Source organism: Labrys sp. E2SS-1L (genome assembly GCF_057073705.1).
In genome coordinates this window covers 3,673,551-4,121,356 of sequence record NZ_CP172712.1, presented here as the reverse complement: position 1 = coordinate 4,121,356, position 447,806 = coordinate 3,673,551, and the positions used below count along the sequence as shown (strand labels likewise).

The 447,806-nt window shown below is 62.8% G+C and carries 437 protein-coding genes, 10 tRNA genes, 1 pseudogene and 1 riboswitch (1 of these 449 only partly in view); of the genes and pseudogenes, 215 read left to right on the top strand and 233 right to left on the bottom strand.

Annotation, left to right across the window (positions count from 1 at the left end; all coding sequences use genetic code 11):
• Together gltA and gltX are read right to left on the bottom strand one after the other, a co-directional pair.
• Nucleotides 1-1,027, bottom strand: the 5' portion of a protein-coding gene (gene gltA, locus ACIGJE_RS19285; RefSeq protein WP_311935025.1) for a citrate synthase. 266 nt of this gene lie to the left of the window's left edge; 1,027 of the gene's 1,293 nt are visible here — the first part of the coding sequence; the start codon lies at nt 1,025-1,027; its stop codon lies off the left edge, out of view.
• A 303-nt stretch (nt 1,028-1,330) separates the two neighbouring features.
• Nucleotides 1,331-2,761, bottom strand: a complete 1,431-nt coding sequence (gltX, locus tag ACIGJE_RS19280) for a glutamate--tRNA ligase (RefSeq protein WP_483678454.1) — start codon at nt 2,759-2,761, stop codon at nt 1,331-1,333.
• Nucleotides 2,762-2,979: 218 nt separating this feature from the next.
• On the opposite strand from gltX, the gene ACIGJE_RS19275 reads away from it, so the two are divergent.
• Nucleotides 2,980-5,229: a ComEC/Rec2 family competence protein gene (locus ACIGJE_RS19275; protein ID WP_415084011.1), complete on the top strand. Its 2,250-nt coding sequence runs from the start codon at nt 2,980-2,982 to the stop codon at nt 5,227-5,229.
• 42 nt (nt 5,230-5,271) lie between these two features.
• Here the strand turns inward: ACIGJE_RS19275 and ACIGJE_RS19270 are convergent, their stop codons facing one another.
• Nucleotides 5,272-6,717, bottom strand: a complete 1,446-nt coding sequence (locus ACIGJE_RS19270; protein ID WP_483678452.1) for an HlyD family type I secretion periplasmic adaptor subunit — start codon at nt 6,715-6,717, stop codon at nt 5,272-5,274.
• Nucleotides 6,714-8,888, bottom strand: coding sequence for a type I secretion system permease/ATPase (locus tag ACIGJE_RS19265; protein ID WP_483678450.1), 2,175 nt, complete (start codon nt 8,886-8,888; stop codon nt 6,714-6,716). The genes ACIGJE_RS19270 and ACIGJE_RS19265 overlap by 4 nt, the downstream gene beginning before the upstream one ends.
• A 549-nt stretch (nt 8,889-9,437) precedes the next feature.
• On the opposite strand from ACIGJE_RS19265, the gene ACIGJE_RS19260 reads away from it, so the two are divergent.
• Nucleotides 9,438-11,429 carry a hypothetical protein gene (locus tag ACIGJE_RS19260; protein ID WP_367622990.1) on the top strand — a complete coding sequence of 664 codons (1,992 nt, stop codon included), beginning with the start codon at nt 9,438-9,440 and terminating at the stop codon, nt 11,427-11,429.
• A gap of 216 nt (nt 11,430-11,645) precedes the next feature.
• Complete coding sequence (locus ACIGJE_RS19255) at nt 11,646-11,852, top strand: TOBE domain-containing protein (protein ID WP_311935020.1); 207 nt, start codon at nt 11,646-11,648, stop codon at nt 11,850-11,852.
• 110 nt (nt 11,853-11,962) lie between these two features.
• Here the strand turns inward: ACIGJE_RS19255 and ACIGJE_RS19250 are convergent, their stop codons facing one another.
• From ACIGJE_RS19250 to ACIGJE_RS19205, 10 genes are all read right to left on the bottom strand, one after another.
• Nucleotides 11,963-12,646: a pentapeptide repeat-containing protein gene (locus ACIGJE_RS19250; protein ID WP_311935018.1), complete on the bottom strand. Its 684-nt coding sequence runs from the start codon at nt 12,644-12,646 to the stop codon at nt 11,963-11,965.
• Nucleotides 12,647-12,674: 28 nt separating this feature from the next.
• Entirely contained in the window at nt 12,675-13,397 is a 723-nt protein-coding gene (lexA, locus tag ACIGJE_RS19245) for a transcriptional repressor LexA (protein ID WP_068296091.1), read from the bottom strand.
• A 112-nt stretch (nt 13,398-13,509) separates the two neighbouring features.
• On the bottom strand, nt 13,510-14,730 hold the full coding sequence (locus ACIGJE_RS19240; RefSeq protein WP_483678447.1) for a molybdopterin molybdotransferase MoeA: 1,221 nt from the start codon (nt 14,728-14,730) through the stop codon (nt 13,510-13,512).
• A complete protein-coding gene (gene moaC / locus ACIGJE_RS19235; RefSeq protein WP_311935011.1) occupies nt 14,727-15,230 on the bottom strand; it encodes a cyclic pyranopterin monophosphate synthase MoaC in 504 nt (167 codons plus the stop codon). Before moaC ends, ACIGJE_RS19240 begins: the two co-directional genes overlap by 4 nt.
• Nucleotides 15,227-16,030, bottom strand: a complete 804-nt coding sequence (gene trpC / locus ACIGJE_RS19230) for an indole-3-glycerol phosphate synthase TrpC (protein ID WP_311935009.1) — start codon at nt 16,028-16,030, stop codon at nt 15,227-15,229. Before trpC ends, moaC begins: the two co-directional genes overlap by 4 nt.
• Nucleotides 16,031-16,035: 5 nt before the next feature.
• Nucleotides 16,036-17,046 carry an anthranilate phosphoribosyltransferase gene (gene trpD / locus ACIGJE_RS19225; protein ID WP_483678446.1) on the bottom strand — a complete coding sequence of 337 codons (1,011 nt, stop codon included), beginning with the start codon at nt 17,044-17,046 and terminating at the stop codon, nt 16,036-16,038.
• Nucleotides 17,046-17,672 (bottom strand): anthranilate synthase component II, encoded by a 627-nt coding sequence (locus ACIGJE_RS19220; protein WP_367623429.1) that lies wholly within the window; start codon nt 17,670-17,672, stop codon nt 17,046-17,048. Before ACIGJE_RS19220 ends, trpD begins: the two co-directional genes overlap by 1 nt.
• A gap of 205 nt (nt 17,673-17,877) precedes the next feature.
• Nucleotides 17,878-18,357 (bottom strand): hypothetical protein, encoded by a 480-nt coding sequence (locus ACIGJE_RS19215; protein WP_483678444.1) that lies wholly within the window; start codon nt 18,355-18,357, stop codon nt 17,878-17,880.
• Nucleotides 18,358-18,375: 18 nt separating this feature from the next.
• Entirely contained in the window at nt 18,376-19,887 is a 1,512-nt protein-coding gene (trpE, locus tag ACIGJE_RS19210) for an anthranilate synthase component I (RefSeq protein ID WP_483678443.1), read from the bottom strand.
• Nucleotides 19,888-19,896: 9 nt separating this feature from the next.
• A complete protein-coding gene (locus ACIGJE_RS19205) occupies nt 19,897-21,792 on the bottom strand; it encodes a peptidylprolyl isomerase (protein ID WP_483678441.1) in 1,896 nt (631 codons plus the stop codon).
• Between the two features lie 365 nt (nt 21,793-22,157).
• Here ACIGJE_RS19205 and tpiA point away from each other — a divergent pair, with 365 nt between their 5' ends.
• Both tpiA and ACIGJE_RS19195 read left to right on the top strand, forming a co-directional pair.
• Nucleotides 22,158-22,919 carry a triose-phosphate isomerase gene (tpiA, locus tag ACIGJE_RS19200; protein ID WP_311934995.1) on the top strand — a complete coding sequence of 254 codons (762 nt, stop codon included), beginning with the start codon at nt 22,158-22,160 and terminating at the stop codon, nt 22,917-22,919.
• A gap of 47 nt (nt 22,920-22,966) precedes the next feature.
• Complete coding sequence (locus ACIGJE_RS19195; protein ID WP_415084001.1) at nt 22,967-23,386, top strand: GNAT family N-acetyltransferase; 420 nt, start codon at nt 22,967-22,969, stop codon at nt 23,384-23,386.
• Between the two features lie 3 nt (nt 23,387-23,389).
• Here ACIGJE_RS19195 and ACIGJE_RS19190 read toward each other — a convergent pair whose 3' ends face one another.
• The 6 genes from ACIGJE_RS19190 to ACIGJE_RS19165 all read right to left on the bottom strand — a co-directional run bounded on the left by ACIGJE_RS19190 (nt 23,390) and on the right by ACIGJE_RS19165 (nt 29,101).
• On the bottom strand, nt 23,390-24,238 hold the full coding sequence (locus ACIGJE_RS19190; RefSeq protein WP_483678439.1) for an ABC transporter permease: 849 nt from the start codon (nt 24,236-24,238) through the stop codon (nt 23,390-23,392).
• Between the two features lie 11 nt (nt 24,239-24,249).
• Nucleotides 24,250-25,131, bottom strand: a complete 882-nt coding sequence (locus ACIGJE_RS19185; protein WP_415083997.1) for an ABC transporter permease — start codon at nt 25,129-25,131, stop codon at nt 24,250-24,252.
• The gene (locus tag ACIGJE_RS19180) at nt 25,128-26,189 is read right to left on the bottom strand and encodes an ABC transporter ATP-binding protein (protein WP_415083995.1); all 1,062 of its coding nucleotides are present in this window, start codon (nt 26,187-26,189) and stop codon (nt 25,128-25,130) included. The genes ACIGJE_RS19185 and ACIGJE_RS19180 overlap by 4 nt, the downstream gene beginning before the upstream one ends.
• A 130-nt stretch (nt 26,190-26,319) precedes the next feature.
• Entirely contained in the window at nt 26,320-27,504 is a 1,185-nt protein-coding gene (locus ACIGJE_RS19175; protein ID WP_311934986.1) for an extracellular solute-binding protein, read from the bottom strand.
• Nucleotides 27,505-27,526: 22 nt separating this feature from the next.
• Nucleotides 27,527-28,270, bottom strand: coding sequence for a FadR/GntR family transcriptional regulator (locus ACIGJE_RS19170; RefSeq protein WP_415083992.1), 744 nt, complete (start codon nt 28,268-28,270; stop codon nt 27,527-27,529).
• A gap of 123 nt (nt 28,271-28,393) precedes the next feature.
• Entirely contained in the window at nt 28,394-29,101 is a 708-nt protein-coding gene (locus ACIGJE_RS19165; protein WP_415083990.1) for an ArsR/SmtB family transcription factor, read from the bottom strand.
• A gap of 78 nt (nt 29,102-29,179) precedes the next feature.
• Between ACIGJE_RS19165 and ACIGJE_RS19160 the strand changes: the two genes are divergently transcribed.
• Nucleotides 29,180-30,616 carry an MFS transporter gene (locus tag ACIGJE_RS19160; RefSeq protein ID WP_483678437.1) on the top strand — a complete coding sequence of 479 codons (1,437 nt, stop codon included), beginning with the start codon at nt 29,180-29,182 and terminating at the stop codon, nt 30,614-30,616.
• 1 nt (nt 30,617) lies between these two features.
• Here ACIGJE_RS19160 and ACIGJE_RS19155 read toward each other — a convergent pair whose 3' ends face one another.
• Nucleotides 30,618-31,568, bottom strand: a complete 951-nt coding sequence (locus tag ACIGJE_RS19155) for a LysR family transcriptional regulator (RefSeq protein WP_311934978.1) — start codon at nt 31,566-31,568, stop codon at nt 30,618-30,620.
• A gap of 190 nt (nt 31,569-31,758) precedes the next feature.
• Between ACIGJE_RS19155 and uraD the strand changes: the two genes are divergently transcribed.
• Both uraD and ACIGJE_RS19145 read left to right on the top strand, forming a co-directional pair.
• Nucleotides 31,759-32,298, top strand: coding sequence for a 2-oxo-4-hydroxy-4-carboxy-5-ureidoimidazoline decarboxylase (gene uraD / locus ACIGJE_RS19150; protein ID WP_483678434.1), 540 nt, complete (start codon nt 31,759-31,761; stop codon nt 32,296-32,298).
• Nucleotides 32,299-32,438: 140 nt separating this feature from the next.
• Entirely contained in the window at nt 32,439-33,776 is a 1,338-nt protein-coding gene (locus ACIGJE_RS19145; protein WP_415083985.1) for an MFS transporter, read from the top strand.
• Nucleotides 33,777-33,871: 95 nt separating this feature from the next.
• Here the strand turns inward: ACIGJE_RS19145 and ACIGJE_RS19140 are convergent, their stop codons facing one another.
• Both ACIGJE_RS19140 and ACIGJE_RS19135 read right to left on the bottom strand, forming a co-directional pair.
• Nucleotides 33,872-34,240, bottom strand: a complete 369-nt coding sequence (locus ACIGJE_RS19140; RefSeq protein WP_311934972.1) for a hypothetical protein — start codon at nt 34,238-34,240, stop codon at nt 33,872-33,874.
• A 28-nt stretch (nt 34,241-34,268) separates the two neighbouring features.
• Nucleotides 34,269-35,387 (bottom strand): 2'-deoxycytidine 5'-triphosphate deaminase, encoded by a 1,119-nt coding sequence (locus ACIGJE_RS19135; RefSeq protein WP_415083983.1) that lies wholly within the window; start codon nt 35,385-35,387, stop codon nt 34,269-34,271.
• Nucleotides 35,388-35,478: 91 nt separating this feature from the next.
• Nucleotides 35,479-35,558: riboswitch (SAM riboswitch) on the top strand.
• A 36-nt stretch (nt 35,559-35,594) separates the two neighbouring features.
• Here ACIGJE_RS19135 and ACIGJE_RS19130 point away from each other — a divergent pair.
• From ACIGJE_RS19130 to ACIGJE_RS19095, 8 genes are all read left to right on the top strand, one after another.
• Complete coding sequence (locus ACIGJE_RS19130) at nt 35,595-36,803, top strand: O-succinylhomoserine sulfhydrylase (protein WP_311934968.1); 1,209 nt, start codon at nt 35,595-35,597, stop codon at nt 36,801-36,803.
• Nucleotides 36,804-36,952: 149 nt separating this feature from the next.
• Nucleotides 36,953-37,951 (top strand): xanthine dehydrogenase accessory protein XdhC, encoded by a 999-nt coding sequence (gene xdhC / locus ACIGJE_RS19125; RefSeq protein ID WP_415083980.1) that lies wholly within the window; start codon nt 36,953-36,955, stop codon nt 37,949-37,951.
• Between the two features lie 107 nt (nt 37,952-38,058).
• Nucleotides 38,059-39,579, top strand: coding sequence for an ABC transporter ATP-binding protein (locus tag ACIGJE_RS19120; RefSeq protein WP_415083978.1), 1,521 nt, complete (start codon nt 38,059-38,061; stop codon nt 39,577-39,579).
• Nucleotides 39,569-40,639 (top strand): ABC transporter permease, encoded by a 1,071-nt coding sequence (locus tag ACIGJE_RS19115; protein WP_311934962.1) that lies wholly within the window; start codon nt 39,569-39,571, stop codon nt 40,637-40,639. The genes ACIGJE_RS19120 and ACIGJE_RS19115 overlap by 11 nt, the downstream gene beginning before the upstream one ends.
• Nucleotides 40,639-41,574, top strand: coding sequence for an ABC transporter permease (locus ACIGJE_RS19110; RefSeq protein WP_394308515.1), 936 nt, complete (start codon nt 40,639-40,641; stop codon nt 41,572-41,574). The genes ACIGJE_RS19115 and ACIGJE_RS19110 overlap by 1 nt, the downstream gene beginning before the upstream one ends.
• Nucleotides 41,575-41,646: 72 nt before the next feature.
• Nucleotides 41,647-42,726, top strand: coding sequence for a BMP family ABC transporter substrate-binding protein (locus tag ACIGJE_RS19105; protein WP_311934958.1), 1,080 nt, complete (start codon nt 41,647-41,649; stop codon nt 42,724-42,726).
• Nucleotides 42,727-43,129: 403 nt separating this feature from the next.
• Entirely contained in the window at nt 43,130-44,401 is a 1,272-nt protein-coding gene (locus ACIGJE_RS19100; RefSeq protein ID WP_483678430.1) for an allantoate amidohydrolase, read from the top strand.
• 265 nt (nt 44,402-44,666) lie between these two features.
• Nucleotides 44,667-45,548, top strand: a complete 882-nt coding sequence (locus tag ACIGJE_RS19095) for an EamA family transporter (RefSeq protein WP_311934950.1) — start codon at nt 44,667-44,669, stop codon at nt 45,546-45,548.
• On the opposite strand, the gene ACIGJE_RS19090 is transcribed toward ACIGJE_RS19095, so the two are convergent.
• The 6 genes from ACIGJE_RS19090 to rimO form a co-directional block, all read right to left on the bottom strand.
• On the bottom strand, nt 45,532-46,341 hold the full coding sequence (locus ACIGJE_RS19090) for an amino acid ABC transporter ATP-binding protein (protein WP_367622974.1): 810 nt from the start codon (nt 46,339-46,341) through the stop codon (nt 45,532-45,534). The genes ACIGJE_RS19095 and ACIGJE_RS19090 overlap by 17 nt on opposite strands.
• A gap of 14 nt (nt 46,342-46,355) precedes the next feature.
• Nucleotides 46,356-46,991, bottom strand: a complete 636-nt coding sequence (locus tag ACIGJE_RS19085) for an amino acid ABC transporter permease (RefSeq protein ID WP_311934946.1) — start codon at nt 46,989-46,991, stop codon at nt 46,356-46,358.
• Between the two features lie 4 nt (nt 46,992-46,995).
• Entirely contained in the window at nt 46,996-47,664 is a 669-nt protein-coding gene (locus ACIGJE_RS19080; RefSeq protein WP_311934945.1) for an amino acid ABC transporter permease, read from the bottom strand.
• A 106-nt stretch (nt 47,665-47,770) separates the two neighbouring features.
• Nucleotides 47,771-48,643: a transporter substrate-binding domain-containing protein gene (locus ACIGJE_RS19075; RefSeq protein ID WP_311934943.1), complete on the bottom strand. Its 873-nt coding sequence runs from the start codon at nt 48,641-48,643 to the stop codon at nt 47,771-47,773.
• A gap of 213 nt (nt 48,644-48,856) precedes the next feature.
• Nucleotides 48,857-49,999 carry a class C beta-lactamase gene (gene ampC, locus ACIGJE_RS19070; protein ID WP_483678428.1) on the bottom strand — a complete coding sequence of 381 codons (1,143 nt, stop codon included), beginning with the start codon at nt 49,997-49,999 and terminating at the stop codon, nt 48,857-48,859.
• Between the two features lie 463 nt (nt 50,000-50,462).
• A complete protein-coding gene (gene rimO / locus ACIGJE_RS19065) occupies nt 50,463-51,815 on the bottom strand; it encodes a 30S ribosomal protein S12 methylthiotransferase RimO (RefSeq protein WP_483678426.1) in 1,353 nt (450 codons plus the stop codon).
• Nucleotides 51,816-52,151: 336 nt separating this feature from the next.
• Here rimO and ACIGJE_RS19060 point away from each other — a divergent pair, with 336 nt between their 5' ends.
• The 8 genes from ACIGJE_RS19060 to ACIGJE_RS19025 all read left to right on the top strand — a co-directional run bounded on the left by ACIGJE_RS19060 (nt 52,152) and on the right by ACIGJE_RS19025 (nt 60,110).
• Nucleotides 52,152-52,805, top strand: a complete 654-nt coding sequence (locus ACIGJE_RS19060) for a FadR/GntR family transcriptional regulator (protein WP_311934938.1) — start codon at nt 52,152-52,154, stop codon at nt 52,803-52,805.
• Between the two features lie 11 nt (nt 52,806-52,816).
• Nucleotides 52,817-53,986, top strand: coding sequence for a PLP-dependent transferase (locus ACIGJE_RS19055; protein WP_311935528.1), 1,170 nt, complete (start codon nt 52,817-52,819; stop codon nt 53,984-53,986).
• 84 nt (nt 53,987-54,070) lie between these two features.
• Nucleotides 54,071-55,336: an ABC transporter substrate-binding protein gene (locus tag ACIGJE_RS19050; protein WP_105864629.1), complete on the top strand. Its 1,266-nt coding sequence runs from the start codon at nt 54,071-54,073 to the stop codon at nt 55,334-55,336.
• A 208-nt stretch (nt 55,337-55,544) separates the two neighbouring features.
• Complete coding sequence (locus ACIGJE_RS19045) at nt 55,545-56,468, top strand: carbohydrate ABC transporter permease (protein WP_367622969.1); 924 nt, start codon at nt 55,545-55,547, stop codon at nt 56,466-56,468.
• Between the two features lie 2 nt (nt 56,469-56,470).
• Nucleotides 56,471-57,310, top strand: coding sequence for a carbohydrate ABC transporter permease (locus ACIGJE_RS19040; RefSeq protein WP_311934934.1), 840 nt, complete (start codon nt 56,471-56,473; stop codon nt 57,308-57,310).
• 13 nt (nt 57,311-57,323) lie between these two features.
• Entirely contained in the window at nt 57,324-58,391 is a 1,068-nt protein-coding gene (locus ACIGJE_RS19035) for an ABC transporter ATP-binding protein (RefSeq protein ID WP_311934932.1), read from the top strand.
• Between the two features lie 137 nt (nt 58,392-58,528).
• Nucleotides 58,529-59,758 carry an MFS transporter gene (locus tag ACIGJE_RS19030; RefSeq protein WP_311934930.1) on the top strand — a complete coding sequence of 410 codons (1,230 nt, stop codon included), beginning with the start codon at nt 58,529-58,531 and terminating at the stop codon, nt 59,756-59,758.
• A gap of 1 nt (nt 59,759) precedes the next feature.
• Nucleotides 59,760-60,110: an ArsC family reductase gene (locus tag ACIGJE_RS19025; RefSeq protein WP_311934928.1), complete on the top strand. Its 351-nt coding sequence runs from the start codon at nt 59,760-59,762 to the stop codon at nt 60,108-60,110.
• Nucleotides 60,111-60,288: 178 nt separating this feature from the next.
• On the opposite strand, the gene ACIGJE_RS19020 is transcribed toward ACIGJE_RS19025, so the two are convergent.
• The 6 genes and pseudogenes from ACIGJE_RS19020 to ACIGJE_RS18995 form a co-directional block, all read right to left on the bottom strand.
• Nucleotides 60,289-60,642: a DUF1428 domain-containing protein gene (locus ACIGJE_RS19020; RefSeq protein WP_311934926.1), complete on the bottom strand. Its 354-nt coding sequence runs from the start codon at nt 60,640-60,642 to the stop codon at nt 60,289-60,291.
• A 96-nt stretch (nt 60,643-60,738) separates the two neighbouring features.
• Complete coding sequence (locus ACIGJE_RS19015) at nt 60,739-61,230, bottom strand: peptide deformylase (RefSeq protein WP_367622966.1); 492 nt, start codon at nt 61,228-61,230, stop codon at nt 60,739-60,741.
• A 31-nt stretch (nt 61,231-61,261) separates the two neighbouring features.
• Nucleotides 61,262-61,696 (bottom strand): Cu(I)-responsive transcriptional regulator, encoded by a 435-nt coding sequence (gene cueR / locus ACIGJE_RS19010; RefSeq protein ID WP_311934922.1) that lies wholly within the window; start codon nt 61,694-61,696, stop codon nt 61,262-61,264.
• An 84-nt stretch (nt 61,697-61,780) separates the two neighbouring features.
• A pseudogene (locus tag ACIGJE_RS19005) lies at nt 61,781-64,060 on the bottom strand (heavy metal translocating P-type ATPase); the annotation flags it as partial.
• A 195-nt stretch (nt 64,061-64,255) separates the two neighbouring features.
• Nucleotides 64,256-64,954 (bottom strand): SOS response-associated peptidase, encoded by a 699-nt coding sequence (locus ACIGJE_RS19000; protein WP_483678423.1) that lies wholly within the window; start codon nt 64,952-64,954, stop codon nt 64,256-64,258.
• Nucleotides 64,955-64,985: 31 nt separating this feature from the next.
• Nucleotides 64,986-67,073, bottom strand: a complete 2,088-nt coding sequence (locus ACIGJE_RS18995; RefSeq protein ID WP_483678421.1) for an ATP-dependent helicase — start codon at nt 67,071-67,073, stop codon at nt 64,986-64,988.
• 294 nt (nt 67,074-67,367) lie between these two features.
• On the opposite strand from ACIGJE_RS18995, the gene ACIGJE_RS18990 reads away from it, so the two are divergent.
• From ACIGJE_RS18990 to ACIGJE_RS18965, 6 genes are read left to right on the top strand one after another with little or no spacing between them, the layout of a single operon-like run.
• On the top strand, nt 67,368-68,048 hold the full coding sequence (locus tag ACIGJE_RS18990) for a hypothetical protein (RefSeq protein ID WP_483678420.1): 681 nt from the start codon (nt 67,368-67,370) through the stop codon (nt 68,046-68,048).
• Entirely contained in the window at nt 68,045-69,280 is a 1,236-nt protein-coding gene (locus tag ACIGJE_RS18985) for a DUF4350 domain-containing protein (protein ID WP_440726836.1), read from the top strand. Before ACIGJE_RS18990 ends, ACIGJE_RS18985 begins: the two co-directional genes overlap by 4 nt.
• Nucleotides 69,249-70,205, top strand: coding sequence for an AAA family ATPase (locus ACIGJE_RS18980; RefSeq protein ID WP_311934914.1), 957 nt, complete (start codon nt 69,249-69,251; stop codon nt 70,203-70,205). The genes ACIGJE_RS18985 and ACIGJE_RS18980 overlap by 32 nt, the downstream gene beginning before the upstream one ends.
• Nucleotides 70,202-71,512 (top strand): DUF58 domain-containing protein, encoded by a 1,311-nt coding sequence (locus tag ACIGJE_RS18975; protein ID WP_415083955.1) that lies wholly within the window; start codon nt 70,202-70,204, stop codon nt 71,510-71,512. Before ACIGJE_RS18980 ends, ACIGJE_RS18975 begins: the two co-directional genes overlap by 4 nt.
• Nucleotides 71,509-72,660, top strand: coding sequence for a stage II sporulation protein M (locus ACIGJE_RS18970; RefSeq protein ID WP_415083953.1), 1,152 nt, complete (start codon nt 71,509-71,511; stop codon nt 72,658-72,660). The genes ACIGJE_RS18975 and ACIGJE_RS18970 overlap by 4 nt, the downstream gene beginning before the upstream one ends.
• Before the next feature lie 27 nt (nt 72,661-72,687).
• A complete protein-coding gene (locus ACIGJE_RS18965; RefSeq protein ID WP_367622960.1) occupies nt 72,688-73,614 on the top strand; it encodes an RDD family protein in 927 nt (308 codons plus the stop codon).
• Between the two features lie 28 nt (nt 73,615-73,642).
• On the opposite strand, the gene ACIGJE_RS18960 is transcribed toward ACIGJE_RS18965, so the two are convergent.
• Both ACIGJE_RS18960 and ACIGJE_RS18955 read right to left on the bottom strand, forming a co-directional pair.
• Nucleotides 73,643-74,389, bottom strand: a complete 747-nt coding sequence (locus ACIGJE_RS18960) for a hypothetical protein (protein WP_367622959.1) — start codon at nt 74,387-74,389, stop codon at nt 73,643-73,645.
• Between the two features lie 303 nt (nt 74,390-74,692).
• On the bottom strand, nt 74,693-75,802 hold the full coding sequence (locus ACIGJE_RS18955; protein WP_415087287.1) for a hypothetical protein: 1,110 nt from the start codon (nt 75,800-75,802) through the stop codon (nt 74,693-74,695).
• Nucleotides 75,803-76,073: 271 nt separating this feature from the next.
• On the opposite strand from ACIGJE_RS18955, the gene ACIGJE_RS18950 reads away from it, so the two are divergent.
• On the top strand, nt 76,074-76,937 hold the full coding sequence (locus ACIGJE_RS18950) for a hypothetical protein (RefSeq protein ID WP_415087286.1): 864 nt from the start codon (nt 76,074-76,076) through the stop codon (nt 76,935-76,937).
• A 20-nt stretch (nt 76,938-76,957) separates the two neighbouring features.
• On the opposite strand, the gene ACIGJE_RS18945 is transcribed toward ACIGJE_RS18950, so the two are convergent.
• A complete protein-coding gene (locus ACIGJE_RS18945; protein WP_415087285.1) occupies nt 76,958-77,695 on the bottom strand; it encodes a hypothetical protein in 738 nt (245 codons plus the stop codon).
• A gap of 383 nt (nt 77,696-78,078) precedes the next feature.
• Between ACIGJE_RS18945 and ACIGJE_RS18940 the strand changes: the two genes are divergently transcribed.
• The 3 genes from ACIGJE_RS18940 (at nt 78,079) to ACIGJE_RS18930 (ending at nt 79,790) form a co-directional block, all read left to right on the top strand.
• Complete coding sequence (locus ACIGJE_RS18940; protein WP_415087284.1) at nt 78,079-78,381, top strand: hypothetical protein; 303 nt, start codon at nt 78,079-78,081, stop codon at nt 78,379-78,381.
• 244 nt (nt 78,382-78,625) lie between these two features.
• Nucleotides 78,626-78,699, top strand: a tRNA-Gln gene (locus tag ACIGJE_RS18935).
• Between the two features lie 695 nt (nt 78,700-79,394).
• Nucleotides 79,395-79,790 carry a DoxX family protein gene (locus ACIGJE_RS18930; RefSeq protein WP_367622955.1) on the top strand — a complete coding sequence of 132 codons (396 nt, stop codon included), beginning with the start codon at nt 79,395-79,397 and terminating at the stop codon, nt 79,788-79,790.
• A gap of 54 nt (nt 79,791-79,844) precedes the next feature.
• On the opposite strand, the gene ACIGJE_RS18925 is transcribed toward ACIGJE_RS18930, so the two are convergent.
• From ACIGJE_RS18925 to ACIGJE_RS18905, 5 genes are all read right to left on the bottom strand, one after another.
• Complete coding sequence (locus ACIGJE_RS18925; protein ID WP_415087283.1) at nt 79,845-80,774, bottom strand: carbohydrate kinase family protein; 930 nt, start codon at nt 80,772-80,774, stop codon at nt 79,845-79,847.
• Between the two features lie 9 nt (nt 80,775-80,783).
• Complete coding sequence (locus tag ACIGJE_RS18920) at nt 80,784-82,415, bottom strand: HAL/PAL/TAL family ammonia-lyase (RefSeq protein WP_415087282.1); 1,632 nt, start codon at nt 82,413-82,415, stop codon at nt 80,784-80,786.
• 165 nt (nt 82,416-82,580) lie between these two features.
• Nucleotides 82,581-83,732, bottom strand: coding sequence for a carboxylate-amine ligase (locus tag ACIGJE_RS18915; protein WP_415087281.1), 1,152 nt, complete (start codon nt 83,730-83,732; stop codon nt 82,581-82,583).
• Nucleotides 83,733-83,948: 216 nt separating this feature from the next.
• On the bottom strand, nt 83,949-85,358 hold the full coding sequence (gene glnA / locus ACIGJE_RS18910) for a type I glutamate--ammonia ligase (RefSeq protein ID WP_322430268.1): 1,410 nt from the start codon (nt 85,356-85,358) through the stop codon (nt 83,949-83,951).
• Between the two features lie 167 nt (nt 85,359-85,525).
• On the bottom strand, nt 85,526-85,864 hold the full coding sequence (locus ACIGJE_RS18905; RefSeq protein WP_068296275.1) for a P-II family nitrogen regulator: 339 nt from the start codon (nt 85,862-85,864) through the stop codon (nt 85,526-85,528).
• 286 nt (nt 85,865-86,150) lie between these two features.
• On the opposite strand from ACIGJE_RS18905, the gene ACIGJE_RS18900 reads away from it, so the two are divergent.
• Nucleotides 86,151-87,620 (top strand): NAD(P)H-hydrate dehydratase, encoded by a 1,470-nt coding sequence (locus tag ACIGJE_RS18900; protein WP_367623427.1) that lies wholly within the window; start codon nt 86,151-86,153, stop codon nt 87,618-87,620.
• Nucleotides 87,621-87,636: 16 nt separating this feature from the next.
• Here ACIGJE_RS18900 and ACIGJE_RS18895 read toward each other — a convergent pair whose 3' ends face one another.
• The gene (locus ACIGJE_RS18895; protein WP_415087280.1) at nt 87,637-88,431 is read right to left on the bottom strand and encodes an RNA ligase family protein; all 795 of its coding nucleotides are present in this window, start codon (nt 88,429-88,431) and stop codon (nt 87,637-87,639) included.
• A gap of 345 nt (nt 88,432-88,776) precedes the next feature.
• Here ACIGJE_RS18895 and ACIGJE_RS18890 point away from each other — a divergent pair, with 345 nt between their 5' ends.
• Entirely contained in the window at nt 88,777-89,571 is a 795-nt protein-coding gene (locus tag ACIGJE_RS18890) for a bestrophin-like domain (protein WP_311934884.1), read from the top strand.
• A gap of 164 nt (nt 89,572-89,735) precedes the next feature.
• Here the strand turns inward: ACIGJE_RS18890 and ACIGJE_RS18885 are convergent, their stop codons facing one another.
• Nucleotides 89,736-91,040 (bottom strand): multicopper oxidase family protein, encoded by a 1,305-nt coding sequence (locus ACIGJE_RS18885; protein ID WP_415087279.1) that lies wholly within the window; start codon nt 91,038-91,040, stop codon nt 89,736-89,738.
• 228 nt (nt 91,041-91,268) lie between these two features.
• On the opposite strand from ACIGJE_RS18885, the gene ACIGJE_RS18880 reads away from it, so the two are divergent.
• From ACIGJE_RS18880 to ACIGJE_RS18855, 6 genes are all read left to right on the top strand, one after another.
• Nucleotides 91,269-91,353: transfer RNA gene (locus tag ACIGJE_RS18880), tRNA-Leu, on the top strand.
• 61 nt (nt 91,354-91,414) lie between these two features.
• Nucleotides 91,415-92,842 carry a trigger factor gene (gene tig, locus ACIGJE_RS18875; RefSeq protein ID WP_311934880.1) on the top strand — a complete coding sequence of 476 codons (1,428 nt, stop codon included), beginning with the start codon at nt 91,415-91,417 and terminating at the stop codon, nt 92,840-92,842.
• Nucleotides 92,843-93,139: 297 nt separating this feature from the next.
• On the top strand, nt 93,140-93,772 hold the full coding sequence (locus ACIGJE_RS18870) for an ATP-dependent Clp protease proteolytic subunit (protein ID WP_311934879.1): 633 nt from the start codon (nt 93,140-93,142) through the stop codon (nt 93,770-93,772).
• A 279-nt stretch (nt 93,773-94,051) separates the two neighbouring features.
• A complete protein-coding gene (gene clpX / locus ACIGJE_RS18865) occupies nt 94,052-95,311 on the top strand; it encodes an ATP-dependent Clp protease ATP-binding subunit ClpX (RefSeq protein WP_068296294.1) in 1,260 nt (419 codons plus the stop codon).
• Between the two features lie 548 nt (nt 95,312-95,859).
• Nucleotides 95,860-98,283, top strand: coding sequence for an endopeptidase La (gene lon, locus ACIGJE_RS18860; RefSeq protein ID WP_068296297.1), 2,424 nt, complete (start codon nt 95,860-95,862; stop codon nt 98,281-98,283).
• Between the two features lie 117 nt (nt 98,284-98,400).
• A tRNA-Val gene (locus tag ACIGJE_RS18855) sits at nt 98,401-98,476 on the top strand.
• Nucleotides 98,477-98,519: 43 nt separating this feature from the next.
• On the opposite strand, the gene ACIGJE_RS18850 is transcribed toward ACIGJE_RS18855, so the two are convergent.
• Nucleotides 98,520-98,732, bottom strand: coding sequence for a hypothetical protein (locus ACIGJE_RS18850; protein WP_068296300.1), 213 nt, complete (start codon nt 98,730-98,732; stop codon nt 98,520-98,522).
• Between the two features lie 363 nt (nt 98,733-99,095).
• On the opposite strand from ACIGJE_RS18850, the gene ACIGJE_RS18845 reads away from it, so the two are divergent.
• Together ACIGJE_RS18845 and ACIGJE_RS18840 are read left to right on the top strand one after the other, a co-directional pair.
• Nucleotides 99,096-99,353 carry a YjhX family toxin gene (locus ACIGJE_RS18845; RefSeq protein WP_068296378.1) on the top strand — a complete coding sequence of 86 codons (258 nt, stop codon included), beginning with the start codon at nt 99,096-99,098 and terminating at the stop codon, nt 99,351-99,353.
• Between the two features lie 14 nt (nt 99,354-99,367).
• The gene (locus ACIGJE_RS18840) at nt 99,368-99,865 is read left to right on the top strand and encodes a GNAT family N-acetyltransferase (RefSeq protein ID WP_415081410.1); all 498 of its coding nucleotides are present in this window, start codon (nt 99,368-99,370) and stop codon (nt 99,863-99,865) included.
• Nucleotides 99,866-99,905: 40 nt separating this feature from the next.
• Here the strand turns inward: ACIGJE_RS18840 and ACIGJE_RS18835 are convergent, their stop codons facing one another.
• The 4 genes from ACIGJE_RS18835 to rfbF are packed head-to-tail and all read right to left on the bottom strand — an operon-like array spanning nt 99,906 to nt 103,537.
• Entirely contained in the window at nt 99,906-100,436 is a 531-nt protein-coding gene (locus ACIGJE_RS18835) for a dTDP-4-dehydrorhamnose 3,5-epimerase family protein (RefSeq protein ID WP_415081408.1), read from the bottom strand.
• On the bottom strand, nt 100,433-101,677 hold the full coding sequence (locus ACIGJE_RS18830) for a methyltransferase domain-containing protein (RefSeq protein WP_415081406.1): 1,245 nt from the start codon (nt 101,675-101,677) through the stop codon (nt 100,433-100,435). Before ACIGJE_RS18830 ends, ACIGJE_RS18835 begins: the two co-directional genes overlap by 4 nt.
• Before the next feature lie 10 nt (nt 101,678-101,687).
• Entirely contained in the window at nt 101,688-102,767 is a 1,080-nt protein-coding gene (rfbG, locus tag ACIGJE_RS18825; protein ID WP_311934868.1) for a CDP-glucose 4,6-dehydratase, read from the bottom strand.
• A complete protein-coding gene (gene rfbF, locus ACIGJE_RS18820; protein WP_394308568.1) occupies nt 102,764-103,537 on the bottom strand; it encodes a glucose-1-phosphate cytidylyltransferase in 774 nt (257 codons plus the stop codon). The genes rfbG and rfbF overlap by 4 nt, the downstream gene beginning before the upstream one ends.
• A 75-nt stretch (nt 103,538-103,612) precedes the next feature.
• Between rfbF and ACIGJE_RS18815 the strand changes: the two genes are divergently transcribed.
• Nucleotides 103,613-104,791, top strand: coding sequence for a glycosyltransferase family 61 protein (locus ACIGJE_RS18815; RefSeq protein ID WP_415081403.1), 1,179 nt, complete (start codon nt 103,613-103,615; stop codon nt 104,789-104,791).
• Between the two features lie 76 nt (nt 104,792-104,867).
• Here the strand turns inward: ACIGJE_RS18815 and ACIGJE_RS18810 are convergent, their stop codons facing one another.
• Nucleotides 104,868-106,766, bottom strand: coding sequence for a potassium transporter Kup (locus ACIGJE_RS18810; protein ID WP_311934862.1), 1,899 nt, complete (start codon nt 106,764-106,766; stop codon nt 104,868-104,870).
• Nucleotides 106,767-106,901: 135 nt separating this feature from the next.
• On the opposite strand from ACIGJE_RS18810, the gene recJ reads away from it, so the two are divergent.
• The gene (gene recJ / locus ACIGJE_RS18805; RefSeq protein ID WP_483678412.1) at nt 106,902-108,707 is read left to right on the top strand and encodes a single-stranded-DNA-specific exonuclease RecJ; all 1,806 of its coding nucleotides are present in this window, start codon (nt 106,902-106,904) and stop codon (nt 108,705-108,707) included.
• Nucleotides 108,708-108,728: 21 nt separating this feature from the next.
• Here recJ and ACIGJE_RS18800 read toward each other — a convergent pair whose 3' ends face one another.
• The 3 genes from ACIGJE_RS18800 to ACIGJE_RS18790 form a co-directional block, all read right to left on the bottom strand.
• Nucleotides 108,729-109,754 carry an aldo/keto reductase gene (locus ACIGJE_RS18800; RefSeq protein ID WP_367622842.1) on the bottom strand — a complete coding sequence of 342 codons (1,026 nt, stop codon included), beginning with the start codon at nt 109,752-109,754 and terminating at the stop codon, nt 108,729-108,731.
• 239 nt (nt 109,755-109,993) lie between these two features.
• Nucleotides 109,994-112,009 carry a tetratricopeptide repeat protein gene (locus ACIGJE_RS18795; protein WP_483678410.1) on the bottom strand — a complete coding sequence of 672 codons (2,016 nt, stop codon included), beginning with the start codon at nt 112,007-112,009 and terminating at the stop codon, nt 109,994-109,996.
• Between the two features lie 202 nt (nt 112,010-112,211).
• Complete coding sequence (locus tag ACIGJE_RS18790) at nt 112,212-112,808, bottom strand: TetR/AcrR family transcriptional regulator (RefSeq protein WP_415081398.1); 597 nt, start codon at nt 112,806-112,808, stop codon at nt 112,212-112,214.
• Nucleotides 112,809-112,920: 112 nt separating this feature from the next.
• Here ACIGJE_RS18790 and ACIGJE_RS18785 point away from each other — a divergent pair, with 112 nt between their 5' ends.
• From ACIGJE_RS18785 to ACIGJE_RS18750, 8 genes are all read left to right on the top strand, one after another.
• Complete coding sequence (locus tag ACIGJE_RS18785) at nt 112,921-114,528, top strand: carboxyl transferase domain-containing protein (RefSeq protein WP_415081396.1); 1,608 nt, start codon at nt 112,921-112,923, stop codon at nt 114,526-114,528.
• Between the two features lie 23 nt (nt 114,529-114,551).
• Nucleotides 114,552-115,298, top strand: coding sequence for an enoyl-CoA hydratase-related protein (locus tag ACIGJE_RS18780; protein WP_311934853.1), 747 nt, complete (start codon nt 114,552-114,554; stop codon nt 115,296-115,298).
• A complete protein-coding gene (locus tag ACIGJE_RS18775; RefSeq protein WP_415081393.1) occupies nt 115,295-117,307 on the top strand; it encodes an acetyl/propionyl/methylcrotonyl-CoA carboxylase subunit alpha in 2,013 nt (670 codons plus the stop codon). Before ACIGJE_RS18780 ends, ACIGJE_RS18775 begins: the two co-directional genes overlap by 4 nt.
• Complete coding sequence (locus tag ACIGJE_RS18770; protein WP_415081391.1) at nt 117,304-118,212, top strand: hydroxymethylglutaryl-CoA lyase; 909 nt, start codon at nt 117,304-117,306, stop codon at nt 118,210-118,212. Before ACIGJE_RS18775 ends, ACIGJE_RS18770 begins: the two co-directional genes overlap by 4 nt.
• Nucleotides 118,213-118,226: 14 nt before the next feature.
• Nucleotides 118,227-119,390, top strand: coding sequence for an isovaleryl-CoA dehydrogenase (locus ACIGJE_RS18765; RefSeq protein ID WP_415081389.1), 1,164 nt, complete (start codon nt 118,227-118,229; stop codon nt 119,388-119,390).
• Between the two features lie 257 nt (nt 119,391-119,647).
• Nucleotides 119,648-120,922: a thiamine pyrophosphate-dependent enzyme gene (locus ACIGJE_RS18760; RefSeq protein ID WP_367622837.1), complete on the top strand. Its 1,275-nt coding sequence runs from the start codon at nt 119,648-119,650 to the stop codon at nt 120,920-120,922.
• Nucleotides 120,922-121,935 (top strand): alpha-ketoacid dehydrogenase subunit beta, encoded by a 1,014-nt coding sequence (locus tag ACIGJE_RS18755; RefSeq protein WP_311934848.1) that lies wholly within the window; start codon nt 120,922-120,924, stop codon nt 121,933-121,935. The genes ACIGJE_RS18760 and ACIGJE_RS18755 overlap by 1 nt, the downstream gene beginning before the upstream one ends.
• 11 nt (nt 121,936-121,946) lie before the next feature.
• Nucleotides 121,947-123,239: a dihydrolipoamide acetyltransferase family protein gene (locus ACIGJE_RS18750; RefSeq protein WP_415081386.1), complete on the top strand. Its 1,293-nt coding sequence runs from the start codon at nt 121,947-121,949 to the stop codon at nt 123,237-123,239.
• 45 nt (nt 123,240-123,284) lie between these two features.
• Here the strand turns inward: ACIGJE_RS18750 and ACIGJE_RS18745 are convergent, their stop codons facing one another.
• Entirely contained in the window at nt 123,285-123,812 is a 528-nt protein-coding gene (locus ACIGJE_RS18745; RefSeq protein WP_311934846.1) for a DedA family protein, read from the bottom strand.
• Between the two features lie 234 nt (nt 123,813-124,046).
• Between ACIGJE_RS18745 and ACIGJE_RS18740 the strand changes: the two genes are divergently transcribed.
• Both ACIGJE_RS18740 and ACIGJE_RS18735 read left to right on the top strand, forming a co-directional pair.
• Entirely contained in the window at nt 124,047-124,301 is a 255-nt protein-coding gene (locus ACIGJE_RS18740) for a hypothetical protein (protein WP_483678406.1), read from the top strand.
• Between the two features lie 72 nt (nt 124,302-124,373).
• Complete coding sequence (locus tag ACIGJE_RS18735; protein WP_483678404.1) at nt 124,374-124,913, top strand: hypothetical protein; 540 nt, start codon at nt 124,374-124,376, stop codon at nt 124,911-124,913.
• 675 nt (nt 124,914-125,588) lie between these two features.
• Here the strand turns inward: ACIGJE_RS18735 and ACIGJE_RS18730 are convergent.
• From ACIGJE_RS18730 to ACIGJE_RS18720, 3 genes are read right to left on the bottom strand one after another with little or no spacing between them, the layout of a single operon-like run.
• Nucleotides 125,589-125,849 carry a hypothetical protein gene (locus ACIGJE_RS18730; RefSeq protein WP_483678403.1) on the bottom strand — a complete coding sequence of 87 codons (261 nt, stop codon included), beginning with the start codon at nt 125,847-125,849 and terminating at the stop codon, nt 125,589-125,591.
• Complete coding sequence (locus tag ACIGJE_RS18725) at nt 125,846-126,112, bottom strand: hypothetical protein (RefSeq protein WP_483678401.1); 267 nt, start codon at nt 126,110-126,112, stop codon at nt 125,846-125,848. The genes ACIGJE_RS18730 and ACIGJE_RS18725 overlap by 4 nt, the downstream gene beginning before the upstream one ends.
• A gap of 11 nt (nt 126,113-126,123) precedes the next feature.
• Nucleotides 126,124-126,390 carry a hypothetical protein gene (locus ACIGJE_RS18720; protein ID WP_483678399.1) on the bottom strand — a complete coding sequence of 89 codons (267 nt, stop codon included), beginning with the start codon at nt 126,388-126,390 and terminating at the stop codon, nt 126,124-126,126.
• A gap of 138 nt (nt 126,391-126,528) precedes the next feature.
• On the opposite strand from ACIGJE_RS18720, the gene ACIGJE_RS18715 reads away from it, so the two are divergent.
• The 6 genes from ACIGJE_RS18715 (at nt 126,529) to ACIGJE_RS18690 (ending at nt 130,650) form a co-directional block, all read left to right on the top strand.
• Nucleotides 126,529-126,930: a hypothetical protein gene (locus tag ACIGJE_RS18715; protein WP_483678398.1), complete on the top strand. Its 402-nt coding sequence runs from the start codon at nt 126,529-126,531 to the stop codon at nt 126,928-126,930.
• Between the two features lie 11 nt (nt 126,931-126,941).
• A complete protein-coding gene (locus ACIGJE_RS18710; protein WP_483678396.1) occupies nt 126,942-127,610 on the top strand; it encodes an SOS response-associated peptidase in 669 nt (222 codons plus the stop codon).
• Nucleotides 127,607-127,888 carry a hypothetical protein gene (locus tag ACIGJE_RS18705; RefSeq protein ID WP_483678394.1) on the top strand — a complete coding sequence of 94 codons (282 nt, stop codon included), beginning with the start codon at nt 127,607-127,609 and terminating at the stop codon, nt 127,886-127,888. The genes ACIGJE_RS18710 and ACIGJE_RS18705 overlap by 4 nt, the downstream gene beginning before the upstream one ends.
• A 21-nt stretch (nt 127,889-127,909) precedes the next feature.
• Nucleotides 127,910-128,290 (top strand): hypothetical protein, encoded by a 381-nt coding sequence (locus ACIGJE_RS18700; RefSeq protein WP_483678393.1) that lies wholly within the window; start codon nt 127,910-127,912, stop codon nt 128,288-128,290.
• 211 nt (nt 128,291-128,501) lie between these two features.
• On the top strand, nt 128,502-129,602 hold the full coding sequence (locus ACIGJE_RS18695) for a GNAT family N-acetyltransferase (RefSeq protein ID WP_483678392.1): 1,101 nt from the start codon (nt 128,502-128,504) through the stop codon (nt 129,600-129,602).
• Nucleotides 129,595-130,650, top strand: a complete 1,056-nt coding sequence (locus ACIGJE_RS18690) for a Pnap_2097 family protein (RefSeq protein ID WP_483678390.1) — start codon at nt 129,595-129,597, stop codon at nt 130,648-130,650. The genes ACIGJE_RS18695 and ACIGJE_RS18690 overlap by 8 nt, the downstream gene beginning before the upstream one ends.
• A gap of 47 nt (nt 130,651-130,697) precedes the next feature.
• Here ACIGJE_RS18690 and ACIGJE_RS18685 read toward each other — a convergent pair whose 3' ends face one another.
• Nucleotides 130,698-131,552, bottom strand: a complete 855-nt coding sequence (locus ACIGJE_RS18685; RefSeq protein ID WP_483678388.1) for a glycosyltransferase family 2 protein — start codon at nt 131,550-131,552, stop codon at nt 130,698-130,700.
• A gap of 413 nt (nt 131,553-131,965) precedes the next feature.
• Between ACIGJE_RS18685 and ACIGJE_RS18680 the strand changes: the two genes are divergently transcribed.
• Nucleotides 131,966-132,982, top strand: coding sequence for an IS110 family RNA-guided transposase (locus ACIGJE_RS18680; protein WP_483678386.1), 1,017 nt, complete (start codon nt 131,966-131,968; stop codon nt 132,980-132,982).
• 322 nt (nt 132,983-133,304) lie between these two features.
• Here ACIGJE_RS18680 and ACIGJE_RS18675 read toward each other — a convergent pair whose 3' ends face one another.
• The 17 genes from ACIGJE_RS18675 to ACIGJE_RS18595 form a co-directional block, all read right to left on the bottom strand.
• Complete coding sequence (locus ACIGJE_RS18675) at nt 133,305-133,640, bottom strand: hypothetical protein (protein WP_483678384.1); 336 nt, start codon at nt 133,638-133,640, stop codon at nt 133,305-133,307.
• Between the two features lie 252 nt (nt 133,641-133,892).
• Entirely contained in the window at nt 133,893-134,186 is a 294-nt protein-coding gene (locus ACIGJE_RS18670; RefSeq protein ID WP_483678382.1) for a hypothetical protein, read from the bottom strand.
• Entirely contained in the window at nt 134,183-134,830 is a 648-nt protein-coding gene (locus ACIGJE_RS18665) for a hypothetical protein (protein WP_483678381.1), read from the bottom strand. Before ACIGJE_RS18665 ends, ACIGJE_RS18670 begins: the two co-directional genes overlap by 4 nt.
• Nucleotides 134,831-134,878: 48 nt before the next feature.
• The gene (locus tag ACIGJE_RS18660) at nt 134,879-135,400 is read right to left on the bottom strand and encodes a glycoside hydrolase family 108 protein (protein ID WP_483678379.1); all 522 of its coding nucleotides are present in this window, start codon (nt 135,398-135,400) and stop codon (nt 134,879-134,881) included.
• A gap of 184 nt (nt 135,401-135,584) precedes the next feature.
• Entirely contained in the window at nt 135,585-136,175 is a 591-nt protein-coding gene (locus tag ACIGJE_RS18655) for a hypothetical protein (RefSeq protein ID WP_483678377.1), read from the bottom strand.
• Nucleotides 136,169-136,306 (bottom strand): hypothetical protein, encoded by a 138-nt coding sequence (locus ACIGJE_RS18650; protein ID WP_483678376.1) that lies wholly within the window; start codon nt 136,304-136,306, stop codon nt 136,169-136,171. Before ACIGJE_RS18650 ends, ACIGJE_RS18655 begins: the two co-directional genes overlap by 7 nt.
• Nucleotides 136,303-136,671 (bottom strand): septal ring lytic transglycosylase RlpA family protein, encoded by a 369-nt coding sequence (locus ACIGJE_RS18645; protein ID WP_483678375.1) that lies wholly within the window; start codon nt 136,669-136,671, stop codon nt 136,303-136,305. Before ACIGJE_RS18645 ends, ACIGJE_RS18650 begins: the two co-directional genes overlap by 4 nt.
• A gap of 65 nt (nt 136,672-136,736) precedes the next feature.
• Complete coding sequence (locus ACIGJE_RS18640) at nt 136,737-138,515, bottom strand: glycine-rich domain-containing protein (protein WP_483678373.1); 1,779 nt, start codon at nt 138,513-138,515, stop codon at nt 136,737-136,739.
• Nucleotides 138,516-138,583: 68 nt separating this feature from the next.
• Nucleotides 138,584-138,937 (bottom strand): hypothetical protein, encoded by a 354-nt coding sequence (locus ACIGJE_RS18635; RefSeq protein ID WP_483678372.1) that lies wholly within the window; start codon nt 138,935-138,937, stop codon nt 138,584-138,586.
• A complete protein-coding gene (locus ACIGJE_RS18630) occupies nt 138,937-140,682 on the bottom strand; it encodes a hypothetical protein (RefSeq protein WP_483678370.1) in 1,746 nt (581 codons plus the stop codon). Before ACIGJE_RS18630 ends, ACIGJE_RS18635 begins: the two co-directional genes overlap by 1 nt.
• A gap of 13 nt (nt 140,683-140,695) precedes the next feature.
• Nucleotides 140,696-141,391, bottom strand: a complete 696-nt coding sequence (locus ACIGJE_RS18625; protein WP_483678369.1) for a hypothetical protein — start codon at nt 141,389-141,391, stop codon at nt 140,696-140,698.
• 23 nt (nt 141,392-141,414) lie between these two features.
• Entirely contained in the window at nt 141,415-142,536 is a 1,122-nt protein-coding gene (locus tag ACIGJE_RS18620) for a baseplate J/gp47 family protein (protein ID WP_483678367.1), read from the bottom strand.
• A 9-nt stretch (nt 142,537-142,545) separates the two neighbouring features.
• Nucleotides 142,546-142,914, bottom strand: coding sequence for a hypothetical protein (locus tag ACIGJE_RS18615; RefSeq protein WP_483678365.1), 369 nt, complete (start codon nt 142,912-142,914; stop codon nt 142,546-142,548).
• An 8-nt stretch (nt 142,915-142,922) separates the two neighbouring features.
• Nucleotides 142,923-143,465: a phage baseplate assembly protein V gene (locus tag ACIGJE_RS18610; protein ID WP_483678364.1), complete on the bottom strand. Its 543-nt coding sequence runs from the start codon at nt 143,463-143,465 to the stop codon at nt 142,923-142,925.
• Complete coding sequence (locus tag ACIGJE_RS18605; RefSeq protein WP_483678362.1) at nt 143,462-144,499, bottom strand: phage late control D family protein; 1,038 nt, start codon at nt 144,497-144,499, stop codon at nt 143,462-143,464. The genes ACIGJE_RS18610 and ACIGJE_RS18605 overlap by 4 nt, the downstream gene beginning before the upstream one ends.
• Nucleotides 144,496-144,717, bottom strand: a complete 222-nt coding sequence (locus ACIGJE_RS18600) for a hypothetical protein (protein ID WP_483678360.1) — start codon at nt 144,715-144,717, stop codon at nt 144,496-144,498. The genes ACIGJE_RS18605 and ACIGJE_RS18600 overlap by 4 nt, the downstream gene beginning before the upstream one ends.
• A gap of 3 nt (nt 144,718-144,720) precedes the next feature.
• Nucleotides 144,721-145,482: a hypothetical protein gene (locus ACIGJE_RS18595; protein WP_483678358.1), complete on the bottom strand. Its 762-nt coding sequence runs from the start codon at nt 145,480-145,482 to the stop codon at nt 144,721-144,723.
• A 168-nt stretch (nt 145,483-145,650) separates the two neighbouring features.
• Between ACIGJE_RS18595 and ACIGJE_RS18590 the strand changes: the two genes are divergently transcribed.
• Nucleotides 145,651-146,499, top strand: a complete 849-nt coding sequence (locus tag ACIGJE_RS18590; protein ID WP_483678357.1) for a hypothetical protein — start codon at nt 145,651-145,653, stop codon at nt 146,497-146,499.
• 49 nt (nt 146,500-146,548) lie between these two features.
• On the opposite strand, the gene ACIGJE_RS18585 is transcribed toward ACIGJE_RS18590, so the two are convergent.
• Nucleotides 146,549-148,549 (bottom strand): hypothetical protein, encoded by a 2,001-nt coding sequence (locus tag ACIGJE_RS18585; RefSeq protein WP_483678355.1) that lies wholly within the window; start codon nt 148,547-148,549, stop codon nt 146,549-146,551.
• Between the two features lie 122 nt (nt 148,550-148,671).
• Between ACIGJE_RS18585 and ACIGJE_RS18580 the strand changes: the two genes are divergently transcribed.
• Both ACIGJE_RS18580 and ACIGJE_RS18575 read left to right on the top strand, forming a co-directional pair.
• The gene (locus tag ACIGJE_RS18580) at nt 148,672-149,100 is read left to right on the top strand and encodes a GIY-YIG nuclease family protein (protein WP_483678354.1); all 429 of its coding nucleotides are present in this window, start codon (nt 148,672-148,674) and stop codon (nt 149,098-149,100) included.
• A 40-nt stretch (nt 149,101-149,140) separates the two neighbouring features.
• Entirely contained in the window at nt 149,141-149,635 is a 495-nt protein-coding gene (locus tag ACIGJE_RS18575; RefSeq protein ID WP_483678352.1) for a hypothetical protein, read from the top strand.
• Here the strand turns inward: ACIGJE_RS18575 and ACIGJE_RS18570 are convergent.
• Both ACIGJE_RS18570 and ACIGJE_RS18565 read right to left on the bottom strand, forming a co-directional pair.
• On the bottom strand, nt 149,564-150,157 hold the full coding sequence (locus tag ACIGJE_RS18570; RefSeq protein ID WP_483678350.1) for a phospholipase D family nuclease: 594 nt from the start codon (nt 150,155-150,157) through the stop codon (nt 149,564-149,566). The two genes, ACIGJE_RS18575 and ACIGJE_RS18570, sit on opposite strands and share 72 nt — an antisense overlap.
• On the bottom strand, nt 150,154-150,579 hold the full coding sequence (locus ACIGJE_RS18565) for a phage virion morphogenesis protein (RefSeq protein ID WP_483678349.1): 426 nt from the start codon (nt 150,577-150,579) through the stop codon (nt 150,154-150,156). Before ACIGJE_RS18565 ends, ACIGJE_RS18570 begins: the two co-directional genes overlap by 4 nt.
• A gap of 64 nt (nt 150,580-150,643) precedes the next feature.
• Between ACIGJE_RS18565 and ACIGJE_RS18560 the strand changes: the two genes are divergently transcribed.
• Complete coding sequence (locus tag ACIGJE_RS18560) at nt 150,644-151,021, top strand: hypothetical protein (protein ID WP_483678347.1); 378 nt, start codon at nt 150,644-150,646, stop codon at nt 151,019-151,021.
• 35 nt (nt 151,022-151,056) lie between these two features.
• Here the strand turns inward: ACIGJE_RS18560 and ACIGJE_RS18555 are convergent, their stop codons facing one another.
• From ACIGJE_RS18555 to ACIGJE_RS18490, 14 genes are all read right to left on the bottom strand, one after another.
• A complete protein-coding gene (locus tag ACIGJE_RS18555; RefSeq protein ID WP_483678345.1) occupies nt 151,057-151,209 on the bottom strand; it encodes a hypothetical protein in 153 nt (50 codons plus the stop codon).
• A 20-nt stretch (nt 151,210-151,229) separates the two neighbouring features.
• Nucleotides 151,230-151,619, bottom strand: a complete 390-nt coding sequence (locus ACIGJE_RS18550; RefSeq protein ID WP_483678343.1) for a hypothetical protein — start codon at nt 151,617-151,619, stop codon at nt 151,230-151,232.
• Complete coding sequence (locus ACIGJE_RS18545; protein ID WP_367622910.1) at nt 151,619-152,065, bottom strand: hypothetical protein; 447 nt, start codon at nt 152,063-152,065, stop codon at nt 151,619-151,621. The genes ACIGJE_RS18550 and ACIGJE_RS18545 overlap by 1 nt, the downstream gene beginning before the upstream one ends.
• Before the next feature lie 13 nt (nt 152,066-152,078).
• The gene (locus tag ACIGJE_RS18540; RefSeq protein ID WP_483678341.1) at nt 152,079-153,950 is read right to left on the bottom strand and encodes a hypothetical protein; all 1,872 of its coding nucleotides are present in this window, start codon (nt 153,948-153,950) and stop codon (nt 152,079-152,081) included.
• Nucleotides 153,951-154,012: 62 nt separating this feature from the next.
• Nucleotides 154,013-154,831, bottom strand: a complete 819-nt coding sequence (locus ACIGJE_RS18535; RefSeq protein ID WP_483678340.1) for a hypothetical protein — start codon at nt 154,829-154,831, stop codon at nt 154,013-154,015.
• 1 nt (nt 154,832) lies between these two features.
• Nucleotides 154,833-155,189 carry a hypothetical protein gene (locus tag ACIGJE_RS18530; protein ID WP_483678339.1) on the bottom strand — a complete coding sequence of 119 codons (357 nt, stop codon included), beginning with the start codon at nt 155,187-155,189 and terminating at the stop codon, nt 154,833-154,835.
• A gap of 21 nt (nt 155,190-155,210) precedes the next feature.
• A complete protein-coding gene (locus ACIGJE_RS18525) occupies nt 155,211-155,786 on the bottom strand; it encodes a DnaT-like ssDNA-binding protein (protein ID WP_483678337.1) in 576 nt (191 codons plus the stop codon).
• A 3-nt stretch (nt 155,787-155,789) separates the two neighbouring features.
• On the bottom strand, nt 155,790-156,197 hold the full coding sequence (locus ACIGJE_RS18520) for a hypothetical protein (protein ID WP_483678336.1): 408 nt from the start codon (nt 156,195-156,197) through the stop codon (nt 155,790-155,792).
• Entirely contained in the window at nt 156,194-156,637 is a 444-nt protein-coding gene (locus ACIGJE_RS18515) for a hypothetical protein (RefSeq protein ID WP_483678334.1), read from the bottom strand. The genes ACIGJE_RS18520 and ACIGJE_RS18515 overlap by 4 nt, the downstream gene beginning before the upstream one ends.
• Nucleotides 156,638-156,698: 61 nt before the next feature.
• Nucleotides 156,699-157,853 (bottom strand): major capsid protein, encoded by a 1,155-nt coding sequence (locus tag ACIGJE_RS18510; RefSeq protein WP_483678332.1) that lies wholly within the window; start codon nt 157,851-157,853, stop codon nt 156,699-156,701.
• A gap of 106 nt (nt 157,854-157,959) precedes the next feature.
• Entirely contained in the window at nt 157,960-158,748 is a 789-nt protein-coding gene (locus ACIGJE_RS18505; protein ID WP_483678330.1) for a DUF6651 domain-containing protein, read from the bottom strand.
• An 81-nt stretch (nt 158,749-158,829) separates the two neighbouring features.
• Nucleotides 158,830-160,374, bottom strand: a complete 1,545-nt coding sequence (locus ACIGJE_RS18500; protein WP_483678329.1) for a DUF4055 domain-containing protein — start codon at nt 160,372-160,374, stop codon at nt 158,830-158,832.
• Entirely contained in the window at nt 160,374-161,849 is a 1,476-nt protein-coding gene (gene terL / locus ACIGJE_RS18495; RefSeq protein WP_483678327.1) for a phage terminase large subunit, read from the bottom strand. Before terL ends, ACIGJE_RS18500 begins: the two co-directional genes overlap by 1 nt.
• Nucleotides 161,809-162,261, bottom strand: a complete 453-nt coding sequence (locus ACIGJE_RS18490) for a hypothetical protein (protein WP_483678325.1) — start codon at nt 162,259-162,261, stop codon at nt 161,809-161,811. Before ACIGJE_RS18490 ends, terL begins: the two co-directional genes overlap by 41 nt.
• A gap of 63 nt (nt 162,262-162,324) precedes the next feature.
• On the opposite strand from ACIGJE_RS18490, the gene ACIGJE_RS18485 reads away from it, so the two are divergent.
• The gene (locus ACIGJE_RS18485) at nt 162,325-162,519 is read left to right on the top strand and encodes a hypothetical protein (RefSeq protein WP_483678323.1); all 195 of its coding nucleotides are present in this window, start codon (nt 162,325-162,327) and stop codon (nt 162,517-162,519) included.
• An 18-nt stretch (nt 162,520-162,537) separates the two neighbouring features.
• Here the strand turns inward: ACIGJE_RS18485 and ACIGJE_RS18480 are convergent, their stop codons facing one another.
• On the bottom strand, nt 162,538-162,729 hold the full coding sequence (locus ACIGJE_RS18480) for a hypothetical protein (RefSeq protein ID WP_483678322.1): 192 nt from the start codon (nt 162,727-162,729) through the stop codon (nt 162,538-162,540).
• Between the two features lie 289 nt (nt 162,730-163,018).
• On the opposite strand from ACIGJE_RS18480, the gene ACIGJE_RS18475 reads away from it, so the two are divergent.
• The 6 genes from ACIGJE_RS18475 to ACIGJE_RS18450 all read left to right on the top strand — a co-directional run bounded on the left by ACIGJE_RS18475 (nt 163,019) and on the right by ACIGJE_RS18450 (nt 166,073).
• Entirely contained in the window at nt 163,019-163,411 is a 393-nt protein-coding gene (locus ACIGJE_RS18475; protein ID WP_483678321.1) for a helix-turn-helix transcriptional regulator, read from the top strand.
• Nucleotides 163,412-163,797: 386 nt separating this feature from the next.
• Nucleotides 163,798-164,253 (top strand): hypothetical protein, encoded by a 456-nt coding sequence (locus ACIGJE_RS18470; protein WP_483678320.1) that lies wholly within the window; start codon nt 163,798-163,800, stop codon nt 164,251-164,253.
• A gap of 206 nt (nt 164,254-164,459) precedes the next feature.
• Nucleotides 164,460-164,687 carry a hypothetical protein gene (locus ACIGJE_RS18465; RefSeq protein ID WP_483678318.1) on the top strand — a complete coding sequence of 76 codons (228 nt, stop codon included), beginning with the start codon at nt 164,460-164,462 and terminating at the stop codon, nt 164,685-164,687.
• 69 nt (nt 164,688-164,756) lie between these two features.
• Nucleotides 164,757-165,065 (top strand): hypothetical protein, encoded by a 309-nt coding sequence (locus tag ACIGJE_RS18460; protein ID WP_483678316.1) that lies wholly within the window; start codon nt 164,757-164,759, stop codon nt 165,063-165,065.
• A 135-nt stretch (nt 165,066-165,200) separates the two neighbouring features.
• Nucleotides 165,201-165,683: a DUF6882 domain-containing protein gene (locus ACIGJE_RS18455; protein ID WP_483678315.1), complete on the top strand. Its 483-nt coding sequence runs from the start codon at nt 165,201-165,203 to the stop codon at nt 165,681-165,683.
• Nucleotides 165,684-165,881: 198 nt separating this feature from the next.
• Nucleotides 165,882-166,073 (top strand): hypothetical protein, encoded by a 192-nt coding sequence (locus tag ACIGJE_RS18450; RefSeq protein ID WP_483678313.1) that lies wholly within the window; start codon nt 165,882-165,884, stop codon nt 166,071-166,073.
• Here the strand turns inward: ACIGJE_RS18450 and ACIGJE_RS18445 are convergent.
• Nucleotides 166,070-166,792: a hypothetical protein gene (locus ACIGJE_RS18445; RefSeq protein WP_483678311.1), complete on the bottom strand. Its 723-nt coding sequence runs from the start codon at nt 166,790-166,792 to the stop codon at nt 166,070-166,072. The genes ACIGJE_RS18450 and ACIGJE_RS18445 overlap by 4 nt on opposite strands.
• Nucleotides 166,793-166,863: 71 nt before the next feature.
• Here ACIGJE_RS18445 and ACIGJE_RS18440 point away from each other — a divergent pair, with 71 nt between their 5' ends.
• A complete protein-coding gene (locus ACIGJE_RS18440) occupies nt 166,864-167,073 on the top strand; it encodes a hypothetical protein (RefSeq protein WP_483678309.1) in 210 nt (69 codons plus the stop codon).
• A gap of 16 nt (nt 167,074-167,089) precedes the next feature.
• Nucleotides 167,090-167,302 (top strand): hypothetical protein, encoded by a 213-nt coding sequence (locus ACIGJE_RS18435; RefSeq protein WP_483678307.1) that lies wholly within the window; start codon nt 167,090-167,092, stop codon nt 167,300-167,302.
• On the opposite strand, the gene ACIGJE_RS18430 is transcribed toward ACIGJE_RS18435, so the two are convergent.
• Both ACIGJE_RS18430 and ACIGJE_RS18425 read right to left on the bottom strand, forming a co-directional pair.
• Nucleotides 167,280-167,564, bottom strand: a complete 285-nt coding sequence (locus ACIGJE_RS18430; protein WP_483678305.1) for a hypothetical protein — start codon at nt 167,562-167,564, stop codon at nt 167,280-167,282. The two genes, ACIGJE_RS18435 and ACIGJE_RS18430, sit on opposite strands and share 23 nt — an antisense overlap.
• Nucleotides 167,564-167,902, bottom strand: coding sequence for a hypothetical protein (locus ACIGJE_RS18425; RefSeq protein ID WP_483678303.1), 339 nt, complete (start codon nt 167,900-167,902; stop codon nt 167,564-167,566). The genes ACIGJE_RS18430 and ACIGJE_RS18425 overlap by 1 nt, the downstream gene beginning before the upstream one ends.
• 46 nt (nt 167,903-167,948) lie before the next feature.
• Here ACIGJE_RS18425 and ACIGJE_RS18420 point away from each other — a divergent pair, with 46 nt between their 5' ends.
• Nucleotides 167,949-168,287 (top strand): hypothetical protein, encoded by a 339-nt coding sequence (locus ACIGJE_RS18420; RefSeq protein WP_483678301.1) that lies wholly within the window; start codon nt 167,949-167,951, stop codon nt 168,285-168,287.
• A gap of 18 nt (nt 168,288-168,305) precedes the next feature.
• Here ACIGJE_RS18420 and ACIGJE_RS18415 read toward each other — a convergent pair whose 3' ends face one another.
• From ACIGJE_RS18415 to ACIGJE_RS18340, 16 genes are all read right to left on the bottom strand, one after another.
• A complete protein-coding gene (locus ACIGJE_RS18415; RefSeq protein WP_483678300.1) occupies nt 168,306-168,734 on the bottom strand; it encodes a hypothetical protein in 429 nt (142 codons plus the stop codon).
• A 9-nt stretch (nt 168,735-168,743) separates the two neighbouring features.
• A complete protein-coding gene (locus ACIGJE_RS18410; RefSeq protein ID WP_483678298.1) occupies nt 168,744-168,962 on the bottom strand; it encodes a hypothetical protein in 219 nt (72 codons plus the stop codon).
• Nucleotides 168,959-170,200, bottom strand: coding sequence for an HNH endonuclease (locus ACIGJE_RS18405; RefSeq protein WP_483678297.1), 1,242 nt, complete (start codon nt 170,198-170,200; stop codon nt 168,959-168,961). The genes ACIGJE_RS18410 and ACIGJE_RS18405 overlap by 4 nt, the downstream gene beginning before the upstream one ends.
• A gap of 2 nt (nt 170,201-170,202) precedes the next feature.
• A complete protein-coding gene (locus ACIGJE_RS18400) occupies nt 170,203-171,615 on the bottom strand; it encodes a replicative DNA helicase (RefSeq protein ID WP_483678295.1) in 1,413 nt (470 codons plus the stop codon).
• Nucleotides 171,612-171,824, bottom strand: coding sequence for a hypothetical protein (locus ACIGJE_RS18395; protein WP_483678293.1), 213 nt, complete (start codon nt 171,822-171,824; stop codon nt 171,612-171,614). The genes ACIGJE_RS18400 and ACIGJE_RS18395 overlap by 4 nt, the downstream gene beginning before the upstream one ends.
• Nucleotides 171,821-172,966, bottom strand: a complete 1,146-nt coding sequence (locus tag ACIGJE_RS18390) for a DNA-methyltransferase (protein WP_483678291.1) — start codon at nt 172,964-172,966, stop codon at nt 171,821-171,823. The genes ACIGJE_RS18395 and ACIGJE_RS18390 overlap by 4 nt, the downstream gene beginning before the upstream one ends.
• On the bottom strand, nt 172,963-173,280 hold the full coding sequence (locus tag ACIGJE_RS18385; protein ID WP_483678289.1) for a TSCPD domain-containing protein: 318 nt from the start codon (nt 173,278-173,280) through the stop codon (nt 172,963-172,965). The genes ACIGJE_RS18390 and ACIGJE_RS18385 overlap by 4 nt, the downstream gene beginning before the upstream one ends.
• Nucleotides 173,277-173,810, bottom strand: a complete 534-nt coding sequence (locus ACIGJE_RS18380; RefSeq protein ID WP_483678288.1) for a GcrA family cell cycle regulator — start codon at nt 173,808-173,810, stop codon at nt 173,277-173,279. Before ACIGJE_RS18380 ends, ACIGJE_RS18385 begins: the two co-directional genes overlap by 4 nt.
• Complete coding sequence (locus ACIGJE_RS18375; RefSeq protein WP_483678286.1) at nt 173,810-173,968, bottom strand: hypothetical protein; 159 nt, start codon at nt 173,966-173,968, stop codon at nt 173,810-173,812. Before ACIGJE_RS18375 ends, ACIGJE_RS18380 begins: the two co-directional genes overlap by 1 nt.
• Nucleotides 173,965-174,498, bottom strand: a complete 534-nt coding sequence (locus ACIGJE_RS18370; protein ID WP_483678284.1) for a hypothetical protein — start codon at nt 174,496-174,498, stop codon at nt 173,965-173,967. Before ACIGJE_RS18370 ends, ACIGJE_RS18375 begins: the two co-directional genes overlap by 4 nt.
• Nucleotides 174,495-175,040, bottom strand: coding sequence for a hypothetical protein (locus ACIGJE_RS18365; protein WP_483678283.1), 546 nt, complete (start codon nt 175,038-175,040; stop codon nt 174,495-174,497). The genes ACIGJE_RS18370 and ACIGJE_RS18365 overlap by 4 nt, the downstream gene beginning before the upstream one ends.
• Nucleotides 175,041-175,048: 8 nt before the next feature.
• Nucleotides 175,049-175,600 (bottom strand): hypothetical protein, encoded by a 552-nt coding sequence (locus tag ACIGJE_RS18360; protein WP_483678282.1) that lies wholly within the window; start codon nt 175,598-175,600, stop codon nt 175,049-175,051.
• 9 nt (nt 175,601-175,609) lie between these two features.
• The gene (locus ACIGJE_RS18355) at nt 175,610-175,981 is read right to left on the bottom strand and encodes a helix-turn-helix domain-containing protein (protein ID WP_483678280.1); all 372 of its coding nucleotides are present in this window, start codon (nt 175,979-175,981) and stop codon (nt 175,610-175,612) included.
• Nucleotides 175,978-176,394, bottom strand: coding sequence for a hypothetical protein (locus tag ACIGJE_RS18350; protein ID WP_483678278.1), 417 nt, complete (start codon nt 176,392-176,394; stop codon nt 175,978-175,980). The genes ACIGJE_RS18355 and ACIGJE_RS18350 overlap by 4 nt, the downstream gene beginning before the upstream one ends.
• 174 nt (nt 176,395-176,568) lie before the next feature.
• Complete coding sequence (locus ACIGJE_RS18345; protein WP_483678277.1) at nt 176,569-176,724, bottom strand: hypothetical protein; 156 nt, start codon at nt 176,722-176,724, stop codon at nt 176,569-176,571.
• Between the two features lie 82 nt (nt 176,725-176,806).
• Complete coding sequence (locus ACIGJE_RS18340) at nt 176,807-177,100, bottom strand: carph-isopro domain-containing protein (protein WP_483678276.1); 294 nt, start codon at nt 177,098-177,100, stop codon at nt 176,807-176,809.
• On the opposite strand from ACIGJE_RS18340, the gene ACIGJE_RS18335 reads away from it, so the two are divergent.
• From ACIGJE_RS18335 to ACIGJE_RS18285, 11 genes are all read left to right on the top strand, one after another.
• Entirely contained in the window at nt 177,089-177,895 is an 807-nt protein-coding gene (locus tag ACIGJE_RS18335) for a LexA family transcriptional regulator (RefSeq protein ID WP_483678274.1), read from the top strand. The two genes, ACIGJE_RS18340 and ACIGJE_RS18335, sit on opposite strands and share 12 nt — an antisense overlap.
• A 173-nt stretch (nt 177,896-178,068) precedes the next feature.
• Complete coding sequence (locus tag ACIGJE_RS18330; protein ID WP_483678272.1) at nt 178,069-178,545, top strand: hypothetical protein; 477 nt, start codon at nt 178,069-178,071, stop codon at nt 178,543-178,545.
• 1,054 nt (nt 178,546-179,599) lie between these two features.
• Nucleotides 179,600-179,962, top strand: a complete 363-nt coding sequence (locus ACIGJE_RS18325; protein WP_483678271.1) for a hypothetical protein — start codon at nt 179,600-179,602, stop codon at nt 179,960-179,962.
• A 5-nt stretch (nt 179,963-179,967) separates the two neighbouring features.
• Entirely contained in the window at nt 179,968-180,405 is a 438-nt protein-coding gene (locus tag ACIGJE_RS18320; protein WP_483678269.1) for a hypothetical protein, read from the top strand.
• A 10-nt stretch (nt 180,406-180,415) separates the two neighbouring features.
• A complete protein-coding gene (locus ACIGJE_RS18315; protein ID WP_483678267.1) occupies nt 180,416-180,694 on the top strand; it encodes a hypothetical protein in 279 nt (92 codons plus the stop codon).
• Entirely contained in the window at nt 180,681-180,887 is a 207-nt protein-coding gene (locus ACIGJE_RS18310) for a hypothetical protein (protein ID WP_483678266.1), read from the top strand. The genes ACIGJE_RS18315 and ACIGJE_RS18310 overlap by 14 nt, the downstream gene beginning before the upstream one ends.
• Nucleotides 180,884-181,960 (top strand): hypothetical protein, encoded by a 1,077-nt coding sequence (locus ACIGJE_RS18305; protein ID WP_483678264.1) that lies wholly within the window; start codon nt 180,884-180,886, stop codon nt 181,958-181,960. Before ACIGJE_RS18310 ends, ACIGJE_RS18305 begins: the two co-directional genes overlap by 4 nt.
• An 11-nt stretch (nt 181,961-181,971) precedes the next feature.
• Nucleotides 181,972-182,880, top strand: coding sequence for a YqaJ viral recombinase family protein (locus ACIGJE_RS18300; protein ID WP_483678263.1), 909 nt, complete (start codon nt 181,972-181,974; stop codon nt 182,878-182,880).
• A 41-nt stretch (nt 182,881-182,921) separates the two neighbouring features.
• Nucleotides 182,922-184,133, top strand: a complete 1,212-nt coding sequence (locus ACIGJE_RS18295; RefSeq protein WP_483678261.1) for a hypothetical protein — start codon at nt 182,922-182,924, stop codon at nt 184,131-184,133.
• Nucleotides 184,130-184,513 carry a hypothetical protein gene (locus ACIGJE_RS18290; protein ID WP_483678259.1) on the top strand — a complete coding sequence of 128 codons (384 nt, stop codon included), beginning with the start codon at nt 184,130-184,132 and terminating at the stop codon, nt 184,511-184,513. Before ACIGJE_RS18295 ends, ACIGJE_RS18290 begins: the two co-directional genes overlap by 4 nt.
• Nucleotides 184,506-184,826, top strand: a complete 321-nt coding sequence (locus ACIGJE_RS18285) for a hypothetical protein (RefSeq protein ID WP_483678258.1) — start codon at nt 184,506-184,508, stop codon at nt 184,824-184,826. The genes ACIGJE_RS18290 and ACIGJE_RS18285 overlap by 8 nt, the downstream gene beginning before the upstream one ends.
• Nucleotides 184,827-184,831: 5 nt before the next feature.
• Here the strand turns inward: ACIGJE_RS18285 and ACIGJE_RS18280 are convergent, their stop codons facing one another.
• Nucleotides 184,832-185,077, bottom strand: a complete 246-nt coding sequence (locus ACIGJE_RS18280) for a DUF982 domain-containing protein (RefSeq protein ID WP_483678256.1) — start codon at nt 185,075-185,077, stop codon at nt 184,832-184,834.
• Nucleotides 185,078-185,095: 18 nt separating this feature from the next.
• The gene (locus ACIGJE_RS18275) at nt 185,096-185,341 is read right to left on the bottom strand and encodes a DUF982 domain-containing protein (RefSeq protein ID WP_367622860.1); all 246 of its coding nucleotides are present in this window, start codon (nt 185,339-185,341) and stop codon (nt 185,096-185,098) included.
• A 443-nt stretch (nt 185,342-185,784) separates the two neighbouring features.
• Here ACIGJE_RS18275 and ACIGJE_RS18270 point away from each other — a divergent pair, with 443 nt between their 5' ends.
• Complete coding sequence (locus ACIGJE_RS18270) at nt 185,785-186,054, top strand: hypothetical protein (protein ID WP_483678255.1); 270 nt, start codon at nt 185,785-185,787, stop codon at nt 186,052-186,054.
• Entirely contained in the window at nt 186,051-186,287 is a 237-nt protein-coding gene (locus tag ACIGJE_RS18265) for a hypothetical protein (protein WP_483678254.1), read from the top strand. Before ACIGJE_RS18270 ends, ACIGJE_RS18265 begins: the two co-directional genes overlap by 4 nt.
• 23 nt (nt 186,288-186,310) lie before the next feature.
• Here the strand turns inward: ACIGJE_RS18265 and ACIGJE_RS18260 are convergent, their stop codons facing one another.
• From ACIGJE_RS18260 to ACIGJE_RS18250, 3 genes are all read right to left on the bottom strand, one after another.
• Nucleotides 186,311-186,973 carry a hypothetical protein gene (locus ACIGJE_RS18260; RefSeq protein WP_483678252.1) on the bottom strand — a complete coding sequence of 221 codons (663 nt, stop codon included), beginning with the start codon at nt 186,971-186,973 and terminating at the stop codon, nt 186,311-186,313.
• Nucleotides 186,974-187,075: 102 nt separating this feature from the next.
• Nucleotides 187,076-187,885, bottom strand: a complete 810-nt coding sequence (locus ACIGJE_RS18255; RefSeq protein ID WP_483678251.1) for an HNH endonuclease — start codon at nt 187,883-187,885, stop codon at nt 187,076-187,078.
• A 108-nt stretch (nt 187,886-187,993) separates the two neighbouring features.
• Complete coding sequence (locus tag ACIGJE_RS18250) at nt 187,994-188,506, bottom strand: hypothetical protein (protein ID WP_483678249.1); 513 nt, start codon at nt 188,504-188,506, stop codon at nt 187,994-187,996.
• A gap of 116 nt (nt 188,507-188,622) precedes the next feature.
• Between ACIGJE_RS18250 and ACIGJE_RS18245 the strand changes: the two genes are divergently transcribed.
• From ACIGJE_RS18245 to ACIGJE_RS18215, 7 genes are read left to right on the top strand one after another with little or no spacing between them, the layout of a single operon-like run.
• The gene (locus ACIGJE_RS18245) at nt 188,623-188,907 is read left to right on the top strand and encodes a hypothetical protein (RefSeq protein ID WP_483678247.1); all 285 of its coding nucleotides are present in this window, start codon (nt 188,623-188,625) and stop codon (nt 188,905-188,907) included.
• Complete coding sequence (locus ACIGJE_RS18240; RefSeq protein ID WP_483678246.1) at nt 188,907-189,383, top strand: hypothetical protein; 477 nt, start codon at nt 188,907-188,909, stop codon at nt 189,381-189,383. The genes ACIGJE_RS18245 and ACIGJE_RS18240 overlap by 1 nt, the downstream gene beginning before the upstream one ends.
• Complete coding sequence (locus ACIGJE_RS18235) at nt 189,380-189,625, top strand: hypothetical protein (protein WP_483678244.1); 246 nt, start codon at nt 189,380-189,382, stop codon at nt 189,623-189,625. Before ACIGJE_RS18240 ends, ACIGJE_RS18235 begins: the two co-directional genes overlap by 4 nt.
• Nucleotides 189,622-190,347, top strand: a complete 726-nt coding sequence (locus ACIGJE_RS18230; protein ID WP_483678243.1) for a hypothetical protein — start codon at nt 189,622-189,624, stop codon at nt 190,345-190,347. Before ACIGJE_RS18235 ends, ACIGJE_RS18230 begins: the two co-directional genes overlap by 4 nt.
• Nucleotides 190,344-190,760, top strand: a complete 417-nt coding sequence (locus ACIGJE_RS18225; RefSeq protein ID WP_483678242.1) for a thermonuclease family protein — start codon at nt 190,344-190,346, stop codon at nt 190,758-190,760. The genes ACIGJE_RS18230 and ACIGJE_RS18225 overlap by 4 nt, the downstream gene beginning before the upstream one ends.
• Nucleotides 190,757-191,047 (top strand): helix-turn-helix transcriptional regulator, encoded by a 291-nt coding sequence (locus ACIGJE_RS18220; protein WP_483678240.1) that lies wholly within the window; start codon nt 190,757-190,759, stop codon nt 191,045-191,047. Before ACIGJE_RS18225 ends, ACIGJE_RS18220 begins: the two co-directional genes overlap by 4 nt.
• A 4-nt stretch (nt 191,048-191,051) precedes the next feature.
• Complete coding sequence (locus tag ACIGJE_RS18215; protein ID WP_483678239.1) at nt 191,052-192,167, top strand: tyrosine-type recombinase/integrase; 1,116 nt, start codon at nt 191,052-191,054, stop codon at nt 192,165-192,167.
• 70 nt (nt 192,168-192,237) lie between these two features.
• Here the strand turns inward: ACIGJE_RS18215 and ACIGJE_RS18210 are convergent.
• Nucleotides 192,238-192,312 (bottom strand) — tRNA-Glu (locus ACIGJE_RS18210).
• A gap of 115 nt (nt 192,313-192,427) precedes the next feature.
• Nucleotides 192,428-192,868, bottom strand: a complete 441-nt coding sequence (locus tag ACIGJE_RS18205) for a VOC family protein (RefSeq protein ID WP_311934845.1) — start codon at nt 192,866-192,868, stop codon at nt 192,428-192,430.
• A gap of 34 nt (nt 192,869-192,902) precedes the next feature.
• On the opposite strand from ACIGJE_RS18205, the gene ACIGJE_RS18200 reads away from it, so the two are divergent.
• From ACIGJE_RS18200 to ACIGJE_RS18170, 7 genes are all read left to right on the top strand, one after another.
• Nucleotides 192,903-193,679, top strand: coding sequence for an SIR2 family NAD-dependent protein deacylase (locus ACIGJE_RS18200; protein WP_415081351.1), 777 nt, complete (start codon nt 192,903-192,905; stop codon nt 193,677-193,679).
• 171 nt (nt 193,680-193,850) lie between these two features.
• Nucleotides 193,851-194,441: a cold-shock protein gene (locus tag ACIGJE_RS18195; protein ID WP_105864580.1), complete on the top strand. Its 591-nt coding sequence runs from the start codon at nt 193,851-193,853 to the stop codon at nt 194,439-194,441.
• 5 nt (nt 194,442-194,446) lie between these two features.
• A complete protein-coding gene (locus ACIGJE_RS18190) occupies nt 194,447-194,920 on the top strand; it encodes a DUF192 domain-containing protein (protein WP_483678237.1) in 474 nt (157 codons plus the stop codon).
• Nucleotides 194,921-195,015: 95 nt separating this feature from the next.
• Nucleotides 195,016-195,092, top strand: a tRNA-Pro gene (locus ACIGJE_RS18185).
• A gap of 33 nt (nt 195,093-195,125) precedes the next feature.
• Nucleotides 195,126-195,431 (top strand): ETC complex I subunit, encoded by a 306-nt coding sequence (locus ACIGJE_RS18180; RefSeq protein ID WP_311934843.1) that lies wholly within the window; start codon nt 195,126-195,128, stop codon nt 195,429-195,431.
• Nucleotides 195,432-195,454: 23 nt separating this feature from the next.
• Nucleotides 195,455-195,531, top strand: a tRNA-Arg gene (locus ACIGJE_RS18175).
• A 94-nt stretch (nt 195,532-195,625) separates the two neighbouring features.
• Nucleotides 195,626-197,326: an ArnT family glycosyltransferase gene (locus ACIGJE_RS18170; protein ID WP_415081346.1), complete on the top strand. Its 1,701-nt coding sequence runs from the start codon at nt 195,626-195,628 to the stop codon at nt 197,324-197,326.
• 76 nt (nt 197,327-197,402) lie between these two features.
• On the opposite strand, the gene ACIGJE_RS18165 is transcribed toward ACIGJE_RS18170, so the two are convergent.
• The 3 genes from ACIGJE_RS18165 to ACIGJE_RS18155 form a co-directional block, all read right to left on the bottom strand.
• Nucleotides 197,403-198,671 (bottom strand): DNA polymerase IV, encoded by a 1,269-nt coding sequence (locus ACIGJE_RS18165; RefSeq protein WP_415081344.1) that lies wholly within the window; start codon nt 198,669-198,671, stop codon nt 197,403-197,405.
• Complete coding sequence (locus ACIGJE_RS18160) at nt 198,671-198,964, bottom strand: DUF3572 domain-containing protein (protein ID WP_311934840.1); 294 nt, start codon at nt 198,962-198,964, stop codon at nt 198,671-198,673. The genes ACIGJE_RS18165 and ACIGJE_RS18160 overlap by 1 nt, the downstream gene beginning before the upstream one ends.
• Before the next feature lie 91 nt (nt 198,965-199,055).
• Nucleotides 199,056-199,184, bottom strand: coding sequence for a hypothetical protein (locus tag ACIGJE_RS18155; RefSeq protein WP_311934839.1), 129 nt, complete (start codon nt 199,182-199,184; stop codon nt 199,056-199,058).
• Between ACIGJE_RS18155 and ACIGJE_RS18150 the strand changes: the two genes are divergently transcribed.
• Nucleotides 199,183-199,551, top strand: coding sequence for a response regulator (locus ACIGJE_RS18150; RefSeq protein WP_068297025.1), 369 nt, complete (start codon nt 199,183-199,185; stop codon nt 199,549-199,551). The genes ACIGJE_RS18155 and ACIGJE_RS18150 overlap by 2 nt on opposite strands.
• 51 nt (nt 199,552-199,602) lie before the next feature.
• Here the strand turns inward: ACIGJE_RS18150 and ACIGJE_RS18145 are convergent, their stop codons facing one another.
• Nucleotides 199,603-200,538, bottom strand: coding sequence for a LysR family transcriptional regulator (locus ACIGJE_RS18145; protein WP_311934838.1), 936 nt, complete (start codon nt 200,536-200,538; stop codon nt 199,603-199,605).
• A 126-nt stretch (nt 200,539-200,664) separates the two neighbouring features.
• Between ACIGJE_RS18145 and ACIGJE_RS18140 the strand changes: the two genes are divergently transcribed.
• The 8 genes from ACIGJE_RS18140 (at nt 200,665) to rpe (ending at nt 209,684) form a co-directional block, all read left to right on the top strand.
• Complete coding sequence (locus ACIGJE_RS18140; RefSeq protein ID WP_311934837.1) at nt 200,665-201,726, top strand: class 1 fructose-bisphosphatase; 1,062 nt, start codon at nt 200,665-200,667, stop codon at nt 201,724-201,726.
• A 14-nt stretch (nt 201,727-201,740) separates the two neighbouring features.
• On the top strand, nt 201,741-202,616 hold the full coding sequence (locus ACIGJE_RS18135) for a phosphoribulokinase (protein ID WP_311934836.1): 876 nt from the start codon (nt 201,741-201,743) through the stop codon (nt 202,614-202,616).
• A gap of 74 nt (nt 202,617-202,690) precedes the next feature.
• Nucleotides 202,691-204,715, top strand: coding sequence for a transketolase (gene tkt, locus ACIGJE_RS18130; protein WP_415081340.1), 2,025 nt, complete (start codon nt 202,691-202,693; stop codon nt 204,713-204,715).
• 48 nt (nt 204,716-204,763) lie between these two features.
• Entirely contained in the window at nt 204,764-205,846 is a 1,083-nt protein-coding gene (gene fba / locus ACIGJE_RS18125; protein WP_415081338.1) for a class II fructose-bisphosphate aldolase, read from the top strand.
• Nucleotides 205,847-205,934: 88 nt separating this feature from the next.
• The gene (locus ACIGJE_RS18120; RefSeq protein ID WP_311934833.1) at nt 205,935-207,395 is read left to right on the top strand and encodes a form I ribulose bisphosphate carboxylase large subunit; all 1,461 of its coding nucleotides are present in this window, start codon (nt 205,935-205,937) and stop codon (nt 207,393-207,395) included.
• Nucleotides 207,396-207,408: 13 nt separating this feature from the next.
• Nucleotides 207,409-207,831 carry a ribulose bisphosphate carboxylase small subunit gene (locus ACIGJE_RS18115; RefSeq protein ID WP_311934832.1) on the top strand — a complete coding sequence of 141 codons (423 nt, stop codon included), beginning with the start codon at nt 207,409-207,411 and terminating at the stop codon, nt 207,829-207,831.
• A gap of 195 nt (nt 207,832-208,026) precedes the next feature.
• Nucleotides 208,027-208,971 carry a CbbX protein gene (cbbX, locus tag ACIGJE_RS18110; protein ID WP_394308786.1) on the top strand — a complete coding sequence of 315 codons (945 nt, stop codon included), beginning with the start codon at nt 208,027-208,029 and terminating at the stop codon, nt 208,969-208,971.
• A 29-nt stretch (nt 208,972-209,000) separates the two neighbouring features.
• The gene (gene rpe, locus ACIGJE_RS18105; protein WP_311934830.1) at nt 209,001-209,684 is read left to right on the top strand and encodes a ribulose-phosphate 3-epimerase; all 684 of its coding nucleotides are present in this window, start codon (nt 209,001-209,003) and stop codon (nt 209,682-209,684) included.
• 14 nt (nt 209,685-209,698) lie between these two features.
• On the opposite strand, the gene ACIGJE_RS18100 is transcribed toward rpe, so the two are convergent.
• The 5 genes from ACIGJE_RS18100 to rnr form a co-directional block, all read right to left on the bottom strand.
• Entirely contained in the window at nt 209,699-210,307 is a 609-nt protein-coding gene (locus ACIGJE_RS18100; RefSeq protein ID WP_311934829.1) for an MFS transporter, read from the bottom strand.
• Between the two features lie 75 nt (nt 210,308-210,382).
• A complete protein-coding gene (rpmG, locus tag ACIGJE_RS18095; RefSeq protein WP_068297055.1) occupies nt 210,383-210,550 on the bottom strand; it encodes a 50S ribosomal protein L33 in 168 nt (55 codons plus the stop codon).
• Between the two features lie 171 nt (nt 210,551-210,721).
• Complete coding sequence (locus ACIGJE_RS18090) at nt 210,722-211,435, bottom strand: NUDIX hydrolase (RefSeq protein WP_311934828.1); 714 nt, start codon at nt 211,433-211,435, stop codon at nt 210,722-210,724.
• Between the two features lie 23 nt (nt 211,436-211,458).
• Nucleotides 211,459-211,866 carry a DUF983 domain-containing protein gene (locus ACIGJE_RS18085; protein WP_311934827.1) on the bottom strand — a complete coding sequence of 136 codons (408 nt, stop codon included), beginning with the start codon at nt 211,864-211,866 and terminating at the stop codon, nt 211,459-211,461.
• Nucleotides 211,863-214,178, bottom strand: a complete 2,316-nt coding sequence (gene rnr, locus ACIGJE_RS18080; protein ID WP_483678231.1) for a ribonuclease R — start codon at nt 214,176-214,178, stop codon at nt 211,863-211,865. Before rnr ends, ACIGJE_RS18085 begins: the two co-directional genes overlap by 4 nt.
• 490 nt (nt 214,179-214,668) lie before the next feature.
• On the opposite strand from rnr, the gene ACIGJE_RS18075 reads away from it, so the two are divergent.
• Together ACIGJE_RS18075 and ACIGJE_RS18070 are read left to right on the top strand one after the other, a co-directional pair.
• Nucleotides 214,669-215,526, top strand: a complete 858-nt coding sequence (locus tag ACIGJE_RS18075; RefSeq protein WP_311934825.1) for a 5'-nucleotidase, lipoprotein e(P4) family — start codon at nt 214,669-214,671, stop codon at nt 215,524-215,526.
• Entirely contained in the window at nt 215,516-215,920 is a 405-nt protein-coding gene (locus tag ACIGJE_RS18070) for a thiol-disulfide oxidoreductase DCC family protein (RefSeq protein WP_311934824.1), read from the top strand. The genes ACIGJE_RS18075 and ACIGJE_RS18070 overlap by 11 nt, the downstream gene beginning before the upstream one ends.
• Before the next feature lie 15 nt (nt 215,921-215,935).
• Here ACIGJE_RS18070 and ACIGJE_RS18065 read toward each other — a convergent pair whose 3' ends face one another.
• The 4 genes from ACIGJE_RS18065 to plsY form a co-directional block, all read right to left on the bottom strand.
• A complete protein-coding gene (locus ACIGJE_RS18065) occupies nt 215,936-216,694 on the bottom strand; it encodes a DUF2259 domain-containing protein (protein WP_311934823.1) in 759 nt (252 codons plus the stop codon).
• Between the two features lie 97 nt (nt 216,695-216,791).
• Nucleotides 216,792-219,449, bottom strand: coding sequence for a type I DNA topoisomerase (topA, locus tag ACIGJE_RS18060; RefSeq protein WP_367622823.1), 2,658 nt, complete (start codon nt 219,447-219,449; stop codon nt 216,792-216,794).
• Nucleotides 219,450-219,711: 262 nt separating this feature from the next.
• Nucleotides 219,712-220,854 carry a DNA-processing protein DprA gene (gene dprA, locus ACIGJE_RS18055; RefSeq protein ID WP_483678229.1) on the bottom strand — a complete coding sequence of 381 codons (1,143 nt, stop codon included), beginning with the start codon at nt 220,852-220,854 and terminating at the stop codon, nt 219,712-219,714.
• Nucleotides 220,851-221,456, bottom strand: coding sequence for a glycerol-3-phosphate 1-O-acyltransferase PlsY (gene plsY / locus ACIGJE_RS18050; protein ID WP_311934820.1), 606 nt, complete (start codon nt 221,454-221,456; stop codon nt 220,851-220,853). The genes dprA and plsY overlap by 4 nt, the downstream gene beginning before the upstream one ends.
• 253 nt (nt 221,457-221,709) lie before the next feature.
• On the opposite strand from plsY, the gene ACIGJE_RS18045 reads away from it, so the two are divergent.
• The gene (locus ACIGJE_RS18045) at nt 221,710-222,147 is read left to right on the top strand and encodes a hypothetical protein (RefSeq protein ID WP_367622822.1); all 438 of its coding nucleotides are present in this window, start codon (nt 221,710-221,712) and stop codon (nt 222,145-222,147) included.
• A gap of 99 nt (nt 222,148-222,246) precedes the next feature.
• On the opposite strand, the gene ACIGJE_RS18040 is transcribed toward ACIGJE_RS18045, so the two are convergent.
• Nucleotides 222,247-223,545, bottom strand: coding sequence for a dihydroorotase (locus tag ACIGJE_RS18040; RefSeq protein WP_440724550.1), 1,299 nt, complete (start codon nt 223,543-223,545; stop codon nt 222,247-222,249).
• Between the two features lie 13 nt (nt 223,546-223,558).
• Nucleotides 223,559-224,506: an aspartate carbamoyltransferase catalytic subunit gene (locus ACIGJE_RS18035; protein ID WP_311934817.1), complete on the bottom strand. Its 948-nt coding sequence runs from the start codon at nt 224,504-224,506 to the stop codon at nt 223,559-223,561.
• A gap of 391 nt (nt 224,507-224,897) precedes the next feature.
• Here ACIGJE_RS18035 and ACIGJE_RS18030 point away from each other — a divergent pair, with 391 nt between their 5' ends.
• The 3 genes from ACIGJE_RS18030 (at nt 224,898) to ACIGJE_RS18020 (ending at nt 229,025) form a co-directional block, all read left to right on the top strand.
• The gene (locus tag ACIGJE_RS18030) at nt 224,898-226,427 is read left to right on the top strand and encodes an ABC-F family ATP-binding cassette domain-containing protein (RefSeq protein WP_483678227.1); all 1,530 of its coding nucleotides are present in this window, start codon (nt 224,898-224,900) and stop codon (nt 226,425-226,427) included.
• A gap of 216 nt (nt 226,428-226,643) precedes the next feature.
• A complete protein-coding gene (tcuC, locus tag ACIGJE_RS18025) occupies nt 226,644-227,939 on the top strand; it encodes an MFS transporter (RefSeq protein WP_394308809.1) in 1,296 nt (431 codons plus the stop codon).
• A gap of 108 nt (nt 227,940-228,047) precedes the next feature.
• Complete coding sequence (locus tag ACIGJE_RS18020; protein ID WP_367622818.1) at nt 228,048-229,025, top strand: Ldh family oxidoreductase; 978 nt, start codon at nt 228,048-228,050, stop codon at nt 229,023-229,025.
• A 117-nt stretch (nt 229,026-229,142) separates the two neighbouring features.
• On the opposite strand, the gene ACIGJE_RS18015 is transcribed toward ACIGJE_RS18020, so the two are convergent.
• Together ACIGJE_RS18015 and ruvX are read right to left on the bottom strand one after the other, a co-directional pair.
• The gene (locus tag ACIGJE_RS18015) at nt 229,143-230,504 is read right to left on the bottom strand and encodes an FAD-dependent oxidoreductase (protein ID WP_415081317.1); all 1,362 of its coding nucleotides are present in this window, start codon (nt 230,502-230,504) and stop codon (nt 229,143-229,145) included.
• 4 nt (nt 230,505-230,508) lie between these two features.
• The gene (ruvX, locus tag ACIGJE_RS18010) at nt 230,509-230,973 is read right to left on the bottom strand and encodes a Holliday junction resolvase RuvX (RefSeq protein WP_245443533.1); all 465 of its coding nucleotides are present in this window, start codon (nt 230,971-230,973) and stop codon (nt 230,509-230,511) included.
• Nucleotides 230,974-231,202: 229 nt separating this feature from the next.
• Between ruvX and ACIGJE_RS18005 the strand changes: the two genes are divergently transcribed.
• Nucleotides 231,203-231,904: a metal-dependent hydrolase gene (locus tag ACIGJE_RS18005; RefSeq protein WP_311934812.1), complete on the top strand. Its 702-nt coding sequence runs from the start codon at nt 231,203-231,205 to the stop codon at nt 231,902-231,904.
• A gap of 73 nt (nt 231,905-231,977) precedes the next feature.
• Here the strand turns inward: ACIGJE_RS18005 and ACIGJE_RS18000 are convergent, their stop codons facing one another.
• A complete protein-coding gene (locus ACIGJE_RS18000) occupies nt 231,978-232,973 on the bottom strand; it encodes a tetratricopeptide repeat protein (protein WP_311934811.1) in 996 nt (331 codons plus the stop codon).
• Nucleotides 232,974-233,027: 54 nt separating this feature from the next.
• Nucleotides 233,028-234,743: a caspase family protein gene (locus ACIGJE_RS17995; protein WP_311934810.1), complete on the bottom strand. Its 1,716-nt coding sequence runs from the start codon at nt 234,741-234,743 to the stop codon at nt 233,028-233,030.
• A 194-nt stretch (nt 234,744-234,937) separates the two neighbouring features.
• Between ACIGJE_RS17995 and gatC the strand changes: the two genes are divergently transcribed.
• The 4 genes from gatC (at nt 234,938) to gatB (ending at nt 238,708) form a co-directional block, all read left to right on the top strand.
• Nucleotides 234,938-235,225 (top strand): Asp-tRNA(Asn)/Glu-tRNA(Gln) amidotransferase subunit GatC, encoded by a 288-nt coding sequence (gene gatC, locus ACIGJE_RS17990; protein WP_311934809.1) that lies wholly within the window; start codon nt 234,938-234,940, stop codon nt 235,223-235,225.
• A gap of 88 nt (nt 235,226-235,313) precedes the next feature.
• On the top strand, nt 235,314-236,852 hold the full coding sequence (locus ACIGJE_RS17985) for an amidase (protein ID WP_415081314.1): 1,539 nt from the start codon (nt 235,314-235,316) through the stop codon (nt 236,850-236,852).
• 2 nt (nt 236,853-236,854) lie between these two features.
• Nucleotides 236,855-237,193 (top strand): chorismate mutase, encoded by a 339-nt coding sequence (locus ACIGJE_RS17980; RefSeq protein WP_311934807.1) that lies wholly within the window; start codon nt 236,855-236,857, stop codon nt 237,191-237,193.
• Between the two features lie 48 nt (nt 237,194-237,241).
• Nucleotides 237,242-238,708 carry an Asp-tRNA(Asn)/Glu-tRNA(Gln) amidotransferase subunit GatB gene (gatB, locus tag ACIGJE_RS17975; RefSeq protein WP_483678223.1) on the top strand — a complete coding sequence of 489 codons (1,467 nt, stop codon included), beginning with the start codon at nt 237,242-237,244 and terminating at the stop codon, nt 238,706-238,708.
• Between the two features lie 65 nt (nt 238,709-238,773).
• On the opposite strand, the gene ACIGJE_RS17970 is transcribed toward gatB, so the two are convergent.
• Both ACIGJE_RS17970 and ACIGJE_RS17965 read right to left on the bottom strand, forming a co-directional pair.
• Nucleotides 238,774-239,805, bottom strand: a complete 1,032-nt coding sequence (locus ACIGJE_RS17970) for a cupin domain-containing protein (protein WP_483678222.1) — start codon at nt 239,803-239,805, stop codon at nt 238,774-238,776.
• An 88-nt stretch (nt 239,806-239,893) separates the two neighbouring features.
• The gene (locus ACIGJE_RS17965) at nt 239,894-240,271 is read right to left on the bottom strand and encodes a DUF2147 domain-containing protein (protein WP_311934804.1); all 378 of its coding nucleotides are present in this window, start codon (nt 240,269-240,271) and stop codon (nt 239,894-239,896) included.
• A 225-nt stretch (nt 240,272-240,496) separates the two neighbouring features.
• Between ACIGJE_RS17965 and dusB the strand changes: the two genes are divergently transcribed.
• From dusB to ntrC, 3 genes are all read left to right on the top strand, one after another.
• The gene (gene dusB / locus ACIGJE_RS17960; protein ID WP_483678220.1) at nt 240,497-241,537 is read left to right on the top strand and encodes a tRNA dihydrouridine synthase DusB; all 1,041 of its coding nucleotides are present in this window, start codon (nt 240,497-240,499) and stop codon (nt 241,535-241,537) included.
• Nucleotides 241,534-242,649 carry a two-component system sensor histidine kinase NtrB gene (locus ACIGJE_RS17955; RefSeq protein ID WP_068297124.1) on the top strand — a complete coding sequence of 372 codons (1,116 nt, stop codon included), beginning with the start codon at nt 241,534-241,536 and terminating at the stop codon, nt 242,647-242,649. Before dusB ends, ACIGJE_RS17955 begins: the two co-directional genes overlap by 4 nt.
• Before the next feature lie 96 nt (nt 242,650-242,745).
• Entirely contained in the window at nt 242,746-244,185 is a 1,440-nt protein-coding gene (gene ntrC / locus ACIGJE_RS17950; RefSeq protein WP_311934802.1) for a nitrogen regulation protein NR(I), read from the top strand.
• A gap of 15 nt (nt 244,186-244,200) precedes the next feature.
• On the opposite strand, the gene ACIGJE_RS17945 is transcribed toward ntrC, so the two are convergent.
• Nucleotides 244,201-245,913, bottom strand: coding sequence for a phospholipase D-like domain-containing protein (locus ACIGJE_RS17945; RefSeq protein WP_483678218.1), 1,713 nt, complete (start codon nt 245,911-245,913; stop codon nt 244,201-244,203).
• Nucleotides 245,914-246,070: 157 nt separating this feature from the next.
• Between ACIGJE_RS17945 and ACIGJE_RS17940 the strand changes: the two genes are divergently transcribed.
• The 3 genes from ACIGJE_RS17940 to ntrX all read left to right on the top strand — a co-directional run bounded on the left by ACIGJE_RS17940 (nt 246,071) and on the right by ntrX (nt 251,077).
• On the top strand, nt 246,071-247,132 hold the full coding sequence (locus ACIGJE_RS17940; RefSeq protein ID WP_311934800.1) for a DUF2252 family protein: 1,062 nt from the start codon (nt 246,071-246,073) through the stop codon (nt 247,130-247,132).
• A 130-nt stretch (nt 247,133-247,262) separates the two neighbouring features.
• A complete protein-coding gene (locus tag ACIGJE_RS17935) occupies nt 247,263-249,572 on the top strand; it encodes a sensor histidine kinase NtrY-like (protein WP_367622807.1) in 2,310 nt (769 codons plus the stop codon).
• Between the two features lie 134 nt (nt 249,573-249,706).
• The gene (ntrX, locus tag ACIGJE_RS17930) at nt 249,707-251,077 is read left to right on the top strand and encodes a nitrogen assimilation response regulator NtrX (protein ID WP_311934798.1); all 1,371 of its coding nucleotides are present in this window, start codon (nt 249,707-249,709) and stop codon (nt 251,075-251,077) included.
• A 76-nt stretch (nt 251,078-251,153) separates the two neighbouring features.
• Here the strand turns inward: ntrX and ACIGJE_RS17925 are convergent, their stop codons facing one another.
• The gene (locus tag ACIGJE_RS17925) at nt 251,154-252,014 is read right to left on the bottom strand and encodes a sulfite exporter TauE/SafE family protein (protein WP_415081302.1); all 861 of its coding nucleotides are present in this window, start codon (nt 252,012-252,014) and stop codon (nt 251,154-251,156) included.
• Nucleotides 252,015-252,576: 562 nt separating this feature from the next.
• On the opposite strand from ACIGJE_RS17925, the gene ACIGJE_RS17920 reads away from it, so the two are divergent.
• Nucleotides 252,577-254,439, top strand: coding sequence for a B12-binding domain-containing radical SAM protein (locus tag ACIGJE_RS17920; RefSeq protein WP_415081300.1), 1,863 nt, complete (start codon nt 252,577-252,579; stop codon nt 254,437-254,439).
• Between the two features lie 50 nt (nt 254,440-254,489).
• On the opposite strand, the gene mdoH is transcribed toward ACIGJE_RS17920, so the two are convergent.
• Together mdoH and ACIGJE_RS17910 are read right to left on the bottom strand one after the other, a co-directional pair.
• Nucleotides 254,490-256,691 carry a glucans biosynthesis glucosyltransferase MdoH gene (mdoH, locus tag ACIGJE_RS17915; protein ID WP_156771769.1) on the bottom strand — a complete coding sequence of 734 codons (2,202 nt, stop codon included), beginning with the start codon at nt 256,689-256,691 and terminating at the stop codon, nt 254,490-254,492.
• A complete protein-coding gene (locus ACIGJE_RS17910) occupies nt 256,667-258,196 on the bottom strand; it encodes an OpgD/OpgG family glucan biosynthesis protein (protein WP_415081297.1) in 1,530 nt (509 codons plus the stop codon). The genes mdoH and ACIGJE_RS17910 overlap by 25 nt, the downstream gene beginning before the upstream one ends.
• 516 nt (nt 258,197-258,712) lie before the next feature.
• Between ACIGJE_RS17910 and ACIGJE_RS17905 the strand changes: the two genes are divergently transcribed.
• Nucleotides 258,713-261,484 (top strand): valine--tRNA ligase, encoded by a 2,772-nt coding sequence (locus tag ACIGJE_RS17905; protein ID WP_415081295.1) that lies wholly within the window; start codon nt 258,713-258,715, stop codon nt 261,482-261,484.
• A 61-nt stretch (nt 261,485-261,545) separates the two neighbouring features.
• Here the strand turns inward: ACIGJE_RS17905 and ACIGJE_RS17900 are convergent, their stop codons facing one another.
• The 3 genes from ACIGJE_RS17900 to ACIGJE_RS17890 are packed head-to-tail and all read right to left on the bottom strand — an operon-like array spanning nt 261,546 to nt 263,953.
• Complete coding sequence (locus tag ACIGJE_RS17900; protein WP_483678216.1) at nt 261,546-262,343, bottom strand: amino acid ABC transporter ATP-binding protein; 798 nt, start codon at nt 262,341-262,343, stop codon at nt 261,546-261,548.
• Nucleotides 262,340-263,107 carry an amino acid ABC transporter permease gene (locus ACIGJE_RS17895; protein ID WP_415081293.1) on the bottom strand — a complete coding sequence of 256 codons (768 nt, stop codon included), beginning with the start codon at nt 263,105-263,107 and terminating at the stop codon, nt 262,340-262,342. Before ACIGJE_RS17895 ends, ACIGJE_RS17900 begins: the two co-directional genes overlap by 4 nt.
• Before the next feature lie 9 nt (nt 263,108-263,116).
• Entirely contained in the window at nt 263,117-263,953 is an 837-nt protein-coding gene (locus ACIGJE_RS17890) for an ABC transporter substrate-binding protein (RefSeq protein ID WP_415081291.1), read from the bottom strand.
• A gap of 163 nt (nt 263,954-264,116) precedes the next feature.
• Between ACIGJE_RS17890 and ACIGJE_RS17885 the strand changes: the two genes are divergently transcribed.
• The 3 genes from ACIGJE_RS17885 (at nt 264,117) to ACIGJE_RS17875 (ending at nt 267,118) form a co-directional block, all read left to right on the top strand.
• On the top strand, nt 264,117-264,860 hold the full coding sequence (locus ACIGJE_RS17885) for a FadR/GntR family transcriptional regulator (RefSeq protein WP_415081289.1): 744 nt from the start codon (nt 264,117-264,119) through the stop codon (nt 264,858-264,860).
• Nucleotides 264,857-266,443, top strand: a complete 1,587-nt coding sequence (gene ggt / locus ACIGJE_RS17880; RefSeq protein WP_415081287.1) for a gamma-glutamyltransferase — start codon at nt 264,857-264,859, stop codon at nt 266,441-266,443. Before ACIGJE_RS17885 ends, ggt begins: the two co-directional genes overlap by 4 nt.
• A gap of 75 nt (nt 266,444-266,518) precedes the next feature.
• Nucleotides 266,519-267,118, top strand: a complete 600-nt coding sequence (locus ACIGJE_RS17875; protein WP_483678213.1) for a dihydrofolate reductase family protein — start codon at nt 266,519-266,521, stop codon at nt 267,116-267,118.
• A 20-nt stretch (nt 267,119-267,138) separates the two neighbouring features.
• Here ACIGJE_RS17875 and ACIGJE_RS17870 read toward each other — a convergent pair whose 3' ends face one another.
• Nucleotides 267,139-267,849 carry an HAD family hydrolase gene (locus tag ACIGJE_RS17870; protein WP_415081283.1) on the bottom strand — a complete coding sequence of 237 codons (711 nt, stop codon included), beginning with the start codon at nt 267,847-267,849 and terminating at the stop codon, nt 267,139-267,141.
• A gap of 143 nt (nt 267,850-267,992) precedes the next feature.
• Between ACIGJE_RS17870 and betC the strand changes: the two genes are divergently transcribed.
• Entirely contained in the window at nt 267,993-269,513 is a 1,521-nt protein-coding gene (gene betC, locus ACIGJE_RS17865) for a choline-sulfatase (RefSeq protein ID WP_394308844.1), read from the top strand.
• 473 nt (nt 269,514-269,986) lie between these two features.
• The gene (locus ACIGJE_RS17860; protein WP_311934785.1) at nt 269,987-270,784 is read left to right on the top strand and encodes a tetratricopeptide repeat protein; all 798 of its coding nucleotides are present in this window, start codon (nt 269,987-269,989) and stop codon (nt 270,782-270,784) included.
• A 208-nt stretch (nt 270,785-270,992) separates the two neighbouring features.
• Here the strand turns inward: ACIGJE_RS17860 and ACIGJE_RS17855 are convergent, their stop codons facing one another.
• Nucleotides 270,993-273,170 carry a CHASE2 domain-containing protein gene (locus tag ACIGJE_RS17855; RefSeq protein WP_415081280.1) on the bottom strand — a complete coding sequence of 726 codons (2,178 nt, stop codon included), beginning with the start codon at nt 273,168-273,170 and terminating at the stop codon, nt 270,993-270,995.
• Between the two features lie 271 nt (nt 273,171-273,441).
• Between ACIGJE_RS17855 and ACIGJE_RS17850 the strand changes: the two genes are divergently transcribed.
• The gene (locus tag ACIGJE_RS17850) at nt 273,442-274,185 is read left to right on the top strand and encodes a FecR family protein (protein WP_311934783.1); all 744 of its coding nucleotides are present in this window, start codon (nt 273,442-273,444) and stop codon (nt 274,183-274,185) included.
• Nucleotides 274,186-274,203: 18 nt separating this feature from the next.
• Here ACIGJE_RS17850 and xth read toward each other — a convergent pair whose 3' ends face one another.
• The gene (gene xth / locus ACIGJE_RS17845; protein ID WP_415081417.1) at nt 274,204-274,986 is read right to left on the bottom strand and encodes an exodeoxyribonuclease III; all 783 of its coding nucleotides are present in this window, start codon (nt 274,984-274,986) and stop codon (nt 274,204-274,206) included.
• 4 nt (nt 274,987-274,990) lie between these two features.
• Complete coding sequence (gene erpA, locus ACIGJE_RS17840) at nt 274,991-275,320, bottom strand: iron-sulfur cluster insertion protein ErpA (protein ID WP_068297179.1); 330 nt, start codon at nt 275,318-275,320, stop codon at nt 274,991-274,993.
• Nucleotides 275,321-275,460: 140 nt separating this feature from the next.
• On the opposite strand from erpA, the gene ACIGJE_RS17835 reads away from it, so the two are divergent.
• The 14 genes from ACIGJE_RS17835 to ACIGJE_RS17770 all read left to right on the top strand — a co-directional run bounded on the left by ACIGJE_RS17835 (nt 275,461) and on the right by ACIGJE_RS17770 (nt 290,731).
• Nucleotides 275,461-276,681, top strand: coding sequence for a deoxyguanosinetriphosphate triphosphohydrolase (locus ACIGJE_RS17835; RefSeq protein ID WP_415081277.1), 1,221 nt, complete (start codon nt 275,461-275,463; stop codon nt 276,679-276,681).
• A 7-nt stretch (nt 276,682-276,688) separates the two neighbouring features.
• Nucleotides 276,689-277,816: a DALR anticodon-binding domain-containing protein gene (locus ACIGJE_RS17830; protein ID WP_415081275.1), complete on the top strand. Its 1,128-nt coding sequence runs from the start codon at nt 276,689-276,691 to the stop codon at nt 277,814-277,816.
• Nucleotides 277,817-277,883: 67 nt separating this feature from the next.
• A complete protein-coding gene (locus ACIGJE_RS17825; protein WP_415081273.1) occupies nt 277,884-279,596 on the top strand; it encodes an SPOR domain-containing protein in 1,713 nt (570 codons plus the stop codon).
• Nucleotides 279,597-279,771: 175 nt separating this feature from the next.
• Nucleotides 279,772-280,794: a beta-N-acetylhexosaminidase gene (gene nagZ, locus ACIGJE_RS17820; protein ID WP_311935950.1), complete on the top strand. Its 1,023-nt coding sequence runs from the start codon at nt 279,772-279,774 to the stop codon at nt 280,792-280,794.
• The gene (locus ACIGJE_RS17815; protein ID WP_311935953.1) at nt 280,795-281,592 is read left to right on the top strand and encodes a segregation and condensation protein A; all 798 of its coding nucleotides are present in this window, start codon (nt 280,795-280,797) and stop codon (nt 281,590-281,592) included. It begins immediately after the preceding gene.
• A gap of 222 nt (nt 281,593-281,814) precedes the next feature.
• The gene (scpB, locus tag ACIGJE_RS17810) at nt 281,815-282,447 is read left to right on the top strand and encodes an SMC-Scp complex subunit ScpB (protein WP_376717664.1); all 633 of its coding nucleotides are present in this window, start codon (nt 281,815-281,817) and stop codon (nt 282,445-282,447) included.
• A 123-nt stretch (nt 282,448-282,570) separates the two neighbouring features.
• Entirely contained in the window at nt 282,571-282,801 is a 231-nt protein-coding gene (locus ACIGJE_RS17805; protein ID WP_311935957.1) for a twin-arginine translocase TatA/TatE family subunit, read from the top strand.
• A 100-nt stretch (nt 282,802-282,901) separates the two neighbouring features.
• Complete coding sequence (gene tatB, locus ACIGJE_RS17800) at nt 282,902-283,363, top strand: Sec-independent protein translocase protein TatB (protein ID WP_311935960.1); 462 nt, start codon at nt 282,902-282,904, stop codon at nt 283,361-283,363.
• Between the two features lies 1 nt (nt 283,364).
• Complete coding sequence (tatC, locus tag ACIGJE_RS17795) at nt 283,365-284,147, top strand: twin-arginine translocase subunit TatC (RefSeq protein ID WP_311935963.1); 783 nt, start codon at nt 283,365-283,367, stop codon at nt 284,145-284,147.
• Between the two features lie 38 nt (nt 284,148-284,185).
• Complete coding sequence (gene serS, locus ACIGJE_RS17790; protein ID WP_415081269.1) at nt 284,186-285,469, top strand: serine--tRNA ligase; 1,284 nt, start codon at nt 284,186-284,188, stop codon at nt 285,467-285,469.
• Nucleotides 285,470-285,650: 181 nt separating this feature from the next.
• The gene (surE, locus tag ACIGJE_RS17785) at nt 285,651-286,421 is read left to right on the top strand and encodes a 5'/3'-nucleotidase SurE (RefSeq protein WP_415081267.1); all 771 of its coding nucleotides are present in this window, start codon (nt 285,651-285,653) and stop codon (nt 286,419-286,421) included.
• On the top strand, nt 286,418-287,104 hold the full coding sequence (locus ACIGJE_RS17780) for a protein-L-isoaspartate(D-aspartate) O-methyltransferase (protein WP_367622785.1): 687 nt from the start codon (nt 286,418-286,420) through the stop codon (nt 287,102-287,104). The genes surE and ACIGJE_RS17780 overlap by 4 nt, the downstream gene beginning before the upstream one ends.
• Nucleotides 287,105-287,394: 290 nt before the next feature.
• Nucleotides 287,395-288,615, top strand: coding sequence for a cytochrome P450 (locus ACIGJE_RS17775; protein ID WP_415081264.1), 1,221 nt, complete (start codon nt 287,395-287,397; stop codon nt 288,613-288,615).
• A 316-nt stretch (nt 288,616-288,931) separates the two neighbouring features.
• Nucleotides 288,932-290,731: a peptidoglycan DD-metalloendopeptidase family protein gene (locus ACIGJE_RS17770; RefSeq protein WP_415081262.1), complete on the top strand. Its 1,800-nt coding sequence runs from the start codon at nt 288,932-288,934 to the stop codon at nt 290,729-290,731.
• Between the two features lie 92 nt (nt 290,732-290,823).
• Here ACIGJE_RS17770 and ACIGJE_RS17765 read toward each other — a convergent pair whose 3' ends face one another.
• Complete coding sequence (locus tag ACIGJE_RS17765; protein ID WP_311935977.1) at nt 290,824-291,690, bottom strand: ATP-binding protein; 867 nt, start codon at nt 291,688-291,690, stop codon at nt 290,824-290,826.
• 411 nt (nt 291,691-292,101) lie between these two features.
• On the opposite strand from ACIGJE_RS17765, the gene yajC reads away from it, so the two are divergent.
• The 5 genes from yajC to ACIGJE_RS17740 all read left to right on the top strand — a co-directional run bounded on the left by yajC (nt 292,102) and on the right by ACIGJE_RS17740 (nt 296,417).
• On the top strand, nt 292,102-292,452 hold the full coding sequence (yajC, locus tag ACIGJE_RS17760) for a preprotein translocase subunit YajC (RefSeq protein WP_311935980.1): 351 nt from the start codon (nt 292,102-292,104) through the stop codon (nt 292,450-292,452).
• A 132-nt stretch (nt 292,453-292,584) separates the two neighbouring features.
• The gene (gene secD, locus ACIGJE_RS17755; protein WP_483678206.1) at nt 292,585-294,183 is read left to right on the top strand and encodes a protein translocase subunit SecD; all 1,599 of its coding nucleotides are present in this window, start codon (nt 292,585-292,587) and stop codon (nt 294,181-294,183) included.
• Between the two features lie 21 nt (nt 294,184-294,204).
• Nucleotides 294,205-295,146 (top strand): protein translocase subunit SecF, encoded by a 942-nt coding sequence (gene secF / locus ACIGJE_RS17750; RefSeq protein ID WP_311935986.1) that lies wholly within the window; start codon nt 294,205-294,207, stop codon nt 295,144-295,146.
• Between the two features lie 6 nt (nt 295,147-295,152).
• The gene (locus ACIGJE_RS17745; protein WP_311935989.1) at nt 295,153-295,533 is read left to right on the top strand and encodes an Mth938-like domain-containing protein; all 381 of its coding nucleotides are present in this window, start codon (nt 295,153-295,155) and stop codon (nt 295,531-295,533) included.
• Nucleotides 295,530-296,417, top strand: coding sequence for a phytoene/squalene synthase family protein (locus ACIGJE_RS17740; protein ID WP_311935994.1), 888 nt, complete (start codon nt 295,530-295,532; stop codon nt 296,415-296,417). The genes ACIGJE_RS17745 and ACIGJE_RS17740 overlap by 4 nt, the downstream gene beginning before the upstream one ends.
• Nucleotides 296,418-296,439: 22 nt before the next feature.
• Here the strand turns inward: ACIGJE_RS17740 and ACIGJE_RS17735 are convergent, their stop codons facing one another.
• From ACIGJE_RS17735 to ACIGJE_RS17725, 3 genes are all read right to left on the bottom strand, one after another.
• Nucleotides 296,440-296,898: a tetratricopeptide repeat protein gene (locus ACIGJE_RS17735; RefSeq protein ID WP_311935997.1), complete on the bottom strand. Its 459-nt coding sequence runs from the start codon at nt 296,896-296,898 to the stop codon at nt 296,440-296,442.
• Between the two features lie 171 nt (nt 296,899-297,069).
• A complete protein-coding gene (gene trmFO / locus ACIGJE_RS17730; protein ID WP_483678204.1) occupies nt 297,070-298,482 on the bottom strand; it encodes a methylenetetrahydrofolate--tRNA-(uracil(54)-C(5))-methyltransferase (FADH(2)-oxidizing) TrmFO in 1,413 nt (470 codons plus the stop codon).
• A 274-nt stretch (nt 298,483-298,756) separates the two neighbouring features.
• Nucleotides 298,757-298,912, bottom strand: coding sequence for a DUF1127 domain-containing protein (locus ACIGJE_RS17725; RefSeq protein WP_082979542.1), 156 nt, complete (start codon nt 298,910-298,912; stop codon nt 298,757-298,759).
• 647 nt (nt 298,913-299,559) lie between these two features.
• Between ACIGJE_RS17725 and ACIGJE_RS17720 the strand changes: the two genes are divergently transcribed.
• Nucleotides 299,560-300,654, top strand: a complete 1,095-nt coding sequence (locus tag ACIGJE_RS17720; protein ID WP_415081255.1) for a hypothetical protein — start codon at nt 299,560-299,562, stop codon at nt 300,652-300,654.
• Here the strand turns inward: ACIGJE_RS17720 and ACIGJE_RS17715 are convergent.
• On the bottom strand, nt 300,574-301,374 hold the full coding sequence (locus tag ACIGJE_RS17715; protein ID WP_394308867.1) for an extracellular solute-binding protein: 801 nt from the start codon (nt 301,372-301,374) through the stop codon (nt 300,574-300,576). The genes ACIGJE_RS17720 and ACIGJE_RS17715 overlap by 81 nt on opposite strands.
• Before the next feature lie 200 nt (nt 301,375-301,574).
• Nucleotides 301,575-304,499, bottom strand: coding sequence for an excinuclease ABC subunit UvrA (uvrA, locus tag ACIGJE_RS17710; protein ID WP_415081252.1), 2,925 nt, complete (start codon nt 304,497-304,499; stop codon nt 301,575-301,577).
• Nucleotides 304,500-304,643: 144 nt separating this feature from the next.
• On the opposite strand from uvrA, the gene arfB reads away from it, so the two are divergent.
• Complete coding sequence (arfB, locus tag ACIGJE_RS17705; protein WP_415081250.1) at nt 304,644-305,069, top strand: alternative ribosome rescue aminoacyl-tRNA hydrolase ArfB; 426 nt, start codon at nt 304,644-304,646, stop codon at nt 305,067-305,069.
• Nucleotides 305,070-305,109: 40 nt separating this feature from the next.
• Here arfB and ACIGJE_RS17700 read toward each other — a convergent pair whose 3' ends face one another.
• Nucleotides 305,110-305,766 carry an HAD-IA family hydrolase gene (locus tag ACIGJE_RS17700; RefSeq protein ID WP_367622774.1) on the bottom strand — a complete coding sequence of 219 codons (657 nt, stop codon included), beginning with the start codon at nt 305,764-305,766 and terminating at the stop codon, nt 305,110-305,112.
• Nucleotides 305,767-305,898: 132 nt separating this feature from the next.
• Here ACIGJE_RS17700 and ACIGJE_RS17695 point away from each other — a divergent pair, with 132 nt between their 5' ends.
• Nucleotides 305,899-306,429, top strand: a complete 531-nt coding sequence (locus ACIGJE_RS17695) for a regulatory protein RecX (protein ID WP_415081248.1) — start codon at nt 305,899-305,901, stop codon at nt 306,427-306,429.
• A 65-nt stretch (nt 306,430-306,494) separates the two neighbouring features.
• Entirely contained in the window at nt 306,495-306,974 is a 480-nt protein-coding gene (locus ACIGJE_RS17690) for a DUF2938 domain-containing protein (protein ID WP_311936024.1), read from the top strand.
• Nucleotides 306,975-306,978: 4 nt separating this feature from the next.
• Here ACIGJE_RS17690 and ACIGJE_RS17685 read toward each other — a convergent pair whose 3' ends face one another.
• A complete protein-coding gene (locus ACIGJE_RS17685) occupies nt 306,979-307,470 on the bottom strand; it encodes an MEKHLA domain-containing protein (protein WP_311936026.1) in 492 nt (163 codons plus the stop codon).
• A 207-nt stretch (nt 307,471-307,677) separates the two neighbouring features.
• On the opposite strand from ACIGJE_RS17685, the gene ACIGJE_RS17680 reads away from it, so the two are divergent.
• The 5 genes from ACIGJE_RS17680 (at nt 307,678) to ACIGJE_RS17660 (ending at nt 312,465) form a co-directional block, all read left to right on the top strand.
• Nucleotides 307,678-308,565, top strand: a complete 888-nt coding sequence (locus tag ACIGJE_RS17680) for a dihydrodipicolinate synthase family protein (RefSeq protein WP_415081246.1) — start codon at nt 307,678-307,680, stop codon at nt 308,563-308,565.
• A 76-nt stretch (nt 308,566-308,641) separates the two neighbouring features.
• A complete protein-coding gene (locus ACIGJE_RS17675; protein WP_311936031.1) occupies nt 308,642-309,301 on the top strand; it encodes a GntR family transcriptional regulator in 660 nt (219 codons plus the stop codon).
• A 56-nt stretch (nt 309,302-309,357) separates the two neighbouring features.
• Nucleotides 309,358-310,692, top strand: coding sequence for an ABC transporter substrate-binding protein (locus ACIGJE_RS17670; protein ID WP_311936034.1), 1,335 nt, complete (start codon nt 309,358-309,360; stop codon nt 310,690-310,692).
• Nucleotides 310,689-311,606 (top strand): carbohydrate ABC transporter permease, encoded by a 918-nt coding sequence (locus ACIGJE_RS17665; RefSeq protein WP_367622770.1) that lies wholly within the window; start codon nt 310,689-310,691, stop codon nt 311,604-311,606. The genes ACIGJE_RS17670 and ACIGJE_RS17665 overlap by 4 nt, the downstream gene beginning before the upstream one ends.
• 40 nt (nt 311,607-311,646) lie before the next feature.
• Complete coding sequence (locus ACIGJE_RS17660; RefSeq protein WP_149250883.1) at nt 311,647-312,465, top strand: carbohydrate ABC transporter permease; 819 nt, start codon at nt 311,647-311,649, stop codon at nt 312,463-312,465.
• 60 nt (nt 312,466-312,525) lie between these two features.
• Here the strand turns inward: ACIGJE_RS17660 and ACIGJE_RS17655 are convergent, their stop codons facing one another.
• The 12 genes from ACIGJE_RS17655 to ACIGJE_RS17600 all read right to left on the bottom strand — a co-directional run bounded on the left by ACIGJE_RS17655 (nt 312,526) and on the right by ACIGJE_RS17600 (nt 324,227).
• A complete protein-coding gene (locus ACIGJE_RS17655) occupies nt 312,526-314,022 on the bottom strand; it encodes a Hint domain-containing protein (RefSeq protein WP_415081242.1) in 1,497 nt (498 codons plus the stop codon).
• A gap of 330 nt (nt 314,023-314,352) precedes the next feature.
• Nucleotides 314,353-314,838: a peptidoglycan-binding protein LysM gene (gene lysM, locus ACIGJE_RS17650; protein ID WP_311936043.1), complete on the bottom strand. Its 486-nt coding sequence runs from the start codon at nt 314,836-314,838 to the stop codon at nt 314,353-314,355.
• 275 nt (nt 314,839-315,113) lie between these two features.
• Nucleotides 315,114-315,863 (bottom strand): cyclase family protein, encoded by a 750-nt coding sequence (locus tag ACIGJE_RS17645; RefSeq protein ID WP_415081240.1) that lies wholly within the window; start codon nt 315,861-315,863, stop codon nt 315,114-315,116.
• A gap of 1 nt (nt 315,864) precedes the next feature.
• On the bottom strand, nt 315,865-317,043 hold the full coding sequence (locus ACIGJE_RS17640) for an ABC transporter substrate-binding protein (protein ID WP_415081238.1): 1,179 nt from the start codon (nt 317,041-317,043) through the stop codon (nt 315,865-315,867).
• Between the two features lie 4 nt (nt 317,044-317,047).
• Entirely contained in the window at nt 317,048-318,088 is a 1,041-nt protein-coding gene (locus ACIGJE_RS17635; RefSeq protein WP_415081236.1) for a branched-chain amino acid ABC transporter permease, read from the bottom strand.
• Nucleotides 318,085-318,987 (bottom strand): branched-chain amino acid ABC transporter permease, encoded by a 903-nt coding sequence (locus ACIGJE_RS17630; protein WP_415081234.1) that lies wholly within the window; start codon nt 318,985-318,987, stop codon nt 318,085-318,087. Before ACIGJE_RS17630 ends, ACIGJE_RS17635 begins: the two co-directional genes overlap by 4 nt.
• Nucleotides 318,984-319,721, bottom strand: coding sequence for an ABC transporter ATP-binding protein (locus ACIGJE_RS17625; protein ID WP_415081232.1), 738 nt, complete (start codon nt 319,719-319,721; stop codon nt 318,984-318,986). The genes ACIGJE_RS17630 and ACIGJE_RS17625 overlap by 4 nt, the downstream gene beginning before the upstream one ends.
• Nucleotides 319,714-320,502, bottom strand: a complete 789-nt coding sequence (locus ACIGJE_RS17620; protein WP_415081230.1) for an ABC transporter ATP-binding protein — start codon at nt 320,500-320,502, stop codon at nt 319,714-319,716. Before ACIGJE_RS17620 ends, ACIGJE_RS17625 begins: the two co-directional genes overlap by 8 nt.
• Nucleotides 320,495-321,121 (bottom strand): cysteine hydrolase family protein, encoded by a 627-nt coding sequence (locus ACIGJE_RS17615; RefSeq protein WP_415081228.1) that lies wholly within the window; start codon nt 321,119-321,121, stop codon nt 320,495-320,497. The genes ACIGJE_RS17620 and ACIGJE_RS17615 overlap by 8 nt, the downstream gene beginning before the upstream one ends.
• A complete protein-coding gene (locus ACIGJE_RS17610; protein ID WP_483678198.1) occupies nt 321,118-321,927 on the bottom strand; it encodes an N-formylglutamate amidohydrolase in 810 nt (269 codons plus the stop codon). The genes ACIGJE_RS17615 and ACIGJE_RS17610 overlap by 4 nt, the downstream gene beginning before the upstream one ends.
• A complete protein-coding gene (locus ACIGJE_RS17605; RefSeq protein WP_415081224.1) occupies nt 321,927-323,246 on the bottom strand; it encodes a type I glutamate--ammonia ligase in 1,320 nt (439 codons plus the stop codon). Before ACIGJE_RS17605 ends, ACIGJE_RS17610 begins: the two co-directional genes overlap by 1 nt.
• A gap of 114 nt (nt 323,247-323,360) precedes the next feature.
• On the bottom strand, nt 323,361-324,227 hold the full coding sequence (locus tag ACIGJE_RS17600) for a MurR/RpiR family transcriptional regulator (RefSeq protein WP_311936071.1): 867 nt from the start codon (nt 324,225-324,227) through the stop codon (nt 323,361-323,363).
• Between the two features lie 147 nt (nt 324,228-324,374).
• Between ACIGJE_RS17600 and ACIGJE_RS17595 the strand changes: the two genes are divergently transcribed.
• On the top strand, nt 324,375-325,052 hold the full coding sequence (locus tag ACIGJE_RS17595) for a cysteine hydrolase family protein (protein WP_483678196.1): 678 nt from the start codon (nt 324,375-324,377) through the stop codon (nt 325,050-325,052).
• Nucleotides 325,053-325,099: 47 nt separating this feature from the next.
• Here the strand turns inward: ACIGJE_RS17595 and ACIGJE_RS17590 are convergent, their stop codons facing one another.
• The 3 genes from ACIGJE_RS17590 to ACIGJE_RS17580 form a co-directional block, all read right to left on the bottom strand.
• Entirely contained in the window at nt 325,100-326,503 is a 1,404-nt protein-coding gene (locus tag ACIGJE_RS17590) for a S41 family peptidase (protein ID WP_415081223.1), read from the bottom strand.
• 372 nt (nt 326,504-326,875) lie between these two features.
• The gene (locus ACIGJE_RS17585; protein WP_415081221.1) at nt 326,876-327,601 is read right to left on the bottom strand and encodes a tellurite resistance TerB family protein; all 726 of its coding nucleotides are present in this window, start codon (nt 327,599-327,601) and stop codon (nt 326,876-326,878) included.
• A gap of 243 nt (nt 327,602-327,844) precedes the next feature.
• Nucleotides 327,845-328,357: an Lrp/AsnC family transcriptional regulator gene (locus tag ACIGJE_RS17580; RefSeq protein ID WP_415081219.1), complete on the bottom strand. Its 513-nt coding sequence runs from the start codon at nt 328,355-328,357 to the stop codon at nt 327,845-327,847.
• A gap of 99 nt (nt 328,358-328,456) precedes the next feature.
• Between ACIGJE_RS17580 and ACIGJE_RS17575 the strand changes: the two genes are divergently transcribed.
• Both ACIGJE_RS17575 and ACIGJE_RS17570 read left to right on the top strand, forming a co-directional pair.
• The gene (locus tag ACIGJE_RS17575) at nt 328,457-329,665 is read left to right on the top strand and encodes a diaminopropionate ammonia-lyase (protein ID WP_415081217.1); all 1,209 of its coding nucleotides are present in this window, start codon (nt 328,457-328,459) and stop codon (nt 329,663-329,665) included.
• Entirely contained in the window at nt 329,662-330,900 is a 1,239-nt protein-coding gene (locus ACIGJE_RS17570; protein ID WP_415081215.1) for a Zn-dependent hydrolase, read from the top strand. Before ACIGJE_RS17575 ends, ACIGJE_RS17570 begins: the two co-directional genes overlap by 4 nt.
• A 64-nt stretch (nt 330,901-330,964) precedes the next feature.
• Here the strand turns inward: ACIGJE_RS17570 and ACIGJE_RS17565 are convergent, their stop codons facing one another.
• From ACIGJE_RS17565 to ACIGJE_RS17535, 7 genes are all read right to left on the bottom strand, one after another.
• Nucleotides 330,965-332,617 carry a Na/Pi cotransporter family protein gene (locus ACIGJE_RS17565; protein WP_311936090.1) on the bottom strand — a complete coding sequence of 551 codons (1,653 nt, stop codon included), beginning with the start codon at nt 332,615-332,617 and terminating at the stop codon, nt 330,965-330,967.
• Nucleotides 332,618-332,818: 201 nt separating this feature from the next.
• Nucleotides 332,819-333,640 carry an MBL fold metallo-hydrolase gene (locus tag ACIGJE_RS17560; RefSeq protein ID WP_483678193.1) on the bottom strand — a complete coding sequence of 274 codons (822 nt, stop codon included), beginning with the start codon at nt 333,638-333,640 and terminating at the stop codon, nt 332,819-332,821.
• A gap of 4 nt (nt 333,641-333,644) precedes the next feature.
• Nucleotides 333,645-334,445: a TatD family hydrolase gene (locus ACIGJE_RS17555; protein ID WP_415081211.1), complete on the bottom strand. Its 801-nt coding sequence runs from the start codon at nt 334,443-334,445 to the stop codon at nt 333,645-333,647.
• Between the two features lie 17 nt (nt 334,446-334,462).
• A complete protein-coding gene (metG, locus tag ACIGJE_RS17550) occupies nt 334,463-336,028 on the bottom strand; it encodes a methionine--tRNA ligase (RefSeq protein WP_367622754.1) in 1,566 nt (521 codons plus the stop codon).
• A 162-nt stretch (nt 336,029-336,190) separates the two neighbouring features.
• Nucleotides 336,191-337,231: a DNA polymerase III subunit delta' gene (locus ACIGJE_RS17545; protein ID WP_415081209.1), complete on the bottom strand. Its 1,041-nt coding sequence runs from the start codon at nt 337,229-337,231 to the stop codon at nt 336,191-336,193.
• Complete coding sequence (gene tmk / locus ACIGJE_RS17540) at nt 337,228-337,875, bottom strand: dTMP kinase (protein WP_415081207.1); 648 nt, start codon at nt 337,873-337,875, stop codon at nt 337,228-337,230. Before tmk ends, ACIGJE_RS17545 begins: the two co-directional genes overlap by 4 nt.
• Entirely contained in the window at nt 337,872-339,038 is a 1,167-nt protein-coding gene (locus ACIGJE_RS17535) for a D-alanyl-D-alanine carboxypeptidase family protein (protein WP_311936116.1), read from the bottom strand. Before ACIGJE_RS17535 ends, tmk begins: the two co-directional genes overlap by 4 nt.
• A 121-nt stretch (nt 339,039-339,159) precedes the next feature.
• Between ACIGJE_RS17535 and ACIGJE_RS17530 the strand changes: the two genes are divergently transcribed.
• The 3 genes from ACIGJE_RS17530 to hspQ all read left to right on the top strand — a co-directional run bounded on the left by ACIGJE_RS17530 (nt 339,160) and on the right by hspQ (nt 341,806).
• Nucleotides 339,160-340,335: a UbiH/UbiF family hydroxylase gene (locus ACIGJE_RS17530; protein ID WP_415081205.1), complete on the top strand. Its 1,176-nt coding sequence runs from the start codon at nt 339,160-339,162 to the stop codon at nt 340,333-340,335.
• A gap of 45 nt (nt 340,336-340,380) precedes the next feature.
• The gene (locus ACIGJE_RS17525) at nt 340,381-341,301 is read left to right on the top strand and encodes a lysophospholipid acyltransferase family protein (protein ID WP_483678189.1); all 921 of its coding nucleotides are present in this window, start codon (nt 340,381-340,383) and stop codon (nt 341,299-341,301) included.
• A gap of 172 nt (nt 341,302-341,473) precedes the next feature.
• Nucleotides 341,474-341,806, top strand: a complete 333-nt coding sequence (gene hspQ, locus ACIGJE_RS17520; RefSeq protein WP_068284888.1) for a heat shock protein HspQ — start codon at nt 341,474-341,476, stop codon at nt 341,804-341,806.
• Between the two features lie 99 nt (nt 341,807-341,905).
• Here the strand turns inward: hspQ and ACIGJE_RS17515 are convergent, their stop codons facing one another.
• The 3 genes from ACIGJE_RS17515 to ACIGJE_RS17505 form a co-directional block, all read right to left on the bottom strand.
• The gene (locus ACIGJE_RS17515; RefSeq protein ID WP_311936128.1) at nt 341,906-342,592 is read right to left on the bottom strand and encodes an invasion associated locus B family protein; all 687 of its coding nucleotides are present in this window, start codon (nt 342,590-342,592) and stop codon (nt 341,906-341,908) included.
• 27 nt (nt 342,593-342,619) lie between these two features.
• Nucleotides 342,620-343,360, bottom strand: a complete 741-nt coding sequence (locus tag ACIGJE_RS17510; RefSeq protein WP_483678187.1) for an invasion associated locus B family protein — start codon at nt 343,358-343,360, stop codon at nt 342,620-342,622.
• Between the two features lie 311 nt (nt 343,361-343,671).
• Nucleotides 343,672-345,063: an AmpG family muropeptide MFS transporter gene (locus ACIGJE_RS17505; RefSeq protein WP_483678186.1), complete on the bottom strand. Its 1,392-nt coding sequence runs from the start codon at nt 345,061-345,063 to the stop codon at nt 343,672-343,674.
• Nucleotides 345,064-345,276: 213 nt separating this feature from the next.
• On the opposite strand from ACIGJE_RS17505, the gene ACIGJE_RS17500 reads away from it, so the two are divergent.
• Nucleotides 345,277-346,662 (top strand): AMP-binding protein, encoded by a 1,386-nt coding sequence (locus tag ACIGJE_RS17500; protein ID WP_483678184.1) that lies wholly within the window; start codon nt 345,277-345,279, stop codon nt 346,660-346,662.
• A 66-nt stretch (nt 346,663-346,728) separates the two neighbouring features.
• Here the strand turns inward: ACIGJE_RS17500 and ACIGJE_RS17495 are convergent, their stop codons facing one another.
• Genes ACIGJE_RS17495 through ACIGJE_RS17485 form a run of 3 tightly spaced genes read right to left on the bottom strand, consistent with a single transcriptional unit; the run spans nt 346,729 to nt 351,626 of the window.
• On the bottom strand, nt 346,729-347,796 hold the full coding sequence (locus ACIGJE_RS17495; RefSeq protein WP_367622746.1) for a D-TA family PLP-dependent enzyme: 1,068 nt from the start codon (nt 347,794-347,796) through the stop codon (nt 346,729-346,731).
• A 12-nt stretch (nt 347,797-347,808) separates the two neighbouring features.
• Nucleotides 347,809-351,333, bottom strand: coding sequence for a transcription-repair coupling factor (mfd, locus tag ACIGJE_RS17490; RefSeq protein ID WP_483678182.1), 3,525 nt, complete (start codon nt 351,331-351,333; stop codon nt 347,809-347,811).
• Nucleotides 351,330-351,626, bottom strand: coding sequence for an FAD assembly factor SdhE (locus ACIGJE_RS17485; protein WP_068284896.1), 297 nt, complete (start codon nt 351,624-351,626; stop codon nt 351,330-351,332). The genes mfd and ACIGJE_RS17485 overlap by 4 nt, the downstream gene beginning before the upstream one ends.
• A gap of 124 nt (nt 351,627-351,750) precedes the next feature.
• Here ACIGJE_RS17485 and ACIGJE_RS17480 point away from each other — a divergent pair, with 124 nt between their 5' ends.
• From ACIGJE_RS17480 to ACIGJE_RS17470, 3 genes are all read left to right on the top strand, one after another.
• Entirely contained in the window at nt 351,751-352,104 is a 354-nt protein-coding gene (locus ACIGJE_RS17480) for a DUF488 domain-containing protein (RefSeq protein ID WP_483678180.1), read from the top strand.
• Between the two features lie 232 nt (nt 352,105-352,336).
• Nucleotides 352,337-354,433 (top strand): ATP-dependent DNA helicase RecG, encoded by a 2,097-nt coding sequence (gene recG, locus ACIGJE_RS17475; protein WP_483678179.1) that lies wholly within the window; start codon nt 352,337-352,339, stop codon nt 354,431-354,433.
• Between the two features lie 61 nt (nt 354,434-354,494).
• A complete protein-coding gene (locus tag ACIGJE_RS17470) occupies nt 354,495-356,090 on the top strand; it encodes a class I SAM-dependent methyltransferase (protein ID WP_415081193.1) in 1,596 nt (531 codons plus the stop codon).
• Nucleotides 356,091-356,109: 19 nt separating this feature from the next.
• Here ACIGJE_RS17470 and ACIGJE_RS17465 read toward each other — a convergent pair whose 3' ends face one another.
• From ACIGJE_RS17465 to ACIGJE_RS17445, 5 genes are all read right to left on the bottom strand, one after another.
• Entirely contained in the window at nt 356,110-356,742 is a 633-nt protein-coding gene (locus ACIGJE_RS17465) for a DUF502 domain-containing protein (RefSeq protein ID WP_311936150.1), read from the bottom strand.
• 156 nt (nt 356,743-356,898) lie between these two features.
• Nucleotides 356,899-358,725, bottom strand: coding sequence for a glutamine--fructose-6-phosphate transaminase (isomerizing) (glmS, locus tag ACIGJE_RS17460; RefSeq protein WP_311936151.1), 1,827 nt, complete (start codon nt 358,723-358,725; stop codon nt 356,899-356,901).
• A gap of 114 nt (nt 358,726-358,839) precedes the next feature.
• Entirely contained in the window at nt 358,840-359,277 is a 438-nt protein-coding gene (locus ACIGJE_RS17455; RefSeq protein ID WP_311936153.1) for a PopZ family protein, read from the bottom strand.
• A gap of 228 nt (nt 359,278-359,505) precedes the next feature.
• Nucleotides 359,506-360,819: a TolC family outer membrane protein gene (locus tag ACIGJE_RS17450; protein ID WP_311936156.1), complete on the bottom strand. Its 1,314-nt coding sequence runs from the start codon at nt 360,817-360,819 to the stop codon at nt 359,506-359,508.
• Between the two features lie 252 nt (nt 360,820-361,071).
• On the bottom strand, nt 361,072-361,728 hold the full coding sequence (locus tag ACIGJE_RS17445; RefSeq protein ID WP_311936158.1) for a protein-L-isoaspartate O-methyltransferase family protein: 657 nt from the start codon (nt 361,726-361,728) through the stop codon (nt 361,072-361,074).
• Between the two features lie 215 nt (nt 361,729-361,943).
• Here ACIGJE_RS17445 and ACIGJE_RS17440 point away from each other — a divergent pair.
• Both ACIGJE_RS17440 and ACIGJE_RS17435 read left to right on the top strand, forming a co-directional pair.
• Nucleotides 361,944-362,017: transfer RNA gene (locus tag ACIGJE_RS17440), tRNA-Cys, on the top strand.
• A 508-nt stretch (nt 362,018-362,525) separates the two neighbouring features.
• Nucleotides 362,526-362,768 (top strand): type II toxin-antitoxin system HicB family antitoxin, encoded by a 243-nt coding sequence (locus tag ACIGJE_RS17435; protein WP_311936160.1) that lies wholly within the window; start codon nt 362,526-362,528, stop codon nt 362,766-362,768.
• Between the two features lie 41 nt (nt 362,769-362,809).
• On the opposite strand, the gene ACIGJE_RS17430 is transcribed toward ACIGJE_RS17435, so the two are convergent.
• Both ACIGJE_RS17430 and ACIGJE_RS17425 read right to left on the bottom strand, forming a co-directional pair.
• Complete coding sequence (locus tag ACIGJE_RS17430; RefSeq protein WP_311936163.1) at nt 362,810-363,154, bottom strand: hypothetical protein; 345 nt, start codon at nt 363,152-363,154, stop codon at nt 362,810-362,812.
• Between the two features lie 379 nt (nt 363,155-363,533).
• Nucleotides 363,534-363,791 (bottom strand): hypothetical protein, encoded by a 258-nt coding sequence (locus tag ACIGJE_RS17425; protein WP_311936165.1) that lies wholly within the window; start codon nt 363,789-363,791, stop codon nt 363,534-363,536.
• 170 nt (nt 363,792-363,961) lie between these two features.
• Here ACIGJE_RS17425 and ACIGJE_RS17420 point away from each other — a divergent pair, with 170 nt between their 5' ends.
• The gene (locus ACIGJE_RS17420) at nt 363,962-364,531 is read left to right on the top strand and encodes a hypothetical protein (RefSeq protein ID WP_311936168.1); all 570 of its coding nucleotides are present in this window, start codon (nt 363,962-363,964) and stop codon (nt 364,529-364,531) included.
• 13 nt (nt 364,532-364,544) lie between these two features.
• Here the strand turns inward: ACIGJE_RS17420 and ACIGJE_RS17415 are convergent, their stop codons facing one another.
• Nucleotides 364,545-364,814 carry a hypothetical protein gene (locus ACIGJE_RS17415; protein WP_311936171.1) on the bottom strand — a complete coding sequence of 90 codons (270 nt, stop codon included), beginning with the start codon at nt 364,812-364,814 and terminating at the stop codon, nt 364,545-364,547.
• A gap of 157 nt (nt 364,815-364,971) precedes the next feature.
• Here ACIGJE_RS17415 and ACIGJE_RS17410 point away from each other — a divergent pair.
• A tRNA-Asn gene (locus tag ACIGJE_RS17410) sits at nt 364,972-365,047 on the top strand.
• Between the two features lie 159 nt (nt 365,048-365,206).
• Here the strand turns inward: ACIGJE_RS17410 and ACIGJE_RS17405 are convergent.
• Nucleotides 365,207-365,947 (bottom strand): SDR family NAD(P)-dependent oxidoreductase, encoded by a 741-nt coding sequence (locus ACIGJE_RS17405; RefSeq protein WP_311938490.1) that lies wholly within the window; start codon nt 365,945-365,947, stop codon nt 365,207-365,209.
• Nucleotides 365,948-366,028: 81 nt separating this feature from the next.
• Here ACIGJE_RS17405 and ACIGJE_RS17400 point away from each other — a divergent pair, with 81 nt between their 5' ends.
• Nucleotides 366,029-366,697 carry a TetR/AcrR family transcriptional regulator gene (locus ACIGJE_RS17400; protein WP_367622739.1) on the top strand — a complete coding sequence of 223 codons (669 nt, stop codon included), beginning with the start codon at nt 366,029-366,031 and terminating at the stop codon, nt 366,695-366,697.
• Nucleotides 366,698-366,823: 126 nt separating this feature from the next.
• Here the strand turns inward: ACIGJE_RS17400 and ybaK are convergent, their stop codons facing one another.
• The gene (ybaK, locus tag ACIGJE_RS17395; protein ID WP_394308946.1) at nt 366,824-367,300 is read right to left on the bottom strand and encodes a Cys-tRNA(Pro) deacylase; all 477 of its coding nucleotides are present in this window, start codon (nt 367,298-367,300) and stop codon (nt 366,824-366,826) included.
• 277 nt (nt 367,301-367,577) lie between these two features.
• On the opposite strand from ybaK, the gene ACIGJE_RS17390 reads away from it, so the two are divergent.
• Both ACIGJE_RS17390 and ACIGJE_RS17385 read left to right on the top strand, forming a co-directional pair.
• Entirely contained in the window at nt 367,578-368,609 is a 1,032-nt protein-coding gene (locus ACIGJE_RS17390; protein WP_394308948.1) for a cysteine synthase A, read from the top strand.
• An 8-nt stretch (nt 368,610-368,617) separates the two neighbouring features.
• Nucleotides 368,618-369,331 (top strand): alanyl-tRNA editing protein, encoded by a 714-nt coding sequence (locus ACIGJE_RS17385; RefSeq protein ID WP_311938482.1) that lies wholly within the window; start codon nt 368,618-368,620, stop codon nt 369,329-369,331.
• 41 nt (nt 369,332-369,372) lie between these two features.
• On the opposite strand, the gene ACIGJE_RS17380 is transcribed toward ACIGJE_RS17385, so the two are convergent.
• The 9 genes from ACIGJE_RS17380 to coaD form a co-directional block, all read right to left on the bottom strand.
• On the bottom strand, nt 369,373-370,134 hold the full coding sequence (locus ACIGJE_RS17380; protein WP_311938477.1) for a hypothetical protein: 762 nt from the start codon (nt 370,132-370,134) through the stop codon (nt 369,373-369,375).
• Between the two features lie 103 nt (nt 370,135-370,237).
• Nucleotides 370,238-372,031 (bottom strand): ABC transporter ATP-binding protein, encoded by a 1,794-nt coding sequence (locus tag ACIGJE_RS17375; RefSeq protein ID WP_311938475.1) that lies wholly within the window; start codon nt 372,029-372,031, stop codon nt 370,238-370,240.
• A gap of 456 nt (nt 372,032-372,487) precedes the next feature.
• A complete protein-coding gene (gene msrQ, locus ACIGJE_RS17370; protein ID WP_311938473.1) occupies nt 372,488-373,117 on the bottom strand; it encodes a protein-methionine-sulfoxide reductase heme-binding subunit MsrQ in 630 nt (209 codons plus the stop codon).
• The gene (msrP, locus tag ACIGJE_RS17365) at nt 373,117-374,058 is read right to left on the bottom strand and encodes a protein-methionine-sulfoxide reductase catalytic subunit MsrP (protein ID WP_415081186.1); all 942 of its coding nucleotides are present in this window, start codon (nt 374,056-374,058) and stop codon (nt 373,117-373,119) included. The genes msrQ and msrP overlap by 1 nt, the downstream gene beginning before the upstream one ends.
• 181 nt (nt 374,059-374,239) lie before the next feature.
• Complete coding sequence (gene tgt, locus ACIGJE_RS17360) at nt 374,240-375,391, bottom strand: tRNA guanosine(34) transglycosylase Tgt (protein ID WP_415081184.1); 1,152 nt, start codon at nt 375,389-375,391, stop codon at nt 374,240-374,242.
• The gene (gene queA / locus ACIGJE_RS17355) at nt 375,385-376,443 is read right to left on the bottom strand and encodes a tRNA preQ1(34) S-adenosylmethionine ribosyltransferase-isomerase QueA (RefSeq protein WP_415081182.1); all 1,059 of its coding nucleotides are present in this window, start codon (nt 376,441-376,443) and stop codon (nt 375,385-375,387) included. The genes tgt and queA overlap by 7 nt, the downstream gene beginning before the upstream one ends.
• A 189-nt stretch (nt 376,444-376,632) precedes the next feature.
• Nucleotides 376,633-377,103 carry a peptidylprolyl isomerase gene (locus ACIGJE_RS17350; protein WP_068295034.1) on the bottom strand — a complete coding sequence of 157 codons (471 nt, stop codon included), beginning with the start codon at nt 377,101-377,103 and terminating at the stop codon, nt 376,633-376,635.
• A gap of 96 nt (nt 377,104-377,199) precedes the next feature.
• Nucleotides 377,200-377,742: a peptidylprolyl isomerase gene (locus ACIGJE_RS17345; protein WP_376717694.1), complete on the bottom strand. Its 543-nt coding sequence runs from the start codon at nt 377,740-377,742 to the stop codon at nt 377,200-377,202.
• A gap of 42 nt (nt 377,743-377,784) precedes the next feature.
• Nucleotides 377,785-378,303 carry a pantetheine-phosphate adenylyltransferase gene (coaD, locus tag ACIGJE_RS17340; RefSeq protein ID WP_311938464.1) on the bottom strand — a complete coding sequence of 173 codons (519 nt, stop codon included), beginning with the start codon at nt 378,301-378,303 and terminating at the stop codon, nt 377,785-377,787.
• A 595-nt stretch (nt 378,304-378,898) separates the two neighbouring features.
• Here coaD and ACIGJE_RS17335 point away from each other — a divergent pair.
• Complete coding sequence (locus ACIGJE_RS17335; RefSeq protein ID WP_415081179.1) at nt 378,899-379,180, top strand: hypothetical protein; 282 nt, start codon at nt 378,899-378,901, stop codon at nt 379,178-379,180.
• Nucleotides 379,181-379,323: 143 nt separating this feature from the next.
• On the opposite strand, the gene gyrA is transcribed toward ACIGJE_RS17335, so the two are convergent.
• From gyrA to ACIGJE_RS17315, 4 genes are all read right to left on the bottom strand, one after another.
• Nucleotides 379,324-382,053: a DNA gyrase subunit A gene (gene gyrA, locus ACIGJE_RS17330; RefSeq protein ID WP_415081177.1), complete on the bottom strand. Its 2,730-nt coding sequence runs from the start codon at nt 382,051-382,053 to the stop codon at nt 379,324-379,326.
• Between the two features lie 369 nt (nt 382,054-382,422).
• Nucleotides 382,423-383,166 (bottom strand): class I SAM-dependent methyltransferase, encoded by a 744-nt coding sequence (locus tag ACIGJE_RS17325; RefSeq protein ID WP_415081175.1) that lies wholly within the window; start codon nt 383,164-383,166, stop codon nt 382,423-382,425.
• Nucleotides 383,167-383,197: 31 nt separating this feature from the next.
• The gene (locus ACIGJE_RS17320) at nt 383,198-384,172 is read right to left on the bottom strand and encodes a quinone oxidoreductase family protein (protein ID WP_311938456.1); all 975 of its coding nucleotides are present in this window, start codon (nt 384,170-384,172) and stop codon (nt 383,198-383,200) included.
• Nucleotides 384,173-384,259: 87 nt separating this feature from the next.
• Entirely contained in the window at nt 384,260-385,030 is a 771-nt protein-coding gene (locus tag ACIGJE_RS17315) for a CDP-alcohol phosphatidyltransferase family protein (RefSeq protein ID WP_483678171.1), read from the bottom strand.
• Between ACIGJE_RS17315 and ACIGJE_RS17310 the strand changes: the two genes are divergently transcribed.
• Entirely contained in the window at nt 385,021-386,235 is a 1,215-nt protein-coding gene (locus tag ACIGJE_RS17310) for a TerC family protein (RefSeq protein ID WP_311938452.1), read from the top strand. The genes ACIGJE_RS17315 and ACIGJE_RS17310 overlap by 10 nt on opposite strands.
• A 5-nt stretch (nt 386,236-386,240) precedes the next feature.
• On the opposite strand, the gene ACIGJE_RS17305 is transcribed toward ACIGJE_RS17310, so the two are convergent.
• Nucleotides 386,241-387,158, bottom strand: a complete 918-nt coding sequence (locus ACIGJE_RS17305; RefSeq protein ID WP_483678169.1) for a LysR family transcriptional regulator — start codon at nt 387,156-387,158, stop codon at nt 386,241-386,243.
• Between the two features lie 120 nt (nt 387,159-387,278).
• Here ACIGJE_RS17305 and ACIGJE_RS17300 point away from each other — a divergent pair, with 120 nt between their 5' ends.
• The 9 genes from ACIGJE_RS17300 (at nt 387,279) to ACIGJE_RS17260 (ending at nt 395,148) form a co-directional block, all read left to right on the top strand.
• Nucleotides 387,279-387,992: an SDR family oxidoreductase gene (locus tag ACIGJE_RS17300; protein ID WP_483678167.1), complete on the top strand. Its 714-nt coding sequence runs from the start codon at nt 387,279-387,281 to the stop codon at nt 387,990-387,992.
• Nucleotides 387,993-388,218: 226 nt separating this feature from the next.
• The gene (rpsF, locus tag ACIGJE_RS17295; RefSeq protein WP_311938446.1) at nt 388,219-388,680 is read left to right on the top strand and encodes a 30S ribosomal protein S6; all 462 of its coding nucleotides are present in this window, start codon (nt 388,219-388,221) and stop codon (nt 388,678-388,680) included.
• Nucleotides 388,681-388,682: 2 nt separating this feature from the next.
• Nucleotides 388,683-388,922 carry a 30S ribosomal protein S18 gene (gene rpsR / locus ACIGJE_RS17290; protein WP_068295067.1) on the top strand — a complete coding sequence of 80 codons (240 nt, stop codon included), beginning with the start codon at nt 388,683-388,685 and terminating at the stop codon, nt 388,920-388,922.
• A 125-nt stretch (nt 388,923-389,047) separates the two neighbouring features.
• Nucleotides 389,048-390,052, top strand: coding sequence for a YybS family protein (locus ACIGJE_RS17285; RefSeq protein ID WP_367622726.1), 1,005 nt, complete (start codon nt 389,048-389,050; stop codon nt 390,050-390,052).
• Nucleotides 390,053-390,071: 19 nt separating this feature from the next.
• Entirely contained in the window at nt 390,072-390,644 is a 573-nt protein-coding gene (gene rplI, locus ACIGJE_RS17280) for a 50S ribosomal protein L9 (RefSeq protein WP_311938441.1), read from the top strand.
• 154 nt (nt 390,645-390,798) lie between these two features.
• Nucleotides 390,799-392,304: a replicative DNA helicase gene (locus ACIGJE_RS17275; protein WP_311938439.1), complete on the top strand. Its 1,506-nt coding sequence runs from the start codon at nt 390,799-390,801 to the stop codon at nt 392,302-392,304.
• A gap of 75 nt (nt 392,305-392,379) precedes the next feature.
• The gene (gene alr, locus ACIGJE_RS17270; RefSeq protein WP_483678165.1) at nt 392,380-393,486 is read left to right on the top strand and encodes an alanine racemase; all 1,107 of its coding nucleotides are present in this window, start codon (nt 392,380-392,382) and stop codon (nt 393,484-393,486) included.
• Nucleotides 393,487-393,542: 56 nt separating this feature from the next.
• Complete coding sequence (locus ACIGJE_RS17265; protein ID WP_311938435.1) at nt 393,543-393,929, top strand: VOC family protein; 387 nt, start codon at nt 393,543-393,545, stop codon at nt 393,927-393,929.
• Between the two features lie 214 nt (nt 393,930-394,143).
• Complete coding sequence (locus tag ACIGJE_RS17260) at nt 394,144-395,148, top strand: sterol desaturase family protein (protein ID WP_367622725.1); 1,005 nt, start codon at nt 394,144-394,146, stop codon at nt 395,146-395,148.
• A 40-nt stretch (nt 395,149-395,188) separates the two neighbouring features.
• Here ACIGJE_RS17260 and ACIGJE_RS17255 read toward each other — a convergent pair whose 3' ends face one another.
• Nucleotides 395,189-395,503 carry a polyhydroxyalkanoic acid system family protein gene (locus ACIGJE_RS17255; protein WP_311938431.1) on the bottom strand — a complete coding sequence of 105 codons (315 nt, stop codon included), beginning with the start codon at nt 395,501-395,503 and terminating at the stop codon, nt 395,189-395,191.
• A gap of 211 nt (nt 395,504-395,714) precedes the next feature.
• Between ACIGJE_RS17255 and radA the strand changes: the two genes are divergently transcribed.
• The 4 genes from radA (at nt 395,715) to ACIGJE_RS17235 (ending at nt 400,352) form a co-directional block, all read left to right on the top strand.
• Nucleotides 395,715-397,124: a DNA repair protein RadA gene (gene radA / locus ACIGJE_RS17250; protein ID WP_311938429.1), complete on the top strand. Its 1,410-nt coding sequence runs from the start codon at nt 395,715-395,717 to the stop codon at nt 397,122-397,124.
• A 181-nt stretch (nt 397,125-397,305) separates the two neighbouring features.
• Complete coding sequence (locus tag ACIGJE_RS17245) at nt 397,306-397,944, top strand: CvpA family protein (protein WP_311938427.1); 639 nt, start codon at nt 397,306-397,308, stop codon at nt 397,942-397,944.
• 142 nt (nt 397,945-398,086) lie between these two features.
• A complete protein-coding gene (gene purF / locus ACIGJE_RS17240) occupies nt 398,087-399,550 on the top strand; it encodes an amidophosphoribosyltransferase (protein ID WP_311938426.1) in 1,464 nt (487 codons plus the stop codon).
• A 61-nt stretch (nt 399,551-399,611) separates the two neighbouring features.
• Nucleotides 399,612-400,352 (top strand): SDR family NAD(P)-dependent oxidoreductase, encoded by a 741-nt coding sequence (locus ACIGJE_RS17235; RefSeq protein WP_483678161.1) that lies wholly within the window; start codon nt 399,612-399,614, stop codon nt 400,350-400,352.
• Between the two features lie 69 nt (nt 400,353-400,421).
• Here the strand turns inward: ACIGJE_RS17235 and der are convergent, their stop codons facing one another.
• The 3 genes from der to ACIGJE_RS17220 form a co-directional block, all read right to left on the bottom strand.
• Nucleotides 400,422-401,828 carry a ribosome biogenesis GTPase Der gene (der, locus tag ACIGJE_RS17230; protein ID WP_483678159.1) on the bottom strand — a complete coding sequence of 469 codons (1,407 nt, stop codon included), beginning with the start codon at nt 401,826-401,828 and terminating at the stop codon, nt 400,422-400,424.
• 2 nt (nt 401,829-401,830) lie between these two features.
• Entirely contained in the window at nt 401,831-402,490 is a 660-nt protein-coding gene (locus tag ACIGJE_RS17225; RefSeq protein WP_068295105.1) for a tetratricopeptide repeat protein, read from the bottom strand.
• A gap of 234 nt (nt 402,491-402,724) precedes the next feature.
• Entirely contained in the window at nt 402,725-403,600 is an 876-nt protein-coding gene (locus ACIGJE_RS17220) for a DUF2167 domain-containing protein (RefSeq protein ID WP_483678156.1), read from the bottom strand.
• A 164-nt stretch (nt 403,601-403,764) separates the two neighbouring features.
• Here ACIGJE_RS17220 and ACIGJE_RS17215 point away from each other — a divergent pair, with 164 nt between their 5' ends.
• Nucleotides 403,765-405,243, top strand: coding sequence for an AMP nucleosidase (locus ACIGJE_RS17215; protein WP_068295109.1), 1,479 nt, complete (start codon nt 403,765-403,767; stop codon nt 405,241-405,243).
• 55 nt (nt 405,244-405,298) lie between these two features.
• On the opposite strand, the gene panB is transcribed toward ACIGJE_RS17215, so the two are convergent.
• The gene (panB, locus tag ACIGJE_RS17210) at nt 405,299-406,120 is read right to left on the bottom strand and encodes a 3-methyl-2-oxobutanoate hydroxymethyltransferase (RefSeq protein ID WP_311938412.1); all 822 of its coding nucleotides are present in this window, start codon (nt 406,118-406,120) and stop codon (nt 405,299-405,301) included.
• A 578-nt stretch (nt 406,121-406,698) separates the two neighbouring features.
• On the opposite strand from panB, the gene ACIGJE_RS17205 reads away from it, so the two are divergent.
• Nucleotides 406,699-408,150 carry a hypothetical protein gene (locus ACIGJE_RS17205; RefSeq protein WP_415084905.1) on the top strand — a complete coding sequence of 484 codons (1,452 nt, stop codon included), beginning with the start codon at nt 406,699-406,701 and terminating at the stop codon, nt 408,148-408,150.
• Nucleotides 408,151-408,357: 207 nt separating this feature from the next.
• Here the strand turns inward: ACIGJE_RS17205 and ACIGJE_RS17200 are convergent, their stop codons facing one another.
• On the bottom strand, nt 408,358-409,722 hold the full coding sequence (locus ACIGJE_RS17200) for an Nramp family divalent metal transporter (protein ID WP_311938513.1): 1,365 nt from the start codon (nt 409,720-409,722) through the stop codon (nt 408,358-408,360).
• Nucleotides 409,723-409,947: 225 nt separating this feature from the next.
• Here ACIGJE_RS17200 and mntR point away from each other — a divergent pair, with 225 nt between their 5' ends.
• Together mntR and ACIGJE_RS17190 are read left to right on the top strand one after the other, a co-directional pair.
• Entirely contained in the window at nt 409,948-410,403 is a 456-nt protein-coding gene (gene mntR / locus ACIGJE_RS17195; protein ID WP_149255206.1) for a manganese-binding transcriptional regulator MntR, read from the top strand.
• A 328-nt stretch (nt 410,404-410,731) separates the two neighbouring features.
• Nucleotides 410,732-413,590, top strand: coding sequence for a phosphoenolpyruvate carboxylase (locus ACIGJE_RS17190; RefSeq protein WP_415084903.1), 2,859 nt, complete (start codon nt 410,732-410,734; stop codon nt 413,588-413,590).
• 96 nt (nt 413,591-413,686) lie between these two features.
• Here ACIGJE_RS17190 and ACIGJE_RS17185 read toward each other — a convergent pair whose 3' ends face one another.
• The 3 genes from ACIGJE_RS17185 to ACIGJE_RS17175 all read right to left on the bottom strand — a co-directional run bounded on the left by ACIGJE_RS17185 (nt 413,687) and on the right by ACIGJE_RS17175 (nt 415,031).
• Nucleotides 413,687-413,890, bottom strand: coding sequence for a heavy-metal-associated domain-containing protein (locus ACIGJE_RS17185; protein ID WP_415084901.1), 204 nt, complete (start codon nt 413,888-413,890; stop codon nt 413,687-413,689).
• A gap of 89 nt (nt 413,891-413,979) precedes the next feature.
• Entirely contained in the window at nt 413,980-414,825 is an 846-nt protein-coding gene (locus ACIGJE_RS17180; RefSeq protein WP_311938403.1) for a protein-L-isoaspartate O-methyltransferase family protein, read from the bottom strand.
• A gap of 130 nt (nt 414,826-414,955) precedes the next feature.
• A tRNA-Lys gene (locus ACIGJE_RS17175) sits at nt 414,956-415,031 on the bottom strand.
• A 213-nt stretch (nt 415,032-415,244) separates the two neighbouring features.
• Here ACIGJE_RS17175 and gnd point away from each other — a divergent pair.
• From gnd to sseA, 5 genes are read left to right on the top strand one after another with little or no spacing between them, the layout of a single operon-like run.
• Complete coding sequence (gene gnd, locus ACIGJE_RS17170) at nt 415,245-416,237, top strand: phosphogluconate dehydrogenase (NAD(+)-dependent, decarboxylating) (RefSeq protein ID WP_415084899.1); 993 nt, start codon at nt 415,245-415,247, stop codon at nt 416,235-416,237.
• Nucleotides 416,238-416,240: 3 nt separating this feature from the next.
• Nucleotides 416,241-417,761 (top strand): glucose-6-phosphate dehydrogenase, encoded by a 1,521-nt coding sequence (zwf, locus tag ACIGJE_RS17165; RefSeq protein ID WP_311938399.1) that lies wholly within the window; start codon nt 416,241-416,243, stop codon nt 417,759-417,761.
• A complete protein-coding gene (pgl, locus tag ACIGJE_RS17160) occupies nt 417,758-418,483 on the top strand; it encodes a 6-phosphogluconolactonase (RefSeq protein WP_483678152.1) in 726 nt (241 codons plus the stop codon). Before zwf ends, pgl begins: the two co-directional genes overlap by 4 nt.
• Before the next feature lie 51 nt (nt 418,484-418,534).
• Nucleotides 418,535-420,049, top strand: a complete 1,515-nt coding sequence (locus tag ACIGJE_RS17155; protein ID WP_415084894.1) for a tetratricopeptide repeat protein — start codon at nt 418,535-418,537, stop codon at nt 420,047-420,049.
• 9 nt (nt 420,050-420,058) lie between these two features.
• Nucleotides 420,059-420,904, top strand: coding sequence for a 3-mercaptopyruvate sulfurtransferase (gene sseA, locus ACIGJE_RS17150; protein ID WP_415084892.1), 846 nt, complete (start codon nt 420,059-420,061; stop codon nt 420,902-420,904).
• Between the two features lie 93 nt (nt 420,905-420,997).
• Here sseA and ACIGJE_RS17145 read toward each other — a convergent pair whose 3' ends face one another.
• A complete protein-coding gene (locus ACIGJE_RS17145) occupies nt 420,998-422,152 on the bottom strand; it encodes a septal ring lytic transglycosylase RlpA family protein (protein WP_415084890.1) in 1,155 nt (384 codons plus the stop codon).
• A 679-nt stretch (nt 422,153-422,831) separates the two neighbouring features.
• Here ACIGJE_RS17145 and ACIGJE_RS17140 point away from each other — a divergent pair.
• Genes ACIGJE_RS17140 through ACIGJE_RS17125 form a run of 4 tightly spaced genes read left to right on the top strand, consistent with a single transcriptional unit; the run spans nt 422,832 to nt 431,930 of the window.
• Entirely contained in the window at nt 422,832-424,217 is a 1,386-nt protein-coding gene (locus tag ACIGJE_RS17140) for an efflux transporter outer membrane subunit (RefSeq protein ID WP_311938389.1), read from the top strand.
• Nucleotides 424,218-424,276: 59 nt separating this feature from the next.
• The gene (locus ACIGJE_RS17135) at nt 424,277-425,641 is read left to right on the top strand and encodes an efflux RND transporter periplasmic adaptor subunit (protein WP_415084888.1); all 1,365 of its coding nucleotides are present in this window, start codon (nt 424,277-424,279) and stop codon (nt 425,639-425,641) included.
• A complete protein-coding gene (locus ACIGJE_RS17130; protein ID WP_415084886.1) occupies nt 425,638-428,826 on the top strand; it encodes an efflux RND transporter permease subunit in 3,189 nt (1,062 codons plus the stop codon). The genes ACIGJE_RS17135 and ACIGJE_RS17130 overlap by 4 nt, the downstream gene beginning before the upstream one ends.
• A complete protein-coding gene (locus ACIGJE_RS17125; protein ID WP_415084884.1) occupies nt 428,823-431,930 on the top strand; it encodes an efflux RND transporter permease subunit in 3,108 nt (1,035 codons plus the stop codon). Before ACIGJE_RS17130 ends, ACIGJE_RS17125 begins: the two co-directional genes overlap by 4 nt.
• Before the next feature lie 149 nt (nt 431,931-432,079).
• Here the strand turns inward: ACIGJE_RS17125 and ACIGJE_RS17120 are convergent, their stop codons facing one another.
• Nucleotides 432,080-432,760, bottom strand: coding sequence for a haloacid dehalogenase type II (locus ACIGJE_RS17120; protein ID WP_367622708.1), 681 nt, complete (start codon nt 432,758-432,760; stop codon nt 432,080-432,082).
• Between the two features lie 177 nt (nt 432,761-432,937).
• Complete coding sequence (locus ACIGJE_RS17115) at nt 432,938-433,744, bottom strand: class I SAM-dependent methyltransferase (RefSeq protein WP_415084881.1); 807 nt, start codon at nt 433,742-433,744, stop codon at nt 432,938-432,940.
• 385 nt (nt 433,745-434,129) lie between these two features.
• Between ACIGJE_RS17115 and ACIGJE_RS17110 the strand changes: the two genes are divergently transcribed.
• On the top strand, nt 434,130-436,931 hold the full coding sequence (locus ACIGJE_RS17110; RefSeq protein ID WP_311938379.1) for an aminotransferase class I/II-fold pyridoxal phosphate-dependent enzyme: 2,802 nt from the start codon (nt 434,130-434,132) through the stop codon (nt 436,929-436,931).
• Nucleotides 436,932-437,277: 346 nt separating this feature from the next.
• On the opposite strand, the gene ACIGJE_RS17105 is transcribed toward ACIGJE_RS17110, so the two are convergent.
• The 6 genes from ACIGJE_RS17105 to ACIGJE_RS17080 all read right to left on the bottom strand — a co-directional run bounded on the left by ACIGJE_RS17105 (nt 437,278) and on the right by ACIGJE_RS17080 (nt 444,147).
• Nucleotides 437,278-438,498 carry an ROK family protein gene (locus ACIGJE_RS17105; RefSeq protein ID WP_311938378.1) on the bottom strand — a complete coding sequence of 407 codons (1,221 nt, stop codon included), beginning with the start codon at nt 438,496-438,498 and terminating at the stop codon, nt 437,278-437,280.
• A gap of 227 nt (nt 438,499-438,725) precedes the next feature.
• Nucleotides 438,726-439,487, bottom strand: a complete 762-nt coding sequence (locus ACIGJE_RS17100) for an SDR family NAD(P)-dependent oxidoreductase (RefSeq protein ID WP_311938377.1) — start codon at nt 439,485-439,487, stop codon at nt 438,726-438,728.
• 23 nt (nt 439,488-439,510) lie between these two features.
• Complete coding sequence (locus ACIGJE_RS17095; protein WP_311938376.1) at nt 439,511-440,455, bottom strand: ABC transporter permease; 945 nt, start codon at nt 440,453-440,455, stop codon at nt 439,511-439,513.
• Nucleotides 440,456-440,457: 2 nt separating this feature from the next.
• Nucleotides 440,458-441,960 (bottom strand): sugar ABC transporter ATP-binding protein, encoded by a 1,503-nt coding sequence (locus ACIGJE_RS17090; protein WP_311938374.1) that lies wholly within the window; start codon nt 441,958-441,960, stop codon nt 440,458-440,460.
• 12 nt (nt 441,961-441,972) lie between these two features.
• Complete coding sequence (locus ACIGJE_RS17085) at nt 441,973-442,932, bottom strand: ABC transporter permease (protein WP_483678149.1); 960 nt, start codon at nt 442,930-442,932, stop codon at nt 441,973-441,975.
• A gap of 123 nt (nt 442,933-443,055) precedes the next feature.
• The gene (locus ACIGJE_RS17080; RefSeq protein WP_367622701.1) at nt 443,056-444,147 is read right to left on the bottom strand and encodes a sugar ABC transporter substrate-binding protein; all 1,092 of its coding nucleotides are present in this window, start codon (nt 444,145-444,147) and stop codon (nt 443,056-443,058) included.
• A 462-nt stretch (nt 444,148-444,609) separates the two neighbouring features.
• On the opposite strand from ACIGJE_RS17080, the gene ACIGJE_RS17075 reads away from it, so the two are divergent.
• The 3 genes from ACIGJE_RS17075 (at nt 444,610) to ACIGJE_RS17065 (ending at nt 445,924) form a co-directional block, all read left to right on the top strand.
• Nucleotides 444,610-444,699, top strand: a tRNA-Ser gene (locus ACIGJE_RS17075).
• Between the two features lie 412 nt (nt 444,700-445,111).
• Nucleotides 445,112-445,420, top strand: coding sequence for a hypothetical protein (locus ACIGJE_RS17070; RefSeq protein WP_311938371.1), 309 nt, complete (start codon nt 445,112-445,114; stop codon nt 445,418-445,420).
• Nucleotides 445,421-445,471: 51 nt separating this feature from the next.
• Complete coding sequence (locus ACIGJE_RS17065; protein WP_311938370.1) at nt 445,472-445,924, top strand: hypothetical protein; 453 nt, start codon at nt 445,472-445,474, stop codon at nt 445,922-445,924.
• Between the two features lie 188 nt (nt 445,925-446,112).
• Here ACIGJE_RS17065 and ACIGJE_RS17060 read toward each other — a convergent pair whose 3' ends face one another.
• The 3 genes from ACIGJE_RS17060 to ACIGJE_RS17050 form a co-directional block, all read right to left on the bottom strand.
• Nucleotides 446,113-446,553 (bottom strand): lipid-binding SYLF domain-containing protein, encoded by a 441-nt coding sequence (locus ACIGJE_RS17060; protein WP_311938369.1) that lies wholly within the window; start codon nt 446,551-446,553, stop codon nt 446,113-446,115.
• A gap of 218 nt (nt 446,554-446,771) precedes the next feature.
• Nucleotides 446,772-447,302: a dihydrofolate reductase family protein gene (locus tag ACIGJE_RS17055; RefSeq protein ID WP_311938368.1), complete on the bottom strand. Its 531-nt coding sequence runs from the start codon at nt 447,300-447,302 to the stop codon at nt 446,772-446,774.
• Nucleotides 447,303-447,572: 270 nt separating this feature from the next.
• Nucleotides 447,573-447,773, bottom strand: a complete 201-nt coding sequence (locus ACIGJE_RS17050; protein WP_156771352.1) for a hypothetical protein — start codon at nt 447,771-447,773, stop codon at nt 447,573-447,575.
• Nucleotides 447,774-447,806: the final 33 nt, after the last annotated feature.

Genomic DNA, 447,806 nt, shown 5'->3' with positions numbered 1-447,806 from the left:
CCAGCGCGACCTCGAGCAGCGGGTCATCCTTGTGGCCGAGTTCGTTGAGCACCTCATGGGTGGTGCGCTGCATGATCTTGGCGCGCGGATCGTAGTTCTTGTAGACCCGGTGGCCGAAGCCCATCAGGCGGAACGGATCGTTTTTGTCCTTGGCCTTGGCGATATATTGCGGAATGCGATCGACGGTGCCGATTTCCTGCAGCATCTTGAGCGCGGCTTCGTTGGCGCCGCCATGGGCGGGACCCCACAGGCAGGCGATGCCGGCGGCGATGCAGGCAAAGGGATTGGCGCCCGAGGAGCCGGCGAGGCGCACCGTCGAGGTCGAGGCGTTCTGCTCGTGATCGGCATGCAGGATGAAGATACGATCGAGCGCGCGGGCCAGGATCGGATTGGGCTTGTAGTCCTCGCAGGGGACCGAGAAGCACATGCGCAGGAAGTTGGACGGATAGTCCAGATTGTTCTGCGGATACACGAAAGGCTGGCCGATGGTGTATTTGTAGGCCATCGCAGCCAGGGTCGGCATCTTGGCGATCAGCCGCATCGACGAGATCATGCGCTGATGCGGGTCAGAGATGTCGGTGGAGTCGTGATAGAAGGCCGAGAGGGCACCGACCGAGGCGACCATCACCGCCATCGGATGGGCGTCACGGCGGAAGCCCTGGAAGAAGCGGGCCATCTGCTCATGCACCATGGTGTGGCGCGTGACGCGATAGTCGAAGTCTGCCTTCTGGGCGGCTGTCGGCAGTTCGCCGTAGAGCAGCAGATAACAGGTTTCGAGGAAGTCGCCATGCTCGGCAAGTTGCTCGATCGGGTAGCCGCGATAGAGCAGTACGCCCTCATCGCCATCGATATAGGTGATCTGGGACTCACAGCTCGCCGTCGAGGTGAAGCCCGGATCATAGGTAAACATGCCCGTATGCTTATAAAGGGGCGCAATATCAACAACCGTCGGACCAACGGAGCCGGCCTTGGTTGGCAATTCGATTGCCTTGTCACCAATAGTCAGAGTCGCCGTGTTACCGCTCATGCAATCCTCCTTGTACGGAAATACGCGGTCACGCCTTGGCCAGAAAGGAGCCCCCCGGCTCAAGTAAGGCCTACGTATCGCCGATCCGTCGGTGTTGGGTAGACCATTTGCTGCAATGCCGCAAGAAAGACGAAGAGGTGAACTGTCGGTTCGGCGACAGGCCTGGCAGCAATAGTCCAGGGTGGGGTCGATTGCCCCACTTTGACGCGAAAGCTTTCCAAATCTTTCGCGCCAAAGCTGCGAAAAATACACCTATTGCGTGAAACCCGATGCGCGGGAAACACAATCATGCGGCGCTTGGTCTCAGCCAGCCTGATCCTTCAGCCGGGCCAGGCTTTCTTCGCGACCGAGGACGGCCAGCACGTCGAAGACCGGTGGGGAGGTGGTACGGCCGGTGAGCGCAGCCCGCAGCGGCTGGGCGAGCGAGCCGAGCTTGGCGCCGGTTTCCTCGGCCGCGGCCCGCACCGTGGCCTCGGTCGCACTGGCGCTCCATTCGGTCAAGGCTTCGAAACGCGGCAGCAGCAGGGCGATGGTTGTGCGCGCTTCCTCATTCAGCATGGCCTTGGCCTTGTCGTCCAACGGCAGGGGGCGCGAGACAAACAGGAAATTGGCGCCATCCAGCAGTTCCACCAGGGTCTTGGCGCGTTCCTTCAGGCCCGACATGGCGGCGAGCAATTGGGAGCGCCTGGCACCATTGCCGGCGGCGAGTTGGGCAGCGAGGTCAGGGCCATTGGGAATATGGGGCAGCAACTGGTCGATGGCGGCGAGCAATTCCTCGTCCGTGGAGTTGCGCATATAGATGCCATTGAGGTTTTCGAGCTTCTTGAAATCAAAGCGGGCGGCTGATTTGCCGATGGCACCCGTATCGAAATGCTCGATCATCTCCTTGGTGGTGAACACTTCCTGGTCGCCATGGCTCCAGGACAGGCGCACCAGATAATTGCGCATGGCCGCCGGCAGGTAACCCATGGCGCGATAGGCATCGACGCCGAGTGCGCCATGGCGCTTGGAGAGCTTGGCGCCATCGGGCCCATGGATCAGCGGAATATGCGCCATATGCGGCACCTCCCAACCCATGGCTTCATAGATCTGCTTCTGGCGGGCGGCATTGGTGAGATGATCGTCGCCGCGAATGATGTGGGTGATACCCATGTCGTGGTCGTCGACCACCACGGCCAGCATATAGGTCGGCGTGCCGTCGGAGCGCAGCAGGACGAGATCGTCGAGATCCTTGTTGGCCCAGCGCACGGTGCCCTGGACGTCGTCATGAATGACAGTCTCGCCCTCGGTGGGGGCACGCAGGCGGATCACCGGCTTGACGTCCTTGGGGGCGGTCGCCGGGTCGCGGTCGCGCCAGCGGCCGTCATAGCGCGGCGGCCGTCCTTCCTTGCGGGCGAGCTCGCGCATCTCCTCGAGCTCCTGCTGGGTGGCGTAGCAATAATAGGCCTTGCCCTGAGCGAGCATCGACTCGGCGACCTCGCGATGACGAGCCGCGCGGGAGAACTGGAAAATCGGATCGCCGTCCCAGTCGAGGCCGAGCCAGGCCAGGCCGTCCAGGATGGCGGTGATGGCGGCATCGGTCGAACGTTCACGATCGGTGTCCTCGATGCGCAGCAGCATCTTGCCGCCCTTGGCCCTGGCATAGAGCCAATTGAACAGCGCCGTGCGGCCGCCGCCGATATGGAGGAAGCCCGTGGGGGAGGGAGCAAAGCGGGTGACGACAGGAGTAGACATCGAAGTTGGCAATTCCAAAAGGCAGGGAGAGCGAAGCCAGAGCGAAGCAGCATAGAGGCGGAAGTGTGGAGGCCCTTGGCTAACCCGGATCACATCAATAAGCTTGGGGCTTTAGCACAGGGTTTCATCGGGCGGTAGCGGCGGGGGCGCCTTTGCCTGAGAATGATCGGGGCCGCGCGCGAGTTGGTGTCCTTGGCGGAAAGCCGGGACAGCGGGGATTGGCATTGCCTGGTGGCATGCTGTTCGGGCAGGGGCTGCAGCGGCTGCTGGCCTGGGTGGCAGCCGCGCTTGCAGCCGAGATGGCCGCCTTCGAGCTTGCTCTCGTCGTTCCGATCTTTCTGGGTCTGGGCGTCATTGCCTATTTCGCGGCACCGGAAGAGCCCGGTCTTGTCTTTCCGGCATTTCTTACCGTGGGCATGGCCTGCCTTGCCTATGGTTTGCGAGGGCGCTGGGGGTTGCATGTCGGCCTGGTCTGCCTGACGGCGGTGGGAGCGGGCTTTTGCTCGGCCGAGCTGCGTACGATGAGCGTCGCCGCGCCGCAGCTTTCGCGTTCGATGGCGGGAGCCGTCACAGGCCTCGTCCTTTCGGTCGAGCCCCGCCTGGGCAGCAGTGCCCGCATCGTCATCAGACCGGTCTCGGTGGAGAAACTGGAGCCCGCAGCCATGCCGGCCCGCATACGCCTCACGGTCCGCAAGGGCAGCGAAATCCGTGCCGGCGACAGCGTCAGCCTCAAGGCCGTCATGCGACCGCCCCCGCCACCGGCCTTGCCGGGCGGCTATGACTTTGCCCGCGATGCCTTCTTCGACGGCATTGGTGGCGTTGGCTTCGCAGCAGGCAAGATCTCGCCCGCCGCCAGTCCGGTCGAAGCAAGCTGGGCGGAAGCCTTCACTATCTGGATCGATCGGCAGCGCAACGCTCTGACCCGGCGGATCGTCGAGACGATACAGGGGGAGAATGGGGCGATCGCCGCATCGCAGGTTACCGGCAAGCGCGGCCAGATACCCGGCGATGCCAACGATGCGCTGCGCGCTTCCGGCCTCTACCATGTCGTTTCGATTTCCGGCCTGCACATGGCGCTGTTTGCGGGTGGGCTGTTCGGCCTCATCCGCGCCATGCTGGCCTTGTCGCGCCGCATCGTGCTCTACCGGGGCACCAAGGAACTCGCTGCGCTGCTCTCGCTGCTGCCGGCGGCGGCCTATACGCTGTTTTCCGGTGCCGAGGTCGCGACCGTCCGATCCTTCCTGATGACGGCCATCGTGCTGCTGGCCGTAGCTCTGGGACGCAATGCCATCACCCGGCGCAACGTCGCCCTGGCCGCGAGCTTCGTCCTGTTGACGACACCGGAGCAGCTTCTGGGGCCGAGCTTCCAGATGTCCTTTGCGGCAGTGGCGATGCTGGTGATCGCACATGAGCAATGGAGCCGGCGTAAGCGAGAGAAATCTGCGATGGCGTGGGAAAGGGCCATTGGCGGCGCCGTGACCTTGGTCCTTGCCATGATGCTGACGACGATCGTCGCCTCGCTCGCCACGGCGCCGTTCTCGGCCTTTCATTTCCATCGTCTTACCTTGCAGTCGCTGGCCTCCAACCTGGTCGCGACTCCCATCGTTTCCTTCCTGATCATGCCACTCGCCATGCTGGCGCTGGTGGCCGAGCCGTTCGGCTATGGCGCTCCATTCTGGCAGGCGATGGGTTGGGCGGTCGGCCTGTTCATGCAGGTGGCCCGTTCGGTTGCTACCTGGCCCGGTTCCGACCTCGTGATGCCGCAATTTTCGACCGTTGCTCTCGGATTGTTCGCCCTGACGCTGGTTCTGCTGACCATCCTGCGCACGCGCCTGGCTTTGCTGGCCTTGTTGCCCCTTGGCGGGGGTATTGCCCTGGCCGCGACAGCGCCGCTGCCGGCGGCCTTGTTCGGCGCCAACGGCTATGCGGCCCTCGTTCGCAAGGGCGATCAATTGACCGTGCTCGCGCAGCGGTCCGATGCTTTCACCGTTCAGCAATGGCTGCTGGCCATGGGTGATCGGCGCAAGCCGGAGGATCCCACTCTGGCAGCGCAGCGCCTATGCGATAGGGAAGGTTGTTCCGCGCCTATCGAGGAAGGCGGGGTCTTCATGCTCGACAAGACGGCGAATGCGGCGGAGGAGGATTGCGGGCGCGTCAGCGTCCTGGCCGGGCCGGTTTCGATCGGTGCCCGTTGTGCCGCGCTTGGCCTGACACTGGACCGAGAGCTGATCCGTGCGGCGGGTTCGATCGCGCTCTATGCCGGCCCGCGTGGCGGCGACGGCCGCCTCACCTGGCGCATCGTCATGGCGCGTGACCTCGAGGGGGCCCGTCCCTGGGCTCCGGCCAGAACGAAGCCGGTTGCCAGTGCCACGCCGCCCGCTACGCAGGCTCCGCTTGTCGATTCGCCTCGGGGCTCCCCCATCCCCGACGCAGATCTGGGACCTTCGCAGCCGAACGCTGACGACTGACATATGCCCAGGGGGAAGCGCCTGGGTTCTCCGCGCCGCGGATCAGCGCTCGCGCATCGCCTGGGACGACACCTCGACAAGGGGCGAGAAGAGATATTCCAGGACACGCCGGCTGCCGGTCTTGATCTCGACGCTTACCGTCATGCCTGCTCCGAGCGGCACCTTGTTGCCGTCTGCTGCAATGAAGGTGGTCGAAGGAGTGAGCGTGACGGGATAGACGAGTGCCTGAACCCTCGAAGCGCCGGCAAACATATCCTGCTGTCGGATGGCCTGCGTCGGGTCGCCTTCGGCGCGCTGGGCTTCCGGCGCAGGGATGGAGTCGGCGGCGACATGCGTCACGAGGCCGGAGATCGTACCGTAGCGGGTGAACGGGAAGGCCTCCACCTTGACGATGGCCTCCTGGCCCTTATGGACGAAAGCGATGTCCTTGTTCTCCACATAGGCTTCGATTTCGAGCGTGGCATTGGCTGGGACCACCCGCATCAATTCCTGGCCTGTGGTCACGACCTGGCCGATGGTGGTCACGGAGACGGACTGTACAGTGCCGTCAATCGGGCTGGTCAAGGTCTTGTGTTCGAGGCTCGCCTTCGCCTTGATCAGGCGATGGCTGAGGTCATCGGCCTGGCGTTCGGCATTCGCCTTTTTCTGGGAGTTGTCGCTGATGAAGGCATCCCGGATCTTGGTGGCTTCAACCGTGAAGGTGACCATCTCGGCCTTCGCCTGCTCCAGCCAGCCATTGTTGGCGGCGAGGGCGGATTTTTCCGACTGGAGAGCCTGGAGCGCGTCAAACAGGTTCGTGCGCGTGCCGGCATTCTTCTCCATCAGCGTGTTTCTCATGTCGACCCGGCTCTGCAGGGTCTCTATCAGGGTCGCCTGGGAAGTCGTGGTGGCGATCAGCCGATCACGTTCCGCCGTCTTCACCGCCTTCTTGGCAGCCAAGCTGTTCAACTCGGCGCGCAGGCTTGCCAGGTCATCGCGCAGCACCTGTTCCTCGCGTGCACGCACATTGGCGGGAATGGTCTCGGGCCATGGGATGGCGGGGGCTATATCGACGATGTTCTCCTCCGCAGTTTCGATCGCTGCCCGTCGGCGCAAGGCTTCGGCTTGATAGGCGGCCAGGCTTGCCGCGATGTTGCCGACGTCGGCCTCGGTCTCGACGGTGTCGAGTTCAACGAGGATGTCCCCGGCCTTCACATGCGCGCCATTGTCGACCCGGATCGCCCGAATGCGTCCTGTTTCCAGAGGCTCGATGGTCTTGATCTGGCCGATCGGCCGGATCTTGCCGGCAGCGACGGCAAAGATGTCGATCCGGCTGAAGTAGGACCAGGCCAGCGCGCTGGCAAGGAAACCGCAGATCAGCAGCAGCAGCGCCAGCCTTGCCGGAGACGCCGGGGTTTCCAGAATTTCGAGCGCCGCCGGCAGGAACTCCTGATCGGATCGCCGCGGTGTGGGCCGCTTGCGTGCGGTGGAGAGTGAGGCGGTACTCACGATACGTCCTCCCCACTCGCCTGGCTGGTCTGCAGCGCCCACAGATGAGCATAGAGACCACCTTTTCTCGCCACCAATGCGTCATGCGTGCCGATCTCGACAATGCGCCCATCGGCCATGCTGATGATGCGGTTGCAGTTCCTGACGGCGGCAAGCCGGTGGGCGATGATGATGACCGTGCGCCCCTTGACGATCTGTCGCATGTTACGATGGATGACACGCTCGCTCTCATAGTCGAGGGCGCTCGTGGCCTCGTCGAAAATGAGGATCGGCGGATTGGTTGCCAAAGCACGGGCAATGGCGAGGCGCTGTCTTTGCCCACCCGAGAGATTGGCGCCGCGTTCCTCGATGATGGTCTCGTAGCCGCTCGGCAGCTTGCTGATGAATTCGTCGGCGCCGGCAAGGCGTGCGACCTGCATCACTGCGCCGCGTGACATCGTTGGATTGGCCAAGGCGATATTGTCGTGAACCGAACGGTGAAACAGCAGGTTTTCCTGCAGGACCACGCCGATATTGCTGCGCAGCCAAGCCGGGTCGACCTGTGAAATATCGGCTCCGTCGAGAAAGATCTGTCCCTCTACCGGCGTGTAGAGACGCTGGATCAGCTTGGTCAACGTCGATTTGCCCGAACCCGACGGACCGACAATGCCGATCACCTCGCCCGGATTGATCTGCAGGGTGATGGTTTTGAGAACTTCCGGCAAACCGGCTCTGTAGCGGAAGGATACGTTCCGGAAGGCAATCTGTCCGCGCGGCGTCGGCAACGCCAACGGCATCCGGGGTGAATGTTCCGGAACGGTGTTGAGAATGTCTCCCAGTCTTTCGATGGAAACCTGCACCTGCTGGAAATCCTGCCACAACTGCGATAGGCGCAGGATGGGTTGCATCACCTGCCCGGAGATCATGTTGAAAGCAACGAGTTCGCCTACCGTGATCTCGCCGCGGATCACGGCCATGGCGCCGAAAAAGAGCAGGGCGGCCGTCATCAGCTTGCTGACATATTGAATGGCGTTCTGGCCGATGCTCGCCAGGAGCGTTGCATCGAAGGCCGTGCGGACATAGGCGGCGAGCCGCTCCTCCCATTGCGACTGCGTTGCCGGCTCGACGGCCGCGGCTTTGAGCGTCTGGATGCCCACCACGGTCTCGACCAGGAATTGCTGGCTTTCGGCTCCCGTGTTGAACTTCTGCTTGACCTTGTCTCGCAGATGCGGACGCACCAGCAGGGTGATGATCAAATAGAGCGGGATCGCCGCGATGACGATCAGCGTCAGCTTCCAGGAATAGAGGAAGAGAACGGCGATGAAGATGAAGGTGAAGAACAGGTCGATCGCCGAGAACAGGCCCTGGCCTGTCAGAAAGGAGCGTATCGTCTCGAGCTCCCTCACGCGGGCGACGGTCTGGCCTGCCGCCCTGGTCTCGAAATAGCCGAGCGGCAAGCGTAGCAGGTGATGGAAGAGGCGGCGGCCAAGCTCGACATCGATGCGGCTCGTCGTATGCGAAAGGACATAGGTGCGCAGATATTGCAGCGAAACGTCGAAGACACCGATGATCACCAGGCCGAGGACCAGCACGAGGAGCGTCGAATAGCCCTGATGCACCAGGACCTTGTCGACGATCACCTGGAAGAAGAGCGGCGTGATCAGCGCGAAGATCTGCACGAAGATCGATGCGACCAGGACATGGGCCAGTGGCTTGCGGTAGCGCCAGATCGAGGGCAAGAACCAGCGTAGGCTGAAGGCTTTTGGATCGATGCCAGGGCCCTTGAGACGGCGGGCGACCAAGATGACCTCCGGCTCGATCTGATCGAGCAGGTCTTCCACCGACACGCCGCGTGCCACGCGCGTGACAGGATCGACCAACCGATAGTCTCCGGAGGCCATCAAGCCTCCATAGATGGCATGGGGCCCCTCCCGCAGCTTGACGATGGCCGGCACCGGAATGGACTGCAGGCGTTTGGCCTTGGCCGCATTGATGGTGCGAGCCTTGAGACCGACGATGGCTGCGGCTCGAACCAGATCGACATTGGTGCTCTCTCTGTTTCCCAGCGCAAGCTCCCGGCGCATATGCATGGGATCGGCTGCAATTCGGAAATAGTTTGCCACACCGCATAGCGCAGCGAGGCCGGAGTCGAGTTTCTCTGGCTCTCCCGTGCTCTGTGATATTTCGTTCATGAGTGGAAGACCTCGGGCGACCTAGTCGCAAGTGCTCGCAGTGGCAAGGAACGCAAACTAACCGACCATCATCAATTCAACCCGGATTTAATCTTACGACCAACTGACAACGCCGCCGTTGCGACAGTGCGACGATTTTACAGTACATTACAAAGAAAGATCGTTAAAGGACCAAATCATTAATTGGCAGGCAGGTCTGTATAAATGACAAATAAGGGTTTGGGCGTTTTTGCAATGAATTTCAATGTTCTATAATATTTTTATAATAAATTTTAGTTTTAAATATGATTGTGAAAATCTTTTCAAGGAAAAATTTTGATAAATTAGACTAAATATCCAGCGTAAATTTCTATTATAAAAATCGTGTTTTGTTTTTGGGGCGAATATTGCTCTGGCTTGAAAATATTTTCATGGAGATCGAGTAAAGCCATCGCATGGATACCAGACGTCATGTATGCTCGCGATCGTTCTCACTGCCAAGCCGATAAGGTGAAGTGGCTTGGATGTCAGGTATTCCATCGCTAACTGAGCGCAGGCCAGGAATTCTCCATGAGCAACATTGTACTTCCAACCGGTATCACCCATGACAGCGTTTTCGCGACGGGTGCAGCAGGAAGCACCTACAAGGTAAATTTGGATTCCTACATTATTTCCGCCGACAGTCTGGGGCTCCAGCTCGACGGCGGCCCCTGGACTGTAACGATCAATGGCGGGGTTAGCGGCCTGCAAGGAGACGGCCTTGCCGTGAACGCGCCGCCCACGAGCACCCTTGTAACGACAAAGGTCAATGTGGGAACGGAAGGCTCCATCTACGGTTCCCTCTACGGCATCGGGACAAATGCGGCCTTGGATGTCGCGAATTCAGGAATTATCCGAGGGGATGCGGGGGCCATCTATTACGTCGGCGATTCAGGCAGCAATCTCTATTCCAACGCAAAAATCTCCGTAAAGAATCTGGCAGGCGCGACCATTTCTGGTGGCGATTTCGGAATCTATAATAACAGCGCTGCGACATTGACGGTGACGAACGCCGGGACGATCTCTACGGATAGCGGTTATGCCATTCGGTCCGGCGGGCTTGGCAGCATTACCAACAGCAAGCTGATTCAAGGCGACATCGGTCTCTTTGGCGGGGCTCCGCTGAATTCCCTGGGAGTCCCGACCGCCGGCAATACCGTCACCAATACCGGAGAGATCGATGGTTCGATCCTGATCAACGAAGGCAAGAATGTCGTTACGAACTCGGGCATTGTAATCGGCAATGATCAGCTCCTGACTTTCGCAGACGATACTCAGCGGGATGTCCAGGTTTCGATAGGCCTTTGGCAAGGCAACAGTACCATCAAGAACTCAGGAAAGTTGTACGGAACGATACTTGGAAGTTTGGGAGCCGACGTCATAAGCAATACGGGGTTGATCGTCGGCGACACGGCCTATGGCTACGATGCTGGAAGCGAACAGTATTTCCAGGGCGCGTTGGACCTCGGTGCCGGCAATGACAGCCTTACCAACGGCAAGGAGATCGATGGCGCCGTCTGGCTGGGTACGGGAGATGATACGGCGACCAACACCGGCGTGATCTACGGTTTCATCTCGGCTGGCAACGGCAACGACAAGATCACCAATTCGGGCAGCGTCGACGGCATCGATCTGGGCGAGGGGGTCAACACCCTCACCAACAGCAAGACGATCTATAGGGGTGTCTATGGTGGCGATGGCGGTAATACCATCACCAACAGCGGTACCATCTACGGCAATGTCCAGACCGGAGCTGGCAACGACAAGTTCACCGAGTCCGGTGCCGGTCTGGTGACCGGCGACTTCTATTTGGGGGCGGGCAACGATACCTTTGTCGGTGGTGCCAGTGTCGAATATGTCCACGATCAGGCCGGCAACGACATCTATGGCCTCGGTGCGGGCAATGACGTCTATTTTGCCTCGAACGATGGCGGTACCGACAAGGTGGATGGCAGCACCGGGATCGACGTCTTCACTGTCGATCCCGCTACGACCGACCCGCTCAATATCAATCTGGGCATCACGGCGGCTCTCGGCCTGAATGCTCAGACCGCAACCTTCGGCACATCCGGCGGCAGCGAGAATGTGAAAGGCTTCGAGATCGTGTGGGGCACCGCCGGCAACGACACCATCGTCGGCGGAGCGATAGCGGAAACACTGCACGGCAATGACGGCAACGACATTATCGCCGGCGGCGTTGGAGCCGACATCCTTTGGGGGGAGGGCGGCAACGACATCTTCAAACTGCTGGGCGTCAAGGACAGCGGATTGACCCGTGCGGCAACCGACACGATCATGGACTTCACCCAAGGCGAGGACAAAATCGACCTCAGTTTTCAGGAGTTCCACAGCCTGATCGCCAATAGCGATTTCACCGGCTCGTCGGGTGAACTGCGTTATATCTTCCAGGGTGGGCAGACCATGCTGCAGGGCGATATAAATGGTGACAAGAAGGCGGATTTTCAGATCGCGATCCAGGGCACGGTCAATTTGCAAAGCAGCGACATCATCGGCCTCACCTGAGCGTTGGCTGCATCGCGTCTGAGCGAGAAGGTGGCGGCCCCATGGGCCTCCGCCCGCAATTTTCGGGGTAACGATCGCGCGTTTTGAGGCGGTTACCCCGATCGTACCCGCCGTCTGGAAGGGGCCACCGCCACGCTAATTTCACCAGTATTTGCCGGTGGACATTGCTTCAGGAATGATGATGATCGCGTCTTTCGCGTCGCCAAGGGAAGTTTCATGAAAATCAGCGCCCGCAACCAGATCAAGGGCACGATCAAGAGCGTGACGAAGGGGCAGACGACCTCCCACATCCAGCTCGAGGTCAACGGCACCATCATTACTGCGTCGATCACCAATGAGGCCGTCGACGACCTCAATCTCAAGCCCGGCCAGAATGCCTATGCCGTCATCAAGGCCTCAGACGTCATGATTGCTGTCGACTGACCTGTCTTCCCGGTTCATGACGACCTTCGGCGGTGCTCGGGCGAATAGTGGTTCGAGCACTCCTGGTTGCCTGGTGTCGAGCGGATTAGCCTGCGATTCCGGAGGCTCTCTCAGGCAATCCGCAAGCCCAGTTCGGCCAGCAATTGGCCGGCCTGGCCTTTCGAGATCGTGGCGCCCTTGAAATAACGGGTGTCTGCCAGCTTCAGCCCGCCGAGATCGGCACCGCGCAAGTCGGCACCCTCGAAGCGAGCATCGACAAGATTGGCATCACGCAGACTGCATTCCTCGAAGATCGCCTCGCGAAAATCACATTGGCGCAAATCGGCCTGGGTGAAGTCGAGGCGACGCAGCACGCTCTTCCGGAAGGAAAAGGCCGGCAGCTTGGCCGACATCAGCAGAACTTCCTCGAAAACCAGCCCCAGCCCCGAGGTTTCGGAGAGGTCCGCCCCGGTCAGCTTGCAACCGGTAAAAGCCGTCGAGGCCGCCTTGGCGCGCCGGAAGCTGGTATTGCTGTAATCACCGGTGCGGAACGCCGCTTCCTCCAGGTCCGTGCCACGGAAATCGGCGCCGCTCGCTTTGCAGTTGCGCCAGAGTGTATTGGCAAGCCTGGCGCCGACCAGCTTGGCGTTTCTGAGCCTGCAGCGCTCGAAGGCCCAATGAGAGAGATCGAGACGCGAAAGATCGCACTCCTCCATCTCGCAATCGACGAGGGAATGCGGAAGCTTCGCCGCGAGCAGGTTTTCGACATCGCGGCGCCGCAAGCTGCAGTTCGCGATCGCGCGAAGCGCGTTCATAGCCGGCAAGCCACGATGTCGGCCACGCTCAATAGCGACGGAACAAACCGACCAGCTTGCCCTGGATCTGCACCCGGTCGGGCCCGAAGATACGGGTTTCATAGGCCGGATTGGCGGCCTCCAGTGCGATGGAGGCTCCGCGCTTGCGCAGGCGCTTGAGTGTCGCCTCCTCGTCGTCGATCAGTGCCACGACGATGTCGCCGGTATCGGCGTGGTCCTGGCGGCGGATAAGCACGGTGTCATTGTCGAAGATACCGGCTTCGATCATGGAATCGCCGCGCACTTCCAGGGCGAAATGATCGCCGGAGGACAACATTTCCGGCGTGACGCTGATGGTGTGGCTCTTGGACTGGATGGCGGAGACCGGCGTGCCGGCGGCGATACGCCCCATCACCGGGACGAGGACCGGCCGGCCGACCTCGTCGTCAATTTCAGGCCTGACGGGGCGAACCTTGCCGAGATTGCCCTCGATTACATTGGGGCGGAAACCACGCTGGGAAGAGGCGAGCGACAGGCCGCCACCGCTCGGCACCGCCGATTCGGGCAGGCGCACCACTTCCAGCGCACGGGCGCGGTTGGGCAGGCGCCGAATGAAGCCACGCTCCTCCAGCGCCATGATCAGGCGGTGAATGCCGGACTTGGACCTGAGGTCCAGTGCTTCCTTCATCTCATCGAAGGAAGGAGGCACACCCTGTTCCTTCAGGCGCTCATGAATGAACCGAAGCAATTCATGTTGTTTCTTGGTCAGCATGGCTATCCCGTCGTGGCGGCCGCGAATCACGGTGAAGGTGTAAACAAAACAAGAACAGTGCTACATGTTCCTACTGTGTTCTGCAACAATGAAGTTCAGGTTAAAGACGTGGTCAATAGCCGGCCGCACGGAGATCGATGATCTCGCAGGTCTCACCCGCCTTTGCTTCGGGTGCGAAGGGCGGCCGGATCACCAGGCAGTCGGCATGTTGCATCACGCTGACGAGCGACGAATCCTGCAGTGCCAATGGCTCTACCTTGAGGATGTCTGACGTATCGTCAAGCAGGAAGCGGGCCCGTATATAATCCTCGCGGACATCGTTGGCCGGCCAGGAGCGGGCAAAGACGGCCTTGCGGCGTGGCGGGCCGGCGTCGGAACGGCCAAGCAACGCGCGCAGCAGCGGCACCAGGAAGAGGACGCCGCAAACCACGGAGGAGACCGGATTGCCCGGCAGTCCGAGGATGTGCATGACGCCGAGCCGCCCATGCAGCAGCGGCTTGCCTGGCCGCATGGCAATCTTCCAGAAGCCGAGCCGCATGCCTTCGCGGGTCAGTGCGGTCTGGATCAGATCGTGATCGCCGACGGAGGCACCGCCGATAGTGACGAGCACATCGGCCTTTTCGGCGCGAGCTCGCTTGATGGCGGCTTCCAGGGCCGGGAAGTCGTCGCTGGCGATGCCGAGGTCGAGCACTTCGCCGCCTTCGGCCTCGACAAGGGCGCGGATGGCGAAGTTGTTGGAGGCAACGATCTGGTTCTCGCCGATGGCCTGGCCGGGCAATACCAGTTCGTCGCCGGTGGCGAGGATGGCGACCTTGGGGCGGCGGTGGACCGGCAGACCTGGGTGGTTCATGGCGGCGGCGAGGGCGATATCGCGGGGGCCGATGACGGTTCCAGGCCTCAGGGCCTCACGGCCTTCGGTAAAATCCAGTCCGCGGCCCCGGATATGCTGGCCGGGCTTGGCCGTGGCCTCCAGGATGACGCGATTGCCGTCGCGCCGGGTCTGTTCCTGGATCACCACGGTGTCGGCGCCGTCAGGTACGGGCGCGCCCGTAAAGATGCGCACGGCCTGGTTCTCGCCGACCCGACCGGCATAGCCATGCCCGGCGGCAGACTCGCCGATCAATTCGAGGCTGGCTCCCTGCTTGGCGTCATCCACGCGTACTGCATAGCCGTCCATGGCCGAGGCGTTGAAACCGGGCTGGGTTCTCAGCGCGGTGATGGCGGAAGCAAGCACGCGTCCGCGCGTGGCGTGCAGTGGCACGGTTTCGACAGGAAGCGGGGTGACGCCGGCAACCACCTTGGCCAGCGCGTCCGCGACGGGAAGCAGGCTCATGGATTTTCCTCCGCATGCCAATCGCCGGATTTGCCGCCGGACTTCTCTACGAGCCTGATCGCCTCGATGCGCATGCCCCGGTCGGCGGCTTTGACCATGTCATAGATGGTCAGGCAGGCGACGGAAACAGCGGTCAGCGCTTCCATCTCCACGCCGGTCTGACCCGCGACCTTGGCTGTCGCCCGCACCGTCAGACCGGGCAGAGCGGTGTCGGGCTCGATCTCGACGGCGACCTTGCTGAGGAGCAGCGGGTGGCAGAGCGGAATGAGTTCATGGGTTTTCTTGGCGGCCATGATACCGGCGATGCGGGCCGTGGCGCGAACATCACCTTTCTTGGCATCACCCGACAAGACGAGGTCGAGCGTCTCGCGCTGCATCACCACCCGCCCTTCGGCAATTGCGGTGCGGCTCGTCACGGCCTTTTGCGAAACATCGACCATGTTCGCCTCGCCGGAGGCGTCGAGATGGGTAAGGCTAGGATTCGTATTTTGCCGGCTCATGCCGCCTGGTCCACAGACAGCAGGGCACGCGTGGCGGCGGCGACGTCGGCCTGGCGCATCAGGCTCTCGCCCACCAGGAAGGTGTTCACATCAGCCTTCTGCAGGCGCTGGACGTCGCCGGGTGTGAAGATGCCGCTTTCGCCGACCAGGAGACGATCGCCGGGCACCAGCGGCGCCAGTGTCTCGGTCGTCTCCAGGCGGGTGACAAAGTCGTTGAGATCGCGATTGTTGATGCCGATCATGCCGACATCGAGCGTGAGGGACCGCTCGAGCTCGTCGTGATTGTGGATCTCGCACAGCACGTCGAGGGACCAGTCCTTGGCGGCCGCGATCAGCGCACGGGCTTCGGCGTCGGTGACGCTGGCCATGATCACCAGGATGCAGTCGGCACCCCAGGCTCTTGCTTCCACCACCTGGTAGGGATCGTAGAGGAAGTCCTTGCGCAAGGCGGGCAGCGATACCGCCGCACGTGCCGCGGTGAGGAACTCGGGCCGCCCCTGGAAGGAGGGCTCGTCGGTCAGCACGGAAAGACAGGCTGCTCCGCCGGCTTCATAGGCGCGGGCAAGTGCCGGAGGGTCGAAATCGGCGCGGATCAGGCCCTTGGACGGACTCGCCTTCTTGATCTCGGCAATCAAGGCAGTATTGCCGGCGTCGAGCTTGGCCTGCAGAGCTCTCTGGAAGCCCCGTACGGGACTGGCGCGGTCCGCCAGCTTGATCAGCTCCGGCAGCGGGCGTGCCGCCTTCGCTGCCTCGATCTCGCGGCGCTTATAGGCTTCGATCTTCTGGAGAATGGTGGCCATGGCACTCACGCGTTGGAAATTTCAACCAAACGGTTGAGCGTTGCTAGGGCCTTGCCCTTGTCGACGGATTCGCGGGCGAGGATTACCCCATCCGCCAGGCTCGGCACGCGTCCCGCCACGAGCAGGGCAGCGCCGGCATTCAGGAGGGCGATGTCCCGATAGGGAGTTTTTTCGCCTTCGAGAACGGCCCGCAACGCCAACGCGTTGTGGGCGGCGTCGCCGCCCTTGAGATCCTCGGGTGTCGCAACGCGCAGCCCAACCTCTTCGGGCGTGATGACGCCGTGGCTGATCTCGCCGTTCTCCAGGGAAACGATCTCGGTGGGGCCGGTGGTGGTGATTTCGTCGAGCCCGTCGCTGCCATGCACGGCGATGATGCGCGTCGATCCCAGGGTCTTGAGCACCTCGACCATGGGCTGCAACCATTGGCGGGCATAGACACCGAGCAATTGCCGCTTGACGCCGGCGGGGTTGGACAGGGGGCCGAGCAGGTTGAAGATCGTGCGCGTGCCGAGTTCGACGCGGGTGGGGCCGACATGCTTCATGGCGCCGTGATGGGCTGGCGCGAACATGAAACCGACGCCCGCCAGCGTGATGCAGCGGGCGATACCCTCGGGCTTCAGCTCGATGTTGACGCCGAGCGCAGTCAGCACGTCCGCGGCACCGGATTTGGAGGAGAGGGCGCGATTGCCATGCTTGGCAACCTTCACGCCCGCGCCGGCCACGATCAGGGAAGCGGCCGTCGAAACATTGTAGGAGCCGGAGGCGTCGCCGCCGGTGCCGACGATGTCGACGGCGTCCTCGGGGGCCTCCACCGTCAGCATCTTGGCGCGCATGGCGCTGACGGCGCCGGCCATCTCGTCCGGCGTCTCGCCGCGGACCCTGAGCGCCATCAGGAAGCCACCGATCTGCGAGGGCGTCGCTTGCCCGGAGAGCAGAAGGTCGAAGGCTTCAGCCGCTTCTTCGCGCGTGAGCGAACCGGCGGCAGCCTTGCCGATATAGGGCTTGAAACCGTCCATCACGCATGCTCGCTTTCGTTCCGGTTTTCCTGGGCCCGATGCTTGGCGTTCCATTCCGCCGCCAGCTCCAGGAAGTTCTGGAGGATGCGGTGGCCATGGTCCGACATGATCGACTCCGGATGGAACTGCACGCCATGTAGCGGCGCGCTCTTGTGCTGCAGACCCATGATGACGCCGTCATCCGTCTCGGCGGTGACTTCGAGATCGGTCGGCAGGCTGTCGCGCTTGACCACGAGCGAGTGATAGCGCGTGCCCATGAACGGGCCGTTCAAACCCCGAAAGACGCCGCGGCCGCGATGGTCGATCGAGGAGATCTTGCCATGCATGGGAATGGCGAGGCGCACGATGTCGCCGCCGAAAACCTGGCCGATGGCCTGGTGGCCGAGGCAGACGCCGAAGAGCGGGATCTTGTCCTTGGCCTTCTCGATCAGCTCGCAGCAGATGCCGGCTTCGGTGGGGGTGCAGGGGCCGGGCGAGAGCACGATCGCATCGGGCGCCGCGGCGATCACCTCGTCCGCGCTGACCTTGTCGTTGCGATGAACCGTGACGGTGCAACCCAGCTGGCCGAGATAATGCCAGAGGTTCCAGGTGAAGCTGTCATAATTGTCGATCAGCGTCACGGTCATGGAACGGTCTGTCGTCACGGCTCTAGCCTCCTTTGGAGCCATCACGACTAGGCGTCAGGAGGCAGCGGGTCAAGCGGTTCCCCGGTGCAAGGCGTGTTTTGGCAGAAACACCCCTCGTCTCTAACTCCTTGTTTGGATGCATGTTTGCGATTCGAGGCATTGCGTCGTCCGACAAAGCGCTTCAGCTGTGCGAAACGCTGGGAAGTTAAGGCCGACGCAGGCGCATGCCATGTTTCTTGCCATAGGCGCAGGCGAACACCTCCAGCAGGATGAAAAGCGCGAGATTGCGGCCTACTACGGGCTCGAAATAGTCCGAGGCCAAGGTCATGCGCGAGGCGATCATCTGCACGGTGTTCCCGAACAGCTCCAGCCTCTCCAGGCCATAGGGCAGGAGCGCGCCCAGACCGGCGAAGACGGCCATGTAGATCAGCGAGGCGAGCGAGGAGATCAGCCAGATACCGAAACCATAGTCGGCATAGGGGGCAGAGCGCTCGCTCTCGAAGAGCCAATGGAAGAAGAAGATGCCATAGGCGGCGCCCAGGGCAGGCAGGGCGATCGCCAGCATCAAGGCGATGGCCTGCAAGCCGCCTGGATAGAGGTAGAGATAGAAGTCGGCCAAGAGCACGACATAGGCGGCCCCGAAGGTCAGCAGGGCTGATCGCCGGGCGCCGGGCCACTTAGCCATGGATGTCGTCCGCCCGCCTTACTGTCCCCGTCCGGGCTGGCCGGCGAAGCGGACGGCTTCTTCGGCAGCGCGGAACAGGGCCTTGGCCTTGTTGACGCATTCGGCATGCTCGCTCGCGGGCACGCTGTCATAGACGATGCCCGCGCCGGACTGGACATGCATGGTGGCGTCCTTGACCAGGGCCGTGCGCAGCACGATGCAGGTATCCATCTGGCCATCCGCACCGAAATAACCGATGGCGCCGGCATAGAGGCCGCGCTTGTCCCTTTCGAGCTCGTCGATGATCTGCATGGCGCGGACCTTGGGCGCGCCCGAGACAGTACCGGCCGGAAAGCCCGCTGCCAGCGCATCGAGCGCGTCGTGGCCCGGGCCGATGCTGCCCTCGACATTCGAGACGATGTGCATCACATGGCTGTAGCGCTCGATGAAGAAGCGATCGGTTACCGTGACGCTGCCGACGGCCGAGACATGGCCGACATCGTTGCGGCCGAGGTCGAGCAGCATGAGATGTTCGGCCAACTCCTTGGGATCGTTGAGCAGCGATTCGGCCAGCGCATCGTCATCGGTCTTGGTCTTGCCGCGTGGGCGCGTGCCGGCGATGGGCCGGACCGTCACCTTGCCCTCACGCAGCCGGACCAGAATCTCCGGGCTGGAGCAGACCACCGAAAACCCGTCGAGCTGCAGGTAGACCAGGAAGGGAGCCGGGTTGATGCGGCGCAAGGCCCGATAGAGCGAGAAGGGTGGCAACTGGAACGGCGCGCTGAAGCGCTGAGACAGCACGACCTGGAAGATGTCGCCGGCCTTGATGTACTCCTTGGCGCGGGCCACCATGGCCAGGTAGTCGGCTTCGGCGGTGTTGGAAACCTGCTGGGCGTGCAGGGCGTCGAGATCGACGGTCTCGGCAAGCTTGGGTGTCGGGCGGTCCAGGCCGTCGACGATGGTCATCAGCCGCTGTTCGGCGCGCAGATAGGCCTGCTTGGCCGTGACATCGGCTTGTGGGCGCACCGGCGTCACGGCCGTGATGGCGTCGCGCACCGCGTCGAACACCACCATCAGGGTGGGGCGCATCAAGATGGCGTCGGGAACGCCGATGGGATCCGGCTTGGCGGCGGGAAGCTCCTCCACCAGTCGCACCATGTCATAGCCGAGATAGCCGAACAGGCCGGCCGCCATCGGCGGTGCACCTTCGGGCAGCTCGATCCGGCTTTCCGCGATCAGAGCCCGCAGCGTATCGAACGGATGGCCGTCCAACGTCTCGAAGGCCTGGTCCGGCAAATGGCGGTTGATCGAGGCCTGGCCGTCCTGGCAGCGCCAGATCAGGTCGGGCTCCAGGCCGATCATGGAATAGCGCCCGCGCGTAGCACCGCCTTCCACCGATTCCAGGAGGAAGGCATTGGGCCTGTCGCCCGCCAGCTTCATGAAGGCGGAAACCGGGGTTTCCAGGTCGCCCACCAGCGTCAGCGTCAGGATCTGCGCCTTGCCGGCTGCGTAGGCGGCCGAGAAGGCTTCGAAGGAAGGTTCGAGAAGCATGGTGGCGACTCAGAGGCTGCCGGTGCCGACGACACGGTCGACATTGGTCTGGTTGATGGCCACGCCGAGCTGGTCTTCGACCTTCTTGACATATTCCGTCATCAGGTCCTGGCTGATGCCGGTCGCGAGCTGCTTGGACAGCGCCTCGGTCTGCGGAGCCTTGGCATCGAGCTCGGGGATCACGTTGTCCTCGACATGGAAGATGATTCGATCGGTGCCGTTGGCGGCAAGCGCCGTTCCGAACCCCTTGAGCGGGGTGGCGAACACGGCCGTGACGACCGCCGGGGGCACGGGTTGGCTCTGGCCGTTGCGGGTGAGATCCCAGGCAGGGGTGACCTGCAGGTTCAGGCTCTTGGCGATGTCCTCGAGCGACTTGCCGCCCTGTAACTGGGTCACGAGCTCGTCGGCCTTCTCCTTGAGCTTGGCAACTTTCTGATCCGCGGTCCAGGAAGTGATCACCTCGTTCTTGGCTTCGTCGAGCGTGCGGTCGCGGGCCGGAACTACGCTGTCCAGCGAGAACCACATCAGGCCTTCGTCACGGCCGTCGACGGCTTCGGGATCGGAACCCGGTTCGGCCGTGAAGAGAGCAGGCAGGACCTGGGTGGCGAGCGGGACGGCAACCGGCTTGCCCTCGGCGTCGCGGCCCTGGGCATCGACCGGTGGCAGCGTCACGGCCTTCAGCTTGAGCTTGGCGGCGATATCCTTGAGCGGGGCGCCACCCATGCGCTCGTCTTCGATGGCGTCGCGCAGATTCTTGGCGGCCTCCGATGCGCGTTGACGTTCCAGTTCGCCGCGCAGGACGATCTTGGCGTCGATGATCTTGGTCACCTTGACGATCACGTTGGCGAGATTGCCCTGCACGGCGTCCGACGTGCCGCCTTCCTTGAGCGCGAAGGCGGCGTCCGCGATCTTCTGGTCGCTGAGCTGGCGCTTGGACACGGTGCCCAGATCGATGTCCTCGGGCTTGAGCTTGCGCTCGGTGACAAGGCCCTCGAAGGTGATCTGGCCGGAAGCGATGCGGGCGGCAGCGGCCTTGGCCTCATCCAGCGAAGGGAAGGCGATCTGTTCGACGGTGCGCTGCTCCAGCGCCGCCGAGCCGGCCTTGTCCTTGTCGACGGCGGCCTGGACATCGGCATCGGTGACGGTGGCCCGGCCGCTCAGCTCGGCCGGCGTCACGAGTATGTAGCTCAGGCTGCGCAGTTCCTTGGTGCGGAAGGCAGCCTTGTTCTCGTCGTAATAGGCCTGCAGCTTGGCGGCGTCGGGCGGAGCAATGTCACCCACGCTGCTCTGCGGCAGTACGAAATAGGACGTATTGCGCTTTTCCTGCTTGTAGCGGGCGGCAGCCTGCAGCAGAGCTTGCGGGACTGGGCCGCCGGCCGTCAGGCCCTGGTCGATCTGGCCGCGGACATAGACCTCGCGTTGACGCGCAAAGAACATCTCCTCGTTCATGCCGTTGTTTTCGAGCATCTGGCGGAAGGCATTGGCGTCGAAGACGGGCGGCTTGCCGGGAACGGAGACCTGGAAGTCGGGATCGTTCATCACGGTCCGAACCATGGCTTGAGGGTCGAGGCCGAGCCCAAGCTTGGCGGCCTGGACGTCCATGGCCTTTTCCGAGATCAAGCCGTTGAGAACCTGCTTGTCGATACCGAAGGTGCGGGCGATGTCGGGGGTGACCGCCTTGCCGGTGGCTCTGGTGATCTGCAAGGTCCGCGAGCGATAGGCTTCGCTATAGGTGTTGGCGGAAATGGCAGATCCGCCAACCGTGGCGACATCGGAATTGCTGCGCCCCTGCAGCCAGCCTTCGACACCCCATAAGGCGAAGCTGCCGCTCAGGAGGAACATGACCCCCGCCGTGATGATCTTGGCGGGTCCCTTGGTCATAACTTCGCGGAATGAGCTCAGCATCGGTGTCTTGGTTCCATCAAGGCAAAGAGATTTTCCAGGTCCGTCTCGGAGAACCCGGGAAACCCCGCATCGTTTCTACGCTGCTTCGGGGCCGCATGAACGCTCCGGTAAGGGCGCGGCGCACGAAAAGCGGCGCATCATAGGGACGAGCACGTGGCGTCGCAATGGCGCGGCCATGGGTTTCTTGCGACACCCACGCCTTGCTCCATGGGAACGAGGTTGCTAAGCACGCCAGATGAAGTCGGCGCATCGAGGGCGGCCCAAGCAGAGTTTCCCGGCGCAGGCCTCGACAGGCGACAGGATTTCCGAGCCCGCCCTGCCGAGCAGTCTCGGCAATCCTGTTTGACAGAAAGAGGATCAGCAAGATGACAGCAAACCGGCCGCGCCCGCTCGTCGCTGGCAATTGGAAGATGAACGGCCTCACCAAGGGGGTCACCGAACTCGATGCCATCGCGACCGGTGTCGCGGCCGGCGAAGCCGGTGCCGCCGAGGTGCTGGTCTGCCCGCCCTTTACGCTGGTGTCCCGCTTTGCGGCGCAGGCAGCAGGGCAGCATATCAAGATCGGGGCGCAGGATTGCCACGCCAAGCCTTCGGGCGCCCATACCGGCGACATCTCCGCCGAGATGCTGAAGGATGCCGGCGCGACCTATGTCATCGTCGGCCATTCCGAGCGTCGCACCGATCACGGTGAGACGGATGCGACGGTCAAGGCCAAGGCCGGGGCGGCTCTGCGCGCCGGCCTGGTTGCCATCGTCTGCATCGGCGAGACCCGTGCGGAACGCGAATCGGGCAAGGCCCTGGATGTGGTGGGCAGCCAGCTTGCAGGCTCCCTGCCGGCGGGTGCCAATGCTGCCAATACCGTGATCGCCTACGAGCCCGTCTGGGCGATCGGCACTGGCCTGACGCCCACGGCGGCTGATGTGAAGCAGGTGCATGATTTCATCCGCGCGCGCCTGGTGGAAGCCCTCGGTGAAGAAGGCAATGGCGTGCGCGTGCTCTATGGCGGCTCGGTCAAGCCCTCCAATGCAGCCGAACTGATGGGCGTCGACAATGTCGATGGCGCGCTGGTGGGCGGTGCCTCGCTCAAGGCCGAGGATTTTCTCGGCATCGCCTCCGCCTATCGTTGACGAACATCCGCATCCGCAAGGCGGAGGGGGAGCGGGATTTGAGCTTCATGCTCGGTCTCGGACACCGCCTTGCGGCTGTCATCGAAACTGAATTGCATGAACAGACCGACATTCGGGCGTTCCAGGATGCCTTTTCCGCTGCCAATCTCAGCGAGCCCGCGGCAGGAAGCCTGAGCCTGATCGCCGAGGATGCCGTCGGTGTCGGTCTCGGATTCCTGCATGCCCTGCCGGGGACTGATGGCATAACCGGCCGGGAGATCGGCTATGTGGCCCTTCTGGCCGTCACCGAGGCGGCCGAGGGCATGGGCGCGGCCAGGCAGTTGCTCGCTGCAGCAGAGGACTGGGCACGGCAACAGGGCTATGCCGCCTTGTCCCTCGACGTCTTTGCCAGCAATCATCGCGGCCGGCTTTTCTATGAAAAGAACGGTTTTGCCACCGAAGCCTTGAGGCTGGTCAAGAAACTGTAGGCCTCAGCGGGCAGGGGCTTTCTTTACCCGCGTCACCATCTGGGTCGGGTTGATGAAGCGAAGGGCGATGACCAGCCAGACCAGCGTGCTCAGCATGTAGATGACGGCCATGGCATCCACGGATTGCGGCGCCCTGACCCCGGACGCCGTCACGGCGGCATAGAGCGAGACGACCAGCGTCTGGCTGTCGGAGCCGGCGATCAGGAAGGTCAGCTCGAACATCGCGATGGTGCGCACCAGTACCAGGAGCAGGGCCGCGAGCGCTCCCGGCAGCAGCAGCGGGATCAGCACATGCCGGAACACCGAGCCGGTGCGGGCGCCGAAGACCCGCGCTGCCGCTTCCAGGCGCGGATCGATCTGCTCGACAAAGGGAATCATCACCAGGATGACGAAGGGCAGGGCAGGCACGAGGTTGGCGATGATCACGCCGGCCAGGGTACTGCCGAGCCCTGCCTTGTAGAGAACCGTCGTCAGCGGAATGCCATAGGTGACGGGCGGCACCAGCAAGGGCAACAGGAACAGCAAGGTCACCAGTTTCTTGCCGGGAAAATCGCGTCGCGCCAGGGCATAGGCGGCGGGAATGCCGATCACGGCGGATAGCAGCACCACGCCGAAGACGACTTGAAAGGTGACGAGGAGCACGCCGCCAAGCTGGAATTCCTCCCAGGCCGAATCATACCAGCGCGCGGTCCAGCCCTGCGGCAGCCAGGTGCCCAGCCAGCGCGTCGAGAAGGAACTGACGATCACCGCCGCGATCACGGCAAGAAGATTGATCACGAAGAAGATGGTCAGCGCCCATACGGCCGTGGACCACAGGCGTTCGGAAAGCGGGCGGGAAATTCGATGGACCATGACCCTGTCTCCTAGCCTTTGCCGCCGTCGGCGGGCCCGCGATAGGCCAGGGAGCGAAGGCCGAGCACGATGGCGATGACGACCAGCAGGATCGCACCCATGATCATGGCGATCGCCGAGGCCATCGAATAGTCGTAGAGCTCGGTGGCGGCCTGATAGGCCGGAATGGTGATGACCCGGGTCGGCCCTGCCGGGGCACCGAGCATCACGGCCGAGGGATAGACCGAGAAGGCCTGCACGAAGCTCAGGCAGAAGGTCACGGCGAGGCCTGGCAGCAACAGCGGCAGGAAGATATGGCGAAAGCGCGCGGCCGGCCTGGCGCCCAGCGTTGCCGCCGCATTCTCCAGGGCCGGGTCGATGCCGGTGACATAGGAGAGCGTCAGCAGGAAGGTGAACGGAAAGCCGGTGATCACCAGCGACAGGAACACGCCCCAGTAATTGTGAACCAGCTTGACCGGGCCAATACCCACCAGGATGAGGGCCCGGTTGAACCAGCCCTGCGGCCCGAGATAGTTGAGCAGCCCCTCGGCCACCAGCACCGTGCCGAGTGTGATCGGCAGCACCAGGATGGTGGTGAGCAGGCGCTGATTGTCGAGCAGGCGGACCCGGAAGGCCACCGGTATGGCGGCAAGCAGGTTGAACAGAGTGGCCGGTACCGCGATCCACAGGGTAGTGGCGATGGTACCGTAGAGCGCGGGATCGCTGAAGAAGGTAATGTAATTGCCGAAGGTCGAGCCATCCTTGGGCTGGAACGACAGCCACAGCCCATAGAAGAAGGGATAGATGAACAGGGCCAGCAGGAACAGCACGGCCGGCAGGGCGAGCAGCGTCACGCCGTCGATGCCGCGTGCGGCGAGGCGTGCCTTCAGGTTGGGGGCAGGCAGGGCGCTCATCGCGCCGCCTCGTTGAAGACCAGCACGCGTGATGGATCGGCCTTCAGATGAACCTGCTCGCCCGGCCGCATGCGCTGACGCGCCCTGAAGAAGAGCTCGTTTCCGGCCGGTCCCCTGGCCGCCCCGAAGAAGGCGTGGCCACGATATTCGCAGATCTCCACCAGGGCGGGGATCCCCTGTTCGCCGGCAATCAGATCGTCCGGGCGAATGGCCGCGACCGCGCTCGGTCCGGCCAGCTCTTCGCGGGCGACACCCTCGATCCGCTCGCCGACGATCTCCAGCGTCACCTCGTCAGGGGAGGACGAGACGATCGAACCCGGCAGGCGGTTGCGGAACCCCATGAACTCCGCGACATCCAGCGTCGCCGGTCGTTGGTAGAGATCCTCCGGCGTGCCGATCTGGCGGATCTCGCCGTCGCGCAGCACGATGATGCGGTCGGCCAGCGAAAGCGCCTCGTCCTGGTCGTGGGTGACATAGAGGGTGATCGAACCGAGGCCGGCATGGATGCGGCGGATTTCCTGGCGCATTTCAAGCCGGAGCTTGGCGTCGAGATTGGAAAGCGGCTCGTCCATCAGCACGAGGGGCGGTTCGACCGCAATGGCGCGGGCGATGGCAACGCGCTGCTGCTGCCCGCCCGACAACTGGCCTGGCAGCTTGGTGGCCTGGTCGGTGAGCCTGACCGTTGCCAGCGCCTCGCCGATGCGCGCCGAGGCCGGCCCGCGCGGCACGCCGCGCATGCGCAGGCCGAAGCCGACATTCTCCCTGACGCTCATATGCGGAAACAAAGCGTAGTTCTGGAACACCATGCCGAAGCCGCGATCTTCCGGACCGAGCGTATCGATGCGCCTGTCGTCGAGCCAGATCGAGCCGCGCGTGGTCGGGAGCAGGCCGGCGATGCAGTTGAGCGCGGTCGACTTGCCGCAGCCCGAAGGGCCGAGCAGGGCGATGAATTCGCCGCGTTGAACCGTAAAGGACAGGTCCTTCAAGGCGTTCATGGCGCCGAAGTCACGCCCGACCTTGTCGAGTTTCAAATGGCTGAAATTGCTCAGGGCTGACATCGAACCTGCCGCTGTACCGAGTGGGGTGAAAGCGGGGAGGCCAGGCCAGGTCCTCGATGAGGATCGTAGACCTTCCCCGCAAAGAGCGAAGCCGAGTCCTTCTCGGCTCGAATCTCACTTGGTCCGGATTTCACTTGGTTTTGGCAGCACCGATCTGCTTGTCCCACATGTTGAACGCCACCACCATCTTGGCGGGATCCAGCGGGAGTTCGGTGGGAATATCGGTAATCAGCTTTTCATATTCCGGCCTGCCGAACTCGGCGATGGCAGCCTGGCTCTCCTCGGGTGCCATGGACAGCGTGACGTTCTTCACGGCCGGCCCCGGATAGAAATAGCCCTCGTCATAGGTGTAGGCCTGCTGCTCCGGCTTCAGCATGAAACTGATGAGGTCGAGCAGCACTGCAACCTTTTCCGGAGCGAGGCCCGTGGGAATGCAGGCATAATGTGCATCGGTGACCCAGTGGAAGCCCTTCAGGGTCGAGATCGCGGCACTCTTGGGCACCACGCCGAGCACACGCGGATTGATGTCCCAACCGGTGGTAGACACCGTCATGTCGCGTGAGCCCTCGCCGAACTCCTTCATGGTCGCGCCCGTGCCGGTGGGATAATATTCGATGGCCTCCCCCAATTCCTTCAGATAGGCCCAGGTCTTCTCCCAGCCATTGACGGGATCCTTCGGATCCTTGTCGCCGAGGATGTAAGGCAGGCCCATCAGGAAGGTGCGCCCCGGCCCGGAATTGGCGGGGCGGGCATAGATGAAGCGGTTCGGGTTGACCTTGGCATAGGCCAGCAATTCCTCCGCCGTGTTCGGCGGCTGCGAGACGCGCTCGGGTGCATATTCGAGCAGCGGGCCGGATGGATAGTAGGAGACCACGACGCCGGCCCCGTTGGCCAGCCCCTGCATGCGGGCGGCCGGGGCGAGCAGGACGTCATCGAGCTTGGGCAGCGCCGAAGCGAGATCCGGCAGGAGCGGCACCCAGATCTTCTGGTCAAGGCCGGCGGACAGCGCGTCCGTGCCGGTGAGGACGAGATCGATGTCGACCCGGCCGGCATCCTGCTGGGCCTTGAGCTTGCCAGGAAGATCCGGTGCCGGAGCCTTGGTGAAGCTGATCTTCGACACCAGTTCCGGCTTGGCCTTGGCGTAGTTCTGGATGGCCTTCTGGGTGAGGGCGAGATTGCCGGCGACATCGACAACGTTGAGCGTGACGGGCGATTTCGGCAGGGCCGGGGTTTCCGCCTTGGCGCCGGCAATGCCGAGGGCCGCAAAGCCGATACCGGCGCCGAGTGCCTGGCGGCGGGTTATCCGAGCAGTCATGACATCCTCCCATTCTTGATTTTCAGCGGCGGGTCGTGCCGCCAGTGGCGTTCCTCGTGTGTGTCGTCGTGCCGTCTTCCGCGGCATCCATCAGGAAATAGGTTTCGACATTGGCGATATGGGCCTGCATGGCCTGGCGCGCGCCGGGACCATCACCCGCGGTGATGGCGTCGCGAATGGCCTGGTGATCGGCCATGTTGGTCCGCAGCTTGGTGGAGTTCTTGGTCAATTCGCCCAGCCGGTCGAAAATGCGCCCGCGCATGTCGCCCCACAGGAGTTCCATCGTCCGGGTGAGAACCGGATTGCCCGTGGCTTCGGCAATGCCCAGATGGAAGGCGCGATCGGCTTCGAAAGAGTCTTCGCCCTTCAGGGATTCCTGCCGGTACCAGGCTAGGGCCTGGTCGAGACGCTCGATATCCGCCGGCCTGGCCATCTCGGCGGCGGTGGCTGCAATCTCGCCCTCGATGATACGGCGCGCCGCGAGCAGATCGAAGGCGCTTGGGCCGGCATCGCCGAGTTCGCCGGCGCGCGGCGACCCGTCGGAGACATAGCTGCCCGTACCCGTCTTCACCTCGACGAAGCCGGAAATCTCCAGCGCGATCATCGCTTCGCGCACCACGGGCCGGCTGACACCCAGCTTGCGGGCGAGGTCCCGCTCGGCAGGAAGGCGCGTGCCCGGCGGCAATTCGCCCGAGCGGATGAGCCCGACGACCTGCTCGGCAACCTGTTGAAACAGTCTCTGCGACGCCACGGCCTGAAACGGCATGGTCTTGCCTCGCCGGTCATTCTGTTCGCTTCGAACCTATCACCGGCAGCTCAACATTCAAGTGGCTAGGTGGCCTGACCACATGGCCCAAAGACAGGCATCCATGTTCCGTGACAGGAAGCCCTACGCTGCCAGGCTCGACACGGGATCGATGCCGAGCTGTCGCCTGAGCTCGATCCAGCCTCTGGGCGTGACCTGCACCGCCCGCGATTCCCTGCTGCGGCGCAGCCATCCCAGCTTGCACATCGTGCTCAGCAGATGGACGCCGAGGGGGCCGGCAAGGTGATGGCTGCGCTCGGTCCAATCGAGACATTGGCGCGCGAGTCCCCGTGCGGTGGGTTTCAGCGTTGCGACATCGAGGCCGATCGAACCGAACCAGGCGTTGCCGCTGGCCGTGATGCGAAACTGCTTGTCGGCGGCCGGAACGAGATAGCCGTGCTCGACCAGGCCCTGGGTTACTGCCACACCAACCTGTCCTGCCAGATGATCGTAGCAACACCGGCAATGCCGCAATTCGCGCGCTTTGCCACTCATCGCCTTGCGGCGGATTGGCTGCTCCGGTCCGAGCACGGAAAGGTGTTCCAGTGCCTCGGCGACGTCGCCACCCGCCAGACGATAATAGCGATGGCGCCCTTCCGTCTCGACGGCGAGGAGGCCACCGGCAAGCAGCTTGGCCAGATGGGAACTCGCCGTCTGCGGCGCGATGCGGGCGGCATAGGCCAGTTCGCCAGCCGGCAGGGCACGGCCATCGAGCAGGGCGGTCAGCATCAGCGCACGGGCGGGATCGGCGATCAGCGAGGCGGTGGCGGCAAAATCGGGGATCTCAGGCATGGCGTCCTCATTCTGGAGTGACTATGCACCAATCCGATATGGCATGCTTCGATACCGGCCGAAGCATTCGATGCAAACATGGCGGTAAGAAGGGCCTCCAGCCTATGGAGATTGCCCGGCATGGAATGCATGCACGCGTCGAACCCATCGCACTTGCGCCTGCGCCATCGGAACCTGGCTCTGGTGACATTGTGCTTGGCCGTGCTGATTGCCCAGGTGGATACGGCTGTCGTGAACCTTGCAGTCCGCCGGATCGGGCAAGCCTTTTCATCCGGACTCGACGCGCTGCAATGGGTCGTGGACGGCTATAATCTGGTTTATGCGGTCATGCTGCTGACGGGTGGTTTGCTGGCCGATCTCAAGGGGCGCCGCCTGATCTTCATGGCCGGTGCCGCAATTTTCACCGCAGCATCGCTTCTATGCGCTTTCTCCCCCACGATCGGCGTGCTGATTGCGGCGCGGGCGACAGCCGGCCTCGGGGCGGCTCTGCTGATGCCGTCGTCATTGGCGATCCTGCGCGTCATGTGGCCCGATCAGGCCGAGCGGGGACGGGCCTCGGGGATCTGGGCAGCCTGCAACGGTGTCGCGATGGCGATCGGCCCGACCCTTGGCGGCGCCCTGCTGCATGCCTTCGGCTGGCCAAGCATCTTCCTTGTCGTCGTGCCGATCGGCCTGGCCGCCCTGGTCCTTGCCGCCCTGGTCATCCCTGAATCAGCTGATCCGCAGGAGCGGCATTTCGACGGGGGTGCACAGGCTTTCGGTGCGGCGGCACTCGGCGGTTTTGCCTTCGCTGCCATCGCAATGCGCGAGACGCCACCAGTCGCCCTGATAGCCGCCTTTCTCGCCATGGTTTCCCTGTTTTCTTTTATAACAATCGAGCGAAGACATGGCCATAGGGCGATGGTTCCACTTGATATTTTCGAAAACACAATCTTTCGTGGTACCGTTACGGCAACTGCCGGCATGACCTTCGGCATGTATGGCACCCTCTTCCTGCTGCCGCTGTTCTGGCAAGAAGCTGGACGGCTCAGCCCGGCGATGGCGGGCCTTGCTTTGATGCCGATGGCCGCGGTGTTCGTCCTGGTTTCGCCCTTCTCCGGCTTTCTGGGCCGAAGGATCGGTATGCGCATGATGACCGGCGGCGGAGTGGCCATCATCGGTTGCGGCCTGTTGTCGATCGCGGCAGGCGCCCATCATGTCTCGATCCTGCCGGCCGAAATTGGTCTGGCCTTCACCGGCCTCGGCATGGGGATGGCGACCGGGCCCCTGATGGGGGAGGCGGTGGGCGCGGTCGCATCGGCGCGGGCCGGCACGGCTTCGGCGATCATCAACGTGGCGCGCATGGTGGGGGCGACGGTCGGCGTTGCCGTCCTCGGCTCGCTCTATGCCGTTCTCGGCGGTGGGGCGGCCGGATTGGCCGGCGCCATGACCATGGGCGGGCTGGTGCAGATTTTCGCCGCTGCGTCGGCTTGGCGAGCGGCTGCCTTGCGTAAACCCGCCGGCCGACGGGCATAACCTAGGCCTGCGGCTCCGACCTGGTGGGGCGGGTGGCGTCGATGCTGCTGCGCGAGCGGGCCATGAGGTCGCGCAGCCAGCGATGGGCCGGAGCGTGATGCGACCGCTCATGCCACAATTGATAGAAGGTCATCGCCGGAAAGCGGATCGGTGAGTTGCGGATCGCCAGGGGAAGGAATGCCGAGAAATAACGCGCGAAATGGCGGCTCGTCGTGAAGATGAGATCGGATTCAAGCAGCAGATAAGGTGCCATGCCGAAATAGGACAGGGCCACGGTTCGCTCGCGAACGAGGCGCAGGCGACTCAGATGAGTTTCGACCAGACCGCGATGGGCGACCGAATAGGACACCGGCACGATATGGGCCGCGGCAAGATAGTCGGCCTGGGTGATCGGGCCATGGGCCAGCCGGTGCTGGGCGCCCATGACGCAGACGACCTCGTCCTCGAGCAGGACGGATCGGCGCAGATAGTTCGGCGGTGACGGCCAGTTGCCGATCACCGTGTCGATCTCTCCCTTGGCCAGGGCGCTCTCGAAGTCGAAATCGGGGCCCAGCGCCCGGATGACGAGCCGCACATTCGGCGCCTCGCGCCGGGCGGCTGCGATGACATCCCCCAGAAAGATGGGAGCGAGGTAATCGGGGGATGCAATGGTAAAGCTGTGATTGCTCGCCGATATGTCGAAAGGCGCGGTATCCTCCGCCAGGGCTTCGGCGTCCATCAGCAGCGCCTGGATACGGGGCAGGATCGTCAGAGCACGGTCGGTCGGCACCATTCCGCCGCGTCCGCGCATGAGCAACTGGTCGCCGAAATGCTCGCGCAGCCGGCCCAGGACGAGGCTGACCGCGGGTTGCGACATCTCCAGGCGCACGGCGGTACGCGATACACTGCGTTCGCTCATCAGGATGCAGAAGACGCGAAGCAGGCTGAGATCAACCAACGCATCTTTTTTCATTCATCGTTCCCCGTTCAGGGTTGGCATCCCGGGTTCGCCTCGTCGATGTCGGCCTACTATTATTCGATTTTTCTAATATTGATCATTCATCTCATCAAATTGACCTAATATCTGTCAAGGCGCATGCTTTTTCTCATGGGAATTCGGAAATCCCGCCAAAGAACAACGATAAATCCCGTGGAGCGGCGCCTTGATCGATCTGATGAGCCTGAATGCGGCGAGCCGCGAGGCGTTCACCACCCGGCTGGGACCGGTTTTCGAGAATTCCCGCTGGGTGGCTGAAGCCGTGTGGTCGCGCAGGCCGTTCGACACCATCGAGAACCTGCATGCTGCGATGATGGCGGTTGTGCTCGGCCAGGACGAGGCCGGCATCGCAGCCTTCCTCAACGCGCATCCCGATCTCGCCGGTCGCGAGGCCAAGCAGGGCACGATGACGGCGGAATCGGTGGAGGAGCAGGGAACGGCAGGGCTCGACCGGCTCAGTGCTTCGGAAGTCACCGAGATGGACGAGTTGAATCGCAAATATCGCGCTCGCCATGGCTTCCCGTTCATCGTCTGCGTGCGGCACTACACCAAAGTCGGGATTTTTGCCGAGTTCCGCCATCGCATCGCGCGCCGCAGCGACGACGAGCGGCGCGAGGCGCTGCGGCAGATCGGCTTCATCAGCCGCTATCGGCTGGATGCCTTGTTCCATCGCGAAGCCATGCAGGCCGTAGCGCCCGCCGCCTGACGACGAAAGGTGCCGTCCTTGGACGGGCCCGACGGGCGTGCTGCTGCCGGCTTCGAGGTGGTGCGTTGAATATCGGTGGCGGCGGATCGAAGATCGCCGTCGCAAAGCCGGTCAATCAATAAGATATCTGGGAGAAAACCATGACCGCGAATGCGATGATCGAGCCGGGAGGCGCGATCACGGAAGCTACCTCTCCGCAGGTGGAGGCGCTCTACAAGAAGGTGATCTGGCGCCTGCTTCCCTTCCTGATGTTCCTGTGGGTGCTGGCGTGGATCGACCGCGTCAATGTCGGCTTTGCCAAGCTGACCATGCTCCAGGACCTGCAGTTCAGCGAGACGGTCTATGGCCTCGGCGCTGGTGTGTTCTTCCTCGGCTATTTCTTCTTCGAAGTGCCGAGCAACATGCTGCTCGAGCGGATCGGCGCCAAGCGGACGCTGGCTCGCATCACCATCGGCTGGGGCATCATCTGCGTCTTGATGATGTTCGTCACCAAGCCCTGGCAGTTCTATAGCCTGCGCTTCCTGCTCGGCGTGTTCGAGGCCGGCTTCTACCCCGGCGTCATCCTCTATCTCACTTATTGGTTCCCGTCGCTGCGCCGCGCCAAGGTCTTCGGCTTGTTCATGTCGGCCTCCGCCCTGGCCGGTGTCCTGGGCGGTCCGGTGGCTGGCACCATCATGACCCAGCTCGGCGGCGTGAACGGCTGGGCAGGCTGGCAGTGGGTGTTCCTGCTGGAAGGCATTCCGTCCATCCTGGCCGGCTTGGCGACCCTCTATTATCTGACCGACAAGCCCGAGCATGCCCATTGGCTGAGCGCCGACGAGCGCCAGCTGCTGATCGGCGATCTCGAGCGTGACCGCCAGACGCTCGGTCATCGCGAGCACGGCGTATTGCAGTCGCTGAAGAACCCGATCGTGTGGAAGTTCATTGCCATCTTCTTCTGCATCATCATGGCCAATTCCGCGCTGACCTTCTTCGGCCCCACCATCGTGCGGGAAGTCGGCTTTACAAATCCGGCCACGGTGGGCTGGATCATGGCGGCGATCTATGCCTGCGGCGCCGCCGGCATGATCTCCAACGGCATCCATTCCGACCGTGCCAATGAAGTGCGCTACCATTGCGGCCTGGCGGCTCTGGCCGGCGCGATCGGGCTCACCGTCCTCGGCTTCGTGGTGCCCGGCAGCGCGCCGATCGCCTTGCTGGCCCTGGGGTTGGCCGTGGTCGGCACCATGTCGGCGATCCCGGTGTTCTGGCAGATGCCCAACCACTTCCTGGCTGGTTCGGCTGCTGCCGTCGGTATCGCCCTGATCAATTCGGTGGCCAATCTCGCCGGCTTCGGCGCTCCCTATCTGATGGGCTATCTCAAGGATGCCGGTGCCATATCGAACGGCCTGTGGATCGTCGCAGTGGTCGAGGCGGCCACCTTCCTGCTGATCGTGAAATTCGTTGCGCCCTTCGAACGGCGCTCGAAACCGGCCTGAGTCCTCCCAGAGCCGGAAACTCGTGAAGGGCGGCCCGGCGAGCCGCCCTTTTTTCTTGGCTGTTTGCCGGATGCCTCAGGTGCCTATGCCGACCTTCACTTACGCTTGGCTTGCGGTCTCACGGCAAGGAGTTCGACCTTCGCCGCGCCGCTCTTGAACTTTCGCGCGGCGCCCTCGCAGACACCGGGTCCATAAGTCTGCGGGGTCGAGGAGAACTGCTCGTTGCCCGTGACATTGGCGAGCGGGCGGTTGCGCAGGGCAACCATCGCCCGCTCGAACTTGGCCCTTTTGTCAGGCTGAATCTGAAATTGAGCGGGACAATCCCGAACGATCCGAAAGGAGAAGGCAGCAGCGCCGATTTCCTCGCAACTGAAGCCTCCGAAGCACTCCATCGCTCGCGCCTGCGCAAGCGGGAACAGCAAGAGACAAAGTGCGGCGGTGGTCGCGACGACAGAGTTCTTCATGGCACCACCCTTGCGCCGGCATCGCGACTTACCGGAAATGCTTCGACAGTTTCAGCGCCTGGCCCTGATAGTTGGAGTTGAGGCCGGCACCGTAGAGGATCTGCGGGCGCTCGAGCATGCGCTCATAGATCAGGCGCCCGACGATCTGGCCGTCCTCGACGATGAAGGGGACTTCACGCGAGCGCACTTCGAGCACGGCCCGGGCCGCTTCCATGCCATCGGGCGAATAACCGAAGCCGGGGTCGAAGAAGCCGGCGTAATGCACCCGGAACTCACCCACCAGCGGGTCGAACGGCACCATTTCGGCGGCGAATTCGGGCGGCACATGCACGGCTTCCTTGGAGGCCAGGATGTAGAACTCATCCGGGTCCAGGATCATGTCGTTCTTGCCGCGATGCGGGATCGGCTCCCAGAAATCGAGAAGATCGCAGGCCGCACGCTTGTCGACATCGATCACGGCGGTATGGCGCTTGGCGCGATAGCCGATGATGCCGTCGCCGAAGCCGGTGAGGTCGACGGAGACGGCGACGCCGCCGGCAATGTCCGGATCGGGCGAGGAGACCAGGCCCATGCGGCGCTGCAATTCGCGCAAGGCGGCATCGTCGATGCGGGCTTCGCCGCGGCGGAAACGGATCTGGCTGAGGCGCGATCCCGTCCTGACCAGCACCGGGAAGGTGCGGGGGCCGATCTCGGCATAGAGCGGGCCGTCATAACCGGCCTCGACCTGGTCGAAGGCGCGGGCATGGTCGGTGATCACGCGGGTGAAGACATCGAGGCGGCCGGTCGAGCTCTTGGGATTGGTGGAGGCGAGAACGCCATCCGGCATCTTCAGGCTTTCGAGCAACGGCACGATGTAGACGCAGCCCGTCTCCAGCACGGCGCCCTTGGTCAGGTCGATCTCGTGCAAAGCGAGGTCGGCGATGCGCTCGGCGACCGTGTTGCGCGGGCCGGGCAGGAAACTTGCCCGCATGCGATAAGCCTTGGCGCCCAGGCGCAGGTCGAGGCTGGCCGGCTGGATCTGGTCCGTGGCCAAGGGCTGCTCGATGCGGACGGCGCCCGCCTCGACCAGGCCGGCAATCGCCTGTGAGGGCAGGATGCCATGGCTATGCAGAAGGCCTGGGGAGTGCAGGAGGTTCGAGGACGGCATGGCTCTCGCTTTTTGCTGCCAGTTTTGGCGTATCTTGGTCTTGCTAGACGAAACCATGCATTGACGCCATCGGGGAGTAGGGCTACTCAACAGTCTTCGTCGTGGTGGATTTGGGCCGGCCGGCTTGCAGCCACGTAAAACAACTCGCTAAAGGGCCGTGGGAAAGAGCGCTGGCGCTCGACTTGCGGCTGTTCAGGATTGCCGCAGATGACCAAACCGTTGACTTCAGCACCTTCCACCCGGGAATTGCAGCCGGCCACCCGGCTCGTGCATGCCGGCACGCTGCGCTCGCAATATGCCGAGACCTCGGAGGCGTTGTTCCTCACCCAGGGATTCGTCTACGAAAGCGCCGAGCAGGCGGAGGCCCGTTTCAAGGGCGAGGATGCCGGCTTCATCTATAGCCGCTTCTCCAATCCCACCGTGGCGATGTTCGAGCAGCGCATGGCGGAACTGGAGGGAGCCGAAGCTGCCCGCGCCACCGCCTCCGGCATGGCGGCCGTCACCGCGACCCTGATCGGCCAGCTCAAGGCCGGCGACCATGTCGTCGCCGCCAAGGCCCTGTTCGGCTCCTGCCGCTATGTCATCGAGGAATTGTTGCCGCGCTTCGGCGTGACTTCGACTCTGGTCGATGGCACCGAGCTGGCCCAGTGGCAGGCGGCGGTTCGGCCGGAAACCAAGGTGTTCTTCCTGGAAAGCCCGACCAATCCGACACTCGAGATCCTCGACATCGAGGCCATCGCCAAGATCGCCAAGAGCGCCGGTGCCACGCTGGTGGTGGACAATGTGTTCGCCACGCCGCTGCTGCAGAGCCCGCTCAAGCTCGGCGCCGATTGCGTGGTCTATTCGGCCACCAAGCACATCGACGGGCAGGGCCGCTGTCTGGCTGGCGTGATCCTGGCGTCGGAAAAGTTCATCAACGACCACATCCATACCTATCTGCGCCAGACCGGCCCCTCGATCTCTCCCTTCAATGCCTGGGTGATGCTCAAGGGCCTGGAGACGCTGGAACTGCGGGTCGAGCGCCAGATCGCCAATGCGGTCAAGGTTGCCGATGCCCTCGCTGGCCACGCGGCCGTCGAGCGCGTGATCTATCCCTTCCGCGACGACCATCCGCAGGCCGAACTGGCGCGCCGCCAGATGAAGGCCGGCGGCACGCTGGTGACCTTCGAGGTGAAGGGCGGCAAGGCGGCGGCGTTCAAGGTCGCCAATGCCTTGAAGATCACCCGCATTTCCAACAATCTCGGCGACACCAAAAGCCTGATCACCCATCCCTCGACCACCACCCATCAGCGCTTCGAGGAAGATGCGCGCCTGGGCATGGGCATCCGCCAGGGCATGCTGCGTTTCTCCGCCGGCATCGAGAGCGCCGACGACCTGATCGCCGACTTTGCGCAGGCCCTCGACAAGGCCCTGTAATCGGGGGGCTTTAGACCAGCCTGGAAGTACCGTATCTCCCGGAGGAGCCGGGGCTGGTCTTGAAGACCAGCCCACAAATGGGCTTTGGCGCGATCATCCCGAAGCGTTATCATGCCTGTGCCAAAACCGGCATGCATGCGGGCAGAGCGATGGGGATCTTCGCGACGCTGAAGGCCATGGTCGAGCGGGACGGGCGCGCCGTGCTCGTCACCATCATGGACGTGCGCGGGTCAAGCCCACGCGAAGCAGGCACGCGTATGGCCGTGCGGGCAGACGGCGCCTTTTCCGGCACGATCGGCGGTGGCACGCTGGAATGGCAGGTGCTCGCCGAAGCGCAGGCGCTGCTTTCGGCTCGGGAGGGACGCCGCATGCGCTCCCTGGACAAGGCCCTGGGACCGGACCTCGGCCAATGCTGCGGCGGCCGGGTCAGCCTGATGCTGGAGCGTCTGGAGCGGGACGATCTCGCCTGGCTGAACGAGCTTGCGACGCCGGCGGGCGGAACCTCCATCAGCATCGGCATGCCGCATGAGCGAGGCGGCTTCATCCGTCGCCGGGCCAGCGATGCCGAGGCACAGGGGCTACCCGCCGAAACGGCCAGCCGCTTCCTGCCGGACGGGCGCCTGCTCGAAAGGCTGGATCCCACAAATCCGTCTGTCTATCTGTTCGGCGCCGGTCATGTCGGCCGGGCTCTGATCCTGGCGCTGGCGCCTCTGCCGATCGACGTGGTCTGGTGCGATGCCCGGCCCGACGCCTTCCCGAGCCATGTGCCGCAGCATGTCGTGCTCCGCCGAGATGCCGAGCCCGAGCGTATCCTGGTCGGTGCGCCTGACCATGCGCGTATCGTGGTGATGACGCATAGCCACGCGCTCGATCTTGCCATCGTTTCGTCGGCTCTGGCGGCGGATCGCTTCGCCTATGTCGGCGTGATCGGCTCACAGACCAAGCGGGCTCGCTTCGTCTCGCAATTGCGGCAGGCGGGCCTGGCGGAACGGCTGATCGAAGGCATGATCTGCCCGCTCGGAATACCCGGCATCGAAGGCAAGGAGCCGGCGGTGATAGCGGCTTCCGTCGTGGCCCAGATCTTGCAATTACCCCGTCAGGCCGGCAGCCGGATGTCGGTCCTGAAAGGCCATCGGCGTCTCGGCTAGTCCCGGTACGCCGCTGAGTTGGGGAAAAGCTACGTTACCATGCCTGAACTCTTCGCATCTGCCTTATTTGCGCCTATGAATTGGGCACGTCCATGAATGTGGCAGCAATGGCAGACGCTCACACGCCCCTGATCGAAGCGAGGGGTATCGTCAAGATCTTCGGCGCGCTGAGAGCGAATGACGGCATCGATCTGAAGATCATGCCGCATGAGATCCATGCTTTGCTGGGCGAGAACGGCGCCGGCAAGTCGACCTTCGTCAAGATTCTCTATGGCCTGCTCCAGCCCAACGAGGGGCAGCTCTTCTGGCAGGGACAGCCGATCCAGTTGCCGCGCCCGGCGGCGGCTCGCGCCGTGGGCATCGGCATGGTGTTTCAGCATTTCTCGCTGTTCGACAATCTCAGCGTCGCCGAGAATGTTGCCCTGGCCCAGCCCCCGGGCACGAAATTGCGGGATGTCGAGGAAGGCATCGCGGCGGTATCGGCGGCCTATGGCCTGCCGCTCGAACCGCGCCGGCCGGTGCATACGCTTTCGGTGGGGGAGCGGCAGCGCATCGAGATCGTGCGCTGCCTGATGCAGAACCCCAAGCTGCTCATTCTCGACGAGCCGACCTCGGTGCTGACGCCGCAGGAGGCCGACCAGCTCTTTCTCACCCTCGAACGCATCACCGGCGAGGGGAGGGCGGTGCTCTACATTTCCCACCGGCTGGAGGAGGTGAAGCGCCTGTGCCAGACGGCGACCGTGCTGCGCCACGGCAAATTGGTGGCGACCTGCGACCCGCGCAGGGAAACCGCCGCCAGCCTGGCACGCATGATGGTGGGCGCCGACGTCGCCATGGTCGAGCATGGCCGCCTGGCCAACCGCAACGGCCCCGTGCGCCTGGCGCTGAAGGGGCTGAATCTTCAGGCCGAGGACCTGCATGGCACGACGCTGAAGGAGATTACGCTAAATGCCCGGGGCGGCGAGATTCTCGCCATTGCCGGTGTGGCAGGCAATGGCCAGAGCGAACTCTTCGCGGCCATCTCCGGCGAGAGGACGGTGGCCCCCGAGGCGGTGGCTGTCGACGGCAAGCCCGTCGGTGCGCTCGGCGTCACCGAGCGCCGGCGCTTGCGCGCCGCCTTCGTGCCGGAAGAACGGCTCGGCCATGCGGCGGCGCCGCGCATGACCCTCTCCCAGAATGCGCTGCTGACCGGCCATGCCGCCAGTGGGCTGGTGTCTTACGGCATGGTCGACATGCGCAAGGCCTCGGCCGAGGCAACCAGGATCTCCGGCACGTTCGACGTGCGCAAGGGCAAGCCCGACCCCGAGGCCGGCTCGCTCTCCGGCGGCAATCTGCAGAAATTCGTGGTCGGCCGCGAGATGCTGCGCGAACCCGGCGTGCTGGTGGTGAACCAGCCGACCTGGGGCGTGGATGCCGGTGCGGCCGCGTTGATCCGACAGGCCCTGATCGATCTGTCGCGGCGCGGTGCGGCGGTGGTGGTGATCAGCCAGGACCTCGACGAGATCTTCGAGGTGGCCGATCATATCGCGGTGATCCATCACGGCCGGCTGTCCGCACCGGAGCCCGTATCGGCCATGAGTCTGGAGAGGATCGGGTTGCTGATGGGGGGCGCCGATCATGCGGATTGAACTCGAAAAGCGGGCCGAGCGCTCCATAAGCATGGCCTTGGTCTCGCCTCTCATTGCCATCCTGCTCACGGTGGTTTCGGCGGCCATCATCTTCGCGCTCTATGGCAAGGCACCCGGCGAGGCGCTCTATGTCTATTTCATCAAGCCGCTGACCGGCCTGCGCACCGCTCAGGAACTGGTGGTGCGCGCGACGCCCCTGGTGATGATCGCCGTCGGCCTGTCGCTCTGCTACATCTCCAACAACTGGAACATCGGCGCCGAAGGCCAGTACATTATTGGCGCCACGGTGGGCGGCGGCATCGCCCTGCTGTTCCAGGGCCAGACGCCCTTCTATGCGGTGCCGCTCATCCTCGTCGGCGGCATCGCCGGTGGTGCGCTGTGGGCCCTGATCCCGGCGGTGCTGAAGACGCGCTTCAACACCAACGAGATCCTGACCAGCCTGATGCTGGTCTATATCGCCGACAAGATCCTCGATTATTGCGTGCGCGGCCCCTGGCGCGACCCCGCTGGCCTGAACTTCCCGCTCACGGCCAATTTCGACAATACGCTGCCGGCGCTGTTCCGGCGCAGCCCGATCCATCTCGATTCCATCTTCGCGCTGGTGGTGGTGGCGGCTGCCGCCGTGCTGTTGTGGCGCGGCCTCAAAGGCTTCGAGATCCGCCTGCTCGGCCAGGCGCCGCGCGCCGCCCTGTTCGCCGGCTTCTCGCCCAAGCGCATGACTTTGTTCGTCTTTGCGGTGTCGGGCGGCCTTGCCGGCCTTGCCGGCATCAGCGTGGCTGATGGGACGATGGGCCTCCTGCAGCTTCCCTTCGCCAGCGGCTACGGCTTTAGCGCCATCATCGTCGCCTTTCTTGGCCGGCTTAATCCGGTGGGCATCCTGTTGTCAGGCCTGTTGCTGGCACTGTCCTATCTCGGCGGCGAGGCGGCCCAGATCGCACTCAAGGTGCCGATCGGCATCACCAGCGTGATCCAGGGCCTGCTGCTGTTCTACGTGCTCGCCTGCGACACGCTCATCCTCTACCGCATCCGTTTCGTGCGCGGCGCAGTCAAGGTAGCCTGATGAATCTCACCGAAGCGATCATCCTCACCATCATCACCTCCTCGACCCCGTTCGTGCTGGCCGGCATCGGCGAACTGGTGGTGGAGCGTTCCGGGGTGCTCAATCTCGGCGTCGAGGGCATGATGATCATGGGCACGGTCTCGGGCTTTGCCATTGCCTACATGACCGGCAGCGCCCCGCTCGGCTTTCTTGCGGCTATCATCGCCGGCATGGTCTTTGCGGCGCTCTTCGCCTTCATGACCCTGGGACTCGCCGCCAACCAGGTCGCCTCGGGCCTCGCTTTGACCATTCTCGGCCTGGGCCTCTCCGATCTCCTCGGTACCGGCTTCGTCGGGCTCAACCGCGCCAAGATCCCCTCGCTCGACATACCCGGCCTGAGCGACATCCCGGTGATCGGGCCTGTCGTGTTCGGCCAGGACGCCCTGGTCTACCTGTCGATCGCGCTGGTCGCCGCCGTCTGGTGGTTCCTCTATCGCAGCCGCGGCGGCCTGATCCTGCGGGCCGTCGGCGAGAACCACGTCTCGGCCCATGCGCTGGGCTATCCTGTCCGGCTCATCCGGTTCGGGGCCGTGCTGTTCGGCGGGGCCTGTGCCGGCCTGGGCGGCGCCTATCTCTCTTTGGCCGACACGCCTTTCTGGGGGACGGGCATGACGGCCGGCCGCGGCTGGATCGCCCTGGCGCTGGTGGTGTTCGCGTCCTGGCGCCCCTGGCGGCTGCTCCTGGGTGCCTATTTCTTCGGGGCGATCTGGATCGGCAATCTGCACATGCAGGCGCTGGGCGGCTCGCTGCCGCACTGGCTGGTCTGGCCGCCGCAATTCTGGACGGGCTTGCCCTATCTTGCGACGGTGATCGTGCTGGTGATGATCTCGGCCGGCAAGGGGCGTCGCGGCGTGGCGCCGGGTTCGCTGGGCACCGCTTTCGTGCCCGATCGCTGATTTCCACTTCCGCCGGGCATGGGCCATGGCCCGGCGTTTCGATCCGTATGGCCCGCCATGAGGGGAAACTCGATGAAAAAAACGATATTGGCAGCCCTGGCCGTTTGCGGCCTCATGGCCGGTGCCGGGGCGACCTCGGCCAGTGCCGAGGAGAAGCTCAAGGTGGGCTTCATCTATGTCGGCCCAGTTGGCGATTTCGGCTGGTCCTACCAGCACGATGTCGGGCGCAAGGCGCTGGTGAAGGCCCTCGGCGACAAGGTCGAGACCACCTATGTCGAGAGCGTCCAGGAAGGGCCGGATGCCCAGCGCGCCATCGAGAACCTCGCCGACTCTGGCCACAAGCTGATCTTCACCACCTCTTTCGGCTATATGGACCCCACCATCAAGGCCGCCAAGAACTTTCCGGACGTAAAGTTCGAGCATGCCACCGGCTTCAAGCGGGCCGAGAATGTCTCGACCTATGCCGGGCGCTTCTATGAAGGGCGTTATGTCGAGGGCGTGATCGCCGGCAAAATGTCCAAGAGCGGCATCGTCGGCTATGTCGCGCCGTTTCCGATTCCCGAAGTGATCTCGGGTATCAATTCCTTCATGCGCGGCGCCCAGTCCGTGCGTCCGGACATGAAGATCAAGATCGTCTGGACCTCGAGCTGGTATGATCCCGGCAAGGAAGCGGATGCTTCCAAGGCATTGATCGCGCAGGGCGCCGACATCCTGGCGACCCATACCGACAGTCCCGCCGCCACTCAGGCCGCGGCCGAGAAGGGCATCAATTCCTTCGGCCAGGACTCGGACATGATCGCCTTCGGCCCGAAGACCCAGCTCACCGCCATCATCAATCACTGGGACGACTATTACATCGAGCGCACCAAGGCGGTGCTGGACGGGACCTGGAAGTCGGAAGACACCTGGGAAGGCCTCGACAAGGGCATGGTCAAGATGGCGCCCTACACCAACATGCCCGACGATGTGAAGAAGCTGGCAGAAGAAACCGAAGCTGGGCTCAAGTCCGGCAAGATCCATCCCTTTACTTGCCCGGTGGTGAACCAGCAGGGCGAGACGGTGGAATGCAAGGGGGGCGACAAGCTCGATGCCTCGCAGATCCTCGGCATGAACTGGTACGTCAAGGGCATCGACGACAAGTTCCCGAACTGATTGGCCATTGCGTGCGCAGGGATCGACACTTGCGCGCGCATTTGATCCATGACTTGTCCGGTCCCGCGCCCAAAAAGGGAACCCGGAGCGCAATGCGGTTCACTCAAGCGTCTTCGAGTTTGCATGACCTTTGTCATTGCCGGGCTTGACCCGGCAATCCAGCTTCCCGGCCGGTTGTCGGGGCGGCTTCTGGATAGCCGGGGCGAGCCTGGCTATGAAAAATCTGAGCGGTTCCTGCATTGGCGAACCGCAGTGGGACCCGAGCGGCTTTTTCTGTTAGTCACAAGCTGACCTATCGGAATGCCCTGCTGACGAGGCCGACCCATCCCATGCCGTTTGACCGTGCCAGGCTCGATGCCATCCCCTATCTCCTGAACCTCCGGCAGACAGGGGAGCAGATGCGATGATCGAACGGGCGATGGCGTTGGGCCGCGAGGCCGAAGGCATGATCCGTACCCTGGCGATGATCAGTGCCGAGGATGGGCGCCTGACGCGTCTCTACCTCACTCCCGAGCACCGGCAAGCGGCGGACCTCGTGGCTCGCTGGATGACGGAAACGGGACTGGAGGTCAGCGAGGATGCGCTCGGCACGGTTCGGGGCCGGCTGGCGCCGTCATCGGGAACGCGCAATGCCGTGCAGCGGCTGCTGATCGGCTCGCATATCGACACGGTGATCGATGCCGGCGCCTATGATGGTACATTCGGCGTCATCGCCGGTATCCTGGCAACCCGCGAGATTATCCGCAAGCATGGCGCCATGCCCTTCGGTATCGACGTCCTCGCCTTCGGCGACGAGGAGGGCTCTCGTTTCGTGACGACGTTGCTCGGCTCCGAAGCCGTGGCAGGCCACTTCGATCCGGCGGCCCTGCAAATCGAATCCAGCGATGGCATCAAGCTGGCAGATGCCCTGCGGCTCTATGGCAAGGATCCGGACGCCATTCCCTCCGCCGCCTACGAGCCCGGCGAGGCGGCGGCCTATGTCGAGGTTCATATCGAGCAGGGCCCGGTGTTGGAGGAGGCCGGCGAGGGGCTCGGTGTCGTGACGGCAATCGCCAGCCAGATACGCTATTCGGTGACGGTCGTGGGCGAAGCCGGCCATGCCGGTACGGTCCCCATGGCGCTGAGGCAGGACGCTTTCTCGGCTTGCGCCGAAATGGCGCTTGCGCTCGAACGCCTTGCCAGAAGCCATGCCGATGATTTCATGGTTGGCACCATCGGCAAGCTGAGCCTGTCGCCCGGCGCTTCCAACGTCATTCCGTCCCGTATCGTGTTTACGGTCGATCTGCGCTCTCAGAGTGATGCCAGGCGTATGGAAGCGATGAGCGCCTTGCGCGCGGAGTTTCTCGCCATCGCCGAGCGACGCGGCGTTTCGACCTGGATCGAGCAGACCTATGAGGCCAAGGCGGAGCCCTGCGATCCCGCGCTTCAGGCCGGATTTGCGGCAGCGATCGCTGCCCAGGGCGGCAAGGCAATTCATTTGCCGTCGGGAGCCGGGCATGACGCCCAGTCGCTGGCCGCCCTCTGTCCGATCGGCATGCTGTTCGTACGCTGCCGCGGCGGCATCAGCCACAATCCTGCAGAATTCACCTCCATTCGCGACATGGGACTAGCCGTGATGGCCCTGATCGATTTTATCGAGAAGTTCGACCCCCTGCAGGAGTCGGCGAAGAATTGAGGGGTACTGCCGGGTCATATGAAAAGGCCAAAATGCCCTTTCAAAATTAGAGATTCGGCTTTCTTTGCCTTACATCGGCTATATATGCGGGTCTCATGCCCGAATAGAATGATGCCATCTTTCCGAAGCTCGACGATATGGGCGAGAAGGGCGGAAGGGTTGTGGACATGGATCGGCCGGCTTTTGGTAAGGCCTGCAATCATCGTCCAGCCACTCTCTGTTTTGCCGTTTCGATGGTGTAGAAGCACAGCCCTGGGAGAGGACTTTGCAGGACAATTCAAGCAGCGCGGCAGCAGGGGCCGCCCCATCGACGTCGCAGACGGGCCTGGCCCTGCTCATGCTCACATGTTCGATGGTTTCGGTGCAGCTCGGCGCAGCGCTGGCTCACCCTACCATGGCCGAATACGGCCCCTTCGCCACCACCTGGGGCCGGCTGGCCTGGGCCGCGATCATCCTGGGCGTCATCGTTCGCCCCGACATCCGCCGCTATCATCGGCGCGAAATTCTGATCGCCCTGGCGCTGGGAGCAACCATCGCCATGATGACGCTCTTTTTCTTCGTGGCGATCACCCGCGTGCCGCTGGGGCTGGTGGTTGCCATCGAGTTCCTGGGGCCGCTGGGTGTCGCGGCTCTCGGCTTTGCCCGCAGCTGGCGCCTGATCTGGCTGGTGCTGGCCTTTGCCGGCGTGCTCCTGCTGGTGCGAAACCAGGCTGGCTGGAGCGTCGATATGCTCGGTTTCCTGTTCGCGATTGCAGCGGGAACCGGCTGGGCTGCCTACATCCTTCTCAGCAAGCGCATCGGCAAGGTCTTCAAGGGGCTGGAGGGGCTGGCGATCTCCTTCGCGGCGGCTGCGTTGATATCGACGCCTTTCGGCCTGTACGAAACCGGCTTCGCGCTTCCCGGCGGCCTGGCGGTGCAGACGATAGGCCTGGCCGTGCTGACGCCGCTCTTGCCCTATGCTCTCGAAATGATGGCGCTGCGGCGCCTGTCCTCGGCCACCTTCGGCATCTTGATGAGCGCGGAGCCCGGCATCGGCGCACTGGCCGGCTATCTCGTCCTCAATGAACCGCTCAGCCTGCAGCAGGTCGGCGGTATCGCGCTGGTGATGATCGCCAGTGCCGGCGCCGTCATCAGCGCGCGGGAGTAGGGGCCGGCAATTGCAGGCCGGCGAAGCGCGCGAGGAAGGCGCGCAGTCGCTCGTTGGGCTGTTCGCCGAACACCAGCGCGGGCGGTGCATCGATCATGATCTTGCCCTGGTCTGTAAACACAACGCGGTCGGCCACTTCACGCGCGAAGGCCATTTCATGGGTCACCAGGATCATGGTGCGGCCCTCAGCCGCCAACTCGCGCACGACGCCGAGGACTTCGCCGACGAGCTCGGGATCGAGGGCGGAGGTGATCTCGTCGAGCAGCAGCACCTTGGGTTCCATCGCTACCGCCCGGGCAATGCCGACGCGCTGCTGCTGGCCGCCCGATAGCTGTCCCGGCATCGCATCGATCTTCGCCGACAGGCCGACGCGGGCCAGCCATCTCTCGGCAATGCTCCGGGCTTCGGCCTTGCTCTTGCCGCGCGACTTGATCAGGCCCAGCATGATGTTCTGGGCCGCCGTCAGATGCGGAAACAGGTTAAACTGCTGGAAAACCATGGCGGCGTCGACGCGAATATGGGCGAGTTCGCGTTCGGTGCGCCGCCGGCGCTTGCCGTTCGCCTCGCTGAAGCCGACCTCGACCCCGTCGATGCGGACGGAACCCCCGTCATATTCCTCCAGGAAGTTGATGCAGCGCAGCAGGGTGGTCTTGCCGCTGCCGGACGGGCCGATAATGGCAATGACCTGGCCCTTCTCGACCGACAGGTCGACGCCTTTCAGGACCTGCAGGGCTCCGAAGGACTTGGTGAGATTGGCAATCTCGATCACCGGCTGGGGGGCGGCGTTGGACATGGCGGTTCTTCCGATCAGACGAAGCGCTTTTCGAGCCGGCGGCTCAGGGCGGAGAGCGGGAAGTTGATGGCGAAATACATCAAGGCGCCGAGCACATAGAGGGGCAGGGCGACATGTGTGCGGCCGATCACCTGCTGAAGCGAGAGCAGGAGGTCGACGATGCCGAGCAGGGACACGAGCGAGGACCCCTTCACCGTATCGACCACGCTGTTGATGAAGGGCGGCAGGAAGCGCCTGACGGCTTGGGGCGCAAGGACATAGACGAAGCGATCGAAAAGACCGAGCCCGATCGACTGGGCGGCCTCGGTCTGCCCCTTCGGAATGGCCTGGAAGGCGCCGCGCGTGATCTCGACGATCTGGGCCGATTTGAAGGCGGTGAGGGCCACGATCGCGGCCAGCAGGCTGGGCAGATTGATGCGCAGCGCCGGCAGGCCGTAATAGATGAAATAGAGCAGGACCAGGATCGGCACGCCGCGGACGAAATCGGCATAGAGCCGGATCGGCAGCCGTGCCCAGGCGGGCCCGAAGACCAGCGCACAGCCGAGCGGGATGCCGATCAGCAGTGAAATCACGACCACGGCCATGGAGACGAAGAGTGTGGTCCACAGGCCGCCGAGCAGGAAGGGAAGCGTTTCGAAGATCATGGACATGGCGTCACCGGCTGATGGCATAGCGCCGCTCGGCCAGCCTCAGCAGCAGCAGGATGGCGTAGCTGGTCACCAGATAGATCGGCGTTGCGAGCAGATAGACTTCGACGGTGCGGAAGGTCTGCGTCTCGATCCAGCGCATGCCGTAGGCGAGCTCGGGCACGGCGATGGCGGAAGCGATCGAGGTGTCCTTGAACAGCGAGACATAGGTGTTCGACAGCGAAGGCAGGGCGATGCGCAGCGCCGTCGGCAGGCGAATATGCCAGAGCACGCCGAAGGGCGTCAGGCCGATACTCTTGCCCGCCTCGATCAACCCTTTCGGTACGGCTTCCAGGCCTGCCCGTAGCACCTCGACGAGATAGGCACCCGAATAGACGGCGAGCGTGGCGACGAAGGAAGTCGTCGCCCCATATTGCAGGTCGATGGCGCTGGGAATGCCGTAAAACACCAGATAGACCAGCAGCAGCAGCGGCACGTTGCGGACGAATTCGACATAGCCCCGGATCAGGGGACGGGCCCAGCGCGGCCCGTCGATCTGGACCAGAGCGAGCAGCAGCCCGATCAGCATGCCGATCGCGATGGTCGCGGCCGCGAGCTCGACGCTCAGCAGCAGCCCTTCGAAGAGCTTGGCCGAATAGCGCCAGACGATGGCGAAGTTGAAATGATAGTTCATCATGCCGGAGATCCAGCCATCGTGCGCGACCGAGCCCTGGCATCGCCGGCAGGACCTGCACCAAGGTGCACCGGCGATGCTGTCGAGGATTTGCGGGGCGAGCCGGAGCCTAGAAGGTCGGCAGGCCGGGTTTGCGGGCCGGCGGCGTCAGGCCGAAATAGTCTCGCAGCGCCGCATCATAGATCTCGTTCTGGTGGCCATGGATCGCCACGCCGAAGGTCGTGTTGACGAAATGCAGCCAGTCCGGATCGCCCTGGCGCACCGCGGCGCCATACAGCATGGCGTTCCAGGATTTGCCGGCGTCGAAATATTTGTCGGGATGGCGCTTGGCGAGCCACCAGACATTGGAAAGATCGACGGCGGCGGCGTCCACGCGCTTGGAGTCCAGGGCGAGCACCACGTTGGGCTGGCTGTCGAGCTGCATCACCGTCGCTTCGGGCAGCACCTTCTTGACCGTCTCCTCGGCGTCGACGTTCTGCAGGATGGAAATGCGCGCGGAGGATCCGGCCTTGAGGAGGTCGTCGAAGGTCTTCTTGTCGCTGTCGGGCCGCGTCAGCAAGGCGACGCCTTCGACATAATAGGGGCGCGAATAGGCGACGAGCTGGGCCCGGGCGGGCGAAATCGTCATGAACTGGATGACGACGTCGACCTTGCCGGTGTTGATGTTGGGAACGCGCTGGGCCGCGTCCTGCCGCACGAACTCGATCTTGCTGGCGTCGTCGAACAGGCCCTTGGCGAGGATCTTCGCCATGGCGATGTCCATGCCGGTGAGCTCGCCCTTCTCGTCTTCGAAATGCCAGGGGGCATTGGTCGAGCCGGTGCCGACGATCAGGTGGCCGCGATCGAGTATGGTGCGGAGCAGGCTGTCGGACGAGGCCTGCGCTGCTGCCTGCCGGGCGGAGCCTACGACGCTTGCCAGGGCCAGCCCGCCGAGCAGGCTGCCCTTGACCAGATTCCGTCTGGTTTCGGCGAAGTCTTCCATAGTGCTGTACTCCCCATTGTCTGGATGTGGTATTTCATTATTATGTTATATTAGGTATAGTTATGGTATTAACGGTATCCGGGGGTGTCAAGATGGATGTCGGCCCGCGGCAGACGACGCCCCGGTTTCGGCAGGGGCAAACGGCATGAAAAAAGCCCTGCACCGTGGAGGTGCAGGGCGTTGTCGAGTTGTCACAGGAATGACGGATACGTCTCAGGGCTTGGGCGCCGGCTTTTCCTGGCCGTCGAGCGCGCTGAAGATTTGCCAGGCTGCCTTGATCCGATCCGGGATGGGATAGTTCTTGTTGGCCAGGATCGCGATGCCGATGCCCCTGGCCGGCACATAGGCGACATAGCCGCCGAAACCGTTGGTGGAACCGGTCTTGTTGAACAGCATGTCGCGCCGAGGCGGCTGCGGTGGCACGAGCTTGTGTGCCTCATGCGGTTCGAAGGCCATCTTGGCCGAGTTTCCGGCGAGCAGGCGCTCCAGCGTGGTTGGATAGCTGTACATTTCCCATCCCAGGCCCTGCTGCATGACGCCTACCTTGTAGTAGCCGGCATGGGTGGTGGCGATGGCGCGCTGGAGCGTTTCATCGAGCCGGGATCCGTTGATATTGGCCTCGACGAAGCGGATGAGATCGGTCGCCGTCGTCTTGATGCCATAGGCCTCCGAATCCATGGGGCCTGGCGACACCCGGATAGGCCTGCCGTCCTTGGCAATGCCCCAGGCATAGTCGGCCATCCGCTCCTGCGGCACCCGGACATAGGTATTGGAGAGGCCGAGCAGGGGCAGCAAATCCGTCTGCATGAGATCGTCGAAGGGCTTGCCCATGGCCTGGGCGGCGATATAGCCGAACAGGCCGATGCTCGGATTGGAATAGAGCCTGTGAGAGCCGGGCGGGAAGGCCGGACGCCATGCCTTGTAATAACCGATCGTCTCGGCATCGTCGGTGATCTGGTCCGGAAACTGCAGGGGCAGACCGCCGGCCGTATAGGTGGCAAGGTCGAGCAGGCTGACATTTTCGAGGCTGCTGCCGGCAAGGGCCGGCAATCTCTGTCCCGCCTTGTCGGAGAGCGAAAAGGCGCCGCGAGCCACGCCATAGGCCGCGAGGGTGGCGGTGAAGGTCTTGCTGATCGAGCCCATCTCGAAGAGCGTTGAATCCGTGACCTTCTGTCCGCTTTCCTTCGAGGCAAGCCCATAATTGAAGACGAATTGCTTGCCATCGGCGATGATGGCGACGGCCATGCCGGGAATGGCATTGCCTTCCATCAGAGGCTTGATCGTGCCATCGACGACATGCTGGAGGCGTTCCTGCTCGGAGGATGTCTGAGCCCATGCCGACGCAGCGACGAGCATGGACGTCGCAAATATGGACGCGGCGACAAACCGCCTGTGCGACAACGACGAATTCATTCCCAACTCCATTTTCGGATTGTTATCCCGGAAGAGGCCCGGATCGTCGGCGCTTGCCTGCGCCGTCGATCATCTGCCCGCTGGGCTCCGGATAGGAGCAAATCCGGTCGGTGCCAAACGATGAATAGTTGGATTTGGTATGAGAAAATCTTGGCCTTGGGACGGCGTTACGCGTCATCGTGGCCTGATTGAGCGTTGGATATAAGTTTCCCTCTTGGGATTGCGACTAAAACCCAGGCGTCCCATGCCGCAGAAAACGCCGGGATGAGGCCGATCCGGTCGATGCAAGAGAGCACGACTTCAGCTGTCGCGGATCGACCCAGGGGCATGCAGGGCCCTCGGCGAGCAGCGTCGCCAAATCCGTGGTGTCCGGTCGGTTGGGGCGCGGCGAGCGGACCGTCAGTTCTCAGACCGCGATGCCGTGCAGGTCGTAGGCATCCGAGCGCTCGATCTTCACGGTGACGATGTCGCCCACGCGCAACGGACGGCGGCTAGCGACATACACAGCGCCGTCGATCTCGGGCGCATCGGCCATGGAGCGGCCCTTGGCGACGGTCGGTCCTGTCTCGTCGATGATGACGGACAGACGCTTGCCCACCTTGTTCTTCAGCTTGCGGATCGAGATCTGCTGCTGGGTTTCCATGAAGCGGCGATGGCGCTGCTTCTTCACCTCGTCCGGTACCGGCATCAGGCCGAGGTCATTGGCGGTGGCGCCGGCCACGGGCTCATATTCGAAGCAGCCGACGCGATCGAGCTGGGCTTCACGCAGCCAGTCGAGCAGCAGCTCGAAATCCTCGTCGGTCTCGCCCGGGAAGCCGACGATGAAGGTCGAGCGCAGGGTGATGTCGGGGCAGATCTCGCGCCATTTATGGATGCGTTCCAGCACCTTCTCCTGGTTGCCGGGACGGCGCATCGCCTTCAGCACCGTCGGGGAGGCATGCTGGAAAGGGATGTCGAGGTAAGGCAGGATCTTGCGTTCCGCCATCAGCGGGATGACGTCGTCGACATGCGGGTAGGGGTAGACATAGTGCATGCGCACCCAGACCCCGAGGTCACCGAGAGCCTTGGAGAGATCGTAGAATTTCGCCTTCAGGGGCTCGCCCTGCCAGGGGCTCTCGGCATAGCGGATATCGACGCCATAGGCCGAGGTGTCCTGGCTGATCACCAGCAATTCCTTGACGCCCGCCTTCACCAGCTTTTCGGCCTCGCGCATCACGTCGGCGGCCGGGCGGGAGACGAGGTCGCCGCGCAGCTTGGGGATGATGCAGAAGCTGCAGCGATTGTTGCAACCCTCTGAAATCTTTAAGTAAGCGTAGTGCCGCGGTGTGAGTTTTAGGCCCTGCGGCGGCACCAGATCCGTATAGGGATCATGCGCCGGAGGCGCGGCCTTGTGCACGGCCTCGACCACCGTCTCATATTGCTGAGGGCCGGTGACGGCGAAGACGTTGGGGAATTTCTCCAGGATCGGGTCGGGCTCGGCACCCATACAGCCGGTGACGATCACCTTGCCGTTCTCGGCCATGGCATCGCCGATGGCGCCGAGGGACTCCGCCTTGGCTGAATCGAGGAAGCCGCAGGTGTTGACGATGACGAGGTCGGCGCCCTTGTGGTTGCGGGTGATACCGTAGCCCTCGGCCCTCAACTGGGTGAGGATGCGCTCGGAATCGACCAGGGCCTTGGGGCAACCCAGCGAGACATAGGAGACCGTCGGGGCCGTCTTGCCCTCCGCCGTCTCTTGGGCTGCTTCGATCACCGCCATGTCCGCTTTCTTTCCGTCTGTCTCATGAAACGCGTGTCTTTGCGCCAAGATGGGCCGGAATGCAATTGCGGAGTGCGTTTTGGAGGGTCGATCTTCGGATCGGCCATCTTCGAGGCGCAGTGCCAGCCAGTTGGTCGATCCCGCTCCATCACTCGATGGAACTGAGGAGATCGACCCTCCAAAATTGGTCTGACTTCTTTCTTGACAGCGAGCCGTGTTTCGAAAAATAGTCAGATGTCAGACCAATTCTAATTCATCATCCGGAAACCATCGTTGGGCACGCCGTCGCTCCAGGGACTTGCTCCGTTGCCATCCGCCGACCGGGCGGATGACGTGATGCGTGCGATCGGTACCTTCATCGCCACCTCCGGCATCAAGCCGGGCGAACGCCTGCCGACCGAGCGGCAGCTGATGCAGACCCTCGCGGTCGGCCGTTCCACGGTGCGGGAGGTCATCCGCAAGCTGCAGGCCCTGGGCGTGGTGGAATCCCGCAAGGGCAGCGGCACCTATCTCAAGCGGGCATTCTCGGCCGACGCCATCCACATGCCGCTGGTGATCGATGCCGCCTTGCTGCGGGACCGCCTGCTGCAGACACTGGAGGTGCGGCGCGGGCTCGAAACCGAGGTGAGCGCGCTCGCGGCCCTCCGGGCGACGCCTGAGGACATCGCCGTCATCGAGGCCAAGCTCGACATCATGGAGGCGGTGCATCTGGAAAAGGGGACCTCCGGCCCTGAGGACCTCGCCTTCCATCTCGCCATCTATGACGCCAGCCACAATCCGCTGTTCGGCCAACTTCTGGAGAGGATGCGGGAGGCTTTCGAAAGCTTCTTCGATGAGCCTTTCGACCGCCCGGATTTCGCCCGCCGTTCCTTCCGTTTCCACCGCGAGCTCTTCGACGCCATCGTCCGGCGCGATCCGCAGACGGCGCGGGAAAAGACACTCGCCATTCTCGAAATTGTCGAAGAAGACATCAAGGACATGTCCAAATGACCGACCACCGGATGACGCAGGCATCGGATGATCTCGACTATGCCAGCCTCGTCGTCGCCCATGACGATGCCCACGCCTTCGAGGCCGTGGTGCCGCCGATCGTGCAGACGTCGCTGTTCACCTTCTCGAGCTTCGAGGATATGGCTGCGACCTATCGCGGCGAACAGGTCCGCCCGGTCTATTCGCGCGTCGGCAATCCGACCACGCGCCTGTTCGAAGAGAAGATCGCCGAACTCGAACGCACCGAGGATGCCATCGGCTTTGCCAGCGGAATGGGCGCGATCTCCTCCAGCGTGCTGGCTTTCGTCGAGCCCGGCGATCGCATCGTCTGCGTACGCCATGTCTATCCCGACGCCTATCGCCTGTTCGAGACGCTGCTGAAACGCTGGAAGGTCGAGACCGTCTACGTCGATGGCCGTGACGCCGACGCGGTGGCAGCGGCACTGCCGGGCGCCAAGCTCTTCTACATGGAGAGCCCGAACAGCTGGATGATGGAAACGCAGGACATTCCCGCGCTCACGGCCTTGGCGCGCCGGCATGGCGTCATCACCATCCTCGACAACAGCTGGGCCTCACCGGTGTTCCAGCAACCGGTGCGCCTCGGCGTCGACCTCGTGGTGCATTCGGCTTCCAAATATATCGGCGGCCATTCGGACGTGGTTGCCGGCGTGGTCGCGGGACGCAAGGAACTCGTCGACGTCATCCGCCGCACCATCACGCCCTATCTCGGTGCAAAACTGGCGCCGTTCGAAGCCTGGCTGCTGCTCAGGGGGCTGCGCACTTTGCCGACGCGCATGAAGGCGCATGAGGCGGCGGGGCTTGCCGTGGCGCGCAAGCTCGGCGAACGACCCGAAGTGGTCGCCGTGTACCACCCAGGTCTCGGCAATAGCCTGCCGCCCGGGCTCAGCGGCACTTCCGGCCTGTTCTCTTTCGAATTCGATGGCAGCATCGACATTCCCGCCTTCTGCAACGCCCTCAAGCTGTTCAAGATCGGGGTGAGCTGGGGCGGCCACGAGAGTCTGGTGGTGCCGGCTCTGGTCACGCGCGGACAGAATGCCGGCCCCAATTCGGCGCTGGATTTCGGGGTTTCGGAGCGCATCGTGCGCCTCCATGTCGGCCTGGAAGGCGTGGACGCGCTATGGGCCGATATCACGCAGGCGCTGGCCGCTGCCAAGAGATAGCCGGCGTGCGGACGCCGTCCACCGGACGAGCGTTCGGGCGCTGGTTGGGACGTAGGGTGCAAATAACAAGAGAGGGGAATCACAATGTTCAAGAAACTGCTGCTGGCCGCGACGGCCTCGTTGGCGCTGGCCTTGCCGGCTTTAGCCGACACCACGCTCAAGCTGACGGAAGTCATCACGAGTCCTGAGCGCACCCAGACGCTCAAGGAGATCGTCAAGAAGTTCGAGGACGCCAATCCGGGCGTCAAGGTGGAGATCACCTCGCTGCCCTGGGGCCAGGCCTTCGAGAAGTTCGCCACCATGGTCTCGGCCGGCGATACGCCTGATGTGGTCGAGATGCCCGATCGCTGGCAGTCGCTCTATGCCAACAACGGCATGCTCGAAAATCTCGAGCCCTATCTCGCCAAGTGGGAGCACACCAAGGAGCTGAACGACCGCGCGCTCGAGATGGGGCGCTATGTCAACAACACCGCCTATGCGCTGCCCTATGGCTTCTATCTGCGGGCGATGTTCTACAACAAGAAGCTGTTCAAGGAAGCAGGCGTCGACGGTCCGCCCAAGACGATGGACGAGTTCGTCGAGGCGGCCAAGAAGGTTTCCGCCCTTCCCGGCAAGTTCGGTTATTGCCTGCGTGGCGGGCCCGGCGGCCTCAATGGCTGGATGATGATGGGCGCCAACATGGCCGGAGACGGCACCTTCTTCAAGCCTGACGGCACCTCGACCATGGCCGATCCCGGCTGGATCAAGGGCGTCACCGTGCTGGTCGATCTCTACAAGAATGGCTATGCGCCCAAGGACAGCGTGAACTGGGGCTTCAACGAGATCGTCACCGGCTTCTATTCCGGCACCTGCGCCATGCTCGACCAGGATCCCGATGCCCTGATCGCCGTGGCCGACAAGATGAACAAGGACGATTACGACGTCGCCCCCATGCCGAAGGGGCCGGCTGGCAAGACCTTCCCGACCATCGGCTATGCCTCCTGGTCGATGTTCGCCAATTCCGAGAACAAAGAACTGGCCTGGAAGCTGATCGCTGCCCTCGACGGTCCGGAAGGCAATATCGCCTGGAACAAGAAGACGGGCGCACTACCGATCTACAAATCCGCCGCGAACGATCCCTTCTATGCAGACCCCAAGTTCAAGGGCTGGTTCGCCGAACTCGGCGACTCCAATGTCTCGCCGCTGGTGATGCCGACCTATCTGGAGGAGTTCGCCTTCTTCGCCGACTCCATCGCGGTGAAGACGACGCAGCAGGCCCTGCTGGGCCAGCTCACCCCCGAACAGCTGGCCGGGCAATGGGCCGACTATCTGACCAAGGCCCAGCAGAAATTCCTGGCGAAGAAGAAGTAACCGTTCCCCAGGCTCCGCGCGCGTCCGCCTTCCCACCCTTTCGGGAGAAGGCGGCACGAAATGCCGGATGAGGGGAGACACGCGACCTCTTCAGGGGCGCCGCCACCCCTCATCCGCCTGCCGGCACCTTCTCCCGAAAAGGGAGAAGAGATGATCCGGCACGCCCGGCTACCTCTCCGTCCCCAGCCTGTTCTCGATCGGATAACGAATGGCTTTGGCAGAACTTTCCATCCCGACCAGGCGGCGCGGCCGAAGCGCCTGGCTGGCGTTCGAACCCTGGCTCTATGCCGCGCCTTCGGTCATCCTGATCGTGGCGATCATGCTGGTACCCCTGGCCATCGGCATGTCCTACGCCTTTCGCGATATCCAGCTCCTGAAGCCCTTCGGCGGCGGCTATGTCGGGCTCGAGCATTTCAGCACCATGTGGGGCGATGCCAATTTCTGGAATGCACTTTCCAATACCGTGCTGTGGACGGTGGTCTCGGTCGCCCTGCAGTTCATTCTCGGCCTGATCCTGGCCCTCCTGCTCAACCGGCCCTTCCCGGGACGCGGCGTGGTGCAGGCGCTGGTGTTCCTGCCCTGGGCCGTACCGAGCTTTCTCTCCGGCCTCAACTGGGCCTGGATGTTCAATCCCATCGTCGGTCCGGTGCCGCACTGGCTCTACGGCCTCGGCCTGATGGCGGCGCCCGACAACATTCTCTCCAGCCCGACCCATGCCATCTGGGGGCCGATCGTCGCCAATGTCTGGTGGGGCTTTCCGTTCTTCGCCATCACGCTGCTCGCTGCCCTGCAATCGATCCCGCAGGACATCTATGAGGCGGCCGAGATCGACGGTGCCGGGGCGCTCAAGCGCTTTACCTCGATCACGGTGCCGTTCCTGGCGCCGACGATCGCCATCACCGTGCTGCTGCGCGCGGTCTGGATCGCCAATTCCGCCGACCTCATCGTGGTGATGACTCGCGGAGGCCCGGCTGACTCGACCCAGATCATCGCCAGCTACATCTATACGCAGGCCTATATGCGCCTCGATTTCGGCTATGCCTCGGCGATCTCGATGGTGCTGCTGGTGCTGCTGCTGGCCTATGCCGCCACGCTGATCGCGTTGCGGCAGATGCTGATCCGGAGGGCCTGACCATGCGCCGTTCCACCCGTCGTTCGGCCTATTGGGTCATGCACTACGCCCTGATCGCCCTGTTCCTGGCCTTTGCCCTGTTCCCGCTCTACTGGGTGTTCAAGGTCTCGGTCACGCCCAATGATCTGCTCTATAGCGAAGGCGTGAAGTTGTGGCCGTCGCGCTTCGGCTTCGATCACTATGTCTCGGTGATCAGCCATACCGATTTCCCGCTGTTCTTCCGCAACAGCGTGATCATCTCGGGTTTTACCGCGCTGTTCACCACGCTGCTGGCGGCCGGCGCCGGCTACAGCTTCTCGCGCTTCGTCTATCGCGGCAAATTCTGGCTGGTCGGGTTGATGCTGATCACCCAGATGTTCCCGCTGGTGATGATCATCGCGCCGATCTTCAAGCTGTTCCAGCCGCTCGGGCTCAACAACAGCCTGACCGGCCTGATCATCATCTATACCGCCTATAACGTGCCGTTCGCCGCCTTCCTGATGCAGTCCTTCTTCGACGGCATTCCGAAGGACCTGGAGGAGGCGGCGATGATCGACGGCGCCACACGCTTCGGGGCGCTGCGCCAGATCATCCTGCCGCTGACCATGCCGGGCATCGCCGCCACCCTCGGTTTCGTCTTCACCGCAGCCTGGAGCGAGCTGCTCTTCGCGCTGATGCTCAACACCAAGGACAGCGTCATCACCTTTCCGGTGGGGCTGCTCAACTTCGTTTCGAAGTTCGCGGTGGATTTCGGGCAGATGATGGCGGCCGGCGTGCTCGCGCTCATCCCCGTCTGCATCTTCTTCTTCCTGATCCAGCGTTACCTGGTCCAGGGCCTCACGGCCGGCGCCGTGAAGGGCTGAAAGGATTATTCCGATGGCCAATATCGAAGTGAAAGCCGTCCGCAAAAATTACGGCGCGCTGCCCATCCTCAAGGGTATCGACCTCTCCATCGCGTCGGGCGAGTTCGTGGTGCTGGTCGGCCCCTCCGGCTGCGGCAAGTCGACTTTGCTGCGCCTCATAGCCGGGCTGGAGGACACCAGCCAGGGGCAGATCCTGATCGACGGCGCCACGGTGAACGACCTGCCGCCTAGGGATCGCGACATCGCCATGGTGTTCCAGTCCTACGCGCTCTATCCGCATATGAGCGTGCGGGACAATATGAGCTATGCGCTCAAGCTTCGGAAGAAAGCCGCCGATTTCATCTCGAGCGCGGTGACCAAGGCCGGTGCCAAGCTCGGCCTGGAGGCCCTGCAGGACCGCAAGCCACGGCAATTGTCGGGCGGGCAACGCCAGCGCGTCGCCATGGGCCGCGCCATCGTGCGCAATCCCAAGGCCTTCCTGTTCGACGAGCCCCTGTCCAATCTCGATGCCCGCCTGCGCGAGCAGATGCGGTTCGAGATCCGCAAGCTGCACCGGGATCTCGGGGCGACCTCGGTCTATGTCACCCACGATCAGATCGAGGCGATGACCATGGCCGATCGCATCGTCGCCATGAACGGGGGCGTGATCCAGCAGGTCGGCGCGCCGCTCGAACTCTATGACGATCCTGCCAATATGTTCGTGGCCGGCTTCATCGGCTCGCCCGCAATGAACTTTCTCGATGCTCAGGCACAGCCGGGCGAGGGCGGTACGACACTGCGAGTCGGCGATACCGTGCTTGCCGTCCTGGCGGGCCAGCGCCTGCCCGAGAAGGTCGTGGTCGGCATTCGTCCGGAGCGCGCGACACTCTCCTCGGAAGGCAATGTGCCGGCCCGCGTCGATCTGGTCGAGCCGACGGGGTTGGGCACCGTGGCCCATCTGGAAATCGGCGGACAGGGGCTGAAGCTGTTCACCACCGAGCGTCCTGCCTTGAAGGCAGGCGAGGTCGTGAAGCTGGCGATCGCTCCCGGCAATCTGCGCCTGTTCGATCCGGCAAGCGGGGAGCGCATCAGATTGGCCTGATGCACGGGGGTTTCGTCGGACAAGGGCTGGCCAAGGCGGCATCACCCATGACAAAAGAGGAGCTGAATTCCTTTCAGCTCCGCATGACGCCTTCCCCCCGCCGGGGTAGCTGCATGCCCTTTCTTTTGTGAGATTGGATGTCCCGCATTGCAACGACGGGCGAGGCCACGCATGAGCCCGTGGCCTCCGGCTGGATTACCCTGCTGATCGCAGCGGCCTGTGGTCTCATCGCCGCGAATATCTATTATGCTCAGCCGCTGGTCGGCCTGATCAGCGCTGAACTCGGCATGACGCCCGGCGCGGCCGGGCTGATCGTGACGATGACCCAGATCGGCTACGGCGCCGGCCTGCTGTTCCTGGTGCCGCTCGGCGATCTCATCGAAAATCGCAAGCTCATCCTCTGGGTGATGGGACTGGCCGTCATCGCTCTGGCGGGGGCCATGCTGGCCCGCAGCAGCCTGCAGTTCCTGGTCTCGGCCTTGCTGATCGGGCTCGGTTCCGTGGCCGTGCAGATTCTCGTGCCCTTTGCCGCGCATCTGGCACCGGAAGCGCGGCGGGGCAGGGTGGTCGGCAATGTGATGAGCGGGCTGATGGTCGGCATCATGCTGGCCCGCCCGGTATCGAGCCTGATCACCTATTTCAGCTCCTGGCACATGGTGTTCCTCGTCTCCATCCTTGCCATGCTGGTGTTGGGCGTGGTGCTGGCCCGCGCCCTGCCCAAGCGCCAGCCGCCGCCGGGCCCGACCTATGGCCGGCTGCTGCTCTCGATGGCGACCATGATGCGCACCATGCCGATCCTGCGCCGGCGGGCCCTCTATCAGGCCTGCATGTTCGGTGCCTTCAGCGTGTTCTGGACCTGTACCCCGTTGCTGCTGGCAAGCCCAGCCTTCGGCATGACGCAATCGGGCATTGCGCTGTTTGCACTTGCCGGGGCGGCAGGCGCGGTGGCGGCCCCGATCGCCGGACGTGTCGCCGACCGCGGCTGGGTCCGTCCGGCCTCGGCCTTCGCCATGACGCTCGGCGCCGTCAGCTTCCTGCTCACCCATCTCGCCGAGCCGGGATCCGGCCTGTCGCTCGGCCTTTTGGTGTTCGCCGCGATTGCGCTCGATTTCGGCGTCTCGGCCAATGTCGTGCTCGGCCAGCGTCTGCTCTACAATCTCGGGGCGGAATATCGCAGTCGCCTCAATGGTGTCTATATGGCGACCTTCTTCGCAGGCGGCGCCCTCGGCTCGGCCCTGGGCGGCTGGGTCTATGCCCATGGCGGCTGGACGGCGACGTCCTGGCTCGGTTTTGCCCTGCCGGTGCTTGCCCTGCTCTATTTCTCGACGGAAAAGAGGGCTTCAGTTAGCCCGGGAATCAGGACCTGACATGAGTGTGACGATCTACGGCATCAAGACCTGCGATACCATGAAGAAGGCGCGTACCTGGCTCGAGACCCATGGCAAGGCCTATGCCTTCCACGATTATCGGGCCGAGGGCATCGATCGCGCGCATCTCGATGCCTGGGCGGACAAGGTCGGCTGGGAAGTCCTGCTGAACAAGACCAGCACGACCTTCCGTGCCTTGCCCGAGGGCGACAAGCAGGGCATCGACCGGGCCAAGGCGATCGACCTCATGCTGGCCGAGCCGACCATGATCAAGCGGCCCGTCCTCGATCTCGGCAACGGCAAGCTGCTCGTCGGCTTCAAGCCCGACAACTACGCCGCAGCCCTGGCCTGAGTGCCAATGCAGTTGGCCTAGAGCATCGCGCCGAAAAGTGGACGCCGGTTTTCGGCAAAAACGATGCTGAAGGCGCTTTCGAATTTGCACGAGCTTTGTCGTTGCCGGGCTTGACCCGGCAATCCAGTCCCTTTGGCCGGCACCCGGATAGTCGGGTCATCAGCGCGATTTCGGCGCCCTACATCTCGATCAGGCTGGTGAAACCGCCAAAGATCATGCGTTTGCCGTCGAAGGGCGCGTTCGCCATGCTGCCCTCCAGCCGGGGATCGGCCATCACCTTGGCCATGACGGCGTCACGGTCCTCGCGCGAGCGATAGGTCACCCAGGAGAAGATGACGATCTCGTCCTCCTTTGCCTGGACAGCGCGCGGAAAGGACGTCACCTCGCCATAAGGCACATCGTCGGCGACGCATTCGACATAGCTGAGTGCGCCATGTTCCATCCAGACCTGGCCGCCGAGACGGGCCATTTCCTCATAGGCCTCGAGGTTTTGCTTGGGCACGGCGACAACGAAACCGTCGACATAGGTCATTTCAGCTTCCTCCTGCTTCGATCTCCCAAGGACGTTCGACATCCTGCCGAGCCGACAGCCCTGGCGAGATTTTGTTGTCGGCAGGGAGGGCCGGCGTCAGGATCGCTTTTGAAAACGCTTGATGACCCGCTCGCGTTTCAGGCGCGACAGACGCTGGATCCAGAAGATGCCGTCGAGTTGGTCGATTTCGTGTTGCAGGCAGACGGCGAGCAGGCCATCGGCTTCTTCCGTTTCCTCCACCCCTTCGAGGGTCTGGAAGACGACGCGTACCCGGGCGGGGCGTTCGACCGTTTCGGTCACACCAGGCATGGAGACGCTGCCTTCGACATGCTCCCGCTCGTCCTGCGATGACCAAACGAGGCGCGGATTGACATAGACCCGTACCCTGTTCTCGCTGGGCAATTCGAGCACCACAAGGCGCTTGGCGATGCCCAGATGCGGGGCGGTGATGCCGATGCCAGGCGCGGCTCGCATGGTGTCGAGCAGATCCTGGGCAAGAACTGCCAGATCGGCGTCGAAAGCGGTGACCGGGGCTGCGGGAAGGCGCAAGCGCGGATCGGGAAAGCGTAGAATCGGTTGGGCAGGCATCGTGGGAGGCTAGCTCATCTCGTCGGCATCATCACGCTTGGCGACGTTTCGGCTTGGGCTTGGGGGGCGCGGCCTCCTCGCCATGGGAGAGATCCTCCAGGATCGGGCAATTGGGCCTGTTGTCGCCGTGGCAATTGTTGACGAGGTGACGCAAGGTCTTGGCCATCCCCTCGATCTCGCGCGCCTTGCGTTCGAGTTCGGTGATATGGGCCGCAGCGATGCTCTTGACGTCGGCACTCGCCCGGCTGCGATCGCTCCACAAGGCGAGCAGGGTTTCCATCTGCTCGACGGAAAAGCCGAGATCGCGACTGCGCCGGATGAAGCGTAGCGTGTGGATGTCGCTGTCGGCATAGACGCGATACCCCGCTTCGGTGCGGGCCGCGCTCGGCATCAGTCCGATGGATTCGTAGTAGCGGATCATCTTGGCCGAAACGCCGGAGGCGGCGGATGCTTCACCGATATTCATGACGGTTCTTCCTGTTCGTCCTCACTGCGAAGAGCTCATCACGATTCTCGAATCGTGATGAGCTTTCTTCGATATTACCTTGAATCAATTAGACGAATTCAAGACCTGCGCGCCCATCGTCGACATGGTTGAAGCTGTGGGCTGGTAGCCCTTGAGCCTGAGGGCGTTGGTCACCACGAAGACACTGGAGAGCGCCATGGCGCCGGCGGCCAGCATCGGCGAGAGCAAGGTGCCGTTGACGGCATAGAGGGCGCCGGCGGCAATGGGGATCAGCGCAATGTTGTAGGCGAAGGCCCAGAACAGGTTCTGGCCGATATTGCGCATGGTCGCCCGCGACAGGCCGATGGCCCGGACGACGCCGTTGGGATCGCCCGCCATCAGCACCACGGCCGCGCTCTCTATGGCGACGTCCGTACCCGTGCCGATGGCGATACCGACATCGGCAGTGGCGAGGGCGGGCGCATCGTTGATGCCGTCGCCGACAAAGGCGATCTTGCCAACTCTTGCCGCAAGCCGCTGCACGATCTGGGCCTTGCCGTCGGGCAGGATTTCGGCCTCGACGGTCTCGATCCCGAGCCTTGCCGCAATCGCTTGCGCCGTCCGGCGGGTATCACCCGTCACCATGGCGACCTCGAGGCCGAGCGCCTTGAGGGCTGCGACGGCGGCCTTGGCGGTGGGCTTGATTGGATCGGCGACGGCGATGACGGCGGCGATCCTGCCGTCGACGGCAGCGAAAAGCGGGGTCTTGGCCTGTTCGCCGAGGACCTCCGCGCGGGCGGTGAGCGTTCCGGCATCGATGCCCTGCTCCACCATCCAGCGGGTCGAGCCGATCGCGACCTTCCGGCCATCGACGACGGCAGAAGCGCCGCGCCCCGGGATCGCCTCGAAAGCGGCGGCCGGGGGGATGTCGAGGCTGCGCTCGCGGGCGGCCTTGACGATGGCGGTAGCCAGCGGATGCTCCGAACGCGCCTCCACCGAGGCCAGCAAAGCGAGAACCTCATTTTCCGAAAAGCCGGGGGCGGTCTCGATGTCGGTGACCGCTGGCTCACCCTGGGTGAGGGTGCCTGTCTTGTCGAAGGCGACGATCTCGACGTCGCGCAGGCTCTGCAGGGCATCGCCACGCCGGAACAGCACGCCGAGTTCGGCCGCGCGGCCCGTCGCCACCATGATCGAGGTGGGGGTAGCCAGGCCCATGGCACAGGGGCAGGCGATGATCAGCACGGCAACCGCATTGACGAGAGCGAAGGTAAGGGCGGGGCTCGGGCCGAACAGCAGCCAGGCGATGAAGGTCAACGTCGCGATGGCGATGACGGCGGGCACGAACCAGGCCGTGACCTTGTCGACCAGCGCCTGAATCGGCAGCTTGGCGCCTTGGGCTGCCTCGACCATGCGGATGATCTGGGCGAGGAGGGTCTGCGAGCCCACCTTGGTCGCCCGAAAAGAGAAGCTGCCTGTTTTGTTGATGGTCCCGCCGATGACCTCGGCACCGACACCCTTGGTAACCGGTATCGCCTCGCCGGAGATCATCGACTCGTCCACGAAGGAGGAGCCTTCGACGATCTCACCGTCGACGGCGATCTTTTCGCCGGGGCGAACCCGGATGATGTCCCCCGGCCGGAGCTCGGCGATCGGTACTTCGGTCTCCGAGCCATCGCGCAGCCGCAGGGCCGTCTTGGCCTGCAGGCCAGCCAGTTTGCGGATCGCCTCGCTGGTCTCTCCCTTGGCGCGTGCCTCGAGATAGCGGCCGAGCAGGATCAGCGTGACGATCACGCCGGCGGCCTCAAAATAGACATAGGCCGTTCCCGCCGGCAGGGCCGCGGGCAGGAAGGTCGCAACCACCGAGAACAGCCAGGCGGCGCCGGCGCCGAGGGAGACCAGCGCGTTCATGTCCGGAGCCCCGCGCAGCAGGGCGGGAATGCCCTTGACGAAGAAGCGCAGTCCCGGGCCGAACAGGACGAGGCTGATCAGCACGAATTGGGCATACCAGTTCCAGCGGCCCAGATTCATCTGAACGGCATGGTGGAGAGCGGGTATCAAATGTCCGCCCATCTCGACCAGAAAGACCGGTATGGTCAGCAGGGCGGCAAGCGCGAGATCCCGGCGGAGCGTGGCGATCTCGGCCTTGCGGGCCGTGCGCTCGGGATCTTCCGCATGGTCTTCCTCGATGACATGGGCGCCATAACCCGCCTTGGCGATGGCGGCCAGCACGGGCGGCAAATTGACCGGCCCTTCGAAGGCGACCTGGGCCCGCTCGGTGGCGAGATTGACGGCGGCCTGCACGACGCCGGGCGTCGCGGCGATGGCCTTCTCCACGCGGCGAACGCAGGACGCGCAGGTCATGCCCTCGATGGCGATGTCGATAGTTGCGGGGCTCAAAGTTGGAGAACTCAAAGTTGGAGACATGGGGCAATCCCTTTCCAGGTCATTGCCTAGATAGGTAAACCTTCCAGTCATTGGAAGGTCAAGGGGGCTTTGGAGCGCGGACTTCCAGTCCGCTCTTCTCTTTCTGTCAGCGTGATATTTCAAAGAGCGGACTGGAAGTCCGCGCTCCCAGCCTCCTCACACCGCCGCCGCAACATCTTCCGTATTGTTCGCCGGGCTGTTCACGCGCGAGGAAATCGGCCAGATCTCCATCAGCTCCGGCGGAAAGGGCACCATCAGGTCGAAGGGATCGGGCTCGATATTGTCGAGCCAGCGCCGATGGTTCTGCGGGGCCAGGATCACCGGCATGCGGTCATGGATCGTTGCCATCAGCGCATTGGCCTGGCAGGTGACGACGGCGAAGCTGCGCGTGATCTCGCCAGATGCCTTGTCGATCCAGCTTTCCCAGATGCCGGCGACGGCGAAGGGACGGCGATCCTTCATGGCGATGGCGTAAGGCTGCTTGGCTCCTTTTACAGGCTTGCCATCCGGCTCGAGGATCTTCATCCATTCGAAGAAGAGGTCGATCGGGACGAGACAGCGCCGTGCTCTATAGGAATCGCGGAAGGAAGGCTTGGTCTGGATGCCCTCGCAACGGGCATTGATCGGCTTCGGCCAGTCGCTGGGATCCTTTACCCAGTTGGGTATGAGGCCCCATTGCAGGAGATCGTGGACATAGGCGGCAGACCGGGGCTTGCGCCGGATCACCCAGAAATATTGCGCTGGTGCGCCATTGAAATGGGATTCCCAGGCACGAGCGACCTCTTCCGGCGTAGCCCCTGGTTCCGTCTGAAGGCCCGGCAGGTCCGGGCTGCGCTGCATGATCCGTCCACACATGAGCGGACCATGGCACGCTCATGCTCCGGTCTCAACGCCACATGCCACGCATGCGATCACGCAGGTCGATCGAGCTGTGGATGCTGCTCTGGTGCCGGGCGCCGGAGGCTGCCACCCTCGGCCACATCACCTGCTGGAAACGATCGAGGATCGAGGATGGGATGAAGCGGGTGCGGTTGGCATAGACGTGCCGGTCGCCCTGGGAATGCTGGCCATGGGTGAAGAATCGCTGCGGCATCACGAGATGCAGGCTGTCGCGTGCCCGTGTCATCGCGACATAGAGCAGTCGGCGCTCTTCCTCCAGATCGTTCTTGGTGCCGGCGGCAAGATCCGCCGGCAGGCAACCGTCGACCGTATTGAGCACGAAGACGGCCTTCCATTCCTGTCCCTTGGCGGAATGGATGGTCGAGAGGATGAGGTAGTCTTCATCCCGCAGGGGCGCGCCGGCTTCGTCGCTGGTGGCGTTCGGCGGGTCGAGCGTCAGCTCGGTGAGGAAACGCTCGCGGGATTCGTAGCCCGCCGCAATCTGCTCGAGTTGAAGCAGATCGGCGCGGCGCGTCACCGCATCCTCATGCATGCGCTCGAGATGGGGCTCGTACCAGCGGCGAACGCGTTCGATCTCCCCGGGCCAGTCACCAGGTCCCTTGTGCAGGCTGGCGGCGAGGTCGACGAAATCCGGCCAGTCTGCACCGGCGCGAGGCGGTGCCGGCAGGGTGGCAATATCATCGACGCCGACGGCATCGAGGACATTGGCGGCGGAGGTGGGGCCGACGCCCGGCAGCAGTTGCAGAACACGGAAACCGGCAACGCGATCGCGCGGGTTCTGCGCCCAGCGCAGCAGGGCCAGCATGTCCTTGACGTGGGAGGCATCGAGGAATTTCAGCCCGCCGAACTTCACGAAGGGAATGTTGCGGCGGGTCAGTTCGACCTCGAGCGGGCCGGAGTGGTGGGAGGCGCGAAACAGCACGGCCTGCTGCTTGAGCGTCATGCCGCTTTCGCGGTTCTCCAGGATCTGGCCGGCAACGAAATCGGCCTGTCCGGCCTCGTCCCTCACGGTGACGAGCTGGGGGCGTTCGCTCGATTGCCGCTCCGTCCATAAATTCTTGGTGAAGCGCTCGCTGGCAAGGGCGATCACGGCATTGGCCGCCGCTAGGATGGGCTGGGTCGAACGGTAGTTGCGATCGAGCGTGATGATCTCCGCCGCCGGCGAGAACTGGGCCGGAAAGTCGAGGATGTTGCGCACGGTGGCGGCGCGGAAGGAATAGATCGACTGGGCGTCGTCGCCGACCACCGTTACGCCCTGGCCGCCCGGCTTGAGCGCCGTGAGGATCGAGGATTGCAGGCGGTTGGTGTCCTGGTACTCGTCGACCAGGACATGGTCGAAACGGGCCGAAATGTCGGCGGCGATCATCGGCTCTGCCACCATATGCGACCACCACAGCAGCAGGTCGTCATAGTCGAGAACATTGTTGGCGAGCTTGGCCTCGACATAGGCGGCGAAGAGGTTGCGGAGTTCCGCTGCCCAGGCCAGGCACCAGGGAAAGGCCTCCTTCAGCACGTTTTCGAGTTCGTCCTGCGCGTTGACCACCCGGGAATAGATGGCCAGGCACGTGCCCTTGTTCGGGAAGCGGTTCTCCGTCTTGGAGAAGCCGAGTTCGTGGCGCACCAGATTGATCAGGTCGGCCGAATCCTCCCGGTCGTGAATGGTGAAGGAGGGGTCGAGGCCGATCTGGTAGGCGTATTCGCGCAGGAGGCGGGCGCCGATCGCGTGGAAGGTGCCGGCCCAGGCCAGCCCTTCGCTCAGAGTCGCCCCCTTTGCCCCCATGACCTTGGCGGTGATCCGTTCGACCCGCCTGATCATCTCGGAAGCCGCCCGACGTGAGAAGGTCAGGAGAAGAATGCGCCTGGGATCGGCTCCTTCGGCGATGAGATGGGCGACCCGGTGGGCCAGCGTGTTGGTCTTGCCCGATCCGGCGCCGGCAATGATCAGCAGGGGGCCGGCCGGCTGGCCCGAACCATGAACGACCGCGCGGCGCTGGTTCTCGTTCAGCCCGGCCAGAAGATCGGCGGGCGATTGAGCTGACTCCTCGGGGACAAGAAGGGCTGCCTGCGCATTCATGCCTTGCTCTCGCGTGGTGAGAAACGAATCCGCCTACCGATTCGGCGGATGCGCTTTGTAAAAGGGTAGAAGGCACATATGAACAAAAATGGAACGGATTCGCGAATGATCCGTTCACCGGCAACGGCCTACCGCCGCGCTCCCGTTGGTGGATGAATTCGACGGGGGCGACGTGAATGTGTTCCCTGGGCGCTTGCTCCGGATCGGCCGTCACGCCATGTTCGCGGATATGAAGCAGGGCTGATTGGCGGTTTGGTGCGGGAACGGGGTCGAAAAAATCCGACGGGAAGGGCCATGCCGGCTGTTGCCGGCCTGACGGTTCTCCTCGCATTGGCACCGGCAATGCCGGTATTCGCTGCTTCCGATCCCCAGGCGGTGGCCCAGGACATCGCGCGCGATCTTGGCCTCCAACCCGACCTGCCCGGCAACAAGGGCGAGGTGGTGACACCCAAGACCGAGCCAAAGCAGGACGAGCGGGCGCCGCGTGTCTGGAATCCTTCATTGGGAACCTTGCTGAGCATCCTGCTCTATGCCGCCATCGCCGCTGGTGTCATTTTCGCGATCTGGACGATGCGGGATCGCTTGCCGGTGCTCGGGCGGCGCAAGCTGGTTGCCAGGGACGAGACCGAGGTCTCCGCCCAAGCCGCCTCGGTCGAACGTATGGTGGTGGCCCAGATCGAGGCCGACGACCTGGCGCGCCAGGGCCGCCTTGCCGAGGCGATGCATGCCTTGCTGCTGCGCAGCCTGATCGAGGTACGAAAAAGGCTCAATGTCAGCTTCGCGGATTCGCTGACCAGCCGCGAAATTCTGCGAGCCTTGTCGCTGCCCGATCGTGGCAAGCAGGCGCTGGCCGACATCATCGGTCGGGTCGAGCCCGTTTATTTCGGCGAAACCCCCGCCGAGGAGCGGGACTACACCGCTTGCCGGCAGAGCTACGAGGTCCTGACCGAAGCGATGCAGGCGAGGGCGGCATGAGCGAAAAAGCCACCTTCTCCGGCCCCGTCCTTGCCGTGCTGATCGCGGGGGCCACGGCCGTCTTCGCCCTGTCCATGTTGTTGATGCTGAACGGTCCATCCGAGGAACAGGGTTTCAGCACCACCACCAGGTCGGTCTCGGCGATCGGACATGCCGGGTTCTACGAACTGGCGCAACGCTTCGAGATCCCGGTCGCGCGCAGCCGCATCAACGGTACCGTCGCTCCCGGCGAAGGCGGCTTGCTGGTGATGGCCGAGCCGACGTCGAGCCTGTCGAAGGACGACATCATTCGCCTGGGACGCGAAAGCAATGTCCTGCTTGTGCTGCCCAAGCGCTGGGCGCTGGCCGACCGGAGCAAACCCGCCTGGATCCGGTCCGCCACCCCGATGGACATTCCCTGGGTCACGAGCATTGCGCGGCTGGTCGAGCCCAAGCTCGAGGTCACCAGGGGAGATCCGCCCAAGAGCTGGGACCGCAACGATCTCAATGTGAACCCATCGTTCGACGACGGTGCCCAGCTCATCAAGAGCGAGGAACTGACCCCGATCATCGGCAACCGCCAAGGCATGCTCATCGGCGAGAAACTCGACGGCGAGCGCCGCGTCTGGGTGCTCGCCGATCCCGATCTCGTCGAGAACCACGGCCTGATCAAGGGCAGGAACGCCGAGTTCGCCCTTGCGCTTCTGAACGCCATGCGGGATGCCGAACTCGGGGACGGCAAGGTGGTGTTCGACGAAACCATCCACGGCATGGTCAACAATGTCGACAGCCCCTTCAAGAAGCTGTTCCAGTTCCCCTATGTCATCGTGCTCCTGCTCGTGCTCGCCGCGACGGCACTGCTGGCCTGGGCCACCACGAGCCGTTTCGGCAAGCCGCGCCTGGCGCCGCCAGCCTTCGATCTCGGCAAGGAGCGCCTGATCACCAACACGGCCACCTTGCTCGATCGGGCTGGTCACCAGGCCTTCGTCATGCGCCGCTATGTGCGCGCGACCTTGCGCGACGTCGGCCGGCTTTTTCACGCACCCCGCCAGCTCGATGACGAGAAACTGGCGGAGTGGCTCGACAAAATCGGCGAGTCGCGGGGGCTTGAGACCAGAGCTTCCGTCGTTCTCGCCCGCGCGGAGGAGGGGCAGGGCACGTCCCTGACCGGCCTGTTCCAGGCCACGCGCGATATTCATGATTGGAAGGAAGAGATCTCCGATGGAACTGCAGCGCGTCGCCCATATCGCTGACGGCATCCGCAAGGAAGTCGGCAAGGCCATCGTCGGCCAGGACGAGGTCATCGAGCTGATGCTCACCGGCCTGCTTTGCGGCGGACATATCCTGCTCGAAGGCGTGCCCGGCACCGGCAAGACTCTGCTGGCCCAGGCCTTCGCCTCGACCCTTTCGCTCAAATTCGGCCGCGTGCAGTTCACCCCTGACATGATGCCGGGTGACGTGATCGGCACCAACCTCTTCAATTTCCAGACCAACGCCTTCGTTCTGACCGAGGGGCCGATCTTCACCGACCTCCTGCTGGCGGACGAAATCAACCGCACCCCGCCCAAGACGCAGGCGGCCTTGCTGCAGGCGATGAACGAAAGGGCGGTCACCATCGACGGCAAGACTTATGCCCTCGGTGCCGATTTCATGGTGGTGGCGACCCAGAACCCGATCGAGCAGCAGGGGACCTATCCCTTGCCCGAGGCCCAGCTCGACCGTTTCCTCTTCAAGATCGATGTCACCTATCCCAGCCGTGACGAGGAGAGGGCCATCGTCACCCAGCACGGGCACCGCTCGGCCATGCCCAAGCTCTCCGATTTCGGCATCCAGACCCAGGCCGATCCGGCTGTCCTCGCCGATCTCAGAGCCACCAGCGAACAGATCGTGCTGACGCCGCAGATCATCGACTATGTCGTCGACGTCGTGCGCGCCACCCGCCAGCATCCGGCGATCGAGACGGGCGGATCGACCCGCGCCGCCAATGCGCTCGCGGCCTCCGTGCGGGCCCTGGCCGCGCTGAACGGGCGCGATTTCGTCATTCCGGACGATGTGAAGCGGCTGGCGCGGCCGATCCTGCGCCACCGCATCGTGCTCGCGCCCAATGCCGAGATCGATGGCCTCACCCCCGACCGTATCGTCAACGAAATCCTGGACCAGACGGCTGCACCCCGATGATCCGGCCGACCCCGCGTGCCGTCCTGCTGTTCAGCCTCGGCATTCCCGTCGCCTTGTTGATGGTGGTGTGGAACCCGGCCCTGTGGCCGTTTTCCTTCGACCTCAGCCTGCTGGCCCTGGTGGTGATCGCCGTCGACGCGCTGCTGATCCCGCCGCGCCATAGCCTGGTGGTCGACCTCACAGCCCCGAAGCGGCTGCCGGTCGGCAATGAGGGGACGATCGAGGTGACCCTGAGCAGCACCAGGTCGGCACGCCCGGTGAGGATCGAGGCGGTGGTCGATCTCGACGGCCCGCTGGAGACGCCGCCGATGGTCGTAGGCCATTTCGGCGGTGCGCCGGAGAGACTCGGCATTCCGTTCACCGCCTTGCGGCGCGGGGTGGTGACGCTCGAGGCCCTGTGGCTGCGCTGGCGAGGGCCGCTGGGGCTGGTGGAATGGCGCCTCAGGGAGGGGCTGGATCGCAGGATCGAGATCCTGCCTGCCGCCCGCATGTCCTTCGGTCCGGCCATCCAGGCGCTGAGCAAGAGCGCCATCTACGGCACCAAGACCCAGAACCAGAAGGGGGAGGGCACCGAATTCGACACGCTGCGCGAACATGTGCCCGGCCTCGATTCCCGCATGATCGACTGGAAGCAGTCGGCCCGCCATCGCAAGCTCCTGTCGAAGGAGTTCCGCATCGAGCGCAACCACCAGATCGTGCTGGCCTACGACACCGGTCATCTCATGCTCGAGCCGATCGACGGCCTGGCGCGGCTCGACCACGCCATCGAGGCGGGGCTGATGCTGGGCTGGACCGGATTGAGGGCCGGCGACCTCGTCGGCAGTTTCGGCTTCGACGCCACCATCCGCCATTATCTCGAACCGGGCCGGGGCAGCACCTATTATGCCCGGCTGCAGCGTTCCGCCGCCCAGCTTGCCTATCACACCGAGGAGACTAACTTCACCCTCGGCCTGGCCGAACTGAATGCGCGGCTCAAGCGCCGCGCGCTGGTGGTGCTGTTCACCGAGTTCGTCGATAGCGTGATGGCGGAACTGTTGATCGAGAGCCTGAAGCGCATGGCCAACCGCCATGCCGTCATCTTCGTCACGTTGCAGGATCCGCTGACCACGCGGCTGGTCAATGCCGAGCCGCAGGATTTCACCATCGTGGCCGAGGCCGTGGTGGCCCATGATTTCGCACGCGAACGGGCGATCGTGATGGAGCGCATCGCCCGCCTCGGCGTGCATTGCGTCGACGTTCCGGTCGGCGGGCTCAGTGTCGCCCTGCTCAACCGCTATCTCCAAATCAAGCAGGAGGGCCTGCTATGACGACCGTGGATATGGGCGTGCCTGTGGCCGGTCCTGCCGGACCAGCGCCGACGATCATCGGCGTGCCCAGCGAGCCTCGGGCTCACGTCGTGCTGCGCTCGGCCGAGTTTCGGCGGGGGCGCGAGGAAAGCTGGCGGGAACTCGAAGACCTGGTCACGCGCGTCGAAAAGCGCGGCATCAACGGAGTCTCCGCTGACGAACTGCAGAAGATGCCGCTTCTCTATCGCTCGGCGCTGTCTTCGCTGTCGGTCGCCCGCAGCATCGCGCTCGACCGTAATCTGCTGCGCTATCTCGAAGCCCTGACGCTGCGGGCCTATCTGGTCGTCTACGGGCCGCGCACCAGCCTGCTGGCGGGGCTGGGCCATTTCTTCCGCTACGGCTTCCCCGACGCCGTGCGCAGGGCAGGCTGGCATATATTGATCGCTTTCGCGGCGATGGCGCTCGGCATCGCCGCCGGGTTCGTGCTGGTGAACAGCGAGGCCGAATGGTTCAATGCCATCGTTCCAGACGGCCTGGCGGGAGGGCGGGGGCCGAGCGCCAGCGCCGAATATCTGCGCAGCGTCCTGTTCGCGCCCTGGGACGGCTTCAAGGAAGGCTTCATCGTCTTCGCCAATTACCTGTTTCAGAACAACAGCATGGTCGCCATCCTCTCCTTCGGGGTCGGTTTCATGGCGGGCGTGCCGACACTGCTGCTGCTGGTCTATAACGGGCTGATCGTCGGCGCCTTCCTGGCCATCCACTATCAGCGCGGCCTTCTGATCGATTGCATCGGCTGGCTCTCCATTCACGGCGTGACGGAACTCGGTGCCTTCATCCTGTGCGGTGCCGCAGGCCTCGTCGTGGCCGAGAAGATCATTTTCCCTGGCCGCTATTCGCGCCTCGAAGCGCTTTCCATTCATGGCAAGCAGGCCGCCATCCTCGCCTGTGGTGCGGTTGCAATGCTGTTCATCGCGGGCTTCATCGAGGGAGGCCTGCGCCAGCTCATCAACGTCACCTCCTGGCGTTTTGCCTTCGCCGCGGTCACCGCGGTGCTGTGGGGCGTCTATTTCCTCTATTGCGGCAAAGCGTCTTTCGATTTGACGGGCTCACCAAGAATCGCAAAGGCGCGTCGACAAAAACCGTTCGAGCAAGGAGGCGTTCAGCCATGAACGCGTTTTGCTTCAAGGGGGCACAGCATGGCCTCGCCGCGTGACCGTGTTTCCCAACTGCTGGAGGGGCGGCAGCGCCGCACCCGCGAGATCGTCACGCCGGAAGGCGTCGCCATCCATGTCGAGGTCGCCGACCGTGGCGAAAGGCTGGGCGCCTTCCTGATCGACCTGGTCATCTGGTTCGGCGCCACCATCCTGATCTGGATCGCCCTGGCGACGACCTTCCTGCGCGGCGGCAGCGATGTCGCGGTGACGGTGATCTCCTTCCTCTCCTTCCTGCTGCGCAACCTCTATTTCATCCATTTCGAGTTGGCCTGGCAGGGCTCGACGCCGGGCAAGCGCGCCACGGGACTGAAGGTGATCGATCGCCGGGGGGGCGTCCTGACCCCGACGGCCGTCGTTGCCCGCAACCTGACCCGAGAAGTCGAGTTCTTCCTGCCGCTGCAGCTCTTCTTCATGTGGATCGGCGCCTCCAACAGCGGAGAATCCTGGCAGGCGCTCTCGATGCTGGCGTGGGTGGTGCTGCTCGCCGCCTTGCCCTTCTTCAACCGGGATCATCTGCGGGCGGGCGACCTGATCGGCGGCACGCTGGTGATCGCCTTGCCGAAGCGCGCCCTTGCCCTCGACCTCACGCAGGGAGCGGCCAAGGTTGCGGCCCGCTACAGCTTCACCTCGGCGCAGCTGCAGGCTTATGGCGCCTATGAGTTGCAGGTGCTGGAGGAGATTCTGCGCCGGCCCGGCGGAACCGAGACCTGGCGCATCCATCGCGAGATCGCCGAGAAGATCATTCGGCGCATTGGCTGGCAGGGCACTTTCGAGCCCAATGCGGCGACGGACTTCCTGCAGGCCTTCTACGCGGCGGAGAGGGCGGAACTCGAGCGCGGCCAGCTTTTCGGCCGCTATCGCGACGACAAGAACTCGGGCACCCGCAAGGCCGGCGAGCCGGCCAGGTGAGGGCCGGCTCGCCTTGCGAGCGAAGGGCTCAATCGAAGACGTCGGCGAGCCTGTCGATGTCGATGCCTTCCTTGATCGAGCGCAGGCGGTAATAGACCAGGGCGGAGAGCACGCAACTCAGCGCCGTCAGATACACCTGGAACAGATTGGCCAGCAGCGAGCCGAACAGGGGCCCACCCACACTGCCAACAACATATTCGATGATCGACGACGTGACGATGCTGGCGATGAAGACGATCAGGACGAGTCCCAGAATCCGCCAGCGATAGCCCGAAGTGAGTTCGCCGCTGCGTGACATGCTGTCGAACACGCCCCGCTGCTCGACGACGCAAACTGCAACCGCCGAGTAGAGAATGCAAAGGAGCCACAGGCCCGGCGCCAGGAACAGAGCCGAGCCGATCAAGACGAGAAGCCCGGTCAGGATTGACACGCCGAGAAGGGGCAGGAAGCGAGCAAAGCCTTTGGACAGGGCATCGCCGACTGCGAAACTCTGCCCACGCAACTCGCTGAAAGCACCATAGATCATGCCGCCCTGGATGGCGAAAAGCAGGATGATATAGAGCAGGACGAGGAAAACCCCCGCGCCGAAATTCGAGGGCAACTCTCCAGGAGCCGAGGCACCGACCACCAGGGTCGAGAAGATCAAAGGGATGATCGGGATCAGGCCTAGCGCCAGAAATCGCGGCAGGGCGCGGTGGAGAACGGCAAAGCTTTCGCTGATCAAGGCGCCGATGTTGAAATCACCGGAACCAGTGACTTGACTGTAGTTGGTCATGAGAGCGCGTCCTGTTAACCAAGGGTGTTCCCCCGGCTGGGCCGGGGCAGTAGCGTTCGATATTTATGGAAGTACCCATCGACGACGATTTCCTTTGCGAACCGCCAAGTACACGACAAGAAAGCTCATTCAGGAAAGCGTACGGAAACCTAAGCCACGCGAACTGGGAGTGCAATTGTTGCTTCTGTTCTTGCGAAAGAGGCGTGGGGATGATGTCCGTCATGCGCAGGGAAAGAGCGCGAGGTCCGGACAACGCCGCAGGGCGCGCCGCTGAAGCTGAGGAACATTCGAAGGAGGGCGGCCTCAGCGGCTGGAAGGGCGCCAGGTCTCTGGCGGGTATTGGCGCGGGCGCCGCGCCTCCTCGTTCGGGTCCGGTGGCTGCTGTCCGAAGAGCACGTCCGGATCGGGTTCCGTGACCCCCCAGGGGTTGCCGTCGGCCGGCATATAGCCGCTCTTGGCACCCCAGCCCTTGTCCTGTTCGAACCAGCGGGTGAAATTCGGCAGGCCGTCATATTCGTATTTGCGCTCATAGGCCTCGCAGGCTTCAGGCTTGGGGCCCAGATTGAGGCACATGAGGGGCGAGCGTTCATAATAGGAGCAGCTCGGATAGAGGCTGTGGGCGACCAGTTCGCCCTCATAAGTCCCGTCATAGCGAATCGTCAGCTTCAGTTCCGTCCAGATCGGCGGGAAGTTCATGGCCTTTTGCAGGATCTTGCCGGCGACGAAGCCGATGGGCGCAGGCGCCACGCCCGCGGCGAGTTCGGCGCTCTGGGTGCGGGCGCCGACGGTCTGGCGGAACACCACGCCCTCGTCGATATATTGCGGTTCCGCGAGCTTGATCGGATAGGGATAGGAGGGAAAGCCGAGAAAGGATGGCGAGCGATAGAGGCCGGTATCCTTCTCGTAGGCGACGCGATGGAGCAGCCTGATCGCCTTGGAGGAGGTATCGGTGCTCTCGATGGTGGCTTCGAGAAAATTGGCGAAACGATAGCCGCTGCTGCCGAGAATGAGCTTGCGATCGACGAGCTCCCCAGGGCTGCCGGCATCGTGTTCCGGCAGGCCGGAGCGTGGGTCGATCCAGCTCATGGTGGCAATCGAATAAGTGAAGCTGTTTATCTTGAGAACGAGTTGGCCGTCATCGGGGGGAATCATGATGATGCCGGGATTGGCGCCGCTGCTGAACCGCCAGTTCCAGCCCTTCGGACTTGGCACGACGCAGCCGACACGATGGCGCAGATACCAGTTCACCTCGCGTGTGTTGAGTGTGTCGAAATTGTAGCTGATCAGATATTGCACGTTGATGCCGTGCGCCCTGGCGACGGAAAGCCAGTCGTCGCCATCCTTCACCCGGTAGGGACGGCCGCGGGGAATGGCGGCCAGCTTGGTGGGCTTTGTTTCAAGCGGTGTAGCCATGACTGTCTCCCGTAACGGCAGCATGCCTGCGAGGCGGAATGATCGCGGCTCGTGGCGAGCTGCCCGCAACCAGCCTGCGATGCCAGCCTGGTGGGATAGTATGGGCAGGCAGAGCGGTCCGGTCATCCCGAGTTCGGAGGAGGCGGCCCCGTCTTTTTCGTGCTCCAATCAAGGCGGTGGAGCGCCAGAGCGGGCGCTCCGATCGACGCCGTACATCCGGTCAATGCCGCCTTCTTCAGCCCAAGGCGACGATGGCGCGAGAGTCCTTCAAATGACGAGTTTTCTCGACTTCAACAAAGATCCCGCCAACGACATCGACAATAAACCCCAGCAATATCATAATTTTGGCAGCAAGGGCGTGCGGGTGCAGGTCTATTGGGCTGCCGATATCTGGCGGGACGTATCGCTGTGGAACAACAGCTGGGCATTGCTCAAGGGAGCCGACGAGATTCTTCGCAAATATACGCTGGCGCTCGACATGCTGCCGCTGCAAACCGAACCGGCAGCACTGGCTCCAGCCAAGGACAAGGCCTCCCGCAAATTCGACAGGTCCGTAGGCAAGCAGGTCGCACGGCAAAAGAAAGCCAAGGGAGAGGTCGCCAAGAAGCAGACCGAGGCTGCCGCCAAGGCGATCGAGGAGCAGGGCCCCGCGGCACGCGGCCTCCTGGGTTTCAGCGGCTCGGTCCATGTGCCCATGGAGGGCGAGGCTCCCATCGACGGCCTCACTGCCCTCAGGAAAAGCCTCGGCACGATTCCGGATGAAACGCGGCTGGTCGTGGTGTTCGCCCACATCGATGGCGGGCCGAACGGCTACACGGTCCTGCGCCAGGAGTGGCTGCCCTGGGTCATCGCCGATCCCAAACTGATGCAGGACAATCCCAAGACCTTGCTGATCCATGAAATGGGACACGCCTGCCGCCTCAACCATCAGCAATCGGATGCCGGTTCGGCGACGGCCAAGAACATCATGTATCCTCTGGACTTCAAGGGACTGACCCATCTGTGGGGCTGGCAGGTGGACACCATCTACGATTCCTATTGGTGCAATGGCCGCAAGCCCACGAACTGGTGGGACAGGATCAGCAACGCCAAGCTGCCACCAGATCATCCGTTCCTCTGGGAAGAGCCCTCCTGAAAGACGGCAACGGGCAGCCTTCAGGTCTTGCCGCTGGCCCATTCCGGCAAGGGCTGCGGGGCTGCCGGCATGCCGCGAATCTCGCGCAACCGTTCGAAGGCGGCCGTCGCCATCACGGCCGAGAACATGCTGAAAAGCATCATACCTGCTTCCTGGCCAAGCACCTGCATCACGGTTACGGGCGCATAGGCGAAATCGCCGGTGACAGCCCCGAACCCGACTGTCGGCAGCAGCGCCAGCAGGAAGAGACCGAGAATGGACCAGCGATAACCCTGGGTGAGCTGTCCGCTGCGCTCCAGGCTCTCGACCATGTCCGTGCGCTCGATCATGCAGGCCGGCAGAGCGAGATAGAGCAGCGCGATTGCCATCAAGCCGGGCACCACCAGCGCGGCGAGGCCGAGCAGGACGAGAATGCCGCTGAGAAAGGCCGTGCCCAGCAGGGTGGGAAGCCTCTGCCAGGTTTGCCGCATCGACAGAAGCAGGCCGAAATCGGAGCCCTGCAGCAGGCGATGCGTGCCTGCGATGGTGGCGCCCTGGGCGAAGACCAGGAGAATCACGGCAATAGGCAAGGCTACCAGGTCGGCGAGCGTCGGCGTTTGGGAGACCTCGCCGTTCACCAGCAAGGCGAGCAGAGTCGGCAGGCTCGGCAGGCTGTTGAGCAGGACGATCGGGAGGAGGCCCCGCCACAAACCTGTCGCTGCATTCGCAAGAAGAAGGAACAGGCGCAGGGGCGGTCGTGAGGAGGCAGGTCTGCTCATGGGCACCTCGATCGAGACTGGCCACGCCGATCACTCTGTTATGACGCGTGTAGGCGGCAAGAGGAAGGGCCTGCGTGGCAGAGCTTTAACGCCCGAGCCGCGCTTTGGTCCCCGAAGCGCCGGGCGTGCCTTGTGGAGATATGCGGGACAACAACCGATCCGGGAGAAGGGGCTGGCATTCTGCCTGGTCTTGGCTCGGTCAGCGTCGTGACGAGCAGTTTGGATTGCGCTTTTTCGATCGCGTCAGGCAGTAGTTCACTCAGATTTTCGGGATGATCGCCAAGAATCTTGCTTGGTCAAAAGCCAGAAGAAGGGAACGTTTGCGCTAAAAATAAGTTCGGACCATCGAGCCTATTCGAGATCGATTCAGAAAGGAGGGCTCGATGACCCGCTCGATACTGATGGGTCTTGTGGCGGCGGCGAGCATTACGGGCACGTCGGTGGCGCTTCCGCTCATACCGCCTCCGGCCAACGATGGTTTCAGCGTCATCCAGGTCCGGTATCACGGTGGATGTCCGCCCGGCTACAAGGTGACCAGCCATGGTGGCTGTAAGCTCAGCCATTATCTGCGTCGCCATCCCGGCCAGAACCCGAACAACTACTATTACGAAGAGCGACCCAGCTTCGGGTTCGGTTTTGGCTATCGCAGCTACCATCACCGTCGCTATTACGACGACGGCTATTAAGCCATTTTCCAATTGGCACGGGCGCCCTTTGACGCCCCTTTTTCCGAACCAGCCCCCGGATCTCCGGTGCCGTTGCCCCTGGATGTTGCAAACAGAAGCTCCGGCCACAGAAAAACGACAAGCCCTCTTGCAATGCGGCAGCGACTTCAATATGAAGCCCGGACGGAACGGGGCCACCCACCGCAAAACACTCGGCGGAATTGCAAAACATTGCCGCTAAGTGTTTGATCGAAAGGCCCTTTGTTCGGGGATAGTTCAACGGTAGAACAGCGGACTCTGACTCCGTTAATCTTGGTTCGAATCCAGGTCCCCGAGCCACTTTCTCCAGGAAATCGCCGAAGATACGGAGCCGGGTCGGCTGGCCATTGGTCTTTCTGTTCCCAAAGACGGCGCAGTGTCGCCATTCGGAATCGGTGATTGGCAAGGCGCTCGTTGAAAGAATCAATCTCTGACGGGCAACCGGGACCCGGGCACAGAGATGAGCTTCCGACATGACGTGTGATCGAGAGACACCGCCCGCAAGGGCCGGTAGTATCGTCTTCCAGCCGGTCGGGCCGTTAGCTCGGCGAACGTATTGTTGAGCCGGTCAATCTCCGGAAAGGATATGACTGGAGGCGCGCTGGGAAAGCCATGTTGCGCCCTCACTGCCATCCAACGTCGCGTTTCCGCCCGCTGTCTGTCCTGCCGGCGCCAAGCATCCAGCATGGTGAGATCCGCCGGGGGCATGCGGTGCGCCGTGATGGTAGTAACGCACCTGCGACGGCGCCGTTGCCAGAATGAAACTGTCCTTCCGGCGCGCTGCGGAAAGTGTTCCACCATTGCGGCAAGTGGAGCCCACCGCAGGCGGCAAGAGGGGCGAGGCGTTTCGCAGGTTACAGATCGCGCTCTCGTGCAATTTTAACAGTTGCCAATACGGTGAAGCAGGCGGATTATTCAATGTTGGCCTCGTGGACGTCTGCAAGCACTTTCATCGTGCGTGAGCCGCGTCAAAGGCGTTGTTGGCGAGTACATGAATGGAGTCCGAGTCTTCTCCCCAGTCCCGTACCAAGCTTCTGGTTACCTGGGGTTTGCGTATTCTTGTGGCATTGATTTTCCTCGCGCCCGCATTGCTCACCCTGTGGGGGCATCGGATCATGGTTCGCCAGTTCGACGCGCTCGGCTTTGCGCCCTGGATGCGCATCGCCTTGTCGTCGACGCAGGTACTCGCGGCACTGCTGGTGCTCGTGCCCGTGGCAAGCCTGGCGGCGGCCGTGCTTTTGCTCTTGATCGATGCGGGCACGCTGATTGCGCAATTTCTGCTGGTTCGCGGCGGCTATGTGCATCTGGCGCTGTTCGCGCTGCCGCTGCTTGCTTTGATCAGCCTGCAGAGTGGGCGTTTCGACAGGAAGTTGGCTGAACTGGAGAAGTAGCGGCATCGGTGACAATGCCGCTCTTCAGGGATGAGATACCGGACGGGATGGCGATCAGGCCATTTCGTGATCCCAGGGCGGATCGGCGCCCTCGCGCGAGACCGTGATTGCCGCCGTCCGTGCGGCATAGTCCATGGCCTCTTGGGCAATGGCCTCATCGAGATTCTTCACGGTATCGATGGAAACCACGTTGCGCCGCTGCAGGATGGTGAGCAGGCCCGAGGAATAGCTGTCGCCGGCGCCGACCGTATCGGCGACCTTCTCGACCTTGACCACGGGGCTCTTGACGGCGAAGCCCTTGCCATAGCCTTCCGCGCCATTGCCGCCATCCGTCAGCACCACGAAATGAGCGCCCTTGGCCACCAGATCCTGCGCCCAGGCCGCGGGATCGATGCCGGGATAGAGCCAGTTGAGGTCGGCCTTGGAGATCTTGATGATCTCGGCGGCTTCCGTCATGCGCTTCATGCGGGCGCGATATTCGACGGCATCGCCCACCACGGTCGGCCGCACATTCGGATCCATGCCGAGCACGCGCTTACCCTTGTTGGCGAAATAGAGCGTCTCATAGGCCGAGGCGATCGGGTCGTTGATGAGGGCGACCGAGCCCGTCCAGATCATCGAGACTTCCGGCCCGACCGGTGGAACGTCGCGTTCGGGCGAAAACAGGCGATTGGAGGAGGCTTCGTCGATGAAGGCATATTCGGGTTCGCCTTCGCCGACGGAAACGAAGGCGAGCATCGAGGAGTGCTTCGAGCGGGCGACATAGTGCTGCTTGACCTTCGATCGGGTCAGGGCAGCGGCAAGGTCCTCGCCGAAGAAGTCGGTGGACAGCGCGGCGCAGAACCCGACATCACCCTCGAGCCGGCCGATGCCGACGGCCGTGTTGAACGGGCTGCCGCCGACAGCTGGCCGATAGGCGTTCCGGCCATCGGCGCTTTTGACCGGCAGAAAGTCGATCAGGGCTTCGCCGCACACAAGAATCATGGGGTCTCCTCACTCCAGGCCGCCGACTGCCGTTTCCACGGCCGCCAGGATGCGGCCGCTACGGGCAAGTTCGAGTATGGATTGCATTTCGTGGTGGTACCAGCGGTCTCCGTCAAGGGCCGGTGCGATTTCAGCGCGGATGGCATCGAGCGCCGCCTGTGAGCCCTTGCCGATCGGGTAGTCCTTGCTGCGGTCGGCAACCAGAGAAAGCGCCTGGGCCGCCATCAGCATCTCGACGGCAACGATCTGCTCGACATTCTCGACCACGGTGCGGGCCTTGCGCGCACACCAGGTGGAGTTGGAGACATGATCCTCCGCATTGCTCTTGCCGGGGATCGAGTCGACCGAACCGGGCGTGGCAAGGCCGCGGTTTTCCATGACCAGGGCCGACATCGAGCATTGCACCGTGGCAAAGCCGGTGTTGAGGCCACGCTCGCCGGCGAGCAGGTTTCGCGGCAGCCCATAGCTCATCACAGGGTCGATCAGGCGGGCAAGGCGCCGTTCGGAAATGGCACCGAGATCGGTCATGGCGATGGCGAGAAGGTCCATGGCCTGGGCGACATAGGCGCCGTGGAAATGGCCACCCGAGATCGAGACGTAGCTGGCGTCGTCATTGGCGAACATCAGCGGATTGTCGGTGGCGGAATTCATCTCCACCCCGAGTATGCCGTCGGTATAGGCGAGGGCCTCGAAGACCGGGCCATGGACCTGAGGCGCACAGCGCAGCGAGTAGACGTCCTGCACGCGCGGCGGCACGGGCTTGGAGGGATCGCGCGCCTCGTCGGGATAGAGGATGGCGCGTGCGCCTTCCGAGCAGCGCTTGGAATCGCCGGCAATGCGCAGGAGGTTGCGGGCGGTGCGTGCCTGGCCGCGATGCGGGCGTGCCGCGTGTACGCGCGGGTCGAAGGCGGCCAGCTCGCCGCGCAGCGCTTCCAGCGTCAAGGCCAGCGCGATGTCGGCATGTTTGAGGATGCGTCTGGCATCCTCCTGGGCAAGGGCTGCGATGGCCAGCGATACGGTGGAACCGTTGACGATGGCCGAGGCTTCCTTGGCCCCCATCTTGTATTCGGGCTCGAAGCCGGCCCGGCGCGCGGCTTCGGGCGCCGGATAGACCTTGCCCTTATACTCGACCTGGACGTCCTCGAACCCTCGGATGGCGCCGGCGAGATAGGCGAGGGGAGCGAGGTCGCCGGAAGCGCCGACCGAGCCCTTGGAAGGAATCACGGGGTGCAGGCCGGCATTGAGGAAGCCGACGAGACGGTCCATCAGCGGCAGTGTCGCGCCCGAATAAGCGGAGGCAAAGGCATTGGCGCGCAGCAGCATGGTCGCGCGCACGATCTCGCGCGCGAAGGGTTCTCCGATGCCGGTGGCATGGGCGCGAATGGTCTGGTCCTGGTAATGCGCCATATTCGCGATGGGGATGCGTACTTCCTTGAACAGGCCGACGCCGGTGTTGAAGGCGTACATCAGCGGAGCCTGATCGTTCAGCCAGTTGGCATCGATGTAGTCGCGTGCGGTCGCCACTGCGGCGCGGGCCTTGGCCTCGATGCCTGCCTTCTCGAACCGGCCTGCCTTCTCAGAGCGCGCGACGCGGACGACCTTGGCACCGGTCATACGTCGCCCGTCTATGGTGACAGTCATGGCCCCTCCCGCGTCACGCTCGATATCCTTGACCTAAGCGTTTTGCGATTTGGAGGTTACGCCAAGAATCGCAAAGACGCGTCGAACCAAAGAGTGAGAGCAAACAAGCGTTTCCGTCAAAACGCGCTTTGCTCTAGCAGAAGCGGATCGAAACGCAACCGGCCATCAGCCGCTCGCTGCAAGGCCTGCGGCAAGTGGCGCTGCCGTCCTGTCGGCAAGCCAGGAGACCACCGCGCGGATAGCCTCTTCGGCGGTGGCGCCGGCGGCAATGCGCTCCTCATAGACTGCCAATTGTCCATCGGCGCTGGTGCCGGTGCGCAGGATCATCTGTGCCGTCGCCAATTCCTCGCTGCAGCCGAGCAGTTCGGCGTCTTCCCAAACGAGATCGAGCAGTTCGGTCAGCATATTGGCGGCGCTTCGCGCCTGCCCGCTATGAAGGTCGATGAGCGAGCCGTGGATGCCGTAGCGCTGCGCCCGCCATTTGTTTTCCTCGACGATCGCACGCCCCGGCGACGTCAGGCCACGGTTGAGATCCGGCTTGCGGGAGAGATACCGCACGAGGCTGCGATAAAGTGCAGCAATGGCAAGGGCGTCCTCCACATTCGTGCAGACATCGGTGATCCGCAGCTCCAGTGTGGGCAGATGGCTGGAGGGTCTTATCGCCCACCACAGGAAGCTGGCGTCGTCGATGATGCGGTTGCTCACCAGCGTGTCGACATAGGTCCGATAGTCCTCCTCGCTCCGGAAGAGGTCGGGCAGGCCCGAGCGGGGCAATTCGGCATAGATGTTCTGGCGGTAACCCATCAGGCCGGTCGGGCGTGCCTGCCAGAAGGGCGAGGACGTGGAAAGCGCCAGCAGCAGCGGCAGATAAGGTAGCATGCGGGTCATCAAGTCCACCCGCGAGTGTTCCTGGGGAATCTCGACATGGACGTGCATGCCGCAGATCATCTTGCGGCGGGCGAGCATCTGCAGGTCACGCGTGACCTTGCCATAGCGCGAGGCTTGGGTGGGATGCTGCTCGGACCATTCGGCGGAAGGATGGGTTCCCGCGGCCAGGATGCCGAGATCGTGCTTGAAGGCCAGGTCCTGCAAGGCCTGGCGGCAGCCCACCAGTTGCAGCCTCGCATCCTTCATGTTGCGGCAGGGCGTCGTCGCGATCTCGATCTGCGATTGCAGCAATTCGCGTGTGACGTGCTTGCCCAGCATCTGCCGGGCCTCGTCGAAGAACTGGGCCGACATGGTTTCCTGCACGGCGCCGGTCCGGCGCTGGAACACGAAATACTCCTCCTCGATACCGAAGGTGTAGGGATGCTCCATGCTGTCCTCCGATCGGTGTCGGGCAGTGATCCGGGCCTCGATCCAGCTCTCTAACGCAGGCCGCCCGCAGAAGGTCCCGGGCAGATACAATTCCCTTATATTGGCGAGGAGCGAGCGTTCTTGAGCCCCCTGTAGGCAATACCAAAGAGTAAAGGAAAGGCCGGTGCATTGCTGCACCGGCCCCCGCTCGGCTCTCTCTGGATGGTTTTTGAGTTCTTAGACCGAGTAGTACATCTCGAATTCGACCGGATGCGGCGTCATTTCGAAGCGCATCACTTCCTGCATCTTCAACTCGATGAAGCTGTTGATGAAGTCATCGGTAAACACGCCGCCCTTCTTGAGATATTCGCGGTCCTTGTCGAGGGCCGCGAGGGCCTCGCGCAGCGAGCCGCAGACGGTCGGGATCTTCTTGAGTTCCTTGGGCGGCAGGTCGTAGAGATCCTTGTCCATCGCCGGGCCGGGATCGATCTTGTTGAGGATGCCGTCCATACCGGCCATGAACAGGGCGGCAAAAGCGAGATAGGGGTTCGCCGCCGGATCGGGGAAGCGAACCTCGACGCGCTTGGCCTTCGGGCTGGTGGTATAGGGAATACGGCAGGAGGCCGAGCGGTTGCGGGCCGAATAGGCCAGCAGCACCGGGGCCTCGTAGCCAGGGACCAGGCGCTTATAGGAATTGGTCGCCGGGTTGGTGAAGGCGTTCAGCGACTTGGCATGCTTGATGATGCCGCCGATGTAGTGAAGGCAGGTCTCCGAGAGGTCGGCATATTTGTTGCCGGCGAACACCGGCTTGCCGTCCTTCCAGATCGACTGGTGCACATGCATGCCCGAGCCGTTGTCGCCGAAGACGGGCTTGGGCATGAAGGTCGCCGTCTTGCCGTAGGTGTGGGCGACGTTGTGGATGGCGTATTTGTAGATCTGCAGGTGGTCGGCCATCGTCACCAGCGTGCCGAACTTCATGCCGAGCTCATGCTGGGCGGAAGCGACTTCGTGGTGATGCTTCTCGACCACGACGCCCATCTGCTGCATGGCAGCGAGCATTTCCGACCGCATGTCCTGCGCCGAATCCAGCGGGGGAACCGGGAAGTAGCCACCCTTGGTGTTGATGCGGTGGCCGAGATTGCCGCCCTCATATTCGGTGTCGAAATTGGTGGGCAGCTCGGTCGAATCGAGCTTGAAGCCGGTGTTGTAGGGGTCGGCCTTGAAGCGAACGTCATCGAACACGAAGAACTCGGCTTCCGGGCCGAAATAGGCGACGTCACCGATGCCGGTCGACTTCAGATAGGCCTCGGCGCGCTTGGCGATGCCGCGCGGGTCGCGGCTGTAGCCTTCGCCCGTGGACGGCTCGACCACGTCGCAGGTGATCGACATCGTGGCCGCCGAGAAGAAGGGGTCCATGGTGGCGGTGGTGGGGTCGGGCATCAGGCACATGTCGGATTCGTTGATCGCCTTCCAGCCGGCGATCGAGGAACCGTCGAACATCGTGCCCTCGGTGAAGATCTCCTCGTCCACCAGGGAGACGTCGAAGGTCACGTGCTGCCACTTGCCACGCGGATCGGTGAAGCGGAAATCGACATATTTGACGTCGTTGTCCTTGATCGCCTTCAGGACATCCTTGGCGGTCTTCATCTTGTGTAAACCTTTCGTTCGTTTCGGCACGATCTTTTTACGGTGCGGGCTAAAGCCCGCCGATTGCCAGAGCGTTTTGCGATTGGACGGGATCACCTGGAATCACAAAGACGCGTCTAAACAGAAGGCTAGGGCAAATAAGCGTTCGGTCAGGAACGCGCTTTGCTCTAGATGGCGTCGAGGCCGCTCTCGCCGGTGCGGATGCGGATGGCTTCCTCGATGTTGAGGACGAAGATCTTGCCATCGCCGATCCGGCCCGTCTGGGCGGCCTTGCGGATGGCGTCGATGGCGCGCTCGACGCGCTCGTCCGGCACCACGACCTCGATCTTCACCTTGGGAAGAAAATCGACGACATATTCGGCACCGCGATACAGTTCCGTGTGGCCTTTCTGCCGCCCGAAGCCCTTCGCTTCCGTCACCGTAATGCCCTGCAGGCCGACCTCCTGCAGCGCTTCCTTCACCTCGTCCAACTTGAAGGGCTTGATGATGGCTTCAATTTTCTTCATGGGGTCTCCTCGATTTCAGCACATAGTGCGCAGAAACCTCCTTGCTGGTAGCAGGTCGCATGCCAAACCGCCAACAGGAAAATTTTCTTTTATCTTCAAGATGTTGAGACGTCAGGTGCTGAAAAATGGGCAAGCGATGTCGGAAGACTGCACAATTTTTCGGCGACCTGCCAATAAAATATGCGCCCCAAGAGGGTAATTTTCGGCGCCTGACGCGAAGGAACGCATTTTTTCCACCGAATGCGACGAGGTGGCGCATGTCAGTGAAGGTTTGGAGGACGTTTTGATCGAGTTGCTGACCCCGTCCGAAATGGCCGATGCGGATCGTCTCGCCATCGCCGAGGCTATGACGGCCGACCAATTGCTCGAGAGAGCGGGGCGGGCGGTGGCCGATGTCGCGGCGCGACATCCCTTCAATACGCCGATCCTGGTGCTGTGCGGCACAGGGCTGAATGGAGGGGACGGCTTCGTTGCCGCCCGTATCCTGCGAGAAAGGGGCTATCGGGTCCGGCTCGGCCTGCTGGGCCCGGTTTCGGCGCTGGGGGGAGAGGTCGCCTATGCCGCCGAGAAATGGGGGCAGCCGGTGGAGGATGCCCTGACCCTGTCGCTCCCCAGGGAGGGAATCATCATCGATGCGCTGCTCGGCGCCGGGCTTTCCCGCGACATTGGCGGCCCGCTCGCCGTGCTGGTCGAACGGATCAATGCTTCCGGCCTGCAGGTCATCGCGGTCGATCTGCCGTCCGGCATCGATGGGGCGACCGGCCAGATCCGCGGCGTGGCCGTCAAGGCGCGCGAGACGGTGACCTTCTTCCGGCGCAAGCCGGGACATCTGCTGCTGCCGGGCAAGCTCAATTGCGGCGCGGTCCGGGTTGCGGATATCGGCATTGCGGACAATGTGCTGGCAACCATCCGGCCGCGGACCTTCGTCAACCAACCGGACCTGTGGCGGCCTTGTTTTCCGCATCCCGAACCGGCGGGACATAAATATGCGCGCGGGCATCTGGTGGTGCTGTCCGCCGGCATTGAAGGGACGGGTGCGGCACGGCTAGCGGCGAAGGCCGGATTGCGGGTGGGCGCGGGGCTCGTGACGGTTGCCAGTCCTTCCGACGCTCTTGGCATCCATGCTGCCTCGCTCGATGCGATCATGGTGCGGCGTTGCGACGGCCCGGAGGGCCTCGCCGTCATGCTGGAGGATGCCCGGCGCAACGCATTCGTCGTGGGCCCCGCTTTGCCGCCGGACGAGGAGACCCGCGCCAAGGTCGACCTGGTTCTTTCTTCCGCCCGAGCCGTGCTGATCGATGCCGGCGCGCTCTCCGCCTTTGCAGCCGAGCGCATTCACTTCATCGCCACGCTGCGGGCTGCGCTCGGGCCCGTCGTTCTCACGCCCCATGAGGGCGAATTCGCACGCGTCTTCGACGACATTGCCGGAAAGCATGCCGACAAGCTCCAGCGGGCCCGTGCAGCCGCCGAGGCAACCGGCGCGGTGATCGTGCTGAAGGGAGCCGATACCGTGGTCGCAGCACCGGACGGGCGGGCCGGCATCAACGCCAATGCGCCGCCGACCCTGGCGACGGCCGGCTCCGGCGACGTGCTCTCCGGCCTGATCGGCGGGCTTCTCGCTCAATCGATGCCGGCCTTCGAGGCCGCGAGCGCCGCCGTCTGGCTGCATGGCGAGGCGGCACATCTGTTCGGGCCGGGCCTCACCGCCGATGACCTGCCGGCGATGCTGCCCAAGGCCCTTGCTGCCTTGTCGTGATCCGTACCGCATCGGTTCATTCCAGGCTTCCTGCGAAGAGGTCGATGCCATTGGCCAGGCGGTTGGGCAGAATCGGACGTTCCTGCCAGTGGGAGCCCGAATCCTGGATAGTCTGGTGAAAATCGGCACGCACGAATTTATAACGGCCGATGACTTGCTCCTCGTCCTCCTGCTTGAGGTAGAGACCTTCGGCGAGATCGCTGTCCTCGGTCTGACCGAGGACGGTTGGGATGTCGAGGCCGGCCCCGGCTGCGGCGAGCCGCAGGGCTTGCCGCCAATCCCGCGATTTATAGAGTGACGGCCCAACCAGTGCCGATAGTTCTACTTTCTTGGGCAGGTTGCCACGGTGAACGACCGGCACCGAAACCACAGGCAACCCTGCCAGCAAGGCATGTCGGCGCGGCGTCGGGAGAAAGGCCGCGCGTTCGCGATCATAGATATCGAACTCAATAAAATAGTGCGGCAGGCGGTCATAGAAGACCGTATGCTTGGCAAAGCACCATTCGCCGAACATCATGAAACGCCGGCCGAGCCGCGTCTTGAAGATGCGTTCATGGGTCTGGGCCCACGCCTTGAACAGGTTGAACTGGGCTTCCCGCGCCCCGCCGGCGAGGACATGGCGCCGTGATTGCAATGTGAGGCTGCCGTTTCGGTCGAAGCTTATGGCGGCATTGGCTCCGTCGAGCTTCTCCTCGAAGACGAGATGGCCGCCGGCAAGTTGGTCGAGTTGAATCTGACCGGCACTGTCGTCGCCCGGCTGCAGCCGCGAGCCGACGAGATGCGGCGTGCGCGGATATTTGAAGAAGGACATGGTCGCACCTTGTACACACGATTTCGCATTCGCCCAGCAACAGACGGCGTAGGAAAATGCGGGCTGTGGGACGGATGCCCTGCCTGAACCGACAGGGCCAAGATGCGCGTTACATGGCGAACTCCTGGGTATGGCGTATAGGGGCGATCGCCTGATCGGACAAGCGTCGACAGGGCGTACAATCGAGGTGGCGATCATTCCGCCGCTGTGCTCAAGGGGCGCCGCAACATTTGCGGGCGAGAGAGCGTGACGGTCTTGTGCGCGAGGCCGGATTCTGGTGTGACTTTCAAGTCACGCCCGCTGAGCGATACTGCCGACACAAGAAAAATATGGCGGTCCCCGGTCATGGAAGAAATCTACGGCCTGAGTTTCCTGGTGCTTTTCAGTCTGAGCGCCATCGGCGGGGTGATCCTGCGCAGACATCTGCATGAGGAACACCTCTCGAAGGAGAATATGGAGGCGGTGCGGCTGGTGACCGGCCTGCTGGTGTCTTTCGCGGCCCTGATCCTCAGCCTGCAACTTTCCACCTCCAGGGCCGAATTCGATGCGGCCAGCAAGGATCGCTCGACCTATGCGGCGCATCTGGCGAGCCTCGATCAATGCCTGCGCGATCTCTCTAAGCGAATGGAGCCGACGCGACAGCTGCTGCGCCGCTACACCGCCGCGGTGATCGTCAGCACCTGGCCCGACGAACCGGCACCGCAGGTCAAGACCCTGCTCGACACCAAGGACATGCCGCTCATGGGCGAGGACACGGTGCTTGCCGGCATGATGAACCGGATCGGTCTGGCGATCGATTCATTCGAGGCCACCGATGGCATCAGCAAGAACATCGCCGCCCGCTGCCAACTGGACTACAGGGCGGCATTGACGGGGCGCTGGGCCGTGATCGAGGATACCCACGCTCCCTCTGGCGTGTCCTTCACCCTGATCATCAGCTTCTGGCTGGCCCTCGTCTTTCTCAGCTTCGGCCTTCAGATCTCGCATCGGCTGTTGAGCAAGATCGTGCTTGCTATCGGCGTCGTATGCATATCGAGCGTCATGTTCGTGATCACCGACCTGAAGATTCCCTATGGCGGTTTCTTCGGCATCTCCAGCATCTCCATGCGGGATGCGCTGGCCGACATGAATCGCGATTGAACCGCCGGAAACGGACCGCAGTCTCGAAGATGCCAGCACGATGACAACCGGTGGTGACCTGACCTGAAGCGTTTTGCGATTTGGCGGAATCGCCAAGAATCGCAAAGACGTGTCGAACCAAAGAGTTAGAGCAAACAAGCGTTTCCGTCTAAACGCGCTTTGCTCTAGGTCACCTCGAACCAGGCCAGGAGATCGTCCTTCCGGGAGGGGCCGCAAGCGCGGCCATGCAGTAGCCATTTGCCCGGATTATCCGCCAGGAAAACCGTATGCACGGTCTCGCCCGGACCGATTGCGACAGTGTCGACCCAATAGGGCTGCCATTCGTCGTCGAAGGGATGGAGGATACGCATGGCGTGGCCATGCACATGCACGGCATGATCGATACGTGTTTTGTTGGCGAGACCGAGATCGACCAGGCTGCCGCGTTTGATGGAGAACAAGGGCTTGTCTGGCAGCACCCCGCCACCAGTGGCGTGGCCAGGCAGGGTTACCGCAACACGCTTGGCCTTTTGCAGAGCCAGCGCGGCAGGCAGACTGGGGCGTGGCAGCACCAAGGGCGGCAGGGGAGCCGAACGAAGCGGAACTGCAGTGCCCGCCACAAGATGGGCGAGAATGACGACTTCGCCATCGAGGTCCAACGCGATACCGGCCTCGCTCCCCGTCGCAAGCGTGCCGTCGACCGCAATGTCGGCGCGGCCGCCGGGCGGCAAGTCGATTCGGCCGTGATTGGGGACGAAGGGCGTGTCGACGGGGTGACCGTCGATTGCGATGATGGTGGCCTCGAAGCCGGCCAGGGCCAGTCTGGCGATGCGCGTCGCCGCGGCGTTGACGAGACGCAGGCGTACACGCTCGTTGGGAGCGAGGCGGATCGTTTCGGCCGCTTTCGAATTCACCGTAACGGTCGGCTTGCTCCCGGTGGTGGAGGCGGCGGACAGAATCTGCCCGTCAGGGCCGATATTCCAGTCGTCGATGACGAGAATCAGGTCTTGGTCGACCTGTGGTGGTTCGTCTTCGTCGACGACGAGGACGCCATAGAGGCCGGCCTCGCACTGGGACAGAAAGGGGCCGAAAGCCGGCGGGTGATACCAGAAGGTGCCCGCGTCCGGCGGCGTGAAGACATAGTCGAAGCTCTCGCCCCGCTTCACCGCTTGCTGGGTCAGGGCAGGAACGCCGTCCATGGCGTTGGCGAGGCGCAGGCCGTGCCAATGGATCGCCGAAGGGGTTTCGAGCCGGTTGGCGAAGCGCAGCTTCACGGGCTGGTTGCGCTTCGCACGCAAGAGGGGCCCCGGGGTCGAGGCGTCGAAGCACTGCGTCCGGGTGGGCGTGGGGCTGCCTGGCAATGCGAGTTCGCCGGCGGCAGCCGTCAGGATCTGACCCGTAGTCGCCAGCGCAGGATTGGGGAGGGCCAGGTTGGCCAGGGTGATGCCGAGCCCGGCCAGAAGCTGACGCCGATCGAGGCTGGCGGTCATCGCTCGCTCCTTCCGGGCTGGGTGCAGGCTATTCCCGCCTGCCGGGGCCGGGAGGTTGCTCGAGGGGCTGGGAGCAGCCCTTGCGGCCGGGCAATGCAAGCGCATGCGAATCCCCCACTCCAAATATCATGCAGGGGATGGCATTTTTTTGCTGCATCAATTTCATGACATGCTATATGGCGCCACTCGTTTCGCAGAATGCAAGTTTTGCGAGAGGGAGCCCTATTTGCGGGCGTGGCGGAACTGGTAGACGCGCTGGATTTAGGTTCCAGTGATGAAAGTCGTGGGGGTTCGAGCCCCTCCGCCCGCACCACGATCGGCCTCGACGGCTTAAAGACGGGGCGGCTACGAACTCACGGATTCGGGACAAGAATATGCAGGTGACCCAAACCCTGGCCGATGGCCTGAAGCGGGAATTCAAAGTGGTGGTGCCGGCGGCTGATATCGCCTCGCGCACCGATGCCCAGTTGGAAGACATGAAGGGCAAGGTCCGCGTCAACGGCTTTCGTCCGGGCAAGGTGCCGGTGGCGCATCTGCGTCGTCTCTACGGTCGCTCGGTCACGGCTGATGTCGTCAACAATTTCGTTGGCGAAGCCAATCGCAAGATCGTCGATGACAACCAGATCAAGCTGGCCATGGAGCCCAAGCTCGATTTCGGTGCCGACGATGAGGGCGTGACCCAGGTACTCGACGGCAAGGCCGATCTCGCTTGGACCGTCGCCGTGGAAGTGCTGCCGACCTTCGAGGTAGGCGACATCAACGGCATCAAGATCGTCAAACCGGTGGCCGAAGTCGCCGACGAAGAGGTGCAGTCGCGCCTCGAGGATCTGGCCCGCCGCAACGTCACTTATGCCGACAAGAAGGCCAAGTCGAAGGCCGAGAACCGCGACCGCGTGATCGTCGATTTCGTCGGCAAGATCGACGGCGTCGAGTTCGAAGGCGGCAAGGGCGAGGATATCTCCGTCGATCTCGGCTCCAAGACCTTCATTCCGGGCTTCGAGGATCAGCTGATCGGCGTCACCGCCGGCCAGGAGAAGACCATCGAGGTCAAGTTCCCCACCAACTATGCCTCCGACACGCTGGCCGGCAAGGACGCCACCTTCGACGTCAAGGTCAAGGCGGTGCAGGCTCCGGCTGAACTCGTCGTCGACGACGAGCTTGCCAAGTCCGTCGGTCTCGAGTCGCTCGACAAGCTCAAGGAAGTGATCAAGAGCTCGATCGAAGGCGAGTACAATGCCGCCTCGCGCAGCAAGGTGAAGCGCCAGCTTCTCGATGCCCTCGATGCCAAATACTCCTTCGATCTGCCGCCGACCCTGTTCCAGCAGGAGTTCGACAATGTCTGGCTGCAGGTCGAGCGCGAGATGCAGCAGACCGGCCGCACCTTCGAGCAGGAGAACACCACCGAAGAGGCCGCCAAGGAAGACTATCGCAAGATCGCGGCCCGCCGCGTTCGCCTCGGCCTTGTCCTGGCCGAGATCGGCGAGAGCAACAAGATCCAGGTGACCGACGAAGAGGCGACCCGCGCCGTGATCGAGCGCGCCCGCCAGTTCCCGGGCCAGGAGCGCCAGATCTGGGAGTTCTACACCAAGAACCCGCAGGCGATTGCCGAGCTGCGTGCGCCGATCTTCGAGGACAAGGTCGTCGACCACATCCTGTCGCTCGCCGACGTCACCGAGAACAAGGTCTCCAAGGAGGATCTGTTCAAGGAAGACGACGAGCAGGCCGCTTCCGCAGCTGCCGAGGACAAGCCGGCCAAGGCCAAGAAGACCAAGGCTGCCAAGGCTGCCGAGTCCGCGGAATAAGGCTGCGTCGGGCCGTCATGGCTCGTCCCAACGAATATGCGATGGCCGGGCCTGCCCCGGCCATTGTCGTTCTCGAATGTCCTCAATGTCGCAAAAGGCGGAGAGGGGACTTGCAGGACGCAGTTTGACGACACATTTGCGACGGGAGGGTTCGTTTCTGCCAGGGCAAGCCACCCTCGACACCCGTTGCGCCTTCATGTCCTTGCGGGAGACAGGAAGGTTCACTTGACAAACAGGCTCGCGATCCCTGCCCTGACGGGAACATGGACTGCCGAGATTCGCTTGCTGGAGAGATTGATGCGAGATCCGATCGACTTCTATACCAACAACCTCATACCGACCGTGGTCGAGAGCACCAATCGCGGCGAGCGGGCCTGGGACATCTATTCGCGCCTGATGCGCGAGCGCATCATCTTCCTGACCGGTCCGGTGGAAGACTACATGGCCTCCATCGTGGTGGCCCAGCTGCTGTTCCTCGAAGGGGAGAACCCCAAGAAGGAAATCGCGATGTACATCAACTCGCCGGGCGGGGTGGTGACGGCGGGGCTGTCGATCTACGACACCATGCAGTTCATTCGCTCGCCGATCTCCACGCTTTGCGTCGGCCAGGCCGCCTCGATGGGATCGCTCCTGCTGGCCGCCGGCGAGAAGGATCTGCGCTTCGCTCTGCCCAATGCGCGCATCATGGTGCATCAGCCTTCGGGCGGATATCAGGGCCAGGCGACCGACATCCTCATCCATGCCGAAGAGACGCGGCGTGTGAAGCAGAGGCTGAACGAAATCTACGTCAAGCATACCGGCCAGGACATCAAGGCGATCCAGGAAGCCCTGGAGCGTGATAATTTCATGGACGCAGAACAGGCGAAAGCTTTCGGTCTGGTCGACCATGTGAGCGAGAAGCGGCCCGAGGAAGCCTCGCCCAAGCCTTAATGTAACCCTGCGGGAGATACCTGCACGAGTTTCGCCACAGTTCGTTGCAATGGATATCGGTAATGATCTGTTGACGTGGGGGGCGCTAGATTCCAGCATTGGACCTGCTGGATGCAGCGTCACCGAAGATTGCAGGGGCGGCCGCCACTTGGCATAGCCCTTGCAAGACGAGCTTGGTCGATGCAGGTACGCCTGCGCGATCGTATTTACAGCCACGGGGATGCCCGTGGGATTATGCGGAATGTCCGTTCCGCCGAGAGAGCCCGAAAGGGGGATGCCATGACCAAGGCCGGCAGCGATACCAAGAACACGCTCTACTGCTCGTTCTGCGGCAAGAGCCAGCACGAAGTTCGCAAGCTCATCGCCGGCCCGACGGTATTCATCTGCGATGAATGTGTCGAGCTGTGCATGGATATTATTCGCGAGGAGAACAAGTCCTCGCTGGTGAAGTCGCGCGACGGAGTGCCCACCCCGCGTGAGATCTGCAAGGTGCTCGACGATTACGTGATCGGCCAGATGCAGGCCAAGCGCGTGCTCTCGGTGGCCGTGCACAATCACTACAAGCGCCTCAACCATGCCACCAAGCACAGCGATGTCGAACTGGCGAAGTCCAACATCCTGATGATCGGGCCGACCGGCTCGGGCAAGACGCTGCTTGCCCAGACCATGGCTCGCATCATCGACGTGCCCTTCACCATGGCCGACGCCACCACCCTGACGGAAGCCGGCTATGTCGGCGAGGATGTCGAGAACATCATCCTCAAGCTCCTGCAGGCAGCCGACTACAATGTCGAGCGTGCCCAGCGCGGCATCGTCTATATCGACGAGGTCGACAAGATCAGCCGCAAGTCCGACAACCCCTCGATCACCCGCGACGTCTCGGGCGAGGGCGTGCAGCAGGCCTTGCTGAAGATCATGGAAGGCACGGTGGCCAGCGTTCCGCCCCAGGGTGGACGCAAGCATCCCCAGCAGGAGTTCCTGCAGGTCGACACCACCAACATCCTGTTCATCTGCGGCGGCGCCTTCTCGGGTCTCGAGAAGATCATCTCCAGTCGCGGCAAGGGCACCTCGATCGGCTTCGGCGCCCGCGTGGTGACGCCGGAGGACCGGCGTACCGGCGAGATCTTCCGCGAGGTCGAGCCCGAGGATCTTCTGAAGTTCGGCCTGATCCCGGAATTCGTCGGGCGTCTGCCGGTCATCGCGACCTTGGAAGACCTCGATGAGCCGGCGCTGATCAAGATCCTGACCGAGCCGAAGAATGCGCTCGTGAAGCAGTATCAGCGCCTGTTCGAGATGGAAGGCATCGATCTGACCTTCCAGGACGAGGCCTTGTCGTCGATTGCCAAGAAGGCGATCGAGCGCAAGACCGGTGCGCGCGGCCTGCGGTCGATCATGGAGGGCATTCTGCTCGACACCATGTTCGAACTACCGGGCCTCGACGGCGTCGAGGAAGTGGTGATCTCCAAGGAGGTCGTCGACGGGCAGGCCAAGCCGCTCTTCATCTATTCCGAGAAGCAGGAGGTTTCCTCCACCGGCTGATGCCGGTTGGAGTAGCGCTCTCACTGCAATGCCGGCCTCTGGCCGGCATTGTCATGTCGGCATCTACCTGCAGGCATGTTGAAATGCATGGCTCCGTCCAAAGCGTTCCACTATTGCCAAGATCGACCATTCGCCGCAGTGGGCGTTGATTGCGCTGGACGTCGGAGGGGGGTATCGTGGGTCCAGGAGAGATCAGCACGATTCGAGCTAGTTTCCGTAGAAAAATACACGATTTAGGTGATTGTCGACACTTTTCGGGGCGTAACTCCAGAGATAACCCGAAGCTTCCGGCAATCAATCCAAAGTCGATCGAGCAGAAATTTACAGCGAGGTTCGCAGGTGCGAGAAGGAAAATCGAGACAGCGTAATTTCCCGGGATTAGCCGGCTTGACACTGTGCTTGGTGCTCTCCACCTAACCCTTATCGAAGCAACTGTGCCCATCCGGGGCAGTTGGGAATACCTCCGGGGTCGCTCTTCGTGTTGACCAGGAGGATAGCGTCGCTGGCATGGCTATTGCAGCGTGGTACGGCGCAAGAAAGGATATGCAATGACGACGAATAAGCAGCGTCCTCCGGTGCCGGCAGGTACTGTCGATACGTTCCCGGTGTTGCCTCTGCGCGATATCGTGGTGTTCCCCCACATGATCGTGCCGCTTTTCGTTGGCCGCGAGAAGTCGATCCGGGCGCTGGAAGAAGTCATGCGGACCGACCGCCACATCCTGCTGGCGACACAGCTCAATGCTGCCGAGGATGATCCGGCGCCGGACGCCATCTACAAGCTCGGCACGCTGGCTACCGTGCTGCAATTGCTGAAGCTGCCCGATGGCACGGTGAAGGTGCTGGTCGAAGGTGTCGACCGTGCGCGCGTGCTCTCCTATTCCGGGCATGATGATTTCTACCAGGCCGAAGCCGAAGTGCTGGGCGACGGCAATGGCGAGAAGATCGAAGCCGAGGCGCTTGCCCGGTCCGTGGTCGCCGAATTCGAGAGCTATGTGAAGCTCAACAAGAAGGTGTCGCCGGAAGTCGTGGCCACGGTCACCCAGATCGAGGACTATTCCAAGCTGGCCGACACCATCGCCGCGCATCTTGCGGTGAAGATCGCCGACAAGCAGGAAGTGCTGGAGATCCTGTCGATACCGGCACGCCTGGAAAAGGTGCTCGCCTTGATGGAGAGCGAGATCTCCGTCCTGCAGGTCGAGAAGCGCATCCGCACCCGCGTCAAGCGGCAGATGGAGAAGACCCAGCGCGAGTATTATCTCAACGAGCAGATGAAGGCGATCCAGAAGGAACTGGGCGACGAGGAAGGCAAGGACGAACTCGGCGAACTCGAGCAGAAGATCAAGGACACCAAGCTCTCCAAGGAGGCCCGCGACAAGGCGCAGGCCGAGATGAAGAAGCTGCGCCAGATGTCGCCGATGTCGGCCGAGGCCACCGTCGTGCGCAACTACCTGGATTGGCTGATTTCCTTGCCCTGGGGCGACAAGTCCCGGATCAAGAAGGATCTGCCGCATGCCCAGGAGATCCTCGATGCGGATCACCATGGCCTGGAGAAGGTCAAGGAGCGCATCATCGAGTATCTGGCGGTGCAGCAGCGCGCCAACAAGCTGACCGGTCCGATCCTGTGCCTCGTCGGCCCGCCCGGTGTCGGCAAGACTTCGCTCGCCCGTTCGATCGCCAAGGCGACCGGCCGCGAATATGTGCGCATGTCGCTCGGCGGCGTCAGGGACGAGGCCGAGATCCGTGGCCATCGGCGCACCTATATCGGCTCGATGCCCGGCAAGGTCGTCCAGTCGATGCGCAAGGCCAAGAAGCAGAATCCGCTCTTCCTGCTCGATGAAATCGACAAGATGGGCCAGGATTTCCGCGGCGACCCGTCTTCGGCTCTCTTGGAGGTGCTGGATCCCGAGCAGAACTCGACGTTCAACGACCATTACCTCGAGGTCGACTACGACCTGTCGAACGTGATGTTCGTGACCACGGCGAACACGCTCAACATCCCGCCGGCCCTGCTGGACCGCATGGAGATCATCCGTCTCGCTGGCTACACGGAAGACGAGAAGGTCGAGATCGCCCGCAAGCATCTCATCCCTTCGTCCGTCCAGAAGCATGGTCTGAAGGCACGCGAGTTCTCGATCGATGACGAAGCCCTGCTCAACCTGGTGCGCCGCTATACCCAGGAAGCCGGGGTGCGTAACCTCGAGCGCGAGATCTCGAACCTGACCCGCAAGGCCGTCAAGGACATCCTGATGTCCAAGAAGAAGAGCGTGAAGGTGACCAACACGGTGCTCGAAGACTATCTCGGGGCCCCGCGTTATCGCTACGGCCAGGCCGAGCTCGAGGACCAGGTCGGCGCGGTCACGGGGCTGGCCTGGACCGAAGTCGGCGGCGTGCTTCTGACCATCGAAGCGGTCATGATGCCCGGCAAGGGCAAGATGATCGTGACGGGCAATCTGAAGGACGTCATGCGCGAGTCGATCTCCGCGGCTGCCTCCTATGTCCGCTCGCGCGCCATCGACTACGGCATCGAGCCGCCGCTGTTCGACAAGCGCGACGTGCATGTGCATCTGCCGGAAGGCGCAACGCCCAAGGATGGCCCCTCTGCTGGCATCGCCATGGCGACCGCCATGGTGTCGGTGATGACGGGCATCCCGGTTCGCCGCGACGTCGCCATGACCGGCGAGGTCACCCTGCGTGGTCGCGTGCTGCCGATCGGTGGCCTGAAGGAGAAGCTGCTCGCTGCTCTTAGGGCCGGCATCAAGACCGTTCTGATTCCGGAAGAGAACGCCAAGGACTTGGCCGAGCTTCCGGACAATGTGAAGAACGGCCTCGAACTGGTGCCGGTTTCCCGGATGGAAGAGGTTCTGCGCAGGGCGCTGGTGCGCATGCCCGAGCCCATCACCTGGGACGAGGACAAGAACGCGCCTCCGCCGGCCAAAGTCGGCGATGACAGCAACACCGTCGTCGCCCACTGACGCTGAAATGATCTAAGAGCGGCCGTGCCTCGACAAGGGCACGGCCGCTTTCTTTTGCCTTGCGAAGCGCGCGCAAGCGCAATAGACAGAGGCCGTGCGTGGGTCCTCCCGCGTTTAGGGCGGTTAGCTCAGTTGGTAGAGCATCTCGTTTACACCGAGAGGGTCGGCGGTTCGAGCCCGTCACCGCCCACCATTCATTGAATATTCAGAGCCGTTGATCTGTGCGTAGCGCGCGCTCAGCGCCTGCCTGATGCTAACTGGCGCGGTGCCAGCCGTTGTTCCTGCCGGTGTACCTCGATCGAGTCCAGGCCCTTGTCGAACAAGGCCGGGTCGCCTTCCAGATAGGTGGCCGCCCAGATCTCCGCCTCGACGAGATCATCGAAAATCGGTGCATCCGGCAATGGTTCGACGTGAGCGCCGCGGCGTTTCATGATGATGAACTGGGTCATTCGAGTCGTCCTGAATAGTGCATTCATCAATGAAATGCGCAGCGAGGCGCGGGGTTCCACGGCGAGGCCGTTTCAGATTCCCGCCGGTCGGGCGTCACTTGTCGAAATCGATGCACGGCGTCTCTAAGTCCTATTGGGTTGGGAAGATCGGCGCGGGGCCGGATCGGATTGACATCGGACCGATGCTGAACTAAGCGATCACGGCCTGCTGATTTGAGCGGAAGGTTTTATGTCAGAGCTTGTGGGAAACCGCTGACCGTCTCGATTTGACGAGACATGAGAAAGCATTGCGAGGCACTGCAGCCGGATCGGGCGCGTGCGCAGGCGATGCTTGTCATGGTTTCTGCGACAGGCTCCACCATCATGAATATCTCACGGGGCGAGCAGCGTGTGCTGCACGTGCTGGCCCAGGGCGGGCATATCCGTCATCACCGCGGCGATAGTGGCCGCATCCACCATGTCGACTGCTTCACCCGCGACGGCCATCGTCTGGCCGATTGCACGCTGGAGACATTCGGGAAACTCCACCGCAAACGGCTGATCGAATCTCACGCCTCCGGTCCCTACCGCATTTCGCGCAAGGGGCGGGAGAGCGTGCGCGCGCAGGCCGATAATCGCTGAATAGGGGAAAAACCATGCAGATCCGATCAGAACGTGCCGATGACATCGATACCATCCGCGCGATTACCAAGGCGGCCTTCGAAGGAAAGCCATATAGCAGCCAGACGGAGGCGGCGATCGTCGACGCCTTGCGGGCGGCCGGAGCCTTGACTTTGTCCCTGGTGGCGGAAGAAGACGGCGAGGTCGTCGGTCATGCCGCCTTCTCGCCCGTCACCATCGAGGGCGCTTTCCGGCAATGGTATGGGCTGGGGCCCGTATCGGTGCGGCCGGATCGCCAGAAGGGTGGTATTGGCCGGGCGCTGATCGAAGCAGGCCTGGCCCATCTTCGTCGGCAAAAGGCAGAAGGCTGCGTCGTAGTGGGGAATCCCGCCTATTACGGCCGCTTCGGTTTCAAGAATGAAGCGCAGCTTTGCTTTCCCGGCCTGCCACAGGTCTATTTCCAGTGCCTGGCCCTCGGGGCCGATACGCCGCGCGGAAACGTGGCCTACCACCCGGCTTTCGACGCGAAATAGTGGATCCGTCCGCTGCGATTGAGGCGTGGCGGACGGTCTTTCAGGCTCCGAAAGAGGGCCAGGCTTCGTCCGCCGGCGCGATCACCGCCGGCGGACGGGGCCATTCGATGGTGAAGGCAGGATCGTCATAGCGATAGCCGCGGGCATGGCCCGGAACATATTTGCGGCCCATGCCATACAGCACGTCCGTTCCTGCTTCGAGCGTCAGGAAGCCGTGGGCACAGCCCTCTGGGATATAGAGCTGGTGAAGGTTGTCGGCGCTCAGATCTGCGCCGATCCATTCGCGAAAGGCCGGGCTGTCGGGCCTGAGATCGACCACGACATCATGGATCGCCCCCCGTGCTACCTGGACGAGCTTGGCCTCGGCGTGAGGCGGCTCCTGGAAGTGCATGCCGCGCAGGGTGAAGGCCTTGTCGTTGCGCGACAGATTGGTCTGCACAGGCGTGAAGGCGATGCCGGCTGCGGCGAACTCGTCCGGGCAATAGGTCCTGGCGAAGAAGCCGCGATCATCACGCCGCGGTTCCGGCTTGATCAGGAAGCAGCCTGGGATCCGCGTTTCGCTGAAGATCACGGCGTGAGCCTGATGCTGGGCACGGCCGTCACGAAGGAACTGCCCGATGGCATCAAGGGGCGCGTCTGCTCCATCACCTCTTCGGCGATGTTCCAGGGCAGGATGACGAGATAATCCGGCGCTATCTCGCTGATCTTATCGGGCGAGAGGATCGGAATCTGGCTGCCGGGCAGCAGGCGGCCCTGCTTGGCCAGGGACCGATCGAAGACCGCCACGATATCGGCAGGGCCGACGCCACAGAAGTTCAGGAAAGTGTTGCCCTTGGCGGCGGCGCCGTAGGCGGCAATGGTCTTGCCGGCCGCCTTGGCCTCGGCCAGGAAAGTGAGGAAGCCACGCTTGACCTCGGCGACCTTGGCGGCAAAGCCTTCATAGCCCGCCAGGGTGTCAAGACTGGCGGCGTGCTCCTTGGCGCGCAGGGCGTCGAGCCGCGCCGAGGGCTGGTGGCTGGAAGCAATCGGCGCCGCGAACAGGCGCAGGGAACCGCCATGCGTCGGCAGTTCCTCCACATCGATCGCCTTGAGGCCCACGGCGGCGAACACCTTCTCCACCGTCACCAGCGAGAGGTAGGAAAAGTGCTCGTGATAGATGGTGTCGAACTGCACCTTCTCGATCAGATTGAGTACATGCGGGAATTCGAAGGTGACGACACCTTCGGGCTTCAGCAAGGTGGCGAAGCCGCCGACGAAGTCGCGGATGTCGGGGACATGGGCGAGCACATTGTTGGCAGCCATGAGGTCGGCGCGCTTGCCTTGGCCGACCAGTCGGCTGGCGGTTTCGACACCGAAGAAAGCGACCTCGGTATCGATGCCCTTGGCCCGGGCCGTTTCGGCGACGTTGGCGGCTGGCTCGACGCCGAGCACGGGCACACCCGCGGCCTTGAAATGTTGAAGGAGGTAGCCGTCATTGGAGGCGACCTCGACCACCAGGGCGTCAGCGCCGAGTTTGAAACGCTCGATCATTGCGTCCGCATAGCGCTTGGCATGCGCGACCCAGCTGTCCGAATAGGAAGAGAAATAGGCATAGTCGGAGAAGATGGCGTCCGGCGGCACGGAATCGTCGACCTGAACCAGCAGACAGCTCGGGCAGACGCGCGCATGCAGTGGAAAGCTGCGCTCGGGATTGCTGTCGTCGGGCAGGCGGTAGTCATTGGCGAGCGGCATCGAGCCGAGATCGCACAAAGTGGTCGTCAGCGGCGTGGCGCAGAACCGGCAATGGGGAAGCGTGGACGTGGCAGCGGTCATGGCAGCGGTCTCAGGGCGTCGAGAAACGGGAGATCTGGTCGAGGGTGAAGGCATGCATGTCCTGGCCGGCTGCCTCGGCAGCATACCATTGCGCCGTCCATTCCAGGCTGGACGGGCCGGCGAGGCGGTCCTGCCAGCCGAGCAGTCGGCGGGCAAGGTCCGAGTTGACCGTCAAGGCTTTCATCTCGATGGACCCGGGTACCGGCTTGTGCACCCAGTCCGGCTTGCGGCCGAGTGCCTGGAAGACGGCATCTGCCACGGCCGAGACGGGCAGGGGGCGGGACGGATCGGGGCCGAAATTGAGCGCGCGCGGCGTGTCGGCGACCGAGGCGAGCCGCTCGGCATAGATCAGATAGCCGTTGACGCAGTCCAGCACATGCTGCCAGGGGCGCGTCGCTTCAGGATGGCGCAGTTCGAGCGGCCGGCCGCTGCGCACGGCGCGTACGATGTCGGGGACGAGCCTGTCGGCCGAATGGTCGCCGCCGCCGATGACGTTGCCGCCACGTGCGGTAGCGACCGGCACCGCTGCCTTGTCGAAAAAGGAGCGGGCATAGGCATAGGTGACGATCTCGGCCGCCGCCTTGGAGGCGGAATAGGGGTCCTTGCCGCCGAGCTTGTCGTCCTCGCGGAAAGCCGATCCCTCTTCCTGGTTGAGATAGACCTTGTCCGAGGTCACCGCGAGAATGCAGGCAAGGCCGGGGCGTGAACGCAGGGCCTCGAGCAGATGGACGGTGCCCATCACATTGGATCCGAAGGTCTCGATCGGATCGGCGAGGGAGCGCCTCACCAAGGCCTGGGCGGCGAGATGCAATACGATCTGCGGCTGTGCCGCCTCAACAGCCTCGCGCACAGCCTCGGCGTCGCGCAGATCGCCCAGGACCGAGCGAACGGCACTGTTCACGCCGGCTGCGGCGAACAGCGGCTGGTCGGCCGCCGGCGGCAGTGCAAAGCCGGTGACTTCGGCCCCCAGCCGATGCAGCCACAGGGCCATCCAGCTTCCCTTGAAGCCGGTATGGCCAGTTAGAAGCACCTTCTTGCCCCGCCAGAAGGCGGGTGAAGGCAATGCGCCTGCGGCGAGTGCCTCGCTCACGGCCAGACCTTCCAGGGCGCCTTGCCCTGTGCCCACAATTGCTCGAGATGGTTCTTGTCGCGCAGGGTATCCATGGGTTGCCAGAAGCCGCCATGACGGTAGGCCATCAGGTCGCCGGAGGCGGCCAGGGCCTCGAGCGGGGCGCCTTCCCAGGAGGTCTGGTCCGTCTCGATCAGATCGACCACGCTCGGCTCCAGCACGAAGAAGCCGCCATTGATCAGCGCATTGTCGCCCGGAGGCTTTTCAATGAAGCGCGTGACCTTGTCGCCCTCGAGCGACAGGGAGCCGTAGCGGCCGGGAGGGATCACACCGGTCAGCGTGGCGCGCTTGCCGTGCTTCTTGTGGAAGGCGATGAGGGCGCCGATGTCGACATCGGCGACGCCGTCGCCATAGGTGAAGCAGAAGGATTCGCCCGGCGTCAGGAAGGGCGCAACCCGCCTGAGCCGGCCGCCCGTCATGCTGGTCTCGCCGGTATCCACCATGGTGACGCGCCAGGGTTCGGCCTTCTGATTGTGATAGATGACCTCGTTCTTCTCGGCGTCGATCGTCACATCCGCATTGTGCAGGAAGTAATTGGAGAAATACTCCTTGATCATATAGCCCTTGTAGCCCAGGCAGATCACGAAATCGTTGATGCCGTAATGGCTGTAGATCTTCATGATGTGCCAGAGGATCGGCCTGCCTCCGATCTCGATCATCGGTTTGGGGCGCAGATGCGATTCTTCGGAAATGCGCGTGCCCATGCCGCCGGCGAGAATGATTGCTTTCAAGGTCTGATCCGATAGACAGAGGGTGGTGGCGCGGCTATAGCCGCTTGGCTGTTCAATGGCAATCAAACGGCAGAAATGGCCCGCGTCAAATCCGGATTTCGAAAGCGCTTCAATATCCGCTACTGGCGCTGGCTGCTGGCGCGGGCGACCATTGGCCGGATCGGCCCGCTGCGGCGGCGTTTTTCCTTCTATCCACGCGGGGTCGATCCCGGGATCGCCGCGGCACTGGTCATCGAAGACCGCAAAACCGAGATGGCGACCGCATTCACGCCGGAGGAAAGCACCTTCGTGCGGGACCGGTGCTGGCCCTATGACACATTGGCGCGCCAGTGGACGGGCGGTATCACGGTTCCAGTGCAAGAGCTGGCCGTGACGGTGAAACCGGCCGAGCTGCTCGGCCATGTCAGCCGCATTTTCGCACCTCGCCAGCAGGGCGTGGTGATCCGCGACGTGCAATGGGTCAATTGGAACTTCGCCAGGGCCAAGCGGCTCCGGGCCCTACCCGCCCTTTCCGGGCGTTGTCATCTGCTGGCCCGCACGGACAACTACTACCATGCGCTCTTCGAGGATCTGGTGCCGGTGGTCGACTATCTCGAGCGCTTTCACCCCAGGGACATGCCGCTCACCTTGCTGCTACCGCCTTCGCGCCTGGAAAGCCTGAATCTGGGCTGCGCCTTGCTCGAGCAAGCCTATCCGGGCGTGCGCGTGGTCGCCATGCCGGACGATGCCAAGGTGGCGGTCGAGGAGGCGCTGTGGCTTTCCTTCGATGCCGGCAACGCCGAATGGAGCTTTGCCGATGCCGCTCCGGTACGGCGGCTGGCCGAGCTCTTCCGGGCACATTACCGGGTGGAGCCCGGTGGCGGGCGGCGCATCTTCTTTTCGCGGGGAGGCAGCAAGATCCGGCGCCTGCTCAACGAAGAGGCGCTCTGGGACATTGCAAAGGCTCATGGTTTCGAACGCTTCGAGGCCAGGGGCGACAATCATGCCGAACAGGTTCGGCTGTTCTCCCAGGCCGATGTGGTTGTTGGCGTGCATGGCGCCGGGCTCGGCAATCTGGCGTTCTGCCGCCCCGGAACGCAGGTCATCGAGCTTTTTCCCGGGAATTTCACCAAGAGCACCTATCTATGGCTCAGCAAGCGCCTTGGCCTCGACTATGGCTGGCTCATCGGCGAGCCGGGCGACTACGATCAGGCCTTCGCGCTGAATGAAGACTTGCTGCGCGACATGCTCGAGAAACTTGCCGCTCCTTCCTGAAAATTCCACCGACCTCGGCCTGATCTGTGCCGGCGACTTCTTCATATTCAAGGGACTGATCGGCTCCTGAGCCCGTTCAGATCTCGATCTCAGTTCCGAACTGCACCACCTGCGGCGCCGGGATGCGGAAATAGGAGGCGGAGCGCTCGGCATTGCGCTGGAGCATGGCGTAGAGCACCTCGCGCCAGAAGGCCATGCCCGCGATCCTCTTGGAGGGGATGATCGTCTCGCTCCCGATATAGAAGGAGATCTCGGCGAGGTCGAAGCCCGAGATCAGGCCTTGCGAGATGGCCAGCCGCATGCCCTTGAGCACGTCGGGTTCCTCCATGAAGCCGAAGCGCAGGATGATGCGCTCGAAACCGGGGCGAAGGGAGGTCACCGTCACGCGGTCCCTGTCCTTGACGCGAGGGATTTCCGCGCCCTGCACGGTGACCAGCAGCACGCGTTCGGGAATGGCGCCGGTGTGGCGCAAGAAAATACTCAGCGAGAGGGGCATGCCGACGGCGGCCGAGCTCAGGAAGGCAGCCGTGCCCGGCAGCCTCGTGGGGCGCTGGGTTTTCATCGCCGCGAAGAAGGTGGTCTCCTCCACGCGCAGATGCTTGCGGGCCTGTTCGGCCAGGATCTGGCCGCGGCGCCAGGTCAGCATCAGCATGGCGACGAAGATGGCCAACAACAGCGGATACCAGCCGCCCTCGAAGAGCTTGACGCCATTGGCGGCGACGAAGATCAGGTCGACGACGAAGAAGGCGCCGTTGACCAGGATGACGAGGAAGAGATTGTAACCCCAATGCCGGGCCACCAGGGCCGCCAGCAGCGTGGTGATCGCCATCAGCAGGGAAACGGCGACGCCATAGGCGCCCGCCAGCGCCGCAGACGAGCCGAAGCCGAGCACGGCGCCGAGCGTGGCGATGCACAGCAGCCAGTTGACCAGCGGGACGTAGATCTGGCCGAATTCCCGATTGTCGGTCTGCTTGATGGTGAGGCGCGGGAGCAGACCAAGTTGTATGGACTGGCGCGCCAGCGAAAAGGCCCCCGATATGATGGCCTGGCTGGCGATGACGGTGGCTACCGTCGCAAAAATGATGACCGGGAAATGCAGCCAGTCGGGTACCAGGTTGTAGAACGGATTGGAGGCGGCGGCAGGATTGCCGAGCAGCAGGGCACCCTGGCCGAAATAATTGAGGACCAGGGCGGGCAGGGCGATCGTGAACCAGGCCACGCGGATGGGGTTTCGGCCGAAATGCCCCATATCGGCATACATCGCCTCGCCGCCGGTGACGGCGAGGAAGGCCGCTCCCAGGATGGCAAAACTGACGGCCGGATTGGCCGTGACCAGGAAATGCAGCGCCACGAACGGATTGAGGGCGGCGAGGATGGCAGGGTTCCGCACGATGCTCGCCGCGCCCAGCAGGCCGATGAGGACGAACCAGGCCAGCATGACCGGGCCGAAGAAGCGGCCGATCATGCCGGTGCCATAGCGTTGGACCATGAACAGGACCAGGAGGATCGCGACGGTCAGCGGCACCACGATATGGACCAGGGACGGCGTGGCGACTTCCAGTCCCTCGATGGCGCTGAGCACCGAGATGGCTGGCGTGATGGCGCCGTCGCCATAGAGCAGCGCGGCGCCCACCAGGCCGATGATCAGGAAGATGACATGGCGACGGCCTTCGCGGCGGCCGCTGCCCCCCAGAATGGCGAGCAGGGCGACAATGCCGCCTTCGCCCTTGTTGTCGGCGCGCAGGATCAGGATCGCATATTTCAGGGAGACGATCAGGATCAGGGCCCAGAAGATCACCGAGACGACACCTGTCACGATCCAGGCCTGTCCGGCGCCGCCATCGCCGCTGGCGCTGATGGCCTGTGCGAAGGCGTAGAGCGGGCTGGTGCCGATGTCTCCATAGACGACGCCGAGCGCCGCCAAGGCCAGTCCAGGTGAAAAACGAGATCCGTTAGCGCCCGCCGCAGTCGTCATCACCATCGCCCCGTGAGCGTTCGGGAAATATGCGATTGATGGCAGATTGTCGCACGTGGTCAAGGATGCCGAAGGTGTTATGCGGAGCTAACGAAGCATTTGTGCTGGCTAGGGCTTCGCCGATATGGTCCGCCCATGCAGTCATCCGTTTCTCCCCCTCGTTATTTTCTCGGCGTGCAATCCTCCTTCACCGGCAAGGCCTGGCGGGAAAGGCTGGATGCGCAAGGGCAGATGCAGGCCATGACCCTGGCCCAGCGCTCCGGCCAGCCCGACCTGCTGGCGCGCATCCTCGCCGGCAGGGGCGTGACGGTCGAGGAGGCCGACGCCTATCTGGCTCCCACCCTGCGCCACTACATGCCCGATCCCTCACGCCTGACCGATATGGACAAGGCGGCTGAACGGCTGGCCGATGCCGTGATGGCGCGCGAAAGCATTGCCATTTTCGGTGACTACGATGTCGACGGCGCCACCTCCTCGGCGCTGCTTGCGGGCTGGCTGCGCGAGGTCGGCGTGCCGGCGCGAATCCACATTCCCGATCGAATCTATGAAGGCTACGGTCCGAACGAGGAGGCGATTCGGCTGTTGCGGGCCGAAGGCGCCAGCCTGCTGGTGACGGTGGACTGCGGCACGACCAGCGTCGATGTCCTCGGCAAGGCCGCTGAGCTCGGCTTCGAGACCCTGGTCGTCGACCATCACCAGGCCGGCGAGGCGCTGCCGCCGGCGGTGGCGGTGGTCAATCCAAACCGCCTCGACGATCTCTCCGGGCAAGGGCATCTATGCGCCTGCGGCGTCACCTTCATGCTTCTCGTCGCCGCGAGCCGGAGCTTGCGCAAGCGTGGCTGGTGGAGGGAGCGACCCGAGCCGGACCTGATGGCGCGCCTCGATCTGGTCGCCTTGGGAACGGTGGCGGATGTGGTACCGCTCAAGGGCCTCAATCGGGCCTTCGTGGCGCGGGGCCTGGCCGTCATGCGCCAGCGCCAGCGGGCCGGCCTGCGCGCTCTGATGGACATGGCCCGCCTGGACGGGCCGCCGCGGCCCTATCATCTCGGCTTCCTGCTCGGGCCGCGCATCAATGCGGGCGGGCGTATCGGCGATGCCGCTCTCGGAGCAAGGCTGTTGATGAGCGAGGACGGCGAGGAGGCGGCTTCGATCGCCGCGACATTGGACCGGCTCAACAGGGAGCGCCAGACGGTCGAGGCCGTCATGCTGGAGGAGGCGTTGGCGGAGGCCGTCGCGGCCCTCGGCCTCGAGGAGACGGGCGCGACGGTGGTGACGGCCTCGCGAAATTGGCACCCCGGTGTCGTGGGCCTGGTGGCTGCCCGCCTGAAGGAACGCTTCGGCCGGCCTGCCTTTGCGATCGCCTTCAACAAGGATGGGGTCGGCACCGGATCCGGGCGCTCGATCGGCGGCGTCGATCTGGGCAAGGCTGTAAGGCAGGCGGTAGAGCGCGATCTCATCGTCAAGGGCGGCGGCCACGCCATGGCCGCGGGCATCACCTTGGGGCAGGACCAGCTCGGTGCCTTCCGAGCCTATCTGGAGGCGGAACTCGCATCGGCTGTCGAGACGGCGCGGGCAGATGCGGCCCTGGAGATCGACGGCGCGCTTGCCGCCGGCGGCGCGACCACCGGCCTGATCGAGATGCTCGAAAAGGCCGGCCCGTTCGGTCAGGGCAATCCCGAGCCGGTGTTGGCGCTGCCGGGCCACCAGCTCGCCTTCGTCGATACCGTCGGCGAGGCGCATTTGCGCCTGCGCCTCAAGGCGCATGATGGCACCATGCTCGACGCCATCGCCTTCCGGTCGGTCGGGCAACCCCTGGGCGACGGCCTTGTCGGCCATCGTGGCAAGGCCGTGCATGTCGCAGGCACCTTGAGCGTCGATCGCTATGGCGGGCGCGAGCGCGTGCAATTGCGGGTAATCGACGCGGCGCCCGCCAATGGCTGACAGGAGAGCAGTTCTGTCTGTTCACACCGGTGGCGGATTGCGCTCGGTGAAGCCACGCTGGTGCCAATAAGGATAGGGCAGGGTCACGGTGCTGGCCTCGTCCAGCTTTGCGATCTGCTCCGGTGTGAGCTTCCAGCCGACGGCGCCGAGATTTTCGTGCAATTGTGCCTCGTCGCGTGCACCGATGATCACGCTGGCGACGGTGGGACGCTGCAGCAGCCAGTTGAGAGCGATCTGGGGTACGCTCTTGCCGGTTTCGCCGGCGATGGCGTCGATGGCGTCGACGACACGATAGAGCAGCTCATCGGCTACCGGCGGACCATCGGCCGCGGTCTGGTGCAGACGGCTGCGCTCCGGCAATGCCGCACCGCGGCGCAGCTTTCCAGTCAGGCGCCCCCAGCCGAGCGGGCTCCACACCACGGCACCGACCTTCTGGTCGAGGCCGAGCGGCATCAGTTCCCATTCATAGTCGCGGCCGACCAGGGAATAATAGGCCTGGTGGGCGACATAGCGCGGCAGCCCGTAACGGTCCGAGGCCGCCAGGGACTTCGCCAGATGCCAGCCGGAGAAGTTGGAGACGCCGATATAGCGGATCTTTCCGGCGCGGATCAGGTCGTCGAAGGTCTGCAGTACTTCCTCGACCGGCGTGAGCGCGTCGAAACCGTGCAGTTGGAACAGGTCGATATAGTCGGTGCCGAGCCGCTTCAGCGCCTTGTCGACAGCATCGGTGAGATGGAATCGGGAAGAGCCGACATCATTCGGCCCGGGACCGGAGCGGAAGGTCGCCTTGGTCGAGATGATCACCTGGTCGCGGCGCCCGGCGATCGCCTTGCCGAGAATTTCCTCCGCGAGACCTGAGGAATAGATATCGGCGCTGTCGAACATGGTAACGCCGGCGTCGATACAGATGTCGAGCAGGCGGCGTGCGCCTTCCGAATCGGTCGTGCCCCAGGCCTTGAAGAAGTCACCGCCGCCGCCAAAAGTTCCAGTGCCCAGGCTGAGCGCCGGCACCTTGAAGCCCGAGCCGCCTAACTGACGATATTCCATGGATATTCCTCGTTGCTAAGGCGTTTTGAAATTTGATGAATGAGTTGAAATGGCAAAGGCACGCCGATGCGGTCGCACGATATCCCTCTAGGCGAACGCAATTTGTCAGAGGATATTCTGGTTGCGATTTGACGACAATCGGAATCAGGGCGGGAGTGGGTACCTCGCGAAAATAGCGCCATCCGATCCGTCCTTGGGTCAACGACCTCGTGTGTCGGTTTGTAGACTGCCTTCCGGTCCTAGGGAGAGGCCGATGCCTTGAGTGTTTTCTTCTCAGGGAAGTTCTTGTTTCGTATTTCTATGGCTTTGGCGCGATTTCTTATAGCGCGGTCGAATTTCGGTTTGATGCGGATAGCCTGATCGAAATCCATGATCGCCCTATCGTAATCGGCTAAGCTCAAATAGGTGAGGCCGCGATCATTGTAGGCCTCGGCATAGTCGGGATCGATGCTGATGGCCAGATTGAAGTCTGTCAGCGCCCTGTTGGAGTTTCCAAGATCGTTGTAACTGGAGCCGCGCCTCCTATAGGCGCGAGCATTGTTTGGCTTGATGCGGATAGCTTGATTGAAGTCTTGGATTGCGCGGGCGTGATCGCCCTTGTTGTCGTAGCTGACGCCTCTATTGACGAAGGCGGCCGCATTATCGGGATCGAGCCGGATAGCCTCGTCGAAGTCACGGATGGCTCGGTCGTAACGGCCCTGCCGGTCATATGTGATGCCGCGGTTCCTATAGGCGAGGATATAGTCGGGCTTGAGGCGAATGGCCTGATCATAATCCGCCAGAGCGCGCTCGCGATCGCCCTTGTCGTCATGGGCGTTGCCGCGGTTGTTGAAGGCAAGCGCGTAGCCGGCGTCGAAACGTATGGCCTGATCGTAATCCTGGATGGCGCGCCCATAGTCGCCCCTGTTGTAATAGACGGTGCCCCGCGCGTTATAAGCCCTGGCATAATCAGGCTTGAGGCGAATGGCTTCGTCGAAATCCCGGATCGCGCGATCCTGGTCGCCTTTTTCGGCATATACGCCACCGCGATTGTTGAAGGCGATTGCCAAATTGGGGTCGAGCCGGATCGCCTGATCGTAGTCTTGAAGGGCGCGGTCGCTGTCGCCTTTGTCGTCATAAGCGTTGCCCCGGCCATTATAGGCGACGGCATGGTCTGGCTTGATGCGTATGGCCTGATCGTAGTCCTGAATGGCTCGATCGAATTGGCCTTTGTCGTAATAGGCGTTGCCACGGTTCGAATAGGCGTTGACGTAATCGGGATCTATGCGGATGGCCTCATCGTAGTCCCGGATCGCTTTGTCGTTGTCACCTTTGTTCTTGTTGGCGACGCCGCGGTTGTTGAAGGCGTAGGCATAATCGGGCTTGAGGCGAATGGCCTGATCATAATCGCGGATAGCGCGGTCGTAGTTGCCCTTGTCATCATAGGTGCTGCCGCGATTGTTGAAGGCGTAGGTGAAATTACGCTTGAGTCGAATGGCGCGGTCGTAGTCCTGAATGGCCCGATCGTACTCGCCCTTGTCGTGGTAGGCGTTACCCCGATTGTTGAAGGCGTCGGCATAGTCCGGCTTGAGACGGATGGCCTCGTCGAAGTCCCGAATGGCGCGCTCGCGATCACCCTTGTCATAATGGGCGCTGCCACGGCCGTTGAAGGCGATGGCATAGTCCGGCTTGATGCGAATGGCTTGGTCGTAGTCCTGGATGGCGCGGTCCCTATCACCTTTGTCGGCATAGACGCCGCCGCGATTGCAGAGCGCGATCGCATCATTCGGCTTGAGGCTGAGGGCTCGACCGAAGTCCCGAATGGCGCGGTCGTGGTCCCCCCTATCTGCATGAGCGTTGCCGCGATTGTTCAACGCCTGCGCGTCGTTCGGATCCAGGCGAATAGCTTGATCATAATCCTCGATGGCGCGGGCGGCATTGCCTTGGTCACGATAGAGATTGCCGCGGTTGTAATAGGCCGAAGCGTGATCGGGTTTCAGGAAGATGGCTTGGTCATAATCCGCGATGGCGCGGTCCCTGTCACCCTTGTCCTGATAAGCCACGCCGCGATTGTAATAGGCGGTTGCCAGACCTGCCTGGGAACGGCCCTCTCCCGCAATGATCCAACTGCAGCCGGCGATGGTCTGATCGTTGGTGGATTGGGCATCGAAGCAGAATTTCTCCGCCTGCGTGCCCGAGATTTTCTTGGCGATGGCGGTTGCCGGGACCAGCGACAACGCAACCACTATTGCCCATAGCATGGGTTTTTTGTTCACCGAAGACCTCAGCCAAAGAAACTACCCTCGACAACAGTAGAGCGCATCTTAGCGATATGGAAAAGATCGGACGTGTCCTCGGTAGAACGGCGTGTAGCAGCAGGCTTTGCTTTCATCGTTCGCCAGCACGAAAGCGACCACCAGCAGCGTACGGCACCCTAGCTACCGTTTCGATGCCGTAGGTCTGGCTGCAAGACTCTATTTATAGGGAGGGTAACAGTCCGCCGACGACCAGCTGCCGATGGATGGCGATGATCTCGTCCTCGCCGAGGCGCCCCTTGGGGTCGTACCAGCCGACCACGCCGGTGAGCTGGGCGATGATCGCGAAGGTGGCAACGGTCACATCCGGCACCGCCAGGGCGCCGCTCCGGGTTCCTTCGGCCAGGATCTGTTCCAGGCGTCGCTCGTAGTCACGCCGCAAGCCGGTCACCACAGCCCTGTTCTGCGGCTCCAGGCTGCGCAGTTCTGAATTGTTGACGAAGACTTCCATCCGCCGGGTCAGATGGTAGCGCAGGTGGAATTCGATGAAGGTGTCGAGGCGGGCGAGGGGGCTCTCGATGCCGGCCAGTGCCGCGTCGAGCGCTTCGGTCAGCCTCGTCATGTGCTCGACCAGGAAGTCGAACAACAGTGCCTGCTTGGTGGTGATATGATTGTAGAGCGACCCCGGCTGGATCCCGACGCTCTGGGCAAGGTCCCGCAGGCTCATGCCTTCATAGCCGTGCTGGAAGATCAGGCGCAGGCCCGCGGTGCGGATTGCCTCCGCCGTCTTGCTGCCATCCGCTCCTGCCCTGCGTGCCATCTCAAACCACTTGCGGAGAAACCCGCTCCCGATTATAGAAACAAACGTTCGTTCGTTTATGATCTAATAAAGGCCGCCCCGCAAGCGGCTTGCAACAGGCAAGGCGATCTGCATGCCGGTCATAGGGAGTGCCGTCGATCGGCGGTCGGAGACGTTCCAGCGCAATCACGACGCACTGGCTGCGCTCGCCGCTGAACTGAGGGAGCGCAATCAGCGCGCCGGTGGCGGCGGTTCGGCTGCCGCCCGTGAAAAGCATCTCAAGCGTGGCAAGCTGTTGCCGCGCGACCGCATCGAGTTGCTGCTCGACACCGGGGCCCCCTTCCTGGAGCTTTCCCAGCTTGCCGCCTTCGGCCTCTATCGCGACGAAGTACCAGCCGCCGGGTTGATCACCGGTATCGGCCGCATCTCGGGCCAGGAATGCATGGTCGTCGCCAACGATGCCACGGTGAAAGGCGGCACCTATTTCCCGATGACGGTGAAGAAGCATTTGCGGGCGCAGTCCATCGCTGCCGAAAATCATCTGCCCTGCGTCTATCTGGTTGATTCGGGTGGGGCCTTCCTGCCCAAGCAGGACGAGGTCTTTCCCGACCGCGAGCATTTCGGCCGCATCTTCTTCAACCAGGCGCGCCTGTCGGCGGCCGGCATCCCGCAGATCGCCGTGGTGATGGGCAGTTCAACCGCGGGCGGCGCCTATGTGCCGGCCATGGCCGATCAGGTCGTGATGGTGCGCAACCAGGCCACGATTTTCCTCGGAGGGCCACCGTTGGTGAAGGCGGCTACCGGCGAGACAGTCAGTGCAGAGGTGCTGGGCGGCACCGATACTCACACCCGAACCTCGGGCGTGGCTGACTATGCTGCCGAGAACGATGCGCATGCCCTCGGCATTGCGCGGGAGATCGTCGGCAATCTCAACCGGCGCAAGCATGATGTCGGTGACGTCGAGGCGCCGAAGCCGCCCCTTTACGATCCTAGCGAGATCTACGGCATCGTCTCCGCCGATCCGCGCAAGCCCTATGATGTCAGGCAGGTCATCGCCCGGCTGGTCGATGGCTCGGAGTTCGACGAGTTCAAGGCCGATTTCGGCAATACGCTGGTCACAGGCTTTGCCCGGATCTGGGGCTATCCCGTCGGCATCATCGCCAATAACGGCATTCTCTTTTCGGAGTCGGCGCTGAAGGGGGCTCATTTAATCGAGCTTGCCTGCCAGCGCGGCATTCCCTTGCTCTTCCTGCAGAACATCACCGGCTTCATGGTCGGCCGGGACTATGAGGCGGGCGGCATCGCCAAGGATGGCGCCAAGCTGGTGGCGGCGGTGGCGGCAGCGAACGTGCCGAAATTCACCGTGGTGATCGGCAACAGCTTCGGCGCCGGCAATTACGCCATGTGCGGCCGTGCCTATGATCCGCGCTTCCTGTGGATGTGGCCCAATGCCCGCATTTCCGTGATGGGGGGCGAGCAGGCCGCCAATGTCTTGGCGCAGGTGCGGCGGGATGCGGCCGGAACCGATGAGTCCAAAATCGATGCTGAGGCCGAGGAGGCCTTCAAAGCGCCGATCCGAGCCCAGTATGAGGAGCAGGGCAACCCCTATTACTCGACGGCGCGGCTATGGGACGACGGCATCATCGATCCTGCCGAGACCCGCATGGTGCTGGCGCTGGCCCTGTCGGCGTCGCGGAATGCCCCAGCCAGGGAGACACGCTTCGGCGTGTTCCGGATGTGAGCCTGCGGGTGGAGCGGGACGGGATGGTCGCGGTCCTGACGCTGGACCGTCCCGAGGTGCTGAACGCCTTCGACGACGGCCTCATCGCCGAATTGACACGGGCCTTTGCCGAGGCGGGCACCGACGCAACGGTGCGGGCGGTGCTGCTGCAGGCAGAGGGCAAGGCCTTCTCGGCCGGGGCGGATCTTGCCTGGATGCGCCGTGCCGCCGATGCCTTGCCGGAGGACAATCTCGCCGATGCCCGGCAGCTCGCCGAGCTGATGCGGGTGGTCGACACCTGCCCCAAGCCGACGCTGGCAAAGGTGCAGGGGGCGGCCTTCGGCGGCGCCGTGGGGCTGGTGGCCTGCTGCGACATCGCCATTGCCGTGCCGCAGGCGCGATTCGCCCTCAGCGAGGTGCGCCTCGGCCTGATCCCTGGCGCGATCAGTCCCTATGTGGTCAGGGCGATCGGCCAGCGCGCCGCGCGCCGCCTCTTCCTCACCGCCGAACGCTTCTCGGCCGAAGATGCATTGAGATACGGGCTGATCCATGAAATAGCGGCCCCCGAAACGCTGGACGAAGCAGTGCAACGCTGCCTTTCGGACATCTTCGCCGGCGGTCCGGAGGCCATCGCCGCCGCCAAGAAACTGGCTGATGACATGGCTGGGCCCATCACGGCAGAGCGCATCGAGGAGAGCGCTCGGCGCATCGCCACGATCCGCTCTTCGCCCGAGGCGCGCGAGGGCCTCGCTGCCTTTTTTGCCAAGCGCAAGCCGGGATGGATGCCATGACCGCTCATCAGCCCAGACCCGTTCGCGTGCTCCTGATCGCCAATCGCGGCGAGATCGCCGTACGCATCATTCGCACGGCCCGCGCCATGGGCATCCGCACTGTCGCCGTCTATTCGGATGCCGATGCCGACAGCCTTGCGGTGTCGCTGGCGGACCGGGCGTTGCGTCTCGGCCCCGCGCCTTCGCGCGAAAGCTATCTGTCGATCGACAAGCTGATCGCCGCTGCCAAGGCCAGCGGTGCCGATGCCATCCATCCCGGTTATGGCTTCCTGGCCGAGAATGCCGAGTTCGCCCGGGCCTGCGCGGCCGAGGGCATCACCTTCGTCGGGCCGTCGGCCGAAACCATCCTGGCCATGGGTGACAAGGCGCAGGCCCGCGCCCGCATGGCCGCAGCTGGCGTGCCGGTGCTGAAGGGCTATGAGGGCGAGGACCAGAGCCTCGACACATTGACGCGTGCGGCGGAGGCCATCGGCTTTCCGGTATTGCTGAAGCCATCGGCCGGTGGCGGCGGCAAGGGCATGCATATCGTTGCCAGGGTCGAGGATCTGCCAACAGAGCTGCAGGCGGCCCAACGCGAGGCGCGCTCCGCTTTCGGCGACGATCGCATGGTGATCGAGCGCTATCTGCAGGTCGCGCGTCATGTCGAGGTGCAGGTCTTCGCCGACCACCACGGCCATACGGTGCATCTGTTCGACCGCGACTGCTCGGTGCAGCGTCGCCATCAGAAAGTGATCGAGGAGGCGCCGGCACCGGACCTGCCACCGGCCTTGCGGGCGGGCCTGCATCAGGCGGCGATCACCTGTGCGCGATCGGTCGATTATGTAGGCGCCGGCACCGTTGAGTTCCTGGTTGCCGACGACCATTTCTATTTCATGGAGATGAATACGAGGCTTCAGGTCGAGCATCCGGTGACGGAAGCGGTCACCGGCCTCGATCTCGTGTCCTGGCAGTTGCGGGTGGCAGGCGGCGCGCCGCTGCCGCTGGCGCAGGAGGCGATCACCTGCGCGGGCCATGCCCTGGAGGCGCGTCTGTGTGCCGAGGATCCGGCCGGCGGCTTCCTGCCGAGCATCGGCCGGATCGAGCATCTGGCCTTGCCAGAGGGCCTCGCCGGCCTGCGGATCGACAGCGGCTTTCGCAGTGGTGACACCATCTCGATGCATTACGATTCCCTGCTCGCCAAGGTGATCGCCGCCGGCGTCGACCGCGCCGAAGCCATCGCCCGGCTCGGAGCGGGCCTCGATGCCGTCGAAGTGGTCGGGCCCCATACCAATCGGGATTTCCTTGCCGCCATCATCCGCCATCCGGCTTTTGCCGAAGGCGGGGTCGACACACGTTTCATCGAGCATCATCAGGCCGATCTGCTGGCACCAGCCCGGCATCTGTCAGACGAGGTGGTCGCAGCGGCGGCCTTCGTCGCCCTGCGGGCCTCCGAGCGCCTGGCCAAGGCGGCCGATCCGGCCGATCTCCATTCTCCCTGGGGCGAGACAGACGGCTGGCGCCTGTCCGGTTCGGCTCGCCGCAAGCTGGATCTGGCCTGGGGCGACACGCCGATCGGCGTCGATGCCGTCTGGCGGGCAGGGGGCTATGAACTGCATCTCGCCGATCGGGCCGTCATTGTCGAGGGCAACCTCGATGCCCAGGGAACGGCGAGGTTGCGCATCAGCGAGGGCGTGCTCAAGGCCCGTGCGGTCCTGTCCGGCGAAACCCTGACCCTTTTCGTGGACGGCCGATCCTATGCCTTCGGCCTGCGCGATCCCCGCAAGCCGCGCGGCGTCGAAAGCGAGGGGGCCGGCCGTATCATGTCGCCCATGCCTGGCCTGGTGCTGTCGGTTAGCGCGGCGGTGGGTACCGCGGTGGAGAAGGGGCAGGCCCTGGTGGTGATCGAAGCCATGAAGATGGAACACACCGTTTCCGCTCCGCGCGCCGGCGTCGTCAAGATGGTCGATGTCGCGGTGGGCGATCAGGTCGTCGCCGGCGCCGAACTGGTAGTGCTGGAGATCGAGCCGTGAGCCGGGCCGAACGCGTCGAGATTTTCGAGGTCGGTCCCCGCGACGGCCTCCAGAACGAAAGCCGGGTGTTACCGGTCGAGACCCGTATCGCCCTCATCCGCGACCTGGCGACAGCCGGGCTGCGTACGGTGGAGGCCGGCAGCTTCGTCTCGCCCAGGAACCTGCCGCAGATGGCGCAGACCGCTGACGTGCTGGCCGGGCTGTCCTCCTTGGCGGGACAGGTCGATCTACCCGTGCTGGTGCCCAATGCCCGTGGTTTTGCCGATGCACTCGCGGCCAAGGCCCGGCATATCGCCGTGTTTGCCGCCGCCTCCGAGAGCTTCAGCCGCCGCAACATCAATCGCAGCATCGAAGAGAGCCTCGACGAATATCGGCCGATCGTGACCGAGGCCCGGGCCAAGGGCCTGAAGGTGCGGGGCTATGTCAGCTGCGTGCTGGGCTGCCCCTATGAGGGACGGGTGGCTGTCTCCGCCGTGGTTTCGGTGGCGACAGTCCTGGCCGCGATGGGGTGCGAAGAGATTTCGCTCGGCGACACCATCGGTGTCGGTACGCCCGATGCGGCGCGGGCGATGACGGCGGCCGTGGCGCGCGAGATCGGCATCGAGCGCGTCGCCGTGCACTTCCACGACACCTATGGCCAGGCGCTCGCCAATGTCCTGGCCTGCCTGGAACTCGGCGTCACCGTGGTGGATTCCTCCGTCGCCGGCCTCGGCGGTTGTCCCTATGCGCCGGGGGCGAGCGGAAACCTGGCGACCGAGGATCTCGTTTACATGCTTGATGGCCTGGGCGTCGAAACCGGGGTCGATCTCGATAGGGTCGCGGCTGCCGGCAGGGCTGTCTGCACAGCGCTCGGCTCGGCCCCGCGCTCGCGCGCAGGGCAGGCCTTGGCGGCCAAGATAAAATAGCAGGGAGAGGGCTCATGTATGATGGCGGCCTGAACTTCAATCTCGGTGAGGACGTCGAGGAATTGCGCCGCATGGTGCAGCGCTTCGCAGCGGAGAGGATCGCGCCGCGGGCCGCCGCCATCGATCGCGACAATGCCTTTCCGCGCGATTTGTGGCCCGAACTCGGTGCCCTCGGCCTGCTCGGCATCACCGCCGAATCCGACTATGGCGGCTCGGGCATGGGCTATCTCGCCCATTGCGTCGCCATGGAGGAAATCAGCCGGGCCTCGGGCTCGGTGGGACTTTCCTACGGCGCCCATTCCAATCTGTGCGTCAACCAGCTCACCCGCCATGCCAATCGGGACCAGAAGCAGCGCTATCTGCCCAAGCTGATCTCGGGCGAGCATGTCGGCTCGCTGGCGATGTCGGAGGCCGGTTCCGGCTCGGATGTGGTGTCGATGAGCCTCAAGGCCGAGGCCCGTGAAGGCGGTTTTGTCCTCAACGGTACCAAGATGTGGATCACCAATGGCCCGGACGCCGACGTGCTGGTCGTCTATGCCAAGACCGATCCGGCCGCCGGGCCGAAGGGTATCTCCACCTTCATCGTCGAACGCGGTTTTGCCGGCTTCCGCACCTCGCCCAAGCTCGACAAGCTCGGCATGCGCGGCTCCAGTACCTGCGAGCTGGTGTTCGAGGATTGCTTCGTGCCTGCAGCCAACCTGCTCGGCAAGGTCGGCGATGGCGTGCGCATCCTGATGTCCGGCCTCGATTTCGAGAGGGTGGTATTGTCGGGCGGACCGATCGGGCTGATGGCCGCCTCTCTCGACCTCGTCGTGCCTTATGTGCATGAGCGCAAGCAGTTCGGCGAAGCCATCGGCACCTTCCAGCTGATGCAGGGCAAGCTCGCGGACATGTACACCCTCTACAATGCCTCGCGTGCCTATAGCTATGCGGTGGCCGCCGCCTGCGACCGCGGCGAGGTCGCGCGTAAGGATGCCGCCGGCTGCATCCTCTATTCGGCCGAAAATGCCACCAAGGTCGCGCTCGAGGCGATCCAGGCCCTGGGCGGCAATGGCTACATCAATGATTTTCCGGCCGGACGCCTTCTTCGTGACGCCAAGCTCTACGAGATTGGCGCCGGCACCTCCGAGATCCGGCGCATGCTGATCGGCCGCGAGATATTCCGCGAGACGAGCTGACAGCGCCGGACACGGGGTCATCCCGGACGCATCGCAGCACGCAATGATGCGCTGCAGTCAGACCAAACCAAAGGTTTGGTCCGGGGATCGCAAGCCGATTTTGGCTCATTCTCAGAGCGATCCCGGGTCTGCGAGGCAGCATTTCATGCCGCATCGCGCACGGAATGACCAGGAAGCCAGCCATCGCCGAGTTTTGACCCGACCAGACGCAACCTCACGCCAGCCGGACAGCAACAAGTCCTGGGAGCGCCCGCTCGATGACCAAGAAGACCACGCTTAGCCTGCACATTCCGGAAGCCCGCTTCCGGCCGGGCGATACGCCTGATTTCAGCTATCTCAACCTGCCGGGGGCGGGCGAGGCCCAGCGCCCGCCGGTGACTGCGGTCGCCTCCGAAACCCGGGACCTCGCCTTCGGCCTCGTCCGGGTGCTCGACGACGAGGGCAAGGCTGTCGGCCCCTGGGACCCCAAGCTCGACGCCGACACCTTGCGCAGGGCCCTGCGTGCCATGATGCTGACGCGCTATTTCGACGATCAGATGTTCAAGGCCCAGCGCCAGGGCAAGACCTCCTTCTACATGAAATGCACGGGCGAGGAGGCGGTGGCGGTCGGCCAGGCGTTGGCGCTGGAAGCCGGCGACATGTGCTTCCCGACCTACCGCCAGCAGGGCCTCCTGGTGGCGCGCAACTGGCCGTTGACCGACATGATGTCCCAGATCTATTCCAATGGGCAGGACCGGTTGAAGGGCCGGCAATTGCCGGTACTCTATTCGGCCAAGGAGGCCGGCTTCTTCTCCATCTCCGGCAATCTCGCCACCCAGGTGCCGCAGGCCGTCGGCTGGGCCATGGCTTCGGCCTATAAGCGCGATCGCCGCATCGCCGCGGCCTGGATCGGCGACGGCTCCTCCGCCGAGGGCGATTTCCATCACGGCATGGTGTTCGCCTCCGTCTATCACGCGCCGGTGCTGATCAATCTCGTCAACAATCAATGGGCGATCTCGTCCAGCCAGGGTGTCGCCGGCGGCGAGGAGGCGACTTTCGCCTCGCGTGCCATCGGTTTCGGCATGCCGGGCATCCGGGTCGACGGCAACGATCTGCTCGCCGTCTATGCCGTTACGCGCTGGGCTGCCGAACGGGCCCGCTCCAACCATGGCCCAACCCTGATCGAGCTCTTCACCTATCGCGTCGCCGCCCATTCCACCAGCGACGATCCCGGCCGCTACCGCCCGGGCGACGAGGAGAAATACTGGCCCTTCGGCGATCCGGTCGAGCGATTGAAGCGTCATCTCATCGGGCTGGGCGAATGGAACGAGGAGCGCCACCAGGCGCAGGCCAAGGAATTGCAGGCCGAAGTCAAGGCCGCCAATGCCGAGGCCCAGCGCCACGGCATTCTCAGCGACGGGCCGCATCACGGCACCGAAACCATGTTCGAGGACGTCTTCAAGGAAATGCCCTGGCATCTCAAGGAACAGCTGGCGGAACTCAACCGTTTCGAAGCCACCAAAGACGCCGCTCATAAGAAGGAGGGCGAATAATGCCCGCCATGAATATGGTGCAGGCCCTGAATTCGGCCATGGACGTCCTGCTCAGGAACGATCCCAACGTGCTGATCTTCGGCGAGGATGTCGGCTTCTTCGGCGGCGTGTTCCGCTGCACCGACGGCCTGCAGCAGCGCTACAGTTCGCAGCGCGTCTTCGATGCCCCCATCGCCGAGGGGGGCTTGATCGCCATCGCCATCGGCATGGGCGCCTATGGCCTCAGGCCGATCGTCGAGTGCCAGTTCGCCGATTACATCTATCCCGGCTTCGACCAGATCGTCTCGGAAGCGGCGCGCCTGCGCTACCGCTCGGGCGGAGAGTTCACCTCGCCGATCACCATCCGCTCGCCCTATGGCGGCGGCATTTTCGGCGGCCAGACCCATAGCCAGAGCCCGGAAGGCCTGTTCAGCCATGTCTGCGGCATCAAGACGGTGATCCCGTCCAACCCCTATGACGCCAAGGGGCTCTTGATCAGCGCGGTCGAGGATGACGACCCGGTCTTGTTCTTCGAGCCCAAGCGCCTCTACAACGGTCCCTTCGATGGCCATCACGACCGCCCGCTGAAGCCCTGGACCGACCAGGCCGGGGCCGACGTGCCGGCGGGACACTACAAGGTACCGCTCGGCAAGGCTGCGATCGCACGGGAGGGCAGCGAACTTACCATCCTGGCCTATGGCACCATGGTGCATGTCGCGCTCACGGCGACGCAGGAGACCGGCATCGATGCCGAGATCATCGATCTCAGGACGATCCTGCCTGTCGACATCGAGACGATCGAGGAATCGGTGAAGAAGACCGGCCGCTGCCTGATCGTGCATGAGGCGACACGGACGGGCGGTTTCGGTGCAGAATTGTCGGCACTGGTGCAGGAACGCTGCTTCCACCATCTCGAAGCGCCGATCGAGCGCGTCACCGGCTGGGACACGCCCTATCCGCATACGTTCGAATGGCAGTATTTCCCGGGGCCGAAGCGGGTCGGGGAAGGCATGCGCAAAGTGATGGCAGGCTGAGGGAAACGATCATGAGCAATTTCGTGTTCAAATTGCCGGACGTCGGCGAAGGCATCGCCCAGGCCGAGATCGTCGCCTGGCACGCGGAGATCGGCCAGGAGATCCAGGAGGACGATCCGCTCGTCGATGTGATGACCGACAAGGCGACGGTGGAGATCACCTCGCCCGTTTCGGGGCGCATCCTCTCGCGTCATGCCGAGGTCGGCGTGATGGCCTCGATCGGCAGCGAATTGGTGGTGATCGATACCGGCGGCAAGCCCGAGGCTCCCGCCGCCGAACCGGCACCTGTTCCAACATCAGCGCCGACCAAGCCCGCCAAGGCGCCGGCCAAGGCTGCTCCGGCTCCGGCGCGGGTCGCCGCTCCGGTTGCCGTGTCGCCCTCGGCGGCCGCCCCGGTTGGGTCGGGCAAGGTGCTGGCGGCGCCCGCCGTGCGTGCCCGATTGGCCGCCCTCGGGCTTGACGGCAGCACGATCCGCGGCAGTGGTCCCGAGGGGCGCATCGAGCATGCCGATCTCGACGACTATCTGACCCGCAGCCAGCCCCAGTCCCAGGCTGTGCCCCCGGCTCCGACGGCCCGCCCGCCTGTGCCGCCCCCGCCCACGGCCGGCGATGAGGGCATCGAGGATATCAAGGTGATCGGCCTGCGCCGCCAGATCGCCGAACGCATGCTGGAAGCCAAGCGCAGCGTGCCGCATTTCACCTATGTGGAGGAGATCGACGTCACCGCCCTCGAAGCGGCGCGCGCCGAGATCAACACCGCAGCCGTCGGCTGGCCGAAGCTGACCCTGCTGCCCTTCCTGATCAAGGCCATGGTGCGCGGCATCGCCCAGCATCCCATCGTCAATGCCCGCTACGATGCCGACGCCGCGGTGATCCGCCGCTACAATGCCGCGCATATCGGCGTGGCGACGCAGACGCCGCGTGGCCTGGTGGTGCCGGTGATCCGCCATGCCGAATTGCTGACCCTGCACCAGCTCGCCACCGAGATTGCCAAGCTCAGCGAACTCGCCAGGGCCGGCAAGGCGAGCCGCGAGGTGCTGACCGGCTCGACCATCACGGTGTCGAGCCTCGGAGCGCTCGGCGGCATCGCCGCGACGCCGATCATCAATCCGCCCGAGGTCGCCATCGTCGGCGTCAACAAGATCGTCGAGCGACCCGTGGTGAAGGACGGGCAGATCGTCGTCGCCAAGCTGATGAACCTGTCGTCCTCCTTCGATCACCGCATCGTCGACGGCTTCGATGCCGCCGCCTTCATCAAGACGGTGAAGGGAGAATTGGAGGCGCCGGTTCGGCTGATGGTGTGAGCTTTCCAGATCGGGTTCCGAAGATGTCGGAGCATCCGAACCCGATCAGAACAGCGTTTGCAGCCAGTTGAGCCCCAAGGCACCGGGCGCCAGCACGCCGAAGGCCCAGATCACGGCCGAGGCGGCATTCACGAGCTGGAAGCTCAGCGCCGGCATTTCGCAGATGCCGGCCACCAGCGGCACCGAGGCCCTGAGCGGCCCGAGGAAGCGGCCGAAGAAGACGCCGAGCGCCCCCCATTTCTCGAAGAAGCGATGGCCGCGCGGCAGCAGGTCCGGATAGCGTGTGAGCGGCCAATAATGGGCCACGCGATGCTCGAGCTTCAGGCCGATCCAATAGGACAGCCAATCGCCGAGAAAGGCTCCTAGCGCCGCCGCCGCCCAGAAGGGCCAGAGCGACATGCCGCTTTCGCCGATCAGGAAGCCGATCCCGAGCAGGATGACGGTTGCCGGCAGCAGGAGTGAGATGAAGGCGAGTGATTCCCCGAAGGCCAGCAGCAACACGACGAGAGTACCCCAGCCTTCATGCGCGCGAACGAAGGCGATGATGGGCTGGGAGATGTCAGCGATTGTCATGGGAGACGTGCGGAAACCAAAGCATCGAATTCGCGAGATATTTGGCTGATATCGATGCTTGGGTTCGAAAATGTGGCGCGCCCTAGGGGCTACTAACGATTGTGCAAAATCAATTAGTTATGCCACTCGGACGTCGCACCTTGTGGAGGGGAATTGTTAGGCTTTTCGCTGGCGTGTGTCGCACCTTTTCGAGGCCAATGCAATTCCCGCAGTGGTGCTGTAGTATGAATTTCCATGAGCGCACCGATCGCCGGCCCAAAGAGAACGGCTGACATCTCCGACCGCCTGCTGGAATGCGAGGAGGCGCTGGAGCGCTCTTTCCAAGACCTGGTCGAGCGAGCGGAGCGGGCAGGGTGGGATACGCTTGAGATCTTTGTCGCGCTGCAGAGCCTGGCCGATCATCACATGCTGATGAAGGCCGCGGACGCCGGGACCGACGCTATGATCGCGTTCGCAAATGAGAGACGGCGAATGCTGAAGGGCAGGTAAGCTGTCGCGTCCGAATTTCCCTGCCAATTTCTTCACTTGCTGGTAACGCAGCTGAATCTCAAATTTTATCACTTGCTGATTGTATTCGGCGTACCCATACTGACGATCTGGGGCGGCGTTGGTTATTTTTGTGGTAAAAAGGTAAGAATAACGATGAAAGCGCTCGCCTTTGGTTTGTCATTCGCGTGTTCGATGTTTCTGGCTGAGACCGCGCTCGGTCAGTCGCCCACAATTAAAGATATGGATGAAGTTACAACCTCAATTAACGGCTGCTTTTCAAATGCAGATGCAGATTGCGTTTCAGGTTATATAAACAAATATATATCTCTTCCCATGACAAATGAGGTTAAGCTTCAGATAGATGGAACCAAGGCGGCTCTTAAATTAGCATTATTGCCAGGTAAGCCGAATTTGATCGGATTAATTGAGGATAGAAAGTACGGAAGCGATATTGATGTCAAAATATATTATATAAATCTTCCAGATACACCGGAAAATCCGGGAAATCAGTTTCTGTTCGTTAAGTACTCTTTCTTTCGAACGACAGGCGGATGGAAGTTGACGGGTGTCTATTTTAAGCCATCAGGAATATATCCAATTCCGGGGTTTTAAGAAAAGGAGGGGCTCAAGCCTTTCTCCGGGACAGAGTATTTGGAGTGACCCCGATTAGTATCCACCGGCCGCGCACCTTGTGAAGCCCTTTGCGCGCCATGTAAGCAGCTCGCTCCTCGTCGTTCCAGGTTTTGCGGTCGAACCACTCGCCGCCAAAGCGCTCCTGAAAGCGTTCGGCATGCTCTCGCTCGGCAAAGCAGAAGACGGAGTAGTGCACGGCATCCCGGCTGACCGAGTGCCCCCGTGGGCAAAGACTCATGCCTTCGTCCCGGCAAAAGCCATGGACCACATCATAGTTTCTGCCTCCGCACGTTTCTTGAGGAATGCGAATCTGGTGGGGCCAGCCGTAGTCGATGCCAGAGGCACGTAGCTCGTTTCGTCTCATGTCACTCCCGCGAAGGACGGATCACCATACCCTCGAAGAAATCGACGCGCTTGGTGTGCCATCTGTCGTCGGCCAATCTGAAGGCTAAGCTTGCGGTAGTCGGCCGCGCCCCGCACTTGGCGCACACCGTGCGATCAAAGAGCCCAAAGAGCGAGCCGGGCCGGCGCAGAATGTGCTTCTCGAAATCAATCTGACCTTCATGCCGGCATCGCCGGCACACGATGGACAGATGCGTCCAGCCGAACTCAAGCGCTTGGTGGATCGTTTGGGGCGGGTTATCTCTCCCCATATCACTCGTCCGATTTATCCGAGATCGGCACGTCGCCGTCGGTCAGGAAGCCCTCCCAGCGCCCGCGGGAATAGCCGCGCGAGAGATCGCGCGCGAGTTGAGCGATCTGTTCGTTTCGTTCTTCGAGCTCGGTCTGACAATGATGCAGCGCTACCAGCAGGACGCGCACAGTTGCTCTCGCGTCGCCCTCACAGGCTGCGATTGCGTCGTCTACACTGGTTTCGAGATCATCGTCGACCGGCTCCTGGGCCGGTCGGGTCATTGAGGAGCCCTGTACGGATCGTGCCACTCTTCGGGCGGCAGTCCCTGTAGTTCTCGGATTTCCGCGCGATGGAGCCGGCCAAGGCGCTCTATGCGATCAAGCGACTCTTCGTTCTCCTGATGCGAGATCAGCGCCACGCGATAGAGCCAGAGCAGCGCCGTATTCGCGGCCCCGCACTCCGCGATGACCTTCTGCAGCGCGTCCTCTTCGGCCTGTGTGGCGATGCTGCGATCGGGCCTTTCGAGATAGTCCCAGATCTTCATTTCGGCCCTCGTCACTGTCGCTTCGGCTCGTCGTACAAAATATGCTCGCCGCGTTTGATGTCGGCGTTGGGGGCGGCGTAAAAAACGTCATCGGGCAGCGGATTACCGCGCAGCCGTTGGCTCATGGCCAGATCGTTTGTGAGGCCTTCGACAACTCGCATCAGCGCGAGAACGGCGCGCTTGGGCGAACCGCAGATCTGAATTGCATCCTTAACCAGCCGTGCTTCATCTGCCGTTGGCGCGGTGTCGGGGTCGAGACCGAAGTGAATGCCGGACATCAGAGCCTCCATCCAATGTGTCGATTGCAAAAAGGCTACGCTCGCTTTTTTCGCGAGTCGAGTCTTTTGTTCTCATTTCGTTCACGGTATGCTGCCCGCTCATCCGCAGCCATCGATGGCAATCAGCAGGAGCACCAAATGAACCTGAATGCGCAATTCGAGGGAAATTTGCAGCCCGGCGACACCAGGAAGCTCGTTGTTTATGTGCCAAGTGCCACCAAGGAAGAGCTCGAGAACGGCCACCAGGCGGCCATGGCATTCTTCGAGGAGAACATGTGCCTTCCCGCCCAGGCTGCCGCCGCATTCTTCAAGCTCGAAAGCATCGAATTCGGTCTCGACGTCGATCTGACCGATCGCGAGGTTCGTATCGCTGGCGTCTGGCAGGAGGCGCAGGAGGTTGCCGCGAAGGCTATCTGCAAAGGCTGGCGCGAGCCTGCCAAATTTGCGAGCTTTGCGCTCGGCATAAGCGCCAAGAAACTCGCGGCAGAGTGCGAGGAAAATCGCAAGATGCGGGGTGATACGACGCTTCCGCATCGGTAAGGGAGGCTGTCGTGTGCAACCTGTTCAACCAGCAGATGACCCAGGAAGAGCTTCGCCAACTCGGTCCGGTCATCCGCGACACGATCAATTGGCCTGAGGCCGTCGACGTCTACCCCGACTATCCGTCGCCGATCATTCGAGACGGCGCCGATGGCGTCCGCGAGCTCGTGCTGGCGCGCTGGGGAATGCCGACGCCTCCGAAGTTCCTGGAGGGGAAGAAGACCGATCCTGGCGTCACCAACATCCGCAACGTTGCCTCGCCTCACTGGCGCCGATGGCTGGGCCCGGAAAACCGTTGCCTGGTTCCGTTCACCGCCTTTTCCGAATACTCGGACAGCGAGAAGAACGAGAAGGGCGGCAAAGCCCTGAAGTGGTTCGCTCTCAACGACAACAAGCCCTTGGCCGTTTTCGCCGGCATCTGGACGAACTGGACGTCAGTGCGGAAGGTGAAGGAGGGCGAGGTCACAGCCGATGTCTTCGGTTTCCTGACGACTGAGCCGAATGCGGTTGTGAAGCCCCATCACGCCAAGGCGATGCCCGTGATCCTGACCACCGCCGAGGAACGTGATGCCTGGATGCGCGCGCCCTGGTCCGAAGCGAAGGCGCTGCAGCGTCCCTTGCCAGATGATCAGCTGGTTGTCGTGCCTCGGCCGGCGAATGCGAGTACTGCGGAGAGATGACGCCCTGGCCCGAACTGCGCCGCGGCGGCGTGATGATTTTGAGGCAGATGCTTTGGCCCAATCATCCGGCAACGATCCTGCCCGGTGAGCCGCCAGAGATCGTGCCGGGCGAGGCCGCTGGCCTTGGCGCATTCTGCGTCACCGCGACCTTCACTGCGATCATCGTTCGTGTCGCGAACCTGAGCTTCAGACTGGAGCCGGAGGACGGGAAGCTTGGCACCAGGTGGGTCGTCGTCTGGGTGCGAACAGAAACCGAATCTACACCGTTCCGGCGCTGAGTCCGTTGAGAGGCAGAGAAAATGGCCGACCCTGCTGAGCAGCTGTTCGATCTGCCGATTGATGGAGAGACGCCGATGCCAGCCGCCCTTGCCCGAGCTCCAGCCTATTCCGGTCCATTCGCTGACGAACTCGCCAAGCTGCTGCGCGAGAACCCGACGCCGGATCCGCGGCGCTGGGAGCAGGCGAAGCAGGACGCGGTTGAGTTCTTGACAGATTGGGGCGACCAGGCCGCCGATCTTGGTTGGACGGCCGAGGAGCTGTTCGGGCTGCATCCTGTGGCGCCGCTGACCCGCTACGACGTCATGGGCCTGGTATGGCTGTTGAACGGCAAAGAGGTCAGCGCAATCGACGAGCAGACCACCACGGTCGGGGCGACAACGTATTATCGCTCGAAGCGGTGACCTAGGTCATTTTGTTCGCTTAGTGCGCATCGAGACGGGGGGAGGTACAAAGATGCTAAAGCCCTGCTGCGACGTTGCGCTCGGGTCCCCACATATCTAGAGTTCCTCCGATCACGATTCAGTGTTGATTACTTGCCTCGATTGCTTCTGAAAGGTAGCAAGGGAAGGGGGCGCTAATTTTTATTCAACGTGAATTATTGGTGGGGCAACGGTGGCTTTGTTGGTAGGTAAGCCGGAGCTTTTCGGGGTATCCGATGAGCAGATCCGGGAATTTTATAAGGCATCCTGGGGTAGACCCACGATATTGGCGGAGGCTCAATTCTACGACTGGCAGTTCTTAGAGCCGCCATCCGCTCAGGGGCGAAGCGACGATTTGCTGGTTGCTTTTGATAACGATGCCGAGGTAATCGCCGGCGTAACAGGCGTCGTTCCTCGGCCATTCAACCTTGCCGGGAAGGCTTCGCACGGCGCCGAGCTCACGACCTGGGTGGTCGCCGATGATTACCGCTCGACCGGCGTCGGCGCACTAATGATGAACGAGCTCACCAAAAAATACGACACGTTGGTCGCGATGGGCGTGACCAAATTCTCGTTGCCTGTCTTCCTGAGATCTGGATTTCGCATCCAGCGGGCCATCCCCAGGTACCTTCGCCCGTATAACCTACAGGCGGTTTCCGAAATCGGTACTGTGGATCCGCTGGCGCGAAAACTTCAACAAAGGTGGACGCCGACGGTTGAGCACGATGATTATCAAGTCCACGAGGATGTCGCGGCCGCCGACCAAATCTGGGAGAGGTTCTCCCAACTCCATCATGGTTTTGCCCGCGATGCCAAGCACCTGGCCTGGCGATATCTGAACCACCCTATTTTTGCGTATCGGGTATTCACAATCACCAAAGGCCAGGCGCAGGCGGTTGTGGCATTGCGGATCGAGGACGCAGTTCCGGGGATCAGGATTCTGCATGTCGTTGATCTGTTTGGTGATGATGAGGCTGTTTCCGCTGCCTTTGATTTTGTCGATGACTTCAGTCGAGACAACGGCATCGACATCGCCGACTTCTTCTGCAGCTCGACCAGGGTGGGTAAACACCCCCTCGCCAAAGGCTGGTTCTCAGCCCTCGACGACCAATCGTTGCGATTCCCGCATCTGTTCCATCCGGTGACGATGCGCGATCCGCCTACGACCACGCTGGTTTATTGGAGCAGAGAGAATTTCGCCGAAATGTGCGACTTCTCGGGGTTTTACGTCACAAAGTCGGACGCAGATTTTGATCGCCCGGTAGCGAAGTCGAAGGATGCCATCAATGCTTAAGCTTGACGACTATTTTGCCTCGGAAATCATTGGCTATAAACCTGCCCTTGCTTCATCGACTTTCGAGGCGCTTGGCGTTGATAGCTTCGACCTCATCAGCTTGCGGACCGGGATCGAAATAAAGCTCGGCCGGCCCATCCCTGATCGCGACTGGATGAAGGTGCGGTCTCCAGCTGATATCGCCGCCATTGTCAGTCCGAAGCCCATCGAGGCGCCCAAAGCTACAGTGAGCGCTTCGAATGTTACCCGGGAATATAGCATAGGCATGCCCCAGATGGCCCTGAGCGGCCTTTCTGAGTCGTGGCTCTTTAAGGAGCTCGGTGACATCCATTGGGAGCTCATCTCTCAGGGGCTCCGGCAACCCTCGGCGAGAATTACCGACGAGATCGGAAATAGGCTCTACGCGACGTTCACACGCATCGCGATATCGAATTCCGATCCACTTTCTTCTTACGCCGAAAATGAGGCGCTGCGGATCTCCGGGAGCATGTCCCGGTATGGGGCGGGGATCTTCATTGGCGAGTATCGTGGCGAGGCCGGAACCAAGTCCTTCACGGTCCAAGCGATGTCGAGCTTCTCAAAAAGGGCCGCGTCCGGGTCGAATAAGTCTCTCCTCAAAGGACAGCCCGATATTCCGTCCGATTCACCGATTGTATCGCTGTTCGAAAAGCCGGCTTTCCTCGAGGAATACCGGGCCCTTCGGGAGGTCTCTCCGAAGCCGTCGATTTTCGAGTGCGACTACCAGATTAATCCCTACCACGACATCAATGGGGTAGGGCTGCTGTACTTCGCGGCATATCCGATCATCGCCGACATCTGCGAGCTGCGTTTCTTCAAGCAGGGTAATCAGTGGGCTGCCGAGCACAGCACCGTGTCGCGAGATGTTGCCTATTTCGCTAACAGCGACGCGAGCGAGACGCTGAAGTTCGCCGTGCTGGACCATGTGGAGAGTGCGGAAGGCAGTGAAATCGCATCCTTGATTTCGCGCCAAGATGGAACTCCGATGGCTCTGATCCGAACGAAAAAGAAACGCGTTCCCGCAGGTTAGAGCGCAAAAAGCCCCTCCGACCCGAAGGTCGGAGGGGCTGGATCGCTCTATGCGAATTTTCGCTTCAACATGTCTTTGAGCAGAGGCTTGATGCGAACAATTTTCTTATCGAGGAACCGCGCGAACAAGATGTACAAAACCAACTTGTCGAGCGGATTAACGTTCACCTTCTTCAGCGAAGGCCAAAGGTGGTCTTTTGCCAGTTTGAGCGACCGAATTCTATTCTCGATGCTGTGATAATTCTCTCCTAGATCACGCCATTTAAATCTCTGGAGATGAACCTTGCTGCCGGACTCGGCGACGACGGCCTCCTCTACAACTAATCTGCCAATTGTGAGGATGTCGCTGTTGTGCCCGAAGAAGCCGATATTGTCCCGCGAATATTCCCAATGGGGGATGAGTTTCTCTCTCCGATAGAGGCCGTAAAACCACGGGCCCGCGCATCTGATCAGCAGCTTCTTCAATGCCGCAACTCGCGAAGCCCCAACGGTCGGATTCACCTTAAAAGTCTTCTCGTAATTGTTCTCGTAGTCGTACCAAACCGACTCGGAAACCGCCAGGGTCGCCTCAGGGCTCTTATCGAGAACGTTTGCGAGAAACTCAATATAGTCCGGATCGGCAAAGTCGTCGTATGACCGCCAGCAAAAATATTCAGATTTCGACTCTCTCAACACGAATTCGAAATTTCTAACCATTCCGATATTTTCGGACTGGCGAATATAGCGGAAGCGAGAGTCTTTCTCACAGAATTCCTTACATATATCGGCGGTATCATCTTCCGAACAATTATCTGATATGATCACTTCGAAATCTTTAAAGGTCTGATCCACCAGATTTTGAAGGCTGTCGCGTATATACGGCGAACCATTATAGACAGGTACGCCAATAGAAACCTTAGGCATGTGTTTATACCACCCCAGAAATATGAATCGCGGTGGTTTAAACCTAAATTCTATTCAAAGCAAAAATTGCCTCTAGCCACATATTTCCTAGGGTACTTGCAATACGGTCAGTGGCAATTGGCTACCTCCGCCGACGTGTTATGATTCTGCGGCCTTCCTCTGTGATGTCTTTGCACTCGCTATTATCACGCGTGGGCTGTGGTGAAATTTTACCGTCCATTCAAATTGATCTCGCCATTAATGATCAGAGAGCTCGGTTCCGCGAACTCTCATTGCCACGGCGGGCGGCGCGATAATTTTTTTGCGTTTATGTGCTGTGTTCGCTGGCCAACTCCCAGTCGCCTCTTGCAATGTCATTCCCCCTGCAAACAACTTCATTATGCGTCTCTGGAAGTTTCAACTGGAGCAGCGCAGTGAAGTTTTTCGTCGGCCTGGATGTTTCCGTTGACTCGACAAGCGTCTGCATCATCGACGATGCAGGCAAGGTGGTCCGAGAAGGCAAAGTGGAAAGCTCTCCCAAACCAATTGCGAAGTTTCTTTCCAAGGAAAAACGACGATGCACAGCGATTGGACTGGAAGCCGGTGCAATGTCGCAATGGCTCTATCGGGAGCTGAAACTGCGGAACTTCCCGGTAACATGCATCGAGACCAGGCACGCTCATTCCGTGCTGAAAGCACGCCTAAACAAGACCGATCGCAATGATGCGCATGGCATCGCTCAGATAATGCGGTTCGGCGTGTTTAAGGCCGTCCACGTCAAGCCGGTAGACGGGCAATTGATCAAGGGACTTTTGAATTGCCGTAGGTTTTTGCAGGTGAAGCTGATCGCAACAGAACTCAGCATCAGAGCTTTTCTGCGCTCGTTCGGGCACAAGTTGGGGCGAATTTCGCGCAAGGCTTTCCATGCTAGCGTTCAAAAGCTTATCGATAGGCAGCCACCATTGCGCCAGGTGGTCCAACCTTTGTTGTTGGTCAGGCAGTCCCTCGCTCAACAGTTCGAGGTTCTCCACAAACAGGTATTCGCAGCCGCCCATTCGGATGAGGTCTGCCAGCTATTGATGACTGTGCCGGGCGTCGGACCGTTGGTGGCATTGGTGTTTCGGTCCGCCGTCGACGATCCTGGCCGATTTAAGCGGTCCAGATCGGTGGGAGCTCATTTCGGCTTCACTCCACGAACCTATCAATCCGGAGGTACGGACCGGCGCGGCAGCATTTCCCGATATGGCGACAACTATTTGCGGCACATAATGCGATCTGCCTCCGCCGCAATTCTTCGGCCGAATACGAGACCCACTCCACTGAAAGTCTGGGGAGTCCAACTTGCAGAACGGCGAGGCAAGAAGATTGCCCGTACTGCTGTTGCCCGTCGTCTCGTCGTCATCCTTCATCGAATATGGATTGATCGTTCTCCCTACCAGTGGGAAGCTTAATTTTGGAGGTCCCGTCAGGGGCAGGGGAGTGGCGAGATCGGTGGCGGGGCTGGAGTGCTGCATGCATCTTCGTGAAAATCCCGTGATCCGCCACTCCCTTTTAATTTGGGCTTTCCATCCCTAATGGATGTCGAGAAATTGCTGTCAGGCGGGAACGATAGCTCGTAGCCCCGCTGCAGCGGGGGCGCATGTTTGGTTCGTCTGCTTGTGCTGGTCAGCCTGTCGAGCTACGCCAAAACGCAAAAAGCGCCCCCGATCCCGAAGGACCAGGGGCGAGTGTACCGCTGTCAGGTGCGGCAAAATATAAAACTCTGAAAAGGCGTCAGGGATCCCAGCCGAACAGTTTCTTGGCGAACGACACCACGGCCGAAAAGTTCGTTATGAGCATCCAGAATCCGGTCCCGATGGCTGAGATCGTGATACCGGCGAGCGTTACAACGCCCATCAGTTTCCCGTCGAATTGCTCGAGCTTCATGATGCGGGCATCGTGCTTGCTCACTGCGTCCGGCAGCGGATCGAGCTTGTTTTCGACCTTGTCGAGCTTCTGCAGGATCCGCTGGTTTTCCAGGCTAGCCTGCTTCAGTTCGGTGATGACCGTCTGCAGGTCCTCCCGTAGCATCTCGACCCTGGCATCGAGTTCGCCAACGGAACGGTGCAATTCCGCTTCTCCATAAGATCTTGCCATCATCCCCAATCCCAGAATGCGAAGGAGCGGTGCCGTGCCATTGCGCAGTTTGTCCTTTAGGGACCAGCTGGAAGGCCTCGGCATAGCCTGGCCTCGCGATCCAATCGATCGAGATCCCCAATTACTGGGAAAGCATCGGGGTGAACATCCAGATAGTCGGCGGCCCGGTTGAGCGAGGCTGCCGGCAAAGGGTTTGGGCAGATCGGCGCGAGCTGGCGCTGGATCTCAGCCCGCCGGTTGGTTGCCTTGGCCGGTACCGCTGCCACTGCTTTCGGCGGCGGCACGTGCGCGCAACTCGGCAGCCAGATCGCCAGCAGAGCCAGCGGGAGAAAGTTGCGAGCGCGCATCGGCTACTCCGGTGATGACCTGTTGGGTTTCGGTGGCGGCGGATGAGACGGCCGCGTTCGCGATCGCCTCATCTGCCTTCTGCTGGGTCTGCCAGGTCGTCAGCCAATCGGTGGCGGCCTTGCCGAAGGCATCGAGGAACAGAGCCAGCAGCGCAGACCAGAACGCGCTCATGCGGCAGCAGGGGCGGCTGCAGGCGCAGCGGTGGGTGCAGGCGCCGGCGTGCTTCCGGTGATCACCGGCGTGCCGTTGACGGTGGTGACGCTTGCGGACGCATCGAGGTTGAGCCGGGCGATGATCTTCTGCGCGATGGCATCGAGGCCGCCCATCCAGTTGATCAGCCACTGCGGAGCCTGGATTGTCACATAGTTCAGCGCCTGGGCGAGAACGGCGTTGCCGACATTGACGCTCAGCGTCTTGCCCGCCGTGGCGCCCTCGACGGCATTGATCGCATAGCCAATGGCCTTGGTCAGAAGCTGGTCGACCTGCATTGTGGAGATGATCTGGCCGATACTCGCCGGCAGTTTCCGGACGAGCCAGAGCAGCGCCACAGGGACGATCTCAAGGATGAGCGTGCCGATACTGTTGATCCAGTCGCCGTAAGGGATCGAAACGGCGGTGTCGGCGGCCGCGGTTGCCGTCTGAGCGAGCGCCGGAGCGGCGAGGGCGAACAGCGCCACGGCGCCGGCCCAGGCATAGGCCGGGAGGAGAGGAGCAACGACGCCCACCGAAAAGACCACCAGGCCGACGAGGGGATGGAAGAAGACAGACGTCACCAGCGCGAGCGCCAGCAGCGCCGCGAGATAGAAGCGGTTCATGTGATGGATTCCTGATCAGGGGAATTTGCCCGGTGCCGCCGGGCGCGGTTACTTGATCATGGCCAGCGCGGTTGCCTGGACGTGATTGACTCGGTTGGTCCAGCCACGGCCGAACGTCACCCAGGTCTTGAGGCGGTGCATGAAGCCGAGGCGACGGGCGCAAAGCTTGCGCACCAGAGCCTTGCGGTCAGTTACCCCCTGCACGGCTTGGATGGTCAGCAGACCGATATGGCCATCGACGGCGACGCCGAGGCAGGCCTGGAGATCCTTGGCCGCTTTCACCGGGCCCGAGTTCACTGCATAGTCGAACAGCGCGTAGTCGACTCCGGCCGGCAGATCGGCATACCGGATCGGCTGCGCATATTGGACGTCGAGGATCCGCGTGGCCTCCGGCAGTTGCAGGGCGGCAACTTCTGTGGGCATGGCCTTGCGGCCCAGCTTGCGCCATGCGCCGAGCGCCGCGGCCGTGATGCCGTATTTCGTGGCGCCGCCCGGATCACGCGGATGGTTCACATAGCCGCCCTCAGAGCCGAAGACGAGTTTGATCGATTGGGCGAGGGTGTCGCTCATTGGGGGCCTTGCTAATTTTTACGATTGGATTCGTGGGGCGATATCAGGCGCTTGCGCGGAGGCGCATCGCCGCGGAACTAAATCACGCGCTCGGCCGTTCTTGGCGCGCTGGCAGTAGGGATGTTGCTGGCAACGCGGCCCGGTCTATTGTTCCCTGCCAGAGAGCACAAGGCCGGGTCGCTCCTCAAACGACTAGGGCAAGAGCAGCTCCGATCACGGCGCCGAACAGCAGCTCGCAAAGCGGGATGCCGCCGGGGTGCTTGATCCGGTGTCCGATCTCATAGGCGACCGTTTGGAGAGGGCCGAGAAGGATGAGCCAAGGCGATATGAATGCGAGCGGCGCCAGCAGGACAGTGTTCCTGGTCGTGAAGCAGGCGTAGTCGTTGCGCAGATAGGAATGGACGTCCCCTGGCTCTCCATCCTGGTCCGGCGGATCCTGGTAGGTGTCGGTGATCTGGCCCCAAGGGATCTGATCGGCGAGGCTCTCAAGAATAGCGGCCCACCAGGCCGGTTCTCCGCTGATCGAACGGGGTTCCCGGTTCAGTGTGTACCAGCGACCCCACTCTGGAACTCCCCAGAGCAGATAGGTCAGGCCGAAGATCAGGGCATCGCGCCAGCCAAGCGCCGGCCACGCCGCCAGAGCGGATAGAGGGGCGGCGTAGAAGATCCCGCGCCCGGGCAGCTTCTCCAGCAGGGCAGAAACGCCGAGCCAGGCGCCTCCGCCACGCGCATGGTTCAGGATGGCGAACGCCGGAATCAGCAGCAGCCTCACCATTTGCGGATCTCCTTCGAGACCGCGCCCCACATCGCAGCATCGCGCTTGGCGCCGCAGGCGGACGGGGAATAGCAAAAGGCACAGGACGTCAGGGCAAGCACGACTGTCACCAGCATGAGGATGCGGATCATTTCAGAACCTCGATTTTGACCTTGGCCGTGCCGGCGGAGAGGATACCGAGCGAGCGAGCGGATCCCCGCGACAGATCGATTTCTCGGCCGGTCCAGGTTGCCGGCCCACGATCATTCAGCCTACAGACGATTGATCGTCCGGTCCTGCGATCGGTGACACGCAGCATCGAGCCGAAGCGGCCTCGGCGCCTGGCGCACGTCAGACCGTCAGGGCGAAAGGCCTCGCCATTGGCAGTTCGGTGCCCAGATTGATACCAGCTCGCGATTCCGCGTTCCGCCCCCAGGGCTGGATCAATTGCTACGGCCGCCCAGATCAGACCGACGGCGAGGGCGATGGTGCCGACGTCGCGGCGGTCGATAAGCAATGATCAGAGCTCCAAAAAGAAGCCCCGCCGAAGCGGGGCCCAGTTGGTCGGACGTGAACTGAAGATCAGGAAAATTCCATCACGATGACGACGCCCGGGCCGCCGGTGCCGCCAGTGACAGCCGCGCCGCCCTGGTTCTCACCGCCGCCACCGCCGCCGCCATACTTGCCGCCATCGAAGCCGTTGCCGGTGCCGGCGTTGAGCGTGTTCGATACGAGCCCGCGCGCGCCAGCTCCCCAGAAGGAGTTACCGCCGCAACCGGATGAGGTGTTGTCGCCGGACGTGCCACCGCCGCCGTCAACGGTCCAGAGACCGGTGCCGCCAGATCCGCCAGCGCCGCCTTGTGCATAGGCTTGCGAGCCATTCCTGAGACCGCCCTTGCCGCCGTTGGCGACAGCGTAGGTGCCGAAGGAGACTTGGCCGCCATCGGCACCGTTCATGCTGGCGTTGCCGGACTTGGAACCACCGAGGCCAGGAGGATTGATGGTGATCGGCACTGTCGTGACCGAGGTCATGTCGACGAAGGCGAACGCCGTCTCACCAGCACCGCCGCCGCCAGATGCGACAAGGTCGCCGCCAGCTGCCGCACCGCCGCCGCCACCAGGCGCCGTCGCCATTACGAGCGCGGTCCTTGCGCCGGCCGTCTTGGTGAAGGTCTGCGTGCTCGTGAAGACGCGAATATTCAGGAGGGAGCCTGGCAGACCAGTTTTCACGACCGCCAGCAGTTCCGAATATTTCAGAACCCGGTGGTGAGCATCGCCCTGGCTGTAGAACGGAAGCAGGTCAGCCGCGACGATGTTGGGCTGATCGGTCAGGCTCGGTAGATTGAGGGCAACGACACCAGAGCCGTTGACGTTGATGCCTTCGCCTGAGGTTCCGGAGAACGAGCCGACCGAGGTCGAAGTCGTGGTGTTGATGAAGCGGTAGGATGTACCGTCAAAGGCAACATGGGCGAGATAGTTGCCTGTCATTGCCCCGTTGCCGAGCGCGGTGCCGTCAGCGTTCAGAAGCGCAAACGTGCCGACACCAGCAATCGTGATCGTCATGCCGGTGCTGTTCGGCGAAGCCATCTTGCGGACGAAGAAGGCGGCCGGCGGAGCCGACGGCTGCGGGCTCAACGTCACCGACATGGCGTTGGCGGTGCCGGTGTCCGCCGCATACTGCCAAGCGCCGGCCTGAACCCACTTCGGCAGGTCCGGGAGCTTCACCGATACCAGAGGCGCCGTCGGCAGAAGGGCGACGTTCGCCGAGACGATGGAAGATGCGCCATTGGCAACGGTGACGGCGTAGAGGCCGACCCAGCCTGGATCGGGAGAGGGCGTTACCTGACTGCCGGCCGTTGCGGCGATGCCCGGCTTGGCCTGCACGACGACCTTGCAGGTGCGACTGGTCGGTTGGGCAACGCCAGACCCGTTCGGCCCGGTGTACGGGGTCAGCGGGTTCGACGAATTGAAGTAGGGCAGAACCGCGTCGCCGTCGTCGACTTCCGACAGCTGGGCCTGGATCAGATAGTTGACGGCCTGGCCCGACGTCGAGGGCGGCACGAGCGTCAGGGTCTGGACGTCGAGGCTGATGCCCTGCTTGACGACGGTGTGGACCGCATCGACCGGCAGCGAGCCGTAGCCCGTCGCGTCGACAGGCTCGACGGTGTAGATCGATCCGGGAGCGACCTGCACAGCCATCGAGGCCGGCAGCGTCGGCGTCACAGCGAGACCGTCGGCAATGGTGTTGGTGCCGAGCACGCCCTGGGCCAGATAGCCGAGCGCGATCATGGCATTGCGTTCGTGGGTCAGCCAGACGGTGTCGGTCGGCTGTTGCCCGGCATAGACGATCGTGCGATGCAAGGTGAAGGCTCCAAAGAAAAAGCCGCCCTTGTGAGGCGGCTGAACAGGAAGGTTCTGGGAGACGAGAGTTAGGCTGTTGGCTCGAGCAACGCGGCGGCCCGCTCAGCTCCGAAGGCGCTCTCGAAGGCGGCTTTCACTGGCCCGTACATCTCGTCAGTGGTGGCCAGGGTCTGGCTGTCCTGCCACAGCCGCCGAAGGCGGATCGGCTGGGAGTTCAGCTGAGCGTCGATGACCTCAGCTTCTTCTTCCGTCGCCCGGCGCCAGATATCCGCCTTGTAGATGACAGTCGGTTTGGGGGCGATTGAGGTGAGGAAAGCCTCGACCTCGGCATCATCGCCCTCAAGCCACTCTTCGGCAAAGCCCGGTTGTTCGTTGGCATAGACGCCGACAATGGCGCCCTCCACACGCTGAACGAACGGCATCACACCCTTCCTCTCGTATCGATCCACCCATGGGTGATGATGTTGACGGTCGTCGAGGCACTGTTGGTGTTCCGGTGCCTGATCTGGCCGCTGCTGTTGGTCCGGATTCGCAGCCTCGCGTAGCCTCGGCTGTTCGTCGAAGCGGCGATCACCGTGAAGTACGGAGCGACCGTCGAGGAGGGGGCCAGATCCGATGTCAGCGGCGATGAGACCAGCACAAAGCCGAAGGAGGAGCTGTCTGCGCTGAACTCGAAATCCGCCTCGATGCCAGCGATCGGCGGAACCGACAGCGTGACGATTTGTGCAGCCGCTGAGGAAACGCTCGACGATGCGTCTGCAACCGGCGAGTCCCACAGAAACTGATCGCCGACCTGGATGAAGGCCGTGACCTGAGAACTCCCATCGGTCTTGATCGCGCCCAGCCGGCGCCGCGCCGTGTAGCCCGAAGGCATTGTCGGAGCGGTCGCACTCAGCGAGAGCAGGGCATCGATCGATCCGTCGCTATCTTTGCGGATCAGCCAGACCTCATACCACGTGCTCGCCGCGATTGAGCCGGTGTCGAGGCCGCCATTGCCGGTGCCCGCAGCCCAGGTCGAGAGCGACTTCGTGATCGCGGAGGCCAGCGTCATGTTGAACGCCGTGCCGCCATCCTCGTTGCGAGCGAAGCCGGTGGCGATTCCGACGGTCGTTGCCGAGGCACGGGAGAGCGTCAGACCGACGAGTGTGCCTGGCGCCCATGTCGAGGTGATGCCGGTCAGGAGCGAGCCGTCGACGGCGGGAAGACGCGCGCTGCCATCAAGAAGCGGGATCGTGCCGGCTGCCGTGCCGGTGTTCTTGGTGGCTGCCGTTCCCAGTCCAGTGATGGCCGTGGATGGCACGACCTGGGTATTGGCGACGAGCCAGCTTCCGCCAGCAACATCCCACTCGGTGCCACCCCGATTGATCAGGATGACGTCCTGGCCTGGCTTCAAAACCAGCGAGGTGTTGCCAGCGTTCAGACCGGCCGGCGGGCAGTAAATGAAATCGCTGCCCTGCCGAACGATCGTCACATTGGCGGTGCCGTGATTGAACACCGTAATAGTTGGGCCGGCTACGGTCGCACCCCACACGCCACCAACGGGCAATGTGATGTTGATGGGGCTTGCTGCGCTGGCCTGAACAGCCTTGCCGTGGTCTGCAGCCGCCAGAGTGATGTTGGCGCTAGCGAATACGAAGCCGGCGAAGTTGCCGAGCACCGACTTGACGAAGGCGGTGGTGGCTAGGCTGGTGTCGTTGTCGCCGACTGCTTGCGTTGGGGCTGTCGGGTTGCCGGTGAAGGAGGGAGAGGCGACGGGCGCAATTACACTCGGAAAAACGGACTGAAAAAAGCTAAGCACATACTGGGTGCTGGCAGCTAGATTGCTAGGGGTATCGAGAGCCGATTGATTGGCTACAGTGACAACCGCACCCGTAAAATTCTGCGCACCCGTCCACGTCTGCCCAACATTGATCTTGGCGACGGCGCTCCAGGCTACCCCGCTGTCCTTCAGCGTCGTCCCGTCGGTGCTGTCCCAGAGAACGACATTGTTCACGACCGTCGACAGCGGGCCGCCCACCAAGCCGATCGCCGCCTTCCACTGCTGGGCAGTCGGTTTGGCCAGAACGGTCGCGCTGAAGGACGACACACCGCCAGCGTCGAACTTGGCGTCGAGGGCAGAGTTCAACTGCGCGGCAGTGAGGACCTGCCCCGGGACGAAAGGTGCCATGTCGTGGAATTCCTCAGCCTAGAACGCTGCTATCGAGAATGAAATCGGCGTCGAGCCGACCCGTATTCAAAGGCGGGGGGGCGATATTGACCCAGCAGGTAATGCCAGCCGCGCGCGTCGCCTCGACGGTGTCGTAGATGTCTTGGTTGGTGACTTCGCCAGTCACTCCGGAAAGGTCGGCGAGATAGAACATGCCGGCGCCCCAGCCCGACTGCGGACTATTGAAACCGGAGATGTTCGGAATGCCGGCGCCCTGGGGCTGCACGGCAGTGATGAACATCGTATAGGGCAGCGTGTTGCTGCCCCACGCGCCCGCCATGTTGAAGGCGAACATGACGCCCCAACCCCCGGTATCGTGGGGGTTGAAGGCCTCGAAGATCGTCACCTTGTTGTCGGTGAGATCGGCCACTGCTTTCTGGACGCCGGGCCGAGTGACTCGTTCCCGAAGCACCTCGTCCTGAATGGTGCGCCGGAAGGAGATATCGGTCTGGCTCTTCCGGCGTTTGATCCGGCGGCCGAAGAAGTCATAGGCGGCGAGATCGAGGAAGCCGTCGGTCGCGGTCGAGATCCTGGTCTGCAGCTGGGCGTACTGGATCAGGCCGTAGACCCAGCTTGCCGCTGAGGCAAAGCCCGACAGGAGCGCGTCGAGGATCGGCGACGTATCCGGGAACCAGCGCGCCGGCAAAACCGCCTTGAGGCGCGCGAGCATATTCGAGGTATCGCCCGTAGCCATCAGGTCACCGTGAGGGTCGAGATCTTCACCACGTTCTGAGGCTCAGCCGTGATATCGAGCGAGGTGCCGTTCACGATGATCGACAACCCAGAGACGCCGGCCGAGGCGTTCTGGACGACCTGGGCAAGACGCAGGAATTGCAGATCGGCGCCGAGCGGCAGCGTGTTCACGAACTTGGTCACGGCATCGGCCACGGTCGCCACAACGACCTGATGATCGTAGCCAGTCGCGGTGTCGAGACGGATTGCGATATCGGCGGGCAGCACAATAGGCGGAAAGACTCCCCACATGATCCCGCCAGCTCGGGTATTGCCGACAGCCAGGGCGGCCTCGTCCAAGGTGCTCTGCGGCGGGGCGCCAGAGCCATCATCGACGGTCACCCAGAGAAACCCGGGCGTCGCGACACCGTCGGGCGTCACGTTCTCGATGATCGTGCATTCCAGGCCGAGTTGCAGGCTCGACACCGCATATTTGATGGCCGGAATCGTACCCTTGGACAACGAGGCGATATAGGCGACGAAACGAGCCTTGAGAGAGGCGTCGCTCTCGGCGTTGGCGCCGCCAGCGAACGGCAGGGCGTTCGAGACATAGTCGACGCCGGTGATCGCCGTGTACATGACGTTGACGGCACCGGCGATGACGTTGGCGGCTGTGGAACCGGTGACCGATTGAACCGGAACCGTGATGCTCGCAACTTCGGCCGGCAGAAGATAGCCGTTCTGGTCGCTGGACCAGGACGAGTGCGAGGGATCGGCAACAACTGCGAACGTCTGCGACCCGTCGGCGGTCTGGACCTGGGCACCAACTGGGATCACCGCCGAATTCGTCGGGGTGAACCTCGAATACGTGACCTGTCCGCTCGCCAGCGTGGCCGCAAGCCGGCTGATACCCCAGTCGTTGACCCAGGTGTCAACATCAGTGCCGGTCGACGTCGAAAGCCGGGTCAGGGACAGGACGTAGATCACGAGGCCCTGAAGCCAGAGCGCGACCGAGGCATTGGCCTCAATGACCGCCCGAAGCAGCGAGCCGACAGCAAAGGCCACCAGCTTCGACGACTTGGTCTGGATCGTCGCGGCCTGATCCTGCACCAGGCGGGCAAAGCTCTTTACGTTCAGTGCCACCGCGCGGCCTCAATTGTTGACGTCGAAGGACAGGGTGGTCTGCTGACCGGTAATTGCGCTGGCGTATTCGATCGTGACCGAGACGCCGTTCGTGAGGGGGGTAACTGTGATCTTGGGCGCTGGTTGGCGGGCGACTGCTTCCTCAAGGGCGATCTGGGTCTTGATCACGCCCCGGATCGCATTAGCGTCGAGCAGGTCACCGATGCGCTGTGGGAGGCCGGCGCCATAGTCACTGTAGTGCCAGATATATCCATGCACCGCTGTCATCAGTCGCCGGATGATCCGCTGCGTGGTGAGATCGTCGCCATCGACAAGCGCGAGATCGCCCGCGGGGCTGACCGACAGGTCTTCCCCCCAGAAATGGTACAAGTCGGGCATGCGGGACCTCAGGAAGCAGGGGGCCCTGTGTTGGCGGGCCCGGGCTGGACGGCGGTGTGCTCGTGATCGTGGCCGATGTTCACGCCTTCGTGGGTGAGCGTGCCGCCCTCGATCGCAACATTGCCGGAAAGCTTGATGTTCTGGCCGGTGAAGTTGAGGCCGGCGCCGCCGCTGATCCCGACATTCCCGTCCTTGTCGATCTTGATCGTGACCCCTTTGGACTGGATCACGACCTCTCCGGATTCGGCGACTGGTGGGCGCTCCTTGTCCGAATGCACTCGGCCCAGATTGACCGGGCTCTCCATGTCGCCGTCGATGAAACCGACCATGATCTGATCGCCGGGGGTCGGGCCCGCCACGATGCCGAAGCCGTTGCCGACATGGGGCACCGAGTGCGGGAACCAGCCAGTCTCGAAGCCGTCGGGTTGGATCGTCGCCTTGATTGCATGGCGCTGCGGGTCGTAGCTGGTGATCGTGGCGGCCTTGATGCCGGGGCGACGGGCGAGGTGACGGTCGATCTCCCGGTGGAGATAGTCCTGGAACTCGCTCATCCCTTCGACTTTCCTCGCTTCTTCGACTTGGCCTTGCAGTTCACTGCCATCGTATAGGGCTCGCCCTGTTTCAGCCGGTGCCGCAGGGATTTGATCTCGTATTGATGGTCGTAGGCGGTGCCGGTCCCACTAATCTCGAGCATGTATCGCGGCGTCACGGTTGGATCGCCGGGCATCGTCACAGAGGGCCCGACTTCATGCTTGGTGGTCTTGTCGCACTGATCCTTGGCGCGGCGATCAGCCTGGTCGCGGGAGAGGCCGGGATAGTGGTGCTGCCAAACGAGCTCGTCGCCGTCGCCAGGCTCGGTATACTCGCCATCTTCCGACTCGGCCTTGCGATGGTTCCAGCTCTTGACCTTGTGCTTGACCGGTCTGCCGAGCGTGACGCTGCGCTTGACCGAGAGCTTCACCGCATTGCTATCGGCAGGGCTTTCTGGCGTCGGGGGCCGATAGGTCACCTTCAGGACCGGGAGTTGCTCGTCCGGCTTCTTGAAATAGACCTTGCCGCCTGAGATGTAGGCGACCCGGCCGTGCTTGTCGGCGAGGTCCTGGATCGATGACCAGTCGGAAATCCGGTGCTGAATGGCGGCGTAATCGATCTGGTAGATCTTGCCGGCGCGATCGGAGACGTCGTCGACATCCGCTTCAAGGCCCGATTCCTTCGCAAGCTGCTGCACAATCTCGTGCGGCTTCTTGTTGTGGAACTTGGCCGACGACTTCTTGTCGAGGAGCTTCGCCGCCTTGTCACGGCCGTTGAGGTTCAACACTCCGGAATCGAAGTCGTGCTCGACGTCGTCGACGACACCGTCGAAGAGCTTTACTGCGCCTTGGCCGATGTCGACATAGACCTGGACCTTGATGTCGGTGGCGCTCGACCACCAATCTGCGTCCAATCCCTCGGGCAGATGCCAAAGCGGGGCCCTGGCGCTGAAGGTGTCGGACTTGCCGTCGCGGCTCTGGTCGACGTTGATCTCCTCGCACTCCATAGGCTGGCCGTTGACGACCAGATTGGCGCGCGGGGTTCGATAGGTCATGTCCAGAGAATTCCGCCATTGCCAGGCCTGATGCCCGACGGGATCTTGAGAGTGACGACGCCAGTCAGGAACGGATCTCGAAGCCCATTGAGCTCGGCGATGTCATTCCAGCGCGTGGCGTCGCCAAGCTGTTCGGCCGCGACCTGAAACAGGTTGCCGCCGGCGACCGTGACGATACGACTGGTCAGCGGCGACTGGATGTTGTTGGCCTCAGGCATCGGTCAGGCTCCAGTCGCGGCGACGTTGATCGCGATCCGCTCGACATAAGGGATGACGTCGAGAACGGCGCTTTCGGTCTGGACCGCTGACACCTGCCCGATCAGCCATGCGGCCATGACATCCGGATCAGTGCCAGACACCATGCCGTCGGTCGCCGCGATCGATGCCTCGGCAGCGTCCGCGACGCTGGTCATCGTTCCTGCCGCGCCTGCCACTGTGGAATGAAAGGCGAGCAGCTCGGCGTTGCTGGACTGGGTCAGTCCGGTCGAAGCCGTCATCGCGGCCTGCACTGTTCCGAGCGCGGTAGACACCGCCGCAGGAGCGATCAGGGCCGCGCTGGACGCCGAGCGAAGATCTGCCGTCACGAGGCCGTCCAGAGCGCCAGCGAGGCCGCCCAGGGCAGCGTCGGCGTCATCAGTGATAACCTCGCAGGTGATCTCGTAGCTGACCTCGTAGAAGCGCTCCGCATCCGCCTTGAACTTGGTGATCACCACCGTCTTGAAGAAATCGAACCAGGACAGTTCGATCTGCGCGCCGGCAATGCGCATCTGGTTCAATGCCTGGGCCCGCGACAGAGCGTCGGGGCCGCGGAAACGGCCCTTCCACTCCATCGCGTCCGGAACGCCGCCCATGGCATCGAAGACACGCCGGCCGCCGATCAGCTTGTGAACGGGGAGCTCGTGCTTCCCGCCGAAGTTGATCTTCTCTGGAATCTCCCAGCCCTGGAGGATGAAGGGGCCGAGGAAGATCTGGGTATCGGCCATTGGCTTTCCTTCAATTAGGTGTGGGCGCTACCGTGGCCATACGCTTATGACAAGAAAACGGACGCGGTATGTGGGCAGCCAGCAACCGCCGCTTGAAAACCTCCAGGGCTAATGTATCAAGCGATAAAAGAGGCGATTTTCTAAGGCTTGTACTTCCAGGGTAAGATCATGGGTGAGGCAGCTAGACGACGTTCAGTTGCAAAGGCGAATATAGCCGGTAAACTATGTGCTTATTGTTCGAAGGAACACGCCGACACTGAGGAGCATATGCCTCCCAGAATTATGTTTCGGCAAAAAGATCGACCGCCTGGATTAGAGGTCCCTGCGTGCGTAAGATGCAACAACGGGACTGGACACGCTGATCTCGTCGCCGCGTTAGCAACCAGATTTTTCTCTTCTGACGAGGAATATCACCAGGTCGATGACGATCTGGAACGGGTATTTCGAGGCATTCGCAATAATCGGCCGGATGTTTTGGTCGGAATGCTTCCGCGACGTGCGGCGGAGAAGTTCTTTCTAAAACATCAAGCCGCTCCGTTGCTCCGCGAAGCTGGAATCAAGTTCGTCAAGATTAATCCTGAATTCGACTGGTACTTGAAGCTGTTTAGTATAAAATTTGTACTGGCCCTGGCTTATAATGAAAGGCAGGCACCGCTTCCTAATTCAGCTGGTGTAATTGCGACGTGGCGAACAAATCACCAATTGGTATCTGATGACTACCCATCAGAAATAGTTTCTCTCCTCCCTACTACCGATACTTTAAGGCAGGGGAAAAAAGAGGTTTCGGGCCAATTCAGGTTTGCAAGTCAGTCGGACCCTGACAAAACGGTTGGCATCTGCAGGGCGAACTTCAATCTTTCTTTCTCAGTTTATGGTCTGTGGGCAACGGACCGAGCACTGTTGGAGCCGCAGAGTGAGGATGGGCCAAGGGTCTACAGCCCTGCTGACTTTGCGCAATTGGCCGACGAGGCTAGCCGCAGAAGGTCAGTTCCTGAAGTGGTGCGATGGAGCTATTGATAGGCGCAACGGTGGATCAGGCTGTGATCCACCGCGCTATTGATTTGTCCTAATGTCCCCCATCTACGGCCGGCATCGTCGAGCCGGTATTCTGCGCCGGCGTGCTCGTTGCGAAGCCTGCCATCGCTTTCGTAACCACCGACAGGATGTAGGCGTCGATACTCTGATTGCCGATCTGCACCTTCACCTGCGTCTGCTGGTTCACATTGACCGGCGGCGGAGGAGGGGGCGTCACGGCACCACCCATGTTCTGCATGCCGCTTCGCATTGCGTCACGGTTGAACCAGAACTTCGGATCGCTGAACGCTCTGCGATACCAGGGAGTATCCCCAGCGATCTTGTCGGGAAGGTCGTTGATCAGGCGATCGATCCGGCCGCCGAGACCTTTGCTATGTTCAGCTTCGGGATCGTAGGCCTTGCCATAGTAGTCGGTCCTGGCGTGCGGCAACCAGTTCATCAGTTGGCCCATCTTGCCGTCGGCGTACTCGACGCCGAAATAGGCCAGAAGGGCGCCCAGAGCACTACCCCAGGGCTTTCCGGCGGAAGGGACGCCAGGAGCGCCACCAACGCCAGGAACGCCCTTAGCCCCCAGCGCAACCGCAGCTTGCTGCAGCATGACTGCCGAGGTGTTCAGCGCCGCTGCCGAGGCGTTCAATCCGCCAGACCCGAACAGGGTCCGCCAGATCGCCGCGCTCATGGCTGCGGTACCGCCGATCGCTAGGGCGCCGCCGGCGCCAGCAGCCCCAATGCCGAGCGCTTTCACGGCGTCGGGATGAGCGGCCGCGACAGCAGTCATGGATTTCATGACGCCGGCCATTGCGTTCATGGCGCTGATCGCGGGTTGGACCAGTGGCGAGCCGAGTGAGGTCAGCAGGTTGTCCCAGGCCGACTTGAAGTTTGCGGTGGCGATCTTCGGGTCCTTGCCCAGCAGATCGTCGACAGCGTCCAGCCCCTTGGCCTGGCCTGTAATGGCGGCATCCTTGCGGATGCGTTGCCCCTCGAGCAGCAGCGCAGCAATGGCAGCGGCGGAGTTTCGGTTGCCGAACATACCGCCAAGTAGATTGATGGCGTCGGTGTCCCCAGGCTTGATCTCGTGTCCGAGGGACTTCTCGATCGCTGGCTTCAGGACGGTTTGCGCCCACTCGAATGGGTTGCGCGTGAAGAGTTCCGTTCCCTGCACGGCGCCAGGCTGGAAACCTTTCGTATTCCCCTGTTTGTCGAAAATTAGCTTCGAAGGATCTTCGATCAGCCCCAGCTTTTCCCACAGTTCTAGAGCGCGCTGTGTTACCCGGCCTTGGTTTACGGTGCCATACAGCGACATCAGCTGCGTGCCGGCCGTCGAGGGGCCTGCTTCCTGGATCATGGAAGGCAGGATCTTGGTATAGAACTCCTCGCTCCAGCCCTTCGAAGCCAGTTTGCCGTACTGGGTAGCCTGCATGAAGGCATGCGGATCGACCTTGCCGCCGGAGGCCGTAATGGCCCTGGTCATGCCGTCGAAATACCCGATGAACTCATCAGGCGAGGTGAGCCCTTTGAGTTCGCCCGCGCGGGCCATGTTGTAGACCGCTTCGACGGCCTTATTGCCGGATCCTTCCGTCATGCCGTTGAGCACAACCCGCATCTTTTCCAGTGGGTCGATAAAGTCGATGGCATGCTCGGTCGAACCGAAGACTGTGCGAGCCTCCTTGATGTCGGCCAGCACCGAGGAAACGCTGAGACCGTACTTGGCCGACTTCTCCCAGGCCACTGCCGTCGCCTCGGCGACCTGGGCCTGGTTTTGCGTCGCGCCCATCAACTGCTGCTGCACGTGGACAAGATCATTGCCGCGGTCGATCAGCTTCCCAAGGCCATCGAGCAAGCCGACACCCGCGCCGGTCGCAACAGCCCCGCCCACGGCCAGCTTCAGGTTCGTGCCCAGCTTCTCCCACTTCGACATCAGCGAGGTGGTCTTGTTGTCGATGTCGATCAACTGGCTGGCAATTCCGGCCAGAGCGGCGGACATATTGCCCGTCAACGCAAGCTGGACGCCGATCTTGTAAACGTCAGACATCAGCGTAGAATCCAGCTATGCGATTTTTCATTTCGAGACGCCTTCCCTTCGGCCTTCGAGCCGGGTTGAGCTTCCCACTAGGCACCAGCACTCCTCGCCAGAACCGCCGATGCGGAACGACGATGGGAGCGGCTGGGATCGAATTCGTCTATGTGATCGAGGGCGATCACGGCCTGGTGAAGATTGGCGTCACCACCAACATGGATGCCCGTCTGGCCCAGTTGCGGACAGCATCAGCCTTTCCGCTGCGCCCGACCTATGCGCTTGCCGTGCAGATCGACGCTCGGCAGATCGAGGGCGAGGTGCATCGCAGGCTCGATGATCATCGCTGTTCGGGAGAGTGGTTCGATTGCTCGCCTGAGGTGGCAGAACGCACCATCAACGAGGTGGCGGCGGATTTCGGCATCCCGATCGCCACGACCGACAGCGAGACATTCCGGCGAGGGCTCAATGCGGTCCCGAGGGATTCGATAGGGCTGACGACCTGGCTTTTCATCCTTGTTCCGGCTGCCCTTGCCGGCGCGTCGGTGATATGGCTCGCAGCGACGTGATCATCCCAAGTTCAGCTCAAAACCAATCAGGGAGGCCGGATTGAAACGGACGTTGTTGGTTGCCTTGTGTGCTCTATGGACGACCGCCAGTTTCGCCGCCAACCCGATTTCAGCTGATGTCGACACGGCATTGACCAAGGCAGCGAAGAGCCTCGGATATCGCACCAAATTTCGGGCCGATAACTGCCAGAAAGACGAGAATTTCGTCTGCGACGTCTATGTGGACACGCCAAAAAGGAAGAACGCCTTCAAGTTCATGGCCGTCTTCCCAGCCCCCAATGAGGAGCTAAGCCACTTCACTGTGGTTCTCGGCAACGATTCTGCATCGACCGTGTACGGGACAACCAGCCTCTCGACCATCGAAACTCTGTTGTCTGGCCGCAAGGTGAAGATCGCGGAGACATCGAAGCCTGTTTCAGAGACGATCGCGAAGGCTACCGCGTCCGGGGAGGCCGAAGAGGTGTCAATTGCTGGCGTTCGTCACAGCGTGACCGTTCGGGGCGGCGCTGTTTTGATCCAGGTCGGCGGCAGGTAGACCCTCATACGACCTCGACGCCTTGAGCCTTGCTTCCCAGTTGGCCGCGAACCTGAGGGCCACCGGCCGACTGGAGATCACCAACAGGTTTTCCGCGTTTCTGGTCTTGGCCGACTTCGTGAAGTTGTAGCTCCCGGTCAGGACGCGCTCACGGTCGATGATCATCACCTTGTTGTGGGCGATGCCTGGGGTGGTATCGATCCAGACCGGGATGCCGGCATTGGAAAGATAGGTCGCTGCGCTGTAGCGGCCGCGATCATTGCTCTTGTCGAGGATGATGAGGACCTCGACGCCGCGGGCCGCCGCTTCCTTCACTGCCGAGATGATCGGGATTGAGGTGAAGCCGTAGGCCTGCACCAGAACTTGGCGCTTCGCCCGGCCGATCTCGCGAACAATCGTGTCCTCGCAGTCCTCGCCGGGCGTGAAGCATACTGACACGGTCGGCGGCGGTGCGCTGCGCGACGGCTCTGCCCAGGCAGGCGCCACGAAGAGCAAGGAAAGAAGGGCGAGGGCGATCTTCAACGGAGGAACCGAGTCATTGTCAGGTGACCATACACCGCATCACCGATTGCCGCGACAACCTCCTTTTCCTTGTGCCGGGCCGCCCCGGCCAGGAAGGAGCGGGGAGGAATACCGCGTGAGGTGCCAAGCTCTTGCCACACAGCCTTGTCGTCGTTCGAACCGATCCGGGCCTCTTTGTCGCCGACACTGTACTGGATGGATTCCCGCATGGCGCCGGTTTCGAGCAGGGGAGTGTTCGCGGACTTTTTGGCGAGGGTCGCGGGAGCAAGCTGGGGCCAGCCGTAGCGGTATGTGCCAATAACCGATTTGGCCTCGGTCTCGACGATGACCGCCGCCTTTTCCAAGCCTTCGTGTTCGGCGATGGTCATGTTGGCCAGGGCGGTCAGGTGGGCCGCGAAGCCTGCAAGGGTGAATTCGGCCATCGTGTTTCCCGAAGAATATCATGCGCAAACAGTTGAATTTCACGCCCCAGTCACGAGCGCTTGAGTGGAGTTTGCTTCCCTTGATTCGATAATGAAGGAAATGATCTCCATGGCTTTAAAGGCAGGGACATATAAAGTCGTATTTGCAACACCGATCGGGCACGGGAACGGAGTTGTTGCACTTGAAAATGGAAAAGCCCGTGGGGGCGATTCCATGATGTTCTACTCGGGCACATATTCTGAGGACGGGAACAACTTCCGAGCAAACATCAGGGCCGGTAAGCACTCAACCGTCCCAGGTATGCAATCCGTTCTTGGCGTAGAGAGTGGTGAAGTTATCCTGGAAGGGACGTCTTCAGACGTGAGCGCTCAGTGCACAGGATGGCTCGCGAGCAATCCGGGAGTAAAAATAAGTGTCACCCTCTCAAGAGTAGCCGACTAGCGGTACAATTTGGTCTTTGGAGCTTGGGCGGCGGGTTATCCTCGCCTCGGCTCCCATTTCATCTCTTTCCAGTCCCACTTGTTGCCGTCGAACTCGCCGAAGACGACATAATGGGCCAGGGCTTCGCTGGAGCTCAGGCTGAGGGCGACATCATAGGGGACGCCGTTCTTGACGAGGTAGAGCCTCATCCGGAAATCGCCGTCCCCCGCTATTCCCCCGCTTCGCCGGCGCCTTCTTCCTCGACCTGGAAGTGCTCGCGGATGGCATCTGCGACAGCTTCGGCACCATCGTCGTCGAGACGATCGATCAGCGCGTCGAACTGGAGCTCGGTAACGGGAAGCCGGAGTTCCTCGCCGTCGATGCTGCAGCAGGAGGCGGCAACGAACACCATGCCGAGGTATTGGCGCTTTTCAGCGGACTCCGCGGACAGAGCCTTGAAGATCCGGCGGCGCAGCGGAGTCGTGATCCTGCGGACGCCGAGGTTTCGGCCCCGGGCATCGGTCACATAGACGATACGGTTGGCTTCTTCGACAATCTGCTGTGACGGCGACTTGACCGTTGCGGCCTCTCGGACCGGGTTAAGTTTCACCGTCGTCATCAGAGCACCTTGATGCGCTTGCTGGCTTTCCAGCTCAATTGCTGTGTGACGTAGGCGTCGGGCTGCGACTTGCCTGCGTCGGCGAATTTCATGGCGACGCCGTCATAGCGGAACTGCGTGACGGTGCCGTCGGTGTCCTCGATCGTCTCGGTGATCCGGACGTTGTTGAGGGTGCCGGTCGCGTAATAGTCCGCCTCCAGCGCCGCGAAGAAGTCGTCGAGCGAATGGCCGCCGCGGTCGATGCCGATCGACCCCGTCCAGCCGTCCGGGATTTCGGCGAAGCGGTGGATCCCGTCCATGCCCTTCGAATTGAGAGACGTGGTTTCCTGCTTCTTGTCGAAGGAGGTGACCCTGTCGATGTTGAGCACCTGACCGCTCGGCAAGGTGACGTCGATCGAGACGTCCTTGCCGATCGTCAGGACGCCAAAGCCGGTATTGGCTGGCATGTATCAGCGCTCCTTAGACTGCGAAATTGACGGATTTGCGCTCGATCTGGACCGATTGGCCGGCTTCCAGATTCACGAGGAAGTACTCGATCACCGACAGGTATTGGACCTGCACATCGGCCTGCATGTAGCCAAGGGCAACTCGGGAGGCCGGGTTGTTGCTGTCGTCGAGGACGGAGGCCCAGGCGTCGTCGCGACCGTTCGGCGTTCCGATCAGGCCCTGCTGCTGCAGGTTGCCGAAGAAGGAATCGATGGTGGTCTTGGCCTGGCGCCGGGTCGTCGCGCTCTGCAACTTGCCGACGTAGATGCCCATCGCCGCGTCCAGCGTCGTGGCGATGTAGTTGGTCATCCGGGTATAATTGTCGCCATGGATGACGTCGTTCGACGAGGCGTTGCGGCCATTCCGGCAGCCGAAATAATTGCCGCCCGGGACCGGGTTGCAGATCACATCGATACCGGCACCGGCCAGGATCTGGAGATCTGCCGTCGTATAGGGTTGTCCGGAGGCGCTCTGCTCGGTCCCGACGACCGCCTGGAGCTGCTTGTTCAGCGTGGACTGGTTCGGCGACAGGGCAGAAAGCAGACCAGCGGAGAAGGCGGCCGGACTGACCAGGCGCTGCGGCAGGCCGTTCGCGGTGTCGTTCCAGTACACCCAATCGCCCAGCATGATTTTCAGGGCGTAGCTGTCGATGCCAGCCGTCGCCTTGGCGGTTGCTGCCGTCTGGGGGTCCTGGCCGGCTGGGCCGGAGGTGATCATGTAGACGCCCTCACCGAGCCCGAAGGCGACCTGCGTTGCCCAGGAAGTGGTGTCGGTGACGTCGCAGAGGGCGCCAACGGCGACCTTCTGCCCACGAAGGGCATACATGCCGGTGCGGGGCACTGTGTCCACGCCAAGCAACGCGGAGGCGCTGAGGCCGGAAGCCCCGTCGGTGCCGCCCTGCAGCGCGTAGGTGGCGGTCTGCGGTGAGGCAGAGCTGGTGCCGATCGTTGCAGTGACGATATCCGACGGGCCGCGCGCGCCGCTCTGGCCGGTGTTGATGGCCGCGACGACATTGGCCCAGAAGGTCGAGCCGGAACCGCCGATGTTGTCGAACTTCTCCGAAGCGAGGCCAGGAGCAGCGACCAGGACCTGAGAGGTGCCGGCCGCCGAGCCGGGCTGGATCGTGACCTTGATGCCGTTGCCGAAGCTGCCGGTATATTTCGAGGTCAGCGTCAGGGCAGGGGCAGCGGCCGCGCCGCCGGACATGTTGGTGACGGTCGCGCCGGTGACCGTGGTGGCGACGGTGAGAGAGTTGCCCGCGGTGCCACCAGTCGCAGCCGTCAGGTTCAGGTCCGCGCCGGACAGAGTTTCGGTGAACTTGACGAGCTGGGTGTCGCTGGAGCCTTGCAGGAGAGTGAGCAGCGAAGCCAGGGTAGCGGCAAGATTGGCGCCGATGTTGACCTGCAGGCCTGTTGCGCCCGAAGCCACGAAAGTCACAGCGGTGCCATTCAGTGTGATCGTCTGGGATGCCGACGGTTGAACTGTAAAGGAAATCTTACCAGTTGCCTTCGGGGCGCTGGCCTGGGCCTGGACGGTGGCAGCGACATCGGTGCCGTCCGTGACGCGCACACACTGGATGGCCGTCGCGCCCTGCTGGAAGGCGATCGTTGCCCAGGTGCCCATATCGTACTGCCGGGCCTGATAGGGTCCGAACTTCGCCTTGAACTGTGCAGGCGAGCCAACGATCTGGGGCTGGTTGACCGGGCCCCAGGTGGCGGAGCCGACCAGGCCGAGGACGTTGGACGGAACGCCGTTGATCAGGAACTGCGGAGGGACGATCTGAATGTAGACGTCGGCCACGGAAAGGGCCGTCGTATTCAGAAGGCCTTGCTGGACGATAGGCATGGGCTCTTCCCAAAAGAAAAGCCGCCCTGCGGCGGCTCGGTTGCATCGACTGGTCGACGTGATCAGTTCGCGGTGATGTCGGTCTCAACGACGAGGATCTTGGTGGCGTCCTGCGTCTCGATCGTGGGGTACTCGACGCGGTATTGAATATCGCGCCGGTAGATCTCGACCGTCTGGCGTTCGTCGAGAATGAGGGTCCGCTCGTAAAGCAGCCGGCCGACGGTCCCATCGGCAAAGCGGAGGTTCTCCGGGCGGGCGAGCGCGATATCGACGAACGGTGAGACTTGGTCACGCTGGGCCGGTGAATTGCACCAGACCGTGATCGTGAAGCAGCGCTCCTGCCGTTTCAGCTCGCGGACGACGGTGCCGTAGCCACCGGCGCGGGCGACGACCTGGGCATTCGGAGTGAAGGTCAGGACCGGACCCGCCGTTGACACGCTGACGCCCTGGGCGGTCAGGAGCGAGGCGACTCCGGTGGCGATCGTCGCCAGCGTATCGCCGGGCTGCACCGGATAGATCGCCGAGATCTTTGAGGGCGGATAGTCACCCACAATGACGGCAACGTTCTGCGGCGTCTGGACGGTACCGGCGAGCGTCAGCACGTTGTCGACGACAGTTGTCGTGACGGTCTCGACGGCGGGGATCAGTTGCGCCCAATCGCGCGAGAACCGGGTGACGTTCTTCTCGGTACCGTTCTGGCCGAAGACCGAGATCACGACTTGGCCGGTGCTCATGGCCTGGTCGAGGACGGCGGGAACAGGCCAGCCTCGCATGATCGAAGCCGGCGCACCGAGGGCCGATGGTTGGCTTGTGCCGTTGGGATAGACCGCCGCCGCGATCAGGGCGACCAGGGCGTTGCCGGCGTCTGCTTCATCGGCCATGTCAGTGCGCCTCGATCCGAATGGTCAGGAGCTTCCACCCCATTGAGTTCCAGTACGCAGCTGCGACCTGATAGCGGTCGCCGAGGTCGTCAGTCACGATGTCGCGGTCCTCGATGACACCCTTGGCGACTTTGCCGCGCGGGATGAAGATGTTCCATTGGATCGGTGCTGGCGGTGACGCGGGAAGATCGCCGCCACGGGGCCGGGCGGAGCCGCTGGCGGCCTGGACCGACGCCGGGATACCGGAGACGACTGGCGTCTCTGTAGCCAGCTGGACACCGCTATAGGACTGGATGCCGACAGCAAGGTTCTCGACTGGTCGGGTGACCGCTATTGTCCTGGGATAGATGAAGGACATCTCAGGGGGACCTTTTCGTCGTCAGCCCCGGACGGTGCGTCCAGCAAGCCCGTAATTATTGCCGATCAGACCTGAGATCGCGGCGAAAATGCCGGGATAGGTTTTGGCCAGCGGGGCGCCGCCGATATATTCGCGCTCGGTGTCTCCGGCTCGTTCCCGTTTGATCGCCCCATTGGTATCGCCATCTGGGGTGAGCGAGCCGGCGCCGGCGAGTTCCCGAAGTGCGGCCTCGCAAGTGGCGTTCTTCAATTCCTTCGGAATCGTTGTCGGCGGAATCGGCTCATACTCGAAGAGCCCATAGCCGACGCCGTAGAAGTAGCCGTCAGGCACTATTTGCGGCATCAGATTGTCGTAGTAGGCGCCACTCCTTGGCCACTCCAGTGCCTGCTCGTGCCGCTTGGTACGATATCCCGTGAAACGCAGCCGGAAGGTCACATCGATGAAGGACGTCGCCCTGACCAATGCGCCTTGCTTGACTGCATCGGCGCCGGTCCAGGTGGTGACGCCTCGATCGGCAAAATAGTTATCGGCATCGGCGACGCTGACGTAGCTATTCGAGTTTGCCAGGCCGGTTCCGTCCTCAACGATGAAAGGCATTGATCAACCTCTGGACAGAAAGGCCTTGGCGTCAGCCATCTTGCGGTCGAACCACTCACGCTGATCGTCCGTTTGGAGCGTGCGTCCCCAGACGGAGAGCGATCCGTCGTTGTTGACCACGATCAGTGCAAACATCTGATCCGGGTTGGCGTTGCGAAGGATGCGTTTGATCGCGGCGTCCATGGAGTTGAGATCGGTGACCTTTACGTCGCCAGTCTCCGTTTCCTTGACCGTCGTCGGCGTGTCGGGGAGGTTCTTGCGCCACTCGCCGGTATCGCCACTGGCGACCGTGCCGCACTGGGCGCATTCGAGCTCGTCGTCAGCTCGCGCAAAATGGGTCAAGCACCCGCAATCACAACGCCATACGATCTTGTCGGCGTCGCATCGCGGGAGGGTGACGATGTTGCTCACTGCTCACCGGTCTGCTGGGCACCGGCCTCCTGGTTGAGCGACTCTTGCATGGCGGCTTGAGCGGCTTCCTCGTTCTCGTATGGGCCGCCGACGGTCTCCTTGCCGCGCTTCAGGTAGAGCCTGCCACCTGGTCCCTTCGCGACCCGAAGGACGTCTTGGGGTTCATCGGTGGTGGCCGAGCCATCGATTTCGATTTCGGCCTTGCGGAGTTGGTCGATCTGCTCCTCGATCGGGAGAGCATACCAGGCATCGAGCGAGATGCCGGCCCGCCTGGCGAAGATCTTGGCGATGATGCTGTCGGCCAGCGTCCGTTTCTCGACAGCCGGTTCGACCGAGCCATCTTCCGAAATTACCTCGTGGCCTTCGGTGAGGTCGTCGACGTTGATCACGACGAACTCGCCCTGACCCTCGCCCCAAGGCTTGACCTTGATCGTTTTCATGTTTGATCTCGCAAAATGGGGAAGAAAGGCGCGCCGTAGCGCGCCCTCAGGATTGCTCGCCTCAGCCGAGAAGCAGAGCCATATGCTCGGGCTTGATCGCCGCGGTGCCCCAGGCCAGCGAGACTTCGTACTGCATCTGCCGATACTGGGCGTACATGGCGATCTCGAACGACAGGCCGGACACCGGATCGGTGACGATCTGACGGTCGATCGCGCTATCGCCCTGGGGAGGCAGAGCGGGTGCGCGGGTTGCCAAGGCAATAGCGGTGCGGGCGAACGCCATGTTGCGTACGGCAGCAGCCAACACCGTGATTGCGGTGGCAGCGGCCGGAATGGCCTTGCGCAACCCAGGAGCCGCGAGCGTGATCGCGCCGCCATTCGAGACGTCAGTATCACCCGCCGCGACGACGTACTTGTTGGTGTCACCGGCAAAGGTGATCACGTCGCCGGCGACGATCGTGCCGGTGCCGGCCGAGGCCAGCGTTATCACCGTGGTGCCGATAGCATAGCCGGTGGCATTGGTGGTCGCACCGGCTCCGGTTCCCGCCGTGCTCGTCTTGATCTGCGCCGACTCGCGGAGAGCGAAGCCATGCACGTCGAGCAGAACACCGCGACGGAGGAGCGAGGTGTCGGCCGCTTCGTTCGCCTTGGTGAGCTGGGTCAGGGTGCGCATCTTGGCGCCGGCAGTGGTGTCGAACACCAGCTGAAGGTCGCCCATCGGCGCGCCGTTGTCGGCCAAGATCTTGCGCATCTGAGCCGTGTCGGACAGATCGGAGGCGAATGGAGTCGTTCCGGGCGTGCCGTATGCACGAGAAGCGGCCGGGAACAGCGCGGCGAGATCGGCCTCGACCTGGTTGACCAGCCAGCGCATGGACTGGGCGATCTGGTCGCGGAAGATCACGTTGTAGGACGCGCCGTTATTGTCGAGGCCGAGTTTTTCCTCGCCATTCCAGCGGATGGGGGAGCGCTTTGCCTTGGTGATTGTCATCGGTACGTTGCCGATGTTCTGGTCACCGTCGTTAGGCGGCGTCACGGCCGGCGTGATGTCGGTGCCGGTCGCGGGAGGGGCGACGGGGGACATGACGGTCTGGCCAACGGCAGCGCGCTCAAAGGTCATGTCCGAGGAAACGGACGGGATCAGCCCGACCAGTTCACGCGACACGACATCCAGAGCGTTATAGATAGTCGGGATCAGCCCAGTGAGCGTATTGCCCATGGTTATTGCCTCTTGGAATAGAGATTGATGTCAGGGGTTCTGGGCCATCCAGCCCGGTCGCCCCGTCCCGCATCCGCGTGGGGGCACTACGCGCCGTTGGGCAGCGCTATTCGGTGAGGGTGTATCCCTCTTTCATCTTGGTGGCCTTGGCAGCCGGATCGAGTGCATCGAAGGCCTGCCGGCTCATGGTCTTGTTCCCGGACTGACCGCCGTTTCCGGGCTTTCCACCGCCGCCGCCTTGATTGGTGCCTTTGAGGATGGAATCCCGGAAGGCATAGCCGTCGATCATGCTCTCGATGGCTTCATCGAAATCGGCGATCTCGCCAGCCTTGGTGCGCGAATAGATCGGCTGCCCATCGAGGCCGATGCCGACGACCTTGCCGTTGTCGATCTTGAATCGACCACCAAACATGGCCTGGACCATATCGGAGGGGACGGCCACCTTGTCCTGGATGAATTTCGAACGCGAGAATGCACCGCCGACCTTCTCGATGAAGAAATCGTTGGTCAGCTTGCTGTTCTCGGACTTGAGACGCGTGATGGTTTCGTTGCTGGCCTTTGCAGCGGCAGCAACCTGTTCCTCGGCAGCCTTCTTGGCGGCGGCCTTGATCTCTTCGACCTTGCCGGCAGTGACGAGCTGACCCTGATCAAGGTTGCGAACGGTCTCCAGCGCCTTCAGCGCGGCGGCGGCGTCCTCGATGCCCTCGAAACCTTTGAGCTTGGCCTCGACGGCCTCCTTGGCTTCGCGGTGCGTCTTGGCTTCGCCGTTGAGGCGCGTGATCGTTGCCATGGTGTGGGCCGCATCGAATGGGGCCTCTTTATCGTCGTCATAGACATAGACAGGCTTGCCGTCCGCCACGACAACGTGGCCGGCATCATCAAGTTTCAGCTTCATGGTGGTCTCCGGTCATCCGACCGTTGGTGTTGAGGCATCCGCCTCGAAAAGGCCCGCGCTGTATCCGCAGCGAAAGGCCGGTTAGACTTTCTGTGGGCGTGTCAGGGGCTGGACCGGCTCGCCAGTCACAGGATCGATGGCCGGCACGACACTGAGCCGATCCTTCTCAAGGCGCTTTTCCTCTTCGACTGGGTCGAACTCGTCCGAAACGACACCTCGGCGTTTGAATTCGGACTGAACGGTCTCCTTCGAAAGCACGCCTTGGGCCTGCGCCTTCAACAGCGAGTCGAGCTGCGCTGCGCCATCGAGATCGACCGTGAAGTCGGTGTGCACAAGCGCTTCGGCCGAGGGAGGCTCCTTCAGCCACATCGAGGTCAGCACGAAACATTGCTCGAGCATGTCCTGGAACTTGATCGCCCAGGATTCCGAAACCGAGCCGGCTTTGCGCGAGACGTTCGCCGACGTGATGACCGTGATGTTTGTCTCAGTCAGCGGCTGCATGCCGAGTTCGCGCATCTGCTTGCGATGCTTCGCTAGGCTCTCCTCGAGGAAGGTCAGCGATGTCGCCGCCGGCTCAATGAATTTGAACGTCGCGTTCTCGCCAGCGGCGTTGGCACCTGGCAGGAGTACGGCCCGGGGACCGACAGGAACGACGATCTTGGTTCCGTTATCGTCTGACGCCTGAACGCCCTCGCCGACGAGCATAGGGAATGCCGTCAGGTTCTTGATGGCCTTCAGGTTGGATTCCTGCTGGAATTCCTCGACCTGGGCATATGCGATATCCCTAAGGGGCGGCCGCACTGCAAACGTTGTTCCGATGCGGTCGCCTGGGATGAACGGCACAAGCGGGATCTCGCCGATCGTGTAGGTTCCTTCGTCGATCGGCTCCCAGTGTTCTCGCTCGGTGTTTGCTGCTTTCCGCTTCTCGTAGATCGTCCAAGTCGCCGGCGCATACCCGGTGATCGTCCCGTCGGCGTCTTTGATGGGGACCCGATCGATGACGCGGACTCGCTCGAAGGTCTTCTCCTCGTAGCCTTCTCGGATCGTCGTCGTTTCATCGAGCCTGACGTGGACCAGGATCTCCTTGCCGTTGACGAATTCGCTATAGGCCGCGAGGACCTGCTTGGCGCGAATGTGCACCCAATAGGGCCGCAGGCCGCGCCGAGCTTCCTCCGCCTGCGTCAGGGCTCGATTATCCGTCGCCTTGGGATAGTCGACGAGAATCCAGTCCAGGCCGTAGTCGATGCCGGCCTTGTAGGTGTCGGCCGCGAAAACATGCAGATTGTGGCCGCGCCCGTCGATATTGTCGACGAGCCCGTCATCGCGTTTCCCGCCGTCGATCCTGCCGGCGATATTCGGGGAGGCGCCGTCGCCGACAACAAGCTGCTTCGAGAACGGCTTGGCGGCCAGGTCCCGCGAGATGTCGGCATAGATATTGGTGAAGGGCGCCGTGCGCCTCCGCTCGTCGTAGTCCTTTTGCGTCTCGTTCTCGAACTTTGGCAGGTAGATGTTGCCGGCCGCGCGCATGGTCTCCGCACCGCCCAGGATCGCATCCACCATCGCCCAGAATGCGGACATCGAGTCGCGGTCCGAGGCCATGGTCTGCGGGTTCGGTTCGGCTTCCATCAGGTCTGTCCATAGGTTCCAAATGCGGGGCCCGATGATTTGTTTCGAACCAATTGGCCAAAAGCCCCGGACGATGCGTCGACCTGGTCCTTCAGCGTCGAGCCGGGGAATAGGCAGAGTTCATCGAGGTAGCCGTCCACCCACTCGCCTTCCATCAGGTAGACGTTGCCGAGTTTGCATTGCGCGGCGAAGGGCTCAGCCCTGGTGATCTTGTCGCCAGTTTCGGGCTCGGCGACGAGTGTCCAGCCCGCAAGGAGCTTGGCATAGTCGCTGACTTGAACCTTGCCGGCCTGACCGGGATCTTGAGGTAGGCTGATCTTGACGGTTTTGCCATCTATCTCGGCTTGCTGCTTAATGGCTCCACGGACGCCGGCTCCGTCTTCGCGGCATGTACGGACATGGGCAACGACGTATGAGCCATTCGGCATCCTGCCCATCTTTACGCCAGCGGTCCTGGCGCCGTTGCCGCCCTTAGTCGCCGCAAGGTCCCAATGCCGGACCCAGACGGTTCCGGCGGGCACTGTGTCGATGATTTTTCCGTCGAACCAGGCGCGCTTGAATAGACCGCCTTCGCGTGGAACCGGTCGCTGCTGATACTGCCCAGCCCAGACGAAGGCCTGGGCCTTGAACGGCACCATGCCCGCCGGTGTGAACCGAAGCGGGTTCATCAATTCGCCCTCGAATGAGCGAGGATCGCGCCAGGGCAGGGGTGTTTCGCAACGTTGTTTCACCTCGAATTCCATCGGAATCCTGAGATGGATGAATCCCCATTGCCGAGCGAGCAAGGAGCCGGTGAGGTCGCCTTCGTGAAGCCGCTGCATCACGACGACGATCGCGGAATCCTCGCTCTCGATACGATTGAGGCCGCCTTCCAGGAAGCTCTGCACCGCCGAGGCGCGTTCCTTCTCGGACTCCGCACCGTCGACACTATGCGGGTCGTCGACCAGGAGACGTCGGCCACGCTTGCCGGTCAGGGACTTGAAGGCGGCGCCTTCGCGAAAGCCGGTGTCGGTGTTTTCGAAGCTCGTCTCGCCGGTGCGGTTGAGCTTCACCTCAGGCCAGAGTGTTTGATACCACTCCGACAGAATGAGATTGCGGGTCTTTCGGGTGTCGCGGGTGACGTTCCCGGTCTCATAAGAAGTCGAGACGAAGCGATGGGAACGCATCCCCATCGGTCCCCATTCCCACGCCTGCCAGAGTACGGAAACGATCGTGGACTTCGACGACCCAGGCGGGACGTTGATGATCAGGCGAGGATGCAACTTGCCGAGTGTGATCGCCTCGAGGTGATCGCACATGGCCTGCAGTTCCCAGCCCCAGATCAGCCGAGTCTTGGGCTCGATGATCGGCCAGGCTTCCTTGACGAAGCCGGCGAAGGTCTTGCAGCGCTGCCGGGTGGCCTCGGCGTCATTGGCCAGCCGCTGCAGCTCTGCCTCACGCTTCCGGCGTGCCTTCTCCTTCCGGATCTGCTCCAACAGCAGCGCCGGCGGCGGCAAGCGCAGCGACGACAGGTTCGAGGGCCGTGAGTTCCGCATCGCTGAGCTTTGTCAAATCCACGGCAACTGGGATCGGCCCGCCGCCCTTTCCGGTATGCTGAACAGCCGCCAACTTGGGATGGATGTACGGCGCCAGCTTCTCGGCAGCCTCCAAGGTGGCTTTCTGCTTCGCCATCAAGACGTCCTCGTCCGGCTTTCTCTTCCTGGCCTCGGCCTTCCAGCGCTTGTAGCTGTGGTTCATCAGGTCGGTCATCACCTCAAGCGGAGAGAGACCGCGCGCGAGTGCCTTCTTCTTCTCGGCCTCGGTGAAGGTGTTCCGACGCCCTTTGGGCCTGCCGGCGCCTGGTTGCCGACCGCCACCCTTGTTTTTCTTTGGCGCTTCGTCGGTCATGGATCCACTCGGGTTTGCGGTACTGTGCTATGAACGGCCGAAATCGTCCCGAGGGCGCTTGTCATGTATCGCGGCACACCGATGCAGGTTTTCCTGAAGGCCACCTTTTTCTGGATGACGGCCTGTGTCGTCGCGGCCGTTATCAACTGGCAGGGCTTTATTGCCGACCCTTGGTCAAAGGTTATTGGATGGGCAATCGGCTCGTATGCCTTCGCGGCGATCGCCTCAGTTGTTCTCTGGTTTTTCGGAAGCGATTGAGGAATGAAATAAGCCCTGTCACTCGGGTTTCTCTGTCTGCCCGGCCTTCCCGGGGATCAACTGCCAGTGCTCGATGCTGATGCGCTTGGGTTCCGGGCAAAATAGCTCCGTCACCGCCGGCGCCAGCAGATTGGCGAGGGCCGGATCTGCAATGTTCTCTTTGATCAGCCAGTTGGCGACGACCTGGCGCTTTTCCTGTTCGGTCGGCATAGGCCGGGCTCCAAAAGCGAAACCCGCCTCGGTTGCCCGGGCGGGTTAAATAATGCGCAAAATTTGCGTATTCTCTATTGCGCGATACGCAAATTTTGCGTACAACAGACTCACCGAAGCAACCAAGCTTCGGGTGGACTGGAGGTCCCCATGAGCATCAAGCTCAGCTTCCAAGTCCGGATCGGCAAGTGGAGACTGACACTCTCCATTAGCCGGTAACTCCGGGGGCCGGGGGAGCTGACACCTCTCCCGGTTCCCTCTTAGATAATCTCAATCGGAGGGCAGTTCAATGGAGAACCTCACAGCTCCGCTCAACCGCGACAATCTCATCAAGTTTCGTCAGGCTCACAATCTGACGCAAGCCGAGATGGCCCTGCGGATTGGTGTGAGCCTGCGCACTTACCTTGCCATCGAGCGGGGCGAAGCAGAACTCAAGCCCTACCATATGGCGGCAGCAGTTCGCTTCTATGTGCACACTTACCAGTGGAACGAGAAAGGACAGTGTGAACTGTCCGAACCGATTCCGGTCCCCGCCGCGACACATGAAGAAGCGGCTCACATGGTGCTGGGCGACATCCCGCTTATGGAAGGGGCTTTGGCCAATCCTCGCCTGGCCGCAAAGGTATGGCGCATTGGGGCGGACTTCAAACCGGAGATCGCATACTTCTCTCGGGTCGACTGATCGGCGCGCCAGTAAACCAGGATCACTCCAAGTTCACACCCACATCGATGGGTTGCTTGCCCGCAGGCGCGCCGACAGCCAAATTTATAAGGTACCCCTGTGCTTGAATAGAGGCTGTCGCTGAAAGCCTCTCGGCTCTCTGGGAGCGCGGTGCGCTCGGTGGAAGGATGCGTTGCCCACACCTTCGGCGACAGTGACGTTTTGATGCCGGTATTCGCGGCAATTGTCACCACCCCAATTTCGTCCTCAGATCGCGAACGAAACACCCCATGGGGTATTTCCTTTACGGCAAATATTGTTGCTAGAGCGGTGCTCACGACCCTGTCACGGACACAGCAGCATGGTGCTGGAGGGCCGTGGATTGAGGCAATGTCGGAGGGGCGAATATGGACCTGCTTTCAGCGCTGAGTTACGGGATCATCGGTCTTGGAGCGATTCTGGCCGTGCTTGCATTTTACCTACTCCACCAAAGCCGAGAGAACCCGACGCCGATCTATGTCTTCATGGGATTTTCAATTGCGATCTTGGTGGCAGGGATGGCATTTGAGCTTAACAGACATGACCGGAACAGCGATCAATCAGAGAAGATCGCGCAGCTAGAAGCAACTATCACACAGCAACGCATAGTCATCGATAGAGATAATGCGAAATTCGGAACTGTCTCCTCTGTTTTAAACAGGACCGTCGGCCCCTTTGAGGCCGAGGTAGGCTTCATTACCAACTTACCTTGTGGCGGAGATAGTCATGGGAAGAATCCAGATCGCGCCGACGCGGTTAGCAAAACATATCGAGCGGCCTTGGAGTCTATGAAGATCGCGGTGTCAATTGCCTCGGGCAGCTGAGGGAGCAAGCAGGGCAGACAGGATAAGAGGTCGTGGTCTACCGAGTGGCGGAAACAAGGGTTTGCTCGACTGGATCGATCGGGCCGCCAAGGCTCGAGGCGAGACCAGGAGCGGGTATCCGGCGAGCGCAGCAAGGGTTCGGCTCGTGGGAAAAGCGGTCGTCTGATGCTACCTACATAAAACACTCGGGTGTTGGAAAAAGAACGATGAACAACGCAGTGAAAATATTCAACGCAATGCGTTCAGCGACGCCACCAGGTATCAATCTAACCATTGAGCCCGAAGGCGACGGCTTTCTCGTATTTTCTCAAGAACGGTCACTCACCGTCGAAGAGCAACAGCAGATCGAGCGAGCCGCTTATGTCGCCAATGGAAGGCAAACGTTCCGCCTCTATTTCGATCGAGGAACACGCCCTAGCGAGATGCGATTTTAATCAAGAGAATAGATCGGTTGGTTTGCTGACCGGTGATTCACTCACTCCAATACGCTCGGAGGGGAGCACATGAACTACACTGCTTTCTCGAATTCCATGAAGATCACCTCAGGAGCCGTTGTGGCGTTCGAGGCGAGGGCGCTGGGTCCAAGCGATCAGGAACTGGTATTCAAAGTTGGTGATGCAATTGCATTTCGATTGGCGCTAGGGCCCGCCGGAAGCGGCACTGTGGTTTCGATCGATCAGGCAGATTGTGATTTCGCCTTCGACGACGATACCTGGCGAATGTCTCCGAAGCGCGAAGGCGATGCCGGCGGTGACTCAGAGGCGGGCATCGAATTCAGAGAGTGGATCGTCCGCGAACGCGTGGGCGAATAGAGTTTGTATGCCTGCAATTGGTTGCAACGATCGGCTCCATTTCCAGTGTAATCCCCCTCCAAGAATGGGCCAATAGGCGTATAAGCGATCCATGAGAGGGTGATATTGCGGTGAGTTTTCTTGCGCCGAGGGCCTATGGCACAACCTGATTGGTATCCCGATTGGCTTCATGAGGCCGTGCATGAGCTCCAATCCAAGAACGATCGAATAGAAGCCGAATTCCGCATAGGGCATTGGGAGAACTGGTTTTACGACCTTGAGCAAGGGACCATCGTGTTCTCCCATGGGGACGAGCCGAAGGTCATCGCGCAGATCCAGGTTATTGGCTCTACCAGCACCAGGGCGAAGAATTGGCTGTGGGCTTGGGACAACGGCAGCATTCCCGAGGCGATGACCGTCGACGCGCGACAAGCTCAAGCCTTTGGCGAAGAGCATGGAATCGAGGATCTGACCCATAGTTATGTCAACGACGATGATTTCGAGGCGTTGGGATGGGAACTCACCGCGGTTGCGGCCAAACTTTCCAATGCCGTCGGGGCATATCGACCATCCGGCGAGAAGGGGGCGATTTACTTGGTCTACAAAGACATACGCTGGGCCGATGGCGCCGCGACGTGAATTGGGGGCAGCGACCGTATGCCTTGAGCAGTCCGCGCTGATCATGCAGGCGCACTATCGACCGAGGAAGGCGGGGCGGCCGAAGAAGGAAGCGGTGGCGTAGTTGCAGATGAAGTAACTCGACACCTACCGTTTAACGGCGGCGTCACGAGGACAGGAGCGAGGTGATATTGTTCATAGTCAATTAGGAGTGGGAATATGTCTCTCTACGGGGCCAGAAAGTTCTTTGAGGACAATGCACAGCGCCACCTAAGTGCCCAGCGGGAGCCTGCATTGACCAACATCAACAACGGTTTGTTGGCGTTGGTGAAGGCACTTGAACAGGAAATCTCACAACTTCACGCTGAATTAGCCCACATTTCGCAGCAGGTTGCGCAGGGCCGGCGTTAGCCTTTTTGTTCGAGCCCCGTCGCAATCACCCTTGCCCCCATAAACCGCCACCGATCCAGACTCGTTCGGCTGATCACCTTGTCGGGCGAGCACTCCGCGGGCTTCACGATCACCGCGACGTGCACCAGGTCCTTGCTCGCGAGGTCGCGCTCGAGGCGGATCAAGGCGTTCGCGACGATGCGCTCCCGGGACTCTGCTGAGCCGTCCGACAGGAACCGGCGCTTATTGGCCCAGGTCGCTGCGTCGCCCGCCGCCGCCTTGCGCTGGGCTCCACGCCGCTCATTGATCTGGCGCTCGACTATCCTGGCAATGTCTGCGGCCTGCTTCGCGCGGCCTTGCAGGACGCCATCGATCGAGCGCCCCCAAGCCTTGCACATCGCCCAGAGATTCAGCGCGTCGGCCGCGAGGGGCTGATCGGCGAGGAATTGAGCCGGCCAGGCCAGCACCTCCTCCATCCTGCTGATCTGGGCTTTCGACAGGGCCCGCTGAAACTCACGATCGCCGGAGCGGAAGGAATACTCCTCGCCCATCTCGCGCACAATCGCCGGCCATCCGCTGCCGGGCTGCTTCGGGCCGACTGCGCCTGGGATCCGGCGGAGAGTCTCGAAGGCGTCGACCATGCAGGTCATGACGGCCTTGACCCTGTCACCGCCGACGGGGGAAGAGAGATCGACATCCAGGACGGCATCGTGGCTATGGTCGTGGTCGCGGGCGAGCATCAAATTCCATTCCTATGAGATAGGTTCGATCTTAGATTTGGGTTCGAGCAACTGGTGAGGGGACGAGAACAATGGCGAATGCAGCGGACCAAGTAACGCGCGCCCAGATCACCATGCTGACCGTCGCACTCGAGGCGCTTGTGCGATCCTTGGAGGCCGCCGGAACGCTGATGCCCGGGCAGTACGCCGCCTCTCTGTCCGCAGACCTTGAAAATCCCGACCTTCATCTGCCACCAATGGCCCGTGAACTTCTCGCTGCGTTTCGGCAACAGATGATGTGAGGGCAGGGAGGCCGCCATGTCTGACGACGACCGTGACGTCATGAAATCGATGATCGAGGCCAATTCTGCCGCGATCGAAGTGCTGGTGCTGTGCCTGGAGCGCAACGGGGTGCTGGAGCGCGGGCAATATCCCGAAGCTTTGCGCGAGCATATGGAGGTCAACTTGGAGAAGATGGCGCCGATGGCCCTGGCTCTGCTCGCAGACATCAGAGAGAGCCTGTTGCACTGACGATAGGCTGCTCGTCCTCGACGGGCACGGCCTGCAGCCCGAAGGCATCAAGCCAGTCATTCCAAGCCCTTGTCAGGGCGCGCTTGGCCGAGGCGATGCTCTTGACCTCGCCGTAGCCCTTGGAGATCCATTTCGTGTGCACGGCGTTGATCTGGTAGACGACGACGCCGTCATATCGCTGGACAACAAGGCCGACGACATGGCGACCGCGCATCACCCACCAGCCGCCGTCGGGCTGCTTTTTCCAGTCGAGTTGCGACATCAGCCTCGACCTCTCTCGCGGAACCACTCGCAGACCTGGCAAGGCCCCATCGTGCAGCGCCAGCCGTTCGCCCGCATCGCGCTGAACAGCCGCTGGGCGACATCGGGCTTGAACCAGTACCGATTCCAGCACCAGTTCCCGACCCAGTCATGCGAGCCGAGGATTTCGAACTGGCGCCGGTGGATGCGGATCCAGCCCTCACCGACCGTGAAGCGGAAGCCGTTGAGGGTAGGGGCCTCGAGCTCGGCCTCGCCCAACGTCGCTTCCGTGACCTGCCCAGCGAATAGGCCATTGTCGGGATCGTTGCAGGCGAAGTCGACGGCGATGCGTGCTAGCATTCCTCTCTCCGCGCCGAACCCAGGCTTGCAGCCGAAGAGGGGCCTCGTGACAGCCTCATCGAGAATGATCGTGCCGCCTCGACGTAAGTTTCGCTCCATGGAGTGGAGCATTGCGGCGCTGTACACAGAGGCTGCCGACATTGAAGAAGCTCTTGGCCTAACCTTCCAAATGCGAAGCGAGGACGGTTTGGGCACTTTCCAGTCGATGTTCGGCGAGTTTTGCTATGGCCGTTGGTCGACGATGTTTGAAATTTCGGCGAGCCCAGCGAATTTCTTCGAGGTCCAAGTCGAGTCCGAGGATGCAAGCGAGGAGTTTGCGCGGACGTTCCTCTCGGTGACCGGTTTGGATCAATTTCGGCATATGCTGACCACGAACTGGCCATGACTTTCGTGAGCGGGCCCATCACCGCACCCCCTTCACCAGCTTGCCCAGGAACCGCCGTGACGCCTGTCTGTCCTCGGTGATCGCCTTGACCCAGAGCGCGAGATAGGCGCTGACGCTGAGCCCGGCTTCCTCGGCCATGGCGAAGAACTCCTCGGCTGGCTTTGCGCTGGAATGGCACCTCAACAACCTGGTGCCGCCACGCCGGCCGAAGGGGATTCCGACACGCTCAGCGATGCGCCCGACACGCTGCGGGGTGATGTTCATGATCGTCGCGATCTGACGACGTGTGTATCCTTCGCCTCGGAGGGTGAAGACCTGAAGGCGGGCTTCGCGAGATGACTTAGCGCGTTCGGCCGCTGCGGATTTTTTATCACCCGTATACTTCGCGATTTCAGCGCGGTGCGGCTTGCTCGACGAGGCGGGTTTGGGGGACTTGGTGGCGGTCATCGTGGCACCTCAGAACGGGATGAGATCGCGGTTGATCGTGGTGAATTCGACCGGGTCCCGGACCTTGGCGAAGGCGAGCGCGGCCAGGACAAAGAAGCTCTGACCCCGGTTCTGTTCGGCCAGGCGCTTGGCTTCTCTGGCCGCGTCCTCGTAGCTCGCGTGGCGGTGCTGCGGGTTGTGGCCGTTGGGGTTCCAGACGAGGTAGAATTCATCGCTGTCGGCGGTCATGCGGCTTCTCCGGGGCGGGCGCGGCGTTGACGCTCCGCGGCAACTTCGGCGCGGGCACGTTCGAGGATTTCGGGGGTGATCTTGGTTCCGGGGGTGCCGGGTCCCGGCGAGTTGAACGGCCAGTCATCGCCCCGCTCGATGTACCGGCAGGCCATCTGGATCAGGTGGCGCTCGGTCAATTCTGGCTTTGCTGCTTCTTGGGGCGGAGGCTCGGCCTTAGGCGGCGTCGTGGCGCCGTCGGTGATGATCTTGGCGTAGTAGGCCCAGGTTTTGCCCTTGCGCCCGGCGGCCTTGGCGGAGCGCAGAGCCGGCAGCACGTGACGCTCCAGCGACCAGCCCGCTTCGATCAGATCGGCGATGGGGCCGATGACGAAGAGACCAGGGGAGGGGTCCTTTTCAATTCCCGCTGCTTCCCGGCATCTGATTTCGAGATCTTCAAGCAGCGCAGCCTGCGACGCGCGGCCTACAGGCTGCTGCTGTTCAGGATTTGGTTCTTTCCTTTCCCTTCCTAGGTCCAGGTCCTTTCCCTCCAAGAGCCCTCGCGAAGTTTCTCGGAGGTTTCGCGAGAACTCCTGTTGAGCTTGGCTTGGGAGGGAGCCGGCAGCAGTGAGACGGGCGGTGACGAAGGCAAAGGCCGTGCGATTTCGGCGGGCGCAGTTGCAGCCTTCGCAGCTCAATACGAGATTGGCCTGATCCGAATTGCCCCCTTCGCTCTCCGGATGGAAATGGTCTAGTTCCAGGCCTGAAAAAGCGACCCACGCCCCCGGTTTTCCGGAGCCAAGGCGGGGCCAATAGATCTGGCCTGGCTTGCCACAGAAGTAGCAAGTCGCCTCCTTTGTCTCGCCGGGATCGCATCCATATTTCAGGGCGACCTTCCGGCGACTTTCGGCAGGTATCGAGAGCTTTCGCGAATTCTCGCGAAGAATTCTGCTCTTTGACGGTTTGTCGACCCGCTGGTGTGCAGTCCATTTCTCGATGACGAGGTAGCTGCTTCCATCATCGTTGAGCATGCGGGTTAGGCGACCTGCCGCGATAAGAAGATCGATCCTCGCCTGAACATCGTCGACATCCTCGCGAGGCATAATCTCCATGGCGAGGCGTTCTGGTTCGTCGGGGAGTGCCCCATGGTCATCTGCGGCAGTCCACATTCCGATATAGAGAAGACGGGTGAGTGCATCGAATTGAACCATAAGACTGTCGGTCCAGAATTCGGGCTTGATGGTGCGGATCCTGGCCACGGTCAGTACCTCGTCTTATCCTCGACCGAGTTCAACGAGACGTCGCACCAGAAATGGCGGGTCCCGGTCGGGCCGAGGCGGTTCTTGTCGATGATGAGTTCGAAGTCGTTCTTGATGCGGAGCATCTCGTCGAGCGCATCCGGATCGTCGGCTTTGTATTTCGCCGTCTTCTCCAGGTAGTAGGCGGGCCGGTAGAGGAGCCCGACGCAATCGGCGTGCTCCTCGATGTTCCCGGATTGCCGGAGGTCGGCCATGGTCGGCCGCTTGTCCTCGCGCCCTTCGACACCGCGGTTGAGCTGGGCCAGCATGACCATGGCGACGCCGAGCTCCTTGGCGAGCGTTTTGCCGGCGAGAGCGAGCTCGCCTTGCTCGATCGTGGCGTTGCCCTTGTATCGGTCGGTCACCTTGAGGAGGCCGAGATAGTCGACGAAGACGACCTTGAGCTCCTTGCCGACCTTTGCGAGCCGCTCCTTCTGCAGCCGGGCCCGGGCACCGATCTGGGCCATGGAGAGACCGCCGGTGCAATCGAACCGGAGCGGCCATTCCTCCATCCGCAACGCAGCTTCTGCGACGCGTTCGTGGTTGTGGTCGTCGACCTGGCCGGTGAGGATGTCGCGATAGGTCAGCGGGCTCGTGGAGCGGGCGAGATCGGCCGCGATGACGCGCGCCGCGGTCTCCTCGTCGTCGATCTCCAAGCTGAAGAACATGACGCCGTGGCCGGCTCTGGCGATGCGGCGGGCTTGGGCCAGGGCGAGGACGGTCTTGCCTTGCCCGGGGCGGCCGGCCTGGACGTAGAGGCGGCCTGACCTGAAGCCGCCGCCGATCGCCTTGTCATATTCGGCAAGGCCGGTGCTGACGACGGACTCGGACTTGCCGGCACGGATCTCGGTGATGCGCTGGGCAACCTTCTGGGCGGCCTCGCCGACGGTCGCCGACTTGTCCTCGCTCTCCTGGGTGTCCTCGCGAAGCCGGTCCAGCCGCTTCCAGGCCTCGTCGAGGGCTTCACCAGTGGTCTTGGCGTTGTCAGGCGCGGCGCGGAGGTCTTCGCCGATGGCGGCGATTTGGCGGGCGACGAATGCCTCCCTGACGGCCCGGGCATAGTCCCTGGCGCCGATGACCGTTGTAGCTTCTGCGGCGAGGCGGATCAGGTATTGCTGGGTCCGGATGCCGGGGGCGACCTCGATATCCGGCAGGGCCTGGCGAAGTGTGATCGCGTCGACTTTGATCCCGTCGCGGATCTGCCGGCCGATGAGGTCGAAGATGGTGCGGTGCAGGGGCTCATAGAAGTCATCCGGCTTCACGACGTCGGCGACGGCGCCATAAGCCTCGTTGTTCAGCATTATCGCGCCGAGCATTGCCTGTTCGGCTTCGATGGAGGCGATGGGACGGGGCGGAGGAGGTGTCATCGCGTTCATGCCAGACCTCGCCGTGCCGTGCGGATGAGCTCTCGCATTTCGTCCTGCACAGGCATGATCGCCTCGAGCGTGGCCTTGGCGGCTCCTGCATCAGCGATGATCATGTTGACCTCGGACGGCCGAGCGCCTTCCTTGCGCAGCGCCTGGGCGCCGAGCTTGATCAGGCGATCGAGGGAATAGATTTGCCGGGACAGGGGAACCGCACTCATTCAGCGGCCTCCAGGGTCACAGCAGAGCCATAGATCCGCCGGCGCGCCATTTCGGCGTATCCAGGGTTCAGGTCGATCAGGGTGCAGTCGAGCCCGAGCTGTTCGGCGACCAGGCCGACGGTGCCGGCGCCGCCAAAGGGATCGAGCACGCGCCCGGGCTGGCGCGGGATGGTCGAGCACATGCCGCCGCAGTCTTCGGGAAGTTGGGCGGATCCGCAGAGGCTGCACGTCGTCAGCGGCACGCCGGCCCTGATGCAGCGTTCGGCCAGGGCAGGGGGAAACGTCGCAAAATGCGCCTCGCGGAAGGCCTTCGGGGCTATCTTCCAGACGTTGCGAGCGTTGCGCCCGTCGGGGCTCCCAACCGCCTTCTGCTTCCCGATCTTAGTGTGTGAGCCGGCTTTGTTACGGCGATCGTCTAGCCGAAAATGCTTACCGCCCTCGCGCGGCGCGGCTGTCAGCATCTTCTTTTGATCGGATAGGCCGCTTACAGACGGCTCTCTAATTGCCAGATGATTATAGTAATAGTCCTCACCCTTGGTGAGCAGCCAAACCTTCTCATGCGCCACGGTCGGCCGATCGTAGACCGATTCCGGCATCGGATTGGGTTTGTGCCAGATGATCTCCGATCGGACCCACCAGTCATCATCCTGCAGGGCGATGGCGAGCCGGTTCGGGATCATGCAGAGATCCTTCGGCTTCAGATAGCCGCCGGCAACGACACGGCCACCATGGGCGGCAGCGATCGAGCCCTTGTTCGCGGTGCCACCGACTCGGGCGGTCTTTTCGAAGTTCGGCACATAGATCGGCCCGACCGTTGAGAACGGCTTGTCGCGGAATGTGCGATCGTCGGTGCCCTCGGCCTTGTAGGCGGCGGCTGACTTCCCGTTCGGCGCCGCGGCGTAGCAATCGCCATAGTTGAGCCAGAGCGTGCCATGACGCTTCAGCACCCGGCGAACTTCGCGGAAGACATCGACCATCACGGCCAGGTGCTCGCCAAGCGTGCGCTCGAGGCCGATCTGACCATCAACCTCATAGTCGCGCAGGCCCCAATAGGGCGGCGAGGTCACGACGCAATCGAAGGATTCCGCGGGTAGTAGGCGGAGCTGTTCGCGCACGTCGCCGATGAGGAACTCGACCGTCAAGCCAGCACCCCCTCGATACCGGCTACGACGGACCCAATCACCGTCGCCGGCTGGTCTGCGTCATCGCGCGTCAGGGCATGCCCGATCGTCTCCAGCGGGCAGCCGTATTGCAGCGCCAGGCTCAATAGGATGGCGCTGTCTCGGACCAAGTCCAGGAGGGGGCTCTGCGGGCCGGAGACAAAGACCTCGCGGACATCAGTGGAGTCGCCGTCGCCGCCGATCGAGACGGTGAAATGCGAATGCTTGCCGCCAATGCCGTGGTCGACACTAAATGCCAGGCTCGGTCGCCGATTGGGGAGAACATGTCTGTTCACACCGCGGCCTCCAGATGGGCTTGGCGCTCGGCCGGCGTTCCGGTGCCGGCGCAGAGCGAGGCGTGATGCTTGCAATAGGAGCCGTCGAACTTCGGCTCACCGCAGTAGAACTTGCGGTCGACCGGCTCAGGTCCATTGAAGAGAGGAAAGCGGCAGTGCAGGCGGCCCAGGTCCAGGATCGTGCGCGGACCGAAATCAGCCGAGCGAGGGGCAGGCGCCGGCGGGGCGATCCAGATCGAGACCTTTTCCGGCTCGCGCTGTACAGGAGGCTTCGGCTTGACCGGCGCCAGCGAGATACCCGGCTGCCTGGATACGGCGGATCGGGCGGTCGCCGCAGCACGCGCGGCTTGTGGTGTGCCACCGGCCTGGCCGAACCTCTTCGGCGGGGCAAATGGGATACCGAGGCGGTGTGCTTTGCCGCAGACAGAGTTCCGCGTCGTGCCGAGGGCCACAGCGATTTCGCTGGCGCTCTTCCCTTCCAAACGCAGGCGCTTCATGGTGTCGATAGCAGTGTCATCCCAAGCGAACATCAGGCGGCCCTCGCTGCAATCAGCCGGGCCTCGGCCTTGATCTCGGTGAGATGCCGCTCGACATCGCTCTCGAAGACGAAGAGCGCGATGGCGATTTCGGTCGTGTTCTTTCCAGTCAGCCACAGCATGGCGGCTTCCTTGATCTGTTCGGTGTTCATGCAGCGGTCCTCAGTTCGGCGTTCCAGGTGTGCAGGAAGCGGCCAAGGGCGGTGTCTGGAATTGCGATTGGGGCAGGGCGATCCTCGAGCGCGGCCCTGAGGCGCTTGATCTCGTCGCACGCGGTGCCGAGTTGGATCTCGTGACTGGCGGAGGCCACCAAGCGATCCGACAACGATCGGATCTCGGCCTTTAGGGCTTCGTCGGCCGGTGCTGGCGCCTGCTGGCTGGTGACCGGCTTCTTCGCAATCTCAGTGAGTTTGGCGCGAAGATCCGAGACCTGGGCCTGGAGTTGCGCGATTACCTTGGCCGAGGTCTTGTCGACTGCCGCCGGCGGTGCAGACAACTGGGCGACGGCCTCATCGAGTTCACGGTCGCCGGTGGGCTTGTGCCGAGCGGTGTAAGCCGCGCTGAAGAGCTGCGTGGCATAGCCCGTTGTCGTCATGCCGGCGGTGCGGGCCAGCTTCTGCAGGCCGATATAGACCCGGCTGTCGACCGTGATGTTCACCTGCGATTTGGGGTAGGTGGTCATGCGCAGAGCTTCCATTGCAGCTTGGCGATTGCCGCCAAGGCATCGGTGTCGTTGAATTTCGCGATGTGCAGGACGCCGTAGAGCCAGATGCAGTAGGCATCGGCCTCGTTGTCGTCCTTGGGCTCCAGTCCCATGCCGCGACAGAGTTGAAGCGATTTCGCCTTGGCCTGCTTCGAGGGCAGATTGCCGGAGCCAAGGATTGCAGACTTCCAGGTGCCCCCGTGCACTTCGATGCAGCGGATTGCGCGGAGTTTGGCGGCGCCCTTGATCACGAAGTCGGCGCCCAGGGCGAGCCGTGCCGATGTCTGATCTCGGCTCGCTTCCGGCGGCAGGGCGGCTTCGAGGGCGATCAGGTCGGGCTTGTAGACCGACAGGACTTCCGGCAGCCACTGGATGACGGCGGCTGCAGCTTCGTCGAGGGTGGCGCCCTCCCATTTCGCGAAGGACTTCGACGACAGAGTCGGACGTTCGCCAGGCCTGCCGAAACAGATCCCGGTGCGAGCCTTGCTGAAGTCGATGCTTAGAATGGAGGGCGCCGCCATGTCCGACCTCAATGTGCGGTAGCGGGTTCTTCGCCGGCGAGGGCGGAGAGCGCATCGGCGGGCTTGCTCTTGGCAGCAGCCTTGGCCGCAACCGCCTTCTTGGCTTCGGCGACCTCGAGGGCAGCGTCGAATTTCTCCTTCGCCTCGTCGAGCGGCATCGCGTTCTGCATGAAGGACGGACGGAGATCCTTGTCATCCTCCCTCTCTTCGTCGCCGTCATCGTCCTTGATCATGTCATTCTGGATCTTGGTCGATGCGCGGTCGAAGAGGTTGCCTTGGTCGTTCCAACCCATGGCCTCGAAGAGGAAGACCACCTCGTCCATGACGGATTGGCGCTTGAGATCCTCGCCAAGCCGGTCGAGCTTCCCGATGAACCCAAGGGCAATCGGGCTGAGACCGGTACGTTCCTTGAAGGTTCGGGCGTCGCGGCCGGCCTGACCGGTATAGCTGGCCTGCTGATCCTTCAGCCTGCCTTGTTCCCGATAGAAATCGACGATCTCCGAGCGCTTGATCTTGATGACGCGCTCGACGCGCTGCTTCTTCTTCCGGCCGCGGGCCATGGGGCTCTCCTATCGGTTTGCGGTTGGGGATTGGGGAGAGGAAGTGCGCCGTTCGGTCCTGCGAGCATGCAAGGCATCGAACTGGGCCTGGATGGCGGCGCCTTCCTGGCGATCGGCTGCGTCCAAGATCCATTCGGGCGCGGATGGGATGACTGCGGCGAGCAATGATGGGCCGTAAGCCAGCATGAGCTTGAGGACTGCGGTCCCGTTTGGAGTCGTCTCGCCAGAAAACCACTTGCTTACGGTGTCGACCGGCAGACCGGTTCTTTCGGCAACCTGATGAGCGGGTTTGACCGGATGCCGGGACCGCAGAAATTTGCACATCCGGTTGGTCAGGTCGGCGGGAGTGCCCAGGGAGGCATTACGCAGAGACAGGTTCATTGCGCCCCCTCGTCGAGGTCGTTCAGCGTCTGGCGAACCGTCTCAATCGCGCGCACCACACGGCCCAACGTGCGGTCATCCGCGCCAGCGCCCATCCCCAGAAGGAGGTTCTTTTCATGCTCGAGGTGCTCGATCTGGCGTTGAAGGTCGGAATAGGCATAGCGAAGGAGTTTCCCGCCGAGGTCGAAGCTGACGGACTTCACTCGCTGCCTAATGATGTTTGAAAGCGTGCCCGGGCCGATCTGAATGCGTCGGGCAACCCGGGCCAATGCGATGTCGAATGGGACGCCGGAGCGGACTTGTTCCCGCTCCACGGCTCCTTTCCCGACCAAGGCAAAGTTCTCGACAGTGGACATTTCACGGCTTTCCGGGGCTGACAGATTTTGTCTGGAATCCTGGCTGATCATGCTCATCGCTTTGTGCTGAATAGGGACCAGCACAGGGACAGCAGATACGGAGGCCCAGACGGTTACGGCGATGCTCAGGCGACGACTTGGCGGTGGACGCCAGAGCGAAAGGAAAAGGCCGGGCCGCTGAGCGGACCCGGCTAGTGCCGTCGCAGGGAGGGGGATATGCGACGGGAGATTTCATGAAAGCCACCGCGTGGCGAGGCCGATCAGACCGGCTACGACGAGCCCGATGAAGATCACGGCTGACAGTGCGACGACACGATTACCGCCGGCGAGCGGCTCGGCGAGCACGTCGTAATCGGGATCAATGCCGGGATCGTCGGGCTGCTGCATCAGGCGCGATCCTTCATCAGGTTGCCGAGAGCGCTGGCGCCGAGGAAGGCGACGGGGAAATAAAGAACGAGGACAGCCCAGATCATGCGGCGGCCCCTGTCTTGGAAACGGCAATTTGTCGTGCCAACTCGTTAGCCGCGAATATCTCCTCCACGCTCAGCCCGCTAAGCTCGACAATGGCAGGCCAATACCGATCTGGAATTCCAGAAGTGGGCCATTTGTAGATGGCCCATTCCGAAACAGAGCCAGAAAGATGCTTTGCGATGGCTCTCGCGCCACCAGCGGCTTTGATGATTGCTTGGAGGTTTGGAATTTCTGTAGCCATAGCTACAAGGTATTGGAATTTAATTCCAGATGCAAGGGGTTGGAATTCCAACCTCTCGAATTTCCATTTCGCTATCGTGACCCGATGAAATGGCACGAGCGACTTGCCGCCGGCATGGCGAAGTTAGACATCAATATGCGCGAGCTCAGCGATCGAGCCGGCGTTCCATATGATCGTGTTAACAAATGGCTGCGAGGTGACGTCGATAACCCGCGTGGTGATGGTGTCGCCAAGATCGCGGCGGTCATCGGAATGTCAGAACAAGAGTTGAGGTACGGGAACTCGCAGGGCGCGCTCTCCGGTTCGTTTGATCCTGACATCGTCGAACCAGATCGGCCATTCGAAGCGGAAGCGCCAGAAGCGATTGATCCGGATGCGCCGCCGAAGATCCCCCCCAATGGAATTGTTGAGGTAGATTCTCGTGCCGGCATGGGTGGGGGCGGCCAGATCGCGCACGCCTATTACCGTGCCGGAGACAAGGTTGAGACACGAGACGCGGTGAAACCTGATGCCTGGGTCTTTCCGCCATGGTTCTTACGTGGTCTTGGCGCAAAACCCGGGGATCTGCTGATCATTGAAGCCAAGGGCGACTCCATGCGACCAACGATAGCGCCAGGTACGCCATTGATCGTTGACACGCGACATAAGACACCATCGCCCGATGGCATCTACGCCATCCGCGATCGCTGGGGCGACATCCAGGCTAAGCGTATTGAAACGTCAAAGATCGTGGGTGACGACACCGTCAAAGTAATTAGTGATAACGGAGGTTATGCTCAAATCGCGCGCGGGGAGGATGAGCTGCAGATCGTCGGGAAAGTTGTGGCCGGTTGGCATTTTTTCTGATCAACAACGAGGGTATGGCGCGAACGACGCCTGGCCGCTGATGGATCATTTCACGCAATTGTCACGCACCTAACGCGACCCATCTTATCCAGCAGCCTGGGAGAGTTGCTGGCATGGTGCAGAAGAACAAGACCAAAGGACGCGATATCAGCGCCGCATCGGTGTTGACTTAAATGGCAACAATGCATAGCTTGGTGCAAGCTGGATTAATTATTCCTATCGATGGTGGCTTGGACCCGGATGAACAGCCCGAGCGCATGCTTTATGCGTTGCCGCATGTTATTGAGTGGCTTGATCACGTTCTCCCAACGTTAGAGCCGTTCGATGCGGGCGGTATATTATCACCGCTCCAGCAGGTCGATGCTTTGTTCCGCGATTTTGTGAGCGGATTAGATTTTTCACTGTATGAGCGTTCCCATTCAATGGTTCCCGAGGATGCAGGAGTTTGGGAATTGAAAACCACAGATGTCCGCATGTTTTGCTGGGCATATAGAAAAGGCATTTTTGTGGTTGGTAACATCGATACCATGGACAGGTGCAAGGAGTACCAGCTTTATGCTGGATATAGGGACGATGTGGTGAGGCGTCGGGGGCAGTTGGATCTTGATCCTCCGCCATATATTCAGGGGAGATATGACGATGTCCTTTAGCTTAAATATCTCCCCGAAGGATCGCGTCGCGGGTCGCTTCATGAATGAGGTGAGAAGCCAGCTTTTGGCTGCCGCTTTGGATGAGAAGGAGAGCTCGGGCGTCACTCAACAGGGCATAGCGACCAAATTGGGTGTGCATCGCTCGTTCATCACTAAGCTGCTTAAAGGCAATGAGAATCTAACGCTGAGAAGCATTGCCTACATAGCATGGGCATTGGGATTGCGACCTAGATTCTATTTAGAAAGGCCCGTTCTCCGCAAAGGGCAGAATCAAGCGGCAGACGATGTCGGGTCGCCTGTTGCTGGAGCAGGTGGAATGTCGGCAGTTCAGTCGCCGTCTGTGCCGCCGCCGGTTTCCGCTCAAGCTGGAACCGCTTCAACCTTCCCCCCAAACTTTCCAGCCACGCCATTCGGTGGAATGTCGAGATGACAGAACGGCAAGCGTATGTGCTCGTAGGTGATGAATTCACGTTTACATTGACAGGAAAGGCTAATCTATTTGGTATATATCACCAAGATATAGTGATAAATACCCCTGAATATCGAATGCATCAGCTTATATTTTTCTTCACCGTGTATACAACTGTTAGTAATCCGTTTAAGTCTCTTGAATTTATTATTGATATACCAGCGAGCGATCCGTTTCGGTTGCCTATTCCAGAGCAGTCTTTGAATTTTCAGGGGGGACCTTCAGATTACTCTAGGATGGTATTCCGGCAGCCTATTATTTATCCTCACCCGATTTTGAGGCCCGGACGCATCGGAACGCACGTCGTTCATGAAAGTGGCGTTATTGATTCTGGCGGCCTTTGGATTCGATACGTACCCTAAGTTTGGCTGCCTTATTCGCCAGCATCCGAAATAATGCGAAATTGTTCAACCCGCCCAAAAGGCGGGTTTTTTATCACCCGCCTCCGAAATTCCAATTTCCAAAAGTGTACCCAAATGGGGGTTGACGCCGGCATCTATTGGAATTAAATTCCAATAGATGCCGGGCATGAACGGGACGCGGCGCCAGCGATCCCGCCTCACAAACCCAACATGGATCGCACAGATGCCTCACCTCATCACCAAGACCTGCTTTGGTCGCTATGGCGTCACTTTCGACGAGTGCGCCGCCTCGCTTACCCGCAAGGATATCGTCGAGCGCTTCATCAACGGCGAGTTCGATCCCAGCGATAAGCGCGGGCAGGGGCTCTTGCAGGTCCTGGAGATCGATCCGGCCGTCGGCGCCTGCAAGGACGTCACCAAGGCGATCTGCCAGGAGGCGGAACACTACATCGCGGCGAACGAGCTGCACTGTGACGGCAATCGCCTGCGCCTGATGCAGGATTACAAGGTCGTGGACGCCTGGGTCTCCGAAATCGTCGAGGGCAGGTGGCTTGAGGCCGCTCCGGCCCTGGTGGCTGCGGAGTAACGGCGATGGGTGAAACGCTTGGTATTTGCGAAGGTGACGTCTGCAATCGTTCCGGATGCTGCGGCAGTATCGAATTGCGCCGTGCCGAGAATTGCAGCTGCCACCTCAGCGCTCCGTGCGGTGCCTGCACTGCGCCGCGCCATTTCTGCGCTGATTGCGGGTGGGAAGAAGCTGACGATCCCGTCGAGTACACCTTCAACGACCATAAGGTCACTGAAGACCGAAAGACGGGGCAGTGGCTCTCCTATAAGCCGCGCGAACTTGATCCAACCAAGATTGACTATCGCACCCGTGAGCACACGCATTTCTCGCAGATATGCGAGGGCGTCTATCCGGAAGGCACGACCTCGAGAGAAGTCGAGGATCGCGTCAAAGGCACGTTCGGCGGCCGCTTCCTGAGCTTCGGCGGCGGGACGTTTCGATACGTCGCATACACGGATTGAGGGGGAAGCCATGACCGGCCCGCTCGCTCCCAACTTCCGCCCGATCGGCGCCGCTGCACAGGCCGTGGTCGCCCGGGCCCAGTCCGTCCGCGATATCGGCGATTTCCTGGCCGTGTCGGGTGTCGACCTCGACGACGAGGCGAAATGCCTGGAACTGCTCACGGTTCAGAAGGGGCCGGTCCCGGCACTTCCCTTCGATCCGGCCGAGGTTCTGGCCTGCTTCGATGACGCCTTGGAGGGCGCCAGGGCTCGCCGCCGGCAGATGGAGGCCAGCCATGCCTCCGTTTGATCAGATCCGGGCATGGCTCGACGCCTACTTCGCCCATCGGGTGGCCAAGAAGACCGCCCGCATCCGGGCTCAGCGGAACGAACTCATCGCGAAGCGTCGGATCGCAAAACGCCAGCACCGCAACGTCAGCCAGATCGACCAGCAGCTGACGAAGCTCCTCCATCAACAGCTCAAATTGGAAAACCGTCTATGAGCGTCACCGCTTTGCGCGCCGAGGCGCCAGAAACCCCCATCGCGCTCCTCATCGAGGAGAACCCCGGCATCGTCCTGCAGGAGCCGGCCAAGCTCGCCGCGCTCTATGAGAAGATGAAGGCCGACATCGCCGCTCATGTCCCCGAACTCTCGACGGAGAAGGGCAGGAAGGCGATCGGGTCGCTCGCCTATAAGATCGCCCGGACCAAGACTGCGATCGATGACGCCGGCAAGAAGCTGAACGAGGACCTTCGCAAGGAGATCAACGTCGTCGATGCCAAGCGGCGCGAGATCCGCGACACGCTCGACGGAATGCGCGACCAGGTCCGCAAGCCGCTCGATGACTGGGAAGCGGCCGAGGAGAAGCGCGAGAACGACATCGGCGAGCTCCGTTCCTACTTTCAGAGCGCACGGATTCTGCAGGTCGGCACCACGGCTGCGCAGATCGCGGAACGGATGAATGAGGTCCGCCAGAAGGAACTGCCGGCCGACGATGTGCTCCGCGATGCCAAGCCGGAAATCCTCGAGCTGCGCACGCTAGTAATTTCGGACCTGCTCGATGCCCGCACCAGGACCGAGAAGGCCGAGGCCGACGCTGCCGAGCTGGAGCGCCTCCGCGACGAGCAGCGCAAACGCGAGATCGAGGAAATCGAACGCCAGGCCGCCGCTGATGCGGAACGTCGTCGCGTCGAGGCCGAGAAGGTCGAACAGGAGCGCCTCGCCGCCGCTGCAGAGAAGGCTCGTCTCGACGCCATCGCCGAAACCGAGCGCAAGGCCCACGAGGAGAAGGAGGCCCTGGAGCGCAAGCACAAGGCCGAACTCGACCGGATCGAGCGGGACCGTAAGGCCGAGGCCGACCGGATCGCCCAGGAGCAGGCTCAGCAGGAAGCCGAGGCCAGGCGCATCAAGGCCGAAGCCGATCGCAGGGCTGCCGACAAGGCCCATCGCGCCGAGATCATGCGCGCCGTCAAGGAGGCCCTGATGGAGGCCGGCGAAATCGAGGAGGCCTCCGCGAAGCAGATCGTCATGGCGCTCGTCGGCGGCTCCATCCCTCACACCACCATCACATTCTGAGGTCAGTTCCGATGATCGAAACCATCGAAATCACCAGCCGTGAACAGTGGCTTGCTGCCCGCAAGAAGGACATCACGGCATCGATCGCTGGCGCGCTGCTCGGCGTCCACGACTATACGACCGCATTCGAGATCTGGGGCTCCAAGACCGGCCGGATCAAGGAGGACCAGGAGGATACCCCGGCGATGAAGCGCGGGCGTCTCCTTGAACCGGTCGCGTTCCAGCTGATCGCCGAGAAGCACCCGGAATGGGCGCTGACGCCCCCCGGCATCTATCTCCGCGATACCGACATCCGCATGGGCGCGACCCCTGACCTCTATGTGGACTGCCCGCAGCGCGGCCCCGGTGTCGTCCAGGTCAAGACGACAGCCGACCTGATCTTCAAGCAGAAATGGCGGGATCCGAGCACGCACGAAATCGTGCTGCCGCTCTGGATCGCCGTGCAAACGATGATCGAGACCGAACTCTCTGGCCGCGGCTGGGGCGAGGTTGCCTTGATGGTCGTCGGCATGGGGCTCGATCTCTACGAGGTCGAGGTACCGCTCCACGCCTCGGTGATGAAGCGTGTCCACGAAGCGATCAAGGCGTTCTGGGAGCTGACCGACTCCGGCCAGCCGATGCCGCCGGACTATGCCCGGGACGGAGCCAACATCGCCCGAGTCTTCGATCAGGGCAATGAACCGCCGATCGATCTCTCTGGCGATAACCGCTTCGCCGAACTCGTCGACCAGCGTTCCGACCTCAAGGAAGCCGAGAAGGCCGCCAAGGCAAAGCTCGAAGAAGTCGAGGCCGAGATCAAATTCAAGCTCGGCAATTCCTCCATCGCGATCTGCGGTCCGAAGACCGTGACCTGGAAGCTCCAGAAGCGCGCCGGCTACTCGGTCAAACCGACCGAATTCCGCGTCCTCAAGGTCGCCTGACTGGCGTCGACCACCAATCCCACACCTCAAGGAATCCTGCAGTGAACGAGATCGTCACCACTAAAACCGTAACCGGGACGGAACTGGAGTTGCCGAGCGGGTATGGCGAGAACGCCAGCCTCGCTGTCAGCCTTGCCCGGGCTGAAGTCGACCAGCAGATCGCCACCTCCCGCGCCTTGCCGCGCAACCTGACGCGGGTTGTCGGCAACATCCTGACCCTGGCAACTCTCGACGAGCAATCGGCCGAAGAATGCGTCTATGCGCTCCCCCGCGGCGGAAAGCCGATCAAGGGCCCCAGCATCCGCCTCGCCGAGATCATCGGGTCGCAATGGGGGAACTGCCGCATCGGTGCCCGCGTCGTCCATGTCGACCGCTTCGAGAAGTTCGTCGAGGCGGAGGGCGTCTTCCATGACCTCGAAACCAACACCGCGACAACCGCCCGCGTCCGGCGCCGGATCTCCGACAAGAGCGGCAAGCTGCTCACCGATGACATGATCGTCGTCACCGGCAATGCTGCCTGCTCGATCGCCAAACGAAACGCGATCCTGGGCGGTGTCCCGAAGGCGGTCTGGCGCAAGGCTTATGATGCCGTCGAGCAGGTCATCGCCGGCGACATCAAGACCCTGGCCGAGCGCAAGGAACTGGCGTTCAAGGCTTTCGCCGCATTCGGCGTCAAACCGGAGCAGTTGTTCGAAGCCCTCGGCATCGCCGGCGCCGATGACATCTCGCTCGACCACCTCGCCACGCTCACCGGCATGCGCGCCGCCCTGAAGAACGGCGAATCCACCGTCGAGGAAATGTTCCCGAAGCAGCCGGTTCCTCAGGCTGGCGGCGCGAAGGGCTTGACGGCGGCGCTCGATAAGCTGGGCGAGGGCGGCAAGGAGAAGACGGCCGAGACGAAGCCCAAAGCCGAGAAGCAGGAGAAGCCCAAGGATCCTCCGCACGATCCTGAGACGGGCGAGATCAAGGACGAGGCGAAGGCTGATGCCGGCTCGGCAACCAAATCGACCGATCGGGAAACCGAAAAGGCCACGGTGGCAACCGATAGCGCGGAATCGGCAACCGAACACGACAACGACGACCTGCCTCAGGACGAGACCCTCCTCGACCGCGCCCGCGCCAAGGCCATGGAAGGCAGCAAGCCGTTCCGGTTCTGGAAGGGAAAACTGACCGAGGCCGAGATGGCCGAGCTCGAGCCGCACCTCAAGGCTCTGGATCAGGCTGCCAAGCAGGCTGACGGGGGCGCAGCATGAGCATCGGCATCATCGAAATGGCGCTTGGGGCCGAGAAGGAGAGCGTGAGCTTGCCGGTCCCCGAGGCCCAGGTCATGACGTTGCGCGAGGTGTTCGCGCGCTATGACGGCGGCTGCTTCTTCAAGGCCGGAGATCTTGTCACTCCGCGCAAGGGGTACAACCACTCCAACGAGGGCATCCCGCACATCGTGCTGGAAGTCGGAACGCCGCCTTGCGGGCCCGTAACGCCGGCGAGCCTGAGGGAGACACATTCCACCGCCTTTGGTCGCCGCCTGGACATGCGCATCGCCGGTCACGATCGCGACGGCGATGTCTCGGCCTGGTGGGTCGAGAGCTGGTGCTTCGAACCCTGGACCGGGGAGGGCGCGGCCAATGGGTGAGTCTCCCATTCCTCGCCGTTACCGGCTCCTGTCCGACGACCCGATCGCATTTCGAGCCGCGAAGCGCCCGGAACTGCATGTATTCGAGGGCGATGTCCTCGTCTGCATCACCACCAGCAAGGAATACAGCCTTCGGATCATCGAAGCACTCACCGCTGCGGATCAGCGCGTCGCCGGCGCAGATATCGAGGACTTCCGTATGAAGGCGGCTGGTCAGGCTTTCGGCGCTGCGACGAAACGGAAATTGAAGGCAGCGATTCAGGCATATCTCAGCGCCAAGCCGCCATTGGATGACATGGAGGTCGCTTTTTGATGACCTCACTGCATCACATACATGCCGGCCTCGTCGCAGGCTTCAATGAAGGCCTGCCTCGCCATTTCGGTCGGAACTTCGCCCTCCATGGCGTCGAGGCACGCCTGGCGTGCAGCGTCATAGGCGGCGCCGTTTTCCATCGGCCATTGGTGCAGCAGGAACCGGGCTGCCTCCTCGGTGCTGGCGATGATCCGGTACTGGCCGACTCCAGTCTCAAACCTGACCGGCATGCTCCAGATTTTGACGTCCATTGGGCCTTACTCCGAACGTTACGGGACGGTGCGGAGTCCCGCATCCCAACAAGCAAGGAAGAAAGCCGATCTCGCGTCGTCATCAGTCCGTGTTCCGGCCTGGGCTTCGCGACAGACGCGATACGCCCAGACAGCTTTGCTTTCCTCGCCAGGAGGCCAGTCCTTCAGCAGGAAGGTAGCGGCCTCGATAGTCGAGCCGATGATCCGAATTCGCCCAGGAGCCATCTCGATTCTCACCGGGGAGCTCCAAGGTCTGACGTCCATAGATCGCCTCCGCCCTACGAACGTCGGAAGGGCGATCTGGTTCCGGGCAGGGCGGTGCTTACTGCAACGAGCGGCTTAGGGCCTGTCGCGCTCTTGCTGCGATCGAACCACGTCGTGTCTCGCCTTCAGATTCGACCTCAGCCACGGGATGAGCTTGTTCAAGAACAATGTTGCCGCACTCATTACCGAGATGAGCCAAGCAGGCACGAATACGCTGCAAGACCAGCTGAACGGGAAATGGACCGGCGTGAGTGGGCAGGTGGCCACCGTTTGACCGCTCAACATGGTCAAGGCCCAGCCTGCTATTGCCGCGGCGGCAAGAACAAGGGTTCCTTTGCTCAAGCCCAAAGCCATCCTGCTCGATCCCTGAACTGCACCACTCTCGCCACCTGGATGAATCGATCCGGCGCCGTCGATTGTCAAATCCGATGGAGGGCGTCGTCATGAGGGTGGTGATCTACCAGGGTGCCGATGCGCCCGCGCGCGAGCGTTGCCAGGCGGTCATCTTCGTACCCGCACGTTCGACGAAGGGAGAGCAGGCAGAAGTTCGCCTCCCGCTCACGATCACGGCACCGACGAAAGAACTTGCGCAGGCCCGGGCGGAAGCCTGGTGGGCCGCCGAGCAAAAGAAGCGAGCAGATGCTGCGGAGGCCAAGGCGGCGCGCGACGCGCAACGCCGACGGCCGAACCGCGCGAAGGATGAAGCAGCATGAGCAGGCAGGAAACCTTCGTCAGCGAGCGCGACGAAGCCTATCTGGGGCCCGTCGCCGTCGCCCAATTCATTGATATCGGCTGGATCCGGGAATGGCCGAAATGCTGGACACCGACCGGGCGTAATGCTGTCCAGAACGGCTACGGCCACTGGGATGGAACAAGGCAGACGCTGATCTATGTCACTGAGCAGTCGCCCCATGGTGCTGCCTTCTGGGAAGGGAGGCGCGTGTGAGGGAGTTTAGAGTATACCGACCCCTAATAGATCTCAGCGTTTTCCAACCGCAGGGCAATCAAGCCGAAGGCGTCATTGCGTTCAATTGCTTCATTTATCTCGATCTGTGTGGGTGCTTGGGCCAATCTCGCAACACGATTCTCAACCACTCGTTGAGCGAAGATGGTCGAAAGCCTGATGCTCTCCAACAATGCATGTGCAATCGCTTTCGTTGGCGCGGTAAGTCCTTCCCTATATATTTCAAGCATTTCTATGCCATCCTTATTGTTGTAGATCGATTGGCGGAGATTATCTTCAATATTGATGCTATTTATATTTTCTTCAGAAAGTACTTGTCGTACGGCGCTAATATAGAGTTGGGCAATTCCGCCGAATTGTTTAGCGCACTCCTTGTGAGGAGCCGCTCGCGCTTCCAATTCAGCGCGATGGCGGCCCATCTCTCTTCGGTCGTCAGCCCTTACCTGAAACAGTACCCCAAACAGCGCAGACAACGCGAAGATGCCCGCAATCAAGGTCTGATACCGGTTCAGCAGGAAGTCGAAGCAGTTCTGAGATGCGGTCGATCTCAGGAACTTTTCTACAGGGCAGAAGCCTTGGCTTGTCGGTTGCCAGAGAAGGATGGCAACCAGGACTGTAACGAATATTGCCCCCGCCATGTGAAGCGGCCACTCGCTCTTTTTTTCCATCAACTCCGCCCCCGCGTGATCACCCGACGTTGGACCGAGTCTCTGTGCTCCTTCAATCACCTGCCGTTGGGGTGGGGAGGGCTTATCGACAGATCCTGCAGCTTAGATAGGTTCGATCTGTCTCATCCGATCGCGAAAGCCCTCATTGTAGACCTTGCCGTCTGCTCCGGCATGGACGCGCCGATGGCAATTCGGACAGAGTGCGATGACGTGGTGCGGGTCATCCGGACCGCCATCGCTGACACGACGGATGTGATGGGGTTCGAGATATGGCGAGCCGTCCGGTCGGACGAATGGGGCGGGGGCCTCACAGCCTTCGCAGACACCGCGGGCTCGAGCCAGCACATAATTACGGACGTCGGCGCTGCGCTGGTAAATCGAACGCAGGCCTTGGCCAACGGCCGCTACCGGGCGCGCGGCTTGCATTGCCCTCCGGCGAAGCTCAGCGAGGTCGGCGGCCGGCGCCACAGGCACTTCGGTCTCAATATGCTCGGAGACCGCCTCAAGAAATCTGAGCTCGAATACGAAGGCGTTGCGCTGGTTGCCCTCGCGGTCGGGAGCACGAACGGTCCGATAGCTCTCGCAAACGCATTCGCCGCGGTACTGCAGGCCACCATCTATGTTGGTGTGGAAAAGCAGGAGGCTCTTGCCGTTCAGAGAATGGTCGGCGATCGCCTTGTTGCCCGAGGTCAGCTGCATGTCGCCGACCTGGCCCATACCGAAGTACTCGAACACTCCGTCGGGCCGGAGCTTGTCGGAATACCCGTGGGCCTGGCCACTATCGCCCGTGATCAAAAAGACAACTGGATGGGCAGCCGGAGTAATGATCCCGCTCTGCCGCTGGCCGCCATACGGGCCGTGTATGTCCTGCCGGCGATTGTAGGATTTGCCGATCTCAAACGGCCACGACATCGCAACGCCCTCAGTTCCCCGACAGCATTGCGCACGAGTCGGCGTCCTGGAGCAAGGCACGTGGGGAACGCGAACCAGTGCGACGTTGCGAGTGACCTGAAGGTCCGATTATTTCGGCGCGCCCGGCGGCTTCATGGCTTTGAGCAATTCGAGTATTGCGCCGTATTCCTGCCCGAGGAAACCCGGCTCTTTCCCTTCTACATATGCAGCCCAGGCATCGATCTCCTCGGCATAGCCGATCGCATCCATAAGCGTCGCCTTTTCCGCGCGAAACGCAATGATCTCGCCAACTACGCTCGAGAGTCTGAAGCCGGCTTCACCCAGCAGGCCAAAGTCCGAAAGATATTGTGGGATTGGCTCAGGTGGAGATGTCGGGGCAATTTCCCCTTCGCTTGCAGCAAAGATGTCTCCCTGCCACGACATCAGGGGAGGCAAAAGAAGGCAGCGCAAGGCATAGGCTTTGACGGCTCGTTCAAAAGCACGCTCGTCACTTTCGCGCACGCGCCGTCGCTCTTCGACCCGGGATTGCCACCTAGCTATCCAAAGTGCGAGGAGCAAGGCGACGAAACTACCAGCGGCCTGCACCCACGCCGCCCATTCGCCAGAATTGCTTGGCCACATCTGCTTCCCCACCCCCGGTCAAGCGCCCACGCTACTGGAAGCAGATTTAGGCGCGATTCACACTGTCGGATCTGGGCGACCGCTACCTGTTCACCTTTTTCTTTGCCGGAGCAGCAATGACCCGCATTCATTGCTGCATCCCGTTCTGCCGCCGCACGTTCGCCGATGACGGATCCTCCGAGGTGATCTGCGGCAAGCACTGGCGCCAGGCGCCGAAGGCCTGGCGGAGACGACATACCAAGCTCCTCCGCCGATACCGGAAACACCACGGCGATCGGGTCTATTGGGACTATACGGCCGGCAGTTCGGAGCGGCGTGACTGTCGCCGCCTCGCCATCCTCGTCGATCGCCTTTGGGACCGTTGCAAAGCCGCCGCCATCGAAGCGGCTGGGGGGATTTGATGGCCCGATATGCATCCGAAACTTCGGTCTCGTCCGAAGCCTCCCGCGCTGAGATAGAGCGCACCCTGACCCGCTACGGCGCGACCGCCTTCATGTACGGCTGGGAAGGGCAGCGCGCGGTCATCCAGTTCAAGGCCAGCAATCGCTATGTCCGGTTCATGCTGCCTTTGCCGGATCCGAAAGCTCGCGAGTTCACCCATACGCCCGGCCGGGGCCAGTTGCGCTCACCGACGGGACAAGCCGAGGCATATGAGCAGGCGGTTCGTCAGAGGTGGCGCGCGCTCGCTCTGGTGATCAAAGCCAAGCTCGAGGCGGTGGCCGCCGGCATCACCGAGTTTGAAGACGAGTTCCTAGCTCATGTCGTGCTGCCGGATGGGCGTACGGCCGGGGGCTGGCTGCGCCCACAGATCGCTCTCGCCTACGAGAAAGGCGATATGCCGATGATGCTGCCCGGGCCGACCGGAGAAGCGAAATGACGGAAACCCGCAGCAATCGGCGCGAGGTTCGCAACCCAGTCCTAGCGCTCCCTGGCCTCCAGGCGCTCCTCGACCGCCCTGCAGAAGATCGCGCCGCCATTGCGCAACTGCTGGGCGATGTAGTCGCCGACGCCCGTCGCCGGGCTCAGACCAGCTGGAAACAGAACAAGGGGCCGATGGCCGCCTACTGGAAGGCCGTCGGTGCCTATGCTGAGCACATCAGAAGGGTGGTCAAGCCGTGACAGATCGACCAATCATCATGCAGCCCACCTCTGTCCGCGCCCTGCTCGCCGGCACGAAGACCCAGACGCGTCGCCTGCTGAAGCCCCAACCGCCCGCTGACATGGGCCTCATTGGCCTCTATGCGCCCGCGCTGACAGCCGTGTTCGGCTACATCACCCCGGATGCCGACCACAAAGTGCCGCTCCGCTTTATGCCCAAGGATCGCCTGTGGGTCCGCGAGGCGTGGCGGACCGAACGCGCCTTTGATGGCATCCGTCCACGCGATCTCCCTATATTCGAACTGCCTGGGCTGCCGATCTTCCATGAGGCGAGCGACAATGGGCAGGCGTCGACCTGGGGCAATCCTTGGGGAGAGCGGCGTCGGCCGTCGATGTTCATGCCACGCTGGGCCAGCCGCCTCACGCTGGTGGTGACCGGCGTCAAGGTCGAGCGGCTGCAGGACATCAGCGAGGAAGACGCCATTGCGGAAGGAGTTGAGGAGGTTTGGGGGATTGTCGGCGCAACCTGTGCCGGCGGCACTCATCAAGAGATCAGCGATTATCGCTTTTACACAGGCATCGAGGACGTCGACGGCGAAGGTTTCGAAACGGGCATTGAGGCCTACGCCGCACTCTGGAAGCACATCAACGGCCCCGGCTCCTGGGAAGCAAACCCCTGGGTGGTCGCGCTGACCTTCGCCGTGCATAAGCAGAATATCGACGCGATGAAGGAAGCAGCATGACTAGGACCGCCCCCATTTTCCTTCTCGCGTTCCTGCTGGCTGGGCCCGCCGGGGCGGAGACTGTCAACGGCAGCGACTTTTATGTGATCGATGGCGATACCGTCGACATCGCAGGCGAGCGGATCCGCATAGCCAATATCGACGCTCCAGAGATCGGGCATTTCGAGTGCGAGTTTGAGCACCAGCTCGGGCTGGCCGCGCGCGATGTCCTGATTGAAGCGCTCAAGGGGAAGCCGGTCGCCATCACCAGGTGGAAGAACAAGGATAGGTACGGGCGCACGCTCGCCACGCTGACCACGCCGGCGGGCGATGTCGGCCGCGTTCTGGTCGATGCCCACGCGGCATTCCCATGGAGGGCCGGTGCCAAGGCAAAGGCGTGGCGCAAGGCACAGTGGTGCTGGGAGGGGCGATGAAGCACGCCCGCGCGATCGACACTGCAACCACTATCGTGCTGCCGCTCTCGCCTGCGCCCCGGCGCGGCCTGTCGTGCGAGGAGGCCGCCGCTTACATCGGCCTGAGCCAGACGAAATTCCTCGAGCTCGTTGGAACAGGCAAGATGCCGAAGCCGATCCGGATAGATCGGCGTGTCATCTGGGACATGCGCGCGCTCGATTCGGCGTTTGATCAGCTCAGGGACGAACAGTCCCCGCAATCCCCAGAAGACGACGTTGACGGCGGTTGGGGCGATGAAGCACCCTGACCCAATGGAGGTCGATCTCAAGTATCTGAGCGAGGAGAAAACGCGCCATGGTCGGCGCGTGGTCTATGCTCGCCTGAAGGGTAAGCGGATCCGCCTCAAACACCCGGTCTCGTCCCCGGAATTCCTCGACGAGTATCGTGCCGCGGTGAAATCGCTGTTTGTCGGCGTCGAGGAGAATGAGGCCAAGGCCGCCAAGCATGATGTTCGATTGCCGTTTGCTCCAAAAACCTTGGGCTGGCTGATCGATCGCTATTTCACGGAATCCACCAAATTCCTCACCATGGAAGCGCTCGGCCGGAAGCGCCGGCGCAAGTTTCTGGAGGCCATGAAGAAGGAACACGGGCACAAGCCTATGGTGATCCCCGGCGAGAACATAGCCAAGGGAGTGGCGAAGCGCTCGGCGGTGCCAGGGAATGCCAACGAGTGGCTGAAGTCCATGAAAGCCCTGTATACCTGGGCCGTCGGCGTCAAAATCATCGAGACCAGCCCGGCGGCCGGCATTCCGAAAATCAAGATCGAGACCGAAGGATTCTACACCTGGACGGTCGAAGACATCAGGGCCTATGTGGAAAGACATCCCATCGGGACGATGCCTTACCTGGCCTGCATGGTCCTGCTTTTTACCGGCCTCCGTCGATCCGACGCGACTAAGTTCGGGCGCCAGCATGCGCGATCGGGAAAGGTGAACTTCAAGACCAGCAAGACAGGCGCCGACCTGATTACCGAAATGCCCTGGCCGTTGGTGCAGGCGATCGAGGCGATGCCCGAGACTGATCAGTTGCCATACCTTCTGACAGCATATGGAAAGCCATTTGCATCCGGCGCCGCGTTCGGGAATTGGTTCAAGGATCGCTGCACGGAAGCAAAGCTACCGGACTGCACCGCCCATGGACTGCGCAAAGGCGGCGCGACTCTCTGTTCGGAGAATGGCGGCTCAGAGGTCGAGCTCGAGGCGATGTATGGCTGGGCGAACAATCGCCAGTCCGGCACCTATACCAAGAAGGCGAGGGCGCTCGTCCTGGCGACAAAGGGTTTCAAACGCATCGCGGAGACGCTCGTTGCAGCCAAGGTTTTGACGGAACCGCTGGAACGGAAACGGCACAGCCGTGTCGCACCTTGAGGGGCGGTTACGGGAGGTGCGACAATTTCGGTCAGTAAGCCATTGATAAGTCAGAGCTGACTTAGCAGTGTGGCGCGCCCTAGGGGAATCGAACCCCTCTCTCCACCGTGAAAGGGTGGCGTCCTGACCGATAGACGAAGGGCGCGGCGGGCGGACATATAGAGGGGTGAATCGCAGGCGGCAAGAGGAATATGCCGCCTTTGTGAAATTAGTTGTGCCGAGCGCTTTAGGTGCCGGTTTTGGGGCAAAAATGCCCCGTTTCACCACACGCCGGTGTTGGCCATCGAGGACCAGGGCTCGGCCGGCGGCAGAGAATCGCCCTTCTGCAGGATCTCGATCGAGATCAGATCCGGGGAGCGCACGAAGGCCATGTGGCCGTCACGAGGCGGGCGATTGATGGTGATGCCGGCCTGCTGCAGCTTGGCGCAGAAGGCATAGATGTCGTCGACCTCATAGGCGAGGTGGCCGAAATTGCGCGCGCTGCCGTAGTCTTCGGTATCCCAGTTGTAGGTCAGCTCGAGGGCAGGGGCCTTGCCGGCCCTGAAGGCTTCGAGATCCTCGGGGGCGACCAGGAAGACCAGGGTGAAGCGACCCTTCTCGTTTTCATAGCGACGGCCCTCGACCAGGCCGAAGATGTCGACGTAGAATTTGAGCGAGGCATCGAGGTCGCGCACGCGAACCATGGTGTGCAAATATTTCATTGGATCCTCATCGCAATTGGGGAGGTAAGGCCTAATGCCGATTGCCGCCGCCGACAAGGACGCCGTGCATCGCGAAAAACTTCTTCGCTTTGCGCAGATGCTGGCGCGAGCCGATCGCGTCGTCGCCTTTACCGGCGCCGGGCTGTCGACCGAGGCCGGCATTCCGGACTTCCGTTCGCCCGGCGGCCGCTGGAGCCGGATGAAGCCGATTCCCTTCGATGAGTTCCTGGCCGACGACGAGGCCCGGCGCGAGAGCTGGCGCCGGCGTTTCGACATGGATGACGAGATCCGCCTGGCACGACCGACGCGGGGCCATCAGACGATCGCTTCCTGGGTGCATGCGGGCAAATGCCCGGCGGTGATCACGCAGAATATCGATAATCTGCACCAGGATTCGGGCATTCCTGCCGATGCCGTGGTGGAAGTGCACGGCAACACCACCTATGCGACATGCCTCGACTGCGCCAGGCGCTATGAGATTGCAGCCTTGCGGGGACCGTTCCTGGCGAGCGGGCAGGCGCCGCGCTGCGATGATTGCGGCGGTTTCATCAAGACGGCGACGATATCTTTCGGGCAGCCCATGCCGGAGGCGGCGATGCGACGGGCTACGGAACTCGCCAAGACCTGCGATCTTTTCGTGGTCGTCGGCTCGTCCTTGGTCGTCTATCCGGCTGCCGATCTGCCGCGTCTTGCCCATCGCCAGGGCGCACGCGTGGTGATCGTCAACCGGGAGGAGACGCCGAGCGACCCTTATGCCCAGTTGCTGCTGAGGGGAGAGATCGGCGATTTACTCGAGGGGTTCACCCTGTAAATGTGGCCGGTTTATCGAGAGTTCGTCGATTTTAGGGACGTTTTGCGATTGTATGAAGATGAGGCACAAAAATGTTAATTCGGGCTTTCCGTTGAGCCTGGGGGTGTTATCGTAGCAGCATCAAGAATCGTGCGGCGGCCCAGTCCGTGGGCAATGTGTTGGATGGCGTAGATGGGTACGAACGATTTTGAAGCGAGGTTCGAGCCAGTTCGCGACTCCGGGGGACATCCGGACGAGAGGCCGGCAGGCTTGCTGGAGGTCGCCGGCACCATCAAGTGGTTCGACATTGCCAAGGGCTATGGGTTCATCGTTCCGGACAATGGCGGCCAGGATATCCTGCTTCATGTCAGTGTCTTGCGTCGGGACGGCTACCAGGCGGCCTTTGAAGGCTCGCGTGTCGTCGTCGAGGCCACGCAGCGCGCCAAGGGCCTGCAGGTGTTCCGCATCCTGTCGATGGACGAATCCACCGCTGTCCATCCCGCCCAGCTCCCGCCAGCGCGCACCCATGTGCAGGTGACGCCGACCGGCGGTTTCGAGCCGACGACGGTGAAATGGTTCAACCGCTTGCGCGGTTTCGGTTTCGTCTCGCGGGGAGACGGCACGCCGGATATCTTCGTCCATATGGAGACCTTGCGGCGGTTCGGCATCATGGACCTCAAGCCCGGTCAGATCCTGATGGTACGCTTCGGCACGGGACCCAAAGGGCTGATGGCTGCCGAGCTCAAGCTTGCGGATGGTCCGTCTGGTCCTCAGTCCCATTGACGAGAATGCGCAAGAACCCTCTTCTTTCAATAGTTTATACTACTGTTCTCGCGTTATTTGTGAGTATTGCCGGTCTTTCGGCCTCACCGGCCGAGGACGGCGTGTTCGAACCCTTGTCGATTGCCACCACAGGTGGTCAGCGCGACTTCCAGGTCGAAGTCATGCGGACCGAGGACGAACAGCGGCGCGGCATGATGTTCAGGCGCAGCCTGGAGCCGGACAAAGGCATGCTCTTTCCATTCGCGGCGGAGCGCATCGCTTCGTTCTGGATGGAGAATACCTATGTTTCGCTCGACATGATCTTCATTCGCGGGGACGGCACGATCCAGCGCATCGAGAAGCGTGCCGAGCCCTTGTCGACGCGTACGATCATGTCCGGCGCACCGGTGCTGGCGGTTTTGGAAGTGGTGGCCGGAACGGCGGACAAGCTGGGCATCAAGCCCGGCGACAAGGTGAGCTATCCGATCTTCAAGCCTTGACGAGCTGACGCAGTCATACAACTTTTTGAAATCGGAGCGCCCAGACCCTTGCGGTTCTCTGCGAGGCCCCTTAGTAAGCTCACATTCGTCCTGAACGGGGTATGGCGCAGCCTGGTAGCGCGATAGTTTTGGGTACTATAGGTCGCAGGTTCGAATCCTGCTGCCCCGACCAGCGACGGATGAGACGAAAGGCGGACGGCGAACGATGACAGCGAGAATCTACAAGCCGGCACGTACGGCCATGCAGTCCGGTTCGGCGAAGACGAAGGACTGGCTCCTGGAGTTCGAGCCGGAGGAGCCGCGCTCGGTCGAGCCGCTGATGGGCTGGACCTCCTCGGGCGACATGAAGCAGCAGGTCAAGCTGCGTTTCGCGACCAAGGAAGAGGCCATCGCCTACGCCACCCGCAACGGCATCGCCTATCAGATCTTCGAGCCGCAAGAGGCGACGACGAAGATCGTATCCTATTCGGACAACTTCAAGGTTTCGCGCATCGGTCAGTGGACCCATTGAGCGTTTGCGTCCGGCTTTGGACTGGCCCCATAGCTCAGCTGGATAGAGCGAGCGCCTTCTAAGCGCTAGGTCGCAGGTTCGAGCCCTGCTGGGGTCGCCATCCCGCTGGACAACCGGCCATGGGCCTGGGCAATAGGCAGCGCACGGCGGTCTTCGTTCCTTATCGAAGATCGGCGAGACCGGTGGAGGTTAGCATGGCCGCCTTATCCGAAGCACCTGCCGCCGCCCACGGGCCGGTTCGTATGGTCGATCGGCTGGCTGGTTCCAACCTGCTCGCGCTTGCAACGCTCCTGCTCGTAACCTTCCTGGCCCTCGCACCCGGCTTCACCGGTCTGCCGCCGATGGATCGGGACGAGCCGCGCTTCGCACAGGCCTCCAAGCAGATGCTGGAGAGCGGCGATTTCGTCAGTATCCGCTTCCAGGACGAGGCCAGGCTCAAGAAGCCGGTCGGCATTTACTGGCTGCAGACGGCTGCCGTCAGCCTGGGGGAGAGCCTTGGAGTTCCAGAGGCGCGCACCACGATCTGGCTCTATCGCATTCCCTCGCTGATTGCCGCGATCGGTGCGGTGCTGCTGACCTGGTGGACTGCCATTCCGCTCGTGGGCCGCCGCGCGGCCCTGCTGGCAGGACTGATGATGGCCGGCTGCCTGCTGCTTGGCGTCGAAGCGCGCCTGGCCAAGACGGACGCGACCCAGCTTTTGACGGTGATGGCGATGGTGGGTGTGCTGGCCCGCTTCTTCATGGCCTCCCGGCGTGGCGATCCCTTGCCGGTGGGCTTGAGCCTGCCGGCCGTGTTCTGGATCGGCATGGCGGCGTCCATCCTGATCAAGGGGCCGATCGGAGCCCTTCTCGTGGCCTTGACCATTGCCGGTACGGTGGCTGCCACGCGTGACTGGCGCTGGCTCGGAAACCTGCGCTGGCTTTGGGGCATCCTCTTCACTCTCGTCCTGGTGTCGCCCTGGTTCATCGCCATCATGATCCAGACCAAGGGTGCCTTCCTGCAGGAATCGGTCGGCAAGGACATGCTGAACAAGGTGGCGGGTGCCCAGGAATCCCATGGCGGCTGGCCCGGGACCTATCTCGCCGTCTTCTGGGGCACGTTCTGGCCCTTCGCGCCGCTGGCCGCCCTGGCCGTGCCATGGATCTGGCGGCAGCGCCGAACCGCATCGGTGGTCTTCCTGCTGGCCTGGTTGGTGCCGTTCTGGCTCGTCTTCGAATTCTTCCCCACCAAGCTGCCGCACTACGTCCTGCCGGTCTATCCGGCGATCGCCATCCTGATCGCTGCGGCTGTTTGCGACGATGGACTCTCGCGAAGCCTGTGGGCTCGCATCGTGGCGGGGCTCATTCCCTTCCTGGCGCTGGTGTTGGCCGTCGTCGCGGTCGGCGCGGTGTGGTTCTATCAGCGGGAGATTGCCTGGCTGACACTGCCCTTTGCCATCCTGGCGATAGCGGCGGCATGGTTGGCCTGGCGGCGGCTGGGAGAGGACAGAGGCGCCGAGGCCGTTCTGGCCTGTCTCGCCACCAGCCTGTTGCTCTATTGGGGCATCTATGCCGGTGCCATTCCCAAACTGCAGGCCATGGCCATCAGCCCGCGCCTGGCCGCGGCGGCACAGACGTCGCAATGCCCGCATGTTGCAGCCGCGAGCGTTGGCTTCCGCGAGCCCAGTTTGGTCTTCCTGGCCGGGACGGATCTGGATATGCCCAGCCCCGAAGGCGCAGCGGATTTCCTGGGGCAGGGCGCCTGCCGGGTCGCCTTTGTCGACAAGCGTTTCGAGCCTGCGTTTCTGGCCCGCCTCGCTGCGAACGGCACAAAGGCTGATCCGGTTTCCAGGGTTGCGGGAATCAACATCAACGGCGGCAAGAAGCTGGATATCGGCGTCTATCGCAGCCCATAGCGTTGCCTGCGGCTGTAGGTCATTGTTGTCGCATCGCTTTTGCCGAAAGGCGGCGCCCACTTTTCGGTACGATGCTCTAGGTCTCGCTTTTGTCGGGCTTGAAGGCGATGCCCTTTTGCATGGCGGTCTTGCCGAACTTCGCCCGGACGGCATCGATGGCGTTTTCGGTCGCGACCAGGCGTTTGGCGTTGGGGTCGGCGAGATCGCCGTGATCGGCATCGGCCAGATCGGCGAGGCCGGTGACCCCGATGCCGATCAGGCGATATTGGGTGCCATCCGTCTCCTTCGCCAACAGTTTCTTGCCGGTTTCGAAGATGCGGGTAGCCAGGCGTGTCGGTTCATGCAGGCTCTGGGCGCGAGTGCGGAGACGAAAATCGGCCGATTTCAGCTTCAACGTCACGGTCGAGCCGGCAATGGCGGATTTCTTCAGCCGGGACGACACCTTTTCCGACAATTGCCAGAGAATCGGCAGCAGGCTTTCACCGCTGGCAAGATCATGATCGAAGGTGGTCTCGGCCGAGACGGATTTGCGGTCGCCCTCTGGGTCGACCCTGCGGGCATCGCGGCCAAAGGCGAGGCGGGCAAGCCGCTGTCCTTCGACGCCGTAGCGCCGCATCAGAGGCAGTTCTCCGGCCTTCTGCAGATCGGCGATCGTGCGAAGCCCGTCCTTTTCGTAACGGGCTGCCCCGGCCTTGCCGACGCCCCAGATGAAGGAGATCGGGCGCGGGGCGAGAAAGTCCGGTGCCTCCTCGGGCGAGAGCACGGCAAAGCCGCGAGGCTTTTCCAGATCGGAGGCCGTCTTGGCCAGGAATTTGTTGGCGGAGAGCCCGATGGAGACGGTGATCCTCAGTTCCTTCTCGACCTGGTTGGCAAAGCGCAGCAGCGTGCGCGCCGGGCTGGCATGGTGCAGGCGGTCCGTGCCGCTGAGGTCGAGAAAGGCTTCGTCGATCGAAAGCGGCTCGACCAGCGGCGTCAGCGCCAGCATCATGTCGCGGACCTGGCGGCCGACCTCGACATATTTCTCCATATTAGGCCTGACGACCACCGCGTCCGGGCAGAGCTTGAGTGCCTGGAACATCGGCATGGCCGAACGGACCCCATAGGTGCGGGCGATGTAGCAGGCGGTTGAGACTACGCCGCGCTTGGCGCCGCCGACGATGACCGGCTTGTCGGCCAGCGAAGGATCGTCGCGCTTCTCGATGGTGGCGTAGAAGGCATCGCAGTCGACATGGGCGATCGTGAGGCGCTCGAGTTGCCGATGCCGGATGATGCGGGGCGAGCGGCAGGCAGGGCAGCGATCCGCCTCGCCAGCCTCGCCAAGACAGTCTCGGCAGAGCGCGCTCATCAATCCCAACGAAGGCCGAGCTGGAACGCCGCCCGTTGCAGGTCTTCGGGGGAGAGGCCATTTTCCGCGGCAAAGCCGGCAGCACTCTCTTCATCCGAGAGGACGTGCTGCAGCACCGAAGCTAGAAATCCAGGCTTGGCTGCGGCACTGCGAATCTCCTCGGGTGACAGGCCGGTTGCCATGAAGAAACCATTGAGTCGATCTTCATTGGCAGCAATGAAGCCGAGAGCCGCCGTCGCGATTTCTTCGGCACGTTGCTTTTGAGCTGCCTGCCCGGCGGTTTGCCTGAACATTTGATTTCCCGTTTGGTAAGGACTGACTGCTAACAACATGCCGGTAAGCGGGCGTGGTTGAAAACAGATTCGCAGCCCCGATATCCGCGGTTCATTCTAGAGCAAAGTGCGTTTTGCTGAAAACGCTTCCTTGTTCTAACTCTTTGTATTGACGCGTCTTTGCGATTCCCGGCGATTGTGCCGGATCGAAAGATGCTTTGGCGCAGACGAGGGTCTTCATGGCCAAGAAAGTCCTGATCGTGGAAGATAACGAGCTCAACATGAAGCTCTTCCATGATCTGTTGGAAGCCAACGGCTACGACATCGTGGAAACCCGCAGTGGCATCAATGTGATGAACCTGGCGCGCGAGCATCGTCCCGACCTGATTCTGATGGATATCCAGCTGCCGGAGGTTTCGGGCCTCGAGGTGACACGATGGCTCAAGGATGACGATGAGCTGAAATCGATCCCGGTGGTCGCCATCACCGCTTTCGCCATGAAGGGCGACGAGGAACGCATCCGCCAGGGCGGGTGCGAGGCCTATCTGTCGAAGCCGATCTCGGTGGCGAAGTTCCTGGAAACGGTGCGCGGTTTCCTGGGAGAGTAGCGATCTTGAGGGGCATCGAGGGATGCCTGGATCCCAGAAGTTCTCGTTGTGTCAGTCGTGGCTGAGGGGCGGGCGCGGCAGGTATTGAGACGCCTCCCTGGCAATGAAATCGAGCGCTTCCTGGGCCGGGGGGAGCAGCACCTTGTCGACCCGGCGTACCACGAACCATTGCCGCGTCACCGGCAGGCCTGCCACGTCCAAGGTCACCAGGCGTCCGTCTTCCAGTTCGGTCGCAACCGTATGGGCCGAAAGGAAGGCGATGCCGAGATCGGCGATCACACTCTGCTTGATCGTCTCGTTCGAGTCGAACTCCATGCCGATATGGGGCGCAAGTTCCGTCTGCTCGAACAGGCGTTCCATCAGCATGCGCGTGCCCGATCCGGGCTCGCGCGTGAGGAAGGTCTCATGCGACAAATCGACTGCGGCAAGGCCTCGCTCCTTGGCCAGCCAGTGAGTGTGCGATGCGATGATGACATGCGGGTTCTGGCCGATCAGGTGCTTCTCGACCTCGATGTCGGGCGGCGGGCGGCCGGTGATGGCGACGTCGAGCTTGTAGTCGCGTAAGGCCTGCATGATTTCAGCGCGATTGCCGATCGACAATGTCACTTCGATCCGAGGATGCGCGCGCGAGAAGGCCGCGATGATGAAGGGGACGAAGTACTTGGCGGTACTGACGGCCCCGATCGAGACACGTCCGGCAGTTTTCCCGGAGATGATGCCCAGTGTCGCTTCGCAATCGGCAATGGCTGCCTCGATACGGCTGTGCAATTGCAGCATCTCGACGCCGGCATCGGTGAGGATCATGCCGTCGCCGGTCCGTTGCAGCAAGGGCAGGTCGGCAAGGTCCTGCAGATTGCGCAGCTGCAATGTCACCGCCGGTTGGGTGAGGTGCAGGGCCTTGGCGGCCGACGTCACCGAGCCGCTCGACGCGATGGCGGCGAGGGCACGCAGCTGCCGACGGGTGATGTCTCGCAGGCGAACGGCCATATAAGGAAAACTTTTGCAAAGGCGAAGAAAACAAAATTTCGATTATTTTCTATTTTCGGTCAAGCTCCTCGAAAGATCGCGAAATGACGATGCCTCGCAGGAGGCGTCATCCGGGGGAGAATGCCGATGACCGACAAGCCGACTCTGGACGCCTATCTCACCCGCCACGCTGGCAGTGACATGCTCAGGGTTGCGGTTGCCGAAGTCGTCGCCAGCCTCGCCGCGGCGGCCATCCGCGTGTCGGAGGCAGTGTCGCTGGGGACCCTCGCCGAGATCGTCGAGGAGGCCCGTGGCCACAACGCCGGCGGAGACGAACAGAAGGATATGGACGTCTGGGCCGACCGCCAGTTCCGGGAAGCTCTGAAGGTCTGCGCGATTGCGGCCTTCGCCTCGGAGGAAGTCGACGAACTGGAGATCTGGGATGCGAGCCAGCCTCTCTGTGTCGCCATCGATCCGGTCGACGGCTCCGGCAATCTCGAGCTCAACATGCCCGTGGGCACGATCTTTTCCATCATGCCGACACCGGATGAGTTCGTGCTGGCATCGGCGGCCGACCGCACCCTGGTCTGGCCGGCAGGCACCAGCCAGCTTGCCGCGGGCTTCGTCATCTACGGCCCGCAGACGACCTTGGTGCTTTCGCTCGGCGAGGAGGTGGACATTTTCACGCTCGACCGTCGCAGCGGCCACTTCCGCCTGACCCAGGCCAATGTCCGCCTGCCGGACCAGGACCAGCCGGAATATTCGATCAATGCCTCCAATTACCGGCATTGGGAGGAGCCGGTGCGGGCTTTCATCGACGAATGCCAGGCTGGCGCCGATGGTCCGTCAGGGCGCGACCACAACATGCGCTGGCACGGGGCACTGGTGGCCGACACGTTCCGGGCTCTCACCCGAGGCGGCATCTATCTCTACCCGGCCGACGCCAGGAGCGGCTACGGGCAGGGGCGCCTGCGACTGATCTACGAAGCCTATCCCATGGCTTTCCTGATGGAGAGGGCGGGAGGGGCGGGGTCGAATGGCCGTATCCGTATTCTCGATATCCGCGCGACCTCGCTGCATCAGCGTGTACCGCTGATCCTCGGGGCCACCAACAAGGTCGCTCGTTTGGAAACGCTGCATAACAGGCCGGGCTTGTGGCCGCCGACCTCGGCGCCCTTGTTCGCCAATCGCGGCCTCTTCCGCGTTTGAGCTCGGGGAATACCATGTCGATCAAGCATCCGATCATTTCCATTACCGGCTCGTCCGGCGCCGGCACGACCTCGGTCAAGCGGACCTTCGAGCAGATCTTCCGCAGGGAGAACATCGAGGCGGCCTATGTCGAGGGCGATTCCTTTCATCGCTATGACAGGGCAGAGATGCGGGCCCACATGGCGGATGAGGCGGCCAGAGGTAACAAACATTTCAGCCATTTCAGCCCGGAAACCAATCTGTTCGCGGAGCTGGAGGCACTGTTCCGCGACTATGGCAACCATGGAACCGGCACCACGCGCCACTATGTCCATGATGACGAGGAGGAGATTCTCTACGGGGCCCCGCCCGGCACGTTCACGCCCTGGAAGCCGCTGCCCTCAGGCACCGACCTGCTCTTCTATGAAGGGCTGCATGGAGCGGTGGTGACCGACGAGGTCGACGTTGCCAAATATGCCGATCTCAAGATCGGCGTCGTGCCGGTGATCAATCTCGAGTGGATCCAGAAGCTGCATCGCGACCGTAGCACGCGGGGTTATTCGACCGAAGCGGTGACCGACACCATCCTGCGGCGCATGCCGGACTATGTGAATTATATCTGCCCGCAATTCACCCATACCGACATCAATTTCCAGCGCGTGCCGACGGTGGATACCTCCAACCCCTTCATCGCGCGCTGGATCCCGACGCCGGATGAGTCGATGGTGGTGATCCGCTTTCAGGTGCCGCGGGGGATCGATTTTCCCTATCTGCTGTCGATGATCCCCAACAGTTTCATGTCGCGGGCCAACTCCATCGTCATCCACGGCTCCAAGCTGGATCTGGCCATGCAGCTCATCCTGACGCCGCTGATCCTGCAGCTGGTCGAACGCAAGAAACGCGCTGCCTGACAGCGCGCCCACAAGACACAGAGCCTTTCCGTGAACCACACCACCGTCTGCCCAGGGCAGCGGAATGGGAGGACATGCCCGTGAATATCTCGACACCATCAGCCACTTTCGAGACCTCGGTGCCGCATCGCGACATGGCCAATGCCCTGCGCTTCCTGGCCATTGATGCCGTGGAGAAGGCCAAGTCCGGCCATCCCGGCATGCCCATGGGCATGGCCGACGTCGCCACCGTGCTGTTCTCCCGCTTCCTGAAGTTCGATCCGTCGGACGCGGCTTGGCCGGATCGGGACCGCTTCGTGCTCTCGGCTGGACATGGCTCGATGTTGCTCTATGGCCTCCTGCATCTCACCGGCTACCCCGAACTCACGCTGGAGGAGCTGAAGTCCTTCCGGCAATGGGGCTCCAGGACGCCGGGACATCCCGAATATGGCCACACGCAAGGCGTGGAGACCACGACGGGCCCGCTCGGGCAGGGATTGGCGACGGCCGTCGGCATGGCCTTGGCCGAGCGCCTCGCCAACGCCCGCTTCGGAGACGATCTCGTCGACCACCATACCTATGTCATCGCCGGCGATGGCTGCCTGATGGAAGGGATCAGTCACGAGGCGATTTCGCTGGCCGGCCATCTCAAGCTCGGCAAGCTGATCGTGCTGTTCGACGACAACGAGATCTCGATCGACGGGGCCACCTCGCTCTCCTGCTCGGACGACCAACTCGCGCGCTTTGCGGCTTCCGGCTGGTCGGCGCGCCGGGTCGACGGCCATGACCGCGAGGCCGTGGCCAAGGCGATCGCCGAGGAACGGGCGACGGAACGGCCCTCGCTCATCGCCTGCCGGACCATCATCGGCTTCGGTGCGCCCAACCGGCAGGGCACCGAAAAGGTGCATGGTGCGCCGCTCGGTGCCGAGGAGAACCAGGCGGCGCGCGAGGCCCTCGGCTGGCCATACGAGCCCTTCGAGGTTCCGTCCGAGATCCGCGAGGCCTGGCTGGCCGTGGGTGCCCGCGGCAAGGCTGAGCACGAAGCCTGGCAGCAGAGGCTGCGCGATGTCGGCGAGGCCGAGAGGCGGCAGTTCGACGAAGCCCTCAAAGGCAAAGTGGGTGCTGAACTGAAGCGTGCCTTGGCCGATATCCGTCAGCGCTTTGCCAGCGAATGCCCGACGATCGCCACGCGGCAGGCTTCCCAGCAGGTCATCAATGCGATCGTTGCCGCTCAGCCCAATCTCCTGGGAGGCTCAGCCGACCTCACCCATTCCAACCTCACCCAGGCAAAGGGATTGCAACCGGTCCAGGCCGAGGATTTCTCCGGCGGCTACATCCATTACGGCGTGCGCGAGTTCGGCATGGCCGCGGCGATGAACGGCATCGCCCTGCATGGCGGCTTCATCCCCTTTGGCGGTACCTTCCTGGCCTTTGCCGACTATTCGCGACCGGCGATCCGGTTGGCGGCCCTGATGGGGCTACGCGTGATCCATGTGATGACGCATGATTCCATCGGTCTCGGCGAGGACGGCCCGACCCACCAGCCCGTGGAGCATCTGGCGGCGTTGCGGGCCATTCCCAACCTTCTGGTGTTCCGGCCAGCGGATGCCGTCGAGACCGCCGAGGCCTGGGAGTGCGCGTTGACGGCCGAAAGGCAGCCTTCCGTGCTCTGCCTGTCGCGCCAGGCGCTGCCGACGCTGCGTTCCGACTGCGGCGTGAATGGGGTCGCGCTCGGCGCCTATGTCCTGGTCGAGCCGCCAGGGGTGCGTGACGTTACCTTGATCGCCACGGGCTCGGAGGTTTCGATCGCCGTGGAGGCGGCCGAACTCCTGGCGAAGGAGGGCATTCGCGCCGCCGTGGTGTCGGCACCCTGCTTCGAGCTCTTCCGACGGCAGGGGCCGATCTATCGCCAGGCGGTCTTGGGAACGGCTCCGCGCATCGGCGTGGAGGCGGCGGTCGAAGGTGATTGGCCGCGCCTGCTCGGGGCGGACGGCGTCTTCATCGGCATGACAGGCTTCGGCGCCTCGGCGCCGGCCGGCGACCTCTACCGGGAGTTCGGCATCACCGCCACCGTCATCACAGAGGTCGCGCGCCGGCTCGTGTCCAGGCCAGCCGAATAGTTTGTCAGTCTGTAAATTTCAAAAGTCGCATTTGAAACGGAGGGCAGCATGGCCCGTATCACCCTCAGGCAATTGCTGGATGACGCTGCCGAGCATGGCTATGGCGTGCCAGCCTTCAACATCAACAATATGGAGCAGGCCCTCGGCATCATGGAGGCTGCGGCAGCCGTCGATGCGCCCGTGATCCTGCAGGCCTCTCGAGGCGCGCGCTCCTATGCCAACGACATCATGCTGGCGAAGATGGTCGAGGCCCTGGAGGAGATGTATCCGCAGATTCCCCTCTGCCTGCATCTCGACCACGGCAATGAGGAGGCGACCTGCGCGACGGCGCTGCGCTACGGTTTCACCTCCGTGATGATGGATGGCTCGCTCGAGGCCGACGCCAAGACACCGGCAAGTTACGACTACAATGTCGCGATCACCCGCCGTGTCGTCGATCTCGCCCATTGGGTCGGTGCTTCCGTCGAGGGGGAACTCGGTGTGCTCGGTTCGCTCGAGCAGGGCGGAGGTGAGCAGGAGGATGGCCACGGCGTCATCGGCGAAGTCAGCGATGACCAGTTGCTCACCGATCCCGATCAGGCGGTGGATTTCGTGCGGGCCACCAGGGTCGATGCCCTGGCTATCGCGATGGGTACCTCGCATGGTGCCTACAAATTCAGCCGCAAGCCCGATGGCGACATCCTGGCCATGCATGTGATCGAGGAAATCCATCGTCGCATGCCCGGTGTGCATCTGGTCATGCACGGTTCCTCCTCGGTGCCGCAGGAGTTGCAGGACATGTTCAACGCCTTTGGCGGGGAGATGCCGCAGACCTGGGGCGTGCCGGTCGAGGAGATCGTCCGGGGCATTCGGCATGGCGTGCGCAAGGTCAATATCGATACCGATTGCCGGCTCGCCATGACCGCAGCCTTCCGCAAGGTCGCCAGCGAGAACCGCAGCGAGTTCGATCCACGCAAATTCCTCAAGCCTGCCATGGAAGGGCTGAAAACCCTCTGCCGCGAACGTTTCGAGGCGTTTGGCACGGCGGGACACGCCTCGCGGATCAAGGTCGTTCCGCTGCCCGAAATGGCCCGGCGCTATCGCGCCGGCAGCCTGGAACCGAAAGTTGAAGGCCTGGCGGCCGCAGCCTGAGGCGCTTTGCGATGCAAGGGCTCATCAAGCTCGCAAGGACGCGTCGAGACCAGGGACTGGCGCAATCCACCCAATCAAGGAGGACGAGATGAATGTGAATACGCAAACCGTCCGCGGCAAGGATCGCTACCGGTCCGGCACGATGGAATACAAGAAGATGGGCTATTGGGAGCCCGACTACGAACCCAAGGACACGGACGTCATCGCGCTGTTTCGGGTAACCCCCCAGGACGGTGTCGATCCTATTGAGGCCTCGGCGGCCGTGGCGGGTGAATCCTCCACCGCCACCTGGACGGTGGTGTGGACGGACCGGCTGACGGCAGCGGAAAAATACCGGGCCAAGTGCTACAGGGTCGATCCGGTGCCGAACGCGCCTGGCCAGTACTTCGCCTATATCGCCTACGACCTCGATTTGTTCGAGCCGGGTTCGATCGCCAATCTCTCGGCCTCGATCATCGGCAATGTCTTCGGCTTCAAGCCCTTGAAGGCGCTGCGCCTGGAAGACATGCGCTTCCCCGTGGCCTATGTGAAGACCTTCCAGGGACCGGCGACCGGCATCGTGGTCGAGCGCGAGCGGCTCGACAAGTTCGGCCGGCCGCTGCTAGGGGCCACCGTCAAGCCCAAGCTCGGCCTGTCGGGCCGCAACTATGGACGCGTCGTCTACGAGGCGCTGAAGGGGGGGCTCGATTTCACCAAGGATGACGAGAACATCAACTCGCAGCCCTTCATGCATTGGCGCGAGCGCTTCCTCTATTGCATGGAAGCCGTGAACAAGGCACAGGCCGCGTCCGGCGAGATCAAGGGGACCTATCTCAACGTTACCGCCGGCACGATGGAGCAGATGTATGAGCGGGCCGATTTCGCCCGGGAGATCGGCTCCAACATCGTGATGATCGACCTGGTGATCGGCTATACCGCGATCCAGTCGATGGCGGCCTGGGCGCGCCGCAACGACATGATCCTGCATCTGCACCGGGCCGGCCACAGCACCTATACGCGCCAGAAGAGCCATGGCGTGTCGTTCCGCGTCATCGCCAAATGGATGCGGCTCGCCGGCGTCGACCATATCCATGCCGGCACCGTGGTCGGCAAGCTCGAAGGCGACCCGAATACCACGCGCGGCTATTACGATATCTGCCGCGAGGACTTCAATCCGACCAACCTCGAACATGGTGTCTTCTTCGACCAGCACTGGGCCAGCCTCAACAAGCTGATGCCGGTGGCGTCCGGCGGCATCCATGCCGGCCAGATGCACCAGCTTCTGCACCTGCTCGGCGAGGACGTGGTGCTGCAATTCGGCGGCGGCACCATCGGCCACCCTCAGGGAATCGCCGCCGGCGCCACGGCCAACCGCGTGGCGCTGGAAGCAATGATCCTCGCCCGCAACGAAGGGCGCGACTACCTGCATGAGGGCCCGGAAATCCTGGCCAGGGCGGCCAATAGCTGTACCCCGCTCAAGCAGGCGCTCGAGGTGTGGAAGGACGTCACCTTCAACTACGAATCCACCGACACGCCGGACTTCGTGCCCACCGTCGCCGTCACCGCCTGAAGGGAGAAAGACGATGCGTATCACACAAGGGTGTTTTTCCTTCCTGCCCGATCTCACCGACGAGCAGATCGGCCGGCAGGTGCAATATTGCCTGGAACAGGGCTGGGCGGTGAACATCGAGTTCACCGACGATCCCCATCCCCGCAACACCTATTGGGAGATGTGGGGCCTGCCGATGTTCGACTTGCGCGATGCGGCGGGCGTGATGATGGAACTGGCCGAATGCCGGCGCGTCTATGGCGATCGCTATATCCGCATCTCGGGCTTCGATTCCACGCATGGCTGGGAGTCGGTGCGTATCTCCTTCATCGTCAATCGCCCGAAGGACGAGCCCGGCTTCCGCCTCGAACGTCAGGAAAGCGTCGGACGCAACATCCGCTACACCACCCACAGCTATGCCGCGGACCGGCCGGAAGGCCAGCGCTACGGCTCATAGGCTCGGATTTGGGCGGAAGTGGACAGTCTCGTTACCTTCCCCCTCCAGGGGAGGGTAAGCGCGGCGCCCACCGGCTCTATGTCTAGTCGTTCCCAGTCCGGCTGATGACGGCAGTGCCTCCCGTCTCTGGCGACCAGCCGGACAACTTGCTCCGTCGCCCCTGGGGCGGCGGAGTCTTTATCGGCGAGGATCACCATGCTCGATGCAAACACCGTGAAAGTGGCCGCCGAGACCGGTACGCCGGCAGCTGAGACCATCGATCTCAGGCAGGAGTTCGAGGCGGTCGGCATTGCCGATGTCTTCGCCCAGCTCGATCGCGAACTGGTCGGCCTCAAGCCGGTGAAGACGCGCATCCGCGAGATCGCTTCGCTTCTCATGATCGAGCGCATCCGGCAGAAGATCGGCCTGGCGAATGATCCGCCGACCCTGCACATGTCCTTCACCGGCAATCCCGGTACCGGCAAGACCACGGTAGCCCTGCGCATGGCCGACATCCTGCATCGCCTCGGCTTCGTGCGGCGTGGACATCTGGTTTCGGTGACGCGGGACGATCTCGTCGGCCAGTATATCGGTCACACCGCACCGAAGACCAAGGAGATCCTCAAGAAGGCGATGGGCGGCGTGCTGTTCATCGATGAGGCCTATTACCTCTACCGCCCCGAGAATGAGCGCGACTACGGCCAGGAATCCATCGAGATCCTGCTGCAGGTGATGGAGACGCAGCGCGACGATCTGGTGGTGATCCTGGCCGGTTACGAAGATCGGATGCAGAAATTCTTCGCCAGCAATCCCGGCTTCCGCTCGCGGGTCGCCCATCACATCGATTTTCCCGATTATGAGGAAGGCGAACTGCTGTCGATTGCCGAGCTGATGCTGCAGGAGCGCAATTACCGCTTCGATGCGCAGGCGCGGGCGGCGTTCATCCGCTACATCGAGTTGCGCAAGACCCAGCCCTTGTTCTCCAATGCGCGCTCCATCCGCAATGCCCTCGACCGCATCCGCCTACGCCAGGCGAGCCGGCTTGTCGACGACCTCGACCGCAGGCTGACTGCGGACGACATCATGACCATCGAAGCGGCCGATGTTCTGGCGAGCCGCGTCTTCGCCAAGGGCGCACAGCCCGATGGCGGAGGCGCCTGACCAAGATTGCAAGGGAAAGGAAGATCATCATGGCAGAACCGATCGTGATCGCGCCCTCCATCCTGTCGGCCGATTTCGCGCGGCTGGGCGAGGAGATCAAGGCTATCGACGAGAGCGGGGCGGACTGGATCCATTGCGATGTGATGGACGGGCATTTCGTGCCCAACATCACCTTCGGGCCCGATGTCATCAAGGCCGTCAGGCCCTACACGAAGAAGCCCTTCGACGTGCATCTGATGATCAAGCCGGCCGATCCCTATCTGGAAGCCTTTGCCAAGGCTGGTGCCGACATCATCACCGTGCATGCCGAATCCGGCCCTCATCTCGATCGCTCGCTGCAGGCGATCCGCTCGCTGGGCTGCAAGGCGGGGGCGACGATCTGCCCGGCGACGCCGGAAAGCGTGCTGGATTATGTGCTCGACCGTCTCGACCTCATCCTGGTGATGACGGTCAATCCGGGTTTTGGCGGGCAGGCCTTCATCACCTCGCAGCTCGACAAGATCCGGCGCATCCGGGCGATGATCGGTACAAGGCCGATCCGTCTCGAGGTCGATGGCGGCGTCAACCCCGAGACGGCAGCCCTGGTAGCCGCGGCCGGCGCCGATACCCTCGTGGCAGGATCGGCCGTGTTCCGGGGCGGGGCTGCAAATTATGCCGGCAATATCGCGGCCATCCGCGAAGCAGCGGAAGACCATGTCCGCAAGGCGGCGTAGCGGCAGGATGCGGCTCAGTCAAAAACGGTCTCGATTTCCGCCCGCCTGGGCGTGGTGACGAACGCAGCCTGCAGGATGAGCACGATCACGCCGAGAGCTGCCGAAGCGAAGGCAATGTCGCGCCAGCTATAGAACGCCGTGACATAGCCTGCCACGCCGGGACCCACTGCGGCGCCGAGGAAATAGAGGGCGAGCAAGATGCTTATGGCATCGCTCCGCCACTGGCGTCGCGCATTGTCGGCCGCAAAAGCAAGGCTGACGGAAAGAAGGCTGCCGGTCGCGGCTCCCTGAAGCAGGCGGCCGATGGCCCAGACGGAAAAATCGGGAGCAAGTCCCCCCAGCGTTTCGCCAATCACGAAGACGGACGTTGCGGTCAACAAGAAGGGTTTGTCACCGACCACCGCCCGCAGGCGTCCGCCCAGTGCGAGGAATACGATGAGGAACAGGAAAACGCCGGAGGTGACGGCGCCTATGAGCGCGTAGGAGAGCGCGAATTCCTGAAGGATGGCCGAGAGGCTGACCGTGGCGGCGCCGGAACCGAAGCCGACGACCAGGAGGGTGCAGGCGAGGATGAAGAACTGCAAACCGCGCGAGGGCCCGCGAGTTTCGCCGGATATCGACATCTGTAACCTCCCACGAACCTTGCAAAAACAAAGGGCGCCCCGAAGGCGCCCTTGATTCCGATCCGGAAACCGATCTTACTTGATCTTGGTTTCCTTGAACTCGACGTGCTTGCGCGCGACGGGGTCGTACTTCTTCATTGCGAGCTTTTCGGTCTTGGTACGGGTGTTCTTCTTGGTGACATAGAAGTAGCCCGTGTCTGCCGTCGAAAGCAGCTTGATCTTGATGGTGGCGGCCTTGGCCATGGTGATGCTCCGAATATTGCTACCGGACCGTATCGGCTAAGGCAGCAAAGCCGCGCAATGGCGCGGCCCTTTTGAATCTTGGCGCACACTACTCATGGAAGAGCCGAAGTCAACCAAAAGAAGCGCATGCCGGCTGGAATTGTGCGGCCATGATGGCCATTCGTGCCTCTCCTAGATCTCCTCCCGGCTCCGCACCCCCCGTTGCTCACGATAGAAGGGCACGGGGACATCCTTCTCCAGGCCGATTTCCAGTCTCTTGGCGACTTCCTCGAGAATGGTGCGGGTGATCCAGACCAGATCTTCCGCCCGGGCTTCGTCGAAGGAGAGCCATTTCGTCTCGATCAGCTCCGAGTCGGGCCCCACGACGCCTTCGGTCCGGTGCGCGATGGAGTTCGCATCGGCCACGAAGAAGCGCGTGTCGAATCGGCGCTTCATCGCCGGCGGCGTGATGGCGCGGGCGACGAAATGCAGGCTTTCGGGCGAGGGGAACACCTCGTGTTCGGCAAAGGCGCGCCAGTGCTCGCTGCTGGTGGCGGGAGCACCGAGCCCTTTTTCGCCGAGCAGGATGCCGGTTTCCTCGAAGGTTTCCCGGATCGCGCACAGGGCCAGTGCCCTGGCCTTGGCCGGGGAAGGGCTGACGACACGCGTGAGCAAGCCGCGTTCGGTATGGGCGGCCAGCGTGCCATAGGCGCTCATGCTGCGATCGGCCGGTTCGACGCGCCCGCCGGGAAACACCATCACGCCGGGCATGAAGGCATGACCGGCATGCCGCCTTCCCATCAGGACGCGCGGCGTCTTGCCGGTGCGATCGAGCAGGATCAGCGAAGCGGCATCGCGGGGGTGGACGGGACGGGGTTTGGAGGGCGAGGACGGGATTTCGGACATCGGTTCAGCAAGAAGGAAATGGCTCAGTACGGAGAAAGCGTATCGGGATCCGGCTTGCCGGAAAAACCATGCATGCGATTCGCCCATTGCAGCCCGATGATGGCGCCCTTGATCATCGGCAGCAGGACCAGCGACAGCACGATGGTCAGCGTACCGAAGATCACGCCGAGCGACCAGAGCGGCATCTCCGTCTCGATCACGCAGGTGAGGATGCCTGCAACCACGATGTGGCCGACGATCAGCATGGTGAAATAGGGCGGAGCGTCGTCGGCACGGTGATGCGACAGATCCTCCCCGCAGACACTGCAGCGAGGAGCGACCTTGAGATAGGAGGTGAAGATCTTGCCCTTGCCGCAATTGGGGCAACGCCCGAAGGCGCCCCGCCGCATGGCGAGGGCCGCATCGCGCTGCTCGGGCCGATATTCGTTCATCGCCGACTTCCCTTCCCGGCGCGCTTGCCTTTGAGCGCCTTGGCCTTGCGTTTGGCCGCATTGCCCTTGCGATCGGTGATCCGCGGCCGCTTGACCACGCCGACCTTTCGGCCGGGCGCGCGGCGCCGCTGGCCATCCGAGACGATCTCGAAGCGTAGCGCACCGGCAAAGGGCGCTGCCTCCACCAGCTTCACCGACACCGTGTCGCCAAGCTGGAAGGATTCACCCGTGGCTGCACCGATAAGCTGATGCGCGTTCTCTTCGAAGCGATAATAGTCGTGACCGATCGTCGCGGCGGGCACGAAGCCGTCGGCGCCGGTTTCGGCGAGCTTGACGAACAGGCCCGACTTGATCACCCCGGAGACACGTCCCTGGAAGATCTCGCCGACATGGTCGGCAAGGAAATGGGCGATCAGGCGGTCGATGGTCTCGCGCTCGGCCGTCATGGCGCGTCGCTCGCAGGCCGAGATCCTGCCGGCGATCTCGCTCAGCATGGCAGGCGTCATTTCCGTCGGCAGGCCGTCATCGCCCAGATGCAGGGCCCGGATCAGGGCGCGATGCACGATCAGGTCCGAATAGCGGCGGATCGGCGAGGTGAAATGCGCATATCGGCGCAGGTTCAGGCCGAAATGCCCGATATTGTCGGCTGAATATTCGGCCTGGCTCTGCGAGCGCAGCACCACGTCGTTGACGAGATGAGCGTTATCGGTGCCTGCGACTCTTCCCAGGATGGTGTTGAACTGGCTCGGCCTGAGCGCTCCCTGCTTGGAGAGCGGGATGTCGAGCGTGTGGAGGAACTCGCGCAGGGCGATGATCTTCTCCATCGAAGGCTCGTCATGCACGCGGTAGACCAGCGGCGTCTTCTTGGCTTCCAGCGTCTCGGCGGCCGCCACATTGGCAAGGATCATGAACTCCTCGATCAGCCGGTGGGCGTCGAGGCGCTGGGGAACGACGACCCGGTCGACCATGCCGTTGGGCTTCAAGAGGATCTTGCGCTCCGGCAGATCGAGATCAAGCGGCCCGCGGCCGTCACGCTCCGTCCGGAGGCAGGCATAGGCGGCCCACAAGGGCTGGAGCACAGGAGCGAGCAACGGGCCCGTGACTTCGTCGGTATCGCCGTTGATGGCGCGCTGGGCCTGCTGGTAGGAGAGCTTGGCGGCCGAACGCATCATCACGCGATGGAAGCTGTGGCGCAGCTTGCGCCCATCAGCGGCGATGATCATGCGCACGGCCAGCGCCGGCCTGTCCTCGTTGGCCCGCAGCGAGCACAGGTCGTTGGAGATGCGCTCCGGCAGCATCGGTACGACGCGGTCGGGGAAATACACCGAATTCCCCCGGATCAAGGCTTCACGATCGAGGGGCGAATCCGGCCTGACATAGGCGGCGACATCGGCGATCGCCACGGTCAGGATATGACCGCCTGGATTGGCCGGATCGGGATCCGGCTCGGCATGGACGGCGTCGTCATGATCCTTGGCATCGGCCGGGTCGATGGTGATCAGCGGCAGGCGCCGCCAGTCTTCGCGACCGGACATCGTCGCCGGCTTGGCCGCCTCCGCCTCCTCCAGCGTGTCCTTGCGGAAGACATAGGGAATATCATGGGCATGGATGGCAATCAGGCTGATCGCTTTCTCGCTACCAACCTTGCCGACGCGCTCGACGATGCGCGCCATGGGCGGGCCATGGCGGGCGCCACGCAGGGGCTCGATGGCGACGAGTTCGCCATCTTCCGCCTTTGCGGCATCGTCAGGACGCACGAGCATTTCGCGCCCGGCATTGCGCTTCTCGATCGGAACGATCTGGCCTTCGCCGTTTGGAAGGCGGCGGAAGACGCCGAGAATACGCTGGCGCAGCCGCTCCAGCACCTTGATCACCCGCCCGGTCGGCTGATGATCCGAGCTGCCGTCGGCCATGCGCAGCAGAACCCGGGAGCCAACACCGGGGGCAGCCCCGCCGAAGCGCTTGGGAACGGTCACCACGATGCGTGGCGGCTTGCCATTGTCCTCGTTCCAGTCCGAAGGGGTGGCGACGAGCTCGCCGTCGCGATCGCGGCCGGTGATGTCGGCGACGACGGACGAGGGCAGGGCGCCGGGCGCATTGAAGCCCTTGCGGCTGCGCTGCACCACACCTTCGTCGGCAAATTCGTTGAGCAGATGTTTGAGGGCGATCTTCTCGGCCCCGCCCAGGCCGAATTCACGGGCGATCTCCCGTTTGCCGGCGCGGCCATGCGACCGGGCGATGAAAGCGAGGATGTCTTCGCGGCTGGGCAGGGCGGGTTCCAATGCCTCGGCTTGTTTGTTTTTACGAACCACAGAAATTATTCCGAATTGGCGTTGGCGGCCCGGCATGCCCAGGGAAAGCGGGCAGTGGATCCGGTGTCATCATAGACCAACGCATGGGGTATTTGTCGAAGCCAATCGTGGACATCGCGCATTTCCGCAACGTCCTGCGCGATTGGCAGCTCTGTCTGTCGAAGGAAGAGATTGTCGAAGCGCTCTGCGCGGCGATCCGGATGGATCCCACAGCGCGGCAGAGCCATGTTTGGCAAAACGCGGAACGGCAGGAAACTCAACGTGCCGGGACAGACTGTCCAAAACCCTCGAGCGATCCACAGGCACTGGCGGACGGAGGGACGGTTCGATCGAACCGGACATGGAGCCATATAAGTCCCCATGCTTGGTTTGTCAACGAAAATGCTGCGTTGCAGCATTCTAGCCGCGTGTCCTCGAGAACATGCCGCGTTGACCCACCGGGGAGCGATGATATCGTTTCTGTTTTGCGGGTCCAAACCGGGAGTACGGTATGCGTGGTGCACTGATCGGACTTTACCTCTCATCGACGCTTGTCGCGGCTTCGGGCATACCTGCTCCGGCCCAGGCGCAGGACAGCGCCAAGCCCGACGACAATCTCAATGCCGTGCTGTGGGATCAGACCGCCGTGGAAGCCAAGGCCAATGCGACGGCCATGTTCGCCCTGGCGAAGATCAGGCTCGACCAGGCCCTGGCCGACCCCGCCTGGACGGCCGCGCCCGTCGAGCAGACCGGCGATTTCAAGGATCATCCGCCGGCGATCGTCCTCGATGTCGACGACACTTTGCTGAACACCTCCAACTACCAGGCCTGGAACGTCAAGGCGGGGACACGGTTCACGCCGGAAACCTGGACGAAATATGTCAAGGCGCAAGTCGATACCGTCATCCCTGGCGCGGTTGAATTCACCCAATATGCGGCCTCGAAGGGGGTGAAAGTCTTCTACGTCACCAACCGCACAAAGGAGGAGGAAGAACCGACAGTGCAGTTGATGACCAAGCTCGGCTTCCCCGATGGTGGCAATGTCGACACCTTCCTCAGCGCCAAGGAGCAGCCGGACTGGAAGTCGGCCAAGGGCACAAGGCGTGCCGTGATTGCCAAGGATTATCGCATCCTGCTGCTGGTCGGCGATAATCTCGGGGACTTCACCGATGCCTATAAGGGAACGCCGGAAGAGCGCGACAAGGTCTTTGCAGACAATGCGTCCCATTGGGGACATGACTGGATCGTGATCGCCAATCCGACCTATGGCTCGTTCGAATCCGCGCCCTACAAGAGCAATTACGAGCTTTCGGCTGACGAGCAGCGCAAGCTCAAGATCGAGGCGCTGAAGAGCTGGGATGGCCAGTGAGATTGTAAAAGCCGGCGGCGCCCGTCCCCTCACGGTCTGGTACAACACCAGATGCCCGGTCTGCGATGCCGGCATCCGGCATCAACGCAACCGGCTCGTGGAAGCGGTCAAGGCCGGACGCATCGAGTTTCTGGACATCAATCTCGAACCGGATGCCCTCGTGCGTTTCGGCGCCAGCCTCGACGATATCAGGCGACGCCTGCATGCGACGGACGAGGAGGGCCGTCTGCTGGTCGGCGCCGACGTCGCTCTGGCCATCTGGCGGCGCACGCCGGGACAGGCCTGGATCGCCGGCCTGCTCGGTGCACCGGGGATCCACACGCTGACCTGCTTCGCCTATGACCGCTTCGCGGACTTGCTGTTTGCCTGGAACAAGCGCCACGGGCGGTGGTAGCGGACCTGGCTTCCATCACGGCAAGGGAACGGGGATGGCGAGATGGCGTCGGTCAGGTTCCTCCCAGCTATGAGGCCAATAGCTCACCAATGCCACGAGCCGCGGCTTGGCATTGGCCGGCTTGTAGACGAAAAGCGCATTCAGTCCATTGGACTGGGAACAGCCGCGCTCTTGCCCGGAAGCCTCGTCGACATAGACGATTTCATTGTCCCTGTTGTTCTCAGGCAAGGTGCGCACCAGTGAAAAGCTCTTGAGCTTGTCGCGTCCGAGAGCCGAGCAAGCCGCATCGGTGATCGTGCGGGGCAGGACGTCCACCGTGACGTCCCCTCCGGGAACAGCATCGCCGATGCTGAGATTCGTCGCTTCGGCGGCCATGGTGGCGTAGGCCTGGTCGGGGAGTGGTGGATCGAAGAGCCGTGCGCCCTCATACACGGCCTGTCGGGTCGGTTTCTCGCCGATTCCGAGCCTGGTCAGCAGCGGCTCCACCTTTTTGCGCGCCTCGGTGCGGGCGGCGTCTTCGGGGCCTTCCTTGTCATGCTCGATGGTGAAGGGCGCGTCGGGCACGGATTTGCCCGTGTCGAGATCGATGACGGAGATCGTGCTGTAGGGATGGATCGAGGCATCGTGCGTGCCGTATTCCTCGAAGGCGAAATAGCGACCGTCCTTGGAAAAGCCAATGATGTCGGGCGTGGCGGCATCACCGGCGAGGGCGGCTGCAAGGGCCAGGCCGTTCAGAAGGGCTGCGCCGATCAGCCCTGCAACGCGACGAACCATAACACTTGCCTCCAGCCTGCATGAGAAGAGCAGGCTAGAGGCCTGGAGCGCCCTGAGGAAGTCCCGGCGGGAACAGGGTTCCAGCTGGGCCCAGTGATCAATCGGTATCGAACGGCACCTCGTCGGAATCGACGATTGCCTTGGTTGCCTTCTTGGCAGCGGTTTTCTTGGTGGCCGTGGCTTTCTTGGCCGGCGCCTTTTTGGCGGTCGCTGCCTTCTTGGTCGCCGGCGCCTTGCCGCCCTTGGCCGCAATGAGCTCGATGGCCTGTTCCAGGGTCACCGCGTCGGCTTCCATGCCCTTGGGCAGGGTGGCGTTGACCTTGCCATTGGTCACATAGGCGCCATAGCGGCCGGGCTTGACCTCGACGCTGCCGCCACCGGGATAGTCGCCGAGGGGACGGCCCGCCGGCGCACCGGCGCCGAAACGGCGGCCTGAACCTCCGCTTTCCTTGGTGAGGATCAGGGCGATGGCCCGGTTGGCGCCGACGGCCAGTACGTCGTCATCCTTGTCGAGATTGGCGTAGGTCTTCTCATGCTGGACATAGGGGCCGTAGCGGCCGATGCCGACCAGGATCGGCTTGCCGCTGTCGGGATGCACCGCGACTTCCTTCGGCAAGGAGAGCAAAGCCAGGGCCCGTTCGAGATCGACATTGGCCGCGCTCATGCCGCGGGGCAGGCTTGAACGCTTGGGCTTCTCGCCTTCGCCGAGCTGGACATAGGGACCGAAACGCCCATCGCGGAGGGTGACGTCGAGGCCGCTCTCGGGATCCGTGCCAAGCTTGCGCGTTCCGGCTTCGCCACCGCCATCCGCTTCGCCATTCTGACCGGCGCCGGCGGAGAAATTGCGGGTGTAGCGGCATTCCGGATAATTGGAGCAGCCGATGAACGCCCGCCCTTGCCTGGTCAACTTGAGCGAGAGCGTGCCGGTGCCGCACACCGTGCATTGGCGGGGATTAGAACCGTCGCCCCGGTCGGGGAAAATATGCGGCGCAAGCAGGTCGTTGAGGGCGTCGATGACCTGCGTTGTGCGCAATTCCTTGGTGCCGTCGATGGCCGACGAGAAATCGCGCCAGAAGTCGCGCAGCACTTCCTTCCAATCGAGCTCGTGGTTGGAGATGCGGTCGAGCTTCTCCTCCAGGGCCGCGGTGAAGTCATATTCGACATAGCGGGCAAAGAAGCTTTCGAGGAAAGCGGTGACGATGCGGCCCTTGTCCTCGGCCTTCAGGCGCTTCTTGTCGACCGAGACGTAGTCGCGGTCGCGCAAAGTGGCGAGCGTGGCCGCATAGGTCGAGGGACGCCCGATGCCGAGCTCTTCCATGCGCTTGATCAGCGTGGCCTCGCTGTAGCGCGGCGGCGGCTCGGTGAAGTGCTGGGTGGCGGCGATCGCCTTCTTTTCCAGCGTTTCCCCGGACGCCATGGCGGGCAGGCGCTTGCCGTCCTCCTCGTCGCCATCGTCGTCGCGGTCTTCATTATAGAGGGTCAGGAAGCCGTCGAACTTCACGACCTGGCCGGTCGCGCGCAGATCGAGCTTGCGTCCGCCTGCTTCGACCAGGATGTCGACCGTGGTGCGCTCGAGTTCCGCCGACGCCATCTGGCTGGCGACCGTACGCTTCCAGATCAGTTCATAGAGCCGGGCCTGCTCGTTGTCGAGGAAACGGGTGACGTCCTTGGGCGTACGGAAAGGATCGGTCGGCCGGATCGCCTCATGGGCTTCCTGGGCGTTCTTGGCCTTGGTGATGTAACGGCGCGGCGTTTCCGGCAGATAGCCGGGCGCATAGCTCTTGCCGATCATGCTGCGCACGGCGGTGACGGCTTCCGGTGCCATGTCGACACCGTCGGTACGCATATAAGTGATCAGGCCGACCTGCTCACCATTGAGATTCACACCCTCATAGAGACGCTGGGCGATCTGCATGGTGCGGTTGGGTGACAGGCCGAGCTTGCGGCTGGCTTCCTGCTGCAGCGTCGACGTGGTGAAGGGCGGGAAGGGATTGCGCCTGGCAGGCTTGGCCTCGACGCTGGCGACGACGTAACGGCCCCGGTCGAGGGCGTCACGGAAGGCGAGAGCTTCCTTTTCGGTACCGACGTCGAGGCGTTGGATCTTCTGCCCGTCCGCGCCGACGAGGCGCGCTTCGAACAGATCGCCGCGCGGCGTGGCCAGGGTGGCGACGAGGGACCAGTATTCGCGGGCGACGAAGCGCTCGATCTCGAGTTCCCGGTCGCAGACCAGGCGCAGGGCCACCGATTGGACACGGCCGGCCGAGCGGGCGCCCGGCAGCTTGCGCCACAGCACCGGCGACAGACGGAAACCGACGAGATAGTCGAGGGCACGGCGGGCGAGATAGGCGTCGACCAGGCCTTCGTCGATCTCGCGCGGCGCCTTCATCGCCTTCAGGACAGCGTCCTTGGTGATGGCGTTGAAGGTCACGCGTTCGACCGGGATATCCTTGATGGCGCGCTTCTGGCGCAGGATCTCCAGCACATGCCAGGAGATCGCCTCGCCCTCGCGATCAGGGTCGGTTGCCAGAATGAGCTTGTCGCTCTCCTTCACCGCCTTGGCGATGTCGCTGAGGCGCTTGCCGGCCTTGGCGTCGTTCTCCCACACCATGGCGAAATCGGCGTCGGGCTCCACCGAACCATCCTTGGCCGGCAGGTCGCGCACGTGACCATAGGAGGCGATCACCTGGTAGTTGGAACCGAGATATTTGTTGATCGTCTGTGCTTTGGCAGGCGACTCAACGATGACGACAGGCATGGGCGGGCCGTTCAATACGCGGAAAACGAAATCTCCCCTGCCAGGAGCTCACCTCGGTGGCCGGCCAAACAGGGCATGGAAACGAGCAGGCCGTCCGGCTTTTCGGCGCGAATAGGCGTCCTGGAGCCGTCGGCTAACTGCCAAATAAGGGTAAATCCGAAAATTGCAAACTGGCGCATTTGTCAGATTAGGTGGTGTTGCAACCACCAAGGCGGCGGCAAGATGGGCAAAAGCCGGGCTCAAGTCAATTCGACCGACCGGCTTACAACAGCGACACCATACCATTGCCGTGCCGTTCGATTCGTCCCGACATATCGAGCTCGAGCAAGGCGAGTTGAACCCGTCGGGCATCGAGTCCACAGGCTCGCACCAACTCATCCATGGCCACGGGAGAGGGGCCGAGGGCGGCGATCAGCCGATCCTGGTCGGGGTCGCCTGTCGAGACGGCTGGTGGAGTGGAAGGGGAGGCGGGTGAGGTGTCGTCGAAACTGAAGCGAGGTTGAACGGGCCGGCGCGGCGGCGGCGCGGGACGTTCGACCAACGGTGTCAGGGCTTCCAGCACATCGCCGGCATGCCGGACCAGAATGGCTCCCTCGCGCAGCAATTTGTTGCTGCCTTCGTTGCGCGGGTCGAGCGGGGAACCCGGGGCTGCCATCAGTTCCCGGCCTTGCTCCAAAGCCAGGCGGGCGGTGATGAGGGAGCCGGAGCGTGCAGCTGCCTCGATGATGACCACGCCGAGCGAAAGGCCCGAGACGATGCGGTTGCGTTTGGGAAAATCGCGTGCCGTGGCCACCCAGCCGAACGGCATCTCGGACATGACGCAGCCGGTGGCGCCGATGTCTCTTGCGAGCTGCGCGTGCTGGGGAGGATAGATGTTGCCCAGACCGCCGCCGACCACGGCGACGGTGCCGTTTGCTATCGTGGCGCTATGGGCCGCTTCGTCGATCCCTCGCGCCAGGCCTGAGACCACGGTGAAACCGGCATTGGCGAGTTCGGCCGCCATGACAGCCGCGAATCGACGCCCCAGCGCGGAGGCATTGCGGGCCCCGACGATGGCGACCATCGGCCGGGACAGGGGGGTGAGCGAGCCCCAGGCGGCGAGGAGGGGCGGGGCCGAATCGATGGCAGCCAGGGAGAGCGGGTAGTCGGCTTCGCCCAGTGCCACGAAGCGGGCACCAAGGGTGGCCATCGCCTGCAATTCACGCTGGAGGCTGGCATCGGACGGCAGCTTGAGGGCTCGACCGCTGCGTCTGGCAATGTCGGGCAAAGCCTCGATCACTGCCCGGGCGGAACCGTGGCTTTCCAGGAGACCCTTGAAGCTGATGGGGCCAATGCCGTCACAGCGGATCAGGCGCAGCCAATCCAGCTTTTCTTCGTCCGAGAGGGTAGGTCCCGGCGAGGTCACGCCTTCTTTCCGATGCGGCTCTCCGTGCCGTTGAGAAGACGGCCGATATTGGCGCGGTGCATGACCCAGAGGGCCACCGAGAGGACTGTAAAGAGCAAAGCTTCACGCTGATAGCCCATCAGCAGCAGCCCGATCGGGCTCAGCAGGCTGGCGGTCAGGGCGGAGGCGGAAGAATAGCGGGTGGTGAAGGCCACCAGGACCCAGACCAATGCGAAGAAGATGGCGATAGGCCAGGCAAAGGCGGCGAGGAGGCCGAGATAGGTCGCCACTCCCTTGCCGCCCTTGAATTTCAGCCAGATCGGGAAGAGATGGCCGACGAAAGCGGCTAGCCCTGCAAAGACCGCAGCCCCATCCCCCCAGAAATGGCGGGCAAGCAGCACGGCGGCCGTGCCCTTGAGGGCGTCGAGAATCAGGGTGGCGGCTGCCAGGTCCTTGCGTCCGGTGCGCAGGACATTGGTGGTGCCGATATTGCCCGAGCCGATGGCGCGGATGTCGCCCAATCCTGCCAGGCGGGTGAGGATCAGGCCAAAGGGGATCGACCCGAGCAGATAGCCGAGCAGCAGCGCCGCCAGCGTCGTCGTCAGGGTCAGGTCGGCAAACATCGGCAGCTCGCTTCGGGAGGAAAAGGCTCGTGCGGCACACTATCGCCACTCGCCAAGGCCCGGCCACGAAAATTTTTGTCCCTATGGGGAGCGGGAGATCAAGGCAGGAGTTTTCCTCAGCCTTTGTCGGGTCGACGGATTGCGATGACCCGGGAGCACGCTAAGGCTTTCCTGGTGAGCCGAGCTGGTTCAATGCTGTATGACACAAGGGCATGCCGCATTTGTAGGAATCGGCCGGCTGAAGGAGATTTGGATGCGTCTTATCGTGGCTTCGGCCTTGTTTTTCGGTCTCGCCGGCGTTGCTCTCGCGCAGCAGCCGACCTACAACGAGCAGGTCGAAAAGGAGTTTCCTGCCTTGGACCGGCTGGTGAAGACCCAGCCCTACAAGGGGGCCTATGGTGCCCTTTTGAAGGAATTGTCGCCCGTTCCCGACTATCTATCCGATGTGCTCAGGCGCAAGGGCGACTACATGACCTTCGGCTCCAAGCAGGTGAGCGTCGATGGTTCGCCTCACCGCGTTGCCATGGTCTGCCCGACCAACGTGACCTGTGCCGAATATGGCAGCGTCTTCCTGTTTACGGCCGATGGCCGCCAGGCCTGGGCGGAGGTCCGCGACGGCGACAAGCCGGTCTATCTGGGCGGGCCCAGCACGGCGCAGAAACAGGCCCTGGACCAGGCCTTCGACGAGTGAGGCGAGAAGTCGGTCGTCATCCCCGGTTGAGCCGCTCACAAGCAGAGCTTGCGAGGATACGGCCGGGAAGGACGAGCTACCCATTTCGGACGCGAGCCCTCAGCCCCGCTCGAACACCTGCTTGCCGGCGACGAAGGTCCGCGAGACCAGGCCGCTGAGGCGAGCGCCGTCGAAGGGCGAGTTCTTGCAGCGCGAACGCAGCCTGGCGGCGTCGAGCACGAAGGGCACGTCGGGATCGAAGACGATGACGTCGGCGCTGGCGCCCTTGGCGAGGGTGCCGCCGGGCAGGCGCAGGATCTCGGCGGGGCGGGTCGAGAGGGCGCGCAGCAGGCCGATCAGGTCGAGCGAGCCATCATGCACCAGGCGCAGGCCGGCCGAGAGCATGGTCTCCAGGCCGATGGCGCCGTCAGCCGCTTCCGCGAAGGGCTGGCGCTTGGTCTCGACGTCCTGCGGATTGTGATCGGAGACGATCGCATCGACCAGCCCGTCCTTGATGGCCTGCACCAGGGCCATGCGGTCATCCTCGTGACGCAACGGCGGTGACACCTTGCAGAAGGTGCGGAAGCCATCGATGTCGTTCTCGTTGAGGGTGACGTGGTTGATCGAGGTGGAGGCGGTGACGTCGAGTCCGTCCTGCCTGGCTCGGCGCAGCACTTCGATCGAGGCGCGGCAGGTGACGGTGGCGGCGTGATAGCGCCCGCCGGTCAGGGCGACCAGGCGCATGTCGCGTTCCAGCAGCATCGCCTCGGCCTCGGCGGGAATGCCGGGCAGGCCGAGGCGGCTGGCGAACTCGCCCTCGTTCATCACGCCATCGCCGGCCAAATCCCTGTCCTGGGTGTGATGGATGATGAGGGCATCGAAGTCACGCGCATAGGTCAGCGTCCGTCGCATCACCCGCGCATTCATCACGCTGCGCGCGCCATCGGTGAAGGCGAGGGCGCCGGCTTCGCCGAGCAGGCCGATTTCGGTCATCTCCTGGCCGGCGAGGCCCTTGGTCAGCGCCGCCATGGCATGGACATGCACAATGGCGGTGTCGCGGGCGCGGCGCAGCACGAAATCGACCACGGCCGGATCGTCGATCGGCGGATGGGTTTCCGGCGTGCACACGATGGTGGTGACGCCGCCGGCCGCCGCGGCCTGCGAGGCAGTGGCGAGCGTCTCGCGATGTTCGGCGCCGGGTTCGCCCGTCACGGCGCGCATGTCGATCAGGCCGGGGGCGACGACCTGGCCCTCGCAATCGAGGACGGCCGTGTCCTGCCCGACAGCGCCGGCGGTGAGATGAGGCCCGGTATCGGCGATGACGCCGTCTCGAATCAGCAGACCGCCATGCTGCTGGGTCCGGGCAGCGGGATCGGTCAGCAGGGCATTGGCCAGAAGCAGGGGGCGAGCGTTCGTCAACTTTTCATTCCCCTCAGACATTCGGCAGGTTGCGGGCGAGCGCTTCGAGCACGGCCATGCGGACGGCGACGCCCGCTTCCACCTGCTCGCGGATGAGCGACTGGGCACCGTCTGCGACGGCGGTATCGATCTCCACCCCGCGATTCATCGGCCCGGGATGCATCACCAGCGCATCCGGCTTGGCATGGCTGAGTTTTTCTTCGTCCAGGCCGAAATAGCGGAAATATTCTTTGATCGAAGGAATGAAGGCGCCAGCCATGCGCTCGCGTTGGAGACGCAGCATCATCACGATATCGGCATCGCGCAGGCCTTCCTTCATGTCCCTGTGGATCTCGACGCCAAAGCGGTCGATGCCGGCCGGCAGCAAGGTGGAAGGAGCAATCAGCCGGACCCGGGCCCCGAGCGTGGCGAGCAGCAGGATGTTGGAGCGGGCGACGCGCGAATGCAGGATGTCGCCGCAGATCGCCACCGTCAGCCCGGCGATTCGTCCCTTGTTGCGGCGGATGGTCAGAGCATCGAGCAGGGCCTGGGTCGGATGCTCGTGGGCACCGTCACCGGCATTGACCACGGCGCAATCGACCTTTCGGGCGAGGAGATGCACGGCGCCGGCCTGGTTGTGCCGGACCACGATCACGTCGGGCCGCATGGCGTTGAGGGTGATGGCCGTGTCGATCAGCGTCTCGCCCTTCTTCACCGAGGACGAGCCGACCGACATGTTCATCACGTCGGCGCCGAGGCGCTTGCCCGCCAGTTCGAAGGAGGACTGGGTGCGTGTCGAGGGCTCGAAGAAGAGGTTGATCTGGGTTCGCCCGCGCAGGGCGGACGACTTCTTCTCCACCTGCCTGTTGAAGGCGATGTGCTCGTCGGCCTCGTCGAGCAGGCTGATGATGTCGCTCTCCGTCAGGCCTTCTATGCCGAGGAGGTGGCGGTGCGGATATGTCGCTGAAGCTGGCTTGGTCATCAAAGCCGACTTCATAGGCCTCACAGGTGACGGCAGCAAGGCAGGAGATGCGCCTTGCCCGTTTTTCCACCGCGGGCGTTGGGCCGGATCCCTTGCCTATCCCTCGGACCAATGCTATCGGCGAGGCGATACTCGAACCCGGAAAGGAGGGCTGCGCATGATTATTCGCTGCGATCATCATCGCCAGCGTGGCCCAGTTCAGGCCCTGCAGACGCGTTTGCAGGGCTGACCAGAGGTCGTATCTCCCCTTGCTGGTCCGCCCTTCGTGGCCGTGCAGGATGCGCTCGCATGCGCACCCGCACATCGTCAAACGCCGTGCCTTCGCCTGCATTTCCCGATGGCTGCGTGCCCGGGATGCCGCGTTCGCCGGTCCGGACCAGAGAATAGACCCATGAGCCTGATCACCCTGCGCAATCTCGGCGTGACGCTGAGCGCACCGCTGTTTTCGCAACTCAACCTCAGCATCAATGCCGGCGACCGTATCGGCCTGGTGGCCGCCAATGGCCGCGGCAAGTCCACTTTGCTGCGCTGCATCGCCGGCACGATGGAGGCCGGGGAGGGCGACATCACGAGGTCGCGCGGCCTGACGGTCGGCCACGTCGAACAGCAGGTGCCGCCTGCGCTCCTCGAAATCCCCTTTTACGACGCCGTCCTCGCGGCGTTGCCCGAAGAAACGCAGGCCAGCGAAGCCTGGCGGGTCGACGTCACCCTCGATTCGCTGCAGGTGCCGGACGACCTGCGCCAGCGGGCACTCGGGCAGTCGAGCGGCGGCTGGTTGAGGCTCGCCATGCTGGCCAGGGTCTGGGTCAGGGAGCCCGATCTGCTGCTGCTCGACGAGCCGACCAACCATCTCGACCTTGCCAAGATCGCCCTGCTGGAAGACTGGCTCAATGCCCTGCCACGCGACGTGCCGGTGCTGGTGGCGAGCCATGACCGCGCCTTCCTCGATGCGACCACCAACCGCACGCTGTTCCTGCGTCCGGAACGCTCGCAGCTCTTCCCCCTGGCCTATTCCAGGGCGCGGGCTGCGCTGGAGGACGCCGACGCTGCCGAGGAACGACGCTATCAGCGCGACATCAAGGCGGCCCAGCAATTGCGCAAGCAGGCGGCGAAGCTGAACAATATCGGCATCAATTCCGGCAGCGACCTCCTGGTGGTCAAGACCAAGCAGCTGAAGGAGCGGGCCGAGCGCCTGGAGGAAGCGGCAAAGCCGGCCCATCAGGAGCGCTCGGCAGGTGCGGTTCGCCTCGCCAGCCAGGGCACGCACGCCAAGGTGCTGGTCACGCTGGAGGATGCCGCCGTGACGATCCCGGATGGCACCCTGCTGTTCCGGACCGGCCGGCGCTTCATCTGCCAGGGCGATCGTATCGTCCTGCTTGGCCGGAACGGCGCGGGCAAGAGCCGCCTCATCGCCATGCTGCGCCGTGCCATTGCACAGCCTGATGCCAGCGTGGAGGGCATCAAGGCAACGCCCGCGCTGGTCCTGGGCTATGGCGATCAGGCTTTGGCCGATCTCGACGACGGGCAGACGCCACACCACGCCCTGACCCATCGCTTCGAGGTCGGTGACCAGCGGGCTCGCTCACTGCTGGCCGGGGCCGGCATCGCCATCGAAAAGCAGGCCCGCCCGATCGGCCAGCTTTCCGGCGGCCAGAAGGCGCGCCTGGGCCTGTTGATGCTGCGCCTGGCCGAACCGAACTTCTATCTCCTCGACGAGCCGACCAATCATCTCGACATCGAGGGCCAGGAGGCGCTGGAAGGGGAATTGCTGCGCCCCAGTGTCAGCTGCCTGCTGGTCTCGCATGACAGGAGCTTCGTGCGGGCCGTCGGCAGCCGCTTCTGGCTGATCGAGGGCCGGAAACTCATCGAGGTGGACGGACCGGAGGCATTCTTCGCCTCTGCCAGCCAAATGGAAGGCTGATTCTTCAGGTCGGCTCTCTTGTCTGGCCATGCGCACGATCGGGAGAACGGGCAGGAGACCCCGGCATTGCCGTGTTTTTTGGATGGGCCCTTTCCCATGTTTCGAAAGGGCCTTTCCCCTCCGGAGGTTGGAATATTTCCCTTGTCCGGGCACGGGGGCTGGCTCTTAATGCCCGTGCCGGGGGGCGCCGAACAAGAACAGCGGGGGAGAACGCTCATGGCAGGCGCGGCGGCAGGTCAGTCGAAAGCGGGAACCGTACTCAGGGTCACCAGCGGCAACTTCCTCGAAATGTTCGATTTCTTTCTGTTCGGGTTCTACGCCACCCAGATTTCCCAGGCCTTCTTTCCCTCCCAGAACGAAACGACGTCTCTTCTGCAAGCCTTCATGACCTTCGGGGCCGGTTTCCTGATGCGACCGCTCGGCGCACTGTTCCTGGGCGCCTATATCGATCGCATCGGCCGACGGCAGGGGCTGATCGTCACGCTCGGCATCATGGCAATGGGCACCGTGCTGATCGCCTTCGTGCCGGGCTATCAGACCATCGGCATGATGGCCCCGATCCTGGTGCTGGTCGGACGGTTGCTGCAGGGGTTTTCGGCGGGCGTTGAACTGGGGGGCGTCTCCGTCTACCTCGCGGAGATGGCGACTCCGGGCAACAAGGGCTTCTATGTCTCCTGGCAATCGGGCAGCCAGCAGGTCGCCATCGTCGTCTCGGCCCTGATCGGCTATGCGCTCAATCACCTGTTCGTGCCGGAGACCATCAGCGATTGGGCCTGGCGTATACCCTTCTTCATCGGCTGCATGATCGTTCCGCTGCTGTTCTTCCTGCGCCGGAGCCTGGAAGAGACGGCCGAGTTCGAGGCGCGCCAGGTCCGCCCGACCCTGCAGCAGGCCGTGTCCTCGCTCCTGCAGAACTGGCAGGTCGTGCTGCTCGGCGTCATGCTGGTGCTGATGACCACCGTCTCCTTCTATCTCATCACCGTCTACACGCCGACTTTTGGCAAGAGCGTGCTCAAGCTCTCCGAATCCGATGCCCTCGTGGTCACTCTGTGCGTCGGCATCTCCAATTTTATCTGGCTGCCGGTGATGGGCGCGTTGTCGGATCGGGTCGGGCGCTTTCCCATCTTGGCGATCTTTTCCTTCCTGATGCTGGTGACCGCCTATCCCGCGCTTTCCTGGCTGGTCAGCGCGCCGAGCTTTGCGCGCATGCTGGAGGTCGAGCTGTGGTTTTCCTTCCTCTATGGCAGCTATAACGGCGCCATGGTGGTGGCCTTGACCGAGATCGTGCCGGCCCATGTCCGCACCACCGGTTTCTCCCTGGCCTACAGCCTCGCCACGGCGCTCGGCGGTTTTTCGCTGGCGATCTCCACCTGGCTGATCTCCCTGCTGCAGAACAAGGCGGCTCCGGGGCTGTGGCTCTCGGTGGCGGCTGCTTGCGGATTGATCGCGGCGCTGCTCATCTATCGCACGAAGCTGGCGAGCAGCCGGCCGGATCCGGCTTCGGCGTTCTAGAACAACCGGGCCTTCATGCCTGAAAGCTGGTTTTCTCCAACCTTTTGTTGGATAAGGCCCTGTGTATTCCGGCAGATCGCGGAACGCTTCGGGGGATGATTGTCGCAAATGTCGGATGTCGTGAGATTGGGGCGAGAGGCCGCCTGGACACTCGCCCATGGCGCCTGCCGGGGGGCGGGTGCCAGTGAGGTGATTGCAAGGTCGCTCGCCGATGCCATCGTCGCTGCCGAATGGGCCGCGCGCCCCTCGGTGGGCCTTGCGCATCTGCGCGATTATCTGGCCGGCTTTACCTCGGGGCGGATCGCCACCAATGTGGAGCCGGAATTCGACGATCCGGCCTTGGCCGTCATCCGCTCGGATGCGAAGGGCGGCATCGCCCAGCTCGGCTTCGACAGGGCCTACCGGGAGTTATGCAGCCGGGCCGGCCGCTATGGCCTGGCGGTCTTCGCCCAGCGCAACAGCTATACCACTGGCGAGCTCGGCTATTATGTGCGCCGCCTGGCCGAACAGGGATTGGTGGCTATCGCCGCGTCGAATGGCCCGGCCCTGATGGCGGCCGCATTGGGCAGCGAGGCGGTGTACTGCACCAATCCGCTGGCGTTCGCGGCACCTGTCGCAGGCGGGCCGCCTTTGGTGATCGACCAGGCCTCCAGCGCCACGGCCTTCGTCACTGTCCGGAAGGCTGCCGAGAAGGGCGAGGCCATTCCCGAGGGCTGGGCGGTCGATGCACACGGGCAGCCGACGACCGATGCGAGCGAGGCCGTCAAGGGAGCACTCCTGGCTTTTGGGGGCGCACGAGGCGGCAATATCGCGCTGATGGTGGAGGTGCTGGCAGCCGGCATCAGCGGAGCGAACTGGTCGCTCGATGCCCCTCGTTTCATGACCGGCGAGAAGAGCCCGGGCACGGGCCTGTTCGTCCTCGCTCTGAAGCCTGATCTCCTGGAGCCGGACTTTGCCGATCGCCTGAAGAAGCAGTTGGAAAGGCTGTCCGGCAAAGGCGTGCATATCCCCGGCCGCAAGCGTGCCGAGGACACTATCGAAATTCCCAAGGCTGTGATCGAGGCGCTGGAGCGGCACGGACGCTGAGCGGTCTCGCCGTTGCGGCTCCGTCTGACGATTTTCGCCAAATCTTTGATTCGGTTTCGAAAATCGTCAAGTGTCCAAGGCTCGGATGCGTCGGTATCTTCCAGACTCGGTATATTTTCAATGGATCCGCGCGCCTTGGCGGCGCAGTTCCTGCTGGACCTGCGCGATCTCCAGATCGCGGAAGGAGCGCCCACTCTTTAGGGAAACTGCGGCAGCCGCGCCTGCGCCCTGGCCGGCGACGGCGCAGCACATCATGTTGCGCACGGCGGCATGTGAAACCTTGTCGCCGCCAATGCTGCGGCCGGCAACGATCAGGTTTTCGATCTTCTGAGGCAGCATGGCGCGATAGGGCACATGGAAATAGCGTCCGGTCGTCGGCAGGATCAGGATGCCGTAGCCGTCGATGAATTCGGGGAAGATGCCGATCGAATCATCAAAACGGGCCTGCTCGCGCACATCGGACCCGACCATATTGTAGAGGGCGTCGATCTTGCGGGTATCGCGGATGCCGATCGTCATGCCGAAATTGCGGAGCTTGGCGGTTTCGCAGCCCGGCATGTAGCGGCGCAAGGCCTCTACCGCCATCACGGCCTGGCGCCGCCCCTCGATCTCGCCCTTGGTGAGGTCGTTGGGATCCGTCCCGTCCAGCTCGGGCAGATGCACCAGATTGAGATAAGTGAGGTCGCCCTGGTCGGAAACCGCGCCCCAGGTGCCGCAGATCGTCGACAGATTGGTGGGAATTTCTCCCGCTTCGATTGCCTTCCTGAACGGCTTGCGCAGGAAGGGCGAGAACATCGCGTCCTCCTTGCCGGTGGTTTCGACCGTCCATTCGCCACCACCCCAGTCCTTGTAGGTCTGCGGATCGGTCTTCACCGCCTCGAGGAAGCGGCGTTTGTCGACGCCGCACATCGAGAACATCACCGAGGCGGCCTGCATCTCTTCACGCGGCGTCTTGTAGGTAGGAGCACCCGCCCGGAAGGCGATATCGGCATCACCGGTCGCATCCACCACACGCCTGGCCAGGATGGCTTCGCGGCCGGCCTTGCTTTCGGTGATCACACCCCTGATCGCGCCGTCCTCGACGATGGTGCCCACCACCAGCCTGTGGAGCAGGGGACGAATTCCGGCTTCCTGCACCAGGACATCGGCGACATATTTGAACAATTCGGCGTCGAGCGCCTGGCTGTCGGATTGCGGCTCGGGTTGGGCCGCACCCATGGCCTTGGCGCGCTGTTCGAACTCGATGCCGATGCCCTCGCTGTCGACCGTGTTTTCATGCCGATACCAGGCAAAGCCTTCGACGCCGACCTGCGTGATGTTGCCACCGAAGCAGCCATGGCGCTCCAGCAACGTGGTTTCGGCACCGGCCCGGGCGGCGGCGAGGGCGGCTGCCAGCCCCGCCGGGCCGCTGCCGACCACCAGGACGTCCGTTTCCAGGATGACGTCGATCCGGCGCGCCGGTTCAGTGATCGTTCTCATGATGCTATCGCCCATAGCCCAGGCGATCCAACGCGCCTTGCAGAATGAAGGATGCCGCCATTTTGTCGACGACTTCTGCCCGCCTGCGACGCGAAGCGTCGGCTTCGAGCAAGGTTCGGGTCACGGCCGCCGTGGACAGGCGTTCATCCCACAGGGCAACCGGCAGGTCGCTCAGGCGCTGCAGGTTGCGGGCGAAACTCTCCGAGGCCTGAGCGCGCGGACCTTTGCTTCCATCCATGTTGAGGGGATAGCCGAGTACCAGGCCGCCGACCTCGTGTCGGGCGCAGAGAGCGAGCAGCTGCTCGGCATCGGCGGTGAATTTGGTGCGGCGGATCGTTTCCAGGGGCGAGGCGATGGTGAGCATCACGTCGGATAGTGCCAGGCCGATCGTCTTGGTGCCGAGATCGAGGCCGAGCAGGCGCTGGTTGGCGGGCAAATTTTCGGCGAGGTCGAAGAGATCAACAATCAAGGAAATATCTCTGGGGGCGAGCGTCCCGGGATTGGCGCCCGGCTGCAATGCCGATAGCATTTTGGGGGCTGCGGGCGTTATGGTTTTCTAGGGCATCGCGCCGAAAAGTGGAGGCCGGTTTTCGGCAAAAAGATGCGAGAGCAACGGGCTTCCGCATCGGACCCGATTTTGAGATCGGGTTCGTTGCTGTACTCATGACACCAACCTCATTGTTCAAGGAATTGTCCAAATGCGTATTACCTGGCTCGGCCACGCCGCTTTCCGGGTCGAATTCGACGGCAAGGCCGTGTTGTTCGACCCCTTCCTGAGCGGGAATCCCTCTTTCAAGGGAGACCGTGCCGCCGTCAGCGCCGGCATCAGCCACATATTGCTCACCCATGGCCATGCCGACCATGTTGGCGACACCATCGAGCTGGCGCGGGAAACCGGTGCGACGGTGGTCTCCAACGCCGATCTGGTGACTTTCCTGGCGGGTAAGGGCGTGGAGAAGGTCGAGCCGATGAACACCGGCGGTACAGTCGATCTCGGCGGATTCAGCGTCACGATGGTGAGAGCCGATCATTCGGCCAGCCTGATCGACAATGGCGTCAGCATTGCCGTCGGCAATGCCAATGGCCTCATCCTCAAGGCGCCGGGCCAGCCGACGCTCTATCATCTCGGCGATACCGACATCTTCTCCGACATGGCCTTGATCGCCGAATTGCATCAGCCCAAGATCGGCCTGGTGCCGATCGGAGACCGCTACACCATGGGCCCGCAGACCGCGGCACTGGCGGTGAAGCGCTATCTCGGCCTCGATGTCGCCATTCCCTGCCACTACGCCACCTTCCCCGGCTTGGTGAGCAATGCCGATACCTTCGCCGCGGGGCTCGCCGGCACCAAGACGCGGGTGCTTGCGCCCAAATCCGGTGAGAGTGTGGAAGTCGGGTGAGGATGCATGGCCGAGTCGCGGGTAGCCTGCCTGCGACTCGGCGTCCAAAGCGGTGGCTATTTGTAACTCGGCCTCAGCGATACCGGCAGTAGCGCTTGCTGTAGTCGGCGGCGTTGACATCCCCGAGGCTGGAGCCCTTCTGCCAGAGATCGCAGGCCTTGTTGCGGTTTCTCGGCATGCCCGTGCCGTCATAGGTCATGATGGCGAGGCCGACATAGCCTTGTGAATCGCCGGCTGCGATGGCCTGGTTATAATAGTCGATCGCCTTCGGGTAGTTGCGGCGCCCCCCGACACCAAGGCGGTAATAGTCGCCAAGGCCTGAAAGGGCGAACATCACTTTCTCGTCTGCGGCCCTCTCCATCAGTGCCAAAGCAGCGGCAGGGTCTTTCTTGACGCCGCGCTGGTTCTTCATCAGGCCGGTCGCCACGTTGTAGATCGCCCGTTTGTGTCCCTTTTCCATGGCAGCCTTGTAAGCCACCATGGCTTCCTTGTAGTTCCCGGCCTTGTCATAGCTGCGTCCGAGCTGGAAGAACTCCCTGGCCGGCGCATCAGCAAGCTGCGTCGCCCTGAGACAGGCTGTGATGGCCGCCGAGGTGTCGAGCTTGTCGAAGGTGACGCCGGGCAGGTTGGCCGGCTTCTGCTCGTCCATCGCATGAGCGGCCGCGCGATCGCAGGCCTCGATATCGGGTGACAATGCCCCATCCTGAGCAGTCTGGGCGGGAGGGGACGAGGTTGTCGGTTCCGTTGCCGGCGGCGGTGTGGCGCGGTCTTGGGCCGTTGTCTCCGGCGCCGGCGTGGACGGTGCCGCAGCCTTGCCCAGGGCTTTCAACTTGATCTCGGCCAGCGGCTTGTAGATGCCCTTGAAGGTGCCGTTGGCCACCTGGTCGAGATAGGCTTGGAACATGGCGGGATCGGTGCTGTTTTGCACCGATTGCCAGAAGATGTCCTCGGCCGACTGGCTCGCCTGGGCGAGCAGCAGCGGGCGGGCAGGATCCGCCAGCCCCGGCGCGCTCCAGGACAGCGCCAGCGCCGTGGCGATCAGGGACCCTGCCAGCAGTTTCATCGACATCTGCGCTCTCCGCTCATTTCCAACCGTCCGACTGAATCTGCCTGCGCCTGTCGCTCAGCCCGGCGGGCATTTGGCATTGAGATTGCCGGCTGCGTCGGCATCCCCGGCGGCTGCACCCTGCCTGAAGAGATCGCAGGCCTTGCCGACATCCTTGGTCACACCCTGACCTCTGAGATAGAGCAGGCCGAGGCCTGAATAGGCCGTCGGTTCCTTGCTCTTGACTCCGAGTTCGTAGATCGCCGCCGCCTTGCGATAATCGCGGCTGGCGCCAAGGCCGTTGGCATACATCCAGGCGATTCGACTGACGGCCGGCGCATAGTTTCCATCGATCGCCTTGTAGTAGAGGCTGAGGGCCTTGATGGCATCCTTGGGAACACCGCGGCCAGCCAGATAGCGCCCGGCGAGCTCGTAGAGAGCGAGGCCGTGGCCGAGCGAGGCCGCCTTCTGGAGTTGGGCCAGCGCGAGCGAATCCTGTCCGGCCTGTGCGTAGGCGAGGGAGAGCTGATAAAAGACGCGGCGCGGCGCTGCGGGCACCGCAATGGCCTTGCTGCACGCGGCTATGGCCGCCGAGGCACCGTCGCCGGACAATCTTGCTCCGGCAATCGCGGCCGGCTTGTCGGGGTCGCGCGCATCCGCGGCTGCCTGGTCGCAGGCCGTCACAGCGGCGTCGGCGACCGCGTTACCGGGCGTGGGCTGCGGCGACAGGGTGGCTTGCTCGGCAGGTGGCGGCGAGGAAGGAGCAGGTTTCGCTGCCGGTTGCTGCGCGGCTTTGGGCTGCAGCGCGGCAAGCTTGATCTGGGCGAGCACCTTATAGGTCCCCGTGAACGTGCCGGTGCCCACCTGGTCGAGATAGGCCTGGAACATGGCGGGATCGGAGCTGTTCTGGATCGATTGCCAGAACAGGTTTTCCGACTGGCTGGTGCCGGCGGCATTGGAATCGGGCGTGACCGGTGGCGGCGGAGCACTCACGCGGGCGGCCGGCAACTCGCCCGTCAGAGTGACGCGGCCGACGATGCCGTCATAATAAGCGGGGATCTGCTCCCGCCCGGCGCTGCGGGCGAGGGTCCGCACCTTCTCCTGCGTTTCCTTGGCCATGTCGATCAATGTCAGGTCCTGGCGGCCCAGCAGGGGCAGGAAGGAACGTACGAAGACGGAGGTCTTTTCCGAGTCGGCCGGCGACAGGCGGTCCAGCGCCTCCTGCTTGGTCCCCGCCGAAAACATGATGAAGACGCCACCGTCGGCTTCCATGCGCGCGAGGCCGCGTGTGGTCGGCAGGGCGCGCGTGCCGCCCTGGGCGAAGGGATTGTTGCGGCAGGCATCGAGAATGGCCACCACCTGTCTTGCGCCCTTCGCCCGGAAGCGGTCGATGATGTCGGCGGCATTGAAGGATTCATCCTTGACGAGCCCGGATTCGCCCTCCCTGGCGGTGGGAACGTCGACGGGCAGGAGCCAGTTCTGGCCCTCGATCTCGACGCCATGGCCGGAATAGTGGAAGAGGACGGTGTCACCGGGGCTGATCGCCCCCTCCACCGCGGCCATGGCCCGGCTGATCTGGCGCTTGGTGCCATTCTCCACCAGCGTGACCGTGAAGCCCGCCCGCTGCAGGGCGTCCCGCATGGCCTGGGCATCGTTCACGGCAGTCTGCAGCGGCGCGACTTCCTGATAGGCATTGTTGCCGACGACCAGAGCCAGGAGCTTGGCCGAAGCCGGCATGACGCCGCCCCCGAAGGCCAGCATGGCAAGGAGAACAAGGGCGAGGCGTGCACTCATGGCGGTTCCCCGGTCACCGAAGAAGAATATCTTACGCAAGGGCCTCATGCGAAGGACTTCGCGCAAATGGCGTCAAACGAACGTGACTCGTTCCCCCGCTTTACGACATCATGGGGGACAAGATCGGTTGCGCCTGCAAAGCTACGCGTGATAGACCGCGCCGTTCCGTGATTTCGCGCACAATCGAGGGTTTCATGTCTGTCGATGCCGCCACGGTGAAGCGTATCGCGCGTCTTGCGCGCATTGCCGTCACCGAAGAAGACGTTCCGCATTTGCAGGGCGAGCTGAATGCCATCCTCGATTTCGTGGCCCAACTCGACGAAGTCGATGTCGATGGCGTGGAACCGATGACCTCGGTGACGCCGATGCTGATGAAGAAGCGCCAGGACGTGGTGACGGACGGCAATATCGCCGCGAAGATCGTCGCCAATGCGCCGGCCTCCGAGGACAATTATTTCCTCGTTCCCAAGGTCGTCGACTGAATTACGCCATTTCCAGGCCCAGCGCGCTCAAGCCGCGGCACTCCGCGTCGCTTCGAACCCGGGCCGCATCCGTTCAGGACATCTTTCCGTGAGCCACATCACCGATCTCACCCTTGCTGAAATCCGCGACGGCCTGAAGGCCAAGACCTTCACCGCAACCGAAGCGGCCAAGGCCTATCTCGATGCGATGGAAAAGGCACGCGGCCTCAACGCCTATGTGCTGGAGACGCCGGAGCAGGCGCTCGCCATGGCGGCCCGGGCCGATGACAAGCTCGCCAAGGGCGAGGGCGGCCCGCTCGAAGGCGTGCCGCTCGGCGTCAAGGATCTCTTCGCCACCGAGGGGGTGCGCACCACCGCCTGCTCGCGTATCCTCGACAATTTCGTGCCGCCCTATGAATCGACCGTGACGAGCCAGCTCTGGCGCGACGGTGCCGTCATGCTCGGCAAGACCAACAACGACGAATTCGCCATGGGCTCGTCGAACGAGACCTCCGCCTTCGGGGCGGCCGTCTCGCCCTGGCTGCCGCCGGGCTGGAGCGCCGAGGACGGCAAGCGCAAGCTCGAAGAAGCACGCGCCGCCGGCGAGACGCCGAACGGCTTCCTGGTTCCGGGCGGCTCCTCCGGCGGCTCCGCCGCCGCCGTGGCCGCGCGCCTGTGCCCTGGTGCGGCCGGCACCGACACCGGCGGCTCCATCCGCCAGCCGGCCGCCATCACCGGCATCACCGGTATCAAGCCGACCTATGGTCGTTGCTCGCGCTGGGGGATCATCGCCTACGCCTCCTCGCTCGACCAGGCCGGTGCCTTCGGTCATACCGTGCGCGACTGTGCCATCATGCTCAATTCGATGGCCGGGCACGATCCCAAGGACACCACCTCCATGGATATCGCCGTGCCCGACTACGAGGCGGCGATCGGCGGCAGCGTCAAGGGCAAGGTCATCGGCATTCCCAAGGAATACCGGGTGGAAGGCATGTCGGCGGAGATCGACGCGCTCTGGCAGAAGGGCATTGACTGGCTGCGCGATGCCGGCGCCGAAATTCGCGAGATCAGCCTGCCGCACACCAAATATGCCTTGCCGGCCTATTACATCGTGGCGCCGGCCGAGTGCTCCTCGAATCTGGCCCGCTATGACGGCGTGCGCTATGGCGAGCGGGTTGCCGGCCGCGAGATCACCGAGCTCTACGAGAACACCCGCGCTGCCGGTTTCGGCGCCGAGGTGAAGCGCCGCATCCTGATCGGCACCTATGTGCTTTCGGCCGGCTACTACGATGCGTACTACGTCCGGGCCCAGAAGATCCGCACGCTGATCAAGCGCGATTTCGAGCAGGCCTATGCCAGCGGCGTCGACGCCATCCTCACGCCGGCTACCCCGTCGCCTGCCTTCGGCATCGGCGAAAAGGGCGGTGCCGATCCGGTGGAGATGTATCTCTACGACGTCTTCACGGTGACGGTGAACCTGGCCGGCCTGCCGGGCCTGTCCGTTCCGGCCGGGCTGTCCTCGGGCGGCCTGCCGCTCGGCCTTCAGCTCATCGGGCGCCCCTTCGACGAGGAGACATTGTTCACCCTCGGCCATGCCGTCGAGCAGGCGGCCGGCTCGCTCGGCCGGCCCGAGCGTTGGTGGGCCTGAGCATGAGCGGCGGCCAGGACACCAGCAAGGACACCAGCAAGACGTCGGGCACGACCGAGACATTGGCGGATCTGCGCCGCGAGATCGATGCCATCGACGAAAAGCTGGTGCACCTCCTGGCCAGCCGCCTCGAGGTCGTGCAACGGGTGGTCAAGGTGAAGAACCGCGACGGCCTGCCTGCCAACATCCCCGAGCGCGTCGAGGAGGTGGTGGCATCGGCCTGCAGGCGGGCTGAAATCGAAGGATTGCCGCCCGAACTTGCCGAACTCATCTGGCGCGACATGGTGGCCTGGATCATCGACTACGAGAACCAGCACCTGACCACGGACAAACGAGGCTGACATCAGCCCGTTCAAGCATTGAATTCTACTTCGAACCGGAGCCTAGACATGAACGCCACGGTTGATCCCAAGAAGCTGATCAAGGGCGCCACGGGCGATTGGGAAGTGGTCGTCGGCATGGAGATCCATGCCCAGGTCACCTCCGAGGCCAAGCTCTTTTCGGGAGCCTCCACCAAGTTTGGCGGGGAGCCCAACTCCCATGTCTCGCTGGTCGATGCCGCCATGCCCGGCATGCTGCCCGTGATCAACGAGGAATGCGTACGCCAGGCCATCCGCACCGGCCTCGGCCTCAAGGCGCAGGTCAATCTGAAGTCGGTGTTCGACCGCAAGAACTATTTCTATCCGGATCTGCCGCAGGGCTACCAGATCTCGCAGTACAAGCAGCCGATCATCGGCGAGGGCACGGTCATCGTCGAGGTGCCGGAGACCGGCGAGACGCTGAGCGTTGGCATCGAGCGCCTGCATCTGGAACAGGACGCCGGCAAGTCCATGCATGTCGGCGACGTCTCGCTGGTCGACCTCAACCGGTCGGGCGTGGCTCTGATGGAAATCGTCTCCAAGCCGGACCTGCGCTCGGCCGACGAGGCACGCGCCTATGTCACCAAGCTGCGCACGATCCTGCGCTATCTCGGCACCTGCGACGGCGACATGGACAAGGGCAATCTGCGCGCCGACGTCAACGTCTCCGTGCGCCGTCCGGGCGAGCCCTTCGGCACGCGTTGCGAGATCAAGAACGTCAACTCGATCCGCTTCATCGGCCAGGCCGTCGATGTCGAGGCCCGTCGCCAGATCGGCATCCTGGAGGACGGCGGTTCCATCGACCAGGAGACCCGCCTCTACGATCCCAACAAGGGCGAGACGCGGTCGATGCGGTCGAAGGAAGAAGCGCATGACTATCGCTATTTCCCCGATCCGGACCTCCTGCCGCTCGAATTCGACCAGGCCTATGTCGATGATCTCGCCAGCCATCTGCCGGAACTGCCCGATCCCAAGAAGGCACGCTTCATCAGCCAGTACGGCCTGTCGGCCTACGATGCCGGCGTGCTGACGGCCGAGCGTGAATCCGCCGATTTCTTCGAGGCGGTCGCCACGGGGCGCGACGGCAAGATCGCGGCGAACTGGGTGATCAACGAATTGTTCGGCCGCCTCAACAAGGAAGGGCTCGACATCACCGCTTCGCCCGTTTCCGCCGCGCAGCTCGGCTCGATCGTCGATCTCATCGGCGAGAACGTCATTTCGGGCAAGCTCGCCAAGGATCTGTTCGAGATCGTCTGGACCGAAGGCGGCGACCCGCGTGCCGTCGTCGAGGCTCGCGGCATGAAGCAGGTCACCGATACCGGGGCCATCGAGGCGGCCATCGACGCGGTGATCGCGGCCAATCCCGACAAGGTCGAGCAGGTCAAGGCCAAGCCCACCATGCTCGGCTGGTTCGTCGGCCAGGTGATGAAGCAGAGCGGCGGCAAGGCCAATCCGCAGGCCGTGAACGATATCCTGAAGGCCAAGCTCGGCCTTTGAGAAGCGGTACGCCATCCCGGGATTGCATGCCGTGAGCCTGCGATCCCGGGATGGCCAGGATCTGACTACGCAGTCTTTTCGCCGTCCCAATAATCTCTTGTCGCCGACATATCGAAGACGCCGTCAACGCGCTGGAGCGCATCGACGGCCATCTTGTTCGAGTCGGGATAGACGCAGACCTCGTTCAGGTTGCGCTCGCCTATCATCAGGTAGCGGCAGGGGCCCGTGCCGCTGTTGACGAAGGAGTGGCCGATCTTCTGGCCAGCCGGAAAGCAGACATAGTCGCCTGGTTTCATCCTGAGGCGCTCTTCGCCCAGGATGAGCGTCAGCTCTCCTTCGAGGACCAGCGCATGCTCCTCTTCGAGCATGTGATAGTGGGTCGGGCACAGGCGCAGGCCAGGAGCCGGGGATTCGATCAGCACGCCGACATGATAAGCCTTGCCCGCGGCGGCATAGGTCAGGTGCTTGGACGAGCCGCCGAATTGCGGACCGGCGCCATTCTCGTCCCAGGGCACGTGGTCCTGCGAGACCGGTGCAAGCGGCTTGACAGGCTTGGCCGCAAGACTGCCGACGATGTCGGGGCGGGGGAAGACCGGGGCGTCGAGGCCTGTGGCCTCGCCATCCCAGTAATTGCGTGCCGCTTCGAGGTCGAGGAGGGCATCCCTTCCAAGGGCCCGCACCAGTACCTTGTTGGAGTCGGTGTAGACCACCACCTCATTTTCGTTGCGCTCGCCGATGATCACGTAGCGGGCCGGCGCGCTGCCCTGGTTGAGCAGGCAATGGCCAGCCCTCTGCCCGGCAGGAAAGCAGATGTAGTCGCCGGCCTTCAGCCTGTGCGTTTCGCTGCCGACCCGTGCGGTAAGCTCGCCATCGAGGACGAAGACATGTTCTTCCTCGAAGATGTGAAAATGCGCAGGCGAGCTCTGTTTCCCTGGCTCCAACTCCTCGATGGCGACCCCGACATGATAGGAATCGCCGATCGCCGCCCGGGTGAGATGCCGGTATCGCACGCCGAAGCGCGGCACCTCGGCCCATTCCGTCCAGGGCACGTCATCCGACGAAATCGGCCGCGCCGCCGGCTTGCTCTCCGCCGTCATCGCTCCAAATCCTTTCGCCAAACAGTCCTCGGCCTCGTTTCGGCCGGAAGGGCGCGCCGTGCATCGGAACGGCACGCCCGCCATGTCTCTATTGGCGGTTCCAGCTGACCGACCGGCAGATCAGGCCGCCGAGAACGCAGCCGGCCGTGGTGAGCCGGTTGCCCGAAAGGGTCATGGTGCCGGTATAGGTCTTGCCGTCCTCGGGATTGAAGGCCTTGCCTTTCCATTTGTCGTCGCCCGACGGCGCCATGTCGTAGAACACGCGTTTGCCGACATTGTCCTGATGCTTGGGATCCTTGACCCAGACGACGGAGCCACACAGCGCTTCGCCACACGGAGCGATCTTCACCTTCGATTCGCCATTCTCCCTCAGCCAGGTCCCGGATGCATCGCCGGCCTGGGCGGCGCCTGCCAATAAAATGGTTGAGATAGTGGCTATAACGAATTGTGATAGCTTAATCTTCATCGATCTCACTCCCGGGCGCGACTGTGAGGGGCGGCATGAGGTGCCCTTGCGCAACCGCATCATTTGCCAAACGCGGGTAATGTGCAAATCGGAGTATCGAGATGGCGGGGCGATGAATCTGCCCTGCGCTGCCCGTTTTGCAGGCATGCTTGTTTAGGAGGCGAATTCCGCTTGCTGCCGTCTCTGCGACTGGCTAGATTGTGAGCATAGAGGAGCCCTGCATTCATGGTAGGCAAGGAAATCACGGCCACGATCGAATCTGCGCCGCCAAGACGGCTGCGGATCGGGACGGTCGAGTTGGCAAATCCGGTGGTCCTGGCGCCGATGTCCGGCGTGACCGACGCCGTGCTGCGCGGTATTGCACAGCGCCAGGGCGCAGGTCTGGTGATTTCCGAGATGGTGGCGAGCGATCGTCTCGCCACCGGTGACGAAGAGGCGCGTTTGCGGGCCGAGGCGCCCGGCGGTGGGCCGCATGTCGTGCAGCTTGCCGGCTGCGAGGCGCGCTGGATGGGCGAAGCGGCGCGCGTGGCAGTCGATGCCGGCGCCGATGTCATCGACATCAATATGGGGTGCCCAGCCAAGCGCGTTACTGGCGGTTGGTCCGGTTCGGCCCTGATGCGCGATCTCGATCATGCGCTCATCTTGATCGAAGCGACGGTATCGGCTGTGAAGGTCCCGGTGACGGTGAAGATGCGTCTGGGCTGGGACCAGGCCAGCCTCAATGCACCGGAACTCGCCCGCCGGGCCGAGCAGGCGGGTGCCGGCATGATCACCGTGCATGGGCGCACCCGCATGCAATTCTACAAGGGCACGGCTGATTGGCGGGCCATCCGGGCCGTCAAGCAGGCCGTTGGCATTCCCGTTGTCGCCAACGGCGATTGCCGGGGCCTCAGCGATGCCCTGGCCATGCTGCAGCAATCGGGCTGCGATGCCGTGATGGTTGGGCGGGCTGCGCAGGGACGGCCATGGCTGCCGGGGCATATAGCCCGCGAGCTTGCAGCCGGCGAGGCTCTGCCCGTGCCCGAGGCGCCGGTGCAGCGCGACCTCACGCTGGAGCACTATCACGGCCTGCTCGATCTCTACGGGCCCGCGCATGGGATCCGCCATGCCCGCAAGCATCTGGCCTCTGCCATGGAGGCCGCTCAGGATTATTTCGGTGGCGGTGATGCCGGGCTGCGCCAGTCGGTGCTGACGGGCGACAGGCCTGGGCAGGTGGCGGCCGCCTTCACCGCCTATTTCGCCAGCCTCGACCGGGTGGCCGCATGACAGCCTTGCCGCGCCATATGCCCAACCATGAAGCTGTCCTGAATGCCTTGCCGCACGCCATTCTTTCGGTGGATGCACAGGGCAGGGTGCTCGACGCCAATATGGCTGCCGAGGCCTTCTTCGATGTCAGCGCGCCGATGATGCGGCGCAATCTGATCAAGGATCTCCTGCCTTTCGGCTCGCCGCTGCTGGCCCTGATCGACCAGGTCCGCGAGCGCAACGCGCCCGTGAACGAATATCGCGTCGATCTCGGCTCGCCCCGGCTCGGAGGGGAGCGGCATGTCGACATCCAGGTCGCGCCGATGCAGGACCAGTCCGGCGGCGTGGTGATCATGCTGCAGGAACGCACCATCGCCGACAAGATGGACCGCCAGCTCACCCATCGGGGCGCTGCCCGTTCGGTGACGGCGCTGGCGGCCATGCTGGCTCATGAGATCAAGAACCCGCTCTCCGGCATCCGCGGTGCGGCCCAGCTTCTGGAGCAGTCGGTCGAGGACGCCGACCGCGAGCTGACGCAGCTGATCTGCGAAGAGGCCGACCGCATCGTCAAACTGGTCGACCGCATGGAGGTGTTCTCGGATGAGCGGCCGGTGGCGCGCAGCCCGGTCAACATCCATGTCGTGCTCGAGCATGTGAAGAAGCTGGCCCAGTCCGGCTTTGCCCGCAAGATCAAGTTCATCGAGGACTACGATCCCTCGCTGCCGCCGGTTCATGCCAACAAGGACCAGCTCGTCCAGGTCGTGCTCAACCTCGTCAAGAACGCCGCCGAGGCCATCGATGGCGAGGCGGATGGCGAGATTACCATGACCACCGGCTTCAAGCCGGGCGTGCGCCTTTCGGTGCCGGGATCGTCCTCGCGGGTCAGCCTGCCCATCGAAGTGTGCATCAAGGATAGCGGGCCGGGCGTGGCGCCCGATCTCCTGCCCTATCTGTTCGATCCCTTCGTCACCACCAAGACCAGCGGTACCGGGCTGGGACTGGCCCTCGTCGCCAAGATCGTCGGCGATCACGGGGGCATCGTCGAATGCGAAAGCCAGAACAAGCGCACGGTCTTTCGCATCCTTCTCCCCATGTATCGTTCCGACTCCGAAGCAAAGCGCCTTCAGCCGTGAACGCTTGTTGTTCTTTCTCTTTGGTTCGACGCGTCTTTGCGATTTGAACTGAAACGCTCAAATCGCAAAACGCTTTAGCGCATAGGAAAACCGAGTATGCAGGCAGGCAGTATTCTGGTCGCCGATGACGACGCCGCCATCCGGACGGTGCTCAACCAGGCCCTGTCCCGCGCCGGCTATGAGGTGCGCTCGACCGGGAACGCCACCACGCTGTGGCGCTGGGTCAGCCAGGGCGAGGGGGATCTGGTCATCACCGACGTGGTGATGCCGGACGAGAACGCCTTCGACATGCTGCCGCGCATCAAGAAGGTGCGGCCGGAACTGCCCGTCGTGGTGATGAGCGCCCAGAACACGCTGATGACGGCGATCCGGGCCTCCGAGAAGGGGGCCTATGACTACCTGCCCAAGCCTTTCGACCTGAAGGAGCTGATCGCCATCGTCGGCCGTGCTCTCAGCGAGCCTCGCGGCAAGCCGGCGCCGCGCTCGGGTGAGGAAGCCGAGAGCATGCCGCTGGTCGGCCGTTCGGCCGCGATGCAGGAGATCTATCGCGTCCTCGCTCGCCTGATGCAGACGGACCTGACCGTGATGATCTCCGGTGAGTCCGGCACAGGCAAGGAGCTGGTAGCCCGGGCCCTGCATGACTATGGCAAGCGCCGCAGCGGCGCCTTCGTTGCCATCAACATGGCGGCGATCCCGCGCGACCTGATCGAATCCGAATTGTTCGGCCATGAGAAGGGGGCGTTCACCGGCGCCAATGCCCGTTCCGTCGGGCGCTTTGAGCAGGCCGAGGGCGGTACGCTGTTCCTCGACGAGATCGGCGACATGCCGATGGAGGCACAGACGCGCCTGCTGCGCGTCCTGCAGCAGGGCGAATACACCACGGTGGGGGGGCGCACGCCGATCAAGACCGATGTGCGCATCGTCGCCGCCACCAACAAGGATCTGCGCATCCTGATCCAGCAGGGCCTGTTCCGCGAAGATCTGTTCTTCCGTCTCAATGTCGTGCCGCTGCGCCTGCCGCCGCTGCGAGAGCGGGCGGAGGACGTGCCGGATCTCGCCCGCCATTTCTTCAAGATGGTCGAGCGGGAGGGCTTGCCGGCCAAGCATCTGGATTCTTCAGCCGTCGAGCGCCTCAAGCGCCATCGCTGGCCGGGCAATGTGCGCGAGCTCGAAAATCTGGTGCGCCGGCTTTGTGCTCTCTACCCGCAGGAGACACTGACGGCCGCGATCATCGAGCAGGAATTGGCGACCTCCGAGACCATGCCGCTGGAGGCGGAGAGCTCGGTTGACGAAACCCTGTCGGCCTCGGTCGAGCGCCATATGACGCGTTATTTCAGCAAGTTCGGCGACGACCTGCCGCCTCCCGGGCTCTATCACCGGGTTCTGCGCGACATCGAGGAGCCGCTGATCGGCGCGGCGCTCGCGGCGACGCGCGGCAACCAGATCAAGGCGGCCGAACTTCTCGGCGTCAACAGAAACACATTGCGCAAGAAGATCCGCGACCTCGATATCCAGGTCATCCGCGCCATCCGCTGAGGCGCGGTGCGGGGATCAATTCGGCGATTGCGGGAAGAAAAGCTTGCGTCGCTTGGACTTCATGCGATCGGGATCGAAATTCTCGACGACCCATCCGTCGGTCGGGTCGAGGAAGATGGCCTGTGTTCCCTCGCTCCCCTTGAGTGCGAGCTGGTTGGCGACATTGCGGAAGTAGAAGTGCCGGAAGATGCGGTCGAACTCCGTCATGTAGATGTCGGCGACGCGCGTCTCCCCGCGGATGAGCAGCATGTTCTCGTCATTGTTGACGAGGGAGTTCCTGGAAAAGTTCGCCGAACCGCTGATGACCAGAGGATCGTCCGACAGCGGGTCGACCAGCAGGATCTTAGTGTGGATGTAGAAGACATTACCTTCATAGCGGTAATGGCCTTCCTCCAGGAACCACCTGTCGAGTTTCCAGCCGGGAACCTTGGCGCGTAGCATCATCTTGCCGAGGGCGGCACCATTGGCGATCTGCAGGTCCGGGTCGCTGCCCAACAATTTCTCCGCCTTGGTGTCGAGCGGCTTCTCGAGCAGGATGTAGCGCAGGAAGTCGACGTCCTCGGTAAAGGCCTTGGCCAGGGTGGCATTGACGCCGAAGGCCGCCGTGAACATCACGGTTTGCCGCGCTGCACGTATGCGGTCGGCATACCAGGCGAGCAGGCTGTCATCCGGGCGCGGGCTGAACAGCGGGGTGATCGTGCCCGGCGGAACCTCGCCTTGGGGCGCGGCGTTTTCGGCCCCAACCCATTGACGCAGCGGTTTCCATTCGGTGTCGTCAGCAAGCTTTTCCCAATAGGAGAGATAATGGGCGGCAAGCGCCTCATCCCGCACGAGATGGCCGACATTGCTCTGCCCTAGAAAACCGGAGGCTGTGAAGTTGGTCGAACCGGTCCATAGGGCGACGCGGGCCGGATCGTCCGACAGGCGCAGGATGAACTTGTTGTGCGGAATGTCGTTACGGCGGGTGCGCGGCAGCAGGATCGTCTTGGGCAAGCCGGCAGCCTTGATGGCTGCGGCGTTGGCCTTGGTGGCCTCAGTATCCCGGCGTTCGCCCTTCACGGTTTCCTGGCCGGCCTCATAGACGATGGCGACATCGACCTTGCGCTCATGCGCGGCAGCCAGGGCTTTCAGCACTGGCGGATAGCTGAATTCATAGGCTGCGATGCGCAGGCTTTCTCCCGGACGGGCATCGGCGATGAAATCGAGAACGGCCTCGAGCAGACCGCGCGAGAGCCATTGAGTGGTACGATCATGGCTGTCATCGGGATCGGCCGGACCCCGGTTACCGAATTTCTCGGCGAAGGCCTGGCTCGCGATGGCACCACGATTGAAGTAGACGGCATGCTTGCCGCTATCCTCGCTCTCGGTCGTGACCTTGATCTCGACATCGTTGCCATAGCGTAGGTTCTTGGGCGTGCCGTAGACGGGCCGGATCAGGAAGCCATAGGGACGACCGGGCTTGGCTGTGTAGTCGCTCCACAAGAAGCTCTGGATCGGATGTTCGAGCGTGGAGTATTTCTGCCCCGGACGCGGTTCGGGAACCACATCTCGGAACAGCTTGGTGCCGCTCAGCCAATAGGACTGATCTTCGGTGACATCGGTGCGCTTGATGGCAAAGCCGAGCAGCCCCCGGCGGGGCTCGGCAGTGGCGTCGAGCGCCAGCAGTACCACATGGCTGCCTGCGATGGCCCGAAGCGCAAAATCACCATTCGTTGTTTCCGCTCGCATGCTTGCTTCTCCCGCTTCATGCGTCGATCGTGGAACCCGTGCGGATAAAATAGAGCATGGGCGTTCGACCGTTGCGTGACATCGGGAACGCGACAAATCCGCTATCGTTCGGCTCCGCTGCTCCCTACATTCGGCTACCCGGATATGGGATGCAGGCATGAACGCAATCAGGGCCTCGGTGCGAGCCTATGAAAACTGGCTGAGGGATGAGATCGGAGCCGATTTCGTCGAGGCGGACCTGGAAGAAAAACACCGCAAGATGCGTGGCAGCGCCTTCGCCTTTCTGCGTGCGACCTATTGGCGTTGGGCCGAGACGATCCTGGAGATCTGCCCGGAGCTCGCCGACGCGCCGGAAGTTCTGGCAATCGGCGACACCCATCTGGAGAATTTCGGCACCTGGCGCGATAGCGAAGGGCGCCTGATCTGGGGCGCCAACGATTTCGACGATGCCGCTTTCATGCCCTATGTGCTCGACCTCGTGCGGCTTGCCACCAGTGCGTTGCTGGCGCGGGCCAGTGGCGACCCACCGGCAGCGGAGATCTGCCGGGCGGTTGCGGCCGGCTATGCCGCCGGGCTGGCCACTCCCGCTCCGGTGGTGCTCGAGCGTGATCATAAGTGGCTGCGCAAGGCAGTGCTGTTGCCGGAATCGGAGCGCAAGGCGTTCTGGAGCAAGTTCGACATCAAGACGGGAAAATCCATCAAGCCCGTCTACGAGGAGAGGCTGCGGGCCGCGATGCCCGATCCGCAGGGCGCATATCATTTTTTCCCCAGACGGGCGGGCACCGGCAGTCTCGGCCGGGCGCGCTTCATGGCCTGCGGCGAATGGCGGGGCGGGCCGGTGCTGCGCGAGGCCAAGAGGTTGACCATCTCGGCCTGGTCCCTGCGCTTCGATCCCGGGGCCAAAGCGATCCTGGCCGAGACGATCGCGACCGGGCGCTGCCGGGCAGCGGACCCACATTACGGGGTGAAGGATGCCATCCTCGTGCGGCGCTTGTCTCCCAACAGCCGCAAGCTGGAAGTGAAAACGGCGATCGACGCGTTCCTGTCGCCTCGGATGCTCGCACTGATGGGGCAGGAAATCGCCAACTGCCATGCCAATGATCCGGATCGGCTGTCGCTGCTGCAGCAGGATTTGCGCAAGCGCAGGAAAGACTGGCTCTGCAACGCCGCGAGGGCGGCGGCCGCGGCCATGATCGGCGAGCAGGAGGCATTCGCCTGACGCGTTGATTGGCCGGCTTCGTCAATTTCGCCTTGATTCTGTTACAATTCGGCAACAGTGTTGCATGAATCACTCAGCCGGGAATCGTCCGGGCTGACCGGGTCGACAACGGGGCGAGGACGGCGTTCGAATGGCAGTTGCAGACAACGCCCAGCAGACGGTGCCAGACGTCGCCAGCATGCCGGCACGGCGCCTCGGCCTGCTCGGTTTCGGTCTGGTCATTCTTTCGGTCGCCTCGGCCATCGGCACCTTCTTCGTGCTTGTCGACGTCGAACCGGTTTCACTGCTGCTCAAGAGCACGGTCTCCGATCTACGCTTCTATCTGGGCATCGATAGCGTCGCCCAGGCGCCCAACACCGATATCGCCTACAGCAACGCCATCGATGCGCTGTTCATCGTCAACGCCTCCTTCATTGTGGCATTGCTGGTGCTGCTGGCGGTCGAGGCCGGCAATCTGATCGTCGCAAGGCGTCGCGGGCAGGCCGGCGCCGCGTTGCATATGCGGGTGATCGGGTTGTTCTCCGTCGTCTCCGCCGTGCCGGTATTGCTGCTGGCCACGGTGGCGATCATCTCGCTCGACCGCGGCCTCGACAATCTGTTTTCGACGCGCGTCAGCAACATCGTCAATACGTCGGTTGCCGTCGCCAATTCCTATCAGGACGAGCAGGCCCTGCAATTGCGGTTTGCCGGCCTGTCGATGGCTGCCGACCTCAACAAATATTCACCGCTCTATGCTGCCGACAGGTCGCAATATCAGCGCTTGTTCGACATGCTCGCCGTGAATTACGGCCTGTCCAGCGCCATGATCCTGACGCGGGACGGCCAGGTGACCGACCAGTCCTACGTTCCCGGGAGCCTGCCCTTCTTCCTGCCGGCCAAGCTTTTTCCGGCCCTTGCCGCCGCGGACCAGCAACCGGCCGTGCGCATCGACCCCGGTACGCAGAACGTCACGGGCCAGATCATCAAGCTGGCCGCCTATACCGATCGCTATCTCTTCATCGTCCGGCCCTTCGACCCGAAGATCGCCGAATATATCCGCCAGACCGGCGAAGATTCGGCGCGCTTCGAGAATCTGAAGGCATCGCGCTTCCCAACCCAGGTCAATTTCGCGCTGCTCTATGCCATCATCGCCCTCAACATGCTGCTGGCGGCGATCTGGATCGGCTTGTCCTTCGCCAATCGCCTGGTCGAGCCGATCCGGCGCCTGATCAGTGCGGCCGACCAGGTCGGCAGCGGCAATCTCAACGTGCATGTACCGGTGGAGCGGCGCTCGGGCGACCTTGGTAAGCTCGGCGACACCTTCAACAACATGACGGACACGCTGCGCACCCAGCGCAACGATCTGCTTGGAGCCAATGACCTGCTCGACAGCCGCCGGCGCTTCATCGAGGCGGTGCTTTCCGGCGTTTCGACCGGCGTGATCGGCATCGACGACGAGGGCAAGATCACCGTGGTCAACCCGCTCGCCAGCACCTGGATCAAGTCACGGCAATCCCCCGTGGGACGCCCCCTGGCCGAGGTGATGCCCGAATTGTCGACCTATCTCGCCGATGCGCTCGGCACGCGTTCGCGGTTGGTGCAGGGCCAGATCACCATCAATCGCGACGGGCGCGAGCGCAATCTTACCGTACGCGTCACCTCCGAGCAGTCGACCATGCGCGAGCACGGCTATGTGGTGACGCTGGACGACATCACCGAACTCGTGGTGGCGCAGCGCAGTTCCGCCTGGGCGGACGTGGCCCGGCGCATCGCCCATGAGATCAAGAATCCGCTGACGCCGATCCAGCTTTCGGCCGAACGCATCCGGCGCAAATATGGCAAGGTCATCGTCGAGGACCGCGAGGTCTTCGACCAGTGCACCGACACCATCGTGCGCCAGGTCGACGACATCAAGCGCATGGTCGACGAGTTCTCCTCCTTCGCCCGCATGCCCAAACCCTCGATCGAGAGCGAGGATTTCGGCGAGATGGTGAAGCAGGTCGTGTTCATGATGCGCATCGGCTACCCCGACATTACCTTCACCTATCAGCCGCCACCCGAACCCATCATAGCCCGGTTCGACCGGCGCCTGCTCTCGCAAGCCGTCACCAACATCGTGAAGAACGCCACCGAGGCGATCGCCGGCCGTCCCGAGGATCGGCAGGGGCCGGGGGCCGTCGAGGTGCGCGCGTTGCGCAGGGGAGGCGACATCGCCGTCGAGGTTGTCGACAACGGCATTGGTCTGCCCAAGGAAAACCGCCAGAAGCTGCTCGAACCCTATGTCACCACGCGTGAGAAGGGCACGGGCCTGGGCCTGGCCATCGTCGGCAAGATCATGGAGGAGCATGGCGGCGGTATCGAGCTCCTCGATGCGCCCGCCGTGGCGGAGGGCGGTCACGGCGCGATGATGCGCCTGTGGTTCCCGGCGGAGGCGACGACCAGCAATGAGGCCGTGCAATGACGGCGATATTCGATTTTCATCAGGGCCAAGGCCCATTCTTCCAGCGCGCAATTGCAAGGCCCTTGCGAGCGGCACACCCGGCCTGGTGCAAGGCGGGAGCGTTGGATTCACCTCGAGCAAGCAGGACCTAGACGATGGCGACCGACATTCTGATCGTTGACGATGAGGCCGATATCCGCGAGCTCGTTGCCGGCATCCTCGAGGATGAAGGCCATGGCACCCGTACCGCCAAGGACGCCGACGATGCCCTGGCTACCGTTGCCCAGCGCCGGCCGCATCTGATCTTCCTGGACATCTGGATGCAGGGCTCACGCCTCGATGGCCTCCAGCTTCTGGAGGTCCTGAAGGCCGAGCACCCCGACGTTCCGGTGGTGATGATCTCGGGCCATGGCAATATCGAAACCGCCGTGGCGGCGATCAAGATCGGCGCCTATGACTTCATCGAAAAGCCGTTCAAGGCGGACAGGCTGGTACTGGTCGCAGAGCGCGCTTTGGAAACGTCGCGCCTGCGCCGCGAGGTCAACCAGTTGCGTCAGATCTCGGGCAGCGCCTCCAAGATGATCGGGCGTTCCTCGGCCATGAACCAGCTCCGGCAGGTGATCGAGAAGACGGCGCCGACCAACAGCCGCATCCTGATTGCGGGGCCGCCCGGATCGGGCAAGGAATTGGCTGCGCGCACCATCCACCAGGCCTCGCAGCGGGCCGAAGGACCTTTCGTGGTGCTCAATTCGGCCTCGATCCTGCCGGAAACCATGGAAACCGAATTGTTCGGCGTCGAAGGCGGCGATGGCCGCGCCCGCAAGGTCGGTGCTTTCGAGGAGGCCCATGGCGGCACGCTGTTTTTCGACGAGGTCGCGGATTTGCCGCGCGAAACGCAGGGCAAGATCCTGCGGGTGCTGATCGACCAGAATTTCTCCCGCGTCGGTGGTGCCACCAAGGTACATGTCGACGTGCGCATCATCACCTCGACCTCGCGTGACCTGACCGAGGAAGTGGCCGACGGCCGCTTCCGCGAGGATCTGCTGCACCGCCTCTCCGTGGTGCCGATCCGCGTGCCCGGCCTGTCCGAGCGCCGCGAGGATATCCCGGAACTCGTCGACTATTTCCAGGGCCAGATCGCGCAGGCGACTGGTTTGCCGCGCCGCGTGGTCGGCCCCGATGCCATGGCGGTGCTGCAGTCGCATGAATGGCCCGGCAATGTCCGCCAGCTGCGCAACAATATCGAGCGGCTGATGATCCTGGTGGGGGGCGATGCCGATGCGACCATCACCGCCGAAATGCTGCCGCCGGAGATCGGTGCGCTGATGCCGACGCGCCCGAACGGGCAGGGGGGCGAGCAGTTGATGGGCCTGCAATTGCGCGATGCCCGCGAATTGTTCGAGCGCGAATATCTGATCGCACAGATCAATCGTTTCGGCGGCAACATTTCCCGCACTGCCGAGTTCGTCGGCATGGAGCGTTCGGCCTTGCATCGCAAGCTCAAATCGCTTGGCGTGGGGGCGTAGACGGGCATGGATCGCCGGTTCACGTCACGCGGCTGCCGATGAATTCGGCGGCCGGGTGACGACGGCAGCCCTCAGCCTATGCCAGGGTCTTCCAGAGATTCCAGGCGCTGAGCGAGGTGATCAACACGCCGACGATGATGAGCAAAACGCGCGTCGGCAGTTTCTTGACCAGCAGGGCTGCGAAGGGCGCGGCAAACAATCCGCCGAAGATCAGGCCGGCGATCGTCGTCCAGTGCGTGAAGCCGCCAAGCAGTGCGAAGGAGAAGCCGCTGGCGATGGCGAGGAAGAACTCGGCGGCGTTGACGGAACCGATCGTCGTGCGCGGGTCGTGACCGGTGCCCAGCAGCGAGGTGGTGACCACCGGTCCCCAGCCACCACCGCCGACGGCATCGACGAAACCGCCTGTGACGGCAAGCGGGGCGACGAAAGTCGGCGGTTCGGTGCGGACATGGATGGCCCGGAAGGCCTTGCTGACGATGTAGAGGCCCAACAGCAGCAGATAGGCCGATATCCACGGTTTCAGCAGATCGCCATCGATGGCGGTGACGAGATAGGCTCCGATCACCGCGCCGATGACGCCGGGAATGAGCAGGCGCGCAAACAGCTTGCCGTTCACATTGCCCAGTTTCCAATGCGAGAGGCCGGAAAAGCCGGTGGTGAAGATCTCGGCGATGTGAACCGAGGCCGAAGCCGCGGCCGGCGGCACGCCCGTGGAGAGCAGGAAGGTCGTGGAGGTCACGCCATAGGCCATGCCGAGAGCGCCATCGACGATCTGGGCCAGCAGCCCGACGGCAACGGCCGTCCAGAAGCCGCGTGAAATCAATCCAGAACCGATTTCGGCAGGCGCGGCGTTCCAGTCGATGGGGGCGTACCAAAGCCCTGCCGCGATAGTCGCGGCAACCAGGGGTGGGACGACAATGAAAGCAATTCGTATCAAACGATGTCGTCTGCTGAGTGCAATGGGTGGAATATCGGAAGTGGACATGGTGGGCTCAAACGGTTGGAATGGTCAAGAATGCAGGCCGGAACGCTCGTCCTTCTAGCGACAGCGCTCACGCGCTCGGCTTGCGGCGCCAAACTCGTCGTGATGGTTCATCGCGGCCATGGAGGCTCCAATGGCAATGGGCTGAGGCCGATGGTTTGTGCTCAACTCATGGATGTCAATATTTTTCTATAAAATTTATAGAAATTATATGTTTATAAGCCGTTCCGGTGAAATGCGGCTGTTCTGCTCCGACGGGCGATGGCGCCAACCTGAGCCGACATCGCGATATGGGAGCTGCCTGTGTCAGGGGGAAATCATTCTCGCAGGAATGCTGAGATTTGCCGACTTACTACTTATTCATCCGTGCTTGGTGCCGGGTGTTGGCGATCTCGGGGAAGCAGCATATCTGTAAAGCGTCCGGCAATGCGACGCTTAGCTCGGCATTAAGCAAAAATCATCTTGCTCCCGAAATAGAAGTCTCTACAAAAAGTATAAATATCCTTGGGGCCAAGGCATGCAGGGGCAGGCAGTTGCAGGGCCAGGTAGACCAGGCGTCCAGCCGGGGGGGCAGACGCGCCATGTCGATATCTGGCTGATCAAGGCTACGCGATATGACGATGACGGCTATCCTATCCGCTGGATAAGGTCGGCCATTCCGTCGAACTCGCTTGCCTGCGTGTGGGCCCTGGTGGAAGACGCCATCTCCCGGCAAGTCTTCGGTCCCGACGTCGAAGCGCGGGTGCACGCCATCGACGAGACCAATACCCGGGTGGACATTCCTGCCATTCTGGCAAGCCATCAGGGCGAGGGTGCGCGGGCCATCGTCATGCTGGTCGGTGTGCAGACCAACCAATATCCGCGGGCGATGGATATTGCGCGTCCGCTGCGTGCCGCCGGCGTGCCGGTCTGCATTGGCGGTTTCCATGTCTCGGGCTGCGTCGCCATGCTCGGCGAGGATGCCGAGGAACTCGCTCTGGCTCGGGAGCTCGGTGTCAGCCAGTTCGCCGGCGAGGCCGAGCCCGACCGCCTCGACGTCGTGCTGTGCGATGCCTTGGCCGGCACCCTGAAGCCACTCTATAATCATTTGAAGGACCAGCCCGGCCTGCAGAATGTGCCGGTGCCGCTGCTGCCAGGACCGATCGTGCGGCGCTCCTTTACCCATTGGTCGAGCTTCGACCTCGGCCGGGGCTGCCCGTTCGAATGCTCCTTCTGCACCATCATCAACGTCCAGGGGCGCAAGAGCCGCTTCCGCACGGCGGACGAGTTGGAGGCCATCCTCCGGCTGAACGCCGCGGAGGGCGTGAGCAAGTTCTTCGTGACCGACGACAATTTTGCTCGCAACCGCAATTGGGAGGCCTATTGCGACCGGCTGATCGAGCTGCGTGAGCGCGAAGGGCTGGAAGCCCGGCTGCTGATCCAGGTCGACACCATGGCCCATCGTATTCCCGGCTTCATCGACAAGGTGGTGCGGGCCGGCGTGCGGCTGATCTTCATCGGGCTCGAGAACATCAATCCCGACAATCTGGAGGCGGCCAAGAAACGCCAGAACCGCATCGAGGAATATCGCGAGATGGTGCTGGCGTGGAAGCGCCATCCTGTGGTGATCAGCTGCGGCTACATCATCGGCTTTCCTGCCGACACACGGGAATCGATCCTGCGCGACGTCGATCTCATCAAGCGGGAACTCGCCATCGACGTGCTCTACTTCAACATTCTGACGCCTCTGCCCGGCAGCGAGGATCACAAGCGCATGAAGGAAGCCGGGGTATGGATGGACCCGGACTTCAACAAATATGATCTGAATCATCGCGTCACCCATCATCCCAAGATGAGCGACGCCGAGCTTGATGCCGTCTTCCACGAAGCCAGCCGCCGCTATTACGATTTCGAGCATATGGAGCGGGTGTTCAAGCGCCGGGTGCAGCTCAAGAATGGCATGCGGCTGACCACGCTCTACAATCTGATTGCCTATCGCGAAGGGCCACGGCGGGAAGGCGTCGCCTTCGCGGAGTTCGGCCTCGGGCGCGTCATCGACCGCCGGGAGCGGCGCTACGGGCTGCCGATCGAAAACCCGCTGCGCTTCTATGCCCGTTATGCTTGGCGCTTTGCGCGCACGATGGGCGCCTATGCCTATACCTATGGCCGGCTGCGCCTGAGCGTGGCCAAGGCCTGGCGGGCATGGGGGCGCCAGGATGAGTTCCCCTATGCCGACGAGGCCATCGCCGCCGTCGATGAACGCTTGGACCCGCTGGTCCAGGAAACCGCCGATCGCAGCACGCCCTATGCCAAGAAGCGCCAGGAAAATCGGCTGAAGTCGCGCCTCCAGGACGGCCTGCAGCCCGAACCCGGCCTGAGTGGTGAAGCCGTCGGCCCATAGCGCTGCCTCCGTTGCGAAGGCAGGCCGATGATGGGCCTTGAGTGAACGGCTTAGGCTGGTTCGGCCTTGGCCGGCTCGTGCAGGCGCGACAGGCTGGCGATCAGGCTGCGATCATGCAGCGCCACGAAGCGCTCCTTCGAATTCAGCCATTTTGCAGCCTCCTCGATCGAGGCGGCCTCCGCGATCTTGGCTTGCGCCATGACGCGATCCTGCTCGAAACGCCCGCGCTCCCGGGAAGCCGAGGTCGGCAGCATGGTCTCGTGCAGGGCTCGGAAGCCGGCATCCTTGTAGACGACCTCGATGGCGTCGCTGTCGTCCTCTCCGACGGCGGCGAGCTCCGTGCTGAGGGCGTTGGCCCGCGTCGCCACTTCCGGCGGGTGGGTCTCCTCGGGCGTCGCCAGAATGCCGTGGCGGCGCAACCACAGGCCGAGCGCGAGCTGGCCGGATGCCCAGGAGAGCGGAATGGCAAGGAGGAGGCCGAGGATGGTCGGCGACATCCAGGTAAACAGATAGGGCGAGATCACATAGGCGGCCACGCCGGCGAAGAGGCCGAGGACAGTGTGCGAGCGATGGCGCTTGACGATGTCGCGGAAGGGGATCGAACCGTCGTCGCGCCGCTGCGGCTTCCAGCCCGAGTCACGCCCGACCAGGATTTCGAACACGGCGCCCGACTGGATCAGCATCATCACCGGGGCGAGCAGGGCCGAGAGAATGATCTCCAGCAGCACCGACAAGGTCAGCCGGATGCCGCCGCCGCTCGCCCGGCGATTGGGGCCGTCGAGCAGCATGATGATCAGGCCAAAGAGCTTCGGCGCCAGCAGGATGCCCATGGTGCCGCCGAACAGTGCCAAGGCGAGTTCGGCGTTGAACACTGGCCAGGTCGGGAACAGCGAGAATTCATCGGTGAAATATTCGCGCCGGATGAAATGGGCCTGCAGCGCGATGGTCAGACCGACCAGGAGCTGGAGCAGCCAGAGCGGGCTGGCCAGATAGGAGAAGATGCCGTTGGCAAAGTGCTGGCGCGTGCAGGGATGAAAACCCTTGGAACCGATCACGCGGGCATGCTGCAGATTACCCTGGCACCAGCGCCGGTCACGTGCCGACAGGTCGATCAGCGAGGGCGGGCTCTCCTCATAGGAGCCCGTGATGTCGTTGAGCATGTAGACGGCGTAGCCGGCACGGCGGATCAGCGCCGCCTCGACGAAATCGTGGCTGAGGATGTGGCCGCCGAAGGGCGGCCGGCCGGACAGATCCGGCATGCCGCAATGCGCCGCGAAGGCCTTGGTGCGGATGATGGCGTTATGGCCCCAGTAATTGCCGTCATGGCCCATCCACAGCGACAGGCCTTCGGCGATCACCGGACCATAGACGCGTGCGGCGAATTGCTGGATGCGCGCGAACAGGGTGTTGCGGTTGATGATCAGCGGCAACGTCTGGATGATGCCGGCATCGGGGTCGCGCTCCATGGCGGCAGCAAGTTGTACGACGGAGGAGCCCGTCATCAGGCTGTCGGCGTCGAGCACCAGCATATGGTCGTAGGAGCCGCCCCAGCGCGTGACCCAGTTGGCGATGTTGCCCGCCTTGCGGTTCGTGTTGCGCTGGCGATGGTGGTACCAGAGCTGGATGTCGGGTCCCAGGCGTTTGCGCATCGCCAGGAAGGCACGTTCCTCGGCGATCCACACATTCGGGTCGGTGGTGTCGGAGACGAAGAAATAGTCGAAGGCGCGGCCGAGCCCTGTCTGCTCCACCGATTCGATGATGGCCTGCATCGCGCCGAAAACCCGGCTCGGCGCCTCGTTGTAGATCGGCATGAGCACGGCGGTGCGGGTGCTCAATTGCTGCGGCAGCGGCTGGGTGCTGCGCCGGTGGAAGAGCAGATAAACGAAGCCGGCGACGCCCGCCGTGAAGGCGAGGGCGATCCAGGAGAAGTTCAGCACGAACAGGCAGACCAGGGCCCATTCGAGGAAGGTGACGCCGCCGACTTCGACGACCTTGTACATTTCCCAGGCGCCGAAAGCGGTGAGCACAAGCATGCCGCCGAAAACGAACAGCCGGATGAGCCAGGAGCCGTGATGCAGGGCCGGATGGATCCAGGAGCGGCGTTCCGAGCGCGACCACTTGGTCAGCGACTGCACCGGCATTTCCAGCCGATTCTCATCCGGCATGGCGGGGCGCTGATAGACCCATTCCTGCGACGAGGTAGGGTTTGTGCCGCCGGTGTGTTCCTCTACGGTGTCCATCGATACAGCCATGTCTCACTTACAGGCTTGCCGTCCTTGACCAGCACGGCACGCATTTCCGAATAGGTTTCGCTGCTCGGGTCAAGGCCGAAACTCAGGCGACCGATGCGCCGCTCCGTTTCCAGAGTCAAACTGACGTCGCTCAGCTTGCCGGGATTGACGGTGATCTCCGGCGTGACGCCGTTGAGATTGTCGGCACTGGCGAACAAGTCGCCCTGGAAGTCGATCACGAACAGGCGACGCTTGGAGCCCAGGGCTCCGATGCGCGTTTCGCGCACCAATACCATTGGCGGGCGCTCAGCCGGCGTCCAGCACCAATTGGTGCGATAGGCGAATGAATAGTCCTTGCCCGCCTCGAGGGCATCCTTGGGCCGCCAATAGGTGATGATGTTGTCGTGGATTTCCTGGTCGGTCGGGATCTCCACGAGCTGGATCGAGCCTTCGCCCCAGTCGCCCTTGGGCGTGATCCACACGCTGGGCTGCATTTCGTAGCGATGCCGGCTGTCTTCATAATCGGCCGGATCGCGATTGCGCTGAAGCAGGCCGAAGCCGCGCGGGGTCTTGTCGACAAAGGCCGAAATCTGCAGCGTCTCCGGATTCTGCAGCGGGCGCCAGATCCATTCGCCGCCGCCAGACAGCATCTGCAGGCCGGAAGAACCGTGGACGGCCACGCGTACGTCGTCGACGCCCTTGCGGTCGTTGGAGCCGAACAGATACATCGAATTCAGCGGCGCGATGCCGACATGTTCGATCTTGGCGCGCGGGAAAATCGTGGTTTCGACGTCGATGGTCGTGATCTCGCCCGGGTGCAGCGTCAGGTGGAACGCGCCCGTCGCCGCTTCCGAATCGAGCAAGGCGTGCACCACCAGATTCTCGGCATTCTGGGGCGGACGCTCGATCCAGAAAGCGCGGAAGGCGGGAAACTCCTCGCCGCTGGATTCGCCGGTATTGATCGCCAGACCGCGCGCCGCCGCGCCATAGACCTGATTCTTGGCGATGGCGCGGAAATAGCTGGCACCCTGGAAGATGGCGAAATCGTCGAGCCGATTGGGCATGTCGATCGGCGCCTTCAGGCGAAAACCGGAAAAGCCCAGCTTGGAATCGGGCGGCGGCGCAGCGATCTTGCCGAAGTCGAACATCGCCGGCTCATAGGGCACGATGAGGACACGGCCGTCCTCGACGGTGAACAGGTCGACCGGGGTCGCATAGATGAAGCCGCGATGCAGGGGCTCGATCACGAAGCCGCGGTGATCCTGGCTCCAAATGCCCCGGTCGGGCCGGAATCGGATCGAGACATATTGCTCGTAGTCCAGATTCTGCAGGGAAGAGGGCAGCGTGGCGTCCGGTGCCTGATAGGGGGCCTTGGCCAGGTTCCTGGCATAGTCCAGGAGCTTGTCGCGGGAGAAGACCTCGCCTTCCTTCAGGCCGGGGGCGTCGATCGCTGCCCGGGCCCCCTGGGGGGCGGTCAACACACCGGCGGCAATCGAGGCAAATTTCAAGAAGTCGCGTCTGTTCATGGTCTTCTTAACGCGCTTTTGGCAGGCGCAATAGGTGTGGCTGGGCAAGGAACGGCACCACGTCCCTCGGGAGGAAGCGTCGGGTCATCATCGGGGCACCATAGGTGATACGATCGCCGGCAACAACTGGCGGGTGTACTCGCGACATCGTTCCCCGACCATCCCACACCCGGACCGACGGCCTTCAACCGAAGAATCGTGACGACTTCATGATGTAGAGGGAGAGGCTTTCCATTTTCTTGTCACAAGCCGACTCTGTGCCGGGCGGTAAAGGTCGGCATTGGGGCAGGAAGAGGTGGGAAGATCGCAGGGCGCATCGCGCCCGGAAATGCCGGAAAGCCGCCGGGTGCAGCGGTCTCAGCGCTTGTTTCGTTGACTTTGAGGGGGCGTTTCTGCCACTACCGGCCGTGAATTGCGTGGACTGCTCGCTCATGGGCATGTCGGCCGGCCGAATCACGGAGCCGCCGGTGCCTGTAACCGCCGCCCACGCCACCTGACCTGCCTTGAAAGAAGATCATGATCGAAACCACCTTTGACCCCGCCAGCGTCGAGCCGCGCGTGTCCGCGGCCTGGGAAGAGGCACAGGCTTTTCGCGCAGGTCGCCCCGATCGGGCCGGCGCTGCTCCCTATTCGATCGTGATTCCGCCGCCGAACGTCACCGGCTCGCTGCATATGGGCCATGCGCTCAACAATACGCTGCAGGACATCCTCTGCCGCTTCGAGCGCATGCGCGGCAAGGACGTGCTCTGGCAGCCCGGCACCGACCACGCCGGCATCGCCACCCAGATGGTGGTGGAGCGCCAGCTCCAGGAGCGCCAGATCCATCGCCGCGAGATCGGGCGTGAGAAATTCCTCGAGCATGTCTGGGCCTGGAAGGAAGAATCGGGCGGTACCATCGTCAAGCAGCTCAAGCGCCTGGGCGCGTCCTGCGACTGGTCGCGCGAACGCTTTACCATGGATGAAGGCCTGTCCAAGGCGGTGATCGAGATCTTCGTGCGCATGAACGAAGCTGGTCTGATCTATAAGGACAAGCGCCTGGTCAGTTGGGATCCCAAGCTGCTGACCGCGATCTCCGACATCGAAGTCGAGCAGATCGAGATCAATGGCAGCCTGTGGCACTTCGCCTATCCGGTGGTGGACGAGGCGGGGCAGGAGACGGGAGAGACCATTACCGTCGCCACCACGCGTCCGGAAACCATGCTCGGCGACACCGCCGTGGCGGTGCATCCGTCTGACGAACGCTATACCCATCTGGTCGGCAAGAAGGTGCGGCTGCCACTGGTCGGGCGCCTGATTCCGATCGTCGCCGACGAATATTCCGATCCCGAGAAGGGCACGGGCGCGGTAAAGATCACGCCGGCGCACGATTTCAACGATTTCGAGGTCGGCAGGCGGCATAATCTCGAGGTGATCAACATCCTCACGGCCGAAGCGCGTATCAACGACGCCGCGCCCGAAGCCTATCGCGGCCTGGACCGCTTCGAGGCGCGCAAGCGCATCGTTGCCGACATGGAGGCTGCCGGCCGCCTGGTCGAGATCGAGAAGCACAAGCATCAGGTGCCGCATGGCGACCGCTCGGGCGTGCCGATCGAGCCCTGGCTCACCGACCAGTGGTATCTGAACGTGCGGCCGCTCGCCGAGGAGGCACTGGCCGCCGTGCGCCGCGGCCAGACTCGCTTCGTGCCGCAGAACTGGGAGAAGACCTTCTTCGACTGGCTCGAGAACATCCAGCCCTGGTGCGTGTCGCGTCAGCTGTGGTGGGGCCACCAGATCCCGGCCTGGTACGGGCCGGATGGCGGTTACGTCATCGCCCGCAACGAAAAGGAAGCGCGCGCCAAGGCCGATGAGAAGTGGGGTGCCGGCACGGCGATCACGCGTGACGAGGACGTGCTCGACACCTGGTTCTCCTCGGCGCTGTGGCCCTATTCGACCTTCGGCTGGCCGGACAAGACGGCGGAACTCGCCAGATACTACCCGACTTCTGTGGTGGTGACGGGCTTCGACATCATCTTCTTCTGGGTTGCCCGCATGATGATGACGGGCCTGTTCACCCAGAACGACGTGCCCTTCAAGGACGTTTATCTTCACGCCCTCGTCCGCGACGAGAAGGGCGCCAAGATGTCGAAATCCAAGGGCAACGTCATGGACCCCCTGGATATCATCGACGGTGTCGAGCTCGATACCCTCATCGCCAAGCGCACCGGGGCTTTGGCCAACAAGGCCGATGTCGCCCATGTCACCTCGGAGACGCGCAAGACCTATCCGAACGGCATCGAGCGCTATGGTGCCGACGCCTTGCGCTTCTTCCTGGCCGCGATGGCCGCACCCGGCCGAGACATCAAGCTGTCGATCGACCGCGTCAAGGGCTATCGCAATTTCGGTACCAAGCTGTGGAACGCCACGCGCTTTGCCGAGATGAAGGGCTGCGTGCGCGATCCCGGCTTCGACCCGAAATCGGCGAAGATCGCCCTCAACCGTTGGATTGCCGGCGAAGCGGAGAAGGCTGTCGGCGAAATCCAGCGCGCCATCGAGGCCTATCGCTTCAACGATGCCGCCAGCGCGGTCTACCGCTTCATCTGGAACGTGGTGTGTGACTGGTATGTCGAGCTCGCCAAGCCGATCATCGAGGGCGAGGACGAGGCCGCACGGGCCGAGACGCGGGCCATGGTCGCCTTCATCCTCGACCAGTCGACGCTCTTGCTGCATCCCTTCATGCCCTTCATGACCGAGGAGCTCTGGTCGGTGACGGCAGGACCGGTTCCACGCAGCCAGATGGCGGCCCTGACCGCTTGGCCGGACCTTGGCGGTTTGCTCGACGCAGCGGCGGATGAGGAAATCGGCTGGTTGGTCGATCTGGTCACCGAGATCCGCTCGATCCGTACCGAGGTCGGCGTGCCCGGCGGCGCGCAGGTGCCGCTGGTGATGGTGAATGCGTCCCCGGCCATCGAGGCACGCGTCGCCGCCCATGGCGAAACGCTCAAGCGCCTGGCCCGCATCAGCGAGATCGACTTTGCGCCATCGGCCCCGAAGGGCTCGGTGCAGATCATCGCCCGCGGCGCGGTGGCGGCCCTGGCCCTGGAAGGCGTTGTCGATATCGAGGCCGAGAAGGCGCGCCTGAAGAAGGAGACCGACAAGATCGACGGCGAGATCGCCAAGATCAACGCCAAGCTCGGCAATCCCGACTTCATCGCCCGGGCCAAGGAAGAGGTGATCGAGGAAAACCGCGAGCGCCTCGAAGAAGCCACGGCCCGCCGCGCCAAGCTGCAGGACGCCCTGGCCGGCCTGTAATCGATCCGATGTGCCGATCTCCGGATCGGCACATCCTGGCTGCATTGCGCCTATCGGCCGATCATGGCGATCGGCCGTTCGTCCCCGACACGCGGGCCAGAAAGGCCTTCGAGCGTTCCGAGCGCGGTGCCGTGAAGAAGGTCTCGGGCGGCGCCTCCTCGACCACGAGGCCGTCATCCATCATCACCACTCGATCGGCGACCTCGCGGGCAAAGCCCATTTCATGGGTGACGACAACCATGGTCATGCCGTCGCGGGCGAGTTCCTTCATGACTTCCAGCACCTCGCCGACCATTTCGGGATCGAGTGCGCTGGTCGGTTCGTCGAACAGCATCAATGTCGGCTTCATCGCCAGGGCCCGGGCGATGGCCACGCGCTGCTGCTGGCCGCCCGAGAGCTGGGCGGGATAGGCATCCGCCTTGTCCTTGAGGCCCACCCGGGCCAGCAGCGCCGCTGCTTCGCGGCGGGCCGTCGCCGGGTCGATGCCCAGCACCTGCGTCGGGGCTTCGATGATGTTGCCGAGCGCACTCAGATGCGGGAACAGGTTGAAGCGCTGGAAGACCATCCCGATGTCCCGGCGCTGCCGGGCGATGTTGCGCTCGCTGTCCTCGACGAGGCGGCCCTTCCTCTCGCGATAGCCGATGAGATGGCCGTTCACGCGGATGCGGCCGTTCTGGATCTTCTCCAGATGGTTGATGCAGCGCACGAAGGTGGTCTTGCCCGACCCGGAGGCGCCGACGATGACGACGACTTCGCCGCGCCGGACGTTGAGCGAGACGCCCTTGAGCACCTGCATCGAGCCGAACCATTTCTCGACGCCCTCGGCCTCGACGGTCCATTGCATGTCTGCGGTGCTCATGGGCTGGTTCCGAACAGGCTGGTCAGAAGCCGGCCGCGCGGCGCCTTGCTGCGGGTCTCGGCAAAGGGCGTGCTGAAGCGGGCCTCGATGGTGCGCTGGAGGAAGCCCCACAGGGTGGTGAGCGAGAGATAATAGAGCGCGACCACCGAATAGAGCTCGAAGACACGGAAGGTTGCCGACGTCACCATCTGGGTGGCCAGCAGGAGTTCGGGTACGCCGATGACGCTCAGCAGCGTCGTGCTCTTCAGCATGCCGTTGAAGTTGTTGCCGAGGGGCGGAATGATGACCCTCGCGGCCTGGGGCAGGATGATGCGCCGCAGGAGCTTGACGGGTGTCATCCCGAGCGACTTGGCTGCCTCCGTCTGCCCCCGGTCGATCGAGGTGATGCCGGCGCGGATGATCTCGCCCATATAGGCCGCCTCATTCAGGCTGAGGGCGATGATGCCGGCCTGGACATTGCCCGGCAGGATCATGAAGCCGAGATCGATGTCATGGAAGCGCAGGATGCCGGCAGCGGCGAGCGCGGTGTAGATGAACACGATCTGCACCAGCAGCGGCGTGCCGCGCATCACCCAGACATAGAAGGAGGAGAGAGCCCGCAGGACCCGCCAGGACGATAGCCGGCCCAGGGCCACGAACAGGCCGAGGGTGGTGCCGATGATCTGAGCGACGATGCTGATGCTGAGCGTCAGCCAGAGGCCGTGCAGATAGATGCTGGAGGGTTCGAGCAGGTAGTGGAAGAAGAAGGCCCAGTTGAAGTTCATGGCAAGACCTCACAAGGCGTCGCGTTCGATACCCCAGCTTTCCAGGATCTTCCGGTAGGTGCCATCCTTGCGGATGGCCTCGAGCGCCGCGGCGAAGGCCTTCTGCAGGTCGATGTCTTCCTTGCGGAAAGCGGCGCCGATGACGGCCTGGGCGAAAGGCGGGCCTCCCAGTTCGAAGAGGTCCGGGGCTTGCTTGAAATAGTAACCGGCCGTCTTGATCGTGGTGCCATAGGCATCGACCTGTCCGATGCGCAGGGCCTGGAAGGCATCGGTATCCTTGGGAAACACCACGACCTGGGCCTGTGCCTTGCCCTCGCCCGCGAGCTTCTTGTTTTCCTCATCGACAAGGGACTGGATGGTCGTGCCGTTCTCGACGGCAACCTTCTTGTCGGAGAGATCGGCAAGCCCGGTGATATGGCTCGCATTGCCTTTCAGGACGACAAGTGACTGGCTGGAGGCGAGATAGTCAACGAAATCGACGACCTCGCGGCGCTTGGGCTTGTCATAGAGCTCGGACATGATCACGTCGCACTGCCTGGCGATCAGGGCGGGAATGATGCCGTCGAACTGCACCTGCTTCCATTCCGCGCTGACGCCCAGCTGCTTGGCAATGGCATTGCCGAGCTCGATCTCGGCTCCGGTCAACGAGCCGTCATCCTTGTAGAAGGACAGTGGCGGCGAGCCGATATCGGCGCAGATCACCATCTTCCTGGCGTCGGCAATGGCGGCCGGCGGCTGGACGGATTGTGCCCGGGTTGTGGTGGCGATGCTCACTGCCACAAGGGCGATCGATAGGAAAGCAGGCCCTGGGCGAAGACGAGGCAGTACGGCACGGAATGCGCGCATGGTGGTGCTCCGGATGGCTCGTTCCTGGTCCCAGTATGGAACCAATATTATTATTGATACCGATATTGGGGCACAACATTGGCATGCCAGCAAGAAGAATCGTATGGACAACGCAAGAAAATCGATACTACTCTATGGAACCAATATTTGAATTGGTTTCATAATGAACAGCAAACAGCAAGCCAGCCAGAGTCTCCGCAGCCTGTTGAACGGGGGGGCCTATCCGCCCGGCAGTCGCCTGCCGCCGGAACGTGACCTCATGCTCCGGCTCGAGCTGAGCCGCCGCGCGCTCCGGCTGGGGCTGGAACAACTGGAGGCCGAGGGGCGCCTGTGGCGACATGTCGGCAAGGGCACTTTCGTCGGCACCCGCCCGCCCGAGCGGGAACTGGGCATGTCGCTGATCACCGCCAGTACCAGCCCGGCCGAGCTCATGGATCTGTGCCTGTGGACGGAGCCGACCTATGCCCGGGTTGCCGCCACGCGGGCGAGCCGCATGGACATCGACAATCTGCGCTATCTTCTCGACAAGAGTGCCGCCGCCCGCGATGCGGCGACCTGGGACATCTGGGATGTCCGCCTGCACCGGGCCATTGCCGAGGCCACGCATAATGCCCTTGCCCTTGCCGTGTTCGACAGCCTGAACGCCGTGCGGGAGGAGGGAGCCTGGCGGCGCCTGCGCAACGATCCCACCACGGCCGAGCGTTTCGAGGAACTCACGCTCCACCATCGCCAGATCGTCGATGCCATTGCCCGGCATGATCCATCAGCCGCAGAAGCCGCCATGCGGCGGCATCTGCGCTCGGTCCAGCATGCCTTGCTGCTGGAGGATGCCGACGGAGAGACCGAGGATGGGGACGATACGCCGATCGATCTTCTGCGCAACGCATTTCAGGAAAAGGCACAATGAGGGATTTTCAGCTTCCGGGCCGTTCGCCCGTCCGCGCCATGGACGCAATGGTCGCGACATCCCATCCCCTGGCCAGCGCGGCCGCCCTGACCCTGTTGCGCGAGGGGGGCAATGCCATCGACGCGGCAATCTGCGCCTCTGCCGTCCTGGCAGTGGTCGAGCCGCAGTCGACGGGGATCGGCGGCGATTGTTTCTGCCTCTATGTGCGCGGTGGGGAGGGGCCGGTACTCGCCTATAATGGGGCGGGCCGAGCGCCGGAAGCTGCAACCATCGACTGGTATGAGGAGCGGGGCTTTACGGAGATACCGGTCGACAGCCCCCACGCCGTCACCATTCCCGGTGCGATCGACGCCTGGTGCCGCCTTTCGGCCGATCATGGTTGTACCCCGCTCGAGCGCGTGCTCGCCCCCGCCATCCACTACGCCGAGGCCGGATATGTGATTCATGACCGCGTCGAGGCCGATTGGCACGAAGCGAGGGATCTGCTGGCACAGGACGCCACGGCTGCCCGCATCTTTCTGCCCGGGGGCGCCGTGCCGAGGGCTGGCGATGTCCATCGCCAGCCGGAGCTGGCCCGGAGCCTGCGCCTCATCGCCGCCAAGGGACGGGCGGTTTTCTACCAGGGGGAACTCGCCGAGGATCTGGTTGCCCATCTGCGCAGCAGGGGCGGACTGCACACGCTCGACGACTTTGCAGCCGCCGGTGGTGATTACGCGGAGCCTGTCAGGACCAGCTATCGCGGCATCGATGTCTGGCAGATGCCACCGAGCAATCAGGGGCTGACCGCCCTGCTGATGCTCAACCTGCTGGCTGGCTTCGATCTGGCCGGGCTCGACCCGCTGGGGGCGGAGCGGCTGCATCTGGAGGTCGAGGCCGGGCGCCTTGCCTACCGGATCCGGGATGAGCTGATCGCTGACCCCGACCATGCCGACGTTCCCGTCGAGGCCTTGCTGGCCTCATCCTATGCCGACGGACTGAGGCGCAGGATCAATCCCGATATGGCCAACCGTGAATTGCCGGAAGCGGTAATGGAGCCGTCGGACACGGTCTATCTCTCGGTGGTGGATCGCGATCGGAATGCGGTCAGTTTCATCAACTCGACCTATCATTCCTTCGGCAGCGGCCTGGTCGGCCCGAAATCAGGCATCGTCCTGCAGAACCGGGGCAGGGGATTTCGCGTCGACCGACGCCACCCGAACTGCATCGCGCCGCGCAAGCGTCCCCTCCACACCATCATGCCCGGCATGGCAACCCGCAACGGCCGTGTGGTCGCGCCCTTCGGTGTCATGGGAGGCGACTATCAGCCCTTCGGCAATGTCCATGTGCTGAGCAACCTGCTCGACTACGGGATGGATCCGCAGGCTGCGATCGATCTGCCTCGGGTTTTCTACGAGAAGGGCGAACTTCTTGCCGAACGCGGCGTGCCGGCGGCCACGCTGCGTGCCCTCGAGGCTCGTGGCCACAAGGTCGGCCCGGCCGGGGAGCCGCTCGGCGGCGGGCAGATGGTTCTCATCGATTGGGACAGGGGAACGCTGACGGGTGGTTCCGATCCGAGAAAGGATGGGCTTGCCATCGGCTATTGAGGCCGAATTCCCCCCCGTTGTCGGAACCGATCGATCTCGCGCGTCCTTGGAGCGAATAGGCGTGAGGAGATGGCAATGAGAGAGGTGATCCTGACGATGACCATGTCGCTCGATGGTTTCGTCTGCGGCCCGGAGGGGGAACTCGACTGGATCTTCGATGGCGATCAGGAGGCGATCACCTGGAAGCTGGAGACTGTGTCGAATGCGGGCCTGCACATCATGGGCAGCCGCACCTTCCAGGCCATGGCCGCCTATTGGCCAACCTCCACCAGCGTGTTCGCGCCAGCGATGAACCAGATTCCCAAGGCCGTCTTTTCACGGCAGGGATCGGCAATCCTGACAGCGGCTGAGGCCGGCATCCCCCAATCCGGACAACAGCAACCCGGTGCGGAAAGTTGGAGGCAGGCCTATGTGGCCAGCGGCGATCTGGTCGACGAGATCGCCAGGATGAAGGCCGGCGACGGCAAGCCGATCATTGCCCATGGCGGCGCTGCTTTTGCGCGCAGCCTCATCGCCCGGGCGTTGGTCGACCGATACGCCTTGGTGGTGCATCCGATCGCTCTCGGCAAGGGCATGCCGATCTTCTCCGAAGTCGTCCCGCCCAGGCGTCTCATGCCGATCAGCTCGACGGCCTTTCCCGGAGGCTCGGTTACGCAGGTCTATCGGTCTGCGTGACCACGTCTTATGCGCAATCCCTAATCCTTGAGTGCCTGGATCACGTCGGCAGTCTGCGTCAGCGTTTCGATCTCGCGAAAACGCGGCTCATGCAGCGGCGCTTCCGCATGTTCGAAGGCCCAGGTCAGGGGATGGGGGACATAGACACCCCAGCTGCCGACCCGGAGCGCCGGAATCACGTCGGACTTCAGCGAGTTGCCGATCATCATCGAGGCCTGGGGACCATCGCCATGCCGGGCGAAGGCCTGCGCATAGGTCTCGGTACTCTTCTCGCTGACGATCTCCACGGCTTCGAACAGGTCACGCAGCCCCGATTGCGCGATCTTGTTCTCCTGATGGAACAGATCGCCCTTGGTGATCAGGATGAGCCGGTATTGGCCTGCCAGGCTTTCCAGCGTGTCGGCGACGCCTGGGAGCAGCTCGACCGGATGGTTGAGGATTTCCTTGCCGAGCGCCAGGATGCGCCCGATCACCGGTGCCGGCACTTGGCCGCCACTGACGTCGATGGCGGTATCGATCATCGAGAAGGTGAAGGTCTTCATGCCGAAGCCGTGGCTGACGACATTGCGCTTGCCGACTTCGAGTAGATGCGCCAGCAGCGTGTCCTTGTCGGCATAGTCGGCAAGCAGGCTGACCAGTTCTTCCTCGGCCGTCCTGAAATATTGCTCGTTCTGCCAGAGCGTATCGTCGGCATCGAAGGCAAGGGTGGTGAGGTGGGCAGGGGACATCACGATCTCTCGAACTAGGCCCGTCCCTATAAGCCCAAATGCGCCGCCGAGGCCAGCCCGTGTCGGATGCAAGCAAGGCCATCTCGCGATGTGTTCCGACAATTGCTATCCCCCTTGCGAATCCAGCCCAGCGCGTCAGGTCCGTCATGTCCCAGTCCAAGCCCAACATCCTCATCATCATGGTGGATCAGCTCGCACCGGCCTTCCTGCCGGTGCACGGCTTCGATCTCGTCAAGGCGCCGAACATCATGGGGCTGGCCGAGCGCGGCGTGGTGTTCGACAGCGCCTATTGCAATTCGCCCTTGTGCTCGCCCTCCCGCGCCGTGTTCATGAGCGGGCAATTGCCGTCACGCTCGGGCGTCTACGACAATGCCGCCGAATTCCGCGCCGACATCCCGACCTGGGCGCATTATCTCCGGCGTGCAGGCTATCGTACCGTGCTGTCTGGCAAGATGCATTTCTGCGGGCCCGACCAGCTTCACGGCTTCGAGGAGCGGCTGACAACCGACATCTATCCTGCGGATTACGGCTGGACGCCCGATTGGGATCACCCGCAGGAACGCCCGAGCTGGTATCACAACATGTCGTCGGTGACCGATGCCGGCCTTTGCGTGCGCACCAACCAGCTCGATTTCGACGATGAGGTGGTGTTTGCAGCCGAGCGCGCCCTCTATGAACATGTGCGCAGCCCCGACAAGCGCCCCTTCTGCATGGTGGCGTCGCTGACCCATCCGCATGATCCCTATGCGATCACGCAGGACTATTGGGATCTCTATCGGGACGAGGAAATTCCTTTGCCCCGCCACGTGGTTCCGGTCGAGGAACTCGACCCGCACTCCCAGCGCTTGCGCCATGTCTGCGACATGGACAAGGCCGAGATCACCGACCAGCATATCCGCAATGCCCGGCATGCTTATTTCGGAGCGATTTCCTATGTCGATGCCAATGTCGGCAAGCTGCTCAAGGCCCTGGAAGCGACGGGACTCGATAAGGAGACGATCATTCTGTTTACCGGCGACCACGGCGAAATGCTGGGCGAGCGCGGCCTCTGGTACAAGATGAGCTGGTTCGAGGGCTCGGCCCGGGTGCCGCTGATCATCAGCGCGCCTCAGCTCTATCGTCCGCATCGGGTCGCGGCGAGCGTGTCGCTGGTCGATATCCTGCCGACCCTGGTCGATATGGCCGAGCCTGGCGCGGCTGCGGAACTCGCCGGCATCGACGGCGCCAGCCTGGTGCCGCATTGCCGCGAAGAAGGCGGGCATGATGAAGTCCGCGGTGAATATCTTGCCGAGGGGGCCGTGGCGCCTTTGCTGATGCTCCGTCGCGGCGACTTCAAATTCGTGCATTCACCCGCCGACCCCGATCAGCTCTACGATCTGGCCGCCGACCCCGCCGAATTGACGAACCTTGCGGCCGAGCCGGCCCATGCCGAAATCGTCGCGGCTTTTCGTAAGGAAATAGAAACGCGCTGGAACCTTGCCGCTATTGATGCCGATGTGCGTGCCAGCCAGCGTCGTCGTCGGGTGGTCGACGATGCCTTGAACTCGGGAAAAGCGACTTCCTGGGACTTTCAACCTTTCAGGGACGCTTCCAAGCAGTATATGCGCAACACCATAGACCTCGATGATCTGGAGGCGATGGCACGTTATCCTCGTGTGCGCCCGTAAATGCTATGGTTAATTCTTCACTGTCCGGTGTGGCAATAGAGCAACACGGATTCGAAGTCTTGCGTTGACGGCCTCCGGCCGTCGACTTGGCCGCGTTCCTGCCACAAAGTGACCGCTGAATTCAGCCCGCACCTTGGAGCATCAAGATCTCCAGCGGGCTGAACGTAGTTGAGTTGCTTGAGTGGCGGTCGAACTTGGATAGAGCTTTTCGCGAACACGCAATGGACAGCGCCGGACTTGCCAGTGGTCGTGTCCACGTGCCCGGAAGATTCCGCCGGCCGGCCAGTGCCGTCGCGAAAAAGCCATCAACTTTGCGGCTTTGGCAGAAGAGCCGCCGTGAATCGGTCAAAGAATCGGCAGAAGTGTCGGCTATGTCCTTCACTATGAACCAGATTTCTCTCTTGGCCGACCGGCAAACCGCAGGCGGACCCCTTGGTCGGGTCCCGGCGCGCCATGGCAAATCGCTTGCCAGGATGCGCTGTCTTCTGCGTGCGAGCGGCCTGGGCCTCTTGCTATCCCTGGGCTGCGTGACGGCACAGGCTTTCGATGGCACCAAGACGCCGGCGGACGATCCTTCTCCGATGCAGGCCTTCCGCAATGGCACCAAGGCCTACAAGGCCGGCGACCTTGCCGGGGCATCCCAGGCGCTGGAATTCGCCGCGAGCAAGGGACACGCTTTGGCCCAATGGAAGCTCGCTCGCATGTATTCGGAAGGGGACGGCGTTCCCCGCGACGACAAGAAGGCGTTCGACTATTATCAGGCCATTGTCGACGCCCATGGCGAAGATAGCCCGGATACCGCCCAAGCCCGCTTCGTCTCCAGCGCGATCGTCGCGCTCGGTTCCTATTATGTTTCCGGCATCCCCAATGAGGTGAAGCCCAATCCCAGGCATGCGACCGAACTGTTCCAGTATGCCGCCACCTATTTCGGCGACAGCGATGCGCAGTACAATCTCGGTCGCATCTATCTCGACGGCAATGCCGTGCAAAAGCGCGATGCCATCACGGCGGGCCGCTGGCTGCGTCTGGCCGCCGACAAGGGTCATCGCCAGGCGCAGGCCGTGCTCGGCCATCTCCTGCTGTCGGGCAACGACATGCCGCGCCAGGGCGCACGTGGCCTGATGTATCTGACTTTGGCGCGTGACGGTGCCAATGGCGAGCGCGACCAGTGGATCATCGATCTCTATGATGATGCCTTCGCCAAGGCCACGCCGGACGAACGCGAGATGTGCCTGACCTATCTGGCGCAGTTCCTCAAGGACCATTCATAGTCCGGCGGTTGCGGTTTCCCTTTGTGTGGAATTCGGAGTGTCAGCCTCCGGCTGGCACTCTGCTCGCCGATAAGATGTCAGCCGGAGACTGACACTCCCAATCCCGCATGTCCTTAGGCAAATGAGTGGCGGGCCAGGGATTTTGTCGGGAAGCACCGGGGCTGTTTCCTGGCGCGGCAAGCGCCTCCCCAACATGGGTCGGCATTCGTCAGAGCTGCGTCACGCCCTGCCAATCGAGTTTAGGGTTTCCTATCAATCTATTGAAATGCTTTGAATAATAATCGAACAGGCGCTGGTAGCCCCGTTGATAGGCCGCTGCGTTCTTGTCCAAGAGTGCCAGGGCTTGCACGAAATCGCCGGCCCGGTAGGGGCCCAGGATTTCTGCCTGGGCGACCTGCAGCCGGAAGAAGTCGGTATCCGCCTCGCCGGTGTGAAGGGCGAACAGTCCGATAGCCCCTTGTCGACCGCGTACCATGGCACGGTCGAGCTCCAGGAAGGGCATGCCGGCCGCGGCCCGGCTGGTGGCCTCGGTGACGAGAACCTCCACGCCATAGAGCTTCGTCAGGGCCTCCAGGCGCGAAGCGAGGTTGACCGCATCGCCGAGGGCCGAATATTCGAGCCGCTGCTCCGAGCCGAGATTGCCGACGCAGGCCTCGCCCGTATGCAGCCCGATGCCCATCTGGATCGGCGGATCGCGGAACTCGCGTGCCATGCCGGCGATGTCCAGCGCAGCCTTGCAGGCGAGCGTCGCATGGTTCGGCATGTCGAGCGGCGCATTCCAGAAGGCCATCATGCCGTCGCCGATGAATTTGTCGATGGTGCCGCTATGGCGAAGAACGGCCTCCGTCGCCGGCGTATGGATGCGGCGGATCAGCGACACCACCCCCTCCGGCGACTGGGTCTCGGCAATGCCGGTGAAGTTGCGCACGTCCGAGAACATGATGGTGAGTTCGCGGATCTCGCCGCCGAGCACGATGCGATCCGGCGCTTCGACGAGACGCTCCACCACCGCCGGCGTCACGAAGCGGCCGAACATCGAGCGCACCTCGGCCCGCCGGTGCTCGGCCTCCTGGTAGTGATAGACCGTGGCGGCAAGAAAGACGGAGAGGGTACCCACGCTCGGCATCACCGCATCGAACAGCACGCCCTGCCGCACATAGAGGATCCAGCTCCAGCACGCGATCATGATCGGGATGGAAAGGCCAGCCACGGTCGAAACCAGTGGCATGTTGCGGGTGCGCCTCAGGATCCAGGCCAGCAGGCTGCCCAGGGCGAGGATCAGAAATGCCTCCAGGCCGCGCATCCAGTCGGGGCGCACCAGGCTCGCGCCGGCGAGCACTTGTTCGACGATCTGGGCATGCACCTCGACGCCGGGGATGGCCTCTTCCACCGAGGTGCTTCGCTGATCGCGCAGGCCGATGGCGACTGCGCCGACGAAGACGATGTGATCCTTGATATCCTGCGGATTGAAGCTGCCGTCGAGGATCGAGGCAGCCGAGATCCAGGACGACGGCTCCGATCTGCGCGCAACCAGGCGGACCTCGCCGTTGCTGTCCGTGTCGATGAAGATGCTTCTGTCGCCATCGCCGATTCGGATGGTGTTGATGCCGCTTTGGACACCAAAGGCGGGCTGGCCGCTGGCATTGGAAGCGCGCACCATGAGGGTGTCGGCGCCCATGGCGACGCGAATGGTTTCAAGCGAGAGGGACGGCGCCACCTTGCCGCCGATGGCGACGAAGGTCGGTACCTTGCGGATGACGCTGTCACCGTCGGGAAACCAGTTGATGGCACCCGCTCCCCGGGCCGCGTCATAAAGGACGGGAAGCGGCATTTTGGCGGCCGGGAAGGAGGGCAGGAAATTGACGGGATCATCCCCGACCTGCCCGTATCCGCTCTTGATCTTGACCGGCTCGCCGGCATCGGTTCCCAGAAGGCCGAGCACCACGGGTATGTTCGCCATGGTCTGGGCAAACATGACGTCGTAGGAGGCGGTGGAGGCGCTCATGGCTTTTTCCAGCGCTTCCCGTTCGGCACTGGTGGGCAGCTTCTTCACCAACAGTCCAGGCGAGGTCTGGTCGGCCTCGCTGAACAGGACGTCGAAGGCAACCACGACCGCACCGGCATCGGCCAGCTTTTGAGTGAGTGTGGCGATCACGCTGCGCGGCCAGGGAAATTGGCCGATTTCGGACAACGATTTCTCGTCGATCGCCACGATACGCACGGGCGAATCGGGATCGCGCCCCTTGGCGTGCCAGCGTTGATAGGTGTCGAAGACGATGTCCTGCAGCCGGGGTAGGGGGGCGGGACCGAGCAAAGTCAACAGGCTGAAGATCAGCAGCGGCAGAGCCACCACCAGCGGATATCCAAGGAAGCGCTTCAGCCGCATGTCGATGTCACGCTCATACTCCGGCACAGCAGGTACTACTGGAGGAATTCGCCCCGCTCGGCCAGTGAATTATCAGCTTTTCCCTTGCGGCAGTTGGGGCGGCCGGGTTGTAGGTCACAAAAGTCTCGCCTCTTGATCACGGGAGGGAATGCGTCATGATGGCCTTGGCATCGCTGCCACCCCTTCGGCTCGCTCAATCCGGGCACCGGCGGTCGGAGGCCGGTTTTCGCCAACACCAATATAGTGACCGGACATAGGGCGGATTATCGGCATGCCACGATCGCGCTTCCTGACTCTCCGCTTCGTTGGGCTGGCGGCAGCCTGCGGCTTGGCCTTTTCGCCCGCCTATGCGGCCGAGACCGTGGGCAACACGGTCGGCGTGACCCCGGCCGCCATCGGCACGGTTGCGGGAGAACTCGGGGTCGATATCGCGGTCTATCGCGACGAGACCGTGCGGACCGGTCCTTCGGGGGCGCTCGAAATCAAATTCCTCGACCAGACGCGTCTGGCGCTCGGTTCTTCGGCATCGGCCAAGCTCGATCGCTTCGTCTATTCGGGCGGTCAGGCCAGGGACGTGGTGATCGGCCTGTCGAAGGGGGTGTTTCGCTTTGCCAGCGGTGTCTCCGCCAAGAAAGCCTATTGGATCCAGACGCCGCTTGCCGGGATCGGCGTGAGAGGGACCAATTTCACGGCCGAAGTCGGCGACAATTATGAGCGCTTCACCATTTGGGAAGGTGCCATCGAGGTATGCCCGCGCCAGCGGGGGCTTTCTGTCGATCAGGAGCGCCGGCGGCGTTGCCCGCTTCTAAAACGGCGGGGAGAGACGATTACCATCTTCCCCGGCAGCAGGTCGCGAAGGGGCGGGCCGCCGGTGGTGTTTTCGCCTCACTGTGCCGAAGCCGGCGCGGGGGCCCAACTCTGCGGGCGCTATGGCGGTGAGGGAGGCAAGAATCGTGGCCAGAGGCGGCCCGGCTTCAACTTCCCAACCTTCAACCCGCCGCGGCAGCGAGGCTGACGACGCGATCTTTGGTCGTCAGAGGGCAAGATCGCAGCGAATCGGCACGTGGTCGGAAGCCTTTTCCTGCCCACGCATCGCCTTGTCGATGGCACAGCCCTGCAGGCGCGAGGCCGCCTGCGGCGACAGCAGCAGATGATCGATGCGAATGCCGTTGTCCTTCTGCCAGCCACCGCCCTGATAGTCCCAGAAGGTATAGTGTCCGGGTGCGTCCTCGCACGACCGGAACGCATCCGTCAGGCCGAGCGCCAGCAATTCGCGGAACTTGGAGCGGCTCTGCAGCAGGAAGAGAGCGTCGTTCACCCATTCCGCCGGATTCTTTGCGTCGGCGGCCTGCGGGATGATGTTGTAGTCGCCCGCCATCACGAAGGGCTCTTCGAGCGCGAGCAGACCGCTGATATGCAGCCTGAGGCGCTCCATCCAACCGAGCTTGTAGGGGTATTTCTCGGTGCTGACCGGATTGCCATTCGGCAGATAGATCGACGCGACCCGCAACGCGCCCGACGAAGTCGAGATCACCGCCTCGATATAGCGGGCCTGTTCGTCGCCATCGTCGCCCGGCAGCCGCGTTTTCACCTCGTCGAACGGATGCTTGGAGAGGATTGCCACGCCATTGAAGGTCTTCTGGCCATGGACGGCGACATTGTAGCCCAGCGCCTCGATGTCGGCGGCGGGAAAGGCCTCGTCCACGCATTTGATCTCCTGCAGGCAGACCACGTCCGGTTGGGCGTCCTTCAACCAACCCAACAGATGGGGAAGCCTTTGGCGGATCGAGTTCACGTTCCAGCTGGCAATACGCACCATGTCACACCGAGAAGCTGGTGCCGCAGCCGCAAGCGGCGGTGGCCTGCGGATTGTTGATCTTGAAGGCGGAGCCGATCAGGTCCTCGACATAATCGAGTTCGGCACCTTCCATATATTGCTGCGACATCTCGTCGATCAGCACCGTGGCGCCTTCCTTGGCGATCGCCAGGTCATCCTCGTGGCGTTCGGTGTCGAAGACGAATTTATACTGGAAGCCGGAGCAGCCGCCGCCCTCCACGCTGATGCGCAGCATCGAGCCGGACGGTTCACTTTCGAGAATCTTGGCGATCCGACGCGCGGCACGGTCGCTCACGGAAACGGGACTGGTCATGGCATCCTGCAAATCTGGCTGCATCTTGTCCCGAAAATATGTGCGATGGGCCAAAGGTTCAATGCCGGATCGCGCTGTAAAGAAGCTTTGCCTTGGCACGTGGCAACCTCTATTGAGGCGCAAGCAAGGCGTGAGGCGCGATGGCCGAACTCGAGATACCCGATTGCGTGATCCGGCCTCGCGGTCCGTGGGCGGTGGCGCCCCAATCGCGCGGGCGGCTGTTCGCCGAGCCGCAGTCGCCGACTCGGACCGATTTCCAGCGCGACCGCGACCGCATCATCCACTCCACGGCTTTCCGCCGCCTCAAGCACAAGACCCAGGTTTTCGTCGCGCATGAGGGCGACCATTATCGCACCCGGCTGACCCATACGATCGAGGTCGCCCAGATCGCCCGTTCGATCGCGCGTTCCCTGGCGCTCGACGAGGATCTGGCCGAGGCGCTGGCCCTGGCGCATGATCTCGGCCACACGCCGTTCGGCCATACCGGCGAGGATGCGTTGGACGAGGCGATGCGCGCCTATGGCGGCTTCGACCACAATGCGCAGTCGCTGCGCATCGTCACCCGCCTCGAGCGGCGTTATGCCGAGTTCGACGGGCTCAACCTTGCCTGGGAAACGCTGGAAGGGTTGGTCAAACACAACGGGCCTCTGCTGCAGCCGGATGGCAGCCCGGTGGCGCGCTATCGCGAGCGGGGCATTCCCGTCGCCATCCTGGAATATCAGGCCCAGCAGAATCTCGAACTCGAGAGTTTCGCCAGTGCCGAGGCGCAGGCCGCTGCCATCGCCGACGACATCGCCTACAATGCGCACGACATCGATGACGGGCTGCGCGCGGGCCTGTTCGAACTCGCCGATCTCGGGCAGGTGCCTCTCGCCGGCGAGTTGCTTGCCGAGATCGCCGATCGCCACCCGGACCTCGATCGCAGCCGCACCACCCACGAATTGATGCGCCGCGTGATCACCCGGCTGGTGGAGGATGTGATCGGCATGGGCAAGGCCGCCTTTACCTCCGGTCTCTACCGATCGAGCGAGGACGTGCGGGCTGCCGGCAAGATGCTCATTGCCTTTTCGCCGCCCGTCGCGCTGGCCGACAAGGGCATCAAGGGGTTCCTCTATCCCAACATGTATCGCCATGAACGGGTGATGCGCGTCCGCATGCATGCCGCACAGGTGGTCACCCGGCTGTTCGACCGTTTGTTTGCCGACATCAGCCAGATGCCGGCCGAATGGTGCGAGGGGCTGGAGGGCGCTCGTGAGGACAAGCGCGCGCGCCGTGTCGCTGACTATATTGCCGGCATGACCGATACTTTTGCCATCAACGAGCATCGGCGCCTGTTCGGAACGGCGCCGGATCTGCGCTGACATCGCCATGGATCTGATCGAATGGCTCAGGCGCGGCGTACAGGACGCCGTTGCCTCGCTTCAAGCTGGGGGACGTCTGCCCGCCGGTCTCGATCCGACCTCGATCGGCATCGAGGTGCCGGATCGAACGGGGCGTGGCGATTTTACCTGCAATGCCGCCCTCGTGCTGAACCGGCCGGCAGGGATGCCATCCCCGATCCTGGCTGCTCTCCTTGCCGAAGCGCTGGAGAGCATGGATGGCATTGCCAGCGTTGAAATTGCCGGCCCCGGCTTCCTGAACCTGACGCTGGCGCCGGCGGCATGGGCACGGATGCTTGCCGGCGTGCTGGAGGCGGGCAGCCGTTATGGCGCCGGTGAGCGCGGCGGGGCAGGGCACCCTACGATCGGCTTCGACGCCACCGATCCGCAGAGCACCCGGCCCCTGTCACCGGCCCGCTGCGAGGCAGTCGGAACAGCCCTGGCCAATATGCTGGACCATCTCGGTTTTCGCGCGGACAGGCAGTTTCGGGTACCTTCGCAGCGCGCCGATGTCGTTGTCCGGCTCGGACCGCTTGTCGGCGTGAAGGGGCGAGACCCTACGGCCGTGACGGGGCATCTTGCCGACGATCTCGATCTTTCGATGATCGCGGGCATCGTCGGCGACGACGCCGCTCGTCTGGGCATGCTGATCGAGCCTGCCGATGCTCCGCTCGTGCTCGATCTCGATCTCCTGCTCGATCAGAGCCATGCCAACCCCGTCTTTGACCTGCACTATGCCCATGCCCGCTGCCGGGCCCTGCGCCAACAGGCGGAGATCAGGGGACATGGCGATTCCGATGAAGATCGCTGGGATGTTCGAGCTTTCGAGGATGGGGGCGCGCAGTTGATTCTGCGCTTGCTCGCCCTATATCCAAGCCAGATCGATCTCGCCGTGAGGCAGCGCGAGCCCTGCCGGCTGCTCCACTATCTGTGCAGCCTGGCTGGCGGGCTGCACCGGCAATATTATCGCAGTCTCGGGGCTCCGTATTTACGCTTCATTAGGGATGATGATCGATTGTTAACAGGCGCCCGCTTGGCGTTGGTGCGCGGGGTCGAGGCGGTTCTTAAGTCTGGACTCGGCTTGCTCGGCAGTTCTGCGCCGGACGAGATGCGCTGAAACGAGATCGGCCCTTTTGGCCGCAGATCGCCCCCCGGCGATCGACCAGCCTGGTCAGGAACGAGTCATGATTGAAACCGAACATCGCCGTGTCGCAGCCAGCAACAGCGATCAATGGCTGTCCGATCTGGCAACTGCAGGTGGCGATCGCGATGTTTATGCTGAAAGGCGTGACACAAAGGCCTATGCTTCGGCCGGCGTTTTGCGTTCGCGGGAGGCGGGCATGACGGATCGCTATGATCGCAATGGGCACGAGATTCGCGACGGCCATCCCGAGACCGTGTCCAAACATGCGCAGGCCGAGCAGGCGCAAGCCTATCAGGACGACTATTACGGCGACGACCAGGACGTCGCCACGCGCCAATCGAAGGCCTATGTCTTCGACGACGAACGCGAGGAGCAAGGCCCCGAATGGGTCTATGACGAACAGCGCGGAGTCTGGGTCGATCGTGACGGCAATCCCTATGTGGAAGCCTATCCCGAAGGCGAGGAAGATCGCTATGCGCCGGCCGCCGATGATGAATATCTGGCGCCGCGCGCCGAGACCCGGATGCCGCGGCGCAAGTCTCGTGGCAGTGCCGTCAGTCTTGCCGCTCTCGTCCTCGTCGCCAGCATCGGTGGCGGCCTCGCCTATGTCTGGAAGAAGGGCGGCTTTGTCGGTAGCGACATTCCGGGTATCGGCAGCGCACCGCCGGTGATCAAGGCGAGCACGGACCCGGTCAAGATCAAGCCGGCTGAGAACGCTGCGGCTGCCAGCCAGCCGACTCACGAGATCTTCAATCGCAGCAACCAGACCGCTTCCGTCGCCAATGAGCGGCTGGTGCGTCACGAGGAGCAGCCGGTTGCGGTGGTGCCGACCCGACCCGAAGGGGCCGCAGCCCCGGCCCCCGCGGCGCCCGACGCCAATGCGACGCGTCCGGTGACAACCAGCAACATCGTGCTGCCCAATCCCGAAGGCGCTGCCGCGCCCGACCAGACGGCCAGCAATGCCACGGAAACCCAGGTTGCGCAGGCACCCGACGAGCCGCGGCGGGTGAAGACCATCAAGATCATGCCGGACAGTTCGGTGGTGACGGGTGAAGCCCCCATCACCAATGCCGAGCCGAGCGCTCCGCAGACCCGTTCCGTGGACGTCTCGGCCCTGGCGCCGACGCCTCCTGCCGATCAGCCTTCGTCTGAGGCGGCTCCAACGGCTCCTGCTGTTGCTCCGCAAGCCGCTCCGGTCGTCCAGGGCGATGCTGGCCAGGCCACGTCGCCGGCCCCCGCTGCCCCGGTTGCAACCGTGCCCGCCGGCTCGGCTGCCGCCCTGCCGGACGACCAGACGCCACAAGCGCTGCCGGGCGAGGAAGATGGCGGTGCGACCACGGTCGTCGAGCCGACTCAGGCGCAGGCACCGCCGCCGGCGGTACCGCCTGTCCGTCCTCGCCATATGCCGCCGGCGCCGAAACCGGCGCAGGTGGCGTCGGCCGAACCGACTGCAGGGGCAGCCCCGGCCGCCGCATCGGCTCCGACCGCGGCCCCGGTCGCCAATGGCAGCTATGTCGTCCAGGTTTCGTCGCAACGCTCGCCGGCTGATGCGCAGAGCGCCTTCCAGTCGCTGCAGCGCCGTTTCGCAGGTGTGCTGGGCGGTATGAAGCCGTCGATCCGCAAGGTCGATCTACCCGATCGCGGCACTTATTACCGGGTGCGGGTCGGAGGATGGTCCACGCCGGCCGAGGCCACGGCCTTCTGCGGCAAGCTGAAGGCTGCCGGTGGGGACTGTGTGATCGCCCGCAACTGATTGCCGGCTGATTCGAGCCCGCCGCCGTTCATGCGCGCCGCGCCTGAATCTGACGTCTGAGAGATTTCGGGCAAGCCGAACTGGATCGGGGCGATCGGGGGCCGGGTTCCGATCGCCCCGATCCAGTTCGGCTTGCCTGTTCTTCATATATTTCCCGAAAGCCGAAGAGACTGTCATGCCCCAATCAGCGCTGATCCTGGGTTGTTCCGGCCTGTCGCTCACCCCTGACGAGCGCGCTTTCTACCGTGATGCGAATCCCTGGGGCTTCATCCTGTTCCGGCGGAATGTCGGCACGCCGGCGGAAGTGCGAGCCCTGACGGCTTCCTTGCGCGAGACGGTGGGACGCGATGCGCCCGTTCTGGTGGATCAGGAGGGCGGACGGGTCCAGCGGCTGACGGCTCCCCATTGGCCGAAATATCCGGCCGCGCGGCTCTATAGCCAGCTCCATGCCAATGATCCGGTGACACGCCGCGAGATCACCCGGCTGGCTGCGAGACTGATCGCGCACGATCTCCTTGAGGTCGGTATCAACGTCGATTGCCTGCCGGTGCTCGATATTCCGGTGCCAGGAGCCCATGACGTGATCGGCGACAGGGCCTACGGTCTCGACGCGACCACGGTCGGCACGCTCGGCCGGGCCGCGGCCGAGGGCATGATCGCCGGCGGCGTGCTGCCCGTGATGAAGCATATGCCCGGCCATGGCCGCGCCGGCGTGGACAGCCATCTTTCGCTGCCGATCGTGGCGGCGGGCCGGGCCGAGCTCGAATCACTCGATTTCCTGCCCTTCCGCATGCTCGCCGACATGCCCGCCGCGATGACCGCGCATGTGGTTTACGAGGCTTTGGATCCGTCATCCCCAGCTACGACGTCCAAAAAAGTGATCCGCAATGTGATCAGGAAGGCAATCGGCTATGATGGTCTCCTGATGAGTGACGATCTTTCCATGCAGGCGCTCGAGGGAACATTGGAGCAACGCGCGGCAGCGGCCTTCGCGGCTGGCTGCGATCTCGGGCTGCATTGCAACGGCAAGATGGATGAGATGATCGAGGTGGCGCGGGCCGCTCCAAGCCTGTCAGGCAAGGCACGCCGCCGGGCCGATGCCGCCTTGGCCCGCATCCGCCACCTGCCGGAGCCGCTCGACATCGACGAAGCGCGGGAACGGCTGGCGGCGGCGCTTGCCAGCGGAGGCACGGTTTGAATGAGCGATGAGTTCGAAGAAGAGGTGAGGGCGGATAAGGCGGTCAGCGATCCCACGCTCGTCGTGGATGTCGACGGCTTCGAAGGACCGCTCGACCTGCTGCTCGAATTGGCGCGGCGCCAGAAGGTCGATCTTACGCGCATTTCTATCCTCGCCCTTGCCGAGCAATATCTCTCCTTTGTCGAGGAGGCCCGCCGTCTGAGGCTCGAACTGGCGGCCGACTATCTGGTGATGGCGGCTTGGCTCGCTTATCTCAAGTCGCGCCTGCTGCTGCCGGAATCGCCGAAGGGCGAGGAACCGCCCGCGGCCGAATTGGCCGCCGCCCTTGCCTTCCGCCTGCAGCGCCTGGAAGCGATGCGCAATGCCGCCGCCCAGCTGCAGGAGCGGGCCGTTCTGGGCCGCGACGTGTTCAAGCGCGGCATGCCCGAAGGCATACGGCTCAACAATCATGGGCGATTCGAAGCAACGCTGCATGATCTGCTCTCTGCCTATGCCCAGCAGCGTCAGCGCGCCATGGTCGGTTATGTGAAGCTGCCCGAGCGCAATGTCTGGACGCTGGCCGAAGCGCGCGAGTTGCTGGAATCGCTGATCGGGCCGGCGGCGGACTGGCTCAGTCTCGACGAATTTCTGGTGGACTATCTGGCCGAGCCCTCGACACGGGCCACCGTTCGGGCCTCTAGCTTCTCCGCGAGCCTCGAACTCGTGAAGGAAGGCAAGCTCGATTTGCGTCAGGCTACGCCCTTCTCGCCGATCTATCTGCGGTCGCGTGGTGAAGCCGGCCAGACCGATCCTTCCTGATCGAGCCATGGCTCGATCAGGAAGGATCGGCAGCATCTCAACCCTCCTGTGCGGAACGCCGCCGAGGGCCAGCTGTCGGTTCGAGGACGAGGCAGGTTTTGGTAAACCATGCGGCCCGCGCTTCATTCTTGTGGCGCAGCCCGCATAGGGAAGGGTTAGGCTTTGGGCGAAATTGCATCGTTCCAACCGGAAGGCACGGCACAGACCGATCTGCAGCAGCATATGCGCTTGATCGAAGCCTTGCTGTTCGCGGCAACGGAACCGCTGGACGAGGCGACGCTGGCATCGCGGCTGCCCGAGGGCGCGGATATCGGTGCCGCCATCGGCGCCTTGCAGGCCGACTATGCGACCCGTGGCGTCAATCTGGTCAGGCTGGGGGGGCGCTGGGCTTTCCGCACCGCCGACGACCTCGCCTGGATCCTGTCGCGCGATGCCTATGAGACGCGCAAATTGTCGCGGGCGGCGATGGAAACCCTGGCAATCATCGCCTATCACCAGCCGGTGACCCGCGCCGAGATCGAGGACATCCGCTCGGTGTCGATCTCCAAGGGCACACTGGATGTGCTTCTGGAAACCGGTTGGGTGCGCCTGCGCGGGCGGCGGCGCGCACCGGGACGACCGGTGACTTATGGCACCACGCCCGCATTTCTGGAGCATTTCGGCCTGGATGGCGTCGGCGACCTGCCTGGGCTCGATGAGCTCAAGGGAGCGGGCCTGCTCGATGGCCGCCTGCCGCCTGGCTTCAGCGTGCCCATGCCCAATGATGACAGCGCGCTGGCGCCGGATGAGGAGCCGCTGGAAGCCGCCGACCTTTCCTTCGCATTTCCGGAACCGGAACCCGAACATGAAGGTTGAGTAAGAACGGCAAACCTTCTTGTTTTTGCCGTCAAGCCCGCCTAGATTCTGCTGGGATCATCGGGTCGCGTGCGGCGCCGTTGTTGTGTTGTTGCAATCGGCTTTGCCGCGTTGGAGGGTATCATGGGTACATGGGGTATCACGCACTGGATCATTCTGGCTGTCGTCGTACTCGTCCTGTTTGGTGGACGCGGCAAGATTTCCGACTTGATGGGTGACGTTGCCAAGGGCATCAAATCCTTCAAGAAGGGCATGGCCGATGACGAACCGACGACTGCCCAGCAGCCTGTGAAGACGATCGATGCGCAGGCCGGCACGACCGTCAATCCGACCGAGCAAACCAAGGCGGGCTGAGCTGGCCCGGTTTGTGCCGGCGGCGTCAGCCTGAAGACTGGGTCTTTCTAGGCTCCGCGTTAATGCGCGGAGCATTTCGTTTCGCCAGACCGAGCGTTGCATGTTTGATATCAGCTGGAGCCATATCCTGATCGTGGGGGCAGTGGCTGTCGTCGTCATTGGCCCCAAGGAACTGCCCAGCACGATGCGCTCCCTCGGGCGGGGCGTGAACAAGCTGCGCCGTATGGCGGGCGAATTCCAAGGCCAGTTCAACGAAGCGCTCAAGGAAGCCAATCTCGAGGATGTCAAAAAGGAATTCGACACGCTGCGCCAATCCGCGGCAACCTTGAGTAGCATCAGCAGCCCCGCAGGCCTGGCGCGCAACGCCCTGAAATCCTCGGTGTTCGATTCGGAACCGCCGCTTAGTCCGGCGGCAATCGCGCCGATTCTGGAGAACGGGGCGGTGGCTGCCACGCCAAGCGAGCCTTCCATCGCCGGGCCAAACCCTTCATCCTTGGCTGCCAAACTCGTCGGGGTCGAAATCCCCTCCGCCTTCGCCCCCCTTGCAGCGTTCAAGTCCTAAGATGACCGAAGACGACATCGACGCCTCCAAGGCGCCGCTTCTCGATCACCTGATCGAGCTACGCTCACGCCTGATGAAATCCGGCATTGCGTTCATCGTGCTGTTCATCGGCGCCTTCGCGATTTCCAAATCGATCTATCTCATCTTGCTGTGGCCCTATGAATGGGCAGCGGCCGGCAATCCGGTCAAGCTGATCTACAATCATCCGCTCGATTTCCTGTTCACGCAGATTCGGGTTGCTTTCTTCGCCGCTGCTTTCGTCGGCTTTCCCTTCTTCGCCATCCAGATCTATCGTTTCGTCGCTCCCGGCCTCTACAAGCACGAACGCAATATCTTCCTGCCCTATCTCATCGCCACTCCACTCTTCTTCTTCCTGGGCGGGTTGCTGGTCTATTTCCTGGCGATGCCGGCAGTGATGCATTTCGCGTTGGGCATGCAGCAACTCGGCGGCAGCGGAATCGCCACCATCGAATTGCTGGCGACTGTCGATGGCTATCTGTCCTTGCTGATGAACCTCATCTTTGCCTTCGGCTTGGTGTTTCAGCTTCCGGTAGTGTTGACCCTTTTGGGCCGGATTGGCGTGGTCGACTCGACCTTCCTGACGGAAAAGCGCCGCTATGCCATCGTCATCGTGTTCGCGATCGCCGCCGTGCTGGCGCCACCCGATCCGTGGAGCATGATCGCGCTTGCCGTGCCGGGCGTGCTCCTTTACGAACTCTCGATCTATTCGGTCCGGTGGGTTGAGAAGAAGCGCGCGGAAAGCGATACGCAGGCTTCGGAATAGCCCGTCGGTGTCCCGACGACCGTTCTGGAGTTGATCTCATGTATGATGTGAAGTGGATCCGCGAGAACTCGGGTCTCTTCGACCAAGGCCGGGTTCGCAGAGGGCTCGAGCCGCTGTCCGCCACCATACTCGAGCTCGATGAGAGCCGCCGTGCGCTCGTTGCCCGGCTGCAGGCCTCCCAGGAACGTCGCAACGCCGCCTCCAAGGAGATCGGTGCGGCCAAGCAGGCCAAGGATGAGGCCAAGGCGCAGGCCCTGATGGCCGAAGTCAATGCGCTCAAGGCTTCGATGCCGGCTGACGAGGAGGCGCTCCGCCTCGCCGACAAGGCCCTTTACGATCAGCTCATCTCGATCCCGAACCTGCCGCTCGACGAGGTTCCTACCGGTGCTGACGAACACGGCAATGTCGAACACCACCGCCATGGCGTGGCGCGGGCCTATACATTCGCCCCCAAGGAGCATTTCGAGCTGGGCGAAACTCTCGGCCTGATGGATTTCGAGATTGCCGCCAAGCTCTCCGGCTCCCGCTTCGTGGTGCTGCAGAGGGGCCTGGCCCGGCTCGAGCGCGCGCTCGGCCAGTATTTCATCGACAAGCATACCGGCGAGCACGGTTATACCGAGGTCGCGGCGCCCTTGCTGGTGCGCGACGATGCCATGATCGGCACGGCCCAGTTGCCGAAATTCGCCGAGGATCAGTTCCGTGTTCAGCCGGGCGATTTCTGGTTGATTCCGACGGCCGAGGTTTCGCTGACCAACCTGGTGCGCGACGCCATCACCGCCGAGGAGGAACTGCCGCTGCGCTATACCGCGCTGACCCACTGCTTCCGGGCCGAGGCGGGCGCGGCGGGGCGCGATACGCGCGGCATGATCCGTCAGCATCAGTTCCAGAAGGTCGAACTCGTCTCGGTCACCACGCCCGAACAGAGCCGGGACGAGCATGAGCGCATGCTCGCCTGTGCCGAGGCCGTGTTGAAGGGCCTCGACCTGCATTACCGGGTGATGACCCTGTGCACCGGCGATATGGGTTTCGCCTCGCAGAAGACCTATGACATCGAAGTCTGGCTGCCGGGGCAGGGGCTGTTCCGGGAAATCTCCTCCTGCTCGGTCTGCGGTGACTTCCAGGCACGCCGCATGAACGCCCGGACCCGTCCGAAATCCGGCGGCAGCCCGCGTTTCGTGCATACGCTGAACGGTTCGGGCGTGGCGGTCGGCCGCGCACTTGTGGCCGTGATGGAGAATTATCAGAACGAGGATGGCTCCATCACCGTTCCGGACGTTCTGGTTCCCTATATGGGCGGCCTGCGCCGGATCGAAAGACAGTAAATCTCGCTCCCGCGCATCTTGCCGCACCGTCCTTGATTCCAGAATCAGGAAGGGTGAGGCAATCATTTGTTTCTGCAGGGATTTCTGCAACGGCAGGGGATTGCGTACGACAAAGTCTCGCCGGAGCTCCTTTTCCTGTGGCACACTAGCTATGGACTCAGCGAACAGGGACGGACGGCGGATGCGAGTTTTGATTACCAACGATGACGGCGTCCATGCGCCCGGCCTGGTTTCGCTGGAGAAGATCGCCCGCAGCCTCAGCGACGACGTGATCGTGGTTGCACCGGAGACGGATCAGTCCGGCGTTTCCCACTCCCTCTCGCTCAGCACGCCGCTGCGCCTGCGGCAGATCGATGAAAAGCGCTACGCCGTCAGCGGGACGCCGACCGATTGCGTGCTGATGGGCGTTCAGCACCTGCTCAAGGGCAGGCAGCCCGACCTGGTGCTGTCCGGCGTCAATCGCGGCCAGAACATCGCTGAGGACGTTACCTATTCCGGTACGGTGGCGGCCGCGATGGAGGGGACCGTCCTGGGGATTCCATCCATCGCTCTCAGCCAGGCCTATGGCATCGGGGGCAGGGACGGCATGCGTTGGCATTGCGCCGAACAGCATGCACCCGGTGTGATCCGCAAGCTGCTGGCCCACGGTTTCGCCAAGGGAACCTTGTTCAACGTCAATTTTCCCGATTGCGAGCCCGAGGAGGTCGCCGGGATTGCGGTCACCACGCAGGGGCAGCGCGATGCCGCCCTCGTCGACGTGGTCGAGCGGCAGGATTTTCGTGGCGGTCCCTACTACTGGCTGGCTCCGCGGCGGGAAACGCCGCCCCGGCTCGAGGGCACCGATCTGGCCGCCCTTTTCAACAAACAGATTTCCGTGACCCCCCTCCATCTCAACCTGACCGACGTGCCAGCCCTGCAACGGCTTTCGGATAGCTTTGAAACGGTGCGATGACGGACAACATGACGGATTACGAGCCCTTTGTGAATCCCGATGACGAACATGCGCAGGAGATGATGGCTTTCATCCTGCGCCTGCGCCGCCACGGGCTGACGGATCAGAAGGTGCTGAATGCCGTTTCCACTTTGCCGCGCCCCGTCTTCGTGCTGCCGGAATTCGCCGAGTTCGCCTGGCGCGACCTCAGCCTTCCCATCCAGTGTGGCCAGACCATCACGCCGCCCGTGCTTGCGGCCACCATTGCCGAGCGCCTGGATGTCGAGCCGCTGCATCGCGTGCTGGAGATCGGTACGGGTTCCGGCTATCTGACCGCGGTGCTCGGGCGCCTCGCCAAGCGAGTCCTCACGCTCGACCGCTGGCGCACCTTGGTCACCGAGGCTGAGGAAAGGCTGCGGGCCGTCACCATCCTCAATGTCACGATGATGGTGGCAGACGGCAGTTCCGGTTGGCGCCAGCAGGCACCCTTCGATCGTATCGTCACGACGGCCGCAATGAGCGAGGTGCCCGAGGATCTGCTGGATCAACTGGCCCTGGGGGGACGGATGATCGCGCCCATCGGCCCGCCGGGCGAAGAGCAGCAATTGACCATGATCGTGCGCGACGCCGACGGTTTCCATCATACGCCGCTGATGGACATCCGCGCCGCATCGATGATTCTGGGCGTTGCCGACCGGCTTTAAGCCGCCGTCGAGTTTGAAGCGGAAGCGAGATTCGGCGCAGTCATCGCTGGTATCACGGTACAATTGCGTCTTTCCCGTTGAGCCGGACTTTCAATTGCTCGACTGCAGGGCAGGGGCGAAGCCCCGACGCGCGGATGCAGACAAATTCAGGTGGCGAAGGGATGGCGGGATACCTCCATCCCGTGCAGTATGCGGCGGTTTCCGACGGTGCGGGACTGGCAGCCCAGGTCTGATTTCAAGATCGCCCCTGGTCGCTCAGTCAGAACCGCAACTCGGTTGGGGGATTTGAGATGACCGAACAGACAGCACAACAATTCAATTCAGATATTCCAACATTCAGCATTGCCGAACTGGATCAGGACACGCACGCCCTGTTCCGCAAATTTCGACCGGAAACCCCCTTCATCCGACGGGACGACGGGCCGCTCTTCGTCCTGCGCGCCAAGGACGTCGTCAGCCTCACCACCGACGAGCGCACCCGCCAGATCGAAACCGAACTCCTGCAATTGAGGGGTGTCACCTCCGGACCTCTGTTCGACTTCTACGACAAATGCATGCTGCTTTCGAATGGGGCTGCCCATAGGCGGCGGCGCGGCCCGATGGCGCGAACCTTCGCCTTCAAGATGGTTGCCGAGGTCCGCCCCAAGGTGAGGGCGATGGCAGAAAAACTGATCGACCAGCATTACGAGGCTGGCGGGATGGACCTGTTCGAGGACTATTCGGCGATCATTCCGGCCCATACCGTCGCCGCCATTCTTGGGATGCCGGAGGCCGACATTCCGAAATTCGCGGATTGGATCTATGTCATCGCGCGCAGCCTGGGCACGTCCTGGACGGAAAAGGACATCCCCGAGCTCGAGGATGCCTGCCGGCAGATGACGGATTACATGTATGAGCTGGTCGCGGAACGCCGCCAGAACCCGCGCGGCGATTTCCTGTCCGACTATATCGCCGCCATCGACGAGAATCCGGAGATGACGCCGCTCGAGGCGATCATGCAGATCATCATCGTGGTGCTGGGCGGCAGCGATACCACGCGGGCCTCGATGGCGATCCAGATTGCCCTTCTGCTCGAGCATCGCGACCAGTGGCAAGCCGTGTGCGACGATCCCAGCCTCATTCCCGGAGCGGTTTCCGAGGCCCTGCGATTCGAACCCTCGGTCGCGTCGCTGCCGCGGCTAGTGCTGGAGGAGATCGAGATCGGTGGTCACACATTGGCGCCGGGATCGCTGCTGATGCTCTCCACCATGTCGGCCTTGCGCGATCCCGATGTGTTCGGCGAGCCGGATCGATTCGACATCAGGCGGACGGATCATACACGCTGGCACTATGTCTTCGGCGGCGGCGCCCATCGCTGTCTGGGTGAAGCCCTGGCAAAGGCGGAGCTGGAAGAAGGGTTGGCAGCGCTCGTCAGCCGTATTCCTCAAGCCAGGCTCGTCGGCAAGCTGAAAGTCGAAGGTCATGGCGGCATTCGCAGTGCCGAGGACCTGCGCCTGGAATGGTCGCGTTGAGCCATTTGTGAGTCGCGCCGGTGAAGCTGATTCCCTGTGGGCGCCGGCGCGGCAACTCTTTAACGCATGGGGCAAGGCCAACCCTGTCCCCTGATTGTGATCGCCTGTCGGAGAACCCATAGCAATATGATGCGGTTGCTTGAAAAGCACTGCAATCTCAATGGCGTGGGCGGAACAGGCTCCGAGGTGTCCGCTCGCCTGCAATCGGCGCCGTTCCCGGATTTTGTCCAAATTGAGTCCAGCTCTTAAGGCGTTGTTTACCCCAATAGAGGCTTAATCACCCCATCTTCTTCTCAAGCGTGGGTGTGAGCGTCCTATGCGTTTTCCGATCGAATTGATCCGTTCGCGCCACTTGTCGCGCGTCGCCGTGATCGCCCTGGTGGCTGGCCTCGCAGCAAGCTGCAGCGACACATCGAGGTTCGCCCAGAACCCCTTTTCCAATCCGTTCACCTCGAGTGACAACCAGTTGGCCTATGCCCAGCCGCAGCCTTCCAAGGCGAGGCCGCGCTACGACAACTCCGGCTATGCCGTCAACACCGTGCCGGCGGCGGGTGTGGTCGCCTCGCAGCCGCTGCCTCCGGTCGGTGCCGTGGCACAGCGCAGCGCGCCTTCCACGCAATATCGTCTGGCGCGCGGCGAGCAGCCGATCGTAACCGGCGCGATCTCCACGCCTGCACCGCAGATCGGCGGCTTCAGAGCGGGGGGGTGGACCGCCACGGGCGGAACGCCGGTTACGGCCGCTGCTGGAGAGACCATCAACACGCTCTCCAACCGCTACGGTGTGCCTTCCGACGCGATCATGAAGGTCAACGGGCTGACCTCCCGTTCGCTGGCGCCCGGGCAGCAGGTTATCATCCCTGTCTACAATGCGGCCCAGAATGGCAATGGCGCAGTGACGACAGTTGCCGCTACCGCCGACCAGCCTTATCCGGGCGACGTGCCCGAGACGTCACGCGGCAGCGTCGGCGAGGTCAAGGTTCGCCCTGTTGCGACCACGCCGGCCGCCGGTGCGAAGCCGAGGCCGGCTCTCGTCGCTGCTGCTTCCGGCATTCACGTCGTCAAGCCAGGCGAGACGTTGACCTCGATCGCCAAGGCCTATGGCACGACGCGCCCCCGCCTTGCCAAGGAAAACGGCATCGATGAATGGATGAGCGTCAAGATCGGCCAGAAGCTGGTCGTGCGCGGTACGGCCCATGCCGCGGCGGCGGTGCCGGCACCGGCTGCCGAGGCTGTCGACAACCGCCCGCCGCGTGACGTGCCGGTCGCCGCCGCCGTTCAACCGAGGCCTGTGGCTGCTCCCAAGCCGGTGCAGGCGGCGCGTGCCGCAGCTCCGGTGCCGGTGAAGACCGCCAAGACGCAGAAGTCGATTGCCGCCGAGGCGATGCAGGTTGCAGCCCCGCATGGGCAGGCCGTCAAGACTGCCACCGTCAAGCCGGTGACGGTCAAGCCGGTTCAGACGGCGAAGGTCGCTCCGGTCGACGCCAAGGCCAAGCCCGCTCAGGTCGCGGCCGCCAAGCCGATCGATCCGACCAAGGCGAACAAGCTCAAGGCTGAGAAGCTGGCTGCTGCCAAGCAGAAGGTGCCGGCCAGCAAGCCTGCGCAGGTGGCGGCTGCCAAGCCGGTCAAGCCTGCCGAAGTCAGCCAGCCTGCGCCGGTTGCAACCGGGACGATCTCGCCCTCCGCGAGCCTGCCCCAGCAGGCTGCTCCCGCCGCGGAACTGCCGAAGGATGCCAATGCCGCTGCGTCGGGTAACCCTGAGTTCCGCTGGCCGGTGAAGGGGCGCATCATCCAGAACTTCGGGCGCAACAGCGACGGCATCAATATCTCGGTGCCGGAAGGCACCGAGGTGAAGGCCGCCGAGGATGGTGTCGTCGCCTATGCCGGCAACGAATTGAAGGGCTATGGCAACCTGATCCTGATCCGCCACGCCAATGGCTATGTCACGGCTTACGGCCATGCCAAGGATCTCGACGTCAAGAAAGGCGAAACCGTCCGGCGCGGTCAGACCATCGCGACCGCAGGCCAGACAGGCAACGTGACCTCGCCGCAGGTGCTGTTCGAAGTACGCAAGGGTGCCGCGCCGGTCGATCCGACCCGCTATCTCTCAGGCACCTGATACCGAAATCTGCTTCTCCGCGAGACCCCGAAGCAGCTCGAGTGGCCCGGCAGCGATGTCCGGGCCACTTTTCATTGAGCCGACGGAACAGGTCAGCTCAACGCCTTGCCCAGGCGGCCGGCAAGATCCTGCACATATTGCCAGGCCGTGCGGCCCGAGCGGGCGCCGCGGGTCGTCGCCCACTCCAGCGCCTCGGCCCGCATGGTGTCACGATCGAGGTCGAGGCCGAAATGATCGGCATAGCCATAGACCATGTCGAGGTAATCGTCCTGGCTGCAGCGATGGAAGCCGAGCCACAGGCCGAAACGATCGGAGAGCGACACCTTTTCTTCCACGGCCTCGCCGGGATTGATCGCGGTCGATCGCTCATTGTCGATCATGTCCCGAGGCATCAGGTGACGCCGGTTCGAGGTCGCGTAGAAGATGAGATTGTCCGGGCGTCCCTCGACGCCGCCTTCCAGCGCTGCCTTGAGCGACTTGTAGGAGGTGTCGTCGCTGTCGAAAGAAAGATCGTCGCAGAACACGATGAAGCGATAGGGGGCCTTGCGGGTGAGATTCATCAATTCGGGAAGGCTGTCGATGTCCTCGCGGTGAATCTCGATCAGCTTCAGGATGCCACCGACCTTGGCGTTGATATCGGCATGGGAGGCCTTCACCAGCGACGACTTGCCCATGCCGCGGGCGCCCCAGAGCAGGGCGTTGTTGGCAGGCAAGCCGCGTGCGAAGCGCTCGGTGTTGTCGACCAGGAGATCGCGCACCAGGTCGATGCCCTTGAGCAGCGGCATGGCGACCCTGTTCACCTTGGGCACGGGCTGCAGATATTTCTCGCCGGCCTGCCAGATGAAAGCCTCGGCGGCGTCGAAGTCGGCCTTGATGGCGGCGGGGGGCGCCAACCGCTCCAGGGCGTCGGCGATACGGGCGAGCAAGTGCGGCAATTCTCGGGATGAAAAGTCAGTCATGGCAACCAGATGAGATGAACGTGAGTAAGCCCATCGTCTCTAACGCGCCGGCGGGGCGCTGAAAAGCGGCGGCATGCCGCGCCTGCCTCCAAGTGCGCGACAATGCCTTGTGCGAAAACCCGGGCGGATCTCGGCAGAACGATGCCGTTGCAAGGCCGGTGCCTGTTCGCTGCCACTTTTAGGACGGGGATGCGATTGAGGATAGGGGATGCGATTCCCTGGCCGCCCCCCAGCAGCGCCTGGTCAAATCGGTGATGCCGGAATGGACGGTTTCCCACACCGTTGGCCATGAATTTTTCGTCATGTGCTGAGCGAAAGTGGCGTTCTGTTTGCTTTCGGTGGCTGGTTCACTATATTCCGCGCGAATTCGCGGCCGGGCTGTCCCGGCCGCTTCTCTTGAGAGGCGATCCCATGTTCACGACACCAGCCTTTGCCCAGGCAGCCCAGGGCGGCGGCGACCTGTTCTCCAGTCTCGGCGGTACGCTGCTGCTGCCGATCGCGATGTTCGTGATCTTCTACTTCCTGCTGATCCGTCCGCAGCAGCGCAAGGCGAAGGAACAGGCCGCTCTGCTCAAGGGAATCCGTCGTGGCGACACCATCGTGATGTCGGGTGGCATGATCGGCAAAGTCACCAAGGCGGTCGAAGGCGAGTCCGAGATCGAGGCCGAGATTGCCGAAGGCGTTCGCGTGAAAGTCATCCGCGAGATGGTGGCCAGTGTCCGCTCCAAGACCGAGCCGGTGAAGAAGTCCGAGGCGGCCTGAGGCCTTTTGGGGTAATTCCCCTCTTTGGCTTCGATCACAAGACACGATAAGAGACTCAGGATAGGGTCGGCGGGGTTCTTCATCTCCCGACTGTCCTGAGAATAGCCTGTCAAGGCTCGGAATTGCTCCGCTATGCTGCACTTTTCTCCCGCCAAGACGGCTTCGGTCCTTCTTACCTTGCTGATCGGCCTATGGCTGGCCGCACCCAATCTGATGCCGGCCAACTGGGTCAAGGCCATGCCGTCCTGGCTGCCGCACAAGACGCTGACGCTCGGGCTCGATCTCCAGGGCGGTTCCTACTTCCTGCTCGAGATCGACAAGAATGCGGTGATCAAGGAACAGGTCGCCAGCCTGCGTTCGCAGGCGCGCCAGATCCTGAACGACAACAAGATCCGCAGCCAGGCCGCTCTGCAGGGGCGCGGCATCCTGGTGACGCTGCCCAACCCGGCCGATACCGAAAACGCCGTCCAGCTGCTGCAGGTGCTGGGCAATCCGGCCGACGGCAATCTCTTCGGCACCGGCAACCGCACCGCGACCATCGCCTCCTCGACGCCGGGGCAGGTCAGCGTGGCATTGACCGATGAAGGCCTGCGCGACCGCATGACCCGCATCGTCCAGCGTTCGGTGGAGATCGTCGGCAACCGCGTCAACCAGACCGGCGTGGTCGAGCCGATCATCCAGCGCCAGGGCGAAGATCGCATCGTGGTGCAGCTGCCGGGTCTGGATGATCCGGATCGTTTCAAGAATCTGCTGGGCCAGACGGCCAAGCTCGAATTCCGCCTGGTCGATCTGAGCATGCCCGTCGATCAGGCCATGCGGACCCGCCCGCCTGTCGGTTCCACGGTCCTGCCATCGTCGGATGGCGGCCAGAACTATCTGATCGAAGACCAGGTGATGGTTGCCGGCGACGAACTGACCGACGCCCAGGCGAGCTTCGACCAGAACACGCGTGAGCCGGTCGTTTCCTTCCGCTTCAACACCAATGGCGCACGCCAGTTCGGCCGTGTCACCACCGAGAATGTCAACAAGCCCTTCGCCATCGTGCTCGACGGCAAGGTCCTGTCGGCGCCGGTCATTCGTGAGCCGATCACCGGCGGCTCGGGCCAGATCTCGGGTAATTTCACCACACAGCAGGCGCAGGATCTGGCGCTGCTGCTGCGCTCGGGTGCCTTGCCCGCGCCCATGACGGTGATCCAGGAACAGACGGTCGGCCCGGGCCTCGGCCAGGCCGCCATTCGCGCCGGTGAGATGGCCGCCCTGGTCGGCTCGATCCTGGTCATCGGGTTCATGATCGCCAGCTATGGCCTGTTCGGCATCATCGCCTCCGTCGCCGTGGCGCTCAATGTTGGCATGATCTTCGGCATCCTGTCCCTGCTCGGCGCGACGCTGACCCTGCCGGGTATTGCCGGCATCGTGCTGACGGTCGGCATCGCCGTCGACTCCAACGTGCTGATCTATGAGCGCATACGCGAGGAAGTGCGGGCCGGACGAACCGTGCTGATGTCGCTCGATGCCGGCTTTGCCCGGGCGCTGGCGACCATCCTGGATTCCAACATCACCACCTTCATTGCCGCCGCCGTGCTGTATTTCGTCGGCACAGGCGCCGTGAAGGGCTTCGCGGTGACGCTGGGGATCGGCATCATCACGACGGTGTTCACCGCCTTCACGGTCACGCGCCTGTTGGTTTCCTGGTGGTATCGCGGGGTCAAGCCTCGTTCCATCCCGATTTGATAGATTGATGGAGTGAGCGCGGTGCGCCATCTTCGCATTGTTCCCGACAATACCAGTTTCGGCTTCATCCGGTTCCGGCGTATCAGCTTTCCGATTTCGGCCGTGTTGTCGATTCTGGCTCTGGTGCTTTTCTTCACCCACGGCCTGAACTACGGCATCGATTTCAAGGGCGGCATCGCCCTTGGCGTCACGGCCCAATCGGGGCAGGCCGATGTGCAGGCCATTCGCGACAAGCTGGCGCCGCTTGGGCTGGGCGAGATCCAGATCCAGAGTTTTGGCGACAAGGGACAGGTGCTCATGCGCATCGCCCTCCAGCCGGGCGGTGATGCCGAGCAGAATGCGGTTGCCGAGAAGGTCAAGCAGACGCTGGCGCCCGACTATATCTCCGGCAAGGACGACCAGATCCAGATCATCGGTCCGAGCGTTTCGCAGGAACTGGTGACGGTCGGTACCGTCGGCATCTTCGTCGCCATTCTGGGTATTCTGATCTATTTGTGGTTCCGCTTCGACTGGCAGTTCGCCGTAGGCGCCATGATCGCCAACGTCCATGATATCGTGCTGACCATCGGCTTCATGTCGGTGACGCAGATCGATTTCGACCTCACCAGCGTCGCCGCGCTGCTGACCATCCTCGGCTATTCGCTCAACGATACCGTGGTGATCTATGACCGTATTCGCGAGCTCCTGCGCAAATACAAGAAGAAGCCGATGGATGAGCTCCTGGACGAGTCGATCAACGCCACGTTGTCGCGCTCTGTGATCACCCACGTCACCGTGGCACTGGCCTTGCTGGCCCTGCTTCTGTTCGGGGGGCACGCCATTCACAGCTTCACCGCCACCATGCTGTTCGGCGTCGTGCTGGTCGGTACCTACACCTCGATCTTCATTGCCTCGCCCGTCCTGATCTATCTGGGCCTGCGTCCGGGCAGCCATGAGACGGCAGGCGGCGACAAGCCGGAGTAAGCTGCCATGACCGGAGGCGAACGCCGCTTCCTGCCGCGCGTGGCGCCGATCGATGCCTATGGCACCGGCGGCTTCCGCTTTGCGGAGATGTCGCATCGCGGTTCGCTTCTGTGCCTGCCCTCCGGCATGCATGCCTGGCCGGTGACGAGTGCAGCGGAGTTGTCGGCAAAGGCGTTCGAACCAGTCTTCGCCGAAGCCGATGCCATCGAGATCCTGCTCGTCGGCACCGGCCCCGACGTCGTCTTTTTCCCCGAGGCATTGCGCTGGCGTTTCCGCGATCTCAAGATCGTCGTCGATGCGATGCCGACCGGTGCGGCGACCCGCACCTGGAACGTCCTGCTCGCCGAGGATCGTCGCGTCGCCGCCGCCCTGATCGCCGTACCATGAGCGCCGATCGCCCGGCCAATGCCCTGGCCAATTCCAATATCAGCATGAGCAACGAAGCCTATTGCGCGAGCCTGCTGCGCGAACATGACCGCAATCGCTGGCTTGCCAATCTGTTCGCGCCGGCCGAGCACAGGCGCGCCCTCAATGCGCTTTACGCCTTCAACAGCGAAATCGAGCGCGTGAGGGACATGGTGTCGGAGCCTCTGCCGGGCGAGGTCCGCCTGCAATGGTGGCGGGACCTGCTGGAGGGGCAGGCGAGGGGGCAGATATCCGGACACCCGGTTGCCTCCGAACTTCTGGCCGCGATCGATCGCTACCATCTGCCGGCCTCGGCGCTCGTAACCCTGATCGACGCCCACACGCACGACCTCTATGACGATCTGCTGCAGAGCATCACCGATCTGGAAGGCTATTGCGGCGAGACCTATTCCAGCCTTTTCCGTATGGCCGGCCTCATCCTTGCCGATGGCGGTGACCCCGGCAGTGCCGATCTTGCCGGGCATGCCGGCGTGGCCTATGGCATAGCCTGCCTGATGAAGCAGGCCGCCCGGCATGCGGCCAGGGGGCAGATCTTCGTGCCGGCCGATCTCGTGCTGAAGCATGGAACGGCTCGCGAGGACCTGCTGAGCGGCCGCAACACCGGCGAGATGCGGGCCATGTTTGCCGAGCTTGCCGGGGTAGCGCTGCAACATCTGGGCACGTCGGAGCAATTGCTGTCTGCCGCCCCCAGTGCGATTGCGCCCGCCTATGTCGGTCTTGCGCTGGTCGGCCCCTTGCTCAGGCGTATGACACGGCCGGGGTTTGACTGGTTTCGCCAAGAGGCCGGCCTGCCGCAATGGCGCAGTCAATGGCATCTATGGCGTTTTTCACGCAGGCTGCGCTAGCTCGGAATAGGGCTGCCTCGGACTATTTCGGTTTGGCAGCCTGGGCCAGCGCCTTCTCCAGGTCTTCACGCTCCTCGCAGCCACCGGGGCAGAGCTTGACCAGGGCTGCGAGATTTTGCTGGGCCTTGGGAAGGTCGCCATTCTCGATAAAGAGTTCGCCCTGATATTCCAGAGTCCCCTTGTGATTGGGATCGATGGCGAGCGCCTTCTCGTAGAAGGTTTGGGCGGTCTTGCGGTCACCGCTCTTGCGCAGGCTGAATCCGAGCAGATTGTAGACGTCGGGGTCTTTCGATCCGCTATCGGCCAAGGGTTGGAGAGCCGCTATGGCGGCCTTGTAGTCCTCGGCCTTGATCTGGGTTCGGATAGAGGCGAGATCGGGCGTCGCGGCGGCGGGGGTGTCGGACGAAGTGTCGGCAGCCAGGGCCGGGCCTGCAACGAGGAGCAGGGTCAGGACGGATGCGAGGCCATGGAGGCGGAGCATTGCAGGATCCTGTTTGCTGATGGCGAAGCGGGATTACGAACGTCGTCGATCGGACCTTGGTCCCGCCATGATGCGGACAGGGCGGGAACCGAGAGCAGGCTACATCGTTATCGAACCCGTGCCCATCCCGCTTCTTGTCCCGGGACGGCAATCGCCTGAAGCAAATGGCCGCTAGGCCGGGAGTTGTTCGCCGGCCGTCGCGTTCTTCCAGCCCTCCAGGGCTTCCAATGCCCTGGCGCTCACCGCCCTCTTCTTGGCAAGGGTCTTTTCGCTGCCGCGCAGGCGTTTTCCACCTTCCCCCTTGGGAGAGATCTCCAAAGGAGGGAACAAGCCGAAATTGACGTTCATCGGCTGGAAGGAGCGCGGTCCCGCCTCTTCGCTGACGAGGTGACCACCGGTGATGTGGTTGAGCAGGGCGCCGAGCGCCGTGGTGGGCGGCGGTGCCGTTACCGGCTGGCCCAGGCGTTCGGCGGCGGCGAAGCGGCCCGTCATCAGGCCGACGCTCGCGCTCTCGATGTAGCCTTCGCATCCGGTGATCTGGCCGGCAAACCGCAGGCGTGGCTGCGTCTTCAAACGCAGCGTCGAGTCCAGCAATACCGGCGAGTTCAGATAGGTGTTGCGATGCAGCCCGCCCAGACGGGCAAATTCAGCATTCTCGAGCCCCGGAATCATGCGGAAGACCCGAACCTGCTCGGCATATTTCAGCTTCGTCTGGAAGCCGACCATATTGTAGAGCGTGCCGAGTGCATTGTCTTGCCGCAACTGCACGATGGCATGTGGCTTGACCTCGGGATTGCGCGGATTGGTTAGGCCGACCGGCTTCAGCGGCCCGAAGCGCAGGGTTTCGCGACCGCGTTCGGCCATGATCTCGATGGGCAGGCAGCCATCGAAATAGGGCGTACCCTCGAATTCCTTGAAGCCTGTCTTGTCGCCGGCAAGAACGGCGTCGAGAAAGGCTTCATACTCCTCCTTGCTGAGGGGGCAGTTGATATAGTCGGCACCGGTGCCACCCGGGCCCGGCTTGTCGTAGCGCGACTGATACCAGGCGATGTCCATGTTGATGGATTCGCGATGCACGATCGGCGCAATCGCATCGAAGAAGGCGAGCGACGTCTCACCGGTCAAGGTCGCGATCGCATCGGCAAGAGGCTTGGAGGTGAGGGGACCTGTGGCCACGATGACATTGTCCCAATCCGCAGGCGGCAGGCCGTCGACATGTTCGCGGCGGATCTCGATCAACGGATGCGATGTCAGTCGTTCCGTCACAGCAGCCGAGAAACCGTCCCGATCCACCGCGAGGGCTCCGCCCGCCGGAACCTTGTGGCTGTCGGCGCAGGCCATGATCACCGAATCCAGCCGCCGCATTTCCTCGTGGAGCAAGCCGACCGCGTTGGTCTCGGCGTCATCGGAGCGGAAGGAGTTGGAGCAGACAAGCTCGGCAAAGTCCGTGGTCTTGTGGACCTCGGTCGGCTGAACTGGCCGCATTTCGTGCACGATGACGGGAACGGCTGCCCGGGCAATCTGCCAGGCGGCTTCGGAACCGGCGAGGCCGCCGCCGATGATATGAATGGGATCGATGGTCATGCCCGGCTTTTAGACCATCAGGGCCAGCTATTGAAGCGTTGACCCAACAAAAAGCCGCCCTGAAAGGGCGGCTATGTGGCACTCGGCCCTGGTCCTGCAAGGCGGTGCCTACGACTTTTCGCTTAGGCTCGACATTGTCGCTGCCCGATCGCCTGTCGGCATACCACCAACCGGCAAAAGCGATACGACTTTCCACTGCAAAAGGCGGACGCGCGGATGGATCGTCGAAACTGTACCAATGAGCCGTGCAGCCCATTGGTCATTACCTGCAAGGTTAGGCGCGGGCGGCCTGACGCGCGATTGCGCGAACGTCGGCAGGGTTGATACCGATGTCGGCCAGATCGCGTCCGTTCAAGCGCCTGAGCTCGGCCAGCGTCTCGCGCTCACGGCGCCAGATGCGGACACGTTCGATCAAAGCTGCGAACAACATGATAAGGTTCCTCTTCTGCGAGCTTGCGTTGAAGCGAATTCCTCAACGCCGCTCACATTCCCTATATGCCGTTTTTCCCTCGAATGAGGTAGATGCTGCGCTGCACAACAATCATGCAATTTGTGCATACCGCAATGCCGCCATCGTTAGAAAACTGTCAAGAATGGCCAGAGTTGCCTCATTGTGATGCGTGATGTGCATATCTTGTGGCGTTTTGGCGCCTATAACCCTTCAGGGCTGCATATCAGAGACGAAGAGGCGGTATCCGTTCGAGTACCACCTGACGCAGCCGATCATACCGCTCGGTGCACTCAGCAGGGGTCAGAACTAATTTCGCGCCCAAGAATGCCGGCCGAGGCTTAATCGGCGTTACCCCACCAGTAGTACCGCCATACACCAAAGTTGGACTTGGCTTCCCAAGGAGAAGGCGTGCTATAGGGGGCTCGAAAAATAAGAATAAGAAATAGCCTGCATCGTATTTGATTGCGAATTTCCGAAATTGTTTTTCAATATAAAATTTCAATAAATTAGAAGATCGACACATAATATTTTTCAATTGGAGTGATGTTCTTTTTTTTATTGGGTCCTGAGCTTACGTGACGCCGAAGCGCGCCAAACCCTTGGAAGGTTAGCGGGAGACTGGAGCAATGACGACGAACGGTTCGGGAGATGGCTCGGGGATACGAGCCCGAAAATATCTGCTGGTTGCACGGATCGGGCCGAAGAGTCTTCACGCAAAGTGGCTGGCCCCTGGTGTGGATAGACTTTATGACGTTTTCCTCAGCAGCTACGATGCGGGCTTGCCCGTTGTTCGCGGAGATGGCGTTTATTTCGAATACCGATCTGGCAAAAAAGTCGCGGGATATGACGGGTTCTTGCGCGAGCACGCGGAGTTTATTGGTCGATATAAGTATATATTCTTTCTCGACGAGGACATTGATGCGTCCCCGACTTCTATAAATGGAATTTTTTCTCGTTGCGACCAGTATGATCTCAAGATCGCTCAACCGGCGCTGACATGGGATAGCTATTTCACCTATGCCTGCCTGCTTCGGCAGGGGCGATATGTCCTGCGCTATCTCAATTTCGTGGAGATGATGTGCCCGGTCTTCCGGCATGACGTTCTCGAGCGGATCGCGCCGCTATATGCCCTGGGTTATGAAAGCGGCATTGACCTGATCTGGTGCAATCTCGTCGCCGAGGGCTCCCGCGACTTTGCCGTGATCGACGAATTCCCGGTCCGGCATACCGAGCCGGTCGGCGGCAATAAGAGTGCCAACGGTTTTGCCGACGGGCGCCTCTATGAGGACGATATCCACGCCATTCTTGGGCTATTTCGCCTGCCCTGGCTGCGGGCCACGCCATTCTCGGCCGTTGGCCGGTCAGGACGTGAGACGAAGGGCCGAACAAGCCTGCTGCTATGGGCCCTGATCCTGCTTGCGGCAGCACCGCTGCGCAGACCGGTAGCAGGGCGCCTGCGCGCTATTCTGGTTCATTGGCGCCATTTGTGGCTGGGAGCCGCCGGCAATATCCCTACAAAATTTCCCGCTGGCATTGCCGGGAGATCGGCTGGCGCCGGTGTACGCGCCACCCGAAGGCCGATGGAAATGACAGGGCGGCACATGCCAATGCCGGGAGCACTGCCGGTTCCTTCGCTTCGTTCAGGGTTGAGACGGCAGGCCAACCGGCGCGAAACCATATCTGCCGAAAGTGGCCTGACCTTCCGGCGAGAGGATCGCTAGCATCAGCGCCACGGCAGCGGCATTGTCGGCATGCGCCAGGGCCAAGCCATATTCGGGGCCGGTCTCATAGGCTTCGGGCACCTGGATCACTTCCAGGTTCGGCGTAGCCGCCTTGCGCTGCGCCGCGCCGCTGCAATAGCCCATCATCACGTTGATCTGGCCGCTCTTGAAGCCGTCGGCAATCGGATCCTGCCCGGCGGGAACAGGAGCGGTCGAGCCACCAACGATCTTCTGGGCTTTGGCATCCAGCTTGGCGAAGGCTCCCGGGTTTCGCTTGTCGATCAACTGGAACATGGCCCAGGTGTAGTCACCGCCGGGATCGGCCTTGGGCGTGGAGGTGCCGAGCTTCACGGCAGGATCGAGCAGGCGCTCGGCAAAGTTGGAGCCGGCGAGTTTGGCTTCCGGCAGGGCGAAAGCGCAAAGCCGGTTGCGGGTGAACATGACGACGGCGCTCGCCCGGCCATCCTTCTGCAATTTGAGGGGACTGGCCATGTCCGCCGAGGCCAGGATGTCGACCTTGTCGCCCTGCTCGATCTTTTCCCGCATCAGGCCCGAAGGACCGAAGTCCGTATGCACCTTGATGCCGCTCTTCTTGCTGAAATCCTGGGCGATGTCGGTCAGCACCGCACGCAGGCTGCCGGCGCCATAGAGCACCACCTCGTCGGCCCGGGCAGCGGCACTGCCGAGGACCAGACTAGCGGCGAGCAGGATCCTGAACATTTGCTTCTCCCGGAAACGGAGCGGTCGCGCCGACTCGCTATATATGAATGGCTATAGCGTTAACCGGCGAAACACTCGTTTGGCAATGGGAGATCGGGCCGCGCCTGGAAAGCGCGACCCGGGGCGCGGAATCCCCCCGGCTCTTGGCTCCGCATGTCCGCGGGAAGCTGGAATGCAGGCGAGGGCGCCTGCCCAGGGGGTTATTCGGCTGCTTCGCCTCGGCGCCCCTGGGGGCGACGCTCCATCACCTCGCGCAGGAAACGCCCGGTATGGGAACGTGGCTCCCGGATGATCGCTTCCGGCGTGCCTTCGGCAACCACCTCGCCGCCGCCGTCGCCGCCCTCCGGCCCCATGTCAATGACCCAGTCGGCCGTCTTGATGACTTCGAGATTGTGCTCGATCACCACCACGGTATTGCCCTGGTCGACCAGTTCATGCAGCACTTCCAGCAGCTTGGCGACGTCGTGGAAATGCAGGCCCGTGGTCGGCTCGTCGAGGATGTAGAGCGTGCGCCCGGTCGAGCGACGCGACAATTCCTTGGAGAGCTTCACGCGCTGGGCTTCGCCGCCCGACAGGGTGGTCGCCTGCTGGCCGACCTTGACATAGCCCAGGCCGACCCGCGCCAGCGTTTCCATGGTGTTGCGGATGGTCGGCACGGCCTTGAAGAATTCGGCTCCTTCGTCGACCGTCATGTCGAGCACGTCGGCGATCGACTTGTTCTTGAAGCGCACGTCCAATGTCTCGCGATCGTACCGCTTGCCCTTGCAGACGTCGCAGGTGACGTAGACGTCGGGCAGGAAGTGCATCTCGATCTTGATGACGCCGTCGCCCTGGCAGGCCTCGCAGCGTCCGCCCTTGACGTTGAAGGAGAAGCGCCCCGGCAGGTAGCCGCGCGCCTTCGCCTCGGGCAAGCCCGCGAACCATTCGCGGATGGGCGTGAAGGCACCGGTATAAGTTGCGGGATTGGAGCGCGGGGTGCGGCCGATCGGCGACTGATCGATGTCGATGACCTTGTCGATCAGTTCCAGGCCGTCGAGCTTGTCATAGGGGGCAGGGTGCTCCAGCGCGCCGTTCAGCTTGCGGGCGACGGCCTTGTAGATGGTATCGATCAGCAGGGTCGACTTGCCACCGCCGGAAACGCCGGTAACGCAGGTGAACAAGCCGAGCGGCACCTCGACCGAGACATCCTTGAGATTGTTGCCGCGGGCGCCGGTGAGCTTCAGCGCCTTGCCCTTCTGCCGCCGGCGCCGTTCGGCCGGCATGGGGACCGAGAGCTGACCGGTCAGATATTTGCCGGTGAGGGAAGCCGGATTGGCCATCACCTCGGCCGGCGTGCCCTGGGCTACGACTCGCCCGCCATGCACGCCCGCGCCCGGACCGACATCGACGACATGATCGGCCTGCAGGATGGCATCCTCGTCATGCTCCACCACGATGACGGTGTTGCCGAGTTCGCGCAGGCGCCGCAGCGTTTCGAGCAGGCGCTCGTTGTCGCGCTGGTGCAGGCCGATGGAAGGCTCGTCCAGCACATAGAGCACGCCGCTGAGGCCGGATCCGATCTGCGAGGCGAGGCGGATGCGCTGGCTCTCACCGCCCGAGAGCGTACCGGAATTGCGGGCAAGCGTCAGGTAATCCAGGCCGACATCGACCAGGAAGCGCAGGCGCTCGCGAATCTCCTTGAGGATGCGGACAGCGATCTCGTTCTGCTTGGTGTTGAGCTCGGCCGGCAGCGCTTCGAACCAGTGCTGGGCCTGGCGCACCGACATCGCCGAGATCTCGCCGATATGCTTGTGCGTGACCTTTACCGCCAGGGATTCGGGCTTGAGGCGAAAGCCGGCGCAGGCCTTGCATGGCGTGTTCGCCATGAAGCGCGAAATGTCCTCGCGGGCCTGTTCGGAATCTGTCTCCTTCCAGCGCCGCTCCAGATTGGTCACCACGCCTTCGAAAGCCTTGCGGGTCTCATAGGAGCGCAGGCCGTCATCAAAGGAAAAGACGATCTGTTCCTCGCCCGAACCGTAGAGGAACACCTGCTGCACCTTTTCCGGCAGGTCCTTCCAGGGCGTGGTCACGCCGAATTTGTAATGTTTGGCGAGCGCGTCGACCGTCTGGCTGTAATAGGGGCTGGTCGACTTCGCCCAGGGCGCCAGCGCGCCCTTGCGCAGCGACAATGTCTCGTCAGGCACCACCAGCACGGGATCGACCGTCATCTCGGTGCCGATCCCGTCGCAGGACGGGCAGGCACCGAAGGGATTGTTGAAGGAGAACAGCCGCGGCTCGATCTCCGGAATGGTGAAGCCGGAGACGGGGCAGGCAAATTTCTGGCTGAATATCACGCGCTTGGGCGAGCCGTCGGCCTCCTTCTGGTCGGCGAGCTCGACCACGGCAATGCCGTCGGCGAGTTCGAGCGCCGTTTCGAAGGAGTCGGCCAGACGGCTGGCGATGTCGGCGCGCACCACGATGCGGTCCACCACCACGTCGAGGTCATGCTTGAGCTTCTTGTCGAGGGCAGGAGCGTCGGCGATCTCGTAGAAGGTGCCGTCGATCTTGACGCGCTGGAAGCCGCGCTTGAGGAAATCGGCGAGCTCCTTGCGGTATTCGCCCTTGCGCCCGCGCACGACGGGGGCGAGCAGGAACAGGCGGGTGCCTTCCGGCATAGCCATGACCCGGTCCACCATCTGGCTGACCGTCTGGCTTTCGATAGGCAGGCCGGTCGCCGGCGAATAGGGAATGCCGATGCGGGCCCAGAGCAAGCGCATATAGTCATAGATTTCGGTGACCGTCGCCACCGTCGAGCGCGGATTGCGCGATGTGGTCTTCTGCTCGATCGAGATGGCGGGCGACAGGCCGTCGATCTGGTCGACGTCCGGCTTCTGCATCATCTCGAGGAACTGGCGCGCATAGGCCGACAGGCTCTCGACATAGCGGCGCTGCCCTTCGGCATAGATGGTATCGAAGGCAAGCGACGACTTGCCCGAGCCGGAAAGGCCGGTAAAGACTACCAGCTTGTCGCGCGGGATTTCGAGATCGACATTCTTGAGATTGTGCTCGCGAGCGCCGCGCACGGTAATGAAGCGGCGATCGGCAGGCGATGGAACAGCGCTGCCGGAGGTGGGGCGGCCAGACATACGGACGATCCTGTGGGCTTTCAGCCTGAGATAGGCGCTTTGGCTCGCAAATTGAAGGAGGGTGTACGAAAAGACAAGAACAATTCGTGAACTTATCCGCAGAAATTAGCGGCGGCGCGCCAAGCCATACGCTATGCAGGCCGGATGATCGAGATCACACCAACTCTGTCCATCGATGAGCGCGAGATCGTCGAGGATTTCGTACGCTCCTCCGGCCCTGGCGGACAGAACGTCAACAAGCTGTCGACGGCGGTGCAATTGCGTTTCGACATCCGCACTTCGCCTTCACTCCCCAATGAGGTTGCGATCCGGGCCCAGAGGCTCGCCGGGCGCAAGCTGACGCAGGAAGGGGTTGTCGTCATTCTTGCCCAGCGTTTCCGCACCCAGGAGCGTAATCGCGAAGATGCCCGCGAGAGGCTGGTTGCGCTTCTGCGCGAGGCGGCGATGCCGCCACCGCCACCCCGCAAGGCGACCAAGCCCTCCAAAGCCGCCAAGGCGCGGCGGCTTGAGTCGAAATCGCGCCGCTCGAACGTCAAATCGCTACGCGGCAGCAAGATTTCGATGGATTGAGATCCGGAAGCGCGCCGCTACCGACCGCCATCATCCTGGCTCATGCCAGGATCAGCGCCTTCACCTCGTCCATCGTCTCGGCGATGTGATCGGCGCCGGCCGCTACCAGGGTTTCCTCGCTGGGGGGCATATGGTGCAGGCCGCCGACGAAGCCGATCGCCGTCATGCCCGCGGCCTTTGCTGCCTTGACGCCGACCACGCTGTCTTCGACCACGACGGTGTCGGCGGGATCCGCGCCGAGCGCCTTTGCCGCATGGAGAAACAGATCCGGCGCCGGTTTCCCCCGCGCCACCAGCTTCGCGCTAAAGATGTTGGGATAGACCAGTTCGAACAGGTTGGTGATGCTGAGGCCGAGACCAAGCTTGGCAGGTGGGCTGTTGGAGGCGACGCAAAAGGGCATAGGCAGGCTTTGGAGCACGTCGCGCACGCCTGGAATGGGTTCCAGACGCTCTACATAGGCCGCTCGCAGCATACTGCGCGTGGTTTCGGCATGGTTCGGCGGCAGCTTGAGTCCGAAATCGTGCTCGAAGCGCTCCTCCAAGGCCTCCTGGGTCAGACCGAGGAAACGCTGCATCACGTCATGCGCGGTGACTTTTACGCCGAGGGCCGACAAGGCCTCGGCCTCGACTTCGGCCGACAGGATCTCGCTGTCGACGAGAACACCATCGCAATCGAAAATCACCAGAGAGAAGGACATGGGAACCGCCTGATCCAAGAAGACGTGCAGAGGCCGGCGTGCCGCGATTCTTGTCAAGCCAGGTCCGAGCGGGGGGATGATGGCGCGTGGCCACGAGTTCCGGCAAGTTCTTTCCAACGATTCGAGGCTGCCATGTCCATCATCCCGTCGCTGAGCCGCGAAGAAAGCTGGATGCGCAAGTCCGCGCTCCATTATCTCGGCCAGCGATCGACCAGCGTCGCCAACCTCCGTCAGGTCCTGCAGCGAAGGGCACGCCGCAAATTGGGTCCGGAAGCTGACGTCGCCGACCTGATCGAGCGCACGATCGGCTATTGCCGGCAGCGCGGTTTCATCGACGACGCCAGTTTTGTGGAGGCACGCCTTCACGCCGGACGCAGCCGGGGCCTTTCGGCGCGCCGGATCGGCGCTGCCCTGGCTGCCAAGGGCGTCGATCGCACTTTGGTGACCGAGGCTCTTGCGGGAGAGGAAAGTGACGCAGCCGAAGAAAGGGCCGCTGCACGGCTGGCACAGCGCCGGCGCATCGGTCCCTGGCGCCGGACGGACAAGGAAGCCGAGATCGAACGGGAAATCGCTATATTGGCACGCGGTGGCTTTGCCGTTTCGCTGGCACGCCGCATCATCATCGCGGATCCCGACGAAATCCGCGCTCTTCTCGAGATTTGAAATCTTGCGTCTGCCGAGCGCAGCGTGTTTTGTATGATGAATACAGTCCTCTTGGCGGAATCGGCATGTTCGAACTTTTCTGGCGCGGCGTTGCGATTGGCGTTGGTGCAACGATCCTGATGGATCTATGGGCGATCCTGCTGCACAAATTCTTCGGTGAGAACCTGCCGAACTGGGCGCCTGTCGGCCGTTGGTTCTGGCATCTGAAAGAGGGCCGCGTCTTCCATGACGATATCGGCAAGGCCGCACCCTATGCCCATGAATTGGCGTTGGGCTGGATTGGCCATTACGTGGTTGGCATTCTCTACGGCGTGATCCTGGTGGTCTTCGCCGGAGGGGCCTGGCTGGCGAATCCGACATTCCTGCCGGCCTGGATCCTCGGCATCGTCACGGTGGGGGCTGGTTGGTTCTTGCTGCAACCTGGGCTCGGCATTGGCTGGGCTGCGTCGAAAACGCCCAATCCCACCAAGGTGCGCCTGCTCAATCTGGTTGCGCACACGGTATTCGCGATCGGCCTGTGGGGAACGGCCCTGATCATCCGCTGACGGATCAGGGCAGGTCGCGCCAGGAGGCGAACATGGCGGCTTGGCCGTGGCGGATGCCGGCCTCGTCGATGATTTCCCAGACGGTGGCATTCTCGATGAAGAAGCGCCGGCCCGATTTGGCGATGCGCACGCCGCGATAGTCGGCGATGAATCCCTGGCTCCTGACCGTATCGAGCAGGCGCTGGCGTTCGTCTCGATCCGGAAATTCCGCCGATAGGCGGGATGGCAATTGCGTCAACTCCTCCCAACCATATTCAAAACAAGCCTGTACAGCCTTGTTTCCATAGATGAAAATGGGATCTGGCTGGGTGTCGTGAGCCAGGAGGCAGAAGGGCGCCTCGGCATAGAGCCATGCTGCGTCTGGCCGGCTGCCTGGCAGGGGTTGAAAAAGCCCGTGCCCCATCAGGCGACAGAGGCTGCGGTCGAGCAGGGCAGCAAAATCCGCATTGCCGGCAAGGTCTGGCCAGGTCGCGGCGAGCCCAAGGGGGAATGTCATGATCGGATGGCGGTTGAAGGGATGGAGCCGTGCGACCGGCTCGCCGAAGCGAGAGCCGCTGGATGACGTCGCGAATGTCGTCGCCTGACGGCAATCGGTCAAGCCTGGCAGCGGAAAATGATCGGACAAAATTTCCCGTCCGACTTGCGACTGACATGTCAGTCTGTTATCGATAATTGCATATTGAAAATTCGATGGAAGACTGGGATGACGCATCAACGGTTCGGCCTTTCGGCGGCATTGACCACACCCTTCGATGGCCAGGGGCAAGTTGACGTCACCCGTGCTGTCGCCCATGCGCGCTGGTGCCTTGCCAATGGTTGCGGCAGCGTCACGTTGTTCGGCACCACCGGGGAGGGAGCCTCGATCGCTTCCGCTGAACGCGACATCTTGCTGTCGGGCTTCCTGGCTGACGGCATCGAGGCGCGGCAGATCGTGGTGGGCGTGATGGCAAATGCCATTGCCGATGCCGCCGCTCAGGCGCGGCAGGCGCTCGATGCCGGTTGTCGTGGCGTGCTTCTGGCACCGCCTTCCTATTTCAAGGGATTGCGGGACGACGGCCTGTTCGCCTGGTTTGCCACCGTGTTCGAGGCGATCGGGCCGAAGGCGAGGGGCGTCTATCTCTATAACATTCCCTCGGTTACCGCCGTGGAGCTTTCGGTGGACCTGGTCGGGCGGCTGAAGCAGGCATTCCCGTCAGTGGTGGCCGGCGTCAAGGATTCCTCGGGCAATTGGCCGTTTACCCAATCTCTCCTGGAAACCCACGGCGACCTCGCCATCCTGATCGGTGACGAGCGAGGCCTGGCGGCCGGCGTGCGTCTGGGCGGGCAGGGGGCGATCTCCGGCATGGCGAATATCTGTCCCGAGCGCCTGCTCTCCATGGTTCACGAGGGGCGGGACGATGCGGGGCTGGTCGCCTTCGTCGACGAACTCGTCCACTATCCGGTCATCCCGGCCGTCAAGGCGATGGTTGCCTATCGTACCGGCGATGCGGCATGGTCGGCCACAAGGGCGCCGCTGGTGACGTTGCCCGAGAATGATGCCAAGAAGCTGGCGGGCCTGTTTGATCGCATCGGACAGACGAAGGCAGCCTAAAGGCGTCACAATCGAGGCTGGAGAAAGGTGCGATTCGGCAAAAATCGCATTGCTCCGGACCAGGGAGGGGGGGCGAATGGAGGAAGGCGGCGAACCGCTGCGGTTGCGGGAAAAGGCCTATGCCAGTTTCACCCGCCACCTGCTGGCGCGTGATGTCCGTCCCGGCCAATTCGTATCCCAGCGCGAGCTGGTGGCCCTGACCGGCCTGCCGCTCGGCGCCATCCGCGAACTCGTGCCGCGCCTGGAAGCGGAGGGCTTGCTCTCCACCATCCCCCAGCGGGGCATCCAGATCGCCCATATTGACCTCAACCTCATCAAAGACGCCTTTCAGTTCCGTCTCTTCCTCGAAAAAGAGGCCGTGGCGCTTTTCACAGTGTCGGCGTCCGATGGCCTGCTGGCGAAGCTGCGCCGCGAGCACGAGGACATGCTGGCCCGGGGACTGTCGGAGGATCTGGCACCGGAGATGGTGGAACAGGCGCAGGCGACCGACTGGAACCTGCACGACACCATTATCGACTCCATCGGCAACGAGATCATCGCCAAAGCCTACCGCGTCAACTCGATCAAGATGCGCCTGATCAACCAGGAGCGTTTCCGTATCGACGGTCGCGTGGTGCCGGTGATGCGCGAGCACCTTGCCATTCTCGATGCCATCGAGAGCAGAGAGCCGCAAAGGGCAGTGGACGCCATTGCCGAACACATCAACAACGCCCGTGCCCTGGCGCTGAAGGTCTAGCGCCGGGACGACCCACGAGACAGACGATCCAGAAGAAGCTTTGGGAGGAGGAACCTATGAGTTTTGATTTGTTGAAGCCGTCGCGCCGGCAATTCCTGGCCGGTTCCGCCGCACTCGGTGCTGCCGGTCTCACCGGTATCCGGCCGGCCTTCGCGGCGGTAGACTGGAAGAAATATGCCGGCACCACGCTCGAGGTGAATCTGATCAAGAGCCCGCGTGGCGATACGCTGCAGAAATATCAGAAGGAATTCGAGGAACTGACCGGCATCAAGGTCAATGCCGAGCAGACGCCCGAGCAGCAGCAGCGCCAGAAGGCGGTGATCGAGCTGACTTCTGGCAAGCCGAGTTTCGACGTCATCCATGTCAGCTATCACGTGCAGAAGCGCCAGTTCGAGAAGGCCGGCTGGCTGGCCGATCTCGGCCCCTTCCTCAAGAATCCGGAACTGACCGATCCTTCCCTGGTCGAAAGCGATTTCGCCGCTGCGGGCCTTGCCTTCGCCAAGGACAAGAACGGGCGCTTCGGCGCGCTGCCCTTCTCGGTGGACTATTGGATCGTCTATTGGAACAAGGACCTGTTCGCCGCCAAGGGGCTTGAATATCCCAAGACCTTCGAGGAGATGGTCAAGGCGGCCGAAACCATCACGGATGCCGGCAACAATATTGCGGGCTTCGTGGCGCGCGGCGCCAAGAATGCCAATGTGCCGGTGTGGACCAGCTTCCTGCTCGGCCATGGCAAGAACCCCGTCGGCGCCGACGGTTCGCTGCAGACCGATTCCGCCGAGGCGATCGAGGCTGCCGCGCTCTACCAGCGCCTGATGACCAAGTCGGCGCCGCGCGGCGTTACCGGTTTCAATTGGGCTGAATGCCAGTCCGCCTTCCTGCAGGGCAAGGTCGGCATGTGGCTCGACGGTGTCGGTTTCGCCCCGCCGCTCGAAAATCCCCAGAAGTCCCGCGTGGTCGGCAAGGTCGGCTATGGCGTGATGCCCAAGGGGCCGGCGGCGCAGGCCTCCGCTACCTTCGGCGACGGCATCGGCGTCACCGAGGCCTCGGCCAAGAAGGAAGCGGCCTATCTCTATTGCCAGTGGGCGATTTCCAAAGAAATGGGGGCACGGCTGTTGCAGGCCGGAGCGGGCGTGCCGTTCCGCAATTCGATCCTGAACGACGCCAAGGTACGCGAAGGCGTCACCATGCCAGGTGCCTGGGTGGACTGCGTAGCGCAATCGGCTCCGATCAGCCAGCTCGGGCTTCCCGTGATCATCCCGGTCACCGAGTTCCGCGACATCATCGGTGTGGGCCTGACCAATCTGCTCGGTGGCGCCGATCCGGCGACCGAGATGAAGAAGGCGACGGAAGCCTTCAAGCCTGTGCTCGCCCGCAGCGAGGCGCAATGAGCGTCGAAAGCCCGGCCGTGGTGTCCGTCCAGACGAACAATGGTGCGTCCGGCCCGCTGAGGCCGGGCTATTGGCCCTTCATCCTGCCGGCACTCCTACTCGTAGCGGCGGTGATCGTCTTTCCCTGGCTGTTCACCGTCGGCATGAGCGCGAACGCCTGGCAGGTCGGCTCGGCGCCGCGCTTCGTGGGGCTGGAGAACTATATCCGCCTTGCCGGCGATATGCGGTTCTGGGAGTCGATGTGGCACACGCTCACCTACACCGTGCTCTCGGTGGTGGCGCCGCTGATCCTGGGTACGCTGGCGGCCCTGGTGTTCGATTCGAAGATGCCGTTGCGCGGATTGCTGCGCGGCATTTTCGTGATGCCGATGATGGCGACGCCTGTCGCCGTGGCTTTGGTCTGGACCATGATGTTCCACCCCCAGCTCGGCGTGCTGAACTATCTGTTGTCCCTGGTCGGCATTCCGGCCCAGGCCTGGATCTTCGAGCAGGGCACGGTGATCCCCTCCCTGGTGCTGGTCGAGACCTGGCAATGGACGCCGCTGATCATGCTCATCGTGCTCGGCGGACTGGCCTCGATGCCGCGCGAGCCCTTCGAGGGCGCGGAGATCGACGGGGCCAATGCCTGGCAGAAATTCCGCTATATCACGCTGCCGATGATCCTGCCGTTCATGATGATCGCGGTGATCATCCGCTCGATCGATGCGCTCAAGAGCTTCGACATCATCTATGCCATGACGCAGGGTGGCCCGGGCACGGCCTCCGAGACCATCAATCTCTATCTCTACAACGTGGCCTTCTCCTATTACGACATCGGCTACGGCTCGGCGATCGCCGTGGTGTTCTTCATCATCATCATCGTGATGTCGCTGGTGCTGCTGCATCTGCGCCAGCGCGCGAAATGGAACACGTGAGGCCGTGATGATGAGTATTTGGATGATGAAGCTTCGGTCGATGACACCTCGACGTCTCCTGCGTCTCGCCGGCACGCTCTTTCTCGGCTTCGTCGTGGTGTCGCCGGCACTGCTGTTCTTCATCTGGATGCTGTCGCTCTCGCTGAAATACGAGATCGACAATGGCGCCTATCCGCCGATCCTGATCCCCGAGCAGTTCGCCTGGTCGAACTACACCGAGATCTTCGCCACCAACGATTTCCTGCGCTATTTCTGGAACAGCGTGATCGTCACCGGCGCGGCCACGGCGCTGGCGCTGATCGTCGGCGTGCCGGCTGGCTATGGCATCGCCCGCATCAAGGCCGACAAGGCAGCGATGGTGATCATGATCGCGCGCATGACGCCGGGTCTGTCCTTCTTGATCCCGATGTTCCTTCTGTTCCAGTCGCTCGGCTTGCTCGGCACGCTCTGGCCGCAGATCATCATCCACCTGGTGGTGACGATCCCGATCGTGATCTGGATCATGATCGGCTATTTCGAGACGACGCCTTTGGAACTGGAAGAGGCGGCGATGATCGACGGCGCCTCGCGCTGGCAGATCTTCTACAAAGTGGCGCTGCCGATCGCCAAGCCAGGCATCGTGGTCTCCCTGATCCTGGCCGTGATTTTCTCCTGGAACAATTTCGTCTTCGGCATCGTGCTGGCCAGCCGCGAGACGCGCACCCTGCCGGTTGCCGTCTACAACATGCTGTCCTTCGAACAGGTGAGCTGGGGCCCGCTCGCCGCCGCGGCTCTGGTGGTGACGCTGCCGGTGCTGTTGCTGACTCTGTTCGCCCAACGCCAGATCGTGGCGGGCTTGACGGCGGGGGCGGTGAAGTAAGGGACGTGGCAGAACCGTGCTTGGTGACAGCCTCCACCATCACCCCATGCCAGTCAGGAATTACGCAGCGTTTTCTGAGGCGTATGCATCGTCGTGAGGGAGGCTGTAATCGGTTGGCTCAAGCCAGGCACGCATTCGGCCTCGATCGCGTGCCAGTTCGATCTCGAGGGTGACCAAACCGACGGCGTCTGCCCACAAGCTGGAAGCGATGGTGCCCCGCCCATTCGTCCAGCGCCAGCGATCGCCCTGCCATTGCTGGATGGCGTGGAACCCTTCCGAAAGACCTGCATCGTCGAGAGCAATCTTACGAAATCCGCTCGAATCATGCACGTCCAATCGGCGCAAAGGCACACCTAAACGGCGATCATCATAGGTCTCCACATCCGTATGACGAGGCACGAAAGTGGAGGAAAATAATGCGATCGCTTTGACATGAGCTGGGAAAATCAAGCGATAGAATGTGTCGGACAAGGCGTAGACGCTCAGATCCTCTTCTCCCCCTTCAGCCTCAAAGCGCAAAGCTGCCAGGTCGGATAGTGTCCAACCGAGTTGCTTGGCCTGATCCAGCAACTGAACGCGTATAGCCGCCACGATCGGGCCTTCGGTCACCAGTGGTAGGCAAGCATCCGAATTCCAGGTTCTGCGACGCGGTAACTGAGCCTGGGGCTGCCCACTGCGTGCGGGAAAACTCACCTTTCCCTCTTCGAGTTCATCTACCCTGAAGAAACTCTTGCCCCTGGTGTCGAGGAAGCTCTCTGTCGGAAGATTCTCGGCCAGAAGCACGTCATGCTGCTCCAATTCGACATGCCAATAGACCACCCTGTCGACCGGTACTTGCGAAATGGTCGCTCCGTTGTCGAGATGCTTGATCGGAATGAGCACATTTGACAGGCAGGGTACCGCCACCGCGTGATCCGGCGATAGCCACAGATCGCGAGAGGGACGATGATCGCCGAAAGCATGTGCGCGGATTCTAAAGGGATAGGTCGCCTCCGGTTGGGAATGGCGGGTTGGTTCCACCTCATTACACCCCAGCCATACAATGTTGCGACGACTGCCATTCGCAGTGATGACGACGTCGCCAATTCTCAAATGCTCAACCGCAATATTGCCCCGGGTCGTATGAATCATCGTCCCGGCTACGAAGCAGGGGGCATTGCCGAATATTGCCGTGGGTAGTGGGGCGTCAGTTGTAAGCGGGACTGTCTCGAGCTGCGTGCCGGTCCAATAAATGTTCTCGCCCGACGCCGAAACGACGTTACCAAATTTGTCAATAAAGATTGTAACAGTTTTTTCGCTTCCTTTGGAGTTGTAAACGCTGCCAACAAGCTTATATCCTTCGAAATTCTCACCATTAACCGGAGAGTCGTATTCTTCGATAGTGGTTCCGCCGCCAAGACTTCCGATTGATGCGCCGTCTATTATAACCTTTGGTCCCGGATCAAATGGATCTTCCTCTACATACTCCACTTTAATCTTGACGGGGTATGGATCGTTCACGTCGCCATTTGGGTACAATAGAAATGCAGGTACGGTAATATTCCCTGGAACGCTCATCCTCTTCCGACTCCGTATTAGGCCATAATTGGCAGGGGAGATGGGATTGCATCTGGGGTTTAAATTAAAATATTTTCTGCCTAGAAAAATAAAGTATCTATAGAAATTGTATCTGAATCTATTATTTATGCCTTCTTTTGCAATCAATCAACTACCAATTTGTTGCGCCGAATTCTTTTCACGGACGCCATTGGCGACCTGCATGATTAGCATCGAAGGTATTCCGTTGTGGGGTTCTATTGGCCCGCAGCTTTTATAGGGCGACGCCAAAGAAAAACCCGGCGAGGGAGCTCGCCGGGTTCGAATTTTCAACCGTAAAGTCGGACGGTCTCAGGCCTGCCCAACCGGCGGAATGCGCAGCACCCAGCCGGGGAGGATGTGGTCGGGGTCCTTGACCGGCGGGGTGTTGGCCTTGACGATCTCCTTGTAGAGATTGCCCTTGCCCTTGCCGTAATGCTTCTCGGCGATGGCCCAGAGCGTGTCGCCCTTCACCACCGTATACATGGTCGAGGGGGTTCCGGGGGTGTTGACGCCGAGCTGGCTGTCGACCTGCGCCACACCATTGTTGTTGCCGGCCGTGAGGATGATCTTCTCGGCGATTTCCTGGGAAGGAGCCATGCCACCCAGGACGACCTTGTCGCCGTCCACCGACACATTCAAGCCTTCGGCCTTGAGGCCAGCATCCTCGATCTGCTTTTTCACCAGCGCGGCAATGTCGGTGGGAGCCGCTGCCGCCGGCGCTGCTGGCGCCGCCTCGGCCTTGCTCGAACCGAACATCTTATGGCCGGCGTCCTTGATGAAATTGAACAGTCCCATGTTCACTCCAGGCGTGTCAGGCAAAATTACCTAAAGGGAGGCTAGCATGGAACGGTTGTGCGGTCACATAGATTCGAGTGTGACGGGGGTAGCAAGTGCAGCCCCTGTCGAAGAGATTGCCAGCGTAGTCAAAAAGGCTAAAGAACGCCTGTCTTTGTGGTGAAGCGACCCCATGCAGACGATTCTCGCATGCGAATACTGGTTCGACATGCATTGAGAAATGAGTTTCGGCATGGTCACGACAATACCGAGGCGATGTCGAAAAAAGTTCGAAATCAACGATGGATGGCGACGGCGCGAGCCGGAAAGCCGGAGCCTCCCTTCGCCTTCGGCCAGCTTGCCATGATCAAGGCACCGGCTTCCGGCAGACCGTCGAGGTTGGCGAGCAGCTCGACCTGCCAGCGATCGCGCGAGAGGACGTAGTGTTCGAGGCTGAAATCGCCCTTCGAGGTCGCCATGCCGGGATCGGTGTCGATCTGCTCGTGGCCGATTGCGACGATGCCCCGCTTCTCGAACAGTTCTTCGAGCACGGCCCGTGACCAGCCGGGACAATGGGAAACGCCGTCCGCCGAGCGGTTGTAGAAACGCTCATTATCCGGCCAGCGGCTTGACCAGCCGGTGCGCAGAGCAACGAAGCAGCCCGAGGGAATGCGCCCGTTGCGTTCTTCCCAGGCTACGATGTCGCTCAGTTCGGGGTTGGCGTCGGGGCTGTCGGCGACTTTCTCCCGGATGTCCAGCACCACCAGAGGCAGCAGCATGTCGCTGACCGGCAAATCGTCCACGGCGCGTCCGCCCTCGATGAAATGCACGGGTGGATCGACATGCGTGCCCCATTGCCCGACGAAGGCGTAGCGATGCACCTGGAAGGCATCGCCCTTGGGATAGTCGAACACGAGCTGGCGCTCCTCGTCCGGGAAGGCCGAGAAGCGAGGCTGCCCGGGGTGGAAGGCGTGGCTCAGGTCGGTGAAGATCGCGCCGGCGAATGCGGCGCGATAGACCTCCCACAAGGACAGCGGCGTGGCCATGTCATGGCTCCGCCACGAAGGAGGGTGCAGCCTCGCCGGCGAGCGTGAGCTTGCCGCCCTTGACGCCGATCACCGAGACGGACTTGTCCGGCACCGAGACATTCGGGCGGTAGGTGATCGTACCCGTCACGCCGTCGAGACCGGAGGTCGCCGCGAGCGCGTCACGGATCTTGGCGGGCTCAGGCGCACCAGCCCGCTTGATGGCGTCGGCCATCAGTTTCACCGCGTCATAGCCGAGTGCGGCAAAGGCATTTTCAGGCACGGTGTTATAGGCCTTCTGATAGGCGTCCATGAAGGCCTTCACCTTGGCGCTGGCACCGTCACCGATGAAGGCGTGGGTGGTGAAATAGGTGTCGTTGGCGGCCTCGCCACCGACCTGCAGCAGCAAAGGCGTATCGTAGCCGTCGCCACCCACCACAGGCAGGGTGATGCCGGCTTGACGCAACTGCTTGAGGATCAGCCCGATCTCCTCGGCATTGGCGGCCGCATAGATGAAGGCTGGCTTTTCGGGCAGGGCCTTGATCTTGGCGATCTGTGCGGTGAAGGTCTTGTCGCCGATCTTGTAGCTGTCCTTGCCGACGATCTTGCCGCCGCCATGCTCATAGGCCTTGACGAAATAATCGGAGAGCAGGGTGGTGTATTCGGTGCCGATATCCGTCAGCAGGTAGCAGGTCTTGGCGTTCAGCGTCTTGAGCGCGAATTCCGCGCCCACGGCCGCCTGGACATTGTCGCCGAAGGCGGCAAGGAACACCTCGTTGCCGAGCTGGGCCGGCAGCTTGGGCGACGTGGCGCCAGGAGTGACGAAGGGGATTTCCGCCTTCTGGACCTGGGGGCCGATAGCGAGCACCGAATCCGAATCCGCAAAGCCGACGATGCCGACGACCTTGTCGCTGTCGATCATCTGGCTGGCGACGGTCGAGATCACGGTGGCGTCCGATTTGGAATCATAGGTCACCAGTTCGATCGGCTTTCCGAGCACACCACCGGCGGCGTTGATCTCCTGCGCCGCCAGTTTGGCGCCGTTCAGCATGGGGCCGTCGAGCGAAGCCTGTACGCCGGTGAGATTGGCCGAATAGCCGATCTTGATCGGATCGGCGGCGAGGGCCGGCCCGGCACCAGCTAACAAGGCGGCGGCCGACAGGCCGAGGGCGAGGGTTCTGCGTCTGTTCAACGTCAACATCTGGTCACCTCTCAATTGATGGCTTGCTTGCCGATGTTCTGGTCGCCCCGAATGTCAGTTCGCGGTCGCCCATGATCCCCTTCGGCCGGAAGATCATGATCAGGATGAAGACGATGCCGAGCACGATCTGGCTGGCACCGAACACAGGTGGCACTGTCAGGCCGAGCAGGCTGAAGCCGCGTTCGGCCGAGCGCAGCCCTTCCGAAAGGAGGGAGACGCAGACGACGCCGATCATGGCGCCGGAAAGCGAGCCCATGCCGCCCAGGACGAGCATGGCGATCAGGTTCAGCGTCATGGCGAAATAGAAGGTGATCGGCGAGAAGGAGCCGAGATAATGGGCATAGAGCGAGCCGCCGACACCCGCGAAGAAGGCCCCGATCACGAAGGCGATCAGCCGCGTGCGCAGCACGTCGATGCCGACGGCGCCGGCGGCGATGGTGTCGTCCCTGACAGCCATCATCGAGCGGCCGAAGGGCGAATAGACCAGGCGTGCCAATAGGAGCAGCGTTACCACCAGCCAGGCCATCACCCAGGGCAGGTTGGTCTGCAGCGGCACGCCGGTGAAGGTGCGCGAGCCGCGGGTGAAGTCGACCGCATTGATCAGCACGACATTGACGATGATGAGAAAGCCCATCGTCGCCACCGAGACGAAATAGCCGGATAGCCGCATCAGGGGATAGCCGACGACGACCGCGAGCAGAGCCGTGAACAGGCCGGCGGCCAGGGTGGCCGGCAGGAAGGGCAGGCTGAAGCTCGACAAAAGGCCAGGCAGATGCGGCAGCAGGGCAGCCTTCTGCTGCACCGTCAGCGACAGGATGCCCGAGGCATAGGCACCGGCGCCGACGAAGCCGACATGGCCCAGCGAAAACACGCCGGTGAAGCCGTTGCTGAGCGAGAGGGAGAGCACCAGGATCGAGTTGAGGGCAATCAGGATGAGGATGCGCGTGAGATAGTCGCTCAGGACAAGGGGCGCGCCGATGGCAATCACGCCGGCAACCACGAGGCCGACGGCTGCGAGCAGTGGGATGGGCAGGCCGGCTCTCATAGCTTGATCTCTCGATTGGGCTGCAGCAGGCCACCGGGACGGAACAGCAGGAAGGCGATCAGCAGGCTGAAGACGATGGCATCGCGATAGGGCGTCACCGCATCGGGCAGGAAGGCGACGATGAAGATCTCGAGGGCGCCGAGCATGTAGCCGCCGACGAGGGCGCCCGAGATCGAGCCGAATCCGCCGATGATCGCGGCGACGAAGGCTTTGAGCAGCGGGGTGAAGCCCATTTGCGGCTGGACCACGCCGGCCTGGGCGGCCCAGAGCACGCCGGCGAGGCCGGCATAGGCGGAGGCCACCACGAAGGCGATGACGATGACGCGGTTGACGTCGAGGCCGACGAGATGGGCAGCGGACATGTCTTCGGCTGCCGCCCGCATGCCGAGCCCGATGGTGGTGCGGGTGATGAACCAGCCGAGGCCCAGCAGTGACAGGAAGGAGAGGGCGATGGTCAGGATGTTGATGTTGGTGAAGGTGATCGCCCCATCCGCCAGTTGCCACGAACCGTTGAGCAAATCGGGCAGGGGAAAATTGCGCGGCGAGGAGGTGAAGGCCAGGATGCCGAGATTTTCCAGGATGTAGGTAACGGCGAGGCTGGTCAGCAGCCGGGTCACGTCCGGTGCGTTGCGGATCGGCCGGTAGGCGATGCGCTCGATCACGAAGCCGGCCAGGGCCGCCGCGAGGATGCCACAGAGCATGGCGAGGGCAAAAGGCATGCCGGCCACGCCGAGGATCACGGTGGTGAAGGCGCCCACCATCATCACATCGCCATGGGCGAAATTGGTCAGCTTGAGCACGCCGAAGACGATGGAGAGGCCGACCGCGACCAGGGCATAGAGGCTGCCCAGGCTGACGGCGTTGATGATCTGCTGGAGGACATATTCGAAGCCGTTCATTCATCGGCCCCCAGATAGGCCTGCGCCACGCGGTCATTGGCCGTCAGTTCGGCGGAGCTGCCGGAGAGCACCACGCGGCCGGTGCGCAGCACATAGGCCCTGTCGGCCAGTTCGAGGGCGATTGCGATGTTCTGCTCGACCAGCAGCATGGTCATGCCCTGGCGCTTGAGTTCGGCCAGGGCCTCGAAGATGTGGCGGACCAGCAGGGGAGCCACGCCGAGCGAGGGTTCGTCGAGCAGCAGGAGGCGAGGGGCCGCCATCATGGCGCGGGCGAGGGCAAGCTGCTGCTGCTCGCCGCCCGAGAGCGTGCCGGCCAATTGCGCCAGGCGCTGCTTGAGGATCGGGAACAGGGCGAACATGCGTTCCTGGTCGCGGCCGATGCCGTCGCGATCCCGCCGCGTGCAGGCGCCGAGACGCAGATTATCGGCTACCGTCAGGCCGCCGAACAGGCGACGGCCCTCCGGACTATGGGAGATGCCGATCCGCACGATCTCGGCGGGCGGAAGGGTTGCGATTGCCTGGCCCGCGAAGGTGATGGTTCCGGCTTTCGGACGATTCAGGCCGGAGATCGTGCGCAAGGTCGTGCTCTTGCCGGCGCCGTTGGCGCCGACCAGGGCAACGACTTCGCCCTGGCCGACATCGAGGGAGACACCCTTGAGCGCACGGACCGCGCCGAAATTGACTTCGAGCCCGTCGATCCGGAGCAAAGGAGAGGAGGAACGGGCATCAGGCATGGCCGAGATAGGCCTCCCGGACCCTGCTGTTGCTGCGCACTTCCGCGGGCGTTCCGGTGCAGATGACCTCGCCGGTGGCCAGGACCTGGATGCGCTCGCACAGAGTCATGATCAGGTCCATGTCGTGCTCGACCACGACGACGGCGATGCCATAGCGGTCCCGGATGGCCCGGATCAGCCCTGCGAGCACCCGGGTCTCGTTGGAATCGAGCCCGGCGGCGGGTTCGTCGAGCAGCAGGAGCCGTGGCTGCGTCGCCAGAGCGCGGGCGATTTCGAGGCGTCGCTGGTCGCCATAGGGTAGGGCGGATGCCGGCAGCCGAGCCTTCGGCTTGAGTGCCATCAAGTCGAGCAGTTCATCGGCCGAGTGTTGGGCAGCTGCCAGGCGCTCCCGATAGCGTGCTCCTCGCAAGATTGCGGCAAAAGGGCCGATGGGATGACGAAGCTGGGCCGCAGCCAGAACATTATCGCGCACGCTCAGCGAACCGAACAGACGCGAGCCCTGGAAGGTGCGGGCGATGCCCCGCTCGACGATGGCTGCCGTCGACAGGCCGGCGATCGACTGGCCCTGGAATTCGATCGTACCGGCATTGGGCCGCGAGAAGCCGGTCACCAGATTGAAGAAGGTGCTTTTGCCCGATCCGTTCGGGCCGATGATGCCGACGATCTCGCCGGCCTGTACGCTGATGGCCTGATTGCGCAGGGCGACCAGGCCGCGAAAGGCCTTGGTGAGATCGGCCGTGCGCAGCAAAGGGGCGGTTTGCGGGGAGGTCGCTTCAGCCATCACTGCGCCTCCGCGGGGCCGCCAGTTCTCTCAGCAACTCGTCGGTACTGGCCTGCCGGCAATAGCCTTTGAAGGCGCTGAGGGCATGCGCGTGGCGCTCGGGCGTATCGGTCGTGCAGGCGTCGACAGGGCAGACCATGCGAAAGCCGCGATCGGCGCCGTCGCGCACCGTGTGGTCGATGCATTGATCGGTCAGGAAGCCCGTCACCACGATGGTGTCGAGCCCGATATTGCGGACGAGATATTCGAAATTGGTGGAGTTGAAGAGACTGGATGAGGTTTTCAGCAGCACCATGTCGTCCGGGCCGGGCGCGAGCTCGGCGATGACGTGGGTTTCCGGGCTGCCGGGGGCGAAATGAAAGCCCGTCTGCTTGTAGTCGAGGCTGCGGTCGCGCCCGTCCCGGGTCAGGCTGGCGATGACGGTATAGACGATCTCGGCACCCGCTGCCCGGCCGGCAGCCAGCAGGCGCACGATGTTCGGAATCGCGACATCGCGGGCCGAGCGGTAGAAATAGGGCCGTGTTGCCTCCGCCTGTGCATTGAAGATGCCGTCCTGGGTGTCGATCACCACGATAGCGGTCCTGACGGGATCGAGGGGCGCCTTGCGATCGGGGATCATCGGCCGGCCTCCACGCCGAAATGCGCACAGGCGGCCTTCAGGACGGGAGCGAGGCGCTCCGCCCAGGTTACCTGGCCGGAGGCATCGGCAATCAGATCCTGGCGGATCTCGAACTCGACATAGGGCAGCCGCCGTTCCTCGCCATGGACGGGCACGGAATAATCTTCGGCCATGTTGACCCCATAGGGCTCGTTGCGCCCGATCACGAGATCGCGCTGATGCGCCAATTCTGTGAGGACCAGGTCCGAGAATTGGCGATTGTCATGATAGCAAAGGCCGACATGCCACGGGCGCGGTGCCGGAGCGGCCAGAAGCGAGGGCGTGAAGCTGTGCATCGACACCAGGATCAGGGGCTGGCCGGCGGCCAGCTTGTGGTCGATGTAGGTGGATATCGCGGTGTGATACGGTTCGACGATTTCGCGGATGCGCGCCTGGCGGTCATCAGCCGTCGGATCCTGGTTGGCCGGTACCGGTGTCCCGTCGGAAATGGGTGTCATGAAGCTGGGCGAGTCGAGCCGTCGATTGCATTCGGCCACCAGACGCGAATAGCGTTGGAATATAAGGGGCGCCTGCAGGCGATCGGACAGGGCCATGCTGACGCCCAGGATGCCGATGTCGATGCCGATGTGGCGGTCGAGTTCCGATTGCGGCAGGCCCAGCCCGGCGAGCACGGCGGGCACCGCATTGCCGGCATGGTCGCAGATGATCAGGAAGGGAGAGGAAGCCTCGTCATTGTGCAAGCCTACCGGCGGCGGATCGTCGGCACCGAGCAGGCCGGTCGGAACGGGGCGTGGGAATGAGCCCATCAATAGGCCCTCGCATAGAGGGCGCAGAGGTCTTCCAGGCCCGTGTCCCCGGCCATCTCGATCTCGCCGCGCTTATGCATGAGATAGGCTTTGGTCAGGACTGGGCCGAGCCAAGTGGTAGCCGCAATGTCGGCTTCCAGAGCGTCTAGCGCTTCGCCGAGGCTGTGAGGCAGGTCGCCAATGCCGCGTTCGGCCCGCTCCGTTGCATTCCAGCGCCCGGGATCGCCGCTGGAGATGAAGGGCTCGGGCAGGGCTTCGCGTATGCCCGAAAGACCGGCAAAGACCAGCATGGCCAATTGCAGATAGGGGCTCGCAGTGGCATCGGCGCCGCGATATTCGATGTTGTATCGCTTGGCGACGTCGACGCCTTCGATCTCGGGATAGGGGCAGATGCGCAAAAGCGCCTCGCGGTCCCGATCGGCGAGATTGGCATAATAGGCCGACCAGGAATGTGGTTTCAGCCGCTCATAGGAGATCACGCTCGGTGCGGTGACGGCACACAGCGCTCGGGCATGCCTGAGGATGCCGGCGCAGAAGGAAGCGCAGATCTCGCTCATGCCTCCTGGTCGTCCAGGCTCATAACAGACAGGCTTGCCGGCAAGATCGATCAGGCTGAAATGGATGTGCACGCCATTGCCGACGATGCCCGGGGTCACCACAGGCGAGAAACTGGCGTGACTGCCATGGCGGCGGGCCAGCGAGCGGCAGATCTCGCGGAGTTTCACTGCCTGATCGGCTGCTTTCAGGCCTTCCGCGGGATCGATGGTTATTTCATACTGTCGCGGGCCGTATTCGGGCAGGAAGGTGTCGGGGGCGATGTCGTTGGCACGCAAGGCCGCCAGGAAGGAGCCGATGAAGCCCTCCATGCCTCGGAGGCTGCTGGCGGCATAGGAGTCCCCCGGGCGTTCTTCACCGCCCGCGTACCAGAATTCATGCTCGAAGCTGGCGATGAGCCGCAAGCCCGCTTCAGCCTCGAGAGCGGCGAGGGCCCGCTTGAGCAGGTCGCGCAGGCAGCAATCCCAAGGCGTGCCTGCCATGGTCATGATGTCGCCGAGGATGATGTGCTCGGCGGGCGTGCCGTCGTCATAGGGCAGGCGGATATCACCGCCGGGTTGGGGCACCAGCATGAGGTCGCCCTCCGCGCCGAACGGCGTGGCGGGGATGCGGCCGAAGCAATTGATCATGATGTTGGTCGGGGTCCAGCCGACACCGAAGCGGCGACGGTTCTCCAGGTCGGCCGCTGGAAATCCCTTGCCGCGGACCTGGCCGGCAATGTCGCTGCAGCAGACCGTGATGACGCTTTCAGGCCTTGTTGCCATTGGCGTGCCGTTCCCCTGTTTTTATTGGGACGAACGCTAGCACGCGAGAATTATTTCTTACAAGATGATGTTAAGAGCGGCTATGCCGTAATTTTTGGCAAAACAAATAAAACATCACGGAAGCAATTTCTGCCGAACACCTTCGATGGTTTCGAACCGGGCCCTGGCAATCGGCCATTGCCGGGCGTCGATCGCGAGTGCGACCGCTTCCACCAGGGCGATGACACCGATCAGGCTGTCCCAGGGCGAGGGGACGTCGACGCGGGCCCTCAGCACGATATCGGCAACCTGGGCGGCATCCGACATCCACTGGTCGGTAAAGAGAGCGACCACGGCCTCGCGGCTCTTGGCGACCTCGGCCGTACGCACCGTGTCGGCCTGATAGCGGCGGATGTCGAACAGGATCACGACGTCCTTGCGCCGAAGCTCGGCGAGTTCATCGGCGCGTCGCATCAATCCTGCGGAGAACAGCCTGACCCTGCCGCGAAGCTTGCGCAGGTGGAATTCCAGATGGCGTGCAGCCGGCTCGGTGAAGTCGCCGCCAAGCAGAAAGACCTGGCGTCTTTCATCGACGAGAATGTCGACGAGACGCGCGAGCTCCGCCTCATTGATCATGGCGATCGAACCTTGCACCGTCTCGGCGAGGGCGCGCCCGAACTCGAGAAGCGCCGATGTCGAGGCATCCGCATGGGGGCGCGTCAGGGGGAATTCGGCCTGAGCCTCCATTTCCTCGCGCAATGCCCGCCGGAAATCGGCATAGCCCGGAAAGCCGAGCTTGGCCACGAAGCGCAGAATGGTGGGGGCGCTGACCTTGGCTCTCTCGGCGAACAGCGCCACCGTCTCCATGCCGGTGGTTGGGTAGCGGGCGAGGAGGGCGCGCGCTGCACGCTTTTCCGCATCGCTCAGGGACGGCATGGTCGCCGCGACGCGATCGGCTAGCGTCGTGCCGGTCTGGGGCAGGGCGACTCTCGGGGGCTCCATGGCGATACCTTTTCTCGATGTCCGCGCGGATGTTCTGACGTCCGCACGGGTGCCATTGTCTTTCACGATGTCTCGGTACAGGATAGGTCAATTACGGGAAAAACCGTAATTTGAATTACAACAAGTTCCCCATCCCACGAGGACAGCATGGCAGGCCTTCCAGCCATCGATGCGCCGGGCGGAGCCTACCGAGAGCGCGGGATCGTCCCGGCTCGAACGGCGCTGCTCAATGTCGACATGCAGAATGGCGAATTCAATGCGCAGATCCTGGCGCGTGCTCGTACGCCGGGTACGCCGGAAGCGGCAAAGCGGGCCTTCTATGAACGCATCGACAGCGTGGTGATCCCCAACCAGGTCCGCCTGCAGGAAGCGGCGAGGGCCGCCGGCATCGAGGTGATCTTCACCGTGCTGGAAAGCCTGACCCAGGATGGGCGCGACCGCAGCCTCGACCACAAGATCTCGGGCCTGAATTTTCCGAAGGGCTGCTGGGAGGCGAAAGTGATCGAGACCGTCGGTCCCAGGGGGGATGAGATCATCATACCCAAGACGGCATCCGGCATCTTCAACGCCACCAATATCGAATATGTGCTGCGCAATCTCGGTGTGGAGTTCCTGATCGTCTATGGCGTGGTGACCGATCAATGCGTCGAATCCGCCATACGTGACGCCGCCGACCGCGGTTTCCTGGTGACCCAGGTCGAGGATTGCTGCGCGGCCGAGACGCCGGAGAACCATCTGGCTTCGATCGAGAGCATGAAGGGGCACTATTGCCATACGCGCAGCACGGATGAAATGATTGTCGAAATCAAGCAAATTTCGAGCTAAAAATCATTATTTTCAATAATGTACCATTATATATCTAATGCAGAAGCTTATCGATTTGGAAGGCCCGGGAAGCGCCCCGATCGACCCGCTTCGTCAACGGCGTGCATCGCAGCTTGAAGCGCTGGATCACGCTCGGCTTCGAGATCGGCCGCGGTGAACAAAGTTATCGGAACATCGGGTGGAACACCTTTTATATCATAGGCTTGTCCATTCTTGTTCAAGTAGATTTCATTGGGAACACCGAAGCGCCAGCCATTCGGCAAATGACGGATCAGCACATCGGAGAAGACGCCTTGTGTGTTCTCTCCGATGAAAACGGGTTTATACGTGCGCCCCTGGAGCGACATGGCGAAAGCCTCGGCCGCGCTGACGCTTTCGTGCCCCATCAACAGCGCCATCGGTCCGTAGAAGCCCGGGCGCGGAGAAGGAGCCACCATGATCGGCTGCGGCTCGCTGAATTTCGTCGGATCCGCCGGGTCGATGCGGAAAATCTTGCTGGAAGCGGGATAGGATGTCGCGGTCAGGCGCCCCGCGATCTGCAAGCCCAGCATTTCGGTGCCGCCGCCATTGAGGCGTATGTCGACAACGAGCCCACGCAATCCGGATGCCTTGCCGAAAATATCGTCCAGCGCTGCATCGAGCGCAGCCGTCTGGGCGGCGGTTTCGGCATTCTTGTCATAGTTCTCGAAACTGACGATCAGCAAATAGCCGACACCGTCGGGCAACATGCCGAATGCAAGCTGCCGGTTGCAGTACCAGGCGAGGGGCGTCGTCAGGAACCGCTTTTCAACGATGGTGAGCGCGCGCTGATGGATTGCCTCGCTCCTGGCTGCGGGTGGGCGCCAGCCGCTGAACTCCAGGCCGAGGGCTGGTGCCTCGACCCAGACATGGGCATCTTCGAGGGGCGCCAGCATCTCGCGAAAATGCCTGAAGAGCGTCTGATCGTCCGTCGTTGGTCCGATAGCCTCCCGATGTGCGGCTGTCGTGGCGTCCCAATCCACGTGATGCTGCTTGAAGAATGGATATTGTTCGGCGAAAGTCCGCGCGAAAATATCGAAATTGACGATGGGATCTGCGGTGGCGGCCTGCGAACAGGCCGCGGGCAATGCATCGGTGCGCGTGAGTTGGGTTTGTGTGGCGACCCCGTCGACAGTCAGCACGAGCTGGTTCGGCTGCCGTCCTGGCCGGAACGCGAAGGCATCGGTGACCCCGGTATCGTTGTTGATGCTGGAGCCGGCAAAGCGTGCGGCGTTTTCCGAAGACGCGACCCGTTCGGCAGAAACCGATTTCTGGCAACTGATCGCCGTGATTTCGAAACGCTGCAAATGCCCGCCGCCAATGGCATAGGCATGGCCGTATCCCGTCGTCAGCCAGATGCCATCCGTAAAGTCCGTAGCGGCTCGGGCCGGCGGCGCAAGCAGGAGCAGGCAGACAAGGAGCATGCAGCGCATTGGACGACCTCCAGGGAAACGGCGGTCCTAGCGGCTAAAATTGGCATGCCTGTGAACGGTCGTCGATGGTCGGCGCTGATATGAACTGGGCGGCACGACCGGCATGGCCCGAAAGCGATGCATCGGCGCTGAAAAACCTTGAGCGACAAGCCGGCAATTTCGGTTGCGGGGAGCGATCAGGGGCGGCAGCAAATACCGGCTGAAACCGGGCCAGGAGTGGGGCGGTGGGCCAGGTCTTTAATTCGCATAAGATATATTATGGAACATAAATCCATTCCCCAGCCTGGCCAAAAGCCCGATAAACCGGGCTTTTCTCAAAAAGCCCGGTCTTCGTTCGCACTGAGGATCGATGCGATCCGAGGCTTGATCGCTCTATCGGGCGACGGTGGCAGCAAGGCCGCTGTCGATCTGGCCCGTCACCGCCTGCGGCAGCTTCAGGCGCCCGGCCAGTACATGCAGATAGGAATTCTCGGCCGGCGATGCGGCACCGACAGCGATGCGCGAAACGGCGTAGACCTCGGCCGCCAGTTCCGGCGTGGTCGCGCCACGCACGATCGGCTCCATGTCGAAGGGCTTGCTCAACTCCTGGAAAAGGAAGTTGCGCTCGTCGTCGGAGAGACTGAGCTTGTCGGCATGTCCGAGGATCAGGCTCTGCTCCTCGGCGTCGACATTGCCGTCGGCCTTGGCTGCGTTGATCATCGCACCCAGCAAAAGCTTGGCGTGGCTTTCAGCCGCGGCGGGCGTTTCCACGGGCAGCGCCTCCACTGCGCGTGCCTCGATGACGGGCGGCAGCGGTTGTGGGCTCGACACTTGCGGCGGCAGGAAGCCGCCCGGCGCGCTATTGGCCGCGGCGGCGCCGTTGTCGCCTGTTGCCGGAGCACCGGCCTGCCCAGCCTGGCTGCGCTGCCAGGCATGCAGCGCGAGCGCGCCGATAGCGGCAATGCCGCCATATTTGACGGCGGCGCCGGCCAGGTCTCGGCCGGTTTCGGTGAACAGGATGCCTGCCGCAGCGCCACCCGCCGCCAGCTTCTTGCCTGGCGTGTTGAGAACTTGACCGCCGGCACCCAGCACTTTTCCAAGCAGATTGTTCAGATCCATTATCCGTTCTTGCTCCTCTACGATCGCCCAGCCCGAGCTCGCCACGAACTTTCGGACGTCTCCATCTTGGGATTCGACCGGATCGATCAGCACGGCCGGATGTGGTGCCAAGAACCCGGCGGCTTCAAGGCCGCCAATATGAAATCTTGGTCATGAAGGCAATGCGAATTTGATATTAAATTACATATTTATTGTTATATTTCAATATATTGAAGTTTTAATCGAATCTAATGTCTTGAGGCGTCATTGCGGTGTCGAGACGCCCGGAACCTTGTCCAGGGACAAGGTGGTGCCGGTTTTGACCCGATCCATCACCACGAAAGTCCGGAAGCGCTTGACGTTGCTGTTGGCGAAGAACAGCCGGCGCGTCAGTGCTTCATAATCAGCCATCGATGGCACGTTCAAGATCAGCACGAAGTCCGTTTCTCCGGCGACATAGTAGCATTGCTGCACGCTGGCTTCGGCGAGGAATGCCTTCTTGGCCTCGTCGATCAAGACGCTTCGCTCGCGCTCGAGATCGACATTGACCACGATGGTCAACGGCTGGCCAATCTTTGCCGGATCGAGCGTGGCAACATTGGCGGTTATGACGCCACTCTCCTCCAAGCGCCGGATGCGGCGTTGTACGGCCGGCGCCGACAGATGGATGGCCTCGGCGATCTTGCGCTGCGGCGTGTGATTGTCGCGTTGCAGGATAGCCAGGATGGCGACATCGAAGCCGTCAAGTTCGAGGGATGAACCGGAAATGCGTGGCATCGCGACCCGACGATACAAAATTGCACCAACGATCTCCAATCAGAGCGCATTCATCGGCTCTTACGCAATAGGATTGCGCTTGAGAAATGGAGATCCCCGATGCTTCTGCTCAATTCCGATGCGTACTATCGCTCCCCACTCCTCGCCGACGACCGTTCCACGCTGGGACGCGCCGGTGCGGACGAAGTCGAGCGCTTCCTGGCCGTTCGGGCCGACCACCATCCGACCCCCCTGCTCTCTCTGCCCGCTCTCGCGACGCGGCTCGGTATCGGCGAACTCCTCGTAAAAGATGAGGCTCACCGTCTAGGTCTTTGTAGTTTCAAGGCTCTTGGCGGAGCCTATGCCGTGGTGCGGCTGGTGATCGAGAAGGCCAGCCGGCAGCTGGGGCGGACAGTCGATTATACGCAACTCGGGCAGGATGAGGTCAGATCGGTCGCCGCCGAAATGGTTTTCGCCTGTGCGACAGACGGCAATCACGGTCGCTCCGTGGCCCAGGGGGCCCGGTTTGTCGGGGCGAAGGCCGTGATCTTCGTGCATGGCGGTGTGAGCCCGGGGCGCGTGCAGGCGATCGCGGCGTTCGGGGCTGAGATCGTGCGGGTGGGTGGCACCTATGACGACTCCGTGGCCGAGGCCGCGCGTGTCAGCCAAGCCAGGGGCTGGACTGTCGTCTCCGACACGTCCTGGGCAGGCTATGAGCGCATCCCGAGCCTGGTGATGCAGGGCTACACCACCATTCTGCGAGAAGCCTTGCAGCAGATGCGCGAACCGCCGACCCATTTATTCGTCCAGGCCGGTGTCGGCGGCATTGCGGCAGCGCTTGGCGGCCATGCTGCACTCGTCCTCGAAGCGCAGCGGCCGAAGCTGGTGGTGGTCGAGCCGGCGCTCTCGGCCTGTATCTTCGCCAGCGCGCAGGCCGGCCAGCCCGTGAAGGTCGACCATGGTGCTCCCACGGTGATGGCGATGCTGGAATGCTACGAGCCGTCCCAGGTCGCATGGCGGATCCTGATGCGCGTGGCGGACGGTTTCATGACGGTGGAGGACGAGGAAGCGATCGCGGCGATGAAGGCCCTGGCGCGTCCCTTGCCGGGCGATCCAGCTATCGTCGCGGGCGAGAGCGGCGCGGCCGGCCTGGCCGGCTTGCTCCGGGCGGCTCGGGGCGATGCCATGCGCCAGGCACTCGGCCTGGATGCCAATGCCCGCGTCCTGGTGATCAACAGCGAAGGCGCCACCGATCCCGCACGATACCGGGATCTTGTCGGCCTCGACCCGGCGGATGTGCGGATGGCAAATGGGGAGATTCAGGCATGAGCGAGGTATCCATCCAGGCCGAGCGCTTGCTGGGGCGGCTGCGCAGTCTCGGGGCGATCGGGCGTGGGGACGACGGCCGGCTGACCCGATTGGCCGCATCCGACGCCGACAGAGCGGGGCGCGACAGCCTGGTTCGATGGCTCGAGGATGCGGGCCTCGAGGTCGCGATCGACAGGATCGGCAATATCTTCGGTATCTGGCGTCCGGAGAGCGTAAGGGACGATGCCCCGGTCCTCCTCGGCTCGCATATCGACACCGTCATCGACGCCGGAATCTATGACGGTTGCTATGGTGTTCTGTCGGGCCTCGAAGTGATCGAGACGCTGAAATCCTCCGGCTGGCGCCCAAGTCGCCCGATCGCCATAGCCGCCTTCACCAATGAGGAAGGCGTACGTTATGCGCCGGACATGATGGGTTCACTGGTCCATGCCGGCGGATTGTCGGTCGAGGAGGCGCTGGCCTCCATCGGCATCGATGGCACCAGGCTTGGCGAGGAACTGCGGCGGATCGGCTATGCGGGCGAACGGGAGCCCGGTTTCCTCAAGCCACATGCCTATCTGGAGCTTCATATCGAGCAAGGCCCGGTACTCGAACGCGAAGGTCTGGCCATTGGTGCTGTCGAGACGCTGCAAGGCATCTCCTGGCAACGCGTCACCATCGAGGGCGTCGCCAATCACGCCGGCACCACCCCTATGTCGCTGCGCCATGATGCCGGCCATGCCGCGGCGCGCGTGATTACCTTTCTGCGCGAGCAGGCCGTTGCCGCCGACATGCCGTCGGTGGCGACCGTCGGCAGTCTTCGGTTCGAGCCGAATGCCATCAACGTCATCCCGGCACGGGCGAACCTTACGGTGGACCTGCGCGATCCCGATGAGATGCGCCTGCGCGAGGCGGAAAGCGCCCTCGCCTCTTTCCTTGATGAGCTCGCCCGGTCGGAGGGCGTCGCGGTATCCGTCGAGCGCCTCGCCCGATTCGAGCCGGTTGTCTTCGACAGGGGGGTGGTGGATCGGATCGAACAGGCGGCCGGCCGCCGGGGCCTACCCTGCCGCCGGATGACCTCCGGTGCGGGCCATGATGCCCAGATGATGGCGCGGATCGCGCCCTCGGCCATGATCTTCGTGCCCAGCATTGCCGGAATTAGTCATAATCCCAAGGAGTTCACGCCGGATGCCGATCTTCTTGCCGGTGCGAACGTGCTCCTTGATGTGGTGCGAAGTCTCACGGCGGCAGGATGATTCCGATCCACTGCAGCCGATCAATCGTCTGAAAAATTCTATTTATCTAATTGATATCAGATGATTATCCAGCATCCTTGAGGCGTGAGGTCGAAAGTTCTCCCGCTGCCTCGAGGATCGGATAGGCCACGGCCGTCAGATGAGCGACGATGCGCTTGAGGTCGCGGATGACGTCCATATGCAGCGAACTGGTCTCGATCGAGGCCAGCGTACCGGCCCGCAGGCGATTGAGGTGGCTCTCCGCCGCCGAGCGTTCGAAATTGCGGATATGATCCTTGGCCACCACCAATTGGCGGGCCATGACGGGATCCTGGGTCATGAACACCGTGATGGCGAGGCGCATCTGCGCCACCACTTCGCGATGCATGGCCTTGATTTCAGCCCAGCCCTCGCTTGAGAAGCTCAGATTGAGCCGCTGCTTCTTGGCGGCCAGTTCAAGCAGGGTCTTATCGAGGATGTCGCCGACATGTTCGAGATTGGTGGTGAACAGGATGAGCTCGAACGCCTTCCGGCTCATGTCCTTGTCGAGCGGCGTGCGGGTCAGCCGGGTCAGATAGAGTTTGATGTTCTCCTGCAACCGGTCGACTTGATAGTCGAGCTGGCTGATTTGCTTGCGCCTGGAATCGTCCTGTTCCTCGAAGGTTATGATCGATTCCCGCAGCATGATCTCAACCAGTTCGGCCAGCCGGATCACCTCGCGCGAGGCAGCCACCAGAGCGACCGAGGGGCTGTCGAAATCCCCTTCGTCGAGTACAGGCGAGGGGCGCTCGCCAATCGGCGCCTCCGGCGCCCTCACCAGCCTTTCGAGCAGGCGGGCGGTCTGGTCGATGAAAGGCAGGAAGACGATCAGAAGAGCTAAGTTGAAGCCGACATGGAAATTGGCGATCTGGCGGGCCCCGGAGGCTTCCAATTGCGCCAGCCAGGGCTGAATGAGGCCGATCAGGGGCAAGAGCACCACGGCCCCGACCAGGCGGGTGCCGAGATTGCCGAGCAAAGCGCGTCGGACTTCGATCGGGGCAGCCAGAGACAGACCGAGAGGAGCCAGTCCCGAGCCGATATTGGCCCCCAGCACCAGGGCAAGGCCGAGTGGAATGCCCACCACCCCTGCCCCCGAGAGCGACATCACCAGCAGCAGGATCGCCACGCTCGAATGCACCAGCCAAGCCAGTCCAGCCCCGATCAGCAGCGCAGCCCAGGGCTGGCCATTGAGGCGTTCGAAGATCAACGTCATGATTTCGCTCTGGCGGATCGGATCGGCGATCCCGACGACCAGGTGCAGCGACAGGATCATCAGTCCGAGGCCGATCATGGCGCGGCCGACATTCTGCGAGACGGATGAGCGCCCGAGCATGAACGAAGCCACGCCCGCGATGATCAGGACGGGCATCAGGGCCGACAGATCGAAGGACAATGCCTGAACCACGAGCGTGGTGCCGACATTGCTGCCGAGTAAGACGGCCAGGGCCATGGCGAGCGTGAGGAAGCCCCGCTCGACGAAGGACATCACCAGAAGGGTCGAGCCGGTCGAACTCTGCAGGGCTGCCGCCACCCCTGCCCCCGCCAGGCAGGCGGAAAACCGATTGGAAGTGGCCCGCGAAATCACGCCGCGCAATCGTTCGCCGAAGGCCCGCATGATCCCCGTCTTGACCAGGCGGGTGGACCAGATCAGGAGTGCGACACCTGCGAGAAGATTGAGAAAAACGTGCTGACCAGCCAACCGAGCAATTCCTTAGGACGAATCCTTTTCATGACAAGAAAGAGGAATCTATCACATAAGCAATTGAAACAGCATGAACATTAACGTCATATTTCGACGCTTGCGGTCAATTTGTTCCGAAACGTTTTGCGATCTGGCGATCACGCCACGGATCGCAAAAACGTGTCGAACCAAGGAGTGAGAGCGGTGGAGCGCTACCGTCTAGGCGCGGCCTGCTCCCGGTGGTGCCAGTTCGATGCGCATGCCGTCATAGCCCGGTTCCACGCCCGCCGGCAGGCTGCGTCGCAAGGTCTGATAATCCATGTCCGTGTGCATGTTGGTCAGGATGGCGCGGCGCGGTTTCAATTTCTCGATCCAGGCCAGTGTCTCCGGCAGTGACCAATGGCTGGGATGCGGCGTGGGGCGAAGCGCGTCGACGATCCAGATGTCGAGGTCCTGAAGCAATGCTTCGCTTTCTCTATGCAATCCATTGATATCGCTGGAATATGCAAAGTCCCCAATCCTGAATCCGAGGGATTGGATGTCGCCGTGGTCCTGCTCGAACGGCAGAGCCGTGATCGAGCCGCCGGCGCCGTCGACACTGACCGCCTGCCCGACCGTGATCGTGTTGAGCGTCAGGATGGGAGGATAGGACGAGCCCGGTGGCGTCTCGAAGCAATAGTCGAAACGGTTTCGCAGCAGGGCAGCGGTGCGTCGGTCGGCGTAGACGTCGACAAGGCTGCGCTGATAAAGCGCCAGCACGCGCAGATCGTCGATACCATGGGTATGATCGGCGTGATCATGAGTGTAGAGCACGCCGTCGACCGCCTTGACCTCGGCGTCCAGCAATTGCTGGCGCATGTCGGCGCCGGTATCGATCAGCACCGTGGTACGGCCGCCTTCCGCTCCATCCTGTTCGAGCAGGAGGGCGCAGCGCCGGCGCCGGTTGCGTGGCTCGTGGGGATCGCAACTGCCCCAGCCAAATCCGACCCGGGGGATGCCGCCGGAGGAACCGCAGCCCAGCAATGTCGCAGTCAACTTCATGGCGTCAGGCTGCTGCCTTGATACCGTCGGGACGCGGCATCTTGGTGAAGAGGCGGAAGGCGTTCTCGCTGGTTTGCCTCGCCACCTCGCTTTCGTTCAAGCCGATGGTCTCAGCCAGGATCCGCGCGGTATTGGCCATAAAGGCTGGCTCGTTGCGCTTGCCGCGGAATGGCATGGGCGCGAGATAGGGCGCATCCGTTTCAACCAGCAGCCGGTCATGTGGGACGAAGCGGGCGATATCCCGGATCTCCTCGGCCGACTTGAAGGTGAGGATGCCGGAGAAGGAGACGTAGAAACCGAGCGCGAGCCCCCGCCGGGCCAGTTCGGGGCCGGACGAATAGCAATGGAGGACGGCGCTGAAGGCCCCCTTCTCCATTTCTTCCTCGAGAATGTCGCCGATGTCCTTGTCGGCCTGGCGGGCATGGATCACCAGCGGCAGTCCCGTGAGCCGTGCCGCGGCGATATGCTTGCGAAACCCGCGCGCCTGCATGTCGCGCGGTGCGTAGTCATAGTGATAGTCCAGCCCGGCCTCGCCGATCGCCACCACCTTGGGATGGGCGGCGAGTTCCAGGATGGTGTCGAGCGGGATGTCGTCCTCCTCATGGGCGTGCAGGCAATGCGTGCCGATCGAGCCGAAGACGTCGTCATAGCGCTCGATCAGTGCCCTGATCTTCTCGAACTGGCGGATACGGGTCGAGATGGTGATCATGCGCCCGATCCCGGCCTGGCGGGCACGTGCCACGACGTCGTCGATCTCGGCTTGCAGGTCGGGAAAATCGAGATGGCAGTGGCTATCGATCAGCATGGTTCAGCTTGTCCGTCTCAGGCCTTGCCTGCCCCGTCGACCGCCTCGACATAGCGGGGGAACACGGCTGTCGGTGCCGGCAGTTCGGCGTCCGGTGATAGGCGGCCGTCAATGCCGAGATGGTCGAAGTCGCGCGCGTCTTCCGGCACAGCCAACTGGTCGAGCAGTCGCGCTGCCCCTGCCGGGATCACCGGCTGGGCCAGGATGGCAACCTGGCGGACCACCTCGGCCGTGACGTAAAGCACCGTCTCCATGCGCGCCGGGTTGCTGGTCTTCAGCTTCCAGGGCTCTTCGGCCGCAAAATAGCGGTTGGCTTCGCCCACGACGCTCCACAGATCGGCCAGGATGGTGTGCAGGGCGAAATTGAAGATGGCGTCCCGAGCCTGCCAGATCAGGTTGTCCGCCGCCTTCAGCAATTGTTCGTCGGACGGCAGGAGATCGCCGGGGCTGGGTACCTTGCCACCGCAATTGGCCGCGATCATCTTCAGACAGCGATTGGCCAGATTGCCGAAATCATTGGCGAGGTCGGCATTGATGCGGTTGACGATCGCTTCATGCGAATAATTGCCGTCCTGGCCGAAGGGAACCTCGCGCAGGAAGAAATAGCGCAACTGGTCGACGCCGTAATGCTCGGCAAGGGTGAAGGGATCGATCACGTTGCCGACCGATTTCGACATCTTCTCGCCGCGGTTGAACAGGAAGCCATGGCCGAAGACGCGATGCGGCAACTCGATACCGGCCGACATCAGGAAAGCAGGCCAATAGACCGTGTGGAAGCGCACGATGTCCTTGCCGATGATATGCACGCTGGCCGGCCAGAATTTGGAGCGTTCGGTATCGGTATCCGGAAAGCCTGTCGCCGTCAGGTAATTGGTGAGGGCATCGACCCAGACATACATCACGTGCTTGGGGTTGCCGGGAACCGGCACGCCCCAATCGAAGGTGGTGCGGCTGATGGAAAGGTCACGCAGGCCCGAGCGCACGAAACTCAGGATCTCGTTGCGGCGTTCCTCCGGGCCGATGAAGCCAGGATGGCTCTCATAATGCTTCAGCAGGCGATCCTGATAGGCGGAAAGGCGAAAGAAATAGCTTTCCTCCTCCACCCATTCCACCTTGGCACCGGTCTCGATCACCGAACGGGAGCCATCGGAATTGAGAGCCAGGTCCTTCTCGTCGAAGAAGGCTTCGTCGCGCACCGAATACCAGCCCGAATATTTCGACAGATAGATGTCGCCGGCCGCCTCCATCCGGCGCCAGATTTCCTGGCAGGCGCGATGATGGCGCTCTTCGCTGGTGCGGATGAAATCGTCGTTCGACGCATTGAGCACCCGGGCCATCTCGCGGAAATATTCCGAGTTCTGATCGGCCAGGGCCTGGGCCGTGGTGCCCTGCTTGGCCGCCGTCTGCAGCATCTTCTGGCCGTGCTCGTCGGTGCCTGTGAGGAAGAACACATCATTCCCGTCGAGCCGCTTGAAGCGGGCGATGGCATCGGTCGCGATCAGCTCATAGGCATGCCCGATATGGGGTTTGCCATTGGGATAGGAGATCGCCGTGGTGATGTAATAGGTGTCTTTCTCGGCCATCGATGACGCTTTTCCTGACAACGATGCGCGACACCGCCAGTCAGGCCGCGCATCAGGGATTCCTGATGTAGAGCATTTTCGGAGAAAGTTGAGAGACTTTTCGCCGGAAAATGCCTGGGGCGTTTCGCGAGTCGACGCAATTTCGTCTAAACGCAAAACCCTTCAGGCTGCGGAAGCTTCGGCGAGCAAGCCGAGGGTCGCGAGCACGAAAGGTTTGCGGTCGAGATTATAGGCCTCGACATCACGCGCAGCATGGCGGGCCTTCTCCCATACATCAGCCCAGCGCGCAAGGCGGGCCACGGGTTCGCCACGTGCCGCCAGCAGGCGCTGATGCAGCCATTCGTCGAGGAAGTCGAGCAGGAGCGCGAAATTCTCGTCGCCTGCCTTGTTGGCGCAGCGGTCGGCGAGAGCATGGGCTGCAGCCACGTCGATCCGGGGCAGCTTGGCCAGCAGGTCCGTGAGGGAGCGGTGCAGGGATACCCCCTCCCCGTCCGCCAGGGTCAAGGCGCGCCTGACGCTGCCCTGCGCCAGGGCAGCTCCTGCAGCCAGCCTCTCTTCGGGCAGGTCTGGACGCGCCTGTGCCGCTGCCTTGAGGACATCGGCGTCGCCGAGGGGATCGAGCGTGAGCAGCCGGCAGCGCGAGCGGATGGTCGGCAGGAGGCGGGCCGGCTGATGCGATATCATCAGGAAAAGCACCCGCGGCGGCGGCTCTTCCAGGACTTTGAGCAGGGCGTTGGCGCCCTCACGTGCCAGGTCTTCGGCAGAGTCGATGATGGCGATGCGCCACCCCCCTGCCCCGGCGGTCGAGCCGAGGAAACGCACCACGCTGCGGACGTCGTCGACACGAATGTTGGAATAGAACCCCTTGGTCTTGTCGTTGGGAAGGCGACGCAGCACCGCAAGATCGACATGGGATTGCGACACGATCTGGCGTGCCGCCGTGGCGTCCGCGGCGACCGAGAGGCTGGTCGCCTCGCCGAGTTGGTGAGGATCGGGATGGGTCAGCACGAATTTGGCCATGCGATAGGCCAGCGTTGCCTTGCCGACGCCCTCGGGGCCACCCAACAGCCAGGCGTGATGGATGCGGCCTGAACGATAGGCGCTCAGCAAAGCCTGCTCTGCCCGGTCTTGGCCGATCAATTGCATGGTTTCGCGCGGATGCGGGCTGTCGGCCAGCATGTCGCTTTCGAGGCGTTCGCTCATGCCGGCACCCGGGCCGCATCGAGGTCGAGCCTTCTTCGCACGACGCCGAGAATCGCCGCGGCAACCTCGTCCTGCGAGGCGGAGGCATCGACGACGGCGCAGCGGCGAGGTTCGAATTCGGCGATGGCCAGGAAGGCCTCGCGCAGCTTTTCATGGAAAACCAGGCTCTCTCCCTCGAAGCGATCGATGGCCGCGCCGCGGGAGCGGACCCTGGCGAGCCCATCACGGGCCGGCATGTCGAGAATGAGCGTGAGGTCGGGCACGGTGGAACCCACCACCACGCGTTCGATCGAGCGGATCAAGGCTGGCTCGACCTCGCCCAGCACGCCCTGATAGGCGCGAGTCGAATCCATGAAGCGATCGCATAGCACCCACGCCCCCCTTGCCAAGGCCGGCCTGATCGTTGCGTTGAGATGATCGTCGCGCGCCGCATAGAACAGAATCGTTTCGGCAAAGGGGCCGAAATGCTTGGCGCCGCCGGAAAGCAGCACTTCACGCAATTCCTCGGCATGCGGCGAGCCGCCGGGCTCGCGGGTCAGCAGGGTCTCGACGCCGAGCGCGTTCAAGGATGCCGCCAGCCGGCGGATCTGGGTAGACTTACCCACACCCTCGCCGCCTTCGAACGTTATGAACCGGCCCTTCATCGCTTGTCGTGCCCACCCTGTATCAATCCGATGCCAAGCTCGTAGATAGCACCGAATGCGCGTTGGGGAAGACTGCCGACTGGCACATCGGCGGCTGCATACAGGGGAATTTCCAGAGACACCTGTCCCTCGCGCAGGATCTGGAGCCGGCCGACGGCGCTGTTTTTCTGTACCGGGGCCTCGAGGGGCCCGTCATAGAGCAATTTGGCACTGAGTTTTTCCGTGCCGCTGCTGTCTACCAGCATGGAGACGTCGCGATCGGCCACGACGGGCACGGAATTGGCCGTGCCGCCATAGACGGAAGCCTCGCCGACGATCTCCCCCTTGGCGAAGACGAGACGCGGGCGGAATGAATTTTCGGCCCATTCAAGGACCCGTTTGGCTTCCGTCGCCCGTTCGGCATTCGATTGCAGGCCGTGCAGCACCATGATGAAGTGCTGGTCGCCGTGAAGGGCCGAAACGACCACGCCATAGCCCGCCGTGTCGGATGCTCCGGTGACGCCGCCATCGACCCCCAAGCCCTGGGTGAGCAGGGGATTGCGGTTGGTCTGCCGGATCTTGTTCCAGGTGAAATCCCGCTCCTGGTAGATGGCATAGATGTCCGGCTCGTTCCGGCGGAGCCAGCCGAGCAGCCGGGCGAGGTCCCGCGCCGTGGTCAATTGGGCCGGATCGGCAAAGCCGGTGACATTGCGGAACTGCGTGTGCTGCAAGCCGATTTCGGCGGCCAGCGTGTTCATCCGCGGCACCAGGCCCTCGAGCTGGCCCGTGAGCCCCGCCGACAACGCGAGGCAGGCATCATTGGCGGCCTGGACCATCACCCCGCGCAGGAGATCATCGACACGCACCCGGCTCCTCACGGCGGCGAACATGGTGGCACTGCCCGAGGGGGCACCACCCTTGCGCCAGATGTCCTCCGAAATCGGATATTCGGTCTCTCTCGAAGCCTGGCCCTTGCGCAGGGCTTCGGCGACGACGGCGACGGTCATGATCTTGGCCATGGCGGCTGGCTCGACCGGCTTGTCGGCGTTCTTGTCGAGCAGGACCGTGCCCGAACCTGTTTCGATCACCAGGGCGATCGGCGCGGTGGTGGTGAACGGCTCCGCACGCAACGGTGGCACCAGCACGACGGCCGCCAGAAATAGCCCGATGACAACGCTTTTCATCGCCGATGTCCGTTCTGCCCGATAGTACCAAATTCGCGCGCTCCGGCGCAATTGCGCCTGGTCCGCAGCATCCGAAAACAGGTGACGTCCGCTTCAGAGAGCGTTAATTCCATTGAACATCATGCCAGCCAATCGTGAATCAAATCATCGTTCGATCGTCATTGTGGGCGCTGGGCTCGCAGGCTTGGCCTGTGCCGCGGTCCTTGCTGCAAAAGGCTTCAGGACCACCCTGGTGGGCCCGCCCGGCAATGTTGGCGACACCCGTACCACCGCTCTGCTCGACGGCAGCATCCAGGCTCTGGCGAAGGCGGGCATTCCGATTGCGGGCCATCCGGAGGCAGCGCCGCTGCGGGTGATGTCCATCGTCGATGCGACACAACGGCTCCTGCGTGCACGCCCTGTCGCCTTCAAGGCGGAGGAGATCGGCTTGGAGGCCTTTGGCTGGAATATCCCCAATGGCGCCCTGACCCAGATCCTTCAGGCCCGCCTGCAGGAGGCCGGTGTCGAACATCTGCCGGTGCGGGTGCTTGCCGCCGAACGCGGCTCGAGCGGCCTCGTTCTCAAGCTGGATGGACGGCCTGATCTGACCGCCGATCTCGCCGTTGCCGCCGACGGGCGCAGCTCCCTCGTCAGGCAGGCGGCCGGGATCGAGACGCGGAGCCATGACTATCCGCAGATGGCACTGGCCCTCAATCTGAAGATCGGCCGCCTGCATCGCGATGTCTCCACGGAGTTCCACACCGAGTCCGGTCCGTTCACATTGGTGCCCCTGCCGGGGCAGCGGGCCAGCCTCGTCTGGGTGGTCTCCCCTGAAAAGGCGGATGAGTTGCGGGCAATGGATGATGCGGCCCTCTCCCGGGCCATCGAAATCCAGAGCCATGCCCTGCTCGGCCATGTCGAGGTCGACGGCCGGCGCTCCTTCTGGCCGATGAGTGCTGTGGTGGCGGTGACCCAGGCGGCCGAGCGGGTCGCGCTGATCGGCGAGGCCGCCCATGTGCTGCCGCCGATCGGGGCGCAAGGCTTCAATCTGACACTGCGCGATATCGCGGCCCTGGCCAAGGCCCTGGAGGCCGCCCGCGATCCCGGCGATGCCGGCGTGACCGAGGCCTATGCCAAGGCAAGGCGGCTCGACATCGGGACGCGCCATTCGGCGGTCGATCTCTTGAACCGGTCCTTGCTCTCAGGGCATTTCCCTCTGCAGGGCCTGCGTGGTCTGGGGCTCTACGCCCTTGAGCGTGTCGGTCCCCTGAGGCGGGTGATGATGCGGCAGGGGCTCGCTCGCGCAGCCGAGCATTGAATTCTTCCCGCTTCTGGTTTCAATGGCCAGCGGGACGAGCACGTCGTGGAAACAGCGGAAGGCATCGTGGCAGGCGGCGCAGACGAAAAGGGGGGAAGACGCCGCACGCGGCGGATCAAATACGCCTTCGAATATAGCGCACTGCGTGCCCTTGCCGGCTTGTTGCATATATTGCCCATCGACTTCAGCTCATGGGTGATGGGGGCGATTTGGCGCCTCGTCGCGCCGCATCTGCGCCGCCATGAACGTGCCCTTCGTCATCTTGCCGCGGCCTACCCCGAAAAATCGCGTGCCGAGATCGAAACCATCGCACGGGCCATGTGGATGCAACTCGGCCGGACTTTTGCAGAAGCGCTGATCAGCGAGCGCATCATGCGCGCCGGCCGCATCGACGACCGCACCGGCACGCAATTGGATACGCTGAAGATTTCCGGCAAGGGCAGCGTCTTTGTCTCGATGCATACCGGCAATTGGGAATTGGTGATCTATCCAACCCTGGTCCGCGGTATCAAGGCCGCCGGTGTCTATCAACGCATGAAAAACCCCAAGGTCGACGACTATATCATGCTGGCCCGGCGGGACCGCTATGTGCGCGGCCTGTTCGCCAAGGGCAACGACATTGCGCGCAAGCTGATGCGCATCGTACGCGAAGGCGGTTCGGTCGCATTGCTGGCGGATCTGCGCGACCGCCGGGGCGTCGTGGTGCCATTCTTCGGCCGTCCGGCCCCGACCACGCCATTTCCGGCCTTGCTGGCACGCAGCAACGATGCCGTATTGCTTGCTGCGCGTTGCGTACGCACCCGCGGCGTGCATTTCTATATCGAGACGGAGAGGATCGAGGTGCCGCATACCGCCGACCGCGATGCCGACATCGCCGAAGCGACACGCAGAATTCATGTCCTGTTCGAGCGGTGGATCCGCGAGCACCCCGAACAATGGATGTGGGCACACCGACGCTGGGGATGATGGCCGGCCATGTCATCCCTCTCTTAATGAAATATTGGACGACTTTGACGAGAATACTGCTATCCTGATAACGGGATAGCAGGTCCGCGCAGTTGTGGCGGACTCGGTATCGCCCGGCTTGCAGGCATCACTATTGCAGACTTGCCGAGCACAGATGACGATTGAACGGCGTATGAATAAAGCGCGGGAAGCAAAGTTCTTTATCGGTCAAGTGGTGCGCCACCGCATCTATCCATTCCGCGGCGTCATCTTCGATGTCGATCCGGAGTTCGCCAATACGGAAGAATGGTGGCAGTCCATTCCGGAAGATGTGCGCCCTTCGAAGGATCAGCCCTTCTATCATCTGTTCGCGGAGAATGAGGAGACCGAATATGTCGCCTATGTCTCCGAGCAGAATCTGGTGATCGACGACAGTGGCAGGCCGGTCCGGAATACGCAGATCGAGGAACTCTTCGATCGCGATGACGATGGCGGCTATCGGCTGAAGCCCGGGACGCGGCACTGACAACGTGGCCCGTTGAGCGTTTCGGCGACTTCTGCGATCGGTGCGAGGCAGCCACCTTCCGATATGAAAAGACCGGCCCGAAGGCCGGCCTCTGTCATTTCATTGCGCGGGGGCTGCCGGCGCCGCGGGAGCTGCCGGCGCAGCCGGTGTCGCAGGAGCGGCACCGCCCTGCTGTTGCTGCTGCTTGCGCTGGGCATCGATCAGGGGCTGGAAAATCGCCTGCAGCTTCTCGCCATAAGCCTTCTGCTTGGCAGCATAGCCAGCCTGGTCGATGCCCTGGGCATCGAGAGCCTTGCCGAGGCCGTCCAGGCCGATCTCCAGAGAAATGGGCTGCCCCTGGAAGGTGATCGCCTGCACCTTCAGCTTCTTGCCTTTCTTGAGGTTTGCCAGATTGGCATCGGTCAAGGGCATGTCGGCGATGCAGCTCGGCCCCGTGCAGATGCGATACTTGGCCGTGTCGATGGTCTGGTCATCGACGAGGACGCGGGCTCCCAGCGGCAGCACCACACCAGCCGGAATGATCACGGTGAGCTTAGGTTTGCCGCCCTTCTCCTGACCGACCTGCGCGGTCATCATCCAAGCGGCCGTCGGCGCCAGAAGGTCGCGCACGGTCTGGCAGGTATCCTTGCCGTCGGGGGTCTTGGCGCAGATCTTGGTCCAGTCCGGCTGGTCGAATTTGGGCAGTTCGGGCTGCTGGCCAGCAGGCTGGGGCTGTTGCTGGGCCAGCGCCGTACCGGCCGACAGGATCAAGGCTGCCGCGGCGCCAGCGATCAGAGAGTTTCGCATAATCTGGATTCCTGTTCCTGGGCGGTCTTATTGAGCAGGCGCCGGATTGGCGTTGAGCTGCTGGCGCGCCTTCTCGGCGGCGTCCTGCAACTGCTGCTGCAGCTTCTTCTGCTCGTCGACGATCGACTGGGGATCGAGGGGCTTGTTGTCGAGTGCCTTGGCGAAGCCCTCGGTGCCCAGGGGCAGTTGGACGCCCTGGTTGGGGGTCTTGAAGGCGATCGCCAGGGTCTTGGAGGCGCGGAGGGCCTTGAGCTGTGCCTCATCGATCGGAAGTTCGACCAGGCAGCCTTCGGGAGAGCAGACGGCATATTTGCCGGTGGAGAAGGCGGCATTGTCGAGATAGAGGCCGACACCAGGCTGGATCAGGGCGCCGACCGGCAGGACGAGCCGCAGGATCTGCTTCTTGTCGGTGACGTTCTGCATCAGGATGGCCGTCATCATCGTCTGCCCCGTATCGGACCGCAGGTCGCGACGGGTCAGGCAGATTTCCTTCTTGGCCTGATCGGTCTGGCACAGCTTCACCCAATCGGGCTGGGAGCTGGAGATGGCGGGAGTGGTTGCGCCTTCCAGGCCGGGAACCGGCTCAGCGGGAGTTGCAGCTGCCGCGGGAGCGGCCGCTGCAGGCTTCTGCGCCGGCTTGGCTGCAGGTGCCTTCGGCTTCGTGGCGGGTGCGGCCGGCTTGGCGGGCGTATCCTGTGCCAATGCGGGTGTCACCGCAAGGCTGAGCGCCGCAAGAGCTGCAGTCGCAAGGAGGCGGAACGACATCATGCAAAATCCTTGGATCCTAAGTCCGCCGCCGCAACGCGCTGGGCAAGCGCGGGTTGGCAACGCACCGATGGGGCTGAATGTCTCTCATCGCCGACGAAGGCGCCAAGATGACGATTTCGGGAAAGGTCCTTAAACGAAGCGGGCACGGGTTTCCAGCCTCGAAAACGACCTATGGCGACGGTGTCGCAGCTTGTGCATGACAAATTGAAGAAAACGTGACCAGCCTGCCATATCCGGCATTCGAGTTGCGAAAATTGCGGGAGAGCAAACCGTCCCTCCTTCATCGGAAGGCGATTCGCTTGCCCTGGACCTCAGCGGCGCCCACCTTCCCCCGCCAGGGAGGCCTCTTCCCGCTCTTCCTCCGGCCGCGAAGGGGCTTCCTTGTCGGCCGAGCGCCAGACGATCAGACAAAGGATCGCGACCGGCAGGCCGATGGTCGAGGTTGCCGAGAAAAAGACAGGGTAGCCGAAAAGATCGACCATCTTGCCCGACATGCCGGCCAGCAACTTACCTGGCAGCGCATAGAGCGAACTCAGCAGGGCGTACTGGCTGGCGGCAAAGGCCGGAGATGTCAGAGAGGACATGTAGGCCATCAAGGCGGTGCCAGCGAAGCCACCTGCGAAGCTTTCGACGCTCACCGCCAAGGCCAGATAGGTCGAATCCGCTCCCTTGGCCGCCAACAGGGCCATGCTCAAATGTGAAGTGGCCGCAGCGATGCCGCCGAAGAGCAGCGACGGCATCAGGCCGAAGCGCCAGATGCAAAAACCGCCGACGAACGGAGCCGTCAGGCCGATGGCGAAACCGTAAATCTTCGAAATATTGGCGATCTCGGCCTTGGAGAAGCCAAGATCGATATAGAGGGGATTGGACATCACGCCAGCCAGGAAGTCCGGCAGGCGATAGAGTGCGATGAGCAGCATGATCGGCAGGAGGATCCAGCCTCGGCGCAGGAAGAGATCGCTCAACGCTTCCTTGTAGGCGATCAGCCAATCGGGCCAATTGGATGCTCTTTGCGGACTGGCAGGCTTGCCATCGTCGAATACGGAGACGAGCTTGCCCTCGAGTGTTTCCTTTTCAGCGGCAGGTGGGTCCGGCGCGAGCAAGGCGGCCAGGATGCCGACGAGCATCAATGCAGCCATCGCGCCATAGGCCGCCTGCCAGTCGAAATACTCGGCCAGATAAAGGGCGCCCGCCCCGGCGCACAAGATGCCGACGCGATAGCCGAGCTGGGAAACCGCCAGCATGATGCCCTGACGATCGCGGGGGATGACATTGATGCGCCAGCCATCGATCACCACGTCCTGGCTGGCGGCGAAGAATGCCGTGACCGTGGTCCAGAATATCGTCATTCCCAGCGAGCTTGCAGGATTGCTACCGGCGAGGCCGAACAGGCCCAGGATGACGCCCATCTGCGTGATCAGCAGCCAACCGCGCCATCGCCCCATCATCCGTCCCAGCACCGGCGGGTCGAAACGCTCCAGCAGCGGCGCCCAGAGGAATTTGATGCTGTAGAACAGCGTCGCATAGAACATCAGGCCGATGTCGGTGCGTGTGATCCCAACCTCGCGCAGCCTCGCTGATTGCGTCGAGAACACCAGCAGGAAGGGCAAGCCCGAACTGAAGCCGAGCAACAGCATGAAAGCGAGGCGCTTGTCGGCGGCGATGTCGCGCAGGAGCGTGAGGAATTTCTGACCGGGAATCATGTCCGCGATTATGGATCGCCCGGCCGGGCAGGCCAAATGCTTTGATGTGCAAGACCTCTTGCCGGCACGGGCATGTAGGACGGCAGCTGCTCAAGGTGTGGATGGTGCCCGCGGGTGGGACGACCCGGACCGACAAACCGGCTATGGCTTTGCCGTCATCCAGCGTTAGACTCACCTGGATCTGATTCGTGCCCCGTGAATACCTGAGGCCCCATGACGTCAGACATCACGCCCAGGATTGCCCCCGCTCCCCCGACCCTCGACCAGTTGCTGCGCCTCAGCGCCCAGCGCGGCGGCGATACGCTGGCCCTGGTCGATGCCCCGGATCGCCCGCTCTGGGCCGACGGCGCGCCTCGCCGGTTGACCTGGAACCAGGTCGATGCTGCGGTTTCCGCGGTTGCCGGCCGCTTTTTCGAAATGGGATTGCCGAGCGAAGCGCTGGTCTGCATGCAGGGGCTCAATGTCACGGATACGTTGATCGCGCTGCTCGGCTGCATCCGGGCCGGTTTGGTGGCGGTGATCGTTCCGATCGACTTCTCGCCGGCCGAGATCGTTGGCGTCGCGGAGCGCCTGAATGCCAAGGCAATCCTGGCGGCGCGGCGCATGGGCGATGTCCAGCCCCTGCGCTCCCTTCGTCACCTCGTCGACGAGTCCATTGCCGATATTCGCTTCATCGGGGCCTTCGGCGCGGATCTGCCCGGGGGAACGGTCTCGTTCGAGGATTGCATCGGCTACCCGCGTAGCGGCGTGATCACCCGCCTGTCGCGGCGCGAGCGTCCCGAGGAAAGCCTGGCGATCATGACGATCGATCGAGGTCCGGAGGGGGATTTCGCCGTCGCCCGCAATCACCGCGAATGGCATGCAGTCGCAGCGGTCCTGGTCGCCGAACTCGGCCTGTCGCGAACCTCGCGCCTGCTGTGTCCGATGGCGCCATCAGGGCTTGCCGGGCTTGCCGGCGGTCTGGTGTCATGGCTCAGCACGGGATGCCAGCTCGTCTTGCACCAGGCTTTCGATGCGACGGTATTTGCCGTCCAGATCACGATGCATGGTGTCACCCACGCCTTGCTGCCCGATGCGGTGTTGCGCGCCGGCCTCGTCGACGGCTTGTTCGATAGCCGCAAGCTCGAGAAGGTTGCAGGCCTTGCGCGCGCGCCCCATACAGCCGTCGTGCCGGCAGGTGCTCCCTGCCCCATTCCTCATTTCGCCGTGCTCGGTGAGATCGGCATCGTGCCGATGCGCCCGCTGGAGGATGGCGGGTTCGGGCTCGAAGCCCTGATCCCGTCCCCGGAAGACGCTACGTTGCCGCTGGTCGAGGCCGGCATTGAGGAAGGCGGCTATCTCGCCCTGCGTGGCCAGCAGGTGCCGGGGATCGGTTTCGACGTCAGCGAGCGGGAGGTTTCCTATCCCGTCGGGGCGGAGGGCTGGGTATCGACCTCCTACCCCGCTTCAGGAACCGCGGAGCGAAGCGGCGGCCTCCTGGAGATTGAGGGCGCACGCTATGGCAGGCCCATGAGCGCACAGGAAGCATCGCTGCTCCATGAGCCTAGCCAGAGCGTCGATACTTCGAAGGCCAACCAGCCGCTTGCGGGCGCGGCCTGACGTCGGGGCAAAAACGGAGGGCGATCTCGCTCCACTTCTCGATGGAGTTGGAGAGAGCGCCCCTTCCTACCAAACCCGCCCGCGCGCTGCGACAGGCTCGGGACCGACAAGGGTCTCGCCGCGGCAGAGGACCACGAAGTCCAGCATATTGGCGACGACGCAGGCGTGATTGGGCACGATACGCACGCGGTCGCCCACGGACAGGTTGATCGGCTGTTCGGTGACCAGCCTGCCGTGCTCTTCTGAGAGCTGGTCGATGGCGATATCCGGACGACCGAGGACATGGCCATGACCCGTGAGGCCGAGCAGGTCTGAGGTCAGAACCTTCGAGCCGGCATCGATGATGGCCCTGTGTGTATCGGGTACCGATACGACGGTGGCAACGACGTTGAGGGCGCAGTCATCGAAACCGCAGACGCCGCGGGTGACGAGGGAACGGTCATTATAGACATAGGTGCCGGGCCGGTATTCGGTGACGATGGACGCTTCATGCGCCCGCCACATATCCGGCGATCCGCCACTCGTGATCGTTTCGACAGGAATTCCAAAGACTTCGATCAGGGATTTCGCTCTTTGCATGAAATCCTGCACCGCTTCGGTTCCACCGACCGGCGGGTAGGTCATCAGTCCGCCGAAGGCGAGTTCGGATGATGCCGCGATGCGGTTTGCCAGTTCCGCAGCCGCCTCGGGCGTGGGAACGCCGCAGCGCCGGGCGCCGGTATCGCACTCGACCAGCACGGTCAGCTTGCGCCCCGTTCCCTTCATGGCCGCCGCCAATTCGTCGACGACAGCAGCGCTGTCGGCGACGACGCTGAGACGGATGCGTTCGGAAAGCGCCCGCAGGCGTTCACGCTTGGCCTCGCCCACCAGGTTATAGGTGATCAGGACATCGTCGAGCCCGGTGCCATCGGTCATGGCGTCGGCCTCCGACAGCTTCTGGCAGGTGATGCCGACCGCCCCTTGCTCGACCTGGAAGCGAGCCAGGCGCGGCAGCTTATGCGTCTTGATATGCGGCCGCAGCTTGAGGCCGTGTTCGTCGCAATAGGCCTGGAGCCGCACGACATTGCGTTCGGCAATGTCGAGGTCGACCTGGACGAAGGGGGTTTCGACGGAAGAGAGGGAGGCAATTGCCATCGTTGTGTCCGATCAGGCGGCTTTCTTCGTCTCGGCGATGCGAGCGAGATTCTTGAGAATGACAGCCGTGCCCTTGAGCCGGTCGTCGGGCTTGTCGAAATCGCGCTGGAACAGGATGCGCATGTCGGGGCGGACCTTGGCGAAGGAGCCCTGCTCGGCGATGTAGCGCACCAGCCCGTCCGGATTGGCGAAGGCATTGTCGCGGAAGGAGACCACGACGCCCTTCGGCCCGGCATCGACCTTCTCGACATTGGCGCGCCGGCACAGGGCCTTGATCGACATCAGCTTGAGGAGCTGGTCGACCTCGGCAGGCCGTTCGCCGAAACGGTCGGTCAGTTCGGCACCGAATGCGTCGATCTCGGCATCGGTATCCAGCGATGACAGGCGGCGATAGAGGCTGAGGCGCAGCGTCAGGTCCGGCACGTAATCCTCGGGGATCATCACCGGCGTGCCGATGGTGATCTGCGGCGACCACTGCTCCTCGACCTCGGTCTCGACGCCGCCTTCCTTGAGGGCCGCGACGGCCTCTTCCAGCATCTGCTGGTAGAGCTCGTAGCCGACTTCCTTGATATGGCCGGACTGCTCGTCGCCGAGCAGGTTGCCGGCGCCGCGGATGTCGAGATCGTGCGAGGCGAGCTGGAAGCCGGCGCCGAGGGTGTCCAGGGACTGCAGCACCTTGAGCCGGCGCTCGGCCCCAGGGGTGATGGTGCGGTTGGCCGGCAGGGTGAACAGGGCATAGGCCCGGGTCTTGGAACGCCCGACACGACCGCGCAGCTGGTAGAGCTGGGCGAGGCCGAACATGTCGGCGCGCCAGACGATCAGCGTGTTGGCCGTGGGAATGTCGAGGCCGGATTCGACGATCGTGGTCGAGAGCAGGATATCGTATTTGCCCTCGTAGAACGCTGTCATCACGTCTTCGAGCTGGCCGGCCGCCATCTGGCCATGGCCGATGGCGACCTTGGCCTCGGGGGCGTATTCGTCGAGGAAGGCCTTGGCATCGGCAATGTCCTCGATGCGCGGCACCACGAAGAAACTCTGGCCGCCGCGATAGCGTTCGCGCATCAGCGCCTCGCGCAGCACTACCGGATCGAAGGGCGTCACGAAGGTGCGCACAGCCAGGCGATCGACGGGCGGGGTGGCAATGATCGACAATTCGCGCACGCCGGTGAGGGCGAGCTGCAGGGTGCGCGGGATCGGTGTCGCCGACAGCGTCAGCACATGCACCTCGGCGCGCAACTGCTTGAGGCGTTCCTTGTGGCCCACGCCGAAATGCTGTTCTTCGTCGATGATGAGCAGGCCGAGATCGCGGAAGGCGATGGTCTTGGCCAGCAGGGCATGGGTGCCGACCACGATGTCGACATCGCCCGACGCCAGGCCCGCTCTGGTCTTGCGGGCCTCGTCGGCCGGTACGAAGCGAGAGAGCTGGGCGACCTTGATGGGCAGCCCCTTGAAGCGGTCGGCAAAGGTCTTGGCGTGCTGGCGAGCGAGTAGCGTGGTGGGCACCACCACGGCGACCTGCCTGCCCGTCAGCGCACAGGCAAAGGCGGCGCGCAGGGCCACTTCCGTCTTGCCGAAGCCGACATCGCCGCAGACCAGGCGATCCATGGGCCGGCCGGAGGCGAGATCCTCGAGCACCGAGTCGATGGCGAATTGCTGGTCTTCGGTCTCGCTATAGGGGAAGCGCGCGGCGAATTCGTCGTAGAGGCCCTGGGCGGGGATCAGCTTCGGCGCCTCCCGCAGTGCACGTGCCGCAGCGATCTTGATCAGCTCACCCGCCATTTCGCGGATGCGCTTCTTCATGCGCGCCTTGCGTTCCTGCCAACCACGGCCGCCGAGCTTGTCGAGCTGCGCTTCGGCGTCTTCCGAGCCGTAGCGCGACAGCAACTCCAGATTTTCCACCGGTAGGAACAGCTTGTCGCCGCCCGCATAGTGGATTTCGAGGCAGTCGTGCGGGGCGCCCACGGCGGTCACTGTCTGCAGGCCGACGAAGCGCCCGATGCCGTGCTCGACATGCACGACGATGTCGCCGGGCGAGAGCGTGCCGATCTCGGTCAGGAAGTTCTGGGCGCGCTTGCGCTTGGCCGTGCGGCGCACCAGGCGATCTCCGAGAACGTCCTGCTCGGAGATGATGGCGAGGTCTGATGTCTCGAAGCCCGTCTCGAGCGGCAGCACGCCGAGGGCGATCTCGCTTTTCGGCAAGGCCAGGGCACGGGCGAAATCGGGAACCGGCTTGGCCTGGGTGAGGCCGTGATCGGCGAGCACGGCACCGAGCCTTTCGCGCGAGCCGTCGGTCCAGCCCGCCACGATGACCCGCTGGCCATCGGCCTGCAGGGTGCGGATGTGGCGGACGACGGCGTCGAAGACGTTGGCGTCTTCCGCTGCGCGTTCCGCCGCGAAGTTATGGCCCTGCCGGCCGCCGCAGTCGACGATTTCACGACCGGGCGCAGGAGGCGATGCGAAGGGCGTCAGACGTGCCAGGGACGCCTCGTCGAGCCGGCGGCGCCATTCCTCGGGCGCGATGTAGAGGCGATCCGGCGGCAGCGGCTTGTAGGGCACGCTCTCGCCGGGTTTGCCCAGCACGTCGCGGCGGGCGTCGTAATAGTCCTTGATCTGCGCCAGCCTTTCGCCGGCGGCATCCTCGGCCAGCGCATCGAGCGCGACGGGAACTTCGGGCAGGTAGTCGAACAGCGTGTCGAGCTTGTTGTGGAACAGCGGCAGCCAGTGTTCGAGGCCGACATAGCGTCGGCCTTCCGAGATGGCTTCATAAAGCGGGTCGCCACGGGTCTGGGCGCCGAATTCGGCGAGATAGGCCTGGCGGAAGCGCTTGATCGTCTCGGTGGTGAGCTGGACTTCGCTCATCGGCACGAGGTCGAGCATGCGCAACTGGGTCTGGGAGCGCTGGGTCTCGACGTCGAAGCTGCGGATGGATTCGAGCGTGTCGCCGAAGAAGTCGAGACGCACCGGAATGGCAAGGCCCGGCGGATAGAGATCGAGGATGCCGCCGCGCACCGCATATTCGCCGGTCTCGCGCACCGTGGAGGAGCGCAGATAGCCATTATGTTCCAGCCAGGCCGACAGCCGGTCCATGTTGACGGCATTGCCGGGCGCCGCCGAGAGCGATTGGGCGGCGATGAGGTCGCGGGACGGCACGCGCTGCAGCACGGCATTGACGGTGGTAAGCACGATACGGGGCTTGTCCCCGCCCCTGGTGGTCGCCAGCCGCGACAGTGCCGTCATGCGCCGCGCCACGACGGTGGCATTGGGGGAAACCCTGTCATAGGGCTGGCAGTCCCAGGCGGGAAAGTTGATGACGTCGATATCGGGCGCGTAGAACTGGAGGGCCGCTTCCAGTGTGGCGGAGCGCGTGCCGTCGCGCGCGACGTGTAGAAGGGCTGCTGGCCGCTCGCGGGCCCGCGCCACCAGCTTGCGCGCCAAATCGGCGAGCACGAGGCCATCCTGGCCATCGGCGCAATTGGAGAAAACGAGTTGTCCGCCGGGGCGATTCAGGACTTCGGCGAGTCGATCGGCGGCTTTCATGCAAACATCGGCTTCATGGTGAAATGGTAATCGCGCAGCCGCCGGAACACGGGCGTATCGAATTCGCCCGGTACCGGCTCTTCGTTCCTGATCCAGGCGTAGAGTTCATGATCGGGGGCATCGATGAGCGTCTCGAAGTCGGCGACTTCTTCCTCGGACAGCTCGACGATGACGGCATCGCAGAAACTGCCCATGATGAGGTCCATCTCGCGAAAACCGCGATGCCAGGCCCGGTAGACGATCCGTCTGCGACGCGGGTCAAGTTCCTCAGAAGTGCGTATCGTTCCGGACATGTTCTCGATCCTGTTGGCTCGCTGTATAGAGAGTAAGAGGCCTTGTGGAAACCATGGAAGATCGAAATATCATCCGTGCGGTCAAATTCCCTGGGCGCGGGCTGCGGGGTGACTGGGGGCCGTGATGCCGATCGGATTGAAACGCGCTTATGATTCACCCGCTTCCTCTGATGGCCTGCGCATCCTGGTCGATCGCCTATGGCCTCGGGGCCTGTCCAAGCCGGAGGCGCATATCGACATCTGGGCCAAGGATGTCGCCCCCAGCCCTGCCCTGCGGCAATGGTTCGGCCACGACCCGGCGAAATGGCAGGAATTTCAGGCCCGCTACGAAAGTGAACTCGCGCACAACAACGAGGCTGTCGTCGCGCTCCGCCGCCTGATCGGTGACAAGGTCGCCACCCTGATCTATGCCGCCAGGGATGCCGAACACACCCATGCGCTGGTAATCAGAGGAATACTGGAGCGCATGCGGGTCTAAGTACGACAATCCGCTTTGTTTTTCTTGCCTTGCCTCGCAATACCCCCTCATCCCCCTTGCGGGATAAGGTCCCGGCAGGGGGATGAGGGGAAATGCAGAGCGCCCAAGCAAACCAAAACACAAGATTGCACGGTGCCGCCACCTGTTCTCTTTCGAGGCAATGCGACCGGTTTCCTTCCTCTGAAACTTGCCTCTTGCCGCCTGTCCGGCCAAAAGAACCGGTGAGGCTTTCATGCGTCCGGCGATTCTGACCCCCCTGTTCGCTTCCGTCTCATCCCTGCCAGGGATCGGGCCGAAGCTGGTGAAGCTGCTCACCCGCCTCCTCGGAGGCGCGGAGCCGGTTGGAGCGCGGGTCGTCGATGCCCTGTTCCACCTGCCAGCCAATGTGCTCGATCGCCGCCGCCGCCCCAAATTGGCGGATGCGCCGATCGGCGAATTGGTAATGGTCGAAGTCGTGGTGGAACGCCACCGGGCCAGCGGCGGCAAAGGCCCCTATCGCGTTTATGTCCATGACGATACGGGGGACCTGACCCTCGTCTTCTTTGCAGCACAGACGAGTTGGATCGAGCATGCCCTGCCCGTCGGCGAGCGGCGATGGCTGAGCGGCAAGATCGAGCTGTTCGACGGTATGCGCCAGATGGTGCATCCCGATCGGATCGTCGATGAGGAAGGGCTTAAATCACTGCCTTTGGTCGAGCCAGTCTATCCGCTGACGGAGGGGCTCTATCCGCGCCAGATCCAGAAGGCAGCTCAGGAGGCTTTGGCGCGCACCCCCGAACTCGCCGAATGGCAGGACCCGGCCTGGCTCAAGGCCCAGCGCTGGCCGGGGTTCCGCGAGGCCTTGGCCGCACTGCATTCGCCGGAGACGCCCCAGATTGTGGCGCCGGACTCAGCGCCCAGGCTGCGACTTGCCTATGACGAACTCTTGGCCTCTCAGCTCGCCCTCGCCATGGTGCGCGCCCATAACAAGGCTCTGCCTGGACTGTCCGTCGCCGGAACGGGGAGCATCTCGGCCCGGATCGAGGCCGCCCTGCCCTTCAAGCTCACGGCGAGCCAGGTCACGGCGTTGGCCGACATTCGTGCCGATATGGCGGCTCCGACGCGCATGCTGCGGCTGCTGCAGGGCGATGTCGGCTCGGGCAAGACGGTGGTGGCGCTGCTCGCGATGGCCACCATGGTGGAAGGCGGCCGGCAGGCCGCGCTGATGGCGCCGACCGAGATCCTCGCCCGCCAGCACCTGACCACCATCCAGCCCCTTGCCGAGGCCGCCGGTCTGCGTGTCGGCCTGATCACGGGGCGCGACAAGGCGCGCGAACGTACGCGCATGCAGGCCGCGCTGAAGGATGGCAGCATCGACATCATGGTCGGTACCCATGCCCTGTTCCAGGAAGATGTCGAGTTTCGCGATCTCGGGCTTGCCATCGTCGACGAGCAGCATCGCTTCGGCGTGCATCAGCGCCTGGCTTTGAGCCGCAAGAATGCCGGCATCGACGTTCTGGTGATGACGGCTACGCCAATTCCGCGCAGCCTGGTGCTGACCTATTTCGGCGACATGGACTCCTCCCAGCTCCGCGAAAAGCCGGCCGGGCGCAAGCCGGTCGACACGCGCCTGATCTCGCTGGAACGGCTCGACGAGGTGGTGAACGGGTTGGGGCGCCTGCTGCAGACCGGCGCACGGGCCTATTGGGTCTGTCCCCTCATCGCTGAATCCGAGACCCTCGATGTCGCAGCCGCCGAGGATCGCTATGCCCACCTCGTCTCCCTCTTCGGCGACAAGGTCGGCCTGCTGCATGGCCAGATGAAAGGTGCGGCCAAGGACGAGGTGATGGCCCGGTTCGTGGCGGGCGATCTGCGTGTCCTGGTTTCGACCACCGTGATCGAAGTTGGTGTCAATGTGCCGGAGGCGACGGTGATGGTGGTGGAGCATGCCGAGCGCTTCGGCCTCGCCCAGCTCCATCAGCTCCGCGGGCGCATCGGGCGCGGTTCGGACAAGTCGACCTGCCTCCTGCTCTACAAGGGCCCGCTTGGGGAAATTTCCCGCAAACGGCTTGAGATCATGCGCGAGACAGAGGATGGCTTCCGCATTGCCGAGGAGGATCTGAAATTGCGCGGCGAAGGCGACGTGCTCGGCACGCGCCAGTCCGGCATGCCGGGCTTCCGGGTGGCCGATCTCGACAGCCATCGCCATCTGCTTGCCCCCGCCAATGACGATGCCAGGCTGGTGCTGGCCCGCGATCCGGAACTCGTCTCCCCTCGCGGCGTTGCTCTGCGGACCCTGCTCTATCTGTTCGAGCGCGATGAAGCCGTGCGCCTGCTGCGATCAGGATAGCGCAAGGGAAACTGGCGTGTATTCTACGGGTCATGCCAGCCTCTGCCCGGGGAATATCGCAATGACATCAGATGCCCATCCGGCCAACTTCGCCGAAGCCCAGGCCAGGACCCGGGCGAGCTATGACGAGATACCCTATGTTTCCCATGCCTTCCCGCAGACCCATCCGGCAAGGCTCGCCGCCACGGCCAGGCTGTTCGGTCTCGAAATGCCGCCGCTCGGCAAGATGCGCGTGCTCGAGATCGGCTGCGCCAGCGGCGGCAATCTCATTCCCCTGGCCGCCGCCTATCCCGAGGGGCGTTTTCTCGGGCTCGACCTCTCCGGCATCCAGATCGCCGACGGGCGCAAGCGGATCGAGGCGATCGGCCTGACCAACATCGAATTGCGCCAGCAGGACATCACCTTTTTCGACAATCCCGGCCACCGCTTCGATTTCATCCTCTGTCATGGCGTCTATTCCTGGGTGCCCGAACCCGTGCGTCATGCCATCCTCGACATCTGTTCTAAATATCTCGAATTCCAGGGCATCGCCTATGTCAGCTTCAACGTATTGCCGGGCTGGCGACCCAAGCAGATCCTGCGCGATGCCCTGATGGCGCATGTCGGCAAGGCCAGCAATCAGCGCGAGCGCATTTCCAAGGCGCGAGAGTTCATGGGGTTCCTGGCCGAACATGCCCCGCCCGGACCCTATGGGGCTGCGGTCAAGGAAGGCGTTGCCCAGTTGCAAAAGGTTTCTGACGATTATCTGGCCCATGAGTTCCTGGAACTCGAGAATGCGCCGTGCTCGTTCCACGACTTCATGTATGCGGCCGGACGGCATCAGCTTGCTTATCTCGGCGAGAGCGATGTTCACATGATGGTCCCGGAAAACTTCGGCGGCGAAGCGGCGAAGGCCTTGAGAATGCTGGGCGGCAACACCCTGCTCGAGACCGAGAACTACATCGACGTCCTGACAGGGCGCACCTTCCGCCAGACACTATTGATCCCGCCGGCCCGGGCCGCGGCGACAAAACGCAATATCGATGCGGAGCGGATCGAGGATCTGCATCTCATTGCCGATATCGCGCAGGTTCCCTCAAGCGAGCCTGACATGCCCTACTGCTTCGAAAATCGCATCGGCCGCCAGATCCGCACGCGGGTGGAAGTCGTGCGCAAAGCCTATCAGTTGATTGCCGCGAGACGTCCGGCAACCTCGAACTATCGGCAGCTGGTTGCCGATATCGAGGCGACCGACCAGAAAAAGCTCACGCCGCAGGAAAAAAGCGAGATTCGCGGCGCCCTTCTCCAGGGGGTTCTTTCAGGGCTGACGATTGCTTCGACCGAGGCAGTGGCAGTCGGTGCGGCTGAAGTCGATCGTCCCAGGGCGACCATGCTCGCGCGCAGGGATGCCGCCAGCGGCCGTACGCGCACGGTGAACCGACGCCACGAGAATTTCGATCTCGGCGTGGTGGCGCAGCATGTCGTGCCGGTGATGGACGGCTCTCTGACCCGCGGGCAGTTGCTCGATCACCTCAAGGCAAAGGCGGCCGAGGATACTCTCCATTTCCAACGCAACGGCCAGCGTGTCCGCGATGAGGCCGATATCGCAGCCTGCGCCCAGGAACACCTTACGGCCATGCTCGACACGGCCTGGAACAATGCCCTGATCGAGCCCTAAAGCAAGGGTAACAGCAAGCTCAGCTTGGCCTTAATTCTTCTGAGACGGTCAACGTCTCGGGCTGGATCAGGCCGGCTGAGATCACCAGCTTGGTGGCCTGCTCGACGCTGATGGGCAATTCGATCACCTTGGCCTTCGGCAGCAGGAAGAAGAATCCTGTCGTCGGGTTGGGGGCGCAGGGCATGAACACCGAAACCCAGGCTTCGCCATTGCCGCCGGGTAGCCTCTCCTCCACCACCGGGCTCGGTTCGGCGGAAATGAAGACGATCGACCAGGCCCCCTGGGGGAACTCGACCAGCCCCACTTTCCGGAACGAGGTTCCGGATTGCGAGAAGATCGTCGAGAACACTTGCTTGAGAGCCTTGTAGATGCCACGCACCACCGGCGTGCGGTCGAGCAGCTTCTCGCCGAGGCGCACCAGGGTACGGCCCACCAGATTGGCGGTGAAGAAGCCGATCAGGGTAAGGCCGATGATCGCCACGACCAGGCCGAAGCCCGGGATCTGAAAAGGGAGGTAGGTCTCAGGCAGGTAACGCTCGGGAATGAACGGCTTGACCCAGCCGTCGACCCACTGAATGAAGGTCCAGATCAGGTATAGCGTGATCGCGACCGGCCCGGTGACCACCAGGCCGGTGAGAAAGTAGCTGTGCAAACCGCCAAACCTGCTGACCCGTTGAGGCGGACCGGAAGGTGTCACCGTGTGGGGAGGCGTATCTCGTACCATGTCACGCTTCTAGCACGCCCTTGTCACCGCCTGTCGATGCAAATTTGTGCAACCGGTCCAATCGGGCGGCGCCCACGAGTATTCCTACTCGACGGTGACGCTCTTGGCCAGATTACGCGGCTGGTCGACGTCGGTGCCGATGATCACAGCAGTGTGATAGGCGAGAAGTTGAATCGGAATGGAGTAGACCAGCGGCGTCAGGATCGTGGGCATCGATGGCAGGATGATCGTCTTCAGCGTCGTCATCGCGGCCGCCGCCGCCCCCGCCTCATCGGTCATCAGAATGATGCGGCCGCCGCGCGCGGCGACTTCCTGCATATTCGAGACGGTCTTTTCGAAGATCGTGTCGAAGGGCGCGATCACCACTACCGGCATGGTCTCGTCGATCAGGGCAATCGGGCCATGCTTGAGTTCGCCCGCTGCATAACCTTCCGCGTGTATGTAGCTGATTTCCTTGAGCTTCAGCGCGCCTTCCAAGGAGAGAGGAAAGCTGGTGCCGCGGCCGAGATAGAGGACGTCCTTGGCCTTGGCGAGGTCCCTGGAAAACGTCTCGATCTCGTGTTCGAGCCGGAGCGCCTCGGCCATCAGGCGCGGCGCCTCGATCAAAGCGTGCACGAGTTCGCTTTCTTCCTCTGCCGACAGCACACCGCGTGCCTTACCGGCACCGATCGCGAGTCCCGCCAGGGCTGCGAGCTGGCAGGTGAAGGCCTTGGTCGAAGCGACCCCGATCTCCGGGCCGGCCAAAGTGCGCACCATCACCGAGGCCTCGCGCGCGATGGTCGAGGTTGGCACGTTGACGATGGCGAGCGTGTGCTGGCCCTGTTCTTTGCAGTAGCGCAAGGCCGCGAGCGTATCGGCCGTCTCGCCAGATTGAGACACGAAGATCGATAGGCCGCCCTTGTCGAGGGGCGCTTCGCGGTAGCGGAACTCGGAGGCTATATCGACTTCGACCGGCAGACGGGCGTAACGCTCGAACCAGTATTTGGCGATCATGCCGGCGAAAGATGCCGTACCGCAGGCCGATATGGTGACGCGGCTGAGCGCCGCCCAATCGAAAGGCAGATTCTCAGGCAGTCGGATCGTCTCGCCGACCATGTCGATGAAGGAGGCCAGCGTATGGGAAACCACTTCCGGCTGTTCATGGATTTCCTTGGCCATGAAATGCCGGTGGTTGCCCTTGTCGACGATAGTGGCCGAGGCCTGCGATTTCTGGATCGGGCGGTGAACGCGCTTGAAGGAGGCATCGAAGATGGTCGCCGAGCCACGCGTCAAGGCAACGCTGTCGCCGTCTTCGAGATAGGCGATGGTGTTGGTGAAGGGAGCCAGCGCAATGGCATCCGAGCCGAGGAACATCTCGCCCTCGCCATAACCGATCGCCAGCGGAGAGCCCAGGCGCGCGCCGATGAGGAGGTCGTCCTGGCCGGCAAAGAGAAAGCCCAGCGAGAACGCGCCGCGCAGGCGCCTGAGGCTGGCATGCACTGCCTCGATCGGCGGCAGGCCACGATCGAGCTCGCGATTGACGAGATGGGCCACCACCTCCGTATCGGTCTCGCTCCGGAAGCGGGCGCCCTCGGCGCTCAGTTCCTCGCGCAGCTCACGGAAATTCTCGATGATGCCGTTGTGGACCACCGCGACCCGGGCCGTGGCGTGCGGGTGCGCGTTCTCTTCGGTCGGCCTGCCATGGGTTGCCCACCGCGTATGCCCGATACCGATCATGCCGGCGAGCGGATCGCGATCAAGCTTGCCTTCGAGATTGCGCAGCTTGCCTTCGGCGCGACGGCGCGTAATGGCTCCGTCTTCCAGCGTGGCGATACCGGCAGAGTCGTAGCCGCGATATTCCAAGCGCCGCAGGGCGTCCACCAAGGGTAGCGCAACCGCTTCCCTACCCAGAATACCGACAATGCCGCACATACGCCCTACCCTTCATCGATTCGAGACGAACTCTAGACGGGAGGGATTTAGGGCTTCGTGAATGCGCTGAGAAATCAAAATGCCTGACGGTTTGTGACAGAGAGCCTCAGCCCGTCACGACCGTCCGGAAATGCGCTCGATCTCCTGGCGGACCAGGCGCTCGACCAGAGACGGCAGATGGGCATCGAGCCAGGTCTGCAGCATGGGTCTCAGCATCTCCTGCACGACATCTTCGATCGTTCGCGCGTTCTTGGAAAATACCGTGTGATTGAGGGAGGCGAAGGCGGAAGCCGCCTCGGATTGAGGCTCCGCCGAGAGCAGGCCGCCGGCGCCCCGCTCCGGACTGGCCGGGCTGGAGGGTGAAGCCGGTTCTTCCCGGGGGAGAGCGGCCGGACCTGGCAGGTCAGCCAGCGAAGAAGCCTCCGGGGTGGAACGGCGTCCAGGCTTTGCCGGTGGATCGTCGGAGATGATGCGCCGAATGGAAGTGAGAATCTCGTCCATCGAGGGTTCCTTGAGGGTACGAGGCGGATCTGCCCGCGTAGGTGACGACATCGGGCGACTCCTTCCACATCGAGCGCGCCCTGCCACCATGGCGCGCTGGAGCAAAATGCAATGTCTTCGAAGCGCGCTTGGCGCCGGCTCATCGTTTCGAGCTGACTTGGCGATTCTCGACGATTCCATCCAAGCGCGAAACGCTTTGGCGGCACTTCAAGCAAGAACGCCCTCCGATCGCAAGGATGCGGAGGGCGCTGCCGTCATCTTCCTGTGGGCAGGCGCCGCTTAGCGCCCATCCGGAATGTCGGTGCCGATCCACTTGTCACGCACCTGATCGTAATGCGTGGTGGGGTCGTAACGGGCAACCTTGAGGCCGAGCGCCGAGGCGTTGAGCTTGCCGACGGTCGACAGCACGGTATAGGCCGCCACGATCTGGTCGCGCTGCGCCTGGATCAGGCTGGCCCGCGCCTGCAAGAGCAATTGCTGCTGCTGCAGCACGTCGAAGGTGGTGCGCTGGCCGACTTTGGCTTCCTCGCGCACGCCGGCGAGGGCCACGCCCTGCGCATTGACGGCGGCCTGGAAGGCCTGGATTTCACCGCGGGCGCCGTCCAGGGAGCCCCAGGCCTGGATGACGTTGGAGCGTACCAATTCACGATTGACGTCGACCTGGATGCGCGCCTGGCCGAGCAGCTCCTTGGCCTGGCGGATCTTGGAATAGTCACCGCCGCCCGAATAGATTGGCACGGTGAGGAAGGCACCGATCGCGGCCGAGGTGCCCATCTTCGCGCCGGAGGGCTCATAATTGTGTGAGATCGTGCCCTGGGCGTTCAAGCTGGGATAAAGTGCACCCTCGGCGACCTTCACCTGCATGGCGGCCTGGTCGACAGCATGAAGCGCGGCCGTGATGCCAGGATGGTTGGCAAGCCCGGCCTGGATTGCGGCGTTCTGGTTCCTCGGCAGCGAGCGCGGCACCTTGACCGGCTGCAGCTTCTTGGGTTGGGAGCCGATGATCTGCCGATAGATGGCGACCGACGATTTGAGCTGTGCATCGGCGGCGACCCGCTGGGACTGCGCGCTCGCCAAGCTGGAATTTGCCTGCTCGACGTCGGTACGCGTCACTTCGCCGACATTGAAACGATCCTTGGTCTGTTTGAGCTGCTCCTCGAGCACCTCGACATTGTTCTTCTGCAAATTGAGCAGAGCCGCGTCGCGCAACACATTCATATAGGCCGTTACGGCGTTGAGGAGTACCGACTGCTCGGTGTCACGCAACGTCTCGCGCTGGCTGAGCACACCCGATTCGGCGGCACGTACCGAATTCGCGGTCTGGAAGCCGTTGAACAGATTCTGCGTTACTGTGATGTCGGCGCCGCGCGGAAATCGGGTGTCGTTGGACCGTCTTCCCTGCAGAGACTTGGTGAAATCCCGTTCGGCACTGATGCTCGCCGAAGCCGAAACGTTCGGCCTGTAACCACTGAGCGCCTGCGAGACCGTTTCGTCATTGGCCCGGGTGCCGGCGCGTTGGGCATTCAAGGTGGGGTTGGCCGCATAGGCTTGCGCAAGGGCCGATTGCAGCGATTGAGCTTGTGCTCCGCCCATGAAGAAAACAAGCGAAGCACTTGCAGCCAATAACGAAAATACGCTTACAGTTTTCATGACTCGACCCGACCCAAATCAAAAGAGGCAGACAAACCGCCATATTTTTTAAAAAAATAGCCTGTCGAGCAGCTTTCACCAACAACTGATTTCGGCTGCCCAGAGATAAATCCGAGGTTGAAGCAAAAAAGAGACAGTGAACCCCGGGTTCGGTTAATTGCTGGTTAATTTTCTCCTAAGATGCTGTTTTGATAGTCAGAATGAAAAGGCGGGCGCCTTGGCGAAGGCTGCCAGGGCCGGCACGGAGGCGTCGAAGGCGATGCGTCCGGTATGATCCGATCCGACCTTGACGAAGACGGTGGCGCGTCCGGGACGGCCATGGCCGACCACGGCGATGAGGCGACCGCCCTCCTTGAGCGAGGCGAACAAGGCGGGCGGAATGTCTTCGGCGGCGCCTTCGATCAGGATCACGTCATAAGGTCCGGAACCGGCCACTCCCTGCTCGAGCGGGCCGGCCACTACCGTCACATTGGGGTAGGATGCCAGCGCAGTCTTCGCCGAAGCGGCAAGCCCCTCATCACTCTCCAGTGCCACCACTTTCTCGGCGAGTTCTGCGAGAATCGCGGACGAATAGCCCGTCGCCGTGCCGATATCGAGCACGGTGTCGGTGGATTTGATGCCGGCGGCCTGGATGAGCTTGGCCAGATACATCGGCTGAATGAGATAGCGCTGGCCGGCCTCGCCGCCCACTGCCAGATCGGCATCGAGATAAGCCAAGGGCTGCTTGGAGGCCGGCACGAAAGTCTCGCGGGGAACGGTAAGGAAGGCATCCACGACGCGCGCCTCGGTCACGTCATTGGTGCGAATCTGGCAATCCACCATGGTGCGGCGCGCTTGGATGAAGTCGGTCATCGCTCGATATCTCTGTTTGTCACAGCGTTGTTTGCGGCATGGCCTCGCAAAAGGCAAGAAGGCTGGCCTTGCAGCGAGATGGGAGGCTTCAGTTTTACAGCCTGCAATCCGCATTCACGGAAATATTGCTTCGGTCGAGAAAACCGGTTGAACGCGTGAGGCTTGCTTGTTATAGCGCCTGCCTCCGCTTTGTCCTGCACAGCGCGACAATGGATGGCCACGTGGCGGAGTGGTTACGCAGAGGACTGCAAATCCTTGCACCCCGGTTCGATTCCGGGCGTGGCCTCCACTTTTCCTGATACATCGGAACGCCCTGTCCGGGCCGCTGGCAATAATGACGGCGGAATGGATGTGTCCGTTGTTCGATTGCGCCTTGCACCAGTTCGGCACGATGTTCGTGGTTCGGGCGATTCTCGCCCGCTTCCCTTTCTTCCTTGCGGCGCGAGATTTTCCCAAGATGGGCTGGGTCCTTCGTCGTGGAAGAAAACAGGAGGCCCGGAGGGCAGATTTGCAGGATCGCCTTCCGAGCCTCCCTGCTCGATCGGCCGGGGCCCCGGCTGAGAGCGTCTGAAGCCTAAGACGCACCCAGACGCCCGGCAATTTGGCTATGGGGCTTACCCCCTCAATGACAGTGCGACGCAGTCTGTGCGAGGGCGACCGTTTTCGGCGCCCGGGGCGGCAAGAGCCGGATCGATTCGCGATCCACCCTCGTCGCAGGGACGCGGTGGCGAGCAATGCTGCGCCTGCTGACATCCAAATGACGCCTACGCGCGATATGGTGCACTGGTGGGGGCGACATGGGCGATCTGGAATACCCAATTCTGGTCGAGCCGCGGTCCGTTGCGGATGGAGGCGGCTTTGCCGCAATAGTCCCTGATCTTCCCGGCTGCATGAGCAATGGCGAGACCCCTGAGGGCGCGGTCGCCAAGGCGCAGGACGCAATCCAAGCCTGGATCGAGAATTCACGCAGGCTTGGCCGTGCCATTCCCAGGCCATCGCGCCATCATGTGGCGATTTGGGCGGCTCTCAAGACGGCCTAGCCGGGAGCGTGATGCCCAAGGCAGATCGCAAGGAACGGTGATCAGTCGTCACCGTCGCCTTCGTCATCGCCATTGTTGTAGTAATAGGGGCGCTGATAGCGGCGGTCGTAGCCCGGCTGATCATCGTCATAACGGTAATACCGGCGCGTGCGCTGATAGTTCTCGCTATAGGGATCCTGACCCGGGTGTCTCTTGAGGTAGTGGCTCGGCTTGCAGACGCCATGGCCGGTGACCTTATAGCCGGGCGGGCAAGGTGGATAATATTGGACCTGCAGGGCCGACGAGACATTCGGGGTGGCCAAAGGCGCCGATACTGAAGCACTGGCTGCCGATGAAAAGGCAATACCAGCACCTGCCAAGACGCCGACGAGGACCGATCGGGACATAGGGTATCTCCCTGCTACTCTTCGCGCAAAAGTAGTGGGAGTAGACTGAATGCCGCCTGAATGATCGGCCGGAGGAGCCATGGCGACGAATTCTCCCTCGCGGCTTGGCGCAGTTCAGGCAGCCTGAAACGACTGCGAATATCAAGGGCCATAGCTGCGTCCCCTGCCCTGTCGCGTCTTGCCGGAAGCTGACGAAACAATTCTTGCGAGCGGAAGGCAAACGTCGCCTGCCGGGGCTTGCAAGCGATGGCTACCAGGCAAGGACACCGGCCGATCTCGGCGTAGCCTATCGTGATTCTCGTGGCGCCTGCGCCACGAGGGGATTTCCGTTGCCACATTCAATCGACAGAATTGCCGAGCCCGAAAGAGCTTCCGGTCTTCAGCGAATGACACAGTACAGCGGTACTTTCAGTGTGCTCGCGATGAAATGGAGGCAATGGTTGCGCATCACCTGCGTATCGTCGTCGACCATCTGGGCCCGAATGGCCGCCCCCGCCGACTGGGCCACACGCTGCTTGAAATCCTGGTCGGTTTCTTCGAGAGCCCGGGCCATTGCCCCCAACAAAGCATACAGGCTCTCGATTTCGACCTGTAGCGCCTGCGCCTTTTGTTGCAGCGTGCTGAAGTCATCCACCATCGGATACCTCCCCCTTTTTCTATCATTAGGCGACCACGCTCGTGATCGGCGCGTGATAGCCAGGCACCTCAAGCGAGAGAGACGAAACGGCGGCAGCCTGCTTCTGTGGTGGCAGGTAAGAGCCCTCGCAAGCCTGATGCAGCATGATACCGCCATTTCGGCTCTGCGTCATGCCAAACACCAGCTGGCGCGCCATGATTCCATGGACGGCATGCCGTTCGGTGACCTTGGATGAGAGTCTGTTAACGCAAGCCGGTCCATTGATCGCGACCGTCGGCCTTCCGGCCGGCCGCCGTTTGATTCGACCGGCGCGGCCAGCCAAGGGAACACGGTGCATGACGGATGCCAATGACAGCTACTATCCGCTCGGTCGGGATCGAGCTCCCAACGAAGTCGACCGTCAGCGGGAATGGCTGACGCGCAACCGCGACAAGCCGGGTGTGCCGACACGGAGCGATCTCGATGTGCTCGAGGCGAGCGAGCTGGAGATCAAGATCTGCCCTTGCCATGCGGCGCCGGATCAGCCCTATGCCCTCTATCTGGAAGTGTTTGCCTTCGAACTCTTCCTCGGCCAGATCAAGCTGGCCGATTTCCTTGCCCGCGCTTGTGCCGTCGAAGGGAATGAAGACCTCGAGCAGATTTCCCGCCGAGATCGGCTGGTTGCGCTCAAGGAACTTCAACGGGTCGTCAATCACCTGGTTGTTGTCGAGGAAACGCGCGTGGTAGCCGGCCACGCCTGAAGCGCTGACGGAATCAGCGATCCTCCACCGGGCGTGGCTGACGCCGACGCCCCCACCAGACCGCGAGTTTGCGGCGGTGACGCCGTACCAGCGCAATATCGATCGACAGAATCAGCAGGCCGAGCGGAATCATCCAGAAGCCCAGAATCGGCAGGAAGCCCAGAAAACCGCCGATCACCAGCAGAACACCCAGAATCACTCGCAGGCTTCGCGAGGCCGGCAGATGAAAATGTCGTCCGGCGAGTTTCACCTTTGGACGATTGATCTGTTCGTTGGGTGCCAAAAAGCCCTCCAGACGGTCAAAACCGGACCTTTGATCCGGTTGTGTTCCCTTACCCTTAGATATTAATCCGAAAAGAAGATGCAATCAGGGCAGGATAGGCCTTGGCAAGTGAGTTTCTTGGAGCTATACACCCGCTCCACCGGGGGACACCCTCTGTTCCGCGATAGCTCAGCCGGTAGAGCAAGCGACTGTTAATCGCTGGGTCGCAGGTTCGAGTCCTGCTCGCGGAGCCATTCTCCTTCTCCTACACCATGTGACGGCTGAACACCCCAATCGCGCAGCGCGTGCGATATGGATGTTTGGCGCGAAATCCCCGCATGACCTCCCATCCGGTCGCGGAGTGGCGGAAACCGGCCACCGGCCGGTCTCCGGCGGAGAGGATCAAGCCCGCTTCAGGTCGTTTGTCCTCCGTCCACTGTCAGAATGGCGCCTGTGACGTGTCGCGCCGAAGGGCTTGCCAGAAAGGCGACGGCAGCGGCGACGTCCTGCGGTGCACCGTAGCGTCCAAGCGGGCTCAGGCTACGCTGGAAATCGGACGATTCACCATTGGATGGGTTCATGTCGGTATCGGTCGAGCCCGGCTGGACCAGATTGACCGTGACATCGCGCGGCCCGAGCTCCTGGGCAAGGCCGCGCGTGAACGAGTGTAAAGCAGACTTGGTCATGTAGTAGAAGGTGCCGGGATGCCCGACGATGCGTTCGGCACCGGCGGACCCGATCGTGACGATGCGCCCGCCCGCGCCGAGATGCGGAATGGCGGCTTGCGCCGCGAGCACAGGTCCACGCACATTGACCTCGAGCATCGCATCGATCGACTCGACACTGATCTCGGCCGTGGATGCATAAAGGGCAATCGCGGCGTTGTTGACGAGGATGTCGAGGCCGCCCAACACCCTTGCCGCTTCATCGACGGAGCGCTTGACCGCCCCCGGATCGGCGCTGTCTGCCTGAATCGCAACGGCCTTGCGCCCCTTCCCTTCGATTTCCCGAACGACTTCGGCAGCCCGATCGGCGGCCTTTTCGTAGGTGAGGGCTACATCCGCCCCCTTCTCCGCGAGAGCGATTGCAATCGCAGCACCGATGCCGCGCGACCCACCCGTTACGAGCGCGCGCTTTCCAGACAGTTCCGTCATAGCCTTAGCCTTTTTCTAGTGATCGATACAGAAAGGCTAAAAGTGTTGTCGCTGCGGGTCAATATGATTATATAGCGATCGATGCAAAATTCTGAACCGAAGCCCGAGACCGGCGTTGCAACGGGGCCTGTGCGCGGGCGACCGCGTGCGTTCGATCGGACCGCAGCGCTGGAGCAAGCGACCCGGCTGTTCTGGTGCAAGGGGTTCGAAGCGACCTCCATCGCCGATCTGACGCAGGCGATGGGTATCGGCGCTCCCAGCCTCTACGCCGCTTTCCAGTCCAAGGAAGCGCTTTATGCCGAAGCGCTGCGGCACTATGCCGAGACCAACGAGAGTTATGTTTGGGCGGGGTTTCAGTCGGCTGCGACCGCCCGCGATGCTGTCCGGTCCATCCTCGCGGACTCGGCCGCGGCACTGACCGGTTGCGTCGCGGATATCCCTCGCGGTTGCATGGTGACGCTGTCCTCGGTCGGCAGCGAAGGTCATGCGGAACTCGGGGAGCTGGTCAGGTCCGCGCGCGCCGTCACGCTCGAACGGCTATTGACCCGCTTCAGCCGGGCGGTGGCGGATGGTGAAATCCCGGTATCAACCGATCTTCACGCGCTCGCTCGCTTCGTGCAGACCGTTCAGAACGGCATGTCGATCCTGGCCCGCGATGGGGTGAGCTGCGCAGAGCTGGAGGCGGTGGCGGATGTCGCCATGGCGGGATGGGACGTCCGAACCGCCAAAGCCGAAGTCGAGGGCGGCTGATCCCCTCGAAGGGCTCGGTTGACGACTAAATCTCATGCGGCTCGGCGACAGCCCTGACGATCGGCCGAGCTGCCTTCGCTGGAGCGAGCTATCGACATGAGAGGCCCTCCATCTCGCGCGAGAGGATCAGGCAGCGACCAAGGCGGCGGCGGTCGCTTCGAGGACAGTCTTGGCGTCATGCGGAGCGAGCCGGATCTGCAGCCCCCGCTGGCCCCCATTGACATAGACATAGTCGGCACCGAGCGCGGTTTCCTCGATGGCGGTTCGCACTTTGCGCATCTGGCCGAAGGGGCTGATGCCGCCGACCTTGTATCCGCTGCTGCGCTCTGCATCGGCCGGCTTCATCATCTGCGCCGACTTGCCATTGAAGGCCGCCGCCAGCTTCTTCATGGAGACCTCGTGGTCGGACGGCACGATGACGCAGACGGGCTTGCCGTCAACCAGCGCCATCAAGGTCTTGAGCACCCGGCTGGGCGGTTCGCCAAGGGCGTCGGCAGCCTGCAGGCCGATGCTGTCGGCATCGGGATCATAGTCGTAGCTGTGGACGGAAAAGGCGACGCCTGTCTTGGCGAGCATCTGGGTGGCGCGTGTCACCTTCGACATGGCGGCTTCCTATAGCGTGTTGTGACTTGGCGGAATCGCCAAGAATTGCAAAGACGCGTCGAACCAAAGAGCTAGAGCAAAATAGCGTTTCCGTCTAAACGCGCTTTGCTCTGGCGATGATCGATGAGGCGGGTCGGTGATGACGGGCCCGCCTGCCGGGGCGAGAGCTATCATGGCACCGCGGCTTGGAAAACCCGTCGTCGGCATGCCTCTCCCCTATGCCGATCAGAAAAGTCGGGTTAGGGTCGCATCCCCTCCAATCAGCAGACGATCACACATGGCTTTCCGTACCGGTCTCGTCGATGCCATCGGCAATACCCCCCTCATTCGCCTCAATCGCGCGTCCGAGCTGACGGGCTGCACCATTCTGGGCAAGGCCGAGTTCATGAATCCGGGCCAGTCGGTAAAGGATCGGGCGGCGCTCTTCATCATCAAGGATGCGGTGGCGCGCGGCGCGCTGAAGCCCGGCGGCACCATCGTCGAAGGCACGGCCGGCAATACGGGTATCGGCCTGGCGCTGGTCGCCGATGCCATGGGCTTTCGCACGGTGATCGTGATTCCCGAGACCCAGAGCCAGGAAAAGAAGGACATGCTGCGCCTGGCGGGAGCCGAACTGGTGGAAGTACCGGCGGTTCCCTATGCCAATCCCAACAATTACGTGAAGGTCTCGGGCCGGCTGGCAGCCGAACTGGCGAAAACCGAACCGGGCGGCGCGGTCTGGGCCAACCAGTTCGACAATGTCGCCAACCGCCAGGCCCATATCGAGACCACGGCGCCGGAAATCCTGGAGCAGACCGACGGCAAGCTCGACGGCTTCATCTGCTCGATCGGTTCGGGCGGCACGCTGGCCGGCGTCGGCATCGCCCTGAAGGCGGCCAATCCTGCCATCAAGATCGGCGTGGCTGATCCGATGGGGGCCGCCATGTATTCCTGGTTTACCGATGGCGAGCTGAAATTCTCCGGTTCGTCGATGTCGGAGGGCATCGGCCAGAACCGGGTCACCAAGAATATCGAGGGCGCGCCGGTCGACCTTGCCTATCAGATCCCTGATGAAGAAGCGGTGCCGTTGGTTTATGATCTGTTGCAGGAAGAAGGGCTTTGCGTGGGCTTGTCGACCGGCATCAACATTGCCGGTGCCATCCGCATGGCTCGGGAACTCGGGCCCGGCCACACCATCGTGACCATCCTGTGCGACCATGGCTCGCGCTATCAGTCCAAGCTGTTCAATCCTGCGTTCATGCGTTCCAAGAACCTGCCCGTGCCGGAATGGCTTGAAAAGCGTTCCACCATCAAGGCTCCATTGGAATAGGTGACGACATGGCGACAGACCTGCTGTTCAGAGACGATCCCTACAGCCCCGGCGCCAGCGCTACGGTGATCGGGCTGTCGCAACATGGCATCATCCTGGATCGCACGGTCTTTTATGCCATGGGTGGGGGGCAGCCCGGCGATGTCGGCACCATGACATTGTCGGATGGGCGTACCATCGCCATCACCAATACGGTCTGGAACGACGAGACCAAGACCGAGATCGCCCATGTGGTGCCGCCGGAAGGATTGCTGCCGGCTGTCGGCGACACGGTCGAACTGGCGCTGGACTGGTCGCGGCGTTATGCCCGCATGAAAGTGCATACCGCCTTGCATCTGCTTTCGGTCGCCCTGCCCTACCCCGTCACCGGCGGATCGATCGGCGATGGCGAGGGGCGGCTCGATTTCGACATCCAGGATGCCGGGCTCGACAAGGATGAGATCGCCCACAAGGTCAATACTATGATCGGCCAGGGCGCCGAGGTCAGCGAACGCTGGATCACGGATGCCGAGCTCGACGCCAATCCTGGTTTGGTGAAGACCATGTCGGTCAAGCCGCCGCGCGGCTCCGGGGTGATCAGGCTGGTCGAGATCGAGGGCCTCGACCTGCAGCCTTGCGGCGGCACCCATGTGCGCAACACCGAGGAGATCGGCCGCATTGCGGTGACGCAGATCGAAAAGAAGGGCAAGCAGAACCGGCGGGTGCGTATCGCCCTGGCTTGACGGTTCGCTCATAGCCGACCAGCGGATGCCGTTCGGTCAGATCATGGTGCCGCACCCACGACGTCTCGGGCCTGAGAAAAGAGCGCGAAAACGTCGTCGTCTTCCTCCTGGTTCATGGCCGTGTCGAAACGGGTATAATGGTCAGGGCTGCACAGCCAGGCGACACAGAGACATTCCTGATCCGGAACGTCGGCCCAGAAGGCGTTGGTGAGTTTGGCGAATCCGACTTTCCGCTTTGACCAATGCAAATTGGAAAGCGTGTTCGCCAGCCGGATGGTCGCTTGCCGAGACTGGTCGGCCTGCCACGCCGACAGGATGGGAGGCAGGTAAGCACTTCCTCGCGCAATGGCGCACAACACATCTTCGATTGCGTGGCATTGCCATTGCGGATTTGGGAGCCCAGCCTGCCAGGATAATTCGGCCAGGGCCAGGAAATAGCGATCGATCAGAGCGATCTTCTCCCTGCTCCAATTGTGCCGATAGTCAGCACCACGCGTGCCGAGATGATTGAAATTGCACTCGAACCCACCCGTGCCGAGTTGATGCCCCTCGGCGGAGAGCTCGAGCAAGCGCGGCAGGAAATGCTCGGTTTCCTCTGCATTCAGGCACCCGTTGAATGCCGCACCATAATAGGCTTGCATCAGCGGGGCGGGAATGGCCTGGCGCGGCGTGCGGATCAGCAGCGCCTGCTCGTCGGCGGTGACGCAACAGCCCGTGCAGACATTCTGCAGCTGTGCTCCGAAACGGTGGGGCGGAAACAGTTCATAGGCCTCGGCAACGACGGCGCGCAGTGTTTCGTTCATCGAAGTGAGGGCCTCCGCCGGCAGCAATGTTCGGTTGCCTCGCCAAGGATTGGCTGGCGGGACGGGGCACGCCTTGCGCCCCATCCCTTATCGTCTCCTAATCCTATGCCGCCCAGCCCTTGGCGAGTTCCAGGGCCTGGCGTTCGAACAGACCGCGATAGATGCCGTCGGGGTGGCGGATCAGGCTGGCGTGATCCCCCTCCTCGACGATCTTGCCCTTGTCGAAGACAAGGATGCGGTCCATCGCCTGCACGGTCGAGAGCCGGTGGGCGATGACGATGGTGGTTCGCCCCGCCATCAGCCTTTCCATCGCCTCCTGGATCAGATGCTCCGATTCCGAATCGAGGCTGGAAGTCGCCTCGTCCAGGATCAGCACCGGCGCATCCGCCAGGAAGGCCCGGGCGAGCGCCACGCGCTGGCGCTCGCCGCCGGACAGCTTCACGCCGCGTTCGCCCACCATCGTGCCATAGCCCTTGGGCAAGGCCGAGATGAAGGCGTGCGCATTGGCAAGCTTTGCCGCGTGCTCGATCTCGGCCATGCTGGCGCCGGGCCGGGCATAGGCGATGTTTTCGGCAAGCGAGCGGTGAAACAGGATCGGCTCCTGCTGCACGATGGCGATCTGGCTGCGCAGGCTGGCCTGCGTCATGTCGGCGATGTCCTGGCCGTCTATGGTGATGCGGCCGGCATTCACATCGTAGAGACGCTGGATCAGCTTGACGAAGGTGGTCTTGCCCGAGCCCGACCGACCCACCAGGCCGATCTTCTCCCCTGCCCCGATCTCGACGGAGAAGTCGCGATAGAGAGCATCGGCATGGCCACCATAGTGGAAGGTGACATGCTCGAAGGCGATGCGTCCGTCCGTGATCATGGCCGGCATGGCATCATGCCTGTCCTTCACGCCCATCGGCTGGTCGTAGAACGCCACCAGTTCCTCCATGTCGTTCACCGAACGCTGGAGATTGTGGATATGCATGCCGATATCGCGCAGATAACCATGGACCACGGCATAGCTGGTCAGGACCAGCGCGACGTCACCGACGCCGGCCTGTCCGCGCGCCCATAACCACAGCACCACGCCCAGTACCGCGGCTCTCAGCCCCAGTAGGAACACGTTCTGGGCCGTACCGGCATTGGTGCCGCGCATCCAGGTGCGATTGGTGCGCGAGCGCCATTTGGCCAGCACGGCCGTCAGCCGGGCATCCTCGCGCGTTTCGCCGCCGAAGGCCTTCACCACTGCGTTGCAGGTTACGGCGTCGGCAAGGGCACCGCCCACGCGCGTATCCCAGCTATTGGCCAAGCGCGCCGCCGGCGCGACATAATTCACCGACAGCACCACCGTCATCGCCACGAAGGCAATGGAACCGATGAGAACCACCAGGCCCAGCATCGGCCAGACCGTCGCCAGCACCACCGTCGAGCCGAGCAGGACGAGGATGGAGGGCAGGATGGCCACCAGCAGCGTGTCGTTGAGCATGTCGAGTGCCCACATGCCGCGGGTGATGCGCCTGACCGTCGAACCGGCGAAATTGTTGGCGTGCCAATCGGTGGAGAAACGCTGCACGCGCGCGAAGGCTTCGCGGGCGATCGTGCTCATCATCCGTGTGGTCAGGATGGTGATGGCATAGAAGAACAGCTGCCGGCAGCCCACGGCAACCGCACCGAGGACCAGCATGGCCCCAAGCGCCCACCAGGCCTCGCTTGCTCCACCAAGGCCGGTGGTGACGGCATCGACCATCTGGCCGGCATAGATTGGCACGACCACTTCGGCGACCGTTGCCACGCCGACGGCGATTACGATCAAGGTCACGAGATCGGCCTGGCTGCGCCAGTGATCAAAAGTGAATCCAAGCACAGCCGCCATGGGATTGCGGCCGGGCTCTTTGCGAGAAAGAGTCATCGGGGTAACCGGCGCAGCCCCGCGCCGTCTCCAAAATGCAAGGCGCACACGAAAGTGCGGCGCAAAATATGTTCAGGAAAAAGACCCGGAGGGTGTTCGGGAGAAAAGGACGCGACCTAACGCGTCAGGATCTCATATGGCCGAACGTTCGACACGTGAGCGAGAATCAGAAATGTGGTCATGCAATTCTCCCTCATGCTGGGTGTGAACCGGGAAGGGCAACCTAGGGGCAGATTCGCGCGAAGGCAACCGATTTTTTCGGCCGATCCGATGTGCTGCTACCCCTCATCCCCCTGCCGGGACCTTCTCCCGCAAGGGGAGAAGGCATCTCATCTGGCAGGTGGTGAGCCATTTGAAAGCTGTTCCGCTGACGCGCCGTATCCCAATCCTGTTCCTTCTCCCCTTGCGGGAGAAGGTCCCGGCAGGGGGATGAGGGGTGACAGCGCGTTGCTTGCATTACGTTGATGCAACCCGCCTTGCGCTTGCCCGACGCTTGCCGATCATCGGCCACAACAGGCGCCAGGCCAGCAATACGAGCACGATCGCCGCATAGACCAGCGGCTCGATCAGCCAGACCTTCTTGATCATGATGAAATGCAGCGCTCCGAGCGCGATGGCGGGATAGACGAGCTTGTGCAATTTCGACCAGGCCTTGCCGCCGAGCTTGCGGATCGACCAGTTCGTCGACGTCAATGCCAGGGGCACGAGCAGGGCGAAGGCGGCCATGCCGATGGTGATGTAAGGACGGCGCAGGATATCCTGGACAGCCGCGTGGAGATCGAGGCCGCGGTCGAGCCAGAGCCACACGCTCAGATGCAGCAGCACGTAGTAGAAGGCCACCAGGCCAAGCGCGCGCCGATAGCGCAGGAGGTTGACGCGCAGGAGCTGGCGCAAAGGCGTGATGCAGAGGCAGGCGATCAGGAAGCGCAGGGCCCACAGCCCCAGCCCCCATTCGAGCTGGGCGACGGGATCGGCGCCGATACGCCCGCTGAAGGCAAGATAGAACAACCACACGGCCGGCAGCATGCCGACGACGTAGATGAGCCATTTGAGCACGGCTTGCAGGCTGGCGCGCGAGGGTTGCATCAGTAGTTGGCCTTCAGATCCATGCCGGCATACATTGCTGCTACCTGTTCGCCATAGCCGTTGAACATCAAAGTCGGCTGCCGGCCGGCCAGCAGGCCTGCACCGATCCGACGCTCGCTCGCCTGGCTCCAGCGCGGGTGATCGACCTCAGGGTTGACGTTGGAATAGAAGCCGTACTCGCTCGAGTTCTCCAGGTTCCACGAGGTGGACGGCTGCTTCTCGACCAGGCTGATGCGCACGATCGACTTGATGCCCTTGAAGCCATATTTCCAGGGCACGACCAGGCGCAGCGGCGCGCCGTTCTGGTTTGGCAGCGTTTCGCCATAGAGCCCGACAGCCAGCATGGTGAGCGGGTTGAGCGCCTCGTCGAGGCGCAAACCCTCGACATAGGGCCATTTCAGGGCCGGGAAGAAGGCCGACTGGCCCGGCATCTCCGAGGGCCGCACCAGCGTCTCGAAGGCGACATATTTGGCGCTTCCCTGGGGCTCGGCCTTCTTGATCACGTCGGCGAGCGCGAAACCGAGCCAGGGAACCACCATCGACCAGGCCTCGACGCAGCGATGGCGGTAGATGCGCTCCTCGAGGCGATAGGGCTTGATGAACTCCTCCAGCGCATAGGTTGCCGGCTTGTTGACGAGCCCATCGACCTTGATGCTCCAGGGCGTGGTGGTCAGCTTGCCGGCATAGGCGGCCGGATCGGACTTGTCGGTGCCGAATTCGTAGAAATTGTTGTAGCTGGTGACGTCTTCGAAGCTGGTCTGCTTCTCATCGGTGGAATAGGCGCTCTTGGCTCCCGACAGCTTGGCTGCATCGGCGGAGACAGGCAGCAGCGCTGCGCCGGCAACGGCTCCGAGGCCGGCAAGAAAATGCCTGCGGTCGACATAGGCCTGCTTCGGCGTGACATGGGCCTCTGTGAGGTCGGGTGCGTGGCGGATCAGCATGATCTTCCCTGGTCGATGGGCGTGGACTTACTCCTCTTATACGCCTGTGCCGGGACCGATGTTTCTCACGATCACGTAAGACCGGTGGTAAAATCGATGTGCGCGATCGTGATCGGCGCGTTACCTCAGGCAGCTGCATGCTTTTGGGCTGCACCTGCGGCGAGACCGGCACACCGATAGATTACAGCCTGGCCATATCGCCCCGGGCCCAGTTTTCCTTGGTCTCGGCCTTGAAATCGGCAAAGCGCCCTGCGGCGATGGCGGCGCGCATGCCGGCCATCAGCTCCTGATAGTAGGCCAGGTTGATCCAGGTCAGCAGCATCATGCCGAGAATCTCATTGGCCTTGGTGAGATGGTGCAGATAGGCGCGGCTATAGTCGCGGGCGGCGGGACAAGACGAGGCCTCGTCCAGCGGGCGCGGATCCTCGGCATGGCGGGCATTCTTGAGATTGACCTTGCCGAAACGAGAATAGGCCAGGCCATGGCGCCCGGCACGGGTCGGCATCACGCAATCGAACATGTCGATGCCGCGCGATACGCTTTCGATCAGGTCGTCCGGTGTGCCGACGCCCATCAGATAGCGTGGTTTCTCGCGCGGCAGATGCGGCTCGACCGTTTCGATCATCTCCAGCATCACGGCCTGCGGTTCGCCGACGGCGAGGCCTCCCACGGCGTAGCCGGGAAAGTCCATGCCGGCCAGTGCCTGCGCAGAGGCAATGCGCAGATCGGGAATGTCGCCGCCCTGCACGATGCCGAAGATCGCCTTGCCGGGCTGGGTTCCGAAGGCGCGCTTCGAGCGCTCGGCCCAATCGAGCGACAGCCGCATGGCGCGCTCGATATCCTTGCGGGTCGAGGGCAGGCGCACGCATTCGTCGAGCTGCATGATGATGTCGGAGTCGAGCAGGGTCTGGATTTCGACCGAGCGCTCGGGCGTGAGGCGATGGGAGGAGCCGTCGATATGGCTGCGGAAGGTGACGCCGTTCTTGTCGAGCTTGCGCAGTCCCGCCAGCGACATCACCTGGAAGCCGCCGGAATCGGTGAGGATCGGGCCCTGCCAGCGTGAAAATTCATGCAGCCCGCCGAGTGCGGCCACCCGCTCGGCTCCCGGGCGGAGCATGAGGTGGTAGGTATTGCCCAGGATGATGTCGGCACCGAGGTCCTTGACCTGGTCGATATACATCGCCTTGACCGTGCCGGCGGTGCCGACCGGCATGAAGGCTGGTGTGCGCACGCTGCCGCGCCCCAGATGCAGGGCACCGGTGCGAGCCGTACCCTCGGTGGCATGGATGGCGAAGGAGACCTCACCGACGGTCGATGTCGAAGTTTTCAGCATGGTGCCCGCCATAGCAGACTGGCATCGCCATAGGAATAGAAGCGGTAGCCCGCGGCGATGGCATGGGCATAGGCGGTCTTCATGGTGTCGTAGCCGGCGAAGGCCGAGACCAGCATCATCAAGGTCGATCGGGGAAGGTGGAAATTGGTCATCAGGGCATCGGCGGTACGGAAGCGGTAGCCCGGGGTGATGAAGATCGAGGTCTCGTCGGCGAAGGGCTCGAGGGTGCCGTCCTCAGCGGCGGCGCTTTCGAGCAGGCGTAGCGAGGTGGTGCCGACGGCAATGATGCGCCCTCCCCTGGCCTTGCCGGCATTGAGCGCCTGCGCCGCCTCCGCGGTCACGACCCCGAATTCGGCATGCATCTTGTGTTCGGATAGATCCTCACCTTTCACGGGCAGGAACGTGCCGGCGCCGACATGCAGCGTGACGAAATGGCGGGCAATTCCGGCCGCGTCCAGCCTGGCGAAGAGGTCCGGCGTGAAATGCAGGCCGGCCGTGGGGGCGGCAACCGCGCCATCGGCCTTGGCATAGATGGTCTGGTAGTCCTCGCGGTCCCTGGCATCGTCGGCGCGTTTGGAGGCGATATAGGGCGGCAGCGGAATATGGCCGACCGTCGCGATCGCCACGTCCAACGCTGCGCTTTCCAGCGAAAAGCGCAGCGTGACCTCGCCGCCTTCGCCCTTCTCCTCGACAGCGGCGCTCAAATTCTCGCTGAATTCGATGATGTCCCCCACCGCCAGACGCTTGCCGGGGCGAGCGAAAGCTTTCCACTGGGCCGGTCCGAGACGCTGGTGCAGCATCGCCTCGATGGCGGCCCCTGCCCCGCCCGGGCGGCGGCGCAGGCCGTCGAGCCTGGCGGGGATGACCTTGGTGTCGTTGAAAACCAGCATGTCGCCTGCCCGCAGCAGCTTGGGCAGGTCGGATACGATGCGATCGGCCAGGCTGCCGTGAACCGGGCCGACTTCGAGCAGGCGTGCGTGGTCGCGCGGCTCGGCGGGGCGAAGCGCGATGTTTTCGGCAGGCAGATGAAAATCGAAATCGGAAACGCGCATGCTCAACGTCCGCGCAGCCAAATCTGGTCTTGCTTTGTCATTGGAACGTCATTGCGCGTGGGGCCAAGCAATCCAAGTCTACGCTTCATGAGAATTGGATTGCTTGGCTGCACTCGCAATGACGCCAAAAATAGGATGGGCACCACCGGATCTCTCCGGTGATGCCCGATTGCTTGTCTCAGGGCGTGCTCAGGCGATGTCGGCCTGGACGCGCATGGAGACGATCTTGTCGGGGTTCACCACCGGCTCGCCGCGCTTGATCTTGTCGACGTTCTCCATGCCTTCCACGACCTTGCCCCAGACCGTGTACTGGCGATCGAGGAACTTGGCGTTGTCGAACACGATGAAGAACTGCGAGTTGGCGGAGTTCGGCATCGAGGAACGGGCCATCGAGCAGATGCCGCGCACATGCGACTCGTCGTTGAACTCGGCCGGCAGGTTCGGGTGCTTGGAGCCGCCGGTGCCGCGACCGTCGGGGCAGCCGGCCTGCGCCATGAAGCCATCGATCACGCGATGGAAGACGATGCCGTCATAGAATTTCTCGCGGGCGAGCAGCTTGATGCGCTCGACATGCTGGGGGGCGAGGTCCGGACGCAATTCGATGACGACACGGCCTTGCGTGGTTTCCATGACGATCGTGTTTTCGGGATCAGCGGCCATCGGCACGCTCCTTTCTGTCGGAAAGCGAAGTGGAATGACGGCTAGATAGTGCCTGGCCGCCCGTCTTGCAATTGGCGAATGCAGCCGGTGCAAACCTTACTTGGCCAACTGCATCTTGATGATCTTGTCGGGATTGCTGACCATGCCGTTGTCGCTGGCATCGCCCTTCTTGATCTTGTCGATGGCGTCCATGCCCGACACCACCTCGCCGACGATGGTGTACTGGCCATCGAGGCTGGCCTGCGGGGCATACATGATGAAGAACTGGGAATTGGCCGAATTCGGATCGGAGGAACGGGCCATGCCGACGACACCGCGCACGAACTTGGCCTTGTTGGTGAACTCGGCCTTGAGGTCGGGCAGGTCCGAACCGCCGGTGCCAGTGCCGGTGGGATCGCCGGTCTGGGCCATGAAGCCCTCGATCACGCGGTGGAAGACGATGCCGTTGTAGAAACCGCGCTTCACCAGCGTCTTGATCTGCTCGACATGCTTGGGCGCGAGGTCGGGACGCAGCTTGATGGTGGCGCGGCCGTACTGGGTGTCGAGATAGACGGTGTTGGCATCGGCCTGGGCAGCCTGGGCGGGAGCCACGGCGAAGAGGCCGATCACGACGGCCAAAGCAGAAAGAATACGAAGCAAGGATTGTCTCCCTCGAAGACGGAATGGATTGCAGGGTTTGCCCTAGGGCGTCGATTTGGCGAACCGCGCCTTCAGGCGGCGCAGCACGCCTGCCGGTACGAATCCGGAGACATCGCCGCCCATGGCCGCGATCTGGCGCACAAGCGTGGCGGTGATAGGGCGCACGATCGGCGAGGATGGCAGGAAAACGGTCTGGACACCGGGTGCCAAGGCGGCATTCATGCCGGCCATCTGCATTTCATAGTCGAGATCGGTGCCGTCCCTGAGACCGCGGATCAGCAAGGTCGCTCCCACGCGCCGGGCCGCATCGACGGCGAGATCCGCAAAGGTGACGACTTCCAATCGGTCAGGGCCAAGCAACGGGCCGCAATCCTCGCGGATCATGTCCATGCGCTCTTCGGCCGTGAACAAAGGAGCCTTGCCGGGATGCACGCCAATGGCAACCACCAGTCGATCAGCCACGGCCGCAGCATGCCGGATGACGTCGACATGGCCGTTGGTCAGGGGATCGAAGGAGCCCGCATAGAAGGCCGTCCTGGGCGTCGCATGGGCTGAGGTCATGGCACTCTCATCGTTGGGGCGGGTTGTGGTTTCGTTTTGATGGGAGCGATGTTTGCCGAGAGGAAGGCATCCGATGACGCAAGCCTTGCGGCTTGGTCGCTTCGCTTGCCCTGACGCGAAATCCTGGCAGCGCTTGCCCCTTCCGTCCCACCATTTTGACCTCGTCAAACTCCAGACCATAACCGATGGCACGCCCTAAGGCTTAAGCCGAAGGTCCAGGCATCAGGAATGTTTCATTTTGGTACACTCTGCGCCGACCATCGAGGCGAGGCCCGTCTGCCGAAGGCAACGAAAATCGTTCCGATGATCGACCGCTCAGGGAACTTTCTGGCCGGCCATCGCATTATCCGGGGCACGATACAGTTCAAGCGAAATGCCTCGGAATTTGCGGTCCTACGGGCAAATCCTGCCCCCAAATCGGTTGATGCACATGGCCCTCGCTGTTCTCGTCTCCACCGTCCCTGTCGCGCAAACGCTGCCTCCGCGAGGACGGCGTGTGCGAAAGCGCACGGCGAGTCACGGTCGCATCATGGTTAATGGGTCATAAGTGATCAAACAAGGTTGAGACACACCTGAACTGATAGGATGCATGGCTATGACAACCCTTCGCCCCGCCCTGGCAATCGGTGCAAGCCTCTTCGCCCTCGCCGCCGCCTCTCTCCTCGACGTGGCCCGCATGCAGCCTCAGCAGGTTGCCGCAAGCCGCGGTGACAGGCTGAACGTTGCATCCCTCGCTGCCGATTGCAGCAAGAATTCACTCATTGCCGCCTGTGCAGGCGACGTCGCTGCCAAGCAGGCGATGCCGCCGGTGACGCTGGTCCAAGTCTACCAGGACACCGGCAAGACCACGCTGGTCAAGATCAAGCTGGCGCAATGATCCCCCCGTTTTGCCTCGCATCGTCCGCAACCTGCGGCGATGCGATGGTTTCCGCCCTCCAAGACCGCCGGTTCGGCTGATCGAAAAGCCCTTCCGGAACCTGCAAACGGCACCCTTAGTGGGTGCCGCTTTTTTTGTTGGGGCTATTCCTCGCCGCCTTCTTCGTCCTCGTCACCCTCATCGCTGACGCGCTCGACGGAGACGACTTTCTCACCCTCGGCGGTGTTGAAGACGATGACACCCTGCGAGCCGCGTCCAACGATACGGATGCCTTCGACCGGACAGCGGATGAGCTGGCCGCCATCGGTCACCAGCATGATCTGGTCGCTGTGCTCGACGGCATAGGAGGAGACCAGCTTGCCATTACGCTGGTTGACGGCCATGGCGACGATGCCTTTGCCGCCACGGCCGGTGATGCGATATTCGTAGGACGAAGAGCGCTTGCCATAGCCATTTTCGGAAATGGTAAGGATGAACTGCTCTTCGGCCGAGAGTTGAGCGTAACGCTCGGTGGTGATCTCCACCGCGGCTTCGCTCGTTTCCTCGACTTCCTCGACGCCATTGTCACCGTTTTCGGTTTCGCCGGCCACGGCGCGACGCATCTTGAAATAGGCGGACCGCTCCTCGGGGGAAATCTCGCGATGGGCGATGATGTCCATGGCGATGACGGTGTCTTCGCCCTCCAGCCTGATGCCGCGTACGCCCATGGAGTCACGCCCCTTGAACACGCGTACATCGGGCACGGGGAAGCGGATGCATTGGCCAAGGGCGGTGGTGAGCAGCACGTCGTCCGCCGCGGTGCAGATCGAGACGTCCCGGATCTGCTCGCCTTCCTCCAGCTTCATCGCGATTTTGCCGGCGCGGTTGACCTGGACGAAATCCGAAAGGTCGTTGCGCCGCACCGTGCCGGACGAGGTGGCGAACATGATGTGCAGCGTCGCCCACTGGTTCTCGTCCTCGGGCAGCGGCATGATCGAAGTGATCCGCTCGTCCGCTTCGATCGGCAGCAGATTGATGAAGGCCTTGCCGCGTGCCTGGGGCGCCGCCAGGGGCAGGCGCCAGACCTTTTCCTTGTAGACGCGGCCCTTGGAGGAGAAGAACAGCACCGGCGTGTGGGTGTTCGCCACGAACAGATAGGTGACGAAATCCTCTTCCTTGGTCTGCATGCCGGAGCGACCTTTGCCGCCGCGATGCTGCGCCCGGTAGGTAGAGAGAGGCACGCGCTTGACATAGCCGGCATGGGACACGGTGACCACCATGTCCTCTTTCTGGATCAGGTCTTCGTCCTCGAAATCGGCGTCCGAATCGAGGATTTCGGTGAGACGAGGCGTGGCGTGCAGCGCCTTCATCTCTTCCAGTTCGGTGCGAGCGATCGACATGATGCGCGCGCGCGAGCGCAGGATCTCGAGGTAGTCGCGAATCTGGTCGGCCAGTTTCTGCAGATCGTCGCCGATTTCGTCGCGGCCGAGAGCGGTCAGGCGGGCTAGGCGCAGTTCCAGGATGGCGCGAGCCTGGGCATCCGAAAGACGGTAGGTTCCGTCCTCGTTCATCGGATGCTTGGGATCGTCGACCAAAAGAATCAGCGGCGCGATGTCGCCCGTCGGCCAGTCGCGGCCCATCAAGGCCTCACGGGCTGTGGTCGGGTCGGGGCTTGTGCGGATGATACGGATGACTTCGTCGATATTGGCGACGGCGGTGGCGAGGCCGCACAGGATATGGGCGCTGTTCCGCGCCTTGTTCAGCAGATATTTGGTGCGGCGGCTGATCACCTCTTCGCGGAAATCGACGAAGGCCGAGATCATGTCCTTGAGATTGAGCAGTTCGGGCCGGCCGCCATTCAGCGCCACCATATTGGCCCCGAAGCTCGTCTGCAGCGAGGTGAAGCGATAGAGCTGGTTCAGCACCACTTCGCCGACCGCATCGCGCTTGAGCTCGATGACGAGGCGCATGCCCTGGCGGTCAGACTCGTCGCGCACTTCGGCGATGCCTTCGATCCGCTTCTCGCGCACCAACTCGGCAATGCGTTCCTGCAGCGTCGCCTTGTTGACCTGGTAGGGAATGGCGGTGACGATGATGGCGTCACGATCCTTGCGGATTTCCTCGATCGTGGCGGTGGCGCGCATGATGATCGAGCCGCGCCCGGTATTATAGGCCGAGCGAATGCCGGAACGGCCGACGATATTGGCCGCGGTGGGGAAATCCGGCCCCGGGATCAGTTCCATCAGATCGTCGATGGTGATGGCCGGATTGTCGATATAGGCCAGACAGCCGTCGATCACCTCGCCGAGATTGTGGGGCGGAATGTTGGTGGCCATGCCGACGGCGATGCCACCGGCACCGTTGACCAGCAGATTGGGAAAGCGCGCCGGCAGAACCGTCGGCTCCGACTTGGTGCCGTCATAGTTTTCCTGGAAGTCGACCGTATCCTTGTCGATGTCATCGATCATCGCCACAGCGGCTTTCGACATGCGCGACTCGGTGTAGCGCATGGCCGCCGGCGGGTCGCCGTCGACCGAGCCGAAATTGCCCTGCCCGTCCACCAGCATCAGCCGCATCGAAAAAGGCTGAGCCATGCGGACCAGGGCGTCGTAGATCGACTGGTCGCCATGGGGATGGTACTGACCCATCACGGCGCCGACGATATTGGCCGATTTGACGTATTTGCGGTCGGGCGTGTGGTTGTTCTCGTACATGGAATGCACGATGCGCCGATGGACCGGCTTCAGGCCGTCACGCACGTCCGGCAGGGCGCGGCTCACGATCACGCTCATGGCGTAATCGAGATAGCTGCGCCTCATCTCGTCGGTGATGGAAGTCGAGCGGATGTCGGACGGCTCCCCGTCATCCGGCCTCTTGTCGTTTTCGTCAGTCAATGCACGGCCTCAAACCGATTCTGCGGCGTCCTCATGGGCAAGACGCGTTTGGGAAACGCTCCTTGCTCACGCTCTTCGTTCTCGACGCGTCCTGAAGCAAAGCGCGTTCGAGCGTGAACGCCAATTTGCTCTAGCTCCTTGTTTCGACGCATCTTTGCGATTTGAAGTCGTCCGTTCAAATCGCAAAACGCTTTGGCGACTCTCAGTGATTCCATTAAATCGCCAAACGCTTTAGCCCATTCCGCCCCCCGGTGCCACCCTGGCGCTCCCTGTGCCAACAGCATTCTTCGATTTGTCTTTCAAAGGGTTATTCGTGACTCTTACCGAATGCTCTGGAGCTGAAAAACATGGCATGCATGAGGCGAGCGGCTATGAAGGTGGAAGCATCCGCCCGGTTGGCTTGCGCCCACATACGCCGGTTGCGCATCCGTAAAAGAACTTCCGGTAGCTCACCTGCAGGCCTTCCGCCTCCAGCATTCGGGCGAAGGCGGAAGCGTCGCCGAAATTGGTGCTGTAGGTGCCGATCATGGCGAAGTCCTGTGCTCCCTTCAGCAGGAAGCGCTCGATCATGGGCAGCACTATCTTGAGATGGAACAGATAGAGCGGTCGGAGCCACCATCCCTTGGGATCGGAAGCTTCGATCAGCGAGAAACTGCCGCCCGGCTTGAGGCAGCGGGCGATAAGGGCCGCGAGCTTGCGATGCTGGGTCGGGTTGAACGTCTTCAGGCCGAAGGTCGAAATCACGAAATCCGCGCCGCCGTCGGGCAGAGTGCTGGAGAGCACGTCGTCCTCGATGAAGGCGATCTTGTGGGCTCGATGTGCATGAAGGCGGGTCATGGCGCGCTGATGCATGCCCGTTGAAATGTCGACGGCGACGATGCCGGCAATCGCCGGATAGCGTTTCAAGAGATGGGGCCAGACCTCGCCGGTGCCAGCCATGAGATCATAACCCGTGGCAGCCGGGGCCTCTGGTGCCGGCAGCGCCTCGACGCATTGCCGGCGCCAGCGCTCGGTGAAGCCGAGCGAGCACCAGGTGCTGAACGCGATATATCTATCGGAACAGCGATCGAAGACGCCTTTCACGAATTGAGGGTCGTAGATGTCTTCGGCCATGCGCCACCGTAACGGAAGTCTCGTGACGCGCTTAGGGCAGCAGGATCGAGGATCCCGTCGTACCCCGCCCTTCAAGGTCCTCATGCGCCTTGCGGGCATCCTTGAGCGGATAGCGCTGGTTGACGGGGATCTTGACCTTGCCGGAGGCGACCGTCTCGAACAGGTCGCTGGCCGTCGCCAGAAGGTCGGCGCGCTCGGCGACATAGGTCCCCAGCGTCGGGCGGGTGGCGAAGAGCGAGCCCTTCTGGGACAGGAGCAGCATCGGAACAGGCTCGACGGGGCCAGAGGCATTGCCGAAGGAGACCCACATGCCGAGCGGCCTCAGGCAGTCGAGCGAACCGGGGAAGGTATCCTTGCCGACGCCGTCATAGACCACCTCGCATTTGCGGCCATCGGTGATCTCGGCGACGCGCCTCACCCAGTCCTCGCTGCGATAGAGAATGGTATGGTCGGCGCCGTTGGCGCGCGCCAGGGCCGCCTTTTCCTCCGAACCCACCGTGCCGATTACCGTTGCCCCCAGCGCCTTGGCCCATTGGCAAAGGATCAGCCCGACACCGCCCGCAGCCGCATGCACCAGGACTGTCTGGCCGGTCGCGACCTTGAAAGTGCGCCGGATCAGATATTGTGCCGTCATGCCCTTGAGCATCATGCCGGCGGCCTGCTCGTAGGAAATCGCGTCCGGCAGCGGCACGAGCCGGTTGGCGGGATAGGTGCGCTCCGCGGCATAGCTGCCGATCGCACCGGCATAGGCCACACGGTCACCGGGCTTGAACTCGGTCACGCCCTCGCCGACAGCGACCACTTCTCCCGCCCCCTCCGCGCCGAGTGTGAAAGGCAGGGATGGCGCCTTGTAGAGGCCGGAGCGGTAATAGGTATCGATATAGTTCACGCCGCAGGCATGCTGACGGATCAGGACCTCGCCGGGTGCCGGCAGCGGCGTCGCGACTTCCTCATAAGTCAAAACCTCGGGGCCGCCGGTCTGGTGAACGCGAATGGCTGCGGGCATGGCAAATACCTGTCGTTGAAATCAAGTCGTGTCGGAATGCAGAATTCGGCTCAGATGGAAAACGCTCGATATTAGAGCGCCCAGGGCTCACTCGGCAATGCGGCCTTGGGGTGGTGCCGTGCGGAAATATCCGAGAATCAGGAAATAGACGCCGATGATACAAAGCGCCCAGGTGACCCAGGGGGCCGGATCGACATTCTCCCAGATCGCCTTGATCGCCAGAACCGACCATACCACCAGCAGGATCAGGGTGGGCATGCGCAGTTTGGCCACCCGCAGCGGGTGCACGAAAACGAAGGATGCGAAGGTCATCAGGCCGAGTGCCAGAACCACCAGGAAGATGGCCGTCATGGAGAGGATCGTCGGTTCGGCCGGGCTGAGCAGGAAGAAATAGAACACGATCAGGTTCCACACCGCCGGGAAGCCTTTGAACCAGGCGTCTTCCGTCTTCATCTCGTTGTCGGCGAAATACATCGCGCTGGTGAGAAGGATCACCGCCATGGCGATGAGGTTGAGCGCATTGCTCGAACCGCCGAGCATGCCCGAACTGTAGAGGGCATAGGCGGGAACGATGACATAGGTCAGATAGTCGATGATCAGATCGAGGGCGACGCCCGACCAGCGGGGCGAGGCTTCGGTGATATTGATCTTGCGGGCGATCGTGCCGTCGATGCCATCAACGAACAAGGCAAGCGCCAGCCAGGCGAACATCGTGCGCCAATCGTGCTGGACAGCCGCTATCAGGGCAAGAAAACCCCACAGCACACCGCTGGCCGTAAACAAATGCACACCGAAAGCCAGCCGCTTCTGCTGCGGGGTTATCGGATTGCCGGAAGGTATAGGAGGTGATGAAGCCAACGCTGCTCGGATTCTCTACTGAAGGAGCGTCATCATATCGCCACATAACCCCGGCGCTAGAATATTTTCGCCTCCAGGCCCGGGTGCCCACAAGAACGTCCGCGTTGCTACGGCTGTCCGCCGCGCAATCTCGAAGGATGCGCGGGGCGGTTGACACATCCCCTCCCCGGCACCATCACTGCACGAACCACCCACATCGCCGAGCCGGAAGCCGAAAAACGAGCGCGCGATCCATGGAATGGTCCGGACTATCTCTGGCATCCGACGACATGCTCGGAGCGCCGCCGTGGTTCTGGGCGATCTTCGCATCGTCCATCACCGCCATTCTCATCTTCGATCTGGGCTATCTCAATCGCCGCATTCCAGTGCTGTCGCTCGGCCAGTCGATTGTCTTGACGGCGGCCTATGCCGTGCTGGCCGCCATGTTCGGTTGCGGCGCATGGCTGTATTTCGGGCCGGAAAAAGGATCACTGTTCTTCACCGCCTATGCGCTCGAGCAGTCGCTTTCGATCGACAATGTCTTCGTGATGTCGGTGATCTTCGCCTTTTTTGGCGTGCCTCGCCAATATCAGCATCGCGTGCTGTTCTGGGGGATCGTCGTCGCCATCGTCCTCAGGGGTGTCTTCGTCGGCCTGGGCGCGGCGATCGTGGCGCGGTTTGCCTGGGTGCTCTATCTGTTCGGCTTCTTCCTGATCGTGACCGGACTGCGCATGCTGCGCGGCGTCGACGATCGGCTGGACCTCGACCAGAACAGGGCGGTTGCCTGGTTCATGCGCCATTTGCGCATGACGACGAGGATCGAGGGCGAGCACTTCTTTGTTCGTCTGCCGGGCGGCGACGGCAAGCCCGTCCTGTACGCGACGCCCCTGTTCGCCGCCTTTTCGGTGATCAACGTGGCTGACATCGTCTTCGCCGTAGACAGCGTGCCGGCGGTACTGTCCCAGACGCAGGATCCCTTCATCGTCTACACCTCGAACATCTTCGCCGTTCTTGGTCTGCGGGCCCTGTATTTCGTCATCGACGCGCTCATCGCCAAATTTCGGTATCTGAAGGTCGCGTTGGCGGCGCTGCTGGTTTTTATCGGCGTCGTGATTTTTTACGAACGCCTCATCGGCGAGTTCGACAATGTGCTGACCATGGCGATCACTTTCGCAACGCTGGCGATCGCCATCCTCGCCTCGATCCTGACATCCGCGAAAACCTGATCGCATCAATAGGATCGGGCGGTGCCGCGTCCGTAGAGGTGCTCGAATTGCGCAATCAGCCAGGCAAGGCCGGCGTCGGCATCGCTGATGGCCGTCCATAGCAGGCTGACTTGCGTGGTCAGGCTTTCGAAGGGCAGGCTGGCGGTTGAAAGCTGCAAGGTTTCTGCCCAGGCATCGGCGACAAAGGACGGCACAGTGGCGAAAGCGGCCATCTGCCGGACGATCAGAGGATTGGTCGCAAAGTTCCGGCTGGCGAACAGCACGTTGCGTCTATGCCCCAGCCCTTCGAGTTTTTCGTCGATGAAGCCATGCAATTCGCCGCTGAAGGAAGTCAGCAGGTGCGGATAGGCCAGATAGTCCTCCAATGTGAGACGGCCGCCGGGCAAGGCGATGTGGCGGGGATCGAAGACGCAGACGAAGGTCCAGTCGAACAAGGCCTGGCCTCGATGCCAGGTGGACGCCTCGTCGAAGACGCCGATCGCGAGATCGATTTCGCCCGCGTCCAGCATGGACGAAGCGCGCGTTCGATCCGTGAAGGAGGATATCAGCCTGATGCCGGGCGCCGTGCGCGCGCATTGCTGGACCAGCTTGGGCATCAAGGCCACTTCGAGGGCGTCGCTGAGCCCGATGTGAAAGACCCGTTCGGCCGTGCCCGGATCGAAACTGGGTTTGCGGCGAAGAGCCTGCTGGAGGGAGAGCAGCAAGGGATCGATCGCGCCGGCGAGTTCGACGGCGCGCGGCGTGGGCGCCATGCCCTGTCGCGTGCGAACGAACAATTCATCGCCGAAGGCCGACCGCAATCTTTTGAGTGCGCCGCTGAGCGCCGGCTGGCCGATGAACAGCCGTTCGGCGGCGCGGGTGACGTTGCGCTCCGCCATAAGAGCATGGAAGGCCAGGAGAAGATTGAGATCCAGCCTCCTCAAATCACTATCGATGATAGACATCATAAATCCAAACGATTTGAATGATAATCGAGCAATTCCTAGGCTTGTGCACGAAACGAGGCAAGGCGAACCGGGCCTCGCAGCACTGGAGAGCAAGCCATGGAACGCAGCAGGCAAAAGGTCATCGTCATCGGTGGTTCGTCGGGCATCGGGCTCGCCACCGCACTTCGCCTGAGCCTTGCCGGGGCCGAGGTTGTCGCCACCGGGCGCGACCTTGCCAAGTTGCGGGCGGCCACGGCCGGTCATGCCATCGAGATTGCGGCCTTCGATGCTCGAGAGCGCAGCGCACTTGACCAGTTTTTCGATCGGATGGGACCCATCGACCACCTGATCCTGGCTCTGAGTGGTGGCCAGGGGGCCGGTCTCCTGGCCGAGCTCGACCTTCAAAGCCTGAGAGCCGGTTTCGAGGAGAAGTTCTGGCCGCAGATCCAGGCGGCGCAGGCAGGAGCTGCCCATCTACGGGCGGGAGGCAGCATCACCTTCATCACGGCGATCTCTGCCCGCATCGCCCGACCGGGGACCGCCGGCCTCGGCGCCATCAATGGGGCCATAGAAGCCATGATCGGCAGCCTCGCGCGTGAGTTGAAGCCGAGTCGTGTCAACGCCGTCTCCCCCGGCGTGGTCGATACCCCCTGGTGGGATCGGTTTCCCGCGAGCTTCAGGGACGATCTCTTCCGCGAACAGCGGGAGATCCTGCCGGTCGGCCGGGTCGGACACGCCGACGAGGTCGCCCATGCCGTTCAATTCCTGGTCGAGAACGGCTATGTCACCGGCACCGTGATCGCATGCGACGGCGGCCTGCATCTAGTATAGACAACTTAGTCCTTGCGCTGATGCGGCAAACTCTGTATGGACCCGGCTTCGCTTTGGCCGGAGGCTGAACGGATGGCTGCGCTTGCGCAGTGGAACCCCAGGGTTCCGGCATCCCGTGTCTTCGCCCTCTTAAGACATTCCTCGACGGCCTGCCGGGTCACGAGGGGCTTCGCGCCAGGCGAACGTGACAACCACGACGCGTTGTAACCAAAGGACAGGCCATCTCATGCCGAATTACGAGCATGTCTTCCTGGCTCGCCAAGACGTGACCTCCCAGCAGGTCGAAGCGCTGACCGCCCAGTTCAAGGGCGTCATCGAAGCGCATGGCGGCACCGTCGGCAAGACCGAATATTGGGGCGTAAAGTCCCTGCAGTATCGCATCAAGAAGAACCGCAAGGCTCACTTCACGCTGCTGAACATCACCGCGCCGCATGCGGCCGTGGCTGAAGTCGAGCGCCAGATGTCGATCTCCGAAGACATCCTGCGCTTCCTCACCCTTTCCGTCGACGAGCTCGAGGAAGGCCAGTCGGCGATGCTGCGCAAGTCCGACCGCGACGAGCGTCGCGATGACGACCGTGGCTTCGGCTTCGGTGGCGGCCGTGGCGGCCCCCGCTCCGGCGGCAATGATCGCCCCCCGCGCCGTGAGCGCTTCGAAGGCGCTTCTGAAGAGCAGCAGGGAGAAGAGTAATCATGGCTACCGCACCTGGACGCCGCCCCTTCTTCCGTCGCCGCAAGACCTGCCCGTTCTCGGGCCCGAACGCGCCGAAGATCGACTACAAGGACGTCAAGCTCCTGCAGCGCTACATTTCCGAGCGCGGCAAGATCGTTCCTTCCCGTATCACTGCGGTTTCGGCCAAGAAGCAGCGCGAGCTGGCTCAGGCCATCAAGCGCGCCCGCTTCCTGGGCCTGCTGCCTTACGTGATCGGCTGATGATTCTGCGGCGAGGCGCTTTCGTGCCTCGCCGCCTATCTCCAACGACAGTCAGCCGGACAATCCGGCCATGGCTGGGGTCTTCACCGCAAGGCCTCTAACCGCGACAGCGGGACAGCTCGACGATGCAACGCGATATTCCCATCGGCCTTGGTGCCGGCCTTGCTGCAGCCATCCTGGCGCTCGCTCCCCTGAGCGGCTCGGGTTTTGGCATCTTGCTCTCGGTCCTGTCCGCGTTGCCGATTACCCTGGCCACGCTGTGCTGGGGATACCGCGCCGGCCTTGCCGCCGCCGTCTCTGCCATGGCAGTGCTGGCTCTGGTCGCATCGGGCGTTGCCGCCCAATCCCCCGATTCCTCCCCACTCCGCCTCGCCCTGCAGTTCGGTGTTTCCCGAGCCTTGCCGGCCTGGGGGCTGGCTTATCTCGCCGTTGCCGGCTATGGCGACAGTGCGATCGATCGTGCGCCCCTCTCGCTTGGCACCTTGGCGGTCGTCGCTGCGGTGCTGGGAATGGCAGGGACCCTTTTCGGCATTCTCGCACTCGGCTCGACGCCTGAACAGGCGCTGGCCAATCTGCGCACCGAACTCATGCAGGCCTATCGCATCATGATGGGCGGATCGAAGGATCAACCGATTCCCGCCAAGGACGGCGTTGATCCGGAGGCGTTCCTGCAGGTCTTCAGCGTGATCCTGCTGCCGCTCGCCGCCTTGTTCACCACGGTGTCCAATCTCGGCGGCCTGTGGCTGTCGGCGCGCATTGCCCTGATCTCGGGCCGCCTGCCCCGCCCCTGGCCCGACGTCGCGGCGGAACTCCGCCTGCCGACCTGGTCGCTGGGCCTGTTGGCGATTGCCTGTGCCGTCTCGCTGCTTCCCGGCACGGTCGGCTTTGCCGGGCAGTTGCTGCTGGCAGCGCTGCTCGGTGCCTTCCTGATCCAGGGATTTGCGGCGGTGCATGTCCTTACGCGTGGCGGCGCCATGCGTCCTCTGATCCTGGCCGTGACCTATCTGCTGTGCGTGTTCCTGTCCTGGATCGCGATGCCGCTGATGATCGTGTTCGGCCTGGTCGAGACTTTCTTCAATCTGCGCGGCCGCTTTGGCGACCGTTCCAATACCCCCAGTACCCCCCGATAGACGAACAAAGGAGACAAACATGGAAGTCATTCTGCTGGAGCGCGTTTCCAAGCTTGGCCAGATGGGCGAGACGGTGAAGGTGAAGGACGGCTATGCCCGTAACTTCCTGCTGCCCAACAACAAGGCCCTGCGCGCCACCAAGGCCAACAAGGAGCGCTTCGAGAAGGAGCGCGTGCAGCTCGAAGCCCGCAACCTCGAGCTCAAGAAGGAAGCCGAAGCCGTCGCCGCCAAGCTGGAAGGCCAGACCTTCACGCTGATCCGCCAGGCCGGCGAGACCGGCCAGCTCTATGGTTCGGTCACGGCCCGCGATCTTGCCGAGACCTCGACCACCGGCGGCTTCACCGTGGCTCGTTCGCAGTTCGTGCTGAACACCCCGATCAAGACCATCGGCTTGCACAAGGTGCTCGTCCACCTGCATCCGGAAGTGGAAGTCACCGTCACCGCCAACATCGCCCGCTCGCCCGAAGAAGCCGAGCGCCAGATCCGTGGCGAGGACGTGCTGGCCCCGCAGGACGACGAGGACACCTTCGAGAACCCCGAGGACATCGAGATCCCCGGCGTTCCCGGCACCGGCGAGCAGCCCGAGGTCTGATTCTCGGTCCTTTGACACGATCAAGAGCCGGGCGCTTGTCGCCCGGCTTTTATTTTGCCCGGTTGTGAATCACTGTGAATTGCCGATCGAAGGCCAAGGGCCCCCGCGAGCGTGCTAAGCTTGCCGCCCGACGAATCACGATCCCAAGAGCCTGATGTCCACACCTGTCGAAGCCACCGTACACAAGCTTGAGACCGGCCAAGCCGTGACCTTTCGGCAGGCCCCCAGCAATGTCGAGGCCGAGCAGGCCCTGCTCGGCGCTATTCTCGTCAACAACGAGGCATTCTACCGGGTTTCCGACTTCCTGCTGCCCGAGCATTTCTTCGATCCCTTCCATCGCAGGATCTACGAAATCGCCTCGAGCCTGGTGCGGGCCGGCAAGATGGCGACGCCTATCACGCTGAAGACCTTTCTCGGGCCGGACCAGGACATTGGCGGGCTCACCACCCAGCAATATCTCATTCGCCTCGCCACCGAGGCCACCACGGTGATCAACGCGGCCGACTATGGCCAGATCATCTATGATCTCGCGCTCCGGCGCTCCCTGATCCAGGTCGGGGAAGAACTGGTCAACGTCGCCTATGACGCTCCCGTCGACATGACGCCCGGCGATCAGATCGAGGAGGCCGAGCGCCGGCTGTTCGCACTGGCCGAAACCGGGCGCAACGAAGGCGGGTTCGCGACCTTCTCGGACGCGCTGAAGGATGCCATCGACATGGCTTCCGCCGCCTATCAGCGCGATGGGCAGTTGTCGGGGCTTGCCACCGGTCTAGACGATCTGGACCGCATGATGGGCGGCCTGCAGCCGTCCGACCTTATCGTCCTCGCCGGGCGCCCGGGCATGGGCAAGACGTCGCTCGCCACCAATATCGCCTACAACATCGCCAAGAACTACAAGTTCGAGATCCAGCCCGACGGTTCTCGCAAGACCATCGATGGTGGTGCGGTCGGCTTCTTCTCGCTGGAAATGTCGGCCGAGCAGCTTGCAACCCGCGTGGTGGCCGAGCAGGCCAACGTGCCCTCCTACAAGATCCGACGCGGCGACCTATCCGAGGACGAGTTCAGTCGTCTCGTCACCGCCAGCCAGGACATGCAGACGACGCCGCTCTATATCGACGACAGCGGCGGCATCTCCATCGCCCAGCTCGTGGCGCGTTCGCGCCGCCTGAAGCGCCAGCGCGGCCTCGATCTCCTGATCGTCGACTACATCCAGCTCCTCACCGGCTCGGGCAAGAAGGGCAGCGAGAACCGCGTGCAGGAAATCACCGAGATCACCACGGGCCTCAAGGCACTGGCCAAGGAGCTGAACGTGCCGCTCATCGGCCTGTCCCAGCTTTCGCGCCAGGTGGAATCGCGTGACGACAAGCGCCCGCAACTGTCGGACCTGCGTGAATCCGGCTCGATCGAGCAGGACGCCGACGTGGTGATGTTCGTCTTCCGCGAGGAATATTACGTGAAGAACAAGATGCCCAAGGAAGGCACCGAGGAGTTCTTCAAGTGGCAGGCCGAGATGGAAAGCCTGGCCGGTGTCGCCGAAGTGATCATCGGCAAGCAGCGCCACGGTCCAACCGGCACCGTGAAGGTTCAGTTCGATGCCGACGTCACCCGTTTCGGCAATCTTGCCCGCACCGATCACTTGCCGATCCAGACCGGCGAGTAGGCGCCGACCATCTTGATGGCGCGATCTTTGCGGTCTCGCCTTCCGCCCGATTCCAACCCGCTCTATGGTCTGCGCATGACCGATTCCCTGCCCCCCGTTTATGCCCGCCTGACCATCGACACCGACGCCCTCGCCGCGAATTGGCGGCGCTGTGGGCAGCAGCGGCCCAAGGCCGAATGCGCGGCCGTGGTGAAGGCCGATGGCTATGGGCTGGGCATCGACAATGTCGTACCCGCCCTCAGCCAGGCCGGATGCCGTACCTTCTTCGTCGCCCAGATCGACGAGGGCATTCGCGTGCGCAAGCTTGCCCCGGATGCGACGATCTATGTCCTCAGCGGCCTCGCGCCCGGCCATGGCGACAGGTTTGCCGCGAATGCCCTGCGGCCGGCCCTGGGCTCGCGCGAGGAGCTGCAAGAATGGTCCGCCTTCGTTGCCGCCACCGGCTGGCAGGGAGGCGCTGCCTTGCATGTGGATACCGGCATGTCCCGGCTCGGGCTGCGCGTGGATGAAGCCCGTGCCTTGGTCGCAGAGGGAGAGCTCTTCAAGCCTTCCTTGCTGATGAGCCACCTCGCTTGCGCCGACACGCCCGAACACCCACTCAATACCCGGCAGTTCGAGGCTTTTACCAGCGTCAGGTCGCTCTATCCGGATGTGCCCGCCTCCCTCTGCAATTCCTACGGCACCTTCCTGCCGGCAGAGATCGGCTACGATCTGCTGCGCCCAGGCGTGGCGTTGTACGGCTCCAACCCCCTGCCGGGTCAACCCAATCCGATGCAGTCGGTCATCACCCTTTCAGCCCAGGTCCTGCAGGTTCGCAGCGTGCTGCCGGGCGAATATGTCGGCTATGGTGCGACCTGGACGAGCCGGCAGCCCGCCCGCATCGCCATGGTGGCCATCGGCTATGCCGACGGCTACATGCGTTCGGGCTCCTCCTCCGACGATTTCGACTCGGCGCTGGCTTATGTCGCCGGCAAATACTGCCTGATCGCCGGACGCATCTCGATGGACATGACGGCGATCGACGTGACGGATCTGCCGGCGGGCACTGTGAAACGGGGCGATTGGGTCGAACTGATCGGGCCGCATCTGCCGGTCGACGAGGTAGCGCGCCGTGCCGGTACCATCGGCTATGAGATACTCACCAGCCTGGGTACGCGTTATGATCGGCACTTGGCGGTCTAGGCGATAGCGCCTGCCCTTGCCGCCGGTCACCACAGGCGCTGCTCGGGAAGAATGCAATGATCGACCATTTCGGCTTTCCGGTTCGTGATTATCGACATTCCCGTGCCTTCTACGACCGGGTTCTCGCACCGCTCGGCTATTCGGTGCAAAAGGAAGTCACGCGGGAGATGACCGGCAGCAGCGCCCATTGCGGCTATGGTGCGGATGGGCGGCCCCAGTTCTGGATTGGGGATGGCGACACCCGGGAAGGCAGCTTCCACATTGCCTTCGCTGCGAAAGACAGGAAGGCGGTGGATGCCTTTTATGCCGCCGCATTGGCCGCCGGTGCGCGCGACAACGGCGCACCAGGAATTCGGGCCCACTACCATCCCAACTACTATGCAGCCTTCGTGCTCGATCCGGATGGCCATAATATCGAGGCGGTCTGCCACCTGCCGGGCTGACGGGAGCTCTTCCTCGGCGGTCCGGGGAAGGTCGCTGCCCTTGACCTTCGTTTCACCCATGCATCGTGTTGACTGAGCTTATTTCTCTACGAGATTGTTCCCGGGGGGCTCGATTTCGCCGACGATGTTGACTTTCATCGCCGTCTTTGACAATCGAGATTTTGCGGTTTGCTGCTCTTGATTTCTCATTTGAGAGCTTACGGAAAGTAATCTCATGCCGATCGTTTCGGATGTCATCGCTGCTGTTACTGATTTTGCGATGGCACGCATCAATATATTGTTGATGATGGCAACATTCGTATCGGGTGGTGTGTTTGCTTTCTTGTTCTTGCTGACAGATGCGAGCGCCAGTCGAAATATTCGAGGGTTTCTTCGCTTTTTTATGCCTGCTTCGGGATGGCTTAGCCACTCGACGAAAATCGACGTTCTCCTCTACTTCGTTATCAAATTCTCTTTTCGATGGGTGGCTCTTTTCGCAGCGATCCTGACCACGTTCCTGGCGGAAAAAGCCGGGGTGGCGTTGAGTGCCTGGTTCCAGTTCGATCAGAAGTTGCAAGCTGGGCCGGTGACGATTGTCATATTATGTATAATTATGTTCATGTTTTCCGATCTTGGAGAGTTCATAAGTCATTATACCCAGCACAAGAATCGTTATCTTTGGGAATTCCATAAGGTTCATCATTCGGCGACCTTCCTGACGCCACTTACCGCCTCGCGGGTGCATCCGGTAGGCGTACTTCTCGATGCCGTATTCATCGGCGTATGCCGTGTCATCCCGGTCACCTTGATCGTATTCTTCTACGGTTTTTCCATCGTCGAGCTCCTGGCGATGCAGGCGAGCGCATCGCTGGTCTTCTCGCTGCTGACATTGGGCACGCTCCAGCACACGCATTTTTCCATCAGCTTCGGGATCCTGGACCGCATCTTCATCAGTCCCCGCATGCATCAGGTCCATCACAGCGTGGCCCGCAAGCACTGGGACAAGAATATGGGTTCGAGATTGTCGATCTGGGACTGGATCGCCGGCACGGCCTATCTGGCGACGCGGGATGAAGTGCACAAATACGGCATCGGCACGGTGGAGGACGAGCGCGGCGACTATCAGAGGATCTGGTGGTGTTTCCTCGGCCCGATCGTGAAATGCACTGTCGCCCTACGGCGCACCGTCGCACGCACGAAGCGTATGATTCTGCATCCGGAGCGAGCCGGCGGCGAATGATGCCGCCGCCCCGGAATGCGTTCGGGCATCGCTCTGCGGGTTAAGTCTTGTGATCCAGCAACACCTGGCCGCGCTGTTGTATCAGCGTAGTGACCTTGTCAGCCAGCATGGTCAGGAAGATCGGCAGCAGGATGCTCACCGTCACCGTGTCGTCGCCGACGTCGACGCTACCCGAAATGGTCTGCTTGAACACGCTCAGGCGGCATTCGAACCTATCGCCGTTCCAATTCTCCTCGAGCGCCGTGAATTGCCCGGCATAGCTGTCGCGCAATTGCGCAATGCCATCCTCGATGCGCTTGCGGGCGGCGGCACGGCCAAGGCTGTGGGGAATGGTGACGGTCAGCGGGCGCGACATGGACTGTTCCAGGGGGGCATGATTGCCCAGATATAGGTTGTGGCTCGGCGTGCCTGCAAGGGGCGGTGGTTCCTGGTCTGTGGGTTGAACTCGCTCGCTCGGCGGGCAATTCATCGCCGAGAATTTCGTGGCACGCGTCAAGCCTCGTGATTGTGGCCCGGGCCGGTCTGTCGGATTTGATCAGACTCGACCCGCCCGCTAGAAGGGCGTCATGGCCAAACGAAGCCCCTCCTATGTCTGTCAGAATTGCGGTGCCGCCTATAATCGCTGGCAGGGCAAATGCGATGCCTGCGGCGAGTGGAACTCGATCGCCGAGGAAACCAGCGCCATCGCGGCCGTTCCCGCCTCGCAGCGTCCAAGAGGCCGGGGGCGCGTCTTTGCACTCGAAAGCCTGACGGGATCGACCGACGAAGCACCGCGCCTGGTCTCTGGTATCGGGGAACTCGACAGGGTCACCGGCGGAGGCTTCGTGCGGGGCTCCGTCCTCCTGCTGGGAGGCGACCCAGGCATCGGCAAATCCACCCTTCTGATCCAGGCCTGCGCCGCGCTTGCCAACCGCAACGCCCGGGTCATCTATATATCGGGCGAAGAGGCCGCGGCACAGGTGCGCCTGCGAGCCGAGCGGCTGGGGCTTGCCAGCGCTCCGGTGGAGCTGGCTTCCGAGACTTCGGTCGAGGACATCCTGGCGACCTTCGAGCACGGCCCGCCGCCCCGCCTGGTGGTTATCGATTCGATCCAGACCATGTGGACGGATACGGTCGAATCGGCTCCCGGCACGGTTACGCAGGTGCGCGGCTCGGCGCAGGCGCTGATCCGCTACGCCAAGCGTTCGGGCAGTACCGTCATCCTCGTGGGCCATGTCACCAAGGACGGGCAGATCGCAGGCCCGCGTGTCGTCGAGCATATGGTCGATGCCGTGCTGTCGTTCGAGGGCGATGGCGGGCGTGATTTTCGCATCCTGCGCGGCGTGAAGAACCGTTTCGGCCCCACCGACGAGATCGGCGTGTTCGAGATGACCGGGCTCGGCCTGCGTGAAGTGACCAATCCCTCCGCCTTGTTCCTGTCGGAGCGCGATCTCGGGTCACCGGGCACGGCCGTATTCGGCGGTATGGAGGGCACGAGGCCGCTTCTCGTCGAGATGCAGGCTTTGGTGGCGCCGACGAGCCTGGGCACGCCGCGGCGCGCCGTGGTGGGGTGGGATACCAGCCGCCTGTCCATGGTGCTCGCCGTGCTCGAAGCCCATTGCGGCGTCAAGCTCGGGGGGCACGACGTCTATCTCAACGTGGCCGGCGGCTTGCGCATCCAGGAGCCTGCGGCCGATCTCGCCGTGGCGGCTGCTTTGATCTCCTCCCTCACAGGCGCCCCCCTGCCGGCGGATGCCGTGTATTTCGGCGAAGTCTCACTGTCCGGATCGGTGCGGCCGGTGGCTCACACCGGCCCCCGTTTGAAGGAAGCGGCCAAGCTTGGTTTCCATCGCGCCGTGTGTCCTGTGCCGGGAAACGAGTCGGGCTCGGATAGCGGCATACGCGTGAATGGCGTTGCCTCACTTGCGACACTTGTTGCGGATATTGCCGCCTCTGGTGAAAGCCAAAGGCGGAAATCCACTAAAGTTTCGCCATGAAGCGGGCATTTCCGCCGATTGCGCTGCAGCAAATGGGTGACGCCGTGTCGAACCGTCGTTATAGAAAGGCGCGCGGCCCTGTCTGTCGCGTCGCCTATGCAGGTATTTGCAGTGTTTCCCGGTAAAACCCATTCGTGGGCTTTACCGGGAAACACTGCTTCCAAATCAGGATAGACCGCCAATGCCCGTAACGCTGCTGGATCTGATCGTCATCGGCGTCATGCTGATTTCGGCCCTTCTCGCAATGGTACGAGGCTTCACCCGCGAAGTTCTGGCCATTGCCGCCTGGGCCGCTGCCGCAATAGCCACCTTGTTGCTGTTCTCGCGGGTGCTGCCGCTGGTCACGCCCTATATCAAGAACGATACGCTGGCTCGTATTGCGACAGGTGCCGGCATCTTCCTGCTCGTTCTCCTGATCGCCTCCTTCATTACCATCCGCATCTCCGACATGATCCTCGACAGCCGGATCGGGGCGATCGATCGTACGTTCGGCTTCCTGTTCGGCGCGGCTCGTGGCCTCCTGCTCGCCATCGTCGCCTTCATCTTCTTCAGCTATCTGGTACCGCCCAAGTCGGAACCGACCTGGGTGCAGGATGCCAAATCCCGTCAGCTTTTGGTGTCCGGGCGTGACTGGATCCTCACCCTGCTGCCGAGCGATCCCGAAAACGTGATCCTCAAGCAGTTGCGGGCCAACGAAGTGATCGGGCCTGGTGCCGATACCAACACCAACACGCAGGAGCCGGATCCGGACGCCGCCGGCGCTCCCGCCGCTCCGCAGACCCAGCCGGCAACCCCGGCTCCGGCGGCGCCAGCGCAATGATGCGATTGCATTGCCACAGCAAACTTCCCAGCAGGCATGCTGGAAAAGTCGATCGGTGGTACTATCTCAATGTCGAACGGAGCGGCGAAACCTGGTTTCGGGCCGCTCACCCCTTTTTGGAGAAGAAATCCAAGTGAGCGCCATGGCCCGTGACAACGACGATCTGGATCTCGACGCCGACCGCCTGCGTGAGGAATGCGGTGTGTTCGGCATCTTCGGACACAGCGAGGCCGCGGCGATCACGACCCTCGGCCTCCATGCCCTGCAGCATCGTGGCCAGGAAGCCTGCGGTATCGTCACCTTCGACGGTGCGCGCTACAATTCGGAACGGCGGCTCGGGCTGGTCGGCGACACATTCTCCAAACGGGAGGTCATCGAGCGCCTGCCCGGCTCCCAGGCCATCGGCCACACCCGCTATTCGACGACGGGCGGCACTATCCTGCGCAACGTGCAGCCCCTGTTTGCGGAACTCGAGGGCGGTGGCTTCGCCGTGGCCCATAACGGCAATCTCACCAATGGGCTGACGCTGCGGCGCGAACTGATCGCCCGCGGTTCGATCTTCCAGGCCACCTCGGACAGCGAGGTGATCCTCCATCTGGTCGCACGCTCGACGCGTGAAAAGTTCATCGATCGCTTCATCGACGCCCTGTTCCAGATCGAGGGAGCCTATGCCTTTGTCGGACTGACCAACCATATGCTGGTTGGCGCCCGCGATCCGCTCGGCATTCGCCCCCTGGTGCTGGGCGAACTCGATGGCTGCTACATCCTTGCCTCCGAGACCTGCGCCCTCGACATCATCGGTGCCCGCTTCGTGCGCGACATCGAGAATGGCGAGGTCGTCGTCATCACCAAGGACGGCGTGGAATCGTTGAAGCCCTTCCCGCGCGTGCCTGCCCGCCCCTGCATTTTCGAGTATATCTATTTCGCCCGTCCGGACTCCATCGTTCACGGCCGTAGTGTCTATGCCGTGCGCAAGAGTTTCGGTGCCCAGCTTGCCGCCGAAGCCAGCGTCGAAGCCGATGTGGTGGTACCGGTGCCGGATTCTGGCGTGCCCGCGGCGATCGGCTATGCTCAGGCCGCTGGTCTGCCTTATGAACTCGGCATCATTCGCAACCATTATGTCGGGCGCACTTTCATCCAGCCGACCCAGGCCATTCGTGAAATGGGCGTGCGTATGAAGCACAGCGCCAACCGTTCGGTCATCGAAGGCAAGCGTGTCGTGCTGATCGACGATTCCATCGTGCGTGGCACCACTTCGGTGAAGATCGTGCGCATGATGCGCGATGCCGGCGCCAAGGAAGTGCATTTCCGCATTTCCAGCCCACCCATCACCCATCCCGACTATTACGGCATCGATACGCCCGACAGGGAAAACCTGCTGGCGGCGCGGATGGATCTGGAAGCCATGCGTGCCTATATGGGCGCGGACTCACTGGCCTTCCTGTCGGTCGATGGCGTCTACAAGGCATGCGGCTACGACCAGCGCGACTCTGTCCGCCCGCAGTTCACCGATCATTGCTTCACCGGCGACTATCCGACCTTCCTGACCGATGTGGTGGGAGAAGGTGCCAAGCAGCAGTTCTCCCTGCTCGCCGAAGCAAGCTGACGCGTCCCCACCCCGGTTCGGGGTGGGACATGGCAGACTTTTCCATCCTGTGAGTTTTCCGATGTCCGATCTTCTCAAAGGCCGCCTGGCGCTCGTCACCGGCGCATCGCGCGGCATCGGCCGTGCCACGGCCGTGGCCCTGGCCGAGGCCGGTGCGCATGTCATCGCCGTGGCCCGCACCGTTGGAGCGCTCGAGGATCTCGACGATGAAATCCGCCAGAAGGGCGGCGCCGCGACCCTGGTTCCCCTCGACATCAAGGACGGGGACGGCATCGATCGGCTCGGCTACACCCTGTTCGAGCGCTATGGCAAGCTCGACATCCTGATCGGCAATGCCGGGGCGCTCGGCGCGATCTCCCCCCTTGGCCATATCGAGCCCAAGGATTGGGACAATGTGTTTGCGGTGAACGTCACGGCCAATTGGCGCCTGATCCGCTCCTTCGATCCCCTGCTGCGTAAATCCGATGCCGGACGCGCCATCTTCATCACGTCGGGCACGGCCTGGAAGTCGACGGCCTATTGGGGGCTCTATGCGTCCACCAAGGCGGCCCTCAACTCCTTGGTGGCGACCTATGCTGCCGAGACGGTGAATTCGCCGATCCGGGCCAACCTCTTCTCCCCCGGCCCCGTCCGCACCCATATGCGTGCGGCCGCCATGCCGGGCGAAGATGCCGATACCCTGCCCCACCCCTCCAGCATCGCGCCCTCGATCCTCAAGCTCGCGAGCCCGGATCTTATCGAGACCGGGCAGGTCTACGAGATGCGGCAGGAGCGCTTCCTGAGATTCAAGGCGCCGGAATAATCCTGGGAGCGCGGACACACGTTCGACGACAAGAAGAGGCGGACAAGATGTCCGCGCTCCCAGGACTGTCTATTTCTTTCGATCGAAGGGGTTCTTCGGCGAGCGCAGGCTGAGCCGGATCGGCACGCCGGGCATGTCGAAAGTCTCGCGCAAGCCATTGACCAGATAGCGCTGGAAGCTGTCGGGCAGTGCGTCGAGCTGGTTGCCGAAGATGGCGAAGTGCGGCGGGCGAGTCTTCACCTGCGTCATATAGCGGATCTTGATGCGGCGACCCGACACGGCCGGCGGCGGATGATGTTCGAGCACGCCCCCGAGCCAGCGGTTGAGGCGAGCCGTCGGCACACGGCGGTTCCACGTCGTGAAGGCACGGAAAGCGGCCTCCATCAAGCGGTCGAGGCCCTGCTCCGACAGACCGGACAAGGTCACCACGGGCGCACCGCGCAATTGCGGCAGCAGGCGCTCGAACATCTCCCGGGCGCTGGCCAGCGCCTTGTGGCGATCCTCGACCAGATCCCATTTGTTGAGGCCGATGACGATTGCCCTGCCCTCGCGTTCCACGAGGTCGGCGATCTGCAGGTCCTGCTTTTCGAAGGGCGTGGCACTATCGAGCAGCAGCACGACCACTTCCGCGAAACGGACCGCCCGCAGCCCATCCGAAACGGAGAGCTTTTCGAGCTTGTCCTCGATGCGGGCCTTCTTGCGCATGCCGGCGGTGTCGAACAGCTTGATACGCTTGTCGCGCCAGGTCCAGTCCACCGAGATGGTGTCGCGGGTGATGCCGGCCTCGGGGCCGGTCAGCATGCGATCCTGGCCGATCAGGGCATTGACCAGGGTCGACTTGCCGGCGTTCGGCCGACCGATGATGGCGATACGCAGCGGCCGAACCACGCCGGCACCGAGACCGATCGCCTCTTCCTCGCCTTCCTCGCCACTGACGACCGCGTCGGTTTCCGCGACTTCTTCCTCGGGCTCATAGCCGGTGGCCGGCGCGACCGCGACGATCGCCTCGGCAAGATCCGCCATGCCCTCGCCATGCTCGGCCGAGATCGGCACGGGATCGCCGAGCCCGAGCGCATAGGCTTCATAGGCGCCCTGGAAGCCGGTGCGGCTCTCGGTCTTGTTGGCGACCGCTATGACGGGCTTGCCCGAGCGTCGCGCGACTTCCGCGAAATGTTCGTCTGCCGGGGTCACGCCGACGCGCGCATCGAACATGAACAGGATCAGGTCGCATTCGGCGATGGCCGCTTCCGTCTGGGCGCGCATGCGCCCGGCGAGCGAGGCGTCATCGGCGACCTCGAGGCCTGCCGTGTCGATCACCTTGAAATGGAGGCTGCCGAGCCTGGCGTCGCCCTCACGCCGGTCGCGCGTCACGCCCGGACGGTCGTCGACGATGGCAAGCTTGCGGCCGACCAGACGGTTGAACAAGGTCGACTTGCCGACATTGGGCCGGCCGACGATGGCGATGGAGACAGCCATGGTCAGGCCTTGGCAGGCTGGTCGGAGGCGATGAGCTGCAGCATCAGTTCGGCCCGCTGACGCAGCGCCGGCGGCACGTCCTTGTCGGTGATCACGGCCTGGTACCATTTGGAGGCATTGGCGAGATCCTTGGCTTTCCACGCCGCCAGGCCGAGGACCTCGCGCGCCGAATGCCGCCAGGGCTCGCCCGCTGCGGTCAGGGGCTCGATCTTGCCGGCGAGATCCGCATAGGAGGCGGTGTCGACCATGAGATAGCCGCCGCGCACCTTGGCGAGGCTCTGCAGCACCGGACCGAGCGAGGAATCGGCGGCCAGCGCCTCATAGGCCTTGATGCCATCCTCGACCTTGTCGTTGGCGGTCTCCGCCGCCAGGCGGAAACGGGCAAGGGTCTGATAGCCGGCGCTGCCGTCCTTCATCAGCGCGCCGAGGGCAGCCGCAGCCTCCTTGGTCTTGCCGCTCTGGGCCAGGGAAATCGCTTCCTGGAAACGCGCGCCGGTGGCTTCGGCCTGCTGCTTCAGGTAATGCTGGTAGGCGACGTAACCCGACACGCCGATGACCACGGCGAGAGCAGCGCCGAGAACGTAATTGCCATATTTCGCCCAGAGCTTCTGCGCCTTTTCACGGCGCATGTCCTCGCTGACTTCCTGGAAGATATCGGTCATAGACCCGGCTCGTATCCTCTAGAGCATGGCGCGCTGTAGCAAGAACGCCCTTTGCCCTGACTCTTTGGTTGGATGCGTCCTTGCGATTCGAGGTTTTTCCACCCAATCGCAGGACGCCTTGGTTCGCGCTGGCGCGAGATGTGTTTTCGGCGTAGAGGAGCGGCCCCTTGCCGTCAAGCAAACAGCGCTCCTAGCCGCCCAAACCGAGATTAAATCTCGGTATTCCAGCGGTTTTCACCGCCGCAGGGCTCGCAGCGCGCTGCCGGCGAGAATGGCCAGTACCAGCAGCACAGCCACTAGCCACAACCAGTTCGCCTTGAGATAGGCCAGCGCCGTAGCGCGAAGGTCGGGCGAGGTGGGGGCTATCAGGCTCGTGACCGGTCGTACTTCCAGCTTTCCCTTCGCCGCATCCTGGTAGCGATTGCCGGCGGTGAATTGCAGGCCCGCGAGGAAGGACCGGGCGATCGGCACATAGGATGGCACCTCGGCGGCCGGCGAGACCAGGGTAAGCTCGAAATAGCCCTCATTGCCCAGCGCATAGCCGTGGATATTGGCCGTGCCCTCATCGGCTTCCCCACCCTTTTCGGGGCTGATCGCGCCCCAGATCAGCGTATTCTGCGCCTCGTCGTAATGGGGCCTGACCAGCCAATCGCGAACCTCGAGCTGAGGCTCGCCGCGTTTTTTACGCTCGGCATTGCCTTCCTCCGTGTTCGCCTTGAGGCGCGCCAGCAGATCGTCTGCATTCCAGCCGGTGGCTTCGGCATCGTCGATGCGCACACCGGAGCGATAATGGATGAAGACCACCCAGTTCTGCTCGCTGGTCGGCACCAGCATGCCGAGAACACCGGGATCGCTCGGGTAGTCCGAGGCGGAAGCCCAAGCGCCCGCTTCCGGCTGGCGTACGAAACCAGTGCCTTGCGGGAGCTTCAGCGTTGCCCGATTGTCCAGGGTCACCACGGAAGGGCCTGACAGCAGCACCTTCTGCATCGCCTCGACGGCCTGTTGCAGGACCTGTGCCTTGCGGATGCCTTCGGCTTCCTGCGCCAGCCCGTGGCCGGGCAGCAGCAAGAAGGCCATAGCCGCGATGGCAAGCAGATACCTGGCGAACATGAGCGGTCTCCATTCGATGATGACGCCCTATACCGCCAAATCCTTTGCAGTCCATGTCACGGTTGGAAATTTCATCGGCGCCGCGATGGGATGTCGTTGCGATGTCACCTGGGCTGAACTAGAAGATTGAAAAGGGAGAGCCGCAGCGCGGCTTCGAAATTGGAATGACTACTAAGCCCCGCCGCTTCGACAATGCGAGAGCGGCCGTAGCGGCGATCACGCAGCTCTATGACGCGAACACCGCGCGCCTACGGGAGGCCTTCACGGCGTTCACCCGTGGCAAGGATTTCGATCACCGCATTCGCGCCTATTACCCCTATGTCAGTGTCAACACCGACAGCCTGCCCACGCTCGATGCGCGTACGCCGTTCGGATTCGTAGCCGATACCGGCACCTATGCGACGACGCTGACGCGGCCGGACATCTTCAGCCGCTATCTGGAGGAACAGATCGCGCTGCTGCTGCGCAATACTGGTGTGGATGTCGAAGTGGGCGAGAGCTCCACGCCGATTCCGATCCATTTCGCGCTCGGCGAAGACTTCCATGCCGAAAGCGGCCTTGATTATGGGCGTCTCGCCCTGCTGCCGCAGATCTTCGACGTGCCCGATCTCACCATCATGGACGATCGCATCGCCAATGGCATCGATGTGCGCTCTGCCGACGGTGCCAAGCCGCTGGCGCTGTTCACCGCGCCGCGTATCGATCTCTCGCTGATGCGCCTGAAGCACTATACCGGCACCTCGGCGCGGCATTTCCAGAATTTCGTGATCTTCACCAACTACCAGTTCTACATCGATGAATTCGTGCGGCTGGCACAGACCATCCTGGCCAAGGGTGAAGGGGGCTCGCTAGGGTCGGGCTACACGGCCTTTGTCGAGCCGGGCAATGTCGTCACAGAGCTTGGGGGGGAAACCCAGCAGCTCGACGTGACCGGCCATCATCCACCACGCCTGCCGCAAATGCCGGCCTATCATCTCAAGCGCGCCGATGATTCCGGCATCACCATGATCAATATCGGCGTCGGTCCGTCCAACGCCAAGAACATCTCCGACCATGTCGCGGTGCTCAGGCCGCATGCCTGGCTGATGCTCGGCCATTGCGCGGGCCTGCGCAATTCGCAGATGCTGGGTGACTATGTGCTCGCCCATGCCTATCTGCGCCAGGACCAGGTGCTGGATGCCGATCTGCCGCGCGAGGTGCCTGTGCCGGCTCTCGCCGAGATCCAGATCGCGATCGAACGCGCTGTCGGAAGGGTCACCGGATTGACCGGCTATGACCTCAAGCGGGTGATGCGGACGGGAACGGTCGCCACCGTGGACGACCGCAACTGGGAACTGCGCCCCTCGACGGTGCAGAACCTGCCCTTCATCCAGAGCCGTGCTATCGCCCTCGACATGGAATCGAGCACCATCGCGGCCAATGGCTTCCGCTTCCGCGTGCCCTATGGCACGCTTCTGTGCGTTTCTGACAAGCCGCTGCACGGCCAGCTGAAATTGCCGGGCATGGCGGATTCCTTCTATCGCGAACGGGTCTCCCAACATCTCGCCGTCGGCCTGGAGACCATGGCGCTGCTGCGCGAGACGGACAAGCGTCAGCTGCACTCCCGCAAGCTGCGCAGCTTCAATGAGGTCGCCTTCCAATGATGGCTTGCGTCTGCGCCCTTCCGACGGGAGGGCGCAGACGAGTGTCCTGCCGGGGTTATTTCTTCTTCATGCCATAGGTATGCTCGGCCGCCGGGAAGCTGCGGTCGCGCACCGCCTCGGCATAGCCCTGCACGGCTTCGCGGATCTGGTCGCCGAGCGAACCGAAGCGCTTGACGAATTTCGGTACCCGGTCGGACAGCCCCAGCATGTCCTCCAGCACCAGCACCTGTCCGTCACAGGTCGGCGAGGCGCCGATGCCGATGGTCGGGATCGGGATATTGGCGGAAATCTTGGCGGCGAGCGGCTCGGCGATCGCTTCGAGCACCACGGCAAAGGCACCGGCTTCGGCAACCAGCTGGGCATCGCGCTCGATCGGGGCCCAATCGACTTCTTCACGTCCCTGGGCCCGGAAGGAACCGAGCGCCATGATCGATTGTGGTGTGAGCCCGACATGGGCCATCACCGGCACACCGCGTTCGGTGAGGAAGCGGATGGTCTCGGCCATGCGTTCGCCGCCTTCGAGCTTGACCGCCCCGCAGCGGGTTTCCTTCAGGATCCGTGCCGCGTTGCGGAAGGCCTGCTGCGGCGATTCCTCATAGGAACCGAACGGCATGTCGACGACGACGAGGGCATGTGAGGAGCCGCGCATCACTGCCCTGCCCTGCAGGATCATCATCTCCAGCGTCACCGGCAGCGTGGTTTCCATGCCGTGCATGACCATACCCAGGCTGTCGCCGACCAGGATGCAGTCGACGAAGGGATCGATGATGCGCGTGGTGTGGGTGTGATAGGAGGTGAGAACCACGATCGGCTCTCCTCCCTTGCGCAGGCGGATCTGCGGCGCGGTGACTCGCTGGGACTGATTTTGAACGGACACGAATTCCTCCTGGGCGTCAGGCGCCGATGCTGGTGTTACAGCCCGGCTGCGATGCCCCAATCACGGGTCGGAAGGATGTGACGAATCCTTCCTAGAGCGTTTTGCGATTTGGCGGCATCGCCTGGAATCGCAAAGACGCATCGAACCAAAGAGTTAGAGCAAAACGCGCTCACGCATGAACGCGTTCGGCTCCAGGAAACACGCAAGAACGCAGGCGGTCACGTGAAAAAGCCTTGGCCCGACGCCGCCTAGCCGGAAGGCGACACAGCAATCCCCGAAAAGCGTCGCGGCGTAAAGCATCAAGCCCGAATATTCCCTGCCCCTACCGTATCTTGTTGTCGCACTGCAACATCGTAGCATCCCCAAACGGGCTTTGCTCGGCTCTAGTGGAGCGCCTTAACCATATTCGTGAACTTTTCAGGGCAGTGCGTCGACCCAGGCTGCATCTTCGTTAACAAATGGTTAAAGAATTTGTTTGCGCAGGCACTCCTCCGGACGCTATCTTTTCCGCTCTCGCGGCTGGATGGCCTTTTTTCACGTCACAGTGGGTGCCCGTGTAGCGTTTGGGTGGGAACGATATGGCTGAACCCCTGAAGAAAGACGAGGCTCTCGCGGCGGCTGTTCGCGAAGCATTTCAGCGCCATATGGAAAATGCGCGCTTGGCTGCGGAGGCTTTGAAGGAAAAGCAGGCCGCGGCCACGGCGCAGCGTGCTGTTTCCCCGTCCGCTCGTGATCCGCGCCTGATCGTGCCCAAGCCGGCCAATGAGGCCGGCGCTGCCGAGACAAGGGCGGTCGTCGAGACGGCCGAAGCCAAGGAAGCCAAGCCGGCGCAAGCCGAGTCGACCCAAGCAAAGTTGAACGAATCGGGGCCGGTTGAGGTCAAGCCCTCTTCCCCCTCCCTCGATCATCTGGTGGCGCTGGCGTCGCCGCCGAAGGAACTTGGGACCCGCCCCACCGAGGCGCCAGTCCCGGAAGCCGAAGCGAAGCCCGTACCGACACCCGAGCCTCCGTCTCCACCTGCTGCCGTGCGGGCAGATTCCGCGCCGGCAGTCGAGGACAGTGCGGACGACAACGGCTTCGATTTCGGCGAAGCACTCTTCATCGAGATCGCGCCAGAGACGGAGAAGAAGGCGCAGGTCGAACCGCCGAAGATGCCGCGTGCGGCGTCGCTGGATACGCCTGCTCCCGCTCCCGAGCAGCCAGGCCCCGAGGCCGAGCAAGCCTTCGAATTCCGTGGCCCGCCTTCGCGCGAACGGCCGCGCATGTCGACGGTAAGCGCGACGGCCGAACCGCCGCAGGATCTGGACCTGAGAAATGGCGGCAGTTCATTGGCAGCATATGCTGATGCAGGAGCGACGCCCGTTGCTCCTGCGGTCAAGGAAGAAAAACCGGTCGTGCCTCAGCCGGCACCGGCGCGGAAAACCACGCGCTTCGGTGTCAATCCGGCGGCCAATGCCAATGATACGCATGTTTCCAGGCGCAATTGGGCAAAGATCAAAATTCCACCGGCCCTGATCGCCTCCGTATTGCTCGCGGCCGGCATCGCCGCAGTCGGAGCCTATTTCTGGGCCAATCCGGAGAAGCTGCAATCTTTGGGCAGTATGGTCGCGCCGCCTGCCTCGGCTCCACCGGAGACGAAGGTTGCCGCCGCACCGCCCCCGGCTGCCGCGCCGGCCCCGAACGTCACGTCTCCCGCACCGGCTTCGGTGCCTGCTCCGCAGAGCGCGACGCGCAATGTCAGCACCATTGCCATTACCCTGGACGAGATCGACCAGGCCGTGCAGTCGTCGCGTGAATTGTTGGCCGGCGGTGACGTGGTCGGCGCGAGGGAGGCTCTCGAATCTTATCGAAGCGGCACCGATCCTCGCGCCTTGTTCGCTTTGGCCGAGACCTATGATCCTGCCATCGTCAAGGACGCCTCCCAGGCGAATGCGGCACAGGCAAAGGCTTTCTACGAAGCTGCTGCCAAGGCGGGCTCCCAGGATACGGCCGAGCGCCTGGCCCGCCTGGCCCTTGTGCATGCGAACTGACCTGACGCTGCCAACAGCATAATCCGCTTTGGCGCATATAGGACAAGCCTGCATAAAGTTTGGCTCACCCAACTCCGTTATTGCTTCGCTCGCAATGACGGGTCGGCCCTTACGCGCCCTGGTATGACTAGAGCGCCGGACCCGATTTCGAGATCGGACCCGACGCTGTCACAACGGCTGCGGCACTCATCATGCCTTTCGCTGGGTTCAGGCCCCCGTGAAGGTGTCCACCAGCAGCTTGATATCCAGAACCAGGATGACGCCGGCGATCATCCAGGACAGGATCGTCAGCCAGGCCGGCGTGACGAAGGCTCCCATCTTGCGCTTGTCCGAGACGAAGCGGACCAGCGGGATGATCGCGAAGGGCAGTTGCATCGACAGGATCACCTGGCTGAGCACCAGCAGCTTGTTGGTGCCCTGATCGCCGTAGAGGGCGGTGACGGCGACCACCGGCACGATGGCGATACCGCGCGTGATCAGGCGGCGGGCCCAGTCCGGGATGCGCAGGTGGAGGAAGCCCTCCATCACGATCTGGCCGGCGAGCGTGGCCGTTACCGTCGAGTTGACGCCCGAGGCCAGCAGGGCAACCGCCAGCAGCGTGGAGGCGATGCCCACACCGAGCATCGGCGACAGCAATTGATAGGCCTGCTCGATCTCCTCGACATCGGTTCGGCCATTCTGATGGAACACGGTTGCTGCCGTGATCAGGATGGCCGCGTTCACGAACAGGGCCAGCATCAGCGCTATGGTGCTGTCGGTCACGGCCCAGCGGATGGCCGAGCGCTTGCCCTCCTCCGTGCGCTCATAGGCGCGGGTCTGCACGATCGAGGAATGCAGATAGAGGTTATGCGGCATCACGGTGGCGCCGATGATGCCGATGGCGATGTAGAGAGCCTCGGGATTGGTGACGATCTTGGCCTGCGGCAGGAACCCGCCGACGATATCGTGGATTGCGGGCGCAGCCAGAACGATCTGGATGATGAAGCAGCCGAAGATCACGATCAAAAGCGCGATCACGAAGGCTTCCAGCGTCCTGAAGCCGCGCTGCATCAGCATCAGCACCAGGAAGACGTCGACCGCCGTGATGATGGCGCCGTAGACCAGGGGAATGCCGAACAGGAGATTGAGGGCGATGGCCGTGCCGATGACCTCGGCGAGGTCGCAGGCGATGATCGCCAATTCGCAGGCGAACCAGAGCATGAGGTTCACCGGGCGGGAATAATGGTCGCGGCAGGCCTGGGCGAGGTCGCGCCCCGTTACGATGCCGAGCCGCGCCGCCAAGGCCTGCAGCACGATGGCCATCAGGTTCGACAGCAGGATCACGCTCAACAGCGTGTAGCCGAATTTCGAGCCTCCGGCGATGTCGGTCGCCCAATTGCCGGGATCCATATAGCCGACGGACACCATGTAACCCGGGCCGAGAAAGGCCAGGAATCGGCGCACCCACAAACCCGTCTTCGGCACGGGAATGCTGGCATTCATCGTCCCCAGACTTGGCCGCCGTTCCTCTTCGGGAGCCGCACGCCAGCCCCCCTGCTCGGCCGAGGCCGCTCCCGCACCATCCGCACTCATACCCTTCTCCACCACGACGATCCGCATCATTCCATGTCGATGAATATAGCATATGCTATACTCTAAAGATTGGTCAATGGATAAACGCCAAGGCTGTATTTCATCGCCGCCATTGATAAGGCTACGCGGATCGGGCATACCCGCAATTGCAATGCCGCAAACCCGGCTGCCAGCGATTGCTCGCCGCCTTGGGATGCACACCGGAATCAGCTTAGGAGAGCCGGCATGAAACGTTCCGCTGCGCTTTCACCCCCCGAACCGGGCCTGGTCGACGCCGTCGTCCACGTCGAGAGTTTCCGCCAGGCGCGCGAAGCCCGCCGCCTCGAACTGATCGAGGACTATGTCGAGTTGATCGCCGACCTGATCAGCGACGGCGGCGAAGCCAGGCAGGTCGATATCGCTGCCCGTCTCGGCGTGGCCCAGCCGACCGTTGCCAAAATGCTGAAACGATTGGCGGACGAGGGGTTCGTGGCCCAGCGCCCCTATCGCGGCGTCTTCCTCACCGAAGCGGGCCAGGCGCTCGCCGAGGCCAGCCGTGAGCGCCATCATATCGTCGAGGCTTTTCTGCTGGCCCTAGGAATCGACGCCGATACCGCCCGGCGGGATGCCGAGGGTATCGAACACCACGTCAGCAAGGCCACCCTCGACGCCTTTTCGCGTTTCGTCAAAGCCAAGGGCTAGGGACGGTCGTCAGCCGACACCCATATTTTACCCGAGTGGAATTTCCGTTCCTCGGCGATTTCAGCCGGCACGAGTGGTATCGGCTAGCGCGTGTGGATCGGTGCCGAATGCCGCTCGCCATAGGGCACACCCAAGCGGGAACTGCCAGCCCGCGCGCGCTTGAGCCCTGTCCTGCATGAAGGAGACTCAGCGCAATCGAAACGAACTGGCCGGCCGCGTTGATCGATTCTTTCGTTTTGGCTGTGTCTCCGGCACGATTTTTGCTCGTTTCCGATGCCGAGGTGGTTTATGGGACCGCCTGAAAAGAACCTGTCGACCGAGAACCCAGATGGATGCACCTTTGCCGGATCCTGGACCTGACGACCGTATCGTCGAGCTCGAACGTTTCTGCCGCGACAAGCTCGATAGCGCCCGCGCCAAGCTGGTTGACGAGCCGCGCTACAATCCAGTGGCCCAACTGGCCTTCGAATTGTCGCGCGAGCTTGAAGCCGGGCGCCTGACGCGGGAGGATTTCGAGGCCCTTGCCCTGCGGCTCAGCCAGGAGACCTTCGCGGCGCGCGCGGAGGCCCTGCGGGACTATGTCGGCCCGCTCGACATGGCAAGCAACCGCAAGAGCCTGCGCCGTGTGGCCGAACATTTGCTCGCAACCGGTCGCCGCGGCGTTTCGAGCGCTTCCCCGCTGGCGCGCACCCAGCTTGGCATCGTCTTCACCGGACATCCGACCTTCCTGCTTTCCAGCGCCAATCGGGCATGCCTGGCACGGATGGCCTGCGGTAGCGAGGCCACGCTGCCGGATGCGTTGATGGCACCGGACAATCCCATTACCCTGCAGGTCGAGCATGCGGCCGCCATGGTCGCCCTCGATGCCGCCAAGACGGCAATCGGTGAATTCGCTCGTATCGTCGCCGAAGTCCTGCGTGAACGGCGATCGGCGGAATGGCGGGCCGTTACAGTCGGCTATGCCGGCTTGGGTACGTGGATCGGCTATGATCTCGATGGCCGCACCGATATTCGTTGGATCGATTCCTTCCGTTTCCGCCTCGCTGAAAAGCAGCACCAGATCGATCGCTATCTCGGCGAGGTTCTGCGCATCGCCGCCCAGGTCGGGCCAGACTCCCAGACCGCCCAGCGTCTCGAAGAGCTGAGCGCTCGCATCGAGCGCACGCGTGCCTGGAATGGCGGCATTCTGGCGGCCTTCAGCCAGTCGCCGCTCGATCGTCCCGCGCTTCGGCAGGCGGCCGATCTTCTCACGGCCCGCCATCCGGATGCGGCCACCAGCGTGCGGCCCTATATTGCCCTGATCGACATCGCGATCGCTGATGCGCCGCCCGAGATCGCGCTCGACCTCGTTGCCCTGCGCAGCGAAATGCTGACCCTCGGCTTCGGGGTCGGCGAAGTGCATATGCGCATCAATGCCACGCAATTGCACAATGCAATGCGCCAGCATCTCGATATCGATTCGGAGGAAAACATCACCTCCCGCTCGATGCTGGAACGGCTGGCGACATTCATTCGCGAGGCCCAGCCGGTCTCCGTCAATTTCGGTTCGCTCGACATCGAGCAGAAGACGGCGCTACGCCAATTCGTGCTGGCGGCGCAGATCCTCAAACATGTCGACCGGGATTCGAGCATCCGTCTGCTCATTGCCGAATGCGAGGCGCCGGCGACCGTGATGGCCGCGGTCTATTTTGCCCGCCTGTTCGGTGTCGAGGACAAGCTCGATGTTTCGCCCCTGTTCGAGACGCCGACGGCGCTGGAAGGCGCCTCGCGGTTCTTCGATGTGCTGTTCGGTATCGAGGAATACCGCCAGGCGGTGCGCCGGCGTGGCCGGCTGGCGATCCAGACCGGGTTTTCCGATTCGGGCCGATTCATGGGCCAGATTACCGCGGCGCTGGCAATCGAGCGTCTGCACGGCCAATTGGCCAGGGCCTGCGAGCGGCATCGGCTGACGGATGTCGAAGTCCTGATCTTCGACACCCATGGTGAATCGGCGGGGCGCGGCGCTCACCAGGGCAATTTCGAGGACCGAGCCTTCTATGTGATGAGCCCCTGGGCCCGCCGTGAATTCGAAAGCCGGGGCATTGCCCTCAAGCATGAGGTCAGCTTTCAGGGGGGCGATGGCTTCATCTATTTCGAGACGCCCGAACTCGCCCTCGCCTCGCTGACACGCATGCTGGAAGCCGAAGTGGCTTGGCGGGAAATGCCGGCCAGCGACGATCCCTTCTATTCCAACACCACCTTCTCCTTCGACTTCTTCCGCAGGCTTGCCTCTTTTCATAGCAAACTGCTCGATGATCATGCTTATCACCGGGCGCTCGGTTCTTTTGCCCAGGGCCTCCTGAACGAAACCGGCTCGCGCAAGTCGCGCCGGCAGTTCGACGTGTCCGGCGGCGAGGTGCATCAGGTCCGGCGTATCCGCGCCATTCCGCACAATGCCATTCTGCAGCAGCTCGGCCATCCCGCCACGGTGATCGCCGGTTTCGGTACGGCGCTGCGGGGCGACGAGGATCGCTTCATCGACACCTTCGCCAAATCGGACCGGCTGCGTCGCCTGACCTCGCACGTCGTGCACATGAAACGGCGCTCCAGCATCAAGGCGCTGGCCGCCTTCTCGACTCTGTTCGATCGTTCCTTCTGGTCGACGCGTCCCTATGCCGGCGCTGAACCGCATCTGGCGGAGCCCTGCTTGTTCATCACCCAATTGCTGGAGGATGACGACCGGGCCGTCTCGATCAACGAATTGGCGGTAAGGCTCAGGCTCGATGCCATCTCGCTGCATCGCCTGCTCGACCTTGCCGGGCAGGATCTGGGCAAGTCGATCTCCGAAAACCGCGAAAGGCTCGACATGCTGCAGGCGGTTCGACTTGCCTTGCTGCAGCACATATTGCTGATGGCCGCCCGGGTGCCGAAATTCTCCACGCGCAACGATGTCTCGCGCGAGGACATCATGGAGTTGATCTTCAGCCTGCGCATTCCCGAAGCCGTCGCGCTGCTGCGCGATGCCTATCCGGTGAATGGACTGACCATGGAAGGCTACAGTCTCGCCGAGCCTTTCACCTATCCGGGCGATGCACCGTCAAACTATGCGGCATTGACGCGCAATCTCATCGATCCGATCGAAAGAACCTATCGGACGATTCTCGCCATCGGCGCCGCCATTGCCCTCGAGTTCGGCGCGCACGGCTAGGCCGAAACGGATCGCGGCGCCGTTGCATGGCAATGTGCCCAGACGAGCCAAGGGGCCGGCCGGCGATGGCCGGCCCCTTCTCCGTCGGCCGGGCAATCAGGCCGGCAACTTCTCGCTCTCGTAACCGGCCTCGGCGATTGCAGCGCGCAATTTCGCCTCGTCGGCGGCACTTGCCACCTTGACGGTTTGCGTGCCGAGGTCGATTTCGACCTTTGCGCCGGGGTCGATCGCCTGCAACGCCCCCGTGATCGTCTTGACGCAGTGGCCGCAGCTCATTTCCGGTACTTTCAACGTGATCATGCGAGGTCTCCAATCGATGAAGACCTTGTAGGGCTTCCCATCATTGTAAGGTCAAGCGCCTTTTTGGACGCTATTGTTGGTCCAGGCGATCAGGCGTTCAATGCGGCCGAGGAGAACCAAAGATCGGGATAGATGGCGATCGCGCTCTCATCCGGCGCCTTCTGCGCAAGGGGCCAAAGCGAGCGGACGGCCGAGGCTTCACGCGAGGAGCGCGGCTGGCGAATCGTGCGGATCTCCCGCGACGCGCCCGTGCACGGAATGAACCAGGATGGCATCAGTGCCTTGACGGCGAAACCAGCGGCCGTGGCCTCCACCCGCAGGGCGAGGCCGATTTCCTCACGCGGCCGCCAGGGAAAGATCAGGCGCCCCCCAGGCTGCAGCGCGGCAAGCCAGGCCAGCGGCGGGGCAACCACGCCTGCATTGACATAGATGAGATCCGAGGGCGGCAAGGCGGTGCGCGTTGCATCGGCTCGAATCACGTTGACGCCATCGAACGGCTTGAGGTTGTGCCGGGCCTGCTCGGCGAGATCCTCTTCGATCTCGAATGCCGTTACGTGCCCGCCGGGCAATGTCAGCACGGATAACATCGCAGTATAATATCCCAGGCCGGCCCCGATATGGCTGACCCTCTCCCCTGCCCTGGGAGCCACCGCCCCAAGCCATGCCGCATGCAGGGCGGGTTCGCCCGTGTTGATCTGCTTGTCCGCCTTTATGGCAATCAGACGGTTCCTGTAGAGGTGGATCGGGTCGGCATTCGGCGTTTCGACATAACCGCCATGATGAGTGGTCAGCCAGGGGCCGGGCGGCAAGAAGGCTTCGCGCGGCACGAGTTCGAATGCCCTCTCGATGCGCGGATCACCCGATCCGCTTTCCTTCAGCATCGACCTGGCAAAATCGCGACGTGCCTGCTCCAGCGCGGCCTTCTCGCTGGCCATGATGTCCCTGCCTGCTCTGATCCCGCTGCAAAATCTAGCATTCTTTCTGCAGATGGGCTTGCAGATAGTATGGACTGGGTCCCGGTATCGGGACGCCCCATCATTTCTTCGATAGTGTCAGGAAAATCAGTGGTGAGCTCGGTGGGATTCGAACCCACGACCCCATGATTAAAAGTCACGTGCTCTACCGACTGAGCTACGAGCTCTCACCAGGCAGGACCTTGCCCTGCAATTGCGGTGTCTCTAAGCGTCATGAGCGGATGGGTCAAGCTGCCATTGCGGCGTGCCATGCAAAAATGGCGCGTCATCCCCTCGTCATGCTCATGAAGTGATGAATACATGCGCTTGCGAGAGCTGAAAACGGTGCTAAGCACGTAACGGACGATAAGCTGCCGGGGGCGGCAAAAGGAGATCAGCCAATGCAATTGGGAATCATCGGCCTGGGCCGCATGGGCGGCAACATTGCTCGCCGCCTGATGAAGAACGGCCACACCACCGTCGTCTATGACCGCGCTCCTCCGGCGGTTCAGGCTCTGGTGGCCGAAGGCTCGGTTGGTGCAAGCGATCTTGCCGATCTCGTCTCGAAGCTGACGCCGCCGCGTGCCGTCTGGGTCATGCTGCCGGCGGGAGCCGTCACCCAGGGCACCATCGACCAGCTTTCGCGCCTCATGTCTCCGGGCGATGTGATCATCGATGGCGGCAACACCAATTGGAAGGACGATGTCCGCCGCGGCAAGGAACTGGCCGCCAAGGGGCTCGATTATATCGATGTCGGCACCTCCGGCGGTGTCTGGGGCCTGGAGCGCGGTTATTGCATGATGATCGGCGGCAAGACCGAAACGGTCACCCGCCTCGATCCGATCTTCGCCACGCTGGCGCCGGGCATCGGCAATGTTCCGCGCACGCCGGGGCGTGACAAGCACGATCCGCGCGCCGAGCAAGGCTATATCCATGCCGGCCCGTGCGGCGCCGGACATTTCGTCAAGATGATCCACAACGGCATCGAATACGGCCTGATGCAGGCCTATGCGGAAGGTTTCGACATCCTGCGCTCGGCTGCCAATGAAGGCCGGGCCGAAGGCGAGAAATTCGATTTCAACATGGCCGATATCGCCGAAGTCTGGCGTCGCGGCAGTGTCGTCACGTCCTGGCTGCTGGACCTGACGGCGAGCGCTCTCGCCGCCGACGAGGAACTGAGCGAATATTCCGGCTTCGTGGAGGATTCCGGGGAAGGACGCTGGACGATCGAGGCGGCCATCGACCAGGCCGTACCGGCCGAAGTCCTCACCGCCGCTCTCTACACCCGCTTCCGCTCCCGCCAGGAGCACACCTATGCGGAGAAGATCCTCTCCGCCATGCGTAAGGGGTTTGGCGGCCACGTCGAACCGAAGAATTCCACGCCCAAGGCTTGAGTTATGAATGCCCACCACATCAACAAGGGCGGCGCCGCCGGCCCTTGCTGCTTCGTCGTCTTCGGCGCCAATGGCGACCTGACCAAGCGCCTGCTCGTCCCCGCCCTCTATAATCTTGCGGCCACCGGCCTGCTGCCGGAAAACTTCGCCATCGTCGGCGTGGTGCGCCGCCCCATGGCGGACGATGTCTTCCGCCAGTCCCTGGTGGACGGCCTCAAGCAGTTTGCTACCCGTCCGGTCGACCAGGCCGTCGCCGACAAATTGTTCGCCTGTGTCACCAGCGTGGTTGCCGAAGTCGAGAACCCCGATAGTTTCCGGGATCTCGCCCGGCATCTGGAAAAGGTCGAGAGCGCACGCAACACCGGCGGCAACCGCCTCTTCTACCTGGCGACGCCGCCCTCGGGCTTCGCTCCGATCACCCGGCTCCTCCAGGAGGTCGGCCTCAGCCAGGAAGTGGAAGGCGGCCCCTGGCGACGCGTCATCGTCGAAAAGCCGTTCGGCACCGACCTTGCCTCGGCCCAGGCCCTCAACCGGCAGCTCTTGAGCGTGCTGAGCGAAGACCAGATCTATCGGATGGATCACTATCTGGGCAAGGAGACGGTCCAGAACATCATGATCCTGCGCTTTGCCAACGGCCTGTTCGAGCCGATCTGGAACCGCGATCATATCGACCACGTCCAGATCAGTGTGGCCGAGACCGTCACGGTCGAGCGTCGCGGCGCCTTCTACGATGCCACCGGCGCCCTGCGCGACATGGTGCCCAACCATCTGTGCCAGCTGCTGTCGCTGGTCGCCATGGAGCCGCCGGCCCGCTACTCGGCCAATTCGGTGCGTTCGGAGAAGGCGGAGGCCCTAGCGGCAATCACCCAATATACGCCCGAACAGGCGATCCTGAACTCGGTGCGGGCCCAATATGGTCCCGGCATCATCAAGGACACGCCGATCACGGCCTATCGTGCCTCGCAGGACGTCAATCCCAAGAGCGTCACGCCAACCTTTACCGCGATCAAATTCGCCATCGACAATTGGCGCTGGGCAGGCGTGCCCTTCTATCTGCGCACCGGCAAGGCCCTCGCCAAGCGCAAGACGGAAGTGGCGATCCGCTTCAAGGACGCGCCGATCGCCATGTTCCGCGACACCGCCCTGTCCGGCATGGGTCCCAACACGCTGGTGCTCGACATCCAGCCGGAAGAAGGCATCACGCTGCATTTCAACGCCAAGGTGCCGGGTCCCAAGATCGACCTGGCCGGTGTCGGCATGGACTTCAAGTACAAGGATTATTTCGAAGCGGCCGCGAGCACGGGTTACGAAACGCTGATCTATGACTGCATGATCGGCGATGCCATGCTGTTCCAGCGCGCCGACGGGGTCGAGGCCGGCTGGGCCGCGGTGCAGCCCTTCCTCGATGCCTGGGCCAATGCCGGCGATCGGGGGCTTGCCACCTATGCTGCCGGTTCCGAAGGCCCGGCGGCAGCCGAGGTCATGCTTGCCCGCGACGGGCGCAGCTGGCGGCCAATCGCATGAGCAGCGAACGCATCATCGATGTCTCCGAGAACGCCGACGCCTTGGCCGACCGTGCGGCCGACTGGTTCGTCGCCGAACTCAAGGGACGGCCGGGGCCCATTGCCGTGGCTCTGTCCGGTGGTTCGACGCCCAAGCGCCTCTATGAGCGCCTGGCTCGCGATCCCTGGCGTTCCGCCCTGCCCTTCGAGCGCATTCATTGGTTCTGGGGCGACGAACGCATCGTTCCTGGCGACGATGCCAGGCGCAACACGCTGATGGCCAAGGCTGCTCTGCTCGACCATGTCCCGGTGCCCGTGCAGAACATTCACCAGATTGCGGCCGCGCCGACCTCGCCCGAGGCTGCGGCGCAAGCCTATGAGCAGGCGCTCAAGGCTTACTATGGCGCCCAGACGCTCGATCCGGATCGGCCACTCTTCGATATCATGCTGCTCGGTGTCGGGTCGGACGGGCATACGGCCTCCCTCTTTCCAGGCAAGCCGGCTCTGGCGGTGCGAGATCGCTGGGTCGTTCATTCCGATCCCGGCCTGGACCCCTTCGTGCCGCGGGTAACCCTGACCTTCCCGGCCATCGCCTCGAGCCGGGCCGTCGCCTTTCTCGCGGCCGGGGCCGACAAGCGCGAGACGCTCTCAAAGGTCTTTGCCGGTGCCGATCTGCCATCGGCCCATGTGGAGGCTGCCGGTCCGATCCACTGGTTCCTGGATAAGGCGGCTGTACCGGGATAACCGCCTGGCGATTTGGCTAGCGCGGTAGACGGCTTGGCTTTTGGGGGCGTGATGGCAGGAAGAATAGGCGGGGCCGCGCTGGCAGCGACGCTGGTGACGGTGCTCGCCGGGCAGGCCTCGGCGGAGATGTTTCCGATTTATCGGTCGGACGATTATTGCCTGGACACGGTCGGCCGGCCGCCGAAGGTGATGCTGGACAGCCCGGAAATGGTCGCCTGTTTCAACCGGGAATCGACGGCCTATGTCGAATTGAACGACATCTGGGCCAAGGTACCGGAGGACATCCAGGGCGCCTGCTATGCGGAAGGCCGGACCAAGGTCGAAACGGGAGCTGGCTCCTACGCCAGGCACCTGGCTTGTACACAGCGTGAGATCGCCGATCGGTCCCGCCCCGGCACCGGTGTGCCGGTGACCGATTGCGACCGCCTGGCTTCGCGCAACGGAAGCGACCCGCTTTCCCTCGCCCCGGGGTTCGCCATGGCGGATATCGATCATGCCAAGGCGATCCCGGCTTGTGAGCAGGCTCTGGCCGAACAGCCGAAGGAAGGGCGGTTTGCCTATATGCTCGGGCGGTCCCTGGACGCGGCCGGGCAGTATGAGAAGGCGCGCCAATCCTACCTTCAGGCCGTCGACCTCGGCGAGAAACGGGCTTTCCTCAACCTGGGCATCCTTTCCGAGGAAGGCCGTGGCGTGGAAGCGGATTTCGCAGCGGCTGTGGCGTGGTACAAGAAGGGGGCGGATGCGGGCGAAAGCGGTTGCCAGAACAATCTTGCCGGCCTCTATCTCAGAGGCGACGGCGTCGAACAGAGCGTCGAGCAGGCCCTGGCTCTTTATCGCCAAGCCTTCGAGCATGGCGACGGTGAAGCCGCCTATAATCTAGGGGTCATGTACGAACAGGCGAATGGCGTCGCAGCCGATCCTGCCACTGCCGTAGACTACTATCGCAAGGCAGCTGCCGCCGGCAGCGCCAATGCTCAATATGAGCTCGCCCAACGTCATGCCAAGGGGGATGGAGTCGAGAAGAGCGCGGCTCTTGCCGTGGTCTGGTACACCAAGGCAGCGCAACAGGGCCTGGGCTCGGCGCAGATGGATCTCGGCTATGCCTATGACGAGGGGCTGGGCCTGTCCCCCGAGCCGGCCGAGGCGGCCAAATGGTATGCCAAGGCCGCGGACAAGGGATATAACGCAGCCCGGCACAATCTGGCGTTGTTCTATGCCGAAGGCAAAGGCGTGCCGAAGGATCCAGCCAAGGCAGTTTCACTGTATCGGCAAGCAGCCGAGGATGGTTACAGTCCTTCCCAGACCAATCTTGCCGTGCAACTTGCCGATGGTACCGGTGCACCAAAGGACGAAGTCGAAGCGTTGAAGTGGTTCAAGCTGGCGGCGGAGCAGGACGAGCCGGTCGCCCAGTTCAATCTCGGTGTTTTCTATGAGGACGGACGCGGGATCCGTGCCAGCAAGAAGGACGCCATAGCCTGGTATCGCAAGGCAGCTGCCCAGGGACATGAGAAAGCCAGGTTGGCTCTCGACCGGCTCACCGGCAAGAAAACCCGCAAGAAGGCATAGGGATACACCATGACCTCCTCTCCCCACCTGGTATCTACAGCCTGGCTGGCCGCACATCTCGGCGACGAGAACTTGGCTGTGGTCGACGCCTCTTGGCACCTGCCGGCCGCCAATCGCAACGGTCAGGCCGAATTTCTGGCCGCTCATATTCCCGGTGCCGTGTTCTTCGATATCGACAAGGTGGTCGATGCGAGCAGCGGTCTGCCCCATATGCTGCCCAGTCCCGAGGTTTTCTCTGCAGCCGTCGGTGCGCTCGGCATCGCCGAGAGCAAGCATATCGTCATTTATGATGGTGCCGGTCTGTTCTCGGCGCCGCGAGTGTGGTGGACCTTCCGGATCTTCGGCGCCTCCAGGGTTTCCATCCTCGACGGCGGCTTTCCGCTTTGGCAGGCCGAGAACCGTCCGGTCGAGAGCGGTGAGCCGCATCCGGTGCCGGTTCGCTTCACTGCGCGTTTCGACGGCAGCCAGGTCAAGAGCGTCGGCGAGGTCCAGGCCGCCTTGGCGGAAGGCAGCGCGGAAATCGTCGATGCCCGGCCGGCAGAGCGCTTCCGCGGCGAGGCAGCTGAACCGCGGCCGGGCGTGCGCCCGGGTCACATGCCGGGCGCCCGCAACCTTCCCTATGCCGCTCTTGTCGAAAACGGCCGCCTGGCCTCTCCAGAGACAATCAAGGAGGCGATGGCGGCGGCTGGCATCGATACCCAAAAACCGCTGGTGACGAGTTGCGGCTCAGGCGTGTCGGCTGCCATTCTGGCTCTGGCCTTCGATACGGTCGGCAAGCCTGTCGAAGGTATCTATGACGGATCCTGGGCCGAATGGGGTGCCCGGCCGGATCTGCCTTTGGCAACGGGCGGTTAAACGCGAGCGGAAACAACCTCATCCGCGCAAAAATAAAGCTCGCACAAAGGGATGTGCGAGCTTTTTGATTCTTTGGTTGATTGGCGATCCGGCCTATTGTCCAGCCATCGAAGCGGTGACGGGCGGAGTCGGCACCAGAACCGCAGGCCCGTGAGCCGGTGTCGCAGCAAAGGCCTGAGCCGTTGGCTGTACGGCCATAGACGGTTCCATCGAAGCGTCGGGCGCCTTGGCCTTCGCCAGATTGACCTGGCCGACCGAGCCGGTCGGCACCTTGCCCAGGACACCATCCGAACTGCGCGGGCGCGAGGGCGGCAGCGGCGTGAACGCCATATTGGTCAGGCCGGCCACTTCGGTCGTGGCGACGGGCGGATCCATCGGATCGGCCTGGGCAATGACCGGCGGCACCATCACCGGCTTGATCTCGGGGGCTGCAAGCCTGGAGGGCTTGGCTTCGGTTGCCGAAGCGACCTGCGTCACGGCCTTGACAGGCAGGATCGGTGTCGCGGTCGGACGCGTCGGCGGAGCCGCATCGGCGACCATGGTGTTCGGGAGGCCGGCCGGCAAGGGAGCCGGCGTACCGTCGGTCCGCAAGGTCGCCAACAGCATCTTGTTGTCGGAGCCGGATTCTGGAGCGCGACCGACATACTCGACCTTTACCCGCCCGACACCGGAGCCCTTGAATTGCAGCAGGTCAGCGGCCCGGCTCGACAGGTCGATCAGGCGGCCATGTACATAGGGGCCGCGATCGTTCACGCGAACGACGATCGAGGTGCCGTTGGTCAGATTGGTGACGCGGGCATAGCTCGGCAGCGGCATGGTCTTGTGCGCGGCTGAAAGCCCCGTCATGTCGAAGCGTTCGCCAACAGCCGTCTTGCGACCGTTGAAGCCCGGGCCGTACCAGGACGCCAGGCCGACGGCGGTGTATTTGGAATCATGGCTTGCCGGCACATAGCGCTTGCCGCCGATGGCATAGGGCTTGTCCGTGCCGTTCTTGCTGCGGACGGGCGGCATGGCCACGCGCGTGCCTGACGGCGGAGGCACGACGGCGGTGCTGGTGGCGGCCGCGACCTGCGTGGTGGCAGGCTTGGGGGCATAGGCCTGGTTGGGTGCAGCACAACTGGCCAATGCGGCACAGCCCATGAGAGCGACGGTCGCCTTGACGACCGCTCCGGATACCCGGGAAGGAGATGAAGTGTCGGAAATACGCAACTCGACGCGATTTGGAACAGCCGAGAGGTTTTCCGCCATCTCAGAATCCTTCTTATGGAGCGAAGAGGCGTCGTGGTCTGCGTGCGGCCATGGCGTGTCGAACACGACATGGCGGGGCGCAGTACGAGCGCATCCTGCTGTTTCATTTCGAAGCACGAAGCCGTTCTGCACTTCGTGTCCGGTGGTGGATTTCCCCGATTTCCGCCATAAAGACGCCCTGACATTGCGTCTGAATTGCGGCAAGGTTTCCAAACCGTAAACAGCCGATAGCGCAAGATCCGACAAATTGAAAGCCCCCGAATGGGCCCATGCGGCACCAGGACACCGGCCCACTCGTCGTGGCGGCCATGGTGGGGTCAATATTTTCTGAACAAAATCAGTAGGAAAAGGGCGGTTAACCAGTGCAGTCGAGCATTGTTCGATTGCCGGCAAAAAAGTTCACTTCACACAACTTTACAGAGCAGAACGACCCCCGCAAACACGGTCCTGCCATAGTCACCGGGCCAGTTTGAGGCACACGGCATGACGGAAAGGAATCGAGGCATGGCGCTTGCCAGCAAACAGGTGCTCCCGCAACGCTCGCGCGATGCCGTCGACTTGGCTATGTGCTTGGCATGTTGGTGATTCCTGCCCTAGGGTCACTGGAACGCTCCTTTTCGAAGGCCCCATCGTGAAGTTTTCTCTTCGTCAGATGCGTACTTCAGCAACGGCAGTCGGTATGTTGCCCGGGCTTGCGGCGATCCTGGCCGGTTGCGCCGATGTTCGCCCGCTCAACCTCGCAATTGCCGTGCCGAGCGCCTATGACCAGGCTGCGAAAGCCAAGCCGACCGAGCCGCTGCGTACGGATTGGTGGCGCAGTTTCGGTTCTCCCGAACTGACGGCGCTGGTCGCGCAGGCGCAGATGGGCAATCTCGACATCGCAACCGCCATCGCCAATATCGAGCAGGCCCAGGCCGGCATTACCATTGCAAGGGCCCCCTTGTTTCCCCAGATCGATGGCGACGTCTCGGCCCAGCGGGCCCGCGCAGCCTCGTCGACAGGGCGAGTCGGACGCGGGCGCGCCACCTATGGCCTGTCGGCGAGCGCCAGCTACGAGATCGATTTCTGGGGCAAGAACAGCCAGGCCCTGGCCAGTGCCAGGTCGAGCGAGGCTGCAAGCCGCTTCGATCGCGACACGGTGGAATTGACGGCGATCGCCAATGTGGCGGATGCCTATTTTGCCATCCTCGGCGCCCAGGACAGGCTGCGCATTGCGCGCGAGAACGTCGCCAGTGCCAGCCGGATCATGACGCTGATCAACAACCAGCTCAAAGCGGGAACGGCGACGTCGCTGCAGGTCGCCCAGCAGCAGAGCCTGCTCGACCAGCAGCGCGCCAGCATCCCGCCGCTCGAATTGTCGGTGGCGCAGAACAAGGCGGCTGTCGCCTTGCTGGTCGGCAAGCCCCCGGCCCTGGTAGACATCAAGGGTGGCGGTCTCGGCCGTTTGCGCGTGCCGGTCGTCGCGGCAGGGCTGCCCTCGCAATTGCTGACGCGCCGGCCCGACATCGCTGCGGCGGAAGCCAGCCTGATGGCGTCCCATCAGGATGCGTTGTCGGCAAGAGCCGCCCAATTCCCCTCGATCTCGCTGACCGGGCAAGGCGGCGTCCAGAGCGCTGCGCTCAAGAGCCTGTTCGATCCGGCATCGGGTTTCTATTCGATCGCGGCAGGCCTGACCCAACCCATCTTCGATGGCGGAACCCTGCGCGGCAATGTCGAGCGCGCCAATGGCGTGCAGAGCGCCCAGGTTGCCGCCTACCGCAAGACGGTGGTGCAGGCCTTCGTCGATGTCGAGAATGCCTTGGCGGCCGTGCGCCTATATGCCCGCCAGGAAGCGCTGCAGCAGGCCGTGGTGGTGAGTTCGCGCAAGGCCTATGCCATCTCGGAGCAGCAGTTGCGCGAAGGTACCGTCGATCTGGTGACGGTGCTGCAGACCGAGCAAACTCTCTTCAACGCCCAGGACACGCTGGTGCAGGTGAAGCTGCTGCGTCTGCAGGCGCTGATCAGCCTGCATCAGGCCTTGGGCGGCGGCTGGACCATGTCCGCCGCGCAAACGCCGCAAAATTAGGGCGTGTCGTGGTGATGCGAAATCCTGCTCGCGCCCGTTCTCGATTCGAGTGAGTTGAAATGCCCAAACTTTCGCGCAGCCTCGCGACATTGGCCATTCTACTGGCTGCCGGAGCCGGGGCGGCCTATCTGACGCGTGATCGCTGGCGCGCCTCGGCCCCACCATGGCTGCAGGCCTATCTGCCGCCGGCCGAGAGCGCGGACCAGGGCAAGCCCGCCGCACCAAGGGCTGGCGGCGGACGGCGCGGCCGACGCGGCAGCTTCGATGGCGGGCCCCTGCCGGTGCTGATCGCCGAGGCCAAGACAGCCGATGTGCCGGTCTACCTCTACGGTGTCGGCACCGTGAAGGCGTACAATACCGTGACCATCACGCCCCAGGTCAGCGGACAGATCGTCGACATGCCGTTTCGGGAGGGGCAGGACGTCAAGAAGGGCGAGGTGATCGCTCGCATCGACGATTCGACCTACAAGGCAGCACTGGACCAGGCGATTGCCAAAAGAGCTCAGGACCAGGCCCTGCTCGACAATGCCAAGCGCGACCTCCAGCGCTATATCGGTCTGGCCGCCAGCAATTCGGTGACCCGGCAGACGGCCGATACGCAGCGCTCCACCGTGGCGCAGTACGAGGCCCAGCTCAAATCGGACGATGCGGCCATCGCCAGCGCGCAGGCGACCCTGGCCTATACCACCATTACCGCACCGATCGACGGCCGCGCGGGCATCCGCAGCGTCGATGTGGGCAATGTCGTCCAGGCGTCGGGCAGCACGGGACTGGTGACGCTGACCCAGCTCAAGCCCATCGCCGTGCTGTTCTCGGTGCCGCAGCAGGCCCTGGCCGAGATCGCACCGGCCGGCGGCAAGGAGCCTTTGCAGGTCGAGGCCCTCCGCGGCGACAACAAGGTGCTGATCGATACCGGCAAGCTCGAAGTCGTCAACAACGAGGTCGATGCCAGCACCGGCACGATTCAGCTCAAGGCGATCTTTCCCAACGAGGCCCTGGGCCTGTGGCCGGGCGCCTTCGTGAATGCCAAGCTCAAGGTGAGAACGCTGGCGGGTGTCGTGGTTGCGCCGACGGCAGCGATTCAGCGTGGCCCCAACGGCACCTTCGTCTATGTGCTCGGCGATGACGGCACCGCCAAGATGCGTCCGGTCACCGTCAGCCAACAGGGCGATCAGCAAGTTGTCGTCGATAGCGGCCTGAAAAATGGCGAAAAGATCATCACCACCGGCTTCGCCAGGTTGAGCGACGGCGCCAAGGTCGAGGTTTCCAAATCGGGCGCAGTACCGGCCGAGGAAGATGAAGAAGGGCTGGGCGCGCCGGCTGCCCAGCCGGAAACCGGTAGCAAGACGGAGGGAGGGGAAGGCCAGCCTCAACGCAAAGGGCATCGTCGCCAGCAGGGCGGCGGCGCTGCGCCGGCGCCATGAACGGGGTCTCCGCCCCCTTCATCCTTCGGCCGATCGCCACCTCGCTGCTCGGTATCGCCGTGCTGCTGGGAGGCCTGCTCGGCTACTTTGCGCTGCCGATCGCTCCCCTGCCCCAGGTCGATTTCCCGACCATCCAGATCACCACCCAGTTGCCGGGAGCCGAACCGGAAACCATGGCCAAGCTGGTGACCGCCCCCTTGGAGCGCAATCTCGGCCAGATCCCGTCGATCGCGACCATGGTGTCGTCGTCGGCCTTCGGCATCAGCCAGATCACGCTGCAATTCAATCTGGACCGCGACATCGATGGGGCGGCCCAGGACGTGCAGGCGGCCATCAATGCCTCGGCGTCCACCCTGCCCTCGGGGCTGCCCTATCCGCCGAGCTACGCCAAGGTGAACCCGGCCGACACGCCGATCCTGACCCTGGCGCTGCGCTCGAAGACGCAGACCATCCGGAACCTGTCCGACATGGCAGATACCCTGCTGGCCCAGCGTTTCGCGGAGGTCAGCGGCGTCGGGCATGTCGACGTGCAGGGGGGCGTGCGCCCGGCCTTGCGGGTGCAGGTCAATCTCGCCCGGGCCGCGGCCTATGGGCTGGGCCTGGAGGACATCAGGCTCGCCATCACCACCTCGACAGTAGCCGGCGCCAAGGGGTCGCTCAATGGCGCGGCCCAATCCTATACGATCGCGGCCAATGACCAGATCAGTGCGGCCGATGCCTTTGCCGATGTGGTGATCGCCTACCGCAACAGCGCTCCCGTGCGTCTCAAGGACATCGCCAATGTGGTCGAGGGCCTGGAGAACGCTCGCGTGGGTGCCTATTACAACGGCCAGCCGGCCGTGGTGATCGACATCATGCGCCAGCCAGGCGCCAATGTGATCGCCACGGTCAAGAGCGTGCTGGCGGCGCTGCCGGAACTGCGCCGCAGCCTGCCGGCCGATGTCTCGCTCGAGGTCGTCAACGATCGCACGCAGACCATCCAGGCCTCGATCGACGAAGTGGAGATGACCCTGGCCCTCAGCGTCGGCCTGGTGATTCTCGTCGTCTTCATCTTTCTCAGAACCCTGCGTGCCACCATCATCGCCGGCGTCGCCCTGCCGCTCTCGCTGATCGCTTCCTTCGGCGTCATGTGGTTCTGCGGCTTCAGCCTCGACAATCTCTCGCTGATGGCGCTCACTATCGGTGCCGGCTTCGTGGTCGACGACGCCATCGTGATGATCGAGAACATCGTGCGGCACATCGAGGAAGGAGAGAATCCCTTTGATGCCGCGCTCAAGGGCGCCAAGGAGATCGGCTTCACCATCATTTCGCTGACGGTGTCGCTGATCGCCGTCTTCATTCCCCTCCTGTTCATGACCGGCATCGTCGGGCGCATGTTCCGCGAATTCGCCCTGACCCTGACCATCGCCGTGGTGGTCTCGGCCGTGATCTCGCTGACCCTGACGCCGATGATGTGCGCACGCCTGCTCAAGTCGGGCCATGGCGAGCGCAAGGGGGTGCTGGATTGGATCGACCGTGGCTTCGACACCGTCATCCGCGGCTATCGGGCCAGCCTGGTGTGGACATTGCGCCATGGCTTTCTGATGCTGCTCCTGACATTGGGCACCCTGGCGACCACGGTCTGGCTCTATATCGCCATGCCCAAGGGCTTCCTGCCCCAGCAGGATACCGGGCTGATCACGGCCGTGATCCAGGCGGAGCCGACGGCCTCCTTCGATGCCATGAAGAAGGCTCAGGCGACCATTGCCGACATCGCCCGCAAGGATCCCGATGTCCTTTCCGCCATTGCCAGCATCGGCGTTTCGGGAAGCAATCTGACCTCCAATACCGGCTCGCTCTCCCTGGTGCTCAAGCCGCGCAACGAGCGCAGGGCGGACGCCACCGATATCATCCAGCGCCTGCAGGCCGAGACCAGCCGGCTGCCGGGCCTGCGCGTGACCTATCAGAGCGTGCAGGATATCCGCATCACGGCCCGAGCCGGACGCGCGCCCTACCAGTATACGCTGACCGGAACCGATGCCGGTGACGTCGACCGTTGGGCCGATCAGCTGGCCGCCGAGCTCGAGCGCTCCGGTGTGATGCGAGACGTCACCTCGGAGGTGCAGAATGGCGGCGCCAGGCTCTTCGTGGATGTCGACCGCGACACCGCCTCCCGCCTCGGCGTCTCCATGCAGGACATCTCCAACGCCCTGAACAACGCTTTCGGCCAGCGCCAGATCGCCACGATCTATGCGCAGGCCAACCAGTATCGCGTCATCCTGGAGGCCGAGCCGGACGACCAGGTGGGACCAAGCGTACTCAGCCGCATCTATGTCGCCAGTTCCGCCAGCTCCTCCGGGCTTGCCACCACCACCAATCCTACAGCGGGGACGGTCGGCGCCAGCGGAACGGCAACCAACATACCGACGGCATCGGGCGCTGCCGACAATCAGGTCCCCCTCAACGCCTTCACCAGCATCCGCCACGAGACGGCGCCATTGGTGGTCGAGCACGACGATCAATTCCCCTCGGCGACCATCAGTTTCGACGTCGCCCACGGCGCCTCGCTCAGCGATGCCGTTGCCGCGATCCGCAAGGCACAGGCCGCGATTGGCATGCCGGCGTCGATCTCCACCCGTTTCACCGGCGATGCGGCTGAGTTTTCCTCCTCGCTCGCCAACCAGCCCTGGCTGATCCTGGCGGCGGTGATCACCATCTATATCGTGCTGGGCGTCCTCTATGAGAGCGCCATCCATCCGGTGACGATCCTCTCGACGCTGCCGTCGGCCGGCGTCGGCGCCCTGCTCGCGCTGGAATATACCGGACACGAGCTTTCGCTCATCGCGCTGATCGGCATCGTGCTCTTGATGGGCATCGTCAAGAAGAACGCCATCATGATGATCGACTTCGCCATCGAGGCGCAGCGCGAGCAGGGCATGGATCCGCATGAGGCGATCGTCACCGCGTCCGCCCTGCGCTTCCGTCCCATCATGATGACCACCCTGGCCGCCCTGTTCGGTGCCCTGCCCCTGGCGCTGGGCCACGGCATGGGATCGGAACTGCGCATACCGCTCGGCATCACCATCATCGGCGGCTTGCTGCTCAGCCAGTTGCTGACGCTCTACACCACGCCGGTGATCTATCTCGGCTTCGAGCGGTTGCGCGAGCGCCTTGCCCGCAAGCCACAGGCGGTGCCGCAGGCATGAGCATCTCGGAGCCCTTCATCCGCAGGCCGATCGGCACCATCCTGCTGGCAATGGGCCTCCTGCTGGTGGGGCTCGCTGCCTATCGCCAATTGCCGGTCTCGAGCCTGCCTGCCATCGACCTGCCGACCATCGTGGTGACGGCGAGCCGACCCGGCGCCGACCCGTCGACCATGGCTGCCAGCGTCGCGGCGCCGCTGGAGCGCAAGCTCGGCTCGATCGCCGGCGTGACCGAGATCACCTCGCGCTCGTCGCTCGGCTCCACCCTCATCATCATCCAGTTCGATATTTCGCGGAATGTCGACAGTGCGGCCCAGGACGTGCAGGCGGCCATCAATGCCGCAGCTTCCGACCTGCCATCGGACCTGTCCACGGCGCCCTCCTTCCGCAAGTTCAACCCGAACGCCCGTCCGATCCTGATCCTGGCGATGACCTCGGACACGGTCGGTGCCAGCGACATGTTCGATGCCGCCGACAGCGTGATCGTGCAGCGTATCTCCCAGGTCGAGGGGGTCGGCGAAGTCGCCGTCAGCGGTGCCGATCAGCCGGCGATCCGGGTTACGCTCAACCCAGACCGCATCTCGGCCATGGGCCTGTCGATGGAATCGGTGCGCCAGGCGATCGTGGCCGCCAACGCCATCAGCCCTCTCGGTTCCCTGGATGGCCCCGACATCGTCATGGCGCTCGATGCCGGCGGCCAGATGTCGGCGCCCGAAGACTATGCCTCCATCATCATCCGCGCCGGGAACGGCACCGCCGTGCGGCTTGGCGACATCGCCACCGTGGAGCGCGGCGTGCGCAACCTCAACTCCAGCGCGAGCTATAATGGCAAGCCGGCCATCCTCCTCAACATCACCAAGGAGGCCAATGGCAACGTCATCGATACCGTGAACGCCATCAAGGCGTTACTGCCTGTTCTGAAGGCAAGAATTCCGGCCGGCATCGACATCGACATCCTGACCGATCGCACCACGACGATCCGCGCCAGTGTCGACGACATGCAATGGACGCTGATGGCCTCCGTCCTCCTGGTCGTGCTGGTGGTCTTCGTCTTTCTCCGCCGCTCCACGCCGGTCCTGGCAGCCGGTGTCACCGTGCCCCTCTCGCTTGCCGCCACCTTCGGGGCGATGTGGCTGTCCGACTTTTCCATCGACAATCTCTCCTTGATGGCGCTGGTCGTCTCGGTCGGTTTCGTGGTCGACGATGCCATCGTCATGGTTGAGAACGTGCATGCCAAGCGCGAAGCCGGCCTGCCGCCGCTGCAGGCTGCGATCGAGGGCGCCCGGCAGATCGGCTTCACCGTGGTGTCGATCAGCCTCTCGCTCCTGGCCGTCTTCATTCCCTTGCTCTTTGCCGGAGGAATTACCGGCAAGTTCTTGTTCGAATTCGCGATGACGCTGGCTTTTGCGGTGATCGCCTCGACCGTGATCTCGCTCACTCTGACGCCGATGATCCTGGCCCATCGCGGCCATGACAGCATCGGCTCCGGGCGGGGGATGTTCGATCGCCTGGTCGAGGGGATATTGCAGCGGGTCGTGAGCTTCTATGGCGCCAGCCTGCGCGGCGTGCTCAATCACGGATTTCTGACGCTGCTTGTCATCTTCGCCACGGTCTTCGGCACCGGTTGGCTCTATTATGCCTTGCCGAAATCGTTGGTCCCTCAGGATGATGGCGGCTTCATTCAAGGTTTTTCTCAAGCTTCCTCAGATGCGTCCTACGACGCGGTGGTGGTCTGGCAGCGCGAGGTCGCGGCCATCATTCAACGTAACCCCTATGTCACCGGGGTCGGTTCCTCTATCGGTTCGAGCCCCTTCGGGGGCACCAATTCCGGCCAGCTCAGCATTTCCCTGCTGCCTCCGGACCAGCGCCCGCCCACCGAGGAGGTCATTGCTCAATTGCGCAAGGGCGTGCGGGCCGTCGCCGGGCTCAACGTCTTCATGTTCTCGCCGCAGGACGTATCCGCGGGAGGGCGCCAATCCCAGTCGCAATACCAGTATACGCTGTGGTCGGGTGATGCCGACCTGCTGGTCGAATGGGCGCCGAAGGTGATGGAGAGGCTGAAAAGCGTGCCGGGCCTGACCGATGTCAATTCCGACAGGCAACGCAACGGGTTGCAAGCAAAGCTTGTCATCGATCGCGAGGCTGCCGCACGCCTCGGTGTGGCTATTACCTCCATCGACAGCGCCCTCAACAACGCGTTTTCGCAACGGCAGATCTCGACGATCTATACCCAGCGCAACCAATATCGCGTGGTGCTCGCCGCCTCCCCCGAGCAAAGCCGCGATCCCGGCGACATGACGGGCCTCTACGTCCCCGGCCGGTCGGGCCTGGTGCCGCTTTCGGCGGTTGCCTCGGTGGAGCGCGGGCTCGCGCCGCAGCAGGTCAATCATCAGGGCCAATATCCGGCTATCACCCTCTCCTACAATCTGACGCCGGGTACCAAGATCCAGGATGCATCGGAGGCCATCGAGGCGGCAGTCGCCGGCATGCACCTGCCTGCCGATATCCGGGGGGAATTTGCCGGCGATGCCAAACAGGCGGCCCAATCCGGATCAAGCCAGCCCCTGCTGATCCTGGCGGCCCTGCTGGCGGTCTACATCGTCCTCGGTGTTCTCTATGAGAGCCTGGCGCATCCGCTCACCATTCTTTCGACCCTGCCATCGGCTGGATTGGGTGGGTTGCTCGCCCTGCATTTCGCCAATATGGAACTGACCATCGTTGCCTTCATCGGCATCATCCTGCTGATCGGCATCGTCAAGAAGAATGGCATCATGCTGGTAGATTTCGCGCTGGAGGCCGAACGCGAGCGCAATCTCAGCGCCAGGGACGCAATCTTCGAGGCCTGCCTGGTGCGATTCCGTCCGATCCTGATGACCACGCTTGCCGCCATTCTGGGCGCCCTGCCCCTGATCCTGGCGACCGGTCCCGGTACGGAACTGCGCCGTCCGCTCGGCGTCACCATCGTCGGGGGGCTGATCGTCAGCCAGATCCTCACGCTCTATACCACCCCGGTGATCTATCTCATGCTGTCGCGCCTCCACCGGCGCTGGAGCGTCAAGCCTCAGAAACCGCCAGGAACGACGGTGCAGACATCAAATTCCGGTTAGCACGACACCTACGCCTGCATGAAGGCGTTCTATGCGGAGTGTCAGTCTCCTGGCCGACATCCGACTCGCCGGAAAGCGCTTCGTTTTCAGGATGTCAGCCAGGAGACTGACACTCCAAATTCCTTCGCATGAAAACTGCAACCGTGGCCCTAAGCGAACAGGGCCGCGAGGTCCTTCAGGCTTTCGCCGGTGGCATAGGCAGAAACGCCTAATCTTTCCGCTGGTTGCTCGGCGCGGTTTACCCAATAGGTGCGATAGCCGAACCAGGTTGCGCCGCAGATATCCCAGCCATTGGAGGAGACGAAAAGGATACGCTCGGGCGGCAGGGCCAATCGAGTGGTTCCCAACTGATAGGCAGCCCTCGCCGTCTTGTAGCAGCCGGCCGCATCGACACTGAGGATATCGTCGAAGAGGCCATCGAGGCCGGACGACCGCAAGGCTGCTTCCAGCATGGCTGGCGTGCCGTTCGAGAGGATGCCGAGCCGCACCCCCTTCTGCCTGAGATGTACCAGGGTTGCAGGCGCTTCAGGAAAGCTCGGCAAGAACCAGTAGGCGGCCAGCAACTCCTCCCGCTTTTGCCGAGAAGCTGTGAGGCCGAGCCGCTCGATCGAATAATCCAGGGCATCGGCCGTGACCGAGGCGAAATCGGCGTAGTTTTCGCTGATCGTACGCAGCCAGGTATAGTTGAGCTGCTTGTCGCGCCAGAGCGTGGCGAGCTGGGCGCCATGCCCCGGAAAAGCCTGCTCCGCCTTTTCTGTGATGAAGCCAAGGTCGAGCAATGTGCCGTAAGCATCGAACAAAACAGCCGAAAAAGGCACGGACATACTCATCGATGAACCCTGCAGCAATCTGTCATGACAATGGGTGAACGATGGGGCGGACTGCCGATGATGCCTTCCGCCGGACTGTTTCCAGAAGCCTTTCAAGCATCTGGTCGGCGTCGCGGCAAGCTGATTGCCAGGAGTGGTGCGAAGATCGCCAGATGGCGACAATATGTGGAGTGCCTCTCAAGGCCGCCTTGCCACATAGATCGCCGTCATGAAATGCCGCTGAGCCCTGCCCCCGAATTCCTCGTCGACAATGGCTCCGAGACGACCGAGGAACGCCTGGCGCTCAATTTCCGGCAGGCGGGCGACGGGGGAAAAAGTCGCCGTCAGCCCCAGGATTTGTTGCCTGTTCAAAACAGGGCGCCAGCGCAGTTCCTCGGCGACGATGGATCGAAAACCCGCCTGCTCGAGCTCGGCGATGCGGCGCTTCCTATCGAGGCCGAAATGCCCCTTCGGTCCATCGCCATGCGAAGGGCTTTTCGACAATCGCTCGAACAGCGCATGCGTGCGTTGCTGGAATGCGTCGGGCTCGTCAGGGTCTCCGAAGATGTTCCACCACATCGCCCAATGGCCGCCAGGGTGGAGGAGATGGAATGCCTTGGTCAGGGCGAGGTCGGGGTCGACCCAGTGCAGGGATGTCGCGGCAATGCCAAGATCGAAGGAGCCGGGCGACAGGGCCGCTTCTTCGAACGGACCGACCTGCACGGCCAGCCGCTCCGCATAGGCGGCCTGGCTGTCGACGAGAAGGGCTGCCAGCTTCGCGTCCGGTTCGACAGCCGTCACCCGGCAGCCCATGGCAAGCAAGGGAGCGGTCGCCAGGCCGGTCCCGGCGCCGACCTCGAAAACGGTCCTGCCCTCGCCCGCCCCGCAGCGGGCCCTGAGGATATCGAAGACACGCTCGGGATAGCCAGGGCGGAACGCGGCATAGGCACGGGCATTCTCCCCGAAGAGCACCCTGCCAGCGGTTCGCGCGATCGTCGATGCCATGGCGTTACCCGTCTGCCCTGTTCTGGTGTGTCCGAGTGCCGACTAGCCCCTCGTCGTCCTATGGTACCTGCCTATTCGGAAGATGAATGAATAACCGGCCACCCCTTTCGAAATAGCTCGGATGGGCGCTGAAATCCGCTTGTGCGACATCCCGGTGACTGTAATCTGACTGCCAATATCAAGAGATGCAGGGGGGATTGGCCGACAGATTCGACATTGAGCCGATCAGTATCTTCGACGATGCGTGACGGGCGTGATGGTTGCATGAGGGAATGTGCCTGGGCCGAAAGCGAAAGCACAGTCCTGAGAGCTCAACCTATGATGTCCGCTACCACCTCTCACGGAAGAAATCACAAAGTATAACGATAATGCGTTGGAGGAACATATGAGTGCCGGGGTCTCGTTCGACAAAAGCAAGAACTCGCTGAGCCGTCATCGCAGCGTATGGGAAATGCGCTCCGAAAGCTGGATCGGCCTTGTCGACGATCTGAGCCGATTGGTAGCCCTCCCGCCCGACCATCCCGAACGCCAGTCCCGGCTTGCCCATATCAACGAGCTGATTGCCGCTTTGGTGCCGATCGAGAGCTACTGGGCCTTTCCGGGCGGCAGGGTTTTCGCGGATCTCTGCAGCTGGATCGAACGGGGAGAACTGGCACGCGCCCACCAGACCGCGCGCCGCATCCATCGCGTGCTGGTGGCCCGGACCTATCGGCATGAGGCAAGCTCGCTCGAAGGAGAGGGCGAACTGCCCTCGCAGATCGAGACCGAAAGCGAACGCCAGGCGCAATTGTCGCGTCCCTATTTCGAGGTGCTCATCGTCGACGAGATGTCGGCGAGCGAAGAGGCGGCGCTACGCCGGCGCGTCCAGCGCAAGCGCCATGCCGAGGATGAGTTCGTCTTCGACATCGTCATCGTGCCCAGTTTCGAAGACGCCCTGATCGCCACCTTGGTGAACTTCAATCTGCAGGCGGTGGTGATCCGCCACGGCTTTCCGTTCCGCTCGATCTACAGCGACGATATGCTGCGCCGCTTTCTCGACGGCGTTCAGGACGGCATCGAGACCATCCCCGAATTCGAGCGCGGCCCCCTGCTCGGCCGCCAGATCGCCCGCTTGCGTCCGGAACTCGATCTCTATCTGGTCACCGACATGAAGGTGGAGGACATCGCGGCGACTGCCGGGGAGGTATTCAAGCGCATCTTCTTCGGCGAAGAGGACCACGTCGAGCTCTACGGCGCCATCATGCAGGGCGTCGGCGAGCGCTACCACACGCCGTTCTTCGACGCGCTGCGCGACTATGCCAAGCAGCCGACGGGGGTGTTTCACGCTTTGCCTCTCGCCCGCGGCAAGGCCATCCTCAATTCGAGCTGGATCGGGGATCTCTCGCAATTCTACGGCATGAACCTGTTCATGGCCGAGACGTCGGCAACGTCGGGCGGCCTGGACTCTCTGCTCGATCCGGTCGGGCCCTTGAAGATCGCCCAGGAACATGCTGCCCGCGCCTTCGGCGCCCGCCGTACCTATTTCGCCACCAACGGCACCTCGACCTGCAACAAGATCGTGGTGCAGGCCCTGGTGCGGCCCGACGACATCGTGCTGGTCGACCGCAACTGCCACAAATCGCATCATTACGGCCTGGTGCTGGCGGGCGCGCAGGTCGCCTATCTCGATTCCTATCCGCTCGACCAGTATTCGATGTATGGCGCGGTGCCGATCCGCCACATCAAGGAGCAGTTGCTGACCTTCAAGCGCGCCGGCACGCTCGATCGCGTCCGCATGGTGCTGTTGACCAACTGTACCTTCGACGGCATCGTCTATGACGTCGAGCGCGTCATGCTGGAATGCCTGGCGATCAAGCCGGATCTGGTCTTCCTGTGGGACGAGGCCTGGTTCGCCTTCGCGCGCTGCCACCCCGTCTATCGGCCGCGCACGGCCATGGCCACGGCGGCGCGCCTTGCCGAGATGTTCAAGGATCCCGGCTACGCCAAGCGCTATGAGGAGTTCGCGGCCAGCGTCGATTGGGACGACGAAGAGGCTTTGCTCGAACGGCAGCTGATCCCTGATCCCGACAAGGTACGCATACGTGCCTATGCCACGCACTCCACGCACAAGACCCTGACGGCCTTGCGCCAGGGCTCGATGATCCATGTCTGGGACCAGGATTTTAGGGACAAGGCGGAGGAAGCCTTCCACGAAGCCTATATGACCCATACGTCGACCTCGCCGAACTACCAGATCCTCGCCTCGCTCGATGTCGGGCGGCGGCAGGTGGAGCTCGAGGGTTACGAACTGGTACAGCGCCAGCTCGAACTGGCGATGAATTTGCGCGACCAGGTGCAGGCGCATCCCCTGCTCAAGCGCTATTTCCGCTTCCTGGCGGTCGGGGACCTCGTGCCGCTGCAGCACCGGGAATCCGGCGTCGAAAGCTATTTCAACGAGGAGACGGGCTGGAACAATTTTGAGCTCGCCTGGCGCACCGACGAGTTCGCGCTGGACCCAACCCGAGCGACGCTGGCGATCGGGGCCACCGGCCTCGACGGCGACACCTTCAAGAACAAGGAGCTGATGGATAAATACGGCATCCAGATCAACAAGACCTCGCGCAACACCGTCCTGTTCATGACCAATATCGGCTCGACGCGCTCGGCGGTGGCCTATCTGATCGAGGTGCTGGTCAAGATCGCCCGGGACCTCGACCGCCGTGCCGCCGACATGAGCAGCATCGAGCGCCGCATCCATGCCAAGAAGGTGCGGTCGCTGACGCTGGAGCATCCGCCCCTGCCCGACTTCTCCAGCTTCCATCGCGCCTTCAGGGGCGACAATCTCACCAGCAATACCCAGACCCGCAATGGCGACATCCGCAGTGCCTTCTTCCTGTCCTATGACGACAGCAATTGCGAGTATGTGAACATGATGGAGGCGTCACGGGCGATCCAGGCCGGGCGCGAGCTGGTCTCCGCCCTGTTCGTGATCCCCTACCCGCCGGGTTTCCCCATCCTGGTGCCCGGCCAGGTCATCAGCATGGAAATCCTGCAGTTCATGTCGGCGCTCGACGTGCACGAGATCCACGGCTATCGCCCCGATCTCGGCTTCCGCATCTTCAGCGAGGAGGCCCTGGCCCGTACCGAAGAGCGGACCCTGGCCAAGACGACCGTGATCCAGGCCCAGCAGGAGGCCATGCAGAACTGAGGTACCGTCTGCAAATAGCTGGGCGCCACTTTTGTCATGCTCGGGCTTGACCCGGGCATCCAGGGGTCGCCTTCGACGTCTGGAAGGAGGGGCTGGATTGGGGGCAAGCCCGGCAATGACAAAGGTCGAGCCAATTCGATTCGTCTATTGACGCATGGATCCCATAGCGGTTTGTGATTTCTTGGAATCACCAAGAATCGCAAAGACGCGTCCAAACAAAGAGTTAGAGAAAATAAGCGTTCACACTTGAACGCGTTTTGCTCTGGGGGACGATGCCCGAATGCCGGGAAGCGTTGTTCACTGGCATTCGGCTTGAAACACGGCCGAGTGGCTCCCGAAAATCCGATCAGAACAGATTGCCATAGAGCGGCATGGCGGCGGCACCGAGGGCTGCGACGAGGTCGCTCGGTGCCTGCGCCCGCTCCAGCACGATCGGCTTGGGCCGTGCATTCATCTGATAGGCGGCAACGGTCCGTCGGGTGCGCTCGACGAGGCGTCCGAGCACGGGTTCGGGCAGCAGGCCGCTCATCAGGATGCTGGAGATGTCGACGATATTGGAGACGCTGGTCAGGGCGCGGCCGAGATCGGTCCCCGCCTGCTCGACCCAGCGGCCGAGATCGGGATCGTCGCAAAAGCCCGGCGCGGTGAAATCGAGGGCCTCGACAGTGGGCTTGCCCAGGAAACGCGCCAATCCGCGCAGAGACACCACCGTTTCCAGGCAGCCGCGGGCGCCGCAATAGCAGATCTCGCCGTCGGGATAGGTATGGATATGGCCGATCTCGCCGGCATTGCCGTAGGAGCCGCGCACGGCGCGTCGGTTGAAGATCAGGGCGCCGCCGAGGCCATAGCCGACAAAGGCATAGATATAGCTCGGCAGATGATGGCCGCCGCCGAACCAGTATTCCCCCAGGCCGGCCGCGGCTCCGTTTATGGCGATGAAGACATCGTGGCCGATCAGGTCCGACAGCGCCTTTTCGAAGGGATAATTGCGCCAGGCGGGGTACTGGCTCGATTGCCCTACGGCCCCTCTGTCGTGATCGACCGGCCCCATGACGGAAACGCCGACGCCCAACAGGCGCTTCGGCCGCAGCGGATGGGCGTCGAGCCGGGAGAACAGCGTGGCGAGCAGATGCGTCGAAGCTTCGGGTTCCTCGATCCGCAACTGCTCCTTTTCATGCGCGATGATGTTGCCGGCGACATCGACGAGCACGGCGCGGGCAAATTCATGATCGAAATGCAGGCCGATCGTGGCGGCGTAGCCCGAGATCAGGCGCAACCCGCGGATGGGCTGTCCCAGGCGGGGACGCCCGGCTCGATCCGCCGCGGGCGCGGCCGCGACTTCCGCCACCAGTCCTTCTTCCATCAGCGCCGCGACGATCTGGGTGATGGCGGAAGGGGTCAGGCCCGTTTCGGCAGCGAGATGCGTGCGCCCGATTCCGGGCGATTGCCGGATGCCCTCGATCACCAGGCCGCGATTGAGATCGCCGACCCGCGAGGCATTGTAGCCTCGCTGCCTGCGCCGCCCGACGGACGATGGGGCCGGTCTTTCCCGGTTGGACTCATTCATGACGCGACCAAAACCGGCAGGGCTTTCGGCCCTGCCTTGAGAAACATAGGTTGTTCACCCTAAAGCGCTTTGCGATTAGGCGGTATCACCAAGAATCGCAAAGCCCCTTTCGCCGAGCCCTTGAAGCGCCCTGGAAACAACGGGCTGGAGCACACAGGCGCTGACGTCAGAACACATCTTGCTCCAGCCGCGACAGCCCGGTCCATCCAGAGCCGGAACGAGCGGGATCAACGGGTCAGATAGCCGCCGTCCACGACCAGGACCTCACCGGTGACATAGCTCGACGCCGGCGCACACAGGAACAGCACGCAGGCGGCAACTTCCTCCGGCTGTCCCACCCTGGCCATCGGTGTCATGTCGCGCCAGATCGGAAACCATTCGGGGTTCTCGATGCCGCCGCGCGACATGTTGGTGTCGATATAGCCAGGCGCCACCGCATTGACGCGGATGTTCTCGGCCGCGAATTCGCTGGCCAGGCTCTTGGTCATCATGTGAACCGCGGCCTTGGAAGCGTTATAGGCGACCTGGTTCTGCGGTACGTTGGAAATGAAGCCGGAAATCGAGCCGACATTCACGATCGCGCCGCTGCCTTGCTTGCGCATCGGCACGAGCGCGGCGCGGCAGCCACGGAAGACGGCATCGACATTGGTGTCCATCACCTGGCGCCAGCGTTCCTCGTCGAAATCGGGGGTGTCGCCATGGCTGGCAATGCCGGCATTGTTGACGAGAATGTCGAGCCGCCCCCAGCGTGCGAGGGCGGCATCGACCAGCTGCTGCGGCGCGGCCGGATCGCGAATGTCGGCCTGGACGAAAGCAACGTCATAGCCGGCATCGGCCAGGCTCTTTTCGGCCTCCTCGACCTTGCTCCGGCCTGAGATCAGGAGCTTGGCTCCGGCCTCGCCGAGGGCGTGCGCGACGGCGAGCCCAATGCCGCGATTGCCGCCGGTGATGAGGGCGGTCTTGCCGTCCAGACGAAATTTCTCGAGCATTCGTTTTTCCTATGTGGTGGTGGTTATTTCATCACGCCCTTGGGCGCATGGCCGCTGTTCAGGCAGACGGCCAGGATCAGGATCGTGCCGAAGACGATCTGTTGTGCCAGGGCATTGACCCCGACGAAGGTCATGCCGGTACGAAACACGGCAATCAGCATGGTGCCGGCAAGGGTCCGCAGGACGCCGCCATTGCCGCCGGTGAGCGAGGTGCCGCCCAGCACCACCGCGGCAATGGCCGGGAGCAGGAATTCATTGGCGATGGTTGGCGTTCCGCTCGACAGACGCCCTGCCAGCATGATCCCGGACAGGGCGGCAAAGGCGCCGGCCAGGGCGAAGACGGCAAGCTTGATCCTGGTAACGCGGATGCCGGACACGGTCGCGGCCGGTTCGCTGCAGCCCACGGCCTTCATCATCTTGCCGAAGGGCGTTGCCTGCTCCAGCACGAAGGCCAGCATGAAGACGACGAGACTGACCCAGATTTCGTTGGGGAGGCCGAGCGTGGAGCCGATGATCCAGCCCAGGGTGTCGTTGCGGACGTCGCCGGCGATGCCGATAGCTCTCTGGCCCGAAATCCACAGCGCTGCCGTCGCCGCAATGCCGCCCGTGGCAAGGGTGGCGACGAAGCTGGGGATGCGCAGCTTGCCATGCACGAAGCCCGAAAGCAGGCCGAGCAGTCCGCCGATGACGATGGCGGCCGGAATGGCGGCCAGGCCGTATCCCGGCAGCAGAAGGGCGAGCACGATGGAGGCGACGGCTGCTACCGATTGCATCGACAGATCGACCGAGCCGACATAGATCACGAAGGTCATGCCGAGTGCCATCACGAACAGCGTGGCATTGTCGGCCATCAGGCCGATCAGCGTCATGGGATCGAGAAAGCGGGCGTCGAACAGGCCCACGACGAGGATGGCGAGGACCAGTGCGATCCAGGGCAGATAGGGATTGAGGAAACGCAGGCGAACCATGCTCACACCATGTGCCGGATGAGGTCGAGCGGCTCAGGCGGCGGCACCGCCATCGTGTCGAAGCGCGCCGTCTGGCGCCCGTCCTTCATCACGATGATCGTGTGAGCCAATCCGAGCGCCTCTTCCAAAGTGTCGCCGATCAGGATGACGGAACAGCCATTGGCACAAAGCTCGCGGATCAGGCCGTAGACATCCTCCTTGGCGCCGACATCGAGGCCACGGGTGGGATGATCGAGCAGGAAGATGCGGGCTCCGGCATTGTACCATTTCGCCAGCACCACCTTTTGCTGGTTACCGCCCGACAGGTTGGCGCAAAGCGTGTCGGCGCTGGGCGTCTTGATCCGCATGCGGTCGATGAGGTTGCGCGTCGCGCGGCCGATCTCGCCGAATTTCAGGATGCCGAAGCGGCTCATGCCCCTGAGATGAGCGAGGCTGATATTCTCCTCGACCGACATTTCCTCGACGATACCCTCGAATTTGCGCTCGCGCGGGACATAGCCGAGGCCCAGGGAGACGGCCTGGCTCGGGGAGACGAAACGCAGATTGCGGCCGCGATAGTGGGCGCTGCCGAGGTGAATCTTCTCCAGGCCGAACAGGCTGCGGATCAGGGCCTCGCTGCCGGCCCCCTCGGTGCCGACGAGGGCGAGGACTTCGCCGACGTGAAGATCGAGATCGATGTCGGCATAGGCCCGTGCCCGCGCCAGCCCCCTGGCCTGCAGGGCTATGTCCGCCCCGAACGGCGCCCGTCCTTCCTCCTTGTAGTAGGAACCCGTGGCGGCGCGCCCGACCATCAGGTGATGGATGCGCTCGGGGCTCGCCTCCTGCTTGGCCATCCGGCTGACGACGACACCATCCTTGAGGACATAGATCCGGTCGGAAATGTCGATGACCTCGTCGAGCCGATGCGAGACGAAGATGATGCCGGCCCGCTGCTTCAGCTTACGGATCGCGTCGAAGAGAATATCGATCTCCGCCTGCTCCAGCACGGAAGTCGGCTCGTCGAGCAGGATGCACAGGCTTCCTTCCACCGCCTCCTCCAGGGTCAGCACCTTGGCGAGCTCGACCATCTGGCGTTGCGCGAAGCTGAGCTCTGAGGTGGCGGCCAGGGGATCGATGTCGAGGCCAACCTTGGCGAGCTGATGCCTGGCGGCGGTGGCCATGCGCCGCCAATCGATGCGACCGAGGCGGATGAACGGGCTTTCGTGACCCAGGAAAATGTTCTCCGCCACCGACAGATTGGTGATCAGGGACTGCTCCTGGAACACCATGCCGATGCCGCGCGCCGCCGCATCCTTCGGGCCGGAGATCGAGGCCGCCTTGCCGTGAATGCGGATCTCGCCCGCATCGGGTTGATTAATGCCGTTGAGCACCTTCATCAGCGTCGACTTGCCGGCCCCGTTCTCGCCGACCAGGCCGACGACCTCGCCGGGCTTGACGGTGATCGAGACATTCTTGAGGGCCTCGACCTTGCCGAAGCGCTTGGTGATGTCGAGAAGTTCGAGCATGGCGCCGGCCCCTCACTTCACCACGGAGAGTGCGCGCAGGGGCGTATTCAAGAGAACCGCCCCGATGATCACCACGCCGAGCACGCCCTGCTGCACGAAGGTCGGCAGGCCGATGATGATCATGCCGTTGTTGAGCACCATCACGATCAGCACGCCGACGAGCGTGTTGAACACCCCGCCCTTGCCGCCGGTCAGCGCGGTTCCCCCCACCACGACGGCACTGATCGCGGTGAACAGTTGTCCGCTGCCGATCAAGGCGCTGCCGGCGCCCAATCGCGCGCAGGCGAGGATGGCCCCTACCCCGAAGAAGACCCCCGCCAAGGTGAAGGCGAGGATGCGGACGCGCCCGGCTGCGACGCCGGAAGCCCTGGCAAGATCCTCGCCGCCACCCAGCGCCATGATGTGACGGCCGAGGCGGGTATGATCCTGCACATACCAGGCGATGAGCAGCATGAAGGCTGCGACATAGACGGCCAGGGGAACGCCGGCCAGACGAGAGAGCGCCAAAGCGCGGATCGACGGATCGAGGATCTGCACCCTTTCACCACCGAGCAGGACCGTGGCGAGGCCGGTGCCGACGAAACCCATGCCGAGGCTGACCATGAAGGACGGCACCTTCATGGCCACATGGATGGTGCCGACGATGCAACCGAAGGCAGCCGCCGTCGCAAGCGCCAAAGGCAGTGCGAGCAGGCCGAGATCGAAGCCCGAGCCGGTGGAATTGGCCACGAAGGCGCAGAGCGCTGCCGCCGTCACCGCCATCGATCCCTCGATGGACAGATCGATGGATCCCATCAGGATGATGAAGGTCACGCCCAGGGCCAGGGTCAGCGGCGCTGCCGCCGACGCGGCCACGCGGATGAGATTGCCGAGCGAAAGAAAATGCGCGTCCAGCAACGAAATGCCGAGGCACAGGCCGAGCAGGACCAGAACCGGCGCAGCACGCGCGAGGGATTGTCTGGAGATCACCATTTCGACTGTCTCGGTTCGAGAGTTCCGTACAATCCTTGCGAGAGGGGCGATGCGCGAACGCCGGTGGGGAAAGGCTGGGAGAGACCTTGCCCCGCGTGTCGCGCATCGCCGACGGGCGCGATCTCAGTAGGTGATCTGGCCCGTAACCTTGCCCCACAGATCGTTCCAGTCGACCTTGGGTGTCTCGTCGATATTGGCCTTCCAATAGGCCTCGACATCCGCCTGCGTGATCATGACACCGGTACCGTAGAACTCGCGGTGTTCCTTGGGTTCCTTGGAGGGAGAGAAAGCGCCGGTCGCCGCATGATAGCCCAGGGAAAGGGCGATGCCGCCGATCCAGTAGGGATTCCAGTCGACGGTTGCGGCCATTTCCTTGTTGCGGATCGCCGTGACCGCATCCTTGGTGCCGTCGATGCCGGTGACCTGGACCTTGCCGGCCAGGCCTTCGGCGCGTAGCGCCTCGAGCGCACCGACGGCCATGCCGTCATTGGCGGCCCAGATGCCCTTGATCTTGTCGCCGAAGCGCGTGATCCAGGCGGCCACGACATTGTTGGCCTTGGTGGAATCCCAGTCGGCATCCTGGAAATCGAGGAGTTCGACCTTGCCATTGGCCTTGATCGCATTCATCAGGCCCTGCTTGCGCTGGATGGCGGGGGCATTGGAGGCAATGCCGCCAAGCGCCACGATGCCGCCCTCACCACCGAAACTGTCGAACAGGGCCTTGGCCGTCTGCTCGCCGGCCGGCACGCCGTTGAACGACATGTGGGCAACGTAGTTGTCGCCGAAATCCCAGGGATGCAGATCGTCGGGCTTGTTCCACACCGTGACGACATGAGCACCGGCCTTGGCGACGGCTTCCACGATCGGCCGGGCATCGGGAACATCGTTGGGATCGACGCCCAGCACCAGCTTGTTGCCGACCTTGGCCAGCATGGCCTTGATGTCGGCGATCCCCTTTTCGCTGTTGCCCTCCGTCACCAGGGCCGCATAGGACGCACCCACCGTATCGGCATAGGCCTTCGAGCCCTTGTCCCAGGCGACGTGAAAGGCGTTCGAGAGCGAACGGATCGAGCTGGCAAATTGCAGGTCGGATGCCGCGAAGGCACGCCTTGCACCGGCAGGCAGCAACAAAGACCCGGCCGCGAGGGCCGAACCGATCAGAAAGCGACGGCGTTCGATCAGCGCCGCCTCGATGAAATCAAGGCCAGAAGCCATTGGACTATTCCTCCTCGGATCTCGTTGTTCGAGAGACGGCTTTTCATGCTTATGGTTCGCGCCGTCGATCTTTAATTAAATTGATGAATTTAAGTGAGTCAAGCGCGTTTCTTACGTGGATGAGACGAGGGTGCACCTGTCGGATGGCACAGGGAATTGGGATGGGACGTTGCCGAACCTTGATCCCGGAACCGTGGGTGTGTTCGAACCACGCTGGCGAAGCCGCGGGCGCTCAAACCGCGCAATCGCTGCGGGTTGCCTCGGGATGGCGTTGGCTCGTCCGCCGATGTCGACGCCCGTCTACAGGGCCGGCGGCAAAGGCCGGATCGCGGCATTCGAGCGTCCATCGCCGCCGGCATGAGCGATCTAAGACCTTTCTCGATGCAGAAGGTCTTGACGAAGCCCCCTACTCTGCTAGACCGCCCCTATTCGCGCGACCTCGTTGCGAGCGCGCGAATATGTGGAAGGGTGGCCGAGTGGTTTAAGGCAACGGTCTTGAAAACCGTCGTAGGCGCAAGTCTACCGTGGGTTCGAATCCCACCTCTTCCGCCATTTCAATCTCTTCTGACCACTTCAAATGCCGCCATTTCTTGCTCTGGCGCACTCGCCTAGCCCAGGCTTGTCGCAGCAATCGTTGCTGTATGAGCGATTGGCCAAAGTTGAGCAGGCCACAATGTCCTGAAGGGATACCTATCTGGGCGCACCCCTGCGGTCGCGCGAAGGGCGACCCTGGCTGTTGTCCGATTAAAACCATTTCCGCTCTCGGAGCGGCCACGCCGCCGATTGGCACCGCAAGAAAGCGCCGGCAGGCACTTCCTGTTTCCGCTGGTACTTTCCACACAGTTCAGTTTTTTATAAGTCTGGTGAGTTTCCAACGTTTACACGGCTAAGAACACCCATAGTGCAATCTCACAAATGCCCTTCAGGTATCTTGCCTACCGGTTGCACCCGCTAAGAATGAAGCATGTCAGACAACGGCAGCATCCCGACCTCCCCACCACCGAAGGCGGAAGAAAAGTGCAAAAATATGTTTGGTTTGCGCCCTCTTAAAATTGCACTTATCGCCGCAGGCATCGCGGGAATTGACTGGCAGATCGCGGTTACAGAATGGAACGTCAATAATTTACGCACAAGGGGTTTCGAAGACTTCGTTATCGAGGGCACGCGAATGCACGCTTATTTCCCTCTCTTCGGTGGCATCATAGGCTCCGCGGTAAGCATATTTATTGTAAAATTGGTCAAAGATGCATGGAAATCGAGCAACAATAATTGAATTATTTTTCCACTTAGAAGCGCATCTGCGGCCAAATCATCAAGACACCATATGCATGAAGATCTGAAATATGCCAAAAATAGCCCCATGATTATCCGACTTTCTATAACTATTCTTTCAGTTTCCTTCTATGTATTCGCTCTGTGGTTGCCTGCAATTCATGGCCATGGATCAAGCTTATATGGTTTGTTTTTGTTATTGTTGGGGTGGATTAAAGCTATGACTCTCGAATGTGAGGCTTGGCTGGCAAATCCGATCTTCGCGATGTCGCTCATATTCTTCCTTGCTGCGGAGTATAAAATATCAGCGCTGTCGGCTATCGTAGCCGCCCTAGTCGGATTGGATACCTTTCGCCTTGAACGGTTTGAGATCGATGAAGCGGGTAATTGGGTTCCGTTCGAGCGCGCAGGTTCAGCCTTCTACGCCTGGGAACTGAGCTTCGTCATTTTGGCGGCCGGTGCTCTCTATCTTTGGAAACGGACGCAACAGCCCGCTTCCCCATAGATAATACGCATAGGCGCGCGTACCTCTTATCCAAGTCCGGCTACACTAACGGCTGAATGAGACGGCGAACTGCGACGTTCGGGCCGCAATATGCTCGCGGGCCATGGTGAACAAAGTTGGCGGCCGTCATAGAACGCAAAGCGAAAGATACCCGCCATCTTCCGATACGGCCGCCATTGCAATCGCCCTTACTTCATTGAGATCGCCAGGCCGGTGACATCGGCGTTGACCTGCAGACCGACCTGCCTGCCCTGGAGTTCGAGCTGGGCACCCTTTCCGTTGGTCATGACGATCACCTGCGCGCCCTTGCCGACGGCGCCGCCGCCGCCTGCCGCGCCATAGACCCCTGTCGCGTCTCGGACGCGGTAAATATTGCGCACCCTGCCCTGGAAATAAGTCTTGGACGCGCCGAAAGCGAGGCCGCCCGAGATGCCGCCGATGGAGATGGGATAGCGGCGACCATGGAAGGTCAAGGTGCCCTCACCTCCGGAGCCTCCCACGAAGAAGGCGGCCTTGTAGACGTAAAAGCGGATCGTACCGCTGTCGGCTTGGGCGGAACTGGCGAGGCCGATGCCGGCCGTAGCGACAACCGCAGCGACGATTGTGCGAAATCTGGGCGAAATATTCATGATGCACATCTTTCAAAATTGCCGGTCATCCGGCTGAAGGGCATGTGAGCGTCATGCCAAAGCTAGAGCTAAACAGTCTCGCCCGTCGTTGGTTCCAGGCATGCCGGTTCGAATAGCCGCCCCCCTGGCTTCATCGAACGGCCTTCAACGCGACCATCGCCACTTGCGGACAGTATCGCCCCGATGCGCTGGCGCGATCCCCCGGGTGCGTTGCGCGATCAGGCCGGCACATAGGTCAACCGGATCACATCCGTGCCGATCAAGTCGCTGGCCACAAGGCGCAGCGGCGGCCGGGGCCCGGCAAAGAACGGCTTGCCGCGACCGAGCACGACGGAGTGGAAGTAGAGGCGATATTCATCGATGAGGCCAAGATCGGTCAGGCTTTGAGCCAGGTCTGGTCCTGAAACCGAAATCTCCCCATCGAGCTCGCTCTTCAACCGGCCTATCAGAGCCGCAATGTCCTCCGCGACAAGCGTGGCGTTGGGGCCGACTGATTTCAACGAGCGCGACGCGACCCATTTCGGCTGGCCACGCCACGCCGCCGCGAAAGCGCGGAGATCCGAGGTCCACTCAGGATGGTCTTCATCCCAATAGCGCATGACCTCGTACATGCGGCGGCCATAGACACTGCCCGCCAGATTACGCACATGCTCTATCCAGTGACGGAAGAGCGTGGGATCCGGCGCGAAGTCCTGGTGGTCGACATAGCCATCCAGGGACAGATTCATTCCGAAGATGATCCTCGCCATACCGCCAAGCCTCCAGCCCAAATCTCCTGGAATATTTTGACGGGCTGCCGGATATGGCAATCAAATTCGCAGATTGCCGGGGCCAAGCCCGGGATAGACCTGCAAGGTGAGCGACGGTGATCAGCCAGGCTAAGGCAGTCGGCACGGAGCCCCGCCGCGAAACGGTGAGAAACTTCGCTCATGTATCCGGGTTTCATAATCCCGGTTGCCGCCCCTCCGGCCCGTGAGGCCAGAGGGGTCTTGTTTGCGTCCGGCGCTGCGCAAGCGCCCTTATCGGCAGACGCGCCGCGTCACCCACACCGGCCGGCCATGCTTGAAGGTCTTGGTCTTGACGACCTTGCACACCGGGCGATGGTGGTGGCGATCAAAACCCGGATGCCGCCAGTCATGCCGGGGCGCCGCCGAGGCAGCAAGAGTTGTTCCGCCAAGTGCCGCAATGGAAAGGACGACGGCGCAAATAAGCTTTTTCATAATATTCTCCTAGAAAAGCCGCCCCCAGCTATG

Coding starts and splice junctions, on each gene's coding strand:
- ACIGJE_RS18565 (WP_483678349.1), bottom strand. CDS start 150,579: ATGGCCGAATTCACCCTTGCAGGCTTCGCGGCCCACCTGACCGCCCTG.
- ACIGJE_RS17485 (WP_068284896.1), bottom strand. CDS start 351,626: ATGTCCGGAACGATACGCACTTCTGAGGAACTTGACCCGCGTCGCAGA.
- ACIGJE_RS17720 (WP_415081255.1), top strand. CDS start 299,560: ATGACGACGAACGGTTCGGGAGATGGCTCGGGGATACGAGCCCGAAAA.
- ACIGJE_RS18925 (WP_415087283.1), bottom strand. CDS start 80,774: ATGATTCTTGTGTGCGGCGAAGCCCTGATCGACTTTCTGCCGGTCAAA.
- ACIGJE_RS17060 (WP_311938369.1), bottom strand. CDS start 446,553: ATGAATATTTCGCCCAGATTTCGCACAATCGTCGCTGCGGTTGTCGCT.
- mdoH (WP_156771769.1), bottom strand. CDS start 256,691: ATGGCTGTATCGATGGACACCGTAGAGGAACACACCGGCGGCACAAAC.
- surE (WP_415081267.1), top strand. CDS start 285,651: ATGCGAGTTTTGATTACCAACGATGACGGCGTCCATGCGCCCGGCCTG.
- ACIGJE_RS18590 (WP_483678357.1), top strand. CDS start 145,651: ATGGGTGAGGCAGCTAGACGACGTTCAGTTGCAAAGGCGAATATAGCC.
- erpA (WP_068297179.1), bottom strand. CDS start 275,320: ATGACCAGTCCCGTTTCCGTGAGCGACCGTGCCGCGCGTCGGATCGCC.
- ACIGJE_RS17120 (WP_367622708.1), bottom strand. CDS start 432,760: ATGAGTATGTCCGTGCCTTTTTCGGCTGTTTTGTTCGATGCTTACGGC.
- ACIGJE_RS18665 (WP_483678381.1), bottom strand. CDS start 134,830: ATGAACCGCTTCTATCTCGCGGCGCTGCTGGCGCTCGCGCTGGTGACG.
- gltX (WP_483678454.1), bottom strand. CDS start 2,761: ATGTCTACTCCTGTCGTCACCCGCTTTGCTCCCTCCCCCACGGGCTTC.
- ACIGJE_RS18980 (WP_311934914.1), top strand. CDS start 69,249: ATGGAACTGCAGCGCGTCGCCCATATCGCTGACGGCATCCGCAAGGAA.
- hspQ (WP_068284888.1), top strand. CDS start 341,474: ATGAATAAAGCGCGGGAAGCAAAGTTCTTTATCGGTCAAGTGGTGCGC.
- ACIGJE_RS17510 (WP_483678187.1), bottom strand. CDS start 343,360: ATGATGTCGTTCCGCCTCCTTGCGACTGCAGCTCTTGCGGCGCTCAGC.
- moaC (WP_311935011.1), bottom strand. CDS start 15,230: ATGAGCCGGCAAAATACGAATCCTAGCCTTACCCATCTCGACGCCTCC.
- tpiA (WP_311934995.1), top strand. CDS start 22,158: ATGACAGCAAACCGGCCGCGCCCGCTCGTCGCTGGCAATTGGAAGATG.
- ACIGJE_RS19075 (WP_311934943.1), bottom strand. CDS start 48,643: ATGGAAGACTTCGCCGAAACCAGACGGAATCTGGTCAAGGGCAGCCTG.
- msrQ (WP_311938473.1), bottom strand. CDS start 373,117: ATGCAACCCTCGCGCGCCAGCCTGCAAGCCGTGCTCAAATGGCTCATC.
- ACIGJE_RS17215 (WP_068295109.1), top strand. CDS start 403,765: ATGACTACTAAGCCCCGCCGCTTCGACAATGCGAGAGCGGCCGTAGCG.
- ACIGJE_RS17605 (WP_415081224.1), bottom strand. CDS start 323,246: ATGGCAACAAGGCCTGAAAGCGTCATCACGGTCTGCTGCAGCGACATT.
- ACIGJE_RS17220 (WP_483678156.1), bottom strand. CDS start 403,600: ATGTTCGCCAGGTATCTGCTTGCCATCGCGGCTATGGCCTTCTTGCTG.
- ACIGJE_RS17690 (WP_311936024.1), top strand. CDS start 306,495: ATGTTCGAACTTTTCTGGCGCGGCGTTGCGATTGGCGTTGGTGCAACG.
- ACIGJE_RS18630 (WP_483678370.1), bottom strand. CDS start 140,682: ATGGCACCTTTCGTCCCGGGGCAGGTCCTCACTGCCGCGCAGTTGAAC.
- tgt (WP_415081184.1), bottom strand. CDS start 375,391: ATGCTGAAAACTTCGACATCGACCGTCGGTGAGGTCTCCTTCGCCATC.
- ACIGJE_RS17255 (WP_311938431.1), bottom strand. CDS start 395,503: ATGTCGCGCCCGCTGACCGTCACCATTCCCCACAGCCTTGGCCGTGCC.
- ACIGJE_RS19160 (WP_483678437.1), top strand. CDS start 29,180: ATGGCGGTAAGAAGGGCCTCCAGCCTATGGAGATTGCCCGGCATGGAA.
- uvrA (WP_415081252.1), bottom strand. CDS start 304,499: ATGTCTGGCCGCCCCACCTCCGGCAGCGCTGTTCCATCGCCTGCCGAT.
- ACIGJE_RS18840 (WP_415081410.1), top strand. CDS start 99,368: ATGCAGATCCGATCAGAACGTGCCGATGACATCGATACCATCCGCGCG.
- ACIGJE_RS19045 (WP_367622969.1), top strand. CDS start 55,545: ATGGCTTTGGCAGAACTTTCCATCCCGACCAGGCGGCGCGGCCGAAGC.
- glmS (WP_311936151.1), bottom strand. CDS start 358,725: ATGTGCGGCATTGTCGGTATTCTGGGTAGGGAAGCGGTTGCGCTACCC.
- ACIGJE_RS17635 (WP_415081236.1), bottom strand. CDS start 318,088: ATGAGAGCCGGCCTGCCCATCCCACTGCTCGCAGCCGTCGGCCTCGTG.
- ACIGJE_RS18225 (WP_483678242.1), top strand. CDS start 190,344: ATGACTAGGACCGCCCCCATTTTCCTTCTCGCGTTCCTGCTGGCTGGG.
- ACIGJE_RS18305 (WP_483678264.1), top strand. CDS start 180,884: ATGAGCGTCACCGCTTTGCGCGCCGAGGCGCCAGAAACCCCCATCGCG.
- ACIGJE_RS17665 (WP_367622770.1), top strand. CDS start 310,689: ATGAGCGTCGAAAGCCCGGCCGTGGTGTCCGTCCAGACGAACAATGGT.
- ACIGJE_RS18085 (WP_311934827.1), bottom strand. CDS start 211,866: ATGAACGAATATCGGCCCGAGCAGCGCGATGCGGCCCTCGCCATGCGG.
- zwf (WP_311938399.1), top strand. CDS start 416,241: ATGAATGCCCACCACATCAACAAGGGCGGCGCCGCCGGCCCTTGCTGC.
- ACIGJE_RS17385 (WP_311938482.1), top strand. CDS start 368,618: ATGGCGACAGACCTGCTGTTCAGAGACGATCCCTACAGCCCCGGCGCC.
- ACIGJE_RS17095 (WP_311938376.1), bottom strand. CDS start 440,455: ATGGTTCGCCTGCGTTTCCTCAATCCCTATCTGCCCTGGATCGCACTG.
- mntR (WP_149255206.1), top strand. CDS start 409,948: ATGAAACGTTCCGCTGCGCTTTCACCCCCCGAACCGGGCCTGGTCGAC.
- ACIGJE_RS18100 (WP_311934829.1), bottom strand. CDS start 210,307: ATGTCGATATCCGGCGAAACTCGCGGGCCCTCGCGCGGTTTGCAGTTC.
- ACIGJE_RS17815 (WP_311935953.1), top strand. CDS start 280,795: ATGAGCGATGAGTTCGAAGAAGAGGTGAGGGCGGATAAGGCGGTCAGC.
- ACIGJE_RS17620 (WP_415081230.1), bottom strand. CDS start 320,502: ATGGCTGAAGCGACCTCCCCGCAAACCGCCCCTTTGCTGCGCACGGCC.
- ACIGJE_RS18615 (WP_483678365.1), bottom strand. CDS start 142,914: ATGCCCGACTTGTACCATTTCTGGGGGGAAGACCTGTCGGTCAGCCCC.
- tatB (WP_311935960.1), top strand. CDS start 282,902: ATGTTTGATATCAGCTGGAGCCATATCCTGATCGTGGGGGCAGTGGCT.
- ACIGJE_RS17745 (WP_311935989.1), top strand. CDS start 295,153: ATGACCGGAGGCGAACGCCGCTTCCTGCCGCGCGTGGCGCCGATCGAT.
- ACIGJE_RS18670 (WP_483678382.1), bottom strand. CDS start 134,186: ATGAGCGCGTTCTGGTCTGCGCTGCTGGCTCTGTTCCTCGATGCCTTC.
- ACIGJE_RS18345 (WP_483678277.1), bottom strand. CDS start 176,724: ATGCAGCAGCCCGACGATCCCGGCATTGATCCCGATTACGACGTGCTC.
- ACIGJE_RS17285 (WP_367622726.1), top strand. CDS start 389,048: ATGCAACGCGATATTCCCATCGGCCTTGGTGCCGGCCTTGCTGCAGCC.
- ACIGJE_RS18020 (WP_367622818.1), top strand. CDS start 228,048: ATGTCGGATGTCGTGAGATTGGGGCGAGAGGCCGCCTGGACACTCGCC.
- ACIGJE_RS18705 (WP_483678394.1), top strand. CDS start 127,607: ATGACGCCCTGGCCCGAACTGCGCCGCGGCGGCGTGATGATTTTGAGG.
- ACIGJE_RS18540 (WP_483678341.1), bottom strand. CDS start 153,950: ATGCCTATCGTCCAGCAAGGCCTTCTGAATACGACGGCCCTTTCCGTG.
- ACIGJE_RS17130 (WP_415084886.1), top strand. CDS start 425,638: ATGAACGGGGTCTCCGCCCCCTTCATCCTTCGGCCGATCGCCACCTCG.
- nagZ (WP_311935950.1), top strand. CDS start 279,772: ATGCCCCAATCAGCGCTGATCCTGGGTTGTTCCGGCCTGTCGCTCACC.
- gatB (WP_483678223.1), top strand. CDS start 237,242: ATGAACGCCACGGTTGATCCCAAGAAGCTGATCAAGGGCGCCACGGGC.
- ACIGJE_RS19140 (WP_311934972.1), bottom strand. CDS start 34,240: ATGAAGAACTCTGTCGTCGCGACCACCGCCGCACTTTGTCTCTTGCTG.
- ACIGJE_RS18890 (WP_311934884.1), top strand. CDS start 88,777: ATGGAAGAAATCTACGGCCTGAGTTTCCTGGTGCTTTTCAGTCTGAGC.
- ACIGJE_RS18610 (WP_483678364.1), bottom strand. CDS start 143,465: ATGAGCGAGTTCCAGGACTATCTCCACCGGGAGATCGACCGTCACCTC.
- ACIGJE_RS17335 (WP_415081179.1), top strand. CDS start 378,899: ATGACAACCCTTCGCCCCGCCCTGGCAATCGGTGCAAGCCTCTTCGCC.
- ACIGJE_RS17735 (WP_311935997.1), bottom strand. CDS start 296,898: ATGCTCCGCCTCCATGGCCTCGCATCCGTCCTGACCCTGCTCCTCGTT.
- ACIGJE_RS18845 (WP_068296378.1), top strand. CDS start 99,096: ATGAATATCTCACGGGGCGAGCAGCGTGTGCTGCACGTGCTGGCCCAG.
- ACIGJE_RS17455 (WP_311936153.1), bottom strand. CDS start 359,277: ATGTCGTCACCTACGCGGGCAGATCCGCCTCGTACCCTCAAGGAACCC.
- ACIGJE_RS18140 (WP_311934837.1), top strand. CDS start 200,665: ATGACCGACAAGCCGACTCTGGACGCCTATCTCACCCGCCACGCTGGC.
- ACIGJE_RS17125 (WP_415084884.1), top strand. CDS start 428,823: ATGAGCATCTCGGAGCCCTTCATCCGCAGGCCGATCGGCACCATCCTG.
- ACIGJE_RS18380 (WP_483678288.1), bottom strand. CDS start 173,810: ATGTTCGCTTGGGATGACACTGCTATCGACACCATGAAGCGCCTGCGT.
- ACIGJE_RS17325 (WP_415081175.1), bottom strand. CDS start 383,166: ATGGCCGAAGACATCTACGACCCTCAATTCGTGAAAGGCGTCTTCGAT.
- ACIGJE_RS18755 (WP_311934848.1), top strand. CDS start 120,922: ATGCCCGCCATGAATATGGTGCAGGCCCTGAATTCGGCCATGGACGTC.
- der (WP_483678159.1), bottom strand. CDS start 401,828: ATGGCTGTCTCCATCGCCATCGTCGGCCGGCCCAATGTCGGCAAGTCG.
- ACIGJE_RS17570 (WP_415081215.1), top strand. CDS start 329,662: ATGAGCGAGGTATCCATCCAGGCCGAGCGCTTGCTGGGGCGGCTGCGC.
- ACIGJE_RS17310 (WP_311938452.1), top strand. CDS start 385,021: ATGAAGCCAACGCTGCTCGGATTCTCTACTGAAGGAGCGTCATCATAT.
- ACIGJE_RS18445 (WP_483678311.1), bottom strand. CDS start 166,792: ATGCTCGCCCGCGACCACGACCATAGCCACGATGCCGTCCTGGATGTC.
- ACIGJE_RS18070 (WP_311934824.1), top strand. CDS start 215,516: ATGGCCAGTGAGATTGTAAAAGCCGGCGGCGCCCGTCCCCTCACGGTC.
- ACIGJE_RS18785 (WP_415081396.1), top strand. CDS start 112,921: ATGCCGGTCATAGGGAGTGCCGTCGATCGGCGGTCGGAGACGTTCCAG.
- ACIGJE_RS17065 (WP_311938370.1), top strand. CDS start 445,472: ATGCATGAAGATCTGAAATATGCCAAAAATAGCCCCATGATTATCCGA.
- ACIGJE_RS19015 (WP_367622966.1), bottom strand. CDS start 61,230: ATGCCTGCCCAACCGATTCTACGCTTTCCCGATCCGCGCTTGCGCCTT.
- ACIGJE_RS18075 (WP_311934825.1), top strand. CDS start 214,669: ATGCGTGGTGCACTGATCGGACTTTACCTCTCATCGACGCTTGTCGCG.
- ACIGJE_RS17740 (WP_311935994.1), top strand. CDS start 295,530: ATGAGCGCCGATCGCCCGGCCAATGCCCTGGCCAATTCCAATATCAGC.
- yajC (WP_311935980.1), top strand. CDS start 292,102: ATGTTCACGACACCAGCCTTTGCCCAGGCAGCCCAGGGCGGCGGCGAC.
- ACIGJE_RS18285 (WP_483678258.1), top strand. CDS start 184,506: ATGGGTGAGTCTCCCATTCCTCGCCGTTACCGGCTCCTGTCCGACGAC.
- ACIGJE_RS17835 (WP_415081277.1), top strand. CDS start 275,461: ATGGCCGAACTCGAGATACCCGATTGCGTGATCCGGCCTCGCGGTCCG.
- ACIGJE_RS18505 (WP_483678330.1), bottom strand. CDS start 158,748: ATGAAGCTGAAACTTGATGATGCCGGCCACGTTGTCGTGGCGGACGGC.
- ACIGJE_RS18395 (WP_483678293.1), bottom strand. CDS start 171,824: ATGAGTGCGGTTCCCCTGTCCCGGCAAATCTATTCCCTCGATCGCCTG.
- ACIGJE_RS17405 (WP_311938490.1), bottom strand. CDS start 365,947: ATGACGGAACTGTCTGGAAAGCGCGCGCTCGTAACGGGTGGGTCGCGC.
- ampC (WP_483678428.1), bottom strand. CDS start 49,999: ATGCTCGTCGCTGCGTCGGCATGGGCTCAGACATCCTCCGAGCAGGAA.
- ACIGJE_RS18530 (WP_483678339.1), bottom strand. CDS start 155,189: ATGTCCTTCATCTATCCCAGGACAATAGCGGTCACCCGACCAGTCGAG.
- ACIGJE_RS18320 (WP_483678269.1), top strand. CDS start 179,968: ATGGGTGAAACGCTTGGTATTTGCGAAGGTGACGTCTGCAATCGTTCC.
- ACIGJE_RS17775 (WP_415081264.1), top strand. CDS start 287,395: ATGACCGAACAGACAGCACAACAATTCAATTCAGATATTCCAACATTC.
- alr (WP_483678165.1), top strand. CDS start 392,380: ATGACCGATTCCCTGCCCCCCGTTTATGCCCGCCTGACCATCGACACC.
- gatC (WP_311934809.1), top strand. CDS start 234,938: ATGTCTGTCGATGCCGCCACGGTGAAGCGTATCGCGCGTCTTGCGCGC.
- ACIGJE_RS17765 (WP_311935977.1), bottom strand. CDS start 291,690: ATGACTGACTTTTCATCCCGAGAATTGCCGCACTTGCTCGCCCGTATC.
- ACIGJE_RS18455 (WP_483678315.1), top strand. CDS start 165,201: ATGGCACAACCTGATTGGTATCCCGATTGGCTTCATGAGGCCGTGCAT.
- ACIGJE_RS17425 (WP_311936165.1), bottom strand. CDS start 363,791: ATGGTGGATGACTTCAGCACGCTGCAACAAAAGGCGCAGGCGCTACAG.
- ACIGJE_RS18940 (WP_415087284.1), top strand. CDS start 78,079: ATGACCCGCTCGATACTGATGGGTCTTGTGGCGGCGGCGAGCATTACG.
- ACIGJE_RS18330 (WP_483678272.1), top strand. CDS start 178,069: ATGGCAACAATGCATAGCTTGGTGCAAGCTGGATTAATTATTCCTATC.
- ACIGJE_RS19170 (WP_415083992.1), bottom strand. CDS start 28,270: ATGCCGTTTCAGGCCGTGGCGTCGCAGAGACTGTTTCAACAGGTTGCC.
- ACIGJE_RS18170 (WP_415081346.1), top strand. CDS start 195,626: ATGGCCGCCTTATCCGAAGCACCTGCCGCCGCCCACGGGCCGGTTCGT.
- ACIGJE_RS19110 (WP_394308515.1), top strand. CDS start 40,639: ATGAATCTCACCGAAGCGATCATCCTCACCATCATCACCTCCTCGACC.
- ACIGJE_RS18625 (WP_483678369.1), bottom strand. CDS start 141,391: ATGCTCGCGCGCCTCAAGGCGGTTTTGCCGGCGCGCTGGTTCCCGGAT.
- ACIGJE_RS18760 (WP_367622837.1), top strand. CDS start 119,648: ATGACCAAGAAGACCACGCTTAGCCTGCACATTCCGGAAGCCCGCTTC.
- topA (WP_367622823.1), bottom strand. CDS start 219,449: ATGCCTGTCGTCATCGTTGAGTCGCCTGCCAAAGCACAGACGATCAAC.
- ACIGJE_RS18745 (WP_311934846.1), bottom strand. CDS start 123,812: ATGACAATCGCTGACATCTCCCAGCCCATCATCGCCTTCGTTCGCGCG.
- ACIGJE_RS19255 (WP_311935020.1), top strand. CDS start 11,646: ATGAAAATCAGCGCCCGCAACCAGATCAAGGGCACGATCAAGAGCGTG.
- ACIGJE_RS17935 (WP_367622807.1), top strand. CDS start 247,263: ATGGCAGTTGCAGACAACGCCCAGCAGACGGTGCCAGACGTCGCCAGC.
- ACIGJE_RS19020 (WP_311934926.1), bottom strand. CDS start 60,642: ATGACCTATGTCGACGGTTTCGTTGTCGCCGTGCCCAAGCAAAACCTC.
- fba (WP_415081338.1), top strand. CDS start 204,764: ATGGCCCGTATCACCCTCAGGCAATTGCTGGATGACGCTGCCGAGCAT.
- ACIGJE_RS18985 (WP_440726836.1), top strand. CDS start 68,045: ATGAGCGAAAAAGCCACCTTCTCCGGCCCCGTCCTTGCCGTGCTGATC.
- ACIGJE_RS18605 (WP_483678362.1), bottom strand. CDS start 144,499: ATGACCTATCGAACCCCGCGCGCCAATCTGGTCGTCAACGGCCAGCCT.
- ACIGJE_RS17655 (WP_415081242.1), bottom strand. CDS start 314,022: ATGAGCGTTCCAGGGAATATTACCGTACCTGCATTTCTATTGTACCCA.
- coaD (WP_311938464.1), bottom strand. CDS start 378,303: ATGACCTCAGCCCATGCGACGCCCAGGACGGCCTTCTATGCGGGCTCC.
- ACIGJE_RS17055 (WP_311938368.1), bottom strand. CDS start 447,302: ATGGCGAGGATCATCTTCGGAATGAATCTGTCCCTGGATGGCTATGTC.
- ACIGJE_RS19100 (WP_483678430.1), top strand. CDS start 43,130: ATGATCGAACGGGCGATGGCGTTGGGCCGCGAGGCCGAAGGCATGATC.
- ACIGJE_RS17155 (WP_415084894.1), top strand. CDS start 418,535: ATGGCAGGAAGAATAGGCGGGGCCGCGCTGGCAGCGACGCTGGTGACG.
- ACIGJE_RS17980 (WP_311934807.1), top strand. CDS start 236,855: ATGAGCGGCGGCCAGGACACCAGCAAGGACACCAGCAAGACGTCGGGC.
- ACIGJE_RS18220 (WP_483678240.1), top strand. CDS start 190,757: ATGAAGCACGCCCGCGCGATCGACACTGCAACCACTATCGTGCTGCCG.
- ACIGJE_RS17050 (WP_156771352.1), bottom strand. CDS start 447,773: ATGAAAAAGCTTATTTGCGCCGTCGTCCTTTCCATTGCGGCACTTGGC.
- ACIGJE_RS17480 (WP_483678180.1), top strand. CDS start 351,751: ATGCCGATCGGATTGAAACGCGCTTATGATTCACCCGCTTCCTCTGAT.
- rplI (WP_311938441.1), top strand. CDS start 390,072: ATGGAAGTCATTCTGCTGGAGCGCGTTTCCAAGCTTGGCCAGATGGGC.
- ACIGJE_RS17435 (WP_311936160.1), top strand. CDS start 362,526: ATGGGCGATCTGGAATACCCAATTCTGGTCGAGCCGCGGTCCGTTGCG.
- ACIGJE_RS17875 (WP_483678213.1), top strand. CDS start 266,519: ATGAGAGAGGTGATCCTGACGATGACCATGTCGCTCGATGGTTTCGTC.
- ACIGJE_RS18400 (WP_483678295.1), bottom strand. CDS start 171,615: ATGAACGCGATGACACCTCCTCCGCCCCGTCCCATCGCCTCCATCGAA.
- ACIGJE_RS18660 (WP_483678379.1), bottom strand. CDS start 135,400: ATGAGCGACACCCTCGCCCAATCGATCAAACTCGTCTTCGGCTCTGAG.
- ACIGJE_RS17560 (WP_483678193.1), bottom strand. CDS start 333,640: ATGAAGTTGACTGCGACATTGCTGGGCTGCGGTTCCTCCGGCGGCATC.
- ACIGJE_RS18720 (WP_483678399.1), bottom strand. CDS start 126,390: ATGTCCGGCATTCACTTCGGTCTCGACCCCGACACCGCGCCAACGGCA.
- ACIGJE_RS18895 (WP_415087280.1), bottom strand. CDS start 88,431: ATGTCCTTCTTCAAATATCCGCGCACGCCGCATCTCGTCGGCTCGCGG.
- ACIGJE_RS17700 (WP_367622774.1), bottom strand. CDS start 305,766: ATGTCCTTCTCTCTGGTGATTTTCGATTGCGATGGTGTTCTCGTCGAC.
- rpe (WP_311934830.1), top strand. CDS start 209,001: ATGGCAGAACCGATCGTGATCGCGCCCTCCATCCTGTCGGCCGATTTC.
- ACIGJE_RS18150 (WP_068297025.1), top strand. CDS start 199,183: ATGGCCAAGAAAGTCCTGATCGTGGAAGATAACGAGCTCAACATGAAG.
- ACIGJE_RS17275 (WP_311938439.1), top strand. CDS start 390,799: ATGTCCACACCTGTCGAAGCCACCGTACACAAGCTTGAGACCGGCCAA.
- ACIGJE_RS17770 (WP_415081262.1), top strand. CDS start 288,932: ATGCGTTTTCCGATCGAATTGATCCGTTCGCGCCACTTGTCGCGCGTC.
- ACIGJE_RS18090 (WP_311934828.1), bottom strand. CDS start 211,435: ATGTCCGAAATCCCGTCCTCGCCCTCCAAACCCCGTCCCGTCCACCCC.
- ACIGJE_RS17715 (WP_394308867.1), bottom strand. CDS start 301,374: ATGTTCAGGATCCTGCTCGCCGCTAGTCTGGTCCTCGGCAGTGCCGCT.
- ACIGJE_RS19060 (WP_311934938.1), top strand. CDS start 52,152: ATGCGTGCGATCGGTACCTTCATCGCCACCTCCGGCATCAAGCCGGGC.
- tatC (WP_311935963.1), top strand. CDS start 283,365: ATGACCGAAGACGACATCGACGCCTCCAAGGCGCCGCTTCTCGATCAC.
- ACIGJE_RS17380 (WP_311938477.1), bottom strand. CDS start 370,134: ATGAACGAAACACTGCGCGCCGTCGTTGCCGAGGCCTATGAACTGTTT.
- ACIGJE_RS18440 (WP_483678309.1), top strand. CDS start 166,864: ATGGCGAATGCAGCGGACCAAGTAACGCGCGCCCAGATCACCATGCTG.
- ACIGJE_RS18470 (WP_483678320.1), top strand. CDS start 163,798: ATGGACCTGCTTTCAGCGCTGAGTTACGGGATCATCGGTCTTGGAGCG.
- secD (WP_483678206.1), top strand. CDS start 292,585: ATGCTGCACTTTTCTCCCGCCAAGACGGCTTCGGTCCTTCTTACCTTG.
- serS (WP_415081269.1), top strand. CDS start 284,186: ATGTATGATGTGAAGTGGATCCGCGAGAACTCGGGTCTCTTCGACCAA.
- ACIGJE_RS19050 (WP_105864629.1), top strand. CDS start 54,071: ATGTTCAAGAAACTGCTGCTGGCCGCGACGGCCTCGTTGGCGCTGGCC.
- cbbX (WP_394308786.1), top strand. CDS start 208,027: ATGCTCGATGCAAACACCGTGAAAGTGGCCGCCGAGACCGGTACGCCG.
- ACIGJE_RS17265 (WP_311938435.1), top strand. CDS start 393,543: ATGATCGACCATTTCGGCTTTCCGGTTCGTGATTATCGACATTCCCGT.
- scpB (WP_376717664.1), top strand. CDS start 281,815: ATGCGCTTGATCGAAGCCTTGCTGTTCGCGGCAACGGAACCGCTGGAC.
- ACIGJE_RS17445 (WP_311936158.1), bottom strand. CDS start 361,728: ATGACCGACTTCATCCAAGCGCGCCGCACCATGGTGGATTGCCAGATT.
- ACIGJE_RS17115 (WP_415084881.1), bottom strand. CDS start 433,744: ATGGCATCGACGATCGCGCGAACCGCTGGCAGGGTGCTCTTCGGGGAG.
- ACIGJE_RS19090 (WP_367622974.1), bottom strand. CDS start 46,341: ATGTCCAACGCCGCCCCCCAGCCGGTGATCGAGATTGCCAATCTCACC.
- ACIGJE_RS18535 (WP_483678340.1), bottom strand. CDS start 154,831: ATGGCCGATGAAGCAGACGCCGGCAACGCCCTGGTCGCCCTGATCGCG.
- ACIGJE_RS17615 (WP_415081228.1), bottom strand. CDS start 321,121: ATGATCCCCGATCGCAAGGCGCCCCTCGATCCCGTCAGGACCGCTATC.
- mfd (WP_483678182.1), bottom strand. CDS start 351,333: ATGAAAGCCGCCGATCGACTCGCCGAAGTCCTGAATCGCCCCGGCGGA.
- ACIGJE_RS19155 (WP_311934978.1), bottom strand. CDS start 31,568: ATGAAAAAAGATGCGTTGGTTGATCTCAGCCTGCTTCGCGTCTTCTGC.
- ACIGJE_RS19180 (WP_415083995.1), bottom strand. CDS start 26,189: ATGTCAGCCCTGAGCAATTTCAGCCATTTGAAACTCGACAAGGTCGGG.
- ACIGJE_RS18160 (WP_311934840.1), bottom strand. CDS start 198,964: ATGTTCAGGCAAACCGCCGGGCAGGCAGCTCAAAAGCAACGTGCCGAA.
- ACIGJE_RS17860 (WP_311934785.1), top strand. CDS start 269,987: ATGCGCTGTCTTCTGCGTGCGAGCGGCCTGGGCCTCTTGCTATCCCTG.
- plsY (WP_311934820.1), bottom strand. CDS start 221,456: ATGTTTGCCGACCTGACCCTGACGACGACGCTGGCGGCGCTGCTGCTC.
- ACIGJE_RS18725 (WP_483678401.1), bottom strand. CDS start 126,112: ATGAAGATCTGGGACTATCTCGAAAGGCCCGATCGCAGCATCGCCACA.
- ACIGJE_RS17080 (WP_367622701.1), bottom strand. CDS start 444,147: ATGGCTTCTGGCCTTGATTTCATCGAGGCGGCGCTGATCGAACGCCGT.
- ACIGJE_RS17955 (WP_068297124.1), top strand. CDS start 241,534: ATGACAGCCTTGCCGCGCCATATGCCCAACCATGAAGCTGTCCTGAAT.
- ACIGJE_RS18850 (WP_068296300.1), bottom strand. CDS start 98,732: ATGACCCAGTTCATCATCATGAAACGCCGCGGCGCTCACGTCGAACCA.
- ACIGJE_RS18000 (WP_311934811.1), bottom strand. CDS start 232,973: ATGTCGATGAAACTGCTGGCAGGGTCCCTGATCGCCACGGCGCTGGCG.
- ACIGJE_RS18255 (WP_483678251.1), bottom strand. CDS start 187,885: ATGTCGTGGCCGTTTGAGATCGGCAAATCCTACAATCGCCGGCAGGAC.
- ACIGJE_RS19195 (WP_415084001.1), top strand. CDS start 22,967: ATGCTCGGTCTCGGACACCGCCTTGCGGCTGTCATCGAAACTGAATTG.
- ACIGJE_RS18475 (WP_483678321.1), top strand. CDS start 163,019: ATGGAGAACCTCACAGCTCCGCTCAACCGCGACAATCTCATCAAGTTT.
- ACIGJE_RS18915 (WP_415087281.1), bottom strand. CDS start 83,732: ATGGAGCATCCCTACACCTTCGGTATCGAGGAGGAGTATTTCGTGTTC.
- ACIGJE_RS17965 (WP_311934804.1), bottom strand. CDS start 240,271: ATGAAGATTAAGCTATCACAATTCGTTATAGCCACTATCTCAACCATT.
- ACIGJE_RS18460 (WP_483678316.1), top strand. CDS start 164,757: ATGAACTACACTGCTTTCTCGAATTCCATGAAGATCACCTCAGGAGCC.
- ACIGJE_RS19190 (WP_483678439.1), bottom strand. CDS start 24,238: ATGGTCCATCGAATTTCCCGCCCGCTTTCCGAACGCCTGTGGTCCACG.
- ACIGJE_RS17515 (WP_311936128.1), bottom strand. CDS start 342,592: ATGCGAAACTCTCTGATCGCTGGCGCCGCGGCAGCCTTGATCCTGTCG.
- ACIGJE_RS18145 (WP_311934838.1), bottom strand. CDS start 200,538: ATGGCCGTTCGCCTGCGAGACATCACCCGTCGGCAGCTGCGTGCCCTC.
- ACIGJE_RS18245 (WP_483678247.1), top strand. CDS start 188,623: ATGACCCGCATTCATTGCTGCATCCCGTTCTGCCGCCGCACGTTCGCC.
- ACIGJE_RS17575 (WP_415081217.1), top strand. CDS start 328,457: ATGCTTCTGCTCAATTCCGATGCGTACTATCGCTCCCCACTCCTCGCC.
- ACIGJE_RS18990 (WP_483678420.1), top strand. CDS start 67,368: ATGCCGGCTGTTGCCGGCCTGACGGTTCTCCTCGCATTGGCACCGGCA.
- ntrX (WP_311934798.1), top strand. CDS start 249,707: ATGGCGACCGACATTCTGATCGTTGACGATGAGGCCGATATCCGCGAG.
- glnA (WP_322430268.1), bottom strand. CDS start 85,358: ATGAAGACCGCCAAGGATGTCCTGAAGGCGATCAAGGACAACGACGTC.
- ACIGJE_RS17900 (WP_483678216.1), bottom strand. CDS start 262,343: ATGAGCACCGCAGACATGCAATGGACCGTCGAGGCCGAGGGCGTCGAG.
- ACIGJE_RS17185 (WP_415084901.1), bottom strand. CDS start 413,890: ATGATCACGTTGAAAGTACCGGAAATGAGCTGCGGCCACTGCGTCAAG.
- tmk (WP_415081207.1), bottom strand. CDS start 337,875: ATGAAGGGCCGGTTCATAACGTTCGAAGGCGGCGAGGGTGTGGGTAAG.
- ACIGJE_RS17235 (WP_483678161.1), top strand. CDS start 399,612: ATGTCCGATCTTCTCAAAGGCCGCCTGGCGCTCGTCACCGGCGCATCG.
- ACIGJE_RS18960 (WP_367622959.1), bottom strand. CDS start 74,389: ATGACCAACTACAGTCAAGTCACTGGTTCCGGTGATTTCAACATCGGC.
- ACIGJE_RS18975 (WP_415083955.1), top strand. CDS start 70,202: ATGATCCGGCCGACCCCGCGTGCCGTCCTGCTGTTCAGCCTCGGCATT.
- ACIGJE_RS19260 (WP_367622990.1), top strand. CDS start 9,438: ATGAGCAACATTGTACTTCCAACCGGTATCACCCATGACAGCGTTTTC.
- ACIGJE_RS17205 (WP_415084905.1), top strand. CDS start 406,699: ATGGCTGAACCCCTGAAGAAAGACGAGGCTCTCGCGGCGGCTGTTCGC.
- ACIGJE_RS19135 (WP_415083983.1), bottom strand. CDS start 35,387: ATGCCGTCCTCGAACCTCCTGCACTCCCCAGGCCTTCTGCATAGCCAT.
- ACIGJE_RS17600 (WP_311936071.1), bottom strand. CDS start 324,227: ATGGAGCCCCCGAGAGTCGCCCTGCCCCAGACCGGCACGACGCTAGCC.
- msrP (WP_415081186.1), bottom strand. CDS start 374,058: ATGCTGATCCGCCACGCACCCGACCTCACAGAGGCCCATGTCACGCCG.
- ACIGJE_RS17675 (WP_311936031.1), top strand. CDS start 308,642: ATGGAGGAAGGCGGCGAACCGCTGCGGTTGCGGGAAAAGGCCTATGCC.
- ACIGJE_RS18215 (WP_483678239.1), top strand. CDS start 191,052: ATGGAGGTCGATCTCAAGTATCTGAGCGAGGAGAAAACGCGCCATGGT.
- ACIGJE_RS18190 (WP_483678237.1), top strand. CDS start 194,447: ATGCGCAAGAACCCTCTTCTTTCAATAGTTTATACTACTGTTCTCGCG.
- ACIGJE_RS18580 (WP_483678354.1), top strand. CDS start 148,672: ATGGGAGCGGCTGGGATCGAATTCGTCTATGTGATCGAGGGCGATCAC.
- ACIGJE_RS17685 (WP_311936026.1), bottom strand. CDS start 307,470: ATGACATTCCCCCTTGGGCTCGCCGCGACCTGGCCAGACCTTGCCGGC.
- rpsR (WP_068295067.1), top strand. CDS start 388,683: ATGGCTACCGCACCTGGACGCCGCCCCTTCTTCCGTCGCCGCAAGACC.
- ACIGJE_RS18115 (WP_311934832.1), top strand. CDS start 207,409: ATGCGTATCACACAAGGGTGTTTTTCCTTCCTGCCCGATCTCACCGAC.
- ACIGJE_RS17640 (WP_415081238.1), bottom strand. CDS start 317,043: ATGTTGACGTTGAACAGACGCAGAACCCTCGCCCTCGGCCTGTCGGCC.
- ACIGJE_RS18270 (WP_483678255.1), top strand. CDS start 185,785: ATGAGGGTGGTGATCTACCAGGGTGCCGATGCGCCCGCGCGCGAGCGT.
- ACIGJE_RS17400 (WP_367622739.1), top strand. CDS start 366,029: ATGCAAAATTCTGAACCGAAGCCCGAGACCGGCGTTGCAACGGGGCCT.
- ACIGJE_RS18035 (WP_311934817.1), bottom strand. CDS start 224,506: ATGACCAAGCCAGCTTCAGCGACATATCCGCACCGCCACCTCCTCGGC.
- ACIGJE_RS18180 (WP_311934843.1), top strand. CDS start 195,126: ATGACAGCGAGAATCTACAAGCCGGCACGTACGGCCATGCAGTCCGGT.
- radA (WP_311938429.1), top strand. CDS start 395,715: ATGGCCAAACGAAGCCCCTCCTATGTCTGTCAGAATTGCGGTGCCGCC.
- ACIGJE_RS18410 (WP_483678298.1), bottom strand. CDS start 168,962: ATGACCGCCGACAGCGATGAATTCTACCTCGTCTGGAACCCCAACGGC.
- ACIGJE_RS19120 (WP_415083978.1), top strand. CDS start 38,059: ATGGCAGACGCTCACACGCCCCTGATCGAAGCGAGGGGTATCGTCAAG.
- ACIGJE_RS17830 (WP_415081275.1), top strand. CDS start 276,689: ATGGATCTGATCGAATGGCTCAGGCGCGGCGTACAGGACGCCGTTGCC.
- ACIGJE_RS17920 (WP_415081300.1), top strand. CDS start 252,577: ATGCAGGGGCAGGCAGTTGCAGGGCCAGGTAGACCAGGCGTCCAGCCG.
- ACIGJE_RS19040 (WP_311934934.1), top strand. CDS start 56,471: ATGCGCCGTTCCACCCGTCGTTCGGCCTATTGGGTCATGCACTACGCC.
- ACIGJE_RS18275 (WP_367622860.1), bottom strand. CDS start 185,341: ATGGACGTCAGACCTTGGAGCTCCCCGGTGAGAATCGAGATGGCTCCT.
- rimO (WP_483678426.1), bottom strand. CDS start 51,815: ATGGCGGTGATCGAAGCAGCCCAAGAGACGGCGGAGGGCAAGACGGCC.
- ACIGJE_RS18240 (WP_483678246.1), top strand. CDS start 188,907: ATGGCCCGATATGCATCCGAAACTTCGGTCTCGTCCGAAGCCTCCCGC.
- ACIGJE_RS18415 (WP_483678300.1), bottom strand. CDS start 168,734: ATGACCGCCACCAAGTCCCCCAAACCCGCCTCGTCGAGCAAGCCGCAC.
- ACIGJE_RS18370 (WP_483678284.1), bottom strand. CDS start 174,498: ATGACCACCTACCCCAAATCGCAGGTGAACATCACGGTCGACAGCCGG.
- ACIGJE_RS18750 (WP_415081386.1), top strand. CDS start 121,947: ATGAGCAATTTCGTGTTCAAATTGCCGGACGTCGGCGAAGGCATCGCC.
- ACIGJE_RS18200 (WP_415081351.1), top strand. CDS start 192,903: ATGCCGATTGCCGCCGCCGACAAGGACGCCGTGCATCGCGAAAAACTT.
- ACIGJE_RS17885 (WP_415081289.1), top strand. CDS start 264,117: ATGAACAGCAAACAGCAAGCCAGCCAGAGTCTCCGCAGCCTGTTGAAC.
- purF (WP_311938426.1), top strand. CDS start 398,087: ATGGCCCGTGACAACGACGATCTGGATCTCGACGCCGACCGCCTGCGT.
- ACIGJE_RS17390 (WP_394308948.1), top strand. CDS start 367,578: ATGGCTTTCCGTACCGGTCTCGTCGATGCCATCGGCAATACCCCCCTC.
- ACIGJE_RS19165 (WP_415083990.1), bottom strand. CDS start 29,101: ATGCCTGAGATCCCCGATTTTGCCGCCACCGCCTCGCTGATCGCCGAT.
- ACIGJE_RS17100 (WP_311938377.1), bottom strand. CDS start 439,487: ATGCTCGAGAAATTTCGTCTGGACGGCAAGACCGCCCTCATCACCGGC.
- ACIGJE_RS17470 (WP_415081193.1), top strand. CDS start 354,495: ATGACATCAGATGCCCATCCGGCCAACTTCGCCGAAGCCCAGGCCAGG.
- ACIGJE_RS18045 (WP_367622822.1), top strand. CDS start 221,710: ATGCGTCTTATCGTGGCTTCGGCCTTGTTTTTCGGTCTCGCCGGCGTT.
- ACIGJE_RS17350 (WP_068295034.1), bottom strand. CDS start 377,103: ATGGCCGCTGATCCCGAAAACACGATCGTCATGGAAACCACGCAAGGC.
- ACIGJE_RS19175 (WP_311934986.1), bottom strand. CDS start 27,504: ATGACTGCTCGGATAACCCGCCGCCAGGCACTCGGCGCCGGTATCGGC.
- ACIGJE_RS17670 (WP_311936034.1), top strand. CDS start 309,358: ATGAGTTTTGATTTGTTGAAGCCGTCGCGCCGGCAATTCCTGGCCGGT.
- ACIGJE_RS18510 (WP_483678332.1), bottom strand. CDS start 157,853: ATGGGCAATACGCTCACTGGGCTGATCCCGACTATCTATAACGCTCTG.
- ACIGJE_RS19115 (WP_311934962.1), top strand. CDS start 39,569: ATGCGGATTGAACTCGAAAAGCGGGCCGAGCGCTCCATAAGCATGGCC.
- ACIGJE_RS17855 (WP_415081280.1), bottom strand. CDS start 273,170: ATGCGGCTGAAGCGCTTCCTTGGATATCCGCTGGTGGTGGCTCTGCCG.
- ACIGJE_RS18260 (WP_483678252.1), bottom strand. CDS start 186,973: ATGGAAAAAAAGAGCGAGTGGCCGCTTCACATGGCGGGGGCAATATTC.
- ACIGJE_RS19055 (WP_311935528.1), top strand. CDS start 52,817: ATGACGCAGGCATCGGATGATCTCGACTATGCCAGCCTCGTCGTCGCC.
- sseA (WP_415084892.1), top strand. CDS start 420,059: ATGACCTCCTCTCCCCACCTGGTATCTACAGCCTGGCTGGCCGCACAT.
- ACIGJE_RS17505 (WP_483678186.1), bottom strand. CDS start 345,063: ATGATTCCCGGTCAGAAATTCCTCACGCTCCTGCGCGACATCGCCGCC.
- ACIGJE_RS17320 (WP_311938456.1), bottom strand. CDS start 384,172: ATGCCCGCAGCCATTCGCGTTCACCAGACCGGCGGCCCCGAGGTTTTG.
- ACIGJE_RS17145 (WP_415084890.1), bottom strand. CDS start 422,152: ATGGCGGAAAACCTCTCGGCTGTTCCAAATCGCGTCGAGTTGCGTATT.
- ACIGJE_RS17625 (WP_415081232.1), bottom strand. CDS start 319,721: ATGCCTGATGCCCGTTCCTCCTCTCCTTTGCTCCGGATCGACGGGCTC.
- ACIGJE_RS18425 (WP_483678303.1), bottom strand. CDS start 167,902: ATGCTAGCACGCATCGCCGTCGACTTCGCCTGCAACGATCCCGACAAT.
- ACIGJE_RS18715 (WP_483678398.1), top strand. CDS start 126,529: ATGAACCTGAATGCGCAATTCGAGGGAAATTTGCAGCCCGGCGACACC.
- ACIGJE_RS18065 (WP_311934823.1), bottom strand. CDS start 216,694: ATGGTTCGTCGCGTTGCAGGGCTGATCGGCGCAGCCCTTCTGAACGGC.
- ACIGJE_RS17590 (WP_415081223.1), bottom strand. CDS start 326,503: ATGCGCTGCATGCTCCTTGTCTGCCTGCTCCTGCTTGCGCCGCCGGCC.
- ACIGJE_RS18465 (WP_483678318.1), top strand. CDS start 164,460: ATGAACAACGCAGTGAAAATATTCAACGCAATGCGTTCAGCGACGCCA.
- ACIGJE_RS18965 (WP_367622960.1), top strand. CDS start 72,688: ATGGCCTCGCCGCGTGACCGTGTTTCCCAACTGCTGGAGGGGCGGCAG.
- ACIGJE_RS18485 (WP_483678323.1), top strand. CDS start 162,325: ATGTATCGCGGCACACCGATGCAGGTTTTCCTGAAGGCCACCTTTTTC.
- ACIGJE_RS17940 (WP_311934800.1), top strand. CDS start 246,071: ATGAACGCAATCAGGGCCTCGGTGCGAGCCTATGAAAACTGGCTGAGG.
- ACIGJE_RS17910 (WP_415081297.1), bottom strand. CDS start 258,196: ATGAACAGACGCGACTTCTTGAAATTTGCCTCGATTGCCGCCGGTGTG.
- ACIGJE_RS17535 (WP_311936116.1), bottom strand. CDS start 339,038: ATGAAAAGCGTTGTCATCGGGCTATTTCTGGCGGCCGTCGTGCTGGTG.
- ACIGJE_RS17245 (WP_311938427.1), top strand. CDS start 397,306: ATGCCCGTAACGCTGCTGGATCTGATCGTCATCGGCGTCATGCTGATT.
- ggt (WP_415081287.1), top strand. CDS start 264,857: ATGAGGGATTTTCAGCTTCCGGGCCGTTCGCCCGTCCGCGCCATGGAC.
- ACIGJE_RS17110 (WP_311938379.1), top strand. CDS start 434,130: ATGAGTGCCGGGGTCTCGTTCGACAAAAGCAAGAACTCGCTGAGCCGT.
- ACIGJE_RS17200 (WP_311938513.1), bottom strand. CDS start 409,722: ATGAGTGCGGATGGTGCGGGAGCGGCCTCGGCCGAGCAGGGGGGCTGG.
- ACIGJE_RS19220 (WP_367623429.1), bottom strand. CDS start 17,672: ATGACCGTGACGCTGATCGACAATTATGACAGCTTCACCTGGAACCTC.
- ACIGJE_RS17450 (WP_311936156.1), bottom strand. CDS start 360,819: ATGGGCGGAGCACAAGCTCAATCGCTGCAATCGGCCCTTGCGCAAGCC.
- ACIGJE_RS18885 (WP_415087279.1), bottom strand. CDS start 91,040: ATGACCGCCAGCCTCGATCGGCGTCAGCTTCTGGCCGGGCTCGGCATC.
- ACIGJE_RS18515 (WP_483678334.1), bottom strand. CDS start 156,637: ATGAAAACGATCAAGGTCAAGCCTTGGGGCGAGGGTCAGGGCGAGTTC.
- ACIGJE_RS19145 (WP_415083985.1), top strand. CDS start 32,439: ATGACCGCGAATGCGATGATCGAGCCGGGAGGCGCGATCACGGAAGCT.
- ACIGJE_RS18775 (WP_415081393.1), top strand. CDS start 115,295: ATGACCGCTCATCAGCCCAGACCCGTTCGCGTGCTCCTGATCGCCAAT.
- ACIGJE_RS19000 (WP_483678423.1), bottom strand. CDS start 64,954: ATGTGTGGACGGATCATGCAGCGCAGCCCGGACCTGCCGGGCCTTCAG.
- ACIGJE_RS18930 (WP_367622955.1), top strand. CDS start 79,395: ATGGAGTCCGAGTCTTCTCCCCAGTCCCGTACCAAGCTTCTGGTTACC.
- ACIGJE_RS18815 (WP_415081403.1), top strand. CDS start 103,613: ATGGCCCGCGTCAAATCCGGATTTCGAAAGCGCTTCAATATCCGCTAC.
- ACIGJE_RS19080 (WP_311934945.1), bottom strand. CDS start 47,664: ATGATGAACTATCATTTCAACTTCGCCATCGTCTGGCGCTATTCGGCC.
- recG (WP_483678179.1), top strand. CDS start 352,337: ATGCGTCCGGCGATTCTGACCCCCCTGTTCGCTTCCGTCTCATCCCTG.
- ACIGJE_RS18550 (WP_483678343.1), bottom strand. CDS start 151,619: ATGACGACGGTGAAACTTAACCCGGTCCGAGAGGCCGCAACGGTCAAG.
- ACIGJE_RS18790 (WP_415081398.1), bottom strand. CDS start 112,808: ATGGCACGCAGGGCAGGAGCGGATGGCAGCAAGACGGCGGAGGCAATC.
- ACIGJE_RS18325 (WP_483678271.1), top strand. CDS start 179,600: ATGCCTCACCTCATCACCAAGACCTGCTTTGGTCGCTATGGCGTCACT.
- ACIGJE_RS17105 (WP_311938378.1), bottom strand. CDS start 438,498: ATGAATGAGTCCAACCGGGAAAGACCGGCCCCATCGTCCGTCGGGCGG.
- ACIGJE_RS17970 (WP_483678222.1), bottom strand. CDS start 239,805: ATGACGGCGGAGAGCAAGCCGGCGGCGCGGCCGATTTCGTCGGATGAC.
- ACIGJE_RS17225 (WP_068295105.1), bottom strand. CDS start 402,490: ATGACCGATATCTTCCAGGAAGTCAGCGAGGACATGCGCCGTGAAAAG.
- ACIGJE_RS18500 (WP_483678329.1), bottom strand. CDS start 160,374: ATGGAAGCCGAACCGAACCCGCAGACCATGGCCTCGGACCGCGACTCG.
- ACIGJE_RS18905 (WP_068296275.1), bottom strand. CDS start 85,864: ATGAAGAAAATTGAAGCCATCATCAAGCCCTTCAAGTTGGACGAGGTG.
- ACIGJE_RS18205 (WP_311934845.1), bottom strand. CDS start 192,868: ATGAAATATTTGCACACCATGGTTCGCGTGCGCGACCTCGATGCCTCG.
- trpC (WP_311935009.1), bottom strand. CDS start 16,030: ATGGCCACCATTCTCCAGAAGATCGAAGCCTATAAGCGCCGCGAGATC.
- ACIGJE_RS19265 (WP_483678450.1), bottom strand. CDS start 8,888: ATGAACGAAATATCACAGAGCACGGGAGAGCCAGAGAAACTCGACTCC.
- clpX (WP_068296294.1), top strand. CDS start 94,052: ATGACCAAGGCCGGCAGCGATACCAAGAACACGCTCTACTGCTCGTTC.
- ACIGJE_RS17725 (WP_082979542.1), bottom strand. CDS start 298,912: ATGTTGTTCGCAGCTTTGATCGAACGTGTCCGCATCTGGCGCCGTGAG.
- ACIGJE_RS19105 (WP_311934958.1), top strand. CDS start 41,647: ATGAAAAAAACGATATTGGCAGCCCTGGCCGTTTGCGGCCTCATGGCC.
- ACIGJE_RS18740 (WP_483678406.1), top strand. CDS start 124,047: ATGAGCGCACCGATCGCCGGCCCAAAGAGAACGGCTGACATCTCCGAC.
- betC (WP_394308844.1), top strand. CDS start 267,993: ATGTCCCAGTCCAAGCCCAACATCCTCATCATCATGGTGGATCAGCTC.
- ACIGJE_RS18310 (WP_483678266.1), top strand. CDS start 180,681: ATGCCTCCGTTTGATCAGATCCGGGCATGGCTCGACGCCTACTTCGCC.
- ACIGJE_RS17140 (WP_311938389.1), top strand. CDS start 422,832: ATGTTGCCCGGGCTTGCGGCGATCCTGGCCGGTTGCGCCGATGTTCGC.
- trmFO (WP_483678204.1), bottom strand. CDS start 298,482: ATGACCATCGATCCCATTCATATCATCGGCGGCGGCCTCGCCGGTTCC.
- ACIGJE_RS19240 (WP_483678447.1), bottom strand. CDS start 14,730: ATGAGCCTGCTTCCCGTCGCGGACGCGCTGGCCAAGGTGGTTGCCGGC.
- rpmG (WP_068297055.1), bottom strand. CDS start 210,550: ATGGCCAAGGCCGCCACCATCAAGATCAAGCTGCTTTCGACGGCAGAC.
- ACIGJE_RS17090 (WP_311938374.1), bottom strand. CDS start 441,960: ATGCTCGAACTTCTCGACATCACCAAGCGCTTCGGCAAGGTCGAGGCC.
- tcuC (WP_394308809.1), top strand. CDS start 226,644: ATGGCAGGCGCGGCGGCAGGTCAGTCGAAAGCGGGAACCGTACTCAGG.
- cueR (WP_311934922.1), bottom strand. CDS start 61,696: ATGAATATCGGTGAAGCATCCGCCGCCTCCGGCGTTTCGGCCAAGATG.
- ybaK (WP_394308946.1), bottom strand. CDS start 367,300: ATGTCGAAGGTGACACGCGCCACCCAGATGCTCGCCAAGACAGGCGTC.
- gnd (WP_415084899.1), top strand. CDS start 415,245: ATGCAATTGGGAATCATCGGCCTGGGCCGCATGGGCGGCAACATTGCT.
- ACIGJE_RS18655 (WP_483678377.1), bottom strand. CDS start 136,175: ATGGTGAGGCTGCTGCTGATTCCGGCGTTCGCCATCCTGAACCATGCG.
- ACIGJE_RS17135 (WP_415084888.1), top strand. CDS start 424,277: ATGCCCAAACTTTCGCGCAGCCTCGCGACATTGGCCATTCTACTGGCT.
- ACIGJE_RS18920 (WP_415087282.1), bottom strand. CDS start 82,415: ATGACTGTCACCATAGACGGGCGACGTATGACCGGTGCCAAGGTCGTC.
- ACIGJE_RS18685 (WP_483678388.1), bottom strand. CDS start 131,552: ATGCCTAAGGTTTCTATTGGCGTACCTGTCTATAATGGTTCGCCGTAT.
- ACIGJE_RS19025 (WP_311934928.1), top strand. CDS start 59,760: ATGAGTGTGACGATCTACGGCATCAAGACCTGCGATACCATGAAGAAG.
- recJ (WP_483678412.1), top strand. CDS start 106,902: ATGCAGTCATCCGTTTCTCCCCCTCGTTATTTTCTCGGCGTGCAATCC.
- ACIGJE_RS17645 (WP_415081240.1), bottom strand. CDS start 315,863: ATGGCCACGCCGCTGTCCTTGTGGGAGGTCTATCGCGCCGCATTCGCC.
- lon (WP_068296297.1), top strand. CDS start 95,860: ATGACGACGAATAAGCAGCGTCCTCCGGTGCCGGCAGGTACTGTCGAT.
- ACIGJE_RS19205 (WP_483678441.1), bottom strand. CDS start 21,792: ATGCTGAGCTCATTCCGCGAAGTTATGACCAAGGGACCCGCCAAGATC.
- ACIGJE_RS18765 (WP_415081389.1), top strand. CDS start 118,227: ATGTATGATGGCGGCCTGAACTTCAATCTCGGTGAGGACGTCGAGGAA.
- ACIGJE_RS18165 (WP_415081344.1), bottom strand. CDS start 198,671: ATGAGCGCGCTCTGCCGAGACTGTCTTGGCGAGGCTGGCGAGGCGGAT.
- ACIGJE_RS19030 (WP_311934930.1), top strand. CDS start 58,529: ATGTCCCGCATTGCAACGACGGGCGAGGCCACGCATGAGCCCGTGGCC.
- ACIGJE_RS17890 (WP_415081291.1), bottom strand. CDS start 263,953: ATGCGCGCATTCCGTGCCGTACTGCCTCGTCTTCGCCCAGGGCCTGCT.
- ACIGJE_RS17945 (WP_483678218.1), bottom strand. CDS start 245,913: ATGCGAGCGGAAACAACGAATGGTGATTTTGCGCTTCGGGCCATCGCA.
- ACIGJE_RS18730 (WP_483678403.1), bottom strand. CDS start 125,849: ATGACCCGACCGGCCCAGGAGCCGGTCGACGATGATCTCGAAACCAGT.
- rpsF (WP_311938446.1), top strand. CDS start 388,219: ATGCCGAATTACGAGCATGTCTTCCTGGCTCGCCAAGACGTGACCTCC.
- ACIGJE_RS17300 (WP_483678167.1), top strand. CDS start 387,279: ATGGAACGCAGCAGGCAAAAGGTCATCGTCATCGGTGGTTCGTCGGGC.
- tig (WP_311934880.1), top strand. CDS start 91,415: ATGCAGGTGACCCAAACCCTGGCCGATGGCCTGAAGCGGGAATTCAAA.
- ACIGJE_RS19035 (WP_311934932.1), top strand. CDS start 57,324: ATGGCCAATATCGAAGTGAAAGCCGTCCGCAAAAATTACGGCGCGCTG.
- ACIGJE_RS18195 (WP_105864580.1), top strand. CDS start 193,851: ATGGGTACGAACGATTTTGAAGCGAGGTTCGAGCCAGTTCGCGACTCC.
- ACIGJE_RS19215 (WP_483678444.1), bottom strand. CDS start 18,357: ATGGCTAAGTGGCCCGGCGCCCGGCGATCAGCCCTGCTGACCTTCGGG.
- ACIGJE_RS18995 (WP_483678421.1), bottom strand. CDS start 67,073: ATGAATGCGCAGGCAGCCCTTCTTGTCCCCGAGGAGTCAGCTCAATCG.
- ACIGJE_RS19085 (WP_311934946.1), bottom strand. CDS start 46,991: ATGTCCATGATCTTCGAAACGCTTCCCTTCCTGCTCGGCGGCCTGTGG.
- ACIGJE_RS19250 (WP_311935018.1), bottom strand. CDS start 12,646: ATGAACGCGCTTCGCGCGATCGCGAACTGCAGCTTGCGGCGCCGCGAT.
- ACIGJE_RS18810 (WP_311934862.1), bottom strand. CDS start 106,766: ATGACGACTGCGGCGGGCGCTAACGGATCTCGTTTTTCACCTGGACTG.
- metG (WP_367622754.1), bottom strand. CDS start 336,028: ATGGCCGAGAAAGACACCTATTACATCACCACGGCGATCTCCTATCCC.
- ACIGJE_RS18945 (WP_415087285.1), bottom strand. CDS start 77,695: ATGAGCAGACCTGCCTCCTCACGACCGCCCCTGCGCCTGTTCCTTCTT.
- lexA (WP_068296091.1), bottom strand. CDS start 13,397: ATGCTGACCAAGAAACAACATGAATTGCTTCGGTTCATTCATGAGCGC.
- ACIGJE_RS18800 (WP_367622842.1), bottom strand. CDS start 109,754: ATGGAATATCGTCAGTTAGGCGGCTCGGGCTTCAAGGTGCCGGCGCTC.
- ACIGJE_RS18950 (WP_415087286.1), top strand. CDS start 76,074: ATGACGAGTTTTCTCGACTTCAACAAAGATCCCGCCAACGACATCGAC.
- ACIGJE_RS18430 (WP_483678305.1), bottom strand. CDS start 167,564: ATGTCGCAACTCGACTGGAAAAAGCAGCCCGACGGCGGCTGGTGGGTG.
- ACIGJE_RS18830 (WP_415081406.1), bottom strand. CDS start 101,677: ATGACCGCTGCCACGTCCACGCTTCCCCATTGCCGGTTCTGCGCCACG.
- ACIGJE_RS17070 (WP_311938371.1), top strand. CDS start 445,112: ATGTCAGACAACGGCAGCATCCCGACCTCCCCACCACCGAAGGCGGAA.
- ACIGJE_RS18375 (WP_483678286.1), bottom strand. CDS start 173,968: ATGAACACCGAACAGATCAAGGAAGCCGCCATGCTGTGGCTGACTGGA.
- ACIGJE_RS18365 (WP_483678283.1), bottom strand. CDS start 175,040: ATGGCGGCGCCCTCCATTCTAAGCATCGACTTCAGCAAGGCTCGCACC.
- ACIGJE_RS17555 (WP_415081211.1), bottom strand. CDS start 334,445: ATGCTGATCGATAGCCACTGCCATCTCGATTTTCCCGACCTGCAAGCC.
- ACIGJE_RS18555 (WP_483678345.1), bottom strand. CDS start 151,209: ATGAGGCTCTACCTCGTCAAGAACGGCGTCCCCTATGATGTCGCCCTC.
- ACIGJE_RS17585 (WP_415081221.1), bottom strand. CDS start 327,601: ATGGATCTGAACAATCTGCTTGGAAAAGTGCTGGGTGCCGGCGGTCAA.
- ACIGJE_RS18265 (WP_483678254.1), top strand. CDS start 186,051: ATGAGCAGGCAGGAAACCTTCGTCAGCGAGCGCGACGAAGCCTATCTG.
- ACIGJE_RS18005 (WP_311934812.1), top strand. CDS start 231,203: ATGCGTATTACCTGGCTCGGCCACGCCGCTTTCCGGGTCGAATTCGAC.
- ACIGJE_RS18250 (WP_483678249.1), bottom strand. CDS start 188,506: ATGTGGCCAAGCAATTCTGGCGAATGGGCGGCGTGGGTGCAGGCCGCT.
- queA (WP_415081182.1), bottom strand. CDS start 376,443: ATGCGCGTTTCCGATTTCGATTTTCATCTGCCTGCCGAAAACATCGCG.
- ACIGJE_RS19130 (WP_311934968.1), top strand. CDS start 35,595: ATGACCAAACCGTTGACTTCAGCACCTTCCACCCGGGAATTGCAGCCG.
- ACIGJE_RS17420 (WP_311936168.1), top strand. CDS start 363,962: ATGCCAAACACCAGCTGGCGCGCCATGATTCCATGGACGGCATGCCGT.
- ACIGJE_RS18600 (WP_483678360.1), bottom strand. CDS start 144,717: ATGCCTGAGGCCAACAACATCCAGTCGCCGCTGACCAGTCGTATCGTC.
- ACIGJE_RS18525 (WP_483678337.1), bottom strand. CDS start 155,786: ATGCCTTTCATCGTTGAGGACGGAACCGGCCTGGCAAACTCGAATAGC.
- ACIGJE_RS17430 (WP_311936163.1), bottom strand. CDS start 363,154: ATGTCCCGATCGGTCCTCGTCGGCGTCTTGGCAGGTGCTGGTATTGCC.
- ACIGJE_RS17660 (WP_149250883.1), top strand. CDS start 311,647: ATGACACCTCGACGTCTCCTGCGTCTCGCCGGCACGCTCTTTCTCGGC.
- ACIGJE_RS17995 (WP_311934810.1), bottom strand. CDS start 234,743: ATGAGTGCACGCCTCGCCCTTGTTCTCCTTGCCATGCTGGCCTTCGGG.
- ACIGJE_RS18780 (WP_311934853.1), top strand. CDS start 114,552: ATGGTCGCGGTCCTGACGCTGGACCGTCCCGAGGTGCTGAACGCCTTC.
- ACIGJE_RS17850 (WP_311934783.1), top strand. CDS start 273,442: ATGCCACGATCGCGCTTCCTGACTCTCCGCTTCGTTGGGCTGGCGGCA.
- ACIGJE_RS18235 (WP_483678244.1), top strand. CDS start 189,380: ATGACGGAAACCCGCAGCAATCGGCGCGAGGTTCGCAACCCAGTCCTA.
- ACIGJE_RS18015 (WP_415081317.1), bottom strand. CDS start 230,504: ATGAGAACGATCACTGAACCGGCGCGCCGGATCGACGTCATCCTGGAA.
- ACIGJE_RS18360 (WP_483678282.1), bottom strand. CDS start 175,600: ATGGCCCGCGGCCGGAAGAAGAAGCAGCGCGTCGAGCGCGTCATCAAG.
- ACIGJE_RS17595 (WP_483678196.1), top strand. CDS start 324,375: ATGGCAGGCCTTCCAGCCATCGATGCGCCGGGCGGAGCCTACCGAGAG.
- ACIGJE_RS18280 (WP_483678256.1), bottom strand. CDS start 185,077: ATGGACGTCAAAATCTGGAGCATGCCGGTCAGGTTTGAGACTGGAGTC.
- ACIGJE_RS17895 (WP_415081293.1), bottom strand. CDS start 263,107: ATGAACTTCAACTGGGCCTTCTTCTTCCACTACCTGCTCGAACCCTCC.
- ACIGJE_RS18120 (WP_311934833.1), top strand. CDS start 205,935: ATGAATGTGAATACGCAAACCGTCCGCGGCAAGGATCGCTACCGGTCC.
- ACIGJE_RS19185 (WP_415083997.1), bottom strand. CDS start 25,131: ATGAGCGCCCTGCCTGCCCCCAACCTGAAGGCACGCCTCGCCGCACGC.
- ACIGJE_RS17500 (WP_483678184.1), top strand. CDS start 345,277: ATGACGTCAGACATCACGCCCAGGATTGCCCCCGCTCCCCCGACCCTC.
- ACIGJE_RS18595 (WP_483678358.1), bottom strand. CDS start 145,482: ATGGCCGATACCCAGATCTTCCTCGGCCCCTTCATCCTCCAGGGCTGG.
- ACIGJE_RS18955 (WP_415087287.1), bottom strand. CDS start 75,802: ATGGCTACACCGCTTGAAACAAAGCCCACCAAGCTGGCCGCCATTCCC.
- ACIGJE_RS18690 (WP_483678390.1), top strand. CDS start 129,595: ATGCTTAAGCTTGACGACTATTTTGCCTCGGAAATCATTGGCTATAAA.
- ACIGJE_RS17180 (WP_311938403.1), bottom strand. CDS start 414,825: ATGGCCAGCGAGAAGGCCGCGCTGGAGCAGGCACGTCGCGATTTTGCC.
- ACIGJE_RS18155 (WP_311934839.1), bottom strand. CDS start 199,184: ATGAAGACCCTCGTCTGCGCCAAAGCATCTTTCGATCCGGCACAATCG.
- ACIGJE_RS18300 (WP_483678263.1), top strand. CDS start 181,972: ATGATCGAAACCATCGAAATCACCAGCCGTGAACAGTGGCTTGCTGCC.
- ACIGJE_RS18545 (WP_367622910.1), bottom strand. CDS start 152,065: ATGCCAGCCAATACCGGCTTTGGCGTCCTGACGATCGGCAAGGACGTC.
- ACIGJE_RS18870 (WP_311934879.1), top strand. CDS start 93,140: ATGCGAGATCCGATCGACTTCTATACCAACAACCTCATACCGACCGTG.
- ACIGJE_RS17905 (WP_415081295.1), top strand. CDS start 258,713: ATGATCGAAACCACCTTTGACCCCGCCAGCGTCGAGCCGCGCGTGTCC.
- ACIGJE_RS18970 (WP_415083953.1), top strand. CDS start 71,509: ATGACGACCGTGGATATGGGCGTGCCTGTGGCCGGTCCTGCCGGACCA.
- ACIGJE_RS17375 (WP_311938475.1), bottom strand. CDS start 372,031: ATGACTCTTTCTCGCAAAGAGCCCGGCCGCAATCCCATGGCGGCTGTG.
- trpD (WP_483678446.1), bottom strand. CDS start 17,046: ATGGACGGTTTCAAGCCCTATATCGGCAAGGCTGCCGCCGGTTCGCTC.
- ACIGJE_RS18480 (WP_483678322.1), bottom strand. CDS start 162,729: ATGCCGACCGAACAGGAAAAGCGCCAGGTCGTCGCCAACTGGCTGATC.
- ACIGJE_RS18635 (WP_483678372.1), bottom strand. CDS start 138,937: ATGCCGTTCGTTCAGCGTGTGGAGGGCGCCATTGTCGGCGTCTATGCC.
- ACIGJE_RS18135 (WP_311934836.1), top strand. CDS start 201,741: ATGTCGATCAAGCATCCGATCATTTCCATTACCGGCTCGTCCGGCGCC.
- trpE (WP_483678443.1), bottom strand. CDS start 19,887: ATGCTTCTCGAACCTTCCTTCGAAGCCTTCTCGGCCGCCTACGCAGCC.
- pgl (WP_483678152.1), top strand. CDS start 417,758: ATGAGCAGCGAACGCATCATCGATGTCTCCGAGAACGCCGACGCCTTG.
- xdhC (WP_415083980.1), top strand. CDS start 36,953: ATGGGGATCTTCGCGACGCTGAAGGCCATGGTCGAGCGGGACGGGCGC.
- ACIGJE_RS17190 (WP_415084903.1), top strand. CDS start 410,732: ATGGATGCACCTTTGCCGGATCCTGGACCTGACGACCGTATCGTCGAG.
- ACIGJE_RS18650 (WP_483678376.1), bottom strand. CDS start 136,306: ATGATCCGCATCCTCATGCTGGTGACAGTCGTGCTTGCCCTGACGTCC.
- ACIGJE_RS18450 (WP_483678313.1), top strand. CDS start 165,882: ATGTCTCTCTACGGGGCCAGAAAGTTCTTTGAGGACAATGCACAGCGC.
- lysM (WP_311936043.1), bottom strand. CDS start 314,838: ATGGGACTGTTCAATTTCATCAAGGACGCCGGCCATAAGATGTTCGGT.
- ACIGJE_RS17580 (WP_415081219.1), bottom strand. CDS start 328,357: ATGCCACGCATTTCCGGTTCATCCCTCGAACTTGACGGCTTCGATGTC.
- ACIGJE_RS17495 (WP_367622746.1), bottom strand. CDS start 347,796: ATGGCAATTGCCTCCCTCTCTTCCGTCGAAACCCCCTTCGTCCAGGTC.
- ACIGJE_RS17695 (WP_415081248.1), top strand. CDS start 305,899: ATGTCCATCATCCCGTCGCTGAGCCGCGAAGAAAGCTGGATGCGCAAG.
- ACIGJE_RS18585 (WP_483678355.1), bottom strand. CDS start 148,549: ATGTCTGACGTTTACAAGATCGGCGTCCAGCTTGCGTTGACGGGCAAT.
- ACIGJE_RS18490 (WP_483678325.1), bottom strand. CDS start 162,261: ATGACCGACGAAGCGCCAAAGAAAAACAAGGGTGGCGGTCGGCAACCA.
- ACIGJE_RS17630 (WP_415081234.1), bottom strand. CDS start 318,987: ATGAACGGCTTCGAATATGTCCTCCAGCAGATCATCAACGCCGTCAGC.
- dusB (WP_483678220.1), top strand. CDS start 240,497: ATGGTAGGCAAGGAAATCACGGCCACGATCGAATCTGCGCCGCCAAGA.
- ACIGJE_RS17805 (WP_311935957.1), top strand. CDS start 282,571: ATGGGTACATGGGGTATCACGCACTGGATCATTCTGGCTGTCGTCGTA.
- tkt (WP_415081340.1), top strand. CDS start 202,691: ATGCCCGTGAATATCTCGACACCATCAGCCACTTTCGAGACCTCGGTG.
- ACIGJE_RS18355 (WP_483678280.1), bottom strand. CDS start 175,981: ATGAACCTGTCTCTGCGTAATGCCTCCCTGGGCACTCCCGCCGACCTG.
- ACIGJE_RS17545 (WP_415081209.1), bottom strand. CDS start 337,231: ATGAGCGAACGCCTCGAAAGCGACATGCTGGCCGACAGCCCGCATCCG.
- ntrC (WP_311934802.1), top strand. CDS start 242,746: ATGCAGGCAGGCAGTATTCTGGTCGCCGATGACGACGCCGCCATCCGG.
- ACIGJE_RS18435 (WP_483678307.1), top strand. CDS start 167,090: ATGTCTGACGACGACCGTGACGTCATGAAATCGATGATCGAGGCCAAT.
- ACIGJE_RS17680 (WP_415081246.1), top strand. CDS start 307,678: ATGACGCATCAACGGTTCGGCCTTTCGGCGGCATTGACCACACCCTTC.
- ACIGJE_RS18350 (WP_483678278.1), bottom strand. CDS start 176,394: ATGAGCATGATCAGCCAGGATTCCAGACAAAATCTGTCAGCCCCGGAA.
- ACIGJE_RS17260 (WP_367622725.1), top strand. CDS start 394,144: ATGCCGATCGTTTCGGATGTCATCGCTGCTGTTACTGATTTTGCGATG.
- arfB (WP_415081250.1), top strand. CDS start 304,644: ATGATCGAGATCACACCAACTCTGTCCATCGATGAGCGCGAGATCGTC.
- ACIGJE_RS17085 (WP_483678149.1), bottom strand. CDS start 442,932: ATGGTGATCTCCAGACAATCCCTCGCGCGTGCTGCGCCGGTTCTGGTC.
- ACIGJE_RS17780 (WP_367622785.1), top strand. CDS start 286,418: ATGACGGACAACATGACGGATTACGAGCCCTTTGTGAATCCCGATGAC.
- ACIGJE_RS18700 (WP_483678393.1), top strand. CDS start 127,910: ATGGCCGACCCTGCTGAGCAGCTGTTCGATCTGCCGATTGATGGAGAG.
- ACIGJE_RS18290 (WP_483678259.1), top strand. CDS start 184,130: ATGAGCATCGGCATCATCGAAATGGCGCTTGGGGCCGAGAAGGAGAGC.
- ACIGJE_RS18315 (WP_483678267.1), top strand. CDS start 180,416: ATGACCGGCCCGCTCGCTCCCAACTTCCGCCCGATCGGCGCCGCTGCA.
- ACIGJE_RS18030 (WP_483678227.1), top strand. CDS start 224,898: ATGAGCCTGATCACCCTGCGCAATCTCGGCGTGACGCTGAGCGCACCG.
- ACIGJE_RS17825 (WP_415081273.1), top strand. CDS start 277,884: ATGATTGAAACCGAACATCGCCGTGTCGCAGCCAGCAACAGCGATCAA.
- ACIGJE_RS17610 (WP_483678198.1), bottom strand. CDS start 321,927: ATGGGCTCATTCCCACGCCCCGTTCCGACCGGCCTGCTCGGTGCCGAC.
- ACIGJE_RS17530 (WP_415081205.1), top strand. CDS start 339,160: ATGCCAGCCAATCGTGAATCAAATCATCGTTCGATCGTCATTGTGGGC.